General features: G+C 62.2%; 354 protein-coding genes, 5 tRNA genes, 4 rRNA genes and 20 pseudogenes (2 of these 383 running past the window's edge). 180 read left to right on the top strand and 203 right to left on the bottom strand.

The genetic code is table 11. The annotated features are described in order from the left end of the window. The 3 genes and pseudogenes from KI241_RS02435 to KI241_RS02425 all read right to left on the bottom strand — a co-directional run. A protein-coding gene (locus KI241_RS02435) for a sulfotransferase family 2 domain-containing protein (protein WP_047736077.1) crosses the window boundary here: on the bottom strand, window positions 1-41 show its 5' portion. 664 nt of this gene lie to the left of the window's left edge; 41 of the gene's 705 nt are visible here — the first part of the coding sequence; it begins with the start codon at window positions 39-41; the stop codon falls past the left edge of the window. 210 nt (window positions 42-251) lie between these two features. Continuing rightward, window positions 252-2057 carry a lipid A export permease/ATP-binding protein MsbA gene (gene msbA, locus KI241_RS02430; RefSeq protein WP_042731090.1) on the bottom strand — a complete coding sequence of 602 codons (1806 nt, stop codon included), beginning with the start codon at window positions 2055-2057 and terminating at the stop codon, window positions 252-254. Window positions 2058-2072: 15 nt separating this feature from the next. Then, window positions 2073-3244 (bottom strand): annotated as a pseudogene (locus tag KI241_RS02425) (O-antigen ligase family protein). 107 nt (window positions 3245-3351) lie between these two features. On the opposite strand from KI241_RS02425, the gene KI241_RS02420 reads away from it, so the two are divergent. Continuing rightward, window positions 3352-3957, top strand: a complete 606-nt coding sequence (locus tag KI241_RS02420) for a toluene tolerance protein (protein WP_042731092.1) — start codon at window positions 3352-3354, stop codon at window positions 3955-3957. Here KI241_RS02420 and KI241_RS02415 read toward each other — a convergent pair. The 15 genes and pseudogenes from KI241_RS02415 to glnE all read right to left on the bottom strand — a co-directional run bounded on the left by KI241_RS02415 (window position 3943) and on the right by glnE (window position 22218). Continuing rightward, window positions 3943-5046, bottom strand: coding sequence for a glycosyltransferase (locus KI241_RS02415; protein ID WP_212803317.1), 1104 nt, complete (start codon window positions 5044-5046; stop codon window positions 3943-3945). The two genes, KI241_RS02420 and KI241_RS02415, sit on opposite strands and share 15 nt — an antisense overlap. Window positions 5047-5094: 48 nt before the next feature. After that, window positions 5095-5338: pseudogene (locus tag KI241_RS27665) on the bottom strand (glycosyltransferase family 2 protein); the annotation flags it as partial. Between the two features lie 128 nt (window positions 5339-5466). After that, window positions 5467-6423 carry a glycosyltransferase gene (locus KI241_RS02410; RefSeq protein WP_042731094.1) on the bottom strand — a complete coding sequence of 319 codons (957 nt, stop codon included), beginning with the start codon at window positions 6421-6423 and terminating at the stop codon, window positions 5467-5469. Window positions 6424-6507: 84 nt separating this feature from the next. Next, window positions 6508-7911 (bottom strand): PIG-L family deacetylase, encoded by a 1404-nt coding sequence (locus KI241_RS02405; RefSeq protein WP_042731098.1) that lies wholly within the window; start codon window positions 7909-7911, stop codon window positions 6508-6510. 8 nt (window positions 7912-7919) lie between these two features. Beyond that, window positions 7920-8816, bottom strand: coding sequence for an antimicrobial resistance protein Mig-14 (locus tag KI241_RS02400; RefSeq protein ID WP_042731095.1), 897 nt, complete (start codon window positions 8814-8816; stop codon window positions 7920-7922). Further along, window positions 8816-9946 (bottom strand): glycosyltransferase, encoded by a 1131-nt coding sequence (locus tag KI241_RS02395; protein WP_212803316.1) that lies wholly within the window; start codon window positions 9944-9946, stop codon window positions 8816-8818. The genes KI241_RS02400 and KI241_RS02395 overlap by 1 nt, the downstream gene beginning before the upstream one ends. Next, window positions 9930-11687, bottom strand: a complete 1758-nt coding sequence (locus tag KI241_RS02390; RefSeq protein ID WP_212803315.1) for a carbamoyltransferase — start codon at window positions 11685-11687, stop codon at window positions 9930-9932. Before KI241_RS02390 ends, KI241_RS02395 begins: the two co-directional genes overlap by 17 nt. Before the next feature lie 327 nt (window positions 11688-12014). Then, window positions 12015-13474 (bottom strand): annotated as a pseudogene (locus tag KI241_RS02385) (lipopolysaccharide kinase InaA family protein). Beyond that, window positions 13474-14226 (bottom strand): lipopolysaccharide kinase InaA family protein, encoded by a 753-nt coding sequence (locus tag KI241_RS02380; RefSeq protein WP_042731226.1) that lies wholly within the window; start codon window positions 14224-14226, stop codon window positions 13474-13476. Before KI241_RS02380 ends, KI241_RS02385 begins: the two are co-directional and overlap by 1 nt. Beyond that, a complete protein-coding gene (locus tag KI241_RS02375) occupies window positions 14223-14957 on the bottom strand; it encodes a lipopolysaccharide kinase InaA family protein (protein ID WP_042731225.1) in 735 nt (244 codons plus the stop codon). The genes KI241_RS02380 and KI241_RS02375 overlap by 4 nt, the downstream gene beginning before the upstream one ends. Further along, window positions 14957-15763 carry a lipopolysaccharide core heptose(I) kinase RfaP gene (gene rfaP, locus KI241_RS02370; RefSeq protein ID WP_042731224.1) on the bottom strand — a complete coding sequence of 269 codons (807 nt, stop codon included), beginning with the start codon at window positions 15761-15763 and terminating at the stop codon, window positions 14957-14959. Before rfaP ends, KI241_RS02375 begins: the two co-directional genes overlap by 1 nt. Continuing rightward, entirely contained in the window at window positions 15760-16884 is a 1125-nt protein-coding gene (locus tag KI241_RS02365) for a glycosyltransferase family 4 protein (protein ID WP_042731223.1), read from the bottom strand. The genes rfaP and KI241_RS02365 overlap by 4 nt, the downstream gene beginning before the upstream one ends. Continuing rightward, window positions 16884-17942 (bottom strand): lipopolysaccharide heptosyltransferase I, encoded by a 1059-nt coding sequence (gene waaC, locus KI241_RS02360; RefSeq protein ID WP_212803314.1) that lies wholly within the window; start codon window positions 17940-17942, stop codon window positions 16884-16886. The genes KI241_RS02365 and waaC overlap by 1 nt, the downstream gene beginning before the upstream one ends. A 1-nt stretch (window position 17943) precedes the next feature. Continuing rightward, window positions 17944-18978: a lipopolysaccharide heptosyltransferase II gene (gene waaF / locus KI241_RS02355; protein ID WP_042731221.1), complete on the bottom strand. Its 1035-nt coding sequence runs from the start codon at window positions 18976-18978 to the stop codon at window positions 17944-17946. A 300-nt stretch (window positions 18979-19278) separates the two neighbouring features. Next, window positions 19279-22218 (bottom strand): bifunctional [glutamate--ammonia ligase]-adenylyl-L-tyrosine phosphorylase/[glutamate--ammonia-ligase] adenylyltransferase, encoded by a 2940-nt coding sequence (gene glnE / locus KI241_RS02350; protein ID WP_212803313.1) that lies wholly within the window; start codon window positions 22216-22218, stop codon window positions 19279-19281. Between the two features lie 382 nt (window positions 22219-22600). On the opposite strand from glnE, the gene aceE reads away from it, so the two are divergent. The 7 genes from aceE (at window position 22601) to KI241_RS02315 (ending at window position 33453) form a co-directional block, all read left to right on the top strand. Continuing rightward, complete coding sequence (aceE, locus tag KI241_RS02345; protein ID WP_123579431.1) at window positions 22601-25246, top strand: pyruvate dehydrogenase (acetyl-transferring), homodimeric type; 2646 nt, start codon at window positions 22601-22603, stop codon at window positions 25244-25246. Window positions 25247-25257: 11 nt separating this feature from the next. Further along, the gene (aceF, locus tag KI241_RS02340) at window positions 25258-26901 is read left to right on the top strand and encodes a dihydrolipoyllysine-residue acetyltransferase (protein WP_047736088.1); all 1644 of its coding nucleotides are present in this window, start codon (window positions 25258-25260) and stop codon (window positions 26899-26901) included. A gap of 316 nt (window positions 26902-27217) precedes the next feature. Continuing rightward, window positions 27218-28609 carry an alkaline phosphatase D family protein gene (locus tag KI241_RS02335; RefSeq protein ID WP_047736089.1) on the top strand — a complete coding sequence of 464 codons (1392 nt, stop codon included), beginning with the start codon at window positions 27218-27220 and terminating at the stop codon, window positions 28607-28609. 194 nt (window positions 28610-28803) lie between these two features. After that, window positions 28804-31497, top strand: a complete 2694-nt coding sequence (locus KI241_RS02330) for a GGDEF and EAL domain-containing protein (RefSeq protein WP_042730823.1) — start codon at window positions 28804-28806, stop codon at window positions 31495-31497. Window positions 31498-31575: 78 nt separating this feature from the next. Beyond that, window positions 31576-32238: a peptide-methionine (S)-S-oxide reductase MsrA gene (msrA, locus tag KI241_RS02325; RefSeq protein ID WP_042730827.1), complete on the top strand. Its 663-nt coding sequence runs from the start codon at window positions 31576-31578 to the stop codon at window positions 32236-32238. 124 nt (window positions 32239-32362) lie between these two features. Beyond that, a complete protein-coding gene (locus KI241_RS02320) occupies window positions 32363-32767 on the top strand; it encodes an antitoxin Xre-like helix-turn-helix domain-containing protein (protein ID WP_047736091.1) in 405 nt (134 codons plus the stop codon). Then, window positions 32761-33453, top strand: coding sequence for an RES family NAD+ phosphorylase (locus KI241_RS02315; RefSeq protein ID WP_123579429.1), 693 nt, complete (start codon window positions 32761-32763; stop codon window positions 33451-33453). Before KI241_RS02320 ends, KI241_RS02315 begins: the two co-directional genes overlap by 7 nt. A gap of 75 nt (window positions 33454-33528) precedes the next feature. Here KI241_RS02315 and rlmJ read toward each other — a convergent pair whose 3' ends face one another. The 4 genes from rlmJ to putP all read right to left on the bottom strand — a co-directional run bounded on the left by rlmJ (window position 33529) and on the right by putP (window position 38996). After that, a complete protein-coding gene (gene rlmJ / locus KI241_RS02310) occupies window positions 33529-34368 on the bottom strand; it encodes a 23S rRNA (adenine(2030)-N(6))-methyltransferase RlmJ (protein ID WP_123579428.1) in 840 nt (279 codons plus the stop codon). A 48-nt stretch (window positions 34369-34416) separates the two neighbouring features. Then, window positions 34417-35154, bottom strand: a complete 738-nt coding sequence (locus KI241_RS02305; protein ID WP_042730819.1) for a DUF4123 domain-containing protein — start codon at window positions 35152-35154, stop codon at window positions 34417-34419. Next, window positions 35151-37208 carry a type VI secretion system tip protein VgrG gene (locus KI241_RS02300; protein WP_123579427.1) on the bottom strand — a complete coding sequence of 686 codons (2058 nt, stop codon included), beginning with the start codon at window positions 37206-37208 and terminating at the stop codon, window positions 35151-35153. Before KI241_RS02300 ends, KI241_RS02305 begins: the two co-directional genes overlap by 4 nt. A gap of 303 nt (window positions 37209-37511) precedes the next feature. After that, window positions 37512-38996, bottom strand: a complete 1485-nt coding sequence (gene putP, locus KI241_RS02295) for a sodium/proline symporter PutP (RefSeq protein ID WP_042727908.1) — start codon at window positions 38994-38996, stop codon at window positions 37512-37514. Window positions 38997-39456: 460 nt separating this feature from the next. On the opposite strand from putP, the pseudogene putA reads away from it, so the two are divergent. After that, a pseudogene (gene putA, locus KI241_RS02290) lies at window positions 39457-43409 on the top strand (trifunctional transcriptional regulator/proline dehydrogenase/L-glutamate gamma-semialdehyde dehydrogenase). Between the two features lie 243 nt (window positions 43410-43652). After that, complete coding sequence (locus KI241_RS02285; protein ID WP_123579425.1) at window positions 43653-45455, top strand: acyl-CoA dehydrogenase; 1803 nt, start codon at window positions 43653-43655, stop codon at window positions 45453-45455. A 135-nt stretch (window positions 45456-45590) separates the two neighbouring features. Here KI241_RS02285 and KI241_RS02280 read toward each other — a convergent pair whose 3' ends face one another. Then, window positions 45591-45893 (bottom strand): cell division protein ZapA, encoded by a 303-nt coding sequence (locus tag KI241_RS02280; RefSeq protein ID WP_042727911.1) that lies wholly within the window; start codon window positions 45891-45893, stop codon window positions 45591-45593. Beyond that, window positions 45890-46120: a hypothetical protein gene (locus KI241_RS02275; RefSeq protein WP_042727912.1), complete on the bottom strand. Its 231-nt coding sequence runs from the start codon at window positions 46118-46120 to the stop codon at window positions 45890-45892. Before KI241_RS02275 ends, KI241_RS02280 begins: the two co-directional genes overlap by 4 nt. A gap of 255 nt (window positions 46121-46375) precedes the next feature. Here KI241_RS02275 and KI241_RS02270 point away from each other — a divergent pair, with 255 nt between their 5' ends. From KI241_RS02270 to selO, 4 genes are all read left to right on the top strand, one after another. Beyond that, window positions 46376-48001: a methyl-accepting chemotaxis protein gene (locus KI241_RS02270; RefSeq protein WP_042727913.1), complete on the top strand. Its 1626-nt coding sequence runs from the start codon at window positions 46376-46378 to the stop codon at window positions 47999-48001. Window positions 48002-48311: 310 nt separating this feature from the next. Beyond that, on the top strand, window positions 48312-50054 hold the full coding sequence (locus KI241_RS02265; protein WP_042727914.1) for a potassium/proton antiporter: 1743 nt from the start codon (window positions 48312-48314) through the stop codon (window positions 50052-50054). 34 nt (window positions 50055-50088) lie between these two features. Next, window positions 50089-53451, top strand: a complete 3363-nt coding sequence (gene mscK, locus KI241_RS02260) for a mechanosensitive channel MscK (RefSeq protein WP_123579424.1) — start codon at window positions 50089-50091, stop codon at window positions 53449-53451. A gap of 37 nt (window positions 53452-53488) precedes the next feature. Continuing rightward, complete coding sequence (gene selO / locus KI241_RS02255; protein WP_042727916.1) at window positions 53489-54952, top strand: protein adenylyltransferase SelO; 1464 nt, start codon at window positions 53489-53491, stop codon at window positions 54950-54952. A 37-nt stretch (window positions 54953-54989) separates the two neighbouring features. Here the strand turns inward: selO and KI241_RS02250 are convergent, their stop codons facing one another. The 3 genes from KI241_RS02250 to KI241_RS02240 all read right to left on the bottom strand — a co-directional run bounded on the left by KI241_RS02250 (window position 54990) and on the right by KI241_RS02240 (window position 56793). Beyond that, on the bottom strand, window positions 54990-55391 hold the full coding sequence (locus tag KI241_RS02250) for a transcriptional regulator (RefSeq protein WP_042727917.1): 402 nt from the start codon (window positions 55389-55391) through the stop codon (window positions 54990-54992). Continuing rightward, window positions 55388-55684 (bottom strand): type II toxin-antitoxin system HigB family toxin, encoded by a 297-nt coding sequence (locus KI241_RS02245; RefSeq protein WP_047736099.1) that lies wholly within the window; start codon window positions 55682-55684, stop codon window positions 55388-55390. The genes KI241_RS02250 and KI241_RS02245 overlap by 4 nt, the downstream gene beginning before the upstream one ends. A gap of 203 nt (window positions 55685-55887) precedes the next feature. Further along, window positions 55888-56793, bottom strand: coding sequence for a LysR family transcriptional regulator (locus tag KI241_RS02240; protein ID WP_202595557.1), 906 nt, complete (start codon window positions 56791-56793; stop codon window positions 55888-55890). A 149-nt stretch (window positions 56794-56942) separates the two neighbouring features. On the opposite strand from KI241_RS02240, the gene ycaC reads away from it, so the two are divergent. Both ycaC and trxC read left to right on the top strand, forming a co-directional pair. Beyond that, the gene (ycaC, locus tag KI241_RS02235; protein ID WP_042727920.1) at window positions 56943-57569 is read left to right on the top strand and encodes an isochorismate family cysteine hydrolase YcaC; all 627 of its coding nucleotides are present in this window, start codon (window positions 56943-56945) and stop codon (window positions 57567-57569) included. A 173-nt stretch (window positions 57570-57742) separates the two neighbouring features. After that, window positions 57743-58165 (top strand): thioredoxin TrxC, encoded by a 423-nt coding sequence (trxC, locus tag KI241_RS02230; protein ID WP_042727921.1) that lies wholly within the window; start codon window positions 57743-57745, stop codon window positions 58163-58165. Window positions 58166-58282: 117 nt separating this feature from the next. Here trxC and KI241_RS02225 read toward each other — a convergent pair whose 3' ends face one another. Beyond that, window positions 58283-59053, bottom strand: coding sequence for a ParA family protein (locus tag KI241_RS02225; RefSeq protein WP_042727922.1), 771 nt, complete (start codon window positions 59051-59053; stop codon window positions 58283-58285). A gap of 361 nt (window positions 59054-59414) precedes the next feature. On the opposite strand from KI241_RS02225, the gene KI241_RS02220 reads away from it, so the two are divergent. The 22 genes from KI241_RS02220 (at window position 59415) to KI241_RS02115 (ending at window position 82109) form a co-directional block, all read left to right on the top strand. Further along, complete coding sequence (locus tag KI241_RS02220) at window positions 59415-60134, top strand: beta-ketoacyl synthase chain length factor (RefSeq protein WP_042727923.1); 720 nt, start codon at window positions 59415-59417, stop codon at window positions 60132-60134. Then, window positions 60110-60919, top strand: coding sequence for a lysophospholipid acyltransferase family protein (locus KI241_RS02215; RefSeq protein ID WP_042727924.1), 810 nt, complete (start codon window positions 60110-60112; stop codon window positions 60917-60919). Before KI241_RS02220 ends, KI241_RS02215 begins: the two co-directional genes overlap by 25 nt. Then, window positions 60900-61157, top strand: a complete 258-nt coding sequence (locus tag KI241_RS02210; protein WP_042727925.1) for a phosphopantetheine-binding protein — start codon at window positions 60900-60902, stop codon at window positions 61155-61157. Before KI241_RS02215 ends, KI241_RS02210 begins: the two co-directional genes overlap by 20 nt. 9 nt (window positions 61158-61166) lie before the next feature. After that, on the top strand, window positions 61167-61421 hold the full coding sequence (locus tag KI241_RS02205) for an acyl carrier protein (RefSeq protein ID WP_047736102.1): 255 nt from the start codon (window positions 61167-61169) through the stop codon (window positions 61419-61421). Then, on the top strand, window positions 61418-61963 hold the full coding sequence (locus tag KI241_RS02200; protein WP_123579422.1) for a hypothetical protein: 546 nt from the start codon (window positions 61418-61420) through the stop codon (window positions 61961-61963). Before KI241_RS02205 ends, KI241_RS02200 begins: the two co-directional genes overlap by 4 nt. Further along, window positions 61960-63639 (top strand): AMP-binding protein, encoded by a 1680-nt coding sequence (locus tag KI241_RS02195; protein ID WP_212803312.1) that lies wholly within the window; start codon window positions 61960-61962, stop codon window positions 63637-63639. The genes KI241_RS02200 and KI241_RS02195 overlap by 4 nt, the downstream gene beginning before the upstream one ends. Before the next feature lie 77 nt (window positions 63640-63716). Then, window positions 63717-64451 carry a glycosyltransferase family 2 protein gene (locus tag KI241_RS02190; RefSeq protein ID WP_047736105.1) on the top strand — a complete coding sequence of 245 codons (735 nt, stop codon included), beginning with the start codon at window positions 63717-63719 and terminating at the stop codon, window positions 64449-64451. Further along, the gene (locus tag KI241_RS02185; RefSeq protein ID WP_042727929.1) at window positions 64448-65392 is read left to right on the top strand and encodes a glycosyl transferase; all 945 of its coding nucleotides are present in this window, start codon (window positions 64448-64450) and stop codon (window positions 65390-65392) included. Before KI241_RS02190 ends, KI241_RS02185 begins: the two co-directional genes overlap by 4 nt. Next, window positions 65373-66917 (top strand): aromatic amino acid ammonia-lyase, encoded by a 1545-nt coding sequence (locus KI241_RS02180; RefSeq protein WP_042727930.1) that lies wholly within the window; start codon window positions 65373-65375, stop codon window positions 66915-66917. The genes KI241_RS02185 and KI241_RS02180 overlap by 20 nt, the downstream gene beginning before the upstream one ends. Beyond that, a complete protein-coding gene (locus tag KI241_RS02175; RefSeq protein ID WP_042727931.1) occupies window positions 66910-67335 on the top strand; it encodes an acyl-CoA thioesterase in 426 nt (141 codons plus the stop codon). The genes KI241_RS02180 and KI241_RS02175 overlap by 8 nt, the downstream gene beginning before the upstream one ends. Beyond that, a complete protein-coding gene (locus KI241_RS02170; RefSeq protein WP_042727932.1) occupies window positions 67332-67925 on the top strand; it encodes an outer membrane lipoprotein carrier protein LolA in 594 nt (197 codons plus the stop codon). Before KI241_RS02175 ends, KI241_RS02170 begins: the two co-directional genes overlap by 4 nt. Further along, entirely contained in the window at window positions 67909-70245 is a 2337-nt protein-coding gene (locus KI241_RS02165; RefSeq protein ID WP_212803311.1) for a hypothetical protein, read from the top strand. Before KI241_RS02170 ends, KI241_RS02165 begins: the two co-directional genes overlap by 17 nt. Next, complete coding sequence (locus KI241_RS02160; RefSeq protein ID WP_212803310.1) at window positions 70242-71399, top strand: sodium:proton antiporter; 1158 nt, start codon at window positions 70242-70244, stop codon at window positions 71397-71399. The genes KI241_RS02165 and KI241_RS02160 overlap by 4 nt, the downstream gene beginning before the upstream one ends. Next, entirely contained in the window at window positions 71386-72645 is a 1260-nt protein-coding gene (locus KI241_RS02155) for an NAD(P)/FAD-dependent oxidoreductase (RefSeq protein WP_212803309.1), read from the top strand. Before KI241_RS02160 ends, KI241_RS02155 begins: the two co-directional genes overlap by 14 nt. Next, complete coding sequence (locus tag KI241_RS02150) at window positions 72642-73370, top strand: class I SAM-dependent methyltransferase (RefSeq protein WP_212803308.1); 729 nt, start codon at window positions 72642-72644, stop codon at window positions 73368-73370. The genes KI241_RS02155 and KI241_RS02150 overlap by 4 nt, the downstream gene beginning before the upstream one ends. Continuing rightward, on the top strand, window positions 73367-73864 hold the full coding sequence (locus KI241_RS02145) for a hypothetical protein (RefSeq protein WP_042727937.1): 498 nt from the start codon (window positions 73367-73369) through the stop codon (window positions 73862-73864). Before KI241_RS02150 ends, KI241_RS02145 begins: the two co-directional genes overlap by 4 nt. Beyond that, the gene (locus KI241_RS02140) at window positions 73861-75057 is read left to right on the top strand and encodes a beta-ketoacyl-[acyl-carrier-protein] synthase family protein (RefSeq protein WP_042727938.1); all 1197 of its coding nucleotides are present in this window, start codon (window positions 73861-73863) and stop codon (window positions 75055-75057) included. The genes KI241_RS02145 and KI241_RS02140 overlap by 4 nt, the downstream gene beginning before the upstream one ends. Then, window positions 75054-75521: a hotdog family protein gene (locus KI241_RS02135; protein ID WP_042727939.1), complete on the top strand. Its 468-nt coding sequence runs from the start codon at window positions 75054-75056 to the stop codon at window positions 75519-75521. Before KI241_RS02140 ends, KI241_RS02135 begins: the two co-directional genes overlap by 4 nt. Then, window positions 75518-76246, top strand: a complete 729-nt coding sequence (fabG, locus tag KI241_RS02130) for a 3-oxoacyl-ACP reductase FabG (RefSeq protein ID WP_042727940.1) — start codon at window positions 75518-75520, stop codon at window positions 76244-76246. The genes KI241_RS02135 and fabG overlap by 4 nt, the downstream gene beginning before the upstream one ends. Beyond that, window positions 76246-77472: a beta-ketoacyl-ACP synthase gene (locus KI241_RS02125; protein WP_212803307.1), complete on the top strand. Its 1227-nt coding sequence runs from the start codon at window positions 76246-76248 to the stop codon at window positions 77470-77472. The genes fabG and KI241_RS02125 overlap by 1 nt, the downstream gene beginning before the upstream one ends. Window positions 77473-77513: 41 nt before the next feature. Beyond that, window positions 77514-77960, top strand: coding sequence for an excinuclease (locus KI241_RS02120; RefSeq protein WP_042727942.1), 447 nt, complete (start codon window positions 77514-77516; stop codon window positions 77958-77960). A 150-nt stretch (window positions 77961-78110) separates the two neighbouring features. Beyond that, window positions 78111-82109 (top strand): DUF6543 domain-containing protein, encoded by a 3999-nt coding sequence (locus KI241_RS02115; RefSeq protein WP_212803306.1) that lies wholly within the window; start codon window positions 78111-78113, stop codon window positions 82107-82109. 55 nt (window positions 82110-82164) lie between these two features. Here KI241_RS02115 and KI241_RS02110 read toward each other — a convergent pair whose 3' ends face one another. Next, window positions 82165-83070, bottom strand: coding sequence for a LysR family transcriptional regulator (locus KI241_RS02110; RefSeq protein ID WP_212803305.1), 906 nt, complete (start codon window positions 83068-83070; stop codon window positions 82165-82167). A gap of 140 nt (window positions 83071-83210) precedes the next feature. Between KI241_RS02110 and KI241_RS02105 the strand changes: the two are divergent. Next, a pseudogene (locus KI241_RS02105) lies at window positions 83211-84466 on the top strand (MFS transporter). Window positions 84467-84628: 162 nt separating this feature from the next. Here the strand turns inward: KI241_RS02105 and gspM are convergent. The 24 genes from gspM to KI241_RS01985 form a co-directional block, all read right to left on the bottom strand. After that, entirely contained in the window at window positions 84629-85078 is a 450-nt protein-coding gene (gspM, locus tag KI241_RS02100; protein ID WP_042731793.1) for a type II secretion system protein GspM, read from the bottom strand. Then, a complete protein-coding gene (gene gspL, locus KI241_RS02095; RefSeq protein ID WP_042731794.1) occupies window positions 85075-86181 on the bottom strand; it encodes a type II secretion system protein GspL in 1107 nt (368 codons plus the stop codon). Before gspL ends, gspM begins: the two co-directional genes overlap by 4 nt. Continuing rightward, entirely contained in the window at window positions 86181-87026 is an 846-nt protein-coding gene (locus tag KI241_RS02090) for a type II secretion system protein GspK (protein ID WP_053148510.1), read from the bottom strand. The genes gspL and KI241_RS02090 overlap by 1 nt, the downstream gene beginning before the upstream one ends. Then, window positions 87023-87556 carry a type II secretion system protein GspJ gene (locus KI241_RS02085; protein ID WP_042731796.1) on the bottom strand — a complete coding sequence of 178 codons (534 nt, stop codon included), beginning with the start codon at window positions 87554-87556 and terminating at the stop codon, window positions 87023-87025. The genes KI241_RS02090 and KI241_RS02085 overlap by 4 nt, the downstream gene beginning before the upstream one ends. Next, window positions 87549-87935, bottom strand: a complete 387-nt coding sequence (gspI, locus tag KI241_RS02080) for a type II secretion system minor pseudopilin GspI (RefSeq protein ID WP_212803303.1) — start codon at window positions 87933-87935, stop codon at window positions 87549-87551. Before gspI ends, KI241_RS02085 begins: the two co-directional genes overlap by 8 nt. Further along, window positions 87928-88545 (bottom strand): type II secretion system minor pseudopilin GspH, encoded by a 618-nt coding sequence (gene gspH / locus KI241_RS02075; protein ID WP_212803302.1) that lies wholly within the window; start codon window positions 88543-88545, stop codon window positions 87928-87930. The genes gspI and gspH overlap by 8 nt, the downstream gene beginning before the upstream one ends. Before the next feature lie 2 nt (window positions 88546-88547). Continuing rightward, window positions 88548-89003 (bottom strand): type II secretion system major pseudopilin GspG, encoded by a 456-nt coding sequence (gspG, locus tag KI241_RS02070; protein WP_042731799.1) that lies wholly within the window; start codon window positions 89001-89003, stop codon window positions 88548-88550. Window positions 89004-89006: 3 nt separating this feature from the next. Further along, window positions 89007-90215, bottom strand: coding sequence for a type II secretion system inner membrane protein GspF (gspF, locus tag KI241_RS02065; protein WP_123579412.1), 1209 nt, complete (start codon window positions 90213-90215; stop codon window positions 89007-89009). Window positions 90216-90219: 4 nt separating this feature from the next. Next, window positions 90220-91692, bottom strand: coding sequence for a type II secretion system ATPase GspE (gspE, locus tag KI241_RS02060; RefSeq protein ID WP_123579411.1), 1473 nt, complete (start codon window positions 91690-91692; stop codon window positions 90220-90222). Then, window positions 91689-93605 (bottom strand): type II secretion system secretin GspD, encoded by a 1917-nt coding sequence (gene gspD / locus KI241_RS02055; protein ID WP_042731802.1) that lies wholly within the window; start codon window positions 93603-93605, stop codon window positions 91689-91691. The genes gspE and gspD overlap by 4 nt, the downstream gene beginning before the upstream one ends. A gap of 8 nt (window positions 93606-93613) precedes the next feature. Beyond that, complete coding sequence (locus tag KI241_RS02050; RefSeq protein ID WP_212803301.1) at window positions 93614-94135, bottom strand: type II secretion system protein N; 522 nt, start codon at window positions 94133-94135, stop codon at window positions 93614-93616. Beyond that, window positions 94132-94683 carry a cytochrome b/b6 domain-containing protein gene (locus KI241_RS02045; RefSeq protein WP_311197327.1) on the bottom strand — a complete coding sequence of 184 codons (552 nt, stop codon included), beginning with the start codon at window positions 94681-94683 and terminating at the stop codon, window positions 94132-94134. Before KI241_RS02045 ends, KI241_RS02050 begins: the two co-directional genes overlap by 4 nt. A gap of 64 nt (window positions 94684-94747) precedes the next feature. Next, complete coding sequence (gene gbpA, locus KI241_RS02040) at window positions 94748-96214, bottom strand: N-acetylglucosamine-binding protein GbpA (protein WP_123579409.1); 1467 nt, start codon at window positions 96212-96214, stop codon at window positions 94748-94750. A gap of 337 nt (window positions 96215-96551) precedes the next feature. Further along, entirely contained in the window at window positions 96552-97619 is a 1068-nt protein-coding gene (hemE, locus tag KI241_RS02035) for a uroporphyrinogen decarboxylase (RefSeq protein ID WP_042731564.1), read from the bottom strand. Between the two features lie 246 nt (window positions 97620-97865). Next, entirely contained in the window at window positions 97866-99284 is a 1419-nt protein-coding gene (locus tag KI241_RS02030; protein WP_123579408.1) for an FAD-dependent oxidoreductase, read from the bottom strand. Between the two features lie 33 nt (window positions 99285-99317). Then, entirely contained in the window at window positions 99318-103766 is a 4449-nt protein-coding gene (gene gltB / locus KI241_RS02025; protein WP_042731562.1) for a glutamate synthase large subunit, read from the bottom strand. A 351-nt stretch (window positions 103767-104117) separates the two neighbouring features. Beyond that, entirely contained in the window at window positions 104118-105695 is a 1578-nt protein-coding gene (locus KI241_RS02020; protein WP_212803300.1) for an AAA family ATPase, read from the bottom strand. A 10-nt stretch (window positions 105696-105705) separates the two neighbouring features. Continuing rightward, window positions 105706-106806 carry a 3-dehydroquinate synthase gene (aroB, locus tag KI241_RS02015; RefSeq protein ID WP_042731984.1) on the bottom strand — a complete coding sequence of 367 codons (1101 nt, stop codon included), beginning with the start codon at window positions 106804-106806 and terminating at the stop codon, window positions 105706-105708. Window positions 106807-106950: 144 nt separating this feature from the next. Further along, window positions 106951-107469: a shikimate kinase AroK gene (gene aroK, locus KI241_RS02010; RefSeq protein ID WP_042731985.1), complete on the bottom strand. Its 519-nt coding sequence runs from the start codon at window positions 107467-107469 to the stop codon at window positions 106951-106953. Window positions 107470-107473: 4 nt separating this feature from the next. After that, complete coding sequence (gene pilQ / locus KI241_RS02005) at window positions 107474-109570, bottom strand: type IV pilus secretin PilQ (protein ID WP_042731986.1); 2097 nt, start codon at window positions 109568-109570, stop codon at window positions 107474-107476. Then, window positions 109567-110112 carry a pilus assembly protein PilP gene (locus KI241_RS02000; protein ID WP_047736133.1) on the bottom strand — a complete coding sequence of 182 codons (546 nt, stop codon included), beginning with the start codon at window positions 110110-110112 and terminating at the stop codon, window positions 109567-109569. Before KI241_RS02000 ends, pilQ begins: the two co-directional genes overlap by 4 nt. Beyond that, window positions 110109-110732 (bottom strand): type 4a pilus biogenesis protein PilO, encoded by a 624-nt coding sequence (pilO, locus tag KI241_RS01995; RefSeq protein ID WP_042731988.1) that lies wholly within the window; start codon window positions 110730-110732, stop codon window positions 110109-110111. Before pilO ends, KI241_RS02000 begins: the two co-directional genes overlap by 4 nt. Further along, on the bottom strand, window positions 110729-111295 hold the full coding sequence (locus tag KI241_RS01990) for a PilN domain-containing protein (RefSeq protein WP_042731989.1): 567 nt from the start codon (window positions 111293-111295) through the stop codon (window positions 110729-110731). Before KI241_RS01990 ends, pilO begins: the two co-directional genes overlap by 4 nt. Continuing rightward, window positions 111295-112359: a pilus assembly protein PilM gene (locus tag KI241_RS01985; RefSeq protein WP_047736134.1), complete on the bottom strand. Its 1065-nt coding sequence runs from the start codon at window positions 112357-112359 to the stop codon at window positions 111295-111297. Before KI241_RS01985 ends, KI241_RS01990 begins: the two co-directional genes overlap by 1 nt. Window positions 112360-112566: 207 nt before the next feature. On the opposite strand from KI241_RS01985, the gene KI241_RS01980 reads away from it, so the two are divergent. Continuing rightward, window positions 112567-115011 carry a penicillin-binding protein 1A gene (locus KI241_RS01980; protein ID WP_199925097.1) on the top strand — a complete coding sequence of 815 codons (2445 nt, stop codon included), beginning with the start codon at window positions 112567-112569 and terminating at the stop codon, window positions 115009-115011. Window positions 115012-115152: 141 nt separating this feature from the next. Here KI241_RS01980 and KI241_RS01975 read toward each other — a convergent pair whose 3' ends face one another. The 3 genes from KI241_RS01975 to rpmE all read right to left on the bottom strand — a co-directional run bounded on the left by KI241_RS01975 (window position 115153) and on the right by rpmE (window position 117650). Next, window positions 115153-116421 carry a malic enzyme-like NAD(P)-binding protein gene (locus tag KI241_RS01975; protein WP_042731496.1) on the bottom strand — a complete coding sequence of 423 codons (1269 nt, stop codon included), beginning with the start codon at window positions 116419-116421 and terminating at the stop codon, window positions 115153-115155. Between the two features lie 180 nt (window positions 116422-116601). Beyond that, window positions 116602-117387 (bottom strand): thermonuclease family protein, encoded by a 786-nt coding sequence (locus KI241_RS01970; RefSeq protein WP_212803299.1) that lies wholly within the window; start codon window positions 117385-117387, stop codon window positions 116602-116604. Between the two features lie 41 nt (window positions 117388-117428). Further along, a complete protein-coding gene (gene rpmE / locus KI241_RS01965; RefSeq protein WP_042731498.1) occupies window positions 117429-117650 on the bottom strand; it encodes a 50S ribosomal protein L31 in 222 nt (73 codons plus the stop codon). 288 nt (window positions 117651-117938) lie between these two features. On the opposite strand from rpmE, the gene KI241_RS01960 reads away from it, so the two are divergent. The 10 genes and pseudogenes from KI241_RS01960 (at window position 117939) to KI241_RS01915 (ending at window position 131053) form a co-directional block, all read left to right on the top strand. Beyond that, the gene (locus KI241_RS01960; protein ID WP_042731499.1) at window positions 117939-120158 is read left to right on the top strand and encodes a primosomal protein N'; all 2220 of its coding nucleotides are present in this window, start codon (window positions 117939-117941) and stop codon (window positions 120156-120158) included. Window positions 120159-120427: 269 nt separating this feature from the next. Beyond that, a complete protein-coding gene (gene argS, locus KI241_RS01955) occupies window positions 120428-122164 on the top strand; it encodes an arginine--tRNA ligase (RefSeq protein ID WP_042731500.1) in 1737 nt (578 codons plus the stop codon). A 1-nt stretch (window position 122165) separates the two neighbouring features. Next, entirely contained in the window at window positions 122166-122861 is a 696-nt protein-coding gene (locus tag KI241_RS01950; protein WP_042731501.1) for an SPOR domain-containing protein, read from the top strand. A gap of 270 nt (window positions 122862-123131) precedes the next feature. Further along, complete coding sequence (hslV, locus tag KI241_RS01945) at window positions 123132-123662, top strand: ATP-dependent protease subunit HslV (RefSeq protein ID WP_007968352.1); 531 nt, start codon at window positions 123132-123134, stop codon at window positions 123660-123662. Window positions 123663-123716: 54 nt separating this feature from the next. Further along, a complete protein-coding gene (gene hslU / locus KI241_RS01940) occupies window positions 123717-125054 on the top strand; it encodes an ATP-dependent protease ATPase subunit HslU (protein WP_047736137.1) in 1338 nt (445 codons plus the stop codon). Between the two features lie 81 nt (window positions 125055-125135). Continuing rightward, a complete protein-coding gene (locus KI241_RS01935; RefSeq protein ID WP_042730508.1) occupies window positions 125136-125513 on the top strand; it encodes a DUF971 domain-containing protein in 378 nt (125 codons plus the stop codon). A 270-nt stretch (window positions 125514-125783) separates the two neighbouring features. Next, window positions 125784-127463 carry a class II poly(R)-hydroxyalkanoic acid synthase gene (gene phaC, locus KI241_RS01930; protein WP_042730509.1) on the top strand — a complete coding sequence of 560 codons (1680 nt, stop codon included), beginning with the start codon at window positions 125784-125786 and terminating at the stop codon, window positions 127461-127463. 258 nt (window positions 127464-127721) lie between these two features. Beyond that, window positions 127722-128577 (top strand): annotated as a pseudogene (gene phaZ, locus KI241_RS01925) (poly(3-hydroxyalkanoate) depolymerase). Window positions 128578-128689: 112 nt separating this feature from the next. Further along, window positions 128690-130372, top strand: a complete 1683-nt coding sequence (phaC, locus tag KI241_RS01920; RefSeq protein WP_042730511.1) for a class II poly(R)-hydroxyalkanoic acid synthase — start codon at window positions 128690-128692, stop codon at window positions 130370-130372. A gap of 60 nt (window positions 130373-130432) precedes the next feature. Next, a complete protein-coding gene (locus KI241_RS01915; protein ID WP_042730512.1) occupies window positions 130433-131053 on the top strand; it encodes a TetR/AcrR family transcriptional regulator in 621 nt (206 codons plus the stop codon). Window positions 131054-131218: 165 nt separating this feature from the next. Here KI241_RS01915 and KI241_RS01910 read toward each other — a convergent pair whose 3' ends face one another. The 3 genes from KI241_RS01910 to KI241_RS01900 form a co-directional block, all read right to left on the bottom strand. Continuing rightward, on the bottom strand, window positions 131219-132124 hold the full coding sequence (locus KI241_RS01910) for a phasin family protein (RefSeq protein WP_042730513.1): 906 nt from the start codon (window positions 132122-132124) through the stop codon (window positions 131219-131221). Window positions 132125-132134: 10 nt separating this feature from the next. Then, window positions 132135-132557 carry a phasin family protein gene (locus KI241_RS01905; protein WP_047736138.1) on the bottom strand — a complete coding sequence of 141 codons (423 nt, stop codon included), beginning with the start codon at window positions 132555-132557 and terminating at the stop codon, window positions 132135-132137. Window positions 132558-132817: 260 nt separating this feature from the next. Next, the gene (locus KI241_RS01900) at window positions 132818-133093 is read right to left on the bottom strand and encodes a polyhydroxyalkanoic acid system family protein (RefSeq protein WP_042730515.1); all 276 of its coding nucleotides are present in this window, start codon (window positions 133091-133093) and stop codon (window positions 132818-132820) included. 155 nt (window positions 133094-133248) lie between these two features. Between KI241_RS01900 and ubiE the strand changes: the two genes are divergently transcribed. The 12 genes from ubiE to KI241_RS01840 all read left to right on the top strand — a co-directional run bounded on the left by ubiE (window position 133249) and on the right by KI241_RS01840 (window position 144535). Then, the gene (ubiE, locus tag KI241_RS01895) at window positions 133249-134019 is read left to right on the top strand and encodes a bifunctional demethylmenaquinone methyltransferase/2-methoxy-6-polyprenyl-1,4-benzoquinol methylase UbiE (protein ID WP_042730516.1); all 771 of its coding nucleotides are present in this window, start codon (window positions 133249-133251) and stop codon (window positions 134017-134019) included. After that, window positions 134019-134636, top strand: a complete 618-nt coding sequence (locus KI241_RS01890; protein ID WP_123579403.1) for an SCP2 sterol-binding domain-containing protein — start codon at window positions 134019-134021, stop codon at window positions 134634-134636. The genes ubiE and KI241_RS01890 overlap by 1 nt, the downstream gene beginning before the upstream one ends. 3 nt (window positions 134637-134639) lie before the next feature. Beyond that, window positions 134640-136244: a ubiquinone biosynthesis regulatory protein kinase UbiB gene (ubiB, locus tag KI241_RS01885; RefSeq protein WP_042730517.1), complete on the top strand. Its 1605-nt coding sequence runs from the start codon at window positions 134640-134642 to the stop codon at window positions 136242-136244. A gap of 81 nt (window positions 136245-136325) precedes the next feature. Further along, complete coding sequence (gene hisI / locus KI241_RS01880; RefSeq protein ID WP_047736140.1) at window positions 136326-136724, top strand: phosphoribosyl-AMP cyclohydrolase; 399 nt, start codon at window positions 136326-136328, stop codon at window positions 136722-136724. Beyond that, the gene (locus KI241_RS01875) at window positions 136717-137049 is read left to right on the top strand and encodes a phosphoribosyl-ATP diphosphatase (RefSeq protein WP_003186671.1); all 333 of its coding nucleotides are present in this window, start codon (window positions 136717-136719) and stop codon (window positions 137047-137049) included. The genes hisI and KI241_RS01875 overlap by 8 nt, the downstream gene beginning before the upstream one ends. Window positions 137050-137073: 24 nt before the next feature. Further along, entirely contained in the window at window positions 137074-137361 is a 288-nt protein-coding gene (locus tag KI241_RS01870) for a twin-arginine translocase TatA/TatE family subunit (protein ID WP_042730519.1), read from the top strand. Window positions 137362-137371: 10 nt separating this feature from the next. Next, window positions 137372-137791 (top strand): Sec-independent protein translocase protein TatB, encoded by a 420-nt coding sequence (gene tatB, locus KI241_RS01865; protein WP_042730520.1) that lies wholly within the window; start codon window positions 137372-137374, stop codon window positions 137789-137791. Continuing rightward, a complete protein-coding gene (gene tatC, locus KI241_RS01860) occupies window positions 137788-138582 on the top strand; it encodes a twin-arginine translocase subunit TatC (protein ID WP_042730521.1) in 795 nt (264 codons plus the stop codon). The genes tatB and tatC overlap by 4 nt, the downstream gene beginning before the upstream one ends. Further along, a complete protein-coding gene (locus KI241_RS01855) occupies window positions 138579-139286 on the top strand; it encodes a 16S rRNA (uracil(1498)-N(3))-methyltransferase (protein WP_212803298.1) in 708 nt (235 codons plus the stop codon). Before tatC ends, KI241_RS01855 begins: the two co-directional genes overlap by 4 nt. Window positions 139287-139431: 145 nt before the next feature. Then, window positions 139432-141348 carry a methyl-accepting chemotaxis protein gene (locus KI241_RS01850; RefSeq protein ID WP_053148572.1) on the top strand — a complete coding sequence of 639 codons (1917 nt, stop codon included), beginning with the start codon at window positions 139432-139434 and terminating at the stop codon, window positions 141346-141348. 133 nt (window positions 141349-141481) lie between these two features. Then, complete coding sequence (locus tag KI241_RS01845) at window positions 141482-143398, top strand: methyl-accepting chemotaxis protein (protein WP_212803297.1); 1917 nt, start codon at window positions 141482-141484, stop codon at window positions 143396-143398. A gap of 771 nt (window positions 143399-144169) precedes the next feature. Continuing rightward, window positions 144170-144535: a DUF6124 family protein gene (locus KI241_RS01840; protein ID WP_047736145.1), complete on the top strand. Its 366-nt coding sequence runs from the start codon at window positions 144170-144172 to the stop codon at window positions 144533-144535. Between the two features lie 541 nt (window positions 144536-145076). Here the strand turns inward: KI241_RS01840 and mdoH are convergent. The 16 genes and pseudogenes from mdoH to hutC form a co-directional block, all read right to left on the bottom strand. Next, a complete protein-coding gene (gene mdoH, locus KI241_RS01835) occupies window positions 145077-147647 on the bottom strand; it encodes a glucans biosynthesis glucosyltransferase MdoH (RefSeq protein ID WP_212803296.1) in 2571 nt (856 codons plus the stop codon). Further along, a complete protein-coding gene (locus KI241_RS01830) occupies window positions 147640-149379 on the bottom strand; it encodes a glucan biosynthesis protein G (protein WP_244868258.1) in 1740 nt (579 codons plus the stop codon). Before KI241_RS01830 ends, mdoH begins: the two co-directional genes overlap by 8 nt. 351 nt (window positions 149380-149730) lie before the next feature. Then, window positions 149731-150168 (bottom strand): D-aminoacyl-tRNA deacylase, encoded by a 438-nt coding sequence (dtd, locus tag KI241_RS01825; protein WP_047736147.1) that lies wholly within the window; start codon window positions 150166-150168, stop codon window positions 149731-149733. After that, on the bottom strand, window positions 150165-151136 hold the full coding sequence (gene pip / locus KI241_RS01820) for a prolyl aminopeptidase (RefSeq protein WP_042732670.1): 972 nt from the start codon (window positions 151134-151136) through the stop codon (window positions 150165-150167). The genes dtd and pip overlap by 4 nt, the downstream gene beginning before the upstream one ends. 252 nt (window positions 151137-151388) lie before the next feature. Continuing rightward, complete coding sequence (gene hutG, locus KI241_RS01815; RefSeq protein WP_212803294.1) at window positions 151389-152192, bottom strand: N-formylglutamate deformylase; 804 nt, start codon at window positions 152190-152192, stop codon at window positions 151389-151391. An 11-nt stretch (window positions 152193-152203) separates the two neighbouring features. Beyond that, window positions 152204-153406: an imidazolonepropionase gene (hutI, locus tag KI241_RS01810; protein WP_042732474.1), complete on the bottom strand. Its 1203-nt coding sequence runs from the start codon at window positions 153404-153406 to the stop codon at window positions 152204-152206. 207 nt (window positions 153407-153613) lie between these two features. Then, window positions 153614-155146 (bottom strand): histidine ammonia-lyase, encoded by a 1533-nt coding sequence (gene hutH, locus KI241_RS01805; protein WP_042732475.1) that lies wholly within the window; start codon window positions 155144-155146, stop codon window positions 153614-153616. 126 nt (window positions 155147-155272) lie between these two features. After that, window positions 155273-156796: a histidine ammonia-lyase gene (hutH, locus tag KI241_RS01800; RefSeq protein WP_123579393.1), complete on the bottom strand. Its 1524-nt coding sequence runs from the start codon at window positions 156794-156796 to the stop codon at window positions 155273-155275. A gap of 200 nt (window positions 156797-156996) precedes the next feature. Continuing rightward, on the bottom strand, window positions 156997-157827 hold the full coding sequence (locus tag KI241_RS01795; RefSeq protein ID WP_052497403.1) for a glycine betaine/L-proline ABC transporter ATP-binding protein: 831 nt from the start codon (window positions 157825-157827) through the stop codon (window positions 156997-156999). Next, window positions 157824-158675, bottom strand: coding sequence for a proline/glycine betaine ABC transporter permease (locus tag KI241_RS01790; RefSeq protein WP_047736151.1), 852 nt, complete (start codon window positions 158673-158675; stop codon window positions 157824-157826). Before KI241_RS01790 ends, KI241_RS01795 begins: the two co-directional genes overlap by 4 nt. 71 nt (window positions 158676-158746) lie before the next feature. Further along, window positions 158747-159715: an ABC transporter substrate-binding protein gene (locus KI241_RS01785; protein ID WP_053148595.1), complete on the bottom strand. Its 969-nt coding sequence runs from the start codon at window positions 159713-159715 to the stop codon at window positions 158747-158749. A 70-nt stretch (window positions 159716-159785) separates the two neighbouring features. Further along, the gene (locus KI241_RS01780; RefSeq protein WP_212803293.1) at window positions 159786-161252 is read right to left on the bottom strand and encodes a cytosine permease; all 1467 of its coding nucleotides are present in this window, start codon (window positions 161250-161252) and stop codon (window positions 159786-159788) included. A gap of 46 nt (window positions 161253-161298) precedes the next feature. Beyond that, window positions 161299-161388, bottom strand: a pseudogene (locus KI241_RS27660) (metal ABC transporter ATP-binding protein); the annotation flags it as partial. A gap of 12 nt (window positions 161389-161400) precedes the next feature. Next, complete coding sequence (hutU, locus tag KI241_RS01775; protein WP_047736153.1) at window positions 161401-163089, bottom strand: urocanate hydratase; 1689 nt, start codon at window positions 163087-163089, stop codon at window positions 161401-161403. 438 nt (window positions 163090-163527) lie between these two features. Beyond that, window positions 163528-164096 (bottom strand): annotated as a pseudogene (locus tag KI241_RS01770) (HutD family protein). Then, complete coding sequence (hutC, locus tag KI241_RS01765; protein WP_172679745.1) at window positions 164093-164803, bottom strand: histidine utilization repressor; 711 nt, start codon at window positions 164801-164803, stop codon at window positions 164093-164095. Before hutC ends, KI241_RS01770 begins: the two are co-directional and overlap by 4 nt. A 143-nt stretch (window positions 164804-164946) precedes the next feature. Here hutC and KI241_RS01760 point away from each other — a divergent pair, with 143 nt between their 5' ends. Further along, window positions 164947-166311 (top strand): formimidoylglutamate deiminase, encoded by a 1365-nt coding sequence (locus KI241_RS01760; RefSeq protein ID WP_212803292.1) that lies wholly within the window; start codon window positions 164947-164949, stop codon window positions 166309-166311. A 120-nt stretch (window positions 166312-166431) separates the two neighbouring features. On the opposite strand, the gene KI241_RS01755 is transcribed toward KI241_RS01760, so the two are convergent. After that, window positions 166432-167001: a lipocalin family protein gene (locus KI241_RS01755; protein ID WP_047736157.1), complete on the bottom strand. Its 570-nt coding sequence runs from the start codon at window positions 166999-167001 to the stop codon at window positions 166432-166434. Window positions 167002-167049: 48 nt separating this feature from the next. Then, on the bottom strand, window positions 167050-167304 hold the full coding sequence (locus tag KI241_RS01750) for a lipoprotein (protein ID WP_042730859.1): 255 nt from the start codon (window positions 167302-167304) through the stop codon (window positions 167050-167052). Between the two features lie 283 nt (window positions 167305-167587). Between KI241_RS01750 and KI241_RS01745 the strand changes: the two genes are divergently transcribed. Beyond that, window positions 167588-169480 carry a methyl-accepting chemotaxis protein gene (locus tag KI241_RS01745; protein WP_212803291.1) on the top strand — a complete coding sequence of 631 codons (1893 nt, stop codon included), beginning with the start codon at window positions 167588-167590 and terminating at the stop codon, window positions 169478-169480. Between the two features lie 123 nt (window positions 169481-169603). Here the strand turns inward: KI241_RS01745 and KI241_RS01740 are convergent, their stop codons facing one another. The 5 genes and pseudogenes from KI241_RS01740 to KI241_RS01720 form a co-directional block, all read right to left on the bottom strand. Further along, on the bottom strand, window positions 169604-170200 hold the full coding sequence (locus KI241_RS01740; RefSeq protein ID WP_212803290.1) for a DUF924 family protein: 597 nt from the start codon (window positions 170198-170200) through the stop codon (window positions 169604-169606). A gap of 3 nt (window positions 170201-170203) precedes the next feature. Next, on the bottom strand, window positions 170204-171214 hold the full coding sequence (locus tag KI241_RS01735) for a class 1 fructose-bisphosphatase (RefSeq protein WP_042730856.1): 1011 nt from the start codon (window positions 171212-171214) through the stop codon (window positions 170204-170206). Between the two features lie 258 nt (window positions 171215-171472). Next, a complete protein-coding gene (locus tag KI241_RS01730; RefSeq protein ID WP_212803289.1) occupies window positions 171473-172849 on the bottom strand; it encodes a DUF3999 domain-containing protein in 1377 nt (458 codons plus the stop codon). After that, the gene (locus tag KI241_RS01725) at window positions 172846-176475 is read right to left on the bottom strand and encodes a DUF2339 domain-containing protein (protein WP_212803288.1); all 3630 of its coding nucleotides are present in this window, start codon (window positions 176473-176475) and stop codon (window positions 172846-172848) included. Before KI241_RS01725 ends, KI241_RS01730 begins: the two co-directional genes overlap by 4 nt. Before the next feature lie 293 nt (window positions 176476-176768). Further along, window positions 176769-179218 (bottom strand): annotated as a pseudogene (locus tag KI241_RS01720) (glycogen/starch/alpha-glucan phosphorylase). A 254-nt stretch (window positions 179219-179472) separates the two neighbouring features. Between KI241_RS01720 and KI241_RS01715 the strand changes: the two are divergent. Then, on the top strand, window positions 179473-179910 hold the full coding sequence (locus KI241_RS01715; RefSeq protein WP_042731318.1) for a YkgJ family cysteine cluster protein: 438 nt from the start codon (window positions 179473-179475) through the stop codon (window positions 179908-179910). A 192-nt stretch (window positions 179911-180102) separates the two neighbouring features. On the opposite strand, the gene typA is transcribed toward KI241_RS01715, so the two are convergent. Together typA and thiI are read right to left on the bottom strand one after the other, a co-directional pair. Further along, window positions 180103-181923 (bottom strand): translational GTPase TypA, encoded by a 1821-nt coding sequence (typA, locus tag KI241_RS01710; protein ID WP_042731310.1) that lies wholly within the window; start codon window positions 181921-181923, stop codon window positions 180103-180105. Window positions 181924-182061: 138 nt separating this feature from the next. Further along, window positions 182062-183516, bottom strand: a complete 1455-nt coding sequence (thiI, locus tag KI241_RS01705; RefSeq protein ID WP_042731311.1) for a tRNA uracil 4-sulfurtransferase ThiI — start codon at window positions 183514-183516, stop codon at window positions 182062-182064. Window positions 183517-183845: 329 nt separating this feature from the next. On the opposite strand from thiI, the gene glnA reads away from it, so the two are divergent. The 6 genes from glnA to ntrC all read left to right on the top strand — a co-directional run bounded on the left by glnA (window position 183846) and on the right by ntrC (window position 190001). Beyond that, on the top strand, window positions 183846-185252 hold the full coding sequence (glnA, locus tag KI241_RS01700; protein WP_042731312.1) for a glutamate--ammonia ligase: 1407 nt from the start codon (window positions 183846-183848) through the stop codon (window positions 185250-185252). Window positions 185253-185372: 120 nt separating this feature from the next. Continuing rightward, a complete protein-coding gene (locus KI241_RS01695) occupies window positions 185373-185930 on the top strand; it encodes a chorismate mutase (RefSeq protein ID WP_042731313.1) in 558 nt (185 codons plus the stop codon). A gap of 185 nt (window positions 185931-186115) precedes the next feature. Beyond that, entirely contained in the window at window positions 186116-186634 is a 519-nt protein-coding gene (locus tag KI241_RS01690; protein WP_042731314.1) for a DUF4124 domain-containing protein, read from the top strand. Further along, window positions 186631-187251 carry a DUF4124 domain-containing protein gene (locus tag KI241_RS01685; RefSeq protein ID WP_042731315.1) on the top strand — a complete coding sequence of 207 codons (621 nt, stop codon included), beginning with the start codon at window positions 186631-186633 and terminating at the stop codon, window positions 187249-187251. The genes KI241_RS01690 and KI241_RS01685 overlap by 4 nt, the downstream gene beginning before the upstream one ends. Before the next feature lie 231 nt (window positions 187252-187482). Then, the gene (gene glnL / locus KI241_RS01680) at window positions 187483-188568 is read left to right on the top strand and encodes a nitrogen regulation protein NR(II) (RefSeq protein WP_042731316.1); all 1086 of its coding nucleotides are present in this window, start codon (window positions 187483-187485) and stop codon (window positions 188566-188568) included. Then, window positions 188565-190001: a nitrogen regulation protein NR(I) gene (gene ntrC, locus KI241_RS01675; protein ID WP_042731317.1), complete on the top strand. Its 1437-nt coding sequence runs from the start codon at window positions 188565-188567 to the stop codon at window positions 189999-190001. The genes glnL and ntrC overlap by 4 nt, the downstream gene beginning before the upstream one ends. A gap of 548 nt (window positions 190002-190549) precedes the next feature. Here the strand turns inward: ntrC and KI241_RS01670 are convergent. Continuing rightward, window positions 190550-190990 carry a hypothetical protein gene (locus tag KI241_RS01670; RefSeq protein WP_080964290.1) on the bottom strand — a complete coding sequence of 147 codons (441 nt, stop codon included), beginning with the start codon at window positions 190988-190990 and terminating at the stop codon, window positions 190550-190552. On the opposite strand from KI241_RS01670, the gene trmL reads away from it, so the two are divergent. After that, entirely contained in the window at window positions 190989-191444 is a 456-nt protein-coding gene (gene trmL / locus KI241_RS01665) for a tRNA (uridine(34)/cytosine(34)/5-carboxymethylaminomethyluridine(34)-2'-O)-methyltransferase TrmL (protein ID WP_042728164.1), read from the top strand. The two genes, KI241_RS01670 and trmL, sit on opposite strands and share 2 nt — an antisense overlap. Before the next feature lie 123 nt (window positions 191445-191567). Here the strand turns inward: trmL and secB are convergent, their stop codons facing one another. The 3 genes from secB to KI241_RS01650 are packed head-to-tail and all read right to left on the bottom strand — an operon-like array spanning window position 191568 to window position 192756. Then, complete coding sequence (secB, locus tag KI241_RS01660; protein ID WP_042728163.1) at window positions 191568-192047, bottom strand: protein-export chaperone SecB; 480 nt, start codon at window positions 192045-192047, stop codon at window positions 191568-191570. A gap of 39 nt (window positions 192048-192086) precedes the next feature. After that, the gene (gene grxC, locus KI241_RS01655) at window positions 192087-192341 is read right to left on the bottom strand and encodes a glutaredoxin 3 (protein WP_042728162.1); all 255 of its coding nucleotides are present in this window, start codon (window positions 192339-192341) and stop codon (window positions 192087-192089) included. A 1-nt stretch (window position 192342) separates the two neighbouring features. Beyond that, a complete protein-coding gene (locus KI241_RS01650) occupies window positions 192343-192756 on the bottom strand; it encodes a rhodanese-like domain-containing protein (RefSeq protein WP_042728161.1) in 414 nt (137 codons plus the stop codon). 151 nt (window positions 192757-192907) lie between these two features. Between KI241_RS01650 and gpmI the strand changes: the two genes are divergently transcribed. The 4 genes from gpmI (at window position 192908) to KI241_RS01630 (ending at window position 198119) form a co-directional block, all read left to right on the top strand. After that, entirely contained in the window at window positions 192908-194437 is a 1530-nt protein-coding gene (gene gpmI / locus KI241_RS01645; RefSeq protein WP_042728160.1) for a 2,3-bisphosphoglycerate-independent phosphoglycerate mutase, read from the top strand. A 262-nt stretch (window positions 194438-194699) separates the two neighbouring features. After that, on the top strand, window positions 194700-195986 hold the full coding sequence (locus tag KI241_RS01640) for a murein hydrolase activator EnvC (RefSeq protein ID WP_047736166.1): 1287 nt from the start codon (window positions 194700-194702) through the stop codon (window positions 195984-195986). Between the two features lie 32 nt (window positions 195987-196018). After that, window positions 196019-197335, top strand: a complete 1317-nt coding sequence (locus KI241_RS01635; protein WP_042728158.1) for a S41 family peptidase — start codon at window positions 196019-196021, stop codon at window positions 197333-197335. 1 nt (window position 197336) lies between these two features. Continuing rightward, a complete protein-coding gene (locus KI241_RS01630) occupies window positions 197337-198119 on the top strand; it encodes a divergent polysaccharide deacetylase family protein (protein WP_042728157.1) in 783 nt (260 codons plus the stop codon). A 193-nt stretch (window positions 198120-198312) separates the two neighbouring features. Here KI241_RS01630 and KI241_RS01625 read toward each other — a convergent pair whose 3' ends face one another. From KI241_RS01625 to KI241_RS01595, 7 genes are all read right to left on the bottom strand, one after another. Further along, window positions 198313-199059, bottom strand: coding sequence for an ABC transporter substrate-binding protein (locus tag KI241_RS01625; RefSeq protein ID WP_042728156.1), 747 nt, complete (start codon window positions 199057-199059; stop codon window positions 198313-198315). A gap of 224 nt (window positions 199060-199283) precedes the next feature. Then, window positions 199284-200054 (bottom strand): imidazole glycerol phosphate synthase subunit HisF, encoded by a 771-nt coding sequence (gene hisF / locus KI241_RS01620; RefSeq protein WP_042728155.1) that lies wholly within the window; start codon window positions 200052-200054, stop codon window positions 199284-199286. Window positions 200055-200063: 9 nt separating this feature from the next. Further along, window positions 200064-200801 (bottom strand): 1-(5-phosphoribosyl)-5-[(5-phosphoribosylamino)methylideneamino]imidazole-4-carboxamide isomerase, encoded by a 738-nt coding sequence (hisA, locus tag KI241_RS01615; RefSeq protein WP_047736169.1) that lies wholly within the window; start codon window positions 200799-200801, stop codon window positions 200064-200066. A 42-nt stretch (window positions 200802-200843) separates the two neighbouring features. Next, on the bottom strand, window positions 200844-201098 hold the full coding sequence (locus tag KI241_RS01610; protein WP_042728153.1) for a DUF2164 domain-containing protein: 255 nt from the start codon (window positions 201096-201098) through the stop codon (window positions 200844-200846). Continuing rightward, window positions 201098-201736 (bottom strand): imidazole glycerol phosphate synthase subunit HisH, encoded by a 639-nt coding sequence (hisH, locus tag KI241_RS01605; RefSeq protein ID WP_212803287.1) that lies wholly within the window; start codon window positions 201734-201736, stop codon window positions 201098-201100. The genes KI241_RS01610 and hisH overlap by 1 nt, the downstream gene beginning before the upstream one ends. Further along, window positions 201736-202329, bottom strand: coding sequence for an imidazoleglycerol-phosphate dehydratase HisB (gene hisB / locus KI241_RS01600; protein WP_024778052.1), 594 nt, complete (start codon window positions 202327-202329; stop codon window positions 201736-201738). Before hisB ends, hisH begins: the two co-directional genes overlap by 1 nt. 294 nt (window positions 202330-202623) lie before the next feature. Further along, on the bottom strand, window positions 202624-204285 hold the full coding sequence (locus tag KI241_RS01595; RefSeq protein WP_042728152.1) for an OFA family MFS transporter: 1662 nt from the start codon (window positions 204283-204285) through the stop codon (window positions 202624-202626). Window positions 204286-204656: 371 nt separating this feature from the next. On the opposite strand from KI241_RS01595, the pseudogene KI241_RS01590 reads away from it, so the two are divergent. From KI241_RS01590 to KI241_RS01460, 27 genes and pseudogenes are all read left to right on the top strand, one after another. Further along, a pseudogene (locus KI241_RS01590) lies at window positions 204657-206884 on the top strand (AsmA family protein). Next, complete coding sequence (gene mutY / locus KI241_RS01585) at window positions 206881-207948, top strand: A/G-specific adenine glycosylase (protein ID WP_042728150.1); 1068 nt, start codon at window positions 206881-206883, stop codon at window positions 207946-207948. Before KI241_RS01590 ends, mutY begins: the two are co-directional and overlap by 4 nt. After that, window positions 207945-208217, top strand: a complete 273-nt coding sequence (locus tag KI241_RS01580; protein WP_042728149.1) for an oxidative damage protection protein — start codon at window positions 207945-207947, stop codon at window positions 208215-208217. The genes mutY and KI241_RS01580 overlap by 4 nt, the downstream gene beginning before the upstream one ends. A 102-nt stretch (window positions 208218-208319) precedes the next feature. Continuing rightward, window positions 208320-208395: transfer RNA gene (locus KI241_RS01575), tRNA-Phe, on the top strand. Window positions 208396-208521: 126 nt separating this feature from the next. Then, complete coding sequence (locus KI241_RS01570; protein WP_047736173.1) at window positions 208522-208851, top strand: DHCW motif cupin fold protein; 330 nt, start codon at window positions 208522-208524, stop codon at window positions 208849-208851. Window positions 208852-208915: 64 nt separating this feature from the next. Further along, window positions 208916-209323 carry a hypothetical protein gene (locus KI241_RS01565; RefSeq protein WP_042728147.1) on the top strand — a complete coding sequence of 136 codons (408 nt, stop codon included), beginning with the start codon at window positions 208916-208918 and terminating at the stop codon, window positions 209321-209323. Between the two features lie 252 nt (window positions 209324-209575). After that, window positions 209576-210634 (top strand): PDDEXK nuclease domain-containing protein, encoded by a 1059-nt coding sequence (locus tag KI241_RS01560; protein ID WP_047736174.1) that lies wholly within the window; start codon window positions 209576-209578, stop codon window positions 210632-210634. Window positions 210635-210707: 73 nt separating this feature from the next. Then, window positions 210708-211313, top strand: coding sequence for a biliverdin-producing heme oxygenase (locus KI241_RS01555; protein WP_042728145.1), 606 nt, complete (start codon window positions 210708-210710; stop codon window positions 211311-211313). Beyond that, window positions 211310-213544, top strand: a complete 2235-nt coding sequence (locus tag KI241_RS01550; protein ID WP_212803286.1) for an ATP-binding protein — start codon at window positions 211310-211312, stop codon at window positions 213542-213544. Before KI241_RS01555 ends, KI241_RS01550 begins: the two co-directional genes overlap by 4 nt. 39 nt (window positions 213545-213583) lie before the next feature. Then, window positions 213584-214030 (top strand): hypothetical protein, encoded by a 447-nt coding sequence (locus KI241_RS01545; RefSeq protein ID WP_212803285.1) that lies wholly within the window; start codon window positions 213584-213586, stop codon window positions 214028-214030. 89 nt (window positions 214031-214119) lie between these two features. Then, a complete protein-coding gene (gene vapB, locus KI241_RS01540) occupies window positions 214120-214350 on the top strand; it encodes a type II toxin-antitoxin system VapB family antitoxin (RefSeq protein ID WP_047736177.1) in 231 nt (76 codons plus the stop codon). After that, window positions 214350-214754: a tRNA(fMet)-specific endonuclease VapC gene (gene vapC / locus KI241_RS01535; RefSeq protein WP_042728141.1), complete on the top strand. Its 405-nt coding sequence runs from the start codon at window positions 214350-214352 to the stop codon at window positions 214752-214754. Before vapB ends, vapC begins: the two co-directional genes overlap by 1 nt. Before the next feature lie 466 nt (window positions 214755-215220). Then, window positions 215221-215994 (top strand): ABC transporter ATP-binding protein, encoded by a 774-nt coding sequence (locus tag KI241_RS01530; protein ID WP_042728139.1) that lies wholly within the window; start codon window positions 215221-215223, stop codon window positions 215992-215994. A 13-nt stretch (window positions 215995-216007) separates the two neighbouring features. Then, the gene (locus KI241_RS01525) at window positions 216008-216763 is read left to right on the top strand and encodes an ABC transporter substrate-binding protein (protein ID WP_053148690.1); all 756 of its coding nucleotides are present in this window, start codon (window positions 216008-216010) and stop codon (window positions 216761-216763) included. A 78-nt stretch (window positions 216764-216841) separates the two neighbouring features. After that, window positions 216842-217537, top strand: a complete 696-nt coding sequence (locus tag KI241_RS01520) for an ABC transporter permease (RefSeq protein ID WP_212803284.1) — start codon at window positions 216842-216844, stop codon at window positions 217535-217537. Then, window positions 217534-218223 (top strand): ABC transporter permease, encoded by a 690-nt coding sequence (locus KI241_RS01515; RefSeq protein ID WP_123579377.1) that lies wholly within the window; start codon window positions 217534-217536, stop codon window positions 218221-218223. The genes KI241_RS01520 and KI241_RS01515 overlap by 4 nt, the downstream gene beginning before the upstream one ends. Then, window positions 218204-219436, top strand: a complete 1233-nt coding sequence (locus tag KI241_RS01510; RefSeq protein WP_212803283.1) for a methyltransferase — start codon at window positions 218204-218206, stop codon at window positions 219434-219436. The genes KI241_RS01515 and KI241_RS01510 overlap by 20 nt, the downstream gene beginning before the upstream one ends. Window positions 219437-219767: 331 nt before the next feature. Further along, a complete protein-coding gene (locus KI241_RS01505; RefSeq protein ID WP_212803282.1) occupies window positions 219768-220592 on the top strand; it encodes an FkbM family methyltransferase in 825 nt (274 codons plus the stop codon). 75 nt (window positions 220593-220667) lie between these two features. After that, a tRNA-Thr gene (locus KI241_RS01500) sits at window positions 220668-220743 on the top strand. Window positions 220744-220907: 164 nt separating this feature from the next. Further along, window positions 220908-222236 carry an integrase arm-type DNA-binding domain-containing protein gene (locus tag KI241_RS01495; RefSeq protein WP_212803281.1) on the top strand — a complete coding sequence of 443 codons (1329 nt, stop codon included), beginning with the start codon at window positions 220908-220910 and terminating at the stop codon, window positions 222234-222236. A 905-nt stretch (window positions 222237-223141) separates the two neighbouring features. Further along, window positions 223142-223666: pseudogene (locus KI241_RS01490) on the top strand (integrase); the annotation flags it as partial. 354 nt (window positions 223667-224020) lie between these two features. Beyond that, window positions 224021-225334, top strand: coding sequence for an AAA family ATPase (locus KI241_RS01485; protein ID WP_212803280.1), 1314 nt, complete (start codon window positions 224021-224023; stop codon window positions 225332-225334). After that, the gene (locus KI241_RS01480) at window positions 225327-226262 is read left to right on the top strand and encodes a hypothetical protein (RefSeq protein ID WP_212803279.1); all 936 of its coding nucleotides are present in this window, start codon (window positions 225327-225329) and stop codon (window positions 226260-226262) included. Before KI241_RS01485 ends, KI241_RS01480 begins: the two co-directional genes overlap by 8 nt. Window positions 226263-226452: 190 nt before the next feature. Beyond that, on the top strand, window positions 226453-226794 hold the full coding sequence (locus KI241_RS01475) for a hypothetical protein (RefSeq protein WP_212803278.1): 342 nt from the start codon (window positions 226453-226455) through the stop codon (window positions 226792-226794). Further along, on the top strand, window positions 226791-227999 hold the full coding sequence (locus KI241_RS01470) for a PfkB family carbohydrate kinase (RefSeq protein WP_212803277.1): 1209 nt from the start codon (window positions 226791-226793) through the stop codon (window positions 227997-227999). Before KI241_RS01475 ends, KI241_RS01470 begins: the two co-directional genes overlap by 4 nt. Beyond that, entirely contained in the window at window positions 227996-228601 is a 606-nt protein-coding gene (locus KI241_RS01465) for a 7-cyano-7-deazaguanine synthase (protein WP_212803276.1), read from the top strand. Before KI241_RS01470 ends, KI241_RS01465 begins: the two co-directional genes overlap by 4 nt. After that, window positions 228579-229253 (top strand): nitroreductase family protein, encoded by a 675-nt coding sequence (locus tag KI241_RS01460; protein ID WP_212803275.1) that lies wholly within the window; start codon window positions 228579-228581, stop codon window positions 229251-229253. Before KI241_RS01465 ends, KI241_RS01460 begins: the two co-directional genes overlap by 23 nt. Here the strand turns inward: KI241_RS01460 and KI241_RS01455 are convergent. Together KI241_RS01455 and KI241_RS01450 are read right to left on the bottom strand one after the other, a co-directional pair. Further along, window positions 229194-229940 (bottom strand): 8-oxoguanine DNA glycosylase, encoded by a 747-nt coding sequence (locus KI241_RS01455; protein WP_244868257.1) that lies wholly within the window; start codon window positions 229938-229940, stop codon window positions 229194-229196. The two genes, KI241_RS01460 and KI241_RS01455, sit on opposite strands and share 60 nt — an antisense overlap. A gap of 85 nt (window positions 229941-230025) precedes the next feature. Then, window positions 230026-230703 carry a DNA adenine methylase gene (locus KI241_RS01450; protein WP_212803274.1) on the bottom strand — a complete coding sequence of 226 codons (678 nt, stop codon included), beginning with the start codon at window positions 230701-230703 and terminating at the stop codon, window positions 230026-230028. Between the two features lie 574 nt (window positions 230704-231277). On the opposite strand from KI241_RS01450, the gene KI241_RS01445 reads away from it, so the two are divergent. Then, entirely contained in the window at window positions 231278-231850 is a 573-nt protein-coding gene (locus KI241_RS01445) for a hypothetical protein (RefSeq protein WP_212803273.1), read from the top strand. An 871-nt stretch (window positions 231851-232721) separates the two neighbouring features. Here the strand turns inward: KI241_RS01445 and KI241_RS01440 are convergent. Continuing rightward, window positions 232722-236423: a hypothetical protein gene (locus tag KI241_RS01440; RefSeq protein ID WP_212803272.1), complete on the bottom strand. Its 3702-nt coding sequence runs from the start codon at window positions 236421-236423 to the stop codon at window positions 232722-232724. A 62-nt stretch (window positions 236424-236485) separates the two neighbouring features. On the opposite strand from KI241_RS01440, the gene KI241_RS01435 reads away from it, so the two are divergent. Then, a protein-coding gene (locus KI241_RS01435; RefSeq protein ID WP_144419424.1) for an IS3 family transposase occupies window positions 236486-237633 on the top strand; the annotation gives its coding sequence in 2 pieces (ribosomal slippage) (window positions 236486-236741 and window positions 236741-237633; 1149 coding nt in all). Here KI241_RS01435 and KI241_RS01430 read toward each other — a convergent pair. The 5 genes and pseudogenes from KI241_RS01430 to KI241_RS01410 form a co-directional block, all read right to left on the bottom strand. Beyond that, window positions 237583-238314, bottom strand: a complete 732-nt coding sequence (locus tag KI241_RS01430; RefSeq protein WP_212803271.1) for an ATP-binding protein — start codon at window positions 238312-238314, stop codon at window positions 237583-237585. The genes KI241_RS01435 and KI241_RS01430 overlap by 51 nt on opposite strands. 554 nt (window positions 238315-238868) lie before the next feature. Then, window positions 238869-239312, bottom strand: coding sequence for a hypothetical protein (locus KI241_RS01425; protein ID WP_244868256.1), 444 nt, complete (start codon window positions 239310-239312; stop codon window positions 238869-238871). A gap of 673 nt (window positions 239313-239985) precedes the next feature. Next, window positions 239986-241575, bottom strand: coding sequence for a DUF6119 family protein (locus KI241_RS01420; protein ID WP_212803270.1), 1590 nt, complete (start codon window positions 241573-241575; stop codon window positions 239986-239988). Window positions 241576-242049: 474 nt separating this feature from the next. Next, window positions 242050-242690: pseudogene (locus KI241_RS01415) on the bottom strand (BRCT domain-containing protein). Between the two features lie 184 nt (window positions 242691-242874). Next, on the bottom strand, window positions 242875-243561 hold the full coding sequence (locus tag KI241_RS01410; RefSeq protein WP_042730239.1) for a hydrolase: 687 nt from the start codon (window positions 243559-243561) through the stop codon (window positions 242875-242877). Between the two features lie 274 nt (window positions 243562-243835). Between KI241_RS01410 and KI241_RS01405 the strand changes: the two genes are divergently transcribed. Beyond that, window positions 243836-244297: a Rid family hydrolase gene (locus KI241_RS01405; RefSeq protein WP_047736185.1), complete on the top strand. Its 462-nt coding sequence runs from the start codon at window positions 243836-243838 to the stop codon at window positions 244295-244297. Between the two features lie 19 nt (window positions 244298-244316). On the opposite strand, the gene KI241_RS01400 is transcribed toward KI241_RS01405, so the two are convergent. Next, window positions 244317-245249: a LysR family transcriptional regulator gene (locus KI241_RS01400; protein ID WP_212803854.1), complete on the bottom strand. Its 933-nt coding sequence runs from the start codon at window positions 245247-245249 to the stop codon at window positions 244317-244319. Between the two features lie 327 nt (window positions 245250-245576). Continuing rightward, window positions 245577-246470: a LysR family transcriptional regulator gene (locus KI241_RS01395; RefSeq protein ID WP_212803269.1), complete on the bottom strand. Its 894-nt coding sequence runs from the start codon at window positions 246468-246470 to the stop codon at window positions 245577-245579. A gap of 143 nt (window positions 246471-246613) precedes the next feature. Between KI241_RS01395 and KI241_RS01390 the strand changes: the two genes are divergently transcribed. From KI241_RS01390 to KI241_RS01380, 3 genes are all read left to right on the top strand, one after another. Continuing rightward, on the top strand, window positions 246614-248014 hold the full coding sequence (locus tag KI241_RS01390; protein WP_123578532.1) for an amidohydrolase family protein: 1401 nt from the start codon (window positions 246614-246616) through the stop codon (window positions 248012-248014). 11 nt (window positions 248015-248025) lie between these two features. Then, window positions 248026-248499 carry a DMT family transporter gene (locus KI241_RS01385; protein WP_212803268.1) on the top strand — a complete coding sequence of 158 codons (474 nt, stop codon included), beginning with the start codon at window positions 248026-248028 and terminating at the stop codon, window positions 248497-248499. Window positions 248500-248641: 142 nt separating this feature from the next. Further along, window positions 248642-249055 (top strand): SMP-30/gluconolactonase/LRE family protein, encoded by a 414-nt coding sequence (locus KI241_RS01380; protein ID WP_244868255.1) that lies wholly within the window; start codon window positions 248642-248644, stop codon window positions 249053-249055. 122 nt (window positions 249056-249177) lie between these two features. On the opposite strand, the gene KI241_RS01375 is transcribed toward KI241_RS01380, so the two are convergent. Then, window positions 249178-250125 (bottom strand): ADP-ribosylglycohydrolase family protein, encoded by a 948-nt coding sequence (locus KI241_RS01375; RefSeq protein WP_244868254.1) that lies wholly within the window; start codon window positions 250123-250125, stop codon window positions 249178-249180. A 74-nt stretch (window positions 250126-250199) separates the two neighbouring features. Continuing rightward, the gene (locus KI241_RS01370; protein ID WP_244868253.1) at window positions 250200-251075 is read right to left on the bottom strand and encodes an alpha/beta hydrolase; all 876 of its coding nucleotides are present in this window, start codon (window positions 251073-251075) and stop codon (window positions 250200-250202) included. A 592-nt stretch (window positions 251076-251667) separates the two neighbouring features. On the opposite strand from KI241_RS01370, the gene KI241_RS01365 reads away from it, so the two are divergent. Together KI241_RS01365 and KI241_RS01360 are read left to right on the top strand one after the other, a co-directional pair. Continuing rightward, window positions 251668-253275 (top strand): methyl-accepting chemotaxis protein, encoded by a 1608-nt coding sequence (locus KI241_RS01365; protein WP_042730490.1) that lies wholly within the window; start codon window positions 251668-251670, stop codon window positions 253273-253275. 323 nt (window positions 253276-253598) lie between these two features. Continuing rightward, the gene (locus KI241_RS01360) at window positions 253599-254525 is read left to right on the top strand and encodes a LysR family transcriptional regulator (protein ID WP_042730489.1); all 927 of its coding nucleotides are present in this window, start codon (window positions 253599-253601) and stop codon (window positions 254523-254525) included. Here the strand turns inward: KI241_RS01360 and KI241_RS01355 are convergent. The 8 genes from KI241_RS01355 to KI241_RS01320 form a co-directional block, all read right to left on the bottom strand. Further along, window positions 254442-254759, bottom strand: coding sequence for an AzlD domain-containing protein (locus KI241_RS01355; RefSeq protein ID WP_042730488.1), 318 nt, complete (start codon window positions 254757-254759; stop codon window positions 254442-254444). The genes KI241_RS01360 and KI241_RS01355 overlap by 84 nt on opposite strands. Continuing rightward, the gene (locus tag KI241_RS01350; protein WP_042730487.1) at window positions 254738-255451 is read right to left on the bottom strand and encodes an AzlC family ABC transporter permease; all 714 of its coding nucleotides are present in this window, start codon (window positions 255449-255451) and stop codon (window positions 254738-254740) included. The genes KI241_RS01355 and KI241_RS01350 overlap by 22 nt, the downstream gene beginning before the upstream one ends. Continuing rightward, entirely contained in the window at window positions 255448-255885 is a 438-nt protein-coding gene (locus KI241_RS01345; RefSeq protein WP_172679742.1) for a GNAT family N-acetyltransferase, read from the bottom strand. The genes KI241_RS01350 and KI241_RS01345 overlap by 4 nt, the downstream gene beginning before the upstream one ends. Before the next feature lie 13 nt (window positions 255886-255898). Further along, the gene (locus KI241_RS01340) at window positions 255899-256645 is read right to left on the bottom strand and encodes a 2OG-Fe dioxygenase family protein (protein ID WP_042730486.1); all 747 of its coding nucleotides are present in this window, start codon (window positions 256643-256645) and stop codon (window positions 255899-255901) included. 338 nt (window positions 256646-256983) lie between these two features. Next, window positions 256984-258270 (bottom strand): OprD family porin, encoded by a 1287-nt coding sequence (locus KI241_RS01335; RefSeq protein WP_053148739.1) that lies wholly within the window; start codon window positions 258268-258270, stop codon window positions 256984-256986. Window positions 258271-258639: 369 nt separating this feature from the next. Beyond that, window positions 258640-258840: a hypothetical protein gene (locus KI241_RS01330; protein WP_047736193.1), complete on the bottom strand. Its 201-nt coding sequence runs from the start codon at window positions 258838-258840 to the stop codon at window positions 258640-258642. A gap of 243 nt (window positions 258841-259083) precedes the next feature. After that, window positions 259084-260190, bottom strand: a complete 1107-nt coding sequence (aguA, locus tag KI241_RS01325) for an agmatine deiminase (protein WP_047736194.1) — start codon at window positions 260188-260190, stop codon at window positions 259084-259086. A gap of 218 nt (window positions 260191-260408) precedes the next feature. Next, window positions 260409-263321: an aminotransferase gene (locus tag KI241_RS01320; protein ID WP_212803265.1), complete on the bottom strand. Its 2913-nt coding sequence runs from the start codon at window positions 263319-263321 to the stop codon at window positions 260409-260411. A gap of 229 nt (window positions 263322-263550) precedes the next feature. Between KI241_RS01320 and KI241_RS01315 the strand changes: the two genes are divergently transcribed. From KI241_RS01315 to KI241_RS01305, 3 genes are read left to right on the top strand one after another with little or no spacing between them, the layout of a single operon-like run. Next, window positions 263551-265359, top strand: a complete 1809-nt coding sequence (locus KI241_RS01315; protein ID WP_042730491.1) for a cache domain-containing protein — start codon at window positions 263551-263553, stop codon at window positions 265357-265359. After that, window positions 265356-266747 carry a sigma-54 dependent transcriptional regulator gene (locus tag KI241_RS01310; RefSeq protein WP_047736196.1) on the top strand — a complete coding sequence of 464 codons (1392 nt, stop codon included), beginning with the start codon at window positions 265356-265358 and terminating at the stop codon, window positions 266745-266747. The genes KI241_RS01315 and KI241_RS01310 overlap by 4 nt, the downstream gene beginning before the upstream one ends. Window positions 266748-266793: 46 nt before the next feature. Further along, window positions 266794-267249 (top strand): YiiD C-terminal domain-containing protein, encoded by a 456-nt coding sequence (locus tag KI241_RS01305; protein WP_123578524.1) that lies wholly within the window; start codon window positions 266794-266796, stop codon window positions 267247-267249. Window positions 267250-267375: 126 nt separating this feature from the next. Here the strand turns inward: KI241_RS01305 and cysQ are convergent, their stop codons facing one another. Together cysQ and nudE are read right to left on the bottom strand one after the other, a co-directional pair. Continuing rightward, a complete protein-coding gene (cysQ, locus tag KI241_RS01300; protein ID WP_212803264.1) occupies window positions 267376-268203 on the bottom strand; it encodes a 3'(2'),5'-bisphosphate nucleotidase CysQ in 828 nt (275 codons plus the stop codon). Beyond that, a complete protein-coding gene (nudE, locus tag KI241_RS01295) occupies window positions 268200-268766 on the bottom strand; it encodes an ADP compounds hydrolase NudE (RefSeq protein ID WP_212803263.1) in 567 nt (188 codons plus the stop codon). Before nudE ends, cysQ begins: the two co-directional genes overlap by 4 nt. A gap of 88 nt (window positions 268767-268854) precedes the next feature. Here nudE and yrfG point away from each other — a divergent pair, with 88 nt between their 5' ends. Next, entirely contained in the window at window positions 268855-269517 is a 663-nt protein-coding gene (yrfG, locus tag KI241_RS01290; RefSeq protein ID WP_042729435.1) for a GMP/IMP nucleotidase, read from the top strand. A 126-nt stretch (window positions 269518-269643) separates the two neighbouring features. Here the strand turns inward: yrfG and lysM are convergent, their stop codons facing one another. Next, window positions 269644-270084: a peptidoglycan-binding protein LysM gene (gene lysM / locus KI241_RS01285; RefSeq protein WP_047736200.1), complete on the bottom strand. Its 441-nt coding sequence runs from the start codon at window positions 270082-270084 to the stop codon at window positions 269644-269646. Window positions 270085-270217: 133 nt separating this feature from the next. Between lysM and KI241_RS01280 the strand changes: the two genes are divergently transcribed. From KI241_RS01280 to KI241_RS01265, 4 genes are all read left to right on the top strand, one after another. Continuing rightward, entirely contained in the window at window positions 270218-271105 is an 888-nt protein-coding gene (locus KI241_RS01280; protein ID WP_042729433.1) for a LysR family transcriptional regulator, read from the top strand. Between the two features lie 92 nt (window positions 271106-271197). Next, the gene (gene fdhD, locus KI241_RS01275; protein WP_047736201.1) at window positions 271198-272037 is read left to right on the top strand and encodes a formate dehydrogenase accessory sulfurtransferase FdhD; all 840 of its coding nucleotides are present in this window, start codon (window positions 271198-271200) and stop codon (window positions 272035-272037) included. Beyond that, complete coding sequence (locus tag KI241_RS01270) at window positions 272034-274382, top strand: FdhF/YdeP family oxidoreductase (protein ID WP_042729431.1); 2349 nt, start codon at window positions 272034-272036, stop codon at window positions 274380-274382. Before fdhD ends, KI241_RS01270 begins: the two co-directional genes overlap by 4 nt. 244 nt (window positions 274383-274626) lie before the next feature. Further along, a complete protein-coding gene (locus tag KI241_RS01265) occupies window positions 274627-275103 on the top strand; it encodes a glycine zipper domain-containing protein (protein WP_042729430.1) in 477 nt (158 codons plus the stop codon). 78 nt (window positions 275104-275181) lie between these two features. Here KI241_RS01265 and KI241_RS01260 read toward each other — a convergent pair whose 3' ends face one another. The 4 genes from KI241_RS01260 to KI241_RS01245 form a co-directional block, all read right to left on the bottom strand. Beyond that, window positions 275182-275601 (bottom strand): thioesterase family protein, encoded by a 420-nt coding sequence (locus KI241_RS01260; RefSeq protein ID WP_042729429.1) that lies wholly within the window; start codon window positions 275599-275601, stop codon window positions 275182-275184. 44 nt (window positions 275602-275645) lie between these two features. After that, a complete protein-coding gene (locus KI241_RS01255) occupies window positions 275646-276872 on the bottom strand; it encodes a 3-hydroxyacyl-CoA dehydrogenase (RefSeq protein ID WP_042729428.1) in 1227 nt (408 codons plus the stop codon). A gap of 130 nt (window positions 276873-277002) precedes the next feature. Beyond that, on the bottom strand, window positions 277003-277239 hold the full coding sequence (locus KI241_RS01250; protein WP_042729427.1) for a hypothetical protein: 237 nt from the start codon (window positions 277237-277239) through the stop codon (window positions 277003-277005). Next, window positions 277236-278450 carry a colicin E3/pyocin S6 family cytotoxin gene (locus KI241_RS01245; RefSeq protein WP_212803262.1) on the bottom strand — a complete coding sequence of 405 codons (1215 nt, stop codon included), beginning with the start codon at window positions 278448-278450 and terminating at the stop codon, window positions 277236-277238. Before KI241_RS01245 ends, KI241_RS01250 begins: the two co-directional genes overlap by 4 nt. A 371-nt stretch (window positions 278451-278821) precedes the next feature. Here KI241_RS01245 and KI241_RS01240 point away from each other — a divergent pair, with 371 nt between their 5' ends. Together KI241_RS01240 and KI241_RS27945 are read left to right on the top strand one after the other, a co-directional pair. After that, on the top strand, window positions 278822-279886 hold the full coding sequence (locus KI241_RS01240; protein ID WP_212803261.1) for a S8 family peptidase: 1065 nt from the start codon (window positions 278822-278824) through the stop codon (window positions 279884-279886). Window positions 279887-279968: 82 nt separating this feature from the next. Beyond that, entirely contained in the window at window positions 279969-280097 is a 129-nt protein-coding gene (locus tag KI241_RS27945) for a hypothetical protein (RefSeq protein WP_272913997.1), read from the top strand. A gap of 178 nt (window positions 280098-280275) precedes the next feature. On the opposite strand, the gene KI241_RS01235 is transcribed toward KI241_RS27945, so the two are convergent. From KI241_RS01235 to KI241_RS01225, 3 genes are all read right to left on the bottom strand, one after another. Then, on the bottom strand, window positions 280276-281820 hold the full coding sequence (locus tag KI241_RS01235) for a phosphoenolpyruvate carboxykinase (protein WP_123578516.1): 1545 nt from the start codon (window positions 281818-281820) through the stop codon (window positions 280276-280278). A gap of 178 nt (window positions 281821-281998) precedes the next feature. Then, window positions 281999-282901, bottom strand: a complete 903-nt coding sequence (gene hslO, locus KI241_RS01230) for an Hsp33 family molecular chaperone HslO (RefSeq protein WP_042729424.1) — start codon at window positions 282899-282901, stop codon at window positions 281999-282001. 322 nt (window positions 282902-283223) lie between these two features. Next, the gene (locus KI241_RS01225; protein ID WP_042729423.1) at window positions 283224-283628 is read right to left on the bottom strand and encodes a S4 domain-containing protein; all 405 of its coding nucleotides are present in this window, start codon (window positions 283626-283628) and stop codon (window positions 283224-283226) included. 244 nt (window positions 283629-283872) lie between these two features. On the opposite strand from KI241_RS01225, the gene KI241_RS01220 reads away from it, so the two are divergent. Together KI241_RS01220 and rimK are read left to right on the top strand one after the other, a co-directional pair. Continuing rightward, window positions 283873-284337: an ATP-dependent zinc protease gene (locus KI241_RS01220; protein WP_172679747.1), complete on the top strand. Its 465-nt coding sequence runs from the start codon at window positions 283873-283875 to the stop codon at window positions 284335-284337. Next, window positions 284334-285239, top strand: coding sequence for a 30S ribosomal protein S6--L-glutamate ligase (rimK, locus tag KI241_RS01215; protein ID WP_042729421.1), 906 nt, complete (start codon window positions 284334-284336; stop codon window positions 285237-285239). The genes KI241_RS01220 and rimK overlap by 4 nt, the downstream gene beginning before the upstream one ends. Before the next feature lie 132 nt (window positions 285240-285371). On the opposite strand, the gene KI241_RS01210 is transcribed toward rimK, so the two are convergent. Beyond that, entirely contained in the window at window positions 285372-286685 is a 1314-nt protein-coding gene (locus KI241_RS01210) for an ATP-binding protein (protein WP_042729420.1), read from the bottom strand. A 113-nt stretch (window positions 286686-286798) separates the two neighbouring features. Beyond that, window positions 286799-287539 carry a two-component system response regulator OmpR gene (ompR, locus tag KI241_RS01205; protein ID WP_042729419.1) on the bottom strand — a complete coding sequence of 247 codons (741 nt, stop codon included), beginning with the start codon at window positions 287537-287539 and terminating at the stop codon, window positions 286799-286801. A gap of 359 nt (window positions 287540-287898) precedes the next feature. On the opposite strand from ompR, the gene KI241_RS01200 reads away from it, so the two are divergent. The 7 genes from KI241_RS01200 to tauD all read left to right on the top strand — a co-directional run bounded on the left by KI241_RS01200 (window position 287899) and on the right by tauD (window position 296289). Next, window positions 287899-290223 carry a Tex family protein gene (locus KI241_RS01200; protein ID WP_212803260.1) on the top strand — a complete coding sequence of 775 codons (2325 nt, stop codon included), beginning with the start codon at window positions 287899-287901 and terminating at the stop codon, window positions 290221-290223. Continuing rightward, window positions 290223-290606, top strand: a complete 384-nt coding sequence (locus tag KI241_RS01195) for a PaaI family thioesterase (RefSeq protein ID WP_212803259.1) — start codon at window positions 290223-290225, stop codon at window positions 290604-290606. The genes KI241_RS01200 and KI241_RS01195 overlap by 1 nt, the downstream gene beginning before the upstream one ends. Before the next feature lie 272 nt (window positions 290607-290878). Further along, complete coding sequence (gene gshA, locus KI241_RS01190; RefSeq protein ID WP_042729417.1) at window positions 290879-292462, top strand: glutamate--cysteine ligase; 1584 nt, start codon at window positions 290879-290881, stop codon at window positions 292460-292462. Between the two features lie 305 nt (window positions 292463-292767). Next, the gene (gene tauA, locus KI241_RS01185; RefSeq protein ID WP_123578513.1) at window positions 292768-293745 is read left to right on the top strand and encodes a taurine ABC transporter substrate-binding protein; all 978 of its coding nucleotides are present in this window, start codon (window positions 292768-292770) and stop codon (window positions 293743-293745) included. 21 nt (window positions 293746-293766) lie between these two features. Beyond that, a complete protein-coding gene (gene tauB / locus KI241_RS01180; protein WP_042732974.1) occupies window positions 293767-294561 on the top strand; it encodes a taurine ABC transporter ATP-binding subunit in 795 nt (264 codons plus the stop codon). Further along, window positions 294558-295397 (top strand): taurine ABC transporter permease TauC, encoded by an 840-nt coding sequence (gene tauC / locus KI241_RS01175; protein ID WP_212803258.1) that lies wholly within the window; start codon window positions 294558-294560, stop codon window positions 295395-295397. The genes tauB and tauC overlap by 4 nt, the downstream gene beginning before the upstream one ends. 49 nt (window positions 295398-295446) lie before the next feature. After that, window positions 295447-296289 carry a taurine dioxygenase gene (tauD, locus tag KI241_RS01170; protein ID WP_042732960.1) on the top strand — a complete coding sequence of 281 codons (843 nt, stop codon included), beginning with the start codon at window positions 295447-295449 and terminating at the stop codon, window positions 296287-296289. A 59-nt stretch (window positions 296290-296348) separates the two neighbouring features. Here tauD and mgrA read toward each other — a convergent pair whose 3' ends face one another. After that, a complete protein-coding gene (gene mgrA / locus KI241_RS01165; protein WP_042732959.1) occupies window positions 296349-297386 on the bottom strand; it encodes an L-glyceraldehyde 3-phosphate reductase in 1038 nt (345 codons plus the stop codon). Between the two features lie 170 nt (window positions 297387-297556). Further along, entirely contained in the window at window positions 297557-298447 is an 891-nt protein-coding gene (locus KI241_RS01160) for a LysR family transcriptional regulator (RefSeq protein WP_212803257.1), read from the bottom strand. Window positions 298448-298570: 123 nt separating this feature from the next. Here KI241_RS01160 and KI241_RS01155 point away from each other — a divergent pair, with 123 nt between their 5' ends. Continuing rightward, a complete protein-coding gene (locus tag KI241_RS01155; RefSeq protein WP_042731569.1) occupies window positions 298571-299311 on the top strand; it encodes an SDR family oxidoreductase in 741 nt (246 codons plus the stop codon). Between the two features lie 141 nt (window positions 299312-299452). Here KI241_RS01155 and betT read toward each other — a convergent pair whose 3' ends face one another. Continuing rightward, window positions 299453-301414 carry a choline transporter BetT gene (gene betT, locus KI241_RS01150; protein WP_185057646.1) on the bottom strand — a complete coding sequence of 654 codons (1962 nt, stop codon included), beginning with the start codon at window positions 301412-301414 and terminating at the stop codon, window positions 299453-299455. Window positions 301415-301764: 350 nt separating this feature from the next. Here betT and KI241_RS01145 point away from each other — a divergent pair, with 350 nt between their 5' ends. From KI241_RS01145 to KI241_RS01090, 12 genes and pseudogenes are all read left to right on the top strand, one after another. Continuing rightward, a complete protein-coding gene (locus tag KI241_RS01145) occupies window positions 301765-302757 on the top strand; it encodes a D-cysteine desulfhydrase (RefSeq protein ID WP_042731571.1) in 993 nt (330 codons plus the stop codon). A gap of 243 nt (window positions 302758-303000) precedes the next feature. Continuing rightward, entirely contained in the window at window positions 303001-303801 is an 801-nt protein-coding gene (tcyJ, locus tag KI241_RS01140; RefSeq protein ID WP_003196665.1) for a cystine ABC transporter substrate-binding protein, read from the top strand. Continuing rightward, a complete protein-coding gene (gene tcyL / locus KI241_RS01135; RefSeq protein WP_042731572.1) occupies window positions 303801-304466 on the top strand; it encodes a cystine ABC transporter permease in 666 nt (221 codons plus the stop codon). Before tcyJ ends, tcyL begins: the two co-directional genes overlap by 1 nt. Before the next feature lie 3 nt (window positions 304467-304469). Further along, entirely contained in the window at window positions 304470-305231 is a 762-nt protein-coding gene (tcyN, locus tag KI241_RS01130; RefSeq protein ID WP_042731573.1) for an L-cystine ABC transporter ATP-binding protein TcyN, read from the top strand. Between the two features lie 493 nt (window positions 305232-305724). Continuing rightward, the gene (locus tag KI241_RS01125; protein WP_042731574.1) at window positions 305725-306495 is read left to right on the top strand and encodes a hypothetical protein; all 771 of its coding nucleotides are present in this window, start codon (window positions 305725-305727) and stop codon (window positions 306493-306495) included. 331 nt (window positions 306496-306826) lie between these two features. After that, a complete protein-coding gene (locus tag KI241_RS01120; RefSeq protein ID WP_123578511.1) occupies window positions 306827-308068 on the top strand; it encodes an SfnB family sulfur acquisition oxidoreductase in 1242 nt (413 codons plus the stop codon). A gap of 24 nt (window positions 308069-308092) precedes the next feature. After that, window positions 308093-309286, top strand: a complete 1194-nt coding sequence (locus KI241_RS01115; protein WP_047736218.1) for an SfnB family sulfur acquisition oxidoreductase — start codon at window positions 308093-308095, stop codon at window positions 309284-309286. Next, window positions 309286-310644, top strand: a complete 1359-nt coding sequence (locus tag KI241_RS01110; protein ID WP_212803256.1) for an LLM class flavin-dependent oxidoreductase — start codon at window positions 309286-309288, stop codon at window positions 310642-310644. The genes KI241_RS01115 and KI241_RS01110 overlap by 1 nt, the downstream gene beginning before the upstream one ends. 175 nt (window positions 310645-310819) lie before the next feature. Next, on the top strand, window positions 310820-311629 hold the full coding sequence (locus KI241_RS01105; protein WP_042731428.1) for a MetQ/NlpA family ABC transporter substrate-binding protein: 810 nt from the start codon (window positions 310820-310822) through the stop codon (window positions 311627-311629). 2 nt (window positions 311630-311631) lie between these two features. Further along, window positions 311632-312756, top strand: a complete 1125-nt coding sequence (locus KI241_RS01100) for an ATP-binding cassette domain-containing protein (protein WP_053148843.1) — start codon at window positions 311632-311634, stop codon at window positions 312754-312756. After that, window positions 312746-313390, top strand: a complete 645-nt coding sequence (locus KI241_RS01095) for a methionine ABC transporter permease (RefSeq protein WP_047736221.1) — start codon at window positions 312746-312748, stop codon at window positions 313388-313390. Before KI241_RS01100 ends, KI241_RS01095 begins: the two co-directional genes overlap by 11 nt. Window positions 313391-313510: 120 nt before the next feature. Continuing rightward, a pseudogene (locus KI241_RS01090) lies at window positions 313511-314136 on the top strand (methyltransferase domain-containing protein). A gap of 39 nt (window positions 314137-314175) precedes the next feature. Here the strand turns inward: KI241_RS01090 and KI241_RS01085 are convergent. After that, window positions 314176-314742, bottom strand: a complete 567-nt coding sequence (locus tag KI241_RS01085; RefSeq protein ID WP_042731432.1) for a transporter substrate-binding domain-containing protein — start codon at window positions 314740-314742, stop codon at window positions 314176-314178. A 133-nt stretch (window positions 314743-314875) separates the two neighbouring features. Here KI241_RS01085 and KI241_RS01080 point away from each other — a divergent pair, with 133 nt between their 5' ends. After that, window positions 314876-315301, top strand: coding sequence for a DUF4399 domain-containing protein (locus KI241_RS01080; protein ID WP_042731433.1), 426 nt, complete (start codon window positions 314876-314878; stop codon window positions 315299-315301). Between the two features lie 131 nt (window positions 315302-315432). Here the strand turns inward: KI241_RS01080 and serA are convergent, their stop codons facing one another. Then, entirely contained in the window at window positions 315433-316662 is a 1230-nt protein-coding gene (gene serA, locus KI241_RS01075; RefSeq protein WP_042731434.1) for a phosphoglycerate dehydrogenase, read from the bottom strand. Between the two features lie 201 nt (window positions 316663-316863). On the opposite strand from serA, the gene KI241_RS01070 reads away from it, so the two are divergent. The 4 genes from KI241_RS01070 to KI241_RS01055 all read left to right on the top strand — a co-directional run bounded on the left by KI241_RS01070 (window position 316864) and on the right by KI241_RS01055 (window position 321096). Continuing rightward, complete coding sequence (locus KI241_RS01070) at window positions 316864-318258, top strand: FAD-binding oxidoreductase (protein WP_123578508.1); 1395 nt, start codon at window positions 316864-316866, stop codon at window positions 318256-318258. Between the two features lie 38 nt (window positions 318259-318296). Next, window positions 318297-318962 carry a fumarylacetoacetate hydrolase family protein gene (locus tag KI241_RS01065; RefSeq protein ID WP_042731436.1) on the top strand — a complete coding sequence of 222 codons (666 nt, stop codon included), beginning with the start codon at window positions 318297-318299 and terminating at the stop codon, window positions 318960-318962. 171 nt (window positions 318963-319133) lie between these two features. Beyond that, window positions 319134-320066, top strand: coding sequence for an SdiA-regulated domain-containing protein (locus KI241_RS01060; RefSeq protein ID WP_047736225.1), 933 nt, complete (start codon window positions 319134-319136; stop codon window positions 320064-320066). Between the two features lie 112 nt (window positions 320067-320178). Then, the gene (locus KI241_RS01055) at window positions 320179-321096 is read left to right on the top strand and encodes an SdiA-regulated domain-containing protein (RefSeq protein ID WP_212803255.1); all 918 of its coding nucleotides are present in this window, start codon (window positions 320179-320181) and stop codon (window positions 321094-321096) included. 174 nt (window positions 321097-321270) lie between these two features. Here KI241_RS01055 and rpiA read toward each other — a convergent pair whose 3' ends face one another. Beyond that, entirely contained in the window at window positions 321271-321942 is a 672-nt protein-coding gene (gene rpiA, locus KI241_RS01050; protein WP_212803254.1) for a ribose-5-phosphate isomerase RpiA, read from the bottom strand. A gap of 269 nt (window positions 321943-322211) precedes the next feature. Here rpiA and ilvA point away from each other — a divergent pair. After that, window positions 322212-323725, top strand: a pseudogene (ilvA, locus tag KI241_RS01045) (threonine ammonia-lyase, biosynthetic). 172 nt (window positions 323726-323897) lie between these two features. Next, window positions 323898-324326 carry a DUF2269 family protein gene (locus KI241_RS01040; protein ID WP_042732690.1) on the top strand — a complete coding sequence of 143 codons (429 nt, stop codon included), beginning with the start codon at window positions 323898-323900 and terminating at the stop codon, window positions 324324-324326. Between the two features lie 93 nt (window positions 324327-324419). On the opposite strand, the gene KI241_RS01035 is transcribed toward KI241_RS01040, so the two are convergent. Further along, a complete protein-coding gene (locus KI241_RS01035; RefSeq protein WP_042732691.1) occupies window positions 324420-325076 on the bottom strand; it encodes an HAD family hydrolase in 657 nt (218 codons plus the stop codon). A 143-nt stretch (window positions 325077-325219) separates the two neighbouring features. Between KI241_RS01035 and KI241_RS01030 the strand changes: the two genes are divergently transcribed. Together KI241_RS01030 and ptsP are read left to right on the top strand one after the other, a co-directional pair. Next, on the top strand, window positions 325220-325699 hold the full coding sequence (locus KI241_RS01030; protein ID WP_003186867.1) for an RNA pyrophosphohydrolase: 480 nt from the start codon (window positions 325220-325222) through the stop codon (window positions 325697-325699). Window positions 325700-325721: 22 nt separating this feature from the next. After that, window positions 325722-328001, top strand: a complete 2280-nt coding sequence (gene ptsP, locus KI241_RS01025) for a phosphoenolpyruvate--protein phosphotransferase (protein WP_042732692.1) — start codon at window positions 325722-325724, stop codon at window positions 327999-328001. A 116-nt stretch (window positions 328002-328117) separates the two neighbouring features. Here the strand turns inward: ptsP and KI241_RS01020 are convergent, their stop codons facing one another. Beyond that, the gene (locus KI241_RS01020) at window positions 328118-328864 is read right to left on the bottom strand and encodes an NRDE family protein (RefSeq protein ID WP_212803253.1); all 747 of its coding nucleotides are present in this window, start codon (window positions 328862-328864) and stop codon (window positions 328118-328120) included. 262 nt (window positions 328865-329126) lie between these two features. Between KI241_RS01020 and KI241_RS01015 the strand changes: the two genes are divergently transcribed. The 3 genes from KI241_RS01015 to KI241_RS01005 all read left to right on the top strand — a co-directional run bounded on the left by KI241_RS01015 (window position 329127) and on the right by KI241_RS01005 (window position 331809). Continuing rightward, on the top strand, window positions 329127-329909 hold the full coding sequence (locus KI241_RS01015; RefSeq protein ID WP_042730292.1) for a sulfite exporter TauE/SafE family protein: 783 nt from the start codon (window positions 329127-329129) through the stop codon (window positions 329907-329909). A 68-nt stretch (window positions 329910-329977) separates the two neighbouring features. Beyond that, window positions 329978-330787 carry a prolipoprotein diacylglyceryl transferase gene (gene lgt / locus KI241_RS01010; RefSeq protein WP_042730278.1) on the top strand — a complete coding sequence of 270 codons (810 nt, stop codon included), beginning with the start codon at window positions 329978-329980 and terminating at the stop codon, window positions 330785-330787. A gap of 50 nt (window positions 330788-330837) precedes the next feature. After that, window positions 330838-331809, top strand: a complete 972-nt coding sequence (locus KI241_RS01005) for a thymidylate synthase (protein WP_042730279.1) — start codon at window positions 330838-330840, stop codon at window positions 331807-331809. Window positions 331810-331935: 126 nt separating this feature from the next. Here the strand turns inward: KI241_RS01005 and cadR are convergent, their stop codons facing one another. Then, window positions 331936-332382 (bottom strand): Cd(II)/Pb(II)-responsive transcriptional regulator, encoded by a 447-nt coding sequence (cadR, locus tag KI241_RS01000; protein WP_042730280.1) that lies wholly within the window; start codon window positions 332380-332382, stop codon window positions 331936-331938. Window positions 332383-332468: 86 nt separating this feature from the next. On the opposite strand from cadR, the gene KI241_RS00995 reads away from it, so the two are divergent. After that, complete coding sequence (locus KI241_RS00995) at window positions 332469-334688, top strand: heavy metal translocating P-type ATPase (protein WP_212803252.1); 2220 nt, start codon at window positions 332469-332471, stop codon at window positions 334686-334688. A 257-nt stretch (window positions 334689-334945) separates the two neighbouring features. Here KI241_RS00995 and KI241_RS00990 read toward each other — a convergent pair whose 3' ends face one another. The 3 genes from KI241_RS00990 to KI241_RS00980 are packed head-to-tail and all read right to left on the bottom strand — an operon-like array spanning window position 334946 to window position 340154. Continuing rightward, complete coding sequence (locus tag KI241_RS00990; protein ID WP_212803251.1) at window positions 334946-337993, bottom strand: efflux RND transporter permease subunit; 3048 nt, start codon at window positions 337991-337993, stop codon at window positions 334946-334948. After that, window positions 337990-339054 (bottom strand): efflux RND transporter periplasmic adaptor subunit, encoded by a 1065-nt coding sequence (locus tag KI241_RS00985; protein WP_042730283.1) that lies wholly within the window; start codon window positions 339052-339054, stop codon window positions 337990-337992. The genes KI241_RS00990 and KI241_RS00985 overlap by 4 nt, the downstream gene beginning before the upstream one ends. Then, window positions 339051-340154 (bottom strand): efflux RND transporter periplasmic adaptor subunit, encoded by a 1104-nt coding sequence (locus tag KI241_RS00980; RefSeq protein ID WP_042730284.1) that lies wholly within the window; start codon window positions 340152-340154, stop codon window positions 339051-339053. The genes KI241_RS00985 and KI241_RS00980 overlap by 4 nt, the downstream gene beginning before the upstream one ends. A 105-nt stretch (window positions 340155-340259) precedes the next feature. On the opposite strand from KI241_RS00980, the gene KI241_RS00975 reads away from it, so the two are divergent. Next, window positions 340260-341420 (top strand): AAA family ATPase, encoded by a 1161-nt coding sequence (locus tag KI241_RS00975; RefSeq protein ID WP_212803250.1) that lies wholly within the window; start codon window positions 340260-340262, stop codon window positions 341418-341420. 294 nt (window positions 341421-341714) lie between these two features. On the opposite strand, the gene KI241_RS00970 is transcribed toward KI241_RS00975, so the two are convergent. The 4 genes from KI241_RS00970 to KI241_RS00955 form a co-directional block, all read right to left on the bottom strand. Further along, a complete protein-coding gene (locus tag KI241_RS00970; RefSeq protein ID WP_212803249.1) occupies window positions 341715-342497 on the bottom strand; it encodes a MetQ/NlpA family ABC transporter substrate-binding protein in 783 nt (260 codons plus the stop codon). Between the two features lie 280 nt (window positions 342498-342777). Next, on the bottom strand, window positions 342778-343713 hold the full coding sequence (locus KI241_RS00965; protein WP_053148900.1) for a sigma 54-interacting transcriptional regulator: 936 nt from the start codon (window positions 343711-343713) through the stop codon (window positions 342778-342780). A 70-nt stretch (window positions 343714-343783) separates the two neighbouring features. Then, window positions 343784-344365: an alpha/beta hydrolase gene (locus KI241_RS00960; RefSeq protein ID WP_042730288.1), complete on the bottom strand. Its 582-nt coding sequence runs from the start codon at window positions 344363-344365 to the stop codon at window positions 343784-343786. 126 nt (window positions 344366-344491) lie between these two features. After that, on the bottom strand, window positions 344492-344737 hold the full coding sequence (locus KI241_RS00955; RefSeq protein ID WP_042730289.1) for a DUF2789 domain-containing protein: 246 nt from the start codon (window positions 344735-344737) through the stop codon (window positions 344492-344494). A gap of 148 nt (window positions 344738-344885) precedes the next feature. Between KI241_RS00955 and KI241_RS00950 the strand changes: the two genes are divergently transcribed. Both KI241_RS00950 and KI241_RS00945 read left to right on the top strand, forming a co-directional pair. Continuing rightward, window positions 344886-345410: an NfeD family protein gene (locus tag KI241_RS00950; RefSeq protein WP_042730290.1), complete on the top strand. Its 525-nt coding sequence runs from the start codon at window positions 344886-344888 to the stop codon at window positions 345408-345410. 1 nt (window position 345411) lies between these two features. Then, a complete protein-coding gene (locus KI241_RS00945; RefSeq protein ID WP_042730291.1) occupies window positions 345412-346173 on the top strand; it encodes a slipin family protein in 762 nt (253 codons plus the stop codon). Window positions 346174-346345: 172 nt separating this feature from the next. Here KI241_RS00945 and KI241_RS00940 read toward each other — a convergent pair whose 3' ends face one another. The 5 genes from KI241_RS00940 to KI241_RS00920 are packed head-to-tail and all read right to left on the bottom strand — an operon-like array spanning window position 346346 to window position 357761. Further along, on the bottom strand, window positions 346346-347287 hold the full coding sequence (locus tag KI241_RS00940) for a sulfotransferase family protein (protein ID WP_212803248.1): 942 nt from the start codon (window positions 347285-347287) through the stop codon (window positions 346346-346348). Then, window positions 347275-348057, bottom strand: coding sequence for an aspartyl/asparaginyl beta-hydroxylase domain-containing protein (locus KI241_RS00935; protein WP_212803247.1), 783 nt, complete (start codon window positions 348055-348057; stop codon window positions 347275-347277). The genes KI241_RS00940 and KI241_RS00935 overlap by 13 nt, the downstream gene beginning before the upstream one ends. 15 nt (window positions 348058-348072) lie before the next feature. Continuing rightward, the gene (locus KI241_RS00930) at window positions 348073-349584 is read right to left on the bottom strand and encodes a TolC family protein (RefSeq protein ID WP_042731897.1); all 1512 of its coding nucleotides are present in this window, start codon (window positions 349582-349584) and stop codon (window positions 348073-348075) included. A gap of 40 nt (window positions 349585-349624) precedes the next feature. Beyond that, window positions 349625-356863, bottom strand: coding sequence for an Ig-like domain-containing protein (locus KI241_RS00925; RefSeq protein ID WP_212803246.1), 7239 nt, complete (start codon window positions 356861-356863; stop codon window positions 349625-349627). 52 nt (window positions 356864-356915) lie between these two features. After that, window positions 356916-357761: a sulfotransferase gene (locus KI241_RS00920; RefSeq protein WP_042732396.1), complete on the bottom strand. Its 846-nt coding sequence runs from the start codon at window positions 357759-357761 to the stop codon at window positions 356916-356918. A gap of 299 nt (window positions 357762-358060) precedes the next feature. Between KI241_RS00920 and KI241_RS00915 the strand changes: the two genes are divergently transcribed. The 3 genes and pseudogenes from KI241_RS00915 to KI241_RS00905 all read left to right on the top strand — a co-directional run bounded on the left by KI241_RS00915 (window position 358061) and on the right by KI241_RS00905 (window position 359944). Further along, the gene (locus KI241_RS00915; RefSeq protein ID WP_047736239.1) at window positions 358061-358648 is read left to right on the top strand and encodes a tail fiber protein; all 588 of its coding nucleotides are present in this window, start codon (window positions 358061-358063) and stop codon (window positions 358646-358648) included. 46 nt (window positions 358649-358694) lie between these two features. Next, window positions 358695-359005 (top strand): annotated as a pseudogene (locus KI241_RS00910) (hypothetical protein). A 351-nt stretch (window positions 359006-359356) separates the two neighbouring features. After that, window positions 359357-359944, top strand: a complete 588-nt coding sequence (locus KI241_RS00905; RefSeq protein WP_212803245.1) for a tail fiber protein — start codon at window positions 359357-359359, stop codon at window positions 359942-359944. Between the two features lie 128 nt (window positions 359945-360072). Here KI241_RS00905 and KI241_RS00900 read toward each other — a convergent pair whose 3' ends face one another. The 4 genes from KI241_RS00900 to KI241_RS00885 are packed head-to-tail and all read right to left on the bottom strand — an operon-like array spanning window position 360073 to window position 364767. Beyond that, window positions 360073-360564, bottom strand: coding sequence for a GNAT family N-acetyltransferase (locus KI241_RS00900; RefSeq protein WP_042732400.1), 492 nt, complete (start codon window positions 360562-360564; stop codon window positions 360073-360075). Between the two features lie 9 nt (window positions 360565-360573). Beyond that, complete coding sequence (locus KI241_RS00895) at window positions 360574-362670, bottom strand: biotin/lipoyl-binding protein (RefSeq protein WP_047736242.1); 2097 nt, start codon at window positions 362668-362670, stop codon at window positions 360574-360576. A 1-nt stretch (window position 362671) separates the two neighbouring features. Continuing rightward, complete coding sequence (locus tag KI241_RS00890; RefSeq protein ID WP_042729565.1) at window positions 362672-363991, bottom strand: HlyD family efflux transporter periplasmic adaptor subunit; 1320 nt, start codon at window positions 363989-363991, stop codon at window positions 362672-362674. Beyond that, window positions 363988-364767: an efflux RND transporter periplasmic adaptor subunit gene (locus KI241_RS00885; protein ID WP_042729566.1), complete on the bottom strand. Its 780-nt coding sequence runs from the start codon at window positions 364765-364767 to the stop codon at window positions 363988-363990. Before KI241_RS00885 ends, KI241_RS00890 begins: the two co-directional genes overlap by 4 nt. A gap of 439 nt (window positions 364768-365206) precedes the next feature. On the opposite strand from KI241_RS00885, the gene KI241_RS00880 reads away from it, so the two are divergent. Next, window positions 365207-365896: an NYN domain-containing protein gene (locus KI241_RS00880; protein WP_042729567.1), complete on the top strand. Its 690-nt coding sequence runs from the start codon at window positions 365207-365209 to the stop codon at window positions 365894-365896. Here the strand turns inward: KI241_RS00880 and KI241_RS00875 are convergent. From KI241_RS00875 to KI241_RS00815, 13 genes and pseudogenes are all read right to left on the bottom strand, one after another. Beyond that, the gene (locus KI241_RS00875) at window positions 365877-367307 is read right to left on the bottom strand and encodes an efflux transporter outer membrane subunit (RefSeq protein ID WP_244868279.1); all 1431 of its coding nucleotides are present in this window, start codon (window positions 367305-367307) and stop codon (window positions 365877-365879) included. The genes KI241_RS00880 and KI241_RS00875 overlap by 20 nt on opposite strands. A 59-nt stretch (window positions 367308-367366) precedes the next feature. After that, the gene (locus KI241_RS00870) at window positions 367367-368437 is read right to left on the bottom strand and encodes an HlyD family secretion protein (RefSeq protein ID WP_212803853.1); all 1071 of its coding nucleotides are present in this window, start codon (window positions 368435-368437) and stop codon (window positions 367367-367369) included. Between the two features lie 15 nt (window positions 368438-368452). Further along, a pseudogene (locus KI241_RS00865) lies at window positions 368453-369975 on the bottom strand (MFS transporter). A 139-nt stretch (window positions 369976-370114) separates the two neighbouring features. Then, window positions 370115-371035, bottom strand: a complete 921-nt coding sequence (locus KI241_RS00860) for a LysR family transcriptional regulator (protein ID WP_123578492.1) — start codon at window positions 371033-371035, stop codon at window positions 370115-370117. Window positions 371036-371085: 50 nt separating this feature from the next. Continuing rightward, the gene (locus KI241_RS00855) at window positions 371086-373560 is read right to left on the bottom strand and encodes an alpha/beta hydrolase (RefSeq protein ID WP_244868252.1); all 2475 of its coding nucleotides are present in this window, start codon (window positions 373558-373560) and stop codon (window positions 371086-371088) included. Next, a complete protein-coding gene (locus tag KI241_RS00850) occupies window positions 373553-374029 on the bottom strand; it encodes a cell division protein (protein ID WP_212803243.1) in 477 nt (158 codons plus the stop codon). The genes KI241_RS00855 and KI241_RS00850 overlap by 8 nt, the downstream gene beginning before the upstream one ends. A 149-nt stretch (window positions 374030-374178) precedes the next feature. Next, window positions 374179-375045 carry an ABC transporter permease gene (locus tag KI241_RS00845; protein WP_042729574.1) on the bottom strand — a complete coding sequence of 289 codons (867 nt, stop codon included), beginning with the start codon at window positions 375043-375045 and terminating at the stop codon, window positions 374179-374181. 11 nt (window positions 375046-375056) lie between these two features. Continuing rightward, window positions 375057-375917 carry an ABC transporter ATP-binding protein gene (locus tag KI241_RS00840; protein WP_042729581.1) on the bottom strand — a complete coding sequence of 287 codons (861 nt, stop codon included), beginning with the start codon at window positions 375915-375917 and terminating at the stop codon, window positions 375057-375059. A gap of 5 nt (window positions 375918-375922) precedes the next feature. Continuing rightward, window positions 375923-376948 carry an ABC transporter substrate-binding protein gene (locus tag KI241_RS00835; protein WP_047736247.1) on the bottom strand — a complete coding sequence of 342 codons (1026 nt, stop codon included), beginning with the start codon at window positions 376946-376948 and terminating at the stop codon, window positions 375923-375925. Window positions 376949-376985: 37 nt separating this feature from the next. Then, window positions 376986-377897: a TauD/TfdA family dioxygenase gene (locus KI241_RS00830; protein ID WP_212803242.1), complete on the bottom strand. Its 912-nt coding sequence runs from the start codon at window positions 377895-377897 to the stop codon at window positions 376986-376988. Between the two features lie 352 nt (window positions 377898-378249). Continuing rightward, window positions 378250-379617 carry an HlyD family type I secretion periplasmic adaptor subunit gene (locus tag KI241_RS00825; RefSeq protein ID WP_212803241.1) on the bottom strand — a complete coding sequence of 456 codons (1368 nt, stop codon included), beginning with the start codon at window positions 379615-379617 and terminating at the stop codon, window positions 378250-378252. Beyond that, on the bottom strand, window positions 379607-381763 hold the full coding sequence (locus KI241_RS00820; protein WP_212803240.1) for a type I secretion system permease/ATPase: 2157 nt from the start codon (window positions 381761-381763) through the stop codon (window positions 379607-379609). Before KI241_RS00820 ends, KI241_RS00825 begins: the two co-directional genes overlap by 11 nt. A gap of 36 nt (window positions 381764-381799) precedes the next feature. Beyond that, complete coding sequence (locus KI241_RS00815) at window positions 381800-383149, bottom strand: TolC family outer membrane protein (RefSeq protein ID WP_047736250.1); 1350 nt, start codon at window positions 383147-383149, stop codon at window positions 381800-381802. A 361-nt stretch (window positions 383150-383510) separates the two neighbouring features. On the opposite strand from KI241_RS00815, the gene KI241_RS00810 reads away from it, so the two are divergent. After that, window positions 383511-399152, top strand: coding sequence for a LapA family giant adhesin (locus KI241_RS00810; RefSeq protein ID WP_212803239.1), 15642 nt, complete (start codon window positions 383511-383513; stop codon window positions 399150-399152). A 118-nt stretch (window positions 399153-399270) separates the two neighbouring features. Beyond that, a complete protein-coding gene (locus KI241_RS00805) occupies window positions 399271-399609 on the top strand; it encodes a hypothetical protein (protein WP_042730632.1) in 339 nt (112 codons plus the stop codon). Between the two features lie 691 nt (window positions 399610-400300). Here the strand turns inward: KI241_RS00805 and lapD are convergent. Together lapD and lapG are read right to left on the bottom strand one after the other, a co-directional pair. After that, entirely contained in the window at window positions 400301-402250 is a 1950-nt protein-coding gene (gene lapD, locus KI241_RS00800) for a cyclic di-GMP receptor LapD (protein WP_053148960.1), read from the bottom strand. A gap of 14 nt (window positions 402251-402264) precedes the next feature. Further along, window positions 402265-402957 carry a cysteine protease LapG gene (lapG, locus tag KI241_RS00795; RefSeq protein ID WP_042730634.1) on the bottom strand — a complete coding sequence of 231 codons (693 nt, stop codon included), beginning with the start codon at window positions 402955-402957 and terminating at the stop codon, window positions 402265-402267. Between the two features lie 200 nt (window positions 402958-403157). Between lapG and KI241_RS00790 the strand changes: the two genes are divergently transcribed. The 5 genes from KI241_RS00790 (at window position 403158) to KI241_RS00770 (ending at window position 410285) form a co-directional block, all read left to right on the top strand. After that, window positions 403158-403850, top strand: coding sequence for a GntR family transcriptional regulator (locus tag KI241_RS00790; protein ID WP_042730635.1), 693 nt, complete (start codon window positions 403158-403160; stop codon window positions 403848-403850). A 687-nt stretch (window positions 403851-404537) separates the two neighbouring features. Then, a complete protein-coding gene (locus tag KI241_RS00785; RefSeq protein ID WP_042730636.1) occupies window positions 404538-405314 on the top strand; it encodes a DUF3050 domain-containing protein in 777 nt (258 codons plus the stop codon). Then, window positions 405311-406243 carry a diiron oxygenase gene (locus KI241_RS00780; RefSeq protein WP_042730637.1) on the top strand — a complete coding sequence of 311 codons (933 nt, stop codon included), beginning with the start codon at window positions 405311-405313 and terminating at the stop codon, window positions 406241-406243. Before KI241_RS00785 ends, KI241_RS00780 begins: the two co-directional genes overlap by 4 nt. Window positions 406244-406253: 10 nt before the next feature. Next, entirely contained in the window at window positions 406254-409790 is a 3537-nt protein-coding gene (locus KI241_RS00775) for a non-ribosomal peptide synthetase (RefSeq protein ID WP_042730638.1), read from the top strand. 30 nt (window positions 409791-409820) lie between these two features. Continuing rightward, window positions 409821-410285 (top strand): SRPBCC family protein, encoded by a 465-nt coding sequence (locus KI241_RS00770; RefSeq protein WP_042730639.1) that lies wholly within the window; start codon window positions 409821-409823, stop codon window positions 410283-410285. Window positions 410286-410484: 199 nt separating this feature from the next. Here KI241_RS00770 and KI241_RS00765 read toward each other — a convergent pair whose 3' ends face one another. After that, on the bottom strand, window positions 410485-412365 hold the full coding sequence (locus KI241_RS00765; RefSeq protein ID WP_047736252.1) for a methyl-accepting chemotaxis protein: 1881 nt from the start codon (window positions 412363-412365) through the stop codon (window positions 410485-410487). Between the two features lie 253 nt (window positions 412366-412618). On the opposite strand from KI241_RS00765, the pseudogene KI241_RS00760 reads away from it, so the two are divergent. The 3 genes and pseudogenes from KI241_RS00760 to KI241_RS00750 all read left to right on the top strand — a co-directional run bounded on the left by KI241_RS00760 (window position 412619) and on the right by KI241_RS00750 (window position 416692). Further along, window positions 412619-413118: pseudogene (locus KI241_RS00760) on the top strand (sigma-70 family RNA polymerase sigma factor). Beyond that, window positions 413108-414102, top strand: a pseudogene (locus tag KI241_RS00755) (FecR family protein). Before KI241_RS00760 ends, KI241_RS00755 begins: the two co-directional pseudogenes overlap by 11 nt. An 85-nt stretch (window positions 414103-414187) precedes the next feature. Continuing rightward, the gene (locus KI241_RS00750; RefSeq protein WP_042732816.1) at window positions 414188-416692 is read left to right on the top strand and encodes a TonB-dependent siderophore receptor; all 2505 of its coding nucleotides are present in this window, start codon (window positions 414188-414190) and stop codon (window positions 416690-416692) included. A gap of 192 nt (window positions 416693-416884) precedes the next feature. Here KI241_RS00750 and KI241_RS00745 read toward each other — a convergent pair whose 3' ends face one another. After that, a complete protein-coding gene (locus KI241_RS00745; RefSeq protein WP_042732002.1) occupies window positions 416885-417958 on the bottom strand; it encodes a fatty acid desaturase in 1074 nt (357 codons plus the stop codon). Window positions 417959-418059: 101 nt separating this feature from the next. Between KI241_RS00745 and KI241_RS00740 the strand changes: the two genes are divergently transcribed. Beyond that, window positions 418060-419064 (top strand): AraC family transcriptional regulator, encoded by a 1005-nt coding sequence (locus tag KI241_RS00740; protein WP_212803238.1) that lies wholly within the window; start codon window positions 418060-418062, stop codon window positions 419062-419064. A gap of 133 nt (window positions 419065-419197) precedes the next feature. Here KI241_RS00740 and KI241_RS00735 read toward each other — a convergent pair whose 3' ends face one another. Then, window positions 419198-419884: a Crp/Fnr family transcriptional regulator gene (locus KI241_RS00735; RefSeq protein ID WP_042732004.1), complete on the bottom strand. Its 687-nt coding sequence runs from the start codon at window positions 419882-419884 to the stop codon at window positions 419198-419200. Window positions 419885-419971: 87 nt separating this feature from the next. Here KI241_RS00735 and KI241_RS00730 point away from each other — a divergent pair, with 87 nt between their 5' ends. After that, window positions 419972-420496: an Mpo1-like protein gene (locus KI241_RS00730; protein WP_042732005.1), complete on the top strand. Its 525-nt coding sequence runs from the start codon at window positions 419972-419974 to the stop codon at window positions 420494-420496. 10 nt (window positions 420497-420506) lie between these two features. Here the strand turns inward: KI241_RS00730 and KI241_RS00725 are convergent, their stop codons facing one another. The 7 genes from KI241_RS00725 to dibA all read right to left on the bottom strand — a co-directional run bounded on the left by KI241_RS00725 (window position 420507) and on the right by dibA (window position 427588). Continuing rightward, a complete protein-coding gene (locus tag KI241_RS00725; protein ID WP_042732006.1) occupies window positions 420507-421025 on the bottom strand; it encodes a hypothetical protein in 519 nt (172 codons plus the stop codon). 271 nt (window positions 421026-421296) lie between these two features. Next, complete coding sequence (locus KI241_RS00720; protein ID WP_042732007.1) at window positions 421297-422286, bottom strand: sulfate ABC transporter ATP-binding protein; 990 nt, start codon at window positions 422284-422286, stop codon at window positions 421297-421299. A gap of 3 nt (window positions 422287-422289) precedes the next feature. Further along, complete coding sequence (cysW, locus tag KI241_RS00715; protein ID WP_123579732.1) at window positions 422290-423159, bottom strand: sulfate ABC transporter permease subunit CysW; 870 nt, start codon at window positions 423157-423159, stop codon at window positions 422290-422292. Window positions 423160-423171: 12 nt separating this feature from the next. Next, the gene (gene cysT / locus KI241_RS00710) at window positions 423172-423990 is read right to left on the bottom strand and encodes a sulfate ABC transporter permease subunit CysT (protein ID WP_013692011.1); all 819 of its coding nucleotides are present in this window, start codon (window positions 423988-423990) and stop codon (window positions 423172-423174) included. Between the two features lie 146 nt (window positions 423991-424136). Beyond that, window positions 424137-425150, bottom strand: a complete 1014-nt coding sequence (locus KI241_RS00705; RefSeq protein WP_042732573.1) for a sulfate ABC transporter substrate-binding protein — start codon at window positions 425148-425150, stop codon at window positions 424137-424139. Window positions 425151-425258: 108 nt separating this feature from the next. Next, window positions 425259-425441: a sulfur starvation response protein OscA gene (gene oscA, locus KI241_RS00700; RefSeq protein ID WP_042732574.1), complete on the bottom strand. Its 183-nt coding sequence runs from the start codon at window positions 425439-425441 to the stop codon at window positions 425259-425261. A gap of 239 nt (window positions 425442-425680) precedes the next feature. Continuing rightward, complete coding sequence (gene dibA / locus KI241_RS00695) at window positions 425681-427588, bottom strand: phosphodiesterase DibA (RefSeq protein WP_212803237.1); 1908 nt, start codon at window positions 427586-427588, stop codon at window positions 425681-425683. Between the two features lie 146 nt (window positions 427589-427734). Between dibA and desA the strand changes: the two genes are divergently transcribed. Next, the gene (desA, locus tag KI241_RS00690; RefSeq protein WP_123579729.1) at window positions 427735-428919 is read left to right on the top strand and encodes a delta-9 fatty acid desaturase DesA; all 1185 of its coding nucleotides are present in this window, start codon (window positions 427735-427737) and stop codon (window positions 428917-428919) included. 319 nt (window positions 428920-429238) lie between these two features. Further along, window positions 429239-430228, top strand: coding sequence for a sensor domain-containing diguanylate cyclase (locus tag KI241_RS00685; protein WP_042731653.1), 990 nt, complete (start codon window positions 429239-429241; stop codon window positions 430226-430228). Between the two features lie 23 nt (window positions 430229-430251). Here the strand turns inward: KI241_RS00685 and KI241_RS00680 are convergent, their stop codons facing one another. From KI241_RS00680 to gabD, 3 genes are all read right to left on the bottom strand, one after another. After that, window positions 430252-431466: an HDOD domain-containing protein gene (locus KI241_RS00680; RefSeq protein ID WP_042731652.1), complete on the bottom strand. Its 1215-nt coding sequence runs from the start codon at window positions 431464-431466 to the stop codon at window positions 430252-430254. 129 nt (window positions 431467-431595) lie between these two features. Beyond that, window positions 431596-432873, bottom strand: a complete 1278-nt coding sequence (gene gabT, locus KI241_RS00675) for a 4-aminobutyrate--2-oxoglutarate transaminase (protein WP_042731651.1) — start codon at window positions 432871-432873, stop codon at window positions 431596-431598. 171 nt (window positions 432874-433044) lie between these two features. Then, window positions 433045-434487 carry an NADP-dependent succinate-semialdehyde dehydrogenase gene (gene gabD, locus KI241_RS00670; protein WP_042731650.1) on the bottom strand — a complete coding sequence of 481 codons (1443 nt, stop codon included), beginning with the start codon at window positions 434485-434487 and terminating at the stop codon, window positions 433045-433047. A 349-nt stretch (window positions 434488-434836) separates the two neighbouring features. Between gabD and KI241_RS00665 the strand changes: the two genes are divergently transcribed. Then, window positions 434837-434913: transfer RNA gene (locus tag KI241_RS00665), tRNA-Arg, on the top strand. Between the two features lie 63 nt (window positions 434914-434976). On the opposite strand, the gene KI241_RS00660 is transcribed toward KI241_RS00665, so the two are convergent. The 5 genes and pseudogenes from KI241_RS00660 to KI241_RS00640 form a co-directional block, all read right to left on the bottom strand. After that, window positions 434977-435591 carry a hypothetical protein gene (locus KI241_RS00660; protein WP_042728975.1) on the bottom strand — a complete coding sequence of 205 codons (615 nt, stop codon included), beginning with the start codon at window positions 435589-435591 and terminating at the stop codon, window positions 434977-434979. Continuing rightward, complete coding sequence (locus KI241_RS00655; RefSeq protein ID WP_123579724.1) at window positions 435588-436160, bottom strand: RNA polymerase sigma factor; 573 nt, start codon at window positions 436158-436160, stop codon at window positions 435588-435590. The genes KI241_RS00660 and KI241_RS00655 overlap by 4 nt, the downstream gene beginning before the upstream one ends. Window positions 436161-436264: 104 nt before the next feature. Next, on the bottom strand, window positions 436265-437935 hold the full coding sequence (locus tag KI241_RS00650; protein WP_212803236.1) for a VWA domain-containing protein: 1671 nt from the start codon (window positions 437933-437935) through the stop codon (window positions 436265-436267). A 140-nt stretch (window positions 437936-438075) separates the two neighbouring features. Beyond that, window positions 438076-438657 carry a hypothetical protein gene (locus KI241_RS00645; protein WP_042728972.1) on the bottom strand — a complete coding sequence of 194 codons (582 nt, stop codon included), beginning with the start codon at window positions 438655-438657 and terminating at the stop codon, window positions 438076-438078. A 176-nt stretch (window positions 438658-438833) separates the two neighbouring features. Further along, window positions 438834-439834: pseudogene (locus KI241_RS00640) on the bottom strand (zinc-dependent alcohol dehydrogenase family protein). A gap of 107 nt (window positions 439835-439941) precedes the next feature. On the opposite strand from KI241_RS00640, the pseudogene KI241_RS00635 reads away from it, so the two are divergent. Then, window positions 439942-440819, top strand: a pseudogene (locus KI241_RS00635) (LysR family transcriptional regulator). Between the two features lie 35 nt (window positions 440820-440854). On the opposite strand, the gene KI241_RS00630 reads toward KI241_RS00635, so the two are convergent. From KI241_RS00630 to KI241_RS00620, 3 genes are all read right to left on the bottom strand, one after another. Continuing rightward, window positions 440855-442168 (bottom strand): MFS transporter, encoded by a 1314-nt coding sequence (locus KI241_RS00630; RefSeq protein WP_212803235.1) that lies wholly within the window; start codon window positions 442166-442168, stop codon window positions 440855-440857. 34 nt (window positions 442169-442202) lie between these two features. Further along, window positions 442203-442370 carry a hypothetical protein gene (locus KI241_RS00625; protein ID WP_172679743.1) on the bottom strand — a complete coding sequence of 56 codons (168 nt, stop codon included), beginning with the start codon at window positions 442368-442370 and terminating at the stop codon, window positions 442203-442205. A 130-nt stretch (window positions 442371-442500) separates the two neighbouring features. Further along, window positions 442501-443061: a YbhB/YbcL family Raf kinase inhibitor-like protein gene (locus KI241_RS00620; RefSeq protein ID WP_053149050.1), complete on the bottom strand. Its 561-nt coding sequence runs from the start codon at window positions 443059-443061 to the stop codon at window positions 442501-442503. A gap of 138 nt (window positions 443062-443199) precedes the next feature. Here KI241_RS00620 and KI241_RS00615 point away from each other — a divergent pair, with 138 nt between their 5' ends. Then, the gene (locus KI241_RS00615) at window positions 443200-444732 is read left to right on the top strand and encodes an FAD-dependent oxidoreductase (protein ID WP_212803234.1); all 1533 of its coding nucleotides are present in this window, start codon (window positions 443200-443202) and stop codon (window positions 444730-444732) included. Between the two features lie 129 nt (window positions 444733-444861). On the opposite strand, the gene pgaD is transcribed toward KI241_RS00615, so the two are convergent. The 15 genes from pgaD to KI241_RS00540 all read right to left on the bottom strand — a co-directional run. Next, complete coding sequence (pgaD, locus tag KI241_RS00610; protein ID WP_042728966.1) at window positions 444862-445368, bottom strand: poly-beta-1,6-N-acetyl-D-glucosamine biosynthesis protein PgaD; 507 nt, start codon at window positions 445366-445368, stop codon at window positions 444862-444864. Further along, on the bottom strand, window positions 445365-446720 hold the full coding sequence (pgaC, locus tag KI241_RS00605) for a poly-beta-1,6-N-acetyl-D-glucosamine synthase (protein ID WP_047736263.1): 1356 nt from the start codon (window positions 446718-446720) through the stop codon (window positions 445365-445367). Before pgaC ends, pgaD begins: the two co-directional genes overlap by 4 nt. 1 nt (window position 446721) lies before the next feature. Next, a complete protein-coding gene (gene pgaB, locus KI241_RS00600; protein ID WP_212803233.1) occupies window positions 446722-448719 on the bottom strand; it encodes a poly-beta-1,6-N-acetyl-D-glucosamine N-deacetylase PgaB in 1998 nt (665 codons plus the stop codon). Between the two features lie 12 nt (window positions 448720-448731). Further along, complete coding sequence (gene pgaA / locus KI241_RS00595) at window positions 448732-451212, bottom strand: poly-beta-1,6 N-acetyl-D-glucosamine export porin PgaA (protein ID WP_123579719.1); 2481 nt, start codon at window positions 451210-451212, stop codon at window positions 448732-448734. Window positions 451213-451452: 240 nt separating this feature from the next. Then, a complete protein-coding gene (locus KI241_RS00590) occupies window positions 451453-452958 on the bottom strand; it encodes a YdgA family protein (RefSeq protein ID WP_042728962.1) in 1506 nt (501 codons plus the stop codon). Window positions 452959-453116: 158 nt separating this feature from the next. Then, a complete protein-coding gene (locus tag KI241_RS00585; protein ID WP_042728961.1) occupies window positions 453117-453752 on the bottom strand; it encodes a hypothetical protein in 636 nt (211 codons plus the stop codon). A gap of 183 nt (window positions 453753-453935) precedes the next feature. Next, window positions 453936-454051 (bottom strand): 5S ribosomal RNA (gene rrf / locus KI241_RS00580). 105 nt (window positions 454052-454156) lie between these two features. Then, a 5S ribosomal RNA gene (rrf, locus tag KI241_RS00575) occupies window positions 454157-454272 on the bottom strand. A gap of 137 nt (window positions 454273-454409) precedes the next feature. Next, window positions 454410-457301 (bottom strand): 23S ribosomal RNA (locus KI241_RS00570). Between the two features lie 246 nt (window positions 457302-457547). Continuing rightward, window positions 457548-457623: transfer RNA gene (locus tag KI241_RS00565), tRNA-Ala, on the bottom strand. Window positions 457624-457653: 30 nt separating this feature from the next. Continuing rightward, window positions 457654-457730, bottom strand: a tRNA-Ile gene (locus KI241_RS00560). A gap of 82 nt (window positions 457731-457812) precedes the next feature. Further along, window positions 457813-459348 (bottom strand): 16S ribosomal RNA (locus tag KI241_RS00555). The 16S, 23S and 5S rRNA genes sit together here with 2 tRNA genes alongside, the layout of an rRNA operon. Window positions 459349-459648: 300 nt before the next feature. After that, window positions 459649-459828: a hypothetical protein gene (locus KI241_RS00550; RefSeq protein ID WP_212803232.1), complete on the bottom strand. Its 180-nt coding sequence runs from the start codon at window positions 459826-459828 to the stop codon at window positions 459649-459651. A gap of 146 nt (window positions 459829-459974) precedes the next feature. Further along, a complete protein-coding gene (locus KI241_RS00545) occupies window positions 459975-461195 on the bottom strand; it encodes a CaiB/BaiF CoA-transferase family protein (RefSeq protein ID WP_212803231.1) in 1221 nt (406 codons plus the stop codon). A 13-nt stretch (window positions 461196-461208) separates the two neighbouring features. Beyond that, window positions 461209-461373: the final stretch of an acyl-CoA dehydrogenase gene (locus tag KI241_RS00540; RefSeq protein ID WP_039593369.1), read on the bottom strand. It continues 1017 nt past the right edge of the window; 165 of the gene's 1182 nt are visible here — the last part of the coding sequence; its start codon lies off the right edge, out of view; the stop codon is at window positions 461209-461211.

The raw sequence follows: 461373 nt of genomic DNA, 5'->3' as shown, positions 1-461373 counted from the left end.
TGCGCCTTGGGCAGCAGCTTCCAGAGATAGCGTTGCAGCATTCGGATACCCACGCGAGAAGGATGGCCCCCTCGATCGCTGAAGTGCGTTCAGGAAAGTTCTGTGGGCAAAACCTTACCAAGCGCGGGTCGCCGTTTTATGGTGGTTTGGTCAAGCCTGGTAACGGCTTCGATACAAACCCGAGGGGGCAAGCCCGCCCTTACACCGTGGGCCGGTGCCAACCGACATCGGCACCGGGGCGGGCCTGAGGGTCAGGCAATATTATGGGCTGGCGCATCCAGCCCCATGGCGTGAAGACGCGCGTAGTAGCCGTTCTGGGCCAGCAGTTCGCCGTGGGTGCCGCGCTCGACAATGCGGCCCTGGTCCATCACCAGGATCATGTCGGCCTTCTCGATGGTCGACAGCCGGTGCGCGATGACCAGGGTCGTACGGCCTTTCATCACCTGGTCCAACGCGGCCTGGATATGCCGCTCGGACTCGGTATCCAGCGCCGACGTCGCCTCGTCGAGAATCAGCAGCGGCGCATTCTTGAGCAGGGCCCGGGCAATCGCCAGGCGCTGGCGCTGGCCGCCCGACAGCAGCACGCCGTTTTCACCCACTTCGGTGTCCAGGCCATTGGGCAACTGGGCGATGAAGTCCATCGCATAGGCATCCTCGGCGGCTTTTTCAATGTCCGCCCGGGGCGCTCCCGCCAGGTCGCCGTAGGCGATGTTGTTGGCCACCGTGTCGTTGAACAGCGTGACATGCTGGGTCACCTGGGCGACGTGCCGACGCAGGTTGCGCAGGCGATAGTCTTCGATCTCCACGTCGTCGAGCAGGATCTGGCCGACCTCGTGGTGGTAGAAACGCGGGATCAGGCTCGCCAGGGTCGACTTGCCGCTGCCCGAACGGCCCACCAGCGCAATCATCTGCCCAGGGGCGGCAGTGAAGCTGATGTCCTTGAGCACCTCACGGTCGGCACCGGGGTAGGTGAAGCTCAGGTTGCGCACGTCCAGGCGACCGCTGACACGCTCCTGCTCGACCGTACCGGAATCGATTTCCGGCTCGACGTCCAGTTGCTCGAAGATGCTCTCGGCACCGGCCACGCCTTTCTGGATGGTGGAGCTGACTTCCGAGAGCTGGCGAATCGGCTTGGGCAGCAGGCCGGCGGCGGTGATGTAGGCCACCAGGTCACCGGCCGTGGCGTCGCCGCGCAGGAACAGCACCAGGAACATCAGCGCCGCCATGGCGGTGTAGATCACCAGTTGCAGCATCGGCGTATAGACCGCGCCGGTGCGGGTCATGCGCAACTGCTTATCGGTATTGCCCTGGCTGGCACGGGCAAAGCGTTCTTGCTCGTAGGCCTCGCCACCGAAGCTGCGCACCACGCGATAGCCCTGGATGGTCTCGGACGCGACATGGGTCACGTCGCCCATGGCCACCTGGATCTTCTTGCTTTGCTTGCGAAACTTCTTGCTGGTGCTGCTGACCATGACCGCGATCAGCGGCAGGATCGCCAGCATCACCAGCGTCAGTTTCCAGTTCATCCACACGAGGTACATGAAGAGAAACACCACGGTGAGGCCTTCACGAATCACCACCTTGATGGCGTCGGTGGCGGCCCCGGTGACCATCGTCACGTTGAACGTGATGCGGGAAATCAGGTGCCCCGAGTTATGGGTGTCGAAATAGCGGTTGGGCAACACCAGCAACTTGTTGAACAACTCGACCCGCAAGTCGTGGACCAGCCCCAGGGACACCCTGGCCAGGTAGTAGTTGCCCAGGAACGACCCCAGGCCCTGCCACGCCGCGATCAGGATGATCAGCAGCGGCACCGCCATCAACAGTTTCAGGTCCTTGAGGTAGGGCACGTTAGGGAAGAGCACCGCATCGGGGTTGCTCAAGCCGTCGACGAAATATTTGAGGATCCCGGCCAGCATGGGCTGGGTGGAAGCAAATATCACGAAACCCACGATACTCAGCAGGAAAATGCCCGCGTAGGGTTTGACGTATCCCAGCAGCCGAAAATAGATCTTCAGGCTGGAATCCTGTTCCGCTTTGGGCGGTGCGTCACTCATCGTCGAGCTCACTGGTTAGGAAGAACGCGGAATTTTATCACAGCCGCCGGACTTGGCCCGCGCCCAGGTCAAAACGCCGGCCAGGCCGATCGGCAGCCAGCTGATGAACCATTCGGCGCGTGGCGTTCCGGTGAGGCTCGAGGCATCGAATTGCATCGCCAGGAACGAGAACACCCACATGCCAAGCACGCCCCGGCCCAGCAGGCTGTCCCGGGTTCGCCAGGCTTCACGCAGCACGGCGAACCAGACGATGCACCACAACAGCAGCCCAGGCAAACCGAGCAGGATGGCGATATGACTGAACAGGTTATGGGCGTGATCGAATGTCATGCCGTTGCTGAGCACCCGGTAGTCCGCCCCCGCTCCCAGCCCACCCCATGGGTGTTCAGCGATCATGTGCAGGCTCGACATGAAGATCTCGGGCCGATAGGAAGCGCCGCGCGCCATCACCAGCGGCTCGAGCAGCCAGAAGGTGAACATTGCCAGCACCAGGGTTGCCGCCGCGATCACCCGGGCGCGCTGGTCACGGCAGTAGATCGGCATGGCCAGGACGCTGAGCAGCAACGCCAGCGCCGCACCACGGCTCTGGCTCATCACCACGAACACCCCGAGCAAAGCCAGGGCCACTACCCACAGCACCTGCAGCCCGATACGCCGAGGCACCCAGTGGAGCATCCAGACTGCCGTCAAACCGATCACGTAGCCGCCCAGGATCGGATGGGACAACTCCCCCAACCCTTCCAGACGGGTATTCCATGGATTGTGCTTGATACCGTAGAACTGGACGATGGCCATCAAGGCCGTCAGCGCAAGCCCCACGCCCCCCATTGCATCAGACGCATCACTCGCTCAGGCCGGCCATCGGCAAGAATCGGGAAGAACAACAGGAACACCAGGATATAGAGCAACCGTTTGACTTCCCGCACCGGCTCCGCCGCCTCGGACCAAGCCAGGCTGATCAACGCCCAGGCCATCAATCCCAGCAATGCCGTGTACATCAGGCGCTGCGCGCGCCACACCTCCAACAACCGGTGACGGGCCGGCCAGGCGAAGACGATCGCCGGCAACCAGACGAACGCAACCAACCCCTGTTGATAGACTTTATTGGTCGGTGCCAGGGCTATCGCCAGCAAAAACCATAACAAGCCAAGGGCCAGCCATCCCTGAGCCCAACGTGTTGTGTGCATCTATCGCTCCTAAACGGTCCGCCGGCCAAACCGGCATGGTTAAAACGTGAACTTTTGGGCATCATGGCCCGCCACGGCACCGGTTCTATCAACAAGGTTTCCCTACGATGCAATCCTCACGGCTTCCCCAAGCCGCTTTGAATCAATTGATTGAAGGCGCCAGCATTCTGGAGGCCGACAGCTACGGCCCAAAAGTCTATCTGCTGCAGGATGGGAATATTCTCAAATTGTTCCGCCGCAAGCGGCTTTTTTCTTCGGCTCTTTTACGGCCGTATTCAACGCGATTCATCAATAACGCCGTGCGCCTGCAAAAACTCGGCGTGCCGACACTTCAGGTGCTGGCCTCCTACACTCTGGACAAGCCCGGCATGACGGCCGTGCTGTACCGGCCCTTGCCCGGCAAAACCCTGCGGCAATTGTCGAACCAGGAAAATTTCAACTGGCAACAAGCGCTGCCGGCGCTGGTCGAGTTGATCCGCCGCCTGCACACCAGTGGCATCTACTTTCGCTCGCTGCACCTGGGCAACATCGTCGTGACGCCTGAAAACGAATGGGGATTGATCGACGTGGCTGACATGCGCTTCCTGCGCTCGCCGTTGCCTCGCTACCTGGCGCGGCGCAACTTGCAGCATTTCGCGCGTTATATTGCCCGAGAGAACCTGAACGGGAGCTTTCCAATGCAGGCATTGGAAAACGCCCTATTGGCCGCCTGAGATCAATTGCCGGGCCGTCTGGCTGAAACTCAGCCAGGCCTCCTCTGGCGCCAGGGCCTGGTATTGGGCCGCCGCGACCTTATCGACCGGAACCTGCGCAGCCCGGGTGATCGCCTCGCTCCACCCGCCCTCGTCGTTGATCGGCGCATACCAGCCGGTGTCGCCCAACTGCTCCCGGAAAACAGCCAGTTCGCTGGCCAAAACCGGCGTGCCGGCCAGCACCGCCTCCTGGAGAATCAGACCGAGGCCCTCGTCCAGGGACGGGATCAGCACCCAATCAAAGGCCTTGTAGAGCCTGGCGACGTCTTCCAGATGCCCGGTCAGCAAGACCTTGCCAGCCAGGTCCGGCTGGGCCATCCGCGCTTGTAGCGCAGGGCGCCGGGGACCTTCGCCAACGATGACCAGGCGCCAGTCCGGATGGTCGGCCGCCGCCCGGCCAAAGGCCTCGAGCAGGCTGGCGAACCCTTTGTTGCTCACCAACCGCCCCACCGCACCGAACACCCGCCCTCCGGTGCCAGGCAACCCCAGCCGAGCACGTGCCTCTTCGCGCGACAGGAGCGCGGACCGGAAGGCCGCCGGGTCGAAGGCGCTGCGCAGCGCCGTCACCGGGATGCCCAACGTTTGCTGGAGCGACGTCGCCAGGGTCTCGGAGACCGCCGCCAGGGTCAGGCGCGAAACCGGGAACCCGCGCAGCAGCTCCCGGGCCGCGATGCTCAGGCGCGTCGCACCGTGGAAGATCACCACCACACGGATCTGCGACATGTCCTTGAGAACCGGCAACAGCGCCCGGGCCACGCCCACCCCGTCGAGCAACACCACCCGGGCATCGCTGTCGAGCAATGCCTGGCGGAAACGGCTGTGCATCAGGGGTTTGAACAGGCGCCAGATATGGCGGCCCTTGAGCCGCGCAGAGGTCAGCCTCCATTCACGCGCCGGGCCGACGTCGACCTGGCAGGCCGCTGCCGACCCCTGCAAGAGCCAGGTCTTGACAGGCATCGCCGGCTCCATTCGCGAAAGGATCTGATGATGAACCTTGTGTACCGAAGCGAACGGCGCGCCGCCCGCCCACATGACATTGATAATGCTCATCAAGCCGGAAACCCTTTATCACGGACCGGTATTCGAGCTTTGCAGCGTTCAGTAATTGATAAGCCAGCCAATGCAGACTCCGAGCAAGAGAACCAGGGACAGCTTGACTTGCTCGCGGCGCTGGCGATGTGCCTTGCATTGACGCTCCGCGGGCACTCCACGTGAACCCCGAATCCGGTGTGTAAAACAGCATCCCCTTCCAGCATGACCGCCGTCAAGTTCGGCTGCACATAGCGAAGTGGGCAGGCTTTTCGCCGACGAAGCCGGCAAAGGGGGCGCAACGCCGATCTTCCTTCCACCGCAGGTCCCGGCTGAAGAACAAGCCCGGCCATTGGAGCTGGCCGCAGATCGGCGAACAGCGAGACAAGCCGCCCGTGGCTGGACGAGCGGGCCCCGAACCGGATGACAGAACGGGCACCCTCAAATGCCCAGCCGCAGGCGCCATTTTGCCAGCATGCTCAAGGGTGCACGAGGCCGCAGGGGCGGCTCCATTGTTTCAACGATTTTCTGGCCTATGCGGGCAAAACTGAACTGGTCCAGCGCCAACTGCTGGCCATTGCGCGCCACGCGTTGCGCCAACTCGGGATCGGCGCGCAGCCGGGCGAGCTTTTCCTGGAGCTGCGGGATGTCCTTGTACAAGACCACGTTGTGCATGTCTTGTAACCCCAGCGCGCGCGCCTCGTCGGCGCCCTGGTCAAAGGCCAGCAGCACGCAGCCACAGGCCATGGCCTCGAAGTTCTTGATCATGAACTCGCCCATGCCGACATCGGCACTGACGAAAAAGCGGATGCGATTGAGGGTCTCGCAGTACTCCTCGCCGGATTTGGTCCGGGTCACCACCAACGGCTCGACGCGTCCCAGCTCATCAAGCAGCGCCTTGCGGCCACTGTAGGCGACGCTGTTGGTGCTGCCGACGAAGGCCAGCTCGATATCCCGCTCCCGGCCCCGGTCCTGCAACAACGCCTGATCGTAGCCCTTGGGCACGAACACCGCGTCGAAGCCTTCGCCACGCAAGCGTTCGGCGACCATGAAGCCGGAACTGATCACCCGCACCCAGGGCAGTTGCCGGTAATGCGCACTGAACTTGCCGGTGTACTTGCACGGGATGTAGTTCTGGTAGGCGTCGTGTTCGAGGATCACCAGGTTAGGGATCGTGCGGATGAAGGCGACCTGGCGGATTTCCTGCTTGAAGCGCAGGAAAAACACGATCCGGTCATAGCGCGACACCTCCACGTGGTGGCGGAAGTATTTGCGCAGGTTGCGTTGCTCCTGGCTGTCGAGCCAGCGCAGGTCACACTCGCAATGAGCGGCCACGCCTTCGTAGAGTCGGTCCAGGATGGCCCGCTGCTCTTTCTGCACCAGAAATAGAACTTTCATCGTCTTCCTTGCGGCAGCGAACGACTTGATGGATGACCGGGGACACCGGCGCGCCATCGCGCACGGGCACCCCGCGTTGGGCCCTTACAGTCGCCAGAACAGTTCATGGCGACGCACAGCCTTGCGAAAGAATTCGTTCTCGCCATACACGGAGCCCTTGCGCCCCGCCAACAGGCGTTGGATGCCACGACGCAGGCGGCGCTTGAACGGCGCGCGTGGCTGCAGGTCATGCATCATGCCCAGCGCCATGGCCTTGTCGCGCTGGTCGGCCAGCGCCAACGGCAGGCTGACCGGTTCCATTGGCCCGGCTGACTCGAAACACGGCGGCAATGCAATGCCGCTACCGGCATCGCCCATGGGCCAGCGATCATTGTCATGCAGGTGATTGGCGTAGCCCAACACGGTGCCGGGCTGCCACTCCAGGCCTTCAAGGGCTTGCCGGACGGCATGATGGGCGCAGAGATGGTCGGGGTGTGGGTCCAGGGTCGGGTGCGGCAACACAATGACCTCGGGCCGCGCCATCAGCAACAACGCGCGCAAGTCGGCCAGCAGGTTGTTCCAGGTCGGTGCACCGTCGGTATCGCCGGGCAGGACAACAGGGTTGAGCTGGCGCAACGGCCGCGTATCGCTCAGGTCTGCCTCACGAGACCCCTGGGGCTGGCTCGGCGCGGCCTGCATGGCCGCCAGTTGCAGGCAGAAGTAACCCAATTGCACGCAGTGCTCTTGCGGTACCCCGGCCCAGCGCGGCACGGCGATGCTATCCCAGGCCCGCAGGCGCCCCTTGAGCCGCGCCGCCTCGACACGGTCCAGCCCCATCTGCTGATAATGCTCGGCTTCGATTTCGCCGGCGGTCAACGTCACGATCCAGGCTTCGTCGGCCCGGCTGTACAACCCATAGGCCGCCAGCTCCGCATCGTCGGCATGAGGGGCGATGACCATGACACGCCGGTGCTTCAATTCGGGCGGCGTGAACGACCAGAGCGTCGGTTCGCCCAGCAAGCGGCAGAAACGCCCGCGCAGGCGCAACTCGCCGCGGGACAGCGCAGGGCCCTGCTCGCTGAGGTTCAGGTAGCGCAGGCCGTTGACGCCGCGCTCGAACGTTTGCCGATCCGGGCAGTCGCCGCCCGACAGTTCGACGACCGGGTCGAAAAACCGCCCCAGCCAAGCACTCTTGACCTGCAAGCCGAGGACCAGCGTCGCGCCATCATCCAGGATAACCCCGTCATCCAGCCGAAGCCGACCGGCGTTCAGGTGCACCTTCGGTTGCTGGGTGAACGGCGGGAAGTTGTACTGGTAGTCGTCCTTGGGCGAGTAGAACAGATGGTCGGCGAACCAGGCCTCATGGGCGACCCAGCCCAGCACCGCCAGCACCAGCGGCAACCACCAGGCCACCAGCACGCCAAGCAGGACCAGCACCATCAGGGCAAGCAGCAACCCCACGCGCTTGTTGCGGCGGTGACGCTTGAGCAACTGCTGCTTGCGACTCATCGGTGGGTTCATACGGTAAAGACCGGCACAGGGTTGCACCAGCGATCCTTGTATTCGCGGTCCGCGCGGCCGAAGGAAAAACGCAACGGCTTGCCCGCGGCCCGGGCATGTTCCCAGGCACTTTGGGTGTTGAGGAAGCTCAATACGCTGCCGGGGCTGAATTCACGGGTCTGCGGATCGACGCCACCGTTGATGTACTCGACGCTGATCCACTCGGGTGCTTCCACGCGGTACACCAGTTGAATGGCGATCGGCGCATCATTGAGGAAAATCACCGAACCGATCAGCCACTCGCGCAATAACTCGATCACCTCGCCCATGCGCTCGGCCCCGGTGGCCGCAAAGCCCCAGCGACGCAGGAACAGATCGCAATAGATCGAGGCCAGGTCCGCACTGGAAAACGCTTCGACAGGTCGTACCACACCGCCCGCCTCTTCCAGCAGACGCAGCTCACGGCGCTGGTTGTAGCGAAATTTCTTGGACAGCTCTTCCGGCGTGCGCGCCATGGCCAGCTGTTCCGACTGCAACTTCAAGCCACTGAAGCGGCCCTCATTGAGCGCCGACAAATAGCGCGCGCGATGGCGCAGGGGCGCCTGGGCATCAGGGGCCGCCGGCAGAATCAGCTCGGCGTTGCCCAGGTCGAACAGGCCCTTTTTGCCGTTGCGCTTGAGCACGTCCTTGGACAACGCCAGGTCTTGCCCCCAGGTCGCAATGGCCGCCTTGAGGTCGCCATCGTGTTCGTAGGCCAGGTAGCGCACGGCAATCCCGGCCAGGCCTGCCAGGCGTTCGACCACGAGTGGATGAGTGGCGACGCTGCCGCCGTAACGGTGCCAGGCCTGGGCGTAGATCGACGCGTCTACAGCCGTCCAGCCGCGCTCGCGCCAGCCTTGGAATCGGTTGAGCATCAGGCCCTCGGCGCCAGTTCGATGACTTGAGGCAAGCGCCAGAAGGTGTCGCGTACGGCGCGGTCCGAAAAGCGTTCGCGCAAACGGTCGAACATCAACTCGGCACACTGGCGACGCTGGTGCTCGTCCATGGCCGCCAGGTGTTGCAGCCCCTGGGCCATGTGCCCGGCATCGCCCAACGGGAACAGGATGCCCACGCCTTCGACCACTTCCTTCGCACCGCCGCACGCGGTGGCCAGCAGCGGAACGCCGGCGGCCATGGCTTCGAGCAGCACCATGCCGAATGGCTCATGGTCGGAACTCAGGGCAAACACATCGAACGCACGGAAATAACGCCGCGCCTCGGGCACCTGACCAAGCAGCAGCACGCGGTCGGCAATGCCCAACTCCAGCGCCAGCGCCCGGAGGTCCTGCTCCAGGCGGCCCTTGCCGAGGATCGCCAACTGGCTGTTGGCCGGCAGATACGCCAGCGCGGCGGCAAAGCCACGCAGCAACGTAGCCTGGTCCTTGTCCGGGTGCAGGCGACCGACGTTGCCGACAATCCAGGCGTCCTTGTCCAGCCCCAGGGTCTGCCGCGCGTCATCCCGGGCAAGCAGGGCTGCCTGTGAGGCTTGAAGGTCGATGCGGTTGTAGAGGGTCTGGATCCGGGCCGCCGGCCATGCCGGCAAGCAGCGACGCATGTCGTCACGCACCGCATCGGAAACCCCGAGCAGACTCAGGCGCTTGCGGAAAAGATGGGCGAACAGCCGGCGGGTACGCCGCTGGTAGTCACCAAAGGCGTGGTGCACGCCGATCACCGGCAGGCGGGTGCCCAGTAGGGCGATGTAAATGGGTTTGAAGCGATGGGCAATGCAGAAACTGAAATTGCGCGACGCGGCGATCTTGCGCAGGTCGGCGATGGCGCCCAGCTTCAGGCCGCGAACAGCGCTGGAGCTGTACTCCATGAACAGCACCTCGTCCGAGGCGCAACCGGCGGCGACCTGTGCATCCGCCGCCCCCGTCAGGAACACCGTGGTCACGCGATAGCCGGTGCCGGCGAACAAGCTGGCGTATTGACGGGCACAGTCGAGGAACGGCCCGTCATAGCCGTGGCAGAACTGCAGCACATGTCGCTCAGCCGAGCGTGTCATAAGCGTCCACGCCGTCTTTGACCACCAGAATGTCTTCCATGATCAGGTACTGCAGGTCGGAACCATAAAACATGTTCAATGCATCGGTCGGCGAGCAGATCATCGGCTCGCCACGACGGTTGAGCGAGGTGTTCAGGGACACGCCGTTGCCGGTCAGCACTTCCAGGGCCTTCATCATGTCGTAGTAGCGCGGGTTGTATTCGCGCTTGAGCACCTGGGCCCGGGAAGTGCCGTCTTCATGGACGACTTCCGGCACGCGGGTTTTCCATTCCTCGGCCACTTCGAATGTGAAGGTCATGAACGGCGCCGGGTGGTCGACCTTGATCATCTGCGGTGCAACGGTGTCGAGCATCGACGGGCAGAAAGGCCTCCAGCGCTCGCGGAACTTGATCTGCTCGTTGATCCGGTCGGCCACGCCGCTGGCGCTTGGGCAACCGATGATCGAACGACCGCCCAAGGCCCGAGGACCGAACTCCATGCGCCCCTGGAACCAGGCCACCGGGTTGCCGTCGACCATGATCTTGGCGATGCGCTCCGGGGTATTGTCGATCTTGCGCCATGCCGGCTTGCTCGGATGACGAGCGCACGCGGCGATCACGTCTTCGTTGCTGTAGGCCGGGCCGAGGTAGACGTGTTCCATCTTCTCCACCGGCACGCCACGGGCATGGGACACGTAGGCCGCCGCGCCCACCGCGGTGCCGGCGTCGCCGGAAGCCGGTTGCACGAACAGTTCCTTGACGTCGTCGCGGGCGATGATCTTCTGGTTGAGCTTGACGTTCAGCGCGCAACCGCCAGCGAACGCCAGCTTGCCGGTTTCCTTGAGCACGTCGCCCAAGTAGTGGTCGATCATCTGCAGCGCAAGCTTCTCGAACAGCGCCTGCATGCTGGCAGCGTAGTGAATATATGGCTCGTCGGCGATGTCGCCTTCACGTTTCGGGCCGAGCCATTCGATCAGCTTCGGCGAGAAGTAGAAGCCCTTGCCCTTCTCTTTATAGCGGCGCAGGCCGATCACGTTGGCGTAGTCGGTGTTGATCACCAGCTCGCCGTTCTCGAACGAGGCCAGGCGCGAGAAATCGTACTTGGTGGCGTCGCCATACGGCGCCATGCCCATGACCTTGAACTCACCGTCGAGCATTTCAAAGCCCAGGAATTCGGTGATCGCGCCATACAGGCCGCCGAGGGAATCCGGGTCGTAGAATTCCTTGATCTTGTGGATCTTGCCGTTTTCGCCGTAGCCGAAGAACGTGGTTGCGTATTCGCCTTTGCCGTCGATGCCCAGGATCGCGGTTTTTTCCTGGAAACCCGAGCAGTGGTAGGCGCTGGAAGCGTGGGCCAGGTGGTGCTCGACCGGCTCGATCTTGATCTTTTTCGGATCGAAGCCCAGTTGCTCCAGGCACCAGACGATCTTGCGGCGATAGCGCTTGTAGCGACGGTTACCCATCAGGATCGCGTCGAGGGCACGGTCCGGGGCGTACCAGTAGCGTTTGGCGTAGTGCCAGCGCGCTTCGCCGAACAGGCTGATCGGGGCGAAGGGGATCGCCACCACATCGACGTCGGACGGTTTGATACCGGCCTGTTCCAGACAGAACTTCGCCGACTCGTAGGGCATGCGGTTCTTTGCATGTTTATCGCGTACGAAGCGCTCTTCCTCGGCCGCCGCGATCAGCTTGCCGTCGATGTACAGCGCTGCGGAAGGATCATGGCTAAGGGCGCCGGACAGGCCAAGAATCGTCAATGCCACAGGGTCTAGCCTCTTTTCTGCATACGGGCGACAAGCGCCGCGAAAAATGAATGTGCCGCTCGCCGGGGCGTAGGGCAGCTAAAGGGCGGGATTATAGCGTAAAAGCGCCGGTAAGCCTCTAGCGGTGAATGGCAGGCGTCCATCCAGCCTATTGAGCTGGCTAAGCGTCGCATCCGTGGCGAGGGAGCTTGCTCCCGCTAGGGTGCGCAGCAGTCGTAGAGTCTGCCCAGTTTTTTCTGGCGCACCGTGCCGACGGGCTTTGGGGCTGCTGCGCAACCCAGCGGGAGCAAGCTCCCTCGCCACGGGCTCGCCGGCCGGTTCATTGGTTTACAGGACGGGCGAGTTGCTATCGATCGTCTGCGGCAACCGCTGGTCGATCAGCCGATGCAACGCACTGTCCTGCGGCCAATTGCGCATGAAGCGGGCGCGGTCGCGGGCATAGGCCTGGGCGAAGCTGGCGTGGGTGCGGTGCTGGCACATCGAGTCGAGGTCGATCAGGGCCCAGCGGTCGTGCTGCCAGAACAGGTTATGCCCCTTGAGGTCACCGTGGCTGATGCGCTCGCGGATCAGGCTGGCGAACAACTGGTCCAGCGCCAGCAGCTCGGGCTCGGGCGCGTCGCCGTTGTCGATGTACGGCGCTAAGCGTTCGATGATGTCTGGTCCCGACAGGTGCTCGGTCACCAGGTAAGCGCCCCGGCGCAGCCACAGGAAACGCTTCTCCAGCAATGCCAGGGGCTTGGGCGTGGCGATGCCGAGGAACGCCAGTCGATGGCCTTCGCGCCAGGAATGCCAGGCCCGGCTGGGGCGCCAGAAGCGCTTGAGCCAATGGGCAAAGTTCTTGATGTTGTAGCGCTTGATCACCAGGGCCCGACCATCCACCTCGACCCGGCCGACACTCGCCGCCCCACCGGTCTTGTACAGGTGGCCCTGGTCAAGCAAGGCGTCCGCACGCTCCAACACCGGCAGCATCGCCGCCTCTTCGTCTCGCCGGATCGCCCGCAGGCCGAAGGGCCCGCGTTGCACACTGAACAGGCTGCATTCCCGCCCGACCTTGTCCAGGAAGTCTTTCAGGCGCCAGGCCTGCACCTTGTCGATCTGTTTTTGCAGCGCTTCCATGGGCAGCGCGTGTTCGGCGTTGCCCAGCAGGTAATGCACCAACAGCTCTTCGGTGAACGGTTCGAGGGACTTGGGCAACTGGGCGAAGAACACCCCCAGGTTCTCCAGCACTTTTTGCCGAGACAACGGCTGCCCGGGCGTTTCGGCACGGATGCCGGCGCCATCGATCAGGTAGAGCTGGCCGCCGTGGCGCAGCAGGTTGTCCAGGTGCAGGTCTTCCTGCCACAGCCCTTTGCCGTGCAGTTGCGCAATCGCACCCAGGGCCTCGGCCAGTACCGTCGCCTGCTCGTCGGCCAGCAAGGGCAGTGGCTCGACCTGTTTCCAGGCGTCCCCAGGCTCTCGGCGCCTTCGAGCAATTCGAACAGCAGCCAGCCGCCCTCGCCGTCCTTCAGGCCATCGGCCAACAACAACGGCGTCGTCAACCCCTGCTCGGCCAACAAGCGCACGCCTTGCAGTTCCCGCTGGAAGTGCCGGGGCGCCTTGCTGCCCACCAGCAGCTTGGCCAGCACCGGCCGACCGCGCCAGATACCGGCGCCGACGTAACGCTGCCCCGGCAACACCCGCAACAACGACAGCAACTGCAATTGCGCCGGGCCGGCGGCATCGGCCAGTTCCAGGCTCAAAGGCAGGGCTGGGCGGCGACCGGCGCTCTTCAATTCGGACAACTGCATCAGCGGGTTTCCTTGTGGCTGCGCCGGGCGGTCAGGCGGGTCAACCAATTGTCCACCAGCGCGGCGTCCTGGGGCTGATCCAGGTAAGTGGACAGCAACTGGCGAACTTCGCCTTCATTCCAGACGGACGCGCGCCGCAGCAAGGGTTCGAGGTCCTTGACCCGATCGCGCAGGCCGAACAGCAGCGGCCGGGTCTTTTCCAGGTCGATCAGTTGCGCCTGATAGCCGCTGGCGGTGGCTTGCAGGAAGATGTGCTTGGGGTAGAAGCAGCCATGCACCTGGCGCATGCCGTGCAGGCGCCGCGCCAATTGGCCGCAAGCCTGCAGGATGGTGGTGCGCTGCGCTGCCGTGAGGCTCGGCCAGCGTTGCAAGAGAGAATCCAGGTCATCCCAGCCGTCCAGGGCCCTCGTCAGCAGGATCGCCCGCACTTGGCCGTCAACCTTGCGCTGACCGTAGAACACCGCCTGCAACGCCGGGATTCCCAACTCGCGATAACGACTGATATTGCGAAACTCCCGGGAGAAACTCGGCTCGCCAAACGGGTGCGACAGCGTGCGCGTCAGGTAGTTGTTCTGACGCTTGAGGTAATACCCCTGGCCCTCCAGGTCCAGCCGGAACACGCTGCTCCAGCCCTCGCCCGAGGTGTTGGGTTCGTCCACCGCGTCCAGTTGCCGCGCCCAAAGCGCATCAAAGCTGTCCAGGCCGTGACGCTGCAGCAGCGCACGGTCTTCAGCGGCCAGGAAATCAGTCATTCACGCCCCTCGAAAAATCTCACCACGTGACGAATGCGCTTCTTGTCGCACGCGTCGAGCCGGTCACGCTGGCGGTACTGCAGGTAAAAGCGCAGCCGCTGGGTCGCCGACAGATGATACTTGGCCACTTTGTCCAGGCAGGCCAGGTCCTTGGTGATACGGTACTTGAGCCAGAAGCCGCGCCAGAAATCGCCGTTCGGACAGTCGATCAGGAACAGCCGCGAGCGGTCATCGATCAGCAGGTTGCGCCACTTCAGGTCGTTGTGGGTAAAGCGATGATCGTGCATGGTCCGCGTATAGGCGGCCAGTTGCCGGCTCACGCCGTCGACCCAGGCACGGTCGCCCAGCCGCGGATCATGCCGCTCGGCCAGCGCCGAGAGGTCCTCGGTGTGGGGCAGTTCGCGGGTAATCATCGCACCGCGGGCGTAAGTGGCGCCATGTCGCTCCAGGCCCCAGCCCACGATTTCGGCGGTGGGAATCCCCCACTTGGCGAAACGCTTGAGGTTCTGCCATTCGGACTTGACCCGTGGCTTGCCCAGGTAACGACGCAAGCCCTTGCCAGCCCCGACGTAGCGCTTGACGTAATAGTTCACGCCATTGCGTTGCACCCGGATCACTTCCGACAGCGGGTCGCGGGTCAGCCGCTCCCCTTGCAAGGCAAACACCGCGTCGAGGCTGCCGAAGTCCTGCGCCAGCTCGGCATAGGAAGGTTCCAGTTTCCAACCCGACATCAGAGCGCGTCCCCATACCGCTGCTTACGGGCATAGAGCTTGTTGGCCTTGCCTTCGAGCCAGCTCAGCAGGGCCGCCTCCTGCGTGAGGATCTCGCGCAGTGGCTGCTGGAAATAGCCCTTGAGAAAGCGCAGCTTGTCGCGGCGGGTCAGGCCGATGTCCAGCGCCGAGAAATACAGCGCGGCCAGGTCCTTGTTGCGCCAGCGTCGGGTGATCGCCGCGCGGGTCTGGGCACGGTGCAGGTCGATTACCGAGAGTTTGAAGTCCTGGGCGGTCACCGGCTTGTCGGTGTGCAACAGGAAGTGGCAGATGTAGCAGTCCCGGTGGTTGACCCCGGCGCGGTGCATCATGCCGGTCATGCGCGCCACTTCGGCAATCAGGGCACGCTTGAGGGCCGGTTGCGGCGGCTGCTTGACCCAGTCGATGCTGAAATCTTCGAGGCTGATCGTCGGCGCCAGTTCTTCGGTGACGATGAACGAGTGCTGGTCAGCCGGGTTGCGGCCCTTCTCGCCGTAGGCGACGGCCGTCATGGTCGGTACGCCGACTTCCTGCAGGCGCTGGATCGCGGCCCACTCCTGCCCCGCACCGAGCACTGGCAACTTGGCGGTGAGCAGGTTCTTGAAGATCTCGCCCCAGCCAATGCCACGGTGGATCTTGACGAAAAAACCGTGGCCGTCCACCTCCGTGCGCAAGGTGCGCCGGGCTTCGAGTTCACGATAGACCTCGCCCTGGAGCGCCTCGACTTCGACGAACGCATCGCGCCCGGCCCACAGGCGCTTGAACGGTTCGGCCAGCATCAGTTTCATTGCGCTTGCTCCGCCAATATCACATCGGCCGCGTGCTGCGGCATGCTGTAGAGGTCAGCCGTCTCGGCGAAGGCCAGGCCATTGCGGCTCCACGCCGCCCGGGCGTCGGCATCGCTGAGCATACGCCCCAGGTATTCGGTGAGCTGCGCCTGTTCGAACGGCTCGTCCAGCACCAGGCCGCTGTCGGCCTCGGCGATGTAATGGGCGTACCCGCACACCGCGCTGACCAGCACCGGCAACCCGGCCACCAACGCTTCGAGCAGCACGGTACCGGTGTTTTCGTTGTACGCAGGATGGATCAACAGGTCGGCCCCGAGCAGGAAACGCGGGATGTCGCTACGGCCCTTGAGGAACCGTACGTTGTCACCGAGCCCCAGCGCGGCACTCTGCAATTGAAATACCTTGGGGTCGTCCTGGCCGATTACAAACAGCCGGGTCCGTTTTCTCAACTCGGCAGGCAACGCGGCCAGGGCCTTGAGGCTGCGGTCCACGCCCTTGGTCTTGAATCCGGAACCGATCTGCACCAGCAGCAGCTCATCATCGGCCAACTCGAACTCGGCCCTGAACGCGGCGCGGATCTCATCGGCATCGGCGGGCCGGCGGCGGTCCTGGGCGATGCCCGGCGGCAGCAAGTGGAAGCGCTCCAATGGCGTGCCGTAGTGCTTGATGAACAACGGCTGCTGGACTTCGGAGATCATCAGCACTTCGGTCCTGGCGTCCCTGGCGAACACCGCCCGTTCGTATTCGGCGAAATGCCGGTAACGGCCCCAACGCCGATACAGGGAATTGCGCAGGTTCTGCGCCTTGTCTTCGAAGCAGCCATCGGCGGCGTAATACACGTCCAGGCCGGGCATCTTGTTGAAACCGATCAAGCGGTCCACCGGGCGCTTGGCCAGGTCGGCCTCCATCCACGCACTGAGTTTTTCGTTGCGCCGGTGGTTGAACAACGCCTTGACCGGCGCCACCAGCACTTCGAAACCCGGCGGGACGTCGCCCTCCCAGATCAGCGTGTAGACGCGGATCTGGTGACCTCGCCGCTGGCATTCCAGGGCGATGCGCATGAAGTCACGCTGCAAGCCTCCGAACGGGAAATACTTGTAAAGGACAAAAGCCAATTGCATCAGCGCGGCTCCTCAGCCAATAACGTGCTCAGGTGGCTGGCCACACGCTCGGGGTTCAGACGCGTGAAGCACAGGGGCTGCTCGCGTTTCAGGTCAAACCGACGGGCATCTTCGGCGGTCGGCGGGTAAGTGCACTGCTTCTGCATGCAGGGTGCACAGGGAAAATCGCTGGCGAGGTGAACCTGGCCCTTGCCATAGGCGCCGGTCAGAATCGGGTTGGTGGGGCCCAGCAGCGAAATCGTCGGCACGTCCAGGGCCGCAGCCAGGTGCCCGAGACCGGTGTCCACTGCCACGCAGGCCTGGGCGCCGGCAAGCACCTTGCCCATGCCACCCAGATTCAGCTTCGGCAACACTTCGACATTGCGCAGGCCCTTGGCGATACGCTCGGCCCGGGCCTTCTCCAACGGGTTGCCCCACGGCAGCTTCACCACAACGCCGAACTGCCCCATGCGCTCGGTGAGCTGACGCCAATACAGCTCGGGCCAGTGCTTGGATTCCCAGGTCGTGCCGTGCAGGAACACCACATAAGGGTACTTGCGCGGCAATTCAACCAGGCGATCGACATTCAGGCCGTAGCTGCCCTGGGTCCGGGGCAAATCATACCCCAGCGCCACGGCGAACAACTGGCGCACGCGCTCCACCGCATGCTGACCGCGGGCCACCGCCAGGCGGCGATCGTAGAAGCGCGCGGCGATGGGCTCGCGGGCCGAATCCTTGTCCAGGCCGGCGACCGGCGCCTTGACGTAACGGGTCAGCCAGGCACTTTTCAACAGGCCCTGGGCGTCGATGACCAGGTCGTACTTTTCGGCGCGCAGGCTCTGCTTGAAGCATCGCCACTCGCCGCTCTTGATCGTTTGCCAGAGGTTCTTGCGCCAGCGACGGATCGCCACCGCGATGACCTTGCCCACGGCCGGGTGCCAGGTCGGGATCTCGGCGAAGCCTTCTTCCACCACCCAATCGAACTTGATCCCGGGAATCGCCCGCGCCGCATCGGTCAGGGCTGGCAACGTGTGGACCACATCCCCCAGCGAGGAGGTCTTGATCAGCAATACCCGCAAGTTACTCGACCTCCACGGGTGTGCCCTGCAAACGCTCCAGGGCCTCGTTCACCGACTGCGGCATGAGCTGGCGCAGGCAGTTGTAGTGCCCGAAGCGGCAGGTGCGGTCAAAGCATGGGCTGCATTCCAGGCCCAGGCGCACGATTTCGACCTGGTCGGCCAGCGGCGGGGTGAAGCCCGGCGAGGTGGAGCCGTAGACCGCCACCAACGGGCGATTCAAGGCCGCGGCCACGTGCATCAGGCCGGAGTCGTTGGAGACCACCGAATCGGCACAGGACAGCAGGTCGATGGCTTCGGCCAGGGACGTGTCGCCGCTGAGGTTCACCGACTCTTCGCGCAGCCCCGGGATCAGCCGCGAACGGATGTCCTCGCCCACCGGATGATCCTTTTTCGAGCCGAACAGCCAGACCTGCCAGCCTTCCCGAATCTTCGCCTCGGCGACCTGGGCGTAGTGCTCGGCCGGCCAGCGCTTGGACTCGCCGAATTCGGCGCCCGGACACAGGGCCAGCACCGGGCGGTCCAGGCTCAGGCCGAACTTGGCCAGGGCTTGCGCGCGACTCACCGGGTCAATGGCCAGGCTGGGGCGCGGATACGGCGTGGGCAACTCGGCCCCGCGCTCGTAGGCCAGGGCCATGAAGCGCTCGATCATCAGCGGATAACGCTCTTTGTCCAGCGTGCGCACGTCATTGAGCAAGCCGTAGCGGAACTCGCCGCGCCAGCCGGTGCGCTTGGGGATGCCGGCAAAGAATGGCACCAGCGCCGACTTCAACGAGTTGGGCAGCAGGATCGCCTGGTCGTACTGGCCGGCCAGGGACTTGCCGATGCGCCGCCGGGTCGCCAGCTCCAGCGCGCCGTGGCCGAGCGGGAAGCTCAAGGCCTTGCGTACCTGTGGCATGCGCTCCAGGATCGGCCGACTCCACTCGGGGGCCAGGACGTCGATTTCGCACTGCGGGTGGCGCTGCTTCAGGCACTGGAACAGTGTCTGCGCCATCACCATGTCACCGACCCAACTGGGCCCAACGATCAGAATATTCATGTGGTTTCCAAAAACGCTACGGGGAGGCCTACGCCTCCCCGCCTAAAGACACTGCAATCCACTGTGGGAGCGGGCTTGCTCGCGAAAGGGCCGGCACATCCAACATCTATTTTGCCTGACACTGCGCTTTCGCGAGCAAGCCCGCTCCCACAAGGGGTCTTCATTCGCCTCAAGTGCGGTGAAGCACCGCCAATCCAACTGTGGGAGCGGGCTTGCCCGCGAAGAGGCTGGCACATGCAGCCTCTACTTCGCCTGACACTCCGCCTTCGCGAGCAAGCGCGCTCCCACATCAATCAGTACTCAATTCAACCCCAACGTCCGCCAGATCCGCAGCACCTGCCGGCGTTCATCCACGAACTGGTCGCCTGCAATCACCCCGGCCTCTTTCTGCAGGGCCTGGCGGTGGGCGGCGGAGCGGTAGGCTTTGTAGGCCTCGCGCAACAAGGTGGCGTCTTCGGCCGGCATCAACCCGACCTCCTGCAACCCTTCCAGAATGCGGATGTTATCGGTGTAGCGCAGCAACGACGGGTGTTCCTCGGACCACGCCAGGGCCGCGTATTGCACCATAAATTCAATATCGACGATACCTCCGGCGTCCTGCTTGAGGTCGAACGGCGCCGTGGCCTCGAAGGCATTTGCCGCGGTTCCGGCAGCGGTGGCCTTGCTGCCGAGGTTATCGCGCATCTTGGCGCGCATCTCGCTGACCTCCTGGCGCAACATCGACAAGTCACGCTTGCGCCCCAGGACCTGGGCGCGGACATTTTCAAATCCCAGGCCCACGTCCTGGCTGCCCACCAGCACCCGGGCCCGCACCAGTGCCTGATGCTCCCATGTCCAGGCTTCATTTTCCTGATAACGGGCAAACGCCCCGAGGGAGCTGACCAGTAACCCCGACGCCCCGGACGGACGCAGGCGCATGTCCACTTCATAGAGCTGCCCGGAGTTGGTCTGGGCCGTCAGCAAGTGAATGATCCGCTGGCCAAGCCGGGTGAAGAACTGGGCGCCATCGATCGGCTTCGGCCCGTCGGTTTCGGCCTGCGGATCGCCGTCATGGATGAAGACCAGGTCCAGGTCGGAACCATGCCCCAATTCAAGGCCGCCGACTTTCCCATAACCGACAATGATGAAGCCCGGATCGCACAAGCTGCCGTCGGTGCGCAACGGCACGCCATGCTTGGCGGTCGTCTGGCGCCAGGCCAGGGCCAGCACTTGTTCGAGAATCGCCTCGGCCAGCCAGGTCAGGTAGTCGCTGACTTTCATCAGCGGCAGGCTGCCGGCGATTTCCGATGCAGCCACCCGCAGGCGGTGCGCCAGCTTGAAATGCCGCAGCGCCTCCATCTGCTGTTCAAGATCATCCTCGGGAATTCGTGTCAGGCGCTCGCGCAACTCGGCGGCCAGCTCCGGCGCCAGCGGCGGCTTGAACAAGCGCCCCTCGTTGAGCAGCTCATCGAGTAATAAAGGAAAACGCGTGATCTGCTCGGCGATCCACGGGCTCGCCGCGCACAAGGTCAGCAAGCGCCGCAGGGCGCCGGGGTTTTCCGTCAACAGCACCAGGTAAGCCGAGCGGCGCGCCACCGCTTCGACCAGCGGCAATACGCGCTCCAGCACCAGGTCCGGGTTGGCATGCTCCACCGCCTGGGCCAGCAAGCGCGGAATGAAGGCGTCCAGACGCTCGCGCCCCAGGCGTTGCATCGCTCGCAATTGCGGGCTGCCGCGCAAGACAGCCAGGGCCTTGAGGGCCTTGGCCGCATCGCTGAAACCGCCCGCCTCCAACTGGCGGCAGGCCGCCTCCTCATCCTGGCTGTCTTCCCACAACGGCAGCCATTCGCCGCCCACCACCACTTCGCTCTCACTGCCCTCGTCTTCGTCGGGGTCAGCAATGACCTGGCCGAAGTGCCAGGCCACCCGCTCGCGCCAATACATCAACCGCTCATGGAACGCCGGCCAGTGCGCAAACCCCAGCATGAAGGCAATCCGCGCCTGGTCCTGCGGGCTGTCCGGCAGCATCTGGGTCTGGCGATCGCCGATGGCCTGGATCGCGTGCTCGGTATAACGCAGGAATTCATAACCCTGGCGCAGTTCGTCGACCACCTTGGTCGGCAGATACCCCTGGCCTTCGAGAGTGCCCAGCACTTTGAGCAGCGGGCGCTGCTGCAGGCTCAGGTCGCGACCGCCGTGGATCAGCTGGAACGCCTGGGCGATGAACTCCACCTCGCGAATCCCGCCCGCCCCGAGCTTGATGTTGTCGGCCATGCCCTTGCGCCGCACTTCCTGCTGGATCAACTGCTTCGTGGTGCGCAGCGCTTCGATGGCGGAAAAGTCCAGGTAACGGCGATAAACGAACGGACGCAGCATGTCGAGCAACTGCGCACCGGCCACCTGATCACCCGCGACCACGCGCGCCTTGATCATGGCGTAGCGTTCCCAGTCGCGCCCCTGGTCCTGGTAATACTGCTCCAGGGCATTGAAGCTCAGCACCAGTGCGCCGGCCGAACCATAAGGACGCAGGCGCATGTCCACGCGGAACACGAAACCGTCGACGGTGATCGGGTCCAGGGCCTTGATCAGGCGCTGGCCGACCCGGATGAAGAACTCCTGGTTATCCAGCGGCCGCTTGACGCCGACGGTTTCGCCCCCCTCCGGGTAGGCAAAGATAAGGTCGATGTCCGACGACAGGTTCAGCTCCACCGCCCCCAGCTTGCCCATGCCGAGAATGACCATCTGCTGCGGCTCGCCGCTGCGCCGCCCGGTGGGGGTGCCGAACTGCTGGGCGAGGCGCTGGTACAACCAATGGTAGGCCTCGTCGATGCAGGTATCGGCCATGTCGGAGAGATCGCGGCAGGTTTGCACCAGGTCGGCCTGGCGGGTCAGGTCGCGCCAGATGATCCGCACCTGCTGGCGCGTGCGCTGGCGACGCAGGACGCGGCCCAGTTCGTCTTCGGTCTCGGCAGCCTGGACCGCGGCACCAATCTGCGCACGCATCTCGCCGGGGGCGAAGCCGCGGTCCAGCTCGCCGCTGCGCACCAGCGCCAACAGCATCGCCGGGTCACGCACACTTTGCTCGATGACAAAGTCACTGGCGGCAGCGACGCGCCGGAATGCCTCCCAGTGCTGCGGCGTCCAGCTCGACAGGCCGTGGTCGTCGTCGAGCGAAGCGACCGCCGCACGGAACGACTCCTCGGCCCGACTGACCAATGACTGGAGAATGACCGGTACTTCGGCAAGCGAGGGCAGGCTCATGGTCTATCCTTGATCGGCGCGGGGAAGGCTGGATGTAGTGTTTTTTCAAAAACCACTACCTGATCGACTGTCGAACAAAGATGATAAATAGCTGAAAATCTGATTTTATTGGCAGCCGACATCAAGTTTTTACCTGTTCGAGTTGGGTAAAGACCAACAGTAACGATTATTCTCACAACGAAACGAGGGGCCATAAGCCGCTCTTGTGTAGTTTTACTACTCGTCTATACATTCGAAAAGCTGAAACGGCCAACGATTTGTAGTAAAACTACACGCCGTCGAATCTACCTTCGGCAATCCAAGAATTTATATCGTCTGCCCACAAGGCCAGTCGCAAACTCAGGCAACCGATTCTGGTAGCCTTTCCGCCCTGGAGCAAGCCATGCAAGACCTCGATCCCGTCGAAACCCAGGAATGGCTGGACGCCCTGGAATCGGTTCTCGACAAAGAAGGCGAAGACCGTGCTCATTATCTGATGACCCGTATGGGTGAACTCGCGACCCGCAGCGGCTCGCAACTGCCCTACGCCATCACCACGCCGTACCGCAACACGATCCCCGTGACCCACGAAGCACGCATGCCTGGCGACCTGTTCATGGAACGCCGCATTCGCTCGCTGGTACGTTGGAACGCGTTGGCCATGGTCATGCGCACCAACCTGAAAGATTCTGACCTGGGCGGTCACATCTCCAGCTTCGCTTCCAGCGCGACGCTGTATGACATCGGCTTCAACTATTTCTTCCAGGCCCCGACCGATGAACACGGCGGCGACCTGATCTACTTCCAGGGTCACGCATCGCCCGGCGTCTACGCCCGTGCGTTCATGGAAGGCCGTATCTCCGAAGACCAGATGAACAACTTCCGCCAGGAAGTGGACGGCAACGGCCTGTCCTCGTACCCGCACCCTTGGCTGATGCCTGACTTCTGGCAGTTCCCGACCGTTTCCATGGGCCTGGGCCCGATCCAGGCGATCTACCAGGCACGTTTCATGAAGTACCTGGAAGCCCGTGGCTTCATCGAGCCGGGCAAGCAGAAAGTCTGGTGCTTCATGGGCGACGGCGAGTGCGACGAGCCGGAATCCCTGGGCGCGATCTCCCTGGCCGGCCGCGAGAAGCTGGACAACCTGATCTTCGTCATCAACTGCAACCTGCAGCGCCTCGACGGCCCGGTTCGCGGCAACGGCAAGATCATCCAGGAACTCGAAGGCGTGTTCCGTGGTGCCCAGTGGAACGTCAACAAAGTCATCTGGGGCCGTTTCTGGGACCCACTGCTGGCCAAGGACGTCGACGGCATCCTGCAACGCCGCATGGACGAAGTCATCGACGGCGAGTACCAGAACTACAAGGCCAAGGACGGCGCGTTCGTCCGTGAGCACTTCTTCAACACGCCTGAACTCAAGGCGATGGTTGCCGATCTGTCCGACGACGAGATCTGGAAACTCAACCGTGGCGGCCACGACCCGTACAAGGTCTACGCGGCGTACCACGAAGCGGTCAACCACAAAGAGCAGCCGACCGTCATCCTGGCCAAGACCATCAAGGGTTATGGCACCGGCGCCGGCGAAGCGAAGAACACCGCGCACAACACCAAGAAGGTCGATGTCGATAGCCTGAAGCTGTTCCGCGACCGCTTCGACATCCCGGTCAAGGACAGCGAGCTGGAAAACCTGCCGTTCTTCAAACCTGAAGAAGGCAGCGCCGAAGCCCGTTACCTGGCCGAGCGCCGTGCCGCGCTGGGTGGTTTCGTGCCACAGCGTCGCGCCAAGAGCTTCAGCGTCCCGACCCCGCCACTGGACACCCTCAAGGCGATCCTGGACGGCTCGGGCGACCGTGAAATCTCCACCACCATGGCCTTCGTGCGGATCCTCGCGCAACTGGTCAAGGACAAGGAAATCGGCTCGCGCATCGTCCCGATCATCCCGGACGAAGCCCGTACCTTCGGTATGGAAGGCATGTTCCGCCAACTGGGCATCTACTCGTCCGTCGGCCAGCTCTACGAGCCAGTCGATAAAGACCAGGTGATGTTCTACCGCGAGGACAAGAAGGGCCAGATTCTCGAGGAAGGCATCAACGAAGCGGGCGCCATGAGCTCCTTCATTGCCGCCGGTACCTCGTACTCCAGCCACAACCAGCCGATGCTGCCGTTCTACATCTTCTATTCGATGTTCGGCTTCCAGCGGATCGGCGACCTGGCCTGGGCCGCTGGCGACAGCCGCACCCGTGGCTTCCTGATCGGCGGCACCGCCGGCCGTACCACCCTCAACGGTGAAGGCCTGCAGCACGAAGACGGTCACAGCCACATGCTGGCCGGCACCATCCCGAACTGCCGCACCTATGATCCAACCTACGGCTACGAGCTGGCGGTGATCATCCAGGACGGCATGAAGAAGATGACCGAAGAGCAACAGGACGTCTTCTACTACATCACCGTGATGAACGAGTCCTACCAGCAGCCAGCCATGCCGGCCGGCGTGGAGGAAGGCATCGTCAAGGGCATGTACCTGCTCGAGGAAGACACCCGCGAAGCCGCGCACCACGTCCAGCTGATGGGCTCCGGCACCATCCTGCGCGAAGTGCGTGAGGCAGCGAAGATCCTGCGCGAGGAATTCAACATCGGTGCCGATGTCTGGAGCGTCACCAGCTTCAACGAACTGCGTCGCGACGGCCTGGCCGTGGAGCGCAGCAATCGTCTGCACCCTGGCCAGAAGCCCAAGCTGAGCTATGTCGAAGAGTGCCTGAACGGCCGTAAGGGTCCGGTCATTGCCTCTACCGACTACATGAAGCTGTTCGCCGAGCAGATCCGCCAGTGGGTTCCTTCCAAGGAATTCAAAGTGCTGGGCACCGACGGTTTCGGCCGTAGCGACAGCCGCAAGAAGCTGCGTCACTTCTTCGAAGTCGACCGTAAGTTCGTTGTGTTGGCAGCCTTGGAAGCCCTGGCTGACCGCGGCGATATCGAACCGAAAGTGGTGGCCGAAGCCATCGCCAAGTTCGGCATCGATCCAGAAAAACGCAACCCACTGGACTGCTGAGGAGAATTTTCGTGAGCGAACTCATTCGCGTACCTGACATCGGCAGCGGTGAAGGTGAAGTAATCGAACTGTTTGTGAAGGTCGGCGACCGTATTGAAGCCGACCAGAGCATCCTGACGCTCGAGTCGGACAAGGCCAGCATGGAAGTGCCTGCGCCGAAGGCCGGCGTCATCAAGAGCCTGAAAGTGAAGCTGGGCGATCGCCTGAAAGAAGGCGACGAACTGCTGGAGCTGGAAGTCGAGGGCGCCGCCGCGGCGCCTGAAGCGGCCGCGCCGGCAGCGGCCCCGGCCGCCGCTGAAAAGCCTGCTGCCGCACCGGCTGCCGAAGCAGCCCCAGCACCGGCGGCCGCGCCAGCCGAAGCGTCTGTCCAGGACATCCATGTCCCGGACATCGGTTCGTCGGGCAAGGCCAAGATCATCGAAGTCCTGGTCAAGGTCGGCGACACCGTCGAAGCCGACCAGTCGCTGATCACCCTGGAATCCGACAAAGCCAGCATGGAAATCCCATCGCCCGCCGCCGGTGTGGTGGAGAGCGTCGAGATCAAGCTGGAAGACGAAGTCGGAACCGGTGACCTGATCCTGAAGCTGAAAGTGGCCGGCGCTGCTGCTCCTGCCGCGCCAGCACCTGCTCAAGCCGCCGCGCCGGCTGCCAAGGCCGAAGCCGCTCCCGCTGCCGCCCCTGCCGCTAAGGCCGAGGCTGCGCCAGCACCGGCCCCTGCCGCGACCCCTGCGCCAAGCGGTGCCAAGGTTCACGCAGGCCCTGCAGTGCGACAACTGGCCCGTGAGTTCGGCGTCGAGCTGTCGGCTGTCAGCCCAAGCGGCCCACACGGCCGCGTGCTGAAAGAAGACGTGCAGGTGTACGTCAAGGCCATGATGCAGAAGGCCAAGAACGCACCGGCCGAAGGCGCCTCGGGTGGCGCGGGCATTCCGCCGATCCCGGCGGTGGATTTCAGCCGCTTCGGCGAAACCGAAGAAGTAGCCATGACCCGCCTGATGCAGATCGGCGCGTCGAGCCTGCACCGCAGCTGGCTGAACATTCCGCACGTGACCCAGTTCGACCAGGCCGACATCACCGAGCTGGAAGCTTTCCGCGTGGCGCAGAAAGCCGTGGCGGAAAAGGCCGGCGTGAAGCTGACCGTGCTGCCCCTGTTGCTCAAGGCTTGCGCGCACCTGCTCAAGGAACTGCCGGACTTCAACAGTTCGCTGGCTCCAAGCGGCAAGGCTGTGATCCGCAAGAAGTACGTGCACATCGGCTTCGCCGTCGACACCCCGGAAGGCCTGCTGGTACCGGTCATCCGCAACGTCGACCAGAAGAGCCTGCTGCAACTGGCTGGCGAAGCCGCTGCCCTGGCCGAAAAAGCCCGAAACAAGAAGCTCACCGCCGACGACATGCAGGGCGCCTGCTTCACGATCTCCAGCCTCGGCCATATTGGCGGCACCGGCTTCACGCCGATCGTCAACGCGCCGGAAGTGGCGATCCTGGGTGTTTCCAAGGCCACCATCCAGCCGGTCTGGGACGGCAAGGCCTTCCAGCCGAAGCTGATGCTGCCGCTGTCGCTGTCCTACGATCACCGCGTGATCAACGGTGCCGCTGCTGCACGCTTCACCAAGCGTCTGAGCGATCTGTTGGGCGACATTCGTACCATCCTGCTGTAACGCCGAGTGGCCCTTCCCCAGGGAAGGGCCACTCGCACCGCTGTTTTCCGAGCGCCACGCTCGTACCTCAACCCCGTCCATTTGACGGGGCTTTTTTTGCCTGGCCGTCAGGGCTGAAGCGCCACGCCGTACACCGGCAAACTTTCCTACCCTTCCCCGCCTGACTGACTACGCCCTCTGTTAGTCATTGCCCACATCCTGCGTCCCCTCGCCTGTCGATATTTGTCCCGCCTCGCGCCTTAGCATCGGCACAGCGCGACACCCTTGCGCTCGTACCCTCCTTAACTGAAACGCTGCATTTCGAATGGATTCGAATATGTTCATACCCACCGTCGGCCCGATCGTTGGCCACACCACGACGGATCACGCGCGGATATTCTTGCGCGGCGATCATGACAACAGCCTGGTATTCGCCGGTGTTCGCTACCGGCGCCTGGGCGACGCCCACTGGTCGAAGGGCCATTTCGTCCAGTTGAAGGCCTACCGCGACATGTCCGATGTCATCGTGCTCGATGGCCTTGAGCCCGGTACGGCCTATGAATACCAGGCAGGCTGGTTCAGCCCGCTAAGCCCGACCCACACCATAGGGACCGTTGAGGAACTGCCGCTGCAATGGCCCAGGAACACCTATCGCCTGCGCACGCCAACCAACGAGCCCGGCCTGCCGCGCGCCTATATCGTCGGCTCCTGCCGCTACCTGCGGATCACCGCCGGCGTGCCTTCGCGGCCCGCGCTCGGGGACCGCACCTTTGCCGGCATCAACCGCGTCGTGGCCCAGGCCGACCCGCCGATCAGCGCGGTCCTGATGACCGGGGACCAGGTCTACCTCGACGACCTGAACGTGGTGGCCCCTGACCGGACCTACAAGGACATTCTCTTCAAGTACCGCACGGCATTCTCCCAGCCGCACATCCGGCGACTGATGGCGCAGGTGCCCACCTACATGATCCTCGACGACCACGAAATCGAAGACAACTGGCCCGCCAACAGGTCCGGCAACGACGAGGTGCTCTATGCCAACGCCATGAGTGCGTACGCGCTTTACCAGGCCAGCCATGGCCCGGCCCATGAACGCTTGGCCAACGGCACGCTGGATAAGTCGCTCAAACGCTACTGGTACCGGTTTGCCCACGGCGACGTCGGATGGTTCGTCACCGACAGCCGTACCCAACGCAACCTGTCGGCAGATGACCGCCGCCTCCTGGATGAAGAGCAGGAGCAGGCCCTGCTCCAATGGCTCGTTGGCAGCCCCGCCCGGGTCAAGTTCGTGGTGACCAGCGTGCTGTTCTACCCCGACAGCAAGCGCAATGATGGAGATGCCTGGCAGGCCTTCCCGCAACAGCGCCTGCGGCTGCTGGAAACCCTGCGCAAGCATCGGGTCAGGAACGTGATCTTCATCTCGGGCGATGTCCATGGCGCCATGACCAGCCGCCTGCGACACAGCGAGGATCCTGATTTCGAAGTCAACACCCTGGTGGCCTCGCCGTTCTGCAACAGCAAGCTGCTGCCTTATGCCAAGGCCACGGATTTTATCTTCGACCAGCCCATGGCCCGCACGGGCGACGGAGAATATCGCTACGAACTGACCAGCAAAGTCCTCAGCCAGGATAACTTCGCACGCCTGAACATCACGGCCCAGAGCGTCCAGGCCACATTCCACGACCGTGACGGCAACCCGGTGCAGACCGTCGATATTCCCTTGCGGTGACGGACGGCATCACCTGGCGTGCCCTCTGATCGGCTGGCGACTGGAGAAATCCCTTCGTCGGCCGATAAAAGGTTTATAGCACTTGGCCTTCATGTCTCTTGTCAGCCAGTGCCGCAATGATGCAACCTTGCGGCAGTCCGTAAGAACGAGGGCGTCAGCCCGGCGCGATCAGCATTTTCGAAGCGAGTTTCCCCATGAAAAGCCAACCCGATGCCGCCAGCCGTATGGCGGCCGAGGTAGTGACGCAGTTACCGGTGCCCTCGCGGCTCGGTATGCTGCGTTTCGAACGGCTGAATGAAGCGAGCTGGGCGCTGCTGTTCCTCGATCCCAATTGCGAGCGCTACTTCGGCCTGCCGGCGGTGGAGCTCTGTTCGCTGGTCAGCGCGCCCTACGCCAGCCTGATGGAACCCGAAGCGCGCTACCAGTTGCATGACACCATCCAGGAACAACTGGCTCAAGACTCGCATTACCAGATCCGCTATACGCTGCACACCGCCAAGGGCCCGATGAACCTGCTGGAAACGGGCGAAGCCTATAAGCAGCACAATCGTCAGTTGTTACGCGGCTACCTACTGGTGGTGGACAGCCTGCTGCAAGACGAGCCGTCCCTGCCGGCCGTCGACCTGGAAACCCAGAACTCGCGCCTGCAGATTGCCTTGGAGTTGAACCAGCGCGCCCAGCAGGAGCAACTCCAGCATCTGGACCGGGTACGTGCCCAGCAGGACCTGATCCTGCTGCTGACCCGACAACGCTACAGCGCTAACAACTCCCTGCTCGAAGCCGCCGAACTCATCACCCGCAGTGCCTGTGACATCTATCAGATCGACAGCGCCAGCCTCTGGAACCTCGAAGACGGCAAGCTGGTGCCGATCACCGCCTTCAACCGAGCCTCCCAAGCGCACTTCCTGCCAGCGGCCATCGACGCCAGCGACTACCCCAACTACATGGAAGCGCTGCAATCGTGTCGTGCCATCGATGCCCACAACGCCATGCGTGACCCGCGCACCCGGGAACTGGCGGAGAACCTGCGCGCCCGCGACGTCAACGCCATCCTCGACGCCAGCGTGCGCATCGACGGCCAGGTGGTGGGCGTGCTGTGCCTGGAACAGGTCGGCGTCACCCGCGCCTGGCAGTCCGACGAAATCGCCTTTGCCGGTGAGCTGGCAGACCAGTTCGCCCAGGTGATCAACAACCACAACCGACGCACCGCCACCAGCGCCCTGCACCTGTTCCAGCGCGCCGTGGAACAGAGCGCCAACGCCTTCCTGCTGGTCAATTGCGACGGCGTGGTGGAATACGTCAACCCGAGCTTCACGGCGATCACCCAGTACTCCACCGAGGAAGTCCACGGCCAGCGCCTGTCCGAGCTGCCGGCCCTGGAGAATCTCAGCGAACTGCTGTTCGACGCACCGTCCGCCCTGGCCCAGAGCAACAGCTGGCAAGGCGAGTTCAAGAGCCGGCGCAAGAACCTGGAACCCTACTGGGGCCAGCTGTCGATTTCCAAGGTCTATGGCGACAATCGCGAACTGACCCATTACATCGGCATCTACGAAGACATTACCCAGACCAAGTTGGCCCAGCAGCGCATCGAACGCCTGGCCTACACCGACAACCTGACCAACCTGGGCAACCGTCCGGCATTCATCCGCAACCTCGATGAACGCTTCGCCCGGGACAGCGATTCGCCCATCAGCCTGCTGCTGGTGGACATCGACAACTTCAAGCGCATCAACGACAGCCTCGGCCACCAGACCGGCGACAAGCTGCTGATCAGCCTGGCGCGGCGCTTGCGCAACAGCCTGAGCCCCAGCGGCAGCCTGGCGCGGTTCGCCAGTAACGAGTTCGCCGTGCTGCTGGACGACACGGACCTGGAAGCCGGCCAGCAGGTCGCCAGCCAGTTGCTGATGACCCTCGACAAACCGATGTTCGTCGATAACCAGTTGATCAGCGTGACCGGCTCCGTGGGCCTGGCCTGCGCACCGTTGCACGGTCGCGATCCCCAGACCCTGATGCGCAACGCCGGGCTCGCCCTGCACAAGGCCAAGGCCAACGGCAAGCATCAGGTGCAGATCTTCACCGAGGCCTTGAACGCCGAGGCCAGCTACAAGCTGTTCGTGGAAAACAACCTGCGCCGAGCCCTGACCCAGAACGAACTGGACGTGTTCTACCAGCCCAAGCTATGCCTGCGCAGCGGTCGACTGCTGGGCATGGAAGCGCTGCTGCGCTGGAACCATCCCGAAAAGGGCATGATCCGTCCCGACCAGTTCATCAGCGTGGCCGAAGAAACCGGCCTGATCATCCCCATCGGCAAGTGGATCGCCCGCCAGGCCTGCCGCATGAGCAAGCAACTGACCGCCGCCGGCCTGGGCAACCTGCAAGTGGCGATCAACCTGTCGCCCAAGCAGTTCTCCGACCCGGACCTGGTCGCCTCCATCGCCAGCATCCTCAAGGAGGAGCAACTGCCCGCCCGGCTGCTGGAACTGGAGTTGACCGAAGGCCTGCTGCTGGAAGCCACCGAAGACACCCACCTGCAGCTCGACCAGCTCAAGCGCCTGGGCCTGACCCTGGCGATGGACGATTTCGGCACCGGTTATTCGTCCCTGAGTTACCTGAAGAAATTCCCGATCGACATCATCAAGATCGATCGCAGCTTCATCCATGAGATCCCGGACAACCAGGACGACATGGAAATCACCTCGGCGGTGATCGCCATGGCCCACAACCTCAAGCTCAAGGTCGTGGCCGAAGGCATCGAGACCGCCCAGCAACTGGCCTTCCTGCGGCGCCACCGATGCGACGTCGGCCAAGGCTACCTGTTCGACCGGCCGATCCCCGGCGCCGAGCTGGTCGAGAAGCTCAAGCGCTACCCGCGCGGACCAATTGACTGACAGCGATGTAACACTCGGGCACACTGACAGTCTTATTGCGTGAACTCGCTCAACTCAATCTGACTGAGAGGACTGATGATGGTCTTGCGCTCGGAAATCCTGGTGAACAAAAACGTGCTCCCTACTCAAGAACAAGCCCTGCCCGGCCGCGAAACCCCGATCAAGGTGCCGGACGAGCACTTCGTCAACGGCAATCCGCTGCTCGGCCCATTCCCGGGCAACGTCGAATTCGCCATCTTCGGCCTGGGTTGCTTCTGGGGTGCGGAACGCCGCTTCTGGCAACGCGAAGGCGTCTACAGCACGTCGGTGGGCTACGCCGGCGGCTTTACCCCCAACCCGACTTACGAAGAAGTCTGCTCCGGCCTGACCGGCCACAGCGAAGTGGTGCTGGTGGTCTACGAGCCGGAGAAGGTCAGCTACGAAGCCCTGCTGGCGATGTTCTGGGAACTGCACAACCCGACCCAGGGCATGCGCCAGGGCAACGACATCGGCACCCAGTACCGCTCGGTGATCTACTGCACCACGCCCGAGCAACTGGAAGCCGCGAAGAAGAGCAAGCAAGTGTTCCAGGCAGAGCTGGCCAAGGCTGGCCTGGGGGACATCACCACCGAGATCGACGAGGCGCCGACGTTCTACTACGCCGAGGCGTATCACCAGCAATACCTGGCGAAGAACCCCGAGGGCTACTGCGGGATTGGCGGCACAGGCGTCTGCATGCCGCCGAGCCTCGCGGGTAACTGAGCCCCAGCCCGATGCAAGGGAAGAAGGTGTCCGGTCATCGCCCTTCCCTTGCACTTGACCGCAAACTTGATCTACAGACTGCATATTGCTACTTTTGGCTCTACAGACCCAAAAGGTAATCGTCATGACCCCTGCTCTTTCAGCCCAAGCCTTGACCAAGGACGAGTGCGTGACCGGTCTTCGGACGGTGCTGGGCATCCTGGAAAAATGGCAGGCAACCAGTGACCAGGCCTGTCGGATCCTGCGTATTTCCCGCAGCACCTATACACGCGCCAAGCAACGTGAAACCAACTGGTCCGTCAGCCTGGACTCCGACCAGTTGCAACGCATCAGCCTGGTGCTGAATATCCACGGCGCCTTGCGCCTCATTTTCGACAACCCCGAAAACGTCTATGGTTTTGCGGCGATGCCCAATGAGAACGAGTTTTTCAATGGGCACGCCCCGCTGGAGATCATGGCCCGGGGCGACATGATTTCCCTCTACGAGACGTTTCGCAGGATCGACGCGTTGCGAGGCGCGCAATGGTGAAGGCCGGCGATCTGCCCGAACGGCCCGGCGAGCCCCTGACGGCCCATAGGCTGGTGAACTCCAAATTCCCGCCCATCGCCCTGTTCGACGATGTGGCCGACGCTGATGAGTTCGAAGTCCTTTATCGGATCCAGGCCCTGACCAACCCCAGGCTGCAGAACGAAGTGGGACGCCTGGAACTGATCGCCCGCCAGGAAATCCCCTTCGGCATTCCGGGCTGCGCCTACGCGACGGCGCCGTTCACCCACGTCAATCCCGCCGGTTCGCGGTTCAGCGACGGCAGCTTCGGCGTGTTGTACCTGGCCGACACCGCCGAAACGGCGCTGGCCGAAGTGCAGTACCACCAGAACCACTACTGGTCGAAGGTGCAGGGCCTCAACTATGAACGCTTTGTCTTCCGCGAGCTTTCCTGCCACTTCACGGACGCAGCGATGAAAGATGCGCTGATCTTGCCCATGACAGACCCCATCTATGACCCGGATGACTACAGCCATGCCCATCTGCTGGGCAAGGCCATCAAGCGCGAAGGTTGTCCGGGGCTGCGCTACCGATCGGTACGCAACCCGGGTAGCCATTGCTGGGCGCTGATGACCCCGCGCCCGGTGTCATCGATTCTTCAGGCCGCTCACTACGAGATGATCTGGAACGGCCGGATCACCAGCGTCAACCTGATCACCGGGGCTTGAGCCGGGCTTCAGGAAGGCCTTGTGGGAGCGAGATTGCTCGCGAAAGCGCCCGCCCTGGCGCCTCGTCAACACGAATCAATGCTCGGCGATCAACCAATCCATCTGCCAGCCACCCTGGGTCTGCCCGAGCTTTTTCGACAGCCACGGCAGCAGATCGCGCAACTCTTCCTCCAGTCCCCACGGCGGGTTGGCAATGGCCAGGCCGGAGCCGTTCAGGCTGTTGGGAGTGGCGAGCGGGTGGACCAACAGCTCCACGCGCAACAATTTCGGCGCGCCGGTGCCAGCCAGGTCCTGGTAGAAACGGCGCAACAGGCGCTGATCCTTCACCGGGTACCAGATCGCCGCCACCGTCTGGCGCATCCGACCGATGGCTTCCTTGAGGGAGGCGGCGCAGCGCTGCATCTCGTCAAGCTGTTCGAAAGGCGGGTCGATCAACATCAGGGCGCGCTTCTGCGGGACCGGTAGCAACGCCCGAGGCACATGCCAACCTTCGCCCAAGTGCACCGCCACGCGACGGTCGCCCTTCATGTTGTCCTTGAGCAGCACGCCGTCTTCGGGGTGCTTCTCGTTGAGCAGCACGCGGTCCTGCGCACGGGTCAGGCGCCGCGCCAATTCCGGGGAACCGGGGTAGTAGCGCAACTGCCCGTCCGGGTTCATGTCGTGCAGGACTTTCATGTAATCGGCGGTCAGCGGCGGCAGGTCATCCTGGCCCCATAACCGCGCGATGCCTTCCAGGTATTCACCGGTACGATTGGCCTGGTCGCCCTGCAAGTCGTACAACCCGATGCCCGCGTGGCTGTCGAGGTAGGCGAAGGGCTGCTCCTTGCGCGACATCAGCGCGATGAGGCGGGTCAAGGTCAGGTGTTTGAACACGTCGGCGTGATTGCCGGCGTGGAAGGCATGGCGATAATTCATGGCGGCTCCTGCGAAGGGCGACGAGTTTACCTTGAAGTGCGCCGAACGTCAGGGTTCGCAGCCGAGTGGGCGGTCCCCCAGTTCGAGCGCCAAAAATTGCAGCAATGCCGCCTTCAGCGGTTGCCCGGGCGCCTTGAGGAAATGCGCAACCTTGCGCCGCAGGATGCGCTCGTCAACCTGCTCGAACAGGTCCGGGTGCGCTTCATCCAGCCACCTGAGCAGGTTATCCAGCAGGCAATCGCTCGACTCATCAGCCAATGACCTGAGCAACGCCTCCGGCACCGTCCACCATGGGAACGCCCGGGCCTCACACCGGGCATTGCCTTGCAGCGCCAGCGGCTGGCCATTGATCAGGCAGCGGCTGAGCACCGGCAGCAACACGGCGGCATCAACGTGCGCCGATTGCAGGATCGGCCGCACGAAGCGCCCATCCCAGAAGCGGAAAAATACCGCCTTGGCGTCGGGCAACAACACCTGTGTCAACCCGCACAGATGTTCGGCAACCCTTTGCTGGCTGGCAGAAGACACCGCCAGCCAGCCCCAATCGAGCGCATCGGTGGTCGCTATCCAATCAAGAAACTCACTGTCCGGGGTGACAAGCCCTACATATGGCATGACCGATTCCCACTCGGCGTACGGCGTGCCCGCCCAGATCGGGCTCGCCGGCGTGGTCATCGAGCGCTTCCAGGCAGACAGCGGCCCTGCGCCGCTGGCGTTGCTGACGATGGCGAACAGTTGCTCGGATGCCCGCAACGGGTGGTCTCGGAGCCAGGCACGGGGCGTCATGGGCGCACCTGGAAAACAGCGGGCCCATGAAGGTCCGGCGGCATGCTGCAAACGCCCATCCGGCATCGCTCACATTCTTCACAGAACGGCGCCTGGCCTTGCAAGCTCAGGATTTGCCCAAGACTCAGCCGAGGAGCCGCGGCGGCGAGCGGGCTCTCAGGGCCGCGGGAAACGCCAGGCGCCGCGCCCATCACGGCCATCGGCGCGCCGCCCACTTCGATGGGCACGCTACTGAATATCCCGCCGGCACCGATATTGATCCAATGACCACCGGCCTGGATCGTCGCACTGACGCCGGCATCCAGCACCACCTGCTGGCCGGCACCGACATGGTATTGCTGGGCAGCACTGAGGGCCTGGCTGGTCACGTGGATATGCCGTTCGCCGATCACCCGCAAGTGATCGTCCTGACGGACTTCAACCTGGCGCCGGCCGTGGGTCGTGCGCAGCTCATCAGCCTTGAGCTCGTGCCGCGACGCCCCCGTGACCACGATGCTGCGCTCGTGATCGACTTGCACCCGCTGGTCATGCAAGACGTGCTGGGTCCAGTCGCGCTGGGCGCGCAGATAGATTTCCTCGGCGCCCTTGCGGTCTTCGATACGCAATTCGTTGTAACCACCGCCTCCCGGGCTGCTCTGGCTGCGCAGGATGCTGCGGGTCTTGTCCGCCGGCAGGTCCAGCGGCACCGGGTTGGCGCCGTTGGGCAGGCAACCCACCACCACGGGCTTGTCCACGTCACCGTCGATGAACCCAACCAGCACCTCCATGCCAACCCGCGGGATCATCACCCCGCCATAGCGATCATGGGCCCAGCCGGAGGCCACGCGCAGCCAGCAACTGGCATGCTCATCGCCCTGGCCTTCGCGGTCCCAGACCAGTTGCACCTTGACCCGCCCGAACGCATCGCAATGGATCTCGCTGTCGACAGGCCCGGTCACCACGGCTGACTGGTAACCGTGGGCACGGGGCTTTTCCTGCGCCAGGGGCGGACGGTAGAGCACATCCCAGGGCGTGGCATGGAAGGTGTTGCGGTAGCCTTGGAAATCCTCCAGGCCGTCATCGCTCGCGTCCTCCAGCACCTGTGGCTGGCGGCCATGATGGGTGATGGCCGTGAGCAACCAGAGATCGTTCCACGGCGCGCGAGGATGGCCCTGGATGTGCAAGAAGTGCCCGCTGGCCAGGGCTCGCTGGTCACTGTGCCCTTGCGCCAGTTGGTAGTCGGTGCCGTGGCGCTCAAGTGCACGCTGGGCCAGGTGCCGGCCCTGCTCGCGATCGGCAAACTGGCCGGGGTAGCGATAGTCCTCCAGCGCCGGCAGTTGCTGGCTGTCGACGTCAGCCTGCAGCACCAGCCCGGGCTTGCGAAAGTCGTGGTCGCGCAACGTCACGGCAGTGGTCCGGGCTTCGAGCCGCACCGCCAGGCGCATGATCGTCGGCTCGCTGGCCGCCATGCCATTGCCCGGCAGATAGCGCGTCGGCTCGGGCAAACGGGGAAACACCGTCTGATCGTCGCCAAACACCAGCAGATGGCCGCCGGGGCTGTGCCGGAAGTGATAATGGATGCCCACCTCGGCACAGAGCCGTTCGATGAAGGCCAGGTCGCTCTCGGCGTACTGCACGCAATACTCACGCTCGGGGTACTGGCCACCGAGGCTGAACTGGAATGCATCGCCCTGGATACCGTGCTCGCCGAGGATCCGGGCGACGATCGTCGGCACGCTCAGGTGCTGGAAAATCCGTTGATTGATGCGGTGACGCAGGTAGGCGAGGCGCGGCACCAGCGTGATCCGGTAACGGGTCAGGCGCTTGCCCGAGTCGCCCTGGGCCACACTGTAGACTTGGCCGTGAAGACCCCGGCCATGATCGTCGAGCTCCAGGAAGGCCTGGCGGTGCAGGAGTTCTTCCAGGGCCAGGTCGGGCCGCTCGCTGACCAGTTCCAGGTCAACGCGATAGGGCTGGCTGATGGCTTCCTTGCCTGTGAATTCCAGCACCTTGAGCGCATGGGGCACGCCGTCGAGCGTCAGGGTGAAACGGGGCAAGTGGGCAGGTGCGACCATCCGATGTCCCTCTGCTGAATGAAGGCTGGCGATTCTGCACGAACCATCGGGTGAACAACCCCCTCACCCGGAAAAACAGATTTGCCCTACGACCTAGACGTAGAAAAAGCCGCGAGACAGGCAGTATTTTCCGATAGACATTCTTCAACGGTGGGAGCGAGCCTGCTCGCGAAAGCGGCGCCCCCTTCAACCCGGCTCCATGCACCGCCCCTGGACCCGCCATAAAAAACGGCCCGCCTCCACAAGAGACGGGCCGTTTTGCGATACAACCTTCAGCCAGCCATCAAGGCTTCGCCGAACGCCTTACTGGTTCAGGCGGAAATCTTTCTCGGCTGCTTCGAAGCGCTGCAGCATACCGGTGGTAGGCGAGCCCATCTTGCTGACGAAATAGATGGCCAGGCTGGCGAAAATGAAGCCTGGGATGATTTCGTACAGGCCCAGCAGCTCGAAGTGCTTCCAGACGATCACGGTAATCGCGCCCACCAGGATGCCGGCCAATGCGCCGTTACGGGTCATGTTTTTCCAGATCACCGAGATCAGCACCACCGGGCCGAACGCGGCACCGAAGCCGGCCCAGGCGTAGCTCACCAGGCCCAGCACGCGGTTATTCGGGTTGGCCGCCAGGGCAATGGCGACCAACGCCACCAACAGCACCATGGCGCGGCCGACCCAGACCAGTTCCAGCTGGGAAGCGCCCTTGCGCAGGAAGGTTTTGTAGAAGTCTTCGGTCAGGGCGCTGGAGCACACCAGCAACTGGCAGCTCAGGGTACTCATCACCGCCGCCAGGATGGCGGACAGCAGGACACCGGCGATCCATGGATTGAACAGCAGCTTGGCCAGCTCGATGAACACGCGCTCGTGGTTCTCGGTCACAGGACCTGCCACCTCAGGGTGAGCCGAGAAATAGGCAATCCCGAAGAAGCCGACCGCCACGGTGCCGCCCAGGCACAGGATCATCCAGGTCATGGAGATGCGACGGGCGTTGGCGATCGACTTGACCGAATCAGCGGCCATGAAGCGCGCCAGGATGTGCGGCTGGCCGAAGTAACCCAGGCCCCAGCCCATCAGCGAGATGATGCCGATGAAAGTGGTGTTCTTCAGCATGTCGAAAGACGCAGGGTCTTTCGCCTCGATGGCCAGGAACGTGGTGTCCACGCCACCGGTGGCCAGCAGCACGATGATCGGCGTCAGGATCAACGCGAAGATCATCAAGGTGGCCTGGACGGTATCGGTCCAGCTCACGGCCAGGAAACCGCCGACGAAGGTGTAGGCAATGGTCGCGGCAGCGCCGGCCCACAGCGCGGTCTCGTAGGACATGCCGAAGGTGCTCTCGAACAGACGGGCACCGGCGACGATGCCGGAAGCGCAGTAAATGGTGAAGAACACCAGAATCACCACGGCGGAGATGATCCGCAGCAGGCCGCTCTTGTCTTCGAAACGGCTGGCGAAGTAGTCCGGCAGCGTCAGCGCGTCACCGTTGTGTTCGGTCTGTACCCGCAGCCGCCCGGCCACGAACAGCCAGTTCAGGTAGGCACCGACGATCAGGCCGATGGCGATCCAGCTTTCCGAGAGGCCCGACATGTAGATGGCGCCCGGCAGGCCCATCAACAACCAGCCACTCATGTCGGAGGCACCGGCAGACAAGGCCGTAACCACGCTGCCGAGGCTGCGACCGCCCAGGATGTAATCGGAAAGGTTGTTGGTGGAGCGGTACGCCATCAGGCCGATCAGGACCATGGCTGCGATATAGATCACGAACGTGATCAGGGTTGGATTGCTAACACTCATGAATAACGCCCTGGCTTTGTTTTTATGTTGCGGTGGCAGAGGCAGGCGTCGACCACACGAACAGTATGGCGACGATTGGCAGGCCCGCGAATGTATGACCGATGTTTCCCCAGGAAAGCCATCGGCGGATGCTCCTCGGTCGAAACCGGTTGCACCTTGGCGGCGAATCCTATTCAAGAAACGAAATTAGGTGCAACCAGTTTCGCTCGAATAAGTTGCACCTGATCGGTTTTATCGGAAAAACACCAGGTTTTGCGCCGTTTTAGTGCAAAGGCGACGGCGCAATCGGAGCATCGGGCACCAATAAAGTGCAACACCAGCAAATCGGAGATTCTTTCCTGATGAGCTGCCGAGTATTTCATCCAAAAAAGGGTTGCACCCGGTTGCACCTCATTCGGCGCGCAGCTAATCTTGCCGCCAGCTGATGCCACGCGATCGTGGCAAACATGAGGATAAAAATATGGCTACCACTACCCTCGGGGTCAAACTCGACGACCCGACCCGCGAACGCCTGAAGGCCGCCGCAACCTCGATTGATCGCACGCCCCATTGGCTGATCAAGCAGGCAATTTTCAATTACCTGGAGAAACTCGAGGGTGGTGCAACCCTGACCGAGCTGAACGGTTCGACCCGTGCCGACAGCGACGATGCCGGTGAGGTCCAGGCCGACCACGCCCACCAATGCTTCCTCGAATTCGCCGAAAGCATCCTGCCGCAATCGGTGCTGCGCGCGTCCATCACCGCCGCCTACCGTCGCCCCGAGCCGGAAGTGGTGCCCATGCTGATCGAGCAGGCCCGCCTCCCCGCGCAAATGGCCGAGGCCACCAACAAGCTGGCCGCGTCGATTGCTGAAAAACTGCGCAATCAGAAGAGTGCCGGCGGACGTGCCGGGATTGTTCAGGGCTTGCTGCAGGAATTTTCCCTGTCGTCCCAGGAAGGCGTGGCACTGATGTGCCTGGCCGAAGCCCTGTTGCGGATCCCCGACAAAGGCACCCGCGACGCGCTGATCCGCGACAAGATCAGCACCGGCAACTGGCAGCCGCACCTGGGCAACAGTCCTTCGCTGTTCGTCAACGCCGCCACCTGGGGCTTGCTGCTGACCGGCAAGCTGGTCGCCACCCATAATGAAGCAGGCCTGACGTCGTCCCTGAGCCGCATCATTGGCAAAAGCGGCGAGCCGATGATCCGCAAGGGCGTCGACATGGCTATGCGCCTGATGGGCGAGCAGTTCGTCACCGGCGAGACCATTGCCGAAGCCCTGGCCAATGCCAACAAGTTCGAGACCAAGGGTTTCCGCTATTCCTACGACATGCTGGGTGAAGCGGCACTCACCGAGCACGACGCCCAGAAGTACCTGGCCTCGTACGAACAAGCCATCCACTCGATCGGCAAGGCGTCCCACGGCCGTGGGATTTATGAAGGCCCGGGTATTTCCATCAAACTCTCGGCCCTGCACCCACGCTACAGCCGCGCCCAGTACGAACGCGTCATGGACGAGTTGTACCCGCGCCTGCTGTCGCTGACCCTGCTGGCCAAGCAATACGACATCGGCCTGAACATCGACGCCGAAGAAGCCGACCGCCTGGAGCTGTCCCTGGACCTGCTCGAGCGCCTGTGCTTCGAGCCGCAACTGACCGGCTGGAACGGCATCGGTTTCGTGATCCAGGCGTACCAGAAGCGCTGCCCGTATGTGATCGACTACGTGATCGACCTGGCCCGCCGCAGCCGTCACCGCCTGATGATCCGCCTGGTAAAAGGCGCCTACTGGGACAGCGAGATCAAGCGTGCCCAGGTCGAAGGCCTGGAAGGCTACCCGGTGTACACCCGCAAGGTGTACACCGACGTTTCCTACATTGCCTGTGCCCGCAAGCTGCTGTCGGTGCCGGAAGTCATCTACCCGCAATTCGCCACTCACAACGCCCATACCTTGTCGGCCATCTACCACATCGCCGGACAGAACTATTACCCGGGGCAGTATGAGTTCCAGTGCCTGCACGGCATGGGTGAACCGCTGTACGAGCAAGTTGTAGGCAAGGTTTCCGAAGGCAAGCTGAACCGTCCGTGCCGCGTGTACGCTCCAGTCGGCACCCACGAGACACTGCTGGCCTACCTGGTTCGTCGCCTGCTGGAAAACGGCGCCAACACCTCGTTCGTCAACCGCATTGCCGACCAGTCCATCTCGATCCAGGAACTGGTGGCCGACCCGGTCGCCAGCATCGAACAGATGGCGACCCTGGAAGGTGGTTTCGGCCTGCCGCATCCGCGCATCCCCCTGCCGCGTGACTTGTACGGCAGTGAACGCGCCAACTCCAGTGGCATCGACATGGCCAACGAGCATCGCCTGGCTTCGCTGTCCTGCGCGCTGCTGGCCACCGCCCATAACGACTGGAAAGCCGCGCCGATGCTCGGTTGCGCCGCCAGCGAGCAGACCCCGGCACCGGTGCTGAACCCGTCCGATCATCGCGACGTGGTTGGCCATGTCCAGGAAGCCACCGTCGCCGATGTCGACAACGCCATCCAATGCGCCCTCAACGCCGCGCCGATCTGGCAGGCCACGCCACCGGCCGAACGCGCCGCGATCCTGGAGCGTGCCGCCGACCTGATGGAAGGCGAGATCCAGCCATTGATGGGCCTGCTGGCCCGCGAGGCCGGCAAGACCTTCGCCAACGCCATCGCCGAAGTGCGTGAAGCGGTGGACTTCCTGCGTTACTACGCGGTGCAGGCGCGCAACGACTTCACCAACGACGCCCACCGCCCATTGGGCCCGGTGGTCTGCATCAGCCCGTGGAACTTCCCCTGGCCATCTTCAGCGGCCAGGTGGCGGCCGCCTTGGCCGCGGGCAACCCGGTCCTGGCCAAGCCCGCCGAACAAACCCCGCTGGTGGCGGCACAGGCCGTGCGCCTGTTGCTCGAAGCCGGCATCCCCGAAGGCGTCCTGCAACTGCTGCCGGGCCGCGGTGAAACCGTCGGCGCCGGCCTGGTGGGCGACGAGCGGGTCAAAGGCGTGATGTTCACCGGTTCCACCGAGGTCGCTCGCCTGCTGCAACGCAACATTGCCGGTCGCCTGGACAACCAGGGTCGCCCGATTCCACTGATCGCCGAAACCGGCGGCCAGAACGCGATGATCGTCGACTCCTCGGCCCTGACCGAACAAGTGGTCATCGACGTGGTGTCCTCGGCCTTCGACAGCGCCGGCCAGCGCTGCTCGGCCCTGCGGGTCCTGTGCCTGCAGGAAGATTCCGCCGACCGCGTCATCGAAATGCTCAAGGGCGCGATGGCCGAGTCGCGCCTGGGCAACCCCGAGCGCCTGTGCGTGGATATCGGCCCGGTGATCGACGCCGAGGCCAAGGCCGGCATCGAGAAACACATCCAGGCCATGCGCGACAAGGGCCGCACGGTGTACCAGATGGCACTCGCCGACAGCGACGAGTGCAAGCGTGGCACCTTTGTCATGCCGACCCTGATCGAGCTGGAAAGCTTCGACGAATTGCAGCGCGAGATCTTTGGCCCAGTGCTGCACGTGGTGCGCTACAAGCGCAAGGAGCTGGACCAGTTGATCAACCAGATCAACGCCTCCGGCTATGGCCTGACCCTGGGCGTACACACCCGCATCGACGAGACCATCGCCAAGGTGATCGACAACGTCCACGCCGGCAACGTCTACGTGAACCGCAACATCGTCGGTGCCGTGGTCGGCGTGCAGCCATTCGGCGGCGAAGGTCTGTCGGGCACTGGGCCGAAAGCCGGTGGTCCGTTGTACCTGTACCGCCTGTTGTCGACTCGTCCTACCGACGCGATCCAACAGTCCTTCGTACGCAGCGATGCCCTCAATGCACCGGACCTGCGCCTGCGCGACGCCATGAGCAAGCCGCTGACCGCCCTGCAAGCCTGGGCCGATAGCCACAAGCTCGCCGAACTGAGCGCCCTGTGCGTGCAGTTCGCGGCCCAGTCGCAAAGCGGCATTACCCGCCAGCTGACCGGCCCGACCGGCGAACGCAACAGCTACGCGATCCTGCCGCGCGAACACGTGCTGTGCCTGGCCGACGTGGAAGGCGACCTGCTGACGCAGCTGGCGGCCGTGCTGGCGGTGGGCGGCTCGGCGGTGTGGCCGGAAACCGACACGAGCAAGGCCTTGTTCGCACGCTTGCCGAAGGACATTCAGGCGCGCATCCAGCGGGTTTCCGACTGGACCAAGGACGATGTGGTATTCGACGCCGTCCTGCACCACGGTGACTCGGATCAACTGCGCAGCGTTTGCCAGCAAGTGGCCAAGCGTGCCGGCGCCATCGTCGGGGTTCATGGCCTGTCACAAGGGGAAACCGGCATCGCGCTGGAACGCCTGGTGATCGAACGCGCCCTGAGCGTCAACACCGCGGCGGCGGGCGGCAACGCCAGCCTGATGACCATCGGTTAAGCCGCTGCAAGCCAGGCGCCCGCAATGGGTGCCTGGCCATCGAAATCCCCTGTGGGAGCGGGCTTGCTCGCGAAGTCGGTGTATCAGTCGACATCTATCCGTCTGATACACCATCTTCACGAGCTAGCCTGCTCCCACCAGGGATTAGTGTCCCCCTCGCCCCTCCATCACTGTCATCAATCATCCTGTTCAACCTCTATTCCCACACCTAGACTCGGCCCATTCCAAACAAGGTAGGCCGCCATGTCCGAGACGTTGCTCAGTTCCCGTAATCTGGCTTTCGAGCTGTATGAAGTCCTTGATGCCGAGGGCCTGACCCAGCGCGAGCGGTTCGCCGAACACAATCGCGAGACCTTCGACGCCGCCATCGGCACGGCCCGCAGCATCGCCGAAAAGTACTTCGCGCCACACAACCGCAAGAACGACGAAAACGAACCCCGTTACGAAAACGGCCAGGCCGTGCTGATTCCCGAGGTGAAGCCGGCGGTGGACGCGTTCCTGGAAGCGGGCTTTCTGAACGCCGCACGCAGCTTCGACGCTGGCGGCATGCAATTGCCGACGTTGCTCTCGCAAGCCTGCTTCGCGCATTTCCAGTCAGCCAACGCCGCGTCCACTTCTTATCCGTTCCTGACCATGGGCGCGGCGAACCTGATCGAGAGCTTCGGCAGCGAGGAGCAGAAGCAACGCTTCCTGCAACCGATGATCGACGGCCGCTTCTTCGGCACCATGGCCCTCACCGAACCCCATGCGGGCTCGTCGCTGGCGGATATTCGCACGCGAGCGGAGCCGGCAGCCGACGGCACCTACCGGCTCAAAGGCAACAAGATCTTCATTTCCGGCGGCGATCATCCGTTGTCGGAAAACATCGTGCACATGGTCCTGGCCAAACTGCCGGACGCCCCGCCGGGGGTGAAGGGCATCTCGCTGTTCATCGTGCCCAAGTTCCTGGTCAATGACGACGGCAGCCTCGGCCAACGCAACGATGTGCTGCTGGCCGGGTTGTTTCACAAGATGGGTTGGCGCGGCACCACCTCCACGGCGCTGAACTTCGGCGACAACGGCGAGTGCGTCGGTTACCTCGTCGGGAAACCGCACCACGGCCTGAGCTATATGTTCCAGATGATGAACGAGGCCCGGATCGGCGTCGGCATGGGCGCGGTCATGCTCGGTTACGCCGGCTACCTGTATTCCCTCGAATACGCCCGCGAACGTCCGCAGGGCCGGGTCCCCGACAGCAAGGACCCGACCACCGCCCCGGTGGCGATCATCCAGCACGCCGACGTGCGCCGCATGCTGCTGACCCAGAAGGCCTACGTCGAAGGCTCGTTCGACCTGGGCCTGTACGCAGCGAGGCTGTTCGACGACACCACCACCCTCAAGAGCGAAGTCGAGCGCCGGCAGGCCCATGAATTGCTGGACCTGCTGACGCCCATCGTCAAATCCTGGCCCTCGGAGTTTTGCCTGAAGGCCAACGAACTGGCGATCCAGATTCTTGGCGGCCACGGCTACACCCGCGAATACCCGGTGGAACAGTATTACCGCGACAACCGCTTGAACCCGATCCACGAAGGCACCCACGGCATTCAGTCCCTGGACCTGCTGGGGCGCAAACTGGCGCAGAACGGCGGCGCCGGTCTCAAGCAGTTGATCCGCCTGGTGGCCGACACCACCGAGCGCGCCCAGGCACACCCGTCGCTGACGCCGTTGCACCAACCACTGGAAGCCCTCGTGGCGCGCCTGCAGACCGTCACCCTCGGGCTGCTGACAGACCTGGCCCAGGGCAAGGTCAACAGCAGCCTGGCCAACTCGGCGCTGTACCTCAAGGTGTTTGGCCATATGGTGATCGGCTGGCGCTGGCTGGAACAGGCAATTCGCGCCGAGGAAGGCCTGGCCAGGGGCAGTGCGGTGGACCAGGACTTCTATAAAGGCAAGCTGCAGGCGGCGCGCTACTTCCTGACGTGGGAGGTGCCGGGTTGTCATCATGAATTGGCGTTGCTTGAAGCGCGGGATGGGACTTGCCTGGAAATGCGGGATGAGTGGTTCTGAGGCTGGGGGCGCTTTCCAATTCTCTGGGGAGTGAGCCTGCTCACGAAGGTGGCCTTAAAGCCAACCTGTTCTTGAGTGAACGCATTTCCCCTGTGGGAGCAGGCTTGCCCGCTCCCACAGGAATCATCGAACCCTTCAGGCCTGCTGAATGGTTTTGGAAATGACATCCACCGTGGCACTGACCTGCTCCTGGTACCGCTCAAGCTCCGCCTGATGCTGCTTCTGCATATCGATCTGCTGCGAACACAGATTCATGGCCGCCAGGACCAACAAACGATCACCGATCAGCGTCGGGTATTTGCGCTTGGTATCGGCCAGCGCAGCCTTGAGCATCGCGGCCGCGTCCAGCAAGGCCTGCTCCTGCCCGGCCGGCGCCTTGATCGAATAATCCTCTCCCAGGATCGAGATGACCGTCACCCCCTCGGCGCCGTGCCTCATGCGCTGACAGGACCGGCGCTAGCGCGCTCGATCAAGGCCTGGATGCGGGCGGCGGCGGTGCCGTGCAGTTCTTCCTGCTCCATCAGGCTCAGTTGCAGACTCTCGTTTTCATCCTTGGCCCTGGCGAGGTCCGCGCTCAGGGTTTCGTTCAGGCCAGTGAGGTGGCGATTCTGTTGCACCAGGTCATTGACCAGTTGCTCCAGCTGGCTGAGGGATGTTTCCAACATATTGATTTCCAGGGTTTTTCAGGGGGCGCGTACGATAAAGAAAAGTCATCGGCGACGCCACGGTTACGGGCAGCGGTGCTTCGCTGACGAGTTTTAGAGACTGCGATTCAGGGATCTGGTTCCTACCCTTCGTCGCGCCACCGCCCTTGAGCCGCGACAAAAGCCCGCAGCGCCCTCAAGACTTCAGGTGCATGACCGATAAGTCCGGTATATCCGTCACAGCCCGCACGGAAGCGCTTCCATCCGGTACTTTCCATGTCTCTACGTAATATGAATATCGCCCCGCGGGCGTTCCTGGGGTTTGCCCTGATCGGCGCCCTGATGCTGATCCTCGGGGTGTTTGCCCTGGCCCAGATGAGCAAGATCCGCACGTCCGGCGAGAACATCGTCCAGAACAGCGTGCCCAGCATCAAGGCCCTGGACGAGTTCACCCAGCTCACCTTGCGCCTGCGGGTGCTGTCCTATCGTCTGCTGGTGAACCGCGAACCGGACATCCAGCAAAAAACCTACGAGCTGTTCGAACAACGCAACCAGCAGATCCGGGCCGCCCAGGCCACCTATGAAAAGCTCATCAGCGCCCCGGAAGAACGGGCCGCCTACGAGCAATACGTGCAACTGCTGGGGCAATACCGTCAGCTCGAAGAGCGGATGAAGACCCTGTCGCGCAATAACCAGATCGATGAGCTGCGCACGCTGCTCAACACTGAGCTGCTGACCAATTCCGATGCCATCAACGTGGTGATCAACCGCCTGATGGAGATCAACAACCAGCAGGCCGAGCACCTCAACCAGAGCGCTGTGCAACAGTATTCAACGGCGTTCACCTGGGTCGTCGCGCTGCTGGTCATCGCCACCGGCCTGACCCTGCTGTTCGCCTGGCTGCTGACCAACAGCATCACCCGGCCGATTGGCAGCGCGCTGCAAGCCGCCGAAGAAATCGCCAAGGGCAACCTGACCCGGCCCGTGCTGGTCGATGGCAGCGACGAAGCCGGTCGCCTGCTGCGGGCGATGGCGACCATGCAGGACAAACTGCGCGACACCTTGCAGCGCATCTCCGGCTCGGCCACGCAACTGGCCTCCGCCGCGGAAGAACTCAACAGCGTCACCGACGAAAGCGCCCGTGGCCTGACCCTGCAAAACAACGAAATCGAGCAGGCCGCGACCGCGGTCAACGAGATGACCAGTGCAGTGGAAGAAGTGGCCCGCAATGCGGTCAGCACCTCCGAGGCCTCGAAGAACGCCACCACCTCCGCTGGCGATGGCCGCGACCTGGTGCAGGAAACCGTCGGTGCCATCGAACGCATGAGCGCCGATGTGCAAAGTACCGCGACGCTGATCGGCAACCTGGCCGACGAATCCCGGGACATCGGCAAAGTACTGGACGTGATCCGCGGCCTGGCCGATCAGACCAACCTGCTGGCGCTCAACGCGGCCATCGAAGCCGCCCGTGCCGGTGAAGCCGGTCGTGGTTTCGCCGTGGTGGCGGACGAAGTGCGCGCCCTGGCGCATCGCACCCAGCAGTCGACCAGCGAAATCGAACGCATGATCGGCAGCATCCAGAACGGCACCGAACAGGCCGTGGATTCGATGCGCAACAGCACCGAGCGCGCCGAGTCGACCCTGAACATCGCCCGTGGCGCCGGCCTGTCCCTGGACACGATCAACACCGCCATCGTCGAGATCAACGAACGCAACCTGGTGATCGCCAGCGCCGCCGAAGAACAGGCGCAAGTAGCTCGTGAAGTCGACCGCAACCTGGTGAACATCCGCGACCTGTCGGTGCAATCGGCCACCGGCGCCAACCAGACCAGCGCCGCCAGTGCCGAACTGTCGCGCCTGGCCGTCGACCTGAACAGCATGGTGGGGCGCTTCAGTCTTTAAGACCCTATCTGCCTTTGTGGCGAGAGCTTCCTGTGGCGAGGGGATTTATCCCCGATCGAGTGCGAAGCGCTCGCCATCGATTTGTATGGCAGCAAAGATTTTGGGGCTGCTTCGCAGCCCAACGGGGATAAATCCCCTCGCCACAAAGGGCAGTACCAATCCCATGGCCGCAGATGGCTATCCAAGGTTTCATCGCTCCCTCGTTCAAAAGCTTTTTTGACAGCAGCGCATTTCAACAGGTTAGAATCGCTGGCACGCAGACTGCATGGTCAGTCTGTGTCCGCCCTTAAGCTTTTCCGGAGTACTGCCTTTGACTGCGACGACCATCAACAGCCTGTTCTTGATCGGCGCGTTGCTGGTGAGTGCGAGCATTCTGGTCAGTTCTCTTTCGTCCCGCCTGGGCATCCCGATCCTGGTGATCATCCTGGCCGTGGGCATGGCAGCCGGTATCGACGGCGCCGGTATTCTGTTCGACAACTACGCCACGGCCTACCTGGTCGGCAACCTCGCCCTGGCTGTCATCCTGCTGGACGGCGGTTTGCGCACCCGGGTCTCGAGCTTTCGCGTGGCGCTCTGGCCAGCGTTGTCGCTGGCCACGGTGGGCGTGCTGATTACCACCGGGCTGACCGGCCTGGCGGCGGCGTGGCTGTTCAACCTCAACCTGATCCAAGGCTTGCTGATCGGCGCCATCGTCGGCTCGACCGACGCCGCGGCGGTGTTCTCGCTGCTGGGCGGCAAGGGCCTGAACGAGCGGGTCAGCGCCACCCTCGAGATCGAGTCTGGCAGCAACGACCCCATGGCGGTGTTCCTGACCGTCACCCTGATCGGCATGCTCGCCAGCGGCGAAACCGGCCTGCACTGGAGCCTGCTCGGACACTTGGTGCGCGAGTTCGGCATCGGTGCGGTACTCGGCCTGGGCGGTGGCTGGTTGATGCTGCAATTGGTCAACCGTATCCACCTGGCCAACGGTCTCTACCCGATCCTGGTGATCAGCGGCGGCCTGGCCGTATTCGCCCTGACCAACGCCTTGCACGGCAGCGGTTTCCTCGCGGTGTACCTGTGTGGCCTGGTGCTGGGCAACCGCCCGGTGCGCAGCCGCCACGGCATCCTGCACATGCTCGACGGCATGGCCTGGCTGGCCCAGATCGGCATGTTCCTGGTGCTGGGGTTGCTGGTCACGCCCCACGACCTGCTGCCGATCGCCCTGCCCGCCCTGGGCCTGGCCCTGTGGATGATCCTGTTCGCCCGCCCGTTGTCGGTGATGGTGGGCCTGCTGCCGTTCAGGGCGTTCCACGGTCGCGAGAAAGCGTTCATTTCCTGGGTCGGCCTGCGCGGCGCGGTGCCGATCATCCTGGCGGTGTTCCCATTGATGGCCGGCCTGCCCCACGCCCAGCTGTACTTCAACCTGGCGTTCTTCATCGTGCTGGTGTCGCTGCTGGTGCAGGGCACCAGCCTGCCATGGGTCGCCAAGTTGTTGCATGTCACTGTCCCACCCGAGCCGCTGCCGATTTCCCGGGCCGCACTGGAAGTCCACGTCACCAGCGAGTGGGAGCTGTTCATCTACCGCCTGGGCAAGGAAAAATGGTGCATCGGCTCGCCCCTGCGAGACCTGAAAATGCCCGAAGGCACCCGCATCGCAGCGCTGTTTCGCGGCCAGCAACTGCTCCATCCGTCGGGTAGCACGGTGTTGGAAGTCGGTGATTTGCTGTGTGTCATCGGCCACGAACACGACTTGCCGGCCCTTGGCAAACTGTTCAGCCAGGCACCGCAACGGGGCCTGGATCTGCGCTTTTTCGGCGACTTCGTACTGGAAGGAGATGCCCAGTTGGCTGCGGTTGCGGCGCTGTACGGGCTGAAGCTCGACGGCATCGATCCGGACATGTCCCTGGGCCGTTTCATTGCCCAGAAAGTCGGCGGCGCGCCGGTGGTCGGCGACCAGGTGGACTGGAACAATACCCTGTGGACCGTCGCGGCCATGGACGGGAACAAGATCGGCAAAGTGGGCGTCAGATTCCCCGAAGGAAGTCGCCCGGGTCCCGGCTTGTTCCTCTAAACTGCTCCCACTCTCACTTGCTCGACCGGTCTCTATGCCTACCCTGCGCTCCTTTTTCGCCGCCGCCCTGCTGGGCCTGAGTCTCTCCGTCTGCACCCTGCAAGCTGCCGAAGTGCCCGCCCGTGAGTCGGTGCAGGCCAACCTGGACAAGATCGCCGACCGCAAGCTGCCGGAAGCCGACCAGAAGGCCTTGCAAGCGGTGCTGCAAGGCACCCTGACCCAGTTGAACAACAAGGCGGACTACGAACAGAAGCTGCACGCCCTCAAGCAACAACTGGCCAACGCGCCGAAACAGAACATCGAAAACCAGCGCGAGCTGGCCCGGCTCAAGGGCACCAGCGTGGTGCCGGTGGCGCAACGCTACGCCAACCTGCCGATCCCCCAGCTCGAACAGATGCTCGCGGAGCGCTCCACCCAGCAGGGCGATCTGCAAAAAGCCCTGGCCGACGCCAACAGCCTGATCATCACCGCCCAGACCCGCCCCGAGCGCGCCCAGGCTGAAATTTCCAGCAGCCAGACCCGCATCCAGCAAATCAACGCCATCCTCAAGGTCGGCCGGGACGCCGGCAAGCCCCTGAGCGGCGAACAGCGCGACCAGCTCAATGCCGAACTGGCCGCGCTCAACGCCCTGATCCCGTTGCGCCGCCAGGAACTGGCCGGCAATAGCCAGTTACAGGACCTGGGCAACGGCCAGCATGACTTGCTCACGGAAAAGATCGACCGCATGGAGCAGGAAATCCAGGACCTGCAAAACCTGATCAACCAGAAGCGCCTGGCCCAATCCCAGGAGACGGTGACCCAGCAATCCATCGAGGCCCAGAAAGCCGGGAGCAGCAGCCTGCTGGCCACCGAAAGCGCCGCCAACCTGAAGCTTTCCGACTACCTGCTCAAGAGCACCGACCGCCTCAACGAAGTCACCCAGCAGAACCTGCAAACCAAGCAACTGCTCGACAGTGTCACCCAGACCGACGCAGCCCTGGACGAGCAGATCAGCGTACTCAAGGGCAGCCTGCTGCTCTCCAAGATTCTCTACAAGCAGCGCCAGACCCTGCCCCGGCTGAAGCTGGATCAGAACCTGGCCGACCAGATCGCCGACATCCGCCTGTACCAGTTCGAAGTCAGCCAGCAGCGCGAGTTGCTGAACAACCCCAGCGCCTATGTCGACAGCCTGCTGGCGTCGCAACCGTCGGAGCAGGTCACGCCGCAACTGCGCAAGACCCTGCTGGACCTGGCCCTGACCCGCGTGGACCTGCTGGAGCGACTGAACCGTGAGCTGAGCGCGGTCCTCAACGAATCCATCACCTTGCAGCTCAACCAGAAGCAACTGCTCAGCACCGCCCAGAACCTGCGGGCCACCCTCGAAGAGCAGATGTTCTGGATCCCCAGCAACAAGCCGCTGGACCTGGAATGGTTGCGCGCAGTGCCGGCGCGGCTGGAAAAACAGGTCGATTCGTTGCCCTGGGCCTCGAGCCTCAGCGAACTGGCCGACGGCCTGACTCAACGGCCGCTGCTGTTCCTGCCCCTGGCGTTGCTGATCGGTGCCCTGCTGTGGCGGCGCAAGAGCCTGTACGCGCGCCTGAACAAGGTTCACCAGGACGTCGGCCACTTCAAGCGCGACAGCCAACTGCATACCCCCCAGGCGATCCTGATCAACATTCTGCTGGCAATGCCGGTGGCTCTGGCACTGGCGCTGTGCGGCTACGCCCTGCAGATCGACGCCCGCGGCCAGAACGCCAACCTTGGCGCGGCGCTGTTGCAGATCGGCCAGGCCTGGCTGGTGTTCTACACCGCCTATCGAGTGCTGGCGCCGGGCGGCGTAGCCGAGCTGCATTTCCGCTGGGAGAAACCCCAGGTCGAATTCCTGCAAGGCTGGATCCGCCGCCTCGGGCTGGTGGTGCTGGCGCTAGTGGCCGTGGTGGCGGTGGCCGAGTTGCAACCGGCGGCCCTGGCCGACGACGTGCTGGGCATGCCGGTGGTGCTGACCTGCTACGCGCTGATGGCGTGGCTGCTCAGCCGCTTGCTACTCAGCAGCCCGACGCACAAGAACACCTCGCTGTTTCGCAAGGCCGTCGGGGTGATGTTCACGGCCTTGCCGATCGCGCTGTTCGTGGCCGTGTGCTTCGGCTACTACTACACCGCGCTGAAGCTCAGCGACCGCTTGATCAACACCCTGTACCTGCTGATGTTCTGGCTGGTGATCGAAGCCACGTTCGTGCGCGGCCTGTCGGTGGCGGCGCGGCGCCTGGCCTACCAGCGCGCCCTGGCCAAGCGCCAGGCCGCCAAGGAAGCCGGCGACGGCGAGGCGGTGGTCGAGGAACCGACGCTGGACATTGAGAAGGTCAACGAACAGTCCCTGCGCCTGATTCGCCTGGCTCTGCTGGGCGGTTTCATGGCCGCGCTGTACTGGGTCTGGTCGGACCTGATCAGCGTGTTCTCGTACCTGGACAACATCACCCTCTACGAATACACCAGCGGCACCGGCGCCAACATGAGCATGGTGCCCATCAGCATCGGCGACATGCTCGGCGCCCTGATCATCATCGGCATCACGTTCGCCCTGGCCCGCAACCTGCCGGGCCTGCTGGAAGTCTTCGTGCTGTCGAAGCTGAACCTGGCCCAGGGCAGCGCCTATGCCACCACCACGCTGCTGTCCTATGTGATCGCCGGTGTCGGTTTTGTCACCACCCTCTCCACCCTCGGCGTGAGCTGGGACAAACTGCAATGGCTGGTGGCCGCGCTGTCGGTGGGCCTGGGCTTCGGCATGCAGGAAATCTTCGCCAACTTCATTTCCGGGATCATGATCCTGTTCGAGCGCCCGGTGCGCATCGGCGACACCATCACCATCGGCAACCTGTCGGGCACGGTCAGCAAGATCCGCATTCGCGCCACCACCATCACCGACTTCGACCGCAAGGACATCATTGTCCCGAACAAGACCTTCATCACCGGGCAACTGATCAACTGGTCGCTGACCGACACCGTCACCCGGGTAACCCTGAAACTGGGCGTCGACTACGGCTCGGACCTGGACCGTGTCCGCGAACTGCTGCTCAAGGCCGCCCGCGAAAACCCACGGGTGCTCAAGGAGCCGGAACCGATCGTGTACTTCCTGAACTTCGGTGAAAGCACCCTGGACCACGAGTTGCGCATGCACGTGCGCGACCTCGGTGACCGCAACCCGGTGCTGGACGAGATCAACCGCTTCATCAACCGCGAATTCAAGAAAGAGCACATCAACATTTCGTTCCGGCAGATGGAGATCTACCTGAAGAACCTGCACGGCCAGGAGTACAAGCTGGTCCCGGCCGAGCCCGACAACAAGACGCTCTCGCCCGTGCCTTCGACCGTCGCCAGCATCAAGCCGGTCCCCGAACCACCGCAACAGACACTCGACTGATCGCGGGGTGCCTTGAGGCATCGCGCCGGAGACGGCCATGAAAACGCTGGAAACCCTGACCTTCGACAACCGCTTCGCCCGCCTGGGCGACGGTTTCTCGGCCCATGTGCTGCCCGAGCCGATCGACAATCCCCGGCTGGTCGTCGCCAGCCCGGCCGCCATGGCGTTGCTCGACCTGGACCCGGCCGAAGCCCAGTCACCGTTGTTCGCCGAGCTGTTCGGCGGGCACAAGCTGTGGGCCGAGACCGAGCCTCGGGCGATGGTGTATTCGGGGCACCAGTTCGGCCATTACAACCCGCAACTGGGCGATGGCCGCGGGCTGCTGCTGGGTGAGGTGTACAACGAAGCCGGCGAGCATTGGGACCTGCACCTCAAGGGCGCCGGCCAGACCCCTTTCTCGCGGATGGGCGATGGCCGCGCGGTGCTGCGTTCGTCGATCCGCGAATTCCTCGCCTCCGAAGCCCTGCACGCCTTGGGCATCCCCACCACCCGCGCGCTGTGCGTGATTGGCTCGGACACCCCGGTCTGGCGCGAAAAACAGGAGCGCGCCGCCATGGTCCTGCGCCTGGCCCCCAGCCATGTGCGCTTTGGTCACTTCGAGTATTTCTACTACACCAAGAAGCCCGAGTTACAGGCGGCCCTCGCCGAGCACGTGCTGAACCTGCACTTTGCCGAATGCCGTGAACAGCCGGAGCCGTACCTGGCGATGTTCCGCGAAATCGTCGAGCGCAACGCCGAGCTGATTGCCAAATGGCAGGCCTACGGCTTCTGCCATGGCGTGATGAACACCGACAACATGTCGATCCTGGGCATCACCTTCGATTTCGGGCCGTTCGCCTTCCTCGATGACTTCGACGCCCACTTCATCTGCAACCATTCCGATGACCAGGGCCGCTATTCATTCAGCAACCAGGTGCCCATCGGCCAGTGGAACCTCAGCGCCCTGGCCCAGGCCCTGACGCCTTTCATCAGCGTCGAAGCCCTGCGCGAAACCCTTGGCCTGTTCCTGCCGCTGTACCAGGCCCACTACCTGGACCTGATGCGCCGCCGCCTGGGCCTGACCTGCGCCGAAGAGGACGACCAGACGCTGGTGGAGCGCCTGCTGCAATTGATGCAGAACAGCGGCGTTGACTACAGCCTGTTCTTCCGCCGACTGGGTGAGCACGCCCCCGAACAGGCCATCGCGCAGTTGCGTGATGACTTCGTCGACCTCAAGGGCTTCGACGCCTGGGGCGAACTGTACGTCGCCCGCGTCGGCCGTGACGGTGCGGCGGACCAGGCCCAGCGCCAGGCCCGCATGCACGCGGTGAACCCGCTGTATGTGCTGCGCAACTACCTGGCGCAAAACGCCATCGATGCCGCCGAGGCCGGCGACTACGACGAAGTCCGCCGCCTGCACACGGTGCTGAGCAAACCGTTCGAAGCACAACCGGGCATGGACCGCTACGCGCAACGTCCGCCGGAGTGGGGCAAGCACCTGGAGATCAGTTGCTCTTCGTGATGCCGTTCCACAGTAGCAACGGCATCACATAACCCCGTCAGATAAAGGTTTCCACCGAGACGCCGAAACGCTCGGCCAACCAACGGATCTGCCGCACGTTGAGTTGGCGCTTGCCGCTCAGCACCTCCGACACCACCGATTGGGTACCTACCCCAGGCAGGTCGCTCTGGTTCAGCCCATGTTCACGCATCAGATAACGCAACGTCTCGACGCCGCTGGCCTTGGGCATGGGACGATGCTGATGATCCCATGCCTCGATCCATTCGCCGATGATGTCCACCAGGCTCATAAGTGGATGGGTTTCGTCTTCGCCGATCCGCTCCAATAATTCATCCAAGGCCCCGGCCAGCCGATCGTAATCGTCTTCACTCCTGGGTTTGCGCAGCAGAGGCGACACAAACTCCCAATGGGCGGCGACTTGCTCAATCAGTGCACTCATCCCTTTTCCTCCTTCCACTTACCTTTATCGTACGCTTGATGGTCCAACACGCTCTTGATGTACAAACGCCGGGCCCGATAGCGAACCACGGCGATCAATCGCAATTTATTGCCACCGATGTCGAACACATGGAGCGGCCCGACTTTGTCGATGGCAGGAAAAATCGACTTCATCGCTGCAAAATCGATCGGATTGTTGCGCTTGATCAACCGATACCATTGATCCAACGCGCTGGCTGAATGTGGCCATCGCTCCTTGGCCTCCCAGATACGCTTCTCAGTTATCACATGCATGCAATGTCCTTATCGCACTTTGCTATAGAGGAGTTAAACATAGATCGAGCTCATCGCAAATCGCGATAATCCCGAGTAGACAAGCGGTTGCCAAAGTGCAACTTCAGCCTAGCGACCGCAGACGCCACCCTCCGGCTGAAAATGTGAGCAGGTGTGAGACTTGCGCACACCTGCAACCCATCGAACACGCCCTGTGTTCTGCGCTAGGCCATGTCACTGCGACTGAATTCCTCGGCCAGGAAGTCAATCAGCGTACGCACCGACGGCAGCAACCCGCGCCGTGAGGCGAAGATCGCGTGGACGATCCCGCATTTGGGCGTCCAACCCGGCACCAGTTCCACCAGGCGACCGGCCGCCAGGTCCTCGCGCACCACCACGTTGGGCAGGTGGGCGATGCCGACGCCCGCCAGCACGGCGTGACGCAGGGCCAGCAGGTCGTCGGTGACCATGCGCGGTGCGTGACGAATCAACGCACTGGCGCCGTCCGGGCCGAACAGCTCCCACTGGTATTCCCGCTGCGCCGAGCCCCAATGCACGCTGGGCAGCCCATTGAGGTCCGCCGGGGAAGCGGGTGACGACAAGCGCTCGCGGTACATCGGGCTGCCCACCAGGCATTGGGTGCTGTTGCCCAGCACCTTCATGACCATGTCAGTGTTTTCCAGCGGCGGGAAGCGCACCCGCAGGGCAATGTCGAACCCTTCGTGGATCAGGTCGACCCGGCGGTTGGTGCTCTCGATGAACAGCTCCACCCGCGGGTACTGGAGCATATAGCGGGTCAGCATCGGCCCGACCCAGCTGTTGAGCAACGCCGTCGGGCAACTGATGCGCACCAGGCCCTGGGGCTCGGAGCGGTTGCGCTCGATCACTTCGGCCGCGCTCTCGGCCTCGACCCGCATTGCCAGGCAACGCTGGTAATAGGCCTGGCCGATCTCCGTCAGCGTGCAGTGGCGGCTGGTGCGGTGGATCAACCGCACGCCGAGCCGCTCCTCCAATTGGGCAATACGCCGGCTGAGCTTCGACTTGGGCATGTCCAGCGCCCGGCCAGCGGCGGCGAAACCACCGTGCTCCACCACTTGGGTGAAGTAGTACAGCGTGTTGAGGTCTTCGATGATCGTTCTCCAAATAGAACGCTAAGGCGGATTTTTGCAGTCTAGCGCATCAAAGGTGTCGCTTTTAATCTATATCCATCGCTTAGGAACACCTTCACACCCGTTAATCACGCCGAACCGATCGGCACCCAAACTTGAGAGGATTCACCATGACCACTTCCTACAACCGCCTGGACAAAGACAACGCCGCCGTTCTGCTGGTGGACCACCAGGCCGGCCTGCTGTCGCTGGTGCGCGACATCGACCCGGACCGCTTCAAGAACAACGTGCTGGCCCTGGCCGACCTGGCGAAGTACTTCGAGCTGCCGACCATCCTTACCACCAGCTTCGAAACCGGCCCCAACGGCCCGCTGATGCCTGAACTCAAGAACCTGTTCCCGGATGCGCCGTACATCGCCCGCCCCGGCCAGATCAACGCCTGGGACAACGAAGATTTCGTCAAGGCGATCAAGGCCACCGGCAAGAAACAACTGATCATCGCCGGCGTCGTCACCGAAGTCTGCGTGGCCTTCCCGGCGCTGTCGGCCCTGGCCGAAGGTTTCGAGGTGTTCGTGGTCACCGATGCCTCCGGCACGTTCAACGAGCTGACCCGTGACTCGGCCTGGGACCGCATGTCCACCGCCGGCGCTCAATTGATGACCTGGTTCGGCCTGGCCTGCGAGCTGCATCGCGACTGGCGCAACGACGTGGAAGGGCTGGCGACGTTGTTCTCCAACCACATCCCGGACTACCGCAACCTGATGACCAGCTACAACACACTGACCAACGCTAAATAACAGCGACGTCGTACACAATGTGGGAGCGGGCTTGCTCGCGAAGGCGGTGTATCAGTCGACATCCAGGTGTCTGATACATCGCCTTCGCGAGCAAGCCCGCTCCCACATGGGTTTTCGGTGGTTTCTATATAGTGTTCAATCTGTGCCAATGATTTTTCCGGGAGACTGACCTGATGCTGATCCCCTGCCCCCACTGCAACGGGCTCAACCGCATACCCGCCGAACGCCTCGGCGACCAGCCCAAATGCGGGCGGTGCAAGGCCCCCGTGCTATCGAGCGAACCGTTCGAACTCAAGCAAGGCGATTATGCCAGCCAGATCAAGGGCGACCTGCCGTTGTTGGTGGATGTGTGGGCCGACTGGTGTGGGCCGTGCAAGGCCTTCGCCCCCGTGTTCGAGCAAGCCGCCGCGCAACTGGTGGGCAAATGCCGGCTGGCCAAGCTCGACAGTGAGGCCAACCAGGCGTTATCGGCGCAATTGGGAATCCGCTCGATTCCCAGCCTGATTCTGTTCAAGGACGGTCGGGAAGTGGCGCGCCAGAGCGGGGCGTTCCCGTTGCCGCAACTGATGGCCTGGTTGCGCAGCCAGGGGATTTGAAGCCACCTCATTGTGGGAGCGGGCTTGCTCGCGAATACGCTATGTCATCCAAAGCTTGGGTGGCTGATACACCGCATTCGCGAGCAAGCCCGCTCCCACAGAGGGTTATGCTCGGATTCAGGCGCTTTCCAGCATCCCATGCAACTCGACGAACTGCTGGGTCAGCTTGTGCCGTGGGTCCAGGTGGATCAGCGGCAGGCTGGCCTGGTGGGACTCGCGCATCCGCACCGAACTGCTCAGGTACACCGGCAGCACCGGCAGGCCCTCGGCAATCAGTTCGTCCAGGATCTGCTGGGGCAGGCTGGCGCGGGCCTGGAATTGGTTCACCACGATGCCTTCGACTTCCAAGCCCTCGTTGTGGTCGTCCTTGAGCTCTTCGATTTCCGCCAGCAGGCCATACAAGGCCTGCCGGGAGAAGCTGTCGCAGTCGAAGGGTATCAATACACGATCGGCGGCAATCAACGCAGAAACCGCATAGAAGTTCAACGCCGGCGGCGTATCCAGGTAAATCCGGTCGTAGTCCTCCTCCAACTCTTCGAGCAGTTTGCGCAACTTGTTGATCTTGTGTTTCGCCTCGAGCTTGGGCTGCAAGTCCGTCAGCTCAGAGGTGGCGGTGATGACGTGCAGGTTGTCGAACGGGGTTTCGTAGATGTCCACCTTGTTCTTTTTCGAGAAGGGCCCGGACGACAGGGTCTGCTTGAAGAAGTCGGCGATGCCCATGGGAATGTCGTCGCCCGTCAGGCCGGTCAGGTATTGGGTGGAGTTGGCCTGGGCATCCAGGTCCACCAACAGCGTGCGATAACCCTCGCTGGCGCTGACCGCCGCCAGATTGCAGGCGATGCTGGACTTGCCCACGCCACCTTTCTGATTGAACACCACACGCCGCATGACAAGACCTCCGTGTATCAAAGATTCCCGAGTGTAGTTGGCCGCAGCCCCGCTTCGCTACCTTCTACGTAGAAGGACTACAGCATCAGTGGCTTTTTCCAACAAGGCGACGTCCATAAGCGCCGGGAATGACAGAAAACACCGGCAGACAGGCGGGCTCCGATCACCAGAATGAGCCGTCCCTCACATTAAGCGGACCAACCGGTACATTTTGCTGGGCAAAATGTAACCAGTATTTGCTACAAGCCAACCGCACCGGGATAATGCGCGCCACTTGGGTCGCAGGACCGTGCAGGGTTGGACGCGGGTCAGATCGCTGACCGTGACAAATAAAAAGCCCGCAGGGGTGGGGTGAACGCTTTTGATCAACTTCAACATCGCCCAATGGCGCGCGTGGGCCCCTGGGCTCGAAAGCGTGGACGATTGGCAGGCGTGGAGCCGACAGCCGGTCGTGCTGGCCGCCAGCGATGCCGCCCCGGACGTGTCGTTCCTGCCCGCCATGCAGCGCCGGCGCCTCAGCCGCCTGGCGCGGATGGCCTTCAGTGTCGGCTGGCCCCTGGCCGAAGACCGGCCGGACCTGCCGTTGGTCTTTATTTCCCGCCACGGCGAAACCCCACGCACATTTGAGATTCTCAAGGACCTGGCGGCCGACCAACCCTTGTCGCCGACCCAGTTCAGCTTGTCGGTGCACAACGCCGTGATCGGGCTGTGGTCGATCATGCGGGGCGAAACCAGCGAAATGACTGCCCTGGCCGCCACTGGCGACGGGCTGGAGCACGGCGTGCTGGAAGCCGCCGCGTTGCTGAACGAAGGGGCGCCGGCGGTATTGCTGGTGATCACCGAAGAACAACCGCCGCAGGTCTATGCGCCGTGGGTCGACGACGTACCGTTCCCCTACGCGCTGGCACTGCTGCTGACCCGCGGCGACGACTGGCAACTGGACCTCGCCGCCCAGGACGGACAACCGCCGGGCAGCGAGTGGCCCCATGCCCTGGACCTGGTGCGTACGCTGCTGAACCACCAAACCACCTGCCAACATGCCTGGAAGAATCGTCTATGGACCTGGCAACGCAACCGGTGACCGGTAAACAACGCGACGCCTACTATTGGCGCCTGGTCGCGACCGCCGCAAGCTTTGCCCTGTTCGGGTTTGGCGGGTTGTGCCTGCGCCTGCTGGTGTTCCCGTTGCTCGCCTGCCTGCCCGGCGATGCCCAGGCCCACCGGCACAGAGCCCGCCGCACGGTCGGGCGATTGTTCTGGTGCTTTATCCGCTTCATGGCCCGCACCGGGGTGCTCACCTACCAGATCGACGGAGCCGAACGACTCGGCCGGCCCGGGCAGATGATCATCGCCAATCACCCGTCGCTGATCGACGTGGTGTTCCTGATCGGGCTGGTGCGCGACACCAACTGCGTGGTCAAGCAAAGTCTGTGGGACAACCCTTTCACCCGCGGCCCGCTGCGCTCGACCCAGTACATCAGCAACGACGGCAGCATGGACATGCTCGATGCCGCCAGCAACGCCCTGCAAGAGGGCCAGACCCTGATCGTCTTCCCCGAAGGCACCCGCACCCAGCCAGGCGAAGCGCCGGCATTTCATCGGGGCGCGGCCGCCATCGCGCTGCGGGGTGCGAAAATCCTCACGCCCGTGACCATCAAGGTCAGCCCCACCACCCTGACCAAGGCCGAACCCTGGTATCGCATCCCCGCGCGCCGCGTGCATTTCAGTTTCCGGGTTGGTGCCGATATAGACCCACAGGCATTCGCCGCGCTCGGCCCGCCGCCGCAAGCGTCGCGCAGGCTCAACGATTTTCTGCATCACTATTTCATCAAGGAGCTCGCCGAAGATGAGCGATCTGCACCGTGACATCAAACAGCTGATCATCGACGCCCTCGGCCTGGAAGACATCGGCATCGACGACATTGGCGACCACCAGACCCTGTTCGGCGAAGGCCTGGGGCTGGACTCGGTAGATGCCCTGGAGCTTGGCCTGGCGATCCAGAAACAGTACGGCATCAAGATCGACGCCGACGCCAAGGACACCCGTAACCATTTCAGCAATGTGGCAAGCCTTGCGGCCTTCGTCACTGCAAAACGCCCCTGAGACCGGACCATGCAAACTCGTGACGACATTTTCAACACCCTTCGCGATGCTCTGGTCGAGCTGTTCGAGCTGGACCCCGATCGCGTGACCCTGGAATCGAACCTGTACCAGGACCTGGAGATCGACAGCATCGACGCGGTCGACCTGATCGATCACATCAAGCGCCAGACCGGCAAGAAGATTGCCGCCGAGGAATTCAAGTCGGTGCGCACCGTCAACGACGTGGTCGAGGCGGTCTATCGACTGGTCCAACCGGCCGCATGACCCGGCTGATTGGCCTCGGCCTGCTGCTGGCGGGCCTGCTGTACCCCTTTGCGGTGTATTTCGGCATGGAGCACTTCGCCCCATGGCAGTTCGGACTGCTGCTGGGTAGCCTATGGTTGGCCCGGGCCCTGCTCGGCAGGGGCGGGCCCGGCAGCCATTGGATGGCGGCCACGGCGATCGGCTTCTGTGCCTTGCTCGCGTGGTTCGACAGCCCGGCCCTGCTGCGTTGGTACCCGGTACTGATCAGCGCGTTCATGCTGGGGCTGTTCGCCCTGAGCCTGAAGTACGGTCCGCCGATGATCGAACGCCTGGCCCGCCTGCGCGAGCCGCAGTTGCCAGCCCGGGCCGTGGTGTATACGCGTCAGGTCACGCGGGCCTGGTGCGTGTTTTTCCTGTGTAACGGTTTGCTCGCCGCTGCCCTGACCCTCTGGGCGCCGCTGAGCTGGTGGATGTTGTACACCGGCCTGATTTCCTACGGATTGATGGGGCTGCTGTTTGCCATTGAATGGCTCATACGACAACGGGTAAGAGGCCGCCCATGAATTGGATAACACTTGAGCAGATGCTGCTCGAGGCTCAGCCGGAGCGTGCCGTCGCGGTCGCCCCGGCACTGGATCATGCGCAACTGCGCGACGCCGCGCTGCGCCTGGCCGCTGGCCTGCAAGCCCGGGGCGTGCGACATGCGGCCGTCCACCTGGAGGACGCCGCCGACCTCGCCATCACCCTGCTCGGTGCCTGGCGCGCCGGAGTGCGCGTGCTGTTGCCCGCCGACCTGCAAGCGCAGACCCGCCAGCGTTGGGCGGCGGAGGTCGACCTGTGGCTGACCGACCAGCCCGGCGACACTCACCCCGATGACGTGCAACAGGCGCCGATGACCGCCGCCCCGCTGGACCTGGACCGCTGCTGGCTGAGCCTGTGCACCTCCGGCTCCAGCGGCGAGCCCAAGCGCATCGAGAAAACCCTGCGCCAGTTGAGCAACGAGGTCCACGCCCTGGAGCAACTGTGGGGCGCCGAGCTCGGCCCGGCCTGCATGATCGGCAGCGTCGCCGCCCAGCATATCTATGGCTTGCTGTTCCGCGTGTTGTGGCCACTGTGCGCCGGGCGCACGTTCGTGCGTCGACAGTTGGCGTTCCCGGAAGACCTGCAACGCGCCAGCCGCGAGCATCCGGCTTTTGCCTGGGTCGCCAGCCCGGCGCTGCTCAAGCGCATGGGCGACAACCTCGACTGGACAGCCCTGAGCGCCGTGCGCCGGGTGTTTTCTTCCGGCGGCGCGCTGCCGTCCGACGCCGCGCACAGCCTGCAACAGCGCCTGGGACAATGGCCGACGGAAATCTTCGGCAGTTCTGAAACCGGCGGCATCGCCTGGCGCCAGGGCGCTGAGCTGTGGCAACCCTTCGTCGACGTCGAACTGAGCCAGGACAGTGACGGCGCGCTGCTGATCGCCTCGCCCTACTTGCCGGCCGGGCACGTGGAACACAGCGCCGACGCGGCGCGAATCGCCGAGGATGGACGCTTCGAGCTGCTCGGGCGGCTGGACCGGATCGTCAAGCTCGAAGAAAAACGCATCTCCCTGCCGATGCTGGAACAGGCACTGGTGGCCCACGACTGGGTCAGCGAAGCCCGGCTGGGGGTGGTGCAGGAAAATCGTGCCTCCCTCGGCGCGTTGGTGGTGTTGAGCGAAACCGGCCTGCGCACCTTGCGCAACCAGGGCCGCCGCGCCGTGACCGAAGGCTTGCGCCGCCACCTGGGCGAACATTGCGAAACCCTGGCCTTGCCGCGGCGCTGGCGCTGGCTGCGGCAGCTGCCGCTCAATGCCCAGGGCAAGCTGCCCCAGGCCGAAGTCGAAGCGTTGCTGCTGGCACCCCGCCCCAAGGCCCCGGAAGTACTGGCCCAGGTCGAAAGCGACGGTGAGTGGAACCTGCAACTGCGGGTGCCGCCGGACCTGGCCTACTTCAGCGGCCATTTCCCCACCGCACCGGTACTGCCGGGGGTGGTGCAGGTCGATTGGGCCATGAGCCTGGGCCGGCAACTGCTGGACCTGCCACCCCGGTTCGCCGGCATGGAAGTGCTCAAGTTCCAGCAACTGGTGCGCCCCGGCGATGAACTCCAGCTGCACCTGCGTTTCGACGGTGAACGCGGCAAGCTGTACTTCGCCTACCGCAACGATACGGCGGCGTGCTCCAGCGGGCGGATTGTGTTGGGGGCGGCTGATGAGTAATCCACCTGCTCGAACGCCCCCCCTGTGGCGAGGGGATTTATCCCCTCGCCACAGGGGAACGTCGGAGGCCAGGAACCATGCATAACCCCTGCGCCGTCATCCCCGTCTACAACCACGAAACCGCCATCACGGCGGTGGTCCAGGCGTTGCTCGCCCATGGCCTGCCCTGCGTGTTGGTGGACGATGCCAGCAGCCCGTCCTGCGCGGCGGTGCTGGAACGCCTGGCCGAGGATGAGCGGGTGCATCTGGTCAGGCTGGCGGTCAACCAGGGCAAGGGCGGCGCCGTCATGACCGGGCTGCGGGAAGCATCGCGTCTGGGCTTCACCCACGCCTTGCAGGTGGATGCCGACGGGCAGCACGACCTCGGCGACGTGAACACCTTCATCGAGCAGTCCCGCGCCTACCCCGACGCCCTGATCTGCGGCTACCCCCACTACGACGCCAGCGTGCCGAAAGGCCGGCTGTACGCGCGCTACCTGACCCACGTGATGGTCTGGATCAACAGCCTGTCCCTGCAAATCCGCGACTCCATGTGCGGCTTCCGGGTCTACCCGCTGCCCCCGACGCTGGCGCTGATCGGCTCGGCCAACATCGGCAAGCGCATGGATTTCGATTCGGACATCCTGGTGCGCCTGGCCTGGCGCAACCAACCGATGCGCTGGCTGCACACCCGGGTGCATTACCCCCAGGACGGTGTCTCGCACTTTCGCCTGTTCCACGACAACGTGCTGATCTCCAGCATGCACACCCGGTTGTTCTTCGGCATGCTGGTGCGCCTGCCGCTGATTCTCTGGCGACGGTGGCGGGCATGAGCCTCGACGCGGACAAACAACACTGGGCCGACCGCCAGGAGCGCGGCAGCTTCTGGCTGATGAAACTCACCGCATTCGCCGCCAAGGTCCTGGGCCGGCGCCTGCTGACGCCGGTGCTCTACGGCATCGTGCTGTACTTCTTCATTTTCGGCCGCAGCGCTCGCCAGGCCGCCTGGCAATACCAGCAACGCCTGGCCGAATGGAGCGCGCGTCCCGAACTGCGTCCGACCCGCCGGCGGGTGTTCGGGCAGTTCATGGCGTTCGCCGACTCCCTGCTCGACAAGCTCGATGTCTGGAACGGCAAGCTGAGCATCGAGCAGATCGAGATCGTCGACACCGCGCTGCTGCGCAATCACTTGCGTGACGCCCGTGGGCAGATGCTGGTGGGCGCGCACCTGGGCAACCTGGAAATGTGCCGGGCCCTGGCCGAGCTGGGCGAGAAGGTCACCATGAACGTGCTGGTGCACACCAAGCACGCCGAGCAATTCAACCGTTTGCTGGGCGAAGCCGGCGCCACGCACCTGCGCCTGATCCAGGTCAGCGAGCTGGACCCGGCCGTGATGCTGCAACTGAGCGAGCGCCTGGAGCGCGGCGAGTGGCTGGCGATTGCCGGCGACCGCGTGCCCCTGCACGGCGGACGCAGCGTGACCGTGGACTTCATGGGCCACCCGGCCGCCTTTCCCCAGGGACCGTGGCTGATGGCCGGCCTGCTCAAATGCCCGGTCAACCTGCTGATGTGCCTCAAGCACGAGGGGCGTTACCGCGTCACCCTCGAACCTTTCGCCGACGCCGTGGTGTGGAAACGCAGCGAACGCGAGCAAGTGATCGCCCACTGGGCCGGCCGCTACGCCGAGCGCCTGGCGCAATTCTGCCTCCAGGGGCCCCAACAGTGGTTCAACTTTTACCCTTTCTGGAAGACCGATGACGATGCCCACTCTTGAGCCGGTAATCTTTGGCGAACGCCCCTTGCGCATCGAAGAGGTGCTGGCCCTGGCCAACCGTCAGGCGCCGACGCAGTTGCAGGACGACCCGGCGTTCCGCCAGCGCATCGCCAAGGGCGCGCAGTTCCTCGACTCCCTGCTGGACAAGGAAGGCGTGATTTATGGCGTGACCACCGGCTACGGCGATTCCTGCGTGGTGGCGGTGCCGCTGCACCACGTCGAGGCCCTGCCGCGTCACCTCTACACGTTCCACGGCTGCGGCCTGGGCAAGCTGCTGGACGCCCAGGCCACCCGCGCGGTGCTGGCCGCGCGCTTGCAGTCGCTGTGCCACGGCGTGTCCGGGGTGCGGATCGAATTGCTGGAGCGCCTCCAGGCCTTTCTCGAACACGACATCCTGCCGCTGATTCCGGAAGAGGGCTCGGTCGGTGCCAGCGGCGACCTCACGCCGCTGTCCTACGTGGCCGCGACGCTCTCCGGCGAACGCGAGGTGATGTTCCGGGGCGAACGTCGGCAGGCCGCCGATGTGCACCGCGAACTGGGCTGGACCCCGCTGGTGTTGCGCCCCAAGGAAGCCCTGGCGCTGATGAACGGCACCGCCGTGATGACCGGGCTGGCGTGCCTGGCTTTCGCCCGGGCCGATTACCTGCTGCAACTGGCCACCCGCATCACCGCGTTGAACGTCGTCGCCCTGCAAGGCAACCCGGAGCACTTCGACGAACGCCTGTTCGCCGCCAAGCCGCACCCGGGGCAGATGCAGGTCGCCGCGTGGCTGCGCCAGGACCTGGCGATCGACGCACCGACCGCGCCGCTGCATCGCCTGCAAGACCGCTACTCCCTGCGCTGCGCGCCCCACGTGCTCGGCGTGCTGGCCGACAGCCTGAACTGGCTGCGCGCGTTCATCGAGACCGAACTCAACAGCGCCAACGACAACCCGATCATCGACGCCGAAGCCGAGCGGGTGCTGCACGGCGGGCATTTCTACGGCGGTCACATTGCCTTCGCCATGGACAGCCTGAAGAACCTGGTGGCCAACGTCGCCGACCTGCTCGACCGGCAACTCGCCCTGCTGGTGGACGAGCGCTACAACCATGGCCTGCCGAGCAACCTGTCGGGCGCCAGCGCCGACCGGGCGATGCTCAACCATGGCTTCAAGGCTGTGCAGATCGGCACCAGCGCCTGGACCGCCGAAGCCTTGAAGAACACCCTGCCGGCCAGCGTGTTCTCGCGCTCCACCGAATGCCACAACCAGGACAAGGTGAGCATGGGCACCATCGCCGCCCGGGACGCGATCCGGGTACTGGAACTGACCGAACAGGTCGCCGCCGCCACGCTGCTGGCGGCCCACCAGGGCGTGTGGCTGCGCAGCCGTGCCGAAGACGCACGACCGCTGCCGCCGGCCCTGGCCGCCATGCACGCCGAACTGGCCGAGGATTTCGCCCCGGTGATCGAAGACCGTGCCCTGGAAGGCGAACTGCGCCTGTGCCTGCAACGCATCGCCGAGCAACACTGGAGGCTGCATGCGTAGTCAGGGTGTGTTGCACGTAGAGACACAGGTCGTCGTGCCGTTTTTCGACGTCGACTCGATGAACGTGGTCTGGCACGGCCATTATGTCAAATACCTGGAAGTGGCCCGCTGCGCCTTGCTCGACCAGATCGGCCACAACTACAACGACATGCTCGAATCCGGCCACGCGTGGCCGGTGATCGACCTGCAACTGCGCTACATGCGCAGCGCGGTGTTCGGCCAGACGCTGACCGTACGCGCCAGCCTGGTGGAATGGGAAAACCGTCTGAAGATCAATTACCTGATCAGCGACGCCAGCACCGGCGAACGCCTGACGCGGGCCAGTTCGGTGCAGGTGGCGGTGGAGATCGCCAGCCGTGAAATGCTGCTGGCCTCGCCGCGGGTCTTCGTCGAAGCCGTTGAAAGGATGCTGCCATGAAACGCCTGTGCACCTGGTTGTTGCTGTGCTGCCTGTCGCCTTTGGCCCAGGCGTTCGACCTGCAACAGTTGAGCGAGCAACTGGCCCGCCCGGAGGTGATCCACGGCCCGTTCATCCAGGAAAAACACCTGCGCGCCCTGCCCCAGCCGCTGATCAGCAAGGGCCGCTTCGTCCTGGCGAAAAACCACGGCCTGCTCTGGCTGCTGCAAACCCCGCTGCAACAGGACTACCGCATCACCGCCCAAGGCATCGCCCGACGAGACGGCAATGCCTGGCAAATGCTGCCAAACAAGAGCGCTGGCGCCGAACAGAACCGGCTGTTCCTGGCGGTCCTGCAGGGCGACAGCAGTGGCCTGCTACGGGATTTCGAACTGAGCCTGGCGGGCGAGCCGCAGCAATGGAAGCTCACCCTGACCCCGCGTTCGGTGTTGCTCAAGCAGGTGTTCAACCAGATCAACATCGAAGGCGGCGAACTGGTACAGCGCATCGAGCTGATGGAGACCCAGGGCGACCGCACGGTGCTGCGCATGCAGGACAGCGTCGCCACGCAACCCTTGAGCGAAGCGGAGCAACATGACTTTGCGAAGTGAACGCAGGCTTCCAAGGCTGTTCCTGATCCTGCTGCTGGCGGTGCTGGCGCTTGCCGGTTGGCAATGGCGCCACGGCGCGCCGCTGTCGGCCAACCTGATGGAACTGGTGCCGGGCGTTTCGCCCGATGCCTTGGAGCTCGTCGCCGAGCAACGCATGCAAGAACCGCTGAACCGCGAAGTGCTGGTGCTGGTCGGTCACGCTGACCGCCCGCACGCCATCGCCCTGGCGCAAGCGCTCGGCCAGCAGTGGCAGGCCAGCGGCCTGTTCGACAAGGTCCAGTGGACGTTACAGGCCGACCTGCCTGCGCTGCGCACACAGTTGCTGGACGGACGCCTGGCGATGCTGTCGACGGCGGACCGGCAGCAACTGATCGACCAACCCCAGGCGTTCATCCAGCAACGGGTGCAGGCGTTGTTCGACCCGTTCAGCGGCTTCAGCCTGGTGCCCAGCCAGGACGATTGGCTGGGCCTGACCGGCCGTATCCAGAACAGCCAACCCCAGCGCGGCGCCATCCAACTGGACGTGGGCAGCGGCGCGCTGGTCGCCGATGCCGACGGCAAAAGCTGGGTGATGCTGCGGGCCCGCACCCGCGGCAACGCCTTCGACATGAACCTGCCGTTGCAAGTGGCCGACCTGCTGCAACGCAGCCGCGATCAGGCGACCCAGGCCCAGGGCCAACTGCTGGCGGCCAGCGGCCTGCTGTATGCCGCCGCCGGCCAGCAACAGGCCTCCCGGGAAATCACCTGGGTCGGTGGTGGCGCCACGGTGGGCATCCTGTTGCTGCTGTTGCTCGCCTTCGGACGCCTGCGGGTGTGGCTGGCGTTCGTGCCGGTGCTGGTCGGCATGCTGTTCGGCACCGTGGCGTGCGTGGCGCTGTTCGGCCGCATGCACGTCATGACCCTGGTGCTGGGTTCCAGCTTGATCGGCGTGGCGGTCGACTACCCGCTGCACTACCTGTCCAAGAGCTGGAGCCTCAAGCCATGGCGCAGTTGGCCGGCCCTGCGCCTGACCCTGCCAGGGTTGAGCCTGAGCCTGATCACCACCTGCATCGGCTACCTGGCCCTGGCCTGGACACCGTTCCCGGCCCTGACCCAGATCGCCCTGTTTTCCGCCGCCGGGCTGCTTGGTGCCTACTTGAGCGCGGTGTGCCTGCTGCCCGCGCTGCTCAAGGGCGCCGACCTGCGCCCCGCCCAATGGCCGCTGCGGCTGTGCGAGTGCCTGCTCCAGGCCCGCGAAGCCTTGCTGGCGCGGGTAGCCACGCCCATTCTGCTGGGACTGCTGCTGGTCTTTTGCGCCGGCGGCCTCTGGCACCTGTCGACGAAAAACGACATTCGCCAGTGGATCGGCACGCCCCAGCACCTCACTGACGAGGCCCGCGAGGTGGCGCGCATCACCGGGTTCCAACCCACCAGCCAGTTCTTCCTGATTCGCGCCGACAACCAGGCCCAGTTGCTGGAGCGTCAGACCGCCCTCAACGAGCGGCTGGACCAGCTCGTCGGCCTGGAAAAACTCCAGGGCTACCTGTCGCTCAACCAACTGGTCAGCCCGCCGGCCGAACAGCAGAGAGTCCGCGAGGCCCTGGCCCGGCTGCCGGCGTTCTGGCAACCGTTGCTGGACCTCGGCGTGCCGGTCGCGGCACTGCAGGCGGAGCTGGCGCAATTGCAGGCACTGCCAGTGCAAGACATCGACGCCGCGCTGGCCGGGCCGTTGGCCGAGCCGTACCGCACCCTCTGGCTCGGCCCGACCGCCCAAGGCGTGGCGGCCATGATCAGCCTGCAAGGCTTGAACGACGCCGCGCTGTTGCGGGTACAGGCCGTGGACCTGCCCGGCGTGCAACTGGTGGATCGCCTGGGCGACCTGAATAGGGTCTTTGCCGCCACGCAGATCAGCGCCGCCGAGCTGAAACTGGCCTCCTGCGCGCTGATCGTGCTGGTGCTGATCTGGCCCTTCGGCCTTGGCGCCGCCTTGCGCATCGTCGCCCTGCCGCTGCTGGCGGCGTTGTGCAGCCTGGCGAGCCTCGGCTGGCTGGGGCAGCCGCTGACGCTGTTCAGCTTGTTCGGCCTGTTGCTGGTGACGGCCATCGGCGTCGACTACGCGATCCTGATGCGCGAACAGATCGGTGGCGCCGCCGTGAGCCTGCTGGGCACCCTGCTGGCGGCGGTCACCACCTGGCTGTCGTTCGGCCTGCTGGCGTTGTCCAGCACCCCGGCGGTGAGCAATTTCGGCTTGGCGGTAAGCCTGGGACTGGCCTTCAGCTTCATGCTCGCGCCATGGGCCGGGCACCGGGCCCACGATGCCGTCCTGGAGCCCGCGTCATGATGATCCTGCTGTTCTGGCTCATGGCCCTGGTTTTGTTTGCCGCCGCCACGCGCCTGGGCCGGCGGTTCGGGCTGATCCCGATCGTCAGCCAGTTGCTGCTGGCAAGCCTTGGCCTGCCGTTGCTGATGTATTTCTGGGTCGAGCCCGGCTGGCAACTCAGCGGCGCACAACTGGTGTCGCCGTTGTGGCTGAAGAACCTCTACAGCCTCGCGTTTGCCGTGTTGCTGGGGCACATCCTCAGCGACGTGATCGACCTGCGCCTGGACCGTCAGAGCGTGAAGATCGCCCTGCCGAGCTTCTCCGTGCCGTTTGCCTGCGGCCTGGCGACGGCGCTCTGGCTGTTGCCAGCACAACCCTGGATCAGCTCCCTGGCCGTGGGCCTGCTGTTCGCAATCACCGCGATCCCCGTGCTGTACCTGTACCTGCGCCACATCGACTACCCGCCTGCCGCTACCCGGCGGCTGGTGCAAACGGCGATCCTCATCGATCTGGCCTGCTGGAGCCTGTTCGGTCTGGCCCAGGGTAGCCTGCACTTGGGCAGCCTGTTGCTGCCTCTGGCCGGTGCCTGCCTGCCGCTGGTGTTGCGCCTGCTGGGCTTGCGCCAGCCGTTGCTGCACAGCGGCCTGTTCTTCGCGCTGTTGGTGGTGGCCGAGCATTACCGGCTCAACGCGCTGATCGTCGGCATCGGCTACCTGCTGTGCATGGCCGCGCTCAAGGTGCCGCTGATGCTGCCGCTCAACGCGGCCTGGATGCAGGGCTTGCAGACCTACCTGGCCATCCCGCTGATCCTTACGTTCGGCATCGTCCAGATCAACGTCCACAGCGTCCTCGACAGCCTCGGCGCCCTGCAACTGGCGGCGTTGCTGCTGTTGCCGATTGCCAGCAAACTGTTGGGCAACTGGCTGGGGCTGGGATGGGCCGGCGCGTCGTTCGCCGGTGCCAGTCGCTGGCGTGAAAGCGTCTTGCTGAATATCCGCGGCTTGAGTGAAATCGTGTTCCTCAACCTGCTCTTGCAACAACAGCTCATCAGCCCGGCGTTGTACTTCACGCTGATGCTGATGGGGCTGATCGCGACATTGCTGCCGGCCGTCGCCGGCTTCCACCGTCTACCCTCGATTGCCGCCCCGGCCAGGAGCCCCCGTGCCAACAGTTGAAATGGAACGTCGACAGGTCGTCATCATCGGCGCAGGCCCTTCCGGCGCCATCGCCGGCGCCTTGCTCAAGCGCAAGGGCCACGACGTGCTGGTCATCGAGCGCCAGCATTTCCCACGCTTCTCCATTGGCGAGAGCCTGCTGTCCCACTGCCTGGATTTCGTCGAGGAAGCCGGCATGCTCGAGGCGGTCAATGCCGCCGGGTTCCAGCGCAAGAATGGCGCGGCATTCGCCTGGGGCGAGCGCTACAGCGCCTTCGATTTCGGTGACACGTTCAGCGCCGGCAAACCCACGACCTTCCAGGTGCAACGCGCCGACTTCGACAAGTTGCTGGCCGACCAGGCCGCGCTGCAAGGCGTGGAGATCCGCTATGGCCAAGCCATCACCCAGGCCGATTTCAGCCTCGACCGGCCACAACTGGCGGTGCAGCGCGAAGACGGCAGCGAGTACCGGGTGCAGGCCGATTTTGTCCTCGATGCCAGTGGCTACGGCCGGGTCCTGCCACGCCTGCTGGATCTGGAAGCGCCGTCGAACTTCCCGGTGCGCCAGGCGGTGTTCACCCACATCGAGGATCGCATCGACGCGCCGACGTTCGACCGGGAAAAAATCCTGATCACCACCCACCCCACCCAGCGCGACGTGTGGTTCTGGACCATTCCGTTCAGCGGCGGACGCTGCTCGGTGGGCGTGGTGGCGGCCGCGGAGCATTTCGCCGGCCGCACCGACGACCTCGATGCTTGCCTGCGCGGTTTCATCGACGAAACCCCGAGCCTGGCCGGCGTGTTGCGCAACGCGGTGTGGGACACCCCGGCGCGGACCATCGGCGGCTACTCGGCCAATGTCAAAGCCCTGCACGGCCCGGGCTTCGCCCTGCTGGGCAACGCGGCGGAATTCCTCGACCCGGTGTTTTCCTCCGGGGTGACCATCGCCATGCGTTCGGCGAGCATGGCCGCCGACGTGCTGCATCGCCAGTTGCAAGGCGAAACCGTGGACTGGCAAGGCGAATTCGCCGAGCCCCTCAAGCGCGGCGTCGACACCTTCCGCTGCTATGTCGAGGGCTGGTACGCCGGCACCTTCCAGGACGTGATTTTCTACACCGAAGGCTCGGCCGACATCCGCCGCATGATCAGCTCGATCCTGGCCGGCTACGCCTGGGATGAGCGCAACCCGTTCGTCAGCGAGCCCAAGCGCCGCCTGCGCATGCTCTCGGAAATCTGCGCGAGCCCGGCGCCGGGTCAGCAGCCATGAACTACCTGAGCGACAACTACGTCGAAGAGACCCGCTTCGGGTTCTGGTTCCTGCGCAGCCACACCTGGCAACACCACGTGCTGCGGGTGGCGATCAATGACCTGCGCGGCCTGTTCAACGGCCCGCTGCCAGCCGACCCGGTGCTGCTGGACGCCGGTTGCGGCCAGGGCAAGTCGTTCCAGTACCTGCGCCAGGCCTTCGCGCCGCAGCGCCTGATCGGCGTCGACGCCGACCCCCACAGCCTGGCACTGAGTGCCGAGGAAGCCGCGCGCCAGGGCATGGCCGTGGAGCTGATCGGCAGCGACTGCGCGCAACTGGCGGTGCCGGATGCCAGCGTCGACCTGCTGTTCTGCCACCAGACCTTCCACCACCTGGTGGAACAGGAAAAGGCCCTCGCCGAGTTCCATCGGGTGCTCAAGCCCGGCGGCTACCTGATGTTCGCCGAATCCACCGAAGCCTACATCGACACCTGGGTGATCCGCTGGTTGTTCCGGCACCCCATGCACGTGCAGAAAAGCGCCGCGCAATACCTGGACATGATCCGCCACCAGGGTTTCCAGTTCGAGCCAGCCAACGTCTCCTACCCGTACCTGTGGTGGAGTCGCGCCAAGGACTTCGGCCTGCTGGAGCGCTTTGGCCTGCGCCGCCCCAAGCCGTTCGGCGAGCGTGAGGAAACCCTGGTCAACGTGGTAGCCCGCAAGCCGCTCGGAGGGGCCGGCGAATGATCCGCACCGCCTTTCGCCACGGCCTGCTGGTCGGCTGCCTGCTGTTGCTCGGCGCCTGCGCCAGCCGTGTGCCGCTGCCCGAGCAGACGCCAACCCTGGCCCTCCCGATGCAATTGCACATCGAACAGCAACTGGCCGGGCAACGCCTGGACTGGTTGCTGGTGATCCAGCGCGAAGGCACCGGCATTCGCTGGTCGATGATGGACCCGCTGGGCATTCCGGTGGCCCGTCAGCGCCTGGTCGATGGCGCGTGGCAAGCCGACGGCCTGCTGCCGCCCAACGCCGAGGCCCGCGAGCTGTTCGCCGCCCTGTTGTTCGCCCTGACGCCTGCCGCCGAGTTGGCCGGCAACTACCCGAGCGCCCGGCAGCAGGGAGCGCAACGCAGCCTCGACCCTCGCTGGCAGGTGCGCTACCAGCAGCCGCAGGCTTTTGACCTGAGCCTGCCCCAAGGCCTGCACTACCGCATCACACCGTTGACCGAGAACGCGCCATGACCGCCTATTTGAATGCCCTGGGCGTGATCTGCGCCCTGGGCCGCGACAAGCGCACCGTGGCGCGCAACCTGTTTGCCGGCGACTGCTCGGGCGTGCGCGTCGAAGCCGGCTGGGTCGCTGAACGGGCATTGCCGGTCGCCGCGGTGACGGGCGAGCTCGCGGCCATCCCCCCGGCACTGGCCGCGCAAAACAGCCGCAACAATCAGCTGCTGCTGGAAGCTGGCTTGCAGATCCGCCCTGACATCGACCGGGCCATCGAGGCCTACGGTCGCGCGCGCATCGGCATTGTGCTGGGCACCAGCACCTCGGGCATCGACGAAGCCAGCCAGGGCATCGCCCATTACCTGCGCGAGCAGCGCTTTCCAGAGGGCTACGACTACCAGCAACAGGAACTCAGCGCGCCGGCCAATTTCCTGTCCGACTGGCTCGACCTGGGCGGTCCGTCCTACGTGATTTCCACCGCCTGCACCTCCAGTGCCCGCGCCTTGATGAGCGCGCGCCGCCTGCTGGACCTGGGCCTGTGCGATGCGGTGATCTGCGGCGGGGTCGACAGCTTGTGCAAGCTGACCCTCAACGGCTTTTCGGCGCTCGAAGCGGTGTCGAGCGAGCGCTGCAATCCGTTTTCGGTGAACCGCAGCGGCATCAACATTGGCGAAGCGGCAGTGCTGTTCCTGATGAGCAGGACGCCCGGCGCTGGCCCCTCGATTGCCCTGCTGGGCGATGGCGCCAGTTCCGATGCCCACCATATTTCCGCCCCGGAGCCCAGCGGCCGCGGTGCCCGCCAGGCCATGGAAAAAGCCCTGCGCAGCGCCGGCCTCGACGCCGGCCAGATCGACTATCTGAACCTGCACGGCACTGCCACCCAACACAACGACGCCATGGAGAGCCAGGCCGTGGCCGGGCTGTTTCCGGCAGGCGTGCCCTGCTCGTCCACCAAGCCCCTGACCGGCCACACCCTCGGCGCCGCCGGGGCCCTGGAAGCGGCGTTCTGCTGGCTGGCCCTGAGCGCCGACAACACCGCCCAGGCCCTGCCACCGCACGTCTGGGACGGCCAGGCCGATCCCGAGCTGCCGGCGCTGGACCTGGCCCAGGCCGACAGCCGCCTCAACCCGACTTTCCCGCGCCGCCTGATGAGCAACTCATTCGCCTTCGGTGGCAACAACGTCAGCCTGATTATCGGAGACGCCCCATGATTGACTGGCCGCTCGCCGAACTGCTGCCCCACGCCGGCGACATGATCCTGATCGACCGGGTCGTCGCCTTCGATGACGAGCAGATCCATACCCGTACCCTGGTCAAGCCTGGCGGCCTGTTCAGTCGCGACGACGGCGCCTTGCCGGCCTGGGTCGGCATCGAACTGATGGCCCAGAGCGTGGCCGCGTTTGCCGGCTGCCATGCGCGCCAGCGCGGCGATGCCGTGGCGCTGGGCTTCCTGCTCGGCACCCGCAAGTTCGAGTGCAACGTCGAGCACTTTCCAGCCGGCACCGAGTTGGCCATCCACGGTGTGCGCTCGCTGGAAGACGACAACGGCATGGGCGTGTTCGAATGCCATATCCATGCGCCCGGCATCCATGCCACCGCCCGCTTGAACGTGTTCCGCCCACCCCAGGCCGCCCATTACCTCAACGAACCGTCCGCAACAGGAAACCTGCCATGACTGAATCCGTACTGGTCACCGGCTCCAGCCGTGGCATCGGCCGCGCCATCGCCCTGCGCCTGGCCCAGGCCGGGCACGACATCGTGCTGCATTGCCGCAGCGGCCGCGCCGAGGCCGAAGCCGTCCAGGCCGACATCCAGGCACTGGGCCGCCAGGCGCGGGTGCTGCAATTCGACGTCAGCGACCGCGCCGCCTGCAAGGCCATCCTGGAGGCCGATGTCGAGGCCCACGGCGCCTACTACGGCGTGGTGCTCAACGCCGGGCTGACCCGCGACGGCGCCTTCCCGGCCCTGAGCGAAGACGACTGGGACACGGTGATGCGCACCAACCTCGACGGTTTCTACAATGTGCTGCACCCGGTGATGATGCCGATGATCCGTCGGCGCGCTGCCGGGCGGATCGTGTGCATGACCTCGGTATCGGGGCTGATCGGCAATCGCGGCCAGGTCAACTACAGCGCCTCCAAGGCCGGCTTGATCGGCGCGGCCAAGGCGTTGGCAATCGAACTGGCCAAGCGCAAGATCACCGTCAATTGCGTCGCGCCCGGGCTGATCGACACGGCCATGCTCGATGAAAACGTACCCGTGGAAGAACTGATGAAGATGATCCCCGCCCAGCGCATGGGCACCCCGGAAGAAGTGGCTGGCGCGGTGAATTTCCTGATGTCCGCCGAAGCCGGCTACATCACCCGGCAGGTCCTGGCCGTCAACGGAGGCTTGTGCTGATGAAGCGCGTCGTTGTCACCGGCATGGCCGGCATCACCTCCGTGGGCAGCGATTGGGAAACCATCGCCGCCAACTTCGCCGCCAACCGCAGCGGCATCCGGCACATGGAAGAGTGGGACCGCTTCACCGAACTGAACACCCGCCTGGCCGGGCCGATCGACGACTTCCAGGTCCCGGCCCACTGGACGCGCAAGCAACTGCGCAGCATGGGCCGGGTTTCACGCCTGGCGGTGGCCGCGGCGGAACAGGCCCTGGCCGATGCGGGCCTGTTGGGCGACGAGTCGATCAAGGACGGGCGCATGGGCGTGTCCTGCGGCTCGTCCACCGGCAGCACCGACGAGATCAAGGCGTTTGGCAACATGCTGCTCAACAGCGTGGCCGAAGGCCTGAATGCCAACTCCTACGTGCGGATGATGCCCCACACCACGGCGGCCAACATCAGCATTTTCTTCGGCCTGACCGGGCGCCTGATCCCCACGTCCAGTGCCTGCACCAGTGGCAGCCATGGCATCGGCTATGCCTATGAGGCGATCAAGTTCGGACGCCTGCCACTGATGCTCGCCGGCGGCGCCGAAGAACTGTGCCCGACCGAAGCGATGGTCTTCGACGCGCTCTACGCCACCAGCCTGAAAAACGACGCGCCGCAAACCAGCCCGCGCCCCTACGACAAGGGCCGCGATGGTTTGGTGATCGGCGAAGGCGCCGGCATGCTGGTGCTCGAAGAACTGGAGCACGCCTTGGCCCGGGGCGCGCGGATCCACGCCGAGATCGTCGGCTTCGGCAGCAACGCCGACGGCCAGCACGCCACCCGTCCCGAACTGAGCACCATGCGCCGGGCCATGGAACTGGCCCTGGAAGACGCGGGCCTGGCGCCTGGTGCCATCGGCTACGTCAACGGTCACGGCACCGCGACCGAACAGGGCGACATCGCCGAAACCCTGGCCACCAGCAGCCTGTTTGGCGAACGCATGCCCATCAGCTCGCAGAAAAGCTTCCTCGGCCACACCCTGGGCGCCTGCGGCGCGCTGGAATCGTGGTTCAGCATCGAAATGCTCAACCGCGACCTCTACGTACACACCTTCAACCTCGACGAGGTTGATCCCGAATGCGGCAAGCTTGATTATCTGCGCGACGCGTTCCGGCCGATGAGCCATGAATACGTGATGAACAACAACTTCGCCTTTGGCGGGGTCAATACTTCGCTGATTTTCCGCCGCTGGCGCTGAATCGGATTCAACTTCCCGTTACCCCCGTCAAGGAGACCATGATGTCGCTGAAGAAAATCGCCGTTACCGCCGCCCTGTTGCTCAGCACCCTGCCGGCCATCAGCCAGGCCCGTGATACCGCGTTGTTCCTGCCGTTCGACAAGGTTGTCGCCGAAGCCATCCGCACCGGCAAGATCGACGGCAGCGTGAAGTTCTACCTGGCGGGTAACAAGCCGGCCGGCAACGTCACCGTGATCAGCCCCGGTGCCGTGACCAACAAGAAGACCAACGCCTTCAACAAGTCCGACGAAGTGGCGTGCGAATGGGTCCTGCAATCGGCCCTGATCAGCCTGCACCAGGCGGCCAAGAACGCTGGCGCCAACGCCGTGACCAACATCGTCAGCTTCTACAAGAGCAACGAACGCAAGGACCCGACCACCTACGAATGCCACGCCGGCGCAATCATGGCCGGGGTCGCGCTGAAAGGAGACCTGGCAAAAGTCCAGTAAGCCCTGCGTTGATCACTCCCACGCTCCGCGTGGGAATGATCAGCCCTTGCTAGCTTGCCTGGCGCCGCGCCGGGCGGTATCTATCTACCGCCCGGCGCTCTCCGCGCTTCAATAGGTTGTTCTTCCGAACACTTTCCCAGGAAGAACAACATGCTGGACACCACCCCCTCGCGGGCCGATAGCCCGACAGACCCGAGCGCCCCGCTGATAAACCTGCTGGAGGCCTCGCAGCAGCGGATGATTCGCCTGAACGGCGCCATGCCACGTTCCTCGACAGTGCTGGCCCGGCACCTGAATGACGGGCTGCGCCGCGTCCTCCCCGACCTGTCCGACCACCTCACCGCCCAGGACCTGTTCGTCTGCCGGCAGCAGGACGGGATCAAGACCACGGTCCGCCTCGATACGCTGTTCGAGCGGGCGATCGCCGGGCGCTTGGATGCGCTCGCATTCTTCGACGAGGCCAGCGACATCGAACTCGTCATCGATCAGCATCACACCCGGCCCACCTCCCAAGCCCTGGCCAACCTTAAGCACCTGATCAGCCTACCCCCGGCGTCGTGCATTCAACTGCTGACCCAGGCCTTGGACGACTTCTGGGCCAGCTCCGCCGATTTCAGCCAGGGCCTGAGCATCAGCCAATGGCTGGCCACCGAGCTGGCCCTGCAACTCAGGGCCCAGGCAGACCTGCACCAGTTGGACGCAACGTTGCGCCCGTCGATGTACAAGGCGTTGACGGAGCGCACGCTGCCGGCACCGGACGCAGCGTCGCGGGCACGGATGGCGGAACACCAACGTCCCGGCGTCCACAGCCTGAGCGTGATCCCGTCCGGGTGGGCGGTCAGCGTGCCGGTGCCCATGGCCGCGGTGCTGACCCAACATGCAGACCCCAACGAGTCAGGCGGCGCGCTGCTGTACCGTCCCGGCGAGCCGCTGCACATCCACGACGACCTGGCGGCGCTCAAGGCCAGCCTGAAGGAAGACGGCGACCCCGGAGACGAGATCGAAACGGCCCCCATCACCGAAAATTTCCTGGCCCGCCTGGTCAGCGAACTGCGGACAGAGCAAAAGAGCGCCGTCGCCAGCGTGTTCCTCGGCGGCCCGGAACAAACACAGGAGATCGGCACCTGGTTGGGCAGGCTGGACGCCGCCGCGCAACTGGGCAATCGGCTGGACCTGGCCGCGGCCATGGACGAACGCGAATTGCGGCTGGGGCTGAACAAGCTCGACGACTGGTTGCACGGCAACCCTCACGTCACCGGCGGCGATCGCCTGGCGTGGTGGGAAGCGACCCAAGCCGTGCAAACCACGCTGGTGGACAAACCGCCCGCGCCAGACCCGGTGACACTGGCCACCCCGGATGCCCTTCGCGCTCGCACCCGCACCTTGCTCGCAGGTTTGATCCGCGAGAAATACCCGCCGGTCGACCCCGACGATGTGTCGCTGAGCATCCGCAAAGAGGTGATCGACCCCCACGCCCCGACCGGCGGCTCACCGTTTGGGTCCGGAGTATCCCAAGGCAGTGTCAGGGGCGTCGTCGATGATCGTCGCTCCCTGACGCAATGGGCAATGTCCAACCTGACGCTGGAAGAACGCAATGCGCCTCACACCACCGTGGATGGGCCGCTGAGCTTCGCGCAGATTGTCGAGGTCATCGAAAGGGCCAATGTGGGCGCCCGCCTGCCGACCGAAGTGCAAGTGGCCGCCTGGCAGACCCAAGCGCCCTGGATGGCCCTGAAAGCGCAGCAGATGCGCGCACAGGTGTGGGCGGCGCACATTTCCGGCGACCTGCGGCATGACCGCGACAATACCGGGCTCAAACTGGTGCTGGCGGCGCTGGACAGCCCCACGGCGAAAGGCCGTGGCAAGGTCGGCGGGCATGAGGCGGTGGTTCGTCAACTGCAATGGGGCGACAGCGTCTTGAAAGACGTGCTGGCGTTCGGGGTCAAGTCACTCGCCAGTCGCCCTTCGCTGACGCTCTACACACCGGGCGCTCCCGACGGCAAGGTGTTCAGGGACGTCGACGCGGCGAGCAGCCGGACGCTGGAAGCGAGCGTGGTGCAGACCCTCACCGCCACACCGCAGATGACCCGCTGGCTGATTGCGCAGTTGCCGTTACTGGAACAGGCCGAGCAGCTTGCCAGCCTGGTGCCGCTGTCAGAAAACCTGACGTTCGAGCAAAAAATCAAGACCGTCACGCGCTCTGTCTTCGCCTGGACGAAGGACCGGGCACAGAATGACTTCGCGAAGAAAATTGCCGCCCCCACGGTGGAGGCCGACCTGTTCAAGGTGCTGCACGAAACGCAGATCACCCACGCGATCAAGACCACGCAGATGCTGACGGTGAGCAATGCCGAGCGCGACAGCGCGTTTGCACAGCAAGGGCGTGGGAACGCCGTCATGCTGCTGACCGGCGCCATGTCGATGTTCCCGGTGGGACGGCTCGGCGGCCTGTTGGGTCGCGCGATCCTGCCAACCATGGTGGGCGGTGCCGCGGTGTCGGCCATCGATGACGAAGGCGGTAGCGTTCACCAATGGACCACTGACTTTATCGCGGGGCTGGGCGAGGTCATCGCCGAAGCCGGCCAGGACCTGATCATGGCCCGCGCTGGGCGCCGTCGGCAGGCACGCCCGACGCTGTCGTCCCTGCCGCGGCTACCGGATCCGGAGCTGGACCCCTTCCGCCTCAACGGCTTCGACGGGCACGGGTTGATTGCCGAGGGGCGCCACCGGTACAGGGGCGCTGATGGCCAGGGCTACCTGATGCTGGGGGATGGCTATTACAAAACGGCGGTCCAGGCCGGCGAACGGATCATCTATGCGCCGGACAACCGCTCGAATCAGCGAACGGTCGTTTGGGAAAATGACCGCTGGCGCGTGGTGGAGCGCGATCGGCTCAGGGGCGGCGGCCCGTTCCTGAGCCTGTTCGGGCGTCCGCCGGAAACACCGCAGCAGCGTACATGCGCCGCCTTGGTGGAGGCCGTACTGGTGATGAATCGCTACCCCACCCGTGAAGCCGTCAGCACCGCAAAGGCCATTTTCGACTCGATGCCCGAAGCGCTGGCCGAACGCATACTCCGCGAGAGCATGGCGGACGTCGGTGTCGCCGACATCAACGCTTACCGTACCCAGATAACCGACTGGACCCGCAGCCAGGGTGATCTGGCCAAACGCAGGGCCAGCCTGCGGGACCTGCTGGACAAGATGAACACCTGGAGCATCGTCGTGCTCAGTTGCGAGAGCATCGAGACCAACGTCTCCAGCGTTACCCTGAGCGAAGCCCAGAAAATAAAAATCTACGACACGATAATGACGCACAAGAATATCTTCTTCACCGAAGACCGGATCCAGGTCCATACAACGGTCATCACCGACAACATCACCGGCGCCATCTTCATGACGTTCACCTCCAAAGGCGGAAAGAAGAAAGCGGCCATGGACAAGATCGCGAACGACACCCGGGAGATGCTGAATGCCGTGGAAGCCAGGCTGGAGGCCCACGTGCAGGCGCGATTGCCCGGCAATAATCCAGAAGCACAGTCGGCCCGGGACAGCTACACGAACTCGGCGCAATACTACAACGAGCTGATCACCGCCCTGCGCGAAGAAAAGCAGCGCAGGCACAAGCCCGGGCTGCTGACCGAGATCCGCAACAATCGAGTGCCCTACATCATCGCCAACAAAGGCCAGGCACAACGCGACGTCACACTGCTCACCGGGGAAGACATCACCAACTTCAGCCGGACACTGGCCAACTACGAACCCTTCGACATCGAGCTCGTGACCCAGGCCCGAAGCCACAAAGTGGAAGGCACAACGTCCGCCGAGCCCTCCACGGCCTTGCCCGCCCCGTCGCCGGCACCGGACAAGTTCACCGTCACCAACAGCCCATTGGCTGAAGCCCAGATGGCGTACGCCACCTTCTCGCAGGCCGCTCAAACCAGGGTGAACGTCATCACGGAAGATATTCGTGCGGGACGGATCACCACCAAGAAGATCAACCGCTACTACTGGTACACCATGGCCCAACTGACCCCGGGCGGCGGCAAGGGCGCCTGGCGCGCCGCGTTTGAACGCAAGGGCGATACCTGGACACTCCAGGGGTTCTACGACTACCACGTCAACGGACCTGCGACGGTCTGGGAAGGCTAGTCAATGCGTGGCGAGGGAGCTTGCTGCCTCGCCACGGCCGTCGACTTTACTTGCTCTAGCGGGCCTGGTCGCTGTCAGCATCGCCACATAACAACGCCACGAACGCCCGCGCCATCGGCGAGCGCTGGTCCTTGCGTTGCACCAGCCACACCGCCGACACCGCCGCCGGATCGAGCAGCGGGCGGTAGACGACGCCGTCGATGCGCATGCGCTGGTAGGAGGCGGGCAAGACCGAAACACCCAGCCCCGCTGCCACCAGCCCGATGATGGTCATCGCCTCGCCGGCTTCCTGGGCGAAGTGCGGGCTGAAACCGGCGTCGCGGGCCAGGCTCAGCAATTGCGCGTAGAGACCGCTGCCGTAGCTGCGAGGAAAGAACACGAACGGCTCCTGGGCCAGCGCCGACAGGAACAGCCCGGCATCGCTGCCCTGGGCCAGCGGGTGCTTGGAGCTGAGCACGGCCACCAGCGGCTCGCGGCTGAGTTCGATCTCGCTCAGGGACTCGGGCAGCGGCAACGGTCGCATGATGCCCACCTCGATCTCCCCCTCCATCAAACCGTCGGCCACCTGGGTGCTGCTCATTTCCCGCAGGTTCAGGTGCGCGGCGGGAAAGCGCTGGCGGAACGTGAACAGCGCCTGGGGGATCGTGGAGTTGAACGGCGCCGAGGAGGTGAAGCCGATCTTCAGCTCGCCCAGCTCGCCTAACTGCGCGCGACGGGCCACATCGGCGGCCTTGTCGACCTGGGCCAGCACCCGCCGCGCCTCGTCGAGGAACAATCGGCCGGCCTCGCTCAACTCGACCCGGCGATTGGTGCGCTCGAACAAACGCGCGCCGACTTCCTGCTCCAGCGCCTGGATCTGCTGGCTCAGGGGTGGTTGGGAGATGCCGAGGGCCAAGGCGGCACGGCCGAAGTGCAGTTCTTCGGCCACGGCGATGAAGTAACGCAGGTGACGCAGTTCCATGGTCCACCTAACAAGTCGCAAAACGTCTTAAACAGGTCGAACAATATATTGGATAGAAACATTAGCCGGCTATATGCTTTTTTCACTGCCTGCCTGATCGTGCTCCTGCGAGGTCCACCGTGAAAACTGCTGTCGCGCCACTGGCCCATGAAATCCCCCCCGCGTACAGGATGACGTCGTCACTGAACTGAAGGACATCTACATCGAGAAAGGCACGCCGATGTTCATGCGCACGGTGCTGGCGCTGTTTTGCGGCGGCTTCGCGACGTTCGCCTTGTTGTACTGCGTGCAGCCGATGATGCCGTTGTTGTCCAAGGAGTTTGCCGTCAACGCGGCGCAAAGCAGCCTGATCCTTTCGGTGGCGACCGGCCTGCTCGCCATCGGCCTGTTGATCACCGGCCCGATTTCCGACCGCATCGGCCGCAAGCCGGTGATGGTCGCCGCCCTGTTCGCCGCCGCCCTGTGCACCCTAGCCAGCGCCATGATGCCGACCTGGCACGGCGTCCTGCTGCTGCGTGCGCTGGTGGGGCTGTCGCTGAGCGGGCTGGCCGCGGTGGCGATGACGTACCTGAGCGAAGAGATCCACCCCAAGCACATCGGCCTGGCGATGGGGCTGTACATCGCCGGCAATGCCATCGGTGGCATGAGCGGACGCTTGATCACCGGCGTGCTGATCGACTTCGTCAGTTGGCACACCGCGATGCTGGTGATTGGCGGCCTGGCCCTGATCGCCGCGGCGGTCTTCTGGCGGATCCTGCCGGAGTCGCGCAATTTCCGGCCCCGCTCGCTGCACCCGCGCAGCCTGCTCGACGGCTTTACCCAGCACTTTCGCGACGCTGGCCTGCCGCTGCTGTTCCTTGAAGCCTTCGTCCTGATGGGCGCCTTCGTGACCCTGTTCAACTACATCGGCTACCGCCTGCTGGCCGAGCCTTATCATCTGGACCAGGCCTTCGTCGGACTGCTGTCGGTGGTGTACCTGTCGGGTATCTACAGCTCGGCAAAAGTCGGCGCGCTGGCGGACAAGCTGGGGCGGCGCAAGATGCTCTGGGCAACCATCGCGCTGATGCTGGCCGGCCTCGCACTGACGATGGCCACGTCGCTGATGCTGGTGATCCCGGGCATGCTGGTGTTCACCTTCGGCTTCTTCGGCGCCCACTCGGTCGCCAGCAGTTGGATCGGCCGCCGCGCCCTCACCGCCAAGGGGCAGGCCTCCTCGCTTTACCTGTTCAGCTATTACGCCGGGTCGAGCGTGGCCGGCACGGCGGGCGGCGTGGCCTGGCACGTGGGGGGTTGGAACGGGGTCGGCCTGTTCATCGGCGCGTTGCTGGTGGTGGCCTTGTGGGTGGCGGTGAAGCTGGCGAAGTTGCCGGTGTTGCCAGGTAACCTGGCGGTTTAGACAGACACCGCCAGGATCGGCCCAGTCCCTGTGGCGAGGGGATTTATCCCCGTCAGGCTGCGAAGCGGCCTCGGTTTCTACGCCGCAGTGCAGTCCAATGGCGAGCGCTTCGCACTCGAACGGGGATAAATCCCCTCGCCACAGGCGCCTCTTTCCAACCAATCATTGTGCCAACACCACCCGCGCCTCCAACACCTTCCCCCGCACCTCCAGGGTCAGCGCGTGCAGCACCGCGCCGTCGCGTTCGTGGCGGTCCAGCCAGTGCAGCAATGGGTTGGCGTCACCGGTGACCATGAGTCGCAGCGCATCGCCATCGACCTCCATCTCGGCGATGTCTAGCCCTGCCGCCGTGGCGCTGTCATTGACGCGCACCGACAAGGGTCGGTCCGCGGTGTCCCGGGCCGGTGCCGCGCGCTGGATCCGCACGCTCAGTTCGGCCTGTTGGCGGTACTGCCGCTCGGCGACTTCAAGCCGTTGCGCCATGGGGCGCCCGATCGAGGTGTAGCCCACGGTCACCAGCACCAGCCCGGCCGTCCCCAGCAACAACCCTTGCTCACGGCGCGACACGCCTGCCCAGGCTTGTTTCAGCCTCTGTAGTGCCTTGACGTTCATCCACCGTTCTCCAGCGTCAGGATGGCCTGCACGCGATTGCCTTGTTTGCTCGCACTGCCCAGGATCAGGGGCAGACCGTTCTGTTGGCCGCGTTCGCGCAGTTGTTCCAGCTCGACAAAACTGTTGGCCGTCAGTTGGAGCTTCCAGCCCTCGCCTGCGCGAAAGTCGATGCGCTGCACCTCGACATGACTGGCGCCGACGACACGCTCCACCAGATGAACCAGGCGCGCCACCTGGGTGTCCTGGTCCTGTCCGCCGCGCCCCTGCATGGCCTGGAACTGCGCGGCCAGGTCGACGATGCGGCTTTGTCCGGGGTACAGCGCCCGGAACCGCTGCTCGCTCTGGCTGTACAGCCGTCGCGTTTCGCCTTCCAGAAAGCGCACGCGGGCTTCGCTGAACACCCAGCTCAGCACCAATACACCCAGCGCCGCGGCCATCGCACCGCGCCATGGCAAGCGCTGGCGGCGGCGCCGGAACTCGCCTTGCAACAAGTCAACGGGGTGTCCGCCCGCGCTCAGCAACCACTCATCGATGCCCGGACGGTCGCGGGCCTCGTCTAGCCAGTGGATGTCCTCGCCAAGACTCGGCTTGAGCACCGTCAGGGCCGGGCCCGACAATGCCACCCGTGCCGCCAGCGCGCCGCCCAGCAACCAGCGGCCAAACCAGCGCACGCCAAACGCCTGGTCACCGGCCAACAGGTCGGCATCGACGTGCACCGCCCGCACGGCGACGCCCTGTTCGTCGAGCAAGGCCAGTAACGCCCGGAACCGGTCCCGTTGCGTCACCAGCAGCGGGTAACGGTGCTGCCGGTCCCGGGCGCCGACGGCGATGTGCAGCACTTCCAGGTTTTCACTCAGTTGCTCTTCGATGGCGAATGCCAGCGCCTGGGGTCGCGGCGGGCGGCGAGAGGGCCAGGGGTCGCTGCGCACCCAACTGCACAGTTCCATCGGCAACAGCACGACGACCTCACGCCCGAGCAGTTCACGGGCCGCTTCGTGCAGGGGCAAGCAGCGTCGCTCGCCCGTCGGCGACCATATGCAGCAGGGCCAGTTGGCAGAGGGCGCGCCCAGGCCTTCGGCGGTCAGGTAAAGCCAGGTTTTCATCAGGGGAGCTCACCAGGGCTGAAGGGTAAGAAACGACGCTGGCGCACGGTCCAGCGTCCGGTCGTGGCATCACGCTCGAGGTCCGAAGCCAGGCGCAGACGGTTGCCGGCGCGGGTCACGCTCACGGTGATGCGGAACCAGCGACTGGTCACGCCCAGGCCATGGCTGCTGAGGCCCAGGCCGGCCACCAGCGGATCATTGGTAAACGCCTGCACACTGGCGTAGGGCGTTTGCCAGCGCCGCTGGGCCAACGCCCTGGCCGGCTCGCCCTCCATGCCGTCGAGGGTCATTAGCAACAGCGGCGGCGCGGTGTTGACGTTCAACCGGGCCTCCTTGGGCAGCAGCACCACCCAAGGCGCCAGGCGCCGCAGCATCGAGCCATCGATGCCAGGCAACAGGCGCAGTTGACTCAACTCGTGCACCACCCCGACCTGAGGCAACGACATCGATGGCAGATCCAGCAAGGCAAGCAATCGGCTCCATCGACCCAAGGTCACCTGGTCGACTTGCCCCTGGGCCAACAACGGGGTGAGGTTCAGCCGCGCAGACAAATCCTCGATCGCGACGTGGACCTGGGCGTCGTCCAGCGCCCAGGCCGGTTCGCGCCGCGCCCAGTCCTGGCTCAGGTCAACAACCCCGGACGGCGCGGCCACGCTCTCTTGCAGCACCGCTTGCGCCCAGGCTTCCCCGGCCAGCCCAAGCTGGCGCAGCTGGACCTGTTGCAGCGGCTGGGCGCTGCTGTGCAACAACAGGCGATGGCTATGCAACATGCCACCGATCACCAGCAACGCCAGGCTCAGCACCAGCAGCACGCTGATCAGCGCTACCCCTCGCTGTCGACTCACGGCAACGCTCCCGGCAACAGCAGCACCCGACGGACCTGTTCGAAACGCCCGGTCGACACCACCAGTTCCAGTGCCAGCGGCGCGACCTCACGCACGGTTTCGCTGCGCCAGCCGCGCTGCGGATCGAACACCCGCCAGCTCAGGCCGCGCACCTCGTCGAGCAATTTCTGCTGCTGCACAACGGTGCTGCCTTCTGCGCGACTGTCGCGCCACAGCACGCGGTCTTCGAGTCGATAAGCCACCGCCTGCCGCTCGCTGCGCGGCAGATCCTGTGGGTTGCGCCAATGGCTGCGCTGCAATTGCAGGCCCGTCGGCGCGAGCACGACCGAGCCAAGGACGGCCTGCCAGGCATCGCGCTCGATCACCCCCACGGCCCGTTGCAAGGCGCGGATGTCTCGCTCGTGATGACCGGCGCCTTGCTGGGCTCGCACGACGCCGTCGAACAGCCGCCAACTGGCCAGGCCGAGCAAGGCGAAAATGGCAATGGCGATGACCAGTTCCAACAAGGTGAAACCCGACTGTCTATTCATCACGCTGGCGGATCCACCCCAGGGTGCGGTGCACAACCGCCGGACTGCCGGCTCGGCTGACCTGGATCTCGACCTGGACCAGGCGCGGATCATGGGCCGCGGCGATACGCTGTTGCAGCGTCCAGTCGCGACGCCCCAGGCGCAGGTCCAGCCGTTGCTGCCCAGGCGCCGGGGTCGGGTGCAGGCGCAGCTCGCTCAACTGATTGTCCGCCAGCCACGCGCCGAACAGCCGCTCCTCCAGCCCGGCGCCCTGCTTGAGCACGAACTGGCTGGCAGAAAGCACCGCTGCCGACACCGTGGCAAAAATCGCCAAGGCGATCATGACTTCCAGCAGGGTGAAGCCGCGGCTATCGACCGCCAGCCTGCTCGCCTTACTCATCGATCGAGGGCTCCGACAGGCCATCGCTCGACACCGCGGACAAGCGCTGGCCGGCGACCTGGACAAACAGGCGAAACGGGCTGATTTCATCGCTGCTGAGCATCAGCAACTGCGGCGCGCCCGGCGTGTCATCGAGGGCCATGGCGTGGCCGTCCTGCTCCAGGCCAAGGGACAGTGGCTGCGGCAAGCGTTGCAAGGTCGCTACCGCGGTCCAGCCCTGGGCGTCGAGGCGCAGCGCCTGATAACCGTGCTTGTGTATGCGCAGTCCATATTCCTCGCTCTCCAGCACCGCCCGCTCGCGCAACTGCTGCACCACCCGGATGAACGCCCCGGCTTGCTGACGCGCTTCCCTGGCCGGGTTCGGGCCCACGGCGAGGCTGACCATGCCGGCCGCGATCGCAATCAAGACGATGACTACCATCAGTTCCAGCAGGGTAAAACCCCGGCAACGGGCGCAACTGCGGCCACCTGAGTCGTGGCGAAGTAGCCTGCTGCCGTTCGAGTGCGTAGCACTCAAGGGGGCCGCTACGCGGTCCAGCGGGAGCAAGCTCCCTCGCCGCGGGTTCAGCGCGTTCCCTGGGTGAACGGTATGACGGTAACCGGCGCGCATGTTCATTCGGTCCAGTTGCCGATGTCGGCCGCCAGCCCATCGCCACCCGGTGCGCCATCGGCGCCCAGCGAATACAGGTCATAGCTGCCGTCCAACGACCTGAGGCCCGGACTGAGGTACTGGTAAGGCGTGCCCCACGGATCGATCGGCAGGCTCTTCAGATACCCCTGGGGGTTCCAGTTCCGCGGCGCGGGCGTGCCTCCCGGACGCTTGCTCAGCGCTTCGAGGCCCTGTTGGGTCGAGGGGTACTGGAAGTTGTCGAGCCGGTACATTTCCAGCGCCGTGGCGATGGCCTGGATGTCGGTCCGCGCCGCCGTGGCCTTGGCCTGGTCGGGGCGGCTCATGAATTGCGGCACCACGATGGCGCCGAGCACGCCGATGATGACCACCACCACCATGATTTCAATCAGGGTAAAGCCACGTTGAAGAGGTACCGCTCGGTTGTCTGGAGAGTGCATGGGTCAATTCACCAATTGGTTGAGGCTCAAGATAGGCAGGAGGATGGCCATGACGATCAGCAGCACGACGCCGCCCATCAACACCAACATGGCCGGTTCGAAAAGACTCACCACCAGGGCAATCCGCGCCGCGAGGCTGGCTTCCTGTTGCTCGGCGGCGCGGGCCAGCATGCTGTCGAGCTCACCGGCCCGCTCGCCGCTGGCGATCATGTGCAGCATCAGCGGCGGGATATCGCCGCCGCGCTCCAGGCCACGGGTCAGCGTCCCACCCTCGCGGACCGAGCGGGCGACGTCGGCCATGCGCGCGCGAATCGTCAGGTTGCCGATGACCTGCGCGGCAATGTGCAAGGCGTCAACCAGGGGCACCGCGCTCTTACTGAGGATCGCCAGGGTGCTGGCGAACCGCGCAGCTTCCATCGCCCGCAACACCTCGCCCAACAACGGCAGCCGCAACAGCAACCGATGCCAGCGCAGGCGCCACGCCGGTTGACGCAAGCTCCAGCGCCACACCGCCACGAGCCCGAGCAACGCCGCGAACAGCCACAGGCCGTGGCGGCGCAAGCCATCGCTCACGGCGATCAGCGCCTGGGTCAGCCAGGGCAGCGGCTGGCCGCTGTCGATGAAGATCTTCACCACGTCCGGCACCACGTAGCCCAGCAGGAAGGCGACGATCGCGACGCAGGCCAGCAGCAGGATCAGCGGGTACACCAACGCCAGTTGAATGCGCTGGCGCGACGCCTGGCGCGCCTGGGTGTAGCTCGCCAGTTGCTCCAGCACCTGGCCGAGATGACCGGACTGCTCGCCCGCCGCCACCGTGGCGCAGAACAGCTCGGGAAACGCCTGGGGAAACGCCCGCAGGGCCGTCGCCAGCGCATGCCCTTCCATCACCCGGCCACGCACCGCCGACAGCAGTTGGACAACACGACGTTTCTGGTTCTGTTGCGCCACCGCCGCCAGCGACTCTTCAAGGGGCAGGCCGGCCTGGATCAAGGTGGACAGTTGCAATGTCAACAAGGCCAGCTCGGCCGGGCTCAAGCGCGATCCGGCATAACGGCTGCGCAAGGTTCGCCGTTCCCCGCCTTCGTGCAGTTCCCAGGGCAGCAAGCCGCGTTCGCGCAACAACTGCCGGGCCTGACGGGCGCTGTCAGCCTCCACGCGGCCCTTGCAGCGTCGGCCCTGGGCATCTTCGGCCCGATAATCGAAGGTCGGCATCGGGCTAATCCTCTTGGGTGACGCGCAACAGTTCATCGACGCTGGTCAGGCCTTCCAAGACCCGTTGGCGGCCGTCCTGGAACAAGCTGCGGGAGGTCTTGCGCGCCTCGCTCGCCAGCGCTTGCTCGGTGGCGCCCTGGTGAATCAGTTGCGAAAACGGGCTGCTCACCGTCACCAGCTCATAGATACCGAAACGGCCGCGATAGCCTTTCTGGCATTGCTCGCAGCCCTGGGCCTTGAACAGCCGGGGCGCGGCCGTTGCAGCCAGCCCCAGGCGCTGGCAGGTGGCGGCATCGGCCACGTAGGGCACCTTGCAGGACGGGCATAACCTGCGCAGCAAGCGCTGGGCGACGATGCCGGCCAGGGACGATGCCAGCAGGTAGGCGTCCACCCCCATGTCCACCAGCCGCGTGACCGCACCGACGGCGGTGTTGGTGTGCAGCGTGGAGAGCACCAGGTGCCCGGTCAGGGAGGCCTGGACGGCAATTTCGGCGGTCTCGCGGTCGCGTATTTCGCCAACCATCACCACGTCCGGGTCCTGGCGCAGGATCGCCCGCAAGCCACGGGCGAAGGTCATGTCGACCTTCGGGTTGACCGGCATCTGGCCGATGCCCGGCAGGTGATATTCGATCGGGTCTTCGACGGTGAGGATGTTGCGGCTCTGGTCGTTGAGGCTGCTCAACGCGGCGTACAGGCTGGTGGTTTTCCCCGACCCGGTGGGGCCGGTGACCAACACGATGCCATGGGGCTTGCCGAGCAATTGCCGCAGGCTCGCCAGGGTGTCGTCGGGCAGGCCCAGGCGCAGCACGTCCAGGCGTCCGGCCTGCTTGTCGAGCAGGCGCAGCACCACGCGCTCGCCGTGGGCCGAGGGCAGGGTCGAGACCCGCACATCGACTTCGTGCCCGGCCAGGCGCAAGGCGATGCGTCCGTCCTGGGGCACACGTTTCTCGGCGATGTCCAACCGGGCCATGACCTTGATCCGCGACACCAGCAGGCTCGCCAGCTCCCGGCGCGGGCGCAGCATTTCCTGCAACTGACCGTCGATGCGCATGCGCACCGACAGGTATTGCTCGAACGTCTCCAGGTGCACGTCCGAGGCGTGCTCGCGAACCGCCTCGCTGAGCAAGGCATTGATCAGCCGGATGATCGGCGCATCGCCCTGTTGCTCCAGCAGGTCGGTGGTCTGTGGCACCTGGTCGGCCAGGCTGAGCAGGTCCAGTTCTTCGTCCAGGCCTTGGGCAACCTGCTCGGCGGCGCTCTGGCCCTGGCGGTAGACACTGGCCAGGCGCACCGCGAACAGTGCGGGCTCAAGCACCTGGATCGGCAATTCCCGACCACACAGGCGCCGCACTTCGGCAATCGCGGTCAGCGCCGCATCGCGGCGCATCACCAGGCTCAAGGTCGGCCCCGCGCCTTCCAGCAGCACGCCGAAGCGCCTGGCGAAACCAAAGGGCAACACGGCCTGCGGGTCACTCACAAGTCACCCGCCTGCGCGGTGCCCGCGGCCGTCTCCGACGCCTCGAACAACTGGCGCGCGTCCCGGGGCAGCAACAGCGAATTGTTCTGCCGCGAGCCGGGCTTGCTCAGCTCACGCAACGCGTCGTAGCGCTGCCGGCTGACATCGGCCAGGTCTTCGTTGTTACGCACGATGGTGGGACGCAGGAAGACCATCAGGTTGCTTTTGGTCTGGGTGTCGCGGGTCCAGCGAAACAGCGCGCCCAGGTACGGAATGCTGCGCAGCAACGGCACGCCGCTTTCCTCGGTACGTACGCTGTCGCGGATCAGCCCGCCAATGACGATGATCTCGCCGTCGTCCGCCAGGATCGTGCTCTTCAAGGCGCGCTTGTTGGTGATCAGGTCGGATGAGTCCACGCCGGTGACCGAGGGGGCGATGTCCGAGACTTCCTGCTGGACCTCCAGGCGCAGGGTGGAACCTTCGTTGATGTACGGCTTGACCTTGAGGCTGATGCCGACGTCCTTGCGCTCCACGGTGGTGAACGGGTTGTCGGCGCCGTTGCCGCTGGTGGCGTAGGAGCCCGTCTTGAAGGGGACGTTCTGGCCGACGATGATTTCCGCCTCCTGGTTATCCAGGGTCAACAGGCTGGGCGTGGACAGCAGGTTGCTGTGGGTATTGCTCGCCAATGCCGAGACCAGTGCGCCGAAGCGATCACTCCCCAACTGCAGGACCGCGCCTTCTGGCGCGCTTTTCAGTGCATCGGCATCCAGCCCGCCGAAGATCGGCACCTTGGTGCCGGGAAAATTGATGAAGCCTGTGGCACTGCCGCTCTTGAGGCCCCATTGCACCCCCAGGGCCTCAGCGATGTCCCCGGTGATCTCGACGATGGCCGCGTGGATGAGCACCTGGGCGCGCGGTTGATCCAGTTCCCGGACGATGTTTTCCACCGTGCGCACCTGGGCCGGCTCGGCGAGCAGCACCAAGGCGTTCTGGCTTTCGTCGGCCTTGATCATGAAGCCACCGTTGACGGCGCTTTCCCGCTGGCCGGCCAGAGCGGGCGTGGTTTTCCGGTCCTGGCCGACCGCTTCCAGCACCTGGGCCAGTTGCTTGGCATCGCTGTGGCGCAGGCGGATGACCCGCGCGTTGCCCTGGGAGGCGGCCGCTGGCACGTCGAGGGTCCGGGCCAGGTCCGCCAGGCGCTGGCGCACCGCCGGCGCGCCGATGATCACCAGGCGATTGCTGCGCGCGTCGGCAATCACCAGGCCCGCCGTGTCGCCGTCGCGCTTGCCGGTGGCGGCTTCCATTACCGGCGCGATGTCCACGGCCTGGGCATGGCGCAGGGGCAGCACCACGTGATTGCGGTTACGCCCGGCGTCCAACTGCGCCACGACCCCGGCAATGCGCTGGACGTTGGCGGCGGTGTCGGTGACCACCAGCGCGTTGGAGGAAACCGAAGGCCCGACGTAGCCATTGACCGACACCAGCGGCCGGACCAACCCGGCGACATCGGCGGCAATGCTCGAATGCAAGTCCAGGACCCGGGTCACGAATTGCGATGGCGTGGCGCTGTTGGCGTCGCTGGCGCCGGCCCGGGTCTTGGCCTCGGCGACCGGGGTGATCAGGATCCGCTCACCTTCATCGATCACCGTGAAGTTGTGTGCATCGAGCACCGAATAGAACAACCGGCGCACGCCTTCGCGGTCCAGTGCCTGGCGCGACATGACGGTAATGCGCCCGGACACTCTGGGATCAAGCACCACGGTCTTGCCCAGGATTGCCGAGATTTCCTCGACCACGTCACGCAATTCGGCATTGTTCATCGCCAGTTGCCAATGGGTTTCCTCGGCCCGCAATGAGCCGGCAAAGGCCAGCGGGCCGCACACGGCAAGGCAGAACAGGACGCGCGATACGGGGCCCCGGATAAAACTGTTCATCAATTCGATCACTCTGTTTGCCCGACGACCGGGCGTAGGTATTGCGAGGAAGGCAGCGTGGCCTGGCGCGGCGGTTCGGCAGCCACCTGGCGCAACAGCGGCGGGGTCGCCGGTTGCAGGGCCAGGCGTTCTTCGCGCCCGTTGCGCCACAACATCACGTGGCCGGGTTCGACCCGGCGCAACACGCTGCCACCGGGCAAGCGTTCGCCCACCTGGTAGATGCGCGGCCCCGCCGCATCCGCCAGCAACGCCCGCGACAGGCCCTGGTCGACCACGAAGCTGGCCTGCAACGTCATCGGTTCCGCGCTGGCTGCGTGGGCACCTTCGGGGGCCAGGCCAAGCACGGTCGCCACCGCCTGCACGTTGGGCAAGCCGCGAGTGGCCGGCGCGGCAGCCACCACCGGCATATCCCGACCCAGCGCCTGGCGAAAACGCCACTCGCGCTCCACCAGCCAGCCTGCGTACAGCAGCGGCACGAGCACCAGCAAGGCCGTCGCTGAACGGCTGCCGGCCCAACGGGCAAGGCTCACCGCGGCGACCGCTGCACGGGCGCGTCCGGCTGCCGTGCAAAGGACATGCGCCGCACCACCCGACGCCCGGAAAATTCATGCCAGGCCACGGCGCAAAGATGCAGCACGATGAGCAGCGACAACACCGCGCAGGACACGACATGGGCCGCGTTCGCCCAGTCGATCAGCGCCGGATCGTCCAGCGGCTGAGGGAGCTGGAAAAGCCCGAACACACTGATGGCGCTTTTCATCATCAGTACCCCGGTCACCAGCACGACGCCGATGACCAGGTAGATCGAGGCATGCACCGCCAGGGCCAGCCGGTGGATCGCCGAAGGCGTCGGTTCCCGGGTTTGCAGCGCGCCGACAAACAGCCAGAGGCGCCAGGCAAACAACGGGATGAACAGCGTGGTCAGCGACACATTGAGCGAGCCGACCCAATGTTCGGTGGCCGCCGACACCGGGTAATACGCCACGTAAAAGCCCGACACCAACGCCCATAGAATGATGACCGCGGACAGCCAGTGCAGCAGCACCCGCCGTGCACAGTAATGAGAGGAATGCATCATCACGTTCTCGCTTGAAGGCCCCAGGCAGCCCATCCGGATTGCCTGGGGCCATGCCTGTCGGGACTTACAGCTTGTCCCAGGCGCTTTGCCAGGAAGCACCGACACCCGGCTCGAAACCGTTGGCCGTCGGCGTGTACTGCTTGCAGTAGCCGGAGGCCGGGAACGGCTTGCATTCGAAGACTTCATCGGTTTTCGGCTGCAGCACTTTCGTGCCGGCGGCGTAGTCACTGAGGCCTTCCGGGAAGACGAAGTCGTACTCGATGCCCGCGCCTTCACCGCCGAGGGTGACAGGCTGGGTCTGCTGGCGAGTGGTCCGGCCGTCTTCGGTGGTGCCCACCAGCGTCAGGGTGTGGGCGCCCGGCGCGCTGCGCACGTCGATACGCAGCTCGGTGTTGCCTTCGCCAACGGTCTGGCTCACGACACCGACCTGCTTGTTGTTCTCGTCGAACAACGTGGCTTCGACGTTCATCCTGCGGTTGGTCTGCGCAGCGAACGTCATGCCGACCCGCCCGTTGTCGAGGACGTACTCCGGCTGCAAGCCCGCGATGGCCATGCTCGCGCTGGCGTCTTCCTTCATGTCCAGTTGCACTTCGTAACGGCTCACGCCGCTTTCTTTCTGGGCGTACAGCTTGTTGGTGCCCTGGACTGGCGTGATGTTGCCGTCCTCATCGCGGATACCGGCACGAATCTGGGCATGGGCCTGGTTGATGGCTTCGGCCAGTTTGAACGACCAGTTCTCAGGCTTGCCTTCTTCAGCGTTGTCGATGCTGATCTCGACGCTGTACTGCGGGTTTTCGCCGGTCGCGGAAAAGGCTCGGGCCTTGACCTTGTCACCCGCCAGCAGCGAGGTCGACGGCGCGATGCTGCCCACCGGCGACCAGCCGCCCGGCAATGCCGCTTCGGCGAGGATGTTCACATCCGCCGGGTTGTAGAACGCGTTGTCGGTATCGCCCACCGTCCACACCGCGAGGATGACGTGATGCCCCGACTTGCTGTCGGGAATCACACAGTGGTGCTTGGTGCCACTCACTGGAACCTGATGAGCGCCATCGATCGTGCAGAATGGAGCGCTGTCGAACGACGCACGCTTGAGCGGCTCGTTCGGGTTCCAGCCGTCGCGAGTGATGAAATATTCGTGCTTGGTCGCCGGGTGCGGGGCGGAGTATTGCCATTGGAAGTCGATCTCCCGATCCCTGATTTCGGTCAGTTGCCAGCGAGAAGCAGACTGCGCATCCAGGGCGGAAAACAGCGAATTGCCGCCGCTGGCGATCTTGCCGTCGATGGGGCCTTGCAGCGGACCACCGCCTGCGCCATTCGGGAAACCCTTGAACGTCTCACCGGTGCTGTGAGGTTCATATTGCGCGCCACCACAATGATTGTTTTCACCTTTCTGGCACAAGAATGCACGCGAAGGCGGTACTTCAAGAAAACCGTGGGCAAGTACGCCCTGGGACGCGGCCAGTGCCGACAATAGAACCAATGACGACGCACACCCCGTTAATGTGCTGCGCGTGTTGAAGTTGTTTTTCATATAAGTTCCAGACTAGTCATCGAGATTTAAGGACGTATAACCGTCATCTTGAAAGGCACGCCGGATCGTTTGGCGCCGCACCTCGCAAGCGCCGAAACCTTATAGAAAATCGAAACCTCGCTATGTAGGGCAAATCTCCCAAGGGAGAAGGAATGATCTCTGAATCGATTTCCCCTTACATGACAAAAGAAATCTCTTACCCATAGAAACAGCCACCCAACATAAACAAACAGAAAACATCAGACGTGAATGAGTTTGATGTTGAGTGGATAAACAACGGGCAATAAAAAGCCTGTCCGGCACGGGTCCGGACAGGCTGGGGTCAACGTTGCAACTGTTACGGGTGGTATTGCGCCGACAACTCGTGCACCGCCCGCAGGAAGGCACCGGCGTGTTCCGGATCGACTTCCGGGGTGATGCCATGGCCGAGGTTGAACACGTGGCCACTGCCGCTGCCGTAGCTGGCGAGGATACGTGCGACTTCGGCACGGATGGCCTCGGGCTTGGCATACAGCACGGTCGGGTCCATGTTGCCTTGCAGGGCGACCTTGTGACCGACGCGCTCACGGGCGTTGCCGATGTCGCAGGTCCAGTCCAGGCCAAGGGCATCGGCGCCAACATCGGCGATGCTTTCCAGCCACAGGCCGCCGTTCTTGGTAAACAGGATCACCGGGACCTTGCGGCCCTCGTGCTCGCGGATCAAGCCGCTGACGATCTTGCTCATGTAGGCCAGGGAGAACTCCTGGTAAGCCGCCGCCGACAGGTTGCCGCCCCAGGTGTCGAAGATCTGCACCGCTTGCGCGCCGGCCAGGATCTGGCCATTGAGGTAGGACGTCACCGACTGCGCCAGTTTATCCAGCAGCAGGTGCATGGCTTGCGGGTTGTCGTAGAGCATGGCCTTGGTCTTGCGGAAGTCCTTCGACGAGCCGCCTTCGACCATGTAGGTGGCCAGGGTCCACGGGCTGCCGGAGAAACCGATCAGCGGCACACGGCCGTTGAGCTCACGACGGATGGTGCTGACCGCGTCCATGACGTAGCCCAGGTCTTTCTGCGGGTCGGGAATCGGCAGCGCTTCGATGTCGGCCAGGGTGCTGACGACTTTCTTGAAGCGCGGGCCTTCGCCGGTCTCGAAGTACAGGCCCTGGCCCATGGCATCGGGAATGGTGAGGATGTCGGAGAACAGGATCGCCGCGTCCAGCTGCGGGTAACGGTCCAGCGGTTGCAACGTGACTTCGCAGGCGAACTGCGGGTTCATGCACAGGCTCATGAAGTCGCCGGCCTTGGCGCGACTGGCGCGGTACTCCGGCAGGTAGCGACCCGCCTGGCGCATCATCCACACCGGGGTGACGTCTACGGGTTGCTTGAGCAGGGCGCGAAGGAAACGGTCGTTCTTCAGGGCAGTCATGTCGGCATCCGGAAAAAAAGTGCGGGCATTTTCTCAGAGCGCGACGCAAAAGGCACGGATGCAGGTCAGCCTTTTGTCTATCGGGTCAATTTGTCGCGGTGGACTTGGTATTCCCTACACCACAGAGCGACTGTGGGAGCGGGCTTGCTCGCGAATGCGGTGAGTCAGGCAACATTTCTGTCAACTGATACACCGTATTCGCGAGCAAGCCCGCTCCCACAGGTTTAACTGTACGCCAACCCGAGGTCAGACTTGCAGGTAATCCAGGATCCCTTCAGCCGCATTACGGCCTTCGAAGATCGCCGTCACCACCAGGTCGGAACCACGGACCATGTCGCCACCGGCGAAGATCTTCGGGTTGCTGGTCTGGTGCTTGTACTGGCCTTGCTCCGGCGCCACGACCCGGCCCTGGCTGTCGGTCTGGATGCTGAACTGCTCGAACCACGGCGCCGGGCTCGGACGGAAGCCGAAGGCGATGACCACGGCGTCGGCCGGGATGATTTCTTCGGATCCGGGGATCGGCTCGGGGCTGCGGCGACCGCGGGCGTCGGGTTCGCCGAGACGGGTCTCGACCACCTTCACGCCTTCGACCTTGTCTTCACCGACAATCGCAATCGGTTGGCGGTTATAGAGGAATTTCACGCCTTCTTCCTTGGCGTTCTTCACCTCTTTGCGCGAGCCGGGCATGTTGGCCTCGTCACGACGGTAGGCGCAGGTCACCGACTTGGCACCTTGACGAATCGACGTGCGGTTACAGTCCATCGCCGTGTCGCCGCCACCCAGTACCACGACCTTCTTGCCCTTCATGTCGACGAAGTCTTCCGGCGACTTTTCAAAGCCCAGGTTGCGGTTGACGTTGGCGATCAGGAAATCCAGCGCGTCGTACACGCCCGGCAGGTCCTCGCCGGCAAAGCCGCCCTTCATGTAGGTGTAGGTGCCCATGCCCATGAAGACCGCATCGTACTCGGCCAGCAGTTGCTCCATGGTCACGTCCTTGCCCACCTCGGTGTTCAGGCGGAACTCGATGCCCATGCCGGTGAAGACTTCGCGACGATTGCTCAGCACGGTCTTTTCCAGCTTGAACTCGGGAATGCCGAAGGTCAGCAGGCCGCCGATTTCCGGGTTCTTGTCGAACACCACGGGGGTCACCCCGCCCCGCACCAGCACGTCGGCACAGCCCAGGCCCGCCGGGCCCGCGCCGATGATGGCCACGCGCTTGCCGGTCGGCTTGACCTTGGACATGTCCGGGCGCCAGCCCATGGCGAACGCAGTGTCGGTGATGTACTTCTCCACCGAACCGATGGTCACCGCGCCAAAACCGTCGTTCAGGGTGCAGGCACCCTCGCACAGGCGGTCCTGCGGGCACACCCGGCCGCAGACTTCCGGCAGGGTGTTGGTCTGGTGCGACAGCTCGGCGGCCTGGAGTATGTTGCCCTCGGCCACCAGCTTCAGCCAGTTGGGAATGAAGTTGTGCACCGGGCACTTCCATTCGCAGTACGGGTTACCGCAACCCAGGCAGCGGTGGGCCTGGTCGGCCGACTGCTGGGGTTTGAAAGGCTCGTAGATTTCCACGAACTCTTTCTTGCGTTGACGCAACAGTTTCTTCTTCGGATCCTTGCGCCCGACATCGATGAACTGGAAGTCGTTATTCAGACGTTCAGCCATTGTTAAAACCTCATCAAACTCTTCAGGCGCATATCACTGCGGGTTGGCACGGGTGCTGGAAAGCAACGACTTCAGGTTGGCAGCCTTCGGCTTGACCAGCCAGAAGCGGCGCACGTAGTCATCGAGGTTCTCGGCGAGTTCACGACCCCACTCGCTGTCGGTTTCCTCGACGTACTCGTCCAGTACGCGTTGCAGGTGGCTGCGGTAGGCTTCCATCGCCTCGCCGCTGATCCGCTGGATTTCCACCAGTTCGTGGTTGACCCGGTCAACGAAGGTGTTGTCCTGGTCGAGCACGTAGGCGAAACCACCGGTCATGCCAGAGCCGAAGTTGTAACCGGTCTTGCCCAGTACGCAGACGAAACCGCCGGTCATGTACTCGCAGCAGTGATCCCCGGTGCCTTCCACCACGGTGTGGGCACCGGAGTTACGCACGGCGAAGCGCTCGCCCGCGGTGCCGGCGGCGAACAGCTTGCCTCCCGTGGCGCCGTACAGGCAGGTGTTGCCGATGATGGCACTGTCCTGGGTCCGGTAGACGCTGCCCTTGGGCGGAACGATGACCAGCTTGCCGCCGGTCATGCCCTTGCCCACGTAGTCGTTGGCGTCGCCTTCGAGGTACATGTTCAGGCCGCCGGCGTTCCAGACGCCGAAACTCTGGCCGGCGGTGCCCTTGAAGCGGAAGGTCACCGGTGCCTTGGCCATGCCCTGGTTGCCGTGCTTGCGGGCAATTTCGCCGGAGATCCGCGCGCCGATGGAACGGTCGCAGTTGCAGATATCCAGGGCGAATTCGGCACCGCTCAGGTCGTTGATCGCCGAAGCGGCCATCTCGACCATTTTCTCGGCCAACTCACCCTTGTCGAACGGCGGGTTGCGATCGACCTGGCAGAACTGAGGCTTGTCCGCCGGGATGAGGTCGCTGCCCAGCAACGGGCTCAGGTCCAGGTGATGCTGCTTGGCGGTCTGGCCTTCGATCACTTCCAGCAGGTCGGTACGACCGATCAGTTCCTCAAGCGAGCGCACGCCCAGCTTCGCCAGCCACTCACGGGTTTCTTCGGCCACGTAGGTGAAGAAGTTCACCACCATGTCGACGGTGCCGATGTAGTGGTCCTTGCGCAGCTTGTCGTTCTGGGTCGCCACGCCGGTGGCGCAGTTGTTCAGGTGGCAGATGCGCAGGTATTTGCAACCCAGGGCGATCATCGGCGCGGTGCCGAAGCCGAAGCTCTCGGCGCCGAGGATCGCGGCCTTGATCACGTCCAGGCCGGTTTTCAGGCCGCCATCGGTCTGCACCCGGACCTTGCCGCGCAAGTCGTTGCCGCGCAGGGTCTGGTGAGTTTCGGCCAGGCCCAGCTCCCATGGCGCGCCAGCGTACTTGATCGAGGTCAGCGGCGATGCGCCGGTGCCGCCATCGTAGCCGGAGATGGTGATCAGGTCGGCATAGGCCTTGGCCACGCCAGCGGCGATGGTGCCCACGCCGGCTTCCGCCACCAGTTTCACCGAAACCAGCGCCTGCGGGTTCACCTGCTTGAGGTCGAAGATCAGTTGCGACAGGTCTTCGATCGAGTAGATGTCGTGGTGCGGTGGCGGCGAGATCAGGGTCACGCCAGGCACCGCGTAGCGCAGCTTGGCGATCAGGCCGTTGACCTTGCCGCCGGGCAGCTGGCCGCCTTCGCCGGGCTTGGCGCCCTGGGCCACCTTGATCTGCAGCACTTCGGCGTTGACCAGGTATTCGGGTGTCACACCGAAACGGCCGGTGGCGACCTGCTTGATTTTCGAACTCTTAAGGGTGCCGTAGCGCGCCGGGTCTTCGCCGCCTTCGCCGGAGTTGGAACGCGCACCGAGGCGGTTCATGGCTTCAGCCAGGGCTTCGTGCGCTTCCGGAGACAGGGCGCCCAGGGAAATACCGGCGGAGTCGAAGCGCTTGAGCACCGATTCCAGTGGCTCCACTTCGCTGACGTCCAGCGGCGCCTCGAGCGTCTTGACCTTGAGCAGGTCGCGGATCATCGACACCGGACGGTTGTCCACCAGTGCGGTGTATTCCTTGAACTTGCTGTAGTCGCCCTGTTGCACGGCCGCTTGCAGGGTGTTGACCACGTCCGGGTTGTAGGCGTGGTATTCGCCGCCGTGGACGAACTTCAGCAGGCCGCCCTGCTGGATCGGCTTGCGCGGGCTCCAGGCTTCGGCCGCAAGGGCTTTCTGTTCGGCCTCGATGTCGACGAAGCGTGCGCCCTTGATGCGGCTTGGTACGCCACGGAAGCTCAGTTCGCAGACTTCTTCGGACAGGCCGATGGCTTCGAACAATTGCGCGCCACGGTACGACGCGATGGTCGAGATGCCCATCTTCGAGAGGATCTTGAGCAGGCCCTTGGTGATGCCGCGGCGGTAGTTCTTGAACACCTCGTAGAGGTCGCCCAGTACTTCACCGGTCCGGATCAGGTCGCCCAGCACTTCGTAGGCCAGGAACGGGTACACCGCCGAGGCACCGAAGCCGATCAGCACCGCGAAGTGATGCGGGTCGCGGGCGGTGGCGGTTTCCACCAGGATGTTGGAGTCGCAGCGCAGGCCTTTTTCGGTCAGGCGATGGTGCACCGCGCCGGTCGCCAGCGAGGCGTGGATCGGCAATTTGCCCGGAGCGATGTGACGGTCGCTCAGCACGATCTGGGTGCGCCCGGCACGCGCGGCTTCTTCAGCCTGGTCGGCCACATTGCGGATCGCCGCTTCGAGGCCGATGCTTTCGTCGTAGTTCAGGTCGATGACCTGACGCTCGAAGCCCGGACGGTCGAGGTTGGTCAGCGAGCGCCATTTGGCCGGGGAAATGACCGGCGAGCTGAGGATCACGCGCGAAGCGTGCTCCGGCGATTCCTGGAAGATGTTGCGCTCGGCGCCCAGGCAGATTTCCAACGACATCACGATCGCTTCACGCAGCGGGTCGATCGGCGGGTTGGTGACCTGGGCGAACTGCTGGCGGAAATAATCGTACGGCGTACGCACGCGCTGCGACAGCACGGCCATCGGCGTGTCGTCACCCATGGAACCGACCGCTTCGTAGCCCTGCTCGCCCAACGGACGCAGCACCTGGTCACGCTCTTCGAACGTCACCTGGTACATCTTCATGTATTGCTTGAGCTGGTCGACGTCGTAGAACGCCGAACCATGGTCGTTGTCTTCCATGGTCGCCTGGATGCGCAGGGCATTCTTGCGCAGCCATTGCTTGTACGGATGACGGGACTTGAGCCGGTTGTCGATGGCGTCGGTGTCGAGGATCTGGCCGGTCTCGGTGTCCACGGCGAAGATCTGGCCCGGGCCCACGCGGCCCTTGGCGATAACGTCCGCCGGCTGGTAGTTCCAGACGCCGATTTCCGATGCCAGGGTGATGAAACCGTTGGTGGTGGTGACCCAGCGCGCCGGGCGCAGGCCGTTACGGTCCAACAGGCACACGGCGTAGCGACCGTCGGTCATGACGATCCCGGCCGGGCCGTCCCACGGTTCCATGTGCATGGAGTTGTATTCGTAGAAGGCCCGCAGGTCCGGGTCCATGGTCTCGACGTTCTGCCACGCCGGCGGCACCAGCATGCGCACGCCGCGGAACAGGTCGATGCCACCGGTCACCATCAGTTCCAGCATGTTGTCCATGCTGGAGGAGTCGGAACCGACGCGGTTGACCAGCGGGCCGAGCTCTTCGAGGTCCGGCATCAGGTCGTTGGCGAACTTGGTGCGACGGGCCAGGGCCCAGTTGCGGTTGCCGGTGATGGTGTTGATCTCGCCGTTGTGGGCGAGGAAGCGGAATGGCTGGGCCAGCGGCCATTTCGGCAAGGTGTTGGTGGAGAAGCGCTGGTGGAACACGCAGATCGCGGTTTTCAGGCGCTCGTCGCTCAGGTCCGGATAGAAGGCGGTAAGGTCCGCCGGCATCATCAGGCCTTTGTAGATGATGGTCTTGTGGGAAAAGCTGCAGATGTAGTGATCGGTGTCGGCGGCATTGGCCACGGACGAGCGACGACGGGAGCTGAACAGCTTGATCGACATTTCTTGGTCGCTCAGGCCATCGCCGGCGATGAACACCTGTTCGATCTGCGGCAGGCGCTCCAGGGCCAGGCGGCCGAGGACGCTGGTGTCGATCGGCACTTTGCGCCAGCCAACCAGTTGCAGGCCGGCGGCCAGGATCTCGCGGTTCATGTTCTCGCGAGCAGCCTGTGCCTTCACCGGATCCTGGTTGAAGAACACCATGCCCACGGCGTATTGCTTGGGCAGGGTCACGCCAAACGTTTCCTGGGCAATGGCACGCAGGAACTCATCAGGCTTTTGAATCAGCAAGCCGCAACCGTCACCGGTCTTGCCGTCGGCGTTGATCCCACCGCGGTGGGTCATGCAGGTCAGGGCCTCAATGGCCGTTTGCAAAAGGGTATGGCTGGGCTCGCCCTGCATATGGGCTATCAGGCCGAAACCGCAGTTATCCTTGAATTCATCTGGTTGGTACAGACCTGCTTTCATAGACACTTTCTCACCAGGCTGCCTCTAATCGAGGCAAATTTCTTTTCAATTCAACCAGTTGCATGCCGCGCCGAACGTACGCCAGCTTTGCGGGGGCAAAAGGGAGGTCATTGTACACACCGACACGAAGCCCCACAAATTTGACGACGAACTGTCGCAAATTCATGTCGCATTTGTGAAAGGTTTAAAGCTATATGCTGTGCTAGTCAAAACTTTTTTGGGTTCCGACCGCGACGACTCAAACGCTACTGTGACGCAGACACCACAAGGCGCGCGGCCCGAAAGGTCGCTCGCCCTTGTGGAAATGTTGAGGTTGCCGGGAGAGGCGGCCTGGGTAAGGCCGCCGAATCTTCAGCGAGTTGCAGCCAGTTCCTGTTGGACACTGGCGACAGTGCGAGGCCAAGGTTTACCAGCCTGGACCTTCGCTGGCAAGGCCTTGATGGCGGAAACAGCCGCATCACGGTTGGCAAAGCTACCATAGGTGATGACATACAGCGGCTTGCCGTTGAGCACTTTCTTGAAATAGCGGTACTCGCCGCCCTGCTCCTTGACGAAGTTCTGGGCGGTGGCTTCCGAGCTGGTGCCAAGGATCTGCACCACGTAGTTGCTCGGTGCCTGGCCGGCGTACCAGTTGCCGCCAGCGGCCTTGGCCGGTGCCGCAGGCTTGGCCGCCGGCGCGGCGGGCTTGGCGGCCGGGGCCGGCGTCGGCGCGGGCTTGGCGGTGGCCACCTGGGTCGGGGCCGGGGTTGGCTTGGCGGCCGGGGTCGGTACTGGCGTCGGGGCCGGACCGGCCGGCACGCCGGCTGGCGGCGCGGTGGTGGTCACGGTCGGCGGCGTGTCGCTGCTGTCGTCGATCGGCGGTGCCGCGCCATCGTCACCCTCGGTGATTCCGCCGGCGGCTTCGGCCAGGGGCCCACGCATGACCGGTTGCGACTGGCCGACCAGCGGCAGCGGCATTGGCTGGGTGTTGCCGGCAAATTCCACCGCCGGTGCGCCGCCGTTAGGTTGTGGCGTGCCCTGGCCGAGGGGCAGTTGTGCCTGTTCGTTGGCAGGTGTGCCCGTGGTAGGCGCCTTGTTGCGCCCTGGCATCAGCCAGGCGGCAGCGACCGCGACCACGACCACGGCGGAAATCGCCAATACGTGTTTCTTCGGCATGTTGAACCCCATACTTGGACGCTTCACCGCGGAGCGGCTGGCGATCATGACTTCGATCAGAGCATCGCGGGCAACCTGGTTGATGTTGCCAGGCCAGCCGTCGGCGCTTTGGTGAATCTCAGAGATCTGATCGGCGGTAAAAAGTTCGATACCCCGGCCAGCCCCCTCAAGACGCTGGGCCAGGTATTCACGGGTCTCTTCCTCGGTGTAGGGCGCCAGTTCGATGACGTGGAACCGCTCTTCCTCGAGGCTCAGCTGATCCAGCTCGGCGATCAGCGACGACTCGCCGAACAGGAACACATGGGGACGGCCTTCCGGCGCGCCGGCCGCCAGGGCCAGCAGGGCTTCGAGGGCCGACTCGTCAAGTTGCTCGGCGTCGTCCACCAGCAGGTAGACTTCCTGCCCGGTCAGCGCCAGTTGCACGATCTGGTCGAGAATCGCACCGATTTCGGCCTGGGCCACATTCAGCGCCTCGGCCACCTGGCGCAACACACCCGCGGCATCGCCGGCGCCGCGGGCAGACACCACCACGCTCTGCACGGACTGCTTGTTGGTGCTGGCCACCAGGGCCTGGCGCAGCAAGGTCTTGCCGCTGCCCTGGGGACCGGTGACCACCAGCAGCAACTGGCTGTAACGCGCCAGGTGATGCAACTGGCCCAGCACCGGCTTGCGCTGGGCAGGGAAGAACTTGAAGCCCGGGACCCGTGGCGCAAAAGGGTCGTGACTCAACTGGAAATGGCCGAGGAACGCCTCGTCGGCATGCAAACTAGTCATCGGAATCTTATTAACCTTTAAGCTGAGCCAGGGCGCGGTAGTCCGCTCCCAGCGTGGCCTGTAGAACCTCTTTCGGATAATCGTCGGTCACTACCGCTTCGCCCATGCGGCGCAGCAGCACCAGACGCAGACGACCGTCGATCACTTTCTTGTCGATTGCCATGTGTTCGAGGAAATCCGCCTCGGTCATTTCCTCGGGCGGGATCACCGGCAGCCCGGCACGCTGGAACAGGCGAATGCCGCGATCACGCTCCTGCTCGCTGATCCAGCCCAGCCGCGCGGACATCTCCAGGGCCATGACCGTCCCCGCCGCCACGGCCTCGCCATGCAGCCAGACACCATAGCCCATGTGGGTTTCGATGGCGTGGCCGAACGTGTGACCCAGGTTGAGCGTGGCACGCACGCCCGACTCCCGTTCGTCGGCACCGACCACCGCGGCCTTGGCGGCGCAGGAGCGCTCGATGGCGTAGGTCAGGGCCGTCTGATCCAGGGCTCGCAGGCGGTCGACATTCTCTTCAAGCCAGCCCAGGAACGGCTCGTCGCAGATCAGCCCGTACTTGATGACTTCCGCCAACCCGGCGGACAGCTCGCGGGCCGACAGGGTGTTGAGGGTGGCCGTGTCGATCAGCACCACGTTGGGCTGATAGAACGCACCGACCATGTTCTTGCCCAGCGGATGGTTGATGCCGGTCTTGCCGCCCACCGAGGAGTCGACCTGGGACAGCAGCGTGGTAGGGATCTGGATGAAATCGACGCCGCGCTGGTAGCAGGCGGCGGCAAAGCCGGCCATGTCGCCGATCACACCGCCCCCCAAGGCCACGACCGTGGTGCGGCGGTCGTGCCGCGCGCTCAGCAGGCCATCGAAGATCAGTTGCAGGGTTTCCCAGTTCTTGAACGCTTCGCCGTCGGGCAGTACCACGGAAATGACCGAATAGGCCGACAAGGTGCGAGCCAGGCGTTCCAGGTACAGGGGGGCGACGGTTTCGTTGGAGATGATCGCCACTTGTCGCCCGGCGATATGCGGCGCCAGCAGTTCAGGCTGGTCCAGCAAACCTTCGCCAATGTGAATCGGGTAGCTGCGCTCGCCCAGGTCGACCTTAAGTGTCTGCATGTGTCCCCACAGTGAAGATGGAATCAGGCGTCCTGCCTGCAATTAACGAAAGTCCACGGTGATACGACGCCGCCCAATGGCCATACGCCACGCCCCAAGCGGGCCACGACGGGACGTCGAGGATAGCGCATTTCGCCAGGCGCATTAACGGGGAGGCAGTTGCTGCAAGCGCTCAAGGATGTCCAGCACCACCATCCGCGGCGGCCGTTCATCGGTTTCCACCACCAGGTCGGCGATCTCCCGGTACAGCGGATCACGCAACTCCAGCAGGTCGCGCAGGGTCTTGGCCGGATCGGCGGTGCGCAACAACGGCCGGTTTCGGTCGCGTGCCGTGCGACCGACCTGCTGTTCGACCGACGCGTGCAGGTAGACCACCCGTCCGCCAGCATGCAGCGCCCGACGATTGGCTTCGCGCATGACCGCGCCGCCACCGGTGGCCAGCACCACGCCCTCGAACGCGCACAGCTCGGCGATCATCGCCTGCTCACGGTCACGAAAGCCCGGCTCGCCTTCCTTGTCGAAGATCCATGGGATATTGGCGCCCGTGCGCAATTCAATTTCCTTGTCGGAATCTTTGAACGGCAGGCGCAGCTCTTTGGCCAGCAAACGGCCGATGGTGCTTTTTCCAGCGCCCATCGGCCCTACAAGAATCAAATTTCGCACAGAATCAACGACTCACAGCAATCGCCTGGTTGTTCATGATACGCGGAGTGAGGAACACCAGCAGCTCAGATTTTTTCTCCGAGACCACATCACGCCGGAAAAGGCGGCCAAGATACGGCACATCGCCAAGAAATGGCACCTTATCTACAACCTTGTTCTGAGTATTCGAGAAAACCCCGCCAATCACAATGGTCTCGCCGTCGTTGACCAGCACCTTGGCATTGACCTCGTTTTTCTTGATCGGCGGCACCTCCTGCACCTTGTTCAGGTAATCAGGCTCATCCTTGGTGACCTTGACCTCCATGATGATGCGGTTGTCCGGCGTGATCTGCGGCGTGACTTCCAGCGACAGCGAGGCCTCCTTGAACGACACCGAGGTAGCACCACTGGAGCTGGCTTCCTGGTAGGGAATTTCCGTGCCCTTGAGGATCTTCGCCGTCTCCTTGTCGGAGGTCACGACCTTGGGCTGGGAAACGATTTCGCCGTTGCCGGTTTTCTCCATCGCCGTCAGTTCCAGGTCCAGCAGGACGTTGTCGGTGATGAACGCAATGCCGATCCCCGAGGTGTTGCCTGACACACCCATGTCGACGAACGGCTGGTTGGTGCCCGTACTCCCCGGCGTGCCGATGGTCGTGGAAGTCCCGGACGTGACCCCGGAAGAGTTCCAGTTGCCCTGGTTCTGTATCGAACCGCCCCAGCGAACGCCCAGGTTCTTGTCGTAGTCGACGTTGGCCTCGACGATCCGGGCCTCGATCATTACCTGACGCACCGGGATATCCAACTGCGCGACGATCCGACGCAACTCGTCGAGCCGGTCCTGGGTCTGGTAGGCAATGATGTTGTTGGTGCGCTCATCGACCGTGATCGTGCCACGCTCATCGGCCTTGGCCTCGGCGCTGGTCACCGACTGGAACAGCTTGGCGATGTCCGCGGCCTTGGCATAGTTGACCTGCAGCAGCTCCCGGCGCAGCGGCGCCAGGTCGGCAATCTGCTTCTGGGATTCGAGCTCCTGGCGCTCACGCGCCGCAATCTCGTCGGCCGGCGCCACCAGCAGCACGTTGCCGACCTTGCGCTTGTCCAGGCCCTTGGTCTTGAGCACCAGGTCCAGCGCCTGGTCCCACGGCACATTCTGCAACCGCAGGGTGATGCCCCCCTGCACCGTGTCGCTCGCCACCAGGTTCAGGTTGGTGAAATCGGCAATCAGTTGCAGGACCGAGCGCACCTCGATGTCCTGGAAGTTGAGGGAAAGCTTTTCACCACTGTAGGCGGCGCGATCGGCATTGCGCTTCTGCAAGTCCTCGACAGTCATGGGCCGGACGCTGACGGTGAGCTTGTTGTCGGTCTGGTAGGTCGAATAATCGAAGGTGCCACTGGGCTCGATGCTGATCGTCGCCCGGTCGGTGCCGGCACTGGCATTGACGAACTGCACCGGGGTGGCGAAATCCTTCACATCCAGGCGCACCCGCAGGGGTTCGGGCAGCTGCGTGCGGGCGAAATTGAGGATGATCTTGCCTTCACGCTCCTGGATATCCGGCGCGATGGCGGGGTCGGACAAGTCGATCACGACATTGCCCTCGCCCTGGGTGCCACGCTGGAAGTCCACCCCGCGAATCGCCTTGCCCGCCGGCGCGCGGGCCTTCACCGGAGTCGCACTGGCCAGCGCCGGGCGCGGCGCCGCGGCGGCCGGCGCGGGGGCTGTCGCAGGGGTTATCGCAGGAACCGCGCCCTTGCCCACCACCACGAACAGGTTGTTACCCTCGATGCGGGTGTTATACGGCGCCAACTGAGTCAGCCCTATGATCAGCCGGGTGCGATCCCCTGCTTCGACCACGGTGGCGCTGCGGGCATTGCCGCCGCCCAGGTCATGGCTCTTGCTCGCCAGTTGATTGGTGACGCCCGGCAGATCCAGGGCGATCCGCGCCGGCTGTTCGGTGGTGTAGCCCCGCGGCGTCGGCGGCGGCCCGTCGAAGGAGAGTTTCAATTCGACGCGGTCGCCCGGCAGCGCCGCCACGTCCAGGGTCTTCAGGCCGGCCCCATGAACCATCGGTGATAAGAGCGCTATCCCTAGCGAAACACCAAAGGCTGAAAAAATCCTGTTCATTGTTGGGTTTCCACTAATGAGTGCTCTTTCAAGGGAATGGTCCGTGGTCGCTCCAGCCAGGCGCCCTCGCCATCGGGAACGATTTCGATCACATCGACCTCAGTGGCGGTAATGGCGACGATCCGTCCGTCGTTGCGCCCCAGGTAGTCACCAACCTTTAGCCGATGCACCCCGCTGGCGCCGCGCAGCAGCGCGAAGGAACCGCTGGCATTGGAGATCGTGCCGACCATTTCGAATTGCTCGATATTGAAGCCTTCCAGGTACTGCTTGACCCGGTTGGGATCGGGCCGGACGTTGCGCGAGCCCTGCTGGCGGCCCGCCTGGTCCACCCGGATCTGTCGGGAAAACGGGCTGCGCAGGTTGGCGGCGCTGTAGGTGAAGGTTTGCGCAGGCTTGAACGTCGGCGTCGGCTCGATCTTTCCGGGCGGACGCAGGCGCACTTCGTTCATGTAGGCATCCAGGTCGCTGAAACCGTCGTCGTTGTTGCAGCCCGTCAATGCCAGCAGGCCCGCCAGCAGGCAAACGCGAGACGCCGTGCTCATGGCTGCGCCTCCTGCTCGTTATAGCGGTAGGTCTTGGCCTGGATGCTCATGCGCAGCTTGGCGCCCGCCTCGGGCTCCATGGGCGCGATCTCGAAATCGTGCAGCGTGACGATCCGGGGCAACCCGGCCACGCCGCTGACGAACGTCGCCAGGTCATGGTAGCCGCCGGTGACGGTGATCTGGATCGGCAACTCGATGTAGAACGGCTGGGTGACTTCCGGCAGCAGCTTGATTTCCTCGAACTCCAGGCCGCTGCCCAGGCCGGTGCGAGTGATGTCTTCCAGCAGGCCCGGCACTTCGGTGTCGCTGGGCAACTGCCGCAACAGCACGCCGAAAGACGCTTCCATCTGCTTCATCTGCTCGGTGTAACGCTCAAGGTTCGCCGCCATGTGGGCCTTGCCCGCGAATTGTTCCTTGAGGGTGTTTTCTTCCTCGCGCACCTGCTGCAGCTGGTTCTCCAGGTCACTCAAGGCAAAGTTGTAGCCCAACCCCAGCACCATGGCCACCAGCAGGATGCCCGCCAGCCATTTGATCGGTGCCGGCCAGGAACCGACGTTATTGGTGTCGAGCTCGCGCAAATCGACCTTGCGCAGGGCCTCCAGCCATTCCCCCGGCTTCATTGGGCGTCCTCCGCATCGACTGGACGGGTCTGGCGGACCGTCAGCTGGAAAACGTTGGCCTGGTCAAGCTGACCGGCCGTGGTGGCCTTGACCTCGGTCAGGCTGGGGGTATCGAACAGGTCCGATGAATCGAGGTTGCGCATCAGGTCCGAGACCCGGTTGTTGGACTCGGCGGCCCCCTTGATGGAAAGCGTGCCGTCTTCCATCTTCACTTCGGTGAAGTAAACCCCGTCCGGCAGGGTCCTGGTCAATTGGTCGAAGATGCGCCCGCTGACGGGCCGGTTGCCTTGCAGGTCCTGGATGATGCGCATGCGTTCCAGCAACTGCTGGCGACGGGCCTTGAGGTCGCCGATCTGTTTGATGCGCTCGTCCAGCACGGCGATCTGTTCCGAAAGATGGGTGTTGCGGGCCACCTGATGGTCGATGGCGCTGTCGATGTATTGCACGGCAATCAGCGTCACGCCGACCGCGCCGACCAGCGCACCGACCAACGCCAGCAGGAAACGCTTGCGCCGTTCCTCGCGCAGTTCCTCGCGCCAGGGAAGGAGGTTGATCCGCGCCATCAGTCGAAACTCCTGAGGGCCAGCCCGCACGCGATCATGAGTGCCGGCGCGTCACTGGCCAGCGCACCGGCATTGACCTTGCTGCTCAGGGCCATGTTGGTGAACGGGTTGGCCACCTGGGTCGGCGTGCCCAGGCGCTGTTCGATCAGTCGGTCCAGACCGGTGACCGAGGCCGTGCCGCCGGCCAGCAGGATATGGTCCACCGCGCTGTACTGGCCCGAGGCGAAGAAAAACTGCAAGGAACGCGACACCTGCTGCACCAGCGCCTCGCGAAAGGGTTGCAGCACCTCGCCGACATAATCGTCGGGCAGGCCGCCCTGCTTCTTCGCCAGGCCGGCTTGCTCGGGCGTCAGGCCATAGCGGCGCTGGATTTCCTCGGTGAGTTGGCGGCCACCGAACAATTGTTCGCGGGTATAGATGATGCGCCCGTTGTGCAGGACGCTGAGGGTGGTCATGGTCGCGCCGATGTCGACCACCGCCACGGTCAGGCGCTCCTGGGACGCGGCCAGTTGCGTGGCGAGCAGGCCGAACGAACGTTCCAGCGCATAGGCCTCCACGTCCACCACCCGGGCCGTCAGCCCGGCCAGCGCCAGCGCGGCCTCGCGGACCTCGACGTTTTCCTTGCGACAGGCCGCCAGCAGCACTTCGACCCGCTCGTCACTGCGCGGCGACACGCCCTGGACCTCGAAGTCGATGGCCACTTCATCCAACGGATAGGGAATGTATTGGTCGGCCTCGATCTTGAGCTGGTTTTCCATGTCGTCGTCGGACAGGCCGGCGTCCATCTCGATGGTCTTGGTGATCACCGCCGACCCCGCCACGGCCACCGCCACGCTGCGCACGGGCGTCCGGGCCTTGACCAGAACCCGCGACAACGCCAGGCCCACGCCTTCGAGCTCGGCGATGTTCTTCTCGACCACGGCATTGGCCGGCAGCGGTTCCACCGCGTAGGACTCGACGCGGTAGCGCTCGCCCTGGCGGCTCAACTCCAGCAGCTTCACCGACGTTGAACTGATGTCGATCCCCAGAAGTGCATGGGTTTTTTTATTGAAGAGTCGTAGCACTACCAATTCCCTATGACTATCCGTGAGTTACGGACTCTCTAATATGCGTTGCGTTCAATCACTCCGGTCCGACGGACGTCCGGATGGCATTCCTGGCGAAAAAAAATGCTTATAATGCCCAGCGTTTTTTTCGCTTTGTTGCAAGCACGGGGCCTTCCCTGCACCTGGCGCCTTTTTCATTCTTTGCCTGGATATCCAAAAGCCTTGATTCGTCTGCTGAAATTTTTCGGATGGTCCATCATCGCCGTTTTCTGCGGACTGCTCCTGGGTCTGAGCGGTGCGTTTCTTTACCTTAGTCCGGGTTTGCCGTCCGTGGAGGCTCTGAGAAGTATTCAGTTGCAGATTCCCCTGCGGGTCTACAGCAGCGACAACAAGTTGATCGCCGAATTTGGCGAAATGCGCCGCACACCGATTCGTTTCGCCGACATTCCCCCCAATTTCATCAATGCGTTACTAAGTGCTGAAGACGACAATTTCGCCAACCACTACGGCGTCGATCCCGGCAGCCTGATGCGCGCCGCCAGCCAACTGGTCAAGAGCGGACACATCCAGTCCGGCGGCAGCACCATCACCATGCAGGTGGCCAAGAACTTCTTCCTGACCAGCGAGCGCAGCTTCTCGCGCAAGACCACCGAGATCCTCCTGGCCTTGCAGATCGAGCGGCAGTTGACCAAGGACGAGATCCTCGAGCTGTACGTGAACAAGATCTACCTGGGTAACCGCGCCTACGGCATCGAGGCGGCGGCGCAGGTGTACTACGGCAAGTCGATCCGCGATGTGAGCCTGGCGCAGATGGCGATGATCGCCGGCCTGCCCAAGGCCCCGTCGCGCTTCAACCCACTGGCCAACCCGGCACGCAGCAAGGAGCGGCGCGACTGGATCCTGGGGCGCATGTACAAGCTCGGCAAGATCAGCGAAAGCGACTACACCGCCGCGATCAACGAGCCCTTGAACGCCAGCTATCACGTACCGACCCCCGAGGTGAACGCGCCCTACATCGCCGAGATGGCCCGTGCCGAAATGGTCGGCCGCTATGGCAGCGACGCCTATACCGAAGGCTTCCGCGTCACCACCACGGTGCCCAGCAACTTGCAGGAAATGGCCAACACCGCCCTGCACGAAGGCCTGATGACCTACGATCAGCGCCACGGCTACCGCGGCCCGGAATCGCGCCTGCCCGGTAAGACCCAGGAAGCCTGGGCCCTGGAGCTGACCAAGCAACGCACCATCAGCGGCCTGGAGCCGGCCATCGTCACCTCGGTGGACAAGGACGGGCTCAAGGTCCTGACCCGCAACGGCGAGCAGCAAGAGCATGTCGGCTGGGACAGCATGAAATGGGCCCGGCCGTTCCTGAACACCAACAGCATGGGTGCCAACCCTCGCCAGCCGTCGGACGTGGCCCAGGTCGGCGACCTGATCCGGGTGCAGCGCCAGGCGGACAATACCCTCAAGTTCAGCCAGATCCCGGCTGCCCAGGGCGCGCTGGTGTCCCTCGACCCACAGGACGGTGCCATCCGTTCGCTGGTGGGGGGCTTCGCGTTCGAGCAGAGCAATTACAACCGCGCATTGCAGGCCAAGCGCCAGCCGGGTTCGAGCTTCAAGCCGTTCGTCTACAGCGCTGCCCTGGATAACGGCTACACCGCCGCCAGCCTGGTGAACGATGCGCCGATCGTGTTCGTCGACGAGTACCTGGACAAAGTCTGGCGGCCGAAGAACGACACCAACACGTTCCTCGGGCCGATCCGCCTGCGCGAAGCGCTGTACAAGTCGCGCAACCTGGTGTCGATCCGCTTGCTGCAAGCGCTCGGCGTGGACCGCACCATCGACTACATCAGCAAGTTCGGCTTCAACAAGCAGGACCTGCCACGCAACCTGTCCCTGGCCCTGGGCACCGCGACCCTGACCCCGATGGAAATCGCCACGGGCTGGAGCACCTTCGCCAACGGCGGGTACAAGATCACGCCGTACATCATAGACAAGATCGAGAGCCGCAACGGCGAGACGCTGTTCGTGGCCAACCCGCCACGCGTGCCCACGGGCGAGCAGGCCAGTGATGGACTGGCCGCTCCGTCCACCGAGACGTTCACGGTCAACGCCCTGCCGGGCGAAGCCACGACCGCCCCAGGGGTGCCGCAAGCACCGGCCGTCGCCGAGCGCATCGTCGACGGACGCACCACCTACATCCTCAACAGCATGCTGCAGGACGTGATCAAGCTCGGCACTGGCCGTCGCGCCTTGGCCTTGGGGCGTACCGACCTGGCGGGCAAGACCGGCACCACCAACGAGTCCAAGGACGCCTGGTTCTCCGGCTACAACGCCGATTACGTGACCACCGTCTGGACCGGTTTCGACCAGCCGGAAAGCCTCGGTCGCCGCGAGTTCGGCGGCACCGTGGCGTTGCCGATCTGGATGAGCTACATGGGCGCCGCCCTGAAGGACAAGCCGCCCCACACCCAACCGGAACCCGAAGGCATCCTCAGCCTGCGCGTCGACCCGGTCAGCGGCCGTGCCGCCACCCCGGGCACCCCGGGGGCCTACTTCGAGCTGTTCAAGAGCGAAGACACCCCGCCGTCGGTCAACGAACTGGGCAATGGCGTTGCACCGGGCAGCCCGCTGCCGGCGGACGAAGCGGCGCCTATCGATCTGTTCTAGGAAAGCAGCGGCGAGCCGCAAGCTTCAAGTAAAGCCAAAGCAAGCACGGTAGGCTTCGCCTCTACTTGCAGCTTGAAGCTTGCCGCTCGAAGCTCATAAAAAAACCTGGCCGAGGCCAGGTTTTTTTATGAGCGACTGCTGTTAACCGTTGAACACGTCATCCACGCTCTTGAGCGGGTAGTTCTTCGGATACGGCAGGGTCGCCACGCCCGTCTCGATCGCAGCCTTGGCCACGGCGTCGGAGATCAGGGTAATCAGGCGAGCATCCATAGGTTTCGGAATGATGTACTCACGACCGAATTCCAGCTTGATGCCGCCGTAGGCGTCGCACACTTCCTGAGGTACGGGCAGCTTGGCCAGTTCGCGCAGGGCGTTGGCCGCCGCGACTTTCATCTCTTCGTTGATGCGCTTGGCGCGAACGTCCAGGGCACCGCGGAAAATGAACGGGAAGCCCAATACGTTGTTGACCTGGTTCGGGTAGTCCGAACGGCCGGTGGCCATGATTACGTCGCTACGAGTCGCGTGGGCCAGCTCCGGGGAGATTTCCGGATCCGGGTTGGAGCAGGCGAACACGATCGGGTTCGGCGCCATGCGCAGCAGGTTTTCCGGGCTCAGCAGGTTAGGACCGGACAGACCGACGAAAACGTCGGCACCGTCCAGCGCTTCAGCCAGGGTGCGCTTGTCGGTGGCGTGGGCGAACACGGCCTTGTACTGGTTCAGGTCGTCGCGGCCGGAGTGGATCACGCCGGTACGGTCGACCATGAAGATGTTTTCGATCTTCGCGCCCATGCTCACCAACAACTTCATGCAGGAGATGGCGGCAGCGCCAGCGCCCAGGCAGACGATCTTGGCTTCCGGCAGGGTCTTGCCGGCGATTTCCAGGGCATTGATCATGCCGGCCGCGGTCACGATGGCGGTACCGTGCTGGTCGTCGTGGAACACCGGAATGTCGCACTGTTCGATCAGGGTGCGTTCGATCTCAAAGCACTCTGGCGCCTTGATGTCTTCCAGGTTGATGCCGCCGAAGGTGATGGAGATGCGCTTGACGGTGTCGATGAAGGCTTGCGGGCTCTCGGAGTCGACTTCGATGTCGAACACGTCGATACCGGCGAAGCGCTTGAACAGCACGCCCTTGCCTTCCATGACCGGCTTGGAAGCCAGTGGCCCCAGGTCACCCAGGCCGAGAATCGCGGTGCCATCGGAAATGACTGCAACCAGGTTGCCCTTGCCGGTGTACTTGTAGGCCAGTTCAGGGTCGCGGGCAATTTCGCGCACTGGTTCGGCTACGCCGGGGCTGTAGGCCAGCGACAGGTCGCGGGCAGTAGCGGTGGCCTTGGTGAGCTCGACACTCAGCTTCCCTGGACGAGGATTAGCGTGATATTCGAGAGCGGCAGTTTTCAGATCAGACATGTGGGCATTCCGCTTTTTACTGTGTTGGACAGACGGACCGCCGAGGATACGCGCCTCGCAAAGTCCCTACAAGACTGACCGGTCACCCCTGTCAAGCGCCCTGCCCTACGACTTTGGGCCAAGAGCCGCGAAACATAAGGGCTAGCTGCATACAATCAGCGAGAAAAATGTCTACAATTTTTATTCAGTCGTCACGTTCAGCATGGCCGGGTCGGTCAGCGGCAGCATCCAACGGGCTTGTCCGGGCTCGCGCCCGCCCCGTCGTGAACGGTCGACCACCCAGCCCCGCGCCTCGACCTGCCGGCCCTTGAGCCGTTCAAGGCTCGCCGTGTCGAATTGCCCCAGCAGATTGGGCGCAACGCGCAGCACAACCGAATCCTGCAATTCGATCCAAATCCCGCCGCGATTGCGCCTGACATCACTCACCCGTCCGCTCAGTACGGCGAAGCCCGGCGCCTGGATTTGCTGCGGCTTGAGCACTGGCGAGCGCTTCCACAGACCAAGTCCTGCCTCACGCGCCTGGCGTTCGGCCGCACGCTGACAGGCCACAAGGTCCACATTCGGCGCCACCGCCACGTAGAACCCCAAGCCTTCGGCAAGCAACTGCGCTTCAAGGTTCTGGCCATCGGCCCCGTAGACATGGGCCAGGGTACGGCCGTAGCGGTCCTTGCCTTCCTTGCCGGGCTGCAAGGCCACGCGCCCATCGCTGGCGGCCACCAGGGCTTCGAGCCGACGCCGGGCCGCCACGGCAAAGGGCTCGTCGGAACGCCCCTGCCGCCCCAGCTCGGGGCTGTTGAGGCCGATCATGCGTACATTGCGGCCATCGCTCAGGCGCAGGGTGTCGCCGTCCACCACGCGCTGGACCGTCGCCTGGGCAAGGCCTGCCGGTGCCGAACAGAACGCCTGGGCTTGCCCCAGCCAAATCGCGGACACAAAAAAGGCGCCCGCAAGGGACGCCTTTTTCATCAGTCTGGAGCCGTCGAGACGAACCTCCAAAATGATCAGCCTCAGGCCTTTTTGGTAGCGCCGAAAGCGCCGAAACGATCGGCGAACTTCTGAACGCGGCCGCCGGTATCCAGAGTCTTTTGCTTACCGGTGTAGAACGGGTGGCATTCGTTGCAAACGTCGATCGCCAGGGCTTTGCCGTAGGTCGAACGGGTTTCGAACTTGTTGCCGCAGCTGCAAGTCACGGCAATTTCTGGGTATTCCGGATGGATATCGGTTTTCATGGTGTTTCCTCAGGCTAGCGTGCCGCCACCCAACACTATTGTTGAATACCGCACGTAATTAGGCCGCGGATTCTACCAGACATCGCCAATCACGCAAGCTATGCCTTGTACCAACCGTCTGCTAGGCTCCCGGCCTCATGCACGATACCAATGTGGGAGCGGGCTTGCCCGCGAAGGCGGTGAATCAGTTTGCGGTAATGCCGACTGTGCCACCGCTTTCGCGGGCAAGCCCGCTCCCACAGGAATTGCGCCCAGCCTTTTGAACATGCCTGTCATTGAGATCCCCGCGTGCCCAACGCCATTCTGCGCCTTGCCCTGCCTTCGCCCCTGCGCCGCCTGTTCGACTACCGCGCTCCGGCCGGGGTCCCGCGCGCCCAGTTGCAGCCGGGCATGCGCCTGCGGGTGCCGTTCGGCCGACGGGAGATGATCGGGATCCTGGTGGAAGTCACCGACCACAGCGAAGTACCGGCCGACAAGCTCAAGCCGGCCCTGGCGCTGCTCGACGCCACGCCGCCGCTGCCGGCCTCGCTGTTCAAGCTGTGCCTGTGGACTGCCCAGTATTACCAGCACAGCCTCGGCGATACCTTGAGCTGGGCATTGCCGGTGCTGTTGCGCCAGGGTGAGCCGGCCGAGGCGCGCCAGGAGCGGTTCTGGTCGGTGGCGCCGGGCGCGAGCCTGGACGATCCGCGCATCGCCCGCGCACCGCGCCAGCGCGAGGCCTTGGCGACCCTGGCCCAGCATCCCCACGGTGTGGCGCATCAATTGCTGAGCAAACTGATGCTCAGCAAGGACAGCCTCGACCTGTTGCTGGCCAAGGACCTGGTCCAGGTAGACGTTCGCCGGCATGCCCCGGGCCTGCGCCATGAGCACTGGCTGGCCCAGCCGGAACTGCCGCTCAACACCGAGCAACGGGCCGCCTGCGAGGCGATCCGTGCAGGTTTCGACAGCTACCATGCCTTTCTCCTGGCGGGCGTCACCGGCAGCGGCAAGACCGAGGTCTATCTGCAACTGATCCGCCAGGCCCTGGAAGCCGGCAAGCAGGCTCTGGTGCTGATTCCGGAAATCAATCTCGGCCCGCAAACCCTGGCGCGCTTCGAGCAACGCTTCAACGCCCGGATCGCCCTGGTGCACTCGGCGGTCAATGACCGCGAACGCCTGGACGCGTGGCTCGCCGCCCGGGATGGCGAGGCCGACATCATCATCGGCACCCGCTCGGCCCTGTTCACGCCGATGAAAAACCCCGGCCTGATCATCATCGACGAAGAACACGACGGCTCCTATAAACAGCAGGAAGGCCTGCGCTACCACGCCCGCGACCTGGCGCTGGTACGCGCCCGCCAGGAAAACATCCCGATTGTCCTCGGTTCCGCGACGCCGTCCCTGGAAAGCCTGCACAACGCCTACACCGGCCGCTACGGCCTGCTGCGCCTGAACGAACGGGCCGGCGGCGCCAAACAGCCGCGTTTCCTGCGCCTGGACGTGAAAAGCCGTCCGCTGGACAGCGGTATTTCCGGCCCCATGCAGCAAGCCATCGGCCAGACGCTTGCCGCCGGCCAGCAGGTTTTGGTGTTCCTCAACCGCCGCGGGTTCGCCCCGACGCTGCTGTGCCACGACTGCGGCTGGATGTCCGGCTGTGAGCGCTGCGACGCGCGAATGACCGTGCACCAGCGCTCTGGCGAACTGCGTTGTCATCATTGCGGCCACTGCGAACGGGTGCCCCGGCATTGTCCGCAGTGCGGCCGGGTGGACTTGCGTCCGGTGGGCGCCGGCACCGAACGCGCCGAGGAACGCCTGGGCATCCTGTTTCCCGATTACCCGGTACTGCGGGTGGATCGCGACAGCACGTCGCGCAAGGACGCGATGAATCAATTGTTCGCCACGATCCAGAAGGGCCAGCCGTGCATTTTGGTAGGCACGCAGATGCTTGCCAAAGGCCACCACTTTCCACGGGTGACCCTGGTGTCGATCCTCGATGCCGATGGCGGGCTGTTCTCCGGTGATTTTCGCGCCAGCGAGCGCATGGCACAGTTGATTGTCCAGGTCGCCGGGCGCGCCGGGCGGGCGGAAGAGCCAGGCAAGGTCATCATCCAGACGCACCTGGCGGACCATCCGCTGCTGATCCAACTGACCGAACAAGGCTACTTCGCCTTCGCTGAACAAGCCTTGAGCGAACGGCGCAGTGCCGGCCTGCCGCCGTTCGCCCACCTCGCGCTGTTGCGCGCCGAAGCCCACAAGCCCGGGCAGGCCGAAGGCTTCCTCGACGAAGCCTGCAGCGAGGCGGAGCACCTGCTGGCGCAGCAGAATCTCACCGGGATCGAACTATTGGGCCCGGTGCCCGCTCCGATGGAACGGCGGGCTGGGCGTTATCGGGCACAGCTTTTATTACAGGCTAATGCCCGGGCACCGCTGCATCGCCTGCTGAGTGCCTGGCTGCTGGCGCTGGAACAGATGCCCAGCGGGCGCGCGGTGCGCTGGTCATTGGATGTGGACCCGGTGGATTTGTATTGATTGAGCAGATCGCAAGCTTTGCCCCCTGTGGGAGCGGGCTTGCTCGCGAAAGCGGTGGGTCAGTTGTGGTGATGTTGGCTGTGCCGCCGCTTTCGCGAGCAAGCCCGCTCCCACAGGTGGACCGAGTGCATCCAGGCCAGCAAGAATAGTCATCACATGGCCCCAACCGACCCGCTACAGTTGGCAAGCTCGCCTGGGCCACGGATAATGCCCAGTTTTTCCACCTGCGCCTCGAAGCGCCGCCGCGCCTGCGGTTGATAGAGAAGACCATGAAAGACACCATTCGCCAGCTCATCCAGCAAGCCATCGCCCGACTCGTCACTGAAGGTGTGTTGCCAGAAGGCCTGTCGCCGGCGATTCAGGTCGAAAACACCCGCGACAAGACCCATGGCGATTTCGCCAGCAACATCGCGATGATGCTGGCCAAGCCGGCCGGCATGAAACCGCGGGACCTGGCGGAGAAAATCATCGCCGCACTGCCGGCCGATGAAAACGTCAGCAAGGCCGACATTGCCGGCCCCGGCTTCATCAACTTCTTCCAGAACACCCAGGCCCTGGCCTCGCGCCTGGACGCCGCCCTGGCCGACGAACGCATCGGCGTGCGCAAGGCCGGCCCGCTGCAGCGCACCGTGGTCGACCTGTCGGCCCCCAACCTCGCCAAGGAAATGCACGTCGGCCACCTGCGCTCGACCATCATTGGCGACGGCGTGGCCCGGGTCCTGGAGTTTCTCGGCGACACGGTGATCCGCCAGAACCACGTCGGCGACTGGGGCACCCAGTTCGGCATGCTGATGGCCTACCTGCAGGAAAACCCCATCACCAGCGATGAGCTGTCGGACTTGGAAAACTTCTACCGCGCCGCCAAGCAACGCTTCGATGAGTCGCCGGAATTCGCCGACCGCGCCCGTGGCCTGGTGGTCAAATTGCAGGCCGGCGATGCCGAGTGCCTGGCGCTGTGGACCCGGTTCAAGGACATTTCCCTGTCCCACTGTCAGAAAATCTACGAACTGCTGAACGTCAAACTGACCATGGCCGACGTGATGGGCGAAAGCGCCTACAACGATGACCTGATCAACGTGGTCAACGACCTGCGGGCCAAGGGCATGCTGGTGGAAAGCAACGGCGCCCAGTGCGTGTTCCTCGACCAGTTCAAGACCGCCGACGGCGAACCGCTGCCGGTGATCATCGTCAAGGCCGACGGCGGCTATCTCTACGCCACCACTGACCTCGCCGCCGTGCGCTATCGCAACCGCGTGCTCGAGGCCGATCGGGTCCTGTACTTCGTCGACCAACGCCAGGCACTGCACTTCCAGCAGGTGTTCGAAGTGGCGCGCCAGGCCGGCTTCGTGACCCGCCCGATGGAGATGGAGCACATGGGCTTCGGCACCATGAACGGCGCCGACGGCCGCCCATTCAAGACCCGCGATGGCGGCACGGTGAAGCTGATCGACCTGCTGACCGAAGCCCAGGACCGTGCCTACACACTGGTCAAGGGCAAGAACCCGGACCTGGCCGAAGACGAGCTGCGCAAGATCGCCAAGGTCGTGGGCATCGATGCGGTGAAATACGCCGACCTGTCCAAGCACCGCACCAGCGACTACAGCTTCAACTTCGACCTGATGCTCAACTTCGAAGGCAACACCGCGCCGTACCTGCTTTACGCCTATACCCGCGTGGCCGGCGTGTTCCGCAAACTGGGCAAACGCTTCGAGGAAGTGGACGGCCGCATCGTGCTTGAAGCCGCCCACGAACAGGAGCTGGCGGCGAAACTGGCGCAGTTCGGCGAAGTGCTGAACAACGTCGCCGACAAGGGCACGCCCCACACCCTGTGCGCCTACCTGTACGATGTGGCCGGGTTGTTCTCCAGCTTCTACGAGAACTGTCCGATCCTCAGCGCACAGACCCCGGAGCAAATGCAGAGCCGCCTGCGCCTCGCCGCGCTGACCGGGCGTACGCTCAAGCAAGGCCTGGAATTGCTGGGCCTGGAAACCCTGGAGCGCATGTAAGTTGGCCGCCAAGAAAAAACCTGCACCCAAACGCGGCGCCAGTCGTTACCAGCCTCCTGCCAAGAAGCCGATTCCAGGCTGGTTGTGGATGGCCATCGGCCTGAGCGTCGGCGCGTTCATTGTGTTCCTGATGAAGCTGGAGCCGGGCCAGGGCGATGACGTCAAGCGCGTCCGCCAGGAGCAGCAGAAAGCCACGCGCATCGCCGAGGCCAACAAGACCCCGCCGAGCCCGACGCAACCGGTGAAGCCGAAATACGACTTCTACACCTTGCTGCCGGAATCGGAAGTCATCGTGCCGCCAGACGCCGTGCCGGAAAAAACCCTGCCGACGCCGCAAGTGCCGACGACGCCGGTGACCCCGGCCGAAGCGGCAAAGATCGACACCGCTCGCGCCCAGGCGGCACTGGCCGGCATCACGCCACCGCCGGCCCCGCCCGTGCAGAAAGCCGCGCCGGTGACCAAGTTCTTCCTGCAGGCCGGCTCGTTCCGCAAGGAAGCCGACGCCGACAAGGTCCGGGCGCAGATCATCCTGCTGGGCCAGTCCGTGTCGGTGGAATCGGGGACCGTGAAGGACGAGACCTGGTACCGGGTATTGGTAGGCCCGTACAGCAACCGGGAAGAGCTGACCAAGGCCCAGAAGCAACTGGCTGGCAGCGGGTTTAGCAACCTGTTGTTACAACAACGCCAGAGCCGCTGAACCAGGCGACACCAACCTCTGTGGCGAGGGGATTTATCCCCGCTGGGCTGCGCAGCAGCCCCAAAAGCTTGAAGCAATTAGCCTGACACTCCGATGACAAGCTTTGGGGCCGCTGCGCGGCCCAACGGGGATAAATCCCCTCGCCACAGGAGCGCTGAGCATCCACCGCACCACTCGTCCATTGCCTCACCCCGCAGTTGAAAAACCCCACCTCACCCCCATATGAGTTCCATCCGGGCATTTTCGCCCCGCTGCGTGGAGACTCTTCCCTTGACCACCATCGTTTCAGTCCGCCGTCATGGCAAAGTCGTCATGGGCGGCGACGGCCAGGTTTCACTGGGCAACACCGTGATGAAAGGCAACGCGAAGAAAGTCCGCCGCCTCTATCACGGTCAGGTCATCGCCGGCTTCGCCGGGGCCACCGCCGACGCCTTCACCCTGTTCGAACGTTTCGAAGGCCAACTGGAAAAACACCAGGGCCACCTGATCCGCGCCGCCGTGGAACTGGCCAAGGAATGGCGCACCGACCGCTCCCTGAGCCGCCTCGAAGCCATGCTCGCGGTCGCCAACAAGGACGCTTCGCTGATCATCACCGGCAACGGTGACGTCGTCGAGCCCGAGGACGGCCTGATCGCCATGGGTTCCGGCGGTGCCTACGCCCAGGCAGCGGCCAGCGCCCTGTTGAAAAAAACCGACCTGTCGGCGCGCGAAATCGTCGAGACTGCCCTGGGCATTGCCGGCGACATCTGTGTCTTCACCAACCACACCCAAACCATTGAGGAGCAGGATCTCGCGGAATAAGCCTGTCCCGGCCCCGTGCCACGGCTCATTTTTGCTTGAGGACCGCCAATTACTATGTCCATGACTCCCCGCGAAATCGTCCACGAACTCAACCGCCATATCATCGGCCAGGACGATGCCAAGCGCGCCGTCGCCATCGCCCTGCGCAACCGCTGGCGCCGCATGCAGCTGCCTGAAGAGCTGCGTGTCGAAGTGACGCCCAAGAACATCCTGATGATCGGCCCGACCGGTGTCGGTAAAACCGAAATCGCCCGCCGCCTGGCCAAGCTCGCCAATGCACCGTTCATCAAGGTCGAGGCGACCAAGTTCACTGAAGTCGGCTACGTCGGCCGCGATGTCGAATCGATCATCCGCGACCTGGCCGACGCCGCGATCAAGCTTTTGCGCGAACAGGAAATCACCAAGGTCCGCCACCGCGCCGAAGACGCCGCCGAAGAGCGCATCCTCGATGCCCTGCTGCCGCCGGCGCGCATGGGTTTCAACGCCGACTCCGCCGCGACCCAGGATTCCAATACCCGCCAACTGTTCCGCAAGCGCCTGCGTGAAGGACAGTTGGACGACAAGGAAATCGAGATCGAAGTGGCCGAAATGGTCGGCGTCGACATTTCCGCGCCGCCGGGCATGGAGGAGATGACCAACCAGTTGCAGAGCCTGTTCGCCAACATGGGCAAGGGCAAGAAGAAAAGCCGCAAGCTCAAGGTCAAGGAAGCGCTCAAGCTGGTGCGCGAGGAAGAGGCCAGCCGCCTGGTCAACGAAGAAGAGTTGAAGGCCAAGGCCCTGGAGGCCGTCGAGCAGCACGGTATCGTGTTCATCGACGAGATCGACAAGGTGGCCAAGCGCGGCAACGTCGGCGGCGCCGATGTGTCCCGCGAAGGTGTGCAGCGCGACCTGCTGCCGCTGATCGAGGGCTGCACGGTCAACACCAAGCTGGGCATGGTCAAGACCGACCACATCCTGTTCATCGCCTCCGGTGCGTTCCACCTGAGCAAGCCAAGCGACCTGGTGCCTGAACTGCAAGGCCGCCTGCCGATTCGTGTCGAGCTCAAGGCACTGTCGCCGGAAGACTTCGAACGCATCCTCAGCGAGCCTCATGCGTCCCTGACGGAACAGTATTGCGCGCTGCTCAAGACCGAAGGCCTGAACATCGAGTTCACGCCCGAAGGTATCAAGCGCCTGGCGCAGATTGCCTGGCAGGTCAACGAGAAGACCGAGAACATCGGCGCCCGTCGCCTGCACACCCTGCTCGAACGCTTGCTCGAGGAAGTGTCGTTCAGCGCCGGCGACCTGGCCAGCACCCACGACGAAGCGCCGATCCTGATCGATGCCGAGTACGTCAACAGCCACCTGGGCGAACTGGCGCAGAACGAAGACCTGTCGCGGTATATCCTCTAGAGCTTCGAGCCTCAAGCTGCGAGCTGCAAGCAGGTCACCTCCAGCTTGTAGCTTGTAGCTTGTAACTTGTAAGCTGCTTGTATGACCAAACTCCCCACCGCCATCAACCTGCACAAAGCCTCCAAGACCCTGACGCTGAAATACGCGCCGGATGAGGAGTACCACCTGAGCGCCGAGTTCCTGCGGGTGCACTCGCCTTCCGCCGAGGTCCAGGGCCACGGCAAGCCCATCCTGCAATACGGCAAGCTCGGCGTCGGCCTGACCAAGATCGAGCCGGCCGGCCAGTACGCACTAAAACTGACCTTCGACGACGGCCATGACAGCGGACTGTTCACCTGGGACTACCTCTACCAGTTGGCGGTGCGCCAGGAAGACCTGTGGAACGATTATCTTGGCGAACTCAAGGCCGCCGGAAAAACCCGCGACCCGAACACTTGCGTCGTCAAGCTGATGCTCTAGCTCAAGGGCTGGCGCTTTAGGGCGAATTTTCTAGACTCATCTGCTTGAATGTCCGCCCGGCGAGGTCAATGACTGGCCTGCTTGCGAAAAAAATTAAACTCGGGTAACCAATGGAGCTGGCAAGTTCCCTGCAAAGGAACGGGCGAGTTCCCTTGCACATGTTTCCTCATTGGTCACGATGCGGAATTAACGGTCACCCGAGCAGCGTACTGGTATTGGCTGTGGCTTGCGGCACGGCGCCGGTACTCGTCTGACAATGGAGCGTCGTAGATGAGCAACAAGAACAACGATGACCTGAAGTACCAGGCCTCGGAAAATACCCTGGGGTTGAATCCTGTCGTCGGCCTGCGCAGGAAAGACCTGCTGGCCTCTGCTCGAATGGTGCTGACCCAGACCCTCAAGCAACCGTTGCACAGCGCCAAGCACGTCGCCCACTTCGGTGCCGAGCTCAAGAACGTCCTGTTCGGCAAATCCGAGTTGCAACCGGCCAGCGACGACCGTCGCTTCAACGATCCGGCCTGGAGCCAGAATCCTCTCTACAAACGCTACATGCAAACCTACCTGGCCTGGCGCAAGGAATTGCACGCCTGGATCGACGACAGCAACCTCGCGCCCCAGGACATCAGCCGCGGGCATTTCGTGATCAACCTGATGACCGAAGCCATGTCGCCGACCAACTCGGCGGCCAACCCCGCCGCGGTCAAGCGCTTCTTCGAAACCGGCGGCAAGAGCCTGCTGGACGGCCTGTCCCACCTGGCCAAGGACCTGGTGCATAACGGCGGGATGCCGAGCCAGGTCAACATGGGCGCGTTCGAGGTCGGCAAGAGCCTAGGCGTGACCGAAGGCGCGGTGGTGTTTCGCAACGACGTGCTGGAGCTGATCCAGTACCGCCCCATCACCGAGCAGGTCCATGAGCGGCCGCTGCTGGTGGTACCGCCGCAGATCAACAAGTTCTACGTATTCGACCTGAGCCCGGACAAGAGCCTGGCGCGCTTCTGCCTGCGCAGCAACGTGCAGACCTTCATCATCAGTTGGCGCAACCCCACCAAGGAACAGCGCGAGTGGGGCCTTTCAACCTACATCGAGGCGCTCAAGGAAGCGGTGGACGTGGTCACGGCCATCACCGGCAGCAAGGACGTGAACATGCTCGGCGCCTGCTCGGGCGGCATCACCTGCACCGCGCTGCTGGGCCACTACGCGGCCCTCGGCGAGAAGAAGGTCAACGCCATGACCCTGCTGGTGAGCGTGCTCGACACCACCCTGGACACCGACGTGGCGCTGTTCGTCGACGAGCAGACCCTGGAAACAGCCAAGCGCCATTCCTACCAGGCCGGTGTGCTCGAAGGCCGCGACATGGCCAAGGTCTTCGCCTGGATGCGCCCCAACGACCTGATCTGGAACTACTGGGTCAACAACTACCTGCTGGGCAACGAACCGCCCGTGTTCGACATCCTGTTCTGGAACAACGACACCACGCGCTTGCCGGCGGCGTTCCACGGCGACCTGATCGAGATGTTCAAGAGCAACCCGCTGACCCGGCCCAACGCGCTGGAAGTGTGCGGCACCCCCATCGACCTCAAGCGGGTCACGGCCGACATCTTCGCCCTGGCCGGCACCAACGACCACATTACCCCGTGGAAGTCCTGCTACAAGTCGGCCCAGTTGTTTGGCGGCAAGGTGGAGTTCGTGCTGTCGAGCAGCGGCCACATCCAGAGCATCCTCAACCCACCGGGCAACCCGAAGGCGCGCTACATGACCGGCGATGACCTGCCCGCCAAGGCCGAGGACTGGCAGGAGAACTCCACCAAGCACACCGACTCCTGGTGGCTGCACTGGCAAGCCTGGCAGGCCGAACGCTCGGGCAAACTGAAAAAGGCGCCCACGGTGCTGGGCAACAAGACCTATGTGGCCGGCGAAGCGGCGCCCGGCACTTATGTGCATGAGCGGTAATGGATGCAACTCGTCTGACGCGGAAGTGGACCTGCTCACGAATACATCCCGCCAGCCGACATTAATGCAAGGCCCGCACCGCCGGCGAACATAAAGCTCATGTTCACAGCGGATCCCATGTGGGAGCGAGCTTGCTCGCGATGACGGTGTGTCAGCCTACATGGCTGTTGGATGTGCCGCCGTCATCGCGAGCAAGCTCGCTCCCACAGGGAATCGGGAAAAATGAAAGATCGCGACATAACCCACAGGGCTTGAAGCATGCCGCAACCGTACATCTTCCGTACCGTCGATCTGGATGGCCAGACCTTGCGCACCGCGGTACGTCCCGGCAAGCCTCACTTGACGCCCCTGCTGATCTTCAATGGCATCGGCGCCAACCTTGAGCTGGTGTTCCCGTTCATCCAGGCCCTGGACCCGGACCTGGAAGTCATCGCCTTCGATGTGCCGGGTGTCGGCGGCTCATCGACGCCCAGCCGGCCGTATCGTTTTCCGGGCCTGGCAAAGCTCACCGCGCGGATGCTCGATTACCTCGACTACGGCCAGGTCAACGCGATTGGCGTGTCCTGGGGGGCGCACTGGCCCAGCAGTTCGCCTACGACTACCCGAGCGGTGCAAGAAACTGGTGCTGGCGGCCACGGCGGCCGGCGCGGTGATGGTGCCGGGCAAACCGAAAGTGCTGTGGATGATGGCCAGCCCGCGACGCTACGTGCAGCCCTCCCATGTGATGCGCATTGCCCCGCTGATCTATGGTGGCTCGTTCCGTCGCGACCCGGGGCTGGCGGCCAGCCACGCGGCCAAGGTGCGCTCGGCCGGCAAGCTGGGGTACTACTGGCAACTGTTCGCCGGCCTCGGCTGGACCAGCATCCACTGGCTGCACAAGATCCACCAGCCGACCCTGGTGCTGGCCGGCGACGACGACCCGCTGATCCCACTGATCAACATGCGCATGCTGGCCTGGCGCATCCCCAACGCTCAGTTGCACATCATCGATGACGGCCATCTGTTCCTGATCACCCGGGCCGAGGCGGTGGCGCCGATCATCATGAAGTTCCTGCAGGAGGAACGTCAGCGCGCGGTGATGCATCCGCATCCGTCGCCGCTGGGCGGCGGCTGACGCAGCCCATTAGCGCCTGGCAGGACGCCGGATCGCGCAACTACCCGAAACAGCGACTATGTTGTCTGGTTCGGTGCGTTTGTTTTTAGCCTGATGACGAAGGAGTTGACTCATGCGCGACAAGCCGGCAAAGGATTCCATGCCCGCCCCTGCCAGCTTCATCAACGCCCAGAGCGCGGTCACCGGCTTGCGTGGCAGGGACTTGCTGTCCACCTTGCGCAGCGTGGCCGCCCACGGTCTGCGCAACCCGGTGCACAGCGCCCGGCATGCGTTGCGGCTGGGCGGCCAGCTGGGACGCGTGTTGCTGGGTGAAACCCTGCACGCCGCCAACCCCAACGACCCGCGCTTCGCCGATCCCACCTGGCAGCTCAATCCGTTCTATCGGCGCAGCCTGCAGGCGTACCTGAGCTGGCAAAAACAGGTCAAGAGCTGGATCGACGAGAGCACCATGGACCCGGATGACCAGGCTCGCGCCCACTTCGCCTTCGCCCTGCTCAACGACGCCGTGTCGCCGTCCAATACCTTGCTCAACCCGCTGGCGGTCAAGGAACTGTTCAACTCCGGCGGCAGCAGCCTGGTCCGCGGGATCAGCCACCTGGTGGACGACCTGCTGCACAACGACGGTTTGCCACGGCAAAGCACGCCCCACGCCTTCGAGGTCGGCAAGACCCTGGCCACCACGCCCGGCTCGGTGGTGTTTCGCAACGACCTGCTGGAACTGATCCAGTACCGGCCCATGAGCGAAAAACAGTACGCCAAGCCGTTGCTGATCGTGCCGCCGCAGATCAACAAGTTCTACATCTTCGACCTGAGCCCCTCCAACAGCTTCGTCCAGTACGCCCTGAAGAACGGCTTGCAGGTGTTCATCATCAGTTGGCGCAACCCCGACGTCCGCCACCGGGAATGGGGGCTGTCCAGCTACGTCGAGGCCACGGAAGAAGCCATGAACGTCTGCCGGGCCATCACCGGCGCCCGCGAGGTCAACCTGATGGGTGCCTGCGCCGGCGGCATGACCATCGCCGCCCTGCAAGGCCACCTGCAAGCCAAGCGCCAGCTGCGCCGGGTCGCCAGTGCCACCTACCTGGTGAGCCTGCTGGATAGCCAGATGGACAGCCCGGCCGCGCTGTTCATCGACGAGCAAACCCTCGAAGCCGCGAAGCGCCGCTCCTACCAGAGGGGCATCCTCGACGGTCGTGACATGGCCCGGGTGTTCGCCTGGATGCGCCCCAACGACCTGATCTGGAGCTATTTCATCAACAACTACCTGCTGGGCAAGGAGCCGCCGGCGTTCGACATCCTCTACTGGAACAACGACCACACCCGGCTGCCGGCGGCCTACCACGGCGACCTGCTGGACTTCTTCAAGCACAACCCGCTGACCCATCCCGGCGGCCTGGAGGTGTGCGGCACGCCCATCGACCTGCAGAAAGTGACGGTGGACAGCTTCAGCGTCGGCGGAATAAACGACCACATCACGCCATGGGATGCGGTGTACCGCTCGACCCTGCTGCTGGGGGGCGACCGACGCTTCGTGCTGTCCAACAGCGGCCACGTCCAGAGCATCCTCAACCCACCGGGTAACCCCAAGGCCAACTACATCGAGAGCCCGAAACTGAGCAGCGATCCCCGGGCCTGGTACTACGACGCCCAGCACGTCGAAGGCAGCTGGTGGACGCAATGGCTGGGCTGGATCCAGGAACGCTCCGGCGCCCAGCGCGAAACCCTGATGACCCTGGGCAACGCGAACTATCCGCCCCTGGAGGCGGCCCCCGGTACCTATGTCCGCGTGCGCTGAGGCCCCAACGCCACGGCCGACCAATGGCCGTGGCACGACTTGATCAATTAAGAAGACCGGATGAAAACCCGCGACCGCATCCTTGAATGCGCCCTGCAATTGTTCAACGAAAAGGGCGAGCCGAACGTTTCTACCCTGGAAGTGGCCAATGAAATGGGCATCAGCCCCGGCAACCTCTACTACCACTTCCACGGCAAGGAGCCACTGGTCCTCGGCCTGTTCGAGCGATTCCAGGGTGAACTGGCGCCGCTGCTGGACCCACCGGCACAAGTGCGGTTGGCACCGGAGGACTACTGGCTGTTCCTGCACCTGATCGTCGAGCGCCTGGCCCAGTACCGGTTCCTGTTCCAGGACCTGTCGAACCTGGCCGGGCGCCTGCCGAAACTGGCCAAGGGCATCCGCCAGTTGCTCAACGCCCTCAAGCGCACCCTCGCGTCGCTGCTGGCGCAACTCAAGGCCCAGGGACTGCTGGTCAGCGATACCCAGGCCCTGGGGCAACTGGTGGAGCAGATCACCATGACCTTGCTGTTCTCGCTGGATTACCAACGCATTCTCGCTCGCGAGGGCGAGGTCCGGCTGGTGGTCTACCAGATCATGATGCTGGTGGCGGCGCACTTGCTGCCGCAGGTGAAAGCCGCCACCGAACAGTTGGCGCTCCAATACCTGGAAGACCACGATTAGCAACCTGTGGGAGCGGGCTTGCTCGCGAATGCGGTGCGGCATTCAGCATCGATGCTGGCTGATCCATCGAATTCGCGGGCAAGCCCGCTCCCACATTGGATGGGTGGCAACGCAAACAAAAACGCCCGACCTTCACAGGCCGGGCGTTTTGATTTGCCCTGTAAATCAGGACTGACTGGTAGGCGTCGTTGGAGCCGGCGCTGGCGTCGGGTTGGCCACCGGAGCCGGTGCCGAGGCGGAGTTCGCCGTGCTCGCCACAGGGGCTGGCTTGGCGGCCGCCGTCGGTGCCTTGGGGGCTGCGGCTTTCGGTGCGGCTGGTTTTTTCACGGCAGGTTTCTTCGCCGCCGCGGGTTTGGTCGCAGGCTTGGCGGCCGGCTTCGCGGCTGTCTTGGTGGCAGCAGGTTTGGCCGCTGCGGTTTTCGCCGCCGGCTTGGCCGCTGGCTTGGCTGGAGCCTTTGCCGCGGTGGTCTTGGCCGCTACCGGTTTAGCCGCAGCCTTGGCAGCAGGCTTGGCCGCCGCGGTTTTCGCCGCTGGTTTGGCCGCCGGCTTGGCAGCGGTTTTGGCCGCGGCCTTGACCAGAGGCTTGGCCGCTGTCTTGCTGGCCGGCTTGGCCGCAGCAGTCTTGCTCGCCGCAGGCTTGGCTGCCACCGGGGTCACCTTGGCACCGGTGAGTTTTTCGATCTGCTTGGTCAGGGTGTCGACCTTGCTGTGCAACGCCTTCACTTCATTGCGGCTTGGTACACCCAGACGGGAGATCGCGCTGTTCAGGCGCTTGTCGAAAGCCCCTTCCAGTTCGTCCCACTTGCCCAGTGCCCGATCCTTCACGCCGCCGATGCGCGACTTGGCGGACTCGGCAGAGCCCTTGGCGGCATCGACCTGCTTGCTGACCGCCGTCTTGGTGAGTTTTTCGGCCTTCTCGCCGTCCTTTACCAGGGACTCGAAGAGTTTGCTGCCGTCAGAGTCGATCTTCGAGTACACGCCTAAACCAGCCAGCCAGATTTTGCGGGAGTACTTTTCAATCGTCCCGGCCCACGAGCTGCCTTCTTTTTCTGTGCTTTTTTTACCAGCCATCCCGTTCTCCTTAATGTTTACGCGCAACACGCTCGAGCAATGCCGTCAGCTCATCGAGCTTGACAGAGAGTGCCTCAACGTCATGTTTAGACGGAATGCCGATACGATTCAAGGCACTTGCAACACGAGCATCAAATACCTTTTCTACTTTATCTAGCTGAACTTCAACCCTGGCCTTGAACGTATTAACGTCGGACTTGACTTCCATCAACTCACTGTTGGCGGCTTCAAGTTTTCCGGCAACGCTCTTTTTGCCTTTGGTTTCAACAACTTCGCCAGCCTTGATCAATTCCTGGAAGTATTCGCTGCCTTCCTGTCCAACCTTCGCGTAGGCGCCCAGGCCAGCCAGCCAGATCTTGCGCGCGTACGTTTTCACGTCGCTTAGCGTGGAAGATTCAACGTCGGTTTTTTTCTTCAGGACAACTTTGGCCATGGTGCACCTCACTCGCAGATGGGTTTGAGGAACTGCCCGCACACGGACGGGCTCAGGCACAAAGTAGTGACAATAATTAGAAAGGGCACCCTAACAACTGACACAGAGTGGGCGATGATTGACCACGGGTGGGAGCGGGCTTGCTCGCGAATGCGGTGGATCAGTCAACATCAATACTGAATGTCATACCGCATTCGCGAGCAAGCCCGCTCCCACAGCGTTTGGTGGTGAACTTGAGGCGGTATCCTCCTTGCGATCAATCAGGCCAACGCTTTATCCAGCGCCTTTTCAATCTCAGTCTTGATCGTCCCGCTCATCGCCGACATCAACATGCCCAGTTCCACGTCGATACGGATCGAGTCCTCACCGACCAGCACTTCGCCCTTGACCCCGGAGCGCTTGAGTTTGAGCGTGTCACCGACCCATTGCGGCTCCAGGCCGTAGCTCTCGGACAACTTCTGCGCCAACTTGTCGGCCTTGGCACGGGCCGCTTCCTTGCCCAGGTCATGGGCACGTTCAACAGTAATACGGGCCATCGGGTGACTCCTGTTTTATCGGGACTTGCCTGAACGTTTCAGACCCTGGCTGCGTCAAAACGTCCTGGCGGTGGCTCATCTTACCTTCAGCCTTGCCAAGACAAAGCCCTCCACCGGGATTAGAATGTCCCGCATTCTTTTTTGGTGACAGCGATATGACTGACCCGCGCAAAGGCAGCGATGCCGAACCCACCACTCACTTCGGCTTCAAGAACGTGCCGGAAAGCCAGAAGGCGGAAAAAGTCGCTGAGGTTTTCCACTCGGTGGCCGCCAAGTATGACTTGATGAACGACCTGCTCTCGGGCGGCATGCACCGCCTGTGGAAGCGCTTTGCGATCGAACTGTCGGGCGTGCGCAGCGGCAACCGCGTGCTGGACATCGCGGGCGGCACCGGCGACCTGACGAAGAAGTTCTCTCATATCGTCGGGCCGACCGGCCAGGTGGTGCTCGCCGACATCAACGAATCCATGCTCAAGGTCGGCCGTGACCGCCTGCTGGACCTGGGGGTGGCCGGCAATGTCGAGTTCGTCCAGGCCGACGCCGAGAAGCTGCCGTTCCCGGACAACCACTTCGACTGCGTGACCATCGCCTTCGGCCTGCGCAACGTCACCCACAAGGAAGACGCCCTGCGCTCGATGCTGCGGGTGCTCAAGCCCGGCGGACGCCTGCTGGTGCTGGAGTTCTCCAAGCCGACCAACGCGCTGATGTCCAAGGCCTACGACGCCTACTCGTTCGCCTTCATGCCGCTGATGGGCAAGCTGATCACCAACGACTCGGAAAGCTATCGCTACCTGGCCGAATCGATCCGCATGCACCCCAACCAGGAAACCCTGAAGTCGATGATGGTGGACGCCGGCTTCGACCGCGTGACCTACCACAACATGACGGCCGGCATCGTCGCCCTGCACCGCGGTATCAAGCCCTGATGCTGCTCACCGGCCTGCTCGCCAGCGTCGAACTCGGTATCAACCGCGTCCTGCGCCTGGACAGCACGGCGCTCGCGCGCCTGGCGCCCTTGAGCGGCAAGGTGATTGCCGTCGACTGCCGCAGCCCGGCGCTGCAACTGTTCCTCCTGCCCAGCGACGAAGGCCTGATGCTCGCCGCACACTGGGAAGCCGAGGCGGACTGTACGCTGCGGGCCCCGGCGTCGAGCCTGTTGAGCCTGGCCTTGAGCAAGGACAAGACCGCGGTCCTGCACCGCCCCGACGTCGAGCTCGACGGCGACAGCGGCGTGCTGCTGGAGCTGGCGGCGGTCCTCCAGGACCTGGAGCTGGACTGGGAGTATGAAGTGTCCCGATGGCTCGGCCCGGTGGCTACCCCACTGCTCGGCGGCCACCTGCGCAGCCGCGCCCGCTGGTACCGCCAGGGGTTCGCCAGCCTGGGACAGAACCTGAGCGAGTACCTGGCCGAGGAATCGCGTACGCTCGTCGGCCAACGCGAAGCCCAGGCCCGCTTTAATGAACTGGACCAGGTCAAGCTTGACCTGGAACGACTCGAGGCGCGTTTCGAGCGCCTTTCCCGATCCCTTGAAACCAAGCGATAACGCATGAAGCTGCTTGCCGTCCGCCGTTTGTTGCGCATCCAGCGCGTCGTGATTCGCTACCGCCTCGATGACCTGCTGTTCGCCCTGCCGTTGCCCTGGTTTCTCCTGGCGCTGCGCTTCGTGCTGCCGTGGCGCTGGCTGCCCCGGCGCACCCTGGACCTGAGTCGCGGCGCACGCCTGCGCCTGGCCTTGCAGGACCTGGGGCCGATCTTCATCAAGTTCGGGCAGATCCTCTCGACCCGTCGCGACCTGTTGCCCGAAGACATCGCCGATGAGCTGATGCTGCTGCAAGACCGCGTGCCGCCGTTCGACTCCAAGGTGTCGGTGGCACTGATCGAAGGGCAGTTGGGCAAGAAAATCAGCGAAGTCTTCAGCCGCTTCGACGTCGAGCCCCTGGCCTCGGCCTCCGTGGCCCAGGTGCACGCCGCACAACTCAAGAGCGGCGAAGAAGTGGTGGTCAAGGTGATCCGCCCGGGCCTCAAGCCGATCATCGCCCAGGACCTGGCATGGCTGTTCATCCTCGCCCGCGCCGCCGAGCGGCTGTCGGCCGATGCACGCCTGCTGCACCCGGTGGACGTGGTCCAGGACTACGAGAAAACCATCTACGACGAACTCGACCTGCTACGCGAGGCGGCCAACGCCAGCCAGTTGCGCCGCAACTTCGAAGGCTCGCCCCTGCTCTACGTGCCGCAAGTCTACTGGGACTGGTGCCGGCCGAAAGTGCTGGTGATGGAGCGCATCTACGGCATTCAGGTCACCGACCTGGCGACCCTGGCCGACCAGCGCACCGACATGAAGATGCTCGCCGAACGCGGCGTGGAGATCTTCTTCACCCAGGTGTTCCGCGACAGTTTCTTCCACGCCGACATGCACCCGGGCAACATCTTCGTCAGCACCGTGCAGCCGTGGAGCCCACAGTACATTGCCATCGACTGCGGCATCGTCGGCAGCCTCACCCCGGAAGACCAGGACTACCTGGCCCGCAACCTGTTCGCCTTCTTCAAGCGCGACTACCGTCGGGTAGCCCAGTTGCACATCGACTCTGGCTGGGTGCCGGCCGAGACCAAGCTCAACGAATTCGAAGCGGCGATCCGCACCGTGTGCGAACCGATCTTCGAAAAACCGTTAAAGGATATTTCCTTCGGCCAGGTGCTGATGCGCCTGTTCCAGACCGCACGCCGCTTCAACATGGAAGTCCAGCCGCAACTGGTGCTGCTGCAAAAGACCCTGCTGAACATCGAAGGCCTCGGTCGCCAGCTGTACCCGGACCTGGACCTGTGGAACACCGCCCAGCCCTTCCTCGAACGCTGGATGCGCGAGCGCGTCAGCCCGCGCACCCTGCTGGGCAACGTGCAGAGCCAGTTCGAGCAGATCCCGCACCTGGCCAACATGACCCGCGACCTGCTGGAGCGCATGTCCCAGCCCCATGCCCAGGACCCGCCACCGCCCTGGCACAAACGCAAGGACGACTGGTTCCTGCGCCTGCTCGGCGCGGCCCACCTGGGCGGCGGCGCGGTGCTGGCCAGCGGCGGGCCGTTGAGCCAACTGGGCCATTGGCCGGCCGGTGTCATGGTAGTGGTGGGTCTGTATCTGGTCGTTCGCCGATAGCCAGCACCGGTTCGCACTGGCACACTGTTTCAACGCTGGGCCCGCCGACGCCAAGTGCGCGGCCCATTGTCGGAGTCGAAGATGAAAAACTGGCAGGACGAGATCAAGTGGGACGCTGACGGCCTGGTGCCGGCCATCGCCCAGGATCACAAGACCGGGCGCGTATTGATGATGGCCTGGATGAACCGCGAGGCACTGGCCCTGACGGCCGCCGAGAACCGCGCCATCTATTGGTCACGTTCGCGTGGCAAGCTGTGGCGCAAGGGTGAAGAGTCCGGACATGTCCAGCACCTGCATGAGATGCGCCTGGACTGCGACGGCGACGTCATCATCCTGATGGTCGAACAGGTCGGCGAGATCGCCTGCCACACCGGCCGTCAAAGCTGCTTCTATCGCGTCTTCGAGAACGGCGACTGGAAAACCGTCGACCCGGTGCTCAAGGACCCGCATGCCATTTATTCAGGACATCCCCATGAGTGACACCCTGACCCGCCTGGCCCAGGTGCTGGAAGAGCGCAAGGGCGCCGCGGCCGACAGCTCCTATGTCGCCAGCCTGTACCACAAGGGTTTGAACAAGATTCTGGAAAAAGTCGGCGAAGAGTCGGTCGAGACCATCATCGCCGCCAAGGACGCCGCCATCAGCGGTGACTGCAGCGACGTGATCTACGAGACCGCCGACCTGTGGTTCCACAGCCTGGTCATGCTGGCCCAACTCGGGCAGCATCCACAGGCCGTACTGGATGAACTGGACCGTCGCTTCGGTCTGTCCGGGCATGTCGAGAAAGCCTCGCGTCCGTCCGCCTGATCAACTCTTGAGAGGAATAGCCACATGGGTATTTTTGACTGGAAACACTGGATCGTCATCCTGGTCGTCGTGGTGCTGGTGTTCGGCACCAAGAAACTGAAGAACCTCGGCACCGATGTCGGCGAGTCGATCAAGGGCTTTCGCAAGGCCATGAACGATGACGAAAAACCCGCCGACCCGAGCGCGGCACCGGCCCAACCGGTTCCACCGGCCCAACCTGTCCATCCCCAGGCGACCCAGCCTGTGAGTGCGCCGCACACCATCGACGTGCAGGCCCAGAAAGTCGAAGAGCCGACCCGCAAAGACTCGTGAGCACTGACTAATGTTTGGGATCAGCTTCACTGAACTGCTGCTCGTCGGCCTCGTTGCCCTGCTGGTCCTGGGCCCCGAGCGCCTGCCGGGTGCTGCGCGCACCGCCGGTCTGTGGATCGGGCGCCTGAAGCGCAGCTTCAACGCGATCAAACAGGAAGTTGAACGTGAAATCGGTGCCGACGACATCCGTCGGCAACTGCACAACGAACACATCCTGTCCCTGGAGCAGGAAGCGCGCAAAATCCTCACGCCGACCCAGCAGGAGCCGACGCCGGTCGCCCCTGCGGTCGAGCCGACGATTGCCCCGCAAGCGCCGGCGACCGATGCGTTGCAGGCACCGGCCGAACCAGCCAAACCAGTGGAGCCGGCCCCGACGGCCACGCCCCCAGCCGCTCCCAACGACCCTACATTGCCGCCGCGAGCCCCATGAGCAATATCCCAGAGCATGACCAGCCGATGCCGCTGGTATCGCACCTCACCGAGCTGCGCACGCGCCTGCTGCGTTGCGTCGCGGCGGTCTTCATTATCTTTGCCGGGCTGTTCGCCTTCACCCAGCAGATCTACACCTTCGTCTCCACGCCGCTGCGCCAGTACCTGCCGGCCGGCGCGACGATGATCGCCACCGACGTGTCGTCACCGTTCCTGACGCCCCTGAAGCTGACGATGATGGTCTCGCTGTTCCTGGCGATCCCGGTGATCCTGCACCAGATCTGGGGCTTCATTGCGCCCGGCCTGTACAAGCACGAAAAACGCATCGCCGTGCCGCTGCTGGTGTCCAGCATCCTGCTGTTTTACACCGGCATGGCTTTCGCCTATTTCCTGGTGTTCCCGCTGATCTTCAAGTTCTTCGCCGCCGCCACCCCGGCAGGCGTGGAGATGATGACCGACATCACCAGCTACCTGGATTTCGTCATGACGCTGTTCTTCGCCTTCGGCGTGGCGTTCGAAATCCCCGTGGCGGTGGTGCTCCTGGTGTGGATCGGCGTCGTTGACGTCGAGTACCTGAAGAAGATCCGTCCGTACGTGATCATCGGCTGCTTCGTGGTCGGCATGATCCTGACCCCACCGGACATCTTCTCCCAGACCCTGCTAGCCGTGCCGATGTGGTTGCTGTTCGAGATCGGCGTGCTGTTCGGCGGCCTGGTGCGCAAGCGCAGCGAACACCCGGAAGACGAGACGGTTGACGACCACAACGACCAACCGCCTGCGACCCAAGCGTGAACCTGCTGCTGCTCGAAGAGGCTGACTTCATCGGGCCGGACCGGGTGATCCTGAGTGATCGCCGGCTGACCCACATGCAGGAAGTCCACCGCAGCGCCGTCGGCGACAGCCTGCGGGTCGGGCGCCTCGGCGGCTTGATGGGCACGGCTCAGGTACTGCGCCTGGAAGCCCGCGAGGCCGAGCTGCAGGTGAGCCTCGACCAGCCGCCGCCGGCCAAGCTGCCGTTGACGCTGGTGCTGGCCCTGCCCCGCCCCAAGATGCTCCGGCGGGTGTTCCAGACCGTCGCCACCATGGGTGTACCGCGGGTGGTGCTGGTCAACAGCTACCGGGTGGAAAAGAGCTTCTGGCAGACGCCGTTCCTCGAACCCGAGGCCATTCGCGAGCAATTGATCCTTGGCCTGGAGCAGGCCCGGGACAGCGTGCTGCCCGAGATCATCATCGAAAAACGCTTCAAGCCCTTCGTCGAAGACCGCCTGCCGGCCATCACCCAAGGCACCCTGGGCCTGGTGGGCCATCCGGGCAACCACCCGCCCTGCCCCCGGGCGCTGACGGAGCCGGTGACACTGGCCATTGGCCCGGAAGGTGGCTGGATCCCCTACGAAATCGACCTGCTGGGCAAGGCAGGCCTGCAACCGGTGCAACTGGGCGAGCGAATCCTGCGGGTCGAGACCGCGGTCACGGCGCTGCTTGCACGGCTGTTCTGATGCCCTGCGGTTGATTGACGTCCTGTGGCGAGCCCCGCCACAAGCCCCACACGCTTAAGTTCGTCAGCGTCATGGCTACAGATCCCACCCGAGCCGCCGATACAGCGCCCACAAGTCCAATTCAACGCTCCAAGGGAGTATCAGCATGTTCCGATGGCTTGCCCAGGGTCTGGGAAACGTAAGCGTTAATCGCAAACTCGGTGCAGGCTTCGGCCTGGTGCTGTTTCTCACAGTGATGATCGCGTTCACCGGCTGGTCCGGCCTGGGCAATGTCATCAGCCGGGGCGACAAGCTGGGGTTCATCGCCAGTCTCAACGACTTGAGCCAGGACCTGAATCTGGCAAGCATCGAGTACAACACCACACGCGGCGAGAAAGGACCACAACCGGTCAACGACCTGCTTGGCCGACTCGAAGCCGGGCTCAATACCGCTCGCCAGTTGATTGAACAACCGGCCGATGTGGCGCTGATCGATAAACAACTGGCCGCCGTCACGGAATACAAAGGCGCCTTTGCCCAGATGACCCGCGCCACCGTCAGCCGCGAAGATGCCCGCAGCAAGCTGGGCGCCAACGCCGACAATGCCGTGGCCCGCGTCGCCGACGTTGAAAAGGCGCTGCTGCAATCGGGCGATATCTCGTCCTTCAACAGCATCGTGACCCTGAGTAAAGCGGTCCAGCAAGCGCGTTATCAGGTGCGCGGTTATACCTACAGCGGTAAGAGCGATGCCCAGCAACCCGCCCTCGAGGCCATCGATAACGTACTCAAGCTGCTGGCTCGTTTGCCCGAGCAGTTGCCTGAGGAATATCGGGCCAACCTGCAACAGGCCAACGACTCGTTCAACCTCTATCGCGCGGCTGTCAGCCAGTTCCGAGACTCGCAGATCGACAACGCCGCGGCGCTCCAGCGCATGACCGAGCAAGGCCAGGTGTTGATGGACGCCAGCCAGAAACTGACCGTCTCCCAGACCGCCGTGCGTGACCGTGACGCCGCCCAGGCCAAGACCGTCCTGATCGTCGCCGCCGCGCTGGCGCTGCTGTTGGGTGTGGTCGCCGCTTTGTTCATCACCCGTCAGATCGTCGGCCCTCTCGGCCAGACCTTGACGGTGGCCGAACGCGTAGCCGCTGGCGACCTGACCTATAACCTCACCTCAGATCGGCGCGACGAACTGGGCCAACTGCAACGCGCCATGCACAGCATGACCGTGGGCCTGCGCCAGTTGATCGGTGGCATCGGCGAAGGCGTCACGCAGATCGCCAGCGCCGCCGAACAACTCTCCGCCGTCACCGAACAGACCAGTGCCGGGGTCAACAGCCAGAAGGTGGAAACCGACCAGGTCGCCACCGCTATGCATGAAATGACCGCCACGGTGCAGGAAGTGGCACGTAATGCCGAGGAAGCGTCCGAAGCCGCCGTCGCCGCCGACCAGCAGGCCCGCGAAGGTGAGCGGGTGGTGGGCGAAGCCATCTCCCAGATCGAACGCCTGGCACTCGAAGTGGGTAACTCCACCGCGGCGATGGGCGACCTCAAGCGCGAAAGCGACAAGATCGGCAGCGTGCTCGACGTGATCAAGTCCGTGGCCCAGCAAACCAACCTGCTGGCCCTCAACGCCGCCATTGAGGCCGCCCGCGCCGGTGAGGCCGGACGTGGCTTCGCGGTAGTGGCCGATGAAGTCCGCAGCCTGGCCCAGCGCACCCAGAAGTCCACCGAAGAGATCGAAGAGCTGATCCTGGGCCTGCAGAACGGCACCCAACAGGTCGCCACGATCATGGACAACAGCCGCGGCCTGACCGACAGCAGCGTCGAACTGACGCGCCGCGCCGGCGGTTCCCTGGAAAACATCACCCGCACCGTCTCGGCGATCCAATCGATGAACCAACAGATCGCCGCGGCCGCCGAACAGCAGAGCGCCACGGCCGAAGAGATCAACCGCAGCGTGCTCAATGTGCGCGACGTCTCCGAACAAACCTCGGCCGCCAGCGAAGAAACCGCCACCTCCAGCGCCGAGCTGGCCCGCCTGGGCGTTCACTTGCAGACGTTGGTGGGTCGGTTCAAGGTCTAGCACCGGCAACAGCCAGGGCGGGGCACGGATTGCTTCGCCCTGGAAATACGCCGGCCTATTTCCTACAGATCGCTCGTCTATGGTCGATACTCTCCTCATAAGGCCTATAAAACGGTTCGAGGGGAGTATCAACATGTTCAGTTGGCTGACCGAGAAGCTGGGAAATGTAAGCGTCAATCGCAAACTGGGCGTCGGTTTTGGCCTGGTGCTGTTCATGACCCTCCTGAGCACCCTCGCCGGCTGGAACAGCCTGAGCAGCGTGATCAGCCGCGCAGACAAGCAGGCCTCCATCTCCAGCCTCAACGAGTTGGCCAAGGACCTTCGAGTCGCCCGCCTCGACTACGAGATGCGTCGCGGCGAACAAGGGCCGGCAGCCGTGAGCGACTACCTGGCCAAGCTTCAAGGGAGCCTCCAGGCGGCCCTCGATCGATTCGTGCGACCAGCGGACCGCGACCTGCTCAACCAACAGTTGGCCAACCTCGACGAATACAAGCGCGCTTTTGCCGACATGACCCAGGCGACGCAGGATCGCGAGTCGGCCCGATCCAAGTTGGGCGCCAACGCCGACAATGCCGTGGCCAAGGTTACTGAAGTCGAGAACGCCTTGCGCCAAGGCGATAGCATTGCCCCGTTCAACGACGTGGTCGAGTTGAGCAAGCTGATCCAGCAGGCCCGCTACCAGGTCCGCGGCTACACCTACAGCGGCAAGGCCGATGCCGAACAGCCGGCGTTGGACGCCATCGACAACGTCCTGAAAAACCTGGAAGGCTTGCCAGGCAAACTGCCGGAGCAACACACCGCCAACCTGCAACAGGCCACCGAATCGATGAAAGCCTATCGCGCGGCGGTCAGCCAGTTCCGCGATTCCCAGGTCGCCACCGCCTCGGCTCTGAAGAAAATGACACAAGAGGAGACCAGCCTGAATGACCTGAGCAATCAGTTGACGACCTCGCAGACCGAGAAACGCAATGAAGAAACGGCCAGCGCAAAAAGCACGCTGATCATCGTCACCGTACTGGCGCTGGCGTTTGGCCTGCTGGCCGCCTGGCTCATCACCCGGCAGATCGTCGTGCCGCTGCAACAGACCCTGGTGGCACTGGAACGGGTGGCCTCCGGCGACCTGAGCCAGAACCTCGAGGTTCGTCGCCGCGATGAGATGGGGCAGTTGCAAAGCAGCCTGCAACGGATGGTGGTCAGCCTGCGGCAACTGATCGGCGGCATCGGCGAAGGCGTCACGCAGATCGCCAGCGCCGCCGAACAACTCTCCGCCGTCACCGAACAGACCAGCGCCGGGGTCAACAACCAGAAAGTGGAAACCGATCAGGTCGCCACCGCCATGCACGAAATGACCGCCACGGTGCAGGAAGTGGCACGTAATGCCGAGGAAGCGTCCGAAGCCGCCGTCGCCGCCGACCAGCAGGCCCGCGAGGGTGAGCGGGTGGTGGGCGAAGCCATCGCGCAGATCGAACGCCTGGCCGAGGAAGTCGGCCACTCCACCACCGCCATGAGCGACCTCAAGCGCGAAAGCGACAAGATCGGCAGCGTGCTCGACGTGATCAAGTCCGTGGCCCAGCAAACCAACCTGCTGGCCCTCAACGCCGCCATCGAAGCCGCCCGCGCCGGTGAGGCCGGACGTGGCTTCGCCGTGGTCGCCGACGAAGTCCGCAGCCTGGCCCAGCGCACCCAGAAGTCCACCGAAGAGATCGAAGAGCTGATCCTGGGCCTGCAGAACGGCACCCAGCAAGTCGCCACAATCATGGACAACAGCCGCGGCCTGACCGACAGCAGCGTCGAACTGACGCGCCGTGCTGGCGGTTCCTTGGAAAACATCACCCGTACCGTCTCGGCGATCCAGTCGATGAACCAACAGATCGCCGCGGCCGCCGAGCAGCAAAGCGCCACGGCCGAGGAGATCAACCGTAGCGTGCTGAATGTGCGGGATGTGTCGGAGCAGACTTCTGCGGCCAGTGAAGAGACTGCGGCTTCGAGTGCTGAACTGGCGCGGTTGGGGGTGCATTTGCAGACGTTGGTGGGGCGGTTCAGGGTTTAGCTTGATCCTGTTGGTGGTGCTCCCTGGGTGGTGCTCTCTGGGTGGTGTGTATATCCATTGCTGCGGTAACGGCGACTTAGGGTTCCGCCCTTACGGCGGGTCACTTTCGAAAAGCGCGAAAGTAACCAAAGCGCTCTTGCCCCACCACTGGGCACCTCGCCGAGGCTCGGTGTTCCCTCACTCCGGCATTGCTCCGTGGGCCCGCCGCGAAGGGCCATCCATGGCCCAGCGCGGCTATCCCGGCATCCATGCCGGGATGCCCACTGCGCAACGCCTGCGTTCCGCCCTTGTGGTTGATGGGGCGTCTAAGATCAAAAGCCAAGGCAAAAGCAAAAGCAAATCGAGGCGGCCTAGCGGCCGGCCTGATGCTTGCGGTTGTACCCCGATCCAATTGTGGGAGCGAGCTTGCTCGCGATCGCGGTCTGGCAGCCAACCAAAATGTGTGGGAATGGTCGGACACGCTTTTGATTCAGGCAGATTTTTCCGACGAGTTCTGGCGGTTGCCGGGTGGGAAGAGCTCTCGTTAACCTCGGGTTGTCGCTGCCAATTCAGCGACCGGGCTTGGAAACCTGACCAGTAAACAGCGCAAATGCGCTCCTCATAACGTAAGCTTGCGTCCGTTTTCGCACGATTCGTTATGGCAGCTGTGCGCGGGAGACCTTCGGGTCTGCCGGGCTCGTTTACCCTGGTTTTCCAACCTGCGTACGGCTGCCACCCCCTCGCTTGGAAACGAACGTGGCAGCTCCAACCCCAGTAAACGGAATGCCACCTATGTTCAAAGCTACTCCCAATCCTCCAGAAACCGACCCCACCTCAGCCGACGCCGGCTCCGATTCGAAGAAAATCGACGAAGTCACCGAACGCGTCCTCGACCATTACCTCGACCCGAACCCCCAACCCCAACCCAAGAAAAAACCACTACCCGGCCAGCTATTCACCGTCGTGGAGGATTTGGACAGTGAAACGCTGCTGGCCAACCTAAGCGAAACCCTGGCTTCAGCGAATACCATGATCAACAACCTTGCATTCGACCTGGATGGTTCGCGGCGTCATTTTGCCCTAGGCATTCAGCAACTGATTGAGCTGGGCGGTTTGTTGACGAATCGAATGCTGGACGAACTCAATACACAACCTTGAGCGCACCTAAAACGTGGCGAAGCAGCTTGCTCCCGCTCGACCGCGCAGTGGACGTCAATAAAAAAAGGGGCGGCTGCGCCACCCAGCGGGAGCAAGCTCCCTCGCCACGGGCAGCCTGTTTCCATACCAAAGCCGTTGCCGTTGCCGTTGCCGTTGCCGTTGCCGTTGGCTTTGGCTTTGGCTTTGGCTTTGGCTTTGGCTTTGGCTTTGGATCTTGATCTTGAGCGCCCCATTAACCACAAGGGCCGAACGCAGGCATTGCGTAGTGGGCAACCCGGCATGGATGCCGGGTTAGCCGCGCTGGGCCATGGATGGCCCTTCGCGGCGGGCCCACGGAGCAATGCCGGAGTGAGGGAACACCTCGCCTAAGCGAGGTGCCCAGTGGTGGGGCAAGAGCGTTTTGCTTACTTTTGCGCTTTTCAAAAGTAAGCCGCCGTAAGGGCGGAACCCCAAGCCGCCGTAACCGCAGCAACGGATATCCCCCAAATACCCAGACCAACAAAAAGCCCCGAATCTTTGCAGAAGCGGGGCTTTTTGCGGATCAGGCCAATTGAGGCTGCGTGCTCAACGGCTGAAGCGGTAGCAACGGCGCATGAGGATCGGCCTTCACCGATGCACGCCACGCTGCCAGCCACTCCGGATGAGCCTCGCTCCAAACCTGCTGATGCAGGCGGGACAGGGCCACCGGGTCGCTCAACAGTGCCAGGCGCTCGCCGTTGTTCAGCCCCGACGGGCCGACCTTGAGGGCATGGCGCACGCGTTCGACTCGCAGCCACTCGATCGGCTCGGCCTTGCCGTGCCGCGAGGTGGCCAGCGCATAGGCCAGGGCGTTCTGTTGTGGATCGACCACCGCCCGGATGAAGCCGTCGTTCAGCGCGTGCCAACGGTTTTCATGGGTGTACTGGTCAGTCGACACCAGTTCCTGTGGCGGCGCGTATTCCTCAGGGATCAGGAACAGGTTTTCGTCACGGGACTTCAGGCCCAGGCCGACGCGGCTGGAGATCACCGACACCGGGATCGACAGCATCAGCGAACCGACGATCGGCACCAGCCACCACAGGAAGCTCGGGTTCAGCCAGATCACCAGCAAGGCCCAGAAGAAGCCCAGCAGGGTTTGCGGGCCGTGGCGCTTGACCGCTTCGCTCCACGGCGTGGAATCGTCGTCACGCTTGGGCGAGTTCCAGGTCGCGGCCCAGCCAAGGAACGCGGCGAGCACGAAACGGGTGTGGAAGATCATCCGCACCGGCGCCAGCAGCATGGAGAACAGCATCTCCAGCAGCATCGACAAGGTCACCTTGAACTTGCCACCAAACTCTTTCGCGCCCTTGGCCCAGATCAGCACGATGCTCAGCAGCTTGGGCAGGAACAACAGCACGATGGTGGTCGAGAACAGGGCGATGGCCTTGTCCGGATGCCACTGCGGCCACAGCGGATAGAGCTGGCGCGGTTCGAGGAAGTACTGCGGCTCCATCAGCGTGTTCACCGCCAGCAGCGCGGTGGACAGCACCAGGAAGAAGAACCACAGCGGCGCCGACAGGTACGACATCACGCCGGTCAGGAACACCGCACGGTGCACCGGGTGCATGCCCTTGACCAGGAACAGCCGGAAGTTCATCAGGTTGCCGTGGCACCAGCGACGGTCACGCTTGAGTTCGTCCAGCAGGTTCGGCGGCAACTCTTCGTAGCTGCCTGGCAGGTCATAGGCAATCCAGACGCCCCAGCCGGCACGACGCATCAACGCGGCTTCGACGAAGTCGTGGGACAGGATCGCCCCGGCGAACGCGCCTTTACCGGGCAGTGGCGCCAGGGCGCAGTGCTCGATGAACGGCTTCATGCGGATGATCGCATTATGGCCCCAGTAGTGGGATTCGCCCAGCTGCCAGAAGTGCAGGCCGGCAGTGAACAGCGGACCGTACACCCGGGTGGCGAACTGCTGCATGCGCGCATACAGCGTGTCCATGCCCGAGGCCTTCGGCGCGGTCTGGATGATGCCGGCGTCCGGCGTCGCTTCCATCAGGCGCACAAGGCTGGTCAGGCACTCGCCGCTCATGACGCTGTCGGCGTCGAGCACGACCATGTACTTGTAGTCACTGCCCCAGCGACGGCAGAAGTCGTCGAGGTTACCGCTCTTGCGCTTCACGCGACGGCGACGGCGACGGTAGAAAATCTTGCCGAAGCCCCCGGCTTCACGGCAGACGTCCAGCCAGGCCTGCTGCTCGGCGACACAGATATCGGTTTCGTTACTGTCGCTGAGCACGAAGAAGTCGAAGCGGTCCAGGTCGCCGGTGGCGGCCACCGACTCGAAGGTCGCGCGCAAGCCGGCGAAAACCCGCGGCACGTCTTCGTTGCAGATCGGCATCACCAGGGCGGTGCGGGCGTCCTTGGGAATCGGCTCGTTGCCGGCACTGGCACCGGAGATACGGTACTTGTCGTGGCCGGTGAGCAGCTCAAGAAAGCCCATCAATGCGGTCCAGAAACCCGCCGACACCCAGCAGAACAGGATCCCGAACAGGATCAGGATGCTGGTTTGCAGGGCATACGGCAGCACCTGCGTAGCGGTCTGGGACAGCGGTTGATGCAGGACTTCGTCCAGGTCCACCAACGACCAGCCCTGGTACGGCATGATGCCTTTCATGTACCAGCCGGCGACGATGGTCTGGCCGAGCATCAGGATCAGCAGGATATAACGACGGATCGAACCCACCGTACGCCAACGGGCGTGTGGCAGCACACGCTCGTCCTTGGGCGGCTTCGGCGGGTTGGTCCGGCCGGTCAGGCGCCGCCAGCCGCGCACCAGGATGTTGGTGCGCCAGGGTTCCGGCACGACCTTGGTCCGACGAATCGGCGGCGTCGCCTTGAGGCACACCCGGCCGCTGGCGTCGAGCCCCAGCATTTCGGCGTCGGCAAGCTCCTCGGCGGTGCTCAGGGTCAAGCGACGACCCACCGAAGCCTGCGCCGCCTCTTCAGGGGCGTCGAACGTCGACGACGAAAGGCGCTCGTGCAGTTCGCTGAAGGACTTGCAGCCCGCCAGTTCGGCGCGCTGCTCGTCGGTCATGGGCAAATGGGCCAGGTACTCGCTGAGTGACTCTGGCTTGACTGGCGTATTACTCATCGGCTGGCAACTGATAGCTCCAGGTCTCGGTCAGGACTTGTTCAGTCGCTTCCGGTTCCTGCGGGGTTGGGGTCGCTTCAACGGCAGCGGAAGCAGACTTGACGGCCTTGGTTTCCTCCTGCCCTTTTTCCTTGGCGGTTTCTTTTTCGCTCTGCTGCCTGGCGACCTTGTCAGCCTTGGCCAGCGTCGTGGTGACGGTGTGCGCCGCGGCCGGCGCCTCGACAGGCGTCAACGGACGTACCAGCGCTGCGCGCATCTCGGTGGCCTGCTTGGCGTCCTTGATCTTCATGCGCAGGGTCAGGCGCCAGCCCTTGGTTTCCGGGTTGTAACGCACGCTGTTCTCGACGATCTCGGCGTTGTCGCCGACGCTGACCTGGCTACGCACCTCGGCGTCTTCCGGCAGGGCCTGCAACGAAGGACCCTCGAAATCCACCAGGTAGGCCACGCTGCCATCCGGCTGGCGGATCAGGTTGGATTGTTTCACGTCACCGGTGGAACGCAGGGTCTGCTTGACCCAGGCGCTGTCCGGCGAATGCAGGCTGGCTTCGTCGAGGGTCCAGTGCAGGCGGTAGCTGAAGTCCAGCGGTTGGCCGGGCTCAGGCAGTTTTTCCGGGCTCCAGAACGCAACGATGTTGTCGTTGGTTTCGTCGGCGGTGGGGATTTCCACCAGGTCGACAGTGCCCTTGCCCCAATCGCCTTTCGGCTCGATCCAGGCACTTGGACGCTTGTCGTAGCGGTCATCCAGGTCTTCGTAGTGGCTGAAATCGCGGCCACGTTGCAACAGGCCGAAACCGCGTGGGTTCTCCACCGAGAAATTGCTCACGGCCAGGTGTTTCGGGTTGTTCAGCGGACGCCAGATCCACTCGCCGTTGCCGGCATGGATCGACAGGCCGCTGGAGTCGTGCAGCTCGCGACGGTAGTTGAGCACCTTGGACGGCTGGTTGGCGCCGAACAGGTACATGCTGGTCAACGGGGCAACGCCCAGCTTGGTCACGCGATCACGCAGGAACATGCGCGACTTCACGTCGACCACGGTGTCGGTGCCCGGACGCAGGGTCAGGCGGTAGGCGCCCGTGGCCCGTGGCGAATCCAGCAGGGCAAAGATCACCAGGTGCTTGTCGGTAGGTTTCGGGCGCTGGATCCAGAACTCGCGAAAGCGCGGGAATTCTTCACCGGAAGGCAGTGCCGTGTCGATGGCCATGCCACGGGCGGACAAGCCATAGACCTGGCCCTTGCCGATGACGCGGAAGTAGCTCGCGCCCAGCATGGTCATGATTTCGTCTTGCTTGTCGGCCTTGTTGATCGGGTACAGCACGCGGAAACCCGCATAGCCCAACTGCTCGGTGGCCTTTGGATCGAATTTGACATCGCCGAAATCGAAGCGCGAAGGATCGTATTTGATCTCTTCGACGTTCGTGGCGGTGATTTCGTTGATTTTCACCGGCGTGTCGAAATGCATGCCCTGGTGATAGAACGACAGCCGGAATGGCGTCTTCTGGTCGGCCCATTCGGCTTTTTCGGTGCGGAAACGGATTTTTTGATAGTCAGCGAATTTCATTTCGCGGAATTCGTTCGGCAGATTGCTGCGCGGGGCTTCATATTTTTGCCCGGCCAGTTCTTGAGCCTTCGCCGATACATCATCCAGGCTGAATGCCCACAGTTGGCCCGCGCCGAACAGGCACAACAGGGCCGAGCCCGCTACCAGAGCGTTTCTAAACCGTTTGGCAGACATTTTTGGTGCATTACAGGGACTAACAATCACGAGCAACCCTCGCCGAAAACAGATCAAAAAACCAACGGCCAGATAAAGTATCTGCTGGGTATCGGCTTTGAAAAAACCGACCTCGCGGACCACTCCTGCCAAGTTGGCGAGCATTGTTCCGACTCCGATGGAAGAAAATGATTCCCCAAACGGTCCAGGACAAGTCTCTACCTAAGTCAAATGGACCAGCGAATGCCGGTCCCCCGTAGCGCGCGATTATCTAGTAGGCCGCGTGACAACGCATCAGGGGCAACAAAGTATTTATCGAGAAAACTCCTAGTTTTTCCTGGAAAAAGGCCTGAAAAGATGTTTCAAACGCTTTCAGACCTGTAACAGGAACGTTACCGGACCATCGTTGACCAGATGGACCTGCATGTCGGCGCCGAATCTACCTGATGCCACAGTGCCATGCACCTGTTTCGCCTGCGTGACCAGATACTTGAACAGTGCTTCCCCCTGGGCAGGAGGCGCGGCCGTCGAGAAGCTCGGGCGCAAACCGCTCTTGGTGTCCGCCGCCAGCGTGAACTGCGACACCAGCAGCAAACCGCCCCCCACGTCGGCCAGGGACAGGTTCATCTTGCCGTCGGCGTCACTGAACACCCGATAGTTAAGCAGCTTATGCAGCAGTTTGTCGGCACTGGCCTGGGTATCTTCAGGCTCGACCGCCACCAGCACGAGCAAGCCTTGGTCCACGGCACCGACCACCTCGCCGGCGACTTCGACCCGAGCGCCGCGAACCCGTTGCAACAGCCCCTTCATGCTTCTTCGGGCGGCAGGTCGAGCAGGCGCCGGGCCATCTGCCCGGCAGCGCGCACCAGCGCATCGGTAATGCCCGGCTCCGAAGCGGCGTGCCCGGCATCGCGGATCACCTGCAGTTCGCTGTTAGGCCAGTTCTGGTGCAGTTCCCAGGCGTTGTCCAGCGGGCAGATGACGTCGTAGCGACCGTGCACGATCACGCCCGGCAAATGCGCGATCTTGCCCATGTCGCGGATCAACTGGTTGGGCTCCAGGAAGGCGTTGTTGGTGAAGTAGTGGCATTCGATCCGGGCGATCGACAGCGCGCGTTGCGGCTCGGAGAAACGATCGACCACCAACGGGTTCGGGCGCAGGGTCGCGGTACGACCCTCCCAGATCGACCAGGCCTTGGCGGCGTGCATCTGGGCGATCTGGTCGTTGCCGGTCAGGCGCTTGTGGAAGGCGCCCAGCAGGTCGTCGCGCTCGTCCAGCGGGATCGGCGCGATGTAATCCTGCCAGTAGTCGGGGAACAGGCGACTGGCACCGGCCTGGTAGAACCACTCGATTTCCTGCGGGCGGCACAGGAAGATCCCACGCAGGATCAGGCCATGGACCCGCTCCGGATGCGTCTGGGCGTAGGCCAGGGCCAGGGTCGAGCCCCAGGAGCCGCCGAACAGCACCCACTTCTCGATGCCCAGGTGCTTGCGAATGCGCTCGAGGTCTTCGACCAGGTCCCAGGTGGTGTTGTTTTCCAGGCTGGCATGGGGCGTGGAGCGCCCGCAGCCACGCTGGTCGAAGGTGACGATGCGGTACAGGTTCGGGTCGAAATAGCGACGACTCTGGGCATCGCAGCCGGCACCCGGGCCACCGTGAATGAACACCACCGGCAGGCCTTCGGCAGAGCCGCTTTCATCGACATAGAGCGTGTGGGTTTCATCGACAGCCAGATCGTGCCGGGCATGGGGTTTGATCTGCGGGTACAAAGTCTGCATTGCGCGCTCCGTAAGGGGTCGAGTCATCCCTGTGGGGACTTCTATTTAGTCTGCCGTCCGGCATCATAAACCCGAATGACCTTAATGAGCATGCCCCCTGCCCCAAACAATAGAGAACCTTGTGGCGAGGGGATTCATCCCCGCTGGGTCGCGAAGCGGCCCCGACAATGCACGAGCCGCACCCACCATTTGGGACTGCTGCGCAGTCCAACGGGGATGAATCCCCTCGCCACACAGGCAGCGCGATAACCTTTATTTTTTATAAGTCTCCCGCCCCCAAGCCAGTAGGCCCTCAAGCAACTCCCGGATGACCAACCGGGTCGGCGCCGCGAGGTCGGCCCGATAGCTGAACGGCTCGAACTCTTCCATGTAGGTGCTCTGGCACAGTTCCAGCTGCACGGCGTGGATGTTTTCGGCCGGATTACCGTACTGCCGGGTGATGTGCCCGCCCTTGAAGCGCCCGTTGAGCACGTGGGTGAACGCGTCATGACGGGCGCAGATGGCTTCGAGCTGGCTGGCCAGCCTCGGGTCGCAACTGGCGCCGTTGAAGGTGCCGAGGTTGAAGTCCGGCAGCTTGCCGTCGAACAGGTGCGGGATCACCGAGCGGATCGAGTGGGCGTCGAACAGCAACGCGTAGCCGAACTCGGCCTTGAGCCGCGCCAGCTCCTGTTGCAAGGCCTGGTGATAAGGCATCCAGACCTGCTCCAGGTACTGGGCCCGCTCCTCGGCGGACGGTTCCTGCCCTTCACGGAACAACGGCACGCCATCGAACAGCGTCGCCGGGTACAGCCCCGTGGTGGCGCCAACGTACATCGGCTTGTCGTCGGCGGGACGGTTCAGGTCGATGACAAAACGCGAATACTCGCCAGCCAGGGTGCTGGCGCCCAGTTCGGCGGCAAAGTCGTAGAGCCTGGGGATGTGCCAGTCGGTGTCCGGCAGGCTCCGGGCCTCGGCGATCAACCCGGCCTCCACCGCCGGCGTCAGGCGCAAGCCCGCGTGGGGCATGCTGATCAACAGCGGCACGCGCCCCTGGGTGAAATTCAGGACCTTTTCCACAAGCGTTCTCCTCAATCGATTTCAACGCCGTGACGCACGACGCGTTTTTCCAGTTCGCCCCCGAGCCAGTACGACAGGTCGGCCGGGCGATCGATGTGCCAGGCGACGAAGTCGGCCACCTTGCCGGCTTCCAGCGAACCGTGGGTCCGGGCCATGCCCAAGGCCTGGGCGGCGTGAATCGTCACGCCGGCCAGGGCTTCTTCCGGGGTCATCCGAAAGCAGGTGCAGGCCATGTTCAACATCAGGCGCACCGACAGCGCCGGCGAGGTGCCAGGGTTGAGATCGCTGGCCACGGCGATCTTCACGCCGTGCCGGCGCAGGGCATCCATCGGCGGCAGTTGGGTTTCACGCAGGAAATAGAACGCCCCCGGCAACAACACCGCTACCGTGCCGGATTCGGCCATGGCGATGGCGTCGTCCTCGGTCATGAACTCCAGGTGATCGGCCGACAGCGCCTGGTAACGGGCCGCCAGGCTCGAACCGTGCAACGACGACAACTGCTCGGCATGCAGCTTCACCGGCAGCCCCAGTTGTTGCGCGGTAATGAACACCCGCTCTACCTGCGCCGGGGAAAACGCCAGGTACTCGCAAAAGGCATCCACCGCATCCACCAGCCCCTCGGCCGCCAGGGCCGGGAGCATGACGGTGCAGATGTGCTCGATGTAGTCATCGGCGCGATCTTTGTATTCCGGTGGCAAGGCATGGGCCGCCAGGCAGGTGCTGCGCACGCTCACCGGCAACTCGGCGCCCAGGCGACGAATGACCCGCAGGATCTTGCGCTCGCTGGCCAGGTCCAGGCCGTAACCGGACTTGATTTCCACCGTGGTCACGCCGTCGCGCAGCAGGCTCTTCAGGCGCTTGGCGGCGCTGGCGAACAGTTCCTCTTCGCTGGCGGCGCGGGTCGCGCGCACGGTGCTGGCGATGCCACCACCGGCCGCGGCGATGTCGGCGTAACTGACCCCTTGCAGGCGCTGCTCGAACTCACCGCTGCGGTTGCCGCCGAACACCGTGTGGGTGTGGCAGTCGATCAGTCCCGGCGTGACCCAGGCGCCCTTGAGGTCGTTGACCGCCGGATAGTCGCCGGCCGGCAGTTCTGCGCGCGGGCCGATCCAATGAATGTGTTCGCCCTGGGTGACGATGGCGGCGTCTTCGATGATCGCGTAGACGCCCTGGGCCATGGTCGCGGCGTGGCAGTTTTGCCAGAGGGTTTTCATCCCGGTTTCCTCGAATTATTCAAGATCGATTCGCGAGCAGGCTCGCTCCCACAAGGACTGCACAGAACCTGTGGGAGCGGGCTTGCTCGCGAAGACGGCGGCACATTCGACATTGATGCAAGCTGATCCTGCGCTTTCGCGAGCAAGCCCGCTCCCACAGGTATCGAGTAGGATCAACATCATGTGTGCTTGCTCGCGATGGTGTCCTTACAGGCTCGGCAACAACTGCGCCGTGACCAACTCGTTCAGGCAACGACTCGCCAACAGCTCACTGGCGGCATTGATGTCCGGCGCAAAGAAGCGGTCCTTCTCATAAAACGGCACTTCTGCACGCAGCAGGCCACGGGCCTGCTCCAGCTTCGGCGAGGTCTTCAGGCCGCCGCGCAGGTCCAGGCCCTGGCACGCCGCCAGCCATTCCACCGCGAGAATCCCGCGGGTGTTCTCAGCCATCTCCCAAAGACGCTTGCCAGCGGCCGGGGCCATGGAAACGTGGTCTTCCTGGTTGGCCGAGGTCGGCAGGCTGTCCACCGAATGAGGATGGGACAGCGCCTTGTTCTCGCTCGCCAGGGCAGCCGCGGTGACCTGGGCAATCATGAAGCCGGAGTTGACCCCGCCATTGCCCACCAGGAACGGCGGCAACTGCGACATGTGCTTGTCCATCATCAGCGAAATGCGGCGCTCGCTGAGCGAGCCGATTTCCGCGATCGCCAGGGCCATGTTGTCGGCGGCCATGGCCACCGGTTCGGCGTGGAAGTTGCCGCCGGAAATCACGTCACCTTCGGCGGCGAACACCAGCGGGTTGTCCGACACGGCGTTGGCTTCGATCACCAGCACCTCGGCGGCCTGGCGGAACTGGGTCAGGCACGCGCCCATCACTTGCGGTTGGCAGCGCAGGGAGTATGGGTCCTGGACCTTGTCGCAGTTCTGGTGCGAGGCGGAGATTTCGCTGCGCTCGCCCAGCAAGTCGCGGTACGCCGCGGCGGCGTCGATCTGGCCTTTCTGGCCACGGGCGGCATGAATGCGGGCATCGAACGGCGAGCGCGAACCGAGCACCGCTTCCACGGTCAGGCTGCCCAGGGCCAGGGCGCCGGCGAACAGGTCTTCGCCTTCGAACAGGCCACGCAGGGCGAACGCGGTGGACACCTGAGTGCCATTGAGCAGCGCCAGGCCTTCTTTCGCGGCCAGGGTCAGCGGTGCGAGACCGGCAACTTTCAAGGCCTCGACGGCCGGCAGCCATTCGCCTTTATAACGGGCCTTACCTTCGCCCAGCAGCACCAGGGACATATGAGCCAGCGGCGCCAGGTCACCGGAAGCCCCGACCGAACCCTTGAGCGGGATGTGCGGATACACCTGGGCATTGACCAGCGCGATCAGCGCATCGATCACCTGCCGGCGAATGCCGGAAAAACCCCGGCTCAGGCTGTTGACCTTGAGCACCATGATCAACCGCACCAGCGCATCGCTGATCGGCTCGCCCACACCGGCGGCATGGGACAGCACCAGCGAGCGCTGCAGGTTTTCCAGGTCTTCGCTGGCAATGCGGGTCGAGGCCAGCAGGCCGAAACCGGTGTTGATACCGTAGGCGGTGCGGTTCTCGGCGAGGATCTGCTCCACGCACGCCACGCTGGCTTCGATTTGCGCCGATGCACTGGCGTCGAGGCTCAGTGTCACCGGCTGCTGATAGATGTCACGCAATTGAGCCAGGCTCAGTTGGCCGGGGATCAAGTTCAACGCTGTCATTTCCTGCTCCTTTTGAGAGTTTTTATGTATCCGCCAGTCGCTCCGGAATGTTCCGTTATCCGTCACCTTCGCTTTGTGGGCGATGCCTTGTGGGCAAGAGGTGCCTTGGCACGCTGGCGGTTGTGTTCAATTCAGATTCGGTAACGCGTCATGCAGCACGTAGGGGTCCTTCAGCAACGCGGCGGCACTGGCGATGTCGGGCGCCAACCAGCGGTCCTGGTCGTAGGGCGGAACCCGTTCACGCAGCAGTTGCCAGGCAACGCCGGTGCCGGCGCCGAAGCGTTGCCCCTTGAGAAATTCGAAGGCCTGGGCCGCCAGCAGGTACTCGATGGCAAGGATCTGCGTGCAGTTTTCCAATACGCCGTGCAGCTTCAAGGCCGCGTTGGTGCCCATGCTCAGGTGATCTTCCTGCAACCCCGAGGTCACGTAGTTATCGAGTACTGTCGGTTGCGCCAACTGACGGTTCTGCGCACACAAAGAGGCGGCGACGTACTGCACGATCATCATCCCCGAGTTCACGCCGGGGTTGGCCACCAGGAACGCCGGCAGGCCGCTGACGTGCGGGTTGATCAACCGGTCGAGGCGGCGCTCGGCGATGGAGCCGATTTCCGCCATGGCAATCGCCAGCAGGTCCGCCGCCAAGGCCACCGATTGGCCGTGGGGGTTGGCCTGGGACATGACCCGGAAGTTTTCCGGCGTACCCAGCAACAGCGGGTTATCGGTGACCGCGTTGAGTTCGGTTTCGATCTGCTGCCGGGCATGCGCCAACTGGTCGCGAGCGGCCCCGTGCACCTGGGGGATCGAGCGGATGCTCAAGGCATCCTGGGTGCGAATGCCCAGGCTCGAGGCAATCACTTCGCTGCCGTCGAGCAAGGCGCGCAAATTGGCCCCGACCTGCTGCATGCCGGGGTGCGGCTTGAGGGCGATGATCTCGGCGTCGAACGCGGCAATCTGTCCGCGCTGGGCCTCGAAGCTCATGGCGCCGACGACATCGGCCCATTGCACCAGGCGCGTCGCATCGGCCAGGGCCAGGCAACTCAAGCCGGTCATGCATGGCGTGCCGTTGACCAGGCACAAACCGTCCTTGGCCCCCAGTTGCACCGGTTGCAGGCCTTCGGCAGCCAGGGCCTGTTGCGCCGGAACGATTTGCCCGCGGTAGCTGACCTGCCCAACACCCAGCAGGGCAATGCTGATGTGGGCCATGTGGGTCAGGTAACCCACCGACCCCTGGGACGGCACTTGCGGGGTGATGCCGCGATTGAGCAACGCCAGCAGCGCTTCGACCACCCGGCGATGAATACCGGACTTGCCCTGGCTGTAGTTGAGGATGGCGGCGCAGAGAATCGCCCGCGCCTGCTCATCGGCCAGCGGCGCGCCGACGCCACAGGCATGGCTGAGCAAGGTGTTGCGCGACAGCTGGCTGAGTTGTTCGTCCTTGAGCGAGACATTGCATAAGGCCCCCAGGCCGGTGTTGACGCCATAGGCGCGCTCGCCGCTTTCGACGATGCGCTGCACGATGGCCTGGGCATTGTCGATCCGCGCCCAGGCCTGGGCCGACAGCTCAAGCGGAGCGCCGAAACGGGCGACGGCGACCACGTCCTGCCAACGCAGGGGGACATCGGCGATGATGATTTTTTCAGCCTGGGACATCTAAAGCCTCATACACATAAAGTTGCCAATAACATTTGTGGCGAGGGGATTTATCCCCGCTGGGCTGCGTAGCAGCCCCAAACCAAGCAATGAAGTCAACCTGATACAACTGAGTTACAGATAGTCGGGGCTGCTACGCAGCCCAGCGGGGATAAATCCCCTCGCCACAACAACACCAACCTGCAAATCAGTGCACAGCCTCAAACCACCGCCGCCCGGCGCTGCACGAACCGATCGACATACTCATCCGCCGGCGAGTGCAGGATCTCTCGCGGCGTGCCGACCTGGATCAGCTTGCCGTCCTTGAGGATCGCGATGCGGTTGCCGATGCGCACGGCTTCGTCGAGGTCGTGGGTGATGAACACGATGGTCTTGTGCAGGGTCTTTTGCAGCTCCAGCAACTGGTCCTGCATTTCCGCGCGGATCAGCGGGTCAAGGGCGCTGAAGGCCTCGTCCATCAGGATAATGTCGGTGTCCGCCGCCAACGCTCGGGCCAGGCCCACGCGCTGGCGCATGCCGCCGGAGAGCTGGTGCGGGTATTTGTTCTCGTAGCCCTTCAGGCCCACGGTGTTGATCCAGTGCAGCGCCCGCTCGGTGCAGACTTGCTTGCTTTCGCCGCGCACCTTCAAGCCGTAGGCGACGTTGTCCAGCACGCTCTTGTGGGGCAGCAGGCCGAAGCTCTGGAACACCATGCTGATCTTGTGCCGGCGAAATTCGCGCAGGGCGTCCATGTCCAGTTGCAGGATGTCCTCGCCGTCCACCAGGATCGCGCCGCTGGTGGGGTCGATCAGCCGGTTGAAATGGCGCACCAGGGTGGACTTGCCCGAGCCGGACAGGCCCATGATCACGAAGATTTCGCCGGTGCCGATGCTCAGCGACAGGTCGTTGACCCCGACCACGCAACCGGTTTCGGCCAGCACCTGGTCCTTGGTCTTGTTCTGGCGGATCAGGTCCAGGGCGTCCTTGGGGCGATTGCCGAAGATCTTGAAGACGTTCTTGACTTCGATTTTGCTGATGGCGGTGTTGTTCATTTGCTCACCTCATGCCGAGGGCGACCATAGGCCTGGGTAATGCGGTCGATGACCACGGCGAGAATCACGATGGCCAGGCCGGCTTCCAGGCCGCGTCCGACGTTGAGGGTCTGGATGCCCACCAGCACGTCTTCGCCCAAGCCACGGGCACCGATCATCGAGGCGATGACCACCATCGACAGGGCCATCATGGTGGTCTGGTTGATCCCGGCCATGATGCTCGGCAGGGCCAGGGGCAGTTGCACGCCGAACAGCTGTTGCCAGCGGTTGGCGCCGAAGGCATTGATGGCTTCCATCACTTCGCCGTCCACCTGGCGGATGCCCAGGTCGGTGAGGCGAATCAGGGGCGGCGCGGCATAGATCACCGTGGCGAAGATCGCCGGGACCTTGCCCAGGCCGAACAGCATCAGCACCGGAATCAGGTACACGAAGCTGGGCATGGTCTGCATGATGTCCAGCAACGGCATCAGCACCGAGCGCAGGCGGTTGCTGCGCGCCGAGAGGATGCCCAGCGGAATGCCGATCAACACCGAGATCAGCGTCGCGACCAGCATCAACGCGAGGGTCTGCATCAGTTTGTCCCACAGGCCCACCGCGCCCACCAGGAACAACAGGCCGACGATCACCGCCGTGGCCACGACCTTGCGCGTGGCGTGCCAGGCAATGCCACCGACGATGGCCAGCATCAACCACCACGGCGCCAGGCGCAGCAGGCCTTCGAGGTTGACGATGGCCCACAGCAACGTGTCGGAGATGTGCCGGAACACATCGCCATAGTTGGTCACCAGCGAATCGACCCAACCGTTGACCCAGTCGGCGATGGAAAAGGTAAAGCTTTCGGGAAACATAAGAGACTCTCGATCAAAGGGATGCGGTGAACGTCCCGGCCAGCCCTGTGGTTGGCCGGGAAGAATTCGACCTACAGAGCCGCGTCGATTTTCTTGGCAGCGTCTTCACTGACCCAGGCGTGCCAGACTTCAGGATGTTCCTTCAGGAAGATCTTCGCCAGTTTTGGCGACTCGATCCGCTCTTTAGCCATGCGCCCCAGGTTCTGGTTCAAGATATCGATGGGCAGGTTGACCTTTTCCAGTACCGCGACCAGTTCCGGTGCCTCGTCGTGGAACGTCTTGGACAGGCCGACCTTGATGCTCACGCTCTTGTCCACGCCCGGTTTTTCTTCCAGTTTTACCAGGTCCACCTGGCCCATCAGCGGCGTGGGCGACCAGTAGTAGAACAGGATCGGCTCGCCACGCTTGTAGCTCGACAGCACGGCGGCATCCAGCGCCGGGCCGGTACCAGGGCGGAAGTTGGTGTAGGTATTTTCCAGGCCATAGCTTTTCAGCATTTCGCTGTTGTCCAGCTCGCAGGTCCAACCGGCCGGGCAATTGTAGAAGCGGCCCTTGGACGGTTCTTCCGGGTCCTTGAACACGGCGGCGTACTGGCCCAGGTCGGCAATGTTCTTCAGGCCCGGTGCCTTGGCTTCGAGCTTGCGCTTGGCATCGCCTTCCACCACGTAGCGCGGCACGTACCAACCCTCGATGGCGCCCACCACCGGCGCCCCGACGCCGACCACCTTGCCGGCCTTCTCGGCCTTGTTCCAGACCTCGCTGCGGCCGACCCACTCTTCGGCAAACACCTGGATGTCGTTGCTGCTCAGGGCGTTTTCCATGGTGATGGAGTTACCCGGCAGGCTGTCGGTCTTGCAGCCGTAGCCTTTTTCCAACACCACTTGCAGGACGTCGGTCAGCAGCATGCCGCTTTCCCAGTTCAGGCCGGCGAACTTCACCGGTTTGCCCGACTCGCACCAACCCGCCGCTTGCGTGGCGCCGGCACTGGCCAGCAGGCCCATGGAAAGCAACGTGGTCAGCAGGGTCTTGTTCGATTTCATTGTGTGACGCTCCTAATCATTTGAGTTGGCTTACGGCAGTCAAGAGGCATCCAGCCCTGTCAACGTCCCATCAGGCCGCGTGAACGCGGCCCGCCCTGCTCGGTTGTGCGTCAACCGCGTCCTGCTCGACCGGCAGGATCAATTGATCGGGTACTGCGCTGTGCCACCGCTTGGCGAGGACGTAGTACAGTGCCGCCGGGACCACCAGGCCGATGATCCACGAGATGTCCACGCCCCCCATCGCGGCCACCAGCGGGCCGGTAAAGAACTTGGTAGAAATGAACGGCAACTGGACCAGTACACCCAAGGCATAGACGCTGATACCCAAGGCGTTCCAGCGACCGTAGCGACCGTTTGGATCAGCCAGCGCCGGCACGTCATAGCGCTCGCGCGTGATGCAGTAGTAGTCCACCAGGTTGATCGCGCTCCAAGGCGTGAAGAACGCCAGCAAGAACAGGATGAACGACTTGAAGGCACCCAGAAACGAGTGCTGGCCGAGCAACGCGATCAGGGTCGCGGCGCCGACGATGACCAGTACGAAGGCCAGGCGCTGCAAGCGCGTTACGTTCAGGTGGCCACGAAAGCCGCTGATGATGGTCGCGATGCACATGAAGCTGCCGTAGGAGTTCAGCGTGGAAATGGTGACCTTGCCGAACGCGATGCTGAAGTACAGCAGCGCAGCCGTGGCACCAGCGCCGCCCAGGCCCACGATGTAGGCCACTTCGTGACCCGCGAACTGCCCGTTGGCCGAAGCGGCGGCAAACACGCCGAGGATCATCGCCACCTGCGCGCCGATGACCGAGCCGGCGCCCGCGGCGAAAAAGGTTTTCACCGAGGACGTCTTGCTCGGCAGGTAGCGCGAGTAGTCGGCCACGTAGGGGCCGAAGGCGATCTGCCAGGACGCCGCGAGCGACACCGCCAGCAGGAAGCTGCTCCAGCTGAAATGACGGATTTGCAAGAGTGCACCCACGTCCACCTGGCTGATCAGGCGAGCGAACAGGTACACAAAGGCAATCACGCCAATCACGCTGGCGACACGGCCGATGAAATGGATCACCCGATAGCCCAGCACCGTGACCAGCACGATGACACTGGCGAAAATAAGGATGCCGACACTGTCGCTGACGCCAAACAACTGGCCCAGCGCCTGGCCGGACAGCACGGTTCCGGTTGCGGTGAAACCCAGGTACATCAGGCACACCAGTACGATTGGGATGGCCGCGCCATAGACGCCGAACTGCACCCGGCTGGAGATCATTTGCGGCAGGCCGAGCCTGGGACCTTGCGCGGCATGCAACGCCATGACGCCACCGCCCAGCAGTTGGCCGATCAGCAGCCCGATCAACGACCAGAACACATCACCGCCCAGCACCACCGCCAAGGCACCGGTGACAATCGCCGTGATTTGCAGGTTGGCCCCCATCCAGAGGGTGAACTGGCTCAACAATCGACCATGCCTCTCCGCTTCCGGGATGTAGTCGATCGAGCGTTTCTCGATCAACGGCTTGCTGCTTGCACCTGTGCTGCTGGTGGCCATGGTTCAACCTCTGTGGATTGTTCTGAGATCCTGTGGAGCCTGCTTCCTGTGGGAGCGAGTTTGCTCGCGATAGCGGTGTATCAGCCGATGCCGGTGTCGAATCTGATGACGCCTTCGCGAGCAAGCTCGCTCCCACAGGGGGCCTGCGTTACTTGCCAGTAATCATCGGCAGATTCAGCCCCTGCTCCTTGGCGCAATCGATCGCGATCTGGTAACCGGCGTCGGCATGACGCATCACGCCGGTGCCCGGGTCGTTGTGCAGCACGCGGGCGATCCGCGCGGCGGCTTCATCGGTGCCGTCGCAGACAATCACCATGCCCGAATGCTGGGAGAAGCCCATGCCCACGCCGCCACCGTGGTGCAGCGATACCCAGGTCGCGCCGCTGGCGGTGTTGAGCAACGCATTGAGCAGCGGCCAGTCGGAGACAGCGTCGGAGCCGTCCTGCATGGATTCGGTTTCGCGGTTGGGGCTGGACACGGAACCGGAGTCCAGGTGGTCGCGGCCAATCACGATCGGCGCGGACAACTCGCCGCTGCGCACCATTTCGTTGAACGCCAGGCCCAACTTGGCGCGCTGACCCAGGCCGACCCAGCAGATACGCGCTGGCAGGCCCTGGAAGCTGATGCGCTCGCGCGCCATGTCCAGCCAGTTGTGCAGGTGGGCGTCGTCAGGGATCAGTTCCTTGACCTTGGCGTCGGTCTTGTAGATGTCTTGCGGGTCACCCGACAGCGCCGCCCAACGGAACGGGCCGATGCCGCGGCAGAACAGCGGACGGATATAGGCCGGGACGAAACCGGGGAAGTCGAAGGCATTCTCGACACCTTCTTCCTGGGCCATCTGGCGGATGTTGTTGCCGTAGTCGAAGGTCGGCACGCCCATTTTCTGGAAGGCCAGCATGGCTTTGACGTGGACGGCCATCGATTGCTTGGCGGCTTTCACCACGGCGGCAGGTTCGGTCTTGGCACGGGCGCGGTATTCGTCCCAGGTCCAGCCGGCCGGCAGGTAACCGTTGAGCGGGTCGTGGGCGCTGGTCTGGTCGGTGACCATGTCGGGGCGCACTCCGCGACGGACCAATTCCGGCAGGATTTCAGCCGCGTTCCCACACAGCGCAATGGAAATCGCCTTGCCTTCGGCGGTGTATTTCTCGATACGGGCCAGGGCGTCGTCGAGGTCGGTGGCCTGCTCGTCGACGTAGCGGGTCTTGAGACGGAAATCGATACTCACCTGCTGGCACTCGATGTTCAGCGAGCAGGCACCGGCCAAGGTCGCGGCCAACGGCTGCGCGCCGCCCATGCCGCCCAGGCCGGCGGTCAGGACCCAGCGGCCCTTGAGGTTGGCGTCGTAATGCTGGCGACCGGCTTCGACGAAGGTTTCGTAGGTGCCTTGCACGATGCCCTGGCTGCCGATGTAGATCCAGCTGCCAGCGGTCATCTGGCCGTACATCGCCAGACCCTTGGCGTCGAGTTCGTTGAAGTGTTCCCAGGTGGCCCAGTGCGGCACGAGGTTGGAGTTGGCGATCAGTACGCGCGGGGCATTGCTGTGGGTCTTGAACACGCCCACTGGCTTGCCGGACTGCACCAGCAGGGTTTCGTCGTCATTCAGATGGGTGAGGCTTTCGACGATCTTGTCGTAGCACTCCCAGTTGCGTGCCGCGCGGCCGATGCCACCGTAGACCACCAGTTCCTTGGGGTTCTCGGCCACTTGCGGGTCGAGGTTGTTCATCAGCATGCGCAGCGGCGCTTCGGTCAGCCAGCTCTTGGCGGTCAGCGTGTTACCGCGAGGGGCGCGAATTTCAACGTCACGGTATTTTTCAGGTTTGCGGGTAGCGTCGGTCACAGCAAAAACTCCTCAGCGATCAATCCAGACCAGCCCGGCAGCGGGCAGCGATTTTGCGAACGTCGCGTTGAATGTCGTCACTCATACGCATACGTCTTTACTTGTATGTACAAGCATATGCAATCAAGCGGCCAACTTATCCAGGGCCTGTTCAGGAATCTTTTGAGAAATGGCTGGGAAGCGCGAATTTGAAGGGCTGCCAAGGCAGATTAAATTTTCGGCCGGGCGTTTTCAGGCGGGAAAGCAGTGGGTATACAGGCATGGTATTGCGCCACGCTGGGGCATTCGGTAACAAGTTGGTGCACACAGAAGACACGCTTTTTGTGGCGAGGGAGCTTGCTCCCGCTGGGCTGCGCAGCAGACCCAAAAAAAACAGGGCCGCTACGCGCCCCAGCGGGAGCAAGCTCCCTCGCCACCAAAGCCCTGTCGCAAGATATGTCAGTGAGCTGTCAGCTCAATCACGCAGCATTGGCCGTGGACAGTGACATCCATCAGCCCAGTGTTACCGCTCAGTTGCAAACAGTCGTAAAGACCCAGGCCCGCAGTGGTTTCGCCCACTTTGAGCGTCAGCCCCGGGCCGCACTGAATATCAGCAGCGTCTGCGCCTCGCTGAAAAACCGTTGCTGGCCGCCCAGCCATTGCAGCCGTGCGCGGTAACGCTGTGGCGCGTAGATCAGGTTGAAGTCGCGAATCGGCCCGCCGAGCAAGGTGCAATGCACATGGCTCTCGCCACTGAACGCAAAGGGATCCAGCGGCCGCAGTGGCCGCGTGGCCTGGCCATCGACGCTCAGCGTCATGCCGTCACCCTGCAAGACACTGATAATCCGCTCGTAACCGGCGAACGTGGAAAAACCGCCGGACTCGCCAATATCGGCAATCGAGAGGCGCCAGCCGAAACCTTCCAGGCCGGTGCCGGCATCGCGGGTGATTTCCTCGGTGCTGCCACCGCCGTTCTTCCACGGCATGCGCGGGTAATCCGCCGCGCGCAGGATCTTCAATTCGCTCACTTATGAAACCGCCCTTCCAGACTGTGACGAGAACCGGGATGAATCAGCCGTGCCGCGGTCACCGGCTGACGCCCCGACCAGGTACGACGGCGGATCAACAGGCACGGCTCGCCCTTTTCGATCTGCAGCAACTTGCACTCATTCGGCTCGGCGAGAATCGCCTCGACCACGTGCTCGCCTTCAGTCAGCGGCGCGACCTGGTTCAGGTAGGCGTAGGGCGTTTGCAGGGTGAAGTCCTGCTTGAGGTATTCCGGCGCCACCAGCGCGTTGACGAAACGGTCCTCGATTTGCACGGGGATATCGTTTTCGAAATGCACGATCAACGAATGGAACACCTTCTGGCCTTCACGCATGTCCAGCGCCAGGGCCCGCTCGGAACCGGCGGCCTCTTCTTCCAGGGTGATGACCTTGCAGGTGTGGCGATGCCCACGGGAGGCGATCTCGTCGGCGATGTTGTGCACTTCGAACAAGGCAGACTGGCTCTTGGGTTCGGCCACGAACGTGCCGACGCCCTGCATGCGCACCAACAGGCCGTCGGCGGTCATCTCCCGCAAGGCCCGGTTGATGGTCATGCGGCTGAAACCCAACTGGCTGACCAGCTCGCTTTCCGACGGCACACGGTAGTGCGGCGGCCAGTTTCCACTGTCGATCTGCTGGGTGATCATCTGTTTCACGCGGGCATACAAGGGCGCCGGGCTGTCACCCATGGTTGCGGCCAGCGGCGGTTTGGCAGGCGGAGTCGGCACGGCGGTTCCCTGTTCTGCAAATAAGAAGGCTAGCTTGCCGGAGTTTACCGGCCAGGCAAACGTCTGTATATGTATATACAAATTACGCACGATGAGGTTGAACCATGTCCGCCTTCTTTGCCGAACGCGCGCTGCTGCCTAGTGGATGGGCCAACGATGTACGCCTTGAGGTCAACGCGGCAGGCGTGCTGACCCATATCCAGGTCGATTCCCACGCAGACGGCGCCGAACGCCTGGCGGGGCCGCTGCTGCCGGGCATGCCGAACCTGCACTCCCATGCGTTCCAGCGCGCCATGGCCGGCCTGGCGGAAGTGGCGGGCAACCCCAACGACAGTTTCTGGACATGGCGCGACCTGATGTACCGGCTCGTCGGAAAAATCAGCCCCGACCAGCTCGGCATCATCGCCCGGCAGCTGTATATCGAAATGCTCAAGGCCGGCTACACCTCGGTCGCCGAATTCCATTACGTGCACCACGATACCGACGGCACGCCTTACGCCGACCCGGCGGAACTGGCCTTGCGCATCAGCCAGGCCGCCAGCGATGCCGGGATCGGCCTGACGTTGTTGCCGGTGCTCTACAGCCATTCCGGTTTCGGCGGCCAGGCGCCCAATGACGGGCAGCGGCGCTTCATCAACAGTACCGAGAACTACCTCAAACTCCAGTCACGCTTGCAGCCGATCCTGGCCAGGCAACCCACCCAGGCCCTGGGTTTGTGCTTCCACTCCCTGCGTGCGGTGACACCTGAGCAGATCCGCGACGTGCTGGCGGCGAGCGATCGCCAGTGCCCGGTGCATATCCACATCGCCGAGCAGCAGAAGGAAGTCGACGACTGCCTGAGCTGGAGCGGCGCCCGCCCATTGCAATGGCTGTACGAAAACGTCGAGGTGGACCGGCGTTGGTGCCTGGTCCATGCCACCCACGCCAACGCCCACGAGGTCAGCCTCATGGCCAGGAGCCAGGCGATTGCCGGCCTGTGCCTGACCACCGAGGCCAACCTGGGCGACGGGATTTTTCCGGCCGTGGACTTCCTCGTCCAGGGCGGCCGGCTGGGCATAGGTTCCGACAGCCATGTGTCATTGAGCGTGGTGGAAGAACTGCGTTGGCTGGAATATGGCCAGCGCCTGCGGGATCAACGGCGCAACCGCTTGTATCGGACGGATCAGCCGATGGTCGGGCGGACTTTGTTCGATGCCGCACTGGAAGGCGGCGCCGAGGCGCTGGGGCAACCGATCGGCGCCCTCGAAGTCGGCAAGCGTGCCGACTGGCTGGTGCTCGATGGCCAGGACCCGTATCTCGCCACCGCGCAGGGCGACGGGATCCTCAATCGGTGGCTGTTTGCCGGCGGGGATCGCCAGGTTCGCGATGTAATGGTGGGCGGGAAATGGGTGGTGCGCGACGGTCGTCACGCCGCCCAAGAGGACAGCGCCCAGGCGTTTACCCAGGTGTTGCGCGAGCTGTTGGGCTGACACGGATAAACATGTGGGAGCGGGCTTGCTCGCGAAGGCGGTGTATCAGTCGACATAACCGTTGACTGATACACCGCCTTCGCGAGCAAGCCCGCTCCCACATTGGCTATTCGGAAGCAGTTAATCCGACGTCTTGGCCATCTGCCGATCCGACGCTCGCCAGATCAACCGTGTCGTGTCATAGCCCTGCTGGCGCGCCTTGCTCAGCAGCTCTTCGCGTACGACGCTGTTGACGGTGGGTGTGCGGGACAGCAACCACATGTAGCGACGGCTCGGGTCGCCGACGATGGCGGTCTTGTAGTCGTCGCTGACGTACAACACCCAATACTGCCCTTTCGCCACGCCCGGCACGATCCGCGAGAACCAGTTGTCGAATTGGACCCAGAGCTTGTCGGTCTTGCCCGGCACCTGCGGCGTGGCGGTGCCACGGGCTTCTTCCCACTGCCAGTCCGAGGTCAGGCAGCGATTGAGCACGCCCACGTTGCCGTCAGGCTTGAGGGTGTAATGGGCTTCGGATTGCGCACAGTTGCGCTGGAAATACATCGGCAGGCGGGCCAACTCGTACCAGGTCCCTTGGTAACGCTTGAGGTTGACGCTGTGGACAGTCTTGGGCGCCAACGGGTCTTCGCCAGAAGTGGCACAGCCAGCCAAAACCAGGCCGGCTAAAAGTACTAACAATAACCGCATTATTTTTCTCCCGCAGGCACCTAGCGGCCGACACAGGCCACTAGCCCCGGTTTACTTCAGGCCTTGGCCGGAAAACATCAACACTTTGTCACCGGCGTACTGCACGCTGATAAAGCTTTTCTGGTCGCCCCAGGTGCAACTGGACATGCCAAGCGCGCCCGAGCAATCGGTCGGTTTCCCCAGCAACGCTTCGACTTCGGCCTTGGGCATGCCGGCTGACAGCTTCGAATAGTTTTCCTGGTTGACCTTGCTGCATGCCGTCAATACGACGCACACGAACAACAGGGCGATAGAGCGCAGTGACATGGTGTAACTCCTGGAACGGAAGGGGGTGGCTAGGGTGCCAACCAGAACCTTAGAAGAGAAAACCCTCTTCTGGTTCCCCGACAACCCCAGTATTTATTGGCCTCGGATGCGCCGTTTCGTCGGTAAATCAATCAGTTTGTGACGGTGTTGGCCATTTCGTCGGGATCGCGGCACCGGGCGCTGATCCTTAGCGCCCGCCGGCCGATAAAAAGAGCAGCGCAAAGCCCTGCGTTATGGCAAATTGCCTCCCTTCCTGACCAGCTCCTCTGCGGTAGCGCTCTTAATGACCAGAAACATGAAATTCAGCCACAAAATCCTGCTGGCTGCCGCCCTCGTGGTAGCCGTTGCATTCGCCTGTTTCATCCTGTTCAACGACTACCGTCAGCGCCAGAGCCTGAACAGCAGCACCGAAACCACCATGCAGGAACTCGGCAGCCTGACCAGTCGCAACATCCAGACCTGGGTCGAAGGACGCATCCAGTTGCTGCAATCGCTGGCCCAGCAGATCGCCATCGACGGCAACAGCGCCGCCAGCCTCAAGCGCGCCGTCGACCTGCCGGCCTACACGGGCAACTTCCAGCTCAGCTATTTCGGCGGCACCGACGGCGTGATGTTCTCGGTCCCGGCCGGCAACCGTCCCGCCGACTACGACCCTCGCGCCCGTGGCTGGTACAAGGCCGCCAACAGCGCCCAGCAGACCATCGTCACCGAACCCTACATCGCCGCCTCATCGGGCAAACTGGTGATCACCGTAGCCACCCCGGTCCAGCGCCAGAACCAGATGATCGGCGTGGCCGGGGCGGACATCGACCTGTCCAGCGTCAGCGCCATCATCAACTCGCTGAACTTCGGCGGCCACGGTCATGCGTTCATCGTCAGCGCCGAAGGCAAGATCCTGATCCACCCGGACAGCAAGCGTGTACTCAAGACCCTGGCCGAGGCCTACCCTAACGGTGCGCCGCAAGTCAGCCCCGGCATGAAGGAGGTCGAACTCGACGGCAAGACCCAGTTCATCTCCTTCACCCGCGTCAATGGCGTGCCGGGCGCAGACTGGTACGTGGCGCTGGTACTGGACAAGGACACCGCCCTGGCGATGCTCAGTGAGTTCCGCACCTCGGCGCTGATCGCCATGGCCATCGCCGTGGTGTTCATCATCGCCCTGCTGGGCATGCTGATCCGTGTGTTGATGCAACCGCTGCTGACCATGGGTCGCGCCATGCATGACATCGCCGAAGGCGAAGGCGACCTGACCCGGCGCCTGACCATCCACGGCCACGATGAATTCGGTGCACTGGGCGTGTCGTTCAACCGTTTCGTCGAGCGCATCCATACCTCGATCCGCGAAGTGGCGTCGGCCACCGGCCAGGTCAACGAAGTTGCCCTGCGCGTGGTCAGTGCGTCCAATTCCTCGATGTTCAACTCCGACCAGCAGGCTTCGCGCACCAGCAGCGTCGCCGCGGCCATCAACCAGCTCGGCGCCGCCGCCCAGGAAATCGCCCAGAACGCCGCGCTCGCTTCGCAGCATTCCAGCGACGCGCGCAACCTGGCTGAAGAAGGCCAGCATGTGGTGGACAAGACCATCACCGCCATGCAGCAGTTGTCCGCCAAGATCAGCGATTCGTGCGGCAACATCGAGACCCTGAACAGCAACACGGTGAACATCGGCCAGATCCTCGAGGTGATCACCAGCATTTCCCAGCAAACCAACCTGCTGGCCCTGAACGCCGCCATCGAGGCCGCCCGGGCCGGAGAAGCCGGTCGAGGCTTTGCAGTGGTGGCCGACGAAGTGCGCAACCTGGCTCACCGCACCCAGGACTCGGCGCAGCAAGTCCAGAAGATGATCGAAGAACTGCAAGTCGGCGCGCGCGAGGCGGTGCTGACCATGACCGACAGCCAGCGCCAGAGCGAAAGCAGCGTCGGCATCGCCAACCAGGCCGGCGAACGCCTGGGCAGCGTGACCCAGCGTATCGGTGAAATCGACGGCATGAACCAGTCCGTCGCCACCGCCACCGAAGAACAGACCGCGGTGGTGGAGTCGATCAACGTCGACATTTCCGAGATCAATACGCTGAACCAGGAAGGCGTGGAAAACCTGCAAGCCACGTTGCGGGCCTGTTCAGACCTGGAGCAGCAGGCAGCGCGGTTGAAGCAGTTGGTGGGGAGTTTCCGGATCTAGCGCTCTTGCGGGCCCTTTCGCGAGCAAGCCCGCTCCCACAGTTGACCGTGTTCCGTCAGAGGAAACGCAATCAGTTGTAGGAGCGGGCTTGCTCGCGAAGGCGGCATCCGCCTCACCGCAAAATCAGAATTTTGACCCCGGCTTTTTCAGAAACGCCACTTCCTCAGCCGTAGATTCCCTTCCCAACACCCCATTGCGATGGGGAAACCGTCCAAACCGGGCAATGATCCTCTGGTGCCGCTCGGCATAATCCAGGTTGTCTTCAAACACCGCCCGCTGCGCTTCAGGCTGTTCTCGAACCAGGTCGATAAACCGTGACACGGCTTCGTTCTGCACCGCGAGGTTTTCGCAGTGTTCGAGTACGAGGTAGATGAATACGCGCTGGATCGACTTGAGTTGTCGGTCGAACCCCGCCGCCAGGCCTTGGGCTACCAGTGCTTGGGCACGCAGGTCGCCGGAAAAGCTTTTAGGGGTGTCGCGATAGATCATCCGCGGGAGTTGATCCAGTAGCAGTACCAGGGCCAGCCAACCTTCCGGGCGTTGCGCCCAGTCGACCAATCCGCCGGCCAGTGCCTGCTCGACCTGATCGCCAAAACGCTCGCGCGCCTGGCGATCATGGCCTTTGCCAAACCACAGCTTGCCCTTGTCAGCCGCTATTTCGTCCGGTGTGTCGGCTGAACCAAACCACCAATCGAGTAACGGCTGCCAAGGCTCGGCCATGATTTACTCCTTGTGGTACGCCGTTGCGCGGGCGACTTCTTCCTTCGAACCGAGGAACACCGCTACGCGCTGGTGCAGGCCTTCAGGCTTGATGTCGAGGATCCGCTGGTGGCCGTCGGTGGAAGCGCCGCCGGCCTGCTCCACCAGGAACGACATCGGGTTGGCTTCGTACATCAGGCGCAGTTTGCCCGGTTTGGACGGCTCGCGGCTGTCGCGCGGGTACATGAACAGGCCACCGCGGGTCAGGATACGGTGGACGTCGGCGACCATCGCGGCGACCCAGCGCATGTTGTAGTTCTTTTTCAGCGGACCTTCCTCGCCAGCCAGCAATTCGCTGACGTAGCGTTGCACCGGGGCTTCCCAGTGGCGCTGGTTGGACATGTTGATAGCGAATTCCTGGGTGGATTCAGGAATGGTGATGTCTTCGTGGGTCAGTACGAAGCTGCCCATTTCGCGATCCAGGGTGAAACCCTTGACGCCGTCGCCCAGGGTCAGCACCAGCATGGTCTGCGGCCCGTAGATGGCATAGCCGGCAGCGACCTGCTGGGTGCCGGGTTGCAGGAACGCCTTTTCATTCAGGGCTTCGTTCTGGCTCAGGTATTCGTTCGGGCAACGCAGTACCGAGAAGATGGTGCCGACCGGCGCGTTGATGTCGATGTTGGAGGAACCGTCCAGTGGGTCGAACACCAGCAGGTAGGCACCCTTGGGGTATTTGCCCGGGATCTGGTAGGCGTTGTCCATTTCCTCGGACGCCATGCCGGCCAGGTGACCGCCCCATTCGTTGGCTTCGAGCAGGATCTCGTTGGAGAGCACGTCGAGCTTCTTCTGCACTTCACCCTGCACGTTTTCGGTGCCCATGCTGCCCAGGACACCACCCAGGGCGCCTTTGGAGACGGCGTGGCTGATCTCCTTGCACGCACGCGCCACCACTTCGATCAAAAAGCGCAGATCGGCAGGGGTATTGTTGCTGCGGGTCTGCTCAATCAAATAGCGACTCAAGGTAACGCGGGACATGGACGGCTCCGAAGAATAGGGGGCGGAAAAACCAGCGCAGTTTAGCGCGAGTCGGGACTTAATTCCTCCTATGAGACGGGATAAGGAGGATTGAGTTCACAGGGTGACGATGGCTTGCAGATCGCCTGCCTGCCGGGGCGAGCACCTTCGCGAGCAAGCCCGCTCCCACAGGCGACCCAATTGTCCTGTCGAACAGGGCCAAATGTGGGGCGGGCTCGCTCGCGAATCAGGCGACTCGGTGCTCAGTCATGCCCATCTTCAGGACTTGACCGGCGGCTTGCGCAGCAAGCTGAACGCCATCGCCCCGAGGAACAACACACTGAGCAGCAACACCGCCCACAAGCCGATTTTCTTCCAGGAGGGGTCGACTGGCGCAGGCGCGGCGGCCGGTGCGGCCACCGTGGTGGAGGTGGTCACTGCGCTCATGGTCGCCGAACCCAGGGCGGCCAAGCGCGCGGGGCGATAATCCGGCACCAGGGTGGTCAGCGGCAGGCTCGCGGCCTTCACCGTCGCACTGCCCAGAGCCAGGCTGTAGGGCCCCTCGCCACGCGCCAGGAACACCACCTGGGTCGGGCGCACGGCAAAACGCAGGGCCGGCGCTTCGGTGCCGAGGCCTCCGCCCCGCTCGTCCACCGTCAGCTTCAATTGCTGCACGGTCTGGCCAGACAACTGCAACTGGTTCTGCTGCACATCCTGGCCGTTCTGGGTCAGGCGATACAGCAGGCCACTGCCCATCGGTTGCCACGGCTGGCTGCTTTCACGCCGCCCCGCCAGGGTCACCGGCGCCAGGCTGTTGGCCTGGCTCAGCTCGACCTGCACCTCCTCGATCTCCAACCCCATGGGCAGTTGCCAGGTGTATTCACCGGCCTTGAGGGTGGTGCCGGCCAAAGGCTGCGACCAGACCAATGGCAACGGCAGGCTCTCGTGGCGGGTGCTCTGCAACTGGGCCGACGTCAGCACCGGTGCGGAGGACGGTGAATCCCACAACAGGCGCAGGTAACGCGCCGGTTGCCCCGGCAGGTTGACCTCATGCTGTTCGACCCGCTCATCGGCAAAGGTCAGGCGCGCCACCTGGCCATCACCCCAGGACTGCCAGTGCTGCAAGTCGTCGCTGGCCTCGATGGTGAAGCGCTGGAAACCGTCGCGCTCGCTGGTCCAGTCGAGGATCAACTGCTGCAACGGTGCCTTGATCGCACTGGCGTCCAACAGCCAGCCACGCAGTTCTTCCTCACCGGCTTCAAGGCGGCTGGATGGCTGGACTTCTACCAGCGTGCCATTGGCATTCGATTGCACCCGCACGCTGGGGGCGCGCTCGTTGTCATCGGCGGCGTTGTACAGGGGGAACCACTTTACGTCGGTGAGGGTGCGGTTTTCCCGGCTTTGGGCCGACTCGCGCACCAAGGCATAAGCCTGGGGCTGCCCGGCGGCGTTGAACACCCGCAAGTCGCTCAAGTCGGCCTGCCGCGCCTGCAGTTGCACGTCCAAGGGCAATGACAGGCGATACCACGGCCCCTCACCGCTCAAGGCCAAGGGCACCTGGTGGGCAAAATCCGCCGGTTGCTCCTGGGCGGTGGCCGACAAGGCCACCCACAACCCCACCACACCCAGCCCGATCCGATTCAACGTGCGACTCAAGATGACACTCCCTCACTGACAGGTATTGGCGGTTCGGTCGATTCGACCGCTTCCGAGCGTTTGGGTGGCAGCGGCGCGAAGTAGCCGACCACCAACAGCAACACGCCCACACCGATGAACGACACGATCCGCGCCAGACCGCCGCGGTTACTCAACTCGACAAAGAACAACTTGGCGACCACCACCGCGATCAACGCCGCGCCGACCAGCCAGACCTCGCGACGATGCCGCAGGTGCCCGCCGATCATCAGGCCCAGGGCAATCAGGGTCCAGACGATGGACAGCCCGGCCTGCACGAACATGGAGTCGAGCAGGGCGTCCAGTTCGAACGGCACGCCGATCCAGTGGTGAGCGCTGCGCATCACCACGGCGGTGAAGAACGCGAACAGCGACAGCCCGGCGAGCAACTGAGCGACATGCTCGGCATGGGCCCAACGAAGCGTCAATTGCGCCACCGCGCTGCGCGCCCACACGTAGACACCGAACAAGGCAAACAGCAGGCCCAGTTCCAGCGGATTGAGCAGCGGCACATAAGGCAAGGGCTGCGCCGTACCATCGCTGAAGGTGTTCGCCAGCCAGAACCAACCGAGCATCAACAGCGCCAGGGGCGCCGCCGCATAGAGACGATATTCACGCGGCTGGGCCGCCACCGGCCATGGCCAGGCCCGCGGCGAGGCCATCAGCACCAGATACAGGCTCGGCAGGATCGCCCAGCCCAGCCAACGCCAGGCGTTGTACGCTTCGGAGAGCAACAGCAGACCGTAGCGCAACTCCAGCGCCAGCACGCCGATCAGCAGCCAGGCGCCGAGCACATGGGCGGTGCTGCGAACCTGGGCCGGCAGCGTCGGCGCCAGGCGCTTGAGGGACAGCAAATGCACGGCGAACACCGCCAGCCAGGCCAGCCAGCCAAACTCCGCGGCTGGGTGATAGCGGTTGTGCCAGCTCGCCACCAGCACACAGCCCGCCGCCGGAATCAGCAAGGTGCAGAGCACGCCCAGCGCCGGCCACTTCAAGCGCAGCGACAACAAGGCCCACACCGCGACACTGGCAGCCGCGACCACCAGCAGCAGGTTGCCCGACAGGTGCGCCGGGGCGAACCGCAGCACTTCGCTGACCCAAGCCAACGCCCACCAACCGGCGCCCCAGACCAGCAGCAGCTCGGACAAACGCCGCAGGCTCAAGGCCTCGAACACCGTCGCCGCTTGCCCTCGCTGCAAGCGCCAGGCGCCGACCAGCGCCGCCAACCCTAATACCAGCGGCGTCCAGAACCCGCCATGGGCCAGGGGACGCAGGCCCTCGGCGTCGAGCGGCCCGAGCAATGCCGGCCCCGCCGTGAGAAACGCCGCGCCACCGAGCAATTGCAACAACAGGCCGAAGACAAAGCTGGCGCGCTGCTTCAGGTACAGGCTCAGCCAGATGATCAACAGGCCACTGGCGGCCCACACACCGCTCGCCGTTTGCCACGGCAGGACGAACAGCACGGCGAGGTTGATCAACACCAACCCTGCCAACAACACCACCGACAACCCACGCAGCAGGCGTACATCGTTGCGCACCATGTCGTCACGCGCCGCCAGCAACATGCCGCCAATCAAGGCCAGGCCGATCAGTGAGGCGCTGAGCAAACCACTCCAGCCGGCACTGAACACCGCCGTTGAATCACCCTCGGCGCCTTGCAGGCGCATCAGGAACAGCGCACCGCCCAGCAGTTGCACGGCAAACGCGGTGAACAGGAAGCTGCGCGAGTGCAGGCGCAAGCCCACGAACAACGTTGCCAGCCCCGCCAGGGCCCAGGCGATGGCCGTGCCGTGGGCAAAGAAAAACAGCGGCGCTAACAGATAAAGGAAAGCCAGCCCCAAAACGGCCAGCACCGGCAAGCCTTGACGCTCCCAGGGCGAGGCCTGCTGTGGTTCGGCCTGGCGCAATTGGTAGAAGGTAAACAGCAAGGCAGCGCCCAACATCAGGGCGCCCAACGGCGCGCCGTCGAGCAGGCTGCTTGTGCCGCCGCGCAGTTCGCTGACGAACGCCAGCGCCGCGCCCAGTTGCAACAACAGGGCGAAGGCACGGGCGACGGGTCGTTGCTGACGCAGGCCCAACCAGAAGATCCCCGCGCCCTCCACCGCCCAGGCCGCCGATGTCCAACGGGCATCGAGGCCCAGGGGAATGGCCAGGCTGGCAAAGATCACCCCCAGGGCCAGACACGTCTCGGCCAGCAACAAGGCACGGCCGCCCATCAGGACACGCGCCAGGCTCATGTAGATCATGCCCAGGGCCAGGGCACTGAAAGCAGCGGCGAACTCCAGGTGCTGGACCAGCACGAATTGCAGGCCGAAGCCCACCAGCGGCGGCCCGAACAGCATCGTCCCATCGACGTAATCGCCCTTGTGCGCCGACCAGCGCAGCAAGGCTTCACGGCTGCCGTCCGCGGGGGCGTCGCTCATCTCCAGGAGTTTGCGCCGGGTGAACAGCAAGCCGATCGCCAGGTACATGAGGAAGAAGACAACCAGGAACGGCTCGGTGCTCAAGAGCAGTTCCGGTGTATAGGAGCGCAGCCCCCAGGCGATGCCGATGCCGAACGTGCCGACAAAACCGATCAGGTTGAGCAGGCGCCAGGCCTTGAACCAGGCGATCGCCAGGATGCCGGCATTGAGCAGGATGAAATAACTGAACAGTGCGACGTGATTGCCACTGCCGGTAGATGTCAGGATCGGTGCGGCAAACCCGCCCAGCGCGGCGGCGGCCGCCAGGCCCAAGGCGTTCTGGGTCACCGCCAGGATCGCCGAGAACACCGTGACCGCCACCAACAGGCCCAGGGCCGCCTTGGCGTCGAGCAGCGGGTGCAAGCGCATGGCGGCGAACACCGTGAGGTAGAGCACCGCGATCCCGGTGCCTTGCAGCATCAACGCATAGCCATTGTTGCGTTGGCGCAACCACCAGCCCAGGCCCAGCAGGCCCAGGGCACTGGCGGCAACGCCGGCATACCGCAGCTCGATGGGCACCACCATGCCTTCGGTGGCATAGCGCAGCAGGAACGCCAGGCCGAGGAACAACAGCACCACGCCAACCCGCAGCACCGTGTTGCCGCCGAACAGCCAGTTGCGCGCGCCCGCCAAGGCCCGCTCGATGAGGTTCGGCCCACGGGGCGCCGCCGGTTGCGCGATGACCGGCTCCACGGGCTCGGACGCCACTGGGCGGTCTTGCCGCCGACTGACGGGCGCAGGCGTCCAGACATCGTCGGGCAACGGCTGGCTGGCCTCGGCAGCCATCGCGGGAGCGGAAATGGGTTCGAGATCAGCAGGCAGTTCCCAGACCAGCTCCGGTTCGGCCTTAACCTCGGGCTCCGGCACCCGGGCCACGATGATTTCCCGCGCCGGCGCCGCGGCCGGTTCGCTCGGCACCGGGGCGCGATTGTGCTCGAACAGGGCCAGGCGCTGCTCCAGCGTGTCGAGGGCCTGCTGGGTCTTGCGCAGCAGGTTCTGCTGTTCGGCCGCCTGGGCTGCCAGGCGGCTCAGGCGAAACCCCTGGGCAATGCCGAGCCCCACCAGCGCGCCTATCAGCGCGTCGGCGAACGACTCATCCACCACCCAGCCGAGTGCCAGGCCTAACAGCGTCAAGATCCATTGCATGGTCGATATCCCTAAGCGGCCCGTTGCGGGCATAACCGGGGCGATGCGGTGCCTGGCTCAATCCAGTGAAAACCACACCATCTCATGTGGGAGCGGGCTTGCTCGCGAAGGCGGTGTGTCAGGCAATGACGATGTTGCCTGGCATACCGCCTTCGCGAGCAAGCCCGCTCCCACACTGGATGGGTGACACTGCAATAGATGAGCCCAGTCACACAGCCCGGCGAAACTGGCGCCTAGTATATCGACGAAGCCCAGTCGCCGTTGGGCTTCGCTCACATTTCTTACAGCAAACGCTACTCCAAGGCTTTCCAGATGTCGGTGGCGTACTCACGGATGGTCCGGTCCGAGGAGAACCAGCCCATGCGCGCGGTGTTGAGCACCGCCGAGCGCCACCACTGCTTGGAGTCGTGCCAGCGCTCTTCGACCTTGGCCTGGGCATCCCAATAGGCATCGAAATCGGCGCAGACCAGGAAGCGGTCGTAGTCGATCAGCGAATCCACCAGCCCGGTGTAGCGCATCGGATCGTCCGGCGAGAACACCCCGCCACGAATCGCCTGCAGCACGTCGTTGAGGCGATGGGACGCGGCGATGTCCGGCGCGGCGCTGAACTCGCCATTGCGCTTGCGCGCTTCCACCTGCTCGGCCGTCAGGCCGAAGATGAACATGTGCTCACCCCCACCCGCTCATGCATCTCCACATTGGCACCGTCCATGGTGCCGATGGTCAACGCCCCGTTGAGGCCGAACTTCATGTTACTGGTGCCCGACGCCTCGAAACCGGCGGTGGAGATCTGCTCCGACAAATCCGCCGCCGGAATGATGCTTTCGGCCAGGCTGACGTTGTAGTTGGGCAAGAACACCACCTTGAGCAGGCCGCGCACGGTCGGGTCGTTGTTCACCACCCGGGCGATGTCGTTGGTGAGCTTGATGATCAGTTTGGCCTGGTGGTAACTGGCAGCGGCCTTGCCGGCGAAGATCTTCACCCGAGGTACCCAATCCACTTCCGGCTCGGCGCGGATGGCCTGGTAAAGCGCCACGGTGTGCAGCAGGTTGAGCAACTGGCGCTTGTACTCGTGGATGCGCTTGACCTGCACGTCGAACATCGCCGCCGGGTTCACGGCGATACCCAGTCGCTCGTGGATCAGGTAAGCCAGGGCCTTCTTGCTGTGCAGGCGCTGCTCGGCGAACTGCTTGCGGAACGCCGGCTTATCGGCAAACGGCTCCAGTTCGATCAAGCGCTCCTCGGGGTTGTCGAGCACGCTCGGGCCGAGTGCATCGACCATCATCGAGGTCAATTCGGCGTTGGCCTGGAATAGCCAACGGCGGAAGGTGATGCCGTTGGTCTTGTTATTGATCCGTTCGGGGTAAAGCTTGTGCAGCTCGGAGAACACCGTGCTGCGCATCAGTTGGGTGTGCAAGCCGGACACCCCGTTGACGCTGTGGGAACCGAGGAACGCCAGGTTGCCCATGCGCACCCGCCGACCATTGTCCTCTTCGATCAGCGACACCGAGCGCAGCACATCGAAGTCATGCACGCCCTTGGCCCGCAGCGAATCGATGTGTTGGGCATTGATCAGGTAGATGATCTGCATGTGCCGGGGCAGCATGCGCTCCATCAACCCGACCGGCCAGGTTTCCAGGGCTTCGGGCAGCAGTGTGTGGTTGGTGTAGGACAGCGTGTCTTGGGTGACCTGCCAGGCCGCGTCCCACGCCACGTCGTAGACGTCCACCAATTGGCGCATCAGCTCGGCCACGGCGATCGACGGGTGGGTGTCGTTGAGCTGGATCGCCGCGTGGTCGCCCAGGGTCAGCACCGAGGTGTGCATGTTGCGATGACGGCGCAGCAAATCCTGCAACGATGCCGCGACAAAGAAGTATTCCTGGCGCAGGCGCAGTTCCTGGCCGGCCTCGGTGCTGTCGGCGGGGTACAGCACGCGGGAGATACTTTCGGCCCGAGCCACTTCCGCCACCGCGCCCAGGTGGTCGCCGGCGTTGAAGCGCTCCAGGTGCAGGTCTTCCATGGCGCGGGCCCGCCACAGGCGCAGGGTGTTGACGCTGGCGCCACGCCAGCCGACCACCGGCGTGTCATAGGCAATGGCCCGCACGGTTTCGGCCGGGGACCAGACTTGCCGGGTCTTGCCGGTGTCGTCGGTCACGGTCTCGACGCTGCCGCCAAAACCGATTGGATAGACCACCTCAGGCCGCTCGAACTCCCACGGGTTGCCGAAATCCAGCCAATGTTCCGTCTGTTCCTGCTGCCAGCCATCCACCATCGCCTGGCGGAACAGGCCGTGCTCATAACGAATACCGTAGCCATGGCCGGCGATGCCCAGGGTCGACATGCTTTCCATGAAGCACGCCGCCAAGCGCCCCAGGCCACCGTTGCCCAGCGCCGCATCGGGCTCCAGCAGGCGGATGCGCTCCAGATCCACGCCCAGCTCGGTCAGGGCCTCACGCGCGGTGTCCAGCAGACCAAGGTTGCTCAGGCTGTCGTAGAGCAAGCGGCCGATGAGGAATTCCAGGGAGAGGTAATAGACCCGCTTCTGGCCCTTGCGATAGATCTGTCGCGTATGGTCCATCCAGTGGTCGACCATGTGGTCGCGGGCGGCAAGGGCAATGGCTTCGAACCAGTCATGATCAAACGCGTGATCCGGGTCCTTGCCGACGGCGTAAGTGAGTTTGGTCAATACGGCATCGCGAAATGCAGCCACTTCGGCTTCGCGAACAAGTGGTTCTTGAGTCATTGATGAAGACCTCGAACGAGCAGGGAATTGTCTGAGCCTAGTCGGTCTGACAGACGGCACAGGCGCAGGTTCGGTGGTTTTTCCTCCCGTGCCGGAGAATCGCCGCCAGAGAATTGCCGGATGGACGAATGAATGCAGGGGCCGTGCCGGTCTGGGGCGCCTCGTCTCGAATGAAAAAAAACCGGCAGATGGTCGTTCAAAATTTCACCAGTCCCGGTATGATCGCGCGCCCTGATACACGCCGGTACACCCTCATGATGAAGCCCAACCTGATCGCCGCCGCGGAGATCGACCGACTCGATACCTGGGCCAAGTATTCCGCCCCGATGTGCGGTTCCTGCGTATCGAGCTGCTGCACGCTGCCGGTGGAGGTCAAGATCAAGGACCTGATCCGGATTGGCATCGTCGACGAGTTCGAGCTCGGCGATCCGCCGAAGAACATCGCCAAACGCCTGCAAAAGGAAGGGATCGTCGAGCGCTACAACCAGAAATCGGAAATCTTCACGCTCCAGCGCATGAGCAACAACGATTGCCTTTATCTGGACCGCAAGAGCCGCCTGTGCACCATTTATGACAAGCGCCCGGACACTTGCCGCAACCATCCGCGGATCGGGCCACGGCCAGGTTACTGCGCGTACAAGCCCAAGGAAGTGGAGCGCGAGCGTAATCCGCGGACGCTGGATCGGTTTTGATCCGCTGATGTTTCAGCGGTGCCTGGGCTGACGCTATCGCGAGCAAGCTCGCTCCCACCTGGACAGCGCTGAACCCTGTGGGAGCGAGCTTGCTCGCGATGAGGCCGAATAGGCGCTAAAAAATCACAGGCATAAAAAAACGCCCCCGATCTCACGACCGGGGGCGTTTTTCATTCAGCCGAGGCTAAAAGATCAGTTCTTGGCTTTCTTGGCAGCGCGGGTACGCTCGCCTTCGTCCAGGATCTTCTTGCGCAGGCGAATCGACTTCGGCGTCACTTCGCACAGCTCGTCGTCCTGGATGAATTCCAGGGCCTGTTCCAGGGTGAAGCGAACAGGTGGAACCAGGGCGATGGTTTCGTCTTTACCCGAAGCACGCATGTTGTCGAGCTTCTTGCCCTTGGTAGGGTTGACGCCCAGGTCGTTGTCACGGCTGTTCAGGCCAACGATCTGGCCGTTGTAGATTTCCTGGCCGTGTTCGACGAACAGCTTGCCACGCGCCTGGAGGGTTTCCAGGGAGTAGGTCAGCGCCTTGCCGGTTTCTACCGAGACCAGTACACCGTTCTGACGGCCGGACATGTGGCCGGACTTCATGGTGTCGTAGCGGTCGAAGATCGAGGTCAGGATGCCAGCACCGTTGGTCAGGGTCAGGAACTGGTTACGGAAACCGATCAGGCCACGAGCAGGGATGTTGTATTCCAGGCGTACACGGCCCTTGCCATCCGGGGACATGTTGGTCAGGTCGCCCTTACGCAGGCCCATTTCTTCCATGACCTTGCCCTGGGATTCTTCAGGGATGTCGATGGTGACGTTCTCGAACGGTTCCTGCTTGGTGCCGTTGACTTCGCGGATGATCACTTCAGGACGGCCCACGGCCATTTCGAAGCCTTCGCGACGCATGGTTTCGATCAGTACCGACAGGTGCAGCTCACCACGACCGGAAACCTTGAACTTGTCGGCCGAGTCGCCTTCTTCAACGCGCAGTGCCACGTTGTAGAGCAGCTCCTTGTCCAGACGCTCCTTGATGTTACGGCTGGTCACGAACTTGCCTTCCTTACCGCAGAATGGCGAGTCGTTGACCTGGAAGGTCATGGAAACGGTTGGCTCGTCGACGGTCAGCGGCTTCATCGCTTCGACAGCGGTCGGGTCGCACAGGGTGTCGGAGATGAACAGCTCTTCGAAGCCGCTGATGCAGACGATGTCGCCGGCGGCTGCTTCTTCGACGTCCACACGGTGCAGGCCGTGGTGGCCCATCAGCTTCAGGATACGGCCGTTGCGCTTCTTGCCTTCGGTGTCGATGGCGACGACCGGGGTGTTCGGCTTGATACGACCGCGGGCGATACGGCCAACACCGATCACACCCAGGAAGCTGTTGTAGTCCAGGGCAGAGATCTGCATCTGGAACGGACCGTCACGGTCAACGGCAGGGGCCGGTACGTTGTCGACGATCGACTGGTACAGCGGGGTCATGTCTTCAGCCATGGCGGTGTGGTCCAGACCGGCAATGCCGTTCAGGGCCGAGGCGTAGACGACCTGGAAGTCCAGTTGTTCGTCGGTGGCACCGAGGTTGTCGAACAGGTCGAAGATCTGGTCCAGGACCCAGTCAGGACGCGCGCCCGGACGGTCGACCTTGTTGATCACGACGATTGGCTTCAGACCGGCTTCGAACGCCTTCTTGGTCACGAAGCGGGTTTGCGGCATCGGGCCGTCCTGGGCATCGACCAGCAGCAGTACGGAGTCGACCATCGACATCACGCGCTCTACTTCACCGCCGAAGTCGGCGTGGCCCGGGGTGTCCACGATGTTGATGTGGTAGCCATTCCAGTTGATGGCGGTGTTTTTCGCCAGGATGGTAATACCGCGCTCTTTTTCCTGGTCGTTGGAGTCCATCACGCGCTCGTCGTTGAGCTCGTTGCGCTCCAGGGTGCCGGATTGACGCAAGAGTTTGTCTACCAGGGTGGTCTTACCATGGTCAACGTGGGCAATGATGGCGATGTTGCGTAGATTTTCGATCACTTGTGTATCTCGATCAGAGGATTCGGTGTGCTGACAGGACGTGACAGCGATTTACGTTGAGTCCGACAAAGCCGTTACAGCTTGCCGGCGGCGTCGGGGGGCCGGTGACGCAGGCCACAGGCAAACAGCCCCGGGCACTTAGCTCGGTCGATAAACGCGCACATTGGCATGCCCCTCACTGAGCAAATGGTGGGCATGCAGGCGACTCATCACGCCTTTGTCGCAATACAGCAGGTACTGGCGAGTAGGGTCCAGTTCCTTGAAACGCGCGTTCACTGCATAGAACGGCATCGTTTGTACCTCGATGCCGGCGATCTCCAGCGGGTCGTCTTCAGCGTCATCCGGGTGACGGATGTCGATGATGATCTGACCGGCCAGCGCTTCGCCGACTTCTTCAACCTGAATGTCCTGGCCCAGTTCATCGATCACGCGATCGATCGGCACCAGCCTGGCATTTTCGAGCGCACGCTCGAGAATCGCCATGTCGAATTCTTTCTCTTCATGCTCCACCCGCCCGCGCTTGGCCGCCGTCTTCGGGTTGACCGAGATGACCCCGCAGTACTCCGGCATGTGCCGGGCGAAATCGGCGGTGCCGATCTCGATGGCCGTGTCGATGATGTCCTGCTTGTGGCTGGCGATCAGCGGGCGCAGCACGAGTTTTTCGGTGACGCAGTCGATCACCGACAGGTTCGGCAGCGTCTGGCTGGAGACCTGGGAGATCGCCTCGCCCGTGACCAGCGCATCGATGTGCAGGCGGTCGGCGATGCTCGACGCGGCACGCAACATCATACGCTTCAAAATGACGCCCATATGACTGTTGTCGACTTTACCGAGAATCTCGCCCAGCACTTCTTCGAATGGCACGCTCACAAATAGCACACGCTGGGAGCTGCCGTACTTCTTCCAGATGAAGTGCGCCACTTCCATCACGCCCAGCTCATGGGCACGTCCGCCCAGGTTGAAGAAGCAGAAATGCCCCATCAAGCCGCGACGCATGATCTGGTAGGCGGCGACCGTGGAGTCGAAACCGCCGGACATCAGCACCAGGGTCTGCTCCAGCGAACCCAGCGGGTAACCGCCAATGCTGTCGTGCTGGCTGTGGATGACGAACAGCCGCTGGTCGCGAATCTCGATGCGCACTTCGACCTGCGGGTCCTTCAATGAAATACCGGCGGCGCCGCACTGCTGGCGCAACTGGCTGCCCACGTACTTCTCCACGTCCATCGAACTGAACGGGTGCTTGCCGGCACGCTTGCAACGCACCGAGAAAATCTTGCCGGCCAGCGCATCACCGTAATGGAGCTTGCACTTGGCGAGGATGTCGTCGAAATCCCCCAGCGGGTATTCGTCCACCTGCAGGAAATGCGCGATGCCCGGCATGCAGCTCAGACGCTCGGTCATCTCCTTCAGGATCTTGGGTTCGCTGACACGGGTTTCCAGCTCGAGGTTGTCCCACACGCCATTCACCACCACAGCCGGATCCAGGTCACGGAGCACGGCACGGATGTTCTTGGCCAACTGGCGGATGAAACGCATCCGGACCGGGCGGCTCTTGATGGTGATTTCGGGGAAGACTTTTACGATTAGTTTCATGAAAACAGCGCGCGAACGGCCAGCCGAAAAAGGGGGGCGCGGATTATAGCGGAAATTGCTCAAGGTTTAACCAGTTAATGTGAAGATGGTTTTGCATGCACCAAAACAGGTCAAGCCCTCCTTAAAACGCCACTTTGCGGTGCATCATTGTCGGACAATCTGCGGTTTCTGGCTGGAAAAGCGTGGATTTGGTGCAAAAAACCCATTGCTGGGGCACTGGCATGCAAATTGCTCCCTTGTGAGGCAGGTTGCCTTGGCAGAGTATTCGCGCCGGCATCACCCATATCTTAGGGCACACCATTACCCGCCCGAAGCCACCCGGAGGACATATGTCGAAGTCGGTTCAACTCATCAAAGATCATGACGTCAAGTGGATTGATCTGCGCTTCACTGACACCAAAGGCACTCAACATCACGTGACCATGCCGGCCCGTGATGCCCTGGACGACGATTTCTTCGAAATCGGCAAGATGTTCGACGGTTCCTCCATCTCCGGCTGGAAAGGCATCGAAGCCTCCGACATGATCCTGATGCCGGACGACGAAACCGCCGTCCTGGATCCATTCACCGAAGAGCCGACCCTGATCCTGGTTTGCGACATCATCGAGCCTTCGACCATGCAAGGCTATGACCGCGACCCTCGCGCCATCGCCCACCGCGCCGAGGAATACCTGAAGTCCACCGGTATCGGCGACACCGCTTTCTTCGGTCCGGAGCCTGAGTTCTTCATTTTCGACTCGGTCAAATTCAAGTCCGACATCTCCGGTTCCATGTTCAAGATCTTCTCCGAACAAGGTTCGTGGATGTCCGACCAGGACGTGGAAGGCGGCAACAAAGGCCACCGTCCAGGCGTGAAAGGCGGCTACTTCCCAGTACCACCGTTCGACTTCGACCACGAGATCCGTACCTCCATGTGCAACGCACTGGAAGAAATGGGCCAGACCGTCGAAGTTCACCACCACGAAGTGGCGACTGCCGGCCAGAACGAAATCGGCGTGAAATTCAACACGCTGGTCAAGAAGGCTGACGAAGTCCAGACCCTCAAGTATGTCGTCCACAACGTAGCCGACGCCTACGGCCGCACCGCGACCTTCATGCCCAAGCCTCTGTACGGCGACAACGGTTCGGGCATGCACGTCCACGTGTCGATCTCCAAAGACGGCAAGAACACCTTCGCTGGCGAAGGCTATGCCGGCCTGTCGGACACCGCCCTGTACTTCATCGGCGGTATCATCAAGCACGGTAAGGCTCTGAACGGCTTCACCAACCCGTCGACCAACTCCTACAAGCGTCTGGTCCCAGGCTTCGAAGCACCGGTCATGCTGGCCTACTCGGCTCGCAACCGTTCCGCCTCGATCCGTATCCCATACGTGAACAGCCCTAAAGCCCGCCGCATCGAAGCCCGCTTCCCGGATCCGGCTGCCAACCCATACCTGGCCTTCGCTGCACTGATTATGGCCGGCCTGGACGGTATCCAGAACAAGATCCACCCTGGCGATGCCGCCGACAAGAACCTGTATGACCTGCCGCCTGAAGAGGCCAAGGAAATCCCACAGGTGTGTGGCAGCCTGAAAGAAGCCCTGGAAGAGCTGGACAAGGGCCGTGCGTTCCTGACCAAGGGCGGCGTATTCAGCGACGACTTCATCGACGCTTACATCGCACTGAAAAGCGAAGAAGAAATCAAGGTTCGCACCTTTGTACACCCACTGGAATACGAGCTGTACTACAGCTGCTGATCCGGTAGCGTCGCCCCACGCGGCGTGAAATAAAAAGAGGCCTCCTTCCGGGAGGCCTTTTTTATGGGCGCAGATTACGGGCATGATGGCTGACTTCCCTCCTCCAAGACGAGACTGCCCATGACGCTGCGCTTCACGCTTGGCCTTGCCCTTTGCGCCGTGGTGCTGGCCAGCACCGCCCAAGCCGCTCCCGCCCCGGATGCTCTTACACCGCTGCTCAATGCCATAGGCGAACGCATCGCCATCGCCGATCAGGTAGCGCTGAGCAAATGGGACACGCATAAACCCGTGGAAGACCGCCAGCGCGAGCGCGAGGTCATTGCCGCCGCCGTCGCCCAGGCACCGGCCTACAAGCTCACGGCCGACACCGTGGAAGCGTTCTTCAGTGCCCAGATAGAAGCCAACAAAATGGTGCAATACATCGACCTGTCCGACTGGGCCCTGGCAGGCAAGGCACCGGACCTGCCGCGCCCCGACCTGGTAGGAGAGATCCGCCCGCAACTCGATCGACTGCAAAAGCGCCTGCTGCAACAACTGGCTGACTTCGCCCCCTACCGCACCGACCCGCAGTGCCCGCAATGGCTGGCCCGCGCCACCCACAATGACAAACAGCACCCAGTGCACCGACTCGCCCTGATCCGGGCGACCGGGGAGCTGTGTACAGCCCCAAAAGCCTGAAACACGCCCCTTACCCTGTGGGAGCGGGCTTGCTCGCGAAAGCAGTGTGTCAGTTGACATCCACGTTGCCTGACATTGCACCTTCGCGAGCAAGCCCGCTCCCACAAGGGCTCTACAACAACTTGGGCCATCCGCCCTCCCTGACCTATGCTGCTAACCGACATATTCAATTCTCGGTTGGTTTTATGGGTCGCGTTTTTTCAGGAATGCTGTTGTGGCTGCTGACACTGCCGGCGGTCGGGCAGATCTATAAATACACCGACGCCGAGGGCAACACCGCCTACAGCAACCAGCCGCCCCAAGGCGTACCGGCCCAGACGGTGGAACTGCCGCCGCTCAACAGCATCGAGCGCCAGCCCGCCGCCAGCCCGGACACACCGCCAGCCCCAGCGCAGAGGAATGAGCCACGCAATGCCTACGAGATGCTTGAACTGACGGACATCCCCAGCGAGGAGGCCCTGCGCGCCAACAACGGCACCTTTACCGTGGGCGTGCGGACGCAGCCAAGGCTGCAAAGCCCGCATCTGTTTCGACTGCTGGTGGACGGCCAACCCTATGGCCAGCCCACCAACGTGCCACGCCTGCAAGTGGTGAACATCGACCGGGGCGAGCACAGCCTGGCGGTGCAAGTCATCGACGGGGACAACCTCGTGCAGCAGAGCGACACCGTCACCTTCACTGTGCAGCGGGTTCACCAGCCATGATTCGCGGGTGGCTCGCGTTGGGCCTGGCGCTGGTCGCGTTGCCGGGGATGGCGCAGGTCTATACCTACGTCGACGCCCAAGGCAATCGTGTCTTCACTGACCAGCCCCGCCCCGGCAATGCCCGGAAAGTCGAACTCTCGCCCGGCAACCGAATGCCCACGCCACCCAAGGGCACGCCCGCGATGCCCGCCAAAGAAGCCTCGCCCGAGCCGCTGTTTCATTACGAAATGCTCCGCCTGCTGATCCCCGAGCCGGACGCCACGATACGCAGCACTGAAGGGGCGCTAATCGTCAGCGTCACCAGCGAACCCGGCTTGAAGAAAGGCCATCGCTACCGCCTGCTGCTCGACGGCCAGCCCACCGGGGCCGCGGGTACGAGCCCGGTGTTCGCCCTGGACAATGTCGATCGCGGCACCCATCACCTGGCGGTAGAGATCCTCGACGAGCAAGACCGCATCCTCGAACGCACGGCCAACCAGCCTTTCCACATGCAGCGCATGTCCCTGGCGCAAAAGCGCCGCATCAAGCCGTGCGTCATGGCCGACTACGGTCAACGCCCGGAATGCCCGCTCGCCGAAAAACCCGAAGAAGAAAGCAGCATCCTGCCGTTCTTCTAACCTCGTTCAGGTTGGCGCACTATATTGGTGCGTCAATCTGCCCGCTTCCCGGATTCCAGCCCATTTTGGTTCGAAAGTACCCGTAGAAGCTGGCAGAACGCCACGCAAGAGGGCGCAAAAAGGCCTCTTTAGGGCTCTAAACGCTTCTTTTCAGAGCCTTGGTTTGGTTTTTGCATTTTCCTCGTACCGGCGCGTCATACGCGTGCCTGCTACGCTCCAAAAGAGGTCCCGATGACCATCAGCGATGCACTACACCGCTTGCTACTCGACAACCTCACCACCGCGACCATCCTGCTCGACGCCGAATTGCGCCTCGAGTACATGAACCCGGCGGCGGAAATGCTGCTGGCTGTCAGCGGCCAGCGCAGCCATGGGCAGTTCATCAGCGAGTTGTTCACCGAATCGGCCGAAGCGCTCAATTCCCTGCGCCAGGCGGTGGAGCAGGCACACCCGTTCACCAAGCGCGAGGCAATGCTGACCGCACTGACCGGCCAGACCCTGACCGTGGACTACGCGGTCACCCCGATCCTGAATAACGGCGCCACCCTGTTGCTGCTGGAAGTCCATCCCCGTGATCGCCTGCTGCGCATCACCAAGGAAGAGGCCCAGTTATCCAAGCAGGAAACCAGCAAGATGCTGGTGCGCGGCCTCGCCCACGAGATCAAGAACCCTCTCGGCGGCATTCGTGGCGCCGCGCAATTGCTGGCCCGGGAACTGCCGGAAGAAAGCCTCAAGGACTACACCAACGTCATCATCGAGGAAGCCGACCGCCTGCGAAATCTGGTGGATCGCATGCTCGGCTCGAACAAGCTGCCGTCCCTGGCGATGTGCAACGTCCACGAAGTGCTGGAGCGCGTCAGCAGCCTGGTGGAAGCCGAAGCCCAGGGCTGCATCACTTTGGTGCGCGACTACGACCCGAGCATTCCCGACGTCCTGATCGACCGCGAGCAGATGATCCAGGCGGTACTGAACATCGTGCGCAACGCGATGCAGGCCATCGGCAGCCAGAACGAACTGCGCCTGGGCCGCATCACCCTGCGCACCCGCGCCATGCGCCAGTTCACCATCGGCCATGTGCGCCACCGCCTGGTGACCAAGATCGAAATCATCGACAACGGCCCGGGCATCCCTGCAGAACTGCAGGAAACCATCTTCTTTCCCATGGTCAGCGGCCGCCCGGACGGTACCGGACTGGGCCTGGCCATTACCCAGAACATCATCAGTCAGCATCAGGGCTTGATCGAGTGTGAGAGCCACCCCGGCCACACCACCTTCTCGATCTTCCTGCCACTGGAACAAGGAGCCACATCGACATGAGCCGTAGTGAAACCGTGTGGATCGTCGATGACGACCGTTCTATCCGTTGGGTCCTGGAAAAAGCCTTGCAACAGGAAGGCATGACCACCCAGAGCTTCGACAGCGCCGACGGGGTGATGAGTCGCCTGGCGCGTCAGCAACCGGACGTCATCATCTCCGACATCCGCATGCCGGGCGCCAGTGGCCTCGACCTGTTGGCGCGCATCCGCGAACAACACCCACGGCTGCCGGTGATCATCATGACCGCCCACTCGGACCTGGACAGCGCAGTGGCGTCCTACCAGGGCGGCGCCTTCGAATACCTGCCCAAACCGTTCGACGTCGATGAAGCCGTCTCGCTGGTCAAGCGCGCCAACCAGCACGCCCAGGAGCAGCAAGGCCTGGAAGAGGTGCCGGCCCTGGCCCGCACCCCGGAAATCATCGGCGAAGCACCGGCGATGCAGGAAGTGTTTCGCGCCATCGGGCGCCTGAGCCACTCCAACATCACCGTGTTGATCAACGGCGAATCCGGTACCGGTAAAGAACTGGTGGCCCACGCATTGCACCGCCACAGCCCACGGGCCGCGTCGCCGTTCATTGCCTTGAACATGGCGGCGATTCCCAAGGACCTGATGGAATCGGAGCTGTTCGGCCACGAGAAAGGCGCGTTCACCGGCGCGGCCAACCTGCGGCGCGGACGCTTCGAGCAGGCCGACGGCGGCACCTTGTTCCTCGATGAAATCGGCGACATGCCGGCCGACACCCAGACTCGCCTGCTGCGGGTGCTGGCCGATGGCGAGTTCTATCGGGTGGGCGGGCATACGCCGGTCAAGGTGGACGTGCGCATCATCGCCGCGACCCACCAGAACCTGGAAACCCTGGTCCACGCCGGCAAGTTCCGCGAAGACCTGTTCCACCGCCTGAATGTGATTCGCATCCATATCCCGCGCCTGGCGGACCGTCGCGAAGACATCCCGACACTGGCCCGGCACTTCCTCAGCCGCGCCGCCCAGGAGCTGGCGGTGGAGCCCAAGCTGCTCAAGAGCGAAACCGAGGAATACCTCAAGAACCTGCCGTGGCCCGGCAACGTGCGCCAGCTGGAAAACACCTGCCGCTGGATCACGGTCATGGCGTCCGGTCGCGAAGTGCATATCAGCGACCTGCCACCGGAACTGTTGAGCCTGCCACAAGATTCGGCCCCGGTGACCAACTGGGAACAGGCCTTGCGCCAATGGGCAGACCAGGCCCTGGCCCGCGGTCAGTCCAACCTGCTGGACAGCGCCGTCCCGAGTTTCGAACGCATCATGATCGAAACCGCCCTCAAGCACACCGCCGGCCGCCGCCGCGACGCCGCGGTACTGCTGGGCTGGGGCCGCAACACCCTGACCCGCAAGATCAAGGAACTGGGGATGAAGGTTGATGGCGGGGATGATGATGAAGGGGATGAGGGCTGAGCAGCCTTAACCCAGCTTAAAACCCATGTGGGAGCGGGCTTGCTCGCGAAAGCGGTATATCAGCCAATTAAATGCTGGCTGACATGCCGCCTTCGCGGGCAAGCCCGCTCCCACAAGTCACGCTGCAGCGCCTGTCGCATGAGCTCGCCGGTTGAAATCCTTCAGTTGCGTGCACCACACCAATGCACCACGAACCGCAACTGCGCGCTTCATACCAGCCCAGGCCGATCGATTCACCTCGAAAAAACCCGCCATAAAAAAGCAAAAGCCCCGGAATACGGGGCTTTGCGTCTCATCAGCAGTTTTTTTGTGACAAACCATTAAAGCTGGCACGCGCCCTGCAATAACTTCATCACTACCCAGTTTCGGGGACCTTGGTACAGGCAGGCCGGGGATTCCCCATTTTCTACCGGGCTCAATGAGCCCACCGTTTTGGGGGCCTTGATACAGGCAGGTCAAGGTTTCCCTTCTTTACACCCTGGGCTGACGCTTGCAGTCGCCCTCCCGTTTTGGGGACCCTGGTACAGGCAGGCCGGGGATTCCCTCTTTTATTGCTCCTGGAGACGGACCTCCAGCCGCCAGCGATCATCCACTTCGCCGCCGGCCCACTCCCCGCGCAACGGTCGCGCCGCCACCAACGTCAGCAACAAGCCCTTGTCGCTCAAGCGCACCCGCCAGTTCACATCCTTGCCATTGAGCTTGAGCTGGCCATTCTGCGACCTTCCCTCGGCTTCGAACAGCAGCGCTACCGAACCGTCGATGACTTCGCCGTGCAGTTTCGGCTCACTGTCGAACCAGGCCACCAACGCCCCCTCGCTCACCTCGATTCGTTGCAGCACGTTCGGCTCGGGCGTGGTCAGGCGCCCGATCATCAGCCCGACCATCATGCCGAAAATCGCCAGGGAACCCATCACCCGAGGCATTAGCTTCGAACGTCGATCGGTTTGCGGCGTAGAATGCTGCTCATCTTTATCTGCGGAGCCGTGCATGTTTCACGTCATCCTTTTTCAACCGGAAATTCCGCCGAATACCGGCAATGTCATCAGGCTGTGCGCCAACAGTGGCTGCCACCTGCATCTGATCGAACCGCTGGGCTTCGAAATGGACGACAAGCGCCTGCGCCGCGCCGGCCTCGACTACCACGAGTATGCCACCTTGCAGCGCCACGCCGACCTTGCCAGTTGTCTGGAAAGCCTGGGGCATCCACGCCTGTTCGCCTTCACCACCAAGGGGTCGCGGCCCTTCCATGAAGCCCGGTTCGTGGCCGGCGATGCCTTCCTGTTCGGGCCCGAAAGCCGTGGCCTGCCCGCCGACGTGCTCGACGCCCTGCCATCGGACCAACGCCTGCGCCTGCCGATGCGCGAAGGCTGTCGCAGCCTGAACCTGTCCAACACCGTGGCGGTGGCGGTCTATGAGGCCTGGCGGCAGAATGGCTTTCAATAGCCCCCATAACAAATGTGGGAGCGGGCTTGCTCGCGAAAGCGGAGTGTCAGGCAACATTGATGTCAACTGACACACTGCTTTCGCGAGCAAGCCCGCTCCCACATTGGACTTGCGTCGACCGACTTACTGAACGGTCGCGCCTTCTTGCTGCATGCGCTGCAGTTCTTGCGCGTACAGGGCATCGAAGTTCACCGGTGCCAGCATCAGGGCCGGGAACGAACCGCGAGTCACCAGGCTGTCCAGGGTTTCACGGGCGTACGGGAACAGAATGTTCGGGCAGAACGCGCCCAGGGTGTGGCTCATGGACGCTGCATCGAGGTTCTTGATCAGGAAGATCCCGGCCTGTTGCACCTCGGCGATGAACGCCACTTCTTCACCGTTCTTCACGGTCACCGACAGGGTCAGCACCACTTCATGGAAGTCGTCTTCCAGGGCTTTCTGACGGGTGTTCAGGTCCAGGCCGACGCTCGGTTCCCACTGCTGGCGAAAGATCGCCGGGCTTTTCGGGGCTTCAAAGGACAGGTCGCGGACATAAATGCGCTGCAAGGAGAATTGCGGTGCGGCTTCTTCTTCGCTGGCAGCTGTGTTTTGTTGGTCAGTCATCGCAGATCCTTCTTACTTTCAGGTTCTTGAGTAGGGAATTCAGGCCTTGAGCATCGCGTCGAGCTTGCCGGCGCGCTCCAGGGCGAACAGATCATCACAACCGCCCACGTGGGTGCTGCCGATCCAGATCTGCGGGACGGACGTACGCCCAGCCTTCCGGGACATTTCGGCGCGCAGTTGCGGCTTGCCGTCGACCTTGATCTCTTCGAACGCCACCCCTTTGTTCTGGAGCAGGAACTTGGCTCGCGAGCAATAAGGGCAGTAATCGCTGGAATAGACAACGACGTGGGTCATCTCACTTCACCAGGGGCAAGTTGTCGGCTTTCCAACTGGCCACGCCGCCGGAGAGCTTGGCCGCGGTGAAGCCGGACTTCATCAGTTCACGGGCATGGGTGCCGGCGTGCTGGCCCTGGGCATCGACCAGGATGATGGTCTTGGCCTTGTGTTTTTCCAGCTCGCCGATACGTGCGATCAGTTTGTCCTGGGGGATGTTCACCGCCCCGACAATGTGACCGGTGGCGTATTCCTTGCTCGGACGGATATCCACCACCACGCCGGCATCCTTGTTGACCAGCGCGGTCAGCTCGCCAGTGCTCAGGCTGCGCCCGCCGCCCTGCATCGTGTGGGCCACCAGCAATGCCAGCAGTACGACGAAGATACCGACGAGAATGTAGTGGTTAGTGGCAAATTCAATCAGGTGAGCAACCATCGAAGGAGGTTCCAGGGCGTTAAAATGTCGGCCAGTATACACAGCACGCAAGGCCGGCCAAACCCCGCCCGGCGGTGACGCCACCGGAACTTACCTTTAAACTGCTCGTCCCTTTTGCATCGTCTTCTTTTAACCGCCACGAGTGGATTCCATGACTACCACGCCTAAACCTTTGGTCCTGATGATTCTCGACGGCTTCGGTCACAGTGACAGCCACGAATCCAACGCCGTGTATTCGGCCAAAAAGCCTGTCCTGGACCGTCTGTGGGCCACCGTGCCGAACGGCCTGATTTCCGGCAGCGGCATGGACGTCGGCCTGCCGGACGGGCAGATGGGCAACTCCGAAGTCGGCCACATGAACCTCGGCGCAGGCCGCGTGGTGTATCAGGACTTCACCCGCGTGACCAAGTCGATTCGCGACGGCGAGTTCTTCGAGAACCCGACCATCTGCGCGGCCGTGGATAAAGCCGTGGCCGCCGGCAAGGCCGTACACCTCATGGGCCTGCTGTCGGACGGTGGCGTGCACAGCCACCAGGACCACCTGGTTGCCATGGCCGAACTGGCCTTCAAGCGCGGCGCCGAGAAGATCTACCTGCACGCATTCCTCGATGGCCGCGACACCCCGCCGAAAAGCGCCGCCTCCTCGATCGAATTGCTGGACGCCACCTTCCAGGCCCTGGGCAAAGGCCGCATCGCCAGCCTCGTCGGCCGCTACTACGCCATGGACCGCGACAACCGTTGGGACCGCGTCTCCCAGGCCTACAACCTGATCGTCGACGGCCAGGCCGAGTTCAGCGCCGCCACCGCCCAGGAAGGCCTGAACGCCGCCTACGAGCGCGGCGAAAGCGACGAGTTCGTCAAGGCCACCACCATCGGTGAACCGGTCAAGGTCGAAGACGGCGACGCCGTGGTGTTCATGAACTTCCGTGCCGACCGGGCTCGCGAGCTGACCCGCGTGTTTGTCGAAGACGACTTCAAGGAATTCGAACGCGCCCGCCAGCCAAAACTGGCCGGCTTCGTGATGCTGACCCAATATGCCGCCAGCATCCCGGCCCCGTCGGCCTTCGCCGCCGGCAGCCTGGAAAACGTGCTCGGCGACTACCTGGCGAAAAACGGCAAGACCCAGCTGCGCATCGCCGAAACCGAGAAGTACGCCCACGTGACGTTCTTTTTCTCGGGCGGGCGCGAAGAGCCCTTCCCGGGCGAAGAACGCATCCTGATCCCCTCACCGAAAGTCGCCACCTACGACCTGCAGCCGGAGATGAGCGCCCCCGAAGTGACCGACCGCATCGTCGATGCCATTGAAAACCAGCGTTACGACGTGATCGTGGTCAACTACGCCAACGGCGACATGGTCGGCCACAGCGGCGTGTTCGAGGCGGCGGTCAAGGCCGTGGAATGCCTGGACACCTGCGTGGGTCGCATCGTCGAGGCCCTGGAAAAGGTCGGCGGCGAAGCACTGATCACCGCCGACCACGGCAACGTCGAACAGATGTCCGACGAATCCACCGGCCAGGCCCACACGGCCCACACCACTGAGCCGGTGCCGTTCATCTATGTCGGCAAGCGTGACCTCAAGGTCCGCGAAGGCGGCGTGCTGGCTGACGTGGCACCGACCATGCTGATGCTGCTGGGCATGGAAAAACCGGCGGAGATGACCGGGACTTCGATTCTGGTGTGACGACACGTAGTCACGGAGCATTGGCTTGTTGTGGCGAGGGAGCTTGCTCCCGCCCGATGGCGCAGCCATCGCAGGGGCCCTGGCTTGCTCAACTGTCGAGGTGCTGCTTCGCAGCCCAGCGGGAGCAAGCTCCCTCGCCACGGCAGGCTGGCGGCTTTCAGTGTTTTGCCGGCCAGTTATCACACAGCCCCAAATGGGCGTTTTTTTTGCCGCGTGGGGCGGGCATACTAGGCCGTCCCTTTCCCTGGTATCACCCGCCTCTATGCTTCGCGTCCTGATAGCCCTCGTTCTGACCTGCCTGCTCCAACCGGCCTTTGCCGACGAGCGCGCGCAAACCCAACAACAGTTGGAGGCCACGCGCCAGGACATTGCCGAGCTGAAGAAACTGCTGGGCAAGCTGCAGGAAGAGAAATCCAGCGTCCAGAAAGACCTGCGCGGCACCGAGACCGAGATGGGCAAGCTGGAGAAGCAGGTGGACGCCCTGCAGAAAGAGCTGAAGAAAAGCGAATCCGAGCTGCAGCGACTCGATGGTGAGAAAAAAAAACTCCAGAGCGCGCGCACTGAACAGCAACACCTGATCGCCATCCAGGCCCGCGCCGCCTACCAGAACGGCCGCCAGGAGTACCTCAAGCTGCTGCTCAACCAGCAGAACCCCGAGAAATTCGCCCGCACGCTCACCTATTACGATTACCTGAGCCAGGCCCGCCTGGAGCAACTGAAGAACTTCAACGAAACCCTGCGCCAGCTCGCCAACGTCGAGAAGGACATCGAATTGCAGCAGGCCCAGTTGCTGGTACAGAAAAGCAGCCTCGACAGCCAGCGCGATGAACTCGACAAGGTTCGCAAGGAACGCCAGGTGGCCCTGGCCAAGCTCAATGACGATGTGAAGGCCCGCGACAGCAAGCTCAAGGCCCGTGAACAAGACCAGGCCGAGCTGGCAAACGTACTCAAGACCATCGAGGAAACCCTGGCCCGCCAGGCGCGAGAGGCAGAGCAAGCGCGGCAGCAAGCGCTGATCGCCCAGCAGGAAGCCGAAAAAAAGCGCTTGCGTGAGGCCGAGGCGGACTCGGACGAGGCGCCCCGCAAGGCGACCAAATCCAGCCCCGGCGCGCTGGTTTCCAGTGACGGTGAAACCTTCGGCGGCGCATTTGCTTCGGCGCGCGGCAAACTTCCATGGCCGGTCAATGGTCGATTACTGGCACGCTTTGGTGAAACCCGTGGCGACGACACCCGCACCAAGTGGGATGGGGTGATGATCAGCGCTTCCGCCGGCAGCCAGGTGCACGCCGTGCATGGCGGGCGCGTGGTGTTCGCCGATTGGCTGCGCGGCGCCGGCCTGCTGGTGATCCTGGATCACGGCAACGGGTACCTGAGTCTGTATGGCCACAACCAGACGCTGCTCAAGTCGGCGGGGGATGTGGTCAAGGCCGGCGAGTCCATCTCCACGGTCGGCAACAGTGGTGGGCAGGATACGCCAGCCCTGTATTTCGCTATTCGTCAGCAGGGTCGCCCCAGTGACCCGGCCCAATGGTGTCGTGCGCAAGGATAAGCGCACCCATCCACTTAAGGAGTTCGTTCGACATGCTGCATTTGTCCCGTCTCACCTCGCTGGCCCTGACGATCGCCCTCGTGATCGGCGCGCCCCTGGCTTTCGCCGCTGAACCGGCCCCCTCGGCCCCCGCCACCACGGCGGCGACCACCAAGGCGCCGTTGCCGCTGGACGAGCTGCGCACGTTTGCCGAAGTCATGGACCGGATCAAGGCCGCCTATGTCGAGCCGGTGGACGACAAGATGCTGCTGGAGAACGCCATCAAGGGCATGCTCAGCAACCTGGACCCGCACTCGGCCTACCTGGGGCCGGAAGATTTTGCCGAGCTGCAGGAAAGCACCAGCGGCGAGTTCGGCGGCCTGGGCATCGAGGTCGGCAGCGAAGACGGCTTCGTCAAAGTGGTCTCGCCAATCGACGACACGCCCGCCTCCAAGGCTGGCATCCAGGCGGGCGACTTCATCGTCAAGATCAACGGCCAGCCGACCCGCGGCCAGAGCATGACCGAAGCCGTGGACAAAATGCGCGGCAAGATCGGCCAGAAGATCACCCTGACCCTGGTGCGCGACGGCGGCACGCCGTTCGACGTGACCCTCACGCGGGCGGTCATCCAGGTCAAGAGCGTGAAGAGCCAGTTGCTGGAGTCGGGCTACGGCTATATCCGTATCACCCAGTTCCAGGTCAAGACTGGCGAAGAAGTCGCCAAGGCCCTGGCCAAGCTGCGCAAGGACAACGGCAAGAAACTCAACGGCCTGGTCCTGGACCTGCGCAACAACCCCGGCGGCGTGCTGCAATCGGCGGTGGAAGTGGTGGATCACTTCATCACCAAGGGCCTGATCGTCTACACCAAGGGCCGCATCGCCAACTCCGAGCTGCGCTTCTCGGCCACCGGCAACGACCTGAGCGACGCCGTGCCACTGGTGGTGTTGATCAACGGCGGCAGCGCCTCGGCGTCGGAGATCGTCGCCGGTGCCCTGCAGGACCAGAAACGCGGCGTGGTCATGGGCACCACCAGTTTCGGCAAGGGCTCGGTGCAGACCGTGCTGCCACTGAACAATGATCGCGCCCTGAAGATCACCACCGCGCTGTACTTCACCCCCAACGGCCGCTCCATCCAGGCCCAGGGCATCGTTCCGGACATCGAGGTGCGCAAGGCCAAGATCACCAACGAGCAGGACAGCGAATACTTCAAGGAAGCCGACCTGCAAGGCCACCTGGGCAACGGCAACGGTGGCGCCGACAAACCGACCGGCTCCGGTGCCAAGGCCAAGCCGATGCCGCAGGATGACGATTATCAGTTAGCCCAGGCCCTGAGCCTGCTCAAAGGACTGAACATCACCTCCGGCCGCTGAGATGCGCCGGCGCTTGATCCTCGGCCTGGTGTGCTGCCTGGCGAGCGTTGCCTTTGCCGCGCCCGCCACGCCCGCCGCTTCACCGCACAAGGCCTACCTGAGCCTGATCATCGACGACCTGGGGCAGAACCTGCCCCGGGATCGCCAGGTACTGGCCCTCCCCGGCCCTGTCACCGCCGCGATCATGCCCGACACGCCCCATGCCGCCGAATTCGCCCGCGAAGCCCATCGCGCCGGCAAGCTCGTGATGTTGCACATGCCCATGGACCCCGCCACCGGGCCGTTCGCCTGGCATCCGGACCTGCCCATCGAAGAGCTCGGCAAACGCCTCGACGCCGCCTTCGCGGCCGTGCCCTACACCAGCGGGATCAACAACCACATGGGCAGCCGCATGACCGCCCAACCCCAGGCCATGGCGTGGCTGATGGCGAACCTGCAGCAGCGGCACAAGTTTTTCGTCGACAGCCGCACCAGCGCCCAGACCGTCGCGGCCGCCGAGGCGCAGAAGATCGGCCTGGCCAGTGTGTCACGGGATGTATTCCTCGATGACGAGCGCACGGAAACTGCCATCGCCCACCAGCTCCAGACCGCCATCGACCTGGCCCGACGCCAGGGCTCGGCGGTGATGATCGGCCATCCCTACCCGCAGACCCTGGCCGTGCTCGAACGCGAACTGCCACGGCTCAAAGGCCAAGGCATCGAATGGATCGACATCAAGTCGATGATCAGCCTGCGCAGCAACCGGGCGATGGCCGGGCATGGGAAGGATGGGCTCTACCGATAGCGGTAGCCGCGACGCCGCCATCGCGAGCAAGCTCGCTCCCACAACGGTTCTGCATCGGGCACAAGATTGGCGTTCACAGCAGACCCCCTGTGGGAGCGAGCTTGCTCGCGATGACGGCGACACATTCAACATCTCTACAAGCTGACCCACCGCTTTCGCGAGCAAGCCCGCTCCCACAGGTTTGTTCCAGCGGTCAGAGATACCGTGCCATGATCGCGTCGACCGCTCCTTCCCGGCGCAACTCATCCAGGGCTTTCTGTAGCCGCGCGACCACCTCGTCAGGCACGTTCTTGTTCAACGCCAGGTACAGCTCGGCGCTGTTGAAACGCAGCACAGTCTTGAGGTCGCTCACACCTTCCTGGCGGGCCAGGTAGCGGCCGGCCGGGTCGCCGGTGGCCCACAGGTCGATCTGACCGTTGACCAGCTTCCTCGCGTTGTCCTGGTCACGCAGCACCACAATGGGATTCAGCCCCTGCTTGCCCAGGGTTTCGGCAATGGCGTCGCCCTTGTAGGCGCCGATCCGGTATTTGCGCGCCTGCTCCAAGGAGTCGAGGGCAATCGTGCTGTCCGCCTTGGCGAGCATGATCCAGTCGTCCGGGCCGATGGGGCCGACCCATTTGAACAGCTTTTCACGTTCCGGCAGCCGCGCCATGACGAAGACGCCGTAGCCGGGATTCTCCAGGGCGAGCTTATAGATCCGCTCCCAGGGGAAACGCAGCGTCAGGCTGTAGGTGATGTCGGCGCGTTTGAAAATCTCGCGGACGATGTCCACGGCAATGCCCTGGATGTTCTCGTCCTGAGCGAAGTTCTTGCCGTTCTTGGCCATGTTGTACGGGGGGAAGTTTTCCGTCAGCAGCACCAGCGAGGTGTCGGCGGCGCGGGCCGTGCCTGCAAGCAGCAAAGTGGCGCCGGCAAGGGCAAGAACAAGGCGTTTGAGCATGTATAGTGGCCTGTGTGGCTAATTCGTGCACTCAAGTTCGGCGCCAGTGCTCGCCAAGCTGCGTTGCCATTCCTCGCCGTAGCTGGGCTACGACTCGTCATGGCGCCTTGCCTGGCAAGTCCTGGCACTCGAACTTGAGCACCCGAATTAACCGTACAGGCCACTAGCTACCGCAATCCATGGTGTGCCCAAGAGTGCCTTGGGCCCGCCATGGTGTCCAGCGGTCAGCGAATGCAGATACCGCGCTGTGCCATGTAGGCCTTGGCCTCCGGCACCGTGTATTCGCCAAAGTGGAAGATGCTCGCCGCCAGCACCGCGCTGGCGTGGCCTTCCAGGATGCCATCGGCCAGGTGTTGCAGGTTGCCGACACCGCCGGAGGCGATCACGGGAATGCCCAGGGCATCGCTGATGGCACGGGTCACGCCCAGGTCGAAGCCGTTCTTCATGCCGTCCTGGTCCATGCTGGTCAGCAGGATCTCACCGGCACCAAGGCCCTCCATCTTCCTGGCCCACTCAACGGCATCCAGGCCGGTGGGCTTGCGGCCGCCGTGGGTGAAGATTTCCCAGCGCGGGGTTTCGCCCGGACCGGACACCTTCTTCGCGTCGATGGCGACGACGATGCACTGCGAGCCGAAATGCTGGGCCGCTTCGCCGACGAACTCCGGGTTGAACACCGCCGCCGTGTTGATGGACACCTTGTCCGCCCCGGCGTTGAGCAGGTTGCGGATATCCTGCACGGTGCGCACGCCACCGCCCACGGTCAGCGGGATGAACACCTGGCTGGCCATGCGCTCGACGGTATGCAAGGTGGTGTCGCGGCCGTCGACGCTGGCGGTGATGTCGAGGAAGGTGATCTCGTCCGCACCCTGTTCGTCGTAGCGACGGGCGATTTCCACCGGGTCGCCGGCATCACGGATGTTCTCGAACTTGACGCCCTTGACCACTCGGCCGTTGTCCACGTCCAGGCAAGGGATGATGCGTTTGGCCAGCGCCATGGTCAGTCCTCAGCCTTTGTAGGCGTCGCAGAAGGCCTGGGCCTCGGCGACATCCAGGGTGCCTTCGTAGATCGCGCGACCGGTGATCGCCCCGATGATGCCCGGCGCCTTGGCGTCGAGCAGTGTCTTGATGTCGCCCAGGTTGTGGATACCGCCGGAGGCGATGACCGGGATTTTCGTGGCCGCCGCCAGGGCCGCCGTGAACGGCACGTTGCAGCCCTGCATCATGCCGTCCTTGGCGATGTCGGTGTAGACGATGGCCGACACGCCGTCGGCTTCGAAACGCTTGGCCAGGTCGATCACCTGCACGGTGCTGACTTCAGCCCAACCGTCGGTGGCGACAAAACCGTCCTTGGCATCCAGGCCCACGATGACCTTGCCCGGGAACGCGCGGCAGGCTTCGGCGACGAATTCGGGCTCCTTCACGGCCTTGGTGCCGATGATCACGTAGCTCACGCCGGCCTTGACGTAGTGCTCGATGGTTTCCAGGGAGCGAATGCCGCCGCCGATCTGGATCGGCAGGTTCGGATAGCGCTTGGCAATGGCGGTCACCACTTCGCCGTTGACCGGTTGGCCTTCGAAGGCGCCGTTCAGGTCCACCAGATGCAGGCGCCGGCAGCCGCCCTCCACCCACTTGGCGGCCATGCTCACCGGGTCATCGGAGAACACCGTGGAATCTTCCATCCGGCCCTGGCGCAGACGTACGCAAGCGCCGTCCTTGAGATCGATAGCGGGGATAATCAGCATCTGGCAAACCTTCAAATACGAATATTCAGCTTGGCTCGAAAATCAGTTTTTCTCGAGCGCCCACAAGTCGCTTTCAATGCTTTCGAACCTTTCTTTAAGGTGCGCCTGCACATCGAAAATCGCCCTGTTGTAATAGTGCGGAGCAATTTCGCGGGTAAACAGCTCAAGAATTTCCGCCGCCTCGAACGAACCCAGGTCCAGTTCGAAACGCTCCTCCATGAACCGCTGGATCTTGCGGTTCGCCTCACTCTCCTGTTCAGGCGTGAGGGTGAGGATCGGCGGTTTCTTGCGCGCCATTACCAACGGCCGTCCCACGCCGCGAAGTTCTGCAACAGTTGCAGGCCATGGGTATGGCTCTTTTCGGGGTGAAACTGCACGGCGAATCGCGAGCCGTCGGCCAGCGCCGCGGCGAAGTCGACGCCATAGTGACCGCTGCCCACCACCTGCCGGGCATTGCCGGCCGCGATGTAGTAGCTGTGCACGAAATAGAAGCGCGCCAGGTCCGGGATGCTGTGCCACAGCGGGTGGTCCACCGTCTGCTTCACTTCGTTCCAGCCCATGTGCGGGACCTTCAGGTGCTCGCCGTCTTCATGCAGGCCCTTGCCAAAGAACTTCACCTGGCCCGGGAACAGGGAGATGCAATCGACGCCGTCGTTCTCTTCGCTGCGTTCGAGCAAGGCCTGCATGCCCACGCAGATGCCGAGGAACGGACGGTCCTGACTGACTTCGTGCACCAGCTTGTCGAAGCCCAGACGACGGATCTCGGCCATGCAATCGCGAATCGCGCCCACGCCAGGGAAGACCACCCGGTCGGCTTCGCGAATCACATCGGCGTCACTGGTGATCAGCACCTTGCCGGCACCCACGTGTTCGAGGGCCTTGGCCACCGAGTGCAGGTTGCCCATGCCGTAATCGATAACCGCGACCGTCTGCATTACAGGACGCCCTTGGTCGAAGGCATCTGCCCGGCCATGCGGTCATCGAGCTCCACGGCCATGCGCAGTGCGCGGCCGAACGCCTTGAACACGGTCTCGATCTGGTGGTGGGTGTTGTGCCCGCGCAGGTTGTCGATGTGCAGCGTCACGTTGGCGTGGTTGACGAAACCCTGGAAAAACTCCTGGAACAGGTCGACGTCGAAGCCGCCGACGGTGGCACGGGTATACGGCACGTGCATCTGTAGGCCAGGACGGCCGGAGAAGTCGATGACCACTCGCGACAGCGCTTCATCGAGCGGGACATAGGCGTGGCCGTAGCGACGGATGCCTTTTTTGTCGCCGATGGCTTGGGTGAACGCTTGCCCCAGGGTGATACCGACGTCTTCCACCGTGTGGTGGTCGTCGATATGCAGGTCGCCCTTGCTGACGATGTCCAGGTCGATCAGCCCGTGACGGGCGATCTGGTCCAGCATGTGCTCAAGAAAAGGCACGCCGATATCAAACCGGGCCTTTCCGGTGCCATCCAGGTTGATCGAGGCTTTGATCTGGGTTTCCAGAGTGTCGCGCTCGACAGACGCCTTACGTTCGGCCATCACCAGCTCCGCAAAATCATTGGGCGAAAAAGGCAGCCATTATAGGGGCGTGAGCGGCAAACAGAAACACGGGAGGTGATATCGCTGACGGGTTGTTGCCCGTCCTGTCGGGGTTAGACATGTCCATACAAGCCATGGACGCAAATGTTTGCCATCACCCAGACACAAATGTGGGAGCGGGCTTGCCCGCGAAGAGGGTGTGTCAGTAAACATAAATGCTTCTGACCCACCGCCTTCGCGGGCAAGCCCGCTCCCACAAAGATCGACTTTACCTTGAAGGTTCAGACAACCCTCTTAGTGGAACAACACTGCCGTCTTCTGCAGGGTCACCCAAACACCCCACGCCAACGGAATGCCCACCACCAGCCAGGCGGCGAGCGCCAGCAGCTTGGTGCCTGGTGCAGCTTTCCATTCCAGCGAAGTGGTGCTGTCGGCGCCCTTGTCATGACCCAGCGCCTGTTCGGCGGCCAGCTCGGCGTCGGTCATGAAGTACTTGTCGGCGACCGGGCGAACCATCAGGTTGCACAGGAAGCCCAGCACCAGCAGGCCGGCGAGGATGTACAGGGTGATGTCGTAGGCCGCGGCACGTTCAACGCCGATGCTCAACTGATACTCACGCAGGTAGTTCACCAGCACCGGGCCCAGCACGCCGGCAGCGGCCCAGGCGGTCAACAGGCGACCATGGATCGCGCCGACCATTTGCGTACCGAACAGGTCCGCCAGGTAGGCCGGCACGGTGGCGAAACCACCGCCGTACATCGACAGGATGATGCAGAACGCCGCCACGAACAGCGCGATGTTGCCCAGGTGGCCCAGGTTCGGGATCAGCGCATACAAGGCAAAGCCCAGGGCGAAGAACACGAAATAGGTGTTCTTGCGACCCAGGTAATCCGAGAACGATGCCCAGAAGAACCGGCCGCCGATGTTGAACAGGCTCAACAGACCGGTGAAACCGGCGGCGATGGCCGCGATCTGGGCCAGTTGGCCAGCGTCCAGTTGACCAAACGGCAGGTCGTTGCCGAGCAGTTTGCCGCCGAACACTTCCTGCAACAGGGGCGACGCCATGCCCAGGATGCCGATACCGGCGGAGACGTTCAGGCACAGCACCAGCCATACCAGACGGAACTGAGGGGTTTTCCAGGCCACGTTCACGTGCACGTGACGATGGGTGATCATCGCGTTCGCGGCTTTCTTCGGTGCCGGGGTCCAGCCTTCAGGCTTCCAGCCGGTCGGCGGCACGCGGTACGACAGGGCGCCACCGATCATGAACACGAAGTAGATCGCGGCCATGACCAGGAAGCTCTGCCACACGCCCACGCCGGTTGGCGAAGCGAAATGGTTCATCAGCGCCGCGGCCAGTGGTGCACCCACCATCGCACCGCCACCAAAGCCCATGATCGCCATGCCGGTCGCCATGCCGCGCTTGTCCGGGAACCACTTGATCAGCGTGGACACGGGGGAGATGTAGCCCAGGCCCAGGCCGATACCACCGATTACCCCGGAACCGACCCACATCAGCCAGATCTGATGGGTATAGATACCCAACGCGGAAATCAGCAGGCCACCGCACCAGCACAATGCCGACACGACGCCGGCCTTGCGTGGACCGGCGTGTTCCAGCCAGCCACCCCAGATGGCTGCCGAGCAACCCAGGAAGATGAAGAACAGGGTGTAGATCCAGCCGAGCATCGAGATCGGCCAGTCGCATTGGGACGAGAAGACTTGCGAGATGAAGCTCATGTCCGGCGCACAGGCCACCGGTTTGGTGATCCCCAGGGCCTTGGACAGTGGCAACCAGAACACCGAGAAGCCATAGGCCATGCCGATGCACAGGTGGATGGCCAGCGCGGCCGGTGGAACCAGCCAACGGTTGAAACCGGGCTTGGCGATGATGCGCTCCTTGGAGAGGAACGCAGGCTGGTCGGCAACGCCGCCGGCCGTGATGCTCGTGCTCATTGTGTATCCCCCAATTATTAGAATGGTTCACCAGCCACGCATCACCCTCAGCCTTCATTGCACGCAGGCATGGCTGTATTTTCTGGTGAAGCTCCATAGTAGTGCGACATCAAGTCGCAGAAGGACGGCGAACGGACGAAAGGTTACCACTTGCAGGTGACAGAAAAACCAAAGTGACATCACCTTTTTCATGTCATCTGTCTTATCGCGCCGATGCCAGGTTTCTGTAGGGGGCTAACCATTTATTTTTTTTCACGCCCCTTCTTGAGGGGCTGGGGCGCCGGGCGTCACCCATGATCGGCCAACGCGCCGTCACTCACGGCGTTATACTCCCAGGCTAAATTTTGAACTCAACCTATAAGGATTCGCCCATGAAAGCGTTCGGCAAAATCCTGGGTCTGGTACTTCTCGGGCTGTTGCTGATCATTGTGGCCCTGGGCTTCGCCCTGACCCACCTCTTCGATCCCAACGACTACAAGGAAGAAATCCGCCAGATAGCCCGCGACAAAGCCCACATTGAGCTGACCCTCAATGGCGACATCGGCTGGAGCCTGTTTCCATGGCTGGGTCTGGAACTGCACGAGGCCAGCGTGGCGACCCTGGCCAACCCGACACAACCGTTCGCCGACCTGCAGATGCTTGGCCTGTCGGTGCGGGTGATGCCGCTGCTGCGCCGCGAAGTGCAGATGAGCGACGTGCGGGTCGAAGGCCTGAACCTGCGCCTGAACCGCGACAAGAACGGCCACGGCAACTGGGAAGACATCGGCAAGGCGCCTGCCACGACGACAGCGAGCGCGCCGACTCCGGCACCGACCGAACAGCCGTCGACGCCGGCCAGCACCACGCCCGAAAAACCGGCCCAGCCGACCCGCCTGGACATCGACAGCCTGACGGTGAACAACGCCCGGGTCGAATACACCGATGAGCAGACCGGCAAGCAATTCACTGCCGAAAGCATCCAGCTGAGCACTGGCGCGGTCCACGACTCGACCAACATCCCGGTCACTCTCACCGCGTTCCTGTCCAGCAACCAGCCAGCCGTGCGCGTGCGCACCGAGGTCACTGGCGAGCTGCGTTTCGAACGCGCCCTGCAGCGCTACAAGTTCGAAGACCTGAAACTGTCCGGCGAAGTCACAGGCGACCCCTTGCAGGGCAAGACCCTGAACTTTGCCGCCCAAGGCCAACTGTTCCTCGACAAGGCAGCGAACGTTGCCGAGTGGACCGGCATCAAGCTGTCGCTCAACCAACTGCGCGCCTTGGGCGAACTGAAGGTCAACGACCTCGACAAGACCCCGCAGCTCAATGGCGGCCTGTCGATTGCCCAGTTCGACCTGGCGAAGTTCGTCGACAGCGTCGGGCAGAAACTGCCGGCCATGGCCGAAGGCAGCTTGAGCAAGGTCGAACTGGTCAGCCGTGTCACCGGCACGCCGACCAGTGTCGAGTTCAACAATATCAACCTGAAAGTCGACGACAGCAGCTTCAGCGGCCGCATTGCCGTGGAGGATTTCGCCAAGCAATCCCTGCGTGCACAGCTCAAGGCCGACACGTTCAACGTCGACCGCTACCTGCCGCCCAAATCCGCCGAGGCCGACAGTTCCAAGGCCGCCCGCGAAGCCGAAGTCAGCAGCACCGAGGCCAGTGCCATGGCGGGCGCCGGCACCACTCCGCTGCCGAATGCACCGACCCAGGGCGCCTGGAGCAACGACCGGCTGTTTCCGGTGGAACGCCTGGGCAAGCTGGACCTCGACGCCGACCTGACCTTCGGCCAACTGACCCTCGACAAGCTGCCGATCCAGAATGCCGCACTCAAGGCCACGGGCCTGGGGGGCTGCTGACCTTGGAGAACCTGCGTGGCGATCTGTACAACGGCAACTTCGAGGCCAAGGGCACCCTGGACGTGCGCCAGCCGACGCCACAATTGAACCTGCAAACCCGCATCAACCGGGTGCCGGCCGAGAAGATCATCGAAAGCCAGGGCAAGGCTGCGCCCGTCAAGGGGCTGGTGACGCTCAACAGCACGGTGACCGCCAGCGGCAACAGCCAGAAAGCCCTGATCGAGAGCCTCAACGGCAACGCCGGATTCGTCATCAACGATGGCGTGCTGCTCAATGCCAATCTCGAACAGCAGCTGTGCAAGGGCATCGCCACCCTCAATCGCAAGGCGCTCAGCGGCGAGCCCCGGGGCAAGGACACGCCGTTCCAGCAGCTCAACGGCAACCTGACGTTCCGCAACGGCGTGGCCAGCAACCCCGACCTGAAGGTGCGCATCCCCGGCATGACGGTCAACGGCAACGGCGATATCGACCTGCGGGTGCTGGGCATGGACTATCGCGTCGGGATCATCGTCGAAGGCGACAAGAGCGACATGCCCGACCCGGCCTGCCAGGTCAACGAGCGCTATGTCGACATCGAATGGCCGTTGCGCTGCCGTGGCCCGCTGGAACTGGGCGCCAAGGCATGCCGCCTGGACAGCGAAGGGATGGGCAAGGTCGCGGCGAAACTGGCCGGTGACCGCCTCGAAGACAAGATCGACGAAAAGCTGGGCGACAAAGTCAGCCCCGAGGTGAAAAACGCGCTCAAGGGGCTGTTCAAGCGATGACCGCCGAGCAATTTTCCAGCGCCGTGCTGGACTGGTTCGACCGCCACGGACGCCACGACCTGCCCTGGCAACAGGGCATCACACCGTATCGGGTGTGGGTGTCGGAGATCATGCTGCAGCAGACCCAGGTCAGCACCGTACTCGGTTACTTCGATCGCTTCATGGCCTCGCTGCCCACGGTCCAGGCCCTGGCCGCCGCGCCGGAAGATGAAGTCCTGCACCTGTGGACCGGGCTGGGCTACTACACCCGTGCGCGCAACCTGCAGAAAACCGCGAAGATCGTCGTCGACCAGTATGGCGGCGAGTTCCCCCGGGATGTGGAGAAACTGACCGAGTTGCCAGGCATCGGCCTGTCCACTGCTGGCGCCATCGCCAGTATCAGCATGGGCCTGCGCGCGCCGATCCTCGATGGCAACGTCAAGCGGGTGCTGGCGCGCTTCACCGCCCAGGAAGGTTACCCAGGCGAACCCAAGGTGGCGAAACAGCTCTGGGCCACCGCCGAGCGCTTCACGCCGCAGGACCGGGTCAACGCCTACACCCAGGCGATGATGGACCTGGGAGCCACCCTCTGTACTCGCAGCAAGCCCAGTTGCCTGCTCTGCCCACTGAAAAAGGGCTGCGAAGCGCACATGCTGGGCCTGGAAACTCGCTACCCGATACCCAAGCCACGCAAAGAGGTGCCCAAGAAACGCACCTTGATGCCGATGCTGGCCAACCATGAAGGCGCGATCCTGCTTTACCGTCGTCCTTCCACCGGCCTGTGGGGCGGCCTGTGGAGCCTGCCGGAACTCGACGACCTCGATGATTTGCAACATTTGGCCCTGCAACACTCGCTGGAGCTGGGCAACCAGCAGCAATTGCCGAGCCTGGTGCACACTTTCAGCCATTTCCAGCTGGCCATCGAGCCGTGGCTGGTCCAGGTCCGGGAAACCGGCCATCACGTGGCCGAGGCCGACTGGCTCTGGTATAACCTCGCCACCCCGCCGCGCCTGGGCCTCGCCGCTCCGGTCAAGACCTTGCTCGAACGCGCGGCCGCCGTATTGAACGCAGGAGAGTTGCAATGACCCGCACCATCATGTGCCGCAAGTACAAAGAAGAACTCGAAGGCCTGGAACGTGCGCCGTTCCCGGGCGCCAAGGGCCAGGACATCTACGACCACGTCTCGGCCAAGGCCTGGGGCGACTGGCAAAAACACCAGACCCTGCTGATCAACGAAAAACGCCTGAACATGATGAACGCTGAAGACCGCAAGTACCTTCAGGGTGAAATGGACAAGTTCTTTTCCGGCGAAGATTACGCCAAGGCCGAAGGCTACGTACCGCCGTCCGAATAAGCTGTAGCGACCGGGGGCGAATCGTAAGCGACGGTAATAATTAAATATTTTTTGATAACGTGCTTGACGCCCCCCTGAAAAACCCGTTTAATGCGCCCCGTTGCCCAGATAGCTCAGTCGGTAGAGCAGGGGATTGAAAATCCCCGTGTCGGCGGTTCGATTCCGTCTCTGGGCACCAAATACCGAAAACCCCGATCAAGTGATTGATCGGGGTTTTTTATTGCCTGGGGTTTCTTCCCCCCACCCAACCGACTCCGCTACATTCGACCCTCGTCACTCCACCTCCCCCAACAAACGAGTCGACATGGACATCACCGGCATCCCCTTTGGCACCACCGATTGGTCAACCATCGAACCCACCGTACACAACGGCGTTACCGGAACGGCGTATTGGCGCACCCGGCAGTTCGGGAACATCCGGGTCAGGATGGTGGAGTACACGGCGGGCTACCTGGCTGATCACTGGTGCACCAAGGGCCACATCCTGTTTTGCCTGAAAGGCGAGCTGAGCACCGAACTGGAGGACGGCCGGCAGTTTGTGCTCAAGCCTGGCATGAGCTACCAGGTGGCCGATCAGGCCGAACCGCATCGTTCTTCCACCGCCCAAGGTGCCACGCTGTTCGTGGTGGATTGATTCGAAGCGAGCGCCTTGAAGCTGTAGCATGGGCAGCCTTATTTTTACGTCAGGAGCCCGGCCCATGGCATCGGTGAACAAGCAGCAAAAGCGCACCCAACGCGCCAAGGCGAAAGCCAAGAAGAACCGCATCCAGCGTGCCGCGGCACCAAACGACTTTCTGGACCCGAACGATGAGCGCATCGACCTGGAGACGGTAGACCTGTCGGAACTGTTCGAATCCATGCGCGCCGCCGAAAAGGTCAGCCAGCAGGCCATGTGCTCGGTCTTCCTGGCGCATCCGTTGCTGGCCCTCGTCCTGGAGCAGGAGGGCGAGGAAGAAGCCACTGACTTCATCTTTACCGCGCTGATCGAATACCGGCGCCTGACCACCGGTGTCGATGAGCAAGCGGCCCTGGACTGGGTCGAAAGCCCGCAATTCCAGGCTGACTATGTCGCCGCCTCCCAGGCGCTGACGCAGCATCCTGATTAATTTCGCGCCTGGTCAATGAGAGGCTGTTCACGCCGGGTGGGCAGCCTCTTCGTCACGTATTCGCCTCTATTGGTGTGCCTACAGCTTTCTCGGATAGGTCCTACATGTCGGCGACACGTGGCCTAGCCAGTCCTCAAATCGGTCTGGCGTGACTCCCACTCTTTTCCTCCCGATCAATCAGCTTCGTCCGGCATCATCGAAACGCCGCGTGGCGCATCCTTTCGGTCCGCCCACTCCTTTGGCAGACATTCGATGAGCTCCCTTCTCCCCCAGGATGACCCGACACTGGCCCCACTGATCAGCGAGCTGGGTGACCTGATCCGGCAGGCACGACAGAAGGTGCTGCGCGCCGTTGATACCCTTCAAGTGCAAACCTGCTGGCAGATCGGCCGGCATATCGTCGAGTTCGAACAGGGCGGTGCCGAGCGGGCTGCTTATGGCGCGCGATTGCTGCCGACATTGGCCATCGAGCTTACGACGAAGTTCGGAAAAGGGTTTGATGAAAGAAATTTGCGGCACATGCGCGACTTTTATCAGACATTCCAAATTTGGAACGCAGTGCGTACCGAATTAAGCTGGACCCACTACCGCACGCTCCTGCGCGTAGAAAACGACGCAGCTCGCCAGTGGTACATGCACGAAGCCACCACACAAGGCTGGTCAACCCGGGCCCTGGAGCGTCAGATCGGTACCTTCTACTACGAACGCCTGCTGGCAAGCCGTGACCAGCCTGCGGTGAAAGAGGAAGCGGCGGCCAAGCTCAAGGAGATTGACCTGGGCCCCAGGGACATTGTCAGAGACCCTGTCGTCCTGGAGTTCCTAGGGCTGCCGAATGCCGGCACCTTGTTGGAAACCAACCTGGAACAGGCCTTGATCGACCAACTACAAGGCTTTCTCCTTGAGCTGGGCAAGGGCTTCGCCTTCGTTGCGCGCCAACAGCGCATCAGCACCGAAAGCAAGGACTTCTACCTGGACCTGGTGTTCTACAACTACCTGCTCAAGTGCTTCGTGATTGTCGACCTCAAGCGCGGTGAGCTGAGCCATCAGGACATCGGGCAAATGGACATGTACGTGCGCCTCTATGACGAGCTGAAGCGCGGGCCCGGCGACAAACCCACCGTCGGCATCATCCTCTGCGCCCAGAAGGACGAATCCGTGGTGCGCTACTCCGTCTTGCACGGCAACGAACAGCTGTTTGCCAGCCAGTATCAGCTCGTCCTTCCATCGGAAGAAGAATTGCGCCAGGCCCTGGATCGCGAGCGGGCGCGGCTTGAAGAAGCCAACCGCCAGACGGGCGATAAAAGCGGATAACCCTTTCAGAAATCCTGTGTACCATTGACGCGGATTTTTTTCCGTAACACGCCACCAAAGAGCTCTTTCCTGCATGTCATCGGCCGCACCCCACCCTTCCCTGATCCAGGCATTGCGGACCGAAACCGCCACCCTGCACATTGCCTTGGAGAAACGCCTGCCGTTTTTCTCCGAGCGCCTGGATCTCGCGCTGTATCGGCGCTTGATGGCGGCCTACTACGGTTTTTACCAGCCGCTGGAGCAACGGCTTCATGTGCTTGCGCTGATACCGACCGGGCTGGACCAATCCCTGCGTGTCAAGCTCCCGGTGCTGCGGGCGGACCTCACGGCGCTGGGCCTGGATGACGCCGCAATCGACGCCCTGCCGACTTGCCAGGCGCTTCCCCGGATCGACTCGCGCGCCGCGGCGCTGGGTGTTTCCTATGTGCTGGAAGGCGCGACCCTTGGCGGGCAGATTCTGCGGCGCCGGGTGGCTGAGCAGCTGGGGCTCGATGCTTCCAGCGGCGCGGCGTTTCTCAACGTTTATGGTGAGTTCACCGGCCGACGCTGGAAGGACTTCCTCCAATACCTGGACGACAGGAACCTTGGCCAAGCCCAAACGCTCGAAGTCACAAACGCTGCCAAGGCGACGTTTACCTATTTTGAACACTGGCTGGACAGCCAGGAGGTCCTGTTATGAACCCGGATAACCAAGAAGCCTTCGAAGAACTGCTGGCCAATTGCGCAGACGAACCGATTCGCTTCCCCGGGGCCATCCAGCCTCATGGCGTTCTGCTGATGCTGTCTGAGCCTGACTTTGTGATCCGCCAGGTCAGCGCCAACGTGCTGCAACTGATGGGCCACGACCCCGACCGACTGCTGGGCAAGACCCTGGACGCCCTGTTCGGGCTGGAGCAGGCCGAAGCCATTCTTGTCGCCTGCCGTGCCGCTCCTGAAAGCGACAACGTGCCCGTGGCTATCGTCGTGAACCAGTTGCGCTTCGACGCCCTAGTGCATCGCCATCAAGGCGCCCTGATCGTCGAGCTGGAACAGCACCTGAGCGACTACCGCCCCGAAGGCGTCAGCGGCGAGGCCAACATGGGCCGCATGCTGCAACGCCTGCAAAGTGCGAAGACCCTTCAGGCCCTGTACGAAATCAGCGTGCGGGAAATCCAGGCGATGACCGGTTACGACCGCGTATTGATCTATCGCTTCGAAGAAGAAGGCCACGGCCAGGTGATCGCCGAAGCCAGCGCGCCGTCAATGGAGCTCTACAAAGGCCTGTTCTTCCCGGCCTCGGACATCCCCGAGCAGGCTCGCGAGCTGTACCGCACCAACTGGTTGCGCATCATCCCCCACGCCGACTATGCGCCGGTTCCTTTAGTCCCCGAGTTACGACCCGATACCGGGGCGCCCCTGGACCTGAGCTTCGCCACGCTGCGCAGCGTCTCGCCGATCCACCGCCAATACATGAAGAACATGGGTGTGCTGTCGTCCATGAGCATCTCGCTGATGGAGGGCGAGCGCTTGTGGGGGCTGATCAGTTGCGGCAACCGCGAGCCGCTGCTGGTCCCCCATGAAATGCGCATGGCCTGCCAGACCATCGGCCAAGTGCTGTCGTTGCAGATCAGTGCCATGGAAGCCCTGGAACTGACGCGCCAACGGGACGCCAAGCTTGCGAACCTGAAGGTGCTCGCCGCCGCCATGGCCGAGTCCACCCATAACGTGTTTGACGGCTTGTCCCACGAGCCGCAACGGCTGATGGACCTGGCCGACGCCTGCGGCGTGGCGATTCTGGAGGACAACAAGCTGCACCGCCACGGCCAATGCCCGGAGCCGGAGCAGATCCGCGAATTGCACAAATGGATCCTGGAAACCGGCCAGCCGGTGTTCGCCCACCACAACCTGGGCAGCATTTTCTCGCCGGCCCAGGCTTACCAGGAGGTGGCCAGCGGCGTACTGGCGATCCACCTGCCCAAGCCGGTGGAAAATGGCGTGCTGTGGTTCCGCCCCGAGGTGAAACAAACCCTCCAGTGGAGCGGCGATCCGCAAAAGCCCCTGGACCTGGAGAACAGCGAGACCGGCCTGCGCCTGCGGCCCCGGACGTCTTTCGAAATCTGGAAAGTCGAAATGGCCGGCATCAGCACCAAATGGAGCCATGGCGACCTGTTCGCGGCCAATGACCTGCGGCGCTCGGCCCTGGAGAACGACCTGGCCCGCCAAGTCCACAAGGAGCGCCTGGCCGTACAGGCTCGCGACGAACTGGTGGCGGTGGTCTCCCATGACCTGCGCAGCCCCATGACAGTCATTTCCATGCTCTGCGGCATGATGCAAAAGGCCTTCAGCTCCGATGGCTCCCACAGCTCCAAGCGCATTTCCTCGGCCATCGACACCATGCAACAAGCCACCAGCCGCATGAACGCGCTGCTGGAAGACTTGCTCGACACCTCGAAGATCGACGCCGGACGCTACACCATCAATCCCCAGCCGATCGCCGTCAGCCAGATCTTCGAAGACGCCTTCTCGCTGTTGTCGCCGCTGGCTATCGCCAAGGCCATCGACATGTCCTTCCAGGCCGAACCCGACCTGAAGATCAACGCCGATCCCGAGCGCCTGTTCCAGGTGCTGTCGAACCTGATCGGCAACGCCATCAAGTTCACGCCGCAGAAAGGCCGCGTGGGCATCAGCGCGATGTCGGTAGGCAATGAGATCGTGTTCAGTGTTCGCGACACCGGCGAAGGCATTACCGCAGAGCAGTTGCCTCACGTGTTCGACCGCTACTGGACAATCAAGGAAGGCAACCCGAACGGCACCGGCTTGGGGCTGTACATCTCCAAGGGGATTGTCCAGGCCCATGGCGGTAAACTGCACGCCGAAAGCCAGCCAGGCAAAGGCAGCGAGTTCACCTTTACCGTGCCAAAAATCGACTGAGCCGGGCATATCCCCTGACTAATTGGAAACCGAAGCCCAATGGCCTCACTGAACAAGCAGCAAAAACGCGCCAAGCGCGCCAAGGACAAAGCCAAGCAGATCCGCATGAGCGGACGTAAATCCATCCCGATGTATGGCGACCCCGCCCACGCCACCGCTCAACCGCCGGTGTATGTGCTGGAGCTGTTCGCCAAGCTGCGCGAAGCCGAGGCCGTCAGCCGCGCCGAGCTGCTCGACACGCTGCTTTCCTCCCTGAGCGTGATGATCAGCGAACGCCCGGGCCTGCTCGACCTGAAGAACGCCGAAAACGAAAGCATGGCGGCCACCAACCTGGCCGCCGACATGCTGGTGGACTACCGCATGTGGGCCGACGACATGGACCGCGAGACGGCGCAGCGCTGGCTCAGCACCCCTGAGTTCATCAAGGACTTCAGCGAGGCGCTGGATCGGTATCGCCAGTCGATGGAAGAACCCGCCAGCGAATAAACCGGCCGGCTATTCGTCACCGTGGTATATCCCATTGACATATCCCTCCATTATCCTATGCTTCAACTGCATCCAATGGAGGACGGCACATGGAACAAACCACCCTTTTCATGAGCAACCGCAGCCAAGCGGTCCGGCTACCCAAGGCAGTGGCGATGCCAAGCGACGTAAAGCGTGTAGACGTGATCGCCATAGGCAGAACGCGCATTATCACGCCGGCTGGCGAAGCCTGGGATAGCTGGTTCGATGGCGATAACGCCACGGCAGACTTCATGGCAGAGCGTGAACAGCCTGCCGATCAGGAGCGTGAGTCTTTCTGATGATCAAGTTCATGCTCGATACCAACGTCTGTATTTTCACCATCAAGAACAAGCCCCAGATCGTCAGAGAAGCTTTCAATCGTCATCACGGCCAGCTCTGCATCAGCGCCGTCACACTGATGGAGTTGATCTACGGCGCAGAAAAGTCATCCGCCCCAGAGAAAAATCTCGGCGTCATCGAAGGGTTCTGTGCCCGACTTGAGGTTTTACCTTTCGGTTATGACGCCGCAGCCCATACCGGCATGATCCGGGCAGAGCTGGCAAAGATTGGCAGGCCAATCGGCCCCTACGACCAGATGATTGCCGGCCATGCCCGCTCCCTCGGGTTGATCGTAGTCACCAATAATCTGAAAGAATTCGAAAGAGTCCCCGGACTGCGCATCGAGGATTGGACAGGGATGTAACTTCGGTTGCCTGAAGTTAAAAAGCTCCATCAAAACTCCTGTTCAGGAAACAGCGGAACATTGGCTTCACAGCCCTGAAGTACAGGCGGATTTCGAAACAGCACGCGCCAGCTTCAGAGAGGTCCTCAAAATATTGTGGGATCTTGAGGACGCTCCCGAATAACCCGAAGTTACTTCTGATTGCGGTAACGCTCATCCGATTAACCCTTCCAACCCCCGCCCAAAGCTGGCACCATCGCGCCTTTTTTTACGCGACTCCCCCGGGATTTTTAGCGGTAGACACGGTTCAAACGGCCGTTCGGTTGTTGATGGCGCGACAGTCTGCTGCGGCGATGCGACAACCTGCCGCACATCACCGATTTATCCCCCGTAGCGCTGTTGGCGACCATTCGGACGCATGCTAGCTTGGCCGCCTCGCCACGGAAGGCAGCCAACAGCAAGGGAGCACACACCATGAGGACCGCACATGGCCCAGGCCACGCCCGCGCTTGAAATCCGCAACCTGCATAAACGCTACGGACAGTTAGAGGTGCTCAAAGGCGTCTCGCTGACCGCCCGCGACGGCGATGTGATCTCGATCCTGGGTTCCTCCGGTTCCGGCAAGTCGACATTCCTGCGTTGCATCAACCTGCTGGAAAACCCCAACCAGGGTGAAATCCTGGTGGCCGGCGAAGCGCTCAAGCTCAAGGCCGCGAAAAACGGCGAGTTGGTGGCCGCCGACGGCAAACAGATCAACCGCATGCGCAGTGAGATTGGTTTTGTGTTTCAAAACTTTAATCTCTGGCCGCACATGAGCATCCTCGACAACATCATCGAAGCCCCACGCCGGGTGCTCGGCCAGAGCAAGGCCGAGGCCATCGAAGTCGCCGAAGCCTTGTTGGCCAAGGTCGGCATTGCCGACAAGCGCCACGCCTACCCCGCCGAACTCTCCGGCGGCCAGCAACAGCGCGCCGCCATCGCCCGCACGCTGGCGATGCAACCCAAGGTGATTCTGTTCGACGAGCCGACCTCCGCCCTTGACCCGGAAATGGTCCAGGAAGTACTTAGTGTGATCCGCGCCCTGGCCGAAGAAGGCCGCACCATGCTGCTGGTGACCCACGAAATGGGTTTCGCCCGCCAGGTCTCCAGCGAAGTGGTGTTCCTTCATCAGGGCCTGGTCGAGGAGCAAGGATCGCCACAGCAGGTCTTCGAAAACCCGCTTTCGGCGCGCTGCAAACAATTCATGTCCAGCAACCGCTAACGGAGCAGTACATATGCAGATCTACAAGAAATTCCTTTTGGCCGCTGCCGCCAGCCTGGTGTTCTCGGCCAATGCCATGGCGGCCGAAAAGCTGAAGATGGGCATCGAAGCGGCCTACCCGCCGTTCAACAACAAGGACGCCAGCGGCCAGGTCGTGGGCTTCGACAAGGACATCGGCGACGCCCTGTGCGCCAAGATGAAAGTCGAGTGCGAAGTGGTCACCTCCGATTGGGACGGCATCATCCCGGCCTTGAACGCCAAGAAGTTCGACTTCCTGATCTCCTCGCTGTCGATCACCGAGGAACGCAAGCAGGCGGTGGACTTCACCGACCCGTACTACTCCAACAAGCTGCAGTTCATCGCGCCGAAAAACGTCGACTTCAAAACCGATAAGGACTCGCTCAAAGGCAAGGTCATCGGTGCACAACGGGCGACCCTGGCCGGCACCTGGCTGGAAGACGAACTGGGCAGCGACATCACCGCCAAGCTCTACGACACCCAGGAAAACGCCTACCTGGACCTGACCTCCGGCCGCGTCGATGCGATCCTGGCAGACAAGTACGTCAACTATGACTGGCTGAAAACCGACGCCGGCCGCGCCTACGAATTCAAGGGCGACCCGGTGGTGGAAAGCGACAAGATCGGCATCGCCGTGCGCAAGGGTGACGACGAACTGCGCAACAAGCTGAACGCCGCGCTCAAGGAAATCGTCGCCGACGGTACCTACAAGAAAATCAACGACAAGTACTTCCCGTTCAACATCTATTGATGCTGACGTGCCTGGCCGACGCTGCTGCACCGCAGCGCCGGCCCTTTGCAAAGCCTGCAGCGATATGAACACACACCCATGATGATCGACCTCTACGGATTCGGCCCGGCGCTCGCCGCCGGCGCGCTGATGACCGTCAAACTGGCACTCTCGGCCTTGTGCCTGGGGCTGGTGCTGGGCCTGCTCGGCGCCTTGGCCAAGACCTCGCCGTACAAGCCGCTGCAATGGCTTGGCGGAACATACTCGACACTGGTTCGCGGCATTCCGGAATTGCTCTGGGTGCTGTTGATCTACTTCGGCACCGTCAATCTGATGCGGGCGCTGGGCGAGCACCTGGGCAATCCCGACCTGGCCCTCGACGCCTTCGCCGCCGGCGTCATCGCCCTGGGCCTGTGCTTTGGCGCCTATGCGACGGAAGTGTTTCGCGGGGCGATCCTGGCGATTCCCAAGGGGCATCGTGAAGCCGGCGTCGCCCTGGGCCTGTCGAAATGGCGGATCTTCACCCGGTTGATCATGCCGCAGATGTGGCGCATCGCCCTGCCGGGCCTGGGCAACCTGTTCATGATCCTGATGAAGGACACCGCGCTGGTCTCGGTGATCGGGCTGGAAGAAATCATGCGCCACGCACAGATCGGCGTGACCGTGTCCAAGCAGCCATTCACCTTCTACATGGTGGCCGCGTTCATGTACCTGGGCCTGACCGTACTCGCCATGACCGGCATGCACTTGCTGGAACGACGCGCCGCGCGCGGCTTTATCAGGAGCACCCAATGAACTGGGAAGTCATCATCAAGTGGCTGCCAAAACTGGCCCAGGGCGCGACGCTGACCCTGGAACTGGTGGCCATCGCCGTGATCGCCGGGCTGTTGCTGGCCATTCCGCTGGGGATCGCCCGCTCTTCACGCCTGTGGTACGTGCGGGCGTTACCCTACGCCTACATCTTCTTTTTCCGTGGCACGCCGTTATTGGTCCAGTTGTTCCTGGTGTATTACGGCCTGGCGCAGTTCGATGCCGTGCGCAGCAGCGCGTTGTGGCCGTACCTGCGCGATCCGTTCTGGTGCGCGACGGTGACCATGACCCTGCACACCGCCGCCTACATCGCCGAGATCCTGCGTGGCGCGATCCAGGCCATTCCGCGTGGCGAGGTCGAAGCCGCCCGGGCCCTGGGCATGTCGCGGCCTAAGGCGCTGTTCTACATCATGCTGCCCCGTGCCGCGCGCATCGGCCTGCCGGCCTACAGCAACGAAGTGATCCTGATGCTCAAGGCCAGCGCCCTGGCCAGCACCGTGACCCTGCTGGAACTCACCGGCATGGCCCGTACCATCATTGCCCGGACTTACCTGCCGGTGGAGATCTTCTTCGCGGCCGGCATGTTCTACCTGTTGATGGCGTTCCTGCTGGTGCAAGGCTTCAAGCAGCTGGAGCGCTGGTTACGCGTCGATGCCTGCCAAGGACGCTGACGGCGGCGTGCTGACGGGCGAAGCGCTGCTCGCCCGTTTCACGGCGCTGGATGGGTTTCTCACCGCACACCAGGCCTTGTGGAAACCACGGCCGTTCACCCATCTGCAGCTCCCCTGGGAAACGTCTTACCCACAGATGGCCCATTGGCTACGCCAGCGCCCCTTGGAAGCCGCCGAACACGACCATCACCAGCCCTGGCTGATCGAGCACGCGCCGGCTCCCTTTGCGGAACTGGCGGCCGCTTCCCGCACCTTGAGTTCAGTTGCCCCCCTGCCCGCACGAACGCTGGACGCACCGACCCATCGCCTCAATGTTGAGGTGCCCGGGCGTAAATGGCAGCAGATCGAAGCCTTCGCCAGCCGCTTGCGCTTTGCCAGCGAACCCATCCATTGGCTGGACTGGTGCGCCGGCAAAGGCCATCTCGGCCGCCGCCTGCTGCACGGAGAGCAACGCCTGACCTGCCTGGAATACGACCCCACGCTGGTCGATAGCGGCCAGCAGTTGAGCCAGCGTCACCACTTGCCTGCCATGCACCTGCGCCAAGACGTGCTGGCGGCAGACGCCGCCCAGGCAATCGCCCCTGAACACACACCGGTGGCCCTGCATGCCTGCGGCGACCTGCATGTGCGCTTGCTCCACTTGGCCAGCGCGGCCGGGTGTGCGCAACTGGCCATCGCCCCGTGTTGCTACAACCGCATCAGCGCCGAGCACTATCAGCCGCTGTCCGACGCGGCCAAGGGTTCCGCCCTACAGCTTTCTCTCGACGATCTCGGCCTGCCGTTGACCGAAACCGTGACCGCTGGCGCCCGGGTGCGACGGCAACGAGACCAGTCCATGGCCCGCCGCCTGGGCTTCGACCTGCTGCAACGGCAAATCCGAGGGTGCGACGACTACCTGCCAACCCCGTCCTTGCCCAGCGCCTGGCTGGAAAAATCCTTCGCCCAATACTGCATCGATCTGGCGGCCCTCAAAGACTTATCCACAGTCGGCACGCCCGATTGGGCCGCACTGGAAGCCGCGGGCCAGCAACGCCTGGCCGAAGTGCGCAACCTGGAACTGGTGCGTGGTCTTTTCCGACGCCCGCTGGAGCTTTGGCTGGTACTGGACCGGGCACTTTTCCTCACCCACAAAGGCTACACCGTGCGCCTCGGCACCTTCTGCGAAACACCCCTGACGCCGCGAAACCTGATGCTGCTGGCAGAGCGTCATTAATCCCTCGCAGCCTGTGGATAACTCTGTTGATGGAATCTGCCTGGATCCAACGGAACCGCGATTTGTTGACCGAATTCACTGTGTTCATTTTTTGTTCATATGGATAAAAAACCATGAAAACAGCTATTTGCGACCCAATGAGAACGTGTTCACAAAATGGCAAGGTTCAAGCGGCTGCATCCATCCCGTTGTGCATAAGCATCTAAGCAAAACGACATAACCGCCGAATTCAGTGCTGCCTTACAGCACTCATTGCACCCGGCCTGGCGGTGCTATACAACAACCGAACGTATCCTGATTGACACCCTGCCGACACATTCAAGGATTGGTCGTGACGTTCATTTCCTACGCACAAAACTTCGAAGACATACGCTTGTGGCGCGCCCTTCAACAGGTGGAGAACGGCTTTTACCTCGACGTCGGCGCCAACCATCCGACCGATGATTCCGTTACCCGGGCTTTCTACGACCACGGCTGGCAGGGCATCAACATCGAACCGGTGCAGGCCTACTACGCCGCGCTCTGCCAGGAGCGTCCCCGAGACATCAACCTGCAATGCGTGGCCGGCGACAACGCCGACAGCTTGACCTTCTACACCATCGCCGACACCGGATTGTCCACCGTCGAACCCAACGTCGCCCAACAGCACCGCGACGCCGGCATGGACGTGCGCACCCAAACCGTCCAATCCCGCACCCTGGTCTCGATCTGCGAAGAGCATGTGCAGGACCGCCCCATCCACTTCTTGAAAATCGACGTGGAAGGCCACGAAGAAACCGTGCTGCGCGGCATGGACTTCAGCCGCTGGCGCCCCTGGATCATCCTCATCGAAACCCCATGGGCCCGCGACCAGGCCTGGGAAGCTCTGGTGACCGGCGCCGGCTACCAGTCCATCCTGTTCGACGGCATCAACACCTACTACCTCGCCGAAGAACACCTGGCGCTCAAGCCCGCCTTCGACATCCCACCCTGCAACCTCGACGGCTTCCAACTGCGCAAAGGCCACCCCTTCAGCCACCCCCTCGACGACACCGACGCCCAACTGAGCGCCGCCCTGCGACGCGCCGAGCAGGCCGAAGCCCAACTCCACGCCATCCAAAACAGCCGTACCTGGCGCGCCTTGCAGAAACTGCGCAACGTGCTGCACCGCACCTGAGCCAACCTCGCGCAAAAATAGTCAGAATTCAGGGGTTTACAGAACGCGCCCAACCGCTATAATCGTCGCCCACACGCCGGTATAGCTCAGTTGGTAGAGCAACTGACTTGTAATCAGTAGGTCCCGGGTTCGATTCCTGGTGCCGGCACCACATTAGGCTCCATTACATTCCACCGAATGCTCTGGAAGCCCCGAAAACCCGCCCTTTGGCGGGTTTTTTCGTTCCATGACCCTCCGTCGGGATCCAACAAAATCCCCCTTCCCCGAGGGTATGTTAGGGGTACTGCGATTTCCCGGTCAGGAGCGCGTACCCCTATGCCACGTCTAGCGATCCCCCTCAGCGACCTGCAATGCCGCACGGCCAAAACCCGCGAACGCGCCTACAAACTGTTCGACGGCGGCGGCATGTACCTTTTCGTCAAACCCAATGGCGTGAAGACCTGGCGCTTGAAGTACACCAAGCCCAGCGGCAAGGAAGGTACGCTCATCATCGGCAATTACCCGATCGTTACCCTTTCCGTCGCACGACGTAAGCGAGACGAAGCCAAAGCGTTGCTGCTCGACAACCTTGACCCAATGGAAGAAAAGAAGAAGGCCAGGATCGTAGCCCAGCGAGCGGCACTGCTTTTCGAAACCGTTGCTCTGGAGTGGCACGCCGACATGTCCCGTCGCTGGACCGAAGGACACGCAAAAACCGTGATGAGCCGACTGCGTACCCACGTCTTCCCGCTGATCGGCCAACGACCCATCTCTGAACTCGATACCCATGACCTGCTAGAGATCACCCAGCGTATCAAGGAACGCGGCACCATGGATGTGGCGTTACGGGTACAGAACTACTTATCCACCATCATGCGCGGGGCCAAAAGGGCTCGGCAGATCACCATGAATCCTGCACTGGATCTGGCAGGCTCGATTCACGCGCCACGCACAGTCCATCGCCCGGCCCTCTCCCTCAACCGCCTACCCGAACTGCTACACCGAATCGATAACTACAACGGCCGCGAGCTGACGCGCCTTGCCGTGCTGCTGACTCTGCATGTGTTCGTCCGCTCCAGCGAGTTGCGCTTCGCTCGATGGAGTGAGTTCGACTTCCAACGCGCCATGTGGGAAATCCCCGATACGCGCGCACCGATTGAAGGGGTACGCAACTCCACACGCGGGACCAAGATGAACGGCGACATTCAAATGGTTCCGCTATCGCCGCAGGTCATCGAAATACTGGAGCACCTGCGCAGCCTGAGTCGCTTTTCAGAGTTGGTGCTACCGGGCGACCACAAGTACTGGAAGCCCATGTCCGAGAACACGGTGAACACCATGCTCCGCAACGTCGGCTATGACACCGGCAAGGACGTGTGCGGCCATGGCTTCAGGACCATGGCCTGTAGCGCCCTGCTTGAGTCCGGGTTATGGACCGACGCAGCCATCGAAAGACAAATGAGCCACAAGGAACGCAACCGTGTGCGCGCCGCGTATATCCACAAAGCTGAATTTCTAGAGCAGCGCCGGCTGATCATGGCGTGGTGGAGCAACTACATTGATGCCAATCGCAGCGGCCATGTAACGCCTCACGAATTCGCTCACCCAGCCGGCAACAACATCACCGCCCTACAAAATAGCCGTGGCGCATCCAAACGTGGGTAAGCCAATGAGATGACCGCAGTCCGCCCTTCCACGCGGGTCCATCCAAGCGGGGCTGCAAAGCCGCCCTGCTTGGATGGACCTCACTTAAAAAATCTAAAGCCCACGCAACTGTCTGTGGAAAACCATAGATTTCCACCGGTGGATAATTTCATCCACAGCCGCAGAACTCCGGAAAATTCGAGCCTTGACCCAAATTATCCACAGGCGTAGAAAAGATCGGGCAAAGCGCTGTCGTTGACAGCAACCCAGGTAGCCAGAACCTTTAAGGCTACGCCACACCGTGGTGGTTCTCCCAAAGTGCGATTAGCGTCCGGCGGCTCGCACGGTCACAGCGATGTGATGGATGCCTACTTTTACCAGTTTGCCCACTGCGGCAACTCATCCCCTTGCATAGCTGCCCTGCAGCAACCTATCCGCTTGGCCATTTCCTTGCGCCAACCTGCGCCCGTCTCTTTCTCCCGGAAAGAGACGGGCGCTCCTACCGCTGCTGCAGCCCAACTCGTACAAGGCTTTGCGGCATTCCCCCTCGTGACAATCGGCGTGACAAACACCGAAGTCACCAGCAACAGCGATGCAGATGATGGTGCCGCAGCCCACGGAATGGACTGCACCTGACTGACAGTCAGGCATGCCCCGGTCATCGCTTCACTGCCTTCACCCGACTCAGGATCTTGCGGTGCCGGTCTCGTCAGCCAGCGCAGCCTCCACCCGCCCGCTTCTTCGGAAGTGCTCAGGAGGCCAGATCATGAGATGCCCAAGCTCCCGGTCGTAAAGAGCCGCCAGTCCCGCGTTAGTGGACAACCCTCACTGGCCGCAGGGGCCTTGATCCCTGATAACACTCAACATCCGTGGCGGGATGACGTGGGGAAAGCTTCAAGGATTTTGGCTTCGAGAGGAGTTGGATCATGGCATTGGGCGGTAGACGGGATGGGCGCAATTTTGGCTATGGCCGGCAATTGAGTTATACCGGGGCACAGGCGTTGAAAGACCTATTTGGCGGCGGGCATTACGGGACCGTCAAGGCGCACAGTGATCGCTGGCAGGCGTTTGTACGCTGGTGTCGGTCGGAGGATGGACCCGGGTTTAACGACGCGCGGCAGATTGATCGGCAGACTTTGCTGGACTACGCCGGACATCTGCGTCAGCAAGTTGAACAAAGTGAGCTCGCCATCGCCACTGCGCAAAACCGGTTGTCCAGTGTGAATCGGACCATGGCCGCGCTTCGCGGTGATCAGTATGTGAAAGTGCCGAGCCCGAGTAAGGCGCTGGGAATGCGGCGCACCAGTGTTCGTCATTCAGTGCCGCAAGGCCAAGACCGCGAACAGGTGAAGCGGATCGTCGACGTGCTCTGCGAACATCGGCAGTCGCGCGCCGCAGCCATCGCTCAGTTAGCGCGAGCCACCGGTATGCGCTTGAGCGAAGGAATCGTCCGTACTGCACGGGACATCCTCAAAGCCAAGCAAGATGATTCCACAGTGACCAATCAACACTGACCGTGGCGTGCCAATCGGGTCGGGCTATGCTGCGACTTTACCGTATGCGATCACTGGCGCTTTTCGGCTTTAGCTAGGTAGCCCAATGATGACGATCACCAAATCGTGACTTTTCCACGCTTTTTTGACGGAAAAACTCCGTTATAAGTAGCTAATCGAAGGCCTGGTCGGCTAAATTTGAATGCTGCATGTACAAAAGCGCTTTCTGATCAATGGCAGGTTCGAAAAATTTCAAAATAAGTACTATTTAAAAATTTGAAGTACAGATCATTAACAAAAGGAATTTGAGCAATGAGGCTTATATTAGAGTCAATACGTTTTATAGGCTTCCAATCACGTCACAGAGAAGCTTTTATCAAATTCTCAGGATCTCAAACATCTATAATCTACGGCAACAACGGTAGCGGAAAAACAACCTTCCTCAAATTGATACATGCAGTCTTATCTAAAGATGATATGACTCTAGCAAAAGAAAATGTAAGATGCACTGTAATAAGCTTTGTAGACGAGACGGATGAAAGACACGAAATAATTATTCCAGCATTTATGGAATACCACGAAGAAGAAAATATTACCGTTATCCACTCCTATGACTGGGAAGAGTTTAACAACAGTCCGTTGTCAAAAACTAAGTCTTTGTCATTAGGCGTTGATCGAGGAACAGCCACTCAAGCATCTGCAGTAGAAAGCTCAGACATCTACAGATTCTTAATAGGTTTCAGCAAAATTAATTTTGAACGTTCAGCAGCAAGCGAGCTTTCCGAACAATTAGCATTCTATCTTACCAGGCAAGGTACCGTAAGGAATCGCAGCCTTCGCAGAGACAAAAAAAATGATCTGCAATTAGAACGAGACCACGCCTTTCTCAAAAGTGTAAACACCAACAATGTTGAACTCCTGCTGCTAGATCGGTATCGGCTAGCTCGAGACTATGCTTCAGAACAAATTCAAAATGCGTTGTTTGACACACTAGCGGTTGCTATCGACTCAGAGACTAAAACACCTACAAGCATAAGTGTACCTGATGATTTAGGCGCTCAAATAGCTGCTGGAAAAGACAGGATTATTGAAGCGCTCGAAGATGGACCTGACAACAACTTCAAAAATAGAATCATAGGCATATTGTCAAACATCAAATGCGAAGATGATGCCTATGCAGCAACAAACAACCCCATTCTCTGTCAGCTTATTTGGAACATGATAAAAGAGCTGAAAATGGAGAAACAATTGCTCAACTCCATAAATATCTTAATGGAGACATTTAACTATTTTCTGGGCGAAGACAAAAAAATAGATATAAACAGCCATGGCGTTCGTTTGTTGGTCAGAGATGAACCTTATGGTATTGATGCGTTGTCAAGCGGTGAAAGACATCTATTTACTTTTCTCGCTCTTGTCGTAACAGACGCCCGAGACAGAGATTTTCTCATAATTGATGAGCCAGAAATTTCCCTCAACGCAACTTGGCAGCGCAGCCTTGTGAAGCTTCTAGAGGATCTAGCACCAGACACTCAAATAATACTCGCATCCCATAGTCCAATTATTGCTAAGGGCCAACCATCCTCATTGGTGGAGTTAAATCCGAGTGAAATCCCCCATGAGTAACGAAGTCAACTCGAGTATAGCGTTTTCTGCAGATGAGCTTTTAAACCTCGCAATAATGACGAAAACCTCAATAATAATTGTGGAAGGTATTGATGACGTCCCCATCTATGAAAGAATATCTCTATCAGTAGATATCGAATGTGATATTTACGCATCCGAAACTCTTTATGGGAAACGCGAGGGATGTAATGGGGTGATCGAAAACATTAGCGAAATTCGTTTGGTTTCCGATGGAATATCTATAGAAAAATATGTACTAGGCATTATCGATCGAGACGTCCGATTTTATAGAAACGAAATGCCAGGTGATCCGGCAATATTTACGCTAAATTACTACTCGATAGAAAGCCATTATATTAGTCTATGCTCAACCAAATATTTAATACCTCGCTTTACAAATGCAACACATAAACTTATAAAAGAAAGTCAAATAAAGCGTATTCACGATCATAGCATCCAGCATCTAGAGTTCCTATACTACGTTTCTCTTGAGGCTCTAAAAAATGCTTGCAAAAGAGACTATGAATCAGAATACGGGTACTCCAGGCCAATTAAAGCCATAATAAACCAAGGCCTTCACGAAAAAATTCAAGCAAAGCGCATAGAACTCGACCACTTTGCAAATGAACTTGGATTGTCTAACTCGATAGATTCGATCCTTAAAATATGCAAGGGGAAATGGATACACGAAGTTTACTCAGATATACTATATGATCAAATAAAAAAACTTCCCGAAGATTGCTTCAATTCAATTATTCCACGATGCCAATCTTGCGCCAATGGCGAACCCAATAAATGCCTCTACAGAAGCCCTTCCTTCTTTAACGCCGACATGTTACGAACACACGCATTTCAGAATACAGATATGAAGTCCTTACATTATATTAAGGAGAGGTTATTAGCGTTTGCTGACCAACGTCCCCATTGATCCTTCACCGGTTTTATGCCGCTGGTGGCAGATAACAAGCTAGGAGCATTGGTCAACCATCCTTTCGTGAAGGGGAAGGGGAAGGGATTAGCAAGGATAGACGTTAGGCTAAGGTGATGCCTTGGCGTATAGCAAAAGGATATCACCATGTGATATTTCTAAGGGCTTCACGCAAGCAAAGGAAATGCACATGTCTGGCTCCAGCGGTGGCCCTCGCATCACAAGCACTACCACTTCATGCAACCAGCTCTCATTCATTGCGCAGCTGGCGTCGCCAAAAGAAGAAGTTGTCGACCAGTTGCAGATCAATTCCGTCTTGGAAATCGTCTCAGGCGAACAAAACGGCCAATCCGTCGTGCACGCACTTTGGCGTGGCCAAGTGGCTGGTGGGATTGCAGATTCTCGACTTCAGCGTCTACGCCAATGCATGAGTGAAGATATCATTTACACGGCCAAGGTTGTCACCATCAACAATGGCCAGGTACGGATTCATATCTACCCCGTTGGAAGCAATGCAAGGAGTGCGTCATGATCACTATCGCAGGAGGCGTATACAAAGAACGCTGTTTGCGTCCTAGCTGGGAAGAAACCTACGGCTCTGCCGGCCGAGCTGCTACCGCGATTGCCAGGTTTGAAGGTGAGGTGGAGCTTCACAGCTTCTTAGACAGCAATTCGTTATTCATCATGAGCAACCGCGCTGCACTGGAAGGCTTCAAACTAATTCCATCCGATATTTCTCAAAGCGTAGCATTTGAATACACCCATGGTTTATCCACGCCTCTCATCGAACACTCCACCGATGTTTACTGTCAGCTTCAGATTGCAGCAGAAAAGGTACTTCGATTCGGAATGATTGAAGGCTCAGCTGTTGTGGAAGCTAACTACGCGGTTTACGACCCTCAGAGCGCCGACGCCCCTGAACCTTTCAGTGCGAATGGTTCAAAAGCTAAACACTTGGCTTTGGTTCTGAACCGATACGAAGCAAGTCAAATGTGCGGTGCAGCTGACCTTTCTCCAGAGGAAATGGCTAAGGCACTCGCTGAAAAGGAAAAGGCCGAGGTCGTCATTATAAAGATGGGCCCGCTGGGCGCGCTTGTATATGAAAACGGGACCATAAACACCGTTCCTGCTTACCATACGCAGCGTGTTTGGAAGATTGGCTCTGGTGACACCTTCGCGGCGCACTTTGCGCTCGCGTGGATGGAGCAGCGCCTCACAGCTCACGATGCAGCAGCCATAGCGTCCAAGGCTACAGCCTTTTATTGCGAAACGCAGGGTTACCCGAGTCCCAAATTACTGAGTTCTTATTCTCCTGAGCCGCTGCAAGCTTCGGAGCGATATCGCAATGGGTTCAAACCCCTAGTCTACCTGGCCGGCCCGTTTTTCACGTTAGCTCAACTTTGGATGATTCGGGAGGCCCGAAATGACCTGCAAGCTATGGGGCTACGGGTGTTCTCTCCATATCACGATGTGGGTCTTGGCTCAGCTGAGGACGTGGTCGAAAAGGATCTGGACGCGATCCATGAATGCGATCTCCTTTACGCCATTGGTGATGGCTTAGATTCCGGCACAATTTACGAAGTTGGCTATGCGAGAGCGTTGAATAAGCCAGTGGTACTGTACTCGGAGAACGAGTCAACACAGGATATTAAGATGATGGAGGGCTCTGATTGCAGGATTTGTGATGACTATGTGTCTGCAATCTATCAGACAGTCTGGGAAGCCATAAAGCTATGAAAGTTGCCCTGTTACTTTCTGGTGGAATGGATTCCCTTTCGCTCGCTTGGTGGAAACGGCCTGACCTAGCTTTCACGCTAAATTATGGGCAGTTGGCAGCACAGGCGGAGATTGCCGCCTCCCGAGCCATTTGCGAGCGACTAAAAATTCCACATCAAGTGGTAGAGATCGACTGCCGCGACCTCGGATCTGGGGACATGGCAGGTCGGAACGCAGATGGTTTGGCACCAGCCTCCGACTGGTGGCCTTACCGAAATCAGATGCTGGTCACCCTGGCTGCAATGAAAGCAATTTCGTATGGCGTGACGCATCTGTGGCTGGGGACAGTGAAGTCCGATGCATTCCACCGGGACGGCTCATCTGAGTTCATGAGCGCGATCAGCCATCTATTGTCACTTCAAGAGGGTGGCATGGTGGTAGAGGCGCCTGCAATCGAACTCTCCACCGCAGAGCTGGTTCGAGTATCAGGCATCCCCTCGGGCTTTCTCGCATGGGCGCACAGTTGCCACAAGGCAGATGTTCCCTGCGGTAACTGCCGTGGATGCAACAAGTACTTTGAAGTATTTGAGGAGGTCGGCTATGACCTGGATCGACCTGGGTAATCCCATACCCAAGCCTGCGAACGAACAGCACAAGCTATTTCAGTGGGAAACGGGAGAAGTCCAGCGGCTGGCCCCGGGGTCCCATGTCGCGATGCCGTCGCTGTGTCGGGTACTTCAGGAGCGTCGAACGGTTCGTCGGTTCGCTCCCCTTGAGGACGATAGATTGTCGGATTTTCTTTGGCATGCCTGCCGAAGTCACGAAACCTGGACCTCCGACCTAGGGTTCGATCTTGAGTTCCGCGCATCGCCCTCCGCTGGAGCTATCCACCCCATTCATTTGGTCATCAACCGACCCGGGGATCCCCGCTGGTGGCTGTATGAGCCGCGCGGGCATTTCCTTGTTGAGTTGACGACCGCATCGAAGAGACTTCAAGGCCTTCGGGAACATAGTCAGCAGGTTGTCGACGCCTCAGAAGCCATTCTGCTTTTATTTCTGGCAGAGCCAGGTAAGACACTGGCTAAATACAGGGATGGCTGCAGTCTGATCTGGCGGGATGCTGGGGCTCTACTGGCAATAATGGCACTGACAGCGCGGGGCATGGATCTGAACTTTTGTCCGCTGGGCATCACTGGCGAGCCATGGGCCAGCGCCCTAGTTGAGCAAGGCGAGCTGGCCGGGGTCGGTATGGCTCTTCTTGGCCTTGCTCCGTGAACGCCGCTCAGGGGAAGCCGGCCCCATCCCCATGATGCTGTGAACAGTGGCGGAAGAGGACATCATCTCCAACCATATGAGCGCATCCAACTCCGACGCTCGCACGCCTAGCCCCTTGCTGAACTGAATGAACTGTTCCTCCAGTTCCAAGTAGTGCCGTTCTACGGTCAGGCTCACCTCAAAGAATTTGCCCAACAGGCCCGCGCGCAGGATATGGATATCGAGAATGGCAACATCATCGGCATCCAGCCAGTTTCGGGCGACCCAAGACGCTGTCTTGTAGCCAATGCCTGGAATGTCCAGCAACCAATCTCGCAGCGCTCTACCGGAACCAAGCGGTGGGTATTCTGCTGCCAGCTTTTGCAAGGCAGCAGCCAAGTAACGTGCCTTTTGCTTGGCGAAGCGATACCGAACCAAGCGTCCGTCCACCAGAATCGGCTCCTTGAGCCACTCCAGTAGCTTCTCTTCCGATGGTGGCTCATCGTTGAAGGCGCCGAACTGCTTCACTTGGTGGAACACCGCGAGTCCGACACTGGCAGGAATACCGTGGCCACCGAGAAGGCATGCGCCCACTTCTTCCTTGAGTGTCGCACCGAGTTTGTAGTTGATCCGTTCACCTTGAAGTCGACGCGCGTAGACCTGATAGGCCCAGTACGCTGGTGTAGGGAAAGCTTCGATGGCCCCCACGGAACACCTGGAATTACCTCCGTATCCGGAGTTGGCAATTCCACGTTGAACACCACGTGGTCGATGAAAATAGCGCCCCGTTGCATCAGGCTGCCTCCTCGGCATGACCGTAAGCTTCTTGCATCCATTGCAGTAAGTCATTCCGTTCGGCGGCATCCATGCTGTCGATGCGACTCCGCAGCCGAGCCTGCCGGCGTTGGATGGTCTGACGATCACGAAACGTCTCACCCATATATCTAGAGTCGTGCAGACAGGCGGGAGGTTTAAAATTCATCCAAACCACCTCCTCACGTAAACCGGTGTGGGTTTTTGCCTGGAACCTCACAGTGTTCCATCCGGAAAGCTCTGTCTCGTAAAGATCACAGTCATAGCCGGAAAGCATGATTTTGCAAGGCAGCGTTTTCAGAAGGCGTAGCAACTGGACATGATCCTCATGCGTGTAGTCACACCGGTAGACCTTGGCCCGTCGACGCGTTTCCGGCACATAAGGGGGATCGACGTACACAAGTTCATTGCCGTTGAACTCGAACGCCTCTAGAAACGCAATGGCGTCTGTTTCTTCCAGTTCGCAAATGCCGGGTAGCTCTGCACGCCATCGATTTATGACCTTTGCGTCGAGGTCTAATCCGATGCTTCGCTGTGCAGCTTTCTTGTTGCGCATGACAGCGCCACCGCCGAGGTGCGATTCAATGTAGGTCTGATGCGGGGGCATCAGATTGATCAAGCGCTGGAAGCACTTGCCCTTTCCACCTGGATATTTCATATGACAAGCATCGTCAGAAATGACGATGATGTCAATGAGTTTTTGCAGACTTAACTAGACCCACACAAATGCAGCTATACAACCCAAGGTGATCGCGATCTGCCTGTGTCGCAGTGCTCTAAACAAGCGCCGGTGTAAACCCTATGCTTCTACGTAGGCTCGGAACACTCGACAGATTGTGCCCGGTGGGTACTCTCCAATTTGTGTTTTACTCTGCTCATATCATGAGACTTAGTTTGCGTCGTCACGGATATCCAGGTCTTTTTGCCAGAGCAAAGCTTTGAGTTTCTGGATCTCGCGCTGATCCGCGGTAATCGCCTTGGCCCATCTCAAAAATCCCGAGTTCGATTCCACTGAACGCCATAACTAGCTGATTTATTTATAGTTACTAGTTGGGGTACGCCGAATTTTCCAGCGAACTCCAGATGCCCGAAAAACCTAGCCTCGCCGAAACATACCGTTCGTCTGGTGCCGGCACCATACAAAACGAAGGCTCGCAGAAATGCGGGCCTTTTGTTTTTGCGCTATACGTAACAAGCGACGTAATAAGCGCTACTTCAGAGGTGCGAACCCCTTGGATTGGATGCAGTTTGTTTCGGCGCTAGTGTCCGCCCTCGCATGGCCAGCCGCGGTGGTAACGGTCGTTTGCCTGCTAAAAGATCCGATCCTAGGGCTCATTCCCAAAATCCGTAGTTTTAAATACGGCGAGCTTCATGTCGATCTCACCGAGGAGTTGAAGGCAGTCCAGGAGAGTCTCCCGGGCAAGCCTCAGGAACATCCTGGTGATGAAAAATCCCCCCTTCCGACGCCTGTTGCTCTTCAACTTGCTGCTGTATCGCCACGTGGAGCCATCCTGCATTCATGGCTTGAAGTAGAGGCGACCGTAGACCTGTTGGCTAACGGACTGGGCTATGAGTTTTCGGCGAAAGCCAGCACCGTAGTGAAGATGCGAGTGCTGCACGATGAGCGAGTCATCGACCCGTTGATCTATACAACCTTTCTAAAGCTGTCCAAAGTTCGAAACGATGCAGTGCACCTGACGGATCGGGAGATGGAGTACCAGGACGCCGCGATGATGTGGGGATCCTGCTCCTGGCTGATAGAGCGACTGAATGCAGCGTTGCCCCCTAATTCCGCCGAAGCCTGACGGCGCCGTTCCCAATGCCGAGGATCGCTACCGTACGCCGAGGACATTATCGTCGGGCTCATCATTGTGTTAATGATGCTTGCCTGCCCCCAACCTAGTAGTTTCTGTCTTTTCATGTTGCCCTTCGGAAAACGGTTAGAAAGATTAGTTCTTGACTGGCTGCCCTGAAAGCCTTGGAATGCGCAGCTTTGCGACGACTACCGCAGGTTAGATTTTGGTTAGCATGGGGTTATTCCCTAAACTTTGTATATGTTAAGAAACCAATAAATAAATCCAAGCCGCAATCTGTTAGCGCAGGGAGAGAGTTACATCAACTTCATGCGTGAAGTCGTAAGGCAAGCTCGAGGCATTCTGCAAAAATATGGGGTGAAAGGCTTCCATGAATTGCGTGCGGCCTACGCCTGCGAACGCTACGAAGAGATCACCGGGCATCCTGCACCTATCGATAGTAGTTGTTGTTACCACAAGACAAAACTCTCGACCAACAAGCCGATTACAAATCAGCCGCGAACTGGGGCACAGTCGTGTCGACGTAGTCTCGGCTTATATCGGTGGTAGAGCATGAGCAAACATTTCGATATGGAGCTGTTCCTAACTGGCGTGCTGACTGGATTGCATGCCACCCGTCAATGCCATTTTTTCCCAGGCGCAGATTATCTAAGCCGCAATCTATGAGCGCTGGCAGTGAGACAACCCGTGGACCTAGCAGCAAAAGCATCTCGTAGCGTTCCTCAATCACGGGATAGGCCATAAAGCGGAAGCGACCCGTTATTACTACAGGTTAACAGCCCAATTGATCGCCCTCCGTCTGGGAAAATCATGGTTCCGCCCATAAGCCTGGAATGTCGAGACTATAGAACATAAATTCAAATTAGCTACTGGCCGGTACCTTGTAGGAGCGCCTATTTTCGGATAAAAGGCGTGGCCGCAAATCAAGCACACGAGTAACAAGAAGTACGGACATTCGCATCTCGTCGGAGATCTTCAATGCTTCTTCTTGAAGCATCGCTTCAAGCCCCAATACATCTAAGCGCTCACCAGAATCTGGATGTTCCCATTGACGGTCTTGAGCCACTGTTACTAGCAGACAACCAGAGCGACACTCCTCTGAAGCCATGTATTTAGACACCAGTTGCGACTTAATCGTATCTCGTAGATCACGCCCCGTACGTCCATCACCTAGCTTCAATTCAATCACCGCTTGTTGATCAGAAGCCGTAGCACGAAGCCTTATGTCGGTCTCTTTCTCGTCTGCTGTTACCCCTTCCTGATCTACGGTATATGCCTGATTAGCTGTATTTCTTAGTTCTCGCGCAATTTCACGACGCATTACTTTTTCTTCGGAAATTCCCGCCCAAGCGGCGCGAGGGGAATCATCACGTAGCAACAAATCTTCAATATCGTCGAGGCGGTCGACCAAGAGCGCAAACAACTCCGTTCGAGTTATCGGAGGGGCTTCGCCATTGCGAATGAGAGCTACCACCTCTGCCTCCGATAGCACAGCTACGTCCGCCTCTCGAGCAGCCCCCTCGCGAGCCATCAACAACGTGCGGTCTCGAATGCGAGCGAATAAAGGATCGTCAGCCATTTCGAGCTTCGCGTTCCAAGCTTCAGGCCCCTTAGAATCCATAAGAGCGCTCAATAAAGCGTCACGTCCATGCTGAGCGTGATCCCGGCTGCTGGGAGAGTAGGCCCCCTCATGCGTAATATCTTCAAAAGGCCGCACATGGCTATAGGCAAGGCGCAGAAGCCTAAGCAATACCTGAGGACTATATTTAGGGGTACGAAGGTCAATATACATCTCATGGTAAGGTTCGCCAAAAAGGAGAGCCATCCAGTCAACACCCGATCCCAGCAGACCAGGTTCTAACTTGTTCAAGCCTTGCTCCAAATGCTCAACACCTACCGCAGGATCCATCCACATCATTACTGGAAGCCATATACGTGCCGTTGCCGAACCAAGACCGCACGTCAGCTGGTTCGCCGCAACAGTGATTAAGTACTTATGTAGTTTCTCGTCGCCATTCTTTAGAAGGACGTCGAGCACCTTCCGCATCAGCTCTGCGACTTCGTCGCTTTTCTCAAGCGTCTTGGGGACGATGTTCTCATCCATCCATGCTTTGAGTCGGGGTTGAAACAAGCCCGCGAGCGCTGGCGTGGCATGGGCTATATTTTCCAACAGCATAGAGTGACGACGCTTAGGCACGATTTCATTCAGCTCGTACGTAAGCTCCGCCCCCAAAACCTCATCAACTGCGACAGGCTGCGCTTCGGCAAGATTTGCCAACCAAGAGGGAAAGCCATTCAGTTCAAGAAGAGCGTAACGAGAGGCAAGCCTGGCTTCACCGATGGAAAGTGCCCTCGCCCAATTTGGATCCTCGGCCTCCGCTGCAATTCCGGCTAGGCCGAGTTGCCAGCGGGTTAAAAAAGTATCCCTCTCGTCTCTAGGTCGTTCGCTACGCATCGAGGGGCAGTCATTGCGCCATAGCGTCGTCATTGTCGTACGTAAACGGTCAGCAACTTCTTTGCTGAAATGCCGCTCTATGAAGCTACGGCTCCAACCTGACGCTCGACTCTCCTCGCCAGACCGGCTTATCGCGGTCCATAAATTCCAAGCAGTGCTACCGGCTCGATCGGGGCTGAAAGCGGTTTGGGGATTATTAGCAACCTCCATCCAAAACATAACCCAGGACTCATGATCTCTGGCTCGACGACGCTCACTTTGTCTTCGTGCTCGTTCAAATCTCAATTCCATAGCAATCAGTTCACGATTAACCGGTGCTGGTTTGAGATAATCATTGATAGCTTTCGTAAGCGTCGGGGAGTCTGCGACGCGCTCCTGAACAAGGAGTAAATGATGTCGCCATTCGCTTTGTAGTGCGACTTCTAACAATAGGCTGCGTTGAGAGAGCGGCATTTGCAGATCTGAGAGATTATCCAGTACCCATGTCGCATCCTGAACAGCATTCAAGGCAATAGGTCCATAGAAATTGGCCTCCATGAAACGTCGTCGTGGGTCGTCCTGCTTGGTTAGGAACTTCATCAAAGTGTCATCTGCCCAGAATGCAGCCTCTCTCACTGATGATGACGCTTTCCCAAACGCTGCTCGTAAATGCGTAGCAGGCTTATAAGAGGTGTACTCATCCCGAGCGAAGCGCAGGGCCAGGACGGATGATTGAATTACCGTTTCTGAGCGGCAACCTTCGGTGAACTGGCGAAGACATACGGCGGCAAGGGGAGCGGCTAGATGTCTCTTCGGGGAGGCAATATGAGGCCACTTGACGCGCCATTCGAGCCCATCTGATAGGAACTCAGTCAAGCTTTTGCGCAAGCTTTCGAGATAATCGGGAGTCAGAACAGCATCAGCGATAGATTGCCAAAACCAGTTAAACTCATCCTCGCGCTGGGCAGACTCTCCGGCGCGCGCGAGAAGAACGCAAACCTGCTCCGGACTGATTAGATTAGGAAACAGCCGAATTATCCCGTTTCTTAGCAGACTGACATCCCATATATCTGGACTGTTCTGCATACATTGAATCACCTCCTTCGATCGGGGATCACGGAGGTTAATCAATACCTCCAGCGCATCCATTCGTTCGCCACTTTCGGATTCACGATTCATAACCACGGAAAAGGCAATATCGGCGCCTTCAACCATCGGAACAGCCGCGATTACTTTCAGTAGGAGTTCTCTCACCTCCGGATTTTCAACATTGCTATGCCAGAGACGTAGAACCTCGGGTGCAAGGTCCTGGCTGGCGAAGCGGTGAACTTGGATCTGAGGAACGCGCTTTCCACACCAACCACCCTGACCATAGCGCCGGACATAGGCATCCAACGCCGCAATACGCTGTTGGCTCGAAAGCGATTCAGGGTCCGCATGATCAAGCAGAACATCTGGTTCACGATCACGGACTTCCGAGAATATGCTCTCGTGAGATGAGGCGAGCCACGCAGCAACTGGCTGCATGGACGGTTTTACAACCTTAAGACCGTACAACGTCTCGACAAAAAGGAGCCGTTTTACCGCTTTGACTGACATGCCAAAGTCCAGCAATGATTTCAGTCGCTGAGCCGCCAGATACTCGATAACTGATCGATGATGGAACCTAACACGGCCATAACTGGCAAAACCGAACAAAGCACGCTCCAACAAGGTCTCGCGCTCGTCGGCCGACCAATCCATTAAGATCACTGAGGGGTCTAAAGCGGTGCCCGGTTCACCGCCCCTATCGGCCTCGGCACTGTGTCGTAACGTTAGCTTGCGAGTTAACAGCGCAGCAAGGGCGAGACGACCAGCACCCTCGATAGCCTTCTCATTCGGTAGCTGGGCCTTTTCTCTGCGGTCTATACGAGGCTTCAGTTTGACCGCAACATTATGAGCAACCTGCTCACGGTGGGTGCGAATGCGACGATAGTCGCGCCAATCAGCGCAGAGCTCGATCAAATCTTGAGGTCGGCGAGCAAAATCTTCAGCGTTTCGCCTACGAATATCTTTAAGCATTTCGTCTGCATCGGCTACGCCTTGGAGAGTTGCCACACTTCGAATCTGGTCATCAGATAGGGGAAGCATGAGCTGGTCTAATAGCCCCGGACACCTCAATGGGTGAAACTACACTCATTGAGGAATATTCCATGACTAAGAAGTACAGAAAATTCGACGCCGAGTTCAAGCTGAAGGTCTGCAAGATGGTTGTTGATCAAGGTCTGAGCGTGAACTCGGTTTGTACCGATTTAGGCCTGAGCGATACCGCCGTGCGCCGCTGGGTTCAGCAGTATCAAACCGAGCAGTCGGGCGGTACGGGGATTGGCAAACCATTGACCAGCGACCAGCAGCGTATTCGCCAGCTTGAACAGCAAGTCCGCGAACTGAAGACGGATAATGACATATTAAAAAAAGCTACGGCCTTCTTTGCCCGCGAGTTGAAGTGATCCACCAGTTGGTTCACCAAGTCCAATGCAAGGCCTACCCGGTGGCGCGTATCTGCCGGGTGTTGCGGATCAGTCGTTCGGGGTTTTACGAAGCTCGTCAGCGGCGTTTGAAGCCAAAACCTGTGTGCTCGGTTTCCGCTCAGCTCAAGGCTGCCTTCGTGTCCAATGAACACTGTTATGGCAGCCGTCGTTTGGTGAAAGCGCTGCGTGACACTGGCGTCTCCGTTGGACGGAACAAGGTCCGCCGCCTGATGAAACAACAGGATTTGCGTCCGATTTGGAAGCGCAAGTTCGTTCATACCACTGACAGCAATCACAATTTTCCGGTGGCTGAGAACCTGCTCAATCGCCAGTTCAATCCCGAGCGCATCAACCAGTCGTGGGTCGCTGACATCACCTACATCCGTACCCGCAGCGGCTGGCTGTACCTGGCGGCCGTCATGGACCTGTACTCACGCAAAATCGTGGGCTGGGCCATGGCACCCCACATGCGAGCAGAGTTGGTATGCAGTGCGATGCAACTGGCCATCGCGCAGAGACAACCTGAACCGGGCTTGATCGCTCATTCGGATCGAGGCAGCCAGTATGCCGGTACGGATTACCAGAACTTGCTGACGCGACATGGAATGCGTTGCAGCATGAGTCGCAAGGGCAACTGCTGGGACAATGCGGTCATGGAGCGCTTCTTCTTGAATCTGAAGATGGAGCGTGTTTGGCGCAAGGATTACGCCAACCATGGCGAAGCGATCAAAGACATCACGGACTACATCGTGCGGTTCTATAACGGAAGGCGAATCCATTCATCCTTGGGCTATTTGCCGCCCAATCAGTATGAGCGGCAAGCAGCCTGAAAAACACCGATTGAGGTGTCCGGAAAAAATTGACCACCTCAGCAATGTGACATTTCTCCAAATCGGCACAGTCGTCTCCTTCCCCTTCCCTTCACTGTTATGCGTACTCATCGCAATGTCGGCAAAATTTGCTGAGGAAGGGGTCAACTCCCTTTTTTTTGGAACGGGGAGAAGCTGTTGGACTAGGCGATAATCAATGGGAATTGGTCGGGTGGTGATCACGATGCGCACGCGACCAAGTTGCCCCATAAGCGCCTTGTTGAGGCGTTTCAACGCCACTTCGAATGAGCCCAGTGTTAGCTTCAACTCGTCGATAGAATCCAGAAAAATGGTAGCCATATCTGATTGAGAGGCTAGCCATGCATCAAAACGCAGCTCCTCCTCAACCAGCAATAGCTCTCGAAACTGATTTTGGCAGAGTTGAGCCAGATCCAAGTAAAACGCCGCCTCACCGGCGTTCCATTTTGTAAGCTGCTCAGCGCGGCATTCGTAAGTCTTACCAGCCCCGGCTTCCGAAACAATTAGCACACGGTCGGACTTGAGCAATTCATCCCAACCAAACCTGCCGAATGAGGCTGCTCGGGATTGGAATGAAACGGGGTCAAAGGAGTTGAAAGCGTCGTCTGAAAGCTCCTCAAAGCTTCGGTGAGTTCTGTGCGAAGTCAAATCTGGGAAATCCATAGGGGGAGTCTTTAGTCCGTCGATCAAGTCATTGTGCCTGTCCTTGATGGCCATATGAAAGCAGACTGTATTGCTTGGGGTGCAAACAGATTCTGCTGCGGAACGCGGTTCAGGAAATGGTGAATGTTTTTTCCATAGCTCGGCCTGAAGTCATTCCTTACCACGTATCAATTTAAGCAGTCGGGTAAGGGGGAGGCGGCGTGGTTTTCTTGCGAACGCAGCCTTCAGTAGCTTGGTGCTAGCCAGTTCACCGAGACGCTGAGTCGAACCGGATAAACCTAATTAATTGAATTAGGATAATCTTAGGATAAAAAACTTCTGAATTACAATAATTCATCGATAAAATAAGGAGTTAAGTTTAGATTCAACTTCTGGTGCCGGCACCATACAAAACAAAGCCCCCGCAGAAATGCGGGGGCTTTGTTATTTCCTGGGGACCCACTCCCTGAAAAACCTGTGGGAGCGAGCTTGCTCGCGATGAGGCCGCCAATTCCACCGACGATCTGCCAGTCAGAACAGCGCAGCCCTTTCTACCTCACCACCACGCTCCTCCACTAATGCCTGGCAATCTTTCCGCGGCCCAAAGGCCATAACGCCCGTAAAGACAAACATCCGGCCATCCCATACCAAATCAGGCGCCGGTGAATTGAAGGGCAGATCCGTTGGCGCAACGACAACAGTCCCGCCAACCTTCGAGTTATCAATATCCACGCCAGAAAAACTACGCAGGAATTAAGCAGCTCAAGAGCCTCGTCCGGGTCCAGGGCATCGTCCTGAAGCATGGATGCCAAACGCGAATAAAGCAGATTGATCACCGGGTCATTCAGATGGACGAGGTTGCTCTCCAACCATCGCTTAAGAAAAATCGCTTCGCCGGTGTTCACGACACCGTCCGCCGTAATCCCCGCCGCCAGCCCCACCAAGGCATCGGCGGCGCGCCGATCAATGCGTGAACGATGGAAGAGTTTGCTGTTTTCGAACTCGTTGTGTAGGTCCATTACAGGAGGGGACTCCTTGGGGTGGGGTTCGGGTTGATACGGAAACATTGCTGGTGAAACGTAGCATTTCAGAGCACGAGTCATCTTTTTTGGGTCAAGAAAGTAAATATGTCCCCTTTTTTCCCTTTAACAATCGTTTACAGCAACATTGATTGGGAAGCAGATTTTTCTTAGAGTCGATAAGAACTCTATTGTGGACGCGCTAAAACATCAGCGCACAGGCGCTGTAAACTCCATTAAAAATTTGCGGAAAAACTCTGCGTCGGCTTCGTATATGGATGGACGCAAGCATGCATACTACACACAACTAGTGACCAACATTACATTGGCACTAAATGACTTTGAGTAGTATCGTATAAACTAAAGTCTTGCCAAACTCTAGCCCCCACTCTAGCATTGGTTTCACTCCAATCCTAAAGTGGCCGCATTTATACTATTTTAGACGCAAAGGGGGCAGATTTATTTTTTCGGTGCTGGTTGATGTGCCATTAAATAAATCTGCCCCTTTTTTCGCGTATGCATAAGGAGTCACCAGCAGTCAGCTATAAAGGAACCAGGTAGCCATGATTACCAAAAATGCACTCTGTAAGTAAAAATAGGCAATCGAGCAATTGTTGGCTTAAAAAATTAAAATGTGCTTCACATATAAAAATAGCCAACCACACCCTGAAACTTAAACAACATGCTTCGATATGTATATCTTTGGCTTAAGCCCGAACCCCTTGACAAGCTTGTGCCATGACTCCACAGCTAGAAGAAACTGAATGGAATTATAGTCAGTAATTTTTTCTATATCTCCCTCAAACACAAACCACAACGAAGCCGTTTTTATTGATTTATCAAACTTTATCACCTTCCTTTTGATCAACTCTATGGAGTCTTTGGACTGCTCGATATTGTAGATCAGCTCAGAATTGGTCTCAGAAATCTTTACAGAAATGATCTCACCTGACTTATATATATCAGCGACCTCAACCCGATACTGGTTTTTCTTTTTCTTTAGTGACTGTATCAGAGTCAACTGCCTATCAAGCAATACAAACCCACGATCAGCACATATTTTCTGGTTAAAATATGCTTCCCGATAAGTTAGCTTATCATCGACTGGCTCGTTGGCAGCGATTCTTCGTTCTTTCTGGGCTTTCCAGCGCTGAAATTCCGCTTCTATTAGATCCTCTTCAACAACTATATCGATACTTTCCAAGGAACGCTTCAGATAATCCATGAAAGTCTGGTTAAATACAAACCACTCCCCTCCCTTAAGGAAGTAATCTGCACCATCGAAGGATATCGGAAAGTCAAGCAGCTCTTTAAGCGGCTTAGTAAAAGCCCCAGACTCCTCGTTCTTAAACTGGACAGAGATCTCATTAATGTTCGTAATCTCAGCATGGTCTTTAATAAAGCCTGAGACACTAGCAATGTCTAGCGTATTCCCTAAACTCTTGCGGAAAATATCACCTTCAGTTCTTGCTGAAATTCGATAGTCGTAGTCATGAAAACTAAAGCATATCGCAACCCCGTGCACTTGGAACTCCTGAATGGCGACACCCCCCTCACCACGCTTCAAACTCTCAAACGCTACAGAATCCAGCTCACTGCTCAACTCCTCTGTCACAGCCTCCAATTTTGGCAAGTGTATGATTTTATCGTCTTGGTAACTTTTCTCAATCTGCTCAAAAATTTCTGACAATTCAAGCGGCGCCTTATCCATGTCCATTTGGATAGAGTCTGCAAAGATAATATTACGTTTGCCCCAAATATCCTTGTCTGCTGCTTTTAGCTTGAGGTGATCGACCGACTCCCCAGACTCGTAACTATCAATCTGAAATTGCTGGTACGAAGAAACATCCTGTCTTTTTGTACCCGTAAAGTAGCGACTTTTCTTCAGCAATATTGAGTTTTCGTCTGCCATACGAATGGCCAAATCAATACCGAAATCAAGTTGGATAAATTTAGATAGATAAAAGTGCGACTTACCCAAGCTTACCGCATAAATGGTTTCAGGCTGGACTGTATGTTGGCAAAGCAACATTCCGAAATTGAAAATATTTTTAGGCGCTGGCAAATCATCTTTAAAGAAGCTTCGATACGTATCCCACCACCAAACGTCATTCCCCGGATTAACTTCAGAATAGTAAAATGTCTTTGAGTAAGCATTTGCAACATGAGTCTTCTGCTCAGCCAACCCCACCGTCCGGAGCTTTTCTTTGAGCTGTTCCAACTTATGGGGTTTTACCTTGTATATATTGTAAGTATTGGCCATGCCCGTCTCCTTTGGAGCATCTTCCCTAGCGAGAGCACTAAAGGTGCCATTTCTGACTCCCTAACGCAATATGTGCGCATGCTAGAAAGTCACTGGATCTCTTTTATGGATTCTCTCAAAGCCATACAACTCCAGTCGGGTTTACTAAGCCACTTGGAGAGTTCTAATGAATAAAATATGAAATCCACGGGGGTGGATTTAGGATAGTTTTAGCGATACTAATCAGGAGGTGATCTTTAAATTTCGTTGGAAATCATAGAGTTAACGGCCAATTCGACTCCTGGTGCCACCATACAAAACAAAGCCCCCGCAGAAATGCGGGGGCTTTGTTGTTTCCAGGGTACCCACTTTTTTCGCCTACACCCTGAAAACCTGTAGAAGCGAGCTTACTCGCGATCAGACCGCCAATTCCACCGACGATCTGCCAGTCAAAACAGCGCAGCCCCTTTCTACCTCACAACCCATGAAGCAACCTCAACCGAAAATCATCTTCTGCCAGTGATCCTCACCCACAATGGCAATGCAGGCTCCCGCCTCCCGCAACTCCACGGCCTTCATGATCTTCGTTCCATAGGTACTGTGGCGCCACTGCTCATTACCCACGCTGCCAACCACCAAGTAATGCACCTTCTTACTCACCCCGCCCCCAATCAAACCACCACGTTCCTCCACTAATGCCTGGCAATCTTTACGCGGCCCAAAGGCCATAACGCCCGTAAAGACAAACATCCGACCATCCCACACCAAATCGGGCGCCGGTGAATTTAAGGGCAGGTCCGTTGGCGCAACGACAACAGTCCCGCCGACCTTCGAGTTCTCAACATCCACGCCAGAAAACTACGCAGGATATTAAGCAGCTCAACAGCCTCGTCCGGGTCCAGGGCATCGTCCTGAAGCATGGATGCCAAACGCGAATACAGCAGATTGATCACCGGGTCATTCAGGTGGACGAGGTTGCTCTCCAACCATCGCTTAAGAAAAATCGCTTCGCCGGTGTTCACGACACCGTCCGCCGTAATTCCAGCCGCCAGCCCCACCAAGGCATCGGCGGCGCGCCGATCAATGCGTGAGCGGTGGAAGAATTTGCTGTTTTCGAATTCGTTGTGTAGGTCCATTACAGGAGGGGACTCCTTGGGGTGGGTTCGGGTTGACACGGAAACATTGCTGGCTAAGTGGATGCTGTATTGAAACGTAGCATTTCCGAGCGCGAGTCATCTTTTTTGGGTCAAGAAAATAAATTCGTCCTCTTTTTCAGCATCCCTCAGGGACTGGCCCCTATTTGATGAGGGCCAGTGAGGCTCAGACAGAGGCGGCCACAGGTGCCAGGGTCGGGCCGTGGTCTACACGCTCGGGAGCCTTGTGCACCATGGTGTAGGCATAATCGACGCCCATGCCGTAAGCACCGGAGTGCTCCTTCACCAGATTCATGACGGCGTCGTAGGTGTCGCGGTTGTTCCAGTCACGCTGCCACTCCAGCAGCACCTGCTGCCAGGTGACCGGCACCACGCCGGCCTGAATCATGCGCTGCATGGCGTAATCGTGAGCCTCCTTCGTTGTGCCACCGGAAGCATCGGCGACCATGTAGATCTCGTAGCCGGCATCGTGCATGGCGGAAAGTGCAAATGTGGTATTACACACTTCAGTCCAAAGGCCAGAGACGATGATTTTATTGCGGCCATTGGCTTTCAGCGCGTCACGTACTTTCTGGTCGTCCCACGAGTTCATCGAGGTGCGCTCCAGCAGAGGCGCGTCAGGAAACACAGCGAGTAATTCGGGATATGTGTGGCCGGAGAAGCTATTGGTTTCGACGGTGGTGATAGTGGTTGGCACGTTGAAAATTTTTGCGGCCTTCGCCAAAGCGACCGTGTTGTTCTTCAGCGTCTGGCGGTCGATGCTTTGCACGCCAAAGGCCATCTGGGGCTGCTGATCAATGAAAATCAGTTGGCTGTTTTGAGGGGTCAGGACTTCAGTTTTCGGATTGTTCATGGTGGTTCCCTTTAGTGAAATGATGGTCTTTTAATCTCTTTGCGGGCCGGGCCAATCTTTTGTCCGCTGAAAATCACGGAAGGTTGTTGGCGGTAGGTGCGGCACCGATTTCGAGTTCAAGGTAACCGATCGCTCACGATTTTAGGGGCGCATTAATGCGTCTCCAGAGGCGCATTAATGCGCCCTTATAAAATCATCTGCGGTGCTAGTCTCTGGCTTCCCACAACTTGGACTGCCGCTGTGCGAGCAGTCTGTTCTACGCCAGGAGAATGCAATGTCAGCTTCGCAACCGTTCGGAAAGAAAACCGCTTACTGGGGGGTCGCATGGGAAGAAAGCTATGGCTACCCGCAGGCCAGACAAGTCGGGAACGACATCTATATATCCGGCCAATTCAACCATGATGAAGAAGGCAACCTGGTAGCTCCTGCCCCACTCGATAGCGAAGGCAAGCCCAGTGATTTCTCTTCGATGGGAGAGCAAATGCGCGCTTCATACGACAACATCTCCAAGTTGCTTGCACTGTATGGTGCAACGCTTGAAGACGTGGTCGAAGAGACGCTTTATGTGCTGGACATGGACGCGGCGTTTGCCGTGGTAGGCAATGTTCGCAAGGCTGCGTTTGGCACCGAGCGGCCCCAGTGCGCGAGCAATATAATCGGCGTATCGAGGCTCGCACAGCGGTCGCAGTTGATCGAAATTGTCTGCAAGGCGGTCATTGGCTCCGGCACCCGTTAAGACGTGCTCCCGGTTTCGTCTACGAAACCGGGAGAGCTCGCTGGCCTTCGACCAAAGGCTTGAGTTCGGCAACCGCCGCTGCGCAAAACGTCATGAACGCCTTGACTCGCCATGACTTTCGAATGTCCTGGTGAGTCAGCAGCCAAAGCCCATCCTGAAGTTCAGGCACAACCGGGCCGACACGCACCAATCCCGGCGTGATGTCACCCAGCATGCAGGGAAGGAACCCAAAACCAAGTCCCGCTACAATCGCAGCGCTTGCAGCGGCGACGGAGTCGGTACGATACGAAATGCAATCGGGGTGAACTCTGCTATCAACGTAGCTCGTTGCTTTGAGGCCGCATAAAGCTGCCGAGTAAGATACCCACGGCTGGCCTTCCGCGAAAGGTGTCGAGGTCGGTGCGTTTTTATCGCTGCCGTATGGCGCCCAGGCAATAGTCGCGAGTTTGCGCCCAACCAGACTTTCAGCTGGTTTATTGGTCGCTCTCACCGCAATATCCGACTCATCGCGGGCAAGACTCAATGTCTGATTGCCTACAAGTACTTCAATCGCTATCCCTTCATTCAGAGCTTTGAATTGCGCAATGATAGGTGTGAGGAAGTACAACAGCAGCGAATCGCTGGTGGTGATGCGCAGTTTTCCGAGTGGCCCCTGACCCGCCCGTGACACACGCCGTGCAACACTAACGATATCCAGTTCGACTCGCTCGGCGAGCTCTCGCAGCTCTACGCCTTCCGCTGTGAGCATGTATCCCGAGCGGCGGTGATCGAAGAGTGCAACTCCAAGTGTTTTCTCAAGCTGGGCCACTCGGCGCGATACCGTGGATATGTTGATCCCCAGTTTTTTGGCAGCATCAGTGCGATTGGCGCATTCACTAAGCGCTTTGATAATGCGCAAGTCGTCCCATGAGAGCTGGGCCACAGCATCACTGAAATCCGATCTGCCCCCCATTTGCACTGCCTGGCGTGATGAACCGATGTTAGGTGGTGTATTCACGCGAGATATTCCAAATAGCATGTTCGCTCATCATACGAAAAGGCTAATGGGGAACAAAGTAATTGGGGTCGGATTCGTTTGGATCGTTCGCAAGCCGTAGCACGCGAGCAGCACGTTTCGAAATAACCTAGCGATGACGACTTGCTTTCGGTCATTCAAGAGTGTCCGCTTTTGGCCGATTGTGGCCCGTGGGAACAAGCAGCAATCGGCCAGAAGCGGACGTTTAGAAAGCCTTCGGTAATGGGCTGCGAAGACGAGCGCGGACTCGCGATTTTTTCTCGATTACTCATCTCGGACAAGCCCTGCTACCCAATCAGCAAATGCGCTCACAGCCGGTGAAAGAAAGCGCTGATGCGGATATAGCAAGTGAACAGGAACTGAGGCAGGCTGCCAGTCAGCAAGCACTTCGACCAACCGCCCCTCCAGCAGGTGATCGCCGACCACGTTCTCAGCAAGCTGAATTAACCCGAAACCATCAAGGCTCATTTTGATGTAGAGCCCAGTCTCGTTGACGGCGGCTCTACCGTTAACCGGGACTGAGATCTTTTCAGTACCGCGTGCAAATTGCATTTCGTCCGCTTGTCTTGCGCGGCCCGAAAAGTAATGGATGGCCTGGTGGTGCGACAAATCCTGTGGTGTTTGCGGAGTACCGTTTTCTTCGAGATAGGCGGCAGACGCACAGGTCACCCAGCGAAACCGGCCCAGAGGGCGCGCAACGAGCGTTGAGTTGCCTAGCTCACCTGTGCGAATAACGCAATCGACGCCCTCCTGAATCAAATCAACCTGCCGATCGTTGACGCCGATCATCAGGTAGATATCCGGGTAGCGCTTGTAAAAGTCGTGCAGGTTTGGCATGACGATGAAGTGTGCAATTCCGCCTGGCATATCGACCCGCAAACGCCCCTGAGGTCGTTTTACGGAATCCGTCAGGCTGGTCTCCGTGTGTTCGATCAGTTCAAGTATTTCCCGGCATTGCGCAAGATATCGAGCGCCCTCAGGCGTCAGGCTGACCCGCCGCGTGGTTCTGTTCAGTAGGCGCACCTGCAGGTATTTCTCTAGATTCTTAACGCTGCTGGTGACCGTCGAGGCTGGCAAAGCGAGCGTCTGCGCCGCTTGGATGAAGCTTGCTGCCTCAGCCACACGGACAAAGATCTGCATAGATTGAATACGATCCATGACTACTGGCAGCCTCAAAGAAGTGATAGGTAAAGAATTTACTATTCGTAAAATTTGAATAATAAAAACAGTTTTACCATCTTTTTCCCGCAGTATCGCCCTACGTACATTTCTTCCAACGAAATTTGAAGAGGTGTACTGAAATGTCTGAATACAACCGCAGCATCCTGCATGCCCCGGCCGATTCGGCCGCCCGCACACTTATCCGCGGGGCCACTGTACTTAGCATGGACGGCGACATCGGAAATCTGGCACGCGGCGATATCCTTATCGAAGGCAGCACCATCTCGGCCATTGGTGAAAACCTTGAGGCCGGCGACGCTGTAGTGATTGACGCATCCGGGATGATTGCCATGCCCGGCATGGTCGACACGCACCGCCACTCCTGGGAGGGGCAACTACGGAGAATCAATCCGAACGCCGAAACCTTGGAGGATTACTGCAACGCGACCCACTTCTCGTTCGCCAAATACTATCGCCCAGCGGACATGTATATCGGCAACCTCCTGAGCGCGTTGGGCTGCATCGATGCCGGTATCACGACCCTGGTGGACAACTCGCATAACAGCCGCACCGGTGAGCACTCCGATGCAGCTATCGAAGCGCTGCTCGATGCAGGCATACGTGCCGTACACGCCTCGGGGGCGCCGGTTGCTGGTGAGTGGGACAAAGCCCACTGGCCGGGCAATCTGAAGCGCCTGCAGGAAAAATACATCAAGAACGGCGATAACCCGCTGCTCTCACTGGCGATGATGGCGCAGTTGGAACCTGAGCTGTGGGCTGAGGCCCGACGCCTAGGGCTTCCTATCATCACTGAGTTTTTTGGCGGAGACATGGCGGCAGAGTTGGAAGGATTGCATCACGAGGGGCTGCTCCGCTCCGACAACATCTTTAACCACTGTACCGCGCTGCCGGACTCAGGCTGGAAAATTCTTCGCGAGGCTGGCGTGCGGGTAAACGTATGCCCGCGTTCAGATGCCCACTACGGCATTGAGGATGGAATGTTCGCCATGCAGTCGGCCCAGCGCCACGGAATCAGCCCGGGGCTGAGTGTCGATAACGAAACCTCCTACAGCGGCGACATGTTCATGGAGATGCGGGTGGCGTTCTACCTGCAGCGCGTCATGGGCATGCACCAGCAGCGCTGCTGCGGCGAAGGCCATCGTCCGATGGTCACCCTGCCTGCCCATGGCCTGCTCAAAGCCGCGACTGTCGACGGTGCCACCTGCGCCGGCTTGCAGGACAAAGTCGGCAGCCTAGTTCCCGGCAAACAGGCGGATCTGATCCTTATCAACGCGCAGGACATCAACCTTTACCCGTCAGGCAACGCCTTCGGCACCGTGGTACATGCGGCCGAACGCAGTAATGTCGATACGGTCATGATTGGCGGGCGCATCGTCAAGCGGGGTGGCAAGTTACTGGGCGTAGACAGCGAGCTACTGCGTGCGGCAATCGACGAGTCCCGTGAGCATTTGTTTTCTGCAGCAGGCTACCAGCCGGACATCTTTGCCGAGACATTCCTGCCGCTTGAGTTAGCCAAGTAAGGAGGCTCGAGATGAACGTAACCTACTACCTGCTGGCCATTGCAGCAGGTCTTGGCATCACCCTGCAGACCACGCTGAATGGTCAGCTCGCTAAAGGTGTGGGGGGCGACTCCGTAGCGGCGGCGCTTTTCTCTTTCACTGCTGGCGCGGTCTGCCTGGGCATCTTTTCATTGATGCGTGGTGGGATAGCGGCCTCACTCGCGGCAATCCCTACCCAGCCCTTGTGGAGCCTGCTGGGCGGTCTGCTAGGTGCCGGTGCGTTGCTCAGCTATGTGGTGCTTGCGCCCAAAATCGGTCTGTCGGCACTGCTTGGCCTCGCTATCGCTGGGCAGATCATTTCGTCATTGGTTATCGATCACTTCGGATTGATGGGGGCATTGGAAAAGCCGGTGTCTCTCGTCAAGTTGGCTGGGGCAATAGTGATGCTCGCAGGCCTGGCCATTGCCCTGTTCGGTGATTGGTGGTCAGCGCCTTTATCCAACTGACTGCTTTGTTTACACCCATCCTGTTTCGTAGGACACCAACATGTTTAAAGCCCTAACCGACACCACCAGTCTTCTTGGCGAGTGCCCCGTATGGTGTGAAAGAACCGAGCGCCTGTTCTGAACAGATATTCCCGGCTGCGAGTTGCGTGCCCTGGCCCCGGCAAGCGGTGAAGTGCAGCGCTGGTCGTTGCCCGAGTCTCTAGGCTCATTTGCCCTCACGGCAGACGAAGACGTGCTGCTGATGGGATTGGTCGATGGCAAGGGAGCTCCAGACGGTTCTTGCATTGATGCGCAGGGTTTTCTCTGGAATGCGGAATGGGGCGGCAGCAGAGTGGTGCGCTACGCGCCTGACGGCAAAGTTGACCGCGTAATAGAGTCCCCCTGCGTACAAACCACTTGCCCGGTGTTTGCAGGCCCTCGTTATGAAACGCTTTACAGCACTAGCGCAAGGATAGGGCTGGTCAAGCCAACAGATTCGGATGGCACGCTGATGAAAGCCGAAGCTATTGTCGCTGTGGGACTTCCTGAAGAGCGATTTTCGGGGCGTCTGAACTGAATAGCAGGTTCTAGTCTGGCACATCGTTCTGAAGCGGGAGCAAGCTCCCTCGCCACGGAGCCGAGATTTTCAGCATTCGACTGCTCGTCGTTGGTGGCAATATCCACTTTTCGTACTGAAGCTCACTCGTTACGACTGTCCGGGCTTTCCGTGATTCGGGACCGGGCTGACTTGAACAGCGCGATGGCGATGTCTTCAATGTCCGAAACCTGATGCAACTTTTCAAGCCATCGAGATGGAATACCCTGTTTCGAATAGAACGCACCGGCTATCTGACCAACGATTGCAGCGGTGGTGTCGGCATCGTCACCCAGGTTGGCGGCTTGCAGCACTGCTGCCTCAAAGGAGTCAGTGGACCAGAAGCACCAAAGTGCGGCCTCGAGCGAGGCAATGCAGTACCCGGTTCCTCTGATCTGGTCACGGTGCTTGTGCTTGAAGCTGCCAGAAGCGAGTTCTTTGATTGCCGGTTCGCAATACTGTGTCGGAGAAAGAGCAAGCACGTCGTCTTTCTTATGACCTGCCAATGCCTTGGAAACCACCTCTGCCAACAACTGACACGACTCGATTGCCTCGGGGGCGCCATGGGTTGTGCGGGAACTTTGCTTGGTGGCCCATGCCATCGAACTCTGGTCCGGAAAGTAGAAAAGGATGACCGGCGCCAGGCGCATGATCGAACCGTTCCCGGCCGTTTCCGGATCAATGGAACCGGCGAACGGCTCCCCAGTTTCTTGAAAGGTCATTAGCGCCTGTCTCACTGTCGTCCCGATATCGAAGCATTGCCCCGTCGCACTCCAGTAACCCCAATGCCACCAATTGAGATACCGCGTCATCTGGTCTCTGGCATCGAAGCCGTTCTTCGAGAGCAGGCTCTCAGCTAGACAAAGTGCCATCGAGGTGTCATCTGTCCATTGGCCGGGGGCCAAAGCGAAAGGTCCGCCGCCGACCATATCGGTGATGGGGCTCAAGGTGTCGCGGTCGCTAAATTCCAGGGTGGTGCCGACAGCATCGCCACAAGCCAGGCCTAGTAGGCATCCGATATAACGGTCCAGCAGATTGTTCTCTGGGGTCAATGGCTGCCTCCGAAGCATTTCCAGTATTCAGGTGCGTGCAGTATACGGCGGAGGTCGGTCTCCCCTCTGCCTCCTCACGTCTGTAAAAAATCCAAAATAGCCTGGCTAGTCGCTTCCATCTTCTCCTCAAGCACCCAATGCCCGGTGTTTTGCAAGATCAAGGAGTGGGGGCGTGAAGTGATGTGCTGCACCTGCTCGGACAATGTCTTGCCCCTTGAATGGTCTCCGCCAATGGTGAGCACCGGGAGAGTCAGTTTATTTGCAGCGAAGGCCTGGTTGTCATTGGCGTCCTGCTCTATCCAGGCTGAGTAGAGCTTGAACGCCGCGTCCATGCGGCCGGAGCGAGAGTAGTCGTTCACCAGGGCTTCACGTACTTCTGTCGGCACTTTATGGTTGCCTGGGTAGACGAACTCATCGAAAAACATATCCAAGTAGATTTTTTCTTTGTCTTTAATCATTTTTGCAGCGGTGGCGCCATAGAAGCGGAAATGCCACTTGCTCGAAACTCCGGTTAAGGGGTTGCCGTTATAAGGGATCTCCCAGCCTGGAATGCCAGGGATGAATCCGTCCATCAAAATCATGTGTTTGGTTTCGGAGGGGTAAAGCGCACCGTAGGCGTAGGCGATGATCAATCCCATGTCATGGCCGACAATATCAACCCGATTCAAATTCAAATATCTAAGCAGCTCGCGCAAATCCAGCGCCATGTTCTTTTTGTCATAGCCCGCGGCGGCAATATCTGTTTCTCCAGCGCCCCGATAGTCAGGAACGACCGGGGTGTACCCCGCACGCAGTAGCCGTCCCATCAAGGGCTCCCAACTCCTCCAGCTCCCCGGAAAGCCATGTACCAGGAGCACCGGCTTCGCACCGTTGCCGCCGATCAGGTAGTGCATGCGAATGCCGTTCACGTTCGCGTATTCGCTTCTGAACACTTCACCATCGATGACCATGTTGCACCCCTCCATGAATAGGGTCAGGCGTTTCAGCTAGCGTGGGCGTATCTGCGACAGTCTCGCCACTGTCAGGGCTGACAGGGGCGACGAGCGGATATCGGCAAACGCTGTCGTGGCCTGAAAGGCAAAGAAGCGTCAGTTGCTCCGACGGCCCGAGGACCGTCGGAGACTGAGATCATCGACGAGGTATGAAGTAGGAGACGTTACCGATCGTCATCAACCAGACATGGGTCTTACTGTCGGCAGGGGTATCGTTTCCAAACAAGAACATGGTGTACATAATCACTCCAGCCAGGGGGATAGGCCTCATACCGGAATGGGTAGAAGTTGGTCTGGCTAAGAGTATTTACAGCCGTGTGCAAAAAGTTGGAGTTAATTCCTTAACTTCAGGCAGATTATGTTCACTCTCGATGGCGGCTTCGGACCGATTGGGGCCTCGCCTGACCAAGCGCGCTCTCCCCAATGCAGCGTCCTCTCATCTAATCATTCCTCCCGCCGATAGCCTTTAATAACAGCCTCGTCTGGCCCTAGGCCCCGCTGGCGCTCGACTACACTTGCCCAGAAATCCCCGCTCCAGGAGCAGTTAGCGATGAAGATCCGCACCAAGGTCATAGGTTCGGGGTTGGTCAGTCTCTCTTTTGCGTTGTTGCTCGGCGGTATCGGTTTGTGGGGACATCACTCCATGACCGAGTCCCTGGCGGAGAACGAGACCAGTATTTCCGCCATGCGCAAGCACATGGAGGCGGACATGATGCATGACGCCATTCGTGCCGATGTGCTGGCCGCGTTGCTGGTGGCGCCGGGGGATGCGCAGGGGGCCAAGGAGGTCCTGGAAGGGTTTGACGAGCATTCGCAGCGGATGCGCAAGGTGATTGCCGAGAACGCCGAGGCGAACTTGCCCGCGGATATCGCCAAGGCGATCGTCGAGTTGAAACCCCAAGTCGATACCTACATCGATAAGGCCAAGCAGATCATCGGCAAGGTGCTGGGCGGTGCCCAGGATGTGCAAGCGTTGCGGACGGAGTTCAACGCCGCGTTTTCGGTGCTGGAGGAGCGCAACGAGGCCGTCAGCGAGCTGATCGAGAACCAGGCCCAGAACGCGCGTGAGCGTCAGGATGACAGTATTCAGTCTTCGGGCTACTGGCTGATCATGACCTTGCTGGCCACCTGCGTGGCGCTGGCGCTGCTTTCGTGGAACCTGCTGAAGGCGGTGCTGACGCCGCTGAACAAGATCATTCTCAACACCCAGGCGATTTCCCAAGGGGACTTGCAGCGCTCCATGGGCGCGCAAAGCAAGGATGAGCTCGGCCAGTTGCAAGGGGTGATTGAGCAGATGCAGATCAACCTGCGGCAGATGATCGCCACCATCCGCAACCAGAGCGACGAGCTGCACGGCACGTCACGGACCTTGGGCGATACGGCGCGGCAGATCGTCTCCAGCGCCGACCAACAGGCCCTGAGCGCCACCAGCATGGCCGCGAGCATGGAGCAGATGATGGCCAACATCAGCCAGATTCACCAGCATGCCGACAGCGCGCGGACGATTTCGGCGCAGTCCGAACAACTGGCGAGCAGTGGCGGGCAGGTGATCCTGGGTGTGGTGGAAGGCATGAGCCGGATCGCCGAGGTGGTGAACCAATCTTCCAGCAAGATCACCGCGCTGGATGCTTCATCCGAAGACATTCACTCCATCATCCAGGTGATCAAGAGCATTGCCGAGCAGACCAACCTGCTGGCGCTCAACGCCGCCATCGAAGCCGCCCGGGCCGGCGAGGCCGGGCGCGGTTTTGCGGTGGTGGCCGACGAAGTGCGTAACCTGGCGGCGCGCACCACCCAATCCACCCAGGAAATCACGGCGATGATCGAGCGCATCCAGTCCAGCGCCCGGGATGCCGTGGCGAACATGCAGGCGTGCGTGAGCCGCGTGGACGAGGGCGTGAACCTGGCGCAACAGGCCGGGGTGTCCATCAGCGAGATCCGCACCGGCGCCCGGCATGCCGCCGAGGTGGTGGAAGAGATTTCCCAGACCATCGCCGAGCAATCCAAAGCCAGCGACGAGATGGCCCAGCGGGTGGAGTCGATTGCCGAGCAGTCCCGGGAAAACACCCGTTCGATCCACAACCTGACGCAAACGGCGGATCAGTTGAACAACGCCGCGGGGTCGATGCAGTCTTCGGTGCAGCAGTTCAAGATCTGAGCATTCGCGGCCATCGCTGCATTTCATCCGGTTTCCCAGGGTTGGACATCGGAGCAATCAACCCGCTCATTGGGAGCGCGACGAAACAAGCGCAGGACGTTTCGTCGCGCCAAGGGCACACCACCGTATTTATTGGCCTCGCCCACCATCATCCGGGCAAAAAACCCAAATCCTGCGTAAGCTTCTATCCATTGCCTGGCACAGGCTTGCCCTGCAAAACCGCGACAACCGTGGCAAGGTAGACGGTGATCGCCGCAGGCACTGCCTGTCCCGGGCCGAGTGCACAACAATAGCGAGCCCACTTAAGCAGAGGGCATTACCTCATGGATAGCAGAACCCTACGCAACCTCATGCGCATCGTGCAGACCGGCTCGTTGTCGGCAGCGGCCGAACATTCGTGCCTCACGGTGCAGGCCCTGGCGGCGCAGTTGAACAAGGTCGAGGAGCAATTTGGCTTCCGCTTGTTCCGGCGCTCGAACAAGGGCCTGACGTTGACCAGCCAAGGCTCGGAACTGACCCCCTTCATGGATCAGGTACTGGTGGCCACGCGCCAGCTGGAGGAAAAGGTCGCGGCACTGAAAAAACCCCGGCAACGCACGCTGAAAGTGGCGCTGAACACCACCCTGCCGGCGGAATTCAACCGGCGGATGATCGACCGCTTGATCGCCGTGTTCCCCCAGTACCAACTGGAATTCAGCTACGCGGAGTCGATGGAGAACCTGAGCAAGCTCAAGAACGAGGATTTTGACCTGGCGATCCTGATCGGCGCGCAACAGAGCAGCTTCTCGACCATCGCCATGCCGGACGTGCAGGTGCGGGTGGTCGGCGCCCATTGTGGCGACGAAGACGACTCCCTTGGCTTGCTCGGCGACAAGTTTCAGGTGCGTCCGGCCGAAGAATGCCCCTATTCCCACAGTTTCCTGCGCTTTCTCGACGCGGGACTGGGCGAATACGGGACGAGCCAGCGCATGGTCTACTCCTGCAGTGAAACACTGACCCTGTCGTTGATCACCCAGTTGGATGGGCTGGGGCTGGTGTCCCGGGAAGCGGCGCTGCGCAATGGCCTGGCGATTTTCCCGGACTTCGAGGATTTCCTCGAGGTGCGCCTGGCGGTGAACAATCCCGAGTTGTCTGGCCAGGCGCTGCATGACGTGGTCGACCTGACGCTACAGGAACGAACCGAGCGCGATGTACGCCGCCGTGCCCACCGCCACACTGAGAAACAGGTTGCGGCTGAAGTACGCACATAACAGCGTCGGAATCGCGGCGTAGAACTCCGGGCGGTCGAGTTGTATCTGCTGATCCTTGATCAACAGCGGGGTGAGGCTGATGGCAGCGACGATCGCCACCGGCAGGTACTCAAGGGCACGGGCGATGAACGGTGGCCAGTGCTCGGTATTGACCTGCAACGGCAGTGCGCGCGGCAGGAAGGTCACGGCCATCATCAGCGCCACGACCAGGATCAGGAACGTTTGGTCAGGCATACGCCCACCCCGCAGCCAACGAACGTGGCAATGAAGACATTGAACGGCGAACTGCCCAGCAGGCTCAGCACGCCCATGCAGGCCACGGCGGCCAGGGCAGCGATCAGCTTGTTACGGGTGTTGCACAGCGAGACCAGGACGTAGAGCATCATCGCGGTCAGGGCATAGTCGAGCTGGTACTTGATCAGATGCGCCGCGTACTGCGCGCACACGGCTCCCAACAGGCCGCCCAACACCCAGGAGGTGTGGCAAAACAGGTTGAAGCCAATCAGGTAGCGCAAGCTGACCGGCGCCCCGCTGCCCAGCTTGACGCTGTGGAAGGCGAACGATTCGTCCGTCAGCCCCGCCGCGTAGCACCAGCGCTCGAAACGGCTCAGCCCCAGCGCACGCAACGCCTTGGCCATGTACACCGACATCAGCATGTGCCGGGCGTTGATCAGGAAGGTGGTGAGCACGATGGTGGTGAGTGACGCACCGCTGGAAATCAGGGCCAACGCGGCAAATTGCGACGCGCCAGCGTAGACGAACAGGCACATCGCCACCGGCAGCCACAAGGGTAAGCCGGCGTTGACCGCCATCAGACCGAACACAAACGAAACCGTAAAATAACCCGCTACCACCGGACTGGCTTCAGCAAAGGTACGCGAGGCTTGTGGTTCGACCGCCAGCGGCTGGCTGGAAGTCTTGTTCATAAATCCCTCTCGAAGGTGATCTCGCCCCGGGGTTCGCAAAAACCCTGGGCCGCCCAGAAACGCTTGCCGGCCAGATTAGCATCGTCGACAAAAAGGAACATGCGCAGCACGCCGACCCGCTTCATGTCGGCCGAAGCCGCTTCCACCAGGCGCTGGCCCAGGCCCTTGGTGCGATGCAACGGGCTGACCGCCAGGTGATTGATCGTGCCACGGGTGCCCAGCATGCCGCCGATCACCGCGCCCACGACCTCGCCGGCCGTATCGACGGCCAGGTACGCGGTGGTGGTTTCCTGCAGCAATACTCCCCGCAGGAACCGGGCATCCTGCCATTCGCAGAACGACACTTCATCGAACCCGCGAAAAAACCGCTCCATTCGTTCGGCATCCCTGACCATGGCCCGGCGCAACAGGACCTGCTGCGCCGGATCCTCCATGGGTTCCAGCCATTCAGCGAACAATGTCGAAAGCGGTCCCGGGCCGCGAGAAGGAAATCGCCAGGATCTGCCGGTAGGCCATTTCATGGCTGTGGACGTTACGGGCCGGGGTCACGTAATGGCGCATGTCGCGATCGAGGAAGAACGTCGTGTCGAGGATGTCCTCGTAGGTCGTCGCCGCCAGTTGTTCTTGCTGGGCGGTGTACAGACGGCTTTCGGCGCCCGCTACATTGTTCCGGCCCCAGAAGTGCACGCCGCTGAACGGATAGCCATCGCAGTGGATGCCTTCGGGGGTGATTTCCAGTTGCTTGCCCGGCTTGATCTCGATGCGGATCTGATGGATCTGGCATTGCCAGATTTCATCGTGCAGCTCCGGGGGCAGGACGTTCTTGTACACCTCGAAGTCCGTGTCGATCAGGCTGCGCATCACCGGCGAGTTGATGACTTCATTGGAGAAGTCCTGGAAATGCCGCTCCAAGCCGCCGACGTAACTGTTGTTGGCCTTGGACTGGATATAAGCCCGGTGCTCGAGCTGCTTGAGCTCGCGGGTGGTGGGGTTGTATTCAAAGTCACTGTAGCGGCGAAAACGCATGCCTGACTCGGCCTGGCCGTAGTAGCTGTCGGGCTCCATGTTTTCCCAGCTTTTGGTCAGCCGGACAAAATCGCCGAAATGACCGTAGAGGTTGAAGTCGCCACCGCGAACATTGACGTATTTGTCACGTCTTAGCGCTTCGCCCACTTCCCTGTTCAGAACGATCATTTTTCATAGGTCTCCACTGCATTGAGCGGCCTAATCTAGTAGGTGCAGGATTTACGTCCATGAGAAAGAATTTGAGGCATTTCAAGCCGTGCTTGAAACGAAGGCAGAAATGAAATTAGTAGGACTTTTTCTCGGGTAAAAAGCGCTTTTAAAGGGTTTTTTTAACCCTATCCCACCCAAAAACACCCGAACCCGACAATGGGCTTACCCATAAAAATGACGAGGGAGCGTGCTCTCGCCTGCCTGCACGACGCCCCAGACGGGGTGGTGATGCAAACCGGCGGGAACACGCTCCCTCGCCACGCTACGGGCCCAGGTCTCAGGCCCTTGTCACGCCATCAGAAGACGTTGATCGGGTAGTCCACGAACACCCGCAGCTCGTTGCCGCTGACGTTGTACTCGCTGGACTTCTGCGACACGCGCAGCACCGAGCTGCGCAGGCGCACGCTCAAGTCCTTGGCCGGGCCGCTTTGGACCACGTACTTGAACTGGTTGAAGATCTCGCGCTCGGTGCCGCCTTCGCTGGTGGACGTGGTGATGTTGTCGCCACGCACGTAGGCGACGTTGTAGCTCAGGCCCGGTACACCGAAGGTGGTGAAGTCCAGGCCGTAGCCCAACTGCCAGCTGCGTTCGTCTTCGGCGTTGAAGTCGGACCAGTAGGAGTTCGCCAGGTAGATGGTATTGCCGCCGTCGCCCACGCGGTTCTGGCCGCGCTGGTAGCCGCCATAGGCGTAGCCGAGGTTGCTGTCGCCGGTGCTGCGCTGGTGAGCGAGGGTGAAGCTGTGCGGGCCAGTGGCGAAAGTGGCGGCCAGGCTCCAGATCTTGTTGTCATCGCCCGTGACGTTGTTTTCACGCACGTAGCTGTTGTCCAACTTGGTGCGGTAACCGTTGAAGTCCAGGGTCAGGGACTGATCCTTGGCCAGCGGGAACACGTAGTTGGCGTTCACGTACTGCTTCTTCAACACGTCCTCGACGTCCGAGGCGTAGAGCGATGCCTTGAACTGTTCGGTGAACTGATAGCTGCCGCCCAAGACGTTGATCGACTTCAAGCCGCCACTGTCGCGGCCTTCGGCGCTCTTGCGCGACTCGGCGGTGAAACGGCCGGCATTGAGTTCCAGGCCTTTGATCTCCTTGGAGGTGATCAATGTACCGGTGTAGCTTTCCGGCAGCAGGCGCCCGTTGTCGTAGCTCAGCACCGGCAGGGCCGGCATCTGGTCGCCGTAGGCCAGCACGGTGTTGGAGACGCGGAATTTGACCGCGGCACCGAACTTGGACAGGTCATCGGCGGCGTTGCCGCTGTCGCCCTGCTTGAAGAAGTCGATGCCCTGTGCGCCGCTGCGCCCCTTGCCGCCGTCCAGGCGCAAGGCGTACAGGCCGAATGCATCGACGCCGACTCCCACGGTGCCCTGGGTGAAACCGGACGAGAACGTACCGATGACCCCTTGGCCCCATTCGGCCTTGTCCTGGTTGCCGTTCTTATAGTCGCGGTTGATGTAGGCGTTGCGCAGCAGCACTTTCAGGCTGCTGTCTTCGACGAACCCCTTGGACTCGGCCTGGTCGTTGGCCATGGCCTGCGTCGTGCTCAAAATCCCCAGTGCGATCAAACCGATGCGCGTGTTCAACATGATTATTTTCCTTGTATGGGTTGATACGCACTGCGACCGGCAGCCGAAACGGCGCTTTTTGCGCTCTTTTTCGGACTCTTGCTCCTGAAATAATGAAAAGGCCCGCCCACGCGTCAACGTGTCGGGCCTTTTTATTATTTAAGAGTCATGGCTGTTAGCCACAGGCGTGGGGCGAATCCTAGTCGCGCCCTCGACAACGTGTCAATTTCGTGAATCGTCTGTCATTAGGCAAAAAATGTCTAAGAACCACTCAAGGTGAACAGCCGTACAGACCGCAGACCAGCGCCGAAGCCGCCGACTGGGTAAAAACGGCGGGCACAAAAAAAGCGCTGCCATCCCGGCCAGCGCTTTTTATCAATCCTTCGAATTCTATCCTTGCATGACATCCCACAGCGCTTGCAGCTCGGCCTCGCTGAAAAGCCCGGCCGGGTAGCGCTCCACGATCATTCGGCGTGGATCAGGTTCCCTGACCTGACGCGTTCCGTTGGACTTCAACCACTGCGCCAACGCTTGAAGCGACTCACCATTGACGGCCAAGGGATGGCATGTGCGCTCGCTTATCATATTCATTCCAGCGCCCTCTCCTGGTTGATGAGCGGCCAATTTATCCAAGGTTTATGACAAAACAACTCAGTTCTCTCCCCAGAACTGCGAGAGCACTGATACAAGAGGTATGCCAATGTATCCGCAGTGCCAATAAACAGGCACAAAAAAGCCCGCGCCCCCAATCGGGCCGCGGGCTTGCCGGGATGGATCCAAAAGCGCCGGTCTAGAGCCGGCGCGGTGGATGTCACCGCGCTGTTACATCGCCACTCATTTTGTCCGCGCAGCGGGCTGTTGTTGGGTAAGGCAATGAATATTCCCGCCCCCCAGTAACAGTTCGCGCCCTGGCACCATGACAACTTCGTGCTGCGGAAACAGCTTCTGCAGGAGCTCCCGGGCCGGGGCATCCTGCGGATCGTCAAAACTCGGCGCAATGATGCCGCCGTTGACGATCAGGAAGTTCACGTAGGAACCGGCCAGCCGCACCGTCGGGTTGCGTTCCTGGGAGCCTTGCGCCGCGTCCACGCCAGCGCACTCTTCTTCGGTGGCATACAGCGGGCCAGGGATCGGCATCTTGTGCACGATGAACGGGCGCCCCTTGGCGTCCGTGCTGTCTTGCAGCACATTCATGGCGGCGTGGCAGCGGCTGTAGTTCGGGTCCTGCGGGTCGTCGGTCCAGGCGAGCAACACTTCGCCGGGGCGCACGTAGCAGCAGAAGTTATCCACATGGCCGTCGGTCTCGTCGTTGAACAAGCCGTCGGGCAGCCAGATGATCTTGTCCACAGCCAGTTGCGCACTGAGCACCGCCTCGATTTCCTCGCGGCTCAAGTGCGGGTTGCGATTGCGGTTGAGCAGGCATTCCTCGGTGGTGATCAACGTGCCTTCGCCATCGACGTGGATCGAACCGCCTTCCAGGACAAACCCTTCGGTGCGATAGCGCGGGCTGCGTTCGATCTCCAGGACCTTGCTGGCCACTTGCGCGTCACGGTTCCACGGCGCGTACAGGCCACCGTCGAAGCCGCCCCAGGCGTTGAAGTCCCAGTCGACGCCGCGCACTTCACCGCTGTCGTTGATGACGAACGTCGGGCCGGTATCGCGAATCCAGGCATCGTCGCTGGACATTTCCACCAGGCGGATATTCGGCACGTCGAGGCGCGCCCGGGCATTTTCGTACTGGGCCGCGGATACCGCCACGGTCACCGGCTCGAAACGGGCGATCGCCTTGGCCACCGCGATGTGAGCCGCCTGTGCGGGCTTGCCGCCCAGGCGCCAGTTGTCCGGGCGCTCGGGCCAGATCATCCAGACCTGGGTCTGGGTCGCCCACTCGGCCGGCATGTGGAAACCATCCGCGCGAGGCGTGCTGTGCAAAGTTGTCATGAATCAGGACTCCGCTGAGTCATCGAGGGCAATGGGGGACTTTATAGACGATAAAAATCGGCTTTAAAAGCGTAAGCCATCTGAAATATCAAAATAAACGCAACTCAATGTCGACAAAAATCGATAAATAACTGAAAACCCCATGGGAGCGAGCCGGCTCGCAAAAGCGCTGCCTTCGCGAGCGGGCTCGCGCCCACAAGGGTTACCGGCGTACTCGCCTAGAGCCCTTCATCCAGCACCTTCTCCAGCATGTCGACGAAGAAATCCACGCTCTGACGGGTGGTCACCATGGGCGGCTTGATCTTGAGGATATTCAAGTAGTCGCCGGTCGGTTGCATGAAGATTCCCAACTCGCGCAGGCGGTTGCACAGCGCCGTGGTTTCTTCGGTGGCCGGTTCCAGGGTGGCGCGGTTGCGGATCAGTTCCACGCCCAGGTAGAACCCCGAGCCGTGCACCGCGCCGACCAACGGATAGCGCTCGATCAAGGCTTCGAGGCGCGCCTTGAAATGCCCGCCGACCATCCGTGCGTTTTCCCAGAGGTCTTCCTCTTCCATCACGTCCAGGACGGCCATGCCGATGCGGCAACTGACAGGGCTGCCGCCGGCGGATGAGAAGAAATAACCCTCGACCTCCAACGCCTCGGCGATTTCCCGGCGGGTGATGACCGCGCCCAGCGGCTGGCCGTTCCCCATGCCCTTGGCCATGGTGATGATGTCGGGCACCACGCCCTGCTCTTCGAAGCCCCAGAAAAACTCGCCCATGCGCCCATAGCCGACCTGCACCTCGTCAGCGATGCACACCCCGCCGCGCTCGCGCACCAACTCGTAGACGCGCTTCAGGTAGCCGGGCGGAAGGGCAATGCCGCCGGCGTTCCCGTAGACCGGCTCACAGATGAAACCGGCCAATTGGCGCCGGCTTTCGGCGATTTTCGCCAGGTTGTGCTCGACGCTGCGTACGTAGTCCGGCGCACTGTCAGGGCCCCGGAACTCACCGCGATAGGTGTTCGGCGCGGTGACCGGGTGCACCCAGTCCGGGCGGCTGCTCAAGGCCTGGGGGTTGTCGGCGATGGACGTCGACACCGCATCGGCCGCCACCGACCAGCCGTGATAGGCCTCCAGCACGCTGAGCATGTCGCGCCCGCCGCTGTAGGCCCAAGCCAGGCGGATCGCCAGGTCATTGGCCTCGGTACCGCTGTTGACCAGGAACACCCGGTCCATGTTCGAGGGCGCCAACGCCAGCAGGCGCTCGGAAAACTCGGCAATCGCCGCATAGTGAAAGCGCGAGTTGGTGTTGAGCAGCGACCACTGCCGCGCGGCCACCGCCGCCATGCGTGGGTGACCGTGCCCCAGCACCGCGACGTTGTTGAGCATGTCGAGGTAGGAACGCCCCTGCATGTCGATCAAGTGGTTGCGCCAGCCGCGCTCGATGCGCGGTGGGTCGACGTAATAATGCTTTTGCGAACGGGCGAAGCTGGCGTCCCGGCGAGCCAGCAGTGCTTCGGGATCGATCTCCGGCTCGGCATCGCAAGCCAGCCCCAGCAGCGCCGCCGGCGAAGGACACAACGCCTGCCAGGCCGCCGCCCTGGAGGGCGTGCAGAACAGCGGTGGATTCAACCCGGCGCCCCGACACAACTGCACCCGCAACGGTCCGCTCACCTCGCCCAGCACCTGGCCCTTGACCAGCGCCGCGCCGGCATGCAGCGGCGAGGTCACGCCCCACAGCCGCAGGCTCAACGATGCACCGTCCAATTGCAGGAGGCCGTCGGCGCCGAGGTGCACGACCCCGGCGAACGGCGATTCTAGCGACGAGCCCTGCGGGACATTCAGCTCCACGTGCAACGGATACGTATCCGGCTCGACGGCGCTGTCGGGCCGCGTGCGGGACAACCGATACTGGCCGTAGCGGCTGGCAGCCAGCCCATGAACAGCGGCAGCCTCGCTCAACAGGCGCTGGTCGATGCCCGGTTGCTCCCAGTTGCCCGCCTCGAAATGCGGGCTCAGCACGCCCAGGTCGATCAGCGCGAATTCACGCCCCACCAGGGTCGGCAGCAACGGCGCAAAGCCTTCGCTGGCGATGGGCGCCAGGTTGTGGCCAACGGCGCTGAGAATCGCCGCCTCCATCAGGTCGAGGGGCACCGAGTGGGCGACGCGGAAAATTTCCCACTCATGGGCCAGGTTGTCGCGGCTGTATTGGTTACCCGGATCGATGGCGACCTGCTGTTCACCACTGAGCACCAGGACGGCTGCTCGCGAGACGATCAACGGCCACAACGCCAACAGTTCTTCGCGCTGCAACGGGTTGACCGCGTGATAAGCCTGGATCGCTGGCAGGATGAAAAACGGATCGCCATCGGCGTGGTGCAGCAGGGCCGCACAGGTCACCGACAGGTCCGTGATGCGCCAGGTGCGGACCAGGTCGCCAAAGTCGATGACGCCCTGCAATTGCCACTGGCGCTGGGCATCCCGCTGCCAGACCACGTTGTCATCGGTAATATCCATGTGGATCGCCTGCACCGGCAGGCTGGCCTTGAGCGGTTGCAAGCGACGCTCGGCCTGTTGCGCGATGTCGGCAATCAGGCTGCGCTGCGCGTCATCCTGGATCACCGGCAACAGGTGTTCGATCAGCGTGTGGGCGTGGCGGGCGTCCCATTGCAGGGTGCGCTCCAGGCCGGCGTGGTCGAACGTGGCCAGGGCCTGGTCGATCTGTGCACACAAACGCCCCAGCCCTTTCACCAAGCCGGGCTCCAGGTGCTTGAACTGCGTCAGTGGCTGGCCGTCGATGTATTCCAGCAACCGGACATGCACCCCTTGCCCCTCGACGTCGAGCGTCAGGAGGTCCTGGCCATTGTTGGCGGCAATCACCTGCGGCACTTTCACCGCGCCGTGGTCGGCCAGATGCCTGAGCGCCGCGTGTTGGGCCTCAAGCTCCCGCACCGCGTAGTCACCGTGGCAGATCTTCAGCACGAACCGCCCGTGCCCGGTGTCGACGCGGTAATTGAGGTCTTGCTGGCTGCCAAGGGGTCGCAGGTCACCGCTGAGTCCATAATTTGCGCGCAACAGCACCGACACTTGTGCGGCGCTGATCTGTGGGCTTGGCAAACTGGCACGGTGAACCAACGTAGCGAGCGGCATACAACAACCCCTTAGGTGGTTTTATCGGATGCCTATCACGCCACTGAGTCGGGGGATAAGCAACCCCTATCGCATTTGAAGCGACGGCGCTCCCAGGCCCCGAGAGCCCCTCACGACTGGCGCCCGCTCCAGGCGAATGTCCGGGGGAGCGCGACGTAGCGCGTTGCAACAGTGTCTTGCTGGACAACCGTAGGCATAATGCGCTTGTCCCCACAGGCGCCTGATGCTCATGAACTCCACCCTTCCCCGCAGACCCCGTTGGCGCAGCCTGGCCTTGCTTGCGCTGTGCCTGGCGCCGTTGTTGTGGCCGCTGGAGCATCTGGCCGAGCGTTATTACCGCAGCGAACTGGCCGGGCAGAACCGCCAGACCCTGGACCTCTACGTCGCCAACCTGCTGGGCACCCTGCACCGCTACGAGGTACTGCCGCAGATCCTCGCCGACCTGCCGGCGTTGCGCGCCGCGCTGTCGGCCCCGGACGACGGGGTCACCCAAGGCAATGCCAACCGGCTGCTGAAAAACATCAGCACCCAGACCGGCGCCGAAGTCATGTACCTGATGGACGCCAACGGCAAGACCCTGGCGGCTTCGAACTGGGATAAGCACGACAGCTTCGTCGGCCGCAACTTCGCGTTCCGCCCGTACTACATCGAGGCCATGGCCGGACGCCTGGGGCGCTTCTTCGGCCTGGGCACCACCTCGGCCAAGCGCGGTTACTTCTTCGCCGCCGCGGTGCGCGATCGCGAAAAAGTCATTGGCGTGCTGGTGGTCAAGGTCGACCTGGACCACACCGAAAGCCTGTGGGGCAAAACCCCGGAACAACTCTTGGTTACCGATCACAACGGCGTGGTCATTCTCACGTCGCGGCAAGACTGGCGCTTTCGCGCGACGCGTCCCTTGAGCGAGGACGAACGCAAGGCCATCAGCGCCGTGCAGCCCTATCCGACCCGCGATCCCAAACCACTGAACCTGGATGACAACGCCTGGCTGACCCAGACCCAGTCCATCGAGGAGACGGGCTGGAGCGTGAGCATCCTCGCCCCGCGCACGTTGATCGACCGACCGGTGCGCACAGTGCTCACGATCGGCGGTGCGGCGCTGCTGGTGTTGATGCTGCTGCTTGGGCTGATGATGCAGCGTCGGCGCCATTATCTGGACCGGATCGCCTTCGAAGCCAAGGCGCGTCACCAACTGGAAGGTCGGGTCGCCGAGCGCACCAGCGACCTGGAAGGCCTGAACCGGCGGCTCAAGCAGGAAGTGCTGGAGCGCGAGCAGGCCCAGCAGGAGCTGGTGCGGGCCCAGGATGACCTGGTGCAGGCCGGCAAATTGTCGGCCCTGGGCACCATGTCGGCGAGCATCAGCCACGAACTCAACCAACCGCTGGCGGCGATCCGCAGCTACGCCGAAAACGCCGAGATCCTGCTCGACCACCAGCGCACCGACGACGCCCGGGGCAACCTCAAGCTGATCAGCGAGCTGACCGGGCGCATGGCCTCGATCATCGCGCACCTGCGCGCGTTCGCCCGCCGCGACCGCCACGCCCCGGAAAGCGTTGCCTTGCAGCCGGCGCTGGACGACGCGCTGGCGCTGCTCGCCAAGCGCCGCCGCAGCATGGAGGTGGAGTTGATTCGCGACTTGCCGGCCGCGACGCTCTGGGTCGAGGCCGGGGAAACCCGCCTGCGCCAGGTCCTGGGCAACCTGTTGGCCAACGCTCTCGACGCCCTCACCGAGAAAGGCCCGCCGCGCAAACTTTGGCTCAGTGCACAGGCCACCGAAACCGGCGTCAACCTGTACATCCGCGATAACGGCCCGGGGTTCTGCATGGAAGCCCTGGGCCGCGCCGGCGAACCCTTCTATACCACCAAGACCCGGACCCAGGGCCTTGGCCTGGGGCTGGCAATCTGCGACACCTTGATGCGCGCCTTCGGGGGCGAACTGTCGTTCGCCAACCACAAGGAGGGCGGCGCCTTGATCACCCTGAAGCTGCGCGCCGGCGCGCCCGGAGTGAGCCTGCAACCGTCCGAGGACCGTAGTGTATGACCATCGATAACCGGATTGAGGTGGTGCTGATCGACGACGATCCCCACCTGCGCCAGGCCTTGAGCCAGACCCTCGACCTGGCCGGACTGAAGATTTTGCCCCTGGCCGAGGCCAAGGGCGTGGCCGGGCAATTGCCCCGTGATTGGCCTGGCGTGGTGGTCAGCGATATCCGCATGCCGGGCATGGACGGCCTCGAACTGCTGAGCGAGCTGCACGCCCAGGATCCGGAGCTGCCGGTGCTGCTGATCACCGGCCACGGCGACGTGCCGCTGGCGGTGCAGGCGATGCGTGCCGGGGCCTACGACTTCCTGGAGAAACCCTTCGCCAGCGACCACCTGCTCGACAGCGTGCGCCGTGCCCTGTCCTTGCGTCGGCTGGTACTGGAAAACCGTAGCCTGCGCCTGGCCCTGAGCGATCGGCACGAGCTCAGCGCCCGGCTGGTGGGCCAGTCGACGCCCATATTGCGCCTGCGCGAACAGATCGGCGCATTGGCGGCCACCCGCGCCGACGTGCTGATCCTGGGTGAAACCGGCGCCGGCAAGGAAGTGGTCGCCCGCGCTCTGCACGACCTCTCGGCACGCCGCAACGGCCCCTTCGTGGCGATCAACGCCGGAGCCCTGGCCGAATCGGTGGTGGAGAGCGAATTGTTCGGCCACGAGCCCGGCGCGTTCACCGGCGCGCAGAAACGCCGCATCGGCAAGTTTGAATTCGCCAACGGCGGCACGCTGTTTCTCGACGAAATCGAAAGCATGAGCCTGGACGTCCAGGTCAAGCTGCTGCGCCTGCTGCAAGAACGCATGGTGGAGCGGTTGGGGGGCAATCAGCAGATCCCGCTGGATATCCGCGTTATCGCCGCCACCAAGGAAGACCTGCGCCAAGCCGCTGACCAGGGACGTTTTCGCGCCGACCTGTACTACCGCTTGAACGTCGCGCCGCTGCGCATTCCACCGCTGCGCGAGCGAGGCGAAGATGCCCTGGTGCTGTTCCAGCACTTTGCCAACGAGGCCAGCGCCCGCCACGGCCTGCCGCCCCACGAATTGCAGCCGGCGCAGCGGGCGCTGCTGCTGCGTCACAGTTGGCCAGGCAACGTGCGCGAACTGCAGAACGCCGCCGAACGCTTTGCCCTGGGCCTGGAACTGGCCCTGGACAACAGCGCGCCGGACGGCAGTCCCGGCGAACCGGTCGCGATGGTCAGTGGCGGCTTGAGCGAACAGGTGGAAAACTTCGAGAAGACCCTGATCGCCGCCGAGCTGGCGCGTCCCCACAGCTCGGTCCGCAGCCTCGCCGAAGCCCTGGGCATCCCGCGCAAGACCTTGCACGACAAGCTGCGCAAGCACGGGTTGAGCTTCGGCGACACTAGCCACGGCGCCGCCGACGAAGCCGATTGAGACATCGGCGTTACCGCCACCTTCCTGTCCCGCCAGAGGCCCCTCGATGAACCGCGACACGCGTTACCTGGAATCGATTCTGCACCACGACATCCCGCTGACACGGGACATGGGCCTGGAAGTCGTCGATTGGCAGGCCCGGCAACTGCGGTTGTTCCTGCCACTGGACGCCAACGTCAATCACAAGAGCACCATGTTCGGCGGCAGCCTGTATTGCGGCGCGGTGCTCGGCGGCTGGGGCTGGCTGCACCTGGCCCTGCGCGAGGAAGGCATCGAGGACGGGCATATCGTGATCCAGGAAGGGCAGATCAGCTATCCGCTGCCGGTCACCGGCGATGCGAGCGTGATTTGCGACGCGCCGCAGGAAAACACCTGGAAACGCTTCCTCGCCACCTACCGCCGCCATGGCCGGGCGCGCATCGCCTTGCAGACGCGGGTGCTGAACACCGCGAGCAAGGACCCGGCGGTGCAGTTCGAGGGGCAGTACGTGTTGCATCGCTGACTTTGGCACCCTGCAACCCTGTGGTGAGGGGATTTATCCCCGTTGGGGCGCGAAGCGGCCCTGCTTTTTGGGACTGCTGCGCAGTCCAACGGGGATAAATCCCCTCGCCACAAAGAATGGAAGCGGCTAGGAACGCGCCAACTCCAACAATTTAGCCCGCCAGGCCGCCTTTGCCGGCAACGCCAGGAACGATGCATTGAGCAGCGACTCCCGCGGTGGGTAGCAGAACGGCTCGCCACTCAAGTCCAGCACCTCGCCACCGGCACCTTCCAGTACACCCTGGGCGGCGGCGGTGTCCCATTGAGAGGTCGGCGCCAGGCGTGGATAGCAATCCGCCGCGCCTTCGGCCACCAGGCAGAACTTCAACGAACTGCCGATGCTGGTCAATTGCAACTCACCCAGGCTGGCACTCAGGCCTTGCAACAGGCGCTCCTGCTCCGGACTGCTATGGCGACGACTGGCGACCACGGTAAAGGCCTCGCCCGGCGCCAGCGAGTTGCGCACCGCGACAGGCACGGGGTCATCGCCCTTGTCGCCGCGCCAGGCCCCGAGGCCCGCGCCACCTGCGTAGTAGCGGCCGGTGGTGGGCATCGACACCACGCCAAACACCACACGCCCTTGCTCAACCAGGGCGATGTTGACGGTGAACTCCTCGCTACCGGAAATGAATTCCTTGGTGCCATCCAGCGGGTCCACCAGCCACCAGCGTTGCCAACCGGCGCGCACATCCTGGGCGATATTGGCGTCCTCCTCGGACAAGATCGCAATGTCCGGGGCCAACGCCGCCAGCCCGGCGACGATCACATCGTGGGCAGCCATGTCGGCGGCGGTCACCGGCGACTCGTCGGCCTTCTGGGTGACTTGCACGTCAGCGCGCCAGAACGGCAGGATCGCCTCGCCGGCCTTGAGCGCCAGCGCCACCACGGGAGCCATCAGGGGATGAGGGAAATTCATGACAAAAAGGCTCCGCGTTGGGTCAGCAGGTCACGGGCCAGGTACAGCGCCGCCAGGGCACGCCCCTCGGTGAATTGCGGGTTTTGCGCCAGGGCCGAGAGTTCATGCAGGTTGACCTTGTCCACGCGCATCGGCTCGGGCTCATCGCCCTCCAGCCGTTCTTCGTACAGGTCGGTCGCCAACACCACCTGGATCTTCTGGCTCATGTAGCCCGGCGACAGCGACAGTTCGGTCAGGTGTTCCAACTGACGCGCGCCAAAGCCAGCCTCTTCCTTGAGCTCGCGCTCGGCCGCCGCCAGCACGTCCTCACCCGGCTCGATCAAGCCCTTGGGCAGGGACAGCTCATAGGCATCGGTGCCACCGCAATACTCTTCCACCAACACCGCATGGTCGGCGTCGAGCATCGCCACGATCATCACCGCGCCGTAACCCGCACCCTTGCTCGCCAGGCGTTCGTAGGTGCGCTCCACGCCGTTGGAAAAACGCAGCTTCAGCTCTTCCACACAGAACAGACGGCTGGTGGCGACGATGCGGCGATCGAGTATGGTGGGTTTCTGGCGCATATACGGCTCCCTGGGCGATAGCGGGCTACTATACCCGGCCTATTCTGATTGTTTGTGTCGGATATCCGATTACCGCTGGAGAAGTTTTATGGCCTTGCTGCCCTGGCACGAGATCGACACGGTGCTGCTGGACATGGACGGCACCTTGCTGGACCTGCATTACGACAACCATTTCTGGATGGAACACCTGCCCCAGCGCTACGCCGAACTGCACGGTGTGAGCCGGGCGATGGCCGAGATGGAGCTGCAACCGCTGTTCGAGCGCAACGCTGGCCAGTTGCAGTGGTATTGCCTGGATTTCTGGAGTACCGAGCTGAAATTGCCGGTGCGCGAATTGAAGCTGGAAACCGCTCACCTGATAGCCTTGCGTCCGGACGCCGATACCTTCCTGGCGGCCATCAAGCAGGCGGGCAAGCGGGTGGTGATGATCACCAATGCCCACCGCGACTCGCTGTCCCTGAAGTTGGAACGCATCGAGTTGGCGCCCTACTTCGAGCGCCTGATCAGCTCACACGACTACGGCTTCCCCAAGGAAAACCGGCAATTTTGGGACGCCTTGCAAGCCGACCTGAACTTCGACCCGGCCCGCAGCCTGTTCATCGACGACACCTTGCCGGTGCTGCGAAGCGCCCGGGATTTCGGCGTGGCGCACCTGCTGGCCGTCAGCGAACCGGACAGCCGCAAAGGGCCGAAGGACACGGGTGAATTCGCGGCGTTGGTGGATTACCGAACGCTCATCGAAGGGCTCTGACGCGATCAATGTGGCGAGGGCGCTTGCTCCCGCTGGACCGGGCTGGCGCTCCAATGCGCAGCGCTCTCCAAAAATGCGACTGCTACGCAGCCGAGCGGGAGCAAGCGCCCTCGCCACAGGTATCGGTTACTCAGGAATACGCAACACCTGCCCCGGATAGATCTTGTCCGGGTGCGACAGCAGCGGTTTGTTGGCTTCGAAGATCTTGTTGTACTTGTTCGCATCCCCGTACTCGGCCTTGGCGATCGCACTGAGGGTGTCACCTTTTTTCACCGTGACGAAACGTGCCGCCTGGGCCACCGGACCGGTGACGGTGATCTGGTCGTCGACACTGCCGACACCGGCGATATTGCCCACCGCCAACAGGATTTTTTCCTTCTCTTCCTGGCTTGCCACTTCACCGGTGACGGTGACGGTATCGCCTTCGATGGTGGCATGCACATTCGGATTACCGAGACCGACCTTGTTGATGTGTTCTTTCAACTGCTCGCTCGCATCAGCATTGCCAGGCGTCAGCAGGTCGATCAGCTTTTCACCTGCTTCCTTCACAAAGCTAAAAAGACTCATGGCACACGCTCCTTGATTAGGTATCCAGACGCCAAAGACTAGACCAAGCCAGGCGAACCCGACGCCAAGCCGACCAATGACCCCGTCACGCACAAGCGCTAGAATCCGAATCTTCCCGCGCGCTGGAGCGAAGATGGACATCAAGCAGCTGAAATTTCTCATCGCCCTGGATGAAACCCGTCATTTCGGCCAAGCCGCCGCCCGCTGCCACATCACCCAGCCCACCCTGTCGATGCGCCTGCGCAGCCTCGAGGAAGAACTCGGCCTGCCACTGGTCAACCGCGGCCAGCGCTTCGAAGGCTTCACTGCCCCGGGAGAGCGGGTGCTGGCCTGGGCACGCACGGTGCTGGCCGCCCATGACGGCCTGCTGGCGGAGGCGGCGGCCTGTCGCGGCAACCTGGCGGGTACGCTGCGCCTGGGCGTGGTGCCGTTGTCGGACTTCGACCCGCTGTCGATGATGCAGCGCCTGCACGACGAGCACCCCAACCTGCGTTTCGAATTGTCGTCCCTGAGCTCCGAACAGATTCTCGAACAACTGGCGAACAACCGCATCGACCTGGGCATTTCCTACCTGGAACGCCTGGACAACGAACGCTTCGAGGCCTTGCCCTTCAGCCAGACCCGCATGGGCCTGCTGTATGACCAGCGGTATTTCTTCTTCGGCGAACAGGCGCTGAGCTGGCAAGCGTTGATTGAACTGCCGTTGGGCATGCTCACCAGCGGCATGCATTTTCGCCAGTCCATCGACTACCACTTCCACAGCCGGGGCCTCACGCCGCAACCGCTGCTGCAAACCGACGCCGTGCATCAATTGTTGCAAGCGGTGCACGGCGGGCTGTGCTGCGCGGTAATGCCGCTGGACAGCGGCCTGGACGTCCTCACCGAAGACTTGCGCATCCAACCCATCGACAGCGCGCACACCCTGGTGCCGCTGGGGATGATCATGCGGCGTGGCGCCCCCCGCTCGGCGCTGGCGGAAGCCTGTTTCGCGCTCTATCAGAAATCAGCGACAGCTTCTTGATCGACGTCATCTATTGATAGATCAGTAATAGCGATTAGACGTGGCAGATTGCCGCATTTAGTCTTGTCACTATTCCACACATCGGTGATGTCATGAAAACCAAGCCTCCGGCCTGCCCGGTGCCCGCGGTGCAAGCACCCGTGCCCACCGCGAGCCAGAGCTATCAATACGTCAACCTGGACCACTCCCAAGCCGACAGCGCCGCGCTGGCCGAGGAAGTGGCGTTGGCGATCGCCTACAACGGCATCAGCCAGGCCGTGATGCTGGTCACCCCCACCGACCTGGAAGACTTCATCGTCGGTTTCAGCCTGGGCAGCGGCATCATCGAAGACGCATCCGACATCTACGACCTGCAACTGAGCGGCAGTGGTTCGGCCCAGTCTGCCCAGGTGACCATCGCCAACCGCGCGTTCTGGAACCTCAAGCAGCAACGCCGGCAGTTGGCGGGCACCAGCGGCTGCGGATTATGCGGCGTGGAAGCGCTGGAACAGGCGCTGCCGAACCTCAAGGTCTTGCCCGGTGCCGCGTTGCCGCCCGCGCCATGGCTCGAAGGCCTGCGTCAGCGCATCGGCCAGTTCCAGCCACTGGGCCAATACTGCGGTGCGGTTCACGCCGCGCTGTTCATGAACGCCCAGGGCGAACTGTTGCTGGGCCGCGAAGACATTGGCCGGCACAACGCCCTCGACAAGCTGATCGGTGCATTGGTCCGGCAACGGATCCAGGTCACCGGTGGCGTGGCGATCGTCACCAGCCGTTGCAGCCTCGAACTGATCCAGAAAGTGCTGCGGGCCGGCATCCAGACCCTGGTCAGCCTGTCGTCGCCCACCGGCCTTGCCGTGCAATGGGCCCGTCAACACAACCTCAACCTTATCCACCTGCCGCAAAAAAGTGCGCCGCGGGTCTACAGCCCTGCGATGGAGAATCACGCGTGAGCAATCATCAACAAGCCGACCAGAAACCCGTTCCGCGCTACAAGCCCTACAAGGGCCCGGCCGGTGGTTGGGGCGCGCTGATCAGCGTCGCCCAAGCCTGGTTGACCAGCGATAACGCGCTGAAAAATATCCGCATGATGCTCAAGACCAACCAGAACGGTGGTTTCGACTGCCCGGGCTGCGCATGGGGTGACTCGCCGGAAAGCGGCATGGTCAAGTTTTGCGAGAACGGTGCCAAGGCGGTGAACTGGGAAGCCACCAAGCGCCGCGTCGATGCGGCCTTCTTCGCCAAGCACAGCGTGACCTCGCTGTTGGAGCAAAGTGACTACTGGCTCGAATACCAGGGCCGCCTGACCGAGCCGATGCGCTACGACGCCGAGACCGATCGCTACACGCCCATCGGCTGGGAAGCGGCGTTCGCCCTGATCGGCAAGCACCTGCAAGGGCTTTCCAACCCGAACCAGGCCGAGTTCTACACTTCGGGCCGGGCCAGCAACGAAGCGGCCTACCTGTATCAATTGTTCGTCCGCGCCTACGGCACCAACAACTTCCCCGACTGCTCGAACATGTGCCACGAAGCCAGCGGCGTGGCGCTGTCCCAGAGCGTCGGTGTGGGCAAGGGCACGGTGACCTTCGACGACTTCGAGCACGCCGACGCCATTTTCGTCTGGGGCCAGAACCCCGGCACCAACCACCCACGGATGCTCGAACCGCTGCGCGAGGCAGTGAAGCGCGGCGCCCAGGTGGTGTGCATCAACCCGCTCAAGGAGCGCGGCCTGGAGCGTTTCCAGCATCCGCAGCACCCGTTCGAAATGCTCACCAACGGCGACAAACCGACCAACACCGCCTATTTCCGCCCGGCGTTGGGTGGCGACATGGCGATCCTGCGCGGCATGGCGAAGTTCCTGCTGCAATGGGAGCGTGACGCCCAGAAGGCCGGCGCTCCAGCGGTGTTCGACCACGCGTTCCTCAATGAACACAGCGTCAACGTGCTGGATTACCTGGCCGTGGTCGACGACACACCGTGGGAACAGATCGTCGAGCAATCGGGCCTGTCCCTGGTGGAAATCGAGCAAGCGGCGCGCATGTACGCCAAGAGCAAGAACGTGATCATGTGCTGGGCGATGGGCATCACCCAGCATCGCCATTCGGTGGCGACCATCCAGGAAATCGCCAACCTGATGATGCTGCGCGGCAACATCGGCCGGCCAGGCGCTGGCCTGTGCCCGGTACGCGGCCACAGCAACGTCCAGGGCGACCGCACCATGGGCATCAACGAACGCCCGCCGACGGCCTTCCTCGACGCGCTGGAGCGGCGCTTCCAGTTCAAGGTACCGCGCGAATATGGCCACAACGTGGTCGAGGCGATCCATGCCATGGCCAACGGCGAGGCGAAAGTCTTCATCGCCCTGGGCGGCAACTTTGCCCAGGCCACGCCGGACAGCCATCGGACCTTCGAGGCCCTGGCCAACTGCGACCTGACCGTGCAGATCAGCACCAAGCTCAACCGCAGCCACCTGGCCCACGGGAAAGAAGCGCTGATCCTGCCGTGCCTGGGCCGCACCGACATCGACCTGCAAACCGAAGGCGCGCAGGCAGTCACCGTCGAAGACTCCTTCAGCATGGTCCACGCCTCCAAGGGCCAGTTGCAGCCATTGTCCAACCAGATGCGCTCCGAACCCTGGATCATTGCTGGCATCGCCGCCGCCACGCTGGGCAGCCGTCCGGTGGACTGGAACTGGCTGGCGGCCGACTACAACCGCATTCGCGAGCTGATCGCCGACACGGTGCCGGGCTTCAAGGACTTCAACGAAAAGCTGCAAAACCCCGGTGGTTTCTACCTGGGTAACAGCGCCGGCGCGCGTCGCTGGAACACGGCCTCGGGCCGGGCCAATTTCAAACCCAACCTGCTGCCGGCCGACCTGGTGCATGAACGCACTCGCTCCACCGGCCAACAGCCCGACCTGATCATGCAATCGATGCGCTCCCACGATCAGTACAACACCACCATCTACGGCCTCGACGACCGTTATCGTGGCGTGAAGGGCCAGCGGGACGTGTTGTTCGTCAACGAGGCAGACATCATTCGCCTGGGCTTCAAGCCAGGGCAGAAGGCCGATATCGTCTCGCTCTGGGATGATGGCCGCGAGCGTCGGGTCAAAGGCTTCACCCTGCTCGCGTTCGACATTCCTGCCGGGCAGGCCGCGGCCTATTACCCGGAAGTGAACCCCCTGGTGCCGCTGGAAAGCACCGGTGACGACAGCCACACGCCGACGTCGAAGTTCGTGGCGATCCGCCTGGAAGCGGCGAGCGAGAATGGCCTGATCCTGGCCAAGTCGGCCTGATCAAACCGGTGGCGAGGACGCCTGCGACCTCGCCACGGGAATTTTCCAGCGCCCACGAAAAAGGCCGTTTCCCTAAGAAAACGGCCTGTCTGAAGTAGCTAAAGACCGGCCAAAACACCTTAAGTTCCGCCCTAAAAACAATAACTTAGAGAATTGTGCACAAGTCGTGCTACTCGTCGGATTTCGATTGTCACCAAGCGAAGCCAGCCTCAGGATCGCGCCGTCATCCCTTTGAGGCTCCTCTATGAAGTTCTCCTCCATTCTCTTGTTGTCCCTTGGCCTGGTCAGTGGCATCGCTTCTGCTGGCGGTACTGCCGAAGCAGGCGTTGGCGGCGCATTGGGCGGGGTTTTGGGTTCGGTCGTCGGCCAGTCCCTGGGCGGCAACACCGGCTCCACTATCGGCGCAGCCCTGGGCGGCGCGGGTGGTAGTGCAGTTGGCGCAGACAAACACAGCCGTGGCGAAGCAGCCATCGGCGGCGCACTGGGCGCAGCCGGCGGTAACGTGGTTGGTCGCAGTGTCGGCGGCAGCACCGGCAGCCTGATCGGCGCGGCAGCGGGCGGTGGCGCCGGCGGCGCGCTGGGTAACTACATGGGCAAGGACGACGATGATGATCGTCGCTATGAAGGGCGCCGTGGCGATCGCCGCTACTACCGTGACGGTCACCCCGGCCGCGGCCATGCCTACGGGCATCGCAAGCATCGCCACCACTACCGCGACTGATCGCTGATTGCTACAGCGATAAAAATCGCAGCCTGCGCAGCGCCCCCAGCGCCCGATCGCACGCTGCGATTTTTCGTTTCAGACCAGCAGTCGCTCCATCACCCCGCGTAACCGGTCTGGAATGGCCACGGGTCGATTCGACACCCGGTCCACGAACACGTGGACAAAGCGCCCCGCCGCACAGGCCTCCTCCTCGCCCACCTTGAAGACCGCCAATTCATACTGCACTGAACTGCTGCCCAGCTTGCCCACCCGCAAGCCGATTTCGATCCGGTCTGGAAAGGCGATCGACGCAAAGTAATCGCAGGCCGAGCTCACCACGAACCCCACCACGTCCCCTTCATGGATATCCAGGCCGCCCACTTCGATCAGGTAGGTGTTCACCGCCGTGTCGAAGAAGCTGTAGTAGGTGACGTTGTTGACGTGACCGTACACATCATTGTCGTGCCAGCGCGTGGTGATGGCTTGCAGATGCGGGTATTCGCTACGTTGCGGCATCAGGTGTCCTTTGCGATTGTCGAAGGGTTCACGGGAGCGGCGGCCTAGCGTTGGGCAAAACCCTTGCCCTGCATGGCCAGTTCGCCGATCAGGCGTGCAGGCTGCCAATGGTCGCCCTGCCTCGTCTCGAGCGCCAGCAGGCGAGCATGAATGTCTTCAAGCCCTTGGCTGTCCGCCCAGGCCATCGGCCCGCCCTTGTCTGCGGGAAAGCCATAGCCGTTGAGGTAAACCAGGTCTATGTCGTGGGCCGACGCGGCAATGCCTTCCTGCAGGATCTTCGCCCCTTCGTTGACCAACGCCAGCAAGCAGCGCTCCAGGATTTCCTCGTGGCTAATCTCGCGACGCTGGAAACCCAGCTCTTCGCTGACCTCCTGCACCAGCGCGTCGACCTCGACATCCTGTTCGGCCTGACGGCTGCCTGGCTCATAGTGATAGTACCCATTGCCGCTTTTCTGGCCGAACCGGCCCAGCTCGCACAAGCGGTTGTCCACCTGCACCTCGGGCGCATCCTGACCTTTGCCCGCCAACTCGCGAGCCCGCCATTCCAGGTCGATGCCAACCACGTCATACATGCGGAACGGGCCCATGGCAAAGCCGAAGCCTTGCAAGGCCGCATCCACTTGATGAGGGAATGCGCCCTCCAGCAGCATCTTGCGAGCCTCCAGCACATAAGGGTGGAGCATCCGGTTACCGATGAAACCGTGGCAATTGCCCGAGACCACGCTGACCTTGCCCATGCGCTTGCCCAACGCCAGCGCCGCCTCCAGCACAGCCTGGGACGTTTGGGCACCGCGAACGACTTCCAGCAGCTTCATGATGTGCGCCGGACTGAAGAAGTGCAGCCCCAGGACTTGGCCGGGGCGGCCGGTGACGGCCGCGATGGCGTCGATGTCCAGCGCCGAGGTGTTGCTTGCCAGGATCGCCTCGGGTTTGAGCAGGCTATCGAGCTCACGGAAGATGCTTTGCTTGAGTTCAAGGTTTTCGTACACCGCCTCGATCACCAGGTCCACGTCGCGGATTGCCGTGTAGTCGTCTGCGCGGGTGACCCGCGCGATCCGGGCATCGGCTTCGCCCTGGTCAATACGTCCCTGGCGCACGCCATGGGCGTAGGTCTCAGCCACCGCGACCAGAGCCTGCTCAAGCATCTGTGGATTGTTGTCGACCCACTGCACCGCCACTCCGGCATTGGCCAGGCACATCACAATGCCCCGCCCCATGGTGCCGGCACCGACCACGGCGGCGCGCTGAATATCGAAGGGTGTCTGGCTCATTTTTGCTCTCTTGTTGGCGATCCAAAGACAGCCTTCACCTTAGTCAGCGTGAGACTTTTTTTGAAATTTATTCGTGTGATGGCGGGCATTCAGCGGATGGATGCGGCACAACCATGCGCTGCGTGGCTTCCTAATTTTGCTCACTACAGCTGATTTGAAATATGTAGGCAGGATCGTAGATGCTTTTGCCCAATATGTTTTCTAAAGCCTCAAGCTGCGACCTCGTTAGATCATAGCCCTCCCATCCCTGCTGATCGGCAGTCCAACCCATCACCTTTTTTAGAGTTTCGTCATAACCCTCTGGTAGCGTCTCTTCAAAAACGAGAAACCCCGTTCCATTGTCAAAAGCTTCAACTGTATAGATCACGGCTCGACGTTCCTGGTTTTATCTGCGGGTTTGGTTTTCTCACCAGAAATCGGATCATATTCACCAAGATGCTGACCCCGTTTGTTATACATCTCGACGGCGCCGTGTTGAGAATCCCATTCAAAAATGGTTCCTTTAGCTGTTTTCCAGCGTTTTCTGAGCGCGCCACCACCCTTGACCCGGGTTTTGCGAGCCGCACGCAGTGCGTCTGGAAAGGCGATCAACTTATCTGGGGCGGGGTAATATTCATGATCCCCAGGCACACTTAATACAATGTAAAGCGGCGAAACCCCCGAACCCACCGGAAACACAAGAATGAAATCCTTGTACTCCGGTGGATAAATCGGATTGACGATAATGCTGTCCGTCGCAGGAGTCGGTGGAAAGATCCAGATAGGGGGTGCCTGGGGAGCGGCCTCCAAGGCCGGTATTCCCAGCGTCGCCGAAGGATCCTGCGCTGGCGTCCAGATCAATTCGACCCCATCGCCAAAGTCCGCGACATAGAGGTCGCCGCGAACCTCGAAGGTCACCACCGGAATCATTTCCCAGTCAGGTCGTGCCTGGGTGTTGTAGCCATATCCTTTCAGCGTCCCGTCGGCTCGGGTTTCGATATGCAAGCGCACACGGGTGCGAGCTTGTTCCAGGGAGCGCAATTGATCTTCGGTATAGAGTGAGCCGTCACCCAGGCTGGTAGGCGCCAACAAGCCCACCAGCCCCAGCAGCGCTCCGGCCGCCAAAGGTGCGGAGATCGCGCCGACAGCGGCACTGGTGCCTGTACCGATTGCGCTCAATGCCGTCCCGCCCAGGGCGAACGTTCCGAAGCTGGCCGGCAACGCACCGGTGATTCTTTTCAGCGGTACGCGTCCCGACTCATCTACCTGGCGCCCACCCAGCAGCGTCACCGTGCCGTACTCTTTCACAAGCTCCGTAGGGATGTAGCCGGTTGGATTGCAGTAGTCGATAACCGCATCGGGTAACTTGCAGGATTTGGTGAATACGCAGCCTCGTATGGCGGGAGCGTGCTCTTGGTGCAGTTGGGCCAGACGCGCCTTCATGTAAGCGTCCTGCCTGCCGAGCATGGCGTCGTGGCGTTGTTGATCGACTTCGCGCTTGGCCAGCTCGGCTGGGGTCATATCCCGCAGCCTCCTATAGCCCCAGTCGCCACCATGGCGCTCCCAAACCTGGGGCTCACCGGATTTTGCTTTACTCATCGTTCGTCCTTGCCCGGCCGTATCTACCCGGATTTGAAAGGGTGTGACGAACCTTACCGAGCAACCGAGAGAACGCTTAGCAGACGCTTCCTAGACTGTTGTGGGATCGTTCCTCCTTATTGCAATGAACAGCGATTTGACGGCTGTGCTGCCCCAGCCTGCGGGACAAAGCGGCGACTCGAGAATAGGTCGGGGGCAGAAACGCTACTGGAGATACCGCGTGAGGGGCCTTCCGCCTCGCCATGAGGCGTTACAAGTTCGGGCATTTTGATGCTTCGCTCCCGTTCCGTTTGCGCGTTAAGGTCGCCGTCTACATACGTTGCGTCGGGCCAGGAAGCTTGGCGCCCAGAACTCTGTTCAAGGACTGAACCATGCCACATCCATCTACCGCATTACGCGCGCTTATGCTTGCGTCGGCCTCGCTGTTGGCCGGTTGCCTGACCCTTCCCGCACGATCTGGCGCGGAGCCGACCACGTTCGAAACACCGGAATACTTCGCACAACAAGGCTTGGCAGTGGTAAAGGCCTCGGCTTTATACGCCCGCGGCGGCACCGGCCAGGACGTCGTGGTGGCGCTGGTCGACTCGGGACTCAACACCCACCTGAAGGAGTTCGAGGGCAGGTTGAGTGACCCCGGATTCGATTATGTCGAGAATCATCCCGGCACGCTCGACCGCGTCGGCCACGGCACGCAAATGGCCGGCATCCTCGCCGCCAACAAGGATGGTCAGGGCATGCATGGCATCGCCTTCAATGCCCGGTTGGTACCCTTTCGTTTCGGCGACGACAACGAGCCGTTTTTCTTCGATAGCAACATTGCCCAATCCTGGCAAAGCGGATTCGACAAAGGTGCTCGCCTGTTCAACAACTCCTGGGCCAATGCCATCCCGGCAACCGAAATCACTGAGGCACGCTACAACCAGGTGATGCCCGACGCCTTGGCGGTCGCCCGGAAACTGGTATCCGACGGTGCTGTATTTATCTTCCCGACGGGTAACGAACTCAAGCGTGAGCCCCTTGCCGAACCTGGCTTGCCGCGGGCGCTCCCCGAACTGGAGAAGGGTTGGATCGCGGTCGTTGCATTGAAAAACGACGGCAGCGCCGTCAATGGAAAATCCAACTATTGCGGCGTTGCAGCCGCCTGGTGCATCGCGGTCCCCGGCGGCGACACAGGCGCAGAGGCCGGGCTGCTCACCGTAGGCAAGGACGGTCGCTACGTGCAAACCGCCGGCACATCGCCGGCCGCCGCCTTAGTCAGTGGCGCGCTCGCGGCGCTACAAAGCCTGTATCCAGCACTCAGCCCGCAACAAATCCGTGAACACCTCCTGGCGACGGCCAACCGCTCGGGTATCTATGCCAATAGCGAAGCCTACGGCAGAGGGTTGATGGACCTTGAGGCAGCCTCGTTACGCCGGCCTGGGCACATGACGGACTGAGGGAAACCCCGAAGCACATTGCACCGAAACCGCCAACGGCAAGACGCCTTTGGCTCGCAAACTTGGAAAAAAGGAAATGACCATGTCGTACAAACTCGCCTTACCCACCACCCTGATCCTGTGCCTGCTGCTGGGCGGATGCATGGAAATCCCGGAAGAGCCGCCCATTCTGGCTATCGAAACCCCAGTGGCTGGACCTGCAACATCCTGACAGTCTGATTAACTTTTCCAGGATGCTCGAAAGTCGGTGAAGGCTTTATCGCAGCGGTTTTCCTGGGACTGTCCAGGCGCGAGCAGGAAACCATGGCGCCCGCCTTCCACTTCTCGAACAAATCACCCCCATAAAAAAACCGCCCCGAAGGGCGGTTTTTTCATACGCTGTCCGAGCCTTACAGCTGCGGGCCAGCGGCCTTGATGGCGTCGCTCACGTCGAATTTCTTGAAGTTCTCGGTGAACAGACCGGCCAGTGCCTTGGCCGCTTCGTCGTAGGCAGCCTTGTCAGCCCAGGTGTTGCGTGGATTCAGCAGGCCAGTTTCGACGCCTGGAACCGCCAGCGGCACGTCCAGGTTGATGATGTCCAGGTGTTCGGTTTCAGCACCGATCAGCGCGCCGCTCTGGATGGCCGCGATCACCGCACGGGTGGTCGGGATGTTAAAGCGCTTGCCAACGCCGTAGCCACCACCGGTCCAGCCGGTGTTGACCAGGTAGACCTTGGAGCCGAAACCACGGATACGCTTGATCAGCAGTTCAGCGTATTCACCGGCAGGACGCGGGAAGAACGGGGCGCCGAAGCAGGTGGAGAAGGTCGACTTGATGCCGCTGCCCGAACCCATTTCGGTCGAACCCACCAGTGCGGTGTAGCCGGACAGGAAGTGGTAGGCGGCTTGCTCTTCGCTGAGGATCGACACTGGTGGCAGTACGCCGGTCAGGTCGCAGGTCAGGAAGATCACGGCGTTTGGCTCGCCACCGAGGTTCTTCGGTGCGCGTTTTTCGATCAGTTCACGCGGGTAGGCTGCGCGGCTGTTCTGGGTCAGGCTGTCGTCGGCGTAGTCGGCTTTCTTGGTGACCGGGTCCAGGACCACGTTCTCCAGTACGGCGCCGTGCTGGATGGCTTTCCAGATCACCGGCTCGTTCTTCTCGGACAGGTCGATGCACTTGGCATAGCAACCGCCTTCGATGTTGAAGACCACGCCCACGCCCCAGCCGTGCTCGTCGTCACCGATCAGGTAACGGCTTTCGTCGGCGGAAAGAGTGGTCTTGCCAGTGCCCGACAGGCCGAAGAACAGGGTCACATCGCCCTCTTCGCCCATGTTGGCGGCGCAGTGCATCGGCAGCACGTCAGCAGCCGGCAGCAGGAAGTTCTGTACGGAGAACAGGGCTTTTTTCATTTCACCGGCGTAGCGCATGCCGGCGATCAGCACTTTCTTGGCCGCGAAATTGATGATCACGGTGCCATCGGAGTTGGTGCCGTCACGCTCAGGCTCGCAGACAAAGTTTGGCGCGTTGAGGATCTGCCACTCATCCTTGTCACCGGCGTTGTACTGCTCGGGGTTGATGAACAGGCAGCGGCCGAACAGGTTGTGCCAGGCGGTCTCGGTGGTCATCTTGACCGGCAGGTAGTGCGCAGGATCGGAACCTACATGCACGTGGGAGACAAAACGCTCGCGCTCGCCCAGGTAGGCCTCGACACGGTTCCACAGGGCATCGAACTTGTCGGCCGGGAACTTGCGGTTGATCGGGCCCCAGGCAATGGCGTCCTGGGTGGTTGGCTCTTCAACAATGAAACGGTCGACTGGCGAACGGCCGGTACGATGACCGGTACGAACAACCAGTGCGCCGGTATCGGCAAGCTCGCCTTCACCGCGATTCAGGGCTTCTTTGACCAGTTCATCGACACTCAGATCGGTGTACACGGCGTTATTGGCTTGCGTCATGAGATTCCCCGTCGGCCCGTGGCCGAGTGCTCCAAACGTTTTGTAGTAGGAAGTCGCGCACTACTACCCGAAAAAAGTGGGCCGGATTATGCCAGAAATGCCCAAAAAGAGTAGGGCCCTCCCGTCAGTACGGCGTAAATCCGGCGTTTGCCAGGAGATTTACCTGCGCTGAACCGTTTTAGTGACGAGTATCTGACGGTGTGTCGACACCCGCACCGGCGAACAATTGAGCAATGTCCGCCGCGTCGAACAGGTAGCGCTCGTTGCAGAACTGGCAATCGATTTCGATGGCGCCACCGTGCTCGATCACCAACTGCTGCGCATCTTCCAGACCCAGACTGACCAGCGCATTGCCGGAACGTTCACGGGAGCAACTGCATTGGAAGCGCAACGGCTGGCCGTCGAACAGGCGCACGGCCTCTTCGTGGTAAAGGCGATGAAGCACGGTTTCGTTGTCCAGGCCGAGCAGTTCATCGGCGCTCAAGGTGCTGGCCAGCGCGGTGATGTGCTGCCAGCTGGCGTCGCGTTCCTCGGGGTCACGAATGCGGTCGGCAGGCAATTGTTGCAGCAGCAGGCCGCGGGCACGCCGCCCGTCGGCGTACAACCAGAAACGGGTGTTGGTCTGCTGGGACATGACGAAGTAGTTGGTGAAGCATTCGGCCAGGGTCGCGCCGTCGAGATCGACAATACCTTGGTAGCGCTTGCCCTGGGTCGGATCGACCGTGAGGGCCAGCACGCCATTGGGCATCAGGTCGGCCAGGGTCGCGTCGGGCGCGATCTGCTCGGCGTCATAGCGCGCCAGGCCGCGGATCTCGCGTTCACTGGAACACTCGATCATCAGCAGCGGCACAGGGCCTTCGGAACGGGCCTGGAGAATCAGCAGGCCATCGAACTTCAGGGTGCCGACCAGCAACGCCGCCGCTGCCATCAGTTCGCCGAGCAGTTGCGCGACCGGCTCTGGATAGGGGTGCTTGGCAAGGACTTCGGCGTAGCTACGCTCCAACGCCACCAGCTCGCCGCGGGCGTCGCTGTCATCGAAGATGAAACGTTGGGTGTAATCGGTGTCCGGTAAATCAGTCATAGAGTCTGGTATCTGAGGTGATGACAATGGATGACAGGCATTTTATGGGCAATCAGGGTGGGTTCCAAGCAAGGTGAGGACCTGGCTGACGGGAAGAGGTCGGCGCAATCGCTGATAAGTATCGTGGCGAGGAAGCTTGCTCCCGCTCCTGTGGCGAGGGGATTTATCCCCGCTGGGCTGCGTAGCAGCCCCAAAAATGGAACAAGCGCAAACAGGCAAACAGACGAAAAATGTAACGGACTGCTGCGCAGTCCAACGGGGATAAATCCCCTCGCCACAATCTGCACTCCATTCGCATCACTGATTGGCACCCCACCAGTGCTTACTCGCTATTGTCGCCCCGAAACTTGAACAGGTCCCGACGCTGCTTCTTGCTTGGCTTGCCATCGGTGCTGACACCCAGGGCCCCCGCCTTGCGTTGCGCAGCCGCGGCTTCGCGCTTGGCGATGCTCGCTTCGGTTTCGTGATACAGCGTCTGGGCCTCCGGCGCCCCGCGACGCACGATCGACAGGGCTTCGACCACCACGGTTTTCTCATCGAACCCGGTGCGGATGACAAATTCATCGCCGACACGCGGTTCCTTGCCCGGCTTGCAACGCTCCCCGCGGTGATGGACCTTGCCGCTTTCGATGGCGGCCTTGGCGAGCGCGCGCGTCTTGTAGAAACGCGCCGCCCACAACCATTTATCGAGACGGACCTTGTCGTCCTCTTCCTTTTTTTGTGCCACTGCAATTCCTCTCCACTGCCAATGGTCAGAACTGTACTACCGTTTTTGACGGGCGCACGAATCCGGCCCGACGGATAGAATGCTGCCAGACCGCTCCATCGGACGGGATGTATAAATCGGTGAGCGCGCAGGCGGGTAGATAACTGTCGCCATTTTGTGATTATTCTGCGTGAATACCGCGATTCGCGGAGTCCACGATTCGATGTACTGATCGCAGGTTGTTTTATTGAAGACTTTTGACCATTTGACCGTCGTCGGTCTGCGCGAGTGGGTCGCGCTCCCGGATCTGGGAGTCGCGGGCCTGCGGGCAAAAATCGACACCGGTGCCAGCACCTCCAGCCTGCACGCCACGGACATCGAACCGTTCGAGCGCGATGGCGAGAAGTGGGTGCGTTTCACCGCACACCTCGGCACGGTGGTGCAGTTGCGCCATCGCCGCTGCGAAGCCCCGCTGGTGGCGCGCAAGACCATCAAGAGTTCCAACGGCCACGCCCAGGTCCGCTACGTGATCAGCACCACGTTGGCGCTGGGTGATCGGGTCTGGCGGGTCGAGTTCACCCTGGCCTGCCGCAAATCCATGCGCTATCGCCTGCTGCTGGGTTCCAAAGCCTTGATCGACGGCCAGTTGGTGGTCAATCCAGGTACCAAATACGTTCAAGACAAGCCGGCATTCCCGGTGTCCACTACCTCTGCCACAGGTGTTGCATGAAGATCGCTGTGCTGTCGCGTAATCCGCGTCTGTATTCCACTCGCCGCCTGGTTGAAGCCGGCACCGAACGTGGCCATGAAATGGTGGTGATCGACACCCTGCGCGCCTACATGAACATCGCCAGCCACAAGCCGCAGATCCATTACCGCGGCAAGCCGCTGGAAGGCTTCGATGCGGTGATCCCGCGCATCGGTGCTTCGGTGACCTTCTATGGCTGCGCGGTGTTGCGCCAGTTCGAAATGATGGGGGTGTATCCCCTGAACGAATCCGTGGCCATCGCCCGATCCCGGGACAAATTGCGCTCGCTGCAACTACTGTCGCGGCGCGGTATCGGCTTGCCGGTGACCGGCTTTGCCCACTCCCCCGACGACATTCCCGACCTGATCGCGATGGTCAACGGTGCGCCGCTGGTGATCAAGGTGCTGGAAGGCACCCAGGGCATCGGTGTGGTCCTGTGTGAAACCGCGACGGCGGCGGAGTCGGTGATCGAGGCGTTCATGGGTCTGAAGCAGAACATCATGGTGCAGGAGTACATCAAGGAAGCCGGCGGCGCGGACATTCGCTGCTTCGTGGTCGGCGACAAGGTGATCGCCTCGATGAAGCGCCAGGCCAGGCCCGGGGAGTTCCGCTCCAACCTGCATCGCGGCGGCAGCGCGAGCCTGATCAAGATCACCCCGGAAGAACGCATGACCGCCCTGCGCGCCGCCAAGGTCATGGGCCTGGCTGTCGCGGGCGTGGACATCCTGCGCTCCAATCACGGGCCGCTGGTGATGGAGGTCAATTCCTCGCCGGGCCTGGAAGGGATCGAGACGACCACGGGCAAGAACGTGGCCGGCATCATCATCGAGCATCTGGAAAAGAATGGCGGGCCGAACATGACCCGCACCAAGGGCAAGGGTTAACTCAACACAAAACCCTGTGGGAGCGAGCTTGCTCGCGATGGCGTCGGCTCAGCCACATTGATGTTGACTGAAACACCGTCATCGCGAGCAAGCTCGCTCCCACAAGCTATCTGTCTTACTTGAGAGAGATGGCTATACCGCATCCCGAGGCAGCATCAAGCCCAACGGCAAGCGCACCCGTGCTTCCAACCCACCGCCGGCGCGATTGCGCAGCTCGACGTTGCCGCCATGCATCGAGGCGATACGCTTGACGATGGCCAGGCCCAGACCCGTGCCCTTGCCACCGCGGGCGCGGTCACCACGGGTGAAGGGGTTGAAAATGGCTTCCAACTCCGACGGATCGATGCCGGCGCCACGGTCCATGACGCTCAGCACCACGTAAGGCGCATTGGTGTCGCCAGAGACATACGCCGCCACTTCGACGCCGGTGCCGGCATGGTTCAGGGCATTGCCGATCAGGTTGTTCAGCAGCCGCTTCATCGATACCCGGCGCAGCGGGAACGGCTGGATCGGCTCCAGGCGCAGATGTACCTTCTCATCGGCCTGGTTATAGGGAGCGGCGACTTCGCGCACCAGCTCGGTCAGGTCCACCTCTTCCACCGACTCGTCCCGACCGTCGCGAATGAACGCCAGGAACTGGTCGAGAATCGCGTCCATGTCCTCGATGTCGCGGACCATTTCATCGGTCAGGTCGGTGTGCTCGCCCATCAGCTCCAGGGACAGCCGCAGCCGGGTCAACGGCGTGCGCAGGTCGTGGGAGACGCCGGCGAGCATCAGTTCGCGCTCGCGCCCGGCCTGCTCGACATCCTCGGCCATCTGGTTGAACGCCCGGTAGACCTCGGTCATTTCGCTGGGCGTGTCGCTGATGGGCAGTCGTACGCTGCGACCCTGGCCCAGTTGGCGCGCCGCGTAGACCAGGCGCTTCAACGGCTGGTTGAGCTGGCTGACGAAGATCCAGGCCGAGGCCGTCGACAGCAGGCCGATGGCCAGGAACCAGCCAAGAACGTTCCAGATCTTCTGGCCGCGTAGCGGATGCGGGTACAGCGGCACTTTCAGCCAGCCATCCCCCAGGCTCGGGGCGCGCACCCACAGCGCCGGAGGCGAGTGCATGCGCAAGCGGACCTCGGTATCGGCGCCCAGCTCGGCCTGCATCTGGCGCTGGTAGATCTCGCTGTAGGGCCAATGCTGTTCGCCCTCCGGCACACCGGCACCGACGACACGGATCAGCGTCGCCGCTTCAGCGATCTTGGTTCGATTGGTCTCGTCCGCCGCCCAATAGGCCCGCAGGGTCAAGGCCACGCCGTGACTGTACTGTCGGTCCACCAGAACGTCTTCGTTCATCAACAGGTACACCAGCGTCAGCGCCTTGGAGAAGAGCACGACGATGAGCACCAGCCAGAGGGTGCGGGAAAAGAAACTCTGGGGGAACCAAACGGGGGTTTTCATGAATAACCGCTACACACTTGCAGGAGCGAGCGATGCTCGCACAATGACGGACCGCGAGTCGCCTGGAAGAATACATTCAACCCGCCAGGCCACCCGCTCCTACAAATCGCCGATCACTTGCTGGCGGCACCATCCGGCACGAAGACATAACCCACACCCCAGACGGTCTGGATGTAACGCGGCTTGGAAGGGTCGGGCTCGATCATCCGGCGCAGACGGGAAATCTGCACATCGATGGAACGCTCCAGCGCGTCCCATTCACGGCCACGGGCCAGGTTCATCAGCTTGTCGCGGGTCAGCGGTTGGCGGGCATTCATCACCAGCGCCTTGAGCACGGCGAACTCGCCGGTGGTGAGCATGTGGACTTCGTCGCCGCGCTTGAGCTCGCGCGTGGCCAGGGACAGTTCGTAGTCCCCGAAGGTCACGCTCTCGTCTTCGCTGCCCGGCGCGCCTGGCACTGGCGCCGATTGGCGGCGCAGCACGGCCTTGACGCGGGCCATCAGCTCGTCCGGGTTGAACGGCTTGGCCAGGTAGTCGTCGGCGCCCAGTTCAAGGCCCTTGATGCGGCTCAGCTCGTCGCCCTTGGCGGTGAGCATGATGATCGGGATCTGGTTGTTGGCACTGCGCAGGCGGCGGCAGGCGGTCAGGCCATCCTCGCCGGGCAGCATCAGGTCCAGCACCACCAGGTTGAACACTTCGCGGGCCAGCAGGCGGTCCATCTGCTCGGTGTTGGGTACGGTGCGGGCGCGGTAGCCCTTGCTGACGAAAAAGCGCTCCAGCAAGCTGCTCAGCCCGGGATCGTCGTCAACAATCAGAATTTTTTCGCCTTCAGCAGTTTGTGCGGTGCTGCTCATAGGAAGCTCCTTTGATCTCGGCGCGCATTATGGCCTAGCTGCCGTTATACGCACCCGTGTGCATTGTTAGCAGATTTTTCCTCTGCCTACAGAAATTCGGGCAACAAGCCTACAGACCATGACGCACCCCCAAGCCCGGAACGCTGGTTATAATGCGCGGCCCTTTTGTGCCAGGACAGGCCGGATCATGGCCTGGCGACTCATTTTTTCCCTGGCTCAGGCAGCACTTTTTGAATTTCGCGGGTCAACAGGCAGCCTTTTGACCCAGGCAGCGGCGCGCACCCGCCCGCTCAACCAGTCTCGCCAAGCCCGACCTCTGTGGTGGCGAGCCTGATTTCACACATTTGTCAGGTGGTTTTATGGACAGCATCAACAGCCGCATCGCCGAGGAACTCGGCGTCCGCCCGCAACAGGTCGAAGCGGCCGTCGCGCTACTCGATGAGGGCTCCACGGTGCCTTTCATCGCCCGTTACCGAAAAGAAGTCACCGGCAGCCTCGATGACACCCAGTTACGTCATCTGGAAGAGCGCCTGCGCTACCTGCGCGAACTCGACGAGCGGCGCGTCAGCATCCTGGCCAGCATCCAGGAACAAGGCAAGCTGACCCCGCAGCTCGAACGCGACATCAAGCTGGCCGACACCAAGACCCGCCTCGAAGACTTGTACCTGCCCTACAAGCAGAAGCGCCGCACCAAGGGCCAGATCGCCCTGGAAGCCGGCCTCGGCGAGCTGGCCGATGGCCTGTTCAACGACCCGACCCTGGCGCCGGAAACCGAAGCGGCGCGTTTCGTCAACTCCGAAAAAGGCGTGGCCGACGTCAAGGCCGCGCTGGAAGGCGCGAAGTACATCCTCATGGAGCGCTTCGCCGAAGACGCCAACCTGCTGGAAAAACTGCGCAACTTCCTCAAGCAGGAAGCCATCCTCAGCGCCCGCGTGATCGCCGGCAAGGAAGAGGAAGGCGCGAAGTTCCGCGATTACTTCGAACACGACGAGCCTCTCAAGAGCGTGCCTTCGCACCGTGCCCTGGCGATTTTCCGAGGCCGCAACGAAGGTATCCTCAGCTCCGCGCTGAAAGTCGGCGATGAGCTGCCCGGCACCATGCACCCGTGCGAAGGCATGATCGGCCAGCAGTTCGGCATCCAGAACCAGAACCGCGCCGCCGACAAATGGCTGGCCGAAGTGGTGCGCTGGACCTGGAAGGTCAAGCTCTACACCCACCTGGAAACCGACCTGCTGGGTGAACTGCGCGACAACGCCGAAACCGAGGCGATCAACGTATTCGCCCACAACTTGCACGACCTGCTGCTGGCCGCCCCGGCCGGCCCGCGCGCCACCCTGGGCCTGGACCCGGGCCTGCGCACCGGTTGTAAGGTGGCCGTGGTGGACTCCACCGGCAAGCTGCTGGACCACACCACCGTCTACCCCCACGTGCCACACAACAAGTGGGATCAGACCCTGGCCGTGCTGGCCGCGCTGTGTGCCAAGCATTCGGTGGACCTGATCGCCATCGGCAACGGCACCGCCAGCCGCGAGACCGACAAGCTGGCCGCCGAACTGATCAAGAAGTACCCGGCGATGAAAATGACCAAGGTCATGGTCTCCGAGGCTGGCGCATCGGTTTACTCGGCATCGGAGCTGGCCTCCAAGGAATTCCCCGACCTGGACGTGTCGATCCGTGGCGCGGTGTCCATTGCCCGGCGCCTGCAGGACCCGCTGGCGGAACTGGTGAAGATCGATCCGAAATCCATCGGTGTCGGCCAGTACCAGCACGACGTGTCCCAGCTGAAACTGGCCCGCGGCCTGGACGCCGTGGTGGAAGACTGCGTGAACGCCGTGGGCGTGGACGTGAACACCGCGTCGGTGGCGCTGTTGGCACGTATCTCGGGGCTCAACGCGACCCTGGCGCAGAACATCGTTACCCACCGCGACGAGCACGGCGCCTTCAAGACCCGCGCGGCATTGAAGAAAGTCCCACGCCTGGGTGAAAAAACCTTCGAACAGGCCGCCGGCTTCCTGCGCGTCATGAACGGTGACAATCCGCTGGACTCGTCCGCGGTTCACCCCGAGGCCTATCCACTGGTGCAGCGGATCGCCGCGCAGACCGACCGCGACATCCGCTCGCTGATCGGCGACGCCGCGTTCCTCAAGCGCCTGGATCCAAAGAAGTTCACCGACGAGACCTTCGGCCTGCCCACCGTGACCGACATCCTCCAGGAACTGGAGAAACCCGGCCGCGACCCACGTCCTGAATTCAAGACCGCCGAGTTCCAGGAAGGCGTCGAAGACCTCAAGGACCTGCAACCGGGCATGATCCTCGAAGGCGTGGTGACCAACGTCACCAACTTCGGCGCCTTCGTCGACATCGGCGTGCACCAGGACGGCCTGGTGCACATCTCGGCCCTGTCCGAGAAGTTCATCAAGGACCCGCGCGAGGCCGTGAAAGCCGGTGACGTGGTAAAAGTAAAAGTCATGGAAGTCGACATCCCGCGCAAACGCGTCGGACTGTCGATGCGCATGAGCGACACCCCGGGCGAGAAAATCGATGGGGCCCGTGGCGCGCGTCCGGGCTCGGCGCCGCGCCAGTCGCAGAACACCGCACCGCGCAAGGAAACCGCCACGGCCGCCCCGGCGAACAACGCCATGGCCTCGCTGTTCGCCAACGCCAAGCAATTGAAGAAACGCTGATGGACGTGCCGGCCGGGTTGGTGGAAAGCGGGTTTTTCAAACTGCTCGGCTGCCGTCTGCACAGCCTCGGGGACGGCGTGTCGCATGTCGCCCTGAACCTTGAGCCGCCGTTGCGCAATCGCGGCGGCAAACTGCACGGCGGCGCGCTGTTCAGCCTGGTGGACATTGCCATGGGCCTGGCCTGTTCCAGTGTTCACGGCTTTGACCAGCAGAGCGCGACCATCGAGTGCAAGATCAACTACATTCGCGCCGTCTCCGACGGCGAAGTGATGTGCACCGCCCGGGTCATCCATCCAGGGCGACGCACCCTGGTGGTCGAAGCCGAGGTTACCCAGGGCGACAAGTTGGTCGCAAAAGCGCAAGGCACCTTCGCTGTGCTATAGCTCCCTGTCATCGATTTGGGTTAATTTCGGCGCTGCAAATGCGGCGACGAAATCCCCTTGTGGGAGCGAGCTTGCTCGCGATAGCGACGGATCAGTCACCTGAGTGTTGACTGACACTGCCCTATCGCGAGCAAGCTCGCTCCCACAGGACATTGCGGTGATCAGTCCATGACAGCATAAAAACCAGGCGAAAACGCCAGTTTTAACTTCACCCTTGTAGACCGTCTTGCCCACCCCCATATTGGGGCGACTGACGCGTGAAGGAATTCAACTTGAGCGACCTTTTAAACCGCCGCCTGGCCCTGCTTGGCGAGCGCGCCAACCTCTCCCTGCTCGAACAGTGCCTGCATGGCATCGAGCGTGAATGCCTGCGCGTCACGGAGAACGGGCACCTGGCCCAAACCCCGCATCCCGAGGCGTTGGGGTCGGCGCTGACCAACGAACAGATCACCACCGACTATTCCGAGTCGCTGCTGGAGTTCATCACCCCGGCATTGGCCAACCCGGCCGACACCCTGGCCAGCCTCGACAAGATCCACCGGTTCGCCTACAGCAAGCTCGGCGACGAGTACCTGTGGAGCCCCTCGATGCCGTGCCCGTTGCCGGCGGAAGAGGACATCCCGATCGCCTACTACGGCACCTCGAATATCGGTCGGCTCAAGTACGTCTACCGCAAGGGCCTGGCCCTGCGCTACGGCAAGACCATGCAATGCATTGCCGGGATCCATTACAACTTTTCCCTGCCGGAAAAACTCTGGCCGCTGCTGCGGCAGACCGAAGCCGCCGACGTGAGCGACCGCGACTTCCAGTCCTCGGCCTACATCGCGCTGATCCGTAACTTCCGCCGCTACAGTTGGTTGCTGATGTACCTGTTCGGCGCCTCGCCGGCCCTGGACGCAGGCTTCCTGCGCGGCCGCCCGCATCAGTTGGAACAACTGGACCCGAACACCCTGTACCTGCCCTACGCCACCAGCCTGCGCATGAGTGATCTGGGTTACCAGAGCAACGCCCAGGCCGGCCTCACGCCGTGTTACAACGACCTGGCAAGCTATACCGACAGCCTGCGCAAAGCGGTGGCGACCCCCTACGCGCCCTACGTCGAAGTCGGCACCCATCAGAACGGCGAATGGGTGCAACTCAACACCAACATCCTGCAGATCGAAAACGAGTACTACTCCAACATCCGCCCCAAACGCGTGACCTACACCGGCGAGCGCCCGATCCAGGCATTGATGGCGCGGGGTATCCAGTACATCGAAGTGCGCTGCCTGGACATCAACCCCTTCCTGCCGATGGGCATCGACCTCACCGAAGCGCGGTTCCTCGATGCATTCCTGCTGTATTGCGGCCTCAATGACAGCCCGCAACTGGAAAACAACGAATGCGGCAACGCCACGAGCAACTTCCTGACCGTGGTCAAGGAAGGCCGCAAGCCAGGCCTGCAGTTGCAGCGCCGGGGCCAATCGGTGGACATGCAGGCCTGGGCCATGGAGCTGCTGGAAAAAATCGCTCCACTGGCCGCGCTGCTTGACCAGAGCCAGGGAGGCGACGCGCATCGCCAGGCACTGGACGCGCAACGGGCGAAAGTCCGTGATCCATCCTTGACCCCTTCAGCCCGGGTGCTGGCCGCCATGGCCGAACATCAGGAAAGCTTCGCCGAGTTCTCCCTGCGCCAAAGCAAGGCTCACGCTCAATACTTCCGTGCCGAGCCTTTGCCTGCCCAGGAACAGGCCGCCTTCGAAACGGCCGCGCGCGAGTCCCTGGTCCAGCAAGCCGATCTGGAGCAGAACGAAGTGGGGGATTTCGACGTGTTCGTGGGCGCCTATCAGGCGAGTATTCTGGCGATCAGCAACTGATCACTTCCTGATCATTCCCACCCTTAATTTGGGAATGATGTTGTGGCGAGGGGATTTATCCCCGTTGGGCTGCGAAGCAGCCCTGTGCCTGTTCAGCTGATTTCGCAGCCAGTCATCTGTTAGGGTCGCTTCGCAACCCAACGGGGATAAATCCCCTCGCCACAAGGCGCAGGTGCCACCAGCTACCCAGTGAGCAAAAAATTTCGCTGATAAGCTCATGCGAAAAAGTTATTTATTTTTGAATTCTTAGATCATTTAGTCTCCTCCCACGCCACACATCCGGCGGCCTGTTGAGGAGCTTTCCCATGACTTTGCGTGTTTCCCTTCGCCTTCTCGCGGCCGCCACGCTGGCCGCGACCAGCCTGTTTGCCCAGGCGGCCGACCTGACCGTCGCCTACCAGACCACCGTCGATCCGGCCAAGGTGGCCCAGGCCGACGGCGCTTATGAAAAAGCCACCCAGGCCAGTATCGCCTGGCGCAAATTCGACAACGGCGCCGATGTCATCACCGCCATCGCCTCGGGCGACGTGCAGATCGGTTACCTCGGCTCCAGCCCGCTGACCGCCGCCATCACCCGCAAGGTGCCGGTGGAAACGTTCCTCATCGCCACGCAGATCGGTGCCGCCGAGGCGCTGGTGGCCCGCGACGGCTCCGGCATCAAGACCCCACAAGACCTGATCGGCAAGAAAATCGCCGTGCCGTTCGTTTCCACCGGCCATTACAGCCTGTTGGCCGCGTTGAAGCACTGGAACATCGACCCGTCGAAAGTCACCGTACTCAACCTGGCGCCGCCAGCCATTATCGCCGCCTGGAAACGCGGCGACATCGACGCCACCTACGTCTGGGACCCGGCCCTGGGCGTGGCCAAGGAAAACGGCAAGGTGCTGATCACCTCCGCGGAGCTCGCCCAGTTCGGCGCGCCGACCTTCGACGCCTGGATCGTGCGCAAGGATTTCGCCCAGAAGCACCCTGAAATCGTCACGGCCTTCGCCAAGGTCACCCTGGATGCCTACGCCCAGTACCGCAAGGACCCACAAGCCTGGATCGCCGACGCCTCCAACATCGACAAGCTGGTGAAACTTTCCGGCGCCAAGGCCAGCGATATCCCGCTGTTGCTGCAAGGCAACGTCTTTCCCCTGGCCGCCGACCAGGTCGTGAGCCTCGGCGCGCCGACCACCCGGGCCATCACCGACACCGCCGCGTTCCTCAAGGAGCAAGGCAAGGTCGACGCCGTGCTGCCGGACTACGCGCCTTACGTCAGCGCCCAGTACATCACTCGCTGAAGAACCTTGGGAGACCCCGCGATGGCCTTGCTACAGCTGGAGCGCATCAGCACACAGTACCCCGGCGCGCCGGCGCCCGTGCTGGCGGATATTTCACTGACCCTGGGGCCACGGCAATTGCTGGTTGCCCTCGGTCCGTCCGGCAGCGGCAAGACCTCGCTGCTTAACCTGATCGCCGGGTTCGTCGAGCCCAGTGCCGGGCAGATCACCCTGGACGGCGTGCCGGTCCTGGGGCCGGGGGCCGAGCGCGGCGTGGTGTTCCAGGACGACGCCCTGCTGCCCTGGCAGGATGTGCTGGCGAACGTCGGCTTCGGCCTGGAACTGGCGGGCGTCCCCAAGGACAAGCGCGAAGCCCGTGCCCGGGAAATGCTGGCCCTGGTGGACCTGGCCGGTTTCGAGAAACGCCGCGTCTGGCAGCTCTCCGGTGGCCAGAAGCAGCGTGTCGGCCTGGCCCGGGCACTGGCGGCCGATCCACGCGTACTGCTGATGGACGAACCCTTCGGTGCGCTGGACGCCTTCACCCGCGAACAGATGCAGGAGCTGCTGCTGCAAGTCTGGCAACGCACTGCCAAGCCCGTGTTCCTGATCACCCACGATATCGAGGAGGCGGTGTTCCTCGCCACCGACCTGATTCTGCTGGCGCCCGACCCCGGCCAGGTTGTCGAACGCCTCAGCCTGGACTTCGGCCGGCGCTACGGGGCCGGGGAGTCGGCACGGTCGATCAAGTCCGACCCGCGTTTTATCGAAACCCGCGAGCATGTGCTTGCCAGGGTGTTCTCTCAGCGCAGCGCCACTCGAACACAGGAGCGCCCATGAGCAGTTATGAAGTGCCAGCGGCGATCCGTACGCCTGAAGCCAGGCGCCCGGCGATCGCCCCTAAGTTCAACCTGAGTATCCGATGGATCAGCGGCTTGACCCTGGTCGTGTTGCTCGCCGCCTGGTGGGGCATCACCGCCAGCGGCCTGATCGAGCCGTTGTTCCTGCCCTCGCCGTCCGCAGTGCTGCAAAAAGGCTGGCTGCTGGCAACCAGTGGCTACATGGACGCGACCCTTTGGCAGCACCTGGGCGCCAGCCTCGGACGAATCGGCCTGGGCCTGTTGTTCGCGGTGTTAACGGCCGTGCCGGTGGGCATTGCCATCGGTGCCAACCGCGTTGCCCGTGGCGTGCTGGACCCGTTGATCGAGTTCTACCGGCCGATCCCGCCGTTGGCCTATCTGCCGCTGATCGTGATCTGGTGTGGCATCGGCGAGTTGTCGAAAGTGCTGCTGATCTACCTGGCCATCTTCGCCCCGATTGCCATCGCCACGGCCACCGGCGTGCGCACCGTCGACCCGGCCAAACTGCGGGCCGCACAGTCGCTGGGGGCCACGCGGGCCCAGTTGATTCGCCATGTCATCGTGCCCAGCGCCCTGCCGGACATCCTCACCGGTATTCGTATCGGCCTGGGCGTGGGCTGGTCGACGCTGGTGGCTGCCGAACTGATTGCCGCCACCAGCGGCCTGGGGTTCATGGTGCAGTCGGCGGCCCAGTTCCTGGTGACCGACGTCGTGGTGCTGGGGATCCTGGTCATCGCCCTGATCGCCTTCGCCATGGAGCTGAGCCTGCGCGCCCTGCAACGCAAACTGGTGCCATGGCACGGCCAGGCCCGCTGAAACCAACGACCACGCCGCCCCTTCGGCGCCCGAATTCGAGAATCTACCGATGAGCCGTCCGACCATTACTCCCTTGAGCATCGCCCTCGGCGCGCAGATTGACGGGATCGATATCAGCCAGCCATTGACCCCGGAACACCGCGAGCTCATCGAGCAGGCCCTGCTGGAGCATCAGGTGCTGTTTTTCCGCGACCAGCCGATCGAGCCGCAACAACAGGCGCGTTTCGCCGCGTATTTTGGCGACCTGCATATTCATCCGATCTACCCCAACGTGCCGGAGCAACCCGAGGTGCTGGTGCTCGACACGGCCGTCACCGATGTTCGCGACAACGCCGTGTGGCACACCGACGTGACCTTCCTGCCAACGCCGGCCCTGGGCGCGGTGCTCAGTGCCAAGTCCTTGCCGGCGTTCGGTGGCGACACATTGTGGGCCAGCGGCATCGCGGCTTACGAGGCCTTGTCGACGCCCATCAAACGCCTACTGGAAGGCCTGACCGCAACCCACGATTTCACCCGTTCCTTCCCCTTGGAGCGCTTCGGCAACACCGCCGAAGACCTGGCGCGCTGGGAACAGGCACGCCGGAAAAACCCGCCGCTGTCTCATCCGGTGATCCGCACCCATCCGGTGAGCGGGCGGCGCTCGCTGTTCGTCAATGAAGGTTTCACCACCCGCATCAACGAGCTGTCGGAAACCGAAAGCGAGGTGATCCTGAAATTGCTGTTCGCCCACGCGACCCGCCCCGAGTTCACCGTGCGCTGGCGCTGGCAGGCCAATGACGTGGCGTTCTGGGACAACCGCGTGACCCAGCATTTCGCCGTAGACGACTACCGCCCTGCGCGGCGGGTGATGCACCGGGCAACGGTGCTGGGGGACGTGCCGTTCTTCAAGTGAGGTCACCCGTGGCGAGGGCGCCAGCGCCCTCGCCACGGGTATCGCGTAACCGCTGGGCGTTACTCCGCCGTCGACGGTTTCTCCCAGAGATTGATCCCGCCCTCCAGGGCAAACTGGTCGATTTGTGCCAGTTCCTCGGCACTGAACGCCAGGTTCTTCAACGCTCCGACGTTCTCGATGATCTGCTCGGGACGGCTGGCGCCGATCAGGGCGGAGGTGACCCGCGGATCACGCAGGGTCCAGGCCAAGGCCATCTGGGCCAGGCTCTGACCCCGCTGCTGGGCGATCTCATTGAGGGCGCGCACGTGGGCGATGTTCTGCGGCGACAAGTGCGAAGCCTGCAACGAACCGCCGCCGGGACGGTTGACCCGCGCATCGGCCGGGATGCCCTTGAGGTACTTGTCGGTCAACAGGCCCTGGGCCAGCGGCGTAAACGCGATCACGCCCGTCCCCAGTGCCTCGGTGGCGTCCAGCAGGTCTTTTTCCACCCAGCGGTTAAGCAGGTTGTAGGCCGGTTGGTGGATCAGCAACGGCACCTTCCACTCCTTGAGCAACGCCGCCATTTCCCGGGTCTTCACTCCGGAATACGAAGAAATGCCGACGTACAACGCCTTGCCCTGCGTCACCGCGGTGGCCAATGCGCTGGCGGTCTCTTCCAGGGGCGTATCGGCGTCGAAACGGTGGGAATAAAAGATGTCGACGTAGTCCAGCCCCAGGCGTTGCAGGCTCTGGTCCAGGCTGGCCAGCACATATTTGCGCGACCCGCCGCCCTGGCCATACGGGCCGGGCCACATGTCCCAGCCGGCCTTGCTGGAGATGATCAACTCATCGCGATAGTGCTTGAAGTCTTCACGCAACAACCGGCCAAAGTTGATCTCGGCACTGCCGTAAGGAGGGCCATAGTTGTTCGCCAGGTCGAAGTGGTTGATGCCCAGGTCGAACGCCGTGCGCAGCAGCGAGCGCTGGGTGTCGATCGGCGTACTGTCGCCAAAGTTGTGCCACAACCCCAGCGACAGCGCCGGCAGCACCAACCCGCTGCGACCGACGCGGCGGTAGGGAATGGACTCGTAGCGGTTTTCGGCAGCGGTGTAGGTCATGGAAAGCTCTCTTGTGCGAACGGCGGGGGCGGATGGCGAAGCTGACACTTCACAGACGCGCCGTTCAGGTGGAAAGTTCGTACATTGAATCCAGAAGCTGATGTGCTCACGATGTCAGTTTTTGAACCCGTTCGCGAGCAGGCGCGCTCCTACAATGCTGGCCGTGAGCACTAGCAAGCCGCTTCGAACACCTGCGCCAACCAATCCACAAACACCCGAACCCGTGGCGACAGGTGGCGGTTGTGCGGGTAGAGCACCGAGACCGGCATGGGCGGTGGTGGGGTGGCAGGGAGGACTTCCTGGATCAGGCCTTGCTGGATCTGCGTCTGCATCCGGTACTGTGGGCATTGGATCAGGCCAAGGCCGGCGATGGCCGAGGCGGCGTAGATTTCGGCGCCAAATACCGAGAGCGCGCCTTCAATGGCGACTTCCTCGAGCTCGCCATCGACCATGAACTCAAAGGGGTACAGCTTGGCCGTGGTCCGCGAGACGTAGTTCACCGCCCGGTGGTGATGCAGGTCGGCGAGGGTCTTCGGTTCACCGTACTGGCGCAGGTAGGCGGGGCTGGCACAGGTGATCTGCCGCAGGTTGGCGACGCGTCGGCCGATCAACGAAGAGTCCCCCAGCGTGCCGGCGCGCACCACGCAATCGACGCCCTCGGCGATCAGGTCGACGTAGCGGTCGGCCTCGCTGATGGACAGTTCGATGTCCGGGTAGCGCGCCATGAACTGCGGCAATGCCGGGATCACGAAGTGTCGGGCCAGGGTGCCGTGCATGTCGACGCGCAGGCGTCCCTTGGGCGCTACGCTGCGAAACGCCAGCTCGGCCTCTTCGAGTTCCGCCAGCAAGTGCACGCAACGCGGGTAGTAGGCTTCGCCGTCGAGGGTCGGCCGCACCTTGCGGGTGCTGCGCTCCAGTAAGCGCACGCCGAGCCAGGCTTCGAATTGATTGAGGGTGTGGGTCAACGTTGCACGCGGCAGGTTCAAGTCTTCGGCCGCCAGGGTGAAGCTGCTGCGTTCGTAGATGCGCACGAACACTTTCATTGCCTTGACCTGGTCCATTCCACATGCCCTGATTGTTGGTGATTATTGAACAGCCAAGGCAACTCTCGAATATTTATCGCCCGGAGTAAACATGTGAGTCTGGCGTCACCCTAACGCACCTCCACTTCAAAGGACCTCACCATGACGACCCAAACCTCCAAAGTTGCCATTGTCACCGGTGCCTCGCGTGGCATCGGCGCCGAAATCGCCAAGCAGTTGGCGCGCGAAGGCTTTGCCGTGGCGATCAATTTCGCCAGCAGCGCCACCGAAGCCTCGAAGCTGGTGGTGCAATTGCGCCAGGCCGGTCACCGAGCCATAGCGATCAAGGCCGACGTGTCTTCGGCCAGCGATGTGCGTCGGATGTTCGATGAAGCCGAAGCGCAGTTGGGCAAGGTCGATGTGTTGATCAACAACGCCGGCATTCTCAAGGTAATGCCCCTCGTGGAGCACAGCGACGAGCTGTTCGAGCAGACCTTCGCCATCAACACCCGTGGCACCTTCAACACCCTGCGCGAAGCCGCGACGCGCCTGAACGACGGTGGGCGGATCGTGAACTTCTCCAGCAGCACCGTGGGCCTGAACCTGCCCGGCTACTCGGTGTACATCGCCAGCAAGGCTGCGGTGGAATCCTTGACCCAGGTGTTTGCCAAAGAACTGCGCGGCCGCCAGATCACAGTCAATGCCGTGGCCCCCGGGCCGGTCGCGACCGAACTGTTCCTGCACGGCAAGAGCGAAGAACAGATCCAGAACTTCGCCAAGATGCCGCCCCTGGAACGCCTCGGCCAGCCGGAGGACATCGCCCACATCATCGCCTTCCTGGTAAGCCCGGCTGCCGCTTGGGTGAATGGGCAGATCCTGCGGGCCAACGGCGGACTGGTCTGAGCCACCGCCTTCGCGGGCAGGCGCGATCACCCGCTGGATTGGGGGCTACCGCGAGAGTCAGGTTGGCTGTCAGGCCGCCTTCGCGGGCAAGCCCGCTCCCACAAAAAACAGCAATCCCACGATACACCCCCACGAAGACGATCAACGCACCAAATGCAAAAACTGCATGTGCCGCTCGTACTGGTCGAGGATGTCGTTGATCACCTGCTCCTTGGTGTAGCCCACCAGATCGTAATCCTGACTGCCTTCACTTAAATGCACCTCGGCGCGGTAGTAGCGACGGTTGTTGAGCTCCTTGGACCCCATGCCACCGCGGGCAAAAGACGGCGTGAAGTAGCCACGCATCTGCACCTGGTAGATGAACGGATGCTGCTCGCCGTGGCCGATTTCCAGGCTGACACTGTCGTTGGCCGGGTCTGGCTGTGTTACGACCGCCAGGCCTTTTTCGGCGAACACCGCCTTCACTTCCTCGACGGCCGGCCGCACCGTGCTGTCGAGGAAGCGGTACACCTCGTCCCGAGACGGGAAGTGCACCGCCTGGCTCAAGCGCTGGCGCCAACCACCCTTGCCCCGGCGTGCGCCCGACACCGGCGCCAGGGAATACAACTGCGCGATCTGCTTCTGGGACTCCAGGTAGAACGCCTTATGCAGCCCCCACATCATCAACAGCAGGATCATCGAGAACGGCAAGGACGTGAGCACCACCGCCGACTTCAGGGCATCGATGCTGCCGGAAAACAGCAACGCACTGGTCACCAGCGCCGTCATCGCGCCCCAGAACACCCGCAGCCATTTCGGCCCGTCTTCGTCGGGGCTGCCGCCCTTGGCCGACAAGGTCGACAGCACCACGGTGCCGGAGTCGGCGGACGTGACGAAGAACACGAAGCTGATGAACACGGTGACGGCGATCACCGTCTTGCTCCAGGGGTAGGTTTGCAGCAGCAGGTAAAGGCTCATCGACGGGTTTTCCAGAGCAGACATGCCCAAGGCACTCATGCCGTGGTTCAACACCTGGTCGATGGCGCTGTTGCCGAAAATCGACATCCACGCCAGGGTGAAGCCCAGGGGAATCAGCAGCACGCCAAACACGAATTCGCGAATGGTGCGGCCGCGGGAAATCCGCGCAATGAACAACCCCACGAACGGCGACCAGGCGATCCACCAGGCCCAATAGAACACCGTCCAGCCGCCCAGCCAGTCGCTGGGTTTGTTGTAGGCATAGAGGTCGAAACTCTTCATCGGCAAGGCGCCGAGGTAGTCCCCCAGGTTCTGGATGAGGGTATTGAGCAGGTGCTGGGTCGGGCCGGCGAACAGGACGAACAGCAGCAACGCACAGGCCAGCAGCATGTTGATGTCGGACATGACCCGCACGCCCTTGTCGACGCCGGCCACCGCCACGAGGATCGCCGCGCCCATCATCAACACGATCAGGCCGACCTGGATCCACTGGGTGTGGGCAATGCCGAACAGGTAATCCAGACCGGAGTTGAGGTGCAGTACACCGAAGCCCATGTCCGCGCCGAGGCCGAACACCGTGGCGATGATGCCGAAGCCGTCCACGGCGTAGCCGATGGGGCCGTTGATGCGTTTGCCGATCAGCGGGTACAGCGCTGAGCGCAGGGCCAGCGGCAAGTTGTGTCGGTAGGCGAAGTACGCCAGGGCCATGCCGACGAAAGCGAACACGCCCCAGCCGTGCAGACCCCAGTGCAGGAAGAGGATCTGCATGGCCTGGCGCGCCGCATCCGCGGTGCCCGCTTCCCCTTGGGGCGGCTGTACCAGATGGGTCAGCGGCTCGGAGACGCAGAAGAAAAACAGTGTGATGCTGATCCCGGCGGCGAACAGCATGCCGGCCCAGGACAGGTAGCTGAACTCCGGCTCGTCGTGATCGGCACCGAGCTTGATCTTGCCGTAGCCGGACAAGGCCGTCACCACCACGAAGATCAGGTACAGGGTCATCGCCAGCATGTAGTACCAGCCGACCGTATTGGCCGCCCAGTTCTGCGCCGCCAGCAACCAGGCGCCGGCCTGCTCGGGCAGGGTAATCACTACCAGGCCGAACAGCAGGATGACGGTCGCGGCGAAGTAAAAGACCGGCGGATTCACGCGGACCAGGCCGCTGGAAGGAGGGGACGAGGCGCTCATGGGCGGAGCGTCCCGCAGGGCGAAAAAGCGAAGGTCGAAAACGGACTCGGCAAAGGCAAGCCTCCTGTTGTGAGCGGGCAGCAAACCGACGGTTTAACTTGAATGAACGTTCAAGTTAAACATGAATAGGGTGCTAGGGACTAATCGCACGGCCCGACGGCACGTTTCCTACACTAGCCTACGGGAGGGTATGACGCTGATTGACCTACATTCGTTCAGCGCTCCCGAACAACACACCGGGCAGATTGGCGATTGCCCCTGAATATCGGTATGCCTATAGTCCAGGCATCTCCTGCAATCAGTACGGCGCAATGATCAAACAACAGTTGGCCCGCTTTAACCGCCTTGAACTACTCGGCCACCCCACACCGCTGGAAAAACTCGAGCGTCTCTCCGCTTGGCTCGGTCGCGACGTCTATATCAAGCGCGACGACCTGACACCCCTGGCACTGGGTGGCAACAAACTGCGCAAGCTCGAATACCTGGCGGCCGATGCCATCGCCCAAGGCGCCGACACCCTGATCACCGCCGGCGCGATCCAATCCAACCACGTGCGCCAGACCGCCGCCCTGGCCGCGAAACTGGGCCTGGGTTGCGTGGCGTTGCTGGAAAACCCGATCGGCACCGAGGACAGCAATTACCTGGGCAACGGCAACCGGCTGTTGCTGGAATTGTTCGACGCCAAGGTCGAGCTGGTCGCCAACCTGGACAACGCTGATGAGCAACTGCAGGCCCTCGCCGCTCGCCTGCGCAGCAACGGGAAAAAACCTTACCTGGTGCCGATTGGCGGTTCGAACGCCTTGGGCGCGCTGGGCTATGTCCGTGCAGGCCTGGAGCTGGCCGGGCAGATCAACGACACCGGGCTCGATTTCGCCGCCGTCGTACTGGCCTCGGGCAGTGCCGGCACCCACAGCGGCCTGGCGCTGGCGTTGAGCGAGGCACTGCCCCGGCTGCCGGTCATTGGCGTAACGGTTTCGCGCAGCGAGGAAGACCAGTTCCCGAAAGTCCAGGGCCTGGCCGAGCGCACCGCCGAACTGCTGGGCGTGGCGCTTGCGCAGGCCTTCAAGGTGAACCTGTGGGACGAGTACTTCGCCCCCCGCTACGGCGAGCCCAACGCCGGGACACTGGCGGCGGTCAAGTTGCTGGCGAGCCTCGAAGGCCTGCTGCTCGATCCGGTCTACACGGGCAAGGCCATGGCCGGCCTGCTCGACGGCATCGGTCGCGACCGCTTCGACGAAGGTCCGATCCTGTTCCTGCACACCGGCGGCGCCCCGGCGTTGTTTGCCTATGACGGGGCATTTTAGGGTTATTGAAGATCCGTTGTGGGAGCAAGCTTGCTCCCACAGGAGCTCATTCCAAATAGATATATTTGTTTAATTTAATATTATTTTCCAATCTAACAGGGCCGCCCTATAGTCCCGCCGCAGGCGTATTTGCCGCGAGACGTCCGGGCTGCTTTTAGGGCAGGATGTGGCAATCTTTTCGGATCGCGTCTACGCCTTTCCCATCCAGATCGATGTCTTCATAAGAAAACACAGGGGCTTGTCATGAATTTTTCCGCACTACGTCGCAACCTGTTGGTAGGTTCGCTGGGCCTGGCATTGAGCGCCGGCCTGTTGGGGCAAGCGGTTGCCGGTGAGCAACTGCAGAAAATCAAGGATGCCGGTGAAATCAAGATTGGCCTGGAAGGCACCTACCCACCGTTCAGCTTCGTCGATGACAGCGGCAAGCTGACCGGCTTCGAAGTGGAGTTCTCCGAAGCCCTGGCCAAGGAGCTGGGCGTGAAGGTCAAGCTGCAGACCACCCCATGGGCCGGTATCCTCGCGGCGCTGGAATCCAAGCGTCTGGACGCCGTGGTCAACCAGGTGACCATCTCCGAGGAGCGCAAGAAAAAATACGACTTCTCCGAGCCGTACACCGTTTCCGGGATCCAGGCACTGGTGCTGACCAAGAAAGCCGACGAGCTGAACATCAAGAAGGCTGCGGACCTGGACGGCAAGAAAGTCGGCGTGGGCCTGGGCACCAACTACGAGCAATGGGTCAAGGCAGAAGTGCCGGGCGCCCAGGTCAAGACCTACGATGACGACCCCACCAAGTTCCAGGACCTGCGTGTCGGCCGTATCGACACCATCCTGATCGACCGCCTGGCCGCGCTGGAATACGCCAAGAAAGCCAAGGACACCACCGTCACCAGCGAGGCCTTTTCGCGCCAGGAGTCCGGCATTGCCCTGCGCAAAGGCGAGCCTGAGCTGTTGGCGGCCGTGAACAAGGCCATCGAAAAACTGCGCGCCGACGGTACGCTGAAGAAGCTCTCGGAGAAATACTTCAGCGCTGACGTTACCCAATAATGGAAGCAGCTCTTCAACTCGCACTGGATTCCGCGCCCTTCCTGCTCAAGGGCGCGTACTACACGATCTTCCTCAGCCTGGGTGGCATGTTCTTCGGTTTGCTGCTGGGCTTCGGCCTGGCGCTCATGCGCCTGTCGCACGTCAAACTGGTGAGCTGGATCGCCCGCATCTACGTGTCGTTCTTTCGCGGCACGCCGTTGCTGGTGCAGTTGTTCGTGATCTATTACGGATTGCCGCAACTGGGCGTCGAGCTGGACCCACTGCCGGCGGCCCTGATCGGCTTCTCGCTGAACATGGCGGCCTATGCGTGTGAAATCCTGCGGGCCGCCATCAGCTCCATCGAGCGCGGCCAGTGGGAAGCCGCGGCAAGTATCGGCATGACCCGCGCGCAGACCCTGCGCCGGGCCATCCTGCCGCAAGCCGCGCGCACGGCCCTGCCGCCGCTGGGCAACAGCTTCATTTCCCTGGTCAAGGACACCGCGCTGGCGGCGACCATTCAGGTGCCGGAGCTGTTCCGCCAGGCGCAGTTGATTACCGCGCGAACCTTCGAAATCTTCACCATGTACCTTGCCGCCGCGCTGATCTACTGGATTCTGGCGAGCGTGCTCGCGCACTTGCAGAACGTCCTGGAAGCCCGGGTCAATCGGCATGACCAGGAGTCCTGACCCATGATTGTCGTGGAAAAACTGACGAAGCAGTTCAAGGGTCAGGTGGTGCTCAACGGCATCGACCTGAAGATCGAAGAAGGCGAAGTGGTGGCGATCATCGGCCCCAGCGGCTCGGGCAAGACCACCTTCCTGCGTTGCCTGAACTTCCTCGAGGAGCCCAGCAGCGGCCGGATCAAGGTCGGCGACATCGAAATCGATGGCAGCCGCCCGCTGAACCAGCAGCAAGGCCTGGTGCGCCGTTTGCGCCAGCAGGTGGGTTTCGTGTTCCAGAACTTCAACCTCTTCCCTCATCGTACCGCCCTGGAAAACGTCACCGAAGGTCCGATCGTGGTGAAGAAAACACCCCGGGCCGACGCCGAGGCCCTGGGGCGCAAGCTTTTGGCCAAGGTCGGCCTGGCCGGCAAGGAAGACGCCTACCCACGGCGCCTGTCTGGCGGCCAGCAGCAGCGCGTGGCGATTGCCCGGGCGCTGGCGATGGAGCCTGCGGTCATCCTGTTCGACGAGCCGACCTCGGCCCTCGATCCGGAACTGGTGGGTGAGGTACTGGCGACCATTCGCGGCCTGGCCGAAGAAAAACGCACCATGGTCATCGTGACCCACGAAATGGGTTTTGCCCGCGACGTGGCGAACCGCGTGGTGTTTTTCGACAAGGGCGTCATCGTCGAGCAAGGCGAAGCCAAGGCCTTGTTTGCAGCGCCCCGGGAAGAACGCACTCGGCAGTTCCTCAGCAAGTTCCTTTCCGCCGGACACGACAGCCACTAAGTTAATCATCCTCTCCACACTTCCAGGGAAGGAAGTGTGACAACCGCACAATTACACACCGTCTCTGAATGTATTAACCCGATACAACTTGCAACTTTCACGCGGATTCACCGCGACGCTCAGCCCCATCCCAGTGACATATTCCCTTTCGGTCCGTTGCCAATCATTGAAACCCGCAGCCCCCGACATTCAGGCCTCATAACACGACAAACCGAGGAAAAGTGCATTTTCCGTGGAGCATTCCTAACTTCAGTTCGTAGGAACATTCTGAAGCCTGACTGAATGTTTTATTAGGCAAGTGCCTCTATTGACACTGAAACTGATGAACCCTTATCTAGTGCCCTGTCTCACAGGCGAGGCACACTTTTTTTAATTCTGCACGGCGATTAACCGTCATTAACTTCAATGACTGCGCCCATAAAAGTATGTCGCGAACACAAGCGCCTTTGATCTTCCCGAAACGGACTTCGTTTTAAGCATCAAGGAGAACACCATGACCTGTACGTCGAATCTTCCCGGGCTGGCCGCACCGACCCTGGCCAATGCCCACCCCGCCGGCATCAATATCACCAGCGCCGCCCGCCTGGAGGTCGCCATAGCCCCCTACCCCGGCATGGACGCCGGCGACCTGATCGAACTGTTCTGGGACAACTGCTACGTCGGCTCGCGCCTGCTGTCGCCGGAGGACGTGCAAAGCAGCGTCACGCTGCGAGTGCCGGAGAGTTTCATCGTCAACGGCACCGCGTGCCTGCACTACCGGGTGATGCAGGTCGGGCGCGGGCCGGCGCTGTCGGCCACGCGCCGGATACAGGTGAAGCTCGACTGCCCCGGCGGCCAGCCGTCAGCCCTGAGCGGCGATGAAAACCAGGGCCTGGCGCCGGTGCGTATCCCCGAGACCATCCGCCGCAAGGGCGTCAACCCTAGCCAGATCAAACGCGGCGTGCCGTTGACAATCGAACCCTACCTGAACATGGCCCCCGACGACGCGATCACCCTGCGCTGGGGCGACGTACGCATGGACCTGCCGCGGATCAAGCCGAACGAGGTCGGCCAGCCGATCAATGTCTGGGTGCCGCCGCAGCTCATCCTGGAAGCCGGCGAGGACCTGCGCCTGGAAGTGAGCTACTGCATCCTCGACCGAGTGGGCAACAACTCCCAATGGGCGCCACCACGGACACTGAAGATCGGTTGCGCCAATCCCTACCTGAAAACCCCGCCGAGAGAGGCGCTCATGGCTGCCGAGCCCAGCCGCGAAATACGTTGAGAAATACGCGGGTAATGGATCTATCCGTGGCGAGGGAGCTTGCTCCCGCTGGGACGGTCCGATGTCTCGGGCGAAGCGGCCCCAAAACTTCAGGGCCGCTCCGTGCCCCATCGGGGATGAATCCCCTCGCCACAACAGCCCGCTGGAAAAATCTCTCTATTTATATTCCCAAAAGTTAGTTTGAAAATTATTTATACGCGTTTAGGGTATATACACCGGACCACCGGACATTTCCTGATTTTTTCTTCACAGGTGAGGTGGGTATGGTACGGAACACAAACACCCCAGCGCAGTGCGCCAAGGCACTGCCTGCAGCCACGGAGTGGCTGTAATGTCGGATCTGGCCCAGGCAAACGTCCACAGCGACCTGGACATCGCCCCGCTGTTGCTGCCCGCCCAAGTGCTGCGCAACGATGCCGAAGCGATCAAAGCCGCTCATGAACTGGCGCAAGTCGCCCGCCAGCAGGCCGCGCGCCGCGATCAGCAGCGCAAGCTGCCATGGTCGGAAATCGAACAGTTCACCCGCAGTGGCCTGGGCAGCATCGCCATCCCCCGGGCATACGGCGGCCCACAGGTATCCTTCGTCACCCTCGCCGAGGTGTTCGCGATCATCTCCGCTGCGGACCCGGCCTTGGGGCAGATTCCACAAAACCAGTTCGGCGTGCTCCAGCTGATTCTCGGCACGGGCACCGAACGGCAAAAACAGATACTGCTGCAAAGCGTGCTCGAAGGCGCGCGCATCGGTAACGCCGGGCCGGAACGTGGCGTTCGCAATACCCTTGAACTCAAGGCACGGATCACCGCCGACGGCGACGACTACGTCATCAATGGCCAGAAGTTCTATTCGACCGGCGCGCTGTTTGCCCATTGGGTGGCGGTCAAGGCGCTGAATGACCAAGGCCGGCAGGTGCTGGCGTTCGTACGGCGCGGCACACCGGGCCTGCGCATCGTCGACGACTGGTCGGGCTTTGGCCAGCGTACGACCGCCAGCGGCACGGTACTGCTGAACAATGTGCGGGTCGATGCCGAACTCGTCCTGGACAACTGGCGCATCAACGACGTGCCGAACGTCCAGGGCGCGATTTCGCAGCTGATCCAGGCCGCGATCGATGCGGGAATCGCCCGGGGCGCCATCGACGATGCCATCGCCTTCGTTCGCGAGCGGGCCCGGCCCTGGATCGATGCCAAGGTCGAGCGCGCCAGCGACGACCTCTACGTGATCGCCGACATCGGCAAACTGAAGATCGAATTGCACGCGGCCGAAGCACTGCTGCGCAAGGCCGGACGGGTACTGGACCAGGTCACGGCCGCCCCCATCACCGCGCAATCGGCCGCCCACGCCTCGATCGTCGTGGCCGAGGCCAAGGCCTTGACCACCGAGATCGCCCTGCAAGCCAGCGAAAAACTCTTCGAACTGGCCGGCAGCCGCGCCACCCTGGCCGAGTTCAACCTCGACCGCCACTGGCGCAACGCACGCGTCCATACCCTGCACGATCCGGTGCGCTGGAAGTACCACGCCATCGGCGCCTACCGGTTGAACGGCACCCTGCCGGCCCGGCATTCCTGGATCTGACCCGCCGATTTTCTGGAGCAGCACATGACGCTTTCCCAACACGTCGCGGTGATCACCAGCGATGAACAAGCCCTGATCGTGGCCAGCGACCTGGCCGATGACTTCAAGCGCGACAGCGCCCTGCGCGACCGTGAGCGCCGCCTGCCGCACCCGGAGCTGGACGCCTTCTCCCGTTCCGGCCTGTGGGGCATCAGCGTACCGAAGGCCTACGGCGGCGCCGGGGTTTCCAATGTCACCCTGGCCAAGGTCATTGCGCTGATCGCCCAGGCCGACGGCTCTCTCGGACAGATTCCGCAAAACCATTACTACGCCTTGGAAGTGCTGCGGGTAAACGGCAGCGAGGCGCAGAAACAACGGTTGTACGCCGAGGTGCTGGCCGGCCAGCGCTTTGGCAACGCGCTGGCCGAGTTGGGCACCAAGACCGCCCACGACCGCACCACCCAACTGCGCCGTGACGGCGCGGGGTATCGCATCAACGGCCGCAAGTTCTACGCCACCGGGGCTCTCTACGCCCAGCGCATTCCCACCTCGGTGGTGGATGAAAACGGTGTGCAGCAACTGGCGTTCGTGCCTCGCGACAGCAAGGGTCTGACGGTGATCGACGACTGGAGCGGCTTCGGCCAGCGCACCACCGGCAGCGGCTCGGTGGTGTTCGAAGACGTTTACGTCGGCGCCGAAGACATCGTACCGTTCCAGAGCGCCTTCGAGCGCCCGACCCCGGTGGGGCCGCTGGCGCAGATTCTCCACGCCGCCATCGACACCGGCATTGCTCGCGCGGCCTATGAAGACGCCCTGCAGTTCGTCCGCAGCAAGACCCGGCCCTGGATCGACGCCACCAGCGACGTCGCCACCGAAGACCCGCTCACCCTCAAGCGCTTCGGCCAATTGAGCGTGCGCCTGCACGCCGCCGAAGCCCTGCTGGAGCGGGCCGGCGAGTTTCTCGACCAGGCCCAGGCCGCCCCTGACGCCGACACCGTCGCCGCTGCCTCGATCGCCGTGGCCGAAGCGCGCGCCATCAGCACCGATATTTCCCTGGCCACCGGCAGCACCCTGTTCGAACTGGCCGGCAGCCAGGCGACACTCGCCGAACACGGCCTCGATCGTCACTGGCGCAATGCCCGCGTGCATACCCTGCACGACCCGGTGCGCTGGAAGTACCACGCGGTGGGCAACTTCTATCTCAACGACGAGAAGCCGCCATTGCGGGGGACGATCTGATGGCGGCCGGCAAGAAAAAGATCCTGCTCAATGCGTTCAACATGAACTGCATCGGGCACATCAACCATGGCCTGTGGACCCATCCCCAAGACACCTCGACCCAGTACAACACCCTGGAATACTGGACCGACCTGGCGCGGTTGCTTGAGCGCGGGCTCTTCGACGGGTTGTTCATCGCCGATATCGTCGGCGTCTATGACGTCTACCAGCAGTCGGTGGACGTCACGCTGAAAGAGTCGATCCAGTTGCCGGTCAACGACCCGCTGCTGCTGGTCTCGGCGATGGCCGCCGTCACCCGGCACCTGGGCTTCGGCCTCACCGCGAACCTGACCTACGAACCACCGTACCTGTTCGCCCGGCGCATGAGCACCCTCGACCACCTGAGTCGCGGCCGGGTGGGTTGGAACATCGTCACCGGCTACCTGGACAGCGCCGCCAAGGCCATGGGCTTGAGCGCGCAGGTCGAACATGACCGGCGCTACGACCAGGCCGACGAATACCTGCAAGTGCTCTACAAACTGTGGGAGGGCAGTTGGGAAGACGATGCAGTGCTCAACGACCGCGAGCAGCGGATCTACGCGCAACCGGAGAAGGTGCACAAGGTCCGGCACCACGGCGAGTTCTACCAGGTCGAGGGTTATCACCTCTGCGAACCGTCGCCCCAGCGCACACCGGTGCTGTTCCAGGCCGGCAGTTCGGAGCGTGGCCTACAGTTTGCCGGGCGGCATGCCGAATGCGTGTTCATCAGCGGCCAGAACAAACCGGCGACCAAGCGCCAGGTGGACAAGGTCCGCGCCAGCGCTGTCGAGGCCGGACGCAACCCAGGCGACATCAAGGTGTTCATGGGCCTGAACGTGATCGTCGGCGAAACCGAAGCCGCCGCCTGGGCCAAGCATGCCGAGTATCTGAGCTACGCCAGCGCCGAGGCCGGGGTGGCGCACTTTTCCGCGTCCACAGGGATCGATTTTTCCGAGTACGACTTGGACGAGCCGATCCAGTACGTGAAAAGCAACGCCATCCAGTCTGCGACCAAGACCCTGCAGAACAACGACTGGACGCGCCGCAAATTGCTCGAACAGCACGCTTTGGGCGGGCGCTACATCACCGTGGTCGGCTCGCCCGAGCAGGTGGCCGACGAGTTGGAGTCGTGGATCGCCGAAACCGGCCTCGATGGCTTCAACCTGACCCGCATCGTGACACCCCAGAGCTACGCGGACTTCATCGACCTGGTGATCCCCGAACTGCAGAAGCGCGGTGCGTACAAGACCGAATACGACCAGGGCACCCTGCGCGAAAAGCTGTTTCGCGCAGCGGCTCATTTACCCGAACAACACACTGGTTCGACCTACCGATACTGACCCCTGTGGCGAGGGGATTTATCCCCGTTGGGCCGCGCAGCGGTCCTTGAATCTGACGCCGCGGTACACCCGGGCTGATGGAGTTGACTGCTTTGGGGCTGCTACGCAGCCCAGCGGGGATAAATCCCCTCGCCACAAAAACACGCACCCGACCATGAATGACTGGAAGAACTTTATGACCAAATACTCCCTTTCCTCGCCAGTCAAAGCCCTGGCCCTGACCCTCGGCTTGTTCAGCTCGGCCCTGTTCGCCGCCGATGCTCCCTTGAAGATCGGCACCACGGCCGCCTTCGCCATACCCCTGGAAGCCGCCGTCGAAGAGGCTGGCAAGCAAGGCCTGAAGGTCGAGCTGGTGGAGTTCAGCGACTGGATCGCACCGAACGTCAGCCTGGCCTCCGGTGACATCGACGTGAACTACTTCCAGCACATCCCGTTCCTGGAAAACGCCAAGGCCGCCGCCGGGTTTGACCTGGTGCCCTTTGCACCGGGAATTATCAACAACGTCGGCCTCTACTCGAAAAAGTACAAAAGCTTCGATGAGTTGCCCGAAGGGGCGAGCGTCGCCATCGCCAACGACCCGATCAACAGCGGTCGCGGCCTGCAACTGCTGGCCAAGGCCGGGCTGATCAGCCTCAAGCCAGGGGTGGGCTACAAGGCCACCGAAGACGACATCGTGGCCAACCCGAAGAAACTGAAGATCCTCCAGGTCGAGGCCGTGCAACTGGTGCGCGCCTACGATGACGCCGACCTGGTGCAGGGCTACCCCGCCTACATCCGCCTGGCCAAGACCTTCGACGCCGGCTCGGCCCTGCTGTTCGACGGCCTGGACCACAAGGAATACGTGATTCAGTTCGTGATCCAGCCCAAGAGCCAGCATGACCCACGGCTGATCAAGTTCGTCGACATCTACCAGCATTCGCCCGTCGTCCGTGCCGCCCTCGACAAGGCCCACGGCAAGCTCTACCAGGCCGGTTGGGAAGGTTGATCATGAACGCCGTCAACGCCAGGCTCCGACAGGAAGCCGCCGCGCCCCAGGGCGCCGACCCGACTGAACTGCACCCGGACCTGAACCGCGCGCACGTGCGCTTCATCGGCCTGGGCAAGACCTACACTGGCGCCCAAGGCCCGGTGGCCGCCCTGCAAGGCATCGACCTGGCGATTCAGCGCGGCGAGGTGTTCGGCATCATCGGCCGCAGTGGCGCGGGCAAGTCGTCGCTGATCCGCACCATCAATCGCCTTGAGCAGCCCACCAGCGGGCGAGTGCTGATCGACCGGGTGGACATCGGCCAATTCGATGAAGACCAGTTGGTGCAGCTGCGCCGACGGATCGGCATGATCTTCCAGCACTTCAATCTGATGTCGGCCAAGACTGTGTGGCAGAACGTCGAACTGCCGCTGAAAGTGGCCGGCGTGCCCAAGGCGCAGCGCGAGCAAAAGGTTCGTGAGCTGCTTGAGCTGGTCGGCCTGCAAGGCAAGCACCAGGCCTATCCGGCGCAGCTCTCGGGCGGGCAAAAGCAACGCGTCGGGATCGCCCGGGCCCTGGTCCATGATCCCCAGATACTGCTGTGCGACGAAGCCACCTCGGCCCTGGACCCGGAGACGACCCAGTCGATCCTCGGGCTGCTACGCGAGATCAACCAGCGCCTGGGCCTGACCATCGTCCTGATCACCCACGAAATGGCAGTGATTCGCGAAGTCTGCGACCGGGTAGTGGTGCTCGAACAAGGACGGATCGTCGAGCAGGGACCGGTCTGGGAAGTGTTCGGCAACCCGCAACACGCGGTCAGCCGAACCCTGCTCGCGCCGTTGCAGCACGCGTTGCCCGACGAACTGAAGAGCCGTTTGCAGGCGCAACCGGCCTCAGCCGAGGCCGCCACTGTGTTGCGCTTGCAGTTCACCGGCACGGGGCAGGACGAACCCGACCTGGCGGCCCTGTTCAGCGCCCTCGGCGGACGGGTGCGGCTGCTCCATGGCGGCATCGAACGGATCCAGGGCCACGGGCTGGGGCAATTATTGTTGGCGGTAAGCGGCTCGTCGTGGGGCGCCGAGGAACTGCGGCAACGGGCGGGCGATTGGGCACAACAGGTGGAGGTGCTGGGCTATGTGGTTTGATCGGTTATTGCAGGGCTTTATCGACACCTTCCTGATGGTCGGGGTGTCGTCGTTGATCGCATTGCTGGCGGGCATACCGCTGGCGGTGATCCTGGTGACCAGCGGCAAGGGTGGCATCTTTGAGGCGCCCGTCTTGAACAAGGCCCTGGGCGCGTTCGTGAACCTGTTCCGCTCGATCCCGTTCCTGATCCTGATGGTGGCGCTGATCCCGTTCACCCGGCTGATCGTCGGCACCACGTACGGTGTCTGGGCGGCGGTGGTGCCGTTGACCATCGCCGCCACGCCGTTCTTCGCCCGCATCGCCGAGGTCAGCCTGCGGGAGGTCGACCATGGGTTGATCGAGGCGGCCCAGGCCATGGGTTGCCGGCGCTGGCACATTGTCTGGCACGTGCTGCTGCCCGAAGCGCTGCCGGGCATCGTCGGCGGTTTCACCATCACCCTGGTGACCATGATCAACTCCTCGGCGATGGCCGGGGCCATCGGTGCCGGTGGCCTGGGCGACATCGCCTACCGTTACGGCTACCAGCGTTTCGACAGCCAGATCATGCTCACGGTGATCGTTCTGCTGGTGGCGCTGGTGGCGGTGATTCAGCTCGGCGGGGACCGCCTGGCGCGGGGGCTGAACAAACGCTGACAGGCCGGCCCTTGTGGCAGTGCTGTTCACTTGAGGTTTATCACGTGTCGTCCTTAAGTGAACGGCCAGGCTGGGGATGTGCGCTATAGTCCGCCCACGCTCCCTACCAAGCCCACGACCATGAAACACTCCCCCGAAGACTTGCAAGCCATCACCGCCACCACCCTGGGCAACTACAACGCCGTCGCCGAAGACTTTCGCGAAGGCACCCGCGACCATGATGTGAGCCAGAACATCGACGCATTGCTGCGCCATATCCGGACCAGCGCACCGCTGCACATCCTGGACCTGGGTTGCGGCCCGGGCCGGGACTTGCGCGCGTTCACCGCCTTGGGCCACGTCGCGATCGGCCTGGACGGCTCAGCCGAGTTCGTCCGCATGGCACGCCAGGACAGCGGCTGCGAGGTGTGGCAACAGGACTTCCTGGAACTCGACCTGCCGGCGCAACGCTTCGACGGGATCTTCGCCAACGCCGTGCTGTTTCACGTTCCGCGACAGGAGTTGCCGCGGGTGCTCAGGCAACTGCACGCCACCCTCAAGGCTGACGGCGTGTTGTTCAGCTCCAACCCCGGGGCGAGAATCAGGAGGGCTGGAACGGCCAGCGTTTCGGCGCCTACCACGACCTGGCGGCCTGGCGCGCGTTGCTCACCGACGCCGGCTTCGTGGAGCTGGAGCATTACTACCGACCGGCGGGACGGCCGCGCGAGCAGCAGCCGTGGTTGGCGAGTGTCTGGCGCAAGATTTGAAGCCCAGCAATCCTCACCACAAAAGCTGCGCTCACCCCGCTATTGCTGCTTGCCCAACCACTTCTGGGACAACTGCTCCAGCCGCCCGTCATCCTTGATCCGCGTCAGGGCGTTGTCCAGGCTGGCCTTGAACGCCGGGTTGCCTTTCTGGAAGGGGATCACCAGGTGCGGCGCCGGGCCGCTCTTTTCTTCCGGCTGGAAAGACTGCGCCATCATCAGCGGGCGCTGGGTTTCATCCTTTTTCGCCAACAATTGCGCATCCGGTTGACTGTAAGCGGCACTGGTGTCGAAACGTTCGGCCAGTTCCGGGGTCATTGCTATGTGGTTGATGGCAACGTCGTACTTGCCGCTCTCCACACCGGTCAGCAGGTCCGCAGCATCGGTGACCACGAAGTCGGCGCGTACATCGAGTTCACTGGCGAGCATCTGGCCCAGCTCCACTTCGAACCCGGTGAGCTTGCCGTCTTCCTTGAAGTTGAACGGCGCGGTATTGGCCTCCAGGGCGATGCGCAGCTCACCACGGTCGTTGATGTCATCGATCAATTCGGCATGGGCCAAAGGGCTCAAAAGGGGTAGCAGGCAGATCAGGCCAGGCAGGAAACGCATGGTCACTCCTTGGTATCGATACAAGCGACGCTCGTTTCAGGCTCGCTTTGCTATGGTTGTTGCAGGCTTCGACAACGATTGGTCATGAAGTTGTCATGACCGGGCGGATTTCATGAAAAAACTGGAGAAAAAAATGAAAAGCGTTATGTCTCGTGCCGCGTTGGCCGGCCTGTTGCTCGGCACTTCGATGCTGGCAACCGCCGCAACCCCTGCACCCAAGGGCGCAGAAGCATTCATCGTTTCCCCGGCCGACGGAGCCACTGTCGCCCAGGAATTCAAGGTCCAGTTCGGCGTCAAGGGTATCGCCCTGGCCCCGGCGGGTGACGTGACCAAGAATACCGGACATCACCATCTGCTGATCGATGTCGACCAATTGCCTGCCGCGGGCGCACCGATCCCGACCGACGCCAACCACATGCACTTCGGCAAGGCGCAGACCGAGGCCACCATCAAGCTGGCCCCGGGCAAGCACACCTTGCAGCTGGAACTGGGCGACAGTGGCCACATGCCGTTTGATCCGCCGATTGTCTCCAAGAAAATCACGGTAAACGTGAAATAACACCGCCTGGGGTGACGGAACATAGGCCCTTGTGGGAGCAAGCCCGCCCCCACAGGTGCAGCATCATATCAGGCACAAAAAACGGGAGCCTTTTCGGGCTCCCGTTTTTCATTGCCAGCCAGCCTCGCGGCTTAGAACAGCACGCGGGACCGAATGGTGCCCTTGATGTGCTGCAGCTTCTCTTGCGCCAGGTCCGAGTATTCGGCATCGACGTCGATCACGACGTAGCCGACCTTCTCGTTGGTCTGCAGGAACTGACCGGAAATGTTGATGCCGTTTTCGGCGAAGACCTTGTTGATCTCGCTCATCACACCCGGGATGTTCTCGTGGATGTGCAGCAGGCGGTGCTTGCCAGGGTGAGCCGGCAGGGCCACTTCCGGGAAATTCACGGACGATACCGAAGTACCGTTGTCGCTGTACTTGACCAGTTTTTCCGCCACTTCCAGGCCGATGTTGGCTTGGGCTTCAGCGGTGGAGCCACCGATGTGCGGGGTCAGGATCACGTTGTCCAGGCCACGCAGCGGGCTTTCGAAGATGTCGTCGTTGGAGCGCGGCTCCACCGGGAACACGTCAATGGCGGCGCCGATCAGGTGCTTGTCCTTGATCGCTTCGGCCAGGGCTTCGAGCCTGACCACGGTGCCACGGGCGGCGTTGATCAGGATCCCGCCCTTCTTGATGGCGCGGATTTCCTTCTCGCCGATCATCCACTGGGTGGCAGCGGTTTCCGGCACGTGCAGGGTCACGATATCGGACATGCCCAGCAGCTCGTGCAGGTCATTGACCTGGGTGGCGTTGCCCAGCGGCAGCTTGGTCACGGTGTCGTAGAAGTAGACCTGCATGCCCAGGCCCTCGGCCAGGACCGACAGTTGGGTGCCGATCGAGCCGTAGCCGACGATCCCCAGCTTCTTGCCGCGGATTTCAAAGGAGTTGGCCGCACTCTTGATCCAGCCGCCACGGTGGCAGGATGCGTTCTTCTCGGGGATACCGCGCAACAGCAGGATCGCTTCGGCCAGCACCAGTTCGGCAACGGAACGGGTGTTGGAGTACGGTGCGTTGAACACCGCGATGCCGCGCTCGCGCGCCGCGTCGAGGTCGACCTGGTTGGTGCCGATGCAGAAGCAGCCGACCGCGACCAGTTTCTTGGCGTGGTCGAAGATCTCTTCGGTCAATTGGGTACGGGAGCGAATGCCGATGAAGTGAGCATCGGCGATCTTTTCCTTGAGCTGGGCTTCCGGCAGAGAACTGGTGATGTACTCAATGCTGGTGTAGCCCGCCGACTTGAGGACGTCGACAGCCGATTGGTGGACGCCTTCGAGAAGAAGGAACTTGATCTTGCTCTTATCGAGAGAAGTCTTGCTCATCTGCGTAACCTGTGTCCCGGAGAAAAATGGCAGGGAAATGGGCAACGTCAGGCTGCCCACACGGCGTAGTCGCCGGCCCGCAGCGTGGCCTGTTAGAACGCCTCTGCGGGGGGCGTATGCTAGCATATGCGACCTTCAAACACTCATTCTGCGACGTGAACCGTCTTCAGGGTGACCATGAATTGTTCGAGAGTTCTGTCGATGACTACTGCTGACCTGATCGCTGAGTTGAAGACCCTGGTCGAGCCGGGCAAGGTCCTGACCGATGCCGACTCCCTGGACGCTTACGGCAAGGACTGGACCCGTCATTTTGCCCCCGCGCCAAGCGCCATCGTCTTTCCCAAGAGCATTGAGCAGGTGCAGGCCATCGTGCGCTGGGCCAATACCCGCAAGGTCGCGCTGGTGCCGTCGGGCGGACGCACCGGGCTTTCCGCCGCCGCCGTGGCCGCCCATGGCGAAGTGGTGGTGTCGTTCGACTACATGAACCAGATCCTCGACGTGAACCTCACCGACCGCACCGCCGTGTGCCAGCCGGGCGTGATCACCGAACAATTGCAGAACAAGGCCGAGGAACACGGGCTGTACTACCCGGTGGACTTCGCATCGGCCGGTTCCAGCCAGATTGGTGGCAACATCGGCACCAATGCCGGCGGGATCAAGGTCATTCGCTACGGCATGACCCGCAACTGGGTGGCGGGCATGAAGGTCGTCACCGGCAAGGGCGACCTGCTGGAGCTGAACAAGGACCTGATCAAGAACGCCACCGGCTACGATTTGCGCCAGTTGTTCATCGGCGCCGAAGGCACGCTCGGCTTCGTGGTCGAGGCCACGATGCGCTTGGACCGGGCGCCGAAAAACCTCACGGCGATGGTGCTCGGCACGCCGGACTTCGCCTCGATCATGCCCGTGCTGCATGCGTTCCAGGGCAAGCTCGACCTGACCGCGTTCGAATTCTTCTCCGACAAGGCCCTGGCCAAGATCCTCGGGCGCGGTGACGTACCGGCGCCATTCGAGACCGATTGTCCGTTCTATGCCCTGCTGGAATTCGAAGCCACCACCGAAGACGTGGCCAACCAGGCGCTGGAAACCTTCGAGCACTGCGTGGAACAGGGCTGGGTGCTGGACGGCGTGATGAGCCAGAGTCAAACCCAGTTGCAGAACCTGTGGAAACTGCGCGAGTACATTTCCGAAACCATCTCCCACTGGACGCCGTACAAGAACGACATTTCGGTGACGGTCTCCAAAGTCCCGGACTTCCTCAGGGAAATAGACGCGATCGTCGGCAAACACTATCCCGACTTCGAAGTCGTCTGGTACGGCCACATCGGCGATGGCAACCTGCACCTGAACATTCTCAAGCCGCAAAACCTGAGCAAGGACGAGTTCTTCGCCAAGTGCGCCACGGTGAACAAATGGGTGTTCGAGATCGTCGAGAAGTACAACGGCTCGATATCGGCCGAACATGGCGTGGGCATGACCAAGCGCGACTACCTGGCCTATAGTCGTTCGCCAGTGGAAATCGAATACATGAAGGCCGTGAAGGCGGTCTTCGACCCGAACGGCATCATGAACCCGGGCAAGATCTTCGCGGTTTGAACCCTTTAATCACCCCAATCCCAGAACAGGAGTCGGTAATGAGCTATCAGCACCAGTATGTCGACGGTACACGCATCCACTTCCCGGTGGGCAAAGTGGTGTGCATTGGCCGCAACTACGCCGAACATGCCAAGGAACTGGACAACCCGGTGCCCACCGAACCGCTGTTGTTCATCAAGCCGGGCAGTTGCGTGGTGCCGCTGGAGGGCGGGTTCAGCATTCCGGCCGAGCGCGGCTCGGTGCACTACGAGGCGGAGATCGCCGTGCTGATCGGCAAGCCGCTGTCGACCCGGCCCAGCGCCGAGGAAATCCTGGACGCCATCTCCGGCTTCGCCCCGGCCCTGGACCTGACCCTTCGGGACAAGCAGGCCGAGCTCAAGGCCAAGGGCCTGCCATGGGAAGTGGCCAAGTCGTTCGACGGCGCGGCCGTCATCGCCCCGTTCGTGCCAGGCAGCACGTTTACCGACCTGGCCGACATCCCGGTGCGCCTGACCATCAACGGTGAGGTGCGCCAGGACGGCAACAGCCGCCTGATGCTCAACCCCATCGTGCCGATGATCCAGTACATGGCCGGCTGCTTCTCGCTGCAGGCCGGCGACGTCATCCTCACTGGCACCCCGGCCGGCGTCGGGCCGCTGAATGCCGGCGATGAACTGGTCCTGGAATTGCCGGGCGCGAGCCGCTTCGAAAGCTGCGTTCGCTAAAAGCTGCCATCATCCTCTGTAGGAGCGAGCAAGCTCGCTCCTACAGAGGATTTGGGAGCAGTCCATCCCGTGATTTATCGTTTTTTTCACATGCCATCCGGATAATTCCGGCGAATGCGGCATCTGAGCCAGCCATTCCCTTAGCCGAATTTCCTGGAACGCATTCTCCCCATGGCCAAACCCCACGCGCTGTCCCCTGCCAAGTCCGCCCGCCGCTCTCGCTTTGCCCTGCCCTGGTATGCCTGGTCACTGCTGGCCGTGGCCGCCGCTTATGGCCTGGCGTTCGCGATGCACTGGGACGACCGCGGTCTGCTCTGGCTATCGGAACGCTTCCAAAGCCCGGCCCAGCGCCAGGAGAGTGTCTGGCTGCCGGACTACCATGCCGTGATCGACGCCAAGCCGCTACCGGGCATGGAGAAGGACGAAGCCTCCGATGTGACCTACAACCCGCAGACCAAAACCTTGTTCGCCGTCATGGGCAAAAACCCGTTCCTGGTGGAGCTGACCCTGCAGGGCGAGGTCCTGCGCAAGATGCCGCTGGTGGGCTGGAGCAATCCGGAGGGCGTGACCTACATGGAAAACGGCCTGCTGGCGATTACCGATGAACGCGATCACAGCCTGTCGATCATCCAGGTGGATGCCAACACCCGCGAGCTGAACAGCGCCGCCTTCCCTCGTTATGACCTTGGCGCATCGAAAAACCAGAACAAGGGTTTCGAAGGCATCGTCTGGGATCCGCGCAACCAGCAGCTGGTGCTGGGTGAAGAACGCCCGCCGGCGCTGTACACCTGGAAAAGCGACGGCAGCCAGCTGCTCAAGGGCGACAAGCAGATCCATGTCAGCAATGAGCTGGACCTGCGCAACCTCTCGGCGCTGGCCGTCGACCCTCGCACCGGTCACATGCTGGTGCTTTCGGCCGACTCCCACTTGCTGCTGGAGCTGGACGAAAAAGGCGAGCAGGTCAGCTTCATGACCCTGCTGGGCGGCTTCAACGGCCTGAAGGACACGATACCGCGTGCCGAGGGCGTTACCGTCGACGAGGCCGGCAACCTGTACATGGTCAGCGAACCGAATCTGTTCTATCGTTTCGAAAAACAACGCTGACCTTGTAGGATTATTCCTCCTTCGCTGTAGGGTGTGGCACACGGCCATTAAGCTTCAGTTCAGGTAGTCGTGATATTTCAGCCACCTGTTCTTATCCGAGCCCACCCCCAACATGCGTCGACTCGCCCGTCCCAAACCTCTGATCCTGATGTTGCTGGCCATCGCCCTGATCGCTTCGATCACAATGGGACAGCGCCTGCGCCTGTTCGAGCGCGCCTGGTTCAACGTCAACAGCTTCTGGAATCCCGCCCACGAGCAGGCCATTGCGCTGGACCAGTACCGGGTCACGGTCGAAGCGCAGGCGATCGACGGCCTGGCCGACGATGTCTCGGCGCTGACCTTCGATCCTATACGCAAGAGCCTGTTCACCGTCACCAACCAGAATCCGGAGCTGGTCGAGCTGTCACTCGAAGGCAGGATCCTGCGGCGCATCGCCCTGGTGGGCTTCGGCGACCCGGAAGCGGTGGAATTCATCAGCGAAGACACTTACGTCATCACCGACGAGCGCCAGCAGCGACTGATCAAGATCCATCTGGACCAGGACACCCGGTTCCTCGACGCCGCCGACGCCGAGCAGATGACGCTTGGCGTGCACATGAGCAGCAACAAGGGGTTCGAAGGGCTCGCCTACGACTCGGTAGGCAAACGGCTATTCGTGGCCAAGGAACGCGACCCGATGCTGATTTATGAAGTGCATGGGTTTCCCCATCAGAATCCAGAAAAGTCCTACGCGGTCCATGTCATCAACAACCCCAAGCGTGATGCCGGGCTGTTCGTGCGCGACCTTTCGAGCCTGCAATACGATGAACGCAGCGGCCATCTGCTGGCGTTGTCCGAGGAATCGCGGTTGATCATCGAACTGGACATCAATGGCCGGCCGCTGAGCACGCTGTCCTTGAGCAAGGGCAGCCAGGGCTTGCAGCAGACCGTCCCCCAGGCCGAAGGCCTCGCCATGGACGACGACGGCACCCTTTACCTGGTGAGTGAGCCGAATCTGTTCTACGTGTTCAAGAAGCCGCAGCCCGATTGATAAGAATCAAAAATCCTGTGGCGAGGGGATTTATCCCCGCTGGGCTGCGTAGCAGCCCCCAAAAGCAACGAACTCAATCTATCTGGCACACCGATCAACTCAGGTTTTAGGGCTGCTTCGCAGCCCAACGGGGATAAATCCCCTCGCCACAAGAGTGCCAGTCACCACATCGGATCAAGCCTTGAGGGTCTTCACCCCTTCAGCCGTCCCGAGCAACAGCACGTCCGCCGGACGCGCCGCGAACAGACCGTTGGTGACCACGCCGACGATGGCGTTGATCTGGCGTTCCAGTTCCACCGGATGGGTGATCTGCAGGTTGTGCACGTCCAGGATGATGTTGCCGTTGTCGGTCAGCACGCCTTCGCGGTACACCGGGTCGCCGCCCAGCTTGACCAACTGGCGGGCGACGTGGCTGCGAGCCATCGGGATGACTTCCACCGGCAGCGGGAAAGCGCCGAGCACCGGCACCAGTTTGCTGGCATCGGCGATGCAGATGAATGTCTTGGCCACGGCGGCGACGATTTTCTCGCGCGTCAGGGCCGCGCCGCCGCCCTTGATCAGGTTCAGGTGCGCATCACTTTCGTCGGCGCCGTCGATGTAGAACTCCAGGTCGCTCACGGTGTTGAGCTCGTAGACCGGAATCCCATGCCCCTTGAGCCGCGCAGCGGTGGCTTCGGAACTGGCAACCGCGCCGTCGAAGGCGCCCTTGTGTTTTGCCAACGCGTCGATGAAACAATTGGCCGTGGAGCCGGTGCCGACCCCGACGATGCTCTTGTCATTCAGTTTCGCAAGGATGAGGTCGACGGCGGCCTGGGCCACGGCCTGTTTGAGTTGATCCTGGGTCATGCGGGCTCCGAAGGTGCCGAGAGTGAACGAAAGGCCGGCATTATAGGCGTAGAAACCGTGGCGAGGGAGCTTGCTCCCGCTCGATGGCGCAGCCGTCGCAGAATCTTGGGCCTGCTTCGCAGTCCAGCGGGAGCAAGCTCCCTCGCCACAGCAAGCGCCCTCGCCACAGGGGGCCTTGTACCTTGAAACCCTTTAATTCGTATGGTCGCCCGGCCAAAAGCCGGGTTAGACTCCTTGGCCCTGCCCAACCCGCCCAGTGATGCTTTCCGATGCTTGAACAGTACGTCAAAAAGATCCTCACCTCGCGCGTTTACGACGTTGCCGTAGAAACCCCACTGCAGACCGCTCGCCAGCTGTCCGAACGGCTGGGCAACGACATCTGGCTCAAGCGCGAAGACTTGCAGCCGGTGTTCTCGTTCAAGATTCGCGGGGCCTACAACAAGCTGACCCAACTCAGCGACGAAGAACGCGCCCGCGGCGTGGTCACGGCGTCGGCAGGCAACCACGCCCAGGGCCTCGCCCTGGCGGCCAAGGTGCTGGGCGTGAAGGCCACCATCGTGATGCCCAAGACCACCCCGGAAATCAAGGTCGAGGGCGTGCGCTCGCGTGGCGGCAAGGTGGTGCTGCACGGCGACTCGTTCCCTGAAGCCCTGGCCTACTCGCTGAAACTGGTCGACGAAAAGGGCTACGTCTACATCCACCCGTATGACGATCCCCATACCATTGCCGGGCAGGGCACGGTGGCGATGGAAATCCTGCGCCAGCACCCGGGCGCCTGGATGCGATATTTGTCCCGGTGGGCGGTGGCGGGCTGATCGCCGGGATCGCGGCCTACGTGAAATACCTGCGGCCGGACATCAAGGTCATCGGCGTCGAGCCGGACGACTCCAATTGCCTGCAAGCGGCCCTGGCGGCGGGCGAGCGCGTGGTGTTGCCGACGGTGGGCCTGTTTGCCGACGGCGTCGCCGTGGCGCAGATCGGCCAGCACACCTTCGATATCTGCAAGCACTACGTGGATGAGGTGATCACCGTCAGCACCGACGAGATCTGCGCCGCGATCAAGGATATCTACGACGATACCCGCTCGATCACCGAACCTGCCGGCGCCTTGGGCGTGGCCGGGATCAAGAAGTACGTCGAAACGCGCGCCATCAGCGGCCAGACCCTCGTAGCCATCGACTCCGGCGCTAACGTCAACTTCGACCGCTTGCGCCACGTGGCCGAGCGCGCCGAACTGGGCGAAGGCCGCGAAGCGATCATCGCGGTGACCATCCCTGAGAAACCGGGCAGCTTCAAGGCCTTCTGCGAAGCCATCGGCAAGCGCCAGATCACCGAATTCAACTACCGCTACAACACCGGCAGCGAAGCCCACATCTTCGTTGGCGTGCAGACCCACCCGGAGAACGACCCGCGCACGGCGCTGATCGCCAGCCTGACCGCGCAAGGCTTCCCGGTGCTGGACCTGACCGACAACGAACTGGCCAAGTTGCACATCCGCCACATGGTGGGTGGCCACGCGGCCCATGTCATCGACGAAGTGGTGCTGCGCTTCGAGTTCCCGGAGCGCCCGGGCGCGCTGTTCAACTTCCTCAACAAGCTGGGCGGGCGCTGGAATATCTCGATGTTCCACTACCGCAACCACGGCGCGGCGGACGGCCGGGTGGTCGCGGGGCTACAGGTGCCACACGATGAACGCCATCTGGTGCCGGCGGCGCTGGAGGAAATCGGTTACCCGTACTGGGATGAAAGCGATAACCCGGCGTATCAACTGTTTCTGGGGTGAATCCCGCGGTTTGGACTGGGGACTGGGTGGACCTGTGGCGAGGGAGCTTGCTCCCGCTTGAATGCGAAGCGCTCACTGCTTTTTTGGGGCCGCTTCGCGACCCAGCGGGAGCAAGCTCCCTCGCCACAGAGGGGTCTAAGCTGTGCTGGACAAGTCATAAGGAAATCGAACCATGGAAACCTTGACCATCCTGAAAGTCGCTCACGTCATTGCCACGGTACTGCTGCTGGCAGGCGTCCTGGGCCTGGCTATCTGGGTCTGGCGGACACGCCGTAACGGCGATGCCACGGCTGCGGCGCGCACGCTGCAACGCCCTCGGCTGTTTGTCTGGCTGGTGATGGGCCTGTCCCTGGCGAGCCTGCCGTTTACCGGCTGGTGGATGGTGCATCAGGTCGGCTGGCCACTGGGGCAGACCTGGCTGCTGGCTTCCAGCGTGCTCTACACCCTGGCGGCGCTGGCGGGGTTCTGGCTGTTGGTACGGCTGAACAAAGCGCGCAAGGCACCGACGGCGGGCAACGGCAGGTTCACCTTTGCCCTGGCGCTGTTCGGTGTGGTCTGTTTTATCGCCATTGCCGGGTTGATGGGGGCCAAGCCGGTCTAAGCCTTGAGACCGAGCGGCCCCATTCGCGAGCAAGCCCGCTCCCACAGGGTTGTGCACGCCCATGTGGGAGCGGGCTTGCTCGCGAAAGCGGTTTCAGCCGCGTAACGAAATCACCGGCCAGCCCCGCTTCTGCGCCTCGGCCCGCAAGTTCGGGTCCGGGTCCACGGCCACCGGGTGCGTCACCGCCTCCAGCAACGGCAAGTCATTCATCGAGTCGCTGTAGAAATAGCTGTCCTCAAGCGAATGCCCGGTTTCTTCCAGCCAGCGGTTCAGCCGGGTCACCTTGCCTTCGCGAAAGCACGGGATGTCGGTGCTGCGGCCGCTGTAGCGCCCGTCGACCATCTCGCACTCGGTGGCGATCAGGGTCTCGACCCCCAGGCGCTCGGCAATCGGGGCGGTGACGAAACGGTTGGTGGCGGTGATGATCACCAGCTTGTCGCCGGCATCGCGGTGTTTTTTCAACAGGTCGAGGGCCTGGGGCAACACGATCGGCTCGATGCAATCGCGCATGTAGTCCAGATGCCACTGGGCCAGCACGTCCATCTCGGTACGGCCGAGGATTTCCAGGCAAAAATTCAGGTACTCGGCGTTGTCCAGCTTGCCGGCCAGGTAATCCTGGTAGAACGCGTCGTTGCGCGCCTTGTAGGAGACGGCGTCGAGAAAGCCGCGCTCACACAGGTAATCGCCCCACGCGTGGTCGCTGTCGCCGCCCAGCAAGGTGTTGTCCAAGTCGAATAAAGCCAGCCGCATTGCAGTTACTCGCTGAAAAATCTGAAGAAAGGCGTCCAGAATACGGACTTTTCACAAGAGTGCACATAAGGTAGGCCGGCGCGTTGCTGCTTTCACAACCTTTGTGGAACAATGCGGCGACATGCGTTTGCGAGGTTGTTGCCGTGATCGACCCCGATGGTTTCCGCCCCAATGTGGGGATCATTCTGACGAATGATGCAGGGCAGGTGCTATGGGCTCGCCGTATCAATCAAGACGCCTGGCAGTTTCCCCAGGGCGGGATCAACCCCCAGGAGACGCCGGAAGAGGCCTTGTACCGCGAGTTGAACGAAGAAGTGGGGCTTGAGCGAGAAGATGTCGAAATACTCGCCTGCACCCGCGGCTGGTTGCGCTATCGTTTGCCGCAACGCCTGGTCCGCACGCACAGCCAACCGCTGTGCATCGGCCAGAAACAGAAATGGTTTCTCCTGCGCCTGATCTCCAACGAGCAGCGGGTGCGGATGGATTTGACCGGTAAACCGGAGTTCGATGGCTGGCGCTGGGTCAGCTATTGGTATCCGTTGGGCCAGGTGGTGACATTCAAGCGCGAGGTGTATCGACGCGCTCTCAAAGAGCTTGCCCCGCGCCTGCTGACGCGCGACTGACGACGGAGTTCGACCCCGAGCCATGCTCAATACGCTGCGCAAGATCGTCCAGGAAGTTAACTCCGCCAAGGATCTCAAGGCGGCGTTGGGGATTATTGTATTGCGCGTCAAAGAGGCCATGGGCAGCCAGGTCTGCTCGGTCTACCTGCTGGACCCCGAGACCAACCGTTTCGTGCTGATGGCCACCGAGGGCTTGAACAAGCGCTCGATCGGCAAGGTCAGCATGGCGCCCAATGAAGGTCTGGTCGGCCTGGTCGGCACGCGCGAAGAACCCCTGAACCTCGAGAACGCCGCGGACCACCCGCGCTACCGCTACTTCGCCGAAACCGGCGAAGAGCGTTACGCCTCGTTCCTCGGCGCACCGATCATTCACCACCGCCGCGTCGTCGGCGTGCTGGTCATCCAGCAAAAGGAGCGCCGCCAGTTCGACGAAGGTGAAGAAGCCTTCCTCGTGACGATGAGCGCGCAACTGGCCGGGGTCATCGCCCACGCCGAGGCCACCGGCTCGATCAGCGGCCTGGGTCGCCAGGGCAAGGGCATCCAGGAAGCCAAGTTCGTCGGCGTGCCGGGTTCACCGGGAGCGGCCGTGGGTACCGCGGTGGTCATGCTGCCGCCGGCCGACCTCGACGTGGTGCCGGACAAGACCATCACCGACATCGACGCCGAGCTGGGGCTGTTCAAGACCGCCATCGAAGGCGTGCGCGCCGACATGCGCGCCCTCTCGGCCAAACTGGCGACGCAACTGCGCCCTGAAGAGCGTGCGCTGTTCGACGTTTATCTGATGATGCTCGACGACGCCTCCCTGGGCAGCGAGGTGACCACGGTCATCAAGACCGGCCAGTGGGCCCAGGGCGCGTTGCGCCAGGTGGTGACCGACCACGTCAACCGTTTCGAACTGATGGACGACGCCTACCTGCGCGAGCGCGCCTCCGACGTCAAGGACCTCGGCCGCCGGCTGCTGGCCTACCTGCAGCAGGAACGCCAGCAGACCCTGGTCTACCCCGACAACACCATCCTGGTCAGCGAGGAGCTGACCCCGGCCATGCTCGGCGAAGTGCCCGAAGGCAAGCTGGCGGGGCTGGTGTCGGTGCTGGGTTCGGGCAACTCCCACGTGGCGATCCTGGCCCGGGCCATGGGCATCCCGACGGTGATGGGCCTGGTGGACCTGCCGTACTCCAAGGTCGACGGCATCCAGATGATCGTCGACGGCTACCACGGCGAGGTCTACACCAACCCCAGCGACGTGCTGCGCAAGCAGTTCGCCGATGTGGTGGAAGAAGAAAAGCAACTGGCCCTGGGCCTGGATGCGCTGCGGGACCTGCCTTGCGTGACGCTGGACGGCCATCGCATGCCGCTGTGGGTCAACACCGGCCTGCTGGCCGACGTGGCCCGGGCGCAGAAGCGCGGCGCCGAGGGCGTAGGCCTGTACCGCACCGAAGTGCCATTCATGATCAACCAGCGCTTCCCCAGCGAGAAGGAACAGCTGGCGATCTACCGTGAACAACTGGCCGCCTTCCATCCGCAGCCGGTGACCATGCGCAGCCTGGACATTGGCGGCGACAAATCCCTGTCTTACTTCCCGATCAAGGAAGACAACCCGTTCCTCGGCTGGCGCGGCATCCGCGTGACCCTCGACCACCCGGAAATCTTCCTGGTCCAGGCACGCGCCATGCTCAAGGCCAGCGAAGGCCTGAACAACCTGCGCATCCTGTTGCCGATGATCTCCGGCACCCACGAGCTGGAAGAAGCCCTGCACCTGATTCACCGGGCCTGGGGCGAAGTACGCGACGAAGGCACCGACGTACCGATGCCGCCGGTGGGCGTGATGATCGAGATCCCGGCAGCGGTGTACCAGACCAAGGAACTGGCGCGCCAGGTGGACTTCCTGTCGGTGGGCTCCAACGACCTGACGCAATACCTGCTGGCCGTGGACCGCAACAACCCACGGGTGGCCGACCTGTACGACTATCTGCACCCCGCCGTGCTGCAAGCGTTGCAGACCGTGGTGCGCGACGCCCATGCCGAAGGCAAGCCGGTGAGCATCTGCGGCGAAATGGCCGGCGACCCGGCAGCCGCCGTCCTGTTGATGGCGATGGGTTTTGACAGCCTGTCGATGAACGCCACCAACTTGCCGAAAGTGAAGTGGATGCTGCGCCAGATCAACCTCAGCAAGGCCCAGGAACTGCTGGCGGAAGTCATGACCATCGACAACCCGCAAGTGATCCACAGCTCCCTGCAACTGGCGCTGAAGAACCTCGGGTTGGCGCGGATGATCAATCCGGCTTCGAACAAGACGCTCTAGGTTCTGTTTGAAAAATCTTGAGACGAAGTGAGGCGGTTTTTAACGCAGCATCACCGAGTATCAAGGCTTTTCAGGCAGAGCCTAGTCGCCCCTCGCCACGGGCTGACGCTAACCCTTCAGGCTCGCACCTCCACCTCCCCCAAATGCCCCCCATGGGGCCCGAAGCTGCGTTCGACCAGGTGCCGTGTCCCATCGGCATGGACGATCAACGCCGTGCTCGCTCGCGTCCCGTAGGCGGGGCTGGCAATGAAGACACTCGACAACAGCCGCTCGGTCGCCAGGCCCACGCCGGTGTCCGGCAAATCGGCCACCGGGGCCGGCTCCGGGTCGTTGAGCAGTGCCAGCAAGGCCTGGGGATGCGGGTCATCCAGCACCTCGGCGAGCGCGGCCCGGGCCTTGAGAAGCTTGGGCCAGGGCGTGTTCAGCCCGGCGTTCGACACCCCGTAAAGGCCCTCCGCCAGGCATTGCGGACGGGCGTCGCGAGCGTTGAAGTGCCAGAGCTCAGCGCCGTCGCCAAGCAACAGGTTGAACCCGCCATACTCGCCGGCACGGGGCACGACTTCGCTGAAATAATCGGCAATCGACAGGCTCCCGCCCAAAAAGCGCGCCACCAGCTCTCCCCGCGACTTGAAGGCCGGGCCCTGGCCCGGGTCGCGGATGTTGGTCAGGGCGGCGAAGCGACCGTCGGCGCCGATGCCCAGCCAGGTGCCACCGGCCTCCAGATCACGGCCGGCATGGACATGGGGTGCATCCGGCCACTGGGCCAGGGGCAAGGTCGGCCGGGCGTAGAATTCATCGCGGTTGGCCGCCACGATCAACGGCCGGGCGTGGCCAGGTCGCCAGGCAAATACGATCAGGCACATCAGGTAGTCCCCAGCCAGTTAGACGGATTTAGCGAAGACCCGTGGCGAGGGAGCTTGCTCCCGCTGGAGGGCGCAGCACTCCCCGACGATTTTTGGGCTACTGCGTAGCCCAGCGGGAGCAAGCTCCCTCGCCACAAAGCGATCGGTGTTCGAACCCACTCTACCCACACATCGCCCTCGCATCCATCGCCTTCAGTGGAGCCCAGGGCCATGGATCCGTTACCATGCCGCTCTTGTTTCGGGGATGGCTGGGGAGACGCTGGTGGAATTTGTGCTCTATCTGCTGCTCGGCGCCTGCGCCGGTGTGCTGGCCGGGCTGTTCGGCGTGGGCGGCGGGATGATCATCGTTCCCGTCCTGGTGTTCAGTTTCACCTTGCAGGGTTTCGACCCGCAGGTCCTGACCCACCTGGCCGTGGGCACCTCCCTGGCGTCGATCATCTTCACCTCGGTCAATGCCGTGCGCGAGCACCAGCGCAAGGGCGCGGTGCGCTGGCCGATCTTCGCCTGGATGACCGTCGGGATCCTGGTCGGGGCTGGCGTCGGAGCGGTCACCGCCGAGGCGATTTCCGGCCCGAACCTGCAAAAGATCATCGGCGTGTTCGCCATGGTCGTCGCGCTGCAACTGGCCCTGGACTTCAAGCCCAAGGCCAGCCGCACGGTGCCGGGCAAGGCCGGGCTGACCCTGGCCGGCACGGTGATCGGCTGGGCGTCGGCGATTTTCGGCATCGGCGGCGGTTCGCTGACCGTACCGTTCCTGACCTGGCGCAGCGTGCCGATGCAGCAGGCGGTGGCGACGTCATCGGCCTGTGGCCTGCCGATTGCCCTGGCCAGTGCTTTAAGTTTCATGATTTTGGGCTGGCACGATCCGCTGCTCCCAGCCCATAGTCTCGGTTTTGTGTATTTGCCGGCGTTGTTGGGCATCGCCCTGACCAGCATGGTCTTCGCCCGCTTCGGCGCGCGACTGGCCCATCGCCTGTCGCCGCGCTTGCTCAAACGGCTGTTCGCCGCTTTGCTGTTCTGCGTGGGCGCAAGTTTCCTGCTCTGACGCAATCCTGGCTTAATCCCGAGGTGGCAGCGTCGCCCGGGTATTTTTGACGTTTACGAGGAATATCAATGCTGCCTTACCCGCAGATCGATCCGGTGGCCCTGGCCATCGGCCCGCTGAAAATCCACTGGTACGGCCTGATGTACCTGGTCGGCATCGGCGGCGCCTGGCTGTTGGCGTCGCGCCGGCTCAACCGCTTCGACCCGACCTGGAACAAGGAAAAACTCTCCGACCTGGTGTTCTGGCTGTCCATGGGGGTGATTGTCGGCGGGCGCTTGGGCTACGTGCTGTTCTACGACCTGAGCGCCTACCTGGCCAACCCGACGCTGATCTTCGAGGTCTGGAAGGGCGGCATGTCGTTCCACGGTGGCTTCATCGGCGTGATGCTCGCGGCGGTGTGGTTCGGCAAGCGCAACAACAAGTCGTTTTTCGAGCTGATGGACTTCGTCGCGCCGATGGTGCCGATCGGCCTGGGCGCCGGGCGCATCGGCAACTTCATCAACGCCGAATTGTGGGGCAAGCCGACCGACGTGCCGTGGGCGATGGTCTTCCCGCCGTTCAGCGACCCGGCGCAGTTGCCGCGCCACCCGTCGCAGTTGTACCAGTTCGCCCTCGAAGGCGTGGCGCTGTTCCTGATTCTCTGGCTGTTCTCGCGCAAGCCGCGGCCAACCATGGCCGTGTCGGGCATGTTCGCGCTGTTCTACGGAATCTTCCGCTTCATCGTCGAGTTCGTCCGTGTACCGGACGCCCAGCTCGGCTACCTGGCTTGGAACTGGCTGACCATGGGCCAGGTGCTGTGCCTGCCGATGATCGTCGGTGGCCTGGTGCTGATCTGGCTGGCTTATCATCGTGCGCCGGCTGCGGCGGCCAAGGCTTAAAAAATTCGAACCCCGGGGCCCGGCCTCGGGTTCAAGGACACAGGTAACCCATGAAGCAATATCTCGATCTGGTGGCCCACGTCATCAAGAACGGCACCAAGCAAGCCAACCGCACGGGCGTGAACACCATCAGTTTCCCCGGTGCGATGCTGCGCTATGACCTCAAGGACGGTTTCCCGGCCATCACCACCCGCAAGATGGCGTTCAAGTCGGCCATCGGCGAGATGTGCGGGTTCCTGCGCGGCGTCAACAATGCTGCCGAATTCCGGGCGTTGGGCTGCAAGGTCTGGGATCAGAACGCCAATGAAAACGCCCAATGGCTGGCCAACCCATTCCGCCAGGGCGAAGACGACCTGGGCGAGATCTATGGCGTGCAATGGCGCAAGTGGCCGGCCTACAAGCAGATCCCGGTGACCAACCGGGCGGCCATCGAGCAGACCCTGGCCCAGGGCTACCGGCAGATCGCCGAAGGCGAAGAGAACGGCCAGGCCTACGTGGTGCTGTACAAAGCCATCGACCAGGTCCGCCAGTGCGTCGACACCATCATCAAGGACCCGGGCAGCCGGCGCATTCTGTTCCACGGCTGGAACTGCGCCCAGCTCGATGAGATGGCCCTGCCGCCGTGCCATCTGCTCTACCAGTTCCACCCGAATGTCGAGACCAAGGAAATCTCCCTGACCCTCTACATCCGCTCCAACGACCTGGGGCTGGGTACGCCGTTCAACCTCACCGAGGGCGCCGCGCTGCTGAGCCTGATCGGCCGCCTGACCGGCTATACCCCGCGTTGGTTCACCTATTTCATCGGCGACGCGCACGTCTACGAAAACCACCTGGACATGCTCAACGAACAGCTCACCCGCGAGCCGTTCCCGATGCCGAGGCTGGTGATTTCCGAGCGCGTGCCGGAGTTCGCCAAGACCGGCGTGTACCAGCCGGAGTGGCTGGAGCTCGTGGAGCCGGGCGACTTCAGCCTCGAAGGCTACCAGCACCATGCGCCGATGACCGCGCCGATGGCGGTCTGAAGCACACCACTGTCCATCCCTGTGGGAGCGGGCTTGCTCGCGAAGGCGGCCTATCAGATAAAGGAATCTTGTCTGATGTACCGCCTTCGCGGGCAAGCCCGCTCCCACATTGGATCTTCATGACCTTCAATGCCCATGACTGCGCCCCACATGCGAAGGCTCCGTCTCCGGCACCACCGCTCCGCTGACCTCCAGCCGCTGCAAAATCCCACATTGCTCCAGGTCCGGCCCTTCGCCACAGCGATGGCGCAGGTCGATCAGTTGCGCCTGCAAGGCCAGCAGGCCATCGATCCGCGCCTTGACGTGGTGGATGTGCTCATCGATCAGGGCATTGACGCTTTCGCATTGGTCCTGGGGGCTGTCGCGCAGGGTCAGCAGGCTGCGAATTTCCTCCAGGGTCATGTCCAGGGTGCGGCAGTTGCGGATGAACGTCAGCCGCTCGGCATGGGCCTGGGTATAGACGCGGTAGTTGCCGTCGCTGCGGGCCGGCTCCGGCAACAGGCCTTCGCGCTCGTAGTAGCGGATGGTTTCGACCTGGCAGTCGGTGATTTTCGCCAGTTCGCCGATCTTCATGGCGGTGTCTCCCAAATAGGTGCTTGACCCTATAGTGGCTACAGGGTCTTTACTGTGCAACAGGCACTTTTCATGGACGTCACCCGATGAGCGATTCCCTTCACATCCACAAGCCCAACCATGGCCATGACCACGGGCATTCCTGCTGCGCCTCGGAAGCGGCGCCGTCGGTGGTCAACCTCGGCCACGCACCGACGGACGGCGCGCGGTTGAGCAGTTTTCGCATCGAGGCGATGGACTGCCCCACCGAACAGACGCTGATCCAGAACAAGCTCGGCAAGCTTGAAGGCGTGCAGCAGCTGGAATTCAACCTGATCAACCGCGTGCTGGGCGTCACCCATGACTTGCCCGACGACGCACCGATCATCCGCGCGATCCAGTCCCTGGGCATGCAGGCCGAGCCGCTGACACCGGGTCAGGAGAAACCTGCCAACCCACAACCCGCCCCCGCCAAGCCCTGGTGGCCGCTGGCGTTGTCCGGCGTCACGGCCCTGGGCGCCGAGGTGATCCATTTCACCAACGCCGCCCCCACCTGGGTGGTGGCCGTGGTGGCGCTGGTGTCGATCCTCAGCGGCGGCCTTGGCACCTACAAAAAAGGCTGGATCGCCCTGAAGAACCGCAACCTGAACATCAACGCGCTGATGAGCATCGCCGTGACCGGCGCCGTGCTGATCGGCCAATGGCCGGAAGCGGCAATGGTGATGTTCCTGTTCACCGTGGCCGAACTGATCGAGGCCAAATCCCTGGACCGGGCACGCAATGCCATCAGCGGCCTGATGCAGATGGCCCCGGAACAGGCCACCGTGCAACAGCCCGACGGTAGCTGGCAGGTGCAGGAGGTCAAGGCCATCGCCCTGGGCGCGCGAGTCCGGGTTCGCCCCGGCGAGCGCGTCGCCCTGGACGGAGACGTGGTAGCCGGGCGCTCGACCATCGACCAGGCACCGATCACCGGCGAAAGCCTGCCGGTGGAGAAAACCGTCGGCGACAAGGTGTTTGCCGGCACCATCAACCAGGCCGGCGAGCTGGAGTACACCGTCACCGCCGCGGCGGACCAGTCCACCCTGGCGCGCATTATCCACGCCGTGGAACAGGCCCAGGGTTCGCGGGCACCCACTCAGCGTTTCGTCGATCAATTTTCAACCTATTACACCCCGGTGGTATTCGCCCTGGCCCTCGCCGTGGCCGTCATCCCGCCGCTGTTCATGGGCGCGGCGTGGTTCGACTGGATCTACCGGGCGTTGGTGCTGCTGGTGGTGGCGTGCCCTTGTGCGCTGGTGATCTCCACGCCGGTGACCATCGTCAGCGGCCTGGCGGCAGCGGCGCGCCGAGGTATCCTGGTCAAGGGCGGCGTGTACCTGGAGGCTGGCTACAAGCTCGACTACCTGGCCTTGGACAAGACCGGCACGATTACCCACGGCAAACCGGTGCAGACCGACTGCGTGGTGTTGGACCCCACCGTGGAAACCACCGCCCCGGCCTTGGCCGCGAGCCTGGCCGCCCGTTCCGACCACCCGGTGTCGCGCGCCATCGCCGAGGCGGCGACGGACAAGCAACGGGCGGCGCAGCCTGTGGATAACTTCCAAGCCCTGGCGGGACGAGGGGTGCGTGGCGACATCGACGGCCAGACCTACCACCTGGGCAATCATCGCCTGGTGGAAGACCTGGGCCTGTGCTCACCGGCGCTGGAGGAGCAACTCTTCGCCCTGGAAAAACAAGGCAAGTCGGTGGTGCTGTTGCTCGATGCCAAGGGCCCCCTGGCGCTGTTCGCCGTGGCCGACACCGTGAAGGAGTCCAGCCGCGAAGCCATCCGGCAATTGCATGAGCTGGGCATCAAGACCCTGATGCTCACCGGCGACAACGTTCACACCGCCGAAGCGATTGCGACCCAGGTGGGCATGGACCAGGCCCGAGGCGACCTGTTGCCGAACGACAAGCTGCAAGCCATCGAAGCGCTGTACGCCAAGGGGCACCGGGTGGGCATGGTGGGTGACGGCATCAACGACGCGCCGGCCCTGGCTCGCGCGGAAATCGGCTTCGCCATGGCAGCGGCCGGGACCGACACGGCCATCGAAACCGCCGACGTCGCCTTGATGGACGACGACCTGCGCAAGATCCCGGCCTTCATCCGCCTGTCGCGGCAAACCTCCAGCATCCTGAAACAGAACATCGCCCTGGCGCTGGTCATCAAGGCGATTTTCCTCGGCGTGACCTTCGCCGGCCTCGCCACCATGTGGATGGCGGTTTTCGCCGACATGGGGGTGAGCTTGCTGGTGGTGTTCAATGGGTTGCGGTTGTTGCGTAAGTAAAGGTCACGGTCGGCTGGGCGGACGCCTTCGCGGGTAAACCCGCTCCCACAAAGGCGGTGGTGTGAATACAGATTCTGCATCCGCCCGCGCCCCCTGTGGGAGCGGGTTTACCCGCGCAGGCGTCGGACAGTCAGCATCCATTTGTCAGCCCCGCCCTCTTCGCGAGCAAGCTCGCTCCCACAGTTTTCCGAGTTGCCTACAGCGCGAAGGCCCAGCGCGAGCAAGCTCCCTCGCCACAAGGGCCGAGAACAGCCCCTTCAATCGCGCTTGGGCTCGCGGATCTTGTACCAGGCCACATACAGCGCCGGCAGGAACAACAGCGTCAGCAGCGTGGCGATGATGATCCCGCCGATCATCGCGTAGGCCATCGGCCCCCAGAACACTTCGCGGGCAATCGGGATCATCCCCAGGCTGGCGGCAGCGGCCGTGAGCAGGATCGGCCGGCGCCGGTGCTCGGTGGCCTCCACCACGGCATCCCAGGGCTCGTAGCCGTCGCGCTCATACTCATCGATCTGGGTCACCAGGATCACCGAGTTGCGGATGATGATGCCGATCAGCGCCAGGATCCCCAGGATCGCCACGAAGCCCATGGGCGTGCCCGTCGGCACCAGCGCCAGGACCACGCCGATCAGGCCCAGGGGCGCCACGCTCGCCACCAGGAACAGCTTCTGCACGCTGTGCAGCTGGATCATCAGGAAAGTCGCCATCAGGAACAGCATCAGCGGCACGACACTGGCAATCGGCCCCTGGGCCTTGCTGCTTTCCTCCACCGTACCGCCCGTGGCGACTTTGTAGCCCGCTGGCAAGCCGGCGGCGAACTTGTCGATGTCCGGCTGCAGTTGCTTGACCAGGTCAGTGGGCTGGATTTCGTCGCGCACCGCGGCCTTAATGGTGATGGTCGGCTTGCGGTCGCGCCGCCACACCAGTGGCTGCTCCAGCTCATAGCGCACGGTGGCGAACGCCAACAGCGGGATCGAGGCGCCGCCGGGGGTGACAATCTGCAGGTTCTGCAAGGTTTCCGGCGAACCGCGCTCGGCGTCGACGGCACGCCCCACCACGTCGATCAGGTAGATATCGTCGTCGACCTGGGTCACGGGCGAGCCACTGACGATGCTGTTCATCAGCCGGGCGACGTCATCGGAGGACAAGCCGAGTTGCCGCGCCTTGTCCTGGGCAATGTCGATGCGCAGCACCTTGCCCGGCTCGTTCCAGTCGTAAATGATCTCGCCGATGTGCGAGTTCTTGTCCAGTTCGGTGGCCAGTTCGATGGCGTGTTTGCGCACCTGGTCGATGTCCTTGCCGCTGACCCGGTACTGGATCGGCCGGCCCACCGGCGGGCCCATTTCCAGGGCTTGCACGTAGCTGCCGATGCCGACGAAGTCCTCGCGCAAGCGCTTTTGCAGGCGCTCGGTGAGGGCCGTGCGCGACTCCAGGCCCTTGCTGACGATCACCAGCTGCGCGTAGTACGGGTTCTGCAACTGCTGGTCCAGGGGCAGGTAGAAGCGAATCGCGCCTTCGCCGATGTAGGTGCTCCAGCGCTCGATGTCCGGGTCGCCCTTGAGGCTCGCTTCCAGGCGATCGACCGCCCGGCGCGTCTCGTCCATCGAGGCATTTTGCGGCAAGTTCAGGTCCACCAGGATTTCCGGCCGGTCCGAGGACGGGAAGAACTGGTTCTGCACGAAGCGCATGCAAAACACCGCCAGCACGAACAACAGCACCGTAATGCCGATGGCCCACCAGCGATTGCGCATCGCCCACAACAGGCCGCCGTTGAACGCCCGGCCGATCCGGCCCGGCTCGGCGCTGTGGGGCTTCACGTTGGTGCTCAGGATGTGCACGCCGATCACCGGGGCGAACAGTACCGCGACGATCCAGGACACCAGCATCGCCACGGCGATGACCGCGAACAGGGTGAAGGTGTACTCGCCGGCGGAGCTGGCGTTCAGGCCGATGGGCACGAAACCGGCCACGGTCACCAGGGTCCCGGTGAGCATCGGGAACGCAGTGGAGGTATAGGCGAAGGTGGCGGCCTGGTCCTTGCTGTCGCCTTTCTCCAGACGCGTGACCATCATCTCCACGGTGATCATGGCGTCGTCCACCAGCAGCCCCAGGGCGATGATCAACGCCCCGAGGGAGATCCGCTGCATGGTAATGCCGCTGTACTCCATGAAGAGGAAGACCATCGCCAGCACCAGCGGGATCGAGCAGGCCACCACCAGTCCGGCGCGTATGCCCAGGCTGATGAAACTGACCACCAGCACGATGATCACCGCCTCGAACAACGCGCTGGTGAAGCCGCCGACGGCCTCCTCCACCACTTCGGCCTGGTCCGACACGGTGTGCACGCCGACGCCGACCGGCAGGTCGGCCGTCAGTTCGTTCATGCGCGCATGCAGGGCCTTGCCGAATGCCTGGATATTGCCGCCCTTCTTCATGGCGATGGCCAGGCCGATGGCTGGCGTGCCGTTGAAGCGGAACATCGGCGTGGCCGGGTCGACGTAGCCGCGACTGATGTCGGCGACGTCAGCCAGGCGGTAGAACCGGTCGTTGAGCCGCAGGTTGACGTTGGCCAGGTCTTTTTCCGATTGGAACTGCCCCGACGTGCGCACGGAAATCCGCTCGGGACCGGCGTCGATCACCCCGGCGGGCGTCACCGCGTTCTGCGATTGCAGGCTCTGCACCACCTGGCGCTGGTCGATGCCCAGTGCGGCGAGTTTGCGCGTGGAGAAGTTCAGGTACAGCACTTCGTCCTGCTCGCCGATCATCTCCACCTTGCCCAGGCCTGGCACGTCGCGGATTTCGGCACGGACCTGCTCCACGTAGTCGCGCAACTGGCGCATCGACAAGCCGTCGCCGGTGAAGGCATACACCGAACCGTACACGTCACCGAACTCGTCGTTGAACCCCGGGCCTTGCAGGCCTTCGGGGAAGTCGCCACGAATGTCGTTGATCTTCTTGCGCACCTGGTACCAGATCTCGGGAATGTCCTTGGCACTGGTGGTATCGCGCAGGTACACGAACACCGTCGATTCCCCCGGACGGGTGTAGCTCTTGACGTAGTCGAGGGAGTCGAGCTCTTCGAGTTTCTTCTCGATGCGGTCGGTGACCTGCTTGAGGGTTTCTTCCTGGGTCGCACCGGGCCAACGGGTCTGGATGACCATGGTCTTGATGGTGAACGAAGGGTCTTCTTCGCGCCCCAGGTTAAGGTAGGAAAACACCCCCATCAGCAACGCGACGAACATCAGGTACCAGACGAACGACTGATGCCGCAGGGCCCATTCGGATAAGTTGAAAGGCCCTTTCATCGTGCGTCCTCGTCGAGTTTCACTTTCTGCCCCGGCTTGAGGCTGTTCACGCCGGCGCTGACCACGCGGTCGCCCGGCTTGATGCCATTGGCGACCAGCACCGAGTCCGCCGAACGCTCGATGATCCGCACGTCGCGAGGCGAGACCGTTTGGTTCTGCGGGTCGATCAGCCAGATCCGGGCCTTGCCATCGACCTCTTGCAGCGCACTGAGGGGCAGCTCGATCCGCGGTTCAATGGCCGAACTCAGGGTGACGCTGATGGCCGTGCCCAGGCGAAAGCCCGGCGGCGTCTCGGCCAGCGTCAGTCGCGCGCGACGCGTGCGCGTTGCACTCTGGGCCTGGGGTTCGATCTCGCGGACGGTGGCGGTGGTGCGGGTGGCCGGATCCAGCTGCGCGGCAACTTCGAATACGACGCCGGCGGGCAGCCGGTCGACCAAGTCGGCCGGCAGGTCGATCACCGCTTCCTTGATGTCCGGGCGAGCCAGGGTCACCACTTGCTGGCCGGCGGTGACCACCTGCCCGGCTTCGGCATTCCAGGCCGTGACCACCGCATCGTGATCGGTGTGCAGCTCGCTGTAGTTGAGTTGATCACGGGCCTGTTGCACCGCTGCCTTGGCCTGTTCTAGCGAGGCCCCGGTGGTCTTCAGGTCGGTCTGGGCGATGTCCAGTTGCGCCTGGGCACCGACGCCACGGTCGAACAATTGCTGCTGGCGGCGGGCATTGGCCTGGGCATTGATGTACTGCGCCTCGATCCGCGCCAAGTCGCCCTGGGCGGCAAGCAACTGGTTCTGCTGGTCGGTGGGGTCGAGGGTGGCGAGCAGGTCGCCCTTCTTCACTTCGGCGCCGACATCGACATTGCGCCTGGCGATTCGCCCGGGCACGCGGAAACCCACGTTGGTCTCGTAGCGCGCCTGGATGTTCCCGGCAAAGCGTCCGAGAGCCTGTTGGTCCAGGGCCTGCACTTCAACGGACAGCACCGGGCGTACCGGCTCGGGCGGGGCTTCTTCCTTCGAACAGGCGACCAGCAGCAGCGTCATCAGGAGCGTCCATGGACCTTTCATGGCTGGGCTCCTGTCGGGGGTTTCGCGGCGGTGTTTTCAGCGATCTCGACGCGAACGCCGGGGTGCAGCAACTGCCCGCCGGCAGTGACGACGTTCTCGCCGCCCTTGAGCCCGTCGCTGATGATGACCTTGCCGGTCAGGTAACGACCGACGGTGACCGAATGCAGTTGCGCCTTGCCCTCGCCGTCCACCAGCCACACGGCCGGCTCGCTGAGGTTCTTGGTCAACGCCGACCAGGGCAGCTCGACGGCGGTCTGGCCCGCGGATTTGGCCGTGGCGCTGACCACCGACCCCAGGCGCATGCCTTCGGGCAGGTCATCGAGGGTGACCTTGACCTGCACCGTGCCGGTCTGGGCGGACACCGCCGGAGTGATTTCGCGCACCTTGCCCGTGGTCTGGACGGCCGGGTTGTCCAGCAGGCTGATGACAATCGCCGGATCCGAGGGTGGTTCACGCAACAGCGATTCGTAGATGTTGAACACCGCGTCGCGCGCGCCGTCCTGGGCCAGGCTGAAAATCGGCTCGGTGGCCTGCACCACCTGCCCCACCTCGGCCTGGCGCGCCGTGATGATGCCCGGCGCCTCGGCGACCAGCGCGGTGTAGCTCAACTGTTCGCGGGCATTGGCCAACTGGGCCTGGGCCGCGGTCAAGGCACTCTGGCTGCTGCGCAACTGCGCCTGGGCCGCGTCGTATTCGCTCTGGCTGGTGTAGCCCTTGGGCAAGAGTTTCTGCTGGCGCACGAACGCTGCCGCACTCTGCTTGACCCGCGCCTGCTCGGCGGCCACCTGGGCCTCGGCGGAGTCGACGTTGGTCTGCAAGTCCCGCGGATCGAGGCGGGCGAGCACTTGTCGTGCCGAAACCCGGTCGCCGACATCCACCTTGCGCTCGATGATCTTGCCGCCCACGCGAAACGAAAGGTCGGTCTGCACCCGCGCCTGGACATCACCGGTCAGCGTCACCGAGGCCGCATATTCGCTGGGCACGACCTGCTGCACGAAGACCCGTGGCAAGGCTTTTTCAACAGGTTTTTCATCACCGCATCCCGCCAACAACGCACACAAGGCCAAGCCAACAACCCGTTTGATTCGAGGACCAGCCATGCAGACTCCTTGCATTGCACGAACGTGCCAGTGACGATACGACTGTGAGCTTAGAACAGGGTTCCACGGATGCACAGACGCTAACCCGACAGCAGGAAATCGCCCATGCTCAGAACACTCGCGGTGGCCAACTACCGCTCCATCAACAAGCTGGTGATCCCCTTGGGGCGGCTGAACCTGATCACTGGCCCCAATGGCAGCGGCAAGTCCAATCTGTACCGCGCTCTGCGCCTGCTGGCTGAAACCGCGCAGGGTGGCGTGGTCAACGCCCTGGCCCGCGAAGGTGGCCTGGACTCGACCTTCTGGGCCGGGCCGGAGGAAATCAGCCGACGCATGCGCAGCGGCGATGTGCCTGTGCAGGGCATCGTGCGCCAGGGCACCAAGCGCCTGCGCCTGGGCTTTGCCGGGGAAGACTTCAGCTATTCGATCGCCCTGGGCCTGCCGGAGCCCAGCCTCTCGGCGTTTTCACTGGACCCTGAAATCAAGCGCGAATGCATCTGGGCCGGCCCGGTCTTTCGTCCCGCCAGCCTGCTGGTGGACCGCAACGGGCCAATGATCCGGGCCCGCGAAGGCCGCGCCTGGGATGTACTGGCCCAGCACACGCCCACCTTCGACAGCCTGTTCGACCAGGTCGGCAGCTTGCGCTCCTCGCCGGAGGTGTTCCAGATGCGCGAATTCATCCGACGCTGGCGCTTCTACGACCACTTTCGCAGCGACGCCGACGCCCCGGTACGCCAGCCACAACTGGGCACTCGCACGCCGGTGCTGCACCACGACGGCCGCGACCTGGCCGCCGCCCTGCAGACCATCCTTGAGATCGGCGACGTCGAGGCGTTGCACGCCACCATTGGCGATGCGTTCCCTGGCGCCCGGCTGCACATCGAAAAACTCCAAGGTGGGCGTTTCGCGATCGCGTTCCAGCAGCACGGCCTGCTGCGTCCGCTGTCCGCCGCCGAACTGTCGGACGGCACCCTGCGCTACCTGTTGCTGGTCGCCGCCCTGCTCACACCGCGACCGCCGTCGCTGATGGTGCTCAACGAACCTGAAACCAGCCTGCACCCCGATCTGCTACCGGCCCTGGCACGCTTGATCATCCGCGCCTCGGCCCATTGCCAGATCTGGGTGGTGTCCCATGCCACGCGCCTGATCGCCGCCTTGCAACAAGACGAGGACTGCAATTGCATCGTGCTGGAAAAAGACCTGGGACAGACCGCAGTGGTGGGCCAGGGAATGCTGGATATGCCGGCCTGGAACTGGCCGGATTGACCGGCAGGATTTGCACAAGCGTTGCAGGGGGACTATTTTCCTTGCGCTGCAGGACGGGTTTGATCGCCCGCCAAGGAAACGCAGCCAACCGCCAGTTTCTCTGGCGACACACACAAGGAGAATTGAATGGCCAACGTGAAAGCCCCCCAACCACTCGCCCCGCAAGACGTGGTCAAACTGCTCGTGGCCCTGCGCCGAGCGCTGAAGAACAGAGCTGCGTAGCGCAGCAGAATCGATGTGCCATTGTGGCGAGCGGATCAATCCCCTCGCCACAAACGCGTCAGCTTGGCTCGATCAGAACGCCGGCAATACCGCGCCGCTGTATTTCTGCTCGATGAACGCCTTCACTTCAGGGCTGGTCAGGGCCTTGGCCAGTTTCTGGATGGCCGGGCTGTCCTTGTTGTCAGGACGTGCCACCAGGAAGTTCACGTAAGGCGAATCCGAACCTTCGATCACCAAAGCATCCTTGGCCGGGTTCAGACCCGCTTCCAGGGCGTAGTTGGTGTTGATCATGTCCAGGTCGACCTGGTCCAGCACACGCGGCAGCATGGCCGATTCCAGCTCCTTGAACTTGAAGTTGTGCGGGTTCTTGGCGATGTCTTTCGGCGTGGCCAGGGCGTTCTTCGGATCCTTGAGCTCGATCAGGCCCGCCTTCTGCAGCAGGATCAGGGCGCGACCGCTGTTGCTGCCTTCGTTGGGGATGGCAATGGTGGCGCCGTCTTTGAGCTCGGCCAGGCTTCTGACTTTCTTCGAGTAGCCGCCGAAGGGTTCGACGTGCACGCCGATAACGGTCACCAGGTTGGTGCCTTTGCCTTCGTTGAAGCTCTTGAGGTACGGCAGGGTCTGGAAGTAGTTGGCGTCCAGGCGCTTCTGGTCAACCTGTACGTTGGGTTGCACGTAGTCGGTGAAGACCTTGATTTGCAGGTCCACGCCTTCCTTGGCCAGGGCCGGCTTGATCAGTTCGAGGATCTCGGCGTGGGGCACCGGGGTGGCGGCCACGACCAGTTTTTCCGCCGCCTGGGCCAGGCCCGAAGTCAGGGCTGCCGCCAATGCGGTAAACAACAGAACCTTTTTCATGCAGTGTCCTTATCGAGAATCACCGTCGCCCGCGGCGACAGCCAGAAAGTGAGAGTGCCAGCGAAGTGCTATCGCTGGCGTGAGACGGACAATACCGATGTTTTTTATGCCTTAACAATATCTTTTATTCAAGTTCATATTCATTTTTCTCATATAAGTAACCGACCGTGGCGAGGGAGCTTGCTCCCGCTGGGACGGTCCGACGTCTCGAGCGAAGCGGCCCTGAAAATATTATGGCGGCTGCGCAACCGAGCGGGCGCAAGCGCTTTCGCCACAGGTTTTATAACGCTTGGTCCAGCCGGGCGAGCAGCGCTTTGAGCGCCGTGCGTTCAGTGTCGGTGCCACGAGCAATGACCTGCGCCACCTGCTGCTCGATCAGCGCCAGCACCGATGGCTGCGCCGGCAGGTTCAAATGTTCCGGCAGGATCTCCTCCCCGGTGCTGACCAGCAGCGCAAAATGAATGACGTTCTCCAGCTCGCGGGTGTTCCCCGGCCAACTGTGTCGCTCCAACGCACGCTGGGCTGCCTCGCTGATCAGCGGCACCGCCAGGCCAAGGCGCTGGCTGTAGATGCCCAGGAAGTACTCGGCCAGGGACAGGATATCGCCCACCCGTTCGCGCAGGGCCGGCAGTTCCAGGTGCCCTTCACTGAGGTAATGGTAGAGCCGCTGATGAAACTTCCCGGCCTCCACCGCCTGCGCCAGGTCGATACTGGTGGCCGCGACCAGGCGTACGTCCACCGGGCTGGGTTGGTGCGCACCGACGCGAGTGACCTCATGGTTTTCCAGGGCGGCGAGCAACTTGACCTGGATCGGCAGCGGCAAATCGCCGATCTCATCCAGGTACAGGGTGCCGCCGTTGGCCGAACCGAACCAACCGGCCCGGCTGCTGGCCGAACCGCTATAGCTGCCGGCGGCATAGCCGAACAGTTCGGCATCGGCGTAGGTCGGGCTGATGGCGCCGCAGTTGACGGACACGAACAACCCGCCGCGCTCGCTTTCGCGATGGATGTGCCGGGCCAGCAACTCCTTGCCGGTGCCGGTTTCACCGCGTATCAGCACCGAGATCGCCCGCGGCGCCAGTTGCTCCAGGGCCTGGCGCAACTGGCGCGAACGTGGATCGACGAACACCAGCGCCTTGGCACGGATGCTCAGGGGGCTTTTTTCCGCCTCGGGAAAGGTCAGCAATGGCTGACCGAAGGTTTCATGCAAACTCATGGCAGTCTCCGCGCCATACCGCCGGCAGACGGAGGGGCACTCTTGAATTCAGGGCAGATACAACGCAGCGTCAGGCGCGACGCAGGGCGTGATGCTCCATGCGGTTCTGCAGGCGATAGAGATAGGCGAAACCCTGCTCCCAGCGCTGGTGGCCGGACTTCACATTGATGTGCCCGGCCCCGCCCAGGATCCCGGCTTCGGCGCCCCAGTGGCGCGCCAGTTCCAGGGCCCGCGAGGCACTCACGGCAGGGTCGTTGTCAGAGCCCACCACCTGGCTGGGAAACGGCAGCAGGTCCATGGGGATCGGCGCGAAATTGCGCAACGCCGGGGTGCAGGCCGGCCGCTCGACATCCGCCGGGGCCACCAGCAACGCCCCTCGCACTTGCCGCAGGTACTGCGCTGGCGCGGTGGCGGCCCAATGGGCGACCGTGATGCAGCCCAGGCTGTGGGCAATCAGGATGACCGGCGTGCTGTCGCTGGCGATGGCCTCGGCCAGCGCCGCGACCCAGTCCTCGCGCCGAGGCGTCAACCAATCGGCCTGCTCGACCCTGGCGCTGTTGGGCAGGCTGTTCTGCCAGTGGGTTTGCCAATGGTTTTCCGGCGATCCTTGCCAGCCCGGCACAATCAGGTAGCGAATCGATTCGTTGCGCATGGGGATGCTCTCCTGCGTGTCTGTTCCCGGACGAGTATAGGGAGGAGAGTTATATTATTTAAGGAATAAGAAGCTATTTATTAATAACCACAAAGAATAATTGTTATTTTCTACAGGTTTTCTGCATCACTCGCTGCGCCCCTTGCGCAACAACACATCCAACTGGTCTATCACTTCCGCCCAGTCCGCATCCTCGAGGAGCTCGTCGCGCAGCATCTGCCGCTGACCCTCGCTCCAGAAAAACGCATCGGCCAGGTGCAGCTCAGGCTTGAGGGGTGAATGGCTGGTTATAAATTGATCAATACCCTGAGCGTCATCGGGCAAGCCCAGTTGCTTGAATAATGAGGAAAGAGGGTGAATTGGGGTGTGCATACGGGCCTCCTGAACATCATGGGGATGGCGGGGTGTTTCTTCGCAGTCTAGCCCCTCGCCGACCGCCAGACTGGTCAAAATTCAATCAGCCCCGACTCGACTAGACTTTGAGTAAACATCCCGACAACGACACGTTGCGGAGGATCCCGTGAACATTCACTGGTTGACGGTTGCGCTGCTGGCGATCAGCGGGCCCGCGTTCGGTGCCGATGGCCTGGTGCCGTCGGGGATCGATCCACTGGGCTTCTGGCTGATCGCAGTGGGCGTGGCCTTGCTGGCCGCCGAGGCGGCGCTGCCCAACTACGGCATTGCAGGGCTGGGCGGGATTGTCTTGTGCGTGATCGGCGCGGTGATCCTGACCAACGCCGAGGTCCCGGTGCCCTTGATGATGGGCCTGGGCGTGATCAGCGCCCTGCTCTTGGTGGCGCTGGTGATCCGGGCGCTGAAAACCCGACCACGCCAAGCGGTCACCGGCGATGCTGCGCTGCTGGGCAACGTCACGACGGTGACCGCGTTGCAGGCCGGCAACCACCATCATGGCTGGGTCCAGCTGGAAGGCGAACGCTGGCAGGTGAACTGCGTCACGCCGCTGCGAACCGGGCAGGCGGTGCGGGTCATGGCCCGCAAAGGCCTGCTGCTGGAAGTGGCCCCGGCTGATTCACAAGGAGCATGAGATGGGTATGCAGATCGGTTTTACGCTGCTGCTGTTGCTGGTCATCGCACTGGCGGCCTCGACCTTCCGGATCCTGCGCGAATACGAACGCGCAGTGGTGTTCCAACTGGGCCGGTTCTGGCAGGTCAAGGGGCCGGGGCTGATCCTGCTGATTCCGGTGGTGCAGCAGATGATCCGCGTCGACCTGCGCACGATTGTGCTCGACGTGCCGCCCCAGGATGTGATCACCCGGGACAACGTGTCGGTGAAGGTCAACGCGGTGCTGTACTTCCGCGTGCTCGACCCACAGAAGGCAATCATCCAGGTCGAGAATTTCCTCATGGCCACCAGCCAACTGGCCCAGACCACGTTGCGCGCGGTCCTCGGCAAACACGACCTGGACCAGTTGCTGGCCGAGCGCGAGCAGTTGAACAGCGACATCCAGCAAGTGCTCGATGCCCAGACCGACGCCTGGGGCATCAAGGTGGCGAACGTCGAGATCAAGCACGTGGACCTCAACGAGTCGATGATCCGCGCCATCGCCCGCCAGGCCGAGGCCGAACGGGAACGCCGGGCCAAGGTGATCCATGCCGAAGGTGAGCTGCAAGCCTCGGAAAAACTCATGCAGGCCGCTGAAATGCTCGGGCGCCAACCGGGCGCCATGCAGCTGCGCTACATGCAGACGCTGGGGTCGATCGCCGGGGACAAATCCTCCACCATCGTCTTCCCCCTGCCGATCGAGTTGCTCAAGGGCATGGCTGAGTTGTCACCGAACAAGCCTTGACCCACAGAGCAAGCATCCCCCTGTGGCGAGGGGATTTATCCCCGCTGGGCTGCGAAGCGGCCCCGAATCGGCCAGCTCGGTGTGCCAGGAAGATTGAGTTCGCTGCTTTAGGGCTGCTTCGCAGCCCAACGGGGATAAATCCCCTCGCCACAAAAGCGGGTTTGATTCCCCGCTACGGGGGCAGTGACTTCAACGCTTCATAGGGCCCCTGCGCCCAGCGCATGACCAGCTCACGCAACAGCGCCGACGCCTCCCGGCGCTTCTCTTCGCTATCCCCGGTAAACCCCTGCGCCGGCTGCTTGGCGTGTCGCCCCACGGTGGCGAACGCTTGCCTGCGCTGCGCCTCATCCAGCTGGAAAAAATCCGCCAGCCTCCCCGCCATGGCCTCGGGCAGCTCGGTGTAGTTCGCGGCCACTCCGGCGGAGGCCTGGCACTGCTCACGCCCAACCTGCAGCAATTTCCCGACCCTGCGCGCAATGAAATCTTCCGGGCCGGTGTACGGCACGCCATCGTCCAGCACGCTCGGGCCGATCATCCCCGGCACCATGTGCATGCCGGGGCGGCGCAGGTGAGACACGGCGATTTCCAGCGGATCGCGGTACACGAACAGCCAGGGCGTGTCGGGAAAACACTCCCGCAGCCGCGACAGCTCACCAATGTTCCAGGCGTCGAGCTTGATCACCAATCGTCGCTCCACACCGCGACGGGGCTGCCCGTAGGCCGACAGCAAGCCCTTGAGCGCCGCGCAACGTTCGGCGGCAGGCAGGTCACTGCGCAGCAACCGATCCAGCGGTGGCGGTTCGGAGATGACGATGTGATCGTCCAACTGCGCCAGCATCTGGCTGATCAGCGTCGAGCCGCAGCGCGAGGCATGGAAGATGAACGCACTGGGGGCGAGGCCCGGGCTCTGGTGCTGCCACTGGGCGAGTGCGTGCAAGGGAGTCTGGCGCCGGAACGCCTGGTTGAAGGGCAGGCGCAAGGCGTCTTCCACGGCATCGCCAAAGAAAGGTTGCGACAAGGGCTTGTCGCCGAACCAGCACCAGTCGACCCACCACTGCCCGGTCTCCTGCCACACGCGAATCGGCAGCCAGCCTTGCAGGTTCAGGCCTTCCATTGATCGCTCCACTGCCGTCGACTGTGGCGCATGGCCGTGCGCAATTCTTCCCGGGAGAAGTGCAAGCCTTGCCGGGCACCCAGGGCGAGGGCGCATTCGATGAACGCCTCGACGTCCTGCACGCCTTGCAGGGCCTGAGCGAGGTTCGGGTCGCCCGCCACGCATTGCTGGAACCGGGCCAGGTCGCTTGGCCCGTTGCCCGGCACGGGCGTGGTGGGCAGCCCATCGGCAATCTGCTGCTCCAGCCAGGGGCCGGGGCGACAATCGAGCACCAGGTGAACCCGCGGCCAAGCGCTGCGATTGACCACCCGATGAGGACGCGCCAGGTCGAGAAACCAGCACTCGCCCACCGCCATCGGGATGATTTGCCCCTCCAGCCAGAAGTCCACGCCCGGCGCGCTGAGCAACGGCACATGCAGGCGCAGGTCGGCGTCCGGCCCGCCCAGGTCATAATCGCGATGTTCGTGGATGCAGCCACCGGGCCCCAGTCGCAACAACCGGGCCGATACGATCTGAAGGGGCCAATCGCCCAGCGCCGCCTGCCATCGCTCATCCCTGGACCACGGCTCGCGGATCACAGGCTGGCCGCGCCCCGGCGACAATTCGGTCAAGGCATCCGCCGGCGTAATCAGCGCCACGCCACTCCAGTCACCGCTGTAGTAAGCGCTGTTGAAATGGCCCTGCCAGCGCGTCTCGACAACACCTGCCAAGGCTTGCAACAGCAATGGCAGGTCAACCGTCAGCGGCAGCCGGGAAAACGCCGGGCGCATCCTGGGCGCGCGCCGTTACTTGGGCACCGCGGCCGTCGGTACGGCGATATTGCCCTGGGCCCACGCCGCTTCACGGCTGGCCAACGCCGTGGCAATCGACTGGACCTCGGTCGATTGCACTTCGTTGGGCAGTGGGTCGAGGCCGGCGCTGGCGAATATCTGGCCGTAGGCGTTGCGCAGGTCGGCATAGGCCAGGTCCCGGCGCAGATCAGCTTGCAAGGTGTTCAATTCACCTTGGATCAGGTCCAGCTCGCCAATGCCCGCGGCCTGGTGACGGCTGCGCAACTGGCCGACGATCTGCCCGTCGATGTCCGACAGCTGCTGGCTGGTCTTGAACTGTCGCAGGGCCTCGCGATAGTTGGCGTTGGCCACGTACAACTGCGCCAGCACCGCGATCGACATTGCCTGGCGCCGCGCCGAAGCGACTTCCTCGCCCGCCTTGGCGACGTCGATGGCCGCCGGGGCAGAGATCACGTTGAACAGGTTCCAGGTGACCTTCACGCCGTAGTCGGCCCAGCCCTGTTCCACCAGGAACGAGTTGCTGTCGTAGTGCCCGCCGGCGGAGAACTCCAGCCCCGGCAACAGGCGCAGCATGGCCTTGCGGGTTTCGGCGGCGGTGATGCGCGTCTGGTAGTCCTGCTCGCGCAGTTCCGGACGGCTGGCCAGGGCTTCCTGTTCGAGACGGGACAGGTCGACCTTGAGCTCCGGAATCTCGTACTCATCCTGGGTCGCCAGGGTCAGCTCGGTGCCCAGGGGCAGGTTGATCAAGGTTGCCAGTTCGGTCTTGGCCAACGACAGCGCCCGGCGCTGCTCTTCGAGCTGGCGGGTCGCCTGGATCAGCGAGCGCTGGTAACCCAAGGCCTGCACCGGGTCACCGATGCGTTGCTCGCTCATGCTCTGGCTGTTGCCGCGCGCCGACTCGACCCGCGCCATCAGGCTGTCGATCTGCTTGAGCAACCGTTCGGCGGCCATGGCGCGCCAGTAGGCCGAGCGCACGTCCTGGACGATGGTGTTGATCACCTTGCGCCGGCGTTCCTGGACGATCAGGCGCTGGTCGCCGGCCTGCTTGGCGCTGATGTAGCTCACGCCGAAGTCGAGCACGTTCCAGACCATGGTCAGGTCCGCCACCTCACGGTCGCGGTCCTGGGAGGTCGACGGTTCCAGGGACTGGGTGCCGGTTTCGACGCTCTGGCTACTGGAGGCGCTGACATTGTTGCGGCCCACATAACCGGCATCCAGCGCCATGCGCGGCAGCATGTCGAAACTGGCGAGGTCCAGCTGCCGCTTGGCCAGGGCCTCCTCCATGATCTTCAAGCGGCCTTCAAGGTTGTACTTCACCGCACGTGCCATGGCCTGGTGCAGGGTCAGCGGGCCACTGAGGGGCTCCTGGTCCTTGTACATGTTCTGCAGATCGGTTCGGGCGCGCTGTTCGCTGACGCTTCGATCGATCGGCTCACTGGTGACGGCACATCCGCTGACCACCAACGCCAGCGCACTGACTGCGAATAACTTCTGACTTCTATTCATTCCCTGGATTGCCCCTGGCTGCCCCAATTTTTTAGTTTTATCAGGCCTGCACCTGGCTGATGCCGACCTGTTGCAAAGCCATTGCCAGGCTATCCACCTGACGTTGTTCTGTGTCCTTGAGGTGTTGCAGTTGCTGGCCCAAGGTTGGTGCGCCAAACATTCCACGCAGCCCCTGGGACACATCGCCACCCTGCATCGATGAGCTGCCGAAGGCGTTCATCGACTCGCTGTCAGACACGGGGTCGTGGTTGAACAGCGTCGCCAGCGTGCTGCTGCCGAACACTCCGCCATCGCCACCGCCAAAGCCCAGGAACCCATGGCCCGAGCCATCGCCGGCAGCGTCGCTGCTGAAGACCTGGGCGATGTAGCTCGGCGCCAGTTCACCGCGATTGATGAAGATATCGCCTATCGGATCCAGCCCACCGCCCACATCCCGCTGTTCGAACAGCGGCGGGAAGCCCAGCGGCGAGCCCAGGTTGCCGGTGGGCGGCGTGAAGACCACCGGTTGCAACGGCACCTCGGTCGGAGGCACCACGGTGACCGGGTCCGACACCAGGAACTCCGGTGGCGGCTTCACATCGTTGGGCACCACGGTGTCGATCGCGTAGTTGTTGGACACCGCCACGCTGGCCCCGGCGTTGCCGGACTGGTCACTGACGTTGCTGGTGTCCAGGGCGATGAAGTTGCTCGGGTCGGTGAGGTTCACCGTCGGCGTGAACGTCGCCGTCCAGGTCCTGCCGCCATCGCTGGTGGTCAGGTTGGTCAGTTCACCGTTGGTGACGCTGAGGTCCGACAGGTCGAAATTGGTCACTGCTTCGCTGAAGGTGAACGTCACCTGGGTCGTCTCGCCCACGGTCAGGTTCGAGTCGGCCACGACGATGGTCGCGGTCGGCCGGGTCGCGTCGAGGGCGTAGTTGCTGGAGATCGCGACGCCCACACCGGCGTTGCCGGCGATGTCCTGCACCGTGCTGGCGTCCAGCAGGATCAGGTTGGTGGCGTCGTTGACGCCCGCGGTAGGCGTCAGCGTCGCGGTCCAGGTCAGGCCGCCGTCGCTGCTGGCAAGGTTGGACAGCACGCCATTGGCGACGCTGAGGTCCGACAGGTCGAAACCGGTCACCGCTTCAGTGAAGCTGATGGTCACGGTGGTGGTCTGGCCGATGCCCAGGCGGGTATCGGCCAGAGTAATGGTGGCGCCTGGGCGCACCGTGTCGATCGCATAGTTGTTGGAGTTCACCACCCCGACCCCACTGTTGCCCGAGACGCTGACCACGCCGGCGGTATCCAGGCTGATCAGGTTGCTGGTGTCGGTGATGTTGCTCGCCGGCGTGAACGTCGCGGTCCAGGTCACGCCGCCATCGCTGGACGAAACGTTGCTCAGGGTGCCGTTGCTCACGTTCAGGTCGCTGTTGTCGAAGCCGCTGACCGCTTCCGAGAAGGTGATGGTCACCAGCGAGGTCTCACCGACCCTGAGGGCGTTGTCGGCCACCACGATCGTGGCGGTGGGCACGCGGGTCTCGACCGCGTAGTTGGCCGAATCGGTGGTGCCCGCGCCCGCGTTGCCCGCCGCGTCGCTCACCCCGGTGTTGTCCAGGGTGATCAGGTTGGTGGCGTCGCTTACCCCCTGGGTCGGGGTGAACGTGGCGGTCCAGGTCAGGCCGCCGTCGCTGCTGCTGACCGCGCTCAAGGTGCCGTTGGCCACCGTCAGGTCGGCGTTGGTGAAACCGGTCACCGCTTCGCTGAAGGTGATGGTCACTTGCGCGGTTTCACCCGGCCGGAGCGTCGTATCGCTGAGCACGATGGTGGCGGTCGGCAACTGGGTGTCGACGGCGTAGTTGTTGGAATCGGTGGTGCCGCTGCCCGCGTTGCCCGCCAGGTCGGCCACGCCGGTGTTGTCCAGGGTGATCAGGTTGCTGGTATCGGAAATGCCGGCGCTCGGGGTGAAGGTCGCCGTCCAGGTGATGCCGCCATCGCTGCTGCTCAGGCTGCTGAGCGTGCCGTTGGCCACGCTCAGGTCGGCAATGGTAAAGCCGCTCATGGCTTCGCTGAATGTGATGGTCACCAGCGACGTCTCGCCCGCGGCGAGGGTCGTGTCGGCGACAACAATGGTGGCGCTCGGACGCACGGTGTCGATGGCGTAGTTGTTGGAATCGGTGGTGCCTACACCAGCGTTACCCGAGACGTTGACGACACCGGTGTTGTCCAGGGTGATCAGGTTGCTGGTATCGGAAACACTCGCGCTCGGTGTGAACGTAGCCGTCCAGGTAACGCCACCGTCGGAAGACGACACGTTGCTCAGCGTGCCATTGCTGATGGTCAGGTCGCTGTTGTCGAAACCGCTCACCGCTTCGTTGAAGGTGATGGTCACCTGGCTGGTTTCACCGATGCTCAGCGACGGATCGGCCACCACGATGGTGGCGGTCGGTACCTGGGTGTCGATGGTGTAGTTATTGGAGCTGGTCGCGCCGGTTCCGGCATTGCCCGCCCCATCGCTCACGCCGGTGTTGTCCAGCACGATGAGGTTGGTCGTGTCCCGGATGCCTAGGGCCGGGGTGAACACCGCGGTCCAAGTGATACCGCCATCGCTGCTGCTGACCGCGCTCAGGGTACCGTTGGCCACGCTCAGGTCCGAGTTGTCGAAACCTGTGACCGCTTCGGAGAAGGTGATGGTCACCAGGGACGTTTCGCCAACGCTCAGCGCGTTGTCCGCCACCACAATGGTGGCGGTCGGGCGCAGCGTATCGACGCCGTAGTTGTTCGAGTCGGTGGTGCCGACGTTGACGTTGCCGGCCAAGTCAGCGATGGCGCCGCTGTTGAGCGAAATGACGTTGCTGGTGTCCGTGACGCCCGCGGTCGGGGTGAAGGTCGCGGTCCAGGTGATGCCGCCGTCACTGCTGCTCAGGCCGGAGATCACACCGTTGGCAACCGTCAGGTCGGCGCTGGTGAACGCGGTCACCGCCTCGTTGAAGGTGATGGTTACCTGTGAGGTCTGGCCAGCGGCAATGGCCGTGTCGGCCACGACGATGGTCGCCGTTGGGCGCACGGTGTCGATGGCATAGTTGTTCGAATCGGTGGTGCCGACCCCGGCGTTGTTCGCGCCATTGCGCACGCCGGTGTTGTCCAGGGTGATCAGGTTGCTGGTGTCGGAAATGCCGACGCTCGGGGTGAACGTCGCGGTCCAGGTCACGCCACCGTCAGAGCTGCTCACACTGCTCAGGGTGCCGTTGCTGATGGTCAGGTCGCTGTTGTCGAAGCCATTCACGGCGTCGTTGAAGGTGATGGTCACCAGGGACGTTTCACCAATGCTCAGCGACGTATCGGCCACCACGATGGTCGCCGTGGGCACGTTGGTGTCGACCTGGTAGTTGTTGGAGTTGGTGGTGCCGCTGCCGGTATTGCCCGCCGCATCGCTGATACCGGTGTTGTTCAGGGTGATCAGGTTGCTGGCGTCGCTGACGCCCAGGTTCGGGGTCAGGGTGGCGGTCCAGGTGAAGCCGCCGTCGCTGCTGCTGACCGCGCTGAGCGTGCCGTTGGCCACGATCAGGTCCGAGTTGTCGAAACCTGTGACCGCTTCGGAGAAGGTGATGGTCACCAGGGACGTTTCGCCAACGCTCAGCGCGTTGTCCGCCACCACAATCGTGGCGGTCGGGCGCAGGGTATCGACGGCGTAGTTGTTCGAATCGGTGGTGCCGGTGCCGGCGTTGCCCGCCCCGTCCACGACACCGGTGTTATCCAGGGTGATCAGGTTAGTGGTGTCACTGATGCTCGCGCTTGGGGTGAAGGTCGCGATGTAGGTGATGTTGTCGCTGGTGCTCAGGCCGCTCAAGACACCGTTCGCCGCCGTCAGGTCGGCCAGGGAGAAGCCCGTCACCGCTTCGCTGAAGGTGACGGTCACCAGGGACGTCTCGCCGATGCTCAAGGTGCTGTCGGCGACCACGATCGTCGCGGTAGGCCGCACGTTGTCGATGGCGTAGTTGTTGGAACTGGTGGTACCGGTGCCAGCGTTGCCCGCGGCATCGCTCACGCCGGTGTTGTCCAGGGTGATGATGTTGCTGGCGTCGCTGATGCTGGCGGTCGGAGTCAGGATGCCGGTCCAGGTGATGCCGCCGTCACTGCTGCTCAGCGCGGAAACGGTGCCGTTGGCCACGGTCAGGTCGGCCGTGGTGAGGCCGGTCACCGCCTCGTTGAAGGTGATGGTCACCAACGACGTTTCGCCAACGCTCAGCGCCGAATCGGCCACGACGATGGTGGCGATTGGGCGCTGGGTATCGATGGCGTAGTTGTTCGAACTGGTGGTGCCAGAGCCGGCGTTACCCGCCAGATCGGACACGCCGGTATTGGCCAGCACGATCAGGTTGGTGGTATCGGTGATGCCGACGGTCGGTGTGAGCGTCGCGGTCCAGGTAATGCCGCCGTCGCTGCTGCTCAGGCCACTCAGAGAGCCGTTGGCGACCGTCAGGTCGGCCAGGGTAAAGCCGCTCACGGCCTCGCTGAAGGTAATGGTCACCAGTGAAGTTTCGCCGGCCGACAGTGCAGGGTCGGCCACCACGATGGTGGCGGTCGGGCGCACCGTGTCGACCCCATAGTTATTGGAGTCGACAGTGCCCAGGTTGGCATTCCCGGACAGGTCGACAACGGCGCCACTGTTGAGCGTGATCACGTTGGTGGTGTCACTGACGCTGGCGGTCGGCGTCAAGGTCGCGGTCCAGGTGATGCCACCGTCGCTGCTGCTCAACCCGGTCACCGTGCCGTTGGCGACGGTCAGGTCGGCGGTGGTGAAACTGGTCACCGCTTCATTGAACGTAATGGTCACCAGGGACGTTTCACCGATGCTCAGCGACGGATCGGCCACCACGATGGTGGCGGTCGGGCGCAGGGTATCGATGGCGTAGTTGTTGGAGTTGGTGGTGCCCACGCCGGCGTTGCCGGACAGGTCGGCGACACCGGTCTTGTCCAGCACCACCAGGTTGGTGGTATCGGTGATATCGGCGGTCGGCGTCAGCGTCGCGGTCCAGGTGATGCCGCCGTCGGCGCTGTTCAGGCCGGTGATCGTGCCGTTCGCCACCGTCAGGTCGGCAGCGGTGAAGCCGGTCACCGCTTCGCTGAAGGTGATGGTCACGGCCGAGGTTTCGCCGCTGGTGAGCGTGGTATCGGCCACCACGATGGTCGCGGTCGGCGCTACGGTGTCGTTGACCACGTAGTTGTTCGAGGTGGTGGTCCCCACGCCGGCGTTGCCGGCCAGGTCGGCGACGCCGGTGTTGTCCAGGGTGATCACGTTGGTGGTGTCGGCAATGTTGCTGGCCGCCGTCAACGTGCCGGTCCAGGTGATGCCGCCGTCGCTGCTGCTCAAGGTGCCTACGGTGCCGTTCTGCACCGTCAGGTCGGACGCGGTGAGGCCCGTCACGGCTTCGGAGAAGGTGATGGTCACCAGCGACGTGCCACCGGAGTTCAGGTTGGGGTTGGCCACCACGACAGTCGCGGTCGGTGGCGTGACGTCCGGCACATAGTTGGTGTTGATGGTCCCGCCATCGCCATAGACGTTCGCCACCGAGGCCGGCGAAGTACCCGCAGAGCCGGCACTGCCACCGCCGGTACCGCTGCCGCCGACGTTACCCGACAGCGCCGCGAAGTTGGCGGCGGTGATCAGGATCGAGCCTTTGTTCCAGATGGCGCCAACGCCGACGCCGCCCGCACCACCGGTGTGGGTGTAGCCACCGCCGGCGCCACCGCCACCGCCGCCGCCACCGGCGCCGATGTTGTTGGAGATCACCGAGTTGCCGATGATGCGCAGGGTCGCGCCGGTGTCGTTGTAGATACCACCGACCGCGCCGCCACCCGCACCGCCCACGGCGTTGTAGCCGTCACCGCCACCGCCGCCGCCAATGGACAGGCCTGCGCTGGCCGCCGTGCCGCCGGCCGATCCGGTGCTGTAGCCCGGATACGCCGCACCACCGGCGCCACCGGTGGAATTGCCGCCCCGCCCGCCCATATTGAAGAAGCCACCGCCGGCGCCGCCCTGTCCGGTCGACCCAACGGAGCCTGTGGCATTGATCGTATCGCCGCCCCGACCACCCGTTCCGCTGCCGACCGCCCCGCCACCACCGCCGCCACCACCGGCATATTGCGGCGTCACGCCGCCACCGCCGCCACCGCCCGACGCAGCGTTCGCGGTGACCGTGACGTTGCGCATGGTCAGGGTCCCGGCGTTGTAGATCCCGCCGGCCTTGGCGACCGCCGCATCGACGCCGCCATTGCCCCCGTCGCCCGCCACCATGCCGCGGGTAATCACCAGGCCATCGAGGGTCGCCGTCGTACCGGACGTCACGTTGAGGACCTGGGTGCGGAACTGCCCATCGAGGGTGACATCGGCCACGTTGTCGTTATTGAGGTCGCCGTCGATGGTCACGTTCTTGTTGACCACCAGCACCTGGGTCAGCGCGACGGTCATGCCGCTGCTGAAGGTCACGATGTCACCGTTCTGCGCCGAAGCCAGGGCCGCACGCAACGAACCCACGCCGGTGTTGGCGTTATTGGTGGCGGTCCAGGTGGCGAGGCCCCACTGGTATTGGCTCATCGCGCTGGCGGACAGCACGTTGGTGCTTTCGATAGTGCCGGTGGCGATTTCCAGGTCCCAGTCGCCGCCCAGGCCTGTGCGATCATTGGAGGCCGCCACGTCGCGGCCGGTCAACTGCGCCAGCGAATCGACCAGCGCCAGGCCCCGGTCGCCCTCGGCGGTGTAGCAGCCGTAGATCAGGATGTCGCCACCGACGTTCATGTCCTGGCCGATCTGCGCCAGCACTTCGCTGCGGGCTTGGACGTTGTCCGCCGACAGGTAGGCGTTGCCCAACCACAAATCGCCGGCGTTGCCGTGGGCGATGATTTGCACCGAGCTCACGCCCTGGTGGCTGTCCAGGTAATCGGCAATCTGTTGCAGGCCGTCCTTGGTCGCATCGAGCTGCACCACCTGGGTACCGGCCGCGACGCCATCGAGCAGGCTGGCCGCGTCCTTGACCCGCGAATCGATGAACACCACGGACTTGCCCGGAACGGCCGCCTCGGTGGCATCCACCTGGCCCTGGGGCGCGTGGGTATCGGCAGGCTGGTCGGCCGTCGGCGCCTTGGCGGCGTCAGCCGTGGGATGGGCCTCCGGCTGCGCGGCTTCGGCCACGGTCGCGGCCACCGCGCCGTCGAACAGCATGCGCGGCTCCAGCGACATGATCATTGGCGATGCCAGGGCCTGGGTGGCCTCGATTACCCGCGATTTACCTTTGCTCCACCACATGACGTTCACCTGGACTCGAACTGCTTGAACACGCAAATGAAAAAAACCGCGATCAGCTGAGCGCGGCGTCGGTTTTCATACGGATGACATTGGCCGCGCTGGCAGACCCATCGCGCCAGAACGACAACTCGGAAAATCTTTCGAACAGGTCCGGCGGCAGCAGGGTTCGCCGCACTTGCGGCGCGACCTGGGGCTTGACCTTGTGCAGGCCGGCAACGCCCAAGGCCTGGTCGAAGGCCGGTGCGTCGTAGGTCAAGTGATTGAAGTCGTGCTCGAACCAAGGCTCGCCGATGAACTCGTAGACCAGCCGCATCACCCGCTCGGGCGCCTGGCTCAGCAGGTCGTAATCGACGATCAACAGCGACTCGGCGTGCTCGCCGTAATAGGCTTCCTTGAGCGCTGTCCAGGCAAACCCCACCAGGCGGTTGCGCTGGGCCAGGGTTTCGCACCGGCTGTAGACGGTGTTGCGTTCGTCATCGTCGTTGAACAGCTTGGTGTTCTCGAAGGGATTGGCGCGATACAGCCGCTCCAGGCTGTCGAGCACCCAGGCGACGTTGCGCACGCAGGCGATGGTCTTGGCTTGGGGAAACAGGTCTTGCAGGGCCGGCAGGCGCGCGCACCACTGGCGATTGGTGTCGAAGATGACGGGTTTGTCGGCCTTGTCGGCGTAGTAGGAGTCGAACAGCCCGCGCAACAGGCGGCGGCGCAGGTCCGTGTCGATCACCGAACCAAACTCGCTGCCGGCGCTGCATTGTTGCAGCACACTGCTGAACAGCGAACCGACGGGGCTGGTCATGCCGGCGTGAAAGCGCGGGTTCTGCAGCAGAATCGCCGACAGCAGGGTCGAGCCTGAGCGCGGCAGGCCGGAAATAAAGTGAAACTGCGACAATCCCTTCACCGTGTGTAGTCCTTTTGTGTCCGAAGCGTAGCTTAGGAAACAAACGCCGCCTAGTAGTACTTTGATATCAAATTAACTTTGTCCTACAAAAAAGATGGGCGGTAGAGGCGCTGGCGCCACTGAATCGTTTTAGCCGATCCAGGAGAATTTTCCTCGTGCCTCCCCCGGCAAAATCAGACATCCCCGTCTACGCTCAGCCGTGCGTTGACAGGCCAGGGAATGGAGGCGTCGGGCTGATCGCTCCCTTCCCCAGCCTGGCGGGCACACGCCAGACCAATCACCTGAGGAATGAGGCATTTATGGAAGTATTCATCGGGACTATCCAACCCTTCGCTTTTAACTTCGCCCCCAGGGACTGGGCCCTGTGCAACGGGCAGACGCTCAGTCTGGCCCAGTACCAGACACTGTTTGCCCTGATCGGCGTGACGTACGGGGGGAATGGCCAGACCACCTTCCAGTTGCCCAACCTGCAAGGCCGTCTGCCCATGGGCCAGGGCAATGGCCTGGGCCTGACGCCACGGGTTATCGGCACCATCGCCGGCACCGAGAATGTCACGGCGACTCTGAACAACCTGCCCAACCACACCCACGCCCTCACGGCCATCACCGCCGCCACCACCGTGCAACTGGCGAACCCGGCCAGCAACCCGGCGAACACGCCGACGGCCACCAATTCGTTCATTGGCACCTCGGGCACCGGGCCCGGCGCGGCGAATATCTATTCCGACCAGGTCGGCGCCTCACCGGTACCGCTCAAAGGCGTGACCACCACGGTCAGCGGAACGGTGGCCCCGACGGGCAATGGCCTGCCGATGGCGATCATGAACCCGTTCCTGGCGATCAACTTCAGCATCGCCCTCCAAGGTTACTTCCCGTCCCGCAATTGATGACCTACCGCCGGGCCATGGCCCGGCGGTCCGTTGGAGTATCGACATGCTGCAAGCGGTTCATAGCCACCATTTCCAACCCTTGCTGGGCCAGACCAGCCGCCTGACCCTGCCCGACGGCAGTTGCCTGCCCATACAGTTCGAGACCCTCGATCAAACCCCCAGGGCCAAGATGCCGAACACCGAGCGCATGCCGTTCAGCGTGGCGTTCAACAGCCTGGAAACCACCGAGTTCGTCGATGGCCTGTGTGCGCTGGACGTGCCCGAACTGGGCCGGCTCGAAGGGGTATTCGTGTCACGGGTGCCCCCATGGGCCGTGACCCCACGCTGGGCTATTACTACATCGCGTTCAACTAGTGGCCTGTACGGTTAATTCGAGTACTCAAATTCGAGTGCCAGGGCTTGCCAGGCAAGGCGCCATGACGAGTCGTAGCCCCGCTACGGCAAGGAATGGCAACGCAGCCTGGCAAGTCCTGGCGCCGAAGTTGAGTAAACGAATTAGCCACACAGGCCACTAGCGTTGGGGGCAACCCTGTGGGATCTGTGGTGTACACAGATCTTGCAGCGATCCGCCAAGGCCGCCGGCAGAGTGCCACAACCGCGTCTACGCTCAGCCGTGCGTGATCAGGCCAGGGAACAGGGAATCGGGCTGAACGCAATCTTCTTCTCTGGCCACACCAGACCAATAACCTGAGGGATGAGGAATTTATGGAAGTATTCATGGGCACTATCCAGTCTTTTGCCTTTAACTTCGCACCCAGTGGCTGGGCGCTGTGCAATGGACAGACGCTCGCCATTTCGCAGTACCAGGCGCTGTTCTCGCTGTTGGGCACCTATTACGGCGGCAACGGCCAGACCAACTTCATGCTCCCCAACCTGCAAGGTCGCCTGCCGATGGGCCAGGGCAACGGGCTGGGCCTGACCCCGCGGGTCATCGGCGAGGTCTCCGGCACCGAAAACGTCACCGCGACCCTGAACAACCTGCCCACCCACACCCACACCCTCACGGGCATCACCGCTGCCACCACCGTGCAGTTGGCGAACCCGGCCAGCAACCCGGCGAACGCGCCCACGCCCACCAATTCGTTCATTGGTACCTCGGGCACCGGGCCGGGTGCGGCGAATATCTATTCCGACCAGGTCGGCGCCACACCGGTGCCGCTCAAAGGCGTGACCACCACGGTCAGCGGAACGGTGGCCCCGGCGGGCAATGGCCTGCCGATGGCGATCATGAACCCGTTCCTGGCCATCAACTTCAGCATCGCCTTGAACGGGCTCTTCCCTTCGCGTAACTGAGGCCGCCGCAAAGCTGTGCTTTTTGTGGGAACGGGCTTGCTCGCGAATGCGGTGGTTCAGATAAAAATCTGGTGACCGACACACCGCTTTCGCGAGTAAGCCCGCTCCCACAGAAGTCGGTGTTTTTGTCAGTCGCCTTTCGGATACCACACCAGCCGCTCAGCCGCCGGGCTGCGCTCTTGCACCTCGAAGCCCAGCGCCAGGTAGTGCCGCCGGGCATGGGGGTTGCTGGTCCAGACCACGGTAGCCACCGGGCAGCGGATGTGTTGCGCGGCTTTCTGCACCCCTTGCAGCACCGTCCTGCCGTAACCCTGCCCCCGCGCCTGGGGGATGAAGGCCAGGTACAGCACGCGGATTTCATTCGGGCCGAAATCCGTGCTCAGGGCGCCGATGGCGGTGCCGAGCTTCTCCACCACGTAATGCATGGCATTGGGAAAGTTCTCCCCCAGGCCCTGTTCCTGCACCTGGAACTGCTGGGCGATCACCTGCTGCACTTGCTCGTGCTCGCCGTCGATCCATTGCAAATCCGGACGCGCCGCCTGGTAAAGACGCTGCAGGAACGGACCATCGCTGACCCGCGATGGCCGCACCACCAATCCGTCTGCCGCCACTGAATTCATGTTCGCTCCTTAAAATCCGCTTTCCCTCACACCCAGCGCCGCCAACCGGCGCCAAGCCGCTCCCAGCACCGACTCGCCATGCCCCTGCAACACCACCACGCCACGCAGCGGTTGCAGCGGCGCAACCCCGTCCTCGACCGCGCTCAAGCGCACGCCGTACTGGGCCTGCACTGGCTCGGCCCGCTGCTGCGAATCACGGCGCACCGCAATCGGTCCGTGATGATCGGAGGTCAGCGCCTGCTGCTCGACCCAGGCCACGCCATTGGTGTCGATCTCATCCAGTTGCACGGCAATTGAAGGGTGCATCGGATCGTCGGCAATGAACCGCCCCGTGGCACCGGCACTGACTCGCCACAGCTCGGCCTCGGTCAGGTACCCACGCAAGCGAGAATCGGTCTGCACCACCCGCGCCAGCGGTTGCGTGGGCGACAGCCAGCGCCCCACCGAAAGTTGCGGCAGCAGGTCGCGCACCTGGCCGGCATGAGGCGCACGCAGCAACAGGCGCTCGCGCTGGGCGACCAGGCCCCGGTACTCCGCCACCGCTTCGGCCAACTGCTGCTCGACGATGCCGGCATCGGCGGCGGTCTCGCTGCGTCCGGCCTGACGACGCATCTGCAACTGCTGGATCTCGATTTCCCGACGCACGATGACCAGGCGCGAAGCCATGTCCGGCGACTCCAGTTCAATCAGCACGTCGCCTTGGGCCACGGTCTGGCCGTCGCGCACATTCACCTGTTTGACCCGCGCCGCCACCGGCGCATACAACGCACTGGCGCGCCCGGCTTCGAGCATCGCCGGCACCTCCACGGCGCTGCGCCAGGGCAGCAGCAACGCCAGCACCAGCGCGAGCAAGACCAGGCCGCTCAATAGCACCCGCGGCCCGTGGGCCTGTTCACGGCGACTCCACCATTGCCGCCACTCATTCACGATGGGCATAAAAATGAACCAGACCAATTCCACCATCATCAGGAAAATGCCCAGCACCTTGAAAAACAGGTGATAGACCGCCAGGGCAATGCCGAAAAACAACGCCGCCCGCCATAACCACGAGCCATATCCCCAGACCAGCAAGCGACGGCGCATCTTCGGCGACCAGGGTTCCGGGGCCGCCACGCCATAGCCGAACAAGGCTTCGCGCAAGCGCCAGCGACACAGGGCGAATGCACGCCCCTGGAGATTATCCACCGCCCAGAAATCACTGAGCAGGAAATACCCGTCGAAGCGCATGAAGGGATTCAAGTTGATCACCAGCGTGGTGATCCAGGTGGCGCTGGCCAACATGAACGCGGCGGTGCGTGCCGGCCCGTCGGGCAACAGCGACCAGGCCAGCAGGGCGATGCACGCCAGCAGCAATTCGGCCAATACGCCACCGGCGCCGATCAACAACCGCGCCCGCCGGTCATTGATCCGCCAGGCGTCGCTGACATCGGTATAGAACATCGGCAACAGCACCATGAACGCCACGCCCATGCTCTGAACCCGACAACCGGCGCGCTTGGCCATGAACGCATGGCCGAACTCATGGCACAGTTTGGCAAAAAACAACGCCGCGCCGAACGCCAATGCGCCGCCCAGGCTGAACAGGTGCGGAAACGTCGCCAGGAACCGCTGCCAATCGCGCGACACCAGGAAAATGCCCAGCCCCAGGGTCAGCGGCAGTCCATAACGCAAGAGCTTGGGCCCAAAGCGTGCCAGCCAGGGCCAGGCACGATTGAGGAAGGCGTCGGGGCGCCACAGCGGAATCCGGAAAAACAGGTATTGGTGCAGCAGCATCTGCCACAGGCTCTGGCGCCGGGCCGCCGTCTTGAACAGGTAGCTGTCGCGCTGTTGCGGGTCCATCGCGCTGATCAGATCATGGCCCCGCAGAAAACCCAGCAACTGTTCCAGCGACTCACCGTTGAGGGGCAGGCCCGGCTCGCGATTCGCCGCTTGCAGCACCCGCTCCGGGTCGCCCAGGGACCAATGCCGCAGCATCCGCATCGCCGCCGCGCCTAGCTTGAAATAGCGCCCGCGCACCGGGTCGGCCAAGGTCCATTGCGGCGAACCGTCAGGGTCTGGAGCCGCCGGGGACAATTGCAAGTCTGGCCGCAGGCTCGGCAGGTCCATGCTACAGGCCTACGCTCTGGCGCAGCCCGGCCAGTGGTCGACGCAACAGGTACAAAGCCAACGGGGCGCGTTCGCCAAAGACCTTGGCCGTACCCCGCAGGCCGATGCGCGGCGCCGTGGCGTCGAAACGCGCATCCAGTCGGTAGGCCAGTTGGCCGCCCGCCGTGGGCTGCGCTTCATAGGCCGAACGTTCGAGCCAGGCCAGGTGCCGCTGCAACGGATCGCTGTCGAGAAACAGCGCCACTTGTGCGCCGGGCTCCAAGGCAATCGCATCGCCCACCGCCAGCTCGATGCGCAACTCGGCCTGGTTCGGATCGGCAATTTCCATCAGCCGCTCGCCGGTCTGCACCGGCTTGCCGAGCCAGCGCTCGGCATCGGCAAACACGGCAATACCGTCGCGCTCGGCACGTACCTCGCTGCGCTTGAGCAGCTCCATCGCATAGTTGCGCTCGGCACGTTTCTGTTCGACACGGGCGGCCAGCAGGTCCACCTTGGAACTGGACTCTGCATCGGCAAACGAGCGCTGGGAATTGGCCTTGAGCTCCGCTTCGGCCACCCCCAATGCCCGCTCGGCCACGTCGGCCTGGGCCTTGAGGCTGGTGCTTTCGAAACGCAACAACAGGTCGCCATTCTTCACGGCCTGGTTGGGCTTGACCATGAACTCGGCGATGACGCCGTCCAACGGTGCCGCCACCACTTGTCCGCCCAGCGGCACCACTTCGGCCGGGGCCAGCACCGATTGGCGCACCGGGATCAGCAGGCCCAGCAACAGCACCGCGACCAGCGCCACCTGGCGCTTACGCGTCCAGCGCAGGCGCCACGGCTTGCGCGGTTGCAAGGCCAGCCAGGCATGGCTGTAGGTGTCGCCCAGTTGCGACAAGAGCACTTGTTCAGACGGGGTCCACGGCAAGTCGCGGGCCAGCCACAAGCCGCCGAACACCTGGCCCTGATGATCGACCAACGGCAGCCAGAACACCTGCCCGGCCGACAGGCTGCGCCAATCCGCACGGATGGATTCACTGACACCGTCGGCGGCGATCACCCGGGCCTGGTTCAGTAGCCCCTGCTTGAACAACTGGGCCACCGCCTGCTCGACGAATGCCACGAACGGCGCGTTGGGCTCCACAGCACTGACGCCCGTCACCGCGTGCACCTTGCCGGCAATCAAGAGCGCGGCATGGCGAAACCCGAACAACGCCTGGCCGTCGTTGACCAGGCTGTAGCTCAACTGCGCCGGGGTGCGGGCTGCCCGCGTCTGGCGCTCAAGGTCGAGAAAGCGGGCGAACACCTGCTCGGTGCTGCCCGTTATCGGCGCGTTCACTTGGGCTCCGCAAAACGCGCCGTACCGCTCATGCCGGACAATAAGCCGCTGGCATCCGGCACGCTCGCCACCAACAGCAAGGTCTGGCTGCCCTCGTCGATGCGCGCGCCCAGACGCTTGACCGTGGCCTGCAACGGCTTGCCGGTTTCATCGGGGATGAAGGTGAACGGCTGGCCGGGCTTGAGCCGATCCATCCAGCGCGAAGGCACCAGCAGATGGATTTCCAGGGTGCGGTTGTCGACCACATCCAGCAACGGCGCGCCGGCCGCCACGCTTTCATAACGCTGGACCTTGCGCGTCACCACCTGGCCGTCGAACGGCGCGATGACACTGCAACGCTTGACCTGTACCTGGTACACCTGGGACTGCGCCTGCGCCTCGCTGACCCGGGCCTCGGCCCGCGACACTTCGAAACGCCCGACCGACTTCAATGCCTCCAGTTGCCGGTTATGCGCCAACTCTTCGTTGGCCCCACGGCTGGCCGCCTGGGCCGCATTGAGCTGGGCCTGATAGGCCGAGCAATCGAACCGCGCCAGGGTATCGCCCTTCTTGAACGACTCGCCCTCACTGAATGGCAACTCGACAATACGCCCGGCCAATTCACTCGCCAGTACCGCCTGATCCCGCGCCCGAAGCACCCCACGCGCCTCATTGCCAGCCGGTGCACTGGCCGCCGCGTTGCTCTCGAGCAACGGATCGCCTGCATCAGGCGTTTGCGCCTGAACGCCGCACGCTACAAAGGTCAATCCCACAACCCAACTACTCAAACGCCGCATGACCGTTTTACTCCCTGACGGATGGGCGGAGTCTAGAAGAAATCTCTGGTTTCAAAAAGGCTGGAGTTGGGGATAAAAGGTGCCGGCTTTTTTACTGACACCAGCAGGTATCAAACCCCACAACGATTTAGGCAGATACACTCCTCAAAATCAGCCAGGCAGAATGGACTACTCAAATCATCAGCCACTGTCACTTACACGGAAAAGCCCTGAAATACACTTAGCCAAATCGGTTCAAAAACGCCTTGCCCTCAAGCCATAAAAGCACACAACTCTCAAACCGCCGGTGCCGCAGCTTTCCTATCCACGGTTGACGCACGAACACCCTGGGATTAGGATTCGTCCACTGCTCAACCTCGTACGCAGCGATTAAATTCGCTGGCCGTTGGGGTGAAAACACCGGCTTCGGCCGGTTTTTTCGTTTCTGGGGATTGAGCTTGTGCGTACCGCTTTTTTTGGTGACGGCTATAACGTTTTTTATGGGCTGCTCGCCGGTACGCCCTATAAATGGCTGAACCTTACGCAGCTACTGATACACATAGCCCGCGTCGAGAATCCACACAGTTCATTTTCTTCACTCGACTACTTCACGTCCTCCGTCAAACCGGAACTGGCAACGCGTGGAATCGTATCCAAAGAGGCTCAGGACGCTTATGTCCGCGCATTAAAGGCCAATCAGGTTACTGTCCACTATGGACGTCACCAGCTCGAGCGTGCCAACGCCCCCCGCTTCGTCAGCAAAAAGATCAGTGCTTCATGCCAAGACACCGTTGCTATCTGGAAGCTTGAAGAAAAGGAAACCGATGTCCACATCGCAATCAGCATGTATCGCACGGCATCCAGACAAAAAGCACTGCCCGAGCACCAGCGTATCGAACAGCTTGTGCTGGTATCGGGCGACACTGATATGGCGCCCGCACTGCGAGCTATTCGAGAAGACTTTCCCCATTTGAGAGTCGGCGTCGTGCTTCCCTACCGAACCGGCTCCAAGCGCCTTGCGCCAGGCTCCTTGAGAGAACACGCCCACTGGATGCGCCGCGTCGTCACTTGCGACGAGCTTCAATCCCACCAGTTCCCCGACCGGGTCCCCACGCGCAAGGCGCCGGCCATCAAGCCGGATTATTGGTAGCGCCCGCCGGATACACCGACTCCCATCCCCCACCCAGCGCCTTGTACAACCCGACCATCGCCAACGACACGCCCGTGGCGCTTTCCACCAGTTGCTCCTGGGTGGCCAACAGCGCGCCCTGGACCGTGAGGACGGTGACGAAGTCCACCACGCCTTCCACGTATTGCTGCTGCGCGGTGCGCAAGGCGATCTGGTTCTGGCGCACGGCTTCGGCGAGGCTGTCGCGACGCAGTTGGCTGGCGTTGTAGGCGCTCAGCTGGTCATCGATTTCATGCCAGGCCTTGAGCACGGTCTGCTGGTAGGCGACCGCCGCTTCCTGTTGCTGGGCCTCGCGCAACTGCAGCATGCCGCGCAGGCGTCCACCGTCGAACAACGGCAGGTTGAACTGCGGGCCGATGCCGAACGCACGGGAGCCCCAGGAACCGAAATCACTGAGTTGCATGGCTTGGGAGCCCAGGTTGCCCGACAAGGTGATGCGCGGGTAGAAATCGCCCTTGGCCACGCCAATGCTTGCGGTGGCGGCATACAGCCGGGCCTCGGCCTGGCGGATGTCCGGGCGCCGCTCAGCCAACTGGGAGGGCAGGCCGATGGCGACCTGGCGAGGCGCCTGGGGCACCGGTGCGTCGGCGGCGAGTTCGGCCTGCAACGCTTGCGGAGGCTGGCCCATCAACAGGCTGAGGGCATTGATCAGTTGAGCTTGGCGCTGCTGCAACGTCGGCAGCCGCGCTTCGATGGCCGCGACCTGGGCCGCCGCTTCGGCCACGTCCAGATCCGTGGCGACCCCATCGGCCAGGCGTAATTGGGTGAGCTTCAGGCTGTGGCGGGCCACGTCGAGGTTCTGCTCGGTGACCGCCCGGGTGCTCTGCACACCCCGCAGTTGCAGGTAGTCGTGAGCCGTTTCGGCGAGTACCGCCAACAGCACACCGCGACGGTCGTCCCGCGCGACCTCCAGGTTGGCATCCGCCGCTTCGGCCTCACGCCGTACCCGGCCCCACACATCCAGCTCCCACGCCGCGGAAAAGCCCGCGTCCCACAGGTTGAAAGCCGAATCGCCGTTGTGGCCCGACGGGTCATTGAGCCCTTCACCGCTGTTGCGTTTACGGCCATAACTGCCGGTGGCGGCGGTGTTGGGGTACTGCGCCGAGGTGATGACCTGGCGGGCCGCGCGACTCTGCTGCAAGCGACTGCCGGCAAGTTTCAGGTCGAGGTTATCGGCCACGGCACGACGGGTTAGCGCCGACAGCACCGGGTCATCGAAGACCTCCCACCAACGCTCGCTCATGTCCGTGGTGACCACCTGGCTGGCAGCGGCGTTGGCCGGCGTTGCCCATTGAGACGGCGAGGGTGCCACGGGGCGCTGGAAGTCCGGGCCGACAGTGCAGGCGCATAGCGCCGATGCCAAACAGACCAGCAGGCCTGTGTGGCGAGGGAGCTTGCTCCCTCGCCACAGGGCGACTAAGGGGCTCGATTTCATCGCTGCGCCACCTCCCGCCCATCACCCTCCGAACGGGCGGTATCGATACTCGCTTCCACCGACATGCCCACCCGCAACCGCTGCGCCAGCGGCTGGTCCGGGTCCAGGACAATCTTTACCGGGATGCGCTGGACCACCTTGGTGAAGTTGCCGGTGGCGTTGTCCGGCTTGACCGCCGCGAACGTCACGCCGGTCGCCGGGGCAATGCTCTGCACACGGCCCAGCAACGCTTGCCCGCCGAAGCTGTCGACCCGCACGCTCACCCGCTGGCCCGGCTGCACATCGGTGAGCTGGGTTTCCTGGAAGTTGCCCACCACATAGGCCTGGGCCAGCGGCACCACCGCCAACAGCTTGCTGCCCGGCGTCACGTAGGCACCGACCCGCACCGCGCGTTCGCCGACCATGCCGTCCTGGGGCGCCACGATGCGGGTGTACGACAGTTCAAAACTGGCGATTTCCAACGCCGCCTGGGCGCGTTTCAACCCACCTTCGGCGGCGTCACGCTGGGCCGTGAGAATCTCCACCTGCTTGCGCTCGGCCGCCAACACCGCCGTGGCACTCGCCAACTGCGCGGTGGCCTGGTCGATCCGGGTCTGGGCCTGTTGGGCGTTCTGCACGGTACCGGCCCCTACGCCGGCCAGGTGTTGATAACGATTGCGCTCCTGTTCGGCAAAGGCCATCTGCGCCTTGGCCGCGACCACATTGGCTTGGGCCTGGGCAATCACCGACGCCTGGCGCTCCAGTGTCGCCCGCGCGTTTTCCAGCTGGGCGCGGGCAACCAGGGTCTGCGCGTCGGCGGCCTGGGCGGCGGCGTGCAAGTCGCGGTCGTCGATCAGGGCCAACAGTTGCCCGGCCTTGACTTGCTGGTTGTCTTCCACCAGCACTTCCTTGATGAAACCGGCAACGCGCGGCACCACCAGGGTGTAGTCCGCCGAAACAAAGGCATCGTTGGTGCTCTGCTGCACGCGTTTACCGAACAGCCCCGGTGCCAGCAGATAGGTCAGCCCGCCGAGCACGAAGGTTGCCGCGAGGGTCAGGGCTATGGGCTTTTTCAATTGATTCATGATGGAAACCTTCAGGGTTCAGCGCGGCGCACGAGGCGGATAGATCCGCGTCGGTAACCAGAAAATAAGCAGGATCAGGGCGAGCGCGACGCCCGCCATGCACAGGTAAAGATCGGAAGAGGTCAGCACCACCGCCTGCTGGTGCAGGCGATGGGCAAGCCCGGCGCTGTCGTTGTCCACCAACGGGGCGTTGCCGAGGCTGTCCACCAGCATCGTCGAATGAAAATGCAGGCGTGCGGTGGTCAACGCGTCCAACACGCCCGTGGCGATCACCGCCGCCAGGCCCTTGACCGTGTTGAACCACGCCGAAGCGAACGGGCCTTCGAGGGGGAAATACTCCCGGTGGACAGCATCAACAGCGGCAGCACCGCCATGGGCTGGCCGAAGATCTGCAACAGTTGCAAGACGTAGAAGTCATCGCGGATCCAGGCCGACGTCAGTTGCGACCCCCCCAGGCAGGACAGTGCCAACAGGCCCAGGCCCAGCCCCAACACCCAGCGGCAATCGACCCAGCGAAGATTGCACAGCGCCGCCACCAACGGCAGTGCGAGCAACTGCGGCAGCGCCATCAACAACATCACCGGAGCGGTCTGGACCGGACGATAGCCCTGGACCTGGGCCAGGTAGCTGGACGGAATGATGATCACCGCCAGCAGCACCACCAACACACCCGCCAGGGTCATCAGGGCGAAGGCCAGGTTGCGGATGCCGAGCATCTGCAACTTGAAGAACGGCACCGGCTGCGACCACTCGTTGACCAGGAACAGCACCAGCAACACCAGCCCGCCACCGAGCAAAGTGCAGATCAGGCTCGACTCGAACCAGTCGAGCCGGTTGCCCTGCAGGATGCCGATCACCAACATGCAGATCGCCGGAAAACCCAGTAGCAGGCCTCGCCAGTTGAACTGCTTGAGGCGTTCCAGGCGCGGCGGGTCCTGGGGCAAACCATAGGCCACCGCGGCCATGGCAATCAGGCAAGGCACGATGATCTGCCAGAAGGTCCATTGCCAGCCAAGGTACTCGGTCCACAGGCCGGCCAGGGGCGTGCCCAGGCCAGGGCCGAACGTGGCGGTCAGGGCGTAGCCGGCCAGGCCGTAGAGCTTCACGCCCGGCGGCAGAAAGCGCAGGGCGACGGTCATCAGCATGGGTGGCAATGCACCGCCGGCCAGCCCTTGCAGGGTGCGCATCACCAGCAGGCTTTCGTAGTCCGGCGCAAACGGGCACAGCGCACCCAGCAGGGTGAACAGGCTGATGGCCCACAGCGTGAAACGGCGCAGCGAGAAGGTCACCGAGCACCAGGGCGCGAAGGCCATGGCGGCCACTGACGTCGCGGCGTAGCACGCCACCACCCAGGTGCCTTCGTCATACCCGATGGCCATGGCTCCGCGGATATCGGCCAGGGCCACCTTGGTGACCATCTCGTTCAGCCCCGACACCAGCACCGCCAGCAACACGCCCACCAGGCCGATGACGATCCTCGGGCCGAACGCCGGCGGCGCGGCCGCTGCCGTCGGTAGCGCCGTGGTTGTGAGGGATGTCATTGGGGGTTAACACTCCAGTGAGAAATACCGGAGCAGTTTAAAAAGCCGCAGTGCTGACAAAAAGTGACTTATTGGCAGTTTATAAGTGCGTTTAACGCAGCAATTGAAACCCTCTGCCACCAAAGTCAAAGCCTGGCGATCAACCCGTCTGCGCTTCCAGCCAGGTCTCGTCGCAACAGGCCTTGAGGGTTTCGCGCAGCCAGCGGTGGGCCGGGTCGTTATCGTAGCGCGGGTGCCAGGCCTGGGTCAGCATGAGCGTGGGCAACGGGACCGGTAGCGTGAAGGAGCGCAGGTGCAGCCCCAGGCGCCTGACGCTCAGCAACGCTTCCTTGGGCACCGGCAGGATCAGGTCCGAATCGGGCAAGGCGAACATGGCCGCATGAAAGCTCGGCGCGATGACCGCCACCCGTCGCTCCAGCCCCAACGCGTTGAGCGCGGTGTCGATGGGGCCGCGAGCAATGCCGCGGCGGGAGGTGCTGATGTGGGAAAACCCGGCGAACCGTTCGGCGGTGATCTCGCCGTTGAGCAAGGGATGGTCTTCGCGCACCAGGCCGACGAAGTGGGTGGAAAACAGGTTCTGCACCTTTACTTCCGGCATCACTGGCCGGGTGTTGCTGATGCTCAGGTCGATCCGCCCCTCACGCAGCGCCTCATCATCGCCGTCGCCTTCCGGGACATAGCGCAGCTCGCAATGCGGGGCCTTGCGTTCGAGGGTGTCGAACAACTTGCCGCCATAGACGCCGACGAAGAAGTCGTTGGCCCGGACATTGAAACGCCGCCGCAAGGTGCTCAGGTCAACCGCATCGGCCGAACGGAAGACCAGCGCCGCCTGCTCCACCACATCGCGCACCTGTTCGCGCAGGGCCTGGGCCTTGGGTGTCGGCACCAGTCCACGGCCTGCGCGCACCAGAATCGGGTCACCCACGGCCTCGCGGATTCGCGTCAAGGTACGGCTCATGGCTGCGGGGCTCAGGTTCATCCGTCGCGCCGCGCCGACCACGCTGCCCTCGTCGAGCAGGGCATCGAGGGCGACCAGCAGGTTCATGTCCGGGAGTTGCATGCTGAGCACTCGTGACAGATCAACATTGATCCAGACGCAATGCTAGCAGATCACCCCCCGGCCGCTGGCGACTCGTCCAACAACGTCAACTCACCGTCGCGGTACACCACCTCCCGCCCGAGCCACGTGGCATCCACCTGAGGCAGTACCGCCGAAGGCTTGCGCAGTTCGCGCAACAAGGTCGAACCGTGGGACAGGCGACCGCCCATGCGCGCGATCACGGCCCGGGCACGCTGATAGTGCGCGTGGCGACCGGGGTCCAGGGTGTCTTCCAGCAGGATGTCCGCGCCCAGGATGCCTTGTGCCTGGCCCGGGTAGATCAAGAAGCCCGCTGCCTGCTCGGTGCCCTCGCGACCGTCCTGCCAAAAACTGCCGTCACGACTGCGAATGTCCGGGTGCGGCGCGAACCAATGGGCGCGGTCAGCCAGCGGCATGGCGTGGTGCAGGCGAAAGAACATTCGCATCAGGTTGTCGCGGTACCATTCGCGCACTTGCAGATAGTAGCCACGCAACCCCGGCAGCCCCGCCGAATGCGCCAGGCGTACGGGCAGGGACCAATGGGGAAAGGCTTGCAAGGGCAGCTCGGTCGGGGCCGGACGCGGCGTGGCCGGGTCGGTTTCCCAGGGCAACCGATGCGGGGCGGACTCGAGGTTGTCATAGGCGGTGGGTGGCCGGCCGAGCCAGGCGCCACCGCTGCTAGCCAATGCCGTGGCGATGCACAGGTTGCCCTGCACCACGAACACATAGAAGCGGGTGAACCAATCGGCCAGTGACTGACCTCCGGCGCCCTGCCCGGCCAGTTGCGCAAGCTCATGATCGAAACGGCGCAAACCGGCTTCGAGCGTCAACAGGTGCCCACGGGCCACGTGCTGCATGCGCAGGAACAACGGCAGTGATCGGACCAGGCGCAACGGTCGCCAGGGCAACGGCGGAGTCGCCCCGCCGACCTCCCCCGCATAATTGCTGGCACGAACGCCCCAGTCGGCCAGCCGGGCGAGAAACAGATCGTTGTTGATGTACGACGCACCGCCAAACACCGCCGTGAAAGGCTCGTTGTCTTGCAACACCCGTGCATCCCAACGCGCCATGATCGCCGGGATGCTCGCCGCCGCACGACGCTGGGCATACTCCACCAACACGCTGGGTTGGGGCGGCAGAATTTCGGCGATGTTGGCCGCGGTCAGGTGCCGACGCCAGCCGTAACCACTGATCGGGCGGTATTGCAACAGCCAGAGTTGCTGGCCGTCCCAGGCCCATTCGATGTCACCGGGCACGTAGTGGAAAACCCGCAGCACACCTTGCAGGAAGCGCCACAACAGGTCGGCGTCAAGACCGTGGGTGGGCTCGAACGCACCGCAGTTCCAAGCCGCTCCCAGGCGAGAAATGACTGCGCGCCGGGGGCTCACCTGACCATCGGCCAACGACTCGAGGTGCCCCTCCACCCACTCCAGCTCGACCGCCAGGTGACGCACGAAAGCGATTCCGGACAGCTGCGGCGTGATGAAGCGTTGCACCACCACTTCCTCGACGCCCATCGCCGTCAACTCAGCGATGCGCCCCGGCACTTGGCTCGCCGGCTCGCGCAGGAACGTACTGCTCAGGCCGGCGTTCGCCGCATCGGCCTGATCCTCGCCATAACTGGACGAGCGGACCGCCCACGTGGCGTGCGCTTGGCTGGCCAGAAACGCCGGCAGGCGTGGGTCGTGGCACTCATTGAGGGTCAGCGCCGGCGGCACCGCTTGCCCGGCCAACGCAGCCAGGCGCAAACGCCCGCCCTTGGTGTGCGCGACAAACCCACGCGCGCCCGACTCCAGCCAGGCGGCGAAATCGGCCGGCGCGTCGATCCAGGGGTAATGGCCCCAGCCTGGCTTCAGGCTGATGGTCAGGTCGGCGCGGGCGAGAATCGCCGACCAGGCCGCCGCCTGCTCGACACCCAGCATATTGTCCTGGTCGCCCCAGACCAACTCGACCGGGTCGGTGATCCATTCCAGCAGCGGCAACGCGGTGTCCGCCCGCACCAGGTCCCAGTGCGGCACGAAGGCACGGCAGCGGGCGTAGCCAGCGCCCATGCGTCGGTATTGCGCAGGCGTCCAGGGCCGGTTGGAGAATTTGCGTGCAAACAGCGTCGGTTTGTTCGCCAGCAACCAATGGATGGTTTTGCGCACCGGCAATGGCGACATCAGTGCCGGCAGGCGCCGTTGCCACAGGAACGCCCCCACCGGCGCCAGCAATACGCTGCGCTGGAAGTGCCCGGGCTGACGTTGCAAGGCGTGCAGCACCAGCAACGCATTCACCCCGACCGCGGTGATCGCGCTGCCCCTGGCCGTCATCGCCAACAAAGCCTCGGCGTAGGCGGCCAGGTCTTCGCAGGGCGCCTGTGGGTTGTCACCGAAACCGGGCAACTCCAGCGGCACCACCTGGTAGTGCGCAAAATGCGGGAGCACGTCATCCCACCAATCGGCGGCGCTGCCGTTACCCGCCAGCAGGTACATCAACGGTTTGCCTGCGGATGCCAGATCAACCATGGCGGGCCTCCCGGGCTGCACAGCCGTTGCCGTCGTGGCGATAGAGCCAGAGCAACGGCGGCAGCAGCAGAAGCAATGCCACGCCATCGAGCCACAGGTGCGACCACATCCGCGCCTGGGCGGAGATCAACATGTCCTGGGGTGCCCAGAGCAGGATGCCGGCGATGATCCAGCCCCAGGGCGCGGCGCGTTTCATGCGATGGCCGAGGTGCACCAGGGCGAGCATGTACAGGGCATAGCTCTGCAACGTCGCGCCGAACAACGCCAGCCACCAGACCTGCTGCGCCCTGGCCGCCGCAGGCGCCGCGTCGGAAGCCCAGAACGCTTGTTCGAGTGTGAGCAGATAGTCATCGAACACGCCCGAATGCCCGGCCCAACTCAGCATGAAACCGGCGAGCAGATGCAACAGCGCCAAGGCATACAGCCAGGCGATCAGGGCTTTGCGAAGGGTGTGGCGAGGGCTTGGCATTCCGTGTCCCGAAGGCGTGCTTGAGGGCTGCAAGTCTAAAGGAAAAGGCCGGGGCTTTACCCGGCCGACGGGGGCGGCCGATAAATAAACCTGTGCGAAGGCGGTCGCCCAAGCCCGGAATGCTTACCCGAACAGCTCGCCAGCACCGCTCAACGCTGCATCCCCCAACGCTTGACCGTCACCCGTTCCAAGCTGTCGAAGACCAGGTTTTCCACCAGCAAGCCGATCAGGATCACCACCGCCAGCCCGGCGAAGACCTTGTCGGTGTACAGCTCGTTGCGGTTCTGGAAGATGTACCAGCCCAGGCCGCCCTTGCCGCTGGTGGCGCCGAACACTAGTTCGGCGGCGATCAGCGTGCGCCAGGCGAAGGCCCAGCCGATCTTCAACCCGGCGAGGATCGACGGCAGCGCCGCCGGAATCAGGATGAACAGCACGAAGCGCAGACCCTTGAGCCCATAGTTGCGCCCGGCCATGCGCAAGGTGTCGGACACCCCGAGAAAGCCTGCGTACATGTTCACCGCCAACGCCCACAGCACCGAGTGCACCAGGACGAAAATCAGGCTGTTCTGCCCCAGGCCAAACCACAGCAACGCCAATGGCAACAGGGCAATGGCCGGCAGCGGGTTGAACATCGACGTCAACGTGCTGAGCAGGTCGCGGCCCAGTTGAGTCGACACCGCCAGGGTGGTCAGGCCGAACGCCAGGACAATGCCCAGCAGATAGCCCTTGAGCAGTACCACCAGGGAAATCCAGACCTTGCCCAGCAGCTCGCCGCTGACCAGGCCCCCGTACAGCGCGCTGGCGGTTTGCAGGAACCCCGGCAGCAGCAGGTCGTTGTTCTGGTAGCGGGCCACGCTTTCCCAGAGCACCGCCAGCAACAGCAAAATCAGGCTTTTGCGCAACCACCCCTGCTGCCAGAGGCGCTGCCTCAACGGCAAGGCCCGCTCCAGCGGGATGTGGGTCAAGGGTTGCAGGTCGACTTCGTATTCTTCGCGCACAGGCGATAGATGGTTCATGGACGCTTCCCTCAGTACGCGATGCGAATGTCGGCGAAATCCAGCTCACGCTCGGTCTGCGGCGACTGGCCCGGTTCGAACAACAGCGAGTGGATCCGCCGCGCCGTGTGCTGGAACGCCCCACCCCCGAGGCTGTGCAGGTCGTACTGATGGCTGTGGATTTCTGCCCGTACGCGGCCCGGATGGGGCGACAACAACAGGATCCGGTTGCCCACCACCAGCGCTTCCTCGATCGAATGCGTAACGAACAGCAGGGTGAAACGCACCTCCTCCCAGAGCAGCAGCAATTCTTCCTGCATCTTGCGTCGGGTCAGGGCATCGAGGGCGGCGAAGGGCTCGTCCATCAGCAGGATTTTCGGTTGCATCGCCAATGCCCGGGCAATGGCGACCCGGGCTTTCATGCCCCCGGACAACGTATGTGGGTAGGCATCGGCGAATGCCGCCAGCCCGACCTTGTCCAGATAGTGCAACGCTCGCTCCTCGGCCTCGCGGCGCTTGAGGGTATGGGACGCCAGCAACGCGAACATCACGTTCTGCTTGACGGTTTTCCACGGCGGCAACTGGTCGAACTCCTGGAACACCACGATTCGATCCGGCCCCGGAGCGCTGACGCGTTGCCCCTGCAAGCGAATCTCGCCCTCGCAAGGCGCGATGAAGCCGCCAACGGCCTTGAGCAGCGTGGACTTGCCGCAACCGGACGGGCCGAGCAGGACGAACCGGTCCGCCGGGTCGACCTCGAAACTCACCTGGTGCGTCGCCCGCACCACCCGTTGTGGCGTGCGGTATTCGAGGCTGACGCTGTCCACCGAGAGCAATGCCGCATCGGTGCGACTGAGGTTGCTGGCCGCGTGGCCTTGCAGGGGGGCGTTCATGACCATCAACTCCCTTGCAACGGCTGGGCGTCCTGGAAGAAGTAGTCTTCCCACGACGCCGGCTTGTGCTTGATCGCGCCGACACGGTAGAGGAACTCCGCCAGCGGGTAGGTGTTCTTCGGCGTGACGGTGAATTCGATCTGCGGATTCTCGATGATCTTCAGCAACGTGGCCCGGTCGATCTTGGCCTGGGTGACGCGCAGATACGTATCCGCCGCCCCCTCTTTATCCTTCTGGGCGAACGCCGCCGCTTCCGTCAGGGCCTGGATAAACGCCTTGTAGGTCTTGGGGTTTTCATCGCGGAATTTTTCCGTGGCGAACAGCACGGTGGGCGAGTTCGGCCCGAGCACATCATAGGAATTGAGCACCACGTGAACATTGGGGTTCTGCAGGGCCTGGTCCTGGAACGGCGGGTTGGAGAAGTGCCCGGTCAATTCCGTCCCGCCGGCAATCAGCGCCGCTGTGGCGTCCGGGTGTGGCACGGCCAGGGTGTACTTGTCGAGGCGATTGAACTCCTTGTCGCCCCATTGCTTGGCGGCGGCGTATTGCAGGAAGCGCGACTGCACCGACACCCCCACCGCCGGCACCGCGATGCGGTCGTGCTCGGTGAAGTCGGCGATGGTCTTGACCTTGGGGTTGTTGCTCAACAGGTAATAGGGAAAGTTGCCCAGCGAAGCCACGGCCTTGACGTTCTGCTTGCCGCGCGTGCGGTCCCAGATCGTCAGCAGCGGCCCGACGCCAGCCCCGGCGATGTCGATGGAGCCCGACAGCAACGCATCGTTGACCGCCGCGCCGCCGGACAACTGGGTCCAATCGACCTTGATGTCGAGGCCTTCCTGCTTGCCGTACTTCTCGATCAACTGCTGATCGCGGACCACGTTCAGCAGCAGGTAAACGATGCCGAACTGCTCGGCGATGCGAATCTCGCCCTCGGCCTGGGCGCTGGCGGGCGCCACCAGGCTGCCGGCCAGCAGGCTGAAACCCAGGCCGATGGCGGCGGCCAGCGGTGCAAAGGCAATGCGTTTGGACATGGTGATTCTCCGGGCTGTTTGCGCGAGGCGCGGCCGATCAGAAAGGGGCATCGCCCTGGATGGTGGTGCGGTACAACTTGCGACGCAGATGGCTCGGGCAACCGGCGGCCAGATGAATCAGCGAACGGTTGTCCCAGAACACCAGGTCATGGGGCTGCCATTGGTGGCGATAGATGTTCTGGGGCCGCACGCTGTGGGCATACAGTTCGGCCAGCAGCGCGGCGCTTTCATCCTCCGGCAGGCCGACGATACGGGTGGTGAAGCCCTCGCTGACGAACAACGCCTTGCGCCCGGTTTCCGGGTGGGTGCGCACGATGGGGTGCACCACTTCGGCGACCTGGGCCAGTTGTTCCGGGGTGAGCGTCGGGCGCCAGTTGCCTTCGAACTTGCTCTCGCTGTAGCGCGCCGTGTAGGAGTGCGCCGCCGAACGGCCTTCCACGGCCTTGCGCAAGGCCTCGGGCAAGCCCTCCCAGGCTTTGTGCATGTCGGCGAACAACGTGTCGCCACCCTCGCTCGGCAATTCCTGGGCATGCAGCATCGAGCCCAGGCTGGGCAGTTCTTTATAAGAGAGGTCGGAATGCCAGAACTTGCCGGCATCGCCGAGGCCGATGGATTGGCCGTTTTCGATGATGTTGGAGACGATCAGGATTTCCGGGTGCCCGGCCAGTAAAAACTGCTTGAGCACATGGATCTGCAGCACGCCAAAGCGACGGCTGAAGGCGATGTGTTGTTCGGGGGTGATGTGTTGGTCGCGAAACACCACCACGTGGTGATCCAGGTGGACGCGATGGATGCGGGCAAAGTCGCGGTCGTTGAGCGGCCGGGACAGGTCCAGGCCGACGATTTCGGCCCCGACGCTGTCGCCGAACGGGCGGATATCGAAGGCCTGCGGCGCGATGTCGGCGGCACTTGAAGCAAGGTGATCCGGAGAATAGGAAACGGCTGGCATACATCACTCCCACGCACAGCGCGCTTCAATGGCGCGCGTCGATCAAAACTCACGGCGTTGCCGTGTCGGTTCGTGTCGTGCGGCGCGCCGATTGGTCGGCAGGTACGCAGGGGAGTGACTTTATAGCTATAAGAATTGAAATTTAAATACCGTTAACGAATAACGATATGGAGTTTTGGTTAACACATAAAACCTGTGGGAGCGGGCTCGCTCGCGAACGCAATCTGCCGGTGACATCTATGTCGACTGATACACCGCATTCGCGAGCAAGCCCGCTCCCACAAGAATGTGGAGCTACTCAGAAGTGGACGCCACAAAAAGCGATCCTGCCTTCATCCAGACAGACAAGCGTCTATCGCTCGTGCAACGCCTCGGCCCGGGCCTTGATGATGGGCTTGAGCAGGTAGCTGAGCACGGTTTTCTTGCCGGTGATGATGTCCACCGAGGCCACCATGCCGGGGATGATCAGCAGGGGCTTTTCATCGGTGCCCAGGTGGCTGCGTTCGGTGCGCAGCTTGATGATGTAGTAGGTGGTTTTCTTGTCTTCATCGGTGATGGTGTCGGCACCGATCTGTTCCAGCTTGGCTTTCAGGCCGCCGTAGATGGTGTAGTCGTAGGCGGTGAATTTCACCGTGGCGTCCTGGCCGGGGTGCAGGAAGGCGATGTCTTGGGGACGGATTTTCGCTTCCACCAGGATGGTGTCGTCCAGCGGCACGATTTCCACCAGGTCGCTGCCGGGCTGGATCACCCCACCGATGGTGTTCACCAGCATCTTGTTGACGATGCCCCGCACAGGCGAGGTGACCAGGGTCCGGCTGACCCGGTCCTCCAGTGCCTTGCCGGTGGCCTGGGCCTTGTTCAGGTCGGTGCGCGCCTCGTTGAGCTGGGTCAGGGCCTCACTGCGGAATTTGCCGCGGGTCTCGTCGATCTTGCGCTGCACTTCCTTGATCGCCGATTCGGCACGGGGGATCGCCAGCGTCGTCGCGTCCAGTTGCCCACGGGTTTCGACTTCCGCACGCTTGAGCCGCAGCACTTCCACCGGGGAGACCGCGCCCTGGGCCACCAGCGGCTCGGACATGTTGATTTCCTGGCGTTGCAGCGCCAGGCCGGAGCGGTACTGGGCCTGCTTGGACACGAACTCGCGCAGCTCCTGTTGGCGCTGGACCAGCTGTTCCTGCAAGCCGCCGATCTCGTCGTGCAACTGTTGGCGCCGGCTGATGTACAGCGACTCCTCGCTGGCGGCCTGGCCGGGCACGGCCTTGAGCACATCGGCCGGAAAAATCAGCGGTCGGTCGTCGACTTCGGCGCTCAAGCGCTCGACCCGCAGCAGCATGGACAAGCGATCGGCCTCGGTTTCCCCGACGTTGGAGACAAACCGTGTGTCATCCAGGCGAATCAACGGCGCGCCGGCCTCGACGATCTGCCCTTCCTTGACGAACAGCTCGGCGACGATACCGCCCTCCAGGTTCTGGATTTTCTGGATCTTGGACGACGGAATCGCCTTGCCGTCGCCCTTGGTCACCTCGTCGAGCACGGCGAAGTTGGCCCACACCATCAGGAACACGAAGAAGCCGATGATCCCCCAGATCGTCAGGCGCACCACCCGCGGGGCGTCTTCGATCAGGGCCTTGTTGACCTCCGGCAGAGGCTGGCCCTGCAACGACGCCGAGCCTTTGAAGTAACGGCCGACAGACTCCTTGAAACCCGATTTAAGCAACACTGATCTGCCCCTTCTTCAACGCTTCCATCACGACCGCTTTCGGGCCGTCGGCCAGGATCTGCCCGCGGTCGATCACCAACAGGCGATCCACCAGCGACAGCAGCGATGCCCGGTGCGTGACCAGCAGCACCGTCTTGTTTTCCACCACGGCGGCCAGACGCTGCTTGAGGCGTTCTTCACCGGTGTTGTCCATGGCACTGGTGGGTTCGTCCAACAGCAGGATGGGCGGGTTGAGCAGCAACGCCCGAGCCAGGGCGACGTTCTGGCGCTGGCCGCCGGACAGGTTCTGCCCGCGCTCCCCCACTTGCAGCTCGTAGCCCTGCGGATGCAGGCGCGCGAACTCGTGCACGCCCGCCAGCTCGGCGGCCTGCAGCACCAGCTCGTCTTCCACGTAGCGGGCGCCGGAGGTCAGGTTGTCACGCAGGGTGCCGGCCAATAACTGGATGTCCTGGGGCACGTAGCCGACGTTGTAGCGCAGCTCACTGACGTCGATCTGGCGGATGTCCACGCCGTCCACCAGCAACGCACCGGCATCGGGCTGGTACAGGCCCACCAGCAACTTCGCCAGGGAACTCTTGCCCGAGCCGCTGCGGCCGATGATGCCGATCTTCTCGCCGGGCTTGATCACCAGGTTAATGTTCTTCAGCGCCGGGTTCTGCTGGTTCGGGTAGGTGAAATCCAGTTGGCGGCATTCGATGGCGCCCTGCAGGACCTTGCGGCTCAGCGGCCGCTCTTCGAAATTGCGCTCCTGGGGCAGCTCCATCATCTGGTCGACCGAGGTCATGGTGACCCGCGCCTGCTGGTAGCGGGTCAGCAGGCCCGACAACGACGCCAGCGGGCTGAGGGCGCGGCCGCTGAGCATGTAGCAGGCGATCAGGCCGCCCATGCTCAGGTTGCCGGCGATGATCTGGTAGACGCCGAAGATGATCATGATCACACCGGCCAGTTGCTGGATCAGCAAGGTGATGTTCATCGCCAGGCCGGACAGCATCTTCACCCGCAGTTCGAGGCGGCTCAGGGTTCCGATGGTCTGTTCCCACTGGTACTGGCGCTCGCTCTCGGCGTTGTTGACCTTCACGGCGTCCAGGCCGGCCAGGGTTTCGATCAGGCTGGACTGACGCTCGGCGCCCAGGGCCATGGTCCGCTCCATGGTCGCCACCAGCGGCTTCTGCAACGCATAGCCGATCAACAGGGCAATCGGGAACGCCAGCATCGGGATCCACACCAGGTGCCCGCCGAGAATCGCAATGACCAGGAAGATCAGCAGGGTGAACGGCAAATCGATCAGGCTGGTCAGCGTCAGCGAGGCCAAGAAGTCCCGCAGGCTCTGGAACTCATGGATGTTCTGGGCAAAGCTGCCGACGCGCGCCGGGCGGTATTTCATGGCCATGCCGACGATGCGCTCGAACAGCGTGGCCGAGATGATCAGGTCGGTTTTCTTGCCGGCCAGGTCCAGGCACAAACTGCGCAGCATCTTGAGGATCAGGTCGAACAGATAGGCGCCGGTGATACCCACGGCCAGTACCCACAGGGTCGATTCGGCCTGGTTCGGCACGACGCGGTCGTAGACGTTCATCACGAACAGCGGCGCGGCCATGGCAATGATGTTGATCAGCAGGCTGGCGGCGATAGCATCGGCGTACAGCCAGCGGGATCGCTTGAGGGTGTCGCGAAACCAGGAGCGTGCCCGAGGGATCAGCGTGCCGTGGTTCACGTCAAATTTATGTTGCGGCTGCGCGAAGAAGACCTTGCCGCTGTAGTCGTCCGCCAGCAGTTCGCGGCTGATGGTCACTTCGCCGCCATCGCTTTCGCTGAGCAGCAAGCGCGCCTGGTCATCACCGACCCAGCCCAGCAGCACGGCACTTCGACCGTCCTTGAGCAACAACAGGGCCGGCATGGCAATGGTCGGAATCTGGTCGAGCTTGCGTTGCAGCACCCGTCCTTGCAGACCGGCACGGGCCGCCGCGCGCGACAATAATTCGACGCTCAAGCGCTGCTTGGGCAACGGCAAGCCGGTGGTGAGCATCGCCGCGCTGGCCGGCTTCTGGTGCAGCATGCAAAGCGCCAGCAGACCGTCCAGCAACGGGTCATCGTGCAGCGTGCGCGGATCATGGCTGAGTTCGACTCGACTGACTTCTGATTCCACGCTCGGCACTCTTGCTGGTTAAAACGGATGGGGAGCTTAATTCATCCCAGGCAACTGGACCTTGGGTTTCACGTCGTTCTGCACAACCGATGCCAACGGCGCGACGACCCCCTGACTTTTGAGCAACTGGCCCATGGTCGCCTTGATCCGGTACTGGGTGAACAGCTGCACGTTCTTGATTTCCACCAGGCGCCGGGAGGCGGTGAACAGCTCGTTTTCGCTGTCGAGCAAGTCGAGCAGGGTCCGCTCGCCGAGGCTGAACTGCTTCTGATAGGCGGTGCGCACGCTGGTGCTGCGGTCCACGTACTGCTGGGCGATCGGCACCTGGGCATTGGCGTTGTTCATGGCGTTCCAGGCCAGGCCCAACTCTTCGTTGAGCTGGCGCAGGGCGTTGTTGCGGATGTCCAAGGCCTGGTTGGACAGGTACGACTTGGATTCCAGGTCAGCCTTGTTGCTGCCGCCGGCATACAGGTTGAAGCGCATGCGCAGCATGGCCTGCCATTCATTGTTGTGGCCGTTCTGGCCGTCCAGGTCGTTGTCGGCGGTGCGGCCCAGCTCAGCGTCGAAGCGAGGGTAGAAGCTCGACTTGGCGGCTTCGTACTGCTTCTCGGTGGCAACGATGTCCGCCTCGGCCGAACGCAGCACCGGGCTGTTTTCCAACATCTGATTGCGGGCTTCGTTGAGGTTGGCCGGCAGCAGCGCCATAAAATCGGCGGGGCGCTCCAGTTGGTCGGGCAGTTGGCCCACGGCGCTGAGGTAGTTGGTCTCGGCGTCGGCCAGGTTGGTCTGCTCGGTGATCAGGTTGTTGCGGGCCTGGGCCATGCGCGCTTCCGCCTGGTCGAGGTCGGCGCCACTGCCTACGCCACGGCTGGTGCGCAGCTTGATCTGGTCGAAGATGCGCTCATGGCTCTTGAGGTTTTCCTCGGCCAGGCGCACGAATTCGCGGCGGGTCAGCACGTCCAGGTACACCTGGGCGACGGTCAGGCCGGTGCGCTCGGAGGTGTCCAGCAGCGAATACGCGCGGGCGTTGACGGTGGCTTGTTGACGCCCCACTTCGCTGGACGTCGCAAAACCGTCAAAAACCATTTGCGTCAGGCGCAGGCTCGACTCGCTACGGTTCAGGGTTTCCCAGTGATTGTTGCTGCCCGAGCGGGTGGTGACGCTGTCGGTGCCTTCGCGACCGTACCCGGCTGCAAGGTCCACTCTAGGCAGGTAGCCGCCCTTGGCCGCCTTGAGTTGATAGTCCGCCGCAAGACGACTGTTAACGCCAGCCTGAATTTCAGGATGAACATCCAGCGCCTGTTGCATGGCCTGCGGCAAGGTTTGTGCTTGTACGAAACTGGCGGCGAGGGCGAAGGGTAAAGCCTTGAACAGAGGCGAACGCATGGTGGGATTTTTCCTGAAACTCTTGTCGTGGATCACAGCGAAACGTGGCGCTGCATCGGATGATGGCAACCGGAATGACCGTATGTCGGAAAGTTCGAAACAGGAAACGAATCGTGCACCGAATTAACAGGTCGCCGCTTAAATATCAATGTGACATTACCGAAGCGATTGTTTAGGATGGCCGGCATAAGGTCAATAGTTTGGCATAAACAAAAAGCTCGAAAAAACCAGCCAAAATATTGACATAGTAGAGCGTCAAAACAACCCCTATTTGCGAAACAAGAACGTCCAGACCGCTGCTGCCTTACAGGCTGTCGGGTCCATGGAAGTCTACTGAGCGTGGCACCCGGAGAAGTCTTCAATGAGCAGTGTTATTGCCGTTGTCAAAAGCATTGTTGGTCAGGTTTTCGTCGTATCCCCCGAGGGCATTCGGCGTGTACTCATTGAAGGTGATCGCCTGTACACGGGCGACCAGTTGGACACCGGCCCTGCGGGCGCCGTCACGTTGGAATTGGCCGACGGCCGCACGCTCGACCTGGGCCGCGACACCCAGTGGAGCGCCAATGCACCCGACTCTTCCACCGATCTCGCCGCCGCCACTGCCCAGGCCGCGCCGTCGGTAGAAGAACTGCAGCAGGCCATCGCCGCCGGTGCCGACCCGACGACAGCCCTGGAAGCCACCGCTGCCGGCGCCACCGCCGCGGGGACGGGCGGTGCCGCCGGTGGCGGTCACACCTTCGTGGCGCTGGACGCCACCGCTGGCAGCGTCGACCCTACCGTCGGTTTTCCAACGGAAGGCCTGAGCACGGCCGCCGCCACCACCACCGACCTCACTGGCCTGGATACCAACGCCAATGCCAATACCACCGCCAACGCGGTGGTCAACGCGACGATGACCCTGAGCGCCACGCCGACCCTGACAGAGGCTGGTGGTGTGTTGGTCTACACCGCAACCGTGACCCAGGCGCCACAGACCGCCCTGACCGTGACACTGTCCAACGGCTCCGTGATCGTGATTCCAGCGGGCCAGACAACCGGCACCGTCAACGTTCCGCTGGCCCCGAACGACACGGTCTACAACGACCCCACCCAAATCAGCGTGACCGTTACTGGCACCACGGGCGGTACCGGCATCGCCGTGACCCTGCCTACCACGCCAGCCGTGACCCAGATCACCGACACCATCGACACCACTAACGTCACCCTGACCGCAGGCAACACGGTGACTGAAGGCGGCCAGATCACCTACACCGCCACACTGACCAACCCGGCTCAAACTCCAGTGACCGTGACCCTGAGCAATGGCTCGGTCATCACCATCGCGGCAGGTCAGACCGCCGGCACCGTCACCGTCGACACCCCGGCTAACGACGTCTACAACAACGGCAGCACCGTCAGCACCACTATTACCGGTGCCACCGGTGGCAACTTCGAAAACCTGGTGCCAAGCACCACGCCAGCGGTCACGACGATTACCGATTCGGCTGATACCACTGGCCTGACCCTGTCCGCCAGCAACACCATCACCGAAGGCGGCCAGATCACCTACACCGCGACCCTGACCAACCCGGCTCAAACTCCAGTGACCGTGACCTTGAGCAATGGCTCGGTCATCACCATCGCTGCGGGCCAGACCGCCGGCACCGTCACCGTCGATACCCCGGCCAACGACGTCTACAACAATGGCAGCACCGTCAGCACCACCATTACCGGGGCTACTGGCGGCAACTTTGAAAACCTGGTGCCAAGCACCACGCCAGCAGTCACTACGATTACCGATTCGGCTGATACCACTGGCCTGACCCTGTCCGCCAGCAACACCATCACCGAAGGCGGCCAGATCACCTACACCGCCACCTTGACCAACCCGGCACAGACCCCAGTGACCGTGACCCTGAGCAATGGCTCGGTCATCACCATCGCGGCAGGTCAGACCGCCGGCACCGTCACCGTCGATACCCCGGCCAACGACGTCTACAACAATGGCAGCACCGTCAGCACCACCATTACCGGGGCTACTGGCGGCAACTTTGAAAACCTGGTGCCAAGCACCACGCCAGCAGTCACTACGATTACCGATTCGGCTGATACCACTGGCCTGACCCTGTCCGCCAGCAACACCATCACCGAAGGCGGCCAGATCACCTACACCGCCACCTTGACCAACGCCGCTCAAACCCCGGTGACCGTGACCTTGAGCAATGGCTCGGTCATCACCATCGCGGCAGGTCAGACTGCCGGCACCGTCACCGTTGATACCCCGGCCAATGACGTCTACAACAATGGCAGCACCGTCAGCACCACCATTACCGGTGCCACCGGCGGCAACTTTGAGAACCTCGTTCCGAGCACCACGCCAGCGGTCACGACGATTACCGATTCGACGGACACTACCGATCTGAGTCTGTCGGCATCCACCGAAGTGGCAGAGGGCGGTCAGATCCTCTACACCGCGACACTGACCAACCCTGCCGGTACCCCAGTCACCGTGACGCTGAGCAACGGCGCCGTGATCAACATCGCGGCCGGTGCAACCACTGGTTCCGTGGCTGTGGACGCGCCAAAAGACGACGTCTACAAGGACGCCGGCAAGGTCGAAGTCAGCATCGATAAAGCGGTTGGCGGTAACTTCGAAAACCTGGTGCCGAGCACTGCCCCTGCTGTGACTGACGTTACCGATACCATCGATACGTCGACCGTCAGCCTGACCGCCACGTCGACGGTGGCTGAAGGTGGCACCGTGGTTTACACCGCCTCGGTTAATGCCCCGGTGACTGACGCACCATTGGTCGTCACTTTGTCGAATGGCCAAACCATCACCATCCCAGTGGGCGCAAGCTCTGCTTCGGTGAACTTCGTTGCACCGAATGATGCACTCGCTGGCGGCGACAACTTGAGCGTCAAGATCGACGATGCCCAGGGCGGTAACTACGAAAATCTGGTTGCAGATAAAACCCCAGCTGAAACCTCGGTGACTGACGTACAGGACACCACCGGTCTTAGCCTGAGCGCCACCGGCACCGTCGCCGAAGGTGGCTCGATCGTTTACACCGCTACTCTGACCAATGCGGCCGGCACCCCTGTGACTGTGACGCTGAGCAACGGCGCAGTGATCAACATCGCCGCTGGTGCAACCACCGGTACCGTCACTGTTGATGCGCCTAAAGACGACGTCTACAAGGACGCCGGCAAGGTTGAAGTCAGTATCGATAAAGCCACTGGCGGTAACTTCGAAAACCTGGTGCCGAGCACTACTCCAGCGGTCACTGACGTTACCGATACTATCGATACGTCGACCGTCAGCCTGACGGCCACCTCGACCGTGGCTGAAGGCGGAACCGTGGTTTATACCGCCTCGGTCAACGCCCCGGTCACTGATGCTCCGCTGGTTGTAACACTGAGCAACGGCCAGACCATCACTATCCCCGTGGGCGCAAGCTCTGCTTCGGTGAACTTCGTTGCGCCAAACGATGCACTCTCTGGCGGCGATAACCTGAGCGTCAAGATTGATGACGCCCAGGGCGGCAACTACGAAAAACTCGCCATTGATGGCAAAACCGCTGAGACCACGGTTACCGATACTCAAGACACCACCGGCCTGACGCTTTCCGCAACCGACACTGTGGCTGAGGGCGGCTCGATCGTTTACACCGCTACTCTGACCAATGCAGCCGGCACCCCAGTGACCGTCACGTTGAGCAATGGCGCCGTGATCAACATCGCCGCTGGTGCGACCACCGGTACCGTCACTGTCGACGCGCCAAAAGACGACGTCTACAAAGACGCCGGCAAGGTCGAAGTCAGCATCGATAAAGCCACTGGCGGCAACTTCGAAAACCTAGTTCCGAGCACTGCCCCAGCAGTGACTGATGTTACCGACACCATCGACACCAGCACTGTTTCGCTCACTGCGACGTCGACGGTGGCCGAAGGTGGCACCGTGGTTTATACCGCCTCGGTTAATGCCCCGGTGACTGACGCTCCGTTGGTCGTCACTTTGTCGAATGGCCAAACCATCACCATCCCAGTGGGCGCAAGCTCTGCTTCGGTGAACTTCGTTGCACCAAACGACGCCCTCGCCGGCGGCGATAACCTGAGCGTCAAAATTGACGATGCCCAGGGCGGTAACTACGAAAAACTCGCCATCGATGGCAAAACCGCTGACACCACCGTTACCGATACCCAGGACACTACCGGTCTGACCTTGAGTGCGACTGATTCGGTTGCTGAAGGTGGCTCAATCGTCTACACCGCGACCCTAACCAACGCCGCCGGCACGCCAGTGACTGTGACGCTGAGCAATGGCGCGGTGATCAACATCGCGGCTGGTGCAACCACTGGCACCGTCACTGTCGACGCGCCGAAGGATGACGTCTACAAAGATGCTGGCAAAGTTGAAGTCAGCATCGACAAAGCCACGGGTGGTAACTTCGAGAACCTCGTTCCGAGCACTACTCCAGCGGTCACTGACGTTACCGACACCATCGACACCAGCACTGTTTCGCTCACTGCGACTTCGATGGTGGCCGAAGGTGGCACCGTGGTTTATACCGCCTCGGTTAATGCCCCAGTGACTGACGCGCCATTGGTCGTCACTTTGTCGAATGGCCAGACCATCACCATCCCGGTCGGCGCAAGTTCTGCTTCGGTGAACTTCGTTGCACCAAACGACGCCCTCGCCGGCGGCGATAACCTGAGCGTCAAAATTGACGATGCCCAGGGCGGCAACTACGAAAAGCTCGCCATCGACGGTAAAACTGCTGACACCACGGTTACCGATACACAGGACACTACAGGGCTGACGCTTTCCGCAACTGACAATGTGGCCGAGGGCGGTTCGATCGTTTACACCGCGACCCTGACTAATGCAGCCGGCACCCCAGTGACCGTCACGTTGAGCAATGGCGCGGTGATCAACATCGCGGCTGGTGCAACCACTGGCACCGTCACCGTCGACGCGCCGAAGGACGACGTCTACAAAGATGCTGGCAAGGTCGAAGTCAGTATCGACAAGGCCACGGGTGGCAACTTCGAGAACCTGGTTCCGAGCACTACCCCTGCTGTGACTGACGTTACCGATACCATCGACACCAGTACCGTTTCGCTTACTGCGACTTCGACCGTGGCCGAAGGTGGCACTGTCGTTTACACCGCATCGGTAAACGCCCCGGTCACTGAAGAGCCGCTGGTCGTCACGCTGAGCAACGGCCAAACCATCACCATCCCAGTGGGCGCAAGCTCCGCGTCGGTGAACTACGTTGCACCGAACGACGCGCTCGCCGGCGGCGATAACCTGAGCGTCAAGATCGATGACGCCCAGGGCGGCAACTACGAAAAACTTGCCATCGACGGTAAAACTGCTGACACCACCGTTACCGACACCCAGGACACTACAGGCCTGACCTTGAGTGCGACTGACTCGGTTGCTGAAGGTGGCTCGATTGTTTACACCGCTACTCTGACTAATGCGGCCGGCACACCAGTGACTGTGACGCTGAGCAATGGCGCGGTGATCAACATCGCGGCTGGTGCAACCACTGGCACCGTCACTGTCGACGCGCCTAAAGACGACGTCTACAAGGATGCCGGCAAGGTTGAAGTCAGCATCGATAAAGCCACTGGCGGTAACTTCGAAAACCTGGTGCCGAGCACTACTCCGGCTGTCACGGATGTCACCGACACCATCGATACGTCGACCGTCAGCCTGACCGCCACGTCGACCGTGGCTGAAGGTGGCATCGTGGTTTATACCGCCTCGGTTAATGCCCCGGTGACTGATGCTCCGCTGGTTGTAACACTGAGCAACGGCCAGACCATCACTATCCCCGTGGGCGCAAGCTCCGCGTCGGTAAACTTCGTTGCGCCAAACGATGCACTCTCTGGCGGCGATAACCTGAGCGTCAAAATTGACGATGCCCAGGGCGGCAACTACGAAAAGCTCGCCATCGACGGTAAAACCGCTGACACCACGGTTACCGATACCCAAGACACCACCGGCCTGACGCTTTCCGCAACCGACACTGTGGCTGAGGGCGGCTCGATCGTTTACACCGCTACTCTGACCAACGCCGCCGGCACACCAGTGACCGTCACGCTGAGCAACGGCGCAGTGATCAACATCGCGGCCGGTGCGACTACTGGCACTGTCACTGTCGACGCGCCAAAAGACGACGTCTACAAAGACGCCGGCAAGGTTGAAGTCAGCATCGACAAGGCCACAGGCGGTAACTTCGAAAACCTGGTTCCGAGCACCACTCCGGCTGTCACTGATGTTACCGACACCATCGACACCAGCACTGTCTCGCTCACGGCGACTTCGACCGTCGCTGAAGGCGGTACCGTGGTCTACACCGCATCTGTGAACGCCCCGGTCACTGAAGCGCCGCTGGTCGTCACGCTGAGCAACGGCCAAACCATCACCATCCCAGTGGGCGCAAGCTCTGCTTCGGTGAACTTCGTTGCACCAAACGACGCCCTCGCCGGCGGCGATAACCTGAGCGTCAAAATTGACGATGCCCAGGGCGGTAACTACGAAAAACTCGCCGTCGATGGCAAAACCGCTGACACCACCGTTACCGATACTCAGGACACTACCGGGCTGACCTTGAGTGCGACTGATTCGGTTGCCGAAGGTGGCTCGATTGTTTACACCGCAACCCTGACCAACGCCGCCGGCACCCCAGTGACTGTGACGCTGAGCAATGGTGCGGTCATCAACATCGCGGCTGGTGCGACCACTGGCACTGTGACCGTCGACGCACCGAAGGACGACGTCTACAAAGACGCCGGCAAAGTTGAAGTCAGCATCGATAAAGCCGTTGGCGGTAACTTCGAAAACTTGGTGCCGAGCACCACGCCAGCGGTGACTGATGTCACCGACACCATCGACACCAGCACTGTCTCGCTCACGGCGACTTCGACCGTCGCTGAAGGCGGTACCGTGGTCTACACCGCATCGGTCAACGCCCCGGTCACTGATGCTCCGCTGGTTGTAACACTGAGCAACGGCCAGACCATCACTATCCCCGTGGGCGCAAGCTCCGCGTCGGTGAACTTCGTTGCACCAAACGACGCGCTCGCCGGCGGCGATAACCTGAGCGTCAAGATTGACGACGCACAGGGCGGTAACTACGAAAATCTGGTTGCAGATAAAACTCCAGCCGAAACTACGGTTACAGACACCCAAGACACTACCGGTCTGACGCTTTCCGCAACCGACACTGTCGCTGAAGGCGGCTCGATCGTTTACACCGCAACCCTAACCAACGCCGCCGGCACGCCAGTGACTGTGACACTGAGCAATGGCGCGGTGATCAACATCGCGGCTGGTGCAACCACTGGCACCGTCACCGTTGATGCGCCTAAAGACGACGTCTACAAAGACGCGGGCAAAGTTGAAGTCAGCATCGATAAAGCCACAGGCGGCAACTTCGAGAATTTGGTGCCGAGCACCACTCCAGCGGTAACAGATGTCACTGACACCATCGACACTAGTACCGTTTCGCTCACCGCGACTTCGACGGTGGCCGAAGGTGGCACTGTCGTTTACACCGCCTCGGTCAACGCTCCAGTCACTGAAGCACCGCTGGTCGTCACTTTGTCGAATGGCCAGACCATCACCATCCCAGTAGGCGCAAGCTCTGCTTCGGTGAACTTCGTTGCACCAAACGACGCCCTCGCCGGCGGCGATAACCTGAGCGTCAAAATTGACGATGCCCAGGGCGGTAACTACGAAAAACTCGCCATCGATGGCAAAACCGCTGACACCACCGTTACCGATACCCAGGACACCACCGGCCTGACGCTTTCTGCAACCGACACTGTGGCTGAGGGTGGCTCGATCGTTTACACCGCAACCCTGACTAACGCCGCCGGCACGCCAGTGACTGTGACACTGAGCAATGGCGCGGTGATCAACATCGCGGCTGGTGCAACCACCGGTACCGTCACTGTCGATGCGCCTAAAGACGACGTCTACAAGGACGCCGGCAAAATTGAAGTCAGCATCGACAAGGCCACAGGCGGTAACTTCGAGAACCTGGTTCCGAGCACTACCCCTGCTGTGACTGACGTTACCGACACCATCGATACATCGACCGTCAGCCTGTCGGCCACCTCGACCGTGGCTGAAGGTGGCACCGTGGTTTATACCGCCTCGGTTAATGCCCCCGTGACTGACGCTCCGTTGGTTGTCACGCTGAGCAATGGCCAGACCATCACCATTCCGGTCGGCGCAAGCTCTGCTTCGGTGAACTTCGTTGCACCGAACGATGCGCTCGCCGGCGGCGACAACTTGAGCGTCAAGATCGACGATGCCAAGGGCGGCAACTACGAAAATCTGGTTGCAGATAAAACTCCAGCCGAAACTACGGTTACAGACACCCAGGACACTACCGGTCTGACGCTTTCCGCAACCGACACTGTGGCTGAGGGCGGCTCGATCGTTTACACCGCTACTCTGACCAACGCCGCCGGCACACCAGTGACCGTCACGCTGAGCAACGGCGCCGTGATCAACATCGCGGCTGGTGCAACCACCGGCACTGTGACCGTCGACGCACCGAAAGATGACGTCTACAAAGACGCCGGCAAAGTTGAAGTCAGCATTGATAAAGCGGTTGGTGGTAACTTCGAGAACCTCGTTCCGAGCACTACTCCAGCGGTCACTGACGTTACCGATACCATCGACACCAGCACCGTTTCACTCACGGCGACTTCGACCGTCGCTGAAGGCGGTACCGTGGTCTACACCGCCTCGGTCAACGCCCCGGTCACTGATGCTCCGCTGGTTGTAACACTGAGCAACGGCCAGACCATCACTATCCCCGTGGGCGCAAGCTCCGCGTCGGTGAACTTCGTTGCACCAAACGACGCCCTTGCTGGCGGCGACAACTTGAGCGTCAAGATTGATGACGCCCAGGGCGGTAACTACGAAAAACTCGCCATCGATGGCAAAACCGCTGACACCACCGTTACCGATACCCAGGACACCACCGGCCTGACGCTTTCCGCAACCGACACTGTGGCTGAGGGCGGCTCGATCGTTTACACCGCTACTCTGACCAACGCCGCCGGCACACCAGTGACCGTCACGCTGAGCAACGGCGCAGTGATCAACATCGCGGCCGGTGCGACCACTGGCACTGTCACTGTCGACGCGCCAAAAGACGACGTCTACAAAGACGCCGGCAAGGTTGAAGTCAGCATCGACAAGGCCACGGGTGGCAACTTCGAGAACCTCGTTCCGAGCACTACTCCAGCGGTCACTGACGTTACCGACACCATCGACACATCGACCGTCAGTCTGTCGGCCACTTCGACCGTCGCCGAAGGCGGTACCGTGGTCTACACCGCCTCGGTCAACGCGCCAGTCACTGACGCTCCGCTGGTCGTCACTTTGTCGAATGGCCAGACCATCACCATCCCAGTAGGCGCAAGCTCTGCTTCGGTGAACTTCGTTGCACCGAACGATGCGCTCGCCGGCGGCGACAACTTGAGCGTCAAGATCGACGATGCCAAGGGCGGCAACTACGAAAATCTGGTTGCAGATAAAACTCCAGCCGAAACTACGGTTACAGACACCCAAGACACTACCGGTCTGACGCTTTCCGCAACTGACACTGTGGCCGAGGGCGGTTCGATCGTTTACACCGCTACTCTGACCAATGCAGCCGGCACACCAGTGACCGTCACGCTGAGCAACGGCGCAGTCATCAACATCGCCGCTGGTGCAACTACCGGTACCGTCACTGTCGACGCGCCAAAAGACGACGTCTACAAAGACGCCGGCAAGGTCGAAGTCAGCATCGACAAGGCCACGGGTGGCAACTTCGAAAACTTGGTGCCTAGCACCACGCCAGCGGTGACTGACGTTACCGATACCATCGACACCAGCACCGTTTCGCTTACTGCGACTTCGACTGTGGCCGAAGGTGGCACCGTCGTTTACACCGCTTCGGTCAACGCGCCAGTCACTGACGCGCCATTGGTCGTCACCTTGTCGAATGGCCAGACCATCACCATTCCCGTGGGCGCAAGCTCTGCGTCGGTGAACTTCGTTGCGCCGAACGATGCACTCGCAGGTGGCGATAACCTGAGCGTCAAGATCGATGACGCCCAGGGCGGCAACTACGAAAAACTCGCCATCGACGGTAAAACTGCTGACACCACCGTTACCGACACGCAGGACACTACAGGCCTGACCTTGAGTGCGACTGATTCGGTTGCTGAAGGTGGCTCGATTGTTTACACCGCAACCCTGACCAACGCCGCCGGCACACCAGTGACCGTCACGCTGAGCAACGGCGCAGTGATCAACATCGCGGCCGGTGCGACCACTGGCACTGTCACTGTCGACGCGCCAAAAGACGACGTCTACAAAGACGCCGGCAAGGTTGAAGTCAGCATCGACAAGGCCACGGGTGGCAACTTCGAGAACCTCGTTCCGAGCACTACTCCAGCGGTCACTGACGTTACCGACACCATCGACACATCGACCGTCAGCCTGTCGGCCACCTCGACCGTCGCCGAAGGCGGTACCGTGGTCTACACCGCTTCGGTCAACGCGCCAGTCACTGACGCGCCATTGGTCGTCACTTTGTCGAATGGCCAGACCATCACCATCCCGGTCGGCGCAAGTTCTGCTTCGGTGAACTTCGTTGCGCCAAACGACGCCCTCGCTGGCGGCGATAACCTGAGCGTCAAGATTGATGACGCCCAGGGCGGTAACTACGAAAAACTTGCCATCGACGGTAAAACTGCTGACACCACCGTTACCGACACCCAGGACACTACAGGCCTGACTTTGAGTGCGACTGACTCGGTTGCTGAAGGTGGCTCGATTGTTTACACCGCTACTCTGACCAACGCCGCCGGCACACCAGTGACCGTCACGCTGAGCAACGGCGCAGTGATCAACATCGCGGCCGGTGCGACCACTGGCACTGTCACTGTCGACGCGCCAAAAGACGACGTCTACAAAGACGCCGGCAAGGTTGAAGTCAGCATCGACAAGGCCACGGGTGGCAACTTCGAGAACCTCGTTCCGAGCACTACTCCAGCGGTCACTGACGTTACCGACACCATCGACACATCGACCGTCAGCCTGTCGGCCACTTCGACCGTCGCCGAAGGCGGCACCGTGGTCTACACCGCCTCGGTCAACGCCCCGGTCACCAACGCGCCGCTGGTTGTAACACTGAGCAACGGCCAGACCATCACCATCCCAGTGGGCGCAAGCTCTGCTTCGGTGAACTTCGTTGCACCAAACGACGCCCTCGCCGGCGGCAATCACCTGAGCGTCAAGATCGATGACGCCCAGGGCGGTAACTACGAAAAACTCGCCATCGATGGCAAAACCGCTGACACCACCGTTACCGATACCCAAGACACTACAGGCCTGACCTTGAGTGCGACTGATTCGGTTGCCGAAGGTGGCTCGATCGTTTACACCGCAACCCTGACCAACGCCGCTGGCACGCCAGTGACTGTGACACTGAGCAATGGTGCGGTCATCAACATCGCCGCCGGTGCAACCACCGGCACTGTGACCGTCGACGCGCCGAAGGATGACGTCTATAAAGATGCTGGCAAAGTTGAAGTCAGCATCGATAAGGCGGTTGGCGGTAACTTCGAGAACCTCGTTCCGAGCACTACTCCAGCCGTGACCAATGTCACCGACACCATCGACACATCGACCGTCAGCCTGTCCGCCACTTCGACCGTCGCCGAAGGCGGCACCGTGGTCTACACCGCCTCGGTCAACGCCCCGGTCACCAACGCGCCGTTGGTCGTCACGCTGAGCAACGGCCAGACCATCACCATTCCCGTGGGCGCAAGCTCCGCGTCGGTGAACTTCGTTGCACCGAACGACGCCCTCGCCGGCGGCAACCACCTGAGCGTCAAGATCGACGACGCACAGGGCGGCAACTACGAAAAACTCGCCATCGATGGCAAAACTGCTGACACCACCGTTACCGATACCCAGGACACCACCGGCCTGAGCCTAAGCGCTACCGGTACCGTGGCCGAGGGTGGTCAGATCACCTACACCGCGACCCTGACCAACGCGGCCGGGACACCTGTCGACGTTACCCTGAGCAATGGCGCCGTCATTCACATCGACGCCGGCAAAACCACCGGCACCGTCACTGTCGATGCGCCTAAAGACGACGTCTACAAAGACGCCGGCAAGGTCGAAGTCAGTATCGATAAAGCAACAGGCGGTAACTTCGAGCACCTGGTGCCAAGTACCACTCCAGCTGTGACCAATGTCACCGACACCATCGACACCAGTACTGTCAGCATCAGCGGCAGCACGTCGGTCACTGAAGGCCAGACCGCTACGTACACCGTCAGCCTGACGAACCCGGCGCAAACCGAGGTGACGCTCAAGATCGTCTACAGCGGCACCGCCGCCGACGGCTCGGACTTCACCGGCGTCTACACCGTGAAGATCCCGGCCAACGGCACCAGCGCCACCTTCAACGTGGCCACGCTGGACGACAAGATCACCGAAGGCACGGAAAACTTCGTGGTCAAGATCGACTCGGCCACCGGCGGCAACTTCGAGAACCTGGCAATCAGCGGCACCAATGGCAGCGTCAGCACCTCGATCATCGACAACGATGCGCCACCGGTACTCGACCTGGATGCCAACAACTCCAGCGGCAAGACCGGCGCTGACTATCAGGTGACCTTCACCGAAGGCACCCCTGGCCAGGGCGTGTCGATTGGCGACACTGACCTGAAAATCACCGACCCGGACAGCACCATGCTGACCGGCGCCACCATCGTGCTGACCAACCGTCAGCCAGGCGATGCGCTGAACCTGGGCAACAGCGTCAATGGCATCAGCATCAACGCCAACAGCACCAACGGTACGGTCACGCTGACCCTGTCCGGCAACGCGACGCTCGCCGACTACATGCAGCAGATCAAGAACATCAGCTTCACCAACAGCAGCGATGACCCAAGCACCGTCCCGCGCATCATCACCGTGACCGTGACCGACGGCACCAGTTACTCCAACACCGCCACCACCACCGTGAACGTGGTCGGGGTCAACGATGCACCGGTGGCCACCGGCGGTGCGGTGACCGGTACCGAGGACACTTCGCTGGTCCTCGGCTGGTCGACCTTCGGCGTCAGCGACCTGGACAGCCCGGCAGCAAGCCTGGGCGTGAAAATCACCGGCCTGCCAAGCGACGGCAAGTTGCAGTACCTCGATGGCGCAACCTGGAAGGACGTGGCCAACAACCAGACCTTCACCAAGGCCGACATCGATGCCGGCAAGCTGCGCTTCACGCCGGATGCCAACGAATCCGGTGCCAACGGCAACCCGGCCGGCGTGGGCGATCAAAAGGCCGATTACGCACAGATCAGCTTCCAGCCCACCGACGGCCAGGCACTGGGCACTACCGGCACCGTGAAGATCGACATCACACCCGTTGCCGACGCCCCGACCCTCAACGTGGCCGGCAACAGCGTGACCTCCACCGGCCTGATCAAGGAAGTCTGGACCGGCCTGTCTGGCCTGGGCACCGATGGCAGCGGCGCGCCGTCCGGCACCCTCAAGTCGGTGATCGATGCTGCCGGCACGCCGAACAGCAGCAGCACCGTGACCAACGTGCAGTCCGACAGCAACGTGAACCCTGGCACGGCGTCGAAAACTTCCGGTCTGATTTACCTCGAAGCCGGCAAGACCTACACCTTCAGCGGCACCGGCGACGACAGCCTGTTGGTGACCGTCGGCGGCAAGGACGTGGCGGCAATTACCTGGGGCGCGGGCGGCAAGCTGAACGGCTCGTTCACACCGACCACCAGCGGCTACTACACCCTGGACATCTACCACCACAACCAGACCGGTCCGGGCAGCTATGACGTGAACCTGTCGGTCAACGGCGGCACGGCGGTCGACCTGAGCAGTGCTGGCGTACCGCTGTACACCGGCGTGGCTGACCTGGCGAATGCCGGCGTGACGGTCTCCGACCTGCACGGCAGCAATGGCGAGGGTTACTACGACGGCTACAAGCTCAACGAAGGCGCCGAAGGCTCCAGCGTGCACCTGTCGAAGATCACCACCGCCCTGACCGACACCGACGGCTCCGAAAGCCTGAGCGTGAAAGTCGGCGGTATCCCTGAAGGCAGCGTGCTGACCGATGGCGCGGGCCACACCGTGACCGTGGGCAGCAGCGGCGAAGCCTCGATCACCGGCTGGAACCTGGGCAGCCTGACCTTGACGCCACCGGCGTACTACAACGGCAAGTTCAACGTGACCGTGACGTCGACGGCCACCGAAGCCCTGGGAGGCTCGGCAGTCACCACGGCCCAGATCCCGGTTACCGTGTACCCGGCCGTCTACAACGCCACCACCGCGACCTCCGCCAGTGACAACGTCGTCGGCACCGACGCCAACGACATCATTGTCGCCGACATCGGCGGCCTGACCGTGGTACCGGGCGTCAACTACAACATCGCCTTCATGGTCGACAGCTCCGGCAGCATGAGTTCCTCGTCCATCACCGCGGCCAAGGATTCGCTGACGTCGGTGTTCAACACCCTCAAGCAAAGCCTGGGCAGCAACTCCGGCACGGTGAACATCTTCCTGGCCGACTTCGACGCCCAGGTGAACAAGACCGTTTCGGTGAACCTCAACGACCCGAATGCCCTGACACTGCTCAAGGGCGTGCTGAACTCCATGGTTTCCGGCGGCGGCACCAACTACGAGGACGTGTTCAAGACCACGGCCAACTGGTTCAAGAGCACCGAGGCCATGGCCAACACCGGCGCGAAGAACCTGACGTACTTCATCACCGACGGCCAGCCGACGTTCTACCAGGCCGGCGAGCAGACGAACCCGACCCTGTATGGCGATGTGAAGCTGGACAGCCTCATCACCACCAACAACTACAAGCTTGGGCAAACCTTCAGCGCCGATCTGGACAGCAAGCACCGCGTGCAGGTCGATAGCAGCGGCAACGTCACGCTGCAGACCTGGCAGAAGTCCTGGGGCGGCTACTGGAGCAGCGAGGAACTGGGCACCCTGCACGCCCAAGGGGACGGCACCTATGAACTGTCCTACCTCAGCGGCACCGGCAACAGCACCGACTCGGCCACCAGCAGCAACTCCCTGAGTGCCTTTGCGCTGCTCAGCTCGGTGTCCGGCGTGGAAGCCATCGGACTGAACCAGGGCGTGACCCTGGCCGACCTCAAGCCCTACGACTCGGACCAGACGCCGCAGACCAACATCGACCCGAAAAACCTGGCCAACTCGATCATCGGCCACACCGAAGCGACCATGCCGGGGGCCGACACCGTCAATGGCGGCGATGGCCACGACATCCTGTTCGGCGACCTGGTGAGCTTCAACGGCATTGCCGGCGAGGGTTACCAGGCCATCCAGGCGTTCGTTGCCCAGCAGAACGGCGTGGACGTCAGCAAAGTCACCACCAGCAACGTGCACCAGTACATCACCGAACACTACACCGCGTTCGATGTGTCGGGTGCCCACGATGGCAATGACACCCTGCTCGGCGGCGCCGGCAACGACATCATCTTCGGCCAGGGCGGCAACGACCTGCTCGACGGTGGCAAGGGTAACGACATCCTGCTCGGTGGCACCGGCAACGACACGCTGATTGGCGGCCAGGGCAATGACACCCTGATCGGTGGCTTGGGCGGCGATACCTTTGTCTGGAAGTCCGGTGACACCGGCACTGACGTGATCAAGGACTTCAAGGCCGCTGAAGGTGACCGGATCGACCTGCGGGATCTATTGCAGGGCGAAAGCGGCAGCACCATCGACCACTTCCTGAAAATCAGCACGGTCGATGGCGTGTCGTCGCTGCAAGTGAGCAGCTCCGGCCAGTTCAACACCGGCAACGCCGCGGCGACGCCGGACGTGACGATCAAGCTGGAAGGCAACAACTGGTCGAGCGTCAACCTGAACTCGTTGATCGCCGGCAGCGACCCGACCATCAAGATCGATCACAACAACAGCTGAACCTGACACAAACCGGTGGCGAGGGAGCAAGCTCCCTCGCCACAATAAGTGTTCATACTCCCGCAGAGTTGGCCTATGCTGCCCAGCATGACGCCGCTTCATACATGAGGGATGCCCGATGTTTTATGTGCAACGCGATGCACAAGGCTTGCTGGTGCGCGTAGAAGCCATCGCCTATGCCGAAGCCACCGAAACCCTGCCGGCCGACAACCACGAGATCCAGGACTGGTTTGCCAACCAGGCGGTGGAAAACAGTCTCAAGCAGCTCAAGCAGAGCGACCTGGAGATGATCCGGGTACTCGACGACTTGATCCAGGTGCTGACCAGCAAAGGCGTCATCCGCGTCACCGACCTGCCACCGGCGGCCCAGGCCAAACTGATGGACCGCAACCAGGCACGGGTCGCATTGGGAGGGTTGAGCCGGTTGATCGATGATGATGAGAAGGGGTTGATCTAGCCCTGACTCTCAGGCTGACGCCATTCCAGGCAATACACAGCCTCTGTGGCGAGGGAGCTTGCTCCCGCTGGCCTGCGAAGCAGGCCCCGGCATTTCTCCAGGCAGACCGCACTGTCCGATCTTGCGACTGCTGCGCAGCCGAGCGGGAGCAAGCTCCCTCGCCACGGTCTTTGGGGTGTGTCTGATCCGACGAAGGCGGTTCTCAATCCACCACAGACCTGTCAGCTCGGCGCTTGCGCTTCCAGCCGATCCATCGCCTAGGACTTGCTGGCTTTATGCATCTTCAAGAGCTGGATTGCCTGGGCCGCCGCCTTCGCGGGCAAGCCCGCTCCCACAATGGATCGGCGTACACCCGAGAGAGACAAGTCGGCCGTAAAACCGCCTCGCTTTGGCTTTGGCTTTGGCTTTGGCTTTTGATCTGGAGCGCCCCGTTAACCACGCTGGCCGAACGCAGGCATTGCGCAGTGGGCACCTCGGCATGGATGCCGAGGTAGCCGCGCTGGGCCATGGATGGCCCTTCGCGGCGGGCCCACGGAGCAATGCCGGAGTGAGGGAACACCTCGCCTAAGCGAGGTGCCGAGTGGTGGGGCAAGCCTTTTTTGCTTACTTTTTTTGGCGCCTGAAAAAAGTGAGCCGCCGTAAGGGCGGAACCATAAGCCGCCGTTACCGCAGCAACGGATATACTCTCAATTCAATTCCCCCAACGCCCAGGCTCCCCAACCAACCGCCCCTGCACCCCAAACAACCCCATCTCCCGAATCACCGCCAACTCCCCCTCGGTCTCCACCCGCTCGGCAATCAACGGCAAGTCGATACTGTGGGCAGCACGCTGGATCGCCTCGATGAACAGGCGCTTGTCACTCTCCTGGTCGATGGCGCGAATGTAGCCGCCATCGATTTTCAGATAAGCCAACCCCAACCGCGACAGGTTACCGATCATGCTGAACCGCCCACCAAAGCGCTGCAGGCTCAACGAGAACCCCAGCTCGCGCAGTTGCCGGGTCAGTTGCTCCAGCACCGCTTGCTCAGGCAACTGTTCCTCGCCGATCTCCAGGGTCAGGCGCGGCCCGAAGTTGGAGTGGGCCCGCAGGATCTCGAAGACCTTGTTCAACGCCTGTGGGTCACCCAGGGTGGCGGAAGAGAGGTTCAGCGCCAGGGATTGATCGTGCCCGGCCATTTGCCTGAGCACCTGTTCGAGCATCAGGCGGTCCAGCCGCGCCGTCCAGCCGAAACGCTCCAGCCAGGGCAGGAAACGCCCGGCGGGAATGGTCTGGCCTTGCTCGTCGAGCAGCCGCGACAAGACCTTGTAATGCAGCACCATGGCGGTGTCCTGGGCTGCTACCACCGGTTGGAAGTACAACTCGAAACGCTGCTGGTTCAGGGCCTGGTCGAGCAACGTATGCCAGGCATGGTGATCGTCGGCCACACGCTTGACCGCACTGTGGTCCAGGCAGGCCCAGCTCGGTTCGCCTTGGCTTTCGGCCTGGGCCAGGGCCTGGTCGCCGAGCTGGAGCACTGCTTGCGGTGAGTCGCCATGGACGAAGGGCGCCAGGCCGATGGAAGCCACCGACGCCACGTCGGTCGCGCCGGTGGCATGCAGGCTGGCCAGCGCGTTTTCAAGGTTCTGTGCCAGTTGCAGCGCTTCCTCACGCACCAGGCCCGGCGCCAACACAGCAAATTCGCCACCCCGAATACGCGTCACCAGGTTCTGGGTTTCCGGGTAGCGCGCGCTTTCACGCAGCAACTGCTCGCCCACCGCCTTAAGCAATTGGTCCGTGCGCTGGCCGCCCAAGCGCTGGTTCAAACCGGCCAGGTCCTTGACCCGCAACAGCAACAGGTAACCGGAGCTGGCCTGCTCCGGGTTGCTCACCCGGGCGTTGAGCTGCATTTCGAAATAGCGCCGGTTAGCCAGCCCCGTGAGGTTGTCCTGATAAGACTCCACGCGCAGTTTCTCGCTGCGCTCGGCCTGCTCCTGGAACAGCGCCTTGAGCTTCTCGACCATCTGGTTCATCGCCTGGACCACGCGACGCAGCTCAGGGGTGCGCGGCAGCTCCGGCAAGCTGAGGAACTCGCGCCGGGCGATGGCGTGGGACTGGTGCACCATGTAATCCAGCGGTTTGAGCTGACGCCGCAGCAGCAAGGCCCCCAGCACCGCGCTGACAGCGCCGCACAACAGCAACCAACCCAGGCTGCCCAGCGCGCTCTGCCACAGCTTGGCGAGGGCGAACATCGGGTGGCTGACCACTTCGACCCGCGCCGCCTGCTCCCAGCCGCGACTGACGATCGCATCGCCACCGGCCGGCTCCAGGCCGATGAGTTTGACGAACCACTGCGGCACGCTGCCGGCGTCCGGCGTGCCGGTGCGCTCGACCAGGGTCTTGTCGGTGGCCACATCGACTACCCGGATGCTGGCGTAGTAGCCACTGTCGAAGATCGAGCTGACCATCAACTCCACCATCGCCGGATCGTCGATGTTCGGTGTCAGCGACAGCGCCAACGCCGTGGCCGCATCCTGGGCATGGGAGCGCAACTGGTTGACGTACTGGGTCCGCGAGCTCTCGAGGCTGACCATGAAGCTGCCGCTGAAGGCAACCACCAGGAACAGACAGATAGCGATCAACAGCTGTTTGAACAAGGACATCTGAGCGCGCGCTCCTAGTTAGTCGTCTCGACCGGAAAACCTTCGGCCTGCATTTTTTTCAACACATCCTGCCACCGGGACAGGCGCTTGGTATCACCCACTTTCTTGTTGCCCTTGGCGCCCGGCAGCCACAACCCTTCGGCATTGAAAGAGTAGACCGGCAGCAGGTCGGTTCGCTGGCTGGCCGGCAGGATGCCGTCGACCAGGCTGTCGAGCACCAACGGCATCGCCTCGGGCGTGGCGTAGTAGGTCAGCACCATGTGCGCACGGTTCTGCCGCAACGCCTTGACGTAGGTGATGCGCAACTTGTCACTGGAGACCCCGAGATGGCGCAGGCTGAAGTACTTGGCGATGGCATAGTCCTCGCAATCGCCGGCTCCTTTCCACAGGGCCTGGATCGGGGTTTCCCAGTAGTCCACCTCGTGCCACAGGTCGATGTCTTCCACGTAGCGCACCTGTTTGTTGAAGAACAGGTTCACCACCTTGAGTTGTTCCAGCTCGGGAATCTGTTTCTGGGTCGCCAGCAATTGCTGCCAGGCATCGATTCGCTGCTGCCCCTGCCCCAGGGGCCCGTAGAGCGCCTGGGCCCGTCGGCTGATCTGCGCGAAGTCCCAGTCGGCCTGCAGGCCGCCCAGCATGAGGCCGGCCAGCAACACTGCCGAACACAACCAACGCAAGGGCCTGGGAACAGGGAAAGGTGCAGCCAAGGGAAATACGTCCGAAAAGGGCCGTTGGAAATCGTTGGATGGTGAAGCCTGGCCCGGCAAAAGACAATGGCAGGATGCAATCACTCCAAGCAGACTAAACTGTAGTTCAGGATCCGACACCACAAGTCTTTGACGGCCCGTAAAGCTGTTACTAATGTTCGCCTGGATCCATTTTCTACTACTCGTCAGGATGCGTTGTCGTGACCCAGAAGCCCAGACCGCTCAGCACCATCCAGGTCAACGGACCCATTCCCGCTGACCGGGCACGTTCGATCATCGAAGAATCCCTGCGCGAAGCCATTCTCGACGGGCGCCTGCCCAGTGGCACGGCCCTGCGCCAACAGGAATTGGCCGATCTGTTCGGCGTGAGCCGCATGCCGGTGCGCGAGGCGCTGCGCCAGCTCGAAGCGCAATCACTGCTCAATGTGGTCCAGCACAAGGGCGCGGTGGTGGCGCCACTGATCACCAACAACGCGGTCGAGACCTACGCCCTGCGCTCGGTCCTGGAGTCCTTCGCCTTGCGCCTGTCCATTCCGTTGCTGGACGACGACGACCTGGCGCACGCCGCCCAGTATATCGAGCAGTTGGAAGCGCAAACCGACCATGCCCAGATCGGCAAGCTCAACCGGCTGTTTCACATGTCGCTTTACCACAAGGCGCCCAACGCCAAGCTGCTGGACCTGATCGAACGCGAACTCAACGAAGAAGAGCGCTTCCTGCGTTTTCATCTATCGTCCATGGGCCTGGGCAAGCTGACCCAGGACGACCATCGCGCCCTGCTGGAAGCCGCGACGACCAGAGACATCGATAAGGCCGTTGCCCTGCTGGAACACCACCTGGAAAAAGCCTCGGTCACCATACGCCGATACCTGGAACAAACGTCGAAACGCTGACCTCGCGCCGGCGTCCGGGCCGGCGTATCAATTTCTTACATATCCTGCCTACCCAGCGAATTACCTGCCCGGCGCGGCGCGGCCGTGGCCGCGACGCCCCGCCCCATAAGCCCAATGGCACTGCCATCGATTTGGGCCCACTCTTGCGCTTGTCGATTGAAAAAACAGACCTGTCGCAGTCAGTGCCTGGCTGAAACCAGGCGAATCGAAGCCCACACGCAAGGAGCGTCGTCCAACCGGCGGGATGATCGGATGTCCGACCGACGTCTCTCCCCTAAACATAAGACTTCTTAACTTCCCGATCCCTGAAGTGCTCCGAGTGAGGCATTCACTCGACTGATTCGATTCTGATCCTTATCCATCGGAAGGAGCTTCTTCGCCTCAATAAAACTTACTCCAGAAGTTTTAATAACTTCCTTCGCGCCCAATAAATACCCAACTTTAAATAATTAAAAAATAACTTGCCGCCCGCTTGATACGTGTATTAGTTTTTTATTCGCCGGATTGTTACCGGCTGTTTAAAGAGCGCAACAACGCCTGAATACAGGCACCGCAGACTCGAAACACGCACATTAAGCGAATGCTTGAGCCACTTGGGTAATTCATGGATTCCGGTTCAGGCACCCGCTCGCCTATATAAAAACTCGAGCCACCTGCCGGACAAATATCATTGATGAGGACGTTCCAATGCAGCCAACCAAAGAACAACTATCTCTGAAAAAACACGAACTTGGCCAACACCCGGTTTTTTCCGAAATAACATCAATTGATCTGCTGCGCCGGTTTATGGAAAGCCACGTATTTGCCGTGTGGGACTTCATGTCCCTGACCAAGCGCCTGCAACGGGAACTGACCTGCGTGCATCTGCCCTGGCTGCCGCCGGCCGACCCACATTCGGCTCGCCTGATCAACGAAATCGTCTTGGGCGAAGAGTCGGATGATCGGCCTGGAGCGGGCTATTGCAGCCATTTCGAACTGTACCTGGACGCCATGCGCGAAGTGGGCGCGGACACCCGGGCGATCGAGCGATTCATCACCCTGCAACAGGAAGGCGTCAGCCCCGAAACCGCGCTGGAAAGCGTCGAAGTGGAACCGGCGGCGGCACGGTTCGTTCGCCAGACCCTGCACACCGCCCTGCATGCGCCGGCCCACAGTGTGGCCGCCGCATTCGTGCATGGCCGCGAGAGCGTCATCCCGCAGATGTTCCAACGCATGCTGGACGCCTGGGGCATTGGCCTGGACCAGGCACCCACCTTTCGCTACTACCTGCAACGCCACATCGAGGTCGACTCCGAAGACCACGGCCCGGCCGCGGAGAAGCTGCTGGCGCGGCTGATCGACGGCGATCCGCAGCGCGAAACCGAAGTGCTGGCCGCCGCACTCGCCGCCGTGCACAGCCGCGCGGCCCTGTGGGACGGCCTGCGCGAAAGCATGAGCCAACCGGCCGCGCAGGTGACCCTATGAACGCCCTCGCCTACCAATCGTTCGCCGACGCCTGGGAAAGCCGCGCCACGATCCGCACGCGGCCACGCCGGCGGGTCGAGGACGACGACAAGCTGATCTTCCCCATGAGCCGCCAACCGCTGGTGCACAGCCAGACCTTTCTCAGCCACTGTGCGCCCCTGCGCGATTTCGTGCTGGTGCAGAGCCTGTACAAGTTCATCAACGACGTGGTGATTTTCGAGACCGAGCTTGTGGACCACACCGCCCGGCGCATCGCCAAGAATCGCTTCGGCATCGAGTTCCCGTTCCCGTGCCGCTACGACGCGATGACCGTGGTGGTGGACGAGGATTATCACGCGCTGGTGGCGATGGACTTCATGCAACAGACCATCGACATGACCGGCATCGCGCCGATCCCGTTGCCGGGGCAGATCGAGCTGAGCCGGGCGATACCGGCGACCCTGGCCCGGGCGCCGGAACATTTGCTCAGCGCCGTGGAGCTGATCTGCATCGCCATTGCCGAAAACACGGTGACCAACGAAGTCGCGGCCTTCGCCCGGGACGATTCGGTGAAGGCTTCGATCAAGGGGCTGATGGCCGACCACTTGCTCGATGAGGGCCGGCATTCGGGGTTCTGGACACGGCTGGTGCAGATGTACTGGCGCACCGCGCCCGAGGAAGACCGTGAAGCGATCGCGCATTTGATGCCCGGCTTCATCGCCGAGTACCTGGCGAGCGACCTGCAGCAGGCGTTCGATTTCGAGCTGATCGCCCACCTGCCCGTCGACGAGTCGGTACGCCAGGCACTGCGTGAGGACGCCAGTGCACTGGCCTACCCCATCAATCGCTTCCATCCACTGGTGGGCAACATCACGCGGTTCTTTCGCGGCAGCTCGATGCTCGCGTCCCCCTGCGTGCGCGATGCCCTCGCCGATTACCTGACCCCATGAGGACCTTTCCATGAGACGCCTCGACATTGCAGTGCCTGGCAGCAGCCAGGCCATGGCCGAACTGGCCAAGGAACTGGAACTGCACGGCCATGGTGTGGTGGATCTGCACACATCGGCCGTCCCTGCCGCGCTCGACCTGTTGATTGACGACGGTACGCAGCCGTGCGCCGTTCAAACCCGTATGCGTCTTGAGGTGCGCGTGGCACTGCGCACGCTGCCCGGTGACCCCTTGCCGCAACCGACCGTGATTATTCGCGACGGCGACCAGCGGGTGTTATGCCAGGAGACAATCGCCCCGCAACGCTGCGGCAATGGCCAGTCATTGCGGCTGCGCACGCAGGCGGTGGTGGTCGAGCAGTTGGCGCAGCTGGTCAGTCAGTTCTCGCGGGATGAAACCTGCTTCGAGCATTGGCCCCTGGTGCAGGACAATGCAGTTGCCGAGCCGCTGCACGGGCTCGATGCGTTGGAGCCGCTGGCTTTCGAGCACCCTTTCAATCGGCCGCCGGTGCCCTGGCTGCTGGCCGCCGCCGACGTGCCGGTGATGCACGACATCGAACAGCGCATGCTCGACGACGTGACGCAACCGGCCCTGTGGGTCGATGGGCAATGCATCGACTACAAGGCCTTGCGCGGCCTGACGCTGAGGCTGCAGCAGGCGCTGCTGGAGCGGTTGGAACATGCAGACCCAGGGCAATCCAGCCCTGTGGGAGCAAAGCTTGCCCGCGATACAGACACAGCGGTACCCAACCAGACCAAGTCATCGTTTATCGCGGGCAAGCCTTGCTCTCACCAGCCTAGCTCGCAAAAGGTGATTGCGGTATGTCTGCCCAAATCCGCACACCTGTATGCAGCGATTCTGGCGGTGCTGGGTTGCGGCGCGGTGTACTTGCCACTGGACCCGCAACACCCGGCACAACGTCGGCGCTTCATCCTGGAGAACGCCCAGGCAGACCTGCTGTTGCACGCCGGCGACAGTGACCTGGGCGAGCTCGCGCTGCCGACGCTGGATGTGCTGCGCTTGCCGGCACTCAAGCCAGGCTTGCCGACCTCGCTGATCCGCCGCGTGGTGGACGGCGACGAGCCGGCCGTTGCGATCTACACCTCCGGCACCACCGGCCAGCCCAAGGGCGTCTTGCTCAGCCATCGCAACCTCAGCCATTTCTGTGCCTGGTACGGCGATTACGTCGGGTTGCAGCGCGACAGCCGGGCGTTGCAGTTTTCCACCATCAACTTTGACGCATCGCTGCTGGATATCCTGCCAACGTTCATCCGCGGCGCCCTGCTGGTGGTGCCCAGCGAAGACCAACGCCGCGATCCGCAGCAGTTGGTCATGCTGATGCACGCCCGGCAGGTCACCCATGCCTTCCTGCCGCCGGCGCTGTTGAGCGTGATGCCCCTCGACGAGCCCCTGGGCCTGTCGCACCTGATCACCGGCGGCGATGTCTGTGAGCCGTTCGTGATCGAACGTCTCGCCCCACAATGTGCGTTCCACAACATCTATGGCCCGACCGAAACCACGGTGCTGGTGACCACCCGGCCATTCGCGGTCGGCGACAGCAACCGCAACCTGGGCGTGCCCATCGCCAACGCTCGGGTGCTGATCCTGGACGAGCAGCTGCAACCGGTACCCCAGGATACGCCCGGCGAGCTCTACATCGCCGGGCCGGGGGTCGGCCTGGGTTATCTCAACGATCCGACGCTGACCGCCGCCCGTTACCTCGACCTGGCGCTGCCCGGCGGGCAAACGGTGCGGGTCTATCGCACCGGTGATATCGCTCAGTGGACCGCCGCCGGCATCGAGCTCTGCGGCCGCCGGGACAACCAGGTGAAGATTCGCGGCTTCAGGGTCGAGCCAGAGGAAATCGAACACTGCCTGCGCGAGCGCCAGTTGTTTCGCCAGGTGGCGGTGGGCGTGGATGAGCGGCGACGGATCCTGGCCTTCCTGGTTCATCCCGAGGAGGACCGCCCCGGCGCCGCGCTCCAGGCCCTGCGCGAACATGTGCAAGACTCGCTGCCCAGCTACATGCACCCGGCGGCCTACGTTGAACTGCCGAGCCTGCCTTACACCAGCAACGGCAAGGTGGATCGCCGCGCCTTGCTCGCGATGTCGGTGCAGGTCCAGGTCGGCGGCCAGCGACGACAACCTCAGACCCCGCTGCAAACGCAGTTGCGCCAACTGTGGGCCGAGCTGCTGGAGGTGCCGGCCGAGGACATCGCGACGGATGAGAGTTTCTTCAACCTGGGCGGGCATTCGATCCTGCTGTCGCAACTGTTGCTGAGCATTCGCCAGACGTTCGGGCGCAGCCTGTCGATCAACCGGTTCATCGAGGCACCCACCTTGCTGACCTTGGCAAAATTGCTCGACAGCCCCGAACAACACGAGACGTCGACCCTCAGTCCCCAGGCGTTCATTGACGCCGAAGCCGAGCTCAACCTCGACCCGCTGCCCATCAGCCAGTGCGGTGACGTGCACAAAGTCGTGGTGACCGGCGCCAACAGTTTTCTCGGGGTGCACATCGTCGAAGCCTTGCTGGCCTGGGGCGCCACCGAAGTCGCCTGCCTTGTGCGCGCGTCTGCCGGGCAAAGTGCGGCGCAACGTTTTTCCCAGGCCTTGCAGGACAACCGCCTGACCCACCTGGACCTGAGCCGCGTCAGCGTCTACGCCGCCGACATCACCCAACCGCAACTGGGCCTGGCGGACGACGTCTACGCCCGCATCGACCGCACGTTCGGCGCGCTGGTGCACAACGCCGCCCACGTCAACCACGTGCTCGACTACGAGTCGTTGGCGCGGGACAACGTGGAGCCGATTTTCGAATGCCTGCGCCTGTGCGAGGGGCGCAGTAAGAAAATCTTCAACTTCGTTTCCACGCTGTCGGCGTCCAGCGCCCTGGATGCCAACGGCCAGGTGCTGGAACAACCCGCCGCGCCCACGCCGCCGATCTACATCAAGAACGGCTACAACCTGTCCAAGTGGGTCGGCGAACGGATCCTGCAACGGGCCCGGGATCGTGGGGTGTGGGTCAACCTGTTTCGCCCCGGCAACATCAGCTTCAACAGCCTGACCGGGGTCTGCCAGCCCCACAAAAACCGCCTGATGCTGATGCTCAAGGGTTCGATCCAGCTCGGCCAGGTGCCCGACCTATCGCTCAATTTCGACCTGATGCCGGTGGACTTCCTGGCCCGTTTCATCGCTTTCCACGCCAGCCGCTACCAGCCGGCGCAAGCGGTGTTCAACCTGCACAACCCCGAGCCGTTGAGCTGGGATGCCTACGTGGCGTCGTTCCGCGACAGCGGCCGGGAGTTTTCCCTGGTGAGCGTCACCGACTGGCAACGGCAACTGGGCCGGGTCGATGCCGACAACGCGCTGTTCGGCGTACTGGGGTTCTACCTCAACGGGTTCGAGGAAGACATCGGCGATATCTCGCTGATCCGCCACGACAACGCCCGCACCGGTGTGCGGCAGATGGGCGCGCGCTACCCGGAAAAATCCCCGGCCCTGCTACGGCGCGGCGCCGAGTACCTCAAGGCCATCGATTTCATTTGAACCACCCTCACTCACGCAAGGAGCAAGACCATGACTGCATTACAACCCGACACCCTGATCAAGAACCCCCACGCCTGCCAGGTCGAAACCTCGGTGGACGTAGCGGCCCCTGCCGCTCAAGTGTGGGACGTGGTAGGTGATTTTGGCGGCTTCAACCGTTTCATCCCGGCGCTGGCGCGCATCGAAATGACGGGCGAGGGCGAGAGGTCGCTGCGCAAGAAGTTCTTCGCCGATGGGCAGAACCTGGTGGTGGAGCAGCTCAACAGCCGCGACGACCAGGCCATGCACATGACCTGGACACTGATCTACAACACCCTGGGCATCGACAACCTGTGGGCGGCGATGCGCGTCGACCCCCTGACGGACAACCGCTGCCGCGCCACCTGGACCATCATCGCCGACCACACCGACGCCCACACCCCGTTGGGCTTCAGGGACTTCCTGCAAGGCTTCGCCGATGAAGCGATGGGGAACGTACAGGCGATGTTCAAATAACCCCAGGCCACCATCTCCTGTGGGAGCGAGCTTGCTCGCGATGGCAATGGATCAGTGGTGGTGATGCTGGCTGGACTGACGCTATCGCGAGCAAGCTCGCTCCCACAACTGGTTCCGGGGTAGATCCGAGATCCGGGTCCACCCCCAATCCCCTGCGGGAGCGAGCCAGCTCCGAGCGGCGATCCGACGATGCGGTGGATCAGATCTTGAAGCTGTCTACCAGCTGTTTCAGGCGATTGGCCTGTTGGGACAGGGCGTCGCAGTCCCTCAGGGTTTCATTGAGGTTGGCCACGCTTTGCTGGTTCAGCAGGTTGATGTGGCTGACGTCCATGTTGAGGGTTTCCACCACGGCGGTCTGTTCCTCGGTCGCGGCGGCGACCGATTGATTCATGCCGTCGATCTCGCCGATGCGCTGCGTCACGCTGACCAGCCGCAGGCCGGCCTGGTTGGCAACTTCGACGCTTTCTTCACTGGAGGCCTGGCTGGCGTTCATGGTGGTCACCGCTTCGCGGGAGCCCACTTGCAGCGAGGTGATCATCTTGTGGATCTCTTCCGCCGACTCCTGGGTGCGGTGCGCCAGGTTGCGCACCTCGTCGGCCACCACCGCAAAACCACGCCCGGCTTCACCGGCACGGGCCGCTTCGATGGCCGCGTTCAGGGCCAGCAGGTTGGTTTGCTGGGAAATGCCCTTGATCACGTCCAGGATGTGGCCGATGTTGTCGGTGCTGGCGTTCAGGGTTTCGATCTGGGTGCACGACAGGCTGATCTTCTGCGACAGCTCGGTCATGGCCTGGATGGTTTTTTCCACCACCTGGCGACCATCGTCGGCCTGTTCGCTGGCACCACTGGCCTGCTGCGAGGCATCGGCGGCGTTGCGGGCGATTTCCTGGGTGGCGGCGCCCAACTGGTTGATGGCCGCCGCCACGCTGTTGGTGCGAGCACTCTGCTCATCCGAATCCACGAGTGAAGCGTTGGACGAGCTCATCACTCGCTGCGACAGGTCGTGCACCTGGCGGGTAGCGGAAGACACTTCGCTAATCGAGGCATGGATACGCTCGACGAACTGGTTGAACGAGCCCCCCAGTACCGCGAACTCATCCTTGCCCTGCACGACCAGCCGGCGAGTCAGGTCGCCTTCACCCTGGGCGATGTCCTGCATGGCGCGGCCCATGGTGGTCAATGGACGCATCAGCACCTGGATCAGCAGGCTCAGCAGCAAGGCGATGGCCGCCACCGCGACAAACATCGCGATCAATGCGGAGGTACGGAACTGGCTCAGCGGCGCGTAGGCCTTGGCCTTGTCGATCGACAGGCCAATGTACCACTCGGCGCCCGGCAGGCCGGTGACTGGGGTGAACGAGAGAATCCGGTCCTGCCCGTTCAGCTCGACTTCCTGGATGCCCTTGCCGATGCGCACCGGGGTGCCTGGGTAGATGTCCTTGAGGTTCTTCATCACCTGGTCCTTGTCCGGGCTGACGATCACTTGACCGTCGCCGCTGACCAGGAACGCATGGCCGATACCGCCGAAATCCACCGAATTGATGATCTTCACCAGGGTATCGAGGCTCAGGTCGCCGCCCACCACGCCCAGCAGTTCACCGTTTTTCTTCACCGGCAGGGCAATGGTCACCACCAGGCCACCGACGGCGGCCGAGTACGGCGGGGTCAGCATGGTTTTATCGCTGGTCACCGCCTGCTTGTACCAAGGGCGCTGGCGCGGGTCGTAGCCGTCAGGCATTTTGGCGTCGGGCCGCTGGGTGAAGACCCCGTTGGCCTGGCCCACATAGGTGAACTGGAAATTGGAAGTCAGCGCCGGTTGGTCAACCAGCCCCGCCAGGTCGGCGGCAGCCCCCTGGTGCGCGATGTTCTGCCCCAGGTTCTCCAGCACCAGCACGCGCCCGCTCATCCAGTTCTGGACGCTGCTGGCCGTGAGGTCGCCGGATTGTGCGATGGAGGATTCAAGGCTACGGCCGATGGTGTTGCGCTGCAGATAGTCGTTGTAGAACGTGAACAGGGCAAACGCCAGCACCACCACACCGGAGGCGGCTAGAAGGATTTTGTGGCTGAACTTCAGATTCATCGACGAGGCTTCTTATGCAGGGAGTGGGGTGCATTCCGGTTGCAACAATCCATGTAACAGCGCGGGCAGGACAGGTGGTCCGCTCCACTTTGGTGCACACATATCAGGCTGTCGGCCAACGCCTGAAAAAAATGAGCGCTTAACAGAAATGGGCGACGGAAGGCCATGGCGGGGCGAACGGTGGTTGCAAATTCATCGGACCATGATGACAATGCGACCTATTATCATTTGTGATACCAGGCCCGTCGCGTTCATGTCGTCTCCCGAGTTTGCAGTTCAGGCGCTCTACAGCAATCATCACGGCTGGCTCAACACCTGGTTGCGCACCCGGTTGGGCAATGCCGCCGATGCGGCGGACCTGGCCCAGGACACGTTCGTGCGCCTACTGCAACGCAGCGAACGCCTGGAGCTCAAGGCCCCGCGGGCGTTCCTGCGCACCATCGCCCATGGCCTGGTAATCGATCATTGGCGCCGGGAAGAAATCGAGCGCGCCTACCTTGAAACCATTGCCCACCTGCCGCCCGCCGAAACCCCGGGGCCGAAGCCCAGGCCTTGATTCTGGAACTGCTGGAAGCCATCGCACGGATGCTCGAAGGCCTCAAGCCAAAAGTGCGCAAGGCCTTTTTGCTGGCCCAGTGCGAGGGCCTCACCTACAAACAGATCGCCGAACAGATGGGGATCTCGTTGCGATCGGTGGAGCGCCATGTCGCCGATGCGCTGTACCACTGCTATGTGTTGCGCTATGAAAGCTGAACCGCTGGACGCCCCCCGCCCCAGTGATCCGTCGCAACAGGTCGTCAGGCAAGCGATCAACTGGTTGCTGCGCCTGCGCAACCACGCCCCCGATCCTGCCCTGAGCCGACAATGCGACGCCTGGCGCGCGACCGACCCGGCGCACGAACGGGCCTGGCAACGGGTGCAATCGCTGCACAGCGAACTGACCACGAACCTGCGGGCAGTGCCCGGCGTCCACACGGCCCTCGACACCCTGGAAAACAGCGCCCAGCGCCTCGCTCGCCGCCAGGCGCTGAAGCTGCTGTCGGGCCTTGTACTGGTGGGGGTGTCGCCTGGCTGGGCAAAACGTCGCCTTGGCAACCCTGGAGCGCCGACTTCGCCACCGCCACGGGCGAACGCCGCGGCTTCCAGCTGCCGGACGGCTCCCGCCTCGAACTCAATACCCACAGCGCCGCCAACCTGGATTTCAACGCCGACCATCGCTGGGTGACCCTGGTGCGCGGGGAAATCATGCTCACCTGCAACCGCGACACCGCGCGGCCCTTGCGGGTACAAAGCCGACACGGCCTGTTCGAGACCGTCGAGGGGCGCTTCGTCGTGCGCCAGGACAGCGACTGCACGCGCTTGAGCGTCACCCGCGGCACGGTGGCGATCCGTTCCCACTCCAGCGGCAGTGGTGCGCCCCTCCAGGTGACTGCCGGGCAAAGCTATGTGCTCACCCCGTCGACCACGACGCTGGCGGCCTCGCTGGACATGGACACCAGTGCCTGGGCGGACGGCTTGATCGTCACGCGCGACATGCGCCTGGAGGACTTTCTCAGTGAGGTGGGCCGCTACCGCCCGGGCTTGCTGAAGTGCGCGGCGTCCATCGCCGACCTGCGCCTGTCAGGGGTGTTTCGCCTGGAGGACACCGACACATTGCTGGCGGTCCTGCCCCGTACGCTGCCGGTGCAGATACGCTACCGAACCCGGTGGTGGGTCACGGTGGAACGGCTGGCTTGATTTTTTTTGGCGGGTTTCGAGCCGGTGTCCGGCTAGGACAGTAAGCAACGCTTATCTGCCTTCAGCGACTCCAATGGAACCCACAATGACTGAGCGCTTACTTCACCGCAATTCCTTAGGCCTGCGCGCGCAACCGGGCCTGTTGTGCCAGGCGGTCCACGCCGCGCTGTTCTGCACCGTGCTGGGCGTCGGCGCCCTGCCGCTGCTGGCGGTCGCCGCCGACCATGGCGTGACGGCCAGCCATCAGCGCTACAACATCGCGGCTGGCCCGCTGAGCGAGGTCTTGAATCAATTCGCCCGCCAGGCCGGCATCACCCTGGCCAGCACGCCGACCCACACCAGCGGCGTCCAATCGCCCGGACTCAAGGGCGACTATTCGCCCGACCAGGCCCTGAGCCACCTGCTCAGCGGAACGGGCCTGGTTGCGGTCAGCCAGGACGGCAGCAGCTACGTGCTGCAAGCCGCGCCCGCCGACAACGCCCTGGAACTGCCCACCACGGACATCAAGGGTTTCGCGCTGGGCAACGCCTTGGGCAGCATGGAAGGCTACAACGCCACCCACAGCCAGGTTGCCACCAAGACCAGCGCCGCCCTGCGGGAAACCTCGCAAAGCGTGTCCGTGGTTACCCGCGAACAAATGGACGACCAAGGCGCGCAAACCGTGTCCCAGGCCATGCGTTATAGCCCCGGCGTACTGACCAACCCCTACGGAGCGACTCATCGCTACGACTACGTGGCCATGCGCGGTTTCAACGACGGCTCGGTAGACAACATCTACCTCGACGGCCTCAAATCCATGGGCGACAGCGGGACCTACAGTTCCATACAGATCGACCCGTATTTCCTGGAGCGGGTCGATATCCTCAAGGGACCGTCCTCGGTGCTCTATGGCCGCAGCTCCCCCGGTGGCCTGGTGGCCCTCACCAGCAAGAAACCCTTGTACGAAGCCTATCGCCAGGTCCAGGCCACGGTCGGCACCCAGGGCCAGCGCGGCATGGGCTTTGACTTCACCGGACCGGTGGATGACGACAAACGCATCACTTATCGCCTGGTCGGCCTGGCGGACACCTCCGACACCCAGTTCGACCACAACAAGGAAAAGCGCTTCGCCCTCGCCCCCACGGTGAACATCGACTTCAGCGAAGACACCTCGCTGACACTCCAGGCCTACCTGCAGCATGACCCGGAGGGCGGCTACCACGGCGGCATGCCGGCCGACGGCACATTGCACTCGCGCAACGGCCGGCGGATTTCCGAACACTTTTTCGAGGGCGAGCCGGGCATCGATGGGTATGAACGGGACCAGCAGTCGTTCGGCTACCAGTTCGAACATCGCTTCAACGACGTCTTCACGGCGCGGCAGAACTTCCGATACCTGGATTCGGAGGTCAAGAACGACCAGGTCTACGCCTACGGCTGGACCACCCCCACCAGCAACGAGCTGAACCGCTACTACAGCGGCGCCGAGGAAAAACTCCACGCCTTCATCGTCGATAACATGCTGCAAGCCGAGTTCTTTACCGGCGCGACGAAACACACCGTGCTGATGGGTGCCGACTACCAACGCCGCAAGACCGTGGTCGACTGGACCAGCGGCAGCCTGGCCCCAATCAACGCCTTCGATCCGACCTACGGCAACGCCGCCATTACCTATTTCAGTCCCACCAGCTACCTGCGGCGCCTGGAGCAGACCGGCGTCTACCTGCAAGACCTGATCGAAATGGACCAGTGGCGCTTTTCCCTGGGCCTGCGCCAGGACTGGGTCGAAACCTCCGATGAAAACCGCATCGCCGAATCCGGTCGCCCGCAAGGCACCGAGATCAACGACAAGCGCACCAAGCTCACCGGTCGCGCCGGTGCGCTGTACCTGTTCGACAACGGGCTGGCCCCGTACATCAGCTATTCGGAGTCGTTCAACCCCAACTCCTACGCCGACAGCGCCGGCAACCCACTGCCACCCACTGACGGCAAGCAATGGGAGCTGGGCTTGAAATACCAGCCGCCGGGCACCGATGACTTGTACACGGCCTCGCTGTTTCGCATCGACCAGGAGAACCTGGCGACCAAGCTGCCCCAGGAAAACTTCTACCGCGCCGTCGGGGCCGTGCGCTCCCAGGGCCTGGAGCTGGAAGCGCACCTGCAACTGACCGAGCAGCTCAAGGTGCTGGGCAGCTACACCTTTACCGATATCGAATACTCGAAGTCGATGATCAGCACCCTCAGCAGCGCCACCGACATCATCGAAAACAAAGGCAACTCACCGACCCAGGCGCCGCGGCACATGGCCTCGCTCTGGGCCGACTACCGGTTCGACAGCGGCGCGCTCGACGGCCTGCGCCTGGGCGGTGGCGTGCGCTATGTCGGCTACAGCTGGGCCGACGCGGAGAACACCACGAAGGTGCCGTCCTATACGCTGTTCGATGCCTCGGTGGGGTATGACCTGGGCAAGGTCGGGCTCAAAGGGGTCGATGTGCGCCTGAATGCGAACAACCTGACGAACGAAAACTACGTCGCCTCGTGCGCCAGCCTGAGCTATTGCTACCTGGGTGAGGAGCGCAATGTGGCGGCGACGGTGAGTTATCGGTTCTAACTCATTCTTCAGGCCCTACATGCACCTGTGGCGAGGGGATTTATCCCCGCTGGGTCGCGCAGCGGCCCCAAAGAGGTTGAACGCAATCAAGCCTGACATTACGAGACGGCAGGTCAAAGGGGCTGCTGCGCAGCCCAGCGGGGATAAATCCCCTCGCCACAGGTTCTGTGTTTGTCCCTGAAGTGGTGCGTCTCAAACCTGGGCCGCACTCACCTTCTCCCGCGCCACACCCTCTTCCCGCACAAACCGGTTCGCCCGGCCAAAAGTACCGAAATCATTGAACCGTACGCCCATCTCGCGCATCACCTTGTGGGCCACCGGCACCGTGAGCTGGCGAATGTAGAACGGCTCTTTCACCACGAAATGATGGATCCCGTGGCTGCTGCCAAAATTGAAGCAGAACGCCTGCAAAGGCCAAAGCCACCAGGGATTGAGCACCTGGGTCTGTTGGATGACGTTGCCTGGCTCGACGTCGCCGTAGTAATGCATGTTCGAACTGATGAAGTGCAGGCAGAAGGTGCGCAGCACATTGGGGCCGATGATCACCACTGCCGCGATGTCGATCACCCGCATCACCGCCAGCGTGTCCGCCGACCAGTCGATCGAGGCGCCGAGCAGGCCCGCAACGGCATTGGCCCCGTGAAAGCCGAGGAACACGTACCAGGCGCCCCAATGCAGCAGCGCCAACGGAAAATAGACCTTCAGCGTGCGCTTGAGGATGCCGCGCTTGTGAGCCCAGCTCTTGGCCCGCAACAGCCGGATGAAGGCCGACATCACGTTGTCGCCGACCATCAGCAACCGCGCCAAGCCCCAGGGCTCGCCGTTGGTGATCGCGCGCTCCTCGAGGTCGGCCTCGCTGCCGGACACCTTGTGATGGTTCAGGTGCAGGTGGCGACGGATCCACGGGTTGATGGTGCTCGGACGCGCCAGCCACACCAGGCCCATCATCAGGTTGTGAGGCAGGCGTTGCTTGCGAAAGTACATGCTGTGGATCAGGTCATGCTCCAGCTCGTGGGTCAGCGAAGCGAAGAACGCATTGAGCAGCAGGCACGCCCATCCGGGCAGCGCCCCGTTGAGATAGAGCAGCGCCGAACCGATCATTCCCGCCAGGGCGAACGCCAGGATGCCCGCGCCGATCGCATCCTGGTGCCGCAGGATCGGGTAACGCTGGCGCAAGTGCTCGCCATGGGCCAACACCACCTGGCGAATATGGGCGGATCGTTCTTGTGCATTCAATCGCTCGGGACTTGCGCAACGGCCGTGCATGGCTTACATCCTCTAGTTATCGATGTGCTCATCCTGCCGGGCGTTGTCCCATGGGGTGGTAGCCGTATACGCCAACCTGTTGACCGCAAGCGCCAATCGTCATGCCTGAACCGACCTCACTCGCCAGCTGGACCCGCGCCCTGCGCAAACAGCTCGATGCCTTGGGCCTGGACAGCCATGCCTTGTGCCTGGAGGCCGGCCTCGACCCGCAGTTGATGGACGACCCGAACGCCCGTTACCCGCTCTCGGCAACAACACGCTTGTGGACGTTGGCGGTGCAGGCCAGTGGCGACCCGGCGATCGGCCTGCGCGTGTCGCGCTTTGTCAGCCCCACCACGTTTCACGCCCTGGGTTATGCCCTGGTCGCCAGCGGCAGCCTGCGGGAAGTGTTCGAGCGGATCGTGCGCTATCACCCGGTGGTCAGCGACGCCCTGACCCTGCAATTGAGCCGCGGCGAAGACCGCTACCGCTTCAGCCTCGATGTGCCAGCGTGCAATCCGGCGCCGGCCTACGAAGCCATCGACGCGTTCGTCGCGATCTATGTGCGCACCTGCCGCAACCGACTGGGCCGCGACTACGCACCGCTGGCGGTGTACCTGCGGCGCCCGGAACCGGCAGACCCTGGCCCCTGGCACAAGGTCTTGCGTTGCCCCGTGCACTTCGCCGCCGCCCAGGATTGCCTGGAGTTCGACCTCAATGATTTCGACAGCCACCTGGACGACGCCAATCCGGAGCTGGCCGAACACAACGAAGCGGTGCTGGAACGCACCCTTGCCCAGCTCAAGCCACTGACGTGGGAGCGCAAGGTGCGTGCGGCCATCGAGGCCCAGTTGCCCGAAGGCGAACCCAGCGCCGAACGCATCGCCCAAGCCATGCACCTGAGCCTGCGCAGCCTGCAACGGCACCTGGCCGACGAAGGCTGCCGCTTCGACGCGCTGCTCAACGAATGCCGCGAAAACCTGGCGCTGCTGCACCTGCGCGACCCGCATTGCTCGCTGAGCGAAGTCAGCTACCTGCTCGGCTTTGCCGACACCAGCAGCTTCAGCCGCGCATTCAAACGCTGGACCGGGATGACGCCCGGGCAGTTTCGGGAGGGGTTGCGCTAGCGTTTGCGGCGATTGATCTGGCCCCTTCGCGGGCAAGCCCGCTCCCACATGAGATTTTTGCCAGGCACAGATCCCCCTGTGGAAGCGGGCTTGCTCGCGAAGGGGCCAGGCCCGTCAGCAGACAGGGCGGCGTTCAAGGCGCCGTCAGCGCCCGCAACCGTTCGATGTCGAGGATTTCGATCTCGCCATAACCGAGGTGAAGAATGCCCTGGACCTGCAGGTCCTTGAGGATCTGGTTGGTGGTCTGGCGCGACAGCGAGAGCATCAGCGCCAGTTGTTCCTGGGGCAGTTGCAGGACCCGGCGGGCCGGTTCGATTTCGCCGTAGCCTTCGGCGATCAGCAGCAGGCGATGGGCCACGCGGGCCGGGGCGGGCATCAGGCTCAGGTGTTCGAGGTTGATGAAAGTCAGGCGCAACTTGTGGCTCATCAGCAGTGCCAGGTGCCGCCAATACATCGGTTGTGCCTGCAGGAACGCCAGCAATGGTGCCTGAGGCAAATGCAGCAGCGTACAGTGCCCGACACCGACCGCGTCGTGGGTGCGTGGCTGACCGTCGAACAGGCAGATCTCGCCGAACCAATGGGGCGCCTCTATAACGCTCAGCAGCGCTTCCTTGCCCTGCTCGCTCACCGAGCCGACCCGCACCGCGCCTTCCAGCACGGCGTACAACCCGCAGGGCGGGTCGCCGCGCCGGAACAACGCATGCCCCGCCGGCACGCGACGCACCCGCGACATGTCCAGCAGGCTATGCTGCAACTCGACGGGCAGATGGCTGTACCAGTGGCCGGCCATCAGGTGCGAGTGCCAGGGATGCGAATTCATGGAGACTCCGGGACAAGTGTCGGCTAGCTGACAGAACGCCGCGTCGAACCTGGGCATCATGCAGGCATCACCTCAAGAGGAACAACAATGAAAAGCCTCGTCGATCATCTCAGTCAATACGCCGCCTACCACCGCGACCCGCGCAACATCGCCAGCCATTTCATTGGCATTCCGCTGATCTTCGTCGCCGTGGCCGTGCTGCTGTCGCGGCCAGGCTGGCCAGTGGGTGCGGTCCTGGTCTCGCCGGCGCTGCTGGTGGCCATCGCCAGTGCCTGGTTCTACCTGCGCCTGGAACTGCGCCTGGGGGTGCTGATGACCGTGCTGCTGGGCCTGGCGGTATGGTTCGGCCAATTCCTGGCCGCCCAGAGCACCTCGGTGTGGTTGGCCAGTGGCCTGGGAATGTTCGTGGTGGGCTGGGTGATCCAGTTCGTCGGCCATTACTACGAGGGCCGCAAACCGGCGTTCGTCGATGACCTCACCGGGTTGATCGTCGGACCGTTGTTCGTGGTCGCGGAGGCAGGGTTCCTGCTGGGGTTGAGGCATGACCTGAAACACGCCATCGAGAAACGTGCCGGGCCGGTGGCCGTGCGTCAGCAACGTTCGGCCGCCTGAGGCCCAACCCTTAGCGCTGGCCGAGGCCAGGCTCGGGGTCGCGGGGTACAAGGCCTGCGCGCGAGGGTCGATGGGCCGACGGCAGGTCCCAGCGGCCGAGCGTGACCTCGCGGTAATCCCTGGGACGGGCCTGGGCAATTTTCCAGGCCCAGCTCTGGATGTACGCCTGGTCGGACACCACCGTCGAATCGGTCGGCTGGTGGAGCCCGGCCGCATAAGGCTGGTACCAGACGCCCAGCAGCCACAACTTCATGATCGAACGCGCGGCCTGTGCGGGCCGGGTGACGGCCGGGCGCGATCCGTTCATCAACACGGCCTGGGCAATCTGACCCGCCGGCCGGCGTTCGGCCGCCATCCGGGCGTACTGCGTCAACAGGGTGTCGAGCACTTCAGGCGTGACGCGTGGGGTGATGAACTCGAGGAAGATACGCGGCAGGCCCATCGGGTCGATCGCCGGCGCCAATCGCTCGCAAGGAATACCGGTCAGGGCCGATGACAGGCCGATGAAGTTATCCAGGTCACTGTTCATGCTTTCTCTCCTTGGCATCAAGACACCAGGAGATAACACCGGCCCGTCATTGGACCTTTACAACGCCTCCTGGCCCATCAGAGTCTAGGTAGGGAGACGCCTGGGGGTAGAACCGATCGGCGCAAGACTGCGCGCGGTTATTCAGATTTGAATGGGGTGAAGGTGAGGTCGTCTTCGCGAGCAAGCTCGCGCCCATAGAGGAAACTGTGGTGACGGCGCAATGAGCGGCCACCTCAGGTCCATCGTGGGAGCGAGCTTGCTCGCCAAGCGCTTAAAGGCTGGCGACTTTCTGCCAGACCTTCGGCTTGAAGAACAACGTCTCGCCCTTCGCCAGGCCCACCAGGCTGTCGTGGTCCTTGACCACTTCGGCTTCGATCAGCTCGCTCTGGCCTTCCACCTTCAAGGTCACCCGCGTGGTGGCGCCCAGTGGCCGGATATCGCGCACCTCGGCGGCGTGATGGTCTTCCAGTTCCGAACGCGACAGCGAAACCTCATGGGGGCGGAACAGCACGTGCTGGTCCTCACCCAAGTGCAGGCGATTCGAATCACCGAGGAAGTGATAGACGAAATCGCTGGCCGGGTTCTCGTAGACGTCGCCTGGCGAACCGATCTGCTCGATCACGCCCTTGTTCATCACCACGATCCGATCGGCGACTTCCATGGCTTCTTCCTGGTCGTGGGTCACGAACACCGACGTCAGGTTGATGTCCTCGTGCAGCCGCGCCAGCCAGCGGCGCAGCTCCTTGCGAACCTTGGCGTCGAGCGCGCCGAAGGGCTCGTCGAGCAACAGCACCTTGGGTTCCACGGCCAGGGCGCGGGCCAGGGCGATACGCTGGCGCTGGCCGCCCGACAGTTGCTCGGGGTAGCGGTCGGCGAGCCAATCCAGTTGCACCATGTTCAGCAACTCATGGACCTTGGTCGCGATCTGGCTTTCGGTCGGGCGCTGGCCCTTGGCTTTCATGCGCAGGCCGAAGGCGACGTTGTCGAACACCGTCATGTGGCGGAACAAGGCGTAGTGCTGGAACACGAAACCGACATTGCGATCACGCACGTCGTGGCCGGAAACATCCTCGCCGTGGAACACGATATTGCCCTGGTCCGGGGTCTCGAGGCCGGCGATGATCCGCAGCAGCGTGGTCTTGCCACAACCCGACGGGCCCAACAGCGCCACCAGCTCACCGCTCTGGATGTCCAGGCTGATGTCGTCCAGTGCCCTGAACGCGTTGAAATTCTTGCTGACGTTACGAACTTCGATCGACATGACTTATTCCTCCGCGGCGCTGGCGCGCAGGCGGTTGATTCGGTTTTCGCTCCACTGCTTGAGCAGCAGGATGAAGAGCGCCAGGATCAGCAACAGGCTCGCCACGGCGAACGCGGCCACGTGGTTGTATTCGTTGTAGAGGATCTCGACGTGCAACGGCAGGGTGTTGGTCACCCCGCGAATGTGCCCGGACACCACCGACACCGCGCCGAACTCGCCCATGGCCCGGGCGGTACACAGCACCACGCCATAGATCAGCCCCCACTTTATGTTCGGCACGGTGACATGCCAGAACATCTGCCAGCCATTGGCGCCCAGCAGGCGCGCGGCTTCCTCTTCCTGGGTGCCCTGTTCCTGCATCAACGGGATCAGTTCCCGGGCCACGAACGGCACGGTGACGAAGATGGTCGCCAGGACAATGCCCGGCAGCGCGAACACGATCTGGATGTCGTGATCCGACAGCCACGGTCCGAACAGGCCCTGGGCGCCGAACATCAACACATAGACCAGGCCGGCGATCACCGGCGACACCGAGAACGGCAGGTCGATCAGCGTCACCAGCATGCTTTTGCCACGGAACGAATACTTGCTCACGCACCACGCGGCGCTGACGCCGAACACCAGGTTCAGCGGCACCGAGATCAGCACGGCGATCACCGTGAGCTTGAGCGCCGACAGCGCGTCGGGCTCGAAGATCGCGCTGAAAAAGGCCCCCAGGCCGAGCTTCAGGCCCTGGGACACCACGATGAACAGGGGCAGCAGCAGGAACAGTGCAAAAATCAGCCAGCCAAGGCCAATCAGGATTCGCCGCGAGCTCGCGCTGCCGCGACGGGCCGCATTGGTGGAAGCGGCGGCAATGGACGATTGGGACATGTTCGCGCCTCCTTATGGGGTTTCAATGCGCCGCTGCAGCAAATTGATCAGCAGCAACAGGACGAAGGACACCACCAGCATCAGCACGCCGATGGACGTGGCGCCGGTGTAGTCGTACTGGTCGAGCTTGACCATGATCAACAGCGGCAGGATCTCGGTTTTCATGGGCATGTTGCCGGCGATGAAAATCACCGAGCCGTACTCGCCGACGCCACGGGCAAACGCCAGCGCGAAGCCGGTCAACCAAGCCGGCAGCAACGCCGGGACGAGGATGTGGCGAAACACCTGCCACGGCTTGGCCCCCAGGCACGCGGCGGCTTCTTCGACTTCACGGGGAATATCGGCGAGCACCGGCTGCACCGTGCGCACCACGAACGGCAACGTCACGAAGGTCAGCGCCAGGGTGATGCCCAAAGGGGTGTAGGCGATCTTGAAACCCAGGTCGGTGGCGAACTGGCCGACCAGGCCGGTCGGCGCGTACAACGCCGTCAAGGCGATACCGGCCACGGCGGTGGGCAGGGCGAAGGGCAGGTCGATCATCGCGTCGATGATCTTGCGACCGGGGAAGGTGTACCGCACCAGCACCCAGGCCAGCAACGTCCCGATCACCCCGTTGATGATCGCGGCGTACAGCGCGGTGCCAAAGCTGAGCTTCAGGGCCGCCAGCACTCGCGGCGCCGAAATGATCGCCCAGAACTGTTCCCAGGTGAGCTGGGCGGCATGCACGAACATGGCCGCCAGGGGTATAAGCACAATCAGACTGAGGTACACCAGGGTGTAGCCCAGCGTCAGCCCGAAGCCGGGTATGACGGGTGAGATGCGACGCGACATAGAAGTCCTTGGTTGAAAACGCGCAAAAGCCCCGACGATGGATCGGGGCCGTTAGGCCAATACCAGTCATTAAAAGCCCACCACAAAACCTGTGGCGAAGGGATTTATCCGCGACTGACATCAGCCCCGTTCAGGCCCGCTCCAGCTTACTGCGCCTGATAGATCTGGTCGAACACGCCGCCATCGTTGAAGAATTTCGGCTGGGCGCTTTTCCAGCCGCCGAAGTCCTTGTCGATGGTCACCAGCTCCAGTTTCGGGAACTGCTGGGCGTACTTGGCGGCCACGTCCTTGTCACGCGGACGGTAGAAGTTCTTCGCGGCAATTTCCTGTCCAGCCGGGCTGTACAGGTGCTTGAGGTAGGCTTCGGCGATCTCGGCGTTGCCCTTCTTCTCGGCATTCTTGTCCACCACCGCCACCGGCGGTTCGGCCAGGATCGACAGCGACGGCACGACGATGTCGAACTTGTCGGCGCCACCGTCTTCCTTCAGCGCCAGGAACGCCTCGTTTTCCCAGGCCAGCAACACGTCGCCCTGACCGTTGTTGACGAACGTAATGGTCGAGCCACGGGCACCGGTGTCGAGGATCGGCACGTGCTTGAACAGCGTTTGCACATACGCCTTGGCCTTGGCTTCGTCACCGCCGTTGGCTTTCAGGCCATAGGCCCAGGCGGCCAGGAAGTTCCAGCGAGCACCGCCGGACGTCTTCGGGTTCGGCGTGATGACCGACACGTCGTCCTTGATCAAATCGCCCCAATCCTTGATGCCCTTGGGGTTGCCCTTGCGCACCAGGAACACGATGGTCGAGGTGTAGGGGGTGCTGGCGTCCGGCAGGCGCTTCTGCCAATCCACCGGCAAGGTTTTACCCAGTTTGGCGATTTCATCGATGTCACCGGCCAACGCCAGGGTCACCACGTCGGCACGCAGGCCGTCGATCACCGCCCGGCCCTGCTTGCCCGAGCCGCCATGGGACTGCTGGATCTTCACACTGTCGCCTGGGTGCGACTGCTTCCAGAAATTCGTGAATTCGGCGTTGTAGTCCTGATACAGCTCGCGGGTCGGGTCGTAGGACACGTTGAGCAGTTCGTAATCCTTGGCAACCGCGGAACCTGCAAAAACAGCACTGGCCAGGGCGGCCAAGGCATAACGGCGAATCGACGACATGGTGAAAGCTCCTGGAATTCTGGTTTCTTATGGCTTCAAGAATCAAACGGCCCTGAAAAATCCCCGCCCTGTGGGAGCAAGGCTTGCTCCCACAGCCCCAACGGTTCTTCAGCCCGGTTTATGGCTCGGCTGCTGCAAGCGGAATTTTTCCTTTCGCTCGATCTGGACCACCTGGGCGTTGTGCACGGTGATTTCCACCGCGCCGAAACGCAGATCGCGCAAGGCGCTCTGGATCTCACGCAAGATGGTTGCTTCGTCCTGGCCGTCAACGCTACGTAGGGATGCGCTCATGCTGCTGCTCCTTGAATGAATGCCTGGCAGTGGGCGGCACTGCTTGCGGCGTGGGAGCAATACTAGATAAAGCCAGATATTCTTAAAAAGACTATTTAAGAATTTTTATATAACCAAAATAACATTCGATCGGTGCCGGTCTCCGTCGAGGCGAGCCTGCTCGCGAAAACCGCCGCGCAGCCGGCTTTTCATCAGGGTAGCCCCATCGCGAGCAGGCTCATTTCCACGACGGTTTACCATCAGGTGATTGCAGGGGCATGCGCCCAGTCCAGTTGCGGCGCCGGCACCGGCCGTCCAAACCAGTAGCCCTGCCCCAGCTCGCAGGCCTGTTCGAGCAGGAAAGCCGCCTGCTCGCGCTGCTCGATGCCCTCGGCGTGCACCTGCATGCCCATGCTGCGGGCCAGGGCCACAATTACGCGGACGATCGCCACGTCGTCCTCGTCCCATGGCAGCCCGGCGACAAAACCCTGGTCGATCTTGAGCTTCTGCACCGGCAGGCGCTTGAGGCGCAGCAGCGACGAATAGCCGGTGCCGAAATCATCGATGGCCAGCCGCACACCCAATTCCCGCAGGCGATACATCTGCTCCAGCGCCACTTCCGGGTCTTCCATCACCGCGCTTTCGGTTACCTCCAGCTCCAGGCACGCCGGGTCCAGCCCCGTGTCATGCAACACCCGGGCGACTTCGTCGTACAGCTCGCGATGAGCGAACAGCCGGCTCGAAACGTTGACCGCGACAAACTCCAGCGCCACGCCGGCCTGTTGCCAGCGGCACATCTGCCGACAGGCCTGGTCCATGACCCAGGCATCGATCCGGGCGATCAACCCGGTACGCTCGGCGATGGGAATGAACTCGGCAGGCGAGACCAGCCCACGGGAGGGGTGCTGCCAACGCACCAGTGCCTCGACCCCGACCAGACGGCTTCTCGCCAGGTCGTGTACCGGCTGGTAATAGACGCGCAACTCTTGCTGCTCAAGGGCGCGGCGCAGTTCGAAAGCGATTTCGACCCGCTGCTGGGCGTGGGCCGTGAGCTCTTCGGTGTACAGGGCGTAGCCATCACGCCCGGCGCTCTTGGCCTTGAACAGCGCCGAATCGGCGTTGCGCAGCAATTGCCCGGCGCTGCGGGCGTCGCCGGGAAACAGGCTGATGCCCACGCTCGCATTGATGAACAAGGCGTGGTCGTCGAACCGCAGCGGCTCTTTCAAGGCGTCGAGGATCCGGCGCGCCAATACCGCCGCCTGGCCGGGTTGCGAGCAGTTTTCCACCAGGACCGCGAACTCGTCACCGCCCAACCGAGCCAGGGTCACGCCCGGCGCGAACAGCCCGCGAAACCGTTCGGCCACGCGCTTGAGCAACTCATCGCCGACGTTGTGGCCCAGGCTGTCGTTGATGTTCTTGAAATGATCCAGGTCCACCAGCAACAGGGCGCAGCCGCGCTTGTGAAGTTGCGCCGAGGCCAGGGCCTGTTCCGTGCGATCGGAAAACAGCAGGCGGTTGGGCAAGCCGGTCAGCGGGTCGTGATGGGCCAGGTGCGCCAGTTCGTGTTCGGAATCCTTGATCGCACTGATGTCCGAAAACACCGCGACGTAATGGCTGACCTTGGCGTCATCGTCGCGAATCACGCGGATCGTCTGCCATTGCGGGTAGATCTCGCCGCTTTTGCGCCGATTCCAGATCTCGCCACTCCATTCGCCCACCTCTGCCAGGGCGGTGAACATGGCGCGGTAGAAATCCGCACCATGGCGGCCGGACTTGAACAGATTGGGACGCTGGCCCAGGACCTCGTCCTCCTCGTAACCGGTGATCGCCATGAAGGCGCGGTTCACGTGCACGATCAGGCCGTTACGGTCCGTCACCAGCACCCCTTCGCGAGTGCAGTCGAAGACCGCCGCGGCCTGGCGCAGGCGCTCGCGGTCGGCGCTTTGCCCGGTCTTTGCAAAACAGCGCGCAATGCGCACCCGCGCCAGGAAGATCAGCCCGGCGCTGACCAGTACCCAGGCGTAACCGTTGATCAGGAGCCAGTGCTGCTTGTCGACGAATTTATCGAAGAAACTGCTCAATAAATAACCAACGAGCTGCAACCAGATGACTGAAAACAGGAGATAAAGCAGCGCCGTACGCAAGGCACCGCGTTGATGGGCAGTCATTCGGTCGTCCATGTCCCTACAGAGAGGCGGGAATTATAGAGGAAGAAACATCCTGCCACTCTTATCTGAAAGGCCGACTGGTTTTATCCGTGGGGCCGGTGATAATGCAACGGCTGCTTCTATCTTTATCGAGGGCCCTACAGCCTATGTGGTACGAAGGTTTTCTTGGCTTGTCAGCCTGGTCGCTGGTGGCAGTCACCCTGCTGATGACCCATGTCACGATCATTGCCGTCACGGTCTACCTGCACCGTTATTCGGCGCATCGCTCCCTGGAGCTGAACGCCGGCCTCAAGCATTTCTTCCGTTTCTGGCTGTGGCTGACCACGGCCCAGAACACCCGCGAGTGGACCGCCATCCACCGCAAGCACCACGCCAAGTGCGAAACCGTCGATGACCCCCACAGTCCGGTCATCAAGGGCTTGTCCACCGTGCTGCGCAAGGGCGCCGAGCTGTACCGCGCCGAAGCCGAGAACCCGGAAACCCTGCGCATCTACGGCAAGAACTGCCCGGACGACTGGATCGAGCGCAATCTCTACAGCCGCTTCCCGCTGCTGGGTGTGGCGATCATGGGCGTCATCGACCTGCTGCTGTTCGGCACTATCGGCATCACCATCTGGGCCATCCAGATGATGTGGATTCCGGTCTGGGCCGCCGGCGTGGTCAATGGCCTGGGCCACGCCGTGGGCTACCGCAACTTCGAATGCCGCGACGCGGCGACCAACCTGGTGCCCTGGGGCATCCTGATCGGCGGCGAAGAGCTGCACAACAACCACCACACCTACCCCAACTCGGCCAAGCTGTCGGTTCGCAAATGGGAGTTCGACCTGGGCTGGGCCTGGATCCAGGTCTTCAGTTTCCTGCGCCTGGCCAAGGTCCAGCGTGTCGCGCCGATCGCCCACCGGGTCGAGGGCAAGGGGCACCTGGACATGGACACGGCCATGGCGATCCTCAATAACCGCTTCCAGATCATGGCGCAGTACCGTCGCCTGGTCATCGCGCCGCTGGTCAAGCAGGAGCTGGAAAAGGTCGATCATTCCGTGCGCCACCAGTTCCACCGGGCCAAGCGCCTGCTGTCGCGGGAAACCAGCCTGCTGGACGACCGCCATCACCTGCGCATCCAGAACATGCTCGAACACAGCCAGGCGTTGAAGGTGATCTACGAGAAACGCTTGGCCCTGCAACAGATCTGGATCAAGACCAGCAGCAACGGGCACGACATGCTCGCCGCCATCAAGGATTGGGTCCACGAAGCCGAGGCCAGCGGCATCCAGTCCCTGCGCGACTTTGCCGACCAACTCAAGACCTATTCGCTGCGGCCTGCCACGGCCTGACATTCAAACCGTAAGCGCTTGCTGAAGTGGCAAGGAGCTTGTTGTGGCGAGGGGATTTATCCCCGCTGGGTTGCGAAGCGACCCCACGAAATCAACTCGGTGAGCCAGATGCACCGCAGTCGAGATTCGGGGCTGCTCCGCAGCCCAGCGGGGATAAATCCCCTCGCCACAGATTTGGCCCCGACACCCCGCCCTTCGTCGCCTGAAAAGGAACTTCGACCACAATCCCCTATCTCAAAGAGCACTTCGCCATCCAGGCGGGCTTTGGAGAAAGCGCGTGCGAACCTTCAGCAGTGCACGCTCTTTGAGATTTGTGCCGATGGTCGACAAGAACCTACAGGATTCATCCCTACCTCACTGGCCCGAGGCGGCCCAGACGCTCATGGCGCTGATGCACGCCCAGGGTGAAGTGGCGCGCTTGAGCGAACGTGAGCAGTTGTTCAGTTCGCTGTTGGTCAGCGTCAATGCCGTGCTTTGGGCGTTCAATTGGGAAACCCGGCAAGTGCTGTACGTCAGCCCCGCCTACGAACGGATCTTCGGCCGCCCAGCCGGCCTGGTCCTGGCCGATTTCAACGAATGGCGCGACGCGATCTATCCCGACGACCTGGAATACGCCGAGCGAAGCCTGGCCGAAGTGCTGGTCAAGGGCGCCGTCGAGGACCGCGAATACCGGATCATCGCCGGCGATGGCCAAATTCGCTGGTTGAGCGACAAATGCTTCATCAGTCGCCAGGCCGAACCGGGGCAACCGGTGATCGTGGTCGGCATCGCCGAAGACATCACTGAAAAGAAGTTGCTGGAAAGTGAGCTGCAGCGCCTGGCGACCACCGATGTGCTGACCCAGAGCAGCAATCGCCGGCACTTCTTCGAATGTGCCCACCGCGAGTTCGAGCAGGCCCGGCTCCAGGGAATCCCCATGGCGTTCCTGCTACTGGATATCGATGACTTCAAGGTGATCAACGATACCTACGGCCACCAGGAAGGCGACACGGTGCTGCAGCGAATCGCCGAGAGCGGTCGTTCCGTGCTGCGCCGTGGCGATCTGTTCGGCCGGATCGGCGGAGAAGAGTTCGCCGCTGTGTTTCCCGGCTGCGCCCCGGACATGGCGTTGCAGGTGGCCGAGCGGTTGCAACGGGAAATCCAGCGCCTGACGTTCCGCAGCGGCGAGCAGAGCTTCGGCATCACCGTCAGCCAGGGCCTGACCAGCATCACGGCCGAAGACCAGAGCCTCGACAGCCTGTTCGCCCGCGCCGACGCCGCCATGTACGAAGCCAAGCACCAGGGCAAGAACCGCATCATCGCCGCCTGACCCTGTGGGAGCGAGCCGGCGGGCTACTTTTTGCGCAAGCGCGTCAGCTCCGGCAAACCGACCTTCAGCAAACGCGCCGTGCGCCCCCGTGCCAGTTCCTCAAGCCCTTCGTGCGCGGGCAGGCGGGCCATTTGCGCGGCCATGTTCATCACCAGCGCCTCGCGCGAATACACCCCGCCTCCCAATCCGTAGACCGCTGCGATCAACTCGCGCAATTCCAGCGGCAGGCGCCAACGGGTCCGCAGCGCCGAGCCAAAGCCGGCACCGAACCGTTCCAGGCAATCCCCCACTTCCTCCGGCTCGTCCAACTCGCCGCCAGCCTGCTTCCATTCCTCCAGGCAACGCAGCACCGCCAGGTCACCCAAGCGATGCAAGAGCCCGGCGCAATAGCAGCGCTCCTGCTCCAAATCCAGCAATCGCGCGATCGTCCGGGCGTATTCGGCCGTGTACAGCGACAATTGCCAGTAGCGCTCGGCGTAATGCGCCAGGCCGGGAACGCTGAGCCGGGCGCAACGCTTGAGGGTCAAGCCGAGGATCAGGTTCATGCTCGGGCCGCTGCCCAGCTGGTGCAGCGCCTGGGCCACGGTCTGCACCGGGCCGCCACTCTGATGCTGGGCCGCGCTGTTGGCCGCCGCGATCAGCGCGGCGGTGATCTGCGGATCCGTGCGGATCTCTTCTTCCAGCAGTTTCAGGTCCAACCCCTTGGGGTTGAGGCTGCGCTTGACCGCCACTTGCACGTCGGTCATCAATGGCGCGCCTTGGGACTGGTCCCGGCGACGCTCGAGAAAGGCAGCCAGGGTCAGGCCCGGTTCCAGGGTGGGCGCGGCGTCCGCCGCTTCAGGGCCGCCCAGCAGCAATCCCTGCAAACGCTGGATCAGGTTTTCCCGGTTCAGGGGTTTGCTCAGGTAGGCCGTCGGTGCCAGCGGCAAGACCTCACGCACACTGGCGCTGTCATTGCGCCGACTCATCAGGATGAACGGCAGCACGGGCGTACGGGGTTGCTGACGAAGGCCGCGCAAGAGGCTCAGGCCATCGACGCCCGGCAACTCCCAGTCGGCTACCACCAAGTCGTAAGGATTGCGCCCCAGCAGCTCCAACGCCTCACGGCCATCGCTACAGCTGTCCACCTGGGCGTCACAGCGCACGTGTGACAACACCTCCTCCAACAACTCCCGGGAGGCTGGATCAGCCTCGGCAATCAACACTCGCGGTACAGCGGGTAACACCACAGCAGTCATTGCGCATCTCCCTTGCCATACTTTCACCTTAGCCAATGACGGCCGTTCCAGACAGCTCAAAAGCGGCCACACCGTTTAGCGGGCATGAAAAAACCCGCCGAAGCGGGTTTTTTGTGAATCAAGCCACAATCAGAGTTCGCGCAAGCACTCTTCGATGATTGCCAGGCCTTTGTCCAGTTGCTCATCCGGCGAGGTCAGCGGCACCAGCACCCGCAGGACGTTGCCGTAGGTGCCGCAGGACAACAGGATCAAGCCCTTGTCCCGGGCCTTGGCCACGACCTGGGCCACAGCGGCGGCGTTCGGCTTGTGGGAATCGCCGTCCTCGAACAGCTCCACAGCGATCATCGCCCCCAGTGCACGCACTTCACCGATGACCGGGTATTTCTTCTGCATTGCCTTGAGGCTAGTCACCAGGCGCTCGCCCACGGCCTTGCAGCGGTCCAGCAGGTGTTCTTCTTCGAACACTTGCATCACCGCCAGCGCCGCCGCACAGGCGATCGGGCTACCGGCATAGGTACCGCCCAGGCCGCCCGGGGCGATGGCGTCCATGTACTCGGCCTTGCCGCAAACGCCGGCCAGTGGGAAGCCGCCGGCAATGGACTTGGCGAACGTGGTCAGGTCAGCCGCAACGCCCATCTGCTCCATGGCGAAGAAGGTGCCGGTACGGCCGGCGCCGGTCTGCACTTCGTCAGCGATCAGCAGGATGCCGTGCTGGTCGCACAGGGCGCGCAGGCGCTTCATGAATTCCTTCGGCGCGACATAGAAACCACCCTCGCCCTGCACCGGCTCGATGATGATCGCAGCGATGTCACGCGGCTCGGCGTCGTTCTTGAAGATGCGCTCGATGCTGGCGATGGAGTCGTCGATGCTCACGCCGTGCAGTTCGTTCGGGTACAACGCGCGGAAAATGCCGCCAGGCATCAGGCCCATGCCGGCCGAATACGGTACAACCTTGCCGGTCAGGCCCAGGGTCATCATGGTGCGGCCGTGGTAAGCGCCGGTGAAGGCAATCACGCCGGCACGACCGGTGGCGGCGCGGGCGATCTTCACGGCGTTCTCCACCGCTTCGGAACCGGTGGTCACCAACAGGGTTTTCTTGGCGAAATCGCCGGGCACCTTGGCGTTGATTTTTTCGCACAGTTCCACGTACGGCTCGTAGGCCAGGACCTGGAAGCAGGTGTGGGTCAGCTTGTTCAGCTGGTCGGTCACGGCGGCGATGATTTTCGGGTGCACGTGACCGGTGTTGAGCACGGCGATACCGCCGGCGAAGTCGATGAATTCACGGCCTTCAACGTCGGTTACCGTGGCGTTCTTCGCCGATTCAGCGAAGATCGGGTGGATCTGGCCGACGCCACGTGGAACGGCAGCGGTACGACGGGCCATCAGGTCAGCGTTAGTCTTGCTCATTACAGTCCTCATTCGCCGCTCATCGGTCGGCGTAGTCCAAGGAATACATGGCGGGGAGGCAACTGCGACAGCATGCGATGATCGACTGCCGCAGCGTTCCGGCCACAAGAAACAGAACAGGTGGAACACGCAAAGGACAGCGCTCTCGTGCCCTTTGCGCTTGCAGCAGGATCAGATACCCAGGCAGAGGTATTTGATTTCCAGGTAATCCTCGATGCCGTACTTGGAGCCTTCACGGCCCAGGCCCGAAGCCTTGATGCCGCCGAACGGCGCGACTTCGTTGGAAATCAACCCGGTGTTGACGCCGACCATGCCGTATTCCAGAGCCTCGGCCACGCGGAACACACGGCCCAGGTCACGGGCATAGAAGTAAGAGGCCAGGCCGAACTCGGTGTCGTTGGACATCGCGATCACTTCGGCTTCGTCTTTGAAGCGGAACAGCGGCGCCAGCGGGCCGAAGGTCTCTTCCTTGGCCACGGCAGCGGTTTTCGGGACGTTGGTCAGGATGGTCGGCTCGAAGAAGTTGCCTTCCATCGCCTTGCCACCGGCCAGTACGGTCGCGCCTTTGCCGACAGCATCGGCGATGTGCTCCTGGACCTTGGCGACGGCTTTCTCGTCGATCAACGGACCGGTGGTGGTGCCGTCTTCCAGACCGTTGCCGATCTTGAGCTTGGCCACCGCGGCCTTGAGTTTCTCGGCGAACGCGTCGTACACCGAATCCTGGATGTACAGGCGGTTGGCGCAGACGCAGGTCTGGCCGTTGTTGCGGTACTTGGAAATGATCGCGCCCTCGACGGCCTTATCCAGGTCCGCGTCGTCGAACACGATGAACGGTGCGTTGCCGCCCAGCTCCAGGGACACTTTCTTGATGTCCTGGGCGCATTCGGCCATCAGTTGGCGACCGATCTCGGTCGAACCGGTGAAGGACAGTTTGCGCACGATCGGGTTGCTGGTCAGCTCGCCGCCGATGTCGCCGGCACTGCCGGTGACCACGCTCAGCACGCCTTGCGGAATGCCGGCACGGTGCGCCAGCTCCACCAGGGCCAGGGCCGAGAACGGAGTTTGCGAAGCCGGTTTGATGACCATGGTGCAGCCGGCGGCCAGGGCTGGGCCGGCCTTGCGGGTGATCATCGCCGCCGGGAAGTTCCACGGGGTAATGGCCGCGGTCACGCCGATCGGCTGCTTGATCACGATCAGGCGCTTGTCGGGCTGGTGGCCAGGAATCACGTCACCGTAGATGCGCTTGGCCTCTTCGGCGAACCACTCGATGAAGGACGCGGCATAGACGATCTCACCCTTGGCTTCGGCCAGGGGCTTGCCCTGCTCCAGGGTCATCAGGCGACCCAGGTCGTCCTGGTTTTCGATCAGCAATTCGTACCAGCGGCGCAGCTTGTTGGCGCGCTCCTTGGCGGTCAGCGCACGCCAGGCCGGCAGCGCCTTGTCGGCGGCTTCGATCGCGCGGCGGGTTTCGGCAGCGCCCATTTTCGGCACCGTGCCCAGCACTTCGCCCGTTGCCGGGTTGGTGACCTTGATCGTCTGACCATTGTCCGCATCGACCCAAGCGCCATCGATAAAGGCTTGCTGGCGGAACAACTGGGTGTCTTTAAGCTGCATGTCGGCTTTCCTTAACAGCACCGCGCGCACGCGGAGCGAATTAGAGTTGTAGAAAGGCGCCTTATGGGCTGCCGTCAGGGAAATCATCCACCGGGCTGAAGCACAGAAATAACGCACATAAGCATAGACGTGCGGTTCAGCACCCAGACAAGAGCGTTTGAAATCTCAAACGAATCCTAGGGCCGATAGGGGGAGAGGACAATAGGCTGTTCGAAAAAAAGAACGAAAAACCGCCATTTGCCCGTTTTTTCTGATCAGCGTAGCCGACGCCCGAGCAGCCTTGGGAAAACAACGGCAAATCAGCAGCATGGACGCCCGCCCAGCATATGAGTATCATGGCGCCCGCGCTGCACCAGTAGCTCAGCTGGATAGAGTACTGCCCTCCGAAGGCAGGGGTCGTGGGTTCGAATCCCGCCTGGTGCACCATACAGATGATCAAAAGCCCCACGTCGCAAGACGTGGGGCTTTTTTTGTGGGCGTTTGGGTCACTCAACGCTTTTGCAACGCCTCCAGCCGGGCCGGCAAGTCTTCCTTGGGGAAGCGCTTGTGCAGTGCCAGCAGCTTCTCATCCGCCGCCTTGGTGTCCCCTGCCTGACGCAGGCGCAGTATTTCCTGCAAGCCTTGCTCCAGGGACGGTAGGGCAACGGCCGCGGACTTGCTCATCCGAGCCTTGGGCTCGTCCGCCAGCGATTGCACAGGGCTCGCCGGCGCTGGTGCCAGGGCCATTTCGGCCTGGGGGGCGATGCGGGCCATCGGCGCGGGGGCCGGCTTCGCGGGCGCTGCGGCCACGACGGGTGCCTGGCTTGCGGACTCGTCCAGCGAGGCCGGCGCGGCCAGTTCTTGCTGGGGTACCGGCGAGCGCAGCACCAGGCCGATCATCAGCGCGACACCTGCCACCGTGGCGAACGCCATCTGCCAGCGCGGTCGTTGGCAGGCCAGCCACCAGCGCTTCCACAAACCAGGCCGGGGCGCGGGGGCTTCGCGCTGGGCGGTGGCCAGGATGAAGGCGTCCAGGGACGCGGGCGGCTCGCCGCGGGTGTGTTGGCGGAAATGCTCGATCAGCGCTTCGTCGGCGGGATCCGGGGTCTGTCGGGAATCGATCATGCGGGTACCTCCTCGGCCAGCAGTCGCTGCAACTTCTGCTGGGCGTAACGCAAACGGCTCTTTACCGTTTCCAACGGGACGCCGGTCAGGGCGGCGATCTGCGGCAACTCAAGGTCGCCATGCAGGCGCAGCAGGAAGACCTCGCGCTGGTCCTCGGGCAAGGCTTGCAAAGCGGCCTCCAGGCGCGCCTGGTCGCGACTCAGGCTCAACTGTCGCTCGGGGCTGGCGGTGTCGTCGGGCTGGACGTGTAGCTGTTCGTCGTAGCTGTCATGCAGTGGATTATGAACGCCATGCTTGCGCCAGTGATCGATCAGGCGATTACGGGCAATCTGGAACAACCAGGTACGAAAACTCGCCCGGCCCTGTGGCTGGGTCGCGCTGCGAATCAGGCTGAGCCAGGTGTCCTGGAACACTTCCTCGGCCAGTTCGGCCTTGTTGCTCAAGGATACGAGGAAACGGTACAGCCCCTGCCGATGCCGCGCATACAGGATCTCAAAACTGGCACCATCACCGTTGCGGTAGCGGGTCAGCAACGATTCGTCGCTGACTGAGTCGATCGGGGTGGGCATTTGGGCGGCGGACTCCTTCCAATTGAAATGCGATCCTGCAAACAACACCGATCCTTTGTAGAAGCCGGACAAGCCCGGCTTCTACAGGTTGATACCATGACTCTTCAGGAGCCGCGCTTGACCTCGGGCTTGAGGCTCTGGGCGAGCTCGACCAGTTGCACGAACTCGGCGCGCAACCCGAACGGGTCGTCACCGCGGGCAGCACGGGCCAGCTGCGCGGTGTCCTTCAAACTCATCGACCCAGTGTAGCGCCCATCTCCCTTGAGCTGCTGCGCAAACGCCGCCACGGCCGCCGCGAACCGCAGGTCATCGCTGGCCTTGTCTTCGGCCTGCGCGCTGGCGATCGGGTGCTCGATCAGCCGGCTGCTGCCGCCCTCAGCGGGCTTGTAGCGCACACGCAACATCGCCATTTCCCCGGCCGTGCCTTCCTTCTTTGCCTGCGGGTTGGCATAGCGCAGCGGTTCCAACCAGCCCTTCTCGCCCTTGGGCACGATTTCGTAGAGCGCCGTGACCGTATGCCCGGCACCGATCTCACCGGCATCGACCTTGTCGTTGTTGAAATCCTCACGCTTGAGCGCCCGGTTCTCATAGCCCAGCAAGCGGTACTCGCTGACTTGGGCGGGGTTGAACTCCACCTGCAACTTCACGTCCCGGGCCACCACGGCCAGGGTCGAGCTGAGCTGGTCCACCAACACCTTGCGCGCTTCGAGCAGGTTATCGATGTAGGCGTAGTTACCATCCCCCGCATCCGCCAGTTGCTCCATCAGGTGCTCGTTGTAGTTGTCCACGCCGAAACCCAGCGTGGTGAGGGAAATACCGCTCTTGCGCTGGTCCACGGCCATTTGTTTGAGGCTGTCGAAGTCGCTGATGCCAACGTTGAAGTCACCGTCAGTGGCCAGCAGGATGCGATTGATGCCGTTGTCGATGAAGCTCTCCCGCGCCATCTGGTAGGCCAGCTCGATGCCCGAGGCCCCTGCGGTTGAACCGCCGGCGTTCAATTGGTCGATGGCGTTGCGGAGGGTGGCCTTTTCACGACCCGACGTGGGCTTGAGCACCACTCGGGATTCGCCGGCATACACCACCAGAGAGACCCGGTCCTGGTCGCGCAGTTGATCCACCAACAGCTTCAGCGTGCTCTTGACCAGCGGCAAGCCTTCGCGGCGGTCCATGGAGCCGGAAACGTCCACCAGGAACACCAGGTTGGCCGGCGCCAGGTCAGCCACGGCGCGGTCGGATGCCTTGATGCCAATGCGCAGCAGCCGGGTGTGCGGGTTCCACGGCGACGGAGCCACTTCGGTGGTCACGCCAAAAGGCGAACCATCGGTGGGCAGCGCGTAGGTGTAGGGAAAGTAGTTGACCATTTCCTCCAGCCGCACCGCCCCTTCCGGCGGCAGGCTGCCCTGGTTGAGGAAACGGCGCACATTGGCGTAGCTGCCAGTGTCGACATCCACGCTGAAGGTCGAGACCGGCGTTTCGGCGACGCTGTGGACCGGGTTGTCCGGCAGTTTTTCATACTGTTCGCGCGGCTCGCTGCGGTAGTCCGGGGACATGGCATCACTCGCCACCATCGGCGAAGGCATCGGGGCTGGCGCGATCCTGTACTTGGCCACGGAGGGCTGCACGGCGGCGGCCTCGCGTTGCAGCTCGGGCTTGTCGGCCGCCGAGATGGGGCCGGCGCTCTCCCGTGACGACAACCCACAACCGGCCAGCGAAACCAATAAGGTCACGGCGAAGCCCTGGGCAGCAGGACGCAGGAAGGGGAATGGACGGGACATGGGCAGAACCTCGTGAGTGGATGATCCGTTCACAAGCTCAGACGAGGAGGATTTTCGGTTCGGGTTAAGGACGGCAAAATTTTTTTGTGGGGTGAAACAGCAGCGCCTGGTCACCCAGGATGTCCAGGCGCAAGACGCGGCTAGCGAGACGGAATGGCTTGCAGATCATCGACGATAAAGCGGCTCAACACGCCGGTATAGTACCCCTCTACATCGGAGTTCCCCTTGTTGGTCAGCGCGCCCAGCATGCTCTTCATGTTTTGCATTTGCCCCATCGCCCCGGCCGGCATCAGTCCTTCACGGGCCTGGGCAAAGTGCAACACCTCGGCGCCGTCCTTCTTCACCTTGACCTGATAGCTGAAATCAACGCTGGCAAGGTACGTACCGTCGGCAACGATCTTGTTCATGAAGCCGCCCTGGGTGTCCTGTATGCGGCGCGCGTAAACGGTGTTCACGTCCAGCAGATAGTCCGCTGTTTCCCGGCTGGAGGCATAGCGATTGGCATCGAGCAGGCGCAGGACCAGATCGCTGTTCAATTGCTCGCGAACGGTTTCGTCAGGCAGGAAGCGTTCATTCTTGCCGACGACTTCAACGTTGAAGGTGTCGATCCAGTAGGTGGCTGTCTTGGGGATCGCGACCGGCGCGGGAGAAATGTAGTAATCAGGCGTGGAGGCACAGCCCGCCAGGAAGCAGAGGGCCAGGAATGTGGCGAGAAAACGCATATCAGGACTCGTCCTTGAAGAGTGGATTGTAAACGCGGCGGATTCTACGGAGTCTGGAGGGCTTCTCAAGCTGTTTACCGGACTGTGTTGCCAAGACGCTCCTCCCCAGAGGCCAGGGCCCCGGTCGTCAGGGACCGGAGCTTTTCCTGGCACATGACCCGCAACGGGAGAGCCAATCATTCGGCGTCGATTTCCACCACCGTTTTCCCTTGCCCGCGCCCTTCGGCCACTTGCGCAAACGCGTCATTGACTTGGCCCAGGCCAAACCGCCGTGGATCGACCTTGATCCGCAGCTTCCCGGCCTCAACCAGCTTTGCCGCCTCCCGCAAAATCTGGCCATGGTGCTCGCGGCCTTTGCCGGTCAGCAAGGGCATCAAGGTGAAGACGCCGGAATAGCTCGCGCCACGAAACGACAATGGCGCCAGGCTATGTTGTCCCCAGCCCAGGCAACTGAGGACATGGCCGGTGTAGGTCTTCACCGCGTTGAACGACGCGTCCAGGGTCGAGCCGCCGACCGTGTCATACACGATGTCGAAGCCTTCGCCATTGGTGTGCAGGCGTACGTAGCTGTCGGTGTCCTCGGATCGGTAGTCAATGGCCGTCGCACCCAGTTCGCGAATGAAATCCAGGCTGCCGATCGAACCGGTGGCATACACCTGCGCACCTCGCGCCCTGGCAATCTGCACAGCCATTTGACCGACACCTCCCGCGCCACCATGGATCAGTACTTGCTGGCCGGCCCGGACGTTGGCTCGATCCACCAGCCCTTCCCAAGCCGTGATGAAGACCAGCGGCAGTGCCGCTGCTTCCCGCATGCTCAGTGAAGCGGGTTTGGGGGCGATCAGGCGAGCATCGACGACAATGTATTCGGCCAGGGCACCCTGGGCACCCCGATACCGCCCGCCATGCCGAAGACCTCCTGGCCGGGAACAAAGTCATCCACGCCCTCGCCCAGCTCCAGCACCGTCCCGGCCAGGTCAATTCCCAATACAGCGGGCAGCGGCTGACGAGCATGGGCACCACCGCCTGTCGCGATCTTGGTGTCCAGCGGATTTATTCCTACAGCTTGAACCTTGATCAGGACCTGTCCATTACCCGGAACAGGCCGGGGAATGGAGCGCACGACCAGCGGCGCCTGGGCAACTTCGGCAATGGCAGCAGACATGGTGTTGTTCATGACGGGTAAACCTCCAATGAGTGGGTAGGTTTATAGTGCGAGCGCCGAAGCATTCCGATAAGTCAGCAATAATGGATAGGATTTATTCCTCATAAAGGCCAAATTCCATGGATCTGTTCGAGGCAATGCGGGTGTTCGTACGGGTGGTGGAACGCGGCTCGTTCTCGGCCGTCGCCAGGGAGCTGAACCTGGGTCAACCGGCGGTGAGCAAGCAGATCCGCGGATTGGAGAAACACCTGGGTGGGGCGCTGTTTGCTCGCAGCACCCGCCATCTGGCGCTGACCGACCAAGGCCAGCGCTTCTATGCCCAAAGCAAGGAAATCCTCGCCAGTCTGGACACTGCCCGGCTCAGTTTCGCCAGCGGACAGGAGCAGGTCGCCGGCCCACTGCGCGTGGCGGCGCCGGTGAGTTTCGGACGGTTATGCATTGCACCTTTGATCGGTGACTTCCTGGCACGTCATCCACAGGTTCGGGTCGACCTGAGGCTGAGCGATCAACAGGAGGACGTGCTGAAGGAAAATATCGACGCGGCCATTCGTATCGGCCAGGTCAAACACGAAGGGCTGGTGGCCGTGAAGCTCGGCGAGAGCGCGCGCCAGGTGTATGCCTCCCCACCTATTTGCAACGGCACGGCACGCCACTCGAACCGTCCGACCTGAGCCGCCATAACTGTCTGGGGTTTACCCTGCTGGAGCATTATGACGTCTGGCAGTTCGACCACCTTGGCGAGCCCCATCACGTGACGATCAAGGGCAACGTCACCAGCAACAGCAGCGAAGCGATCCGGGAAATGGTGCTTGCCGGGCTAGGGCTTTCGCTTTCGCCACACTGGTTGTTCGCCGCCGACGTTCGCCAGGGAACCGTGACCAACGTGCTTACCCATTATCTGCCAATGGCATTGCCCATCCATGCCGTCTTCAGCCAGGATCGACGCCGCTCGGCACGCACCCGGGCTTTCGTGGACTTCTTGCGTGAACGCTTTTGAAGGACGGCCACCCAACCTGCAGGCACCTGGGCAAACTAGGCATCACAGGCCAATGAGGGCTGCGCCGACGTCATGGGACGGCGCGAGAAATACATCGCCGCCGCGACGCCCACCGCCCCCATCACCACGCTATACCCCACGCATACCCACGAGCTCCACGGCACCAGCGCAATCAGCAGCAACGGCGTCATGCTGGCCCACAACGCATAGGCGATGTTGTAGGTGAACGAAATACCGGACACACGGATGTTCGCCGGGAACAGGCTGACCATCACCGAAGGCACCGCACCGACCACGCCACAGCCCAGGCCGGCGATGGCGTACGCCAGGCCCAGCCAGGCGCTGCCGCTGATCAGGCTGGCGTAGAGCACGGCGATGCCCAGAGGCAGCAACAGGCTGTAGAGCATGACGGTGCGCCAGGCACCGATGCGGTCGACGATGAGCCCGGCCAGGACGCAGCCGATGTTCAGGAAGACGATGCCCAGGCTGCTCAGGGCGAAGGTGTGGCCGGGGGTCAGGCCGAAGCTTTTCTGCATCACGGTGGGGGTGATGACCACGAATACCACCACGGCGGACGTCAGCACGCAGGTCAGGATGACAGCGGGCAGCAAGGCCTGGCGGTGCTCACGCAGGACCGTGCGCAACGGCAGTTCAGCCGACCCTTCGCGATTGGCCTGCAACGCCATGAAGATCGGCGTTTCGCTCAGCCAGCGGCGCAGCCAGACGCCGATCACGCCAAAGAGGCCGCCCAGCAGGAACGGCAGGCGCCAGGCGTAATCGAGAATCTCCTGCGGTGTGTAGATCCGCGCCAGCGCGGTGGCCGTCAGGGCGCCCAGCAAGTAACCGAACGTCAGCCCTGCCTGGAGGAAGCCCAGCGCGTAACCGCGATGATGCAGCGGCGCGTGCTCGGCCACGAACACCCAGGCGCTGGGAACTTCTCCGCCCACCGCCGCGCCCTGCAGGATGCGCAACGCCAACAATAGCAACGGGGCGAAATAACCGATTTGCGCGTAGGTCGGCATCACCCCGATGAGCAGGCAGGGCAAGGCCATCATCAGGATGCTTAGGCTGAACACCCGCTTGCGCCCCAGCCGATCAGCGAAGTGCGCCATGAGAATGCCGCCCAGGGGCCGGGCCAGGTAGCCGGTGGCAAAGATCCCGAAGCTTTGCAGCAAGCGCAGCCAATCGGGCATTTCCGGGGGAAAGAACAACTGGCTGAGGGTCAGGGCGAAGAACACGAAAATGATGAAGTCGTAGATTTCCAGCGCCCCGCCCAGGGCAGCGAGGCCTAGGGTCTTGTAGTCGGATCGGCTGAATCGCTCGCCTGGTAAATGAGTGTTGGCAGTCATGGGCAGATTTGAACAGTTGGGAAAGGGCGACGGCTCAGCTGTCGCGAGGGTCCACGGGTTGGGCCGGCGCGGCCACTTCGGCTTCGTCGGCCTCATCGGCGGGCAGGAAGTCCTTGCGGCTCTGGGCGATGGCCCGGCGTATTTCATCGCCCTTGGTAGGGCAGTTCTTGAGGCGGGCGATGCCGTCGGGTTTCTGCGTCATCGCCATCCTCCGGCATGAGTGAACAGGGCCTCGATAGTGCTCGCTTTTGGCCCGTGATGCCAATGTTGAGGTTCGGGGGCCGCTCTGGCCCCACGGTAAACTCCCTCGCCACAGGGTTCGTGCGGGCTGATCAGCGGTGGTAGCGCCGCACGACGCTGCTGTTGCGCAGGACATGGCCGTTGATTTTTTCCATCAACTGGGCGCGCGTCAGGCCCGTGGGCAAGGCATCCGGCGGCAAGTCCAGGGCGAAGAGCTGGATCAGGTAATGATGCGCGCTGTCACCAATGGGTGGGCACGGACCGATGTAGCCACGGGTGTTCTTGCTGTTGATGCCGCTCATGCCTTCCAGCGTGGCCTTGGTGCCGGCGCCGGCCGGAATCTGCCGCGTGGAGGCCTTGATGCCGTAATGGACCCAATGGTCGACGCCCTGGCCACGTTGACCGTCCGGGTCCAACATGACGATGGCATAGCTGAGGGTACCGGGCGGGCCGGCGTTCCAGCTCAGGGCCGGGGAAATGTTCTTTCCGCCACAGTTGTTGGCGTCACTGGCCGCGGCGGCGGTGAAGAGGCGGTCGTCCGACACACCGGGGATGTTGAGCGTGAAGCGCTCTTCGGCCTGGGCAACGCCTTGTGCGCACAGCACCAGGGCGACGGCCGCCAGCCAGGGAGTCAGGGAGTTCAATCGGGTCATACCGGGCACCTTATGCGGATCAGGCCATGGACGGCCTGCGAACTATAGCCGCAGCGCCCATCCGGTTGCAGTGACAATTACGCTGAACCTCGTTCAGATCCTGAGACTCCAACGGCAAATGCCTGCCGGAGAACGACCATGCCTATGCATCAAGTCGCCCGCTTCGCCGATGTGCGCGAAGACCGCGGCCTCGAAGTCAAACTCGGAGAAACATCCATCCTGCTGCTGCGCTCAGGCGATCAGGTGCGGGCTTTCCAGGGCAAATGCCCGCACGCCGGCGCACCGCTGGCCAAAGGTGCGGTGTGCCATGGAAGGCTGATCTGCCCTTGGCACAAGGCGGCGTTTCGCCTCGAAGACGGCGCCCTGTGCGAACCGCCGGCCCTCGACAGCCTGGCCCGTTATCACGTCGAGGTGCGCGGCGCCGATGTCTGGGTCGACGACCAACCGCTGCCGGCCGATAAAACTCCGCCCGCCGACGACCCTCGCACCTTCGTCATCATCGGCGCCGGTGCAGCCGGCACGGCAGGCGCGGCGGCGTTGCGGGAGAAGGGATTTGGCGGCCGAATCCTGTTGATCGACCGAGAGGCCGAAGCCAGCTACGACCGCACGGTACTGAGCAAGTACGTGTTGGCCGGCGACATGGCCGTCAACGAGACAGTGCCGCTGCGCGATGAAACTTACTTCACGCAGCAACGCATCGAACGGCTCCATGGCGAGGTCACCCATCTTGACCCCCATGCCCGACAGATCCAGCTCGCAGACGGCCGGCGCCTGGACTACGATGCCGCGCTCATTGCCACGGGCGGGGAGCCGAAGACGCCCGCGCTGCCCGGCATCGATCTGCCGCAGGTGTTCGTGCTGCGCTCGATCGCCCACGCCCGGCAGATTCTCGACACAGTCCGACCCGGGCAGCGGGCGGTGATCATCGGCGACAGTTTCATTGCCATGGAGGTCGCCTCCGCCCTGCGCAAACGCGAATTGGAGGTCACCGTCCTGGCCCGGCATCCGGTGCCCTTTGCCGCACAGTTGGGCGAAAGCGTCGGCAAGGCGATCCTCGCCCTGCACCAGGCCAATGGCGTGGTGTATCGTACCGACGGCGAAGCGGCCGGAATCGAGGGCGCGCACAAGGTCGAAGCCGTGGTGCTGGATAACGGCCAGCGCCTGGCCGCCGACCTGGTGATCATCGGTGTCGGCGTACGCCCCGCTACCGAACCGTTTGCCGACCTGCCACGGCAACAGGACCTGTCACTGAGCGTTGACGCGGGCATGCGGGTGACGGACGGATTGTGGGCCGTCGGTGATATCGCGACCTTTCCTCTCAGCGGTCAGCCCCAACGCATCGAGCACTGGCGGCTGGCCCAGCAGCACGCGCGCATCGCTGCCGCGAACATGCTCGGTGGCGACGAGCATTATCTGGACGTGCCGTTCTTCTGGACCTATCACTTCGGCAAACGCTATGACTACCTCGGCCACGCCGAACACTGGGACGAGGTGGAATTCAAGGGCACGCCGGAACATCCCCCCTTCATCGCCCTGTTGGGCAAGAACGGCCTCGTGGCCGCCGCCGTGGCGTGCGACGAAGGCCGGGCCATGGCGGCATTGGCACAACGCATGAAACAACCGTTGCCGGTGGACGAGGCCTGGCGACTGGTGCGGGATTTTTCGTCGTAGGCCTGCCCACATCCACCCCAATCCCTGTGGGAGCGAGCTTGCTCGCGATAGCGGTGGGTCAGCGGACGTCAATATCGATGAGCCGTCCCCATCGCGAGCAAGCTCGCGCCCACCGTTTTGTAGCGTGTATCAGTGCACTGACTGATCGGCCGGCAGGTGAATGACCCGCGGCCGTTCCGGCGGGGCCAGGGGCGGTGGTTGCAGGTCAGGGCCGAGCAGGTGGAAATGCGGCACGACATGGCTGATATCGCCGTCCTGATTGTTGTGGATGATCTTCGAGCCCGGCTGGCGCAGCGTTTCCAGGCGTTCGTCAGTCAACTTGAAGCTGTCGCTCAGGCCTTGGTCGTCCACCACCGGCGCCGGCAGCCGCCGCTGGGCAAAACTGCGGCTCTTGCGCTGCTGATACCGCGCCCAGGCGATCAGCAGCACCGCGTTGACCAGTGCGATCCAGCCATACACCTGCAAGGTCGCGAGGGTATCGACCAGCGAGCCGCCCAGGCGCGGGCCGGCGTGGCTGTCGAACAGCGGCCAGAGCCCGTTGACCAGCAGGTACAACAGCCCGACCCACGCCAGCACGGTAATGAACGCATCGATGAGCACCAGAAAAGGTCGCTGTCGGGTCCTGATAATTTTCATCGGATCACTTCCTCTTCCTGATCATCGAACGGCTTGATACCGCGGTCCGGGCTGACCCAGCGCGCCCGCTTCTGATGCTGGCCGAACAGCACTTTCGGAAAGCTCACCAAGGTCGTGAACAGGCTGATCAGCCAGAACACCAACGGGTACCAGACCACCCAGAACATGATGTGCCAAAGGCCTTTTTCGTAACGACGATCGATCAGGATGCTCACTCCGAATTGCATCAGGCACACCACCGCCAGCAGCAGCCCGGTGAAGGCTGGCGGCATGAGGTGATCGACGGCAATGGCCGCCGGCAACGCCACGAACTTGCCAACGCCCCAGAAGATCACCGACAACAGGAACGTGAAGGCCCAACCGGTGGACAGGCAGTATTCGAACAGCAACGGCCACAGGTAACGGTGCCGGTACTGCCAGATGCCACGGATGTTCTTGAACAGCACTTCGGCACCACCCTGGGCCCAGCGCAGGCGCTGCCGCCACAGGCCGCGCAGGGTTTCGGGCATGAGGATCCAGCACAGCGCACGGGGTTCGTAGAAGATGCTCCAGTGGTCCAGTTGCAGCTTCCAACTGATGTCGATGTCTTCGGTGATCATGTCCGGGCTCCAGTAGCCGACCCGGTGCAGGGCCGTGCGACGGAAGGCGACGATCACGCCGGAGACGGTGAAGATCCGCCCGAAAACCCGCTGGGTGCGCTTGATCAAGCCGATGATCGAGGAGAACTCACCAACCTGGACCCGGCCGATCAAGGTCGAGCGGGTGCGGATACGCGGGTTGCCGGTCACCGCGCCAAGGCGGGCGTTCTCCAACATCGGTGCCACGAGGTAGGCGCAGGTGTTGGGCGCCAGCAACGCGTCACCGTCGATGCACACCAGGTACTCACTGCGCGCCGCGATGGCCCCCATGCGCAGTGCCACGGCCTTGCCCTGGTTTTCCGCCAGGTGCAGCACGCGCAGGCGCGGGTCCTCGGCGGCCAGTTGGTCGAGCATCTGGGCGGTGTTGTCCTTCGAGCCGTCGTTGATGGCGATGACTTCGATGTTCGGATAATGCTGGCCCAGCGCAGCGTGAATCGTGTCGGCGACGTTGTCACCTTCGTTGAAGCACGGGATCAGGATGCTGATCAGCGGCTCGCCGGCCAGGGGCGGCGGCAAGGTGTCGTCCTGCCAGGGCCAGTGGCGCTCCCAGTGCAGCCAGAAATACAGGCCGCCGGCGATCCACAGCCCGGACATGAACAACGGATAGAAGAACACGAAGTCCATCAGGAATTGCCCGGTGACCAGGAAGATCAGGCCCAGGGGCACCCCAAGGACGATCGCCAGCACCAGCAGGGCGAGCAGTCTGTCGAGCATGTCAAGGATTCCACTTGTTGGAGAGCGCCGGCCGCACGGTTTTCACAGCGAGCTGGTCTTCGATGAAGTTGTCCGGGTAGTAGCCGAAACTGGTCACGCCCTGGCGCTTGAGGCGCCCCATCCAGTCGGCGAGCAGTTCGCCGTCGATGTCGGCCACCGGCTGGCTGTCCCAGTCACGCGCCTGCAATTCGAACACGGTGCGCTTGAGGGCTCCGGGGCGGGACTTGACGGTCTGGACCAGGCGCTCCAGCCAGGGGCCGGATTGCTGGCGCGTCTGTTTTTCCATCAACGGCATGGCCATCGGCGCCGTCCAGTCGTAGGCATTGAGGAAGTCGTCGAGGTTCTGGGCAAACCAGGCTTCGCTCGAAGGGTTGAGCATCGGCTCGGCAAAGATATTGCGCGCCGTCAGAACCTGCGGGCCTCGAATCGCCCGGACCTTGGCGGTGAGTTCATGGGTGAAGTCGATCAGGTAACGGCTCTTGAAACGAGTCCAGCGCTGCATCGTCGCCGGGTCGTCCCGCAGGGCCGCCATGGACGTCGGCAAGCCGTTGGCCGCGTAGACTTTCAGCGCAGCGGGGCCGGCGTCCTCGAAGTCGGAGAACACCGCGTCGTCGTGATACAGGACCCCATCCAACGAGCTCATCCGCGCCAGGTCTTCGTAGATTTCGCCAATGACTTTGCGCACCGCCGGGTCGAACGGCGACAACCGTACGTACTGGTCCGCAGCGACCTCGGTCTTGCCGGTCTCGGGATTCCAACGCTGCACCCGCGGCAGTTTCGCGTCCAGGGCGAAACTGAGCACCGGCATCCAGGCGTAGACCTTGGCATTGGCCCGGGTGCGCAGTTGCCAGGCCACCCGGTCGAACAGATCGGCCCGCACCGGCAGCTGACGGTTGGGGAAGTACAGCGAATGCACCAGGCCGTCGCCCTTCGGATCGGCGAAGGCCTGCAGAAACACCGTGTTGGCGCCCAAGTCGGAAATGCGCTGGATCAACTTGCCGACGTTGGCTTCCTGCTGCACCGGGTCCGGGTCGTAGACGTAATCGAGGTCGACATGGACCACACGCATCGGGTCCATCGTCTGCACGGACACCACGCTCTCGGCGAAATGGGCGCCATCCGGGTCGGAAGCCACCAAAAAGCGCGGGCCGCTCATCAGGTTATCGAGGCTGTCGAGTCCGTCCTCCAGGGTCAGGGCCATCTGATAGCCCTCGCTGCCAATCACCTGCAACGCAGTGCCGTCTGCTTCCCCGTAAGGCCAGACCCAGACCCGTGGGCTATAGCCGGTGACCTTGCGGATTTTTTCGGAAATGGCCACGACGTCCTTGCGCAAGCGCGCCTGGAAATCGGCCTCGGTTTCATAGCGACCGGTGGCTGGATCGTAGCGGCGGGTGGTCGCCGCCGGTTGCTGGTTGCCTTGCGGGTTGGCGAGTACGCCCTTGTGGTTGGCGTCGGTGTGGGCGGCGATTTCCACCAGGCCCGACTTCGACACTTCGCGAATCTGCTCCCAGGTCAGGAACTCGGAACGCTTGCGCGGCACCCCGGCGAAATCCACCGGTTGATCCAGCGGTGTGTCGACCCAGCTGCCGACCGGGGCCAGGATCGCCGGCCAGTTGTAGGCGCGCAAAATGGGCATGACGCGGGTGTAGAAACTCGAGTAACCGTCGTCGAAACTCAGCAGTACCGCACGCGGCGGCAGTTCAGGGCCACCATTGCGAGCGGTGATGATCTGGTCCACGGTCACCGGCTGGTAGTTGTTTTCCCGCAGCCAGGCCAGTTGCTCGATCAGTCGCTCGGTGCGCACCGCCACCAGGGCCTGGTCCGGGTCGAGGTCCTCGACGTCGTGGTAAGCGATGCCGAGCACGTGGTTCTTCGGCCACGGCGCATCGTTGGCGGCCACGGGACGTTGCGCGGGCGGCGTGAAGGCCGGGGCCTGCTGGGCACAAGCGCTGATCAGCAAGACCCCCAGCAGAAGGATGAATCGCGAAATGACAGGCATCTTCAAACTCTTCTAGAAGCGGTAGGTGAGGTCGACAAGCAGGCGCAGGTCGCTTTCGCGATCGCCGTCGTAAGGGCGGTTGAGCCAGCTCAGAGCGGCACCGGCCTCGACCACGTCGTTCCAGATGAAACGCTGGCCGTAGCTGAGCAATCCCGTGGCAGCGGTGCTGTAGTCACGCTGGCTGTAGGCCCCCGCGCCGACCTGAAATTGCTGACTCCAGGTGGTTTCGTAACGGCGATACAGCACATGGTTGGCGAGCACCGTCGGCATGACGCTCAAGTCCGACTTGGGGTTGAAGTAGGGCACTTCGTTGGAACCACTGTTGCGGCTGGCCGCCACCTCCAGGCCCAGTTCCACTTGCAGGCGCGGCGCGCTGTAGAGGCCCTCGCGACCAGTCAACTGGGTCTCGAGGCGGTTATTGCCATCGCTGAAATGAGACGGGCTGACGGTCAGTCGCCACTCGCGGCTTTCATTGGCCCGCCAACGCACGAAACCACTGCCGCCATTGGCCCGGACGCCGCTGTTGAGCGCTCGCAACGGGGTGTTCGCCGAGAGGTAGTCCAGGCCGCCGCCGTACTGCCAATGATCATTGACGTCCAGGGCCATCGCCAGGCGCGCGCCCTGTTTGTCGCCGGAGCCGTAGTCGTGGTTGGACACCTCGGCTTCCAGCGTCATGTCACGCGCGCGCCGCTCCACGCCCAGGCGTTGCCAGCGGTGATGGCCGGTGCCTTCCTCGAAATCACCGGTGGCGTAGCCGGTGCCGCCGAACAGCCGCCAGTCTTCGTCGATCGGCGGGCTGTAGAGCAGCGTTTCGATACCAAAGTCCCGGCTACCGGTGACGGCCCCCGCGTCACCGTTGCCGCCGCCATAACTCTTGCCGGTGTAGGCTTCGATACGCAGCTCGGCCATGTCATGCACTTCGCGCTGGCGTTGCAGGCGTTTGACGTGGGCGTTTTCGGGGTAGCGCGCGACCACGTCGTCGGTCAGCGCATCCAACTGCCGCCACTCCTGCAAATCCATCGCGGCACGGGCCTGGGCAATTTCCAGGTCACGGTTGCGCGGGATCGTCGCCTCGATTTCCTTGAGAAGGCTTTCCGAACGGCGTGGCCAGTCACGGGCCTGGTACAGATCGGCCTGGGCCAGGCGCATGCCGGTGTTGCCGGGGCCCTGGCTGACCAGGTTTTCCAGGCGAGTCTCGGCCGAGGGCAGATCAGCCCCGTAGGTTCCGGCCTGGGCAGCCAACTGCTGGGCGTCCATCCATTCGTCGTTGGGGTTGCCGATCGGCAAGCCCTTGAGCTCGATGCGCGGGCGTTGGGACTTGGCCATGTCTTCGGCCAAGGCGCGGGCTTCTTCGGACTGCTCACTTTCCAGCAGCGCGTAGTAGAGCGCGGTGCTGTCTTCGAAGCGGTCCGCCGGATCGGCATCCGGCGCCGCGAGTATCCGTCGGTACAGGTCGACGGCGATCTCCGGCTCCCGCTGCTCCAGGTACGAGGAGGCCACCCAACGCAGGGCATAAGTCGGAATGCCCACCCCTTCGGCGAGCAGCTTCTGGTATTCGGTAATGACTTCAGCACGGCGGGCACGGGCATTGAGGGCGCCCATGCGGTCGATCCGCCAACGCACCACGTCGTCATGGGCCTCCGCCACCGGGGTCCAGGTGGCGAGCAGCTTGTCGTAGTCGGCCAGGGCGCGGTCGGCAATGACGAAGCGTTCCTGTTCGCCGCGGCTGGTCATGTCCGACAGGCGTACCCGTTCGGCCGCCACATCGCCTTCCAGGCGGCGCTGTATGCCCCGGTCGATCAACCCTGGTTGCAGGCGGGCCAGGCGCAGCGCCGGCTCGGGCAAACGCGCCCGTTGCAGGGCGACGATGTATTCGCGGGCGACTTCGGGGTTGTGGCCGGCGCGCGCGAAGGCCTGATCGTACTCGAACAACGCCTCGTGGGGATTGTTGGCCCGGGTCAGGGCGTAGCCCAGGGCCATTCGGCGCATCGGGTCCGCTGGCTTCGCTTGGACCAGAGCCCGGGCGCGGCTGACGGCTTCATCGGGTTTGCCGCCATCGGCCTGGGTCAGGGCCAGGCCCAGTTGCAGGTCCGGGTTCTGTGGGTCGATCCGCAACGCCTGGCGATACACCTGCGCCGCCGCGTCCCAGCGTTTGAGATTGCGATAGGCGCGGGCCGTTGCGCTCAGTGCCTGGACCGGCAGGTCGCGATAACGACCTTGGGTTTCATAGACGTCGACCACCTCGGCATCGAGGCCGGCCCAACTGGCGATCTGCAGATGATCACTGATTTGCCCGGCGCTGGCCTGGCCGGCCGGAACCTGGCGCAACACGGTCAAGGCGGGCGTGTAGTGACCCGCTCGGGCATCGAGCACCTTCTGGTCATAAGCCGTGTCGGCAAACGCGAGCATCGGCCAGCACAATTGACCGCACAGCGCCATGCGAAACAGCGGGCGTAAACCACGTTGAATAAAGGGACCCACGGTACGCGGCATTCGTCAGCATCCTTACATGGCCAGCCGGGTCGCAGTGCCCCCTTGCCCATCAAACAGGAAGCCGGATCAAAGGAATCCAGCCAAGCTCTAATGGGCTTAGTTTTGCACTGTCCGAGCGGTCATCTTTCGCAACGCCACAATTCTTCAGAATCGATACAGATTTCAACGAAGGTTTCGCGGGCGAAAAAAAACCGGCCCGTGCGCAGTGCACGGGCCGGCCTGGATGCAGCGCGAGGCGGTTTACTGGACCGCGACGCCACCGCCAATCTGATTCATCACAAACGCGGTGAATTGCTCCACTGTCATCTTCTGACCGTTGAAATCAACCTGATTGTTGGCGTAGTGCAGCTTGGTCACCACGTCATTGCCATCAAGCGTCGCCAGCTGCGTGCCAACGGCCATGGCACTGAACATATCGCTGGTGGCGGTGGCCTGGTCGGCGATCATCTTGGCATCCGTCTGGCCTTCCATCTGGGCCTGAACAGTGATCAGGTCCGCCAGCATCGGCTTGGACACCTTGAGGTTGAACTCCAGCAGGGCGAGCAGTTGGCGGCCCAGCTCATCAGGCGGCAGGTCCATGGATTGCGGCTTGGCCAGGTCGACGACCAGGCTCGCACGGCTTTCACCGTTGGCGGTACTGAACGACAGGTTCTCCAAAGCGATTTGCGGGGCGCCGGCCAGGATCTTCTCCAGATCGGCTTTGACCTGCGCTTCCTCGGCTTCAGTCAGGTTCAACTCAGGCGTTGGCTCGCCGGCAGCAGCGGCTTCAGCGGCGGCTTTCTCGTAGGGTTGCAGCTTGGTCTGGTAGATCTGCATCAGCGACATCGTGGCCGGAATGTCCAGGTTCTTCAGGCTCACAGCCATCTGCGCAGCACCGATGGTCTTGTCGTTGTACGACAGCTCACCGATCTTGTAGTCGGCGCGCCCGGAGGCACTGGTGCCGTTTTCGGAGCTGCTGTTCTTCATCTCCAGGTTTTTCAGGCCCAGCACCGACTTCGGCTCGCCAAAGGTGGACTTGATGTTGCTCAGCAATACGGTGTTGTCACCCATGTAGTAGCCATAGGTGCTTTTGCTCAGATTGCTGGCCAGCGTCAGGCCGTTTACCTCGACGTGCACCGGTGTCTGGTCTTCGCTGACCGTGGTCAGCTTGATGCTGTCCATGTAGCCGTCAGCCTTGACCTTCTGCCCTTGGGCACTGGCGGCCATATCGATTTTCAGGCCAGAGAAGATCAGCTGGGTTTTCTCATCCAGCTTGGTGTCCAGCGGCAACAGTTCATAGGTGCCGTTGAAGGACTCGTCATAACCCAGGTTGGTCACGCCCTTGAGCGGCGACTTGCCCTGGGTGGCAGCGAACCACTTTTCAGTCAGCGGGTTGGGCTCCAGCTCGGTATGGCTGGTGGCCATGACTGGCAACCACTTGAGCGTTACCAAACGCGAGAACGGGATTGGACCGTGTTCGATCTTGTCGACGAGCAGCAGCTCGACCGGCTCACCACCAAACACCTCGCCCTCACCCTTGAGACGATAGTGAGCGGTGCTGCTGAACGTGCCACGTTCCATGGAAACCAGCTCCAGGACGGCGGTGCTATTGGAACCTGCCATGGCCGTTTGCATTTGCTTGTTGCTGTCGACAATCGCTTTTTGCAGCACGCCTTCGAGCTTGGTGCCGGTGTACCACGCGCCTCCCGCGCTGATCGCACCGACCGCCACGACGATACCCAGAAGTACGCTTGCTGATTTATTCATGAGTGACCCGATTGATATCCATGGTTGAAGAAAGCCGTCGTCTTCCCTGACCCGCAAAGGGGTGTGGCTCGACGCCGTGAAGTGGAGGGGAGATTACCATCACGCAGGCCTTCGGGCCCAATGTTTAAAGGGGTAAAAACCTGTTCTTGAGAGGTGGTCTACGAATATTGGACTTCAATTTCGTCGAGTTGATGGTCGAAGGTCTTGAGCCGGGCGCTCCATGTGTAGACCAGCACTTCGAAATCACGGTTGATCACCGCGGCGCCAGATGAGTCAGCCCGCGAATCGCAGAAATCCAGCTGGTAGCGCTCCCGGGCCATGGCGTTAGCGACATCACACAGCTCACGCGCGTTATTGAGCCAATGCCAACCGTCCTGGGTGACTTGCTTGTCCAAGGCGGCGCATTGGACCTTCAGGGCTTCGAGACTCTTTTCCAGCGGAGTGCCGGTGAGCTCTCCCATGACCTCCTGAAAAGTGCGGCCCGGCTGCCAGTAGCTGCCCCAGAAGTATCGGTCGAACACTGTTTCCACTCGCCGCAGCGCCACCTTGGTGTCCCAGATCAGCACCAGGGTCTTGCCTTGCTCAAGGTGTTTTTTCTTGATGCGTTGGCCTTGCAAGGATGCCCAGGCCACGGTTGCGATGGAGATCACACCGATCAACGCCGCCGCGCTGTCCAGGAAGAGCAGCGCCTTGTCGATCTGGTGAGTGAGCATGACGCCATAGAAGTAGGTGGCCGAGAGCAGCAACAACGCCGCAATCGCGCACCAGAAGCCAGGAGCATAAGGGTTTTTCATTATTGGAATCCCCATGACCAGTGACGTCGCGGGCCCTTGGTTCGAGGTACCCCGACTATCACAGCATAGCAACGGCAACGGGGTTTGCCGGGGCATCACGGACAATCAACGCTTGATCCGATTACCGGCCCAAAACGACAAAACCCCTGTCTGCGTCAGCAGACAGGGGTTTTGGGAATTCAATCTTGACGATGACCTACTCTCACATGGGGAAACCCCAAACTACCATCGGCGATGCATCGTTTCACTGCTGAGTTCGGGATGGGATCAGGTGGTTCCAATGCTCTATGGTCGTCAAGAAATTCTGTGTCCCGCCCGTTCAACAACAACGAGCCGGAGAAAATCGATAACTTCTACTAAAACAAAACCCCAACTGCTTTCGCAATTGGGGTTTCGGAATTTAATCTTGACGATGACCTACTCTCACATGGGGAAACCCCACACTACCATCGGCGATGCATCGTTTCACTTCTGAGTTCGGGATGGGATCAGGTGGTTCCAATGCTCTATGGTCGTCAAGAAATTCTTGAGCCAGCGCGCTTTTCAGCGTTCCAGCAAATCGGGTATGTGATCGGGTGTGAGCCGCAAACTTTCGGTTTGTTTCGTCTTCACCACACCGCAATCTGGCTTTCTAAGCGCAAATTGCTTGGGTGTTATATGGTCAAGCCTCACGGGCAATTAGTACAGGTTAGCTCAACGCCTCACAGCGCTTACACACCCTGCCTATCAACGTCGTAGTCTTCGACGGCCCTTCAGGGAGCTCAAGGCCCCAGTGAGATCTCATCTTGAGGCAAGTTTCCCGCTTAGATGCTTTCAGCGGTTATCTTTTCCGAACATAGCTACCCGGCAATGCCACTGGCGTGACAACCGGAACACCAGAGGTTCGTCCACTCCGGTCCTCTCGTACTAGGAGCAGCCCCTCTCAAATCTCAAACGTCCACGGCAGATAGGGACCGAACTGTCTCACGACGTTCTAAACCCAGCTCGCGTACCACTTTAAATGGCGAACAGCCATACCCTTGGGACCGGCTTCAGCCCCAGGATGTGATGAGCCGACATCGAGGTGCCAAACACCGCCGTCGATATGAACTCTTGGGCGGTATCAGCCTGTTATCCCCGGAGTACCTTTTATCCGTTGAGCGATGGCCCTTCCATACAGAACCACCGGATCACTAAGACCTACTTTCGTACCTGCTCGACGTGTCTGTCTCGCAGTCAAGCGCGCTTTTGCCTTTATACTCTACGACCGATTTCCGACCGGTCTGAGCGCACCTTCGTACTCCTCCGTTACTCTTTAGGAGGAGACCGCCCCAGTCAAACTACCCACCATACACTGTCCTCGATCCGGATAACGGACCTGAGTTAGAACCTCAAAGTTGCCAGGGTGGTATTTCAAGGATGGCTCCACGCAGACTGGCGTCCACGCTTCAAAGCCTCCCACCTATCCTACACAAGCAAATTCAAAGTCCAGTGCAAAGCTATAGTAAAGGTTCACGGGGTCTTTCCGTCTAGCCGCGGATACACTGCATCTTCACAGCGATTTCAATTTCACTGAGTCTCGGGTGGAGACAGCGCCGCCATCGTTACGCCATTCGTGCAGGTCGGAACTTACCCGACAAGGAATTTCGCTACCTTAGGACCGTTATAGTTACGGCCGCCGTTTACCGGGGCTTCGATCAAGAGCTTCGCGTTAGCTAACCCCATCAATTAACCTTCCGGCACCGGGCAGGCGTCACACCCTATACGTCCACTTTCGTGTTTGCAGAGTGCTGTGTTTTTAATAAACAGTCGCAGCGGCCTGGTATCTTCGACCGGCGTGGGCTTACGCAGCAAGTGCTTCACCCTCACCGGCGCACCTTCTCCCGAAGTTACGGTGCCATTTTGCCTAGTTCCTTCACCCGAGTTCTCTCAAGCGCCTTGGTATTCTCTACCCAACCACCTGTGTCGGTTTGGGGTACGGTTCCTGGTTACCTGAAGCTTAGAAGCTTTTCTTGGAAGCATGGCATCAACCACTTCGTCACCCAAAGGGTAACTCGTCATCAGCTCTCGGCCTTGAAACCCCGGATTTACCTAAGATTTCAGCCTACCACCTTAAACTTGGACAACCAACGCCAAGCTGGCCTAGCCTTCTCCGTCCCTCCATCGCAATAACCAGAAGTACAGGAATATTAACCTGTTTTCCATCGACTACGCTTTTCAGCCTCGCCTTAGGGACCGACTAACCCTGCGTCGATTAACGTTGCGCAGGAAACCTTGGTCTTTCGGCGTGGGTGTTTTTCACACCCATTGTCGTTACTCATGTCAGCATTCGCACTTCTGATACCTCCAGCAAGCTTCTCAACTCACCTTCACAGGCTTACAGAACGCTCCTCTACCGCATCACTTACGTGATACCCGTAGCTTCGGTGTATGGTTTGAGCCCCGTTAAATCTTCCGCGCAGGCCGACTCGACTAGTGAGCTATTACGCTTTCTTTAAAGGGTGGCTGCTTCTAAGCCAACCTCCTAGCTGTCTAAGCCTTCCCACATCGTTTCCCACTTAACCATAACTTTGGGACCTTAGCTGACGGTCTGGGTTGTTTCCCTTTTCACGACGGACGTTAGCACCCGCCGTGTGTCTCCCATGCTCGGCACTTGTAGGTATTCGGAGTTTGCATCGGTTTGGTAAGTCGGGATGACCCCCTAGCCGAAACAGTGCTCTACCCCCTACAGTGATACATGAGGCGCTACCTAAATAGCTTTCGAGGAGAACCAGCTATCTCCGAGCTTGATTAGCCTTTCACTCCGATCCACAGGTCATCCGCTAACTTTTCAACGGTAGTCGGTTCGGTCCTCCAGTCAGTGTTACCTAACCTTCAACCTGCCCATGGATAGATCGCCCGGTTTCGGGTCTATTCCCAGCGACTAGACGCCCTATTAAGACTCGCTTTCGCTACGCCTCCCCTATTCGGTTAAGCTCGCCACTGAAAATAAGTCGCTGACCCATTATACAAAAGGTACGCAGTCACAGAACAAAGTCTGCTCCCACTGCTTGTACGCATACGGTTTCAGGATCTATTTCACTCCCCTCTCCGGGGTTCTTTTCGCCTTTCCCTCACGGTACTAGTTCACTATCGGTCAGTCAGTAGTATTTAGCCTTGGAGGATGGTCCCCCCATATTCAGACAAAGTTTCTCGTGCTCCGTCCTACTCGATTTCACTTCTAAGATCCTTTCGCGTACAGGGCTATCACCCACTATGGCCGCACTTTCCAGAGCGTTCCGCTAAAATCAAAGAAGCTTAAGGGCTAGTCCCCGTTCGCTCGCCACTACTAAGGGAATCTCGGTTGATTTCTTTTCCTCAGGGTACTTAGATGTTTCAGTTCCCCTGGTTCGCTTCTTGCACCTATGTATTCAGTGCAAGATAACCATCTTATGATGGCTGGGTTCCCCCATTCAGACATCTCCGGATCACAGTCTGTTTGCCGACTCCCCGAAGCTTTTCGCAGGCTACCACGTCTTTCATCGCCTCTGACTGCCAAGGCATCCACCGTATGCGCTTCTTCACTTGACCATATAACCCCAAGCAATCTGGTTATACTGTGAAGACGACATTCGCCGAAAATTTGCATGCTCAATTAAGAACGCTCACAAATTTTACCTTAGCCTGATCCGTTACCAGTGAAAGTAACGTTCAGTCTATCTTTCTATCACATACCCAAATTTTTAAAGAACGATCCAGTCAAAAGACCAGAAATCAACATTCACCATCGCGTCGATGGAATGCTCATTTCTAAGCTTTCAGTCTCAGAAGCAGTAGTGGTGGAGCCAAGCGGGATCGAACCGCTGACCTCCTGCGTGCAAGGCAGGCGCTCTCCCAGCTGAGCTATGGCCCCGTATTTCTACAGGCGTTTCCCACACAAAATTGGTGGGTCTGGGCAGATTCGAACTGCCGACCTCACCCTTATCAGGGGTGCGCTCTAACCAACTGAGCTACAGACCCAATTTCGGGCTGCTTCTAATCGTCTTCTTCAATGAATCAAGCAATTCGTGTGGGAGCTCATGAAGCCGCTGCTGTCGTCGATTAAGGAGGTGATCCAGCCGCAGGTTCCCCTACGGCTACCTTGTTACGACTTCACCCCAGTCATGAATCACACCGTGGTAACCGTCCCCCGAAGGTTAGACTAGCTACTTCTGGTGCAACCCACTCCCATGGTGTGACGGGCGGTGTGTACAAGGCCCGGGAACGTATTCACCGCGACATTCTGATTCGCGATTACTAGCGATTCCGACTTCACGCAGTCGAGTTGCAGACTGCGATCCGGACTACGATCGGTTTTATGGGATTAGCTCCACCTCGCGGCTTGGCAACCCTCTGTACCGACCATTGTAGCACGTGTGTAGCCCAGGCCGTAAGGGCCATGATGACTTGACGTCATCCCCACCTTCCTCCGGTTTGTCACCGGCAGTCTCCTTAGAGTGCCCACCATAACGTGCTGGTAACTAAGGACAAGGGTTGCGCTCGTTACGGGACTTAACCCAACATCTCACGACACGAGCTGACGACAGCCATGCAGCACCTGTCTCAATGCTCCCGAAGGCACCAATCCATCTCTGGAAAGTTCATTGGATGTCAAGGCCTGGTAAGGTTCTTCGCGTTGCTTCGAATTAAACCACATGCTCCACCGCTTGTGCGGGCCCCCGTCAATTCATTTGAGTTTTAACCTTGCGGCCGTACTCCCCAGGCGGTCAACTTAATGCGTTAGCTGCGCCACTAAGAGCTCAAGGCTCCCAACGGCTAGTTGACATCGTTTACGGCGTGGACTACCAGGGTATCTAATCCTGTTTGCTCCCCACGCTTTCGCACCTCAGTGTCAGTATCAGTCCAGGTGGTCGCCTTCGCCACTGGTGTTCCTTCCTATATCTACGCATTTCACCGCTACACAGGAAATTCCACCACCCTCTACCATACTCTAGCTCGACAGTTTTGAATGCAGTTCCCAGGTTGAGCCCGGGGCTTTCACATCCAACTTAACGAACCACCTACGCGCGCTTTACGCCCAGTAATTCCGATTAACGCTTGCACCCTCTGTATTACCGCGGCTGCTGGCACAGAGTTAGCCGGTGCTTATTCTGTCGGTAACGTCAAAATTGCAGAGTATTAATCTACAACCCTTCCTCCCAACTTAAAGTGCTTTACAATCCGAAGACCTTCTTCACACACGCGGCATGGCTGGATCAGGCTTTCGCCCATTGTCCAATATTCCCCACTGCTGCCTCCCGTAGGAGTCTGGACCGTGTCTCAGTTCCAGTGTGACTGATCATCCTCTCAGACCAGTTACGGATCGTCGCCTTGGTGAGCCATTACCTCACCAACTAGCTAATCCGACCTAGGCTCATCTGATAGCGCAAGGCCCGAAGGTCCCCTGCTTTCTCCCGTAGGACGTATGCGGTATTAGCGTTCGTTTCCGAACGTTATCCCCCACTACCAGGCAGATTCCTAGGCATTACTCACCCGTCCGCCGCTCTCAAGAGGCGCAAGCACCTCTCTACCGCTCGACTTGCATGTGTTAGGCCTGCCGCCAGCGTTCAATCTGAGCCATGATCAAACTCTTCAGTTCAAACATCTTTGGGTTTTGAGAAAACCCTAAACTTGGCTCAGCAATCGTTGGTTACATCTTTGATTTCTCGCGGAGTAACTTGTGATGCTGATAATCTGTTGACTAGCAGTCTGACTCCACAAGCACCCACACGAATTGCTTGATTCAGTTGTTAAAGAGCGGTGGTTGATTCTTTCGTCTCAACCGAGGCGCGCATTCTACAGCGCCTGGTGTTGCTGTCAAGCGGTTATTTAAGAAGTTTTTCAAAGCTTCCCGTGGGAAACACTAACAACTTCAACCACTTGCGCTTTCGATCTCTCGTTAGCGGGAGGCGAATTCTACAGCGTTGTTCGCTGCTGTCAACACCTCTTTTTCACCGCTTTCGATCGAGAGGATCGAACCGTTGATAAAGCCAAACGACAGCGCCTTATCCACGGCTTCCGGACTTCGATGAACTGAAGCCCTGCACTGCCTAAAATCGTTTAACTCATTGAAACTCAAGGAGTTTTTCGTTTCGACTGCGCCGGAAGTGGGGCGAATTATAGACGTCTGGAATCTGCCGTCAACACTTAATTTCACTTTCCTATCAATAAGTTAAGTGAGCCCGGAAAACCCTTATTGGGGCCTATCTATATAGAAGGACGGTTTCAAAGAACGCCAGCTTCCTTGAGTGCGGTCACCGCGGCCTCGTCCAACCCCAGCACGCGCCGGAGCACTTCCTGGGTATGTTCCCCCAGCAAAGGCGGCGCGCTGCGGTATTCAACGGGCGTCTCGGACAGACGAATCGGACTAGCCACTTGAGGTACTTTGCCGGCCAGCGCATGAGGCAGCTCCACCGCCAGCCCTCGGGCCTGCACCTGTGGATCCGCGAACACCTGCGCCAGATCATTGATCGGCCCACACGGCACACCCGCCTGCTCCAACTGAGCCACCCATTGCGCCGTGGTCTTGAACACCGTCGCCTGGCGAATCAAGGGGATCAGCACCGTCCGGTTCGCCACCCGCAGTTTATTCGTCGCAAACCGTGGATCATCGGCCCACTGAGGTTGCCCGGCCACCTCGGCGAATTTGCGGAACTGGCTGTCATTACCCACGGTGAGAATGAAGTCGCCATCAGCCGTAGGAAAATCCTGATAAGGCACGATATTCGGATGAGCGTTGCCCAACCGCTTCGGCGCCTGCCCCGTGGTCAGGTAGTTCATCGCCTGGTTGGCCAAACAAGCCACCTGGACGTCCAGCAGGGCCATATCAATGTGCTGCCCGCCACCCACCTGATCGCGATGAGCCAACGCCGCCAGAATCGCAACGGTCGAATACAGGCCCGTAAGGATATCCGTCAGCGCCACCCCGACCTTCACCGGGCCCGCCCCCTCGTCACCTTCAGGCCGACCGGTAAGACTCATCAGGCCGCCGAGCCCCTGGATCATGAAGTCATACCCGGCACGCTTGGCATAAGGTCCAGTCTGGCCAAAGCCGGTAATCGAGCAATAGATCAGTTGCGGATTGATCGCTTTCAGCGAGTCATAGTCCAGGCCATAAGCCGCCAGCCCGCCCACCTTGAAATTCTCGATCAGGATGTCGGACTTGGCCGCAAGCTCCCGAACCAGTTGCTGCCCTTCCGGGCGCGTGAGGTCGATCGTTACCGATTGCTTGTTGCGATTGGCCGACAGGTAATAAGCCGCTTCGGTCGTATTCTCGCCAGACGCATCCTTCAGGAACGGCGGGCCCCAGGCACGCGTGTCGTCACCATTGCCAGGGCGCTCGACCTTGATAACCTCCGCCCCCAGGTCCGCCAGGATCTGTCCGGCCCACGGCCCGGCCAATACTCTCGATAAGTCCAGCACCCGCAGATGCGAAAGCGCGCCCATGACAGCTCTCCTATTAATAGAACGCCTGGATACCGGTTTGCGCACGCCCCAGGATCAGCGCATGAACGTCGTGGGTACCTTCATAGGTGTTCACGACTTCCAGGTTCACCAAATGACGCGCGATACCAAACTCATCGGATATGCCGTTGCCGCCCAGCATGTCCCGCGCCATGCGGGC

Source organism: Pseudomonas sp. Cab53 (assembly GCF_018325965.1).
Taxonomy (GTDB): Bacteria; Pseudomonadota; Gammaproteobacteria; order Pseudomonadales; family Pseudomonadaceae; genus Aquipseudomonas; species Aquipseudomonas chlororaphis_E.
This window is presented reverse-complemented; position numbering and strand designations above follow the sequence as displayed.

What these genes read in the sequence shown, in the direction of transcription:
- msbA (WP_042731090.1), bottom strand. Translation starts at nt 2,057, where the DNA reads ATGAGTGACGCACCGCCCAAAGCGGAACAGGATTCCAGCCTGAAGATC.
- KI241_RS02420 (WP_042731092.1), top strand. Translation starts at nt 3,352, where the DNA reads ATGCAATCCTCACGGCTTCCCCAAGCCGCTTTGAATCAATTGATTGAA.
- KI241_RS02415 (WP_212803317.1), bottom strand. Translation starts at nt 5,046, where the DNA reads ATGAGCATTATCAATGTCATGTGGGCGGGCGGCGCGCCGTTCGCTTCG.
- KI241_RS02410 (WP_042731094.1), bottom strand. Translation starts at nt 6,423, where the DNA reads ATGAAAGTTCTATTTCTGGTGCAGAAAGAGCAGCGGGCCATCCTGGAC.
- KI241_RS02405 (WP_042731098.1), bottom strand. Translation starts at nt 7,911, where the DNA reads ATGAGTCGCAAGCAGCAGTTGCTCAAGCGTCACCGCCGCAACAAGCGC.
- KI241_RS02400 (WP_042731095.1), bottom strand. Translation starts at nt 8,816, where the DNA reads ATGCTCAACCGATTCCAAGGCTGGCGCGAGCGCGGCTGGACGGCTGTA.
- KI241_RS02395 (WP_212803316.1), bottom strand. Translation starts at nt 9,946, where the DNA reads ATGACACGCTCGGCTGAGCGACATGTGCTGCAGTTCTGCCACGGCTAT.
- KI241_RS02380 (WP_042731226.1), bottom strand. Translation starts at nt 14,226, where the DNA reads ATGACTGATTTCCTGGCCGCTGAAGACCGTGCGCTGCTGCAGCGTCAC.
- KI241_RS02375 (WP_042731225.1), bottom strand. Translation starts at nt 14,957, where the DNA reads ATGTCGGGTTGGAAACTGGAACCTTCCTATGCCGAGCTGGCGCAGGAC.
- rfaP (WP_042731224.1), bottom strand. Translation starts at nt 15,763, where the DNA reads ATGAAACTGATGCTGGCCGAACCGTTCAAGCGCCTGTGGGCCGGGCGC.
- KI241_RS02365 (WP_042731223.1), bottom strand. Translation starts at nt 16,884, where the DNA reads ATGCAATTGGCTTTTGTCCTTTACAAGTATTTCCCGTTCGGAGGCTTG.
- waaF (WP_042731221.1), bottom strand. Translation starts at nt 18,978, where the DNA reads ATGAATATTCTGATCGTTGGGCCCAGTTGGGTCGGTGACATGGTGATG.
- glnE (WP_212803313.1), bottom strand. Translation starts at nt 22,218, where the DNA reads ATGAGCCTGCCCTCGCTTGCCGAAGTACCGGTCATTCTCCAGTCATTG.
- aceE (WP_123579431.1), top strand. Translation starts at nt 22,601, where the DNA reads ATGCAAGACCTCGATCCCGTCGAAACCCAGGAATGGCTGGACGCCCTG.
- KI241_RS02335 (WP_047736089.1), top strand. Translation starts at nt 27,218, where the DNA reads ATGTTCATACCCACCGTCGGCCCGATCGTTGGCCACACCACGACGGAT.
- KI241_RS02330 (WP_042730823.1), top strand. Translation starts at nt 28,804, where the DNA reads ATGAAAAGCCAACCCGATGCCGCCAGCCGTATGGCGGCCGAGGTAGTG.
- msrA (WP_042730827.1), top strand. Translation starts at nt 31,576, where the DNA reads ATGGTCTTGCGCTCGGAAATCCTGGTGAACAAAAACGTGCTCCCTACT.
- KI241_RS02320 (WP_047736091.1), top strand. Translation starts at nt 32,363, where the DNA reads ATGACCCCTGCTCTTTCAGCCCAAGCCTTGACCAAGGACGAGTGCGTG.
- KI241_RS02315 (WP_123579429.1), top strand. Translation starts at nt 32,761, where the DNA reads ATGGTGAAGGCCGGCGATCTGCCCGAACGGCCCGGCGAGCCCCTGACG.
- rlmJ (WP_123579428.1), bottom strand. Translation starts at nt 34,368, where the DNA reads ATGAATTATCGCCATGCCTTCCACGCCGGCAATCACGCCGACGTGTTC.
- KI241_RS02305 (WP_042730819.1), bottom strand. Translation starts at nt 35,154, where the DNA reads ATGACGCCCCGTGCCTGGCTCCGAGACCACCCGTTGCGGGCATCCGAG.
- KI241_RS02300 (WP_123579427.1), bottom strand. Translation starts at nt 37,208, where the DNA reads ATGGTCGCACCTGCCCACTTGCCCCGTTTCACCCTGACGCTCGACGGC.
- putP (WP_042727908.1), bottom strand. Translation starts at nt 38,996, where the DNA reads ATGAGTGTTAGCAATCCAACCCTGATCACGTTCGTGATCTATATCGCA.
- KI241_RS02285 (WP_123579425.1), top strand. Translation starts at nt 43,653, where the DNA reads ATGTCCGAGACGTTGCTCAGTTCCCGTAATCTGGCTTTCGAGCTGTAT.
- KI241_RS02280 (WP_042727911.1), bottom strand. Translation starts at nt 45,893, where the DNA reads ATGAGGCACGGCGCCGAGGGGGTGACGGTCATCTCGATCCTGGGAGAG.
- KI241_RS02275 (WP_042727912.1), bottom strand. Translation starts at nt 46,120, where the DNA reads ATGTTGGAAACATCCCTCAGCCAGCTGGAGCAACTGGTCAATGACCTG.
- KI241_RS02270 (WP_042727913.1), top strand. Translation starts at nt 46,376, where the DNA reads ATGTCTCTACGTAATATGAATATCGCCCCGCGGGCGTTCCTGGGGTTT.
- mscK (WP_123579424.1), top strand. Translation starts at nt 50,089, where the DNA reads ATGCCTACCCTGCGCTCCTTTTTCGCCGCCGCCCTGCTGGGCCTGAGT.
- selO (WP_042727916.1), top strand. Translation starts at nt 53,489, where the DNA reads ATGAAAACGCTGGAAACCCTGACCTTCGACAACCGCTTCGCCCGCCTG.
- KI241_RS02250 (WP_042727917.1), bottom strand. Translation starts at nt 55,391, where the DNA reads ATGAGTGCACTGATTGAGCAAGTCGCCGCCCATTGGGAGTTTGTGTCG.
- KI241_RS02245 (WP_047736099.1), bottom strand. Translation starts at nt 55,684, where the DNA reads ATGCATGTGATAACTGAGAAGCGTATCTGGGAGGCCAAGGAGCGATGG.
- ycaC (WP_042727920.1), top strand. Translation starts at nt 56,943, where the DNA reads ATGACCACTTCCTACAACCGCCTGGACAAAGACAACGCCGCCGTTCTG.
- trxC (WP_042727921.1), top strand. Translation starts at nt 57,743, where the DNA reads ATGCTGATCCCCTGCCCCCACTGCAACGGGCTCAACCGCATACCCGCC.
- KI241_RS02225 (WP_042727922.1), bottom strand. Translation starts at nt 59,053, where the DNA reads ATGCGGCGTGTGGTGTTCAATCAGAAAGGTGGCGTGGGCAAGTCCAGC.
- KI241_RS02215 (WP_042727924.1), top strand. Translation starts at nt 60,110, where the DNA reads ATGGACCTGGCAACGCAACCGGTGACCGGTAAACAACGCGACGCCTAC.
- KI241_RS02210 (WP_042727925.1), top strand. Translation starts at nt 60,900, where the DNA reads ATGAGCGATCTGCACCGTGACATCAAACAGCTGATCATCGACGCCCTC.
- KI241_RS02205 (WP_047736102.1), top strand. Translation starts at nt 61,167, where the DNA reads ATGCAAACTCGTGACGACATTTTCAACACCCTTCGCGATGCTCTGGTC.
- KI241_RS02200 (WP_123579422.1), top strand. Translation starts at nt 61,418, where the DNA reads ATGACCCGGCTGATTGGCCTCGGCCTGCTGCTGGCGGGCCTGCTGTAC.
- KI241_RS02195 (WP_212803312.1), top strand. Translation starts at nt 61,960, where the DNA reads ATGAATTGGATAACACTTGAGCAGATGCTGCTCGAGGCTCAGCCGGAG.
- KI241_RS02190 (WP_047736105.1), top strand. Translation starts at nt 63,717, where the DNA reads ATGCATAACCCCTGCGCCGTCATCCCCGTCTACAACCACGAAACCGCC.
- KI241_RS02185 (WP_042727929.1), top strand. Translation starts at nt 64,448, where the DNA reads ATGAGCCTCGACGCGGACAAACAACACTGGGCCGACCGCCAGGAGCGC.
- KI241_RS02180 (WP_042727930.1), top strand. Translation starts at nt 65,373, where the DNA reads ATGACGATGCCCACTCTTGAGCCGGTAATCTTTGGCGAACGCCCCTTG.
- KI241_RS02175 (WP_042727931.1), top strand. Translation starts at nt 66,910, where the DNA reads ATGCGTAGTCAGGGTGTGTTGCACGTAGAGACACAGGTCGTCGTGCCG.
- KI241_RS02170 (WP_042727932.1), top strand. Translation starts at nt 67,332, where the DNA reads ATGAAACGCCTGTGCACCTGGTTGTTGCTGTGCTGCCTGTCGCCTTTG.
- KI241_RS02165 (WP_212803311.1), top strand. Translation starts at nt 67,909, where the DNA reads ATGACTTTGCGAAGTGAACGCAGGCTTCCAAGGCTGTTCCTGATCCTG.
- KI241_RS02160 (WP_212803310.1), top strand. Translation starts at nt 70,242, where the DNA reads ATGATGATCCTGCTGTTCTGGCTCATGGCCCTGGTTTTGTTTGCCGCC.
- KI241_RS02150 (WP_212803308.1), top strand. Translation starts at nt 72,642, where the DNA reads ATGAACTACCTGAGCGACAACTACGTCGAAGAGACCCGCTTCGGGTTC.
- KI241_RS02145 (WP_042727937.1), top strand. Translation starts at nt 73,367, where the DNA reads ATGATCCGCACCGCCTTTCGCCACGGCCTGCTGGTCGGCTGCCTGCTG.
- KI241_RS02140 (WP_042727938.1), top strand. Translation starts at nt 73,861, where the DNA reads ATGACCGCCTATTTGAATGCCCTGGGCGTGATCTGCGCCCTGGGCCGC.
- KI241_RS02135 (WP_042727939.1), top strand. Translation starts at nt 75,054, where the DNA reads ATGATTGACTGGCCGCTCGCCGAACTGCTGCCCCACGCCGGCGACATG.
- fabG (WP_042727940.1), top strand. Translation starts at nt 75,518, where the DNA reads ATGACTGAATCCGTACTGGTCACCGGCTCCAGCCGTGGCATCGGCCGC.
- KI241_RS02125 (WP_212803307.1), top strand. Translation starts at nt 76,246, where the DNA reads ATGAAGCGCGTCGTTGTCACCGGCATGGCCGGCATCACCTCCGTGGGC.
- KI241_RS02120 (WP_042727942.1), top strand. Translation starts at nt 77,514, where the DNA reads ATGTCGCTGAAGAAAATCGCCGTTACCGCCGCCCTGTTGCTCAGCACC.
- KI241_RS02115 (WP_212803306.1), top strand. Translation starts at nt 78,111, where the DNA reads ATGCTGGACACCACCCCCTCGCGGGCCGATAGCCCGACAGACCCGAGC.
- KI241_RS02110 (WP_212803305.1), bottom strand. Translation starts at nt 83,070, where the DNA reads ATGGAACTGCGTCACCTGCGTTACTTCATCGCCGTGGCCGAAGAACTG.
- gspM (WP_042731793.1), bottom strand. Translation starts at nt 85,078, where the DNA reads ATGAACGTCAAGGCACTACAGAGGCTGAAACAAGCCTGGGCAGGCGTG.
- gspL (WP_042731794.1), bottom strand. Translation starts at nt 86,181, where the DNA reads ATGAAAACCTGGCTTTACCTGACCGCCGAAGGCCTGGGCGCGCCCTCT.
- KI241_RS02085 (WP_042731796.1), bottom strand. Translation starts at nt 87,556, where the DNA reads ATGAATAGACAGTCGGGTTTCACCTTGTTGGAACTGGTCATCGCCATT.
- gspI (WP_212803303.1), bottom strand. Translation starts at nt 87,935, where the DNA reads ATGAGTAAGGCGAGCAGGCTGGCGGTCGATAGCCGCGGCTTCACCCTG.
- gspH (WP_212803302.1), bottom strand. Translation starts at nt 88,545, where the DNA reads ATGCGCGCCGGTTACCGTCATACCGTTCACCCAGGGAACGCGCTGAAC.
- gspG (WP_042731799.1), bottom strand. Translation starts at nt 89,003, where the DNA reads ATGCACTCTCCAGACAACCGAGCGGTACCTCTTCAACGTGGCTTTACC.
- gspF (WP_123579412.1), bottom strand. Translation starts at nt 90,215, where the DNA reads ATGCCGACCTTCGATTATCGGGCCGAAGATGCCCAGGGCCGACGCTGC.
- gspD (WP_042731802.1), bottom strand. Translation starts at nt 93,605, where the DNA reads ATGAACAGTTTTATCCGGGGCCCCGTATCGCGCGTCCTGTTCTGCCTT.
- KI241_RS02045 (WP_311197327.1), bottom strand. Translation starts at nt 94,683, where the DNA reads ATGATGCATTCCTCTCATTACTGTGCACGGCGGGTGCTGCTGCACTGG.
- gbpA (WP_123579409.1), bottom strand. Translation starts at nt 96,214, where the DNA reads ATGAAAAACAACTTCAACACGCGCAGCACATTAACGGGGTGTGCGTCG.
- hemE (WP_042731564.1), bottom strand. Translation starts at nt 97,619, where the DNA reads ATGACTGCCCTGAAGAACGACCGTTTCCTTCGCGCCCTGCTCAAGCAA.
- KI241_RS02030 (WP_123579408.1), bottom strand. Translation starts at nt 99,284, where the DNA reads ATGGCTGAACGTCTGAATAACGACTTCCAGTTCATCGATGTCGGGCGC.
- gltB (WP_042731562.1), bottom strand. Translation starts at nt 103,766, where the DNA reads ATGAAAGCAGGTCTGTACCAACCAGATGAATTCAAGGATAACTGCGGT.
- KI241_RS02020 (WP_212803300.1), bottom strand. Translation starts at nt 105,695, where the DNA reads ATGACTAGTTTGCATGCCGACGAGGCGTTCCTCGGCCATTTCCAGTTG.
- aroB (WP_042731984.1), bottom strand. Translation starts at nt 106,806, where the DNA reads ATGCAGACACTTAAGGTCGACCTGGGCGAGCGCAGCTACCCGATTCAC.
- pilQ (WP_042731986.1), bottom strand. Translation starts at nt 109,570, where the DNA reads ATGAACAGGATTTTTTCAGCCTTTGGTGTTTCGCTAGGGATAGCGCTC.
- KI241_RS02000 (WP_047736133.1), bottom strand. Translation starts at nt 110,112, where the DNA reads ATGAGCACGGCGTCTCGCGTTTGCCTGCTGGCGGGCCTGCTGGCATTG.
- pilO (WP_042731988.1), bottom strand. Translation starts at nt 110,732, where the DNA reads ATGAAGCCGGGGGAATGGCTGGAGGCCCTGCGCAAGGTCGATTTGCGC.
- KI241_RS01990 (WP_042731989.1), bottom strand. Translation starts at nt 111,295, where the DNA reads ATGGCGCGGATCAACCTCCTTCCCTGGCGCGAGGAACTGCGCGAGGAA.
- KI241_RS01975 (WP_042731496.1), bottom strand. Translation starts at nt 116,421, where the DNA reads ATGTCTGATCTGAAAACTGCCGCTCTCGAATATCACGCTAATCCTCGT.
- KI241_RS01970 (WP_212803299.1), bottom strand. Translation starts at nt 117,387, where the DNA reads ATGAAAAAGGCGTCCCTTGCGGGCGCCTTTTTTGTGTCCGCGATTTGG.
- rpmE (WP_042731498.1), bottom strand. Translation starts at nt 117,650, where the DNA reads ATGAAAACCGATATCCATCCGGAATACCCAGAAATTGCCGTGACTTGC.
- argS (WP_042731500.1), top strand. Translation starts at nt 120,428, where the DNA reads ATGAAAGACACCATTCGCCAGCTCATCCAGCAAGCCATCGCCCGACTC.
- hslU (WP_047736137.1), top strand. Translation starts at nt 123,717, where the DNA reads ATGTCCATGACTCCCCGCGAAATCGTCCACGAACTCAACCGCCATATC.
- KI241_RS01935 (WP_042730508.1), top strand. Translation starts at nt 125,136, where the DNA reads ATGACCAAACTCCCCACCGCCATCAACCTGCACAAAGCCTCCAAGACC.
- phaC (WP_042730509.1), top strand. Translation starts at nt 125,784, where the DNA reads ATGAGCAACAAGAACAACGATGACCTGAAGTACCAGGCCTCGGAAAAT.
- phaC (WP_042730511.1), top strand. Translation starts at nt 128,690, where the DNA reads ATGCGCGACAAGCCGGCAAAGGATTCCATGCCCGCCCCTGCCAGCTTC.
- KI241_RS01915 (WP_042730512.1), top strand. Translation starts at nt 130,433, where the DNA reads ATGAAAACCCGCGACCGCATCCTTGAATGCGCCCTGCAATTGTTCAAC.
- KI241_RS01910 (WP_042730513.1), bottom strand. Translation starts at nt 132,124, where the DNA reads ATGGCTGGTAAAAAAAGCACAGAAAAAGAAGGCAGCTCGTGGGCCGGG.
- KI241_RS01905 (WP_047736138.1), bottom strand. Translation starts at nt 132,557, where the DNA reads ATGGCCAAAGTTGTCCTGAAGAAAAAAACCGACGTTGAATCTTCCACG.
- KI241_RS01900 (WP_042730515.1), bottom strand. Translation starts at nt 133,093, where the DNA reads ATGGCCCGTATTACTGTTGAACGTGCCCATGACCTGGGCAAGGAAGCG.
- ubiE (WP_042730516.1), top strand. Translation starts at nt 133,249, where the DNA reads ATGACTGACCCGCGCAAAGGCAGCGATGCCGAACCCACCACTCACTTC.
- KI241_RS01890 (WP_123579403.1), top strand. Translation starts at nt 134,019, where the DNA reads ATGCTGCTCACCGGCCTGCTCGCCAGCGTCGAACTCGGTATCAACCGC.
- ubiB (WP_042730517.1), top strand. Translation starts at nt 134,640, where the DNA reads ATGAAGCTGCTTGCCGTCCGCCGTTTGTTGCGCATCCAGCGCGTCGTG.
- hisI (WP_047736140.1), top strand. Translation starts at nt 136,326, where the DNA reads ATGAAAAACTGGCAGGACGAGATCAAGTGGGACGCTGACGGCCTGGTG.
- KI241_RS01875 (WP_003186671.1), top strand. Translation starts at nt 136,717, where the DNA reads ATGAGTGACACCCTGACCCGCCTGGCCCAGGTGCTGGAAGAGCGCAAG.
- KI241_RS01870 (WP_042730519.1), top strand. Translation starts at nt 137,074, where the DNA reads ATGGGTATTTTTGACTGGAAACACTGGATCGTCATCCTGGTCGTCGTG.
- tatB (WP_042730520.1), top strand. Translation starts at nt 137,372, where the DNA reads ATGTTTGGGATCAGCTTCACTGAACTGCTGCTCGTCGGCCTCGTTGCC.
- tatC (WP_042730521.1), top strand. Translation starts at nt 137,788, where the DNA reads ATGAGCAATATCCCAGAGCATGACCAGCCGATGCCGCTGGTATCGCAC.
- KI241_RS01850 (WP_053148572.1), top strand. Translation starts at nt 139,432, where the DNA reads ATGTTCCGATGGCTTGCCCAGGGTCTGGGAAACGTAAGCGTTAATCGC.
- KI241_RS01845 (WP_212803297.1), top strand. Translation starts at nt 141,482, where the DNA reads ATGTTCAGTTGGCTGACCGAGAAGCTGGGAAATGTAAGCGTCAATCGC.
- KI241_RS01840 (WP_047736145.1), top strand. Translation starts at nt 144,170, where the DNA reads ATGTTCAAAGCTACTCCCAATCCTCCAGAAACCGACCCCACCTCAGCC.
- mdoH (WP_212803296.1), bottom strand. Translation starts at nt 147,647, where the DNA reads ATGAGTAATACGCCAGTCAAGCCAGAGTCACTCAGCGAGTACCTGGCC.
- KI241_RS01830 (WP_244868258.1), bottom strand. Translation starts at nt 149,379, where the DNA reads ATGTCTGCCAAACGGTTTAGAAACGCTCTGGTAGCGGGCTCGGCCCTG.
- dtd (WP_047736147.1), bottom strand. Translation starts at nt 150,168, where the DNA reads ATGAAGGGGCTGTTGCAACGGGTTCGCGGCGCTCGGGTCGAAGTCGCC.
- pip (WP_042732670.1), bottom strand. Translation starts at nt 151,136, where the DNA reads ATGCAGACTTTGTACCCGCAGATCAAACCCCATGCCCGGCACGATCTG.
- hutI (WP_042732474.1), bottom strand. Translation starts at nt 153,406, where the DNA reads ATGAAAACCCTCTGGCAAAACTGCCACGCCGCGACCATGGCCCAGGGC.
- hutH (WP_042732475.1), bottom strand. Translation starts at nt 155,146, where the DNA reads ATGACAGCGTTGAACTTGATCCCCGGCCAACTGAGCCTGGCTCAATTG.
- hutH (WP_123579393.1), bottom strand. Translation starts at nt 156,796, where the DNA reads ATGTCCCAGGCTGAAAAAATCATCATCGCCGATGTCCCCCTGCGTTGG.
- KI241_RS01795 (WP_052497403.1), bottom strand. Translation starts at nt 157,827, where the DNA reads ATGAACAACACCGCCATCAGCAAAATCGAAGTCAAGAACGTCTTCAAG.
- KI241_RS01790 (WP_047736151.1), bottom strand. Translation starts at nt 158,675, where the DNA reads ATGTTTCCCGAAAGCTTTACCTTTTCCATCGCCGACTGGGTCAACGGT.
- KI241_RS01785 (WP_053148595.1), bottom strand. Translation starts at nt 159,715, where the DNA reads ATGAAATCGAACAAGACCCTGCTGACCACGTTGCTTTCCATGGGCCTG.
- KI241_RS01780 (WP_212803293.1), bottom strand. Translation starts at nt 161,252, where the DNA reads ATGGCCACCAGCAGCACAGGTGCAAGCAGCAAGCCGTTGATCGAGAAA.
- hutC (WP_172679745.1), bottom strand. Translation starts at nt 164,803, where the DNA reads ATGGGTGACAGCCCGGCGCCCTTGTATGCCCGCGTGAAACAGATGATC.
- KI241_RS01760 (WP_212803292.1), top strand. Translation starts at nt 164,947, where the DNA reads ATGTCCGCCTTCTTTGCCGAACGCGCGCTGCTGCCTAGTGGATGGGCC.
- KI241_RS01750 (WP_042730859.1), bottom strand. Translation starts at nt 167,304, where the DNA reads ATGTCACTGCGCTCTATCGCCCTGTTGTTCGTGTGCGTCGTATTGACG.
- KI241_RS01745 (WP_212803291.1), top strand. Translation starts at nt 167,588, where the DNA reads ATGACCAGAAACATGAAATTCAGCCACAAAATCCTGCTGGCTGCCGCC.
- KI241_RS01740 (WP_212803290.1), bottom strand. Translation starts at nt 170,200, where the DNA reads ATGGCCGAGCCTTGGCAGCCGTTACTCGATTGGTGGTTTGGTTCAGCC.
- KI241_RS01735 (WP_042730856.1), bottom strand. Translation starts at nt 171,214, where the DNA reads ATGTCCCGCGTTACCTTGAGTCGCTATTTGATTGAGCAGACCCGCAGC.
- KI241_RS01725 (WP_212803288.1), bottom strand. Translation starts at nt 176,475, where the DNA reads ATGCAATGGATCTTGACGCTGTTAGGCCTGGCACTCGGCTGGGTGGTG.
- KI241_RS01715 (WP_042731318.1), top strand. Translation starts at nt 179,473, where the DNA reads ATGATGAAGCCCAACCTGATCGCCGCCGCGGAGATCGACCGACTCGAT.
- thiI (WP_042731311.1), bottom strand. Translation starts at nt 183,516, where the DNA reads ATGAAACTAATCGTAAAAGTCTTCCCCGAAATCACCATCAAGAGCCGC.
- glnA (WP_042731312.1), top strand. Translation starts at nt 183,846, where the DNA reads ATGTCGAAGTCGGTTCAACTCATCAAAGATCATGACGTCAAGTGGATT.
- KI241_RS01695 (WP_042731313.1), top strand. Translation starts at nt 185,373, where the DNA reads ATGACGCTGCGCTTCACGCTTGGCCTTGCCCTTTGCGCCGTGGTGCTG.
- KI241_RS01690 (WP_042731314.1), top strand. Translation starts at nt 186,116, where the DNA reads ATGGGTCGCGTTTTTTCAGGAATGCTGTTGTGGCTGCTGACACTGCCG.
- KI241_RS01685 (WP_042731315.1), top strand. Translation starts at nt 186,631, where the DNA reads ATGATTCGCGGGTGGCTCGCGTTGGGCCTGGCGCTGGTCGCGTTGCCG.
- glnL (WP_042731316.1), top strand. Translation starts at nt 187,483, where the DNA reads ATGACCATCAGCGATGCACTACACCGCTTGCTACTCGACAACCTCACC.
- ntrC (WP_042731317.1), top strand. Translation starts at nt 188,565, where the DNA reads ATGAGCCGTAGTGAAACCGTGTGGATCGTCGATGACGACCGTTCTATC.
- trmL (WP_042728164.1), top strand. Translation starts at nt 190,989, where the DNA reads ATGTTTCACGTCATCCTTTTTCAACCGGAAATTCCGCCGAATACCGGC.
- KI241_RS01670 (WP_080964290.1), bottom strand. Translation starts at nt 190,990, where the DNA reads ATGCACGGCTCCGCAGATAAAGATGAGCAGCATTCTACGCCGCAAACC.
- secB (WP_042728163.1), bottom strand. Translation starts at nt 192,047, where the DNA reads ATGACTGACCAACAAAACACAGCTGCCAGCGAAGAAGAAGCCGCACCG.
- grxC (WP_042728162.1), bottom strand. Translation starts at nt 192,341, where the DNA reads ATGACCCACGTCGTTGTCTATTCCAGCGATTACTGCCCTTATTGCTCG.
- KI241_RS01650 (WP_042728161.1), bottom strand. Translation starts at nt 192,756, where the DNA reads ATGGTTGCTCACCTGATTGAATTTGCCACTAACCACTACATTCTCGTC.
- gpmI (WP_042728160.1), top strand. Translation starts at nt 192,908, where the DNA reads ATGACTACCACGCCTAAACCTTTGGTCCTGATGATTCTCGACGGCTTC.
- KI241_RS01640 (WP_047736166.1), top strand. Translation starts at nt 194,700, where the DNA reads ATGCTTCGCGTCCTGATAGCCCTCGTTCTGACCTGCCTGCTCCAACCG.
- KI241_RS01635 (WP_042728158.1), top strand. Translation starts at nt 196,019, where the DNA reads ATGCTGCATTTGTCCCGTCTCACCTCGCTGGCCCTGACGATCGCCCTC.
- KI241_RS01630 (WP_042728157.1), top strand. Translation starts at nt 197,337, where the DNA reads ATGCGCCGGCGCTTGATCCTCGGCCTGGTGTGCTGCCTGGCGAGCGTT.
- KI241_RS01625 (WP_042728156.1), bottom strand. Translation starts at nt 199,059, where the DNA reads ATGCTCAAACGCCTTGTTCTTGCCCTTGCCGGCGCCACTTTGCTGCTT.
- hisF (WP_042728155.1), bottom strand. Translation starts at nt 200,054, where the DNA reads ATGGCGCTGGCCAAACGCATCATCCCTTGCCTGGACGTGGACAACGGC.
- hisA (WP_047736169.1), bottom strand. Translation starts at nt 200,801, where the DNA reads ATGCTGATTATCCCCGCTATCGATCTCAAGGACGGCGCTTGCGTACGT.
- KI241_RS01610 (WP_042728153.1), bottom strand. Translation starts at nt 201,098, where the DNA reads ATGGCGCGCAAGAAACCGCCGATCCTCACCCTCACGCCTGAACAGGAG.
- hisH (WP_212803287.1), bottom strand. Translation starts at nt 201,736, where the DNA reads ATGCAGACGGTCGCGGTTATCGATTACGGCATGGGCAACCTGCACTCG.
- hisB (WP_024778052.1), bottom strand. Translation starts at nt 202,329, where the DNA reads ATGGCCGAACGTAAGGCGTCTGTCGAGCGCGACACTCTGGAAACCCAG.
- KI241_RS01595 (WP_042728152.1), bottom strand. Translation starts at nt 204,285, where the DNA reads ATGAGCACGAGCATCACGGCCGGCGGCGTTGCCGACCAGCCTGCGTTC.
- mutY (WP_042728150.1), top strand. Translation starts at nt 206,881, where the DNA reads ATGACCGCCGAGCAATTTTCCAGCGCCGTGCTGGACTGGTTCGACCGC.
- KI241_RS01580 (WP_042728149.1), top strand. Translation starts at nt 207,945, where the DNA reads ATGACCCGCACCATCATGTGCCGCAAGTACAAAGAAGAACTCGAAGGC.
- KI241_RS01570 (WP_047736173.1), top strand. Translation starts at nt 208,522, where the DNA reads ATGGACATCACCGGCATCCCCTTTGGCACCACCGATTGGTCAACCATC.
- KI241_RS01565 (WP_042728147.1), top strand. Translation starts at nt 208,916, where the DNA reads ATGGCATCGGTGAACAAGCAGCAAAAGCGCACCCAACGCGCCAAGGCG.
- KI241_RS01560 (WP_047736174.1), top strand. Translation starts at nt 209,576, where the DNA reads ATGAGCTCCCTTCTCCCCCAGGATGACCCGACACTGGCCCCACTGATC.
- KI241_RS01555 (WP_042728145.1), top strand. Translation starts at nt 210,708, where the DNA reads ATGTCATCGGCCGCACCCCACCCTTCCCTGATCCAGGCATTGCGGACC.
- KI241_RS01550 (WP_212803286.1), top strand. Translation starts at nt 211,310, where the DNA reads ATGAACCCGGATAACCAAGAAGCCTTCGAAGAACTGCTGGCCAATTGC.
- KI241_RS01545 (WP_212803285.1), top strand. Translation starts at nt 213,584, where the DNA reads ATGGCCTCACTGAACAAGCAGCAAAAACGCGCCAAGCGCGCCAAGGAC.
- vapB (WP_047736177.1), top strand. Translation starts at nt 214,120, where the DNA reads ATGGAACAAACCACCCTTTTCATGAGCAACCGCAGCCAAGCGGTCCGG.
- vapC (WP_042728141.1), top strand. Translation starts at nt 214,350, where the DNA reads ATGATCAAGTTCATGCTCGATACCAACGTCTGTATTTTCACCATCAAG.
- KI241_RS01530 (WP_042728139.1), top strand. Translation starts at nt 215,221, where the DNA reads ATGGCCCAGGCCACGCCCGCGCTTGAAATCCGCAACCTGCATAAACGC.
- KI241_RS01525 (WP_053148690.1), top strand. Translation starts at nt 216,008, where the DNA reads ATGCAGATCTACAAGAAATTCCTTTTGGCCGCTGCCGCCAGCCTGGTG.
- KI241_RS01520 (WP_212803284.1), top strand. Translation starts at nt 216,842, where the DNA reads ATGATGATCGACCTCTACGGATTCGGCCCGGCGCTCGCCGCCGGCGCG.
- KI241_RS01515 (WP_123579377.1), top strand. Translation starts at nt 217,534, where the DNA reads ATGAACTGGGAAGTCATCATCAAGTGGCTGCCAAAACTGGCCCAGGGC.
- KI241_RS01510 (WP_212803283.1), top strand. Translation starts at nt 218,204, where the DNA reads ATGCCTGCCAAGGACGCTGACGGCGGCGTGCTGACGGGCGAAGCGCTG.
- KI241_RS01495 (WP_212803281.1), top strand. Translation starts at nt 220,908, where the DNA reads ATGCCACGTCTAGCGATCCCCCTCAGCGACCTGCAATGCCGCACGGCC.
- KI241_RS01485 (WP_212803280.1), top strand. Translation starts at nt 224,021, where the DNA reads ATGAGGCTTATATTAGAGTCAATACGTTTTATAGGCTTCCAATCACGT.
- KI241_RS01480 (WP_212803279.1), top strand. Translation starts at nt 225,327, where the DNA reads ATGAGTAACGAAGTCAACTCGAGTATAGCGTTTTCTGCAGATGAGCTT.
- KI241_RS01475 (WP_212803278.1), top strand. Translation starts at nt 226,453, where the DNA reads ATGTCTGGCTCCAGCGGTGGCCCTCGCATCACAAGCACTACCACTTCA.
- KI241_RS01470 (WP_212803277.1), top strand. Translation starts at nt 226,791, where the DNA reads ATGATCACTATCGCAGGAGGCGTATACAAAGAACGCTGTTTGCGTCCT.
- KI241_RS01465 (WP_212803276.1), top strand. Translation starts at nt 227,996, where the DNA reads ATGAAAGTTGCCCTGTTACTTTCTGGTGGAATGGATTCCCTTTCGCTC.
- KI241_RS01460 (WP_212803275.1), top strand. Translation starts at nt 228,579, where the DNA reads ATGACCTGGATCGACCTGGGTAATCCCATACCCAAGCCTGCGAACGAA.
- KI241_RS01450 (WP_212803274.1), bottom strand. Translation starts at nt 230,703, where the DNA reads ATGAAATATCCAGGTGGAAAGGGCAAGTGCTTCCAGCGCTTGATCAAT.
- KI241_RS01440 (WP_212803272.1), bottom strand. Translation starts at nt 236,423, where the DNA reads ATGCTTCCCCTATCTGATGACCAGATTCGAAGTGTGGCAACTCTCCAA.
- KI241_RS01430 (WP_212803271.1), bottom strand. Translation starts at nt 238,314, where the DNA reads ATGGATTTCCCAGATTTGACTTCGCACAGAACTCACCGAAGCTTTGAG.
- KI241_RS01425 (WP_244868256.1), bottom strand. Translation starts at nt 239,312, where the DNA reads ATGGACCTACACAACGAGTTCGAAAACAGCAAACTCTTCCATCGTTCA.
- KI241_RS01420 (WP_212803270.1), bottom strand. Translation starts at nt 241,575, where the DNA reads ATGGCCAATACTTACAATATATACAAGGTAAAACCCCATAAGTTGGAA.
- KI241_RS01410 (WP_042730239.1), bottom strand. Translation starts at nt 243,561, where the DNA reads ATGAACAATCCGAAAACTGAAGTCCTGACCCCTCAAAACAGCCAACTG.
- KI241_RS01405 (WP_047736185.1), top strand. Translation starts at nt 243,836, where the DNA reads ATGTCAGCTTCGCAACCGTTCGGAAAGAAAACCGCTTACTGGGGGGTC.
- KI241_RS01400 (WP_212803854.1), bottom strand. Translation starts at nt 245,249, where the DNA reads ATGGGGGGCAGATCGGATTTCAGTGATGCTGTGGCCCAGCTCTCATGG.
- KI241_RS01395 (WP_212803269.1), bottom strand. Translation starts at nt 246,470, where the DNA reads ATGGATCGTATTCAATCTATGCAGATCTTTGTCCGTGTGGCTGAGGCA.
- KI241_RS01390 (WP_123578532.1), top strand. Translation starts at nt 246,614, where the DNA reads ATGTCTGAATACAACCGCAGCATCCTGCATGCCCCGGCCGATTCGGCC.
- KI241_RS01385 (WP_212803268.1), top strand. Translation starts at nt 248,026, where the DNA reads ATGAACGTAACCTACTACCTGCTGGCCATTGCAGCAGGTCTTGGCATC.
- KI241_RS01370 (WP_244868253.1), bottom strand. Translation starts at nt 251,075, where the DNA reads ATGGTCATCGATGGTGAAGTGTTCAGAAGCGAATACGCGAACGTGAAC.
- KI241_RS01365 (WP_042730490.1), top strand. Translation starts at nt 251,668, where the DNA reads ATGAAGATCCGCACCAAGGTCATAGGTTCGGGGTTGGTCAGTCTCTCT.
- KI241_RS01360 (WP_042730489.1), top strand. Translation starts at nt 253,599, where the DNA reads ATGGATAGCAGAACCCTACGCAACCTCATGCGCATCGTGCAGACCGGC.
- KI241_RS01355 (WP_042730488.1), bottom strand. Translation starts at nt 254,759, where the DNA reads ATGCCTGACCAAACGTTCCTGATCCTGGTCGTGGCGCTGATGATGGCC.
- KI241_RS01350 (WP_042730487.1), bottom strand. Translation starts at nt 255,451, where the DNA reads ATGAACAAGACTTCCAGCCAGCCGCTGGCGGTCGAACCACAAGCCTCG.
- KI241_RS01345 (WP_172679742.1), bottom strand. Translation starts at nt 255,885, where the DNA reads ATGGAGGATCCGGCGCAGCAGGTCCTGTTGCGCCGGGCCATGGTCAGG.
- KI241_RS01340 (WP_042730486.1), bottom strand. Translation starts at nt 256,645, where the DNA reads ATGATCGTTCTGAACAGGGAAGTGGGCGAAGCGCTAAGACGTGACAAA.
- KI241_RS01335 (WP_053148739.1), bottom strand. Translation starts at nt 258,270, where the DNA reads ATGTTGAACACGCGCATCGGTTTGATCGCACTGGGGATTTTGAGCACG.
- KI241_RS01330 (WP_047736193.1), bottom strand. Translation starts at nt 258,840, where the DNA reads ATGAATATGATAAGCGAGCGCACATGCCATCCCTTGGCCGTCAATGGT.
- aguA (WP_047736194.1), bottom strand. Translation starts at nt 260,190, where the DNA reads ATGACAACTTTGCACAGCACGCCTCGCGCGGATGGTTTCCACATGCCG.
- KI241_RS01320 (WP_212803265.1), bottom strand. Translation starts at nt 263,321, where the DNA reads ATGCCGCTCGCTACGTTGGTTCACCGTGCCAGTTTGCCAAGCCCACAG.
- KI241_RS01315 (WP_042730491.1), top strand. Translation starts at nt 263,551, where the DNA reads ATGAACTCCACCCTTCCCCGCAGACCCCGTTGGCGCAGCCTGGCCTTG.
- KI241_RS01310 (WP_047736196.1), top strand. Translation starts at nt 265,356, where the DNA reads ATGACCATCGATAACCGGATTGAGGTGGTGCTGATCGACGACGATCCC.
- KI241_RS01305 (WP_123578524.1), top strand. Translation starts at nt 266,794, where the DNA reads ATGAACCGCGACACGCGTTACCTGGAATCGATTCTGCACCACGACATC.
- cysQ (WP_212803264.1), bottom strand. Translation starts at nt 268,203, where the DNA reads ATGAATTTCCCTCATCCCCTGATGGCTCCCGTGGTGGCGCTGGCGCTC.
- nudE (WP_212803263.1), bottom strand. Translation starts at nt 268,766, where the DNA reads ATGCGCCAGAAACCCACCATACTCGATCGCCGCATCGTCGCCACCAGC.
- yrfG (WP_042729435.1), top strand. Translation starts at nt 268,855, where the DNA reads ATGGCCTTGCTGCCCTGGCACGAGATCGACACGGTGCTGCTGGACATG.
- lysM (WP_047736200.1), bottom strand. Translation starts at nt 270,084, where the DNA reads ATGAGTCTTTTTAGCTTTGTGAAGGAAGCAGGTGAAAAGCTGATCGAC.
- KI241_RS01280 (WP_042729433.1), top strand. Translation starts at nt 270,218, where the DNA reads ATGGACATCAAGCAGCTGAAATTTCTCATCGCCCTGGATGAAACCCGT.
- fdhD (WP_047736201.1), top strand. Translation starts at nt 271,198, where the DNA reads ATGAAAACCAAGCCTCCGGCCTGCCCGGTGCCCGCGGTGCAAGCACCC.
- KI241_RS01265 (WP_042729430.1), top strand. Translation starts at nt 274,627, where the DNA reads ATGAAGTTCTCCTCCATTCTCTTGTTGTCCCTTGGCCTGGTCAGTGGC.
- KI241_RS01260 (WP_042729429.1), bottom strand. Translation starts at nt 275,601, where the DNA reads ATGCCGCAACGTAGCGAATACCCGCATCTGCAAGCCATCACCACGCGC.
- KI241_RS01255 (WP_042729428.1), bottom strand. Translation starts at nt 276,872, where the DNA reads ATGAGCCAGACACCCTTCGATATTCAGCGCGCCGCCGTGGTCGGTGCC.
- KI241_RS01245 (WP_212803262.1), bottom strand. Translation starts at nt 278,450, where the DNA reads ATGAGTAAAGCAAAATCCGGTGAGCCCCAGGTTTGGGAGCGCCATGGT.
- KI241_RS01240 (WP_212803261.1), top strand. Translation starts at nt 278,822, where the DNA reads ATGCCACATCCATCTACCGCATTACGCGCGCTTATGCTTGCGTCGGCC.
- KI241_RS27945 (WP_272913997.1), top strand. Translation starts at nt 279,969, where the DNA reads ATGTCGTACAAACTCGCCTTACCCACCACCCTGATCCTGTGCCTGCTG.
- KI241_RS01235 (WP_123578516.1), bottom strand. Translation starts at nt 281,820, where the DNA reads ATGACGCAAGCCAATAACGCCGTGTACACCGATCTGAGTGTCGATGAA.
- hslO (WP_042729424.1), bottom strand. Translation starts at nt 282,901, where the DNA reads ATGACTGATTTACCGGACACCGATTACACCCAACGTTTCATCTTCGAT.
- rimK (WP_042729421.1), top strand. Translation starts at nt 284,334, where the DNA reads ATGAAGATCGCTGTGCTGTCGCGTAATCCGCGTCTGTATTCCACTCGC.
- KI241_RS01210 (WP_042729420.1), bottom strand. Translation starts at nt 286,685, where the DNA reads ATGAAAACCCCCGTTTGGTTCCCCCAGAGTTTCTTTTCCCGCACCCTC.
- ompR (WP_042729419.1), bottom strand. Translation starts at nt 287,539, where the DNA reads ATGAGCAGCACCGCACAAACTGCTGAAGGCGAAAAAATTCTGATTGTT.
- KI241_RS01200 (WP_212803260.1), top strand. Translation starts at nt 287,899, where the DNA reads ATGGACAGCATCAACAGCCGCATCGCCGAGGAACTCGGCGTCCGCCCG.
- KI241_RS01195 (WP_212803259.1), top strand. Translation starts at nt 290,223, where the DNA reads ATGGACGTGCCGGCCGGGTTGGTGGAAAGCGGGTTTTTCAAACTGCTC.
- tauA (WP_123578513.1), top strand. Translation starts at nt 292,768, where the DNA reads ATGACTTTGCGTGTTTCCCTTCGCCTTCTCGCGGCCGCCACGCTGGCC.
- tauB (WP_042732974.1), top strand. Translation starts at nt 293,767, where the DNA reads ATGGCCTTGCTACAGCTGGAGCGCATCAGCACACAGTACCCCGGCGCG.
- tauC (WP_212803258.1), top strand. Translation starts at nt 294,558, where the DNA reads ATGAGCAGTTATGAAGTGCCAGCGGCGATCCGTACGCCTGAAGCCAGG.
- tauD (WP_042732960.1), top strand. Translation starts at nt 295,447, where the DNA reads ATGAGCCGTCCGACCATTACTCCCTTGAGCATCGCCCTCGGCGCGCAG.
- mgrA (WP_042732959.1), bottom strand. Translation starts at nt 297,386, where the DNA reads ATGACCTACACCGCTGCCGAAAACCGCTACGAGTCCATTCCCTACCGC.
- KI241_RS01160 (WP_212803257.1), bottom strand. Translation starts at nt 298,447, where the DNA reads ATGGACCAGGTCAAGGCAATGAAAGTGTTCGTGCGCATCTACGAACGC.
- KI241_RS01155 (WP_042731569.1), top strand. Translation starts at nt 298,571, where the DNA reads ATGACGACCCAAACCTCCAAAGTTGCCATTGTCACCGGTGCCTCGCGT.
- KI241_RS01145 (WP_042731571.1), top strand. Translation starts at nt 301,765, where the DNA reads ATGATCAAACAACAGTTGGCCCGCTTTAACCGCCTTGAACTACTCGGC.
- tcyJ (WP_003196665.1), top strand. Translation starts at nt 303,001, where the DNA reads ATGAATTTTTCCGCACTACGTCGCAACCTGTTGGTAGGTTCGCTGGGC.
- tcyL (WP_042731572.1), top strand. Translation starts at nt 303,801, where the DNA reads ATGGAAGCAGCTCTTCAACTCGCACTGGATTCCGCGCCCTTCCTGCTC.
- tcyN (WP_042731573.1), top strand. Translation starts at nt 304,470, where the DNA reads ATGATTGTCGTGGAAAAACTGACGAAGCAGTTCAAGGGTCAGGTGGTG.
- KI241_RS01125 (WP_042731574.1), top strand. Translation starts at nt 305,725, where the DNA reads ATGACCTGTACGTCGAATCTTCCCGGGCTGGCCGCACCGACCCTGGCC.
- KI241_RS01120 (WP_123578511.1), top strand. Translation starts at nt 306,827, where the DNA reads ATGTCGGATCTGGCCCAGGCAAACGTCCACAGCGACCTGGACATCGCC.
- KI241_RS01115 (WP_047736218.1), top strand. Translation starts at nt 308,093, where the DNA reads ATGACGCTTTCCCAACACGTCGCGGTGATCACCAGCGATGAACAAGCC.
- KI241_RS01110 (WP_212803256.1), top strand. Translation starts at nt 309,286, where the DNA reads ATGGCGGCCGGCAAGAAAAAGATCCTGCTCAATGCGTTCAACATGAAC.
- KI241_RS01105 (WP_042731428.1), top strand. Translation starts at nt 310,820, where the DNA reads ATGACCAAATACTCCCTTTCCTCGCCAGTCAAAGCCCTGGCCCTGACC.
- KI241_RS01100 (WP_053148843.1), top strand. Translation starts at nt 311,632, where the DNA reads ATGAACGCCGTCAACGCCAGGCTCCGACAGGAAGCCGCCGCGCCCCAG.
- KI241_RS01095 (WP_047736221.1), top strand. Translation starts at nt 312,746, where the DNA reads ATGTGGTTTGATCGGTTATTGCAGGGCTTTATCGACACCTTCCTGATG.
- KI241_RS01085 (WP_042731432.1), bottom strand. Translation starts at nt 314,742, where the DNA reads ATGCGTTTCCTGCCTGGCCTGATCTGCCTGCTACCCCTTTTGAGCCCT.
- KI241_RS01080 (WP_042731433.1), top strand. Translation starts at nt 314,876, where the DNA reads ATGAAAAGCGTTATGTCTCGTGCCGCGTTGGCCGGCCTGTTGCTCGGC.
- serA (WP_042731434.1), bottom strand. Translation starts at nt 316,662, where the DNA reads ATGAGCAAGACTTCTCTCGATAAGAGCAAGATCAAGTTCCTTCTTCTC.
- KI241_RS01070 (WP_123578508.1), top strand. Translation starts at nt 316,864, where the DNA reads ATGACTACTGCTGACCTGATCGCTGAGTTGAAGACCCTGGTCGAGCCG.
- KI241_RS01065 (WP_042731436.1), top strand. Translation starts at nt 318,297, where the DNA reads ATGAGCTATCAGCACCAGTATGTCGACGGTACACGCATCCACTTCCCG.
- KI241_RS01060 (WP_047736225.1), top strand. Translation starts at nt 319,134, where the DNA reads ATGGCCAAACCCCACGCGCTGTCCCCTGCCAAGTCCGCCCGCCGCTCT.
- KI241_RS01055 (WP_212803255.1), top strand. Translation starts at nt 320,179, where the DNA reads ATGCGTCGACTCGCCCGTCCCAAACCTCTGATCCTGATGTTGCTGGCC.
- rpiA (WP_212803254.1), bottom strand. Translation starts at nt 321,942, where the DNA reads ATGACCCAGGATCAACTCAAACAGGCCGTGGCCCAGGCCGCCGTCGAC.
- KI241_RS01040 (WP_042732690.1), top strand. Translation starts at nt 323,898, where the DNA reads ATGGAAACCTTGACCATCCTGAAAGTCGCTCACGTCATTGCCACGGTA.
- KI241_RS01035 (WP_042732691.1), bottom strand. Translation starts at nt 325,076, where the DNA reads ATGCGGCTGGCTTTATTCGACTTGGACAACACCTTGCTGGGCGGCGAC.
- ptsP (WP_042732692.1), top strand. Translation starts at nt 325,722, where the DNA reads ATGCTCAATACGCTGCGCAAGATCGTCCAGGAAGTTAACTCCGCCAAG.
- KI241_RS01020 (WP_212803253.1), bottom strand. Translation starts at nt 328,864, where the DNA reads ATGTGCCTGATCGTATTTGCCTGGCGACCTGGCCACGCCCGGCCGTTG.
- lgt (WP_042730278.1), top strand. Translation starts at nt 329,978, where the DNA reads ATGCTGCCTTACCCGCAGATCGATCCGGTGGCCCTGGCCATCGGCCCG.
- KI241_RS01005 (WP_042730279.1), top strand. Translation starts at nt 330,838, where the DNA reads ATGAAGCAATATCTCGATCTGGTGGCCCACGTCATCAAGAACGGCACC.
- cadR (WP_042730280.1), bottom strand. Translation starts at nt 332,382, where the DNA reads ATGAAGATCGGCGAACTGGCGAAAATCACCGACTGCCAGGTCGAAACC.
- KI241_RS00995 (WP_212803252.1), top strand. Translation starts at nt 332,469, where the DNA reads ATGAGCGATTCCCTTCACATCCACAAGCCCAACCATGGCCATGACCAC.
- KI241_RS00990 (WP_212803251.1), bottom strand. Translation starts at nt 337,993, where the DNA reads ATGAAAGGGCCTTTCAACTTATCCGAATGGGCCCTGCGGCATCAGTCG.
- KI241_RS00985 (WP_042730283.1), bottom strand. Translation starts at nt 339,054, where the DNA reads ATGAAAGGTCCATGGACGCTCCTGATGACGCTGCTGCTGGTCGCCTGT.
- KI241_RS00980 (WP_042730284.1), bottom strand. Translation starts at nt 340,154, where the DNA reads ATGGCTGGTCCTCGAATCAAACGGGTTGTTGGCTTGGCCTTGTGTGCG.
- KI241_RS00975 (WP_212803250.1), top strand. Translation starts at nt 340,260, where the DNA reads ATGCTCAGAACACTCGCGGTGGCCAACTACCGCTCCATCAACAAGCTG.
- KI241_RS00970 (WP_212803249.1), bottom strand. Translation starts at nt 342,497, where the DNA reads ATGAAAAAGGTTCTGTTGTTTACCGCATTGGCGGCAGCCCTGACTTCG.
- KI241_RS00965 (WP_053148900.1), bottom strand. Translation starts at nt 343,713, where the DNA reads ATGAGTTTGCATGAAACCTTCGGTCAGCCATTGCTGACCTTTCCCGAG.
- KI241_RS00960 (WP_042730288.1), bottom strand. Translation starts at nt 344,365, where the DNA reads ATGCGCAACGAATCGATTCGCTACCTGATTGTGCCGGGCTGGCAAGGA.
- KI241_RS00955 (WP_042730289.1), bottom strand. Translation starts at nt 344,737, where the DNA reads ATGCACACCCCAATTCACCCTCTTTCCTCATTATTCAAGCAACTGGGC.
- KI241_RS00945 (WP_042730291.1), top strand. Translation starts at nt 345,412, where the DNA reads ATGGGTATGCAGATCGGTTTTACGCTGCTGCTGTTGCTGGTCATCGCA.
- KI241_RS00940 (WP_212803248.1), bottom strand. Translation starts at nt 347,287, where the DNA reads ATGGAAGGCCTGAACCTGCAAGGCTGGCTGCCGATTCGCGTGTGGCAG.
- KI241_RS00935 (WP_212803247.1), bottom strand. Translation starts at nt 348,057, where the DNA reads ATGCGCCCGGCGTTTTCCCGGCTGCCGCTGACGGTTGACCTGCCATTG.
- KI241_RS00930 (WP_042731897.1), bottom strand. Translation starts at nt 349,584, where the DNA reads ATGAATAGAAGTCAGAAGTTATTCGCAGTCAGTGCGCTGGCGTTGGTG.
- KI241_RS00925 (WP_212803246.1), bottom strand. Translation starts at nt 356,863, where the DNA reads ATGTGGTGGAGCAAAGGTAAATCGCGGGTAATCGAGGCCACCCAGGCC.
- KI241_RS00915 (WP_047736239.1), top strand. Translation starts at nt 358,061, where the DNA reads ATGGAAGTATTCATCGGGACTATCCAACCCTTCGCTTTTAACTTCGCC.
- KI241_RS00905 (WP_212803245.1), top strand. Translation starts at nt 359,357, where the DNA reads ATGGAAGTATTCATGGGCACTATCCAGTCTTTTGCCTTTAACTTCGCA.
- KI241_RS00900 (WP_042732400.1), bottom strand. Translation starts at nt 360,564, where the DNA reads ATGAATTCAGTGGCGGCAGACGGATTGGTGGTGCGGCCATCGCGGGTC.
- KI241_RS00895 (WP_047736242.1), bottom strand. Translation starts at nt 362,670, where the DNA reads ATGGACCTGCCGAGCCTGCGGCCAGACTTGCAATTGTCCCCGGCGGCT.
- KI241_RS00885 (WP_042729566.1), bottom strand. Translation starts at nt 364,767, where the DNA reads ATGCGGCGTTTGAGTAGTTGGGTTGTGGGATTGACCTTTGTAGCGTGC.
- KI241_RS00860 (WP_123578492.1), bottom strand. Translation starts at nt 371,035, where the DNA reads ATGCAACTCCCGGACATGAACCTGCTGGTCGCCCTCGATGCCCTGCTC.
- KI241_RS00855 (WP_244868252.1), bottom strand. Translation starts at nt 373,560, where the DNA reads ATGGTTGATCTGGCATCCGCAGGCAAACCGTTGATGTACCTGCTGGCG.
- KI241_RS00850 (WP_212803243.1), bottom strand. Translation starts at nt 374,029, where the DNA reads ATGCCAAGCCCTCGCCACACCCTTCGCAAAGCCCTGATCGCCTGGCTG.
- KI241_RS00845 (WP_042729574.1), bottom strand. Translation starts at nt 375,045, where the DNA reads ATGAACCATCTATCGCCTGTGCGCGAAGAATACGAAGTCGACCTGCAA.
- KI241_RS00840 (WP_042729581.1), bottom strand. Translation starts at nt 375,917, where the DNA reads ATGAACGCCCCCCTGCAAGGCCACGCGGCCAGCAACCTCAGTCGCACC.
- KI241_RS00835 (WP_047736247.1), bottom strand. Translation starts at nt 376,948, where the DNA reads ATGTCCAAACGCATTGCCTTTGCACCGCTGGCCGCCGCCATCGGCCTG.
- KI241_RS00830 (WP_212803242.1), bottom strand. Translation starts at nt 377,897, where the DNA reads ATGCCAGCCGTTTCCTATTCTCCGGATCACCTTGCTTCAAGTGCCGCC.
- KI241_RS00815 (WP_047736250.1), bottom strand. Translation starts at nt 383,149, where the DNA reads ATGCGTTCGCCTCTGTTCAAGGCTTTACCCTTCGCCCTCGCCGCCAGT.
- KI241_RS00810 (WP_212803239.1), top strand. Translation starts at nt 383,511, where the DNA reads ATGAGCAGTGTTATTGCCGTTGTCAAAAGCATTGTTGGTCAGGTTTTC.
- KI241_RS00805 (WP_042730632.1), top strand. Translation starts at nt 399,271, where the DNA reads ATGTTTTATGTGCAACGCGATGCACAAGGCTTGCTGGTGCGCGTAGAA.
- lapD (WP_053148960.1), bottom strand. Translation starts at nt 402,250, where the DNA reads ATGTCCTTGTTCAAACAGCTGTTGATCGCTATCTGTCTGTTCCTGGTG.
- KI241_RS00785 (WP_042730636.1), top strand. Translation starts at nt 404,538, where the DNA reads ATGCAGCCAACCAAAGAACAACTATCTCTGAAAAAACACGAACTTGGC.
- KI241_RS00780 (WP_042730637.1), top strand. Translation starts at nt 405,311, where the DNA reads ATGAACGCCCTCGCCTACCAATCGTTCGCCGACGCCTGGGAAAGCCGC.
- KI241_RS00775 (WP_042730638.1), top strand. Translation starts at nt 406,254, where the DNA reads ATGAGACGCCTCGACATTGCAGTGCCTGGCAGCAGCCAGGCCATGGCC.
- KI241_RS00770 (WP_042730639.1), top strand. Translation starts at nt 409,821, where the DNA reads ATGACTGCATTACAACCCGACACCCTGATCAAGAACCCCCACGCCTGC.
- KI241_RS00765 (WP_047736252.1), bottom strand. Translation starts at nt 412,365, where the DNA reads ATGAATCTGAAGTTCAGCCACAAAATCCTTCTAGCCGCCTCCGGTGTG.
- KI241_RS00750 (WP_042732816.1), top strand. Translation starts at nt 414,188, where the DNA reads ATGACTGAGCGCTTACTTCACCGCAATTCCTTAGGCCTGCGCGCGCAA.
- KI241_RS00745 (WP_042732002.1), bottom strand. Translation starts at nt 417,958, where the DNA reads ATGCACGGCCGTTGCGCAAGTCCCGAGCGATTGAATGCACAAGAACGA.
- KI241_RS00740 (WP_212803238.1), top strand. Translation starts at nt 418,060, where the DNA reads ATGCCTGAACCGACCTCACTCGCCAGCTGGACCCGCGCCCTGCGCAAA.
- KI241_RS00735 (WP_042732004.1), bottom strand. Translation starts at nt 419,884, where the DNA reads ATGAATTCGCATCCCTGGCACTCGCACCTGATGGCCGGCCACTGGTAC.
- KI241_RS00730 (WP_042732005.1), top strand. Translation starts at nt 419,972, where the DNA reads ATGAAAAGCCTCGTCGATCATCTCAGTCAATACGCCGCCTACCACCGC.
- KI241_RS00725 (WP_042732006.1), bottom strand. Translation starts at nt 421,025, where the DNA reads ATGAACAGTGACCTGGATAACTTCATCGGCCTGTCATCGGCCCTGACC.
- KI241_RS00720 (WP_042732007.1), bottom strand. Translation starts at nt 422,286, where the DNA reads ATGTCGATCGAAGTTCGTAACGTCAGCAAGAATTTCAACGCGTTCAGG.
- cysW (WP_123579732.1), bottom strand. Translation starts at nt 423,159, where the DNA reads ATGTCCCAATCGTCCATTGCCGCCGCTTCCACCAATGCGGCCCGTCGC.
- cysT (WP_013692011.1), bottom strand. Translation starts at nt 423,990, where the DNA reads ATGTCGCGTCGCATCTCACCCGTCATACCCGGCTTCGGGCTGACGCTG.
- KI241_RS00705 (WP_042732573.1), bottom strand. Translation starts at nt 425,150, where the DNA reads ATGTCGTCGATTCGCCGTTATGCCTTGGCCGCCCTGGCCAGTGCTGTT.
- oscA (WP_042732574.1), bottom strand. Translation starts at nt 425,441, where the DNA reads ATGAGCGCATCCCTACGTAGCGTTGACGGCCAGGACGAAGCAACCATC.
- dibA (WP_212803237.1), bottom strand. Translation starts at nt 427,588, where the DNA reads ATGACTGCCCATCAACGCGGTGCCTTGCGTACGGCGCTGCTTTATCTC.
- desA (WP_123579729.1), top strand. Translation starts at nt 427,735, where the DNA reads ATGTGGTACGAAGGTTTTCTTGGCTTGTCAGCCTGGTCGCTGGTGGCA.
- KI241_RS00685 (WP_042731653.1), top strand. Translation starts at nt 429,239, where the DNA reads ATGGTCGACAAGAACCTACAGGATTCATCCCTACCTCACTGGCCCGAG.
- KI241_RS00680 (WP_042731652.1), bottom strand. Translation starts at nt 431,466, where the DNA reads ATGACTGCTGTGGTGTTACCCGCTGTACCGCGAGTGTTGATTGCCGAG.
- gabT (WP_042731651.1), bottom strand. Translation starts at nt 432,873, where the DNA reads ATGAGCAAGACTAACGCTGACCTGATGGCCCGTCGTACCGCTGCCGTT.
- gabD (WP_042731650.1), bottom strand. Translation starts at nt 434,487, where the DNA reads ATGCAGCTTAAAGACACCCAGTTGTTCCGCCAGCAAGCCTTTATCGAT.
- KI241_RS00660 (WP_042728975.1), bottom strand. Translation starts at nt 435,591, where the DNA reads ATGATCGATTCCCGACAGACCCCGGATCCCGCCGACGAAGCGCTGATC.
- KI241_RS00655 (WP_123579724.1), bottom strand. Translation starts at nt 436,160, where the DNA reads ATGCCCACCCCGATCGACTCAGTCAGCGACGAATCGTTGCTGACCCGC.
- KI241_RS00650 (WP_212803236.1), bottom strand. Translation starts at nt 437,935, where the DNA reads ATGTCCCGTCCATTCCCCTTCCTGCGTCCTGCTGCCCAGGGCTTCGCC.
- KI241_RS00645 (WP_042728972.1), bottom strand. Translation starts at nt 438,657, where the DNA reads ATGCGTTTTCTCGCCACATTCCTGGCCCTCTGCTTCCTGGCGGGCTGT.
- KI241_RS00630 (WP_212803235.1), bottom strand. Translation starts at nt 442,168, where the DNA reads ATGACTGCCAACACTCATTTACCAGGCGAGCGATTCAGCCGATCCGAC.
- KI241_RS00625 (WP_172679743.1), bottom strand. Translation starts at nt 442,370, where the DNA reads ATGACGCAGAAACCCGACGGCATCGCCCGCCTCAAGAACTGCCCTACC.
- KI241_RS00620 (WP_053149050.1), bottom strand. Translation starts at nt 443,061, where the DNA reads ATGACCCGATTGAACTCCCTGACTCCCTGGCTGGCGGCCGTCGCCCTG.
- KI241_RS00615 (WP_212803234.1), top strand. Translation starts at nt 443,200, where the DNA reads ATGCCTATGCATCAAGTCGCCCGCTTCGCCGATGTGCGCGAAGACCGC.
- pgaD (WP_042728966.1), bottom strand. Translation starts at nt 445,368, where the DNA reads ATGAAAATTATCAGGACCCGACAGCGACCTTTTCTGGTGCTCATCGAT.
- pgaC (WP_047736263.1), bottom strand. Translation starts at nt 446,720, where the DNA reads ATGCTCGACAGACTGCTCGCCCTGCTGGTGCTGGCGATCGTCCTTGGG.
- pgaB (WP_212803233.1), bottom strand. Translation starts at nt 448,719, where the DNA reads ATGCCTGTCATTTCGCGATTCATCCTTCTGCTGGGGGTCTTGCTGATC.
- pgaA (WP_123579719.1), bottom strand. Translation starts at nt 451,212, where the DNA reads ATGCCGCGTACCGTGGGTCCCTTTATTCAACGTGGTTTACGCCCGCTG.
- KI241_RS00590 (WP_042728962.1), bottom strand. Translation starts at nt 452,958, where the DNA reads ATGAATAAATCAGCAAGCGTACTTCTGGGTATCGTCGTGGCGGTCGGT.
- KI241_RS00585 (WP_042728961.1), bottom strand. Translation starts at nt 453,752, where the DNA reads ATGAAAAACCCTTATGCTCCTGGCTTCTGGTGCGCGATTGCGGCGTTG.
- KI241_RS00545 (WP_212803231.1), bottom strand. Translation starts at nt 461,195, where the DNA reads ATGGGCGCGCTTTCGCATCTGCGGGTGCTGGACTTATCGAGAGTATTG.